At 40.6% G+C, this 396,024-nt stretch carries 371 protein-coding genes and 6 tRNA genes; 146 read left to right on the plus strand and 231 right to left on the minus strand.

Annotated features, from left to right (window positions below; all coding sequences use genetic code 11):
* Nucleotides 1-28: 28 nt before the first annotated feature.
* From AC1XUO_RS17990 to AC1XUO_RS18015, 6 genes are all read right to left on the minus strand, one after another.
* The gene (locus AC1XUO_RS17990; protein WP_483331158.1) at nucleotides 29-1,771 is read right to left on the minus strand and encodes a tetratricopeptide repeat protein; all 1,743 of its coding nucleotides are present in this window, start codon (nucleotides 1,769-1,771) and stop codon (nucleotides 29-31) included.
* Between the two features lie 90 nt (nucleotides 1,772-1,861).
* Complete coding sequence (locus AC1XUO_RS17995; protein ID WP_483331159.1) at nucleotides 1,862-2,821, minus strand: PstS family phosphate ABC transporter substrate-binding protein; 960 nt, start codon at nucleotides 2,819-2,821, stop codon at nucleotides 1,862-1,864.
* Between the two features lie 224 nt (nucleotides 2,822-3,045).
* A complete protein-coding gene (locus AC1XUO_RS18000; RefSeq protein WP_483331160.1) occupies nucleotides 3,046-3,870 on the minus strand; it encodes an energy transducer TonB in 825 nt (274 codons plus the stop codon).
* 57 nt (nucleotides 3,871-3,927) lie between these two features.
* Complete coding sequence (locus AC1XUO_RS18005; RefSeq protein WP_483331161.1) at nucleotides 3,928-4,494, minus strand: ExbD/TolR family protein; 567 nt, start codon at nucleotides 4,492-4,494, stop codon at nucleotides 3,928-3,930.
* 27 nt (nucleotides 4,495-4,521) lie between these two features.
* Nucleotides 4,522-5,136 (minus strand): ExbD/TolR family protein, encoded by a 615-nt coding sequence (locus AC1XUO_RS18010; protein ID WP_483331162.1) that lies wholly within the window; start codon nucleotides 5,134-5,136, stop codon nucleotides 4,522-4,524.
* Nucleotides 5,137-5,200: 64 nt separating this feature from the next.
* Nucleotides 5,201-6,040, minus strand: a complete 840-nt coding sequence (locus AC1XUO_RS18015) for a MotA/TolQ/ExbB proton channel family protein (protein ID WP_483331163.1) — start codon at nucleotides 6,038-6,040, stop codon at nucleotides 5,201-5,203.
* Nucleotides 6,041-6,648: 608 nt separating this feature from the next.
* Here AC1XUO_RS18015 and gatC point away from each other — a divergent pair.
* A complete protein-coding gene (gatC, locus tag AC1XUO_RS18020; RefSeq protein ID WP_483331164.1) occupies nucleotides 6,649-6,936 on the plus strand; it encodes an Asp-tRNA(Asn)/Glu-tRNA(Gln) amidotransferase subunit GatC in 288 nt (95 codons plus the stop codon).
* 1 nt (nucleotide 6,937) lies between these two features.
* Here gatC and AC1XUO_RS18025 read toward each other — a convergent pair whose 3' ends face one another.
* From AC1XUO_RS18025 to ruvX, 3 genes are read right to left on the minus strand one after another with little or no spacing between them, the layout of a single operon-like run.
* Complete coding sequence (locus AC1XUO_RS18025; RefSeq protein WP_483331165.1) at nucleotides 6,938-7,735, minus strand: amidohydrolase; 798 nt, start codon at nucleotides 7,733-7,735, stop codon at nucleotides 6,938-6,940.
* Between the two features lie 37 nt (nucleotides 7,736-7,772).
* On the minus strand, nucleotides 7,773-8,363 hold the full coding sequence (gene def, locus AC1XUO_RS18030) for a peptide deformylase (RefSeq protein ID WP_483331167.1): 591 nt from the start codon (nucleotides 8,361-8,363) through the stop codon (nucleotides 7,773-7,775).
* A gap of 47 nt (nucleotides 8,364-8,410) precedes the next feature.
* On the minus strand, nucleotides 8,411-8,830 hold the full coding sequence (gene ruvX, locus AC1XUO_RS18035; protein ID WP_483331168.1) for a Holliday junction resolvase RuvX: 420 nt from the start codon (nucleotides 8,828-8,830) through the stop codon (nucleotides 8,411-8,413).
* A gap of 143 nt (nucleotides 8,831-8,973) precedes the next feature.
* On the opposite strand from ruvX, the gene recJ reads away from it, so the two are divergent.
* Together recJ and lptB are read left to right on the plus strand one after the other, a co-directional pair.
* Entirely contained in the window at nucleotides 8,974-10,686 is a 1,713-nt protein-coding gene (gene recJ / locus AC1XUO_RS18040) for a single-stranded-DNA-specific exonuclease RecJ (RefSeq protein WP_483331169.1), read from the plus strand.
* Between the two features lie 35 nt (nucleotides 10,687-10,721).
* On the plus strand, nucleotides 10,722-11,453 hold the full coding sequence (lptB, locus tag AC1XUO_RS18045) for an LPS export ABC transporter ATP-binding protein (protein ID WP_483331170.1): 732 nt from the start codon (nucleotides 10,722-10,724) through the stop codon (nucleotides 11,451-11,453).
* A gap of 346 nt (nucleotides 11,454-11,799) precedes the next feature.
* Here the strand turns inward: lptB and AC1XUO_RS18050 are convergent, their stop codons facing one another.
* Nucleotides 11,800-13,008 carry a GTP-binding protein gene (locus tag AC1XUO_RS18050; RefSeq protein ID WP_483331171.1) on the minus strand — a complete coding sequence of 403 codons (1,209 nt, stop codon included), beginning with the start codon at nucleotides 13,006-13,008 and terminating at the stop codon, nucleotides 11,800-11,802.
* 82 nt (nucleotides 13,009-13,090) lie between these two features.
* Nucleotides 13,091-13,645, minus strand: a complete 555-nt coding sequence (locus AC1XUO_RS18055; protein ID WP_483331172.1) for a hypothetical protein — start codon at nucleotides 13,643-13,645, stop codon at nucleotides 13,091-13,093.
* A gap of 82 nt (nucleotides 13,646-13,727) precedes the next feature.
* Between AC1XUO_RS18055 and AC1XUO_RS18060 the strand changes: the two genes are divergently transcribed.
* Both AC1XUO_RS18060 and AC1XUO_RS18065 read left to right on the plus strand, forming a co-directional pair.
* Entirely contained in the window at nucleotides 13,728-14,144 is a 417-nt protein-coding gene (locus AC1XUO_RS18060) for a hypothetical protein (RefSeq protein ID WP_483331173.1), read from the plus strand.
* A 9-nt stretch (nucleotides 14,145-14,153) separates the two neighbouring features.
* A complete protein-coding gene (locus AC1XUO_RS18065; RefSeq protein ID WP_483331174.1) occupies nucleotides 14,154-14,594 on the plus strand; it encodes a DUF3299 domain-containing protein in 441 nt (146 codons plus the stop codon).
* A 66-nt stretch (nucleotides 14,595-14,660) separates the two neighbouring features.
* Here the strand turns inward: AC1XUO_RS18065 and AC1XUO_RS18070 are convergent, their stop codons facing one another.
* Both AC1XUO_RS18070 and recO read right to left on the minus strand, forming a co-directional pair.
* Entirely contained in the window at nucleotides 14,661-15,365 is a 705-nt protein-coding gene (locus AC1XUO_RS18070; RefSeq protein ID WP_483331175.1) for a hypothetical protein, read from the minus strand.
* Nucleotides 15,366-15,456: 91 nt separating this feature from the next.
* Nucleotides 15,457-16,152, minus strand: coding sequence for a DNA repair protein RecO (recO, locus tag AC1XUO_RS18075; protein WP_483331176.1), 696 nt, complete (start codon nucleotides 16,150-16,152; stop codon nucleotides 15,457-15,459).
* 446 nt (nucleotides 16,153-16,598) lie between these two features.
* Here recO and AC1XUO_RS18080 point away from each other — a divergent pair, with 446 nt between their 5' ends.
* Both AC1XUO_RS18080 and AC1XUO_RS18085 read left to right on the plus strand, forming a co-directional pair.
* On the plus strand, nucleotides 16,599-18,491 hold the full coding sequence (locus AC1XUO_RS18080; RefSeq protein ID WP_235152232.1) for an amidophosphoribosyltransferase: 1,893 nt from the start codon (nucleotides 16,599-16,601) through the stop codon (nucleotides 18,489-18,491).
* A gap of 158 nt (nucleotides 18,492-18,649) precedes the next feature.
* Nucleotides 18,650-19,171 carry a DUF6265 family protein gene (locus AC1XUO_RS18085; protein WP_483331177.1) on the plus strand — a complete coding sequence of 174 codons (522 nt, stop codon included), beginning with the start codon at nucleotides 18,650-18,652 and terminating at the stop codon, nucleotides 19,169-19,171.
* Here the strand turns inward: AC1XUO_RS18085 and AC1XUO_RS18090 are convergent.
* From AC1XUO_RS18090 to AC1XUO_RS18125, 8 genes are all read right to left on the minus strand, one after another.
* Nucleotides 19,168-19,614 carry a DMT family transporter gene (locus AC1XUO_RS18090; protein ID WP_235152230.1) on the minus strand — a complete coding sequence of 149 codons (447 nt, stop codon included), beginning with the start codon at nucleotides 19,612-19,614 and terminating at the stop codon, nucleotides 19,168-19,170. The genes AC1XUO_RS18085 and AC1XUO_RS18090 overlap by 4 nt on opposite strands.
* Before the next feature lie 40 nt (nucleotides 19,615-19,654).
* Nucleotides 19,655-19,966, minus strand: coding sequence for an NADH-quinone oxidoreductase subunit NuoK (gene nuoK / locus AC1XUO_RS18095; RefSeq protein WP_255717909.1), 312 nt, complete (start codon nucleotides 19,964-19,966; stop codon nucleotides 19,655-19,657).
* On the minus strand, nucleotides 19,959-20,492 hold the full coding sequence (locus AC1XUO_RS18100) for an NADH-quinone oxidoreductase subunit J family protein (RefSeq protein ID WP_483331179.1): 534 nt from the start codon (nucleotides 20,490-20,492) through the stop codon (nucleotides 19,959-19,961). Before AC1XUO_RS18100 ends, nuoK (AC1XUO_RS18095) begins: the two co-directional genes overlap by 8 nt.
* A 5-nt stretch (nucleotides 20,493-20,497) precedes the next feature.
* Nucleotides 20,498-21,937, minus strand: coding sequence for a 4Fe-4S dicluster domain-containing protein (locus AC1XUO_RS18105; protein ID WP_483331180.1), 1,440 nt, complete (start codon nucleotides 21,935-21,937; stop codon nucleotides 20,498-20,500).
* Nucleotides 21,938-22,081: 144 nt separating this feature from the next.
* Complete coding sequence (locus AC1XUO_RS18110; protein WP_483331182.1) at nucleotides 22,082-22,702, minus strand: thioredoxin family protein; 621 nt, start codon at nucleotides 22,700-22,702, stop codon at nucleotides 22,082-22,084.
* 47 nt (nucleotides 22,703-22,749) lie between these two features.
* Nucleotides 22,750-23,202 carry a methylglyoxal synthase gene (locus AC1XUO_RS18115; RefSeq protein WP_483331184.1) on the minus strand — a complete coding sequence of 151 codons (453 nt, stop codon included), beginning with the start codon at nucleotides 23,200-23,202 and terminating at the stop codon, nucleotides 22,750-22,752.
* Between the two features lie 39 nt (nucleotides 23,203-23,241).
* Entirely contained in the window at nucleotides 23,242-24,465 is a 1,224-nt protein-coding gene (locus AC1XUO_RS18120) for a glycosyltransferase family 4 protein (protein WP_483331186.1), read from the minus strand.
* Nucleotides 24,425-26,392: an alginate lyase family protein gene (locus AC1XUO_RS18125; RefSeq protein WP_483331187.1), complete on the minus strand. Its 1,968-nt coding sequence runs from the start codon at nucleotides 26,390-26,392 to the stop codon at nucleotides 24,425-24,427. Before AC1XUO_RS18125 ends, AC1XUO_RS18120 begins: the two co-directional genes overlap by 41 nt.
* Before the next feature lie 187 nt (nucleotides 26,393-26,579).
* Here AC1XUO_RS18125 and AC1XUO_RS18130 point away from each other — a divergent pair, with 187 nt between their 5' ends.
* Nucleotides 26,580-27,701 (plus strand): metallophosphoesterase family protein, encoded by a 1,122-nt coding sequence (locus tag AC1XUO_RS18130; protein ID WP_483331517.1) that lies wholly within the window; start codon nucleotides 26,580-26,582, stop codon nucleotides 27,699-27,701.
* Nucleotides 27,702-27,760: 59 nt separating this feature from the next.
* Here the strand turns inward: AC1XUO_RS18130 and AC1XUO_RS18135 are convergent.
* The 4 genes from AC1XUO_RS18135 to ubiE form a co-directional block, all read right to left on the minus strand.
* Nucleotides 27,761-27,835: transfer RNA gene (locus AC1XUO_RS18135), tRNA-Val, on the minus strand.
* A gap of 86 nt (nucleotides 27,836-27,921) precedes the next feature.
* Nucleotides 27,922-27,996 (minus strand) — tRNA-Val (locus AC1XUO_RS18140).
* Nucleotides 27,997-28,107: 111 nt separating this feature from the next.
* Nucleotides 28,108-28,848 carry a type IX secretion/gliding motility protein PorT/SprT gene (gene porT, locus AC1XUO_RS18145; RefSeq protein WP_483331188.1) on the minus strand — a complete coding sequence of 247 codons (741 nt, stop codon included), beginning with the start codon at nucleotides 28,846-28,848 and terminating at the stop codon, nucleotides 28,108-28,110.
* Entirely contained in the window at nucleotides 28,797-29,519 is a 723-nt protein-coding gene (gene ubiE / locus AC1XUO_RS18150) for a bifunctional demethylmenaquinone methyltransferase/2-methoxy-6-polyprenyl-1,4-benzoquinol methylase UbiE (RefSeq protein WP_483331189.1), read from the minus strand. The genes porT and ubiE overlap by 52 nt, the downstream gene beginning before the upstream one ends.
* 167 nt (nucleotides 29,520-29,686) lie before the next feature.
* On the opposite strand from ubiE, the gene AC1XUO_RS18155 reads away from it, so the two are divergent.
* Both AC1XUO_RS18155 and AC1XUO_RS18160 read left to right on the plus strand, forming a co-directional pair.
* Nucleotides 29,687-30,490, plus strand: coding sequence for a hypothetical protein (locus AC1XUO_RS18155; RefSeq protein ID WP_483331190.1), 804 nt, complete (start codon nucleotides 29,687-29,689; stop codon nucleotides 30,488-30,490).
* A gap of 46 nt (nucleotides 30,491-30,536) precedes the next feature.
* On the plus strand, nucleotides 30,537-31,112 hold the full coding sequence (locus AC1XUO_RS18160; RefSeq protein WP_483331191.1) for a hypothetical protein: 576 nt from the start codon (nucleotides 30,537-30,539) through the stop codon (nucleotides 31,110-31,112).
* Between the two features lie 8 nt (nucleotides 31,113-31,120).
* On the opposite strand, the gene AC1XUO_RS18165 is transcribed toward AC1XUO_RS18160, so the two are convergent.
* The 3 genes from AC1XUO_RS18165 to AC1XUO_RS18175 all read right to left on the minus strand — a co-directional run bounded on the left by AC1XUO_RS18165 (nucleotide 31,121) and on the right by AC1XUO_RS18175 (nucleotide 31,846).
* Nucleotides 31,121-31,492, minus strand: coding sequence for a type II toxin-antitoxin system VapC family toxin (locus tag AC1XUO_RS18165; RefSeq protein ID WP_483331192.1), 372 nt, complete (start codon nucleotides 31,490-31,492; stop codon nucleotides 31,121-31,123).
* On the minus strand, nucleotides 31,479-31,646 hold the full coding sequence (locus AC1XUO_RS18170) for a hypothetical protein (protein WP_483331193.1): 168 nt from the start codon (nucleotides 31,644-31,646) through the stop codon (nucleotides 31,479-31,481). Before AC1XUO_RS18170 ends, AC1XUO_RS18165 begins: the two co-directional genes overlap by 14 nt.
* Nucleotides 31,647-31,777: 131 nt before the next feature.
* Nucleotides 31,778-31,846: transfer RNA gene (locus tag AC1XUO_RS18175), tRNA-Phe, on the minus strand.
* Between the two features lie 135 nt (nucleotides 31,847-31,981).
* On the opposite strand from AC1XUO_RS18175, the gene AC1XUO_RS18180 reads away from it, so the two are divergent.
* Nucleotides 31,982-33,247 carry a tyrosine-type recombinase/integrase gene (locus AC1XUO_RS18180; protein ID WP_483331194.1) on the plus strand — a complete coding sequence of 422 codons (1,266 nt, stop codon included), beginning with the start codon at nucleotides 31,982-31,984 and terminating at the stop codon, nucleotides 33,245-33,247.
* A 217-nt stretch (nucleotides 33,248-33,464) separates the two neighbouring features.
* The gene (locus tag AC1XUO_RS18185) at nucleotides 33,465-34,061 is read left to right on the plus strand and encodes a hypothetical protein (protein ID WP_483331196.1); all 597 of its coding nucleotides are present in this window, start codon (nucleotides 33,465-33,467) and stop codon (nucleotides 34,059-34,061) included.
* 113 nt (nucleotides 34,062-34,174) lie between these two features.
* On the opposite strand, the gene AC1XUO_RS18190 is transcribed toward AC1XUO_RS18185, so the two are convergent.
* The gene (locus AC1XUO_RS18190; protein ID WP_483331197.1) at nucleotides 34,175-36,976 is read right to left on the minus strand and encodes a hypothetical protein; all 2,802 of its coding nucleotides are present in this window, start codon (nucleotides 36,974-36,976) and stop codon (nucleotides 34,175-34,177) included.
* A 341-nt stretch (nucleotides 36,977-37,317) separates the two neighbouring features.
* Here AC1XUO_RS18190 and AC1XUO_RS18195 point away from each other — a divergent pair, with 341 nt between their 5' ends.
* The 7 genes from AC1XUO_RS18195 (at nucleotide 37,318) to AC1XUO_RS18225 (ending at nucleotide 44,081) form a co-directional block, all read left to right on the plus strand.
* Complete coding sequence (locus AC1XUO_RS18195; protein ID WP_483331199.1) at nucleotides 37,318-37,590, plus strand: helix-turn-helix domain-containing protein; 273 nt, start codon at nucleotides 37,318-37,320, stop codon at nucleotides 37,588-37,590.
* A 133-nt stretch (nucleotides 37,591-37,723) separates the two neighbouring features.
* A complete protein-coding gene (locus AC1XUO_RS18200; protein WP_483331200.1) occupies nucleotides 37,724-37,864 on the plus strand; it encodes a hypothetical protein in 141 nt (46 codons plus the stop codon).
* A gap of 166 nt (nucleotides 37,865-38,030) precedes the next feature.
* A complete protein-coding gene (locus AC1XUO_RS18205; protein WP_483331201.1) occupies nucleotides 38,031-39,539 on the plus strand; it encodes a TraM recognition domain-containing protein in 1,509 nt (502 codons plus the stop codon).
* A gap of 30 nt (nucleotides 39,540-39,569) precedes the next feature.
* Nucleotides 39,570-40,337, plus strand: a complete 768-nt coding sequence (locus AC1XUO_RS18210) for a hypothetical protein (protein WP_483331202.1) — start codon at nucleotides 39,570-39,572, stop codon at nucleotides 40,335-40,337.
* A gap of 229 nt (nucleotides 40,338-40,566) precedes the next feature.
* Nucleotides 40,567-40,824, plus strand: a complete 258-nt coding sequence (locus tag AC1XUO_RS18215; RefSeq protein WP_483331203.1) for a hypothetical protein — start codon at nucleotides 40,567-40,569, stop codon at nucleotides 40,822-40,824.
* Nucleotides 40,825-40,954: 130 nt separating this feature from the next.
* A complete protein-coding gene (gene mobF, locus AC1XUO_RS18220) occupies nucleotides 40,955-43,702 on the plus strand; it encodes a MobF family relaxase (RefSeq protein WP_483331204.1) in 2,748 nt (915 codons plus the stop codon).
* Nucleotides 43,686-44,081 carry a hypothetical protein gene (locus AC1XUO_RS18225; protein ID WP_483331205.1) on the plus strand — a complete coding sequence of 132 codons (396 nt, stop codon included), beginning with the start codon at nucleotides 43,686-43,688 and terminating at the stop codon, nucleotides 44,079-44,081. Before mobF ends, AC1XUO_RS18225 begins: the two co-directional genes overlap by 17 nt.
* A 39-nt stretch (nucleotides 44,082-44,120) precedes the next feature.
* Here the strand turns inward: AC1XUO_RS18225 and AC1XUO_RS18230 are convergent, their stop codons facing one another.
* From AC1XUO_RS18230 to AC1XUO_RS18240, 3 genes are all read right to left on the minus strand, one after another.
* Complete coding sequence (locus AC1XUO_RS18230) at nucleotides 44,121-44,411, minus strand: hypothetical protein (protein WP_483331206.1); 291 nt, start codon at nucleotides 44,409-44,411, stop codon at nucleotides 44,121-44,123.
* Nucleotides 44,412-44,834: 423 nt separating this feature from the next.
* Nucleotides 44,835-45,089, minus strand: a complete 255-nt coding sequence (locus AC1XUO_RS18235) for a hypothetical protein (RefSeq protein WP_483331207.1) — start codon at nucleotides 45,087-45,089, stop codon at nucleotides 44,835-44,837.
* A gap of 73 nt (nucleotides 45,090-45,162) precedes the next feature.
* Complete coding sequence (locus AC1XUO_RS18240; protein ID WP_483331208.1) at nucleotides 45,163-45,585, minus strand: hypothetical protein; 423 nt, start codon at nucleotides 45,583-45,585, stop codon at nucleotides 45,163-45,165.
* A 361-nt stretch (nucleotides 45,586-45,946) separates the two neighbouring features.
* Here AC1XUO_RS18240 and AC1XUO_RS18245 point away from each other — a divergent pair, with 361 nt between their 5' ends.
* The gene (locus tag AC1XUO_RS18245; protein ID WP_483331209.1) at nucleotides 45,947-46,288 is read left to right on the plus strand and encodes a hypothetical protein; all 342 of its coding nucleotides are present in this window, start codon (nucleotides 45,947-45,949) and stop codon (nucleotides 46,286-46,288) included.
* 98 nt (nucleotides 46,289-46,386) lie between these two features.
* Here AC1XUO_RS18245 and AC1XUO_RS18250 read toward each other — a convergent pair whose 3' ends face one another.
* The 4 genes from AC1XUO_RS18250 to AC1XUO_RS18265 form a co-directional block, all read right to left on the minus strand.
* Nucleotides 46,387-46,623 (minus strand): hypothetical protein, encoded by a 237-nt coding sequence (locus tag AC1XUO_RS18250; RefSeq protein WP_483331210.1) that lies wholly within the window; start codon nucleotides 46,621-46,623, stop codon nucleotides 46,387-46,389.
* 3 nt (nucleotides 46,624-46,626) lie between these two features.
* The gene (locus AC1XUO_RS18255; protein WP_483331211.1) at nucleotides 46,627-47,586 is read right to left on the minus strand and encodes an ArdC family protein; all 960 of its coding nucleotides are present in this window, start codon (nucleotides 47,584-47,586) and stop codon (nucleotides 46,627-46,629) included.
* 228 nt (nucleotides 47,587-47,814) lie between these two features.
* On the minus strand, nucleotides 47,815-48,729 hold the full coding sequence (locus AC1XUO_RS18260) for a toprim domain-containing protein (RefSeq protein WP_483331212.1): 915 nt from the start codon (nucleotides 48,727-48,729) through the stop codon (nucleotides 47,815-47,817).
* Nucleotides 48,730-48,807: 78 nt separating this feature from the next.
* On the minus strand, nucleotides 48,808-49,002 hold the full coding sequence (locus AC1XUO_RS18265; RefSeq protein ID WP_483331213.1) for a helix-turn-helix domain-containing protein: 195 nt from the start codon (nucleotides 49,000-49,002) through the stop codon (nucleotides 48,808-48,810).
* Between the two features lie 328 nt (nucleotides 49,003-49,330).
* Here AC1XUO_RS18265 and AC1XUO_RS18270 point away from each other — a divergent pair, with 328 nt between their 5' ends.
* Nucleotides 49,331-49,570, plus strand: coding sequence for a hypothetical protein (locus tag AC1XUO_RS18270; protein WP_483331214.1), 240 nt, complete (start codon nucleotides 49,331-49,333; stop codon nucleotides 49,568-49,570).
* A gap of 29 nt (nucleotides 49,571-49,599) precedes the next feature.
* Here AC1XUO_RS18270 and AC1XUO_RS18275 read toward each other — a convergent pair whose 3' ends face one another.
* The 4 genes from AC1XUO_RS18275 to AC1XUO_RS18290 all read right to left on the minus strand — a co-directional run bounded on the left by AC1XUO_RS18275 (nucleotide 49,600) and on the right by AC1XUO_RS18290 (nucleotide 55,508).
* Nucleotides 49,600-52,791, minus strand: a complete 3,192-nt coding sequence (locus AC1XUO_RS18275; protein ID WP_483331215.1) for a hypothetical protein — start codon at nucleotides 52,789-52,791, stop codon at nucleotides 49,600-49,602.
* A gap of 70 nt (nucleotides 52,792-52,861) precedes the next feature.
* Entirely contained in the window at nucleotides 52,862-53,761 is a 900-nt protein-coding gene (locus AC1XUO_RS18280) for a nucleotidyl transferase AbiEii/AbiGii toxin family protein (protein ID WP_483331216.1), read from the minus strand.
* Entirely contained in the window at nucleotides 53,742-54,524 is a 783-nt protein-coding gene (locus AC1XUO_RS18285; protein WP_483331217.1) for a type IV toxin-antitoxin system AbiEi family antitoxin domain-containing protein, read from the minus strand. The genes AC1XUO_RS18280 and AC1XUO_RS18285 overlap by 20 nt, the downstream gene beginning before the upstream one ends.
* A 243-nt stretch (nucleotides 54,525-54,767) precedes the next feature.
* Nucleotides 54,768-55,508: a hypothetical protein gene (locus AC1XUO_RS18290; RefSeq protein ID WP_483331218.1), complete on the minus strand. Its 741-nt coding sequence runs from the start codon at nucleotides 55,506-55,508 to the stop codon at nucleotides 54,768-54,770.
* A 475-nt stretch (nucleotides 55,509-55,983) separates the two neighbouring features.
* On the opposite strand from AC1XUO_RS18290, the gene AC1XUO_RS18295 reads away from it, so the two are divergent.
* Nucleotides 55,984-57,588, plus strand: coding sequence for a hypothetical protein (locus AC1XUO_RS18295; protein WP_483331219.1), 1,605 nt, complete (start codon nucleotides 55,984-55,986; stop codon nucleotides 57,586-57,588).
* Nucleotides 57,589-57,736: 148 nt separating this feature from the next.
* Here AC1XUO_RS18295 and AC1XUO_RS18300 read toward each other — a convergent pair whose 3' ends face one another.
* The 11 genes from AC1XUO_RS18300 to AC1XUO_RS18350 all read right to left on the minus strand — a co-directional run bounded on the left by AC1XUO_RS18300 (nucleotide 57,737) and on the right by AC1XUO_RS18350 (nucleotide 78,708).
* Entirely contained in the window at nucleotides 57,737-58,921 is a 1,185-nt protein-coding gene (locus AC1XUO_RS18300) for a tyrosine-type recombinase/integrase (RefSeq protein WP_483331221.1), read from the minus strand.
* Between the two features lie 440 nt (nucleotides 58,922-59,361).
* Entirely contained in the window at nucleotides 59,362-59,871 is a 510-nt protein-coding gene (locus tag AC1XUO_RS18305; RefSeq protein WP_483331222.1) for a hypothetical protein, read from the minus strand.
* Nucleotides 59,872-59,905: 34 nt separating this feature from the next.
* The gene (locus AC1XUO_RS18310; RefSeq protein ID WP_483331223.1) at nucleotides 59,906-61,231 is read right to left on the minus strand and encodes a radical SAM protein; all 1,326 of its coding nucleotides are present in this window, start codon (nucleotides 61,229-61,231) and stop codon (nucleotides 59,906-59,908) included.
* Nucleotides 61,232-61,410: 179 nt separating this feature from the next.
* Nucleotides 61,411-62,079, minus strand: a complete 669-nt coding sequence (locus AC1XUO_RS18315) for a recombinase family protein (RefSeq protein ID WP_483331224.1) — start codon at nucleotides 62,077-62,079, stop codon at nucleotides 61,411-61,413.
* A 540-nt stretch (nucleotides 62,080-62,619) separates the two neighbouring features.
* Complete coding sequence (locus AC1XUO_RS18320) at nucleotides 62,620-64,149, minus strand: DNA recombination protein RmuC (protein WP_483331225.1); 1,530 nt, start codon at nucleotides 64,147-64,149, stop codon at nucleotides 62,620-62,622.
* A 376-nt stretch (nucleotides 64,150-64,525) separates the two neighbouring features.
* Entirely contained in the window at nucleotides 64,526-67,900 is a 3,375-nt protein-coding gene (locus tag AC1XUO_RS18325) for a TM0106 family RecB-like putative nuclease (RefSeq protein ID WP_483331226.1), read from the minus strand.
* A gap of 39 nt (nucleotides 67,901-67,939) precedes the next feature.
* A complete protein-coding gene (locus AC1XUO_RS18330) occupies nucleotides 67,940-68,587 on the minus strand; it encodes a DUF4391 domain-containing protein (RefSeq protein ID WP_483331227.1) in 648 nt (215 codons plus the stop codon).
* Nucleotides 68,587-71,814: a helicase-related protein gene (locus tag AC1XUO_RS18335; RefSeq protein ID WP_483331228.1), complete on the minus strand. Its 3,228-nt coding sequence runs from the start codon at nucleotides 71,812-71,814 to the stop codon at nucleotides 68,587-68,589. Before AC1XUO_RS18335 ends, AC1XUO_RS18330 begins: the two co-directional genes overlap by 1 nt.
* Before the next feature lie 14 nt (nucleotides 71,815-71,828).
* The gene (locus tag AC1XUO_RS18340) at nucleotides 71,829-73,619 is read right to left on the minus strand and encodes a GmrSD restriction endonuclease domain-containing protein (RefSeq protein ID WP_483331229.1); all 1,791 of its coding nucleotides are present in this window, start codon (nucleotides 73,617-73,619) and stop codon (nucleotides 71,829-71,831) included.
* A 32-nt stretch (nucleotides 73,620-73,651) separates the two neighbouring features.
* Entirely contained in the window at nucleotides 73,652-76,771 is a 3,120-nt protein-coding gene (locus AC1XUO_RS18345) for a type III restriction-modification system endonuclease (protein WP_483331230.1), read from the minus strand.
* A 2-nt stretch (nucleotides 76,772-76,773) separates the two neighbouring features.
* Nucleotides 76,774-78,708: a site-specific DNA-methyltransferase gene (locus AC1XUO_RS18350; RefSeq protein ID WP_483331231.1), complete on the minus strand. Its 1,935-nt coding sequence runs from the start codon at nucleotides 78,706-78,708 to the stop codon at nucleotides 76,774-76,776.
* Between the two features lie 286 nt (nucleotides 78,709-78,994).
* Between AC1XUO_RS18350 and AC1XUO_RS18355 the strand changes: the two genes are divergently transcribed.
* On the plus strand, nucleotides 78,995-80,122 hold the full coding sequence (locus tag AC1XUO_RS18355; RefSeq protein WP_483331232.1) for a Fic family protein: 1,128 nt from the start codon (nucleotides 78,995-78,997) through the stop codon (nucleotides 80,120-80,122).
* Here AC1XUO_RS18355 and AC1XUO_RS18360 read toward each other — a convergent pair.
* The 4 genes from AC1XUO_RS18360 to AC1XUO_RS18375 all read right to left on the minus strand — a co-directional run bounded on the left by AC1XUO_RS18360 (nucleotide 80,108) and on the right by AC1XUO_RS18375 (nucleotide 82,260).
* Entirely contained in the window at nucleotides 80,108-80,695 is a 588-nt protein-coding gene (locus AC1XUO_RS18360) for a hypothetical protein (RefSeq protein WP_483331233.1), read from the minus strand. The two genes, AC1XUO_RS18355 and AC1XUO_RS18360, sit on opposite strands and share 15 nt — an antisense overlap.
* 2 nt (nucleotides 80,696-80,697) lie before the next feature.
* On the minus strand, nucleotides 80,698-81,036 hold the full coding sequence (locus AC1XUO_RS18365) for an STAS-like domain-containing protein (protein WP_483331234.1): 339 nt from the start codon (nucleotides 81,034-81,036) through the stop codon (nucleotides 80,698-80,700).
* A 104-nt stretch (nucleotides 81,037-81,140) separates the two neighbouring features.
* Nucleotides 81,141-82,001 (minus strand): hypothetical protein, encoded by an 861-nt coding sequence (locus tag AC1XUO_RS18370; RefSeq protein WP_483331235.1) that lies wholly within the window; start codon nucleotides 81,999-82,001, stop codon nucleotides 81,141-81,143.
* A gap of 183 nt (nucleotides 82,002-82,184) precedes the next feature.
* Nucleotides 82,185-82,260, minus strand: a tRNA-Phe gene (locus AC1XUO_RS18375).
* 263 nt (nucleotides 82,261-82,523) lie between these two features.
* Between AC1XUO_RS18375 and AC1XUO_RS18380 the strand changes: the two genes are divergently transcribed.
* The 4 genes from AC1XUO_RS18380 to AC1XUO_RS18395 all read left to right on the plus strand — a co-directional run bounded on the left by AC1XUO_RS18380 (nucleotide 82,524) and on the right by AC1XUO_RS18395 (nucleotide 85,910).
* Nucleotides 82,524-83,873, plus strand: coding sequence for a 4Fe-4S dicluster domain-containing protein (locus tag AC1XUO_RS18380; RefSeq protein ID WP_483331236.1), 1,350 nt, complete (start codon nucleotides 82,524-82,526; stop codon nucleotides 83,871-83,873).
* Nucleotides 83,874-83,912: 39 nt separating this feature from the next.
* Nucleotides 83,913-84,710 carry a (Fe-S)-binding protein gene (locus AC1XUO_RS18385; RefSeq protein WP_483331237.1) on the plus strand — a complete coding sequence of 266 codons (798 nt, stop codon included), beginning with the start codon at nucleotides 83,913-83,915 and terminating at the stop codon, nucleotides 84,708-84,710.
* A gap of 165 nt (nucleotides 84,711-84,875) precedes the next feature.
* On the plus strand, nucleotides 84,876-85,376 hold the full coding sequence (locus AC1XUO_RS18390; RefSeq protein ID WP_483331238.1) for a hypothetical protein: 501 nt from the start codon (nucleotides 84,876-84,878) through the stop codon (nucleotides 85,374-85,376).
* 54 nt (nucleotides 85,377-85,430) lie between these two features.
* On the plus strand, nucleotides 85,431-85,910 hold the full coding sequence (locus AC1XUO_RS18395) for a gliding motility lipoprotein GldH (RefSeq protein WP_483331239.1): 480 nt from the start codon (nucleotides 85,431-85,433) through the stop codon (nucleotides 85,908-85,910).
* A 42-nt stretch (nucleotides 85,911-85,952) separates the two neighbouring features.
* On the opposite strand, the gene AC1XUO_RS18400 is transcribed toward AC1XUO_RS18395, so the two are convergent.
* Nucleotides 85,953-87,176, minus strand: coding sequence for an AI-2E family transporter (locus tag AC1XUO_RS18400; protein WP_483331240.1), 1,224 nt, complete (start codon nucleotides 87,174-87,176; stop codon nucleotides 85,953-85,955).
* Here AC1XUO_RS18400 and AC1XUO_RS18405 point away from each other — a divergent pair.
* Together AC1XUO_RS18405 and AC1XUO_RS18410 are read left to right on the plus strand one after the other, a co-directional pair.
* A complete protein-coding gene (locus AC1XUO_RS18405) occupies nucleotides 87,175-88,014 on the plus strand; it encodes a hypothetical protein (RefSeq protein WP_483331241.1) in 840 nt (279 codons plus the stop codon). The two genes, AC1XUO_RS18400 and AC1XUO_RS18405, sit on opposite strands and share 2 nt — an antisense overlap.
* Nucleotides 88,015-88,104: 90 nt before the next feature.
* Nucleotides 88,105-88,815, plus strand: a complete 711-nt coding sequence (locus AC1XUO_RS18410; RefSeq protein WP_483331242.1) for a response regulator transcription factor — start codon at nucleotides 88,105-88,107, stop codon at nucleotides 88,813-88,815.
* Nucleotides 88,816-88,821: 6 nt separating this feature from the next.
* On the opposite strand, the gene AC1XUO_RS18415 is transcribed toward AC1XUO_RS18410, so the two are convergent.
* A complete protein-coding gene (locus tag AC1XUO_RS18415) occupies nucleotides 88,822-91,308 on the minus strand; it encodes an AsmA family protein (protein ID WP_483331243.1) in 2,487 nt (828 codons plus the stop codon).
* 261 nt (nucleotides 91,309-91,569) lie between these two features.
* Between AC1XUO_RS18415 and lysS the strand changes: the two genes are divergently transcribed.
* A complete protein-coding gene (gene lysS, locus AC1XUO_RS18420) occupies nucleotides 91,570-93,285 on the plus strand; it encodes a lysine--tRNA ligase (RefSeq protein ID WP_483331244.1) in 1,716 nt (571 codons plus the stop codon).
* A 75-nt stretch (nucleotides 93,286-93,360) separates the two neighbouring features.
* Here lysS and AC1XUO_RS18425 read toward each other — a convergent pair whose 3' ends face one another.
* Nucleotides 93,361-93,555: a cold-shock protein gene (locus AC1XUO_RS18425; RefSeq protein ID WP_026629450.1), complete on the minus strand. Its 195-nt coding sequence runs from the start codon at nucleotides 93,553-93,555 to the stop codon at nucleotides 93,361-93,363.
* A 352-nt stretch (nucleotides 93,556-93,907) separates the two neighbouring features.
* On the opposite strand from AC1XUO_RS18425, the gene AC1XUO_RS18430 reads away from it, so the two are divergent.
* Nucleotides 93,908-94,129, plus strand: coding sequence for a PspC domain-containing protein (locus AC1XUO_RS18430; protein ID WP_483331245.1), 222 nt, complete (start codon nucleotides 93,908-93,910; stop codon nucleotides 94,127-94,129).
* Here the strand turns inward: AC1XUO_RS18430 and AC1XUO_RS18435 are convergent.
* From AC1XUO_RS18435 to AC1XUO_RS18450, 4 genes are all read right to left on the minus strand, one after another.
* A complete protein-coding gene (locus AC1XUO_RS18435) occupies nucleotides 94,110-95,150 on the minus strand; it encodes a glycosyltransferase family 2 protein (protein ID WP_483331246.1) in 1,041 nt (346 codons plus the stop codon). The genes AC1XUO_RS18430 and AC1XUO_RS18435 overlap by 20 nt on opposite strands.
* A gap of 16 nt (nucleotides 95,151-95,166) precedes the next feature.
* Nucleotides 95,167-95,514 (minus strand): YbaB/EbfC family nucleoid-associated protein, encoded by a 348-nt coding sequence (locus AC1XUO_RS18440; RefSeq protein ID WP_483331247.1) that lies wholly within the window; start codon nucleotides 95,512-95,514, stop codon nucleotides 95,167-95,169.
* A gap of 36 nt (nucleotides 95,515-95,550) precedes the next feature.
* Entirely contained in the window at nucleotides 95,551-97,482 is a 1,932-nt protein-coding gene (locus tag AC1XUO_RS18445) for a T9SS type B sorting domain-containing protein (protein WP_483331248.1), read from the minus strand.
* A 163-nt stretch (nucleotides 97,483-97,645) separates the two neighbouring features.
* The gene (locus tag AC1XUO_RS18450; RefSeq protein WP_483331249.1) at nucleotides 97,646-99,577 is read right to left on the minus strand and encodes a T9SS type B sorting domain-containing protein; all 1,932 of its coding nucleotides are present in this window, start codon (nucleotides 99,575-99,577) and stop codon (nucleotides 97,646-97,648) included.
* 183 nt (nucleotides 99,578-99,760) lie between these two features.
* Here AC1XUO_RS18450 and AC1XUO_RS18455 point away from each other — a divergent pair, with 183 nt between their 5' ends.
* From AC1XUO_RS18455 to AC1XUO_RS18465, 3 genes are all read left to right on the plus strand, one after another.
* Nucleotides 99,761-101,008 (plus strand): bifunctional 3,4-dihydroxy-2-butanone-4-phosphate synthase/GTP cyclohydrolase II, encoded by a 1,248-nt coding sequence (locus AC1XUO_RS18455; protein ID WP_483331251.1) that lies wholly within the window; start codon nucleotides 99,761-99,763, stop codon nucleotides 101,006-101,008.
* Nucleotides 101,005-101,433, plus strand: a complete 429-nt coding sequence (locus AC1XUO_RS18460; RefSeq protein WP_483331252.1) for a GNAT family N-acetyltransferase — start codon at nucleotides 101,005-101,007, stop codon at nucleotides 101,431-101,433. Before AC1XUO_RS18455 ends, AC1XUO_RS18460 begins: the two co-directional genes overlap by 4 nt.
* A gap of 117 nt (nucleotides 101,434-101,550) precedes the next feature.
* On the plus strand, nucleotides 101,551-102,534 hold the full coding sequence (locus AC1XUO_RS18465) for a bifunctional heptose 7-phosphate kinase/heptose 1-phosphate adenyltransferase (RefSeq protein ID WP_483331253.1): 984 nt from the start codon (nucleotides 101,551-101,553) through the stop codon (nucleotides 102,532-102,534).
* Between the two features lie 121 nt (nucleotides 102,535-102,655).
* Here AC1XUO_RS18465 and AC1XUO_RS18470 read toward each other — a convergent pair whose 3' ends face one another.
* Nucleotides 102,656-103,645, minus strand: coding sequence for a hypothetical protein (locus AC1XUO_RS18470; RefSeq protein ID WP_483331254.1), 990 nt, complete (start codon nucleotides 103,643-103,645; stop codon nucleotides 102,656-102,658).
* A gap of 77 nt (nucleotides 103,646-103,722) precedes the next feature.
* Entirely contained in the window at nucleotides 103,723-105,300 is a 1,578-nt protein-coding gene (locus AC1XUO_RS18475) for a hypothetical protein (protein WP_483331255.1), read from the minus strand.
* Between the two features lie 54 nt (nucleotides 105,301-105,354).
* Between AC1XUO_RS18475 and AC1XUO_RS18480 the strand changes: the two genes are divergently transcribed.
* Nucleotides 105,355-106,353, plus strand: a complete 999-nt coding sequence (locus tag AC1XUO_RS18480; protein ID WP_483331256.1) for a polysaccharide deacetylase family protein — start codon at nucleotides 105,355-105,357, stop codon at nucleotides 106,351-106,353.
* Nucleotides 106,354-106,383: 30 nt separating this feature from the next.
* Here AC1XUO_RS18480 and AC1XUO_RS18485 read toward each other — a convergent pair whose 3' ends face one another.
* The 3 genes from AC1XUO_RS18485 to lpdA all read right to left on the minus strand — a co-directional run bounded on the left by AC1XUO_RS18485 (nucleotide 106,384) and on the right by lpdA (nucleotide 109,239).
* Nucleotides 106,384-106,971 carry a hypothetical protein gene (locus AC1XUO_RS18485; protein ID WP_483331257.1) on the minus strand — a complete coding sequence of 196 codons (588 nt, stop codon included), beginning with the start codon at nucleotides 106,969-106,971 and terminating at the stop codon, nucleotides 106,384-106,386.
* A gap of 91 nt (nucleotides 106,972-107,062) precedes the next feature.
* Nucleotides 107,063-107,665, minus strand: a complete 603-nt coding sequence (locus AC1XUO_RS18490) for a DUF6036 family nucleotidyltransferase (RefSeq protein WP_483331258.1) — start codon at nucleotides 107,663-107,665, stop codon at nucleotides 107,063-107,065.
* Between the two features lie 176 nt (nucleotides 107,666-107,841).
* Complete coding sequence (lpdA, locus tag AC1XUO_RS18495) at nucleotides 107,842-109,239, minus strand: dihydrolipoyl dehydrogenase (RefSeq protein WP_483331259.1); 1,398 nt, start codon at nucleotides 109,237-109,239, stop codon at nucleotides 107,842-107,844.
* A 284-nt stretch (nucleotides 109,240-109,523) separates the two neighbouring features.
* Here lpdA and AC1XUO_RS18500 point away from each other — a divergent pair, with 284 nt between their 5' ends.
* The 5 genes from AC1XUO_RS18500 (at nucleotide 109,524) to AC1XUO_RS18520 (ending at nucleotide 112,304) form a co-directional block, all read left to right on the plus strand.
* Nucleotides 109,524-109,733 (plus strand): four helix bundle protein, encoded by a 210-nt coding sequence (locus AC1XUO_RS18500; protein WP_483331260.1) that lies wholly within the window; start codon nucleotides 109,524-109,526, stop codon nucleotides 109,731-109,733.
* 178 nt (nucleotides 109,734-109,911) lie between these two features.
* Nucleotides 109,912-110,986, plus strand: a protein-coding gene (gene prfB / locus AC1XUO_RS18505) for a peptide chain release factor 2 (protein ID WP_234647028.1) whose coding sequence is annotated in 2 segments (ribosomal slippage) — nucleotides 109,912-109,971 and nucleotides 109,973-110,986 — 1,074 coding nt in all. Because the reading frame shifts where the segments join, the coding sequence is not laid out codon by codon here.
* Nucleotides 110,987-111,066: 80 nt separating this feature from the next.
* Nucleotides 111,067-111,258 (plus strand): hypothetical protein, encoded by a 192-nt coding sequence (locus AC1XUO_RS18510; protein ID WP_234647027.1) that lies wholly within the window; start codon nucleotides 111,067-111,069, stop codon nucleotides 111,256-111,258.
* Nucleotides 111,251-111,514: a type II toxin-antitoxin system RelE family toxin gene (locus AC1XUO_RS18515; protein WP_483331261.1), complete on the plus strand. Its 264-nt coding sequence runs from the start codon at nucleotides 111,251-111,253 to the stop codon at nucleotides 111,512-111,514. Before AC1XUO_RS18510 ends, AC1XUO_RS18515 begins: the two co-directional genes overlap by 8 nt.
* Entirely contained in the window at nucleotides 111,507-112,304 is a 798-nt protein-coding gene (locus AC1XUO_RS18520; RefSeq protein ID WP_483331262.1) for an alpha/beta fold hydrolase, read from the plus strand. The genes AC1XUO_RS18515 and AC1XUO_RS18520 overlap by 8 nt, the downstream gene beginning before the upstream one ends.
* A gap of 184 nt (nucleotides 112,305-112,488) precedes the next feature.
* Here AC1XUO_RS18520 and AC1XUO_RS18525 read toward each other — a convergent pair whose 3' ends face one another.
* Nucleotides 112,489-112,659, minus strand: coding sequence for a hypothetical protein (locus tag AC1XUO_RS18525; protein ID WP_483331263.1), 171 nt, complete (start codon nucleotides 112,657-112,659; stop codon nucleotides 112,489-112,491).
* Between the two features lie 214 nt (nucleotides 112,660-112,873).
* On the opposite strand from AC1XUO_RS18525, the gene AC1XUO_RS18530 reads away from it, so the two are divergent.
* Complete coding sequence (locus AC1XUO_RS18530; RefSeq protein WP_483331518.1) at nucleotides 112,874-114,409, plus strand: IS1182 family transposase; 1,536 nt, start codon at nucleotides 112,874-112,876, stop codon at nucleotides 114,407-114,409.
* Nucleotides 114,410-115,012: 603 nt separating this feature from the next.
* On the opposite strand, the gene AC1XUO_RS18535 is transcribed toward AC1XUO_RS18530, so the two are convergent.
* Nucleotides 115,013-115,285 (minus strand): Riean_0653 family protein, encoded by a 273-nt coding sequence (locus tag AC1XUO_RS18535; RefSeq protein WP_483331265.1) that lies wholly within the window; start codon nucleotides 115,283-115,285, stop codon nucleotides 115,013-115,015.
* A gap of 2 nt (nucleotides 115,286-115,287) precedes the next feature.
* A complete protein-coding gene (locus tag AC1XUO_RS18540) occupies nucleotides 115,288-115,641 on the minus strand; it encodes a hypothetical protein (RefSeq protein WP_483331266.1) in 354 nt (117 codons plus the stop codon).
* 183 nt (nucleotides 115,642-115,824) lie between these two features.
* Between AC1XUO_RS18540 and AC1XUO_RS18545 the strand changes: the two genes are divergently transcribed.
* Nucleotides 115,825-117,138 (plus strand): MFS transporter, encoded by a 1,314-nt coding sequence (locus AC1XUO_RS18545; RefSeq protein ID WP_483331267.1) that lies wholly within the window; start codon nucleotides 115,825-115,827, stop codon nucleotides 117,136-117,138.
* A gap of 118 nt (nucleotides 117,139-117,256) precedes the next feature.
* Entirely contained in the window at nucleotides 117,257-117,691 is a 435-nt protein-coding gene (locus AC1XUO_RS18550) for a DoxX family protein (RefSeq protein ID WP_483331268.1), read from the plus strand.
* Nucleotides 117,692-117,821: 130 nt separating this feature from the next.
* On the opposite strand, the gene AC1XUO_RS18555 is transcribed toward AC1XUO_RS18550, so the two are convergent.
* From AC1XUO_RS18555 to AC1XUO_RS18580, 6 genes are all read right to left on the minus strand, one after another.
* Nucleotides 117,822-118,727, minus strand: a complete 906-nt coding sequence (locus AC1XUO_RS18555) for an AraC family transcriptional regulator (RefSeq protein ID WP_483331269.1) — start codon at nucleotides 118,725-118,727, stop codon at nucleotides 117,822-117,824.
* Nucleotides 118,728-118,876: 149 nt separating this feature from the next.
* A complete protein-coding gene (locus tag AC1XUO_RS18560; RefSeq protein WP_483331270.1) occupies nucleotides 118,877-119,188 on the minus strand; it encodes an RNA polymerase sigma factor in 312 nt (103 codons plus the stop codon).
* A gap of 27 nt (nucleotides 119,189-119,215) precedes the next feature.
* Nucleotides 119,216-121,216, minus strand: coding sequence for an SUMF1/EgtB/PvdO family nonheme iron enzyme (locus AC1XUO_RS18565; protein ID WP_483331271.1), 2,001 nt, complete (start codon nucleotides 121,214-121,216; stop codon nucleotides 119,216-119,218).
* Between the two features lie 2 nt (nucleotides 121,217-121,218).
* Nucleotides 121,219-122,190, minus strand: coding sequence for a dihydrodipicolinate synthase family protein (locus AC1XUO_RS18570; protein WP_483331272.1), 972 nt, complete (start codon nucleotides 122,188-122,190; stop codon nucleotides 121,219-121,221).
* Between the two features lie 107 nt (nucleotides 122,191-122,297).
* The gene (locus tag AC1XUO_RS18575; protein WP_483331273.1) at nucleotides 122,298-123,890 is read right to left on the minus strand and encodes a sodium:solute symporter family protein; all 1,593 of its coding nucleotides are present in this window, start codon (nucleotides 123,888-123,890) and stop codon (nucleotides 122,298-122,300) included.
* A 124-nt stretch (nucleotides 123,891-124,014) separates the two neighbouring features.
* Complete coding sequence (locus AC1XUO_RS18580) at nucleotides 124,015-124,701, minus strand: TVP38/TMEM64 family protein (protein WP_483331274.1); 687 nt, start codon at nucleotides 124,699-124,701, stop codon at nucleotides 124,015-124,017.
* A gap of 132 nt (nucleotides 124,702-124,833) precedes the next feature.
* Between AC1XUO_RS18580 and AC1XUO_RS18585 the strand changes: the two genes are divergently transcribed.
* Together AC1XUO_RS18585 and AC1XUO_RS18590 are read left to right on the plus strand one after the other, a co-directional pair.
* Nucleotides 124,834-125,973: a cystathionine gamma-synthase gene (locus AC1XUO_RS18585; protein ID WP_483331275.1), complete on the plus strand. Its 1,140-nt coding sequence runs from the start codon at nucleotides 124,834-124,836 to the stop codon at nucleotides 125,971-125,973.
* A gap of 84 nt (nucleotides 125,974-126,057) precedes the next feature.
* Nucleotides 126,058-126,426, plus strand: coding sequence for a DUF3127 domain-containing protein (locus tag AC1XUO_RS18590; RefSeq protein ID WP_235152178.1), 369 nt, complete (start codon nucleotides 126,058-126,060; stop codon nucleotides 126,424-126,426).
* 64 nt (nucleotides 126,427-126,490) lie between these two features.
* Here AC1XUO_RS18590 and AC1XUO_RS18595 read toward each other — a convergent pair whose 3' ends face one another.
* Both AC1XUO_RS18595 and AC1XUO_RS18600 read right to left on the minus strand, forming a co-directional pair.
* Nucleotides 126,491-127,132 carry an AlbA family DNA-binding domain-containing protein gene (locus AC1XUO_RS18595; RefSeq protein WP_483331276.1) on the minus strand — a complete coding sequence of 214 codons (642 nt, stop codon included), beginning with the start codon at nucleotides 127,130-127,132 and terminating at the stop codon, nucleotides 126,491-126,493.
* Between the two features lie 224 nt (nucleotides 127,133-127,356).
* Nucleotides 127,357-127,578 (minus strand): DUF2795 domain-containing protein, encoded by a 222-nt coding sequence (locus AC1XUO_RS18600; RefSeq protein ID WP_013927448.1) that lies wholly within the window; start codon nucleotides 127,576-127,578, stop codon nucleotides 127,357-127,359.
* Nucleotides 127,579-127,899: 321 nt separating this feature from the next.
* Here AC1XUO_RS18600 and AC1XUO_RS18605 point away from each other — a divergent pair, with 321 nt between their 5' ends.
* The 5 genes from AC1XUO_RS18605 to AC1XUO_RS18625 all read left to right on the plus strand — a co-directional run bounded on the left by AC1XUO_RS18605 (nucleotide 127,900) and on the right by AC1XUO_RS18625 (nucleotide 132,691).
* A complete protein-coding gene (locus tag AC1XUO_RS18605; protein ID WP_483331277.1) occupies nucleotides 127,900-128,637 on the plus strand; it encodes a copper homeostasis protein CutC in 738 nt (245 codons plus the stop codon).
* A gap of 36 nt (nucleotides 128,638-128,673) precedes the next feature.
* Complete coding sequence (locus AC1XUO_RS18610) at nucleotides 128,674-131,112, plus strand: penicillin acylase family protein (protein ID WP_483331278.1); 2,439 nt, start codon at nucleotides 128,674-128,676, stop codon at nucleotides 131,110-131,112.
* Between the two features lie 4 nt (nucleotides 131,113-131,116).
* Complete coding sequence (locus tag AC1XUO_RS18615) at nucleotides 131,117-131,449, plus strand: hypothetical protein (protein ID WP_483331279.1); 333 nt, start codon at nucleotides 131,117-131,119, stop codon at nucleotides 131,447-131,449.
* A gap of 26 nt (nucleotides 131,450-131,475) precedes the next feature.
* Complete coding sequence (locus AC1XUO_RS18620) at nucleotides 131,476-131,988, plus strand: hypothetical protein (RefSeq protein WP_483331280.1); 513 nt, start codon at nucleotides 131,476-131,478, stop codon at nucleotides 131,986-131,988.
* 79 nt (nucleotides 131,989-132,067) lie between these two features.
* Nucleotides 132,068-132,691, plus strand: a complete 624-nt coding sequence (locus tag AC1XUO_RS18625) for an OmpH/Skp family outer membrane protein (RefSeq protein ID WP_483331281.1) — start codon at nucleotides 132,068-132,070, stop codon at nucleotides 132,689-132,691.
* A 192-nt stretch (nucleotides 132,692-132,883) separates the two neighbouring features.
* Here the strand turns inward: AC1XUO_RS18625 and AC1XUO_RS18630 are convergent, their stop codons facing one another.
* The 3 genes from AC1XUO_RS18630 to AC1XUO_RS18640 form a co-directional block, all read right to left on the minus strand.
* Nucleotides 132,884-133,636, minus strand: a complete 753-nt coding sequence (locus AC1XUO_RS18630) for a succinate dehydrogenase/fumarate reductase iron-sulfur subunit (RefSeq protein WP_483331519.1) — start codon at nucleotides 133,634-133,636, stop codon at nucleotides 132,884-132,886.
* A gap of 119 nt (nucleotides 133,637-133,755) precedes the next feature.
* On the minus strand, nucleotides 133,756-135,744 hold the full coding sequence (locus AC1XUO_RS18635) for a fumarate reductase/succinate dehydrogenase flavoprotein subunit (RefSeq protein WP_483331282.1): 1,989 nt from the start codon (nucleotides 135,742-135,744) through the stop codon (nucleotides 133,756-133,758).
* Between the two features lie 107 nt (nucleotides 135,745-135,851).
* On the minus strand, nucleotides 135,852-136,523 hold the full coding sequence (locus AC1XUO_RS18640) for a succinate dehydrogenase cytochrome b subunit (RefSeq protein WP_483331283.1): 672 nt from the start codon (nucleotides 136,521-136,523) through the stop codon (nucleotides 135,852-135,854).
* A 420-nt stretch (nucleotides 136,524-136,943) separates the two neighbouring features.
* Between AC1XUO_RS18640 and AC1XUO_RS18645 the strand changes: the two genes are divergently transcribed.
* From AC1XUO_RS18645 to AC1XUO_RS18665, 5 genes are all read left to right on the plus strand, one after another.
* Nucleotides 136,944-139,841, plus strand: coding sequence for a T9SS type B sorting domain-containing protein (locus tag AC1XUO_RS18645; protein WP_483331284.1), 2,898 nt, complete (start codon nucleotides 136,944-136,946; stop codon nucleotides 139,839-139,841).
* A 261-nt stretch (nucleotides 139,842-140,102) separates the two neighbouring features.
* Nucleotides 140,103-143,006, plus strand: coding sequence for a T9SS type B sorting domain-containing protein (locus AC1XUO_RS18650; protein WP_483331285.1), 2,904 nt, complete (start codon nucleotides 140,103-140,105; stop codon nucleotides 143,004-143,006).
* Between the two features lie 110 nt (nucleotides 143,007-143,116).
* Nucleotides 143,117-143,995, plus strand: a complete 879-nt coding sequence (gene fabD, locus AC1XUO_RS18655) for an ACP S-malonyltransferase (protein ID WP_483331286.1) — start codon at nucleotides 143,117-143,119, stop codon at nucleotides 143,993-143,995.
* A gap of 67 nt (nucleotides 143,996-144,062) precedes the next feature.
* Nucleotides 144,063-144,133: transfer RNA gene (locus AC1XUO_RS18660), tRNA-Gln, on the plus strand.
* 127 nt (nucleotides 144,134-144,260) lie between these two features.
* Nucleotides 144,261-145,517, plus strand: coding sequence for a tyrosine-type recombinase/integrase (locus tag AC1XUO_RS18665; RefSeq protein ID WP_483331287.1), 1,257 nt, complete (start codon nucleotides 144,261-144,263; stop codon nucleotides 145,515-145,517).
* A gap of 44 nt (nucleotides 145,518-145,561) precedes the next feature.
* On the opposite strand, the gene AC1XUO_RS18670 is transcribed toward AC1XUO_RS18665, so the two are convergent.
* The 50 genes from AC1XUO_RS18670 to AC1XUO_RS18915 form a co-directional block, all read right to left on the minus strand.
* Nucleotides 145,562-148,870 carry a phage tail tape measure protein gene (locus AC1XUO_RS18670; protein ID WP_483331288.1) on the minus strand — a complete coding sequence of 1,103 codons (3,309 nt, stop codon included), beginning with the start codon at nucleotides 148,868-148,870 and terminating at the stop codon, nucleotides 145,562-145,564.
* Nucleotide 148,871: 1 nt separating this feature from the next.
* Nucleotides 148,872-149,345 (minus strand): hypothetical protein, encoded by a 474-nt coding sequence (locus AC1XUO_RS18675; RefSeq protein ID WP_483331289.1) that lies wholly within the window; start codon nucleotides 149,343-149,345, stop codon nucleotides 148,872-148,874.
* Nucleotides 149,342-151,417 (minus strand): hypothetical protein, encoded by a 2,076-nt coding sequence (locus tag AC1XUO_RS18680; RefSeq protein WP_483331290.1) that lies wholly within the window; start codon nucleotides 151,415-151,417, stop codon nucleotides 149,342-149,344. The genes AC1XUO_RS18675 and AC1XUO_RS18680 overlap by 4 nt, the downstream gene beginning before the upstream one ends.
* On the minus strand, nucleotides 151,404-151,790 hold the full coding sequence (locus AC1XUO_RS18685; RefSeq protein ID WP_483331291.1) for a hypothetical protein: 387 nt from the start codon (nucleotides 151,788-151,790) through the stop codon (nucleotides 151,404-151,406). The genes AC1XUO_RS18680 and AC1XUO_RS18685 overlap by 14 nt, the downstream gene beginning before the upstream one ends.
* Nucleotides 151,787-152,266, minus strand: coding sequence for an N-acetylmuramoyl-L-alanine amidase (locus AC1XUO_RS18690; RefSeq protein ID WP_483331292.1), 480 nt, complete (start codon nucleotides 152,264-152,266; stop codon nucleotides 151,787-151,789). Before AC1XUO_RS18690 ends, AC1XUO_RS18685 begins: the two co-directional genes overlap by 4 nt.
* A complete protein-coding gene (locus AC1XUO_RS18695; RefSeq protein WP_483331293.1) occupies nucleotides 152,263-152,538 on the minus strand; it encodes a hypothetical protein in 276 nt (91 codons plus the stop codon). The genes AC1XUO_RS18690 and AC1XUO_RS18695 overlap by 4 nt, the downstream gene beginning before the upstream one ends.
* Nucleotides 152,507-152,833 carry a hypothetical protein gene (locus AC1XUO_RS18700; protein WP_483331294.1) on the minus strand — a complete coding sequence of 109 codons (327 nt, stop codon included), beginning with the start codon at nucleotides 152,831-152,833 and terminating at the stop codon, nucleotides 152,507-152,509. Before AC1XUO_RS18700 ends, AC1XUO_RS18695 begins: the two co-directional genes overlap by 32 nt.
* A 150-nt stretch (nucleotides 152,834-152,983) precedes the next feature.
* The gene (locus AC1XUO_RS18705) at nucleotides 152,984-153,832 is read right to left on the minus strand and encodes a hypothetical protein (RefSeq protein ID WP_483331295.1); all 849 of its coding nucleotides are present in this window, start codon (nucleotides 153,830-153,832) and stop codon (nucleotides 152,984-152,986) included.
* 4 nt (nucleotides 153,833-153,836) lie between these two features.
* Complete coding sequence (locus AC1XUO_RS18710; RefSeq protein ID WP_483331296.1) at nucleotides 153,837-155,525, minus strand: SGNH/GDSL hydrolase family protein; 1,689 nt, start codon at nucleotides 155,523-155,525, stop codon at nucleotides 153,837-153,839.
* Nucleotides 155,526-155,527: 2 nt separating this feature from the next.
* Entirely contained in the window at nucleotides 155,528-155,932 is a 405-nt protein-coding gene (locus AC1XUO_RS18715; protein WP_483331297.1) for a hypothetical protein, read from the minus strand.
* Entirely contained in the window at nucleotides 155,929-156,303 is a 375-nt protein-coding gene (locus tag AC1XUO_RS18720; RefSeq protein WP_483331298.1) for a hypothetical protein, read from the minus strand. The genes AC1XUO_RS18715 and AC1XUO_RS18720 overlap by 4 nt, the downstream gene beginning before the upstream one ends.
* Complete coding sequence (locus AC1XUO_RS18725; protein ID WP_483331299.1) at nucleotides 156,304-156,978, minus strand: hypothetical protein; 675 nt, start codon at nucleotides 156,976-156,978, stop codon at nucleotides 156,304-156,306.
* Between the two features lie 9 nt (nucleotides 156,979-156,987).
* A complete protein-coding gene (locus tag AC1XUO_RS18730) occupies nucleotides 156,988-163,257 on the minus strand; it encodes a hypothetical protein (protein WP_483331300.1) in 6,270 nt (2,089 codons plus the stop codon).
* Nucleotides 163,258-163,375: 118 nt separating this feature from the next.
* Nucleotides 163,376-163,891 (minus strand): hypothetical protein, encoded by a 516-nt coding sequence (locus AC1XUO_RS18735; RefSeq protein WP_483331301.1) that lies wholly within the window; start codon nucleotides 163,889-163,891, stop codon nucleotides 163,376-163,378.
* Nucleotides 163,888-164,775 (minus strand): hypothetical protein, encoded by an 888-nt coding sequence (locus AC1XUO_RS18740; RefSeq protein ID WP_483331302.1) that lies wholly within the window; start codon nucleotides 164,773-164,775, stop codon nucleotides 163,888-163,890. The genes AC1XUO_RS18735 and AC1XUO_RS18740 overlap by 4 nt, the downstream gene beginning before the upstream one ends.
* Nucleotides 164,776-164,785: 10 nt before the next feature.
* Nucleotides 164,786-165,730 (minus strand): DUF6712 family protein, encoded by a 945-nt coding sequence (locus AC1XUO_RS18745; RefSeq protein ID WP_483331303.1) that lies wholly within the window; start codon nucleotides 165,728-165,730, stop codon nucleotides 164,786-164,788.
* A complete protein-coding gene (locus AC1XUO_RS18750) occupies nucleotides 165,724-166,050 on the minus strand; it encodes a hypothetical protein (RefSeq protein WP_483331304.1) in 327 nt (108 codons plus the stop codon). The genes AC1XUO_RS18745 and AC1XUO_RS18750 overlap by 7 nt, the downstream gene beginning before the upstream one ends.
* Nucleotides 166,051-166,113: 63 nt before the next feature.
* Nucleotides 166,114-167,454 (minus strand): hypothetical protein, encoded by a 1,341-nt coding sequence (locus tag AC1XUO_RS18755; RefSeq protein ID WP_483331305.1) that lies wholly within the window; start codon nucleotides 167,452-167,454, stop codon nucleotides 166,114-166,116.
* A 5-nt stretch (nucleotides 167,455-167,459) separates the two neighbouring features.
* Nucleotides 167,460-167,771 carry a hypothetical protein gene (locus tag AC1XUO_RS18760; protein WP_483331306.1) on the minus strand — a complete coding sequence of 104 codons (312 nt, stop codon included), beginning with the start codon at nucleotides 167,769-167,771 and terminating at the stop codon, nucleotides 167,460-167,462.
* Nucleotides 167,772-168,038: 267 nt separating this feature from the next.
* The gene (locus AC1XUO_RS18765; protein WP_483331307.1) at nucleotides 168,039-169,700 is read right to left on the minus strand and encodes a hypothetical protein; all 1,662 of its coding nucleotides are present in this window, start codon (nucleotides 169,698-169,700) and stop codon (nucleotides 168,039-168,041) included.
* A complete protein-coding gene (locus tag AC1XUO_RS18770) occupies nucleotides 169,675-170,400 on the minus strand; it encodes a hypothetical protein (RefSeq protein ID WP_483331308.1) in 726 nt (241 codons plus the stop codon). Before AC1XUO_RS18770 ends, AC1XUO_RS18765 begins: the two co-directional genes overlap by 26 nt.
* Before the next feature lie 2 nt (nucleotides 170,401-170,402).
* Nucleotides 170,403-171,266, minus strand: a complete 864-nt coding sequence (locus AC1XUO_RS18775; RefSeq protein WP_483331309.1) for a DUF948 domain-containing protein — start codon at nucleotides 171,264-171,266, stop codon at nucleotides 170,403-170,405.
* A gap of 70 nt (nucleotides 171,267-171,336) precedes the next feature.
* A complete protein-coding gene (locus AC1XUO_RS18780) occupies nucleotides 171,337-171,537 on the minus strand; it encodes a hypothetical protein (protein WP_483331310.1) in 201 nt (66 codons plus the stop codon).
* A gap of 52 nt (nucleotides 171,538-171,589) precedes the next feature.
* Entirely contained in the window at nucleotides 171,590-172,138 is a 549-nt protein-coding gene (locus tag AC1XUO_RS18785) for a hypothetical protein (RefSeq protein ID WP_483331311.1), read from the minus strand.
* Between the two features lie 58 nt (nucleotides 172,139-172,196).
* A complete protein-coding gene (locus AC1XUO_RS18790) occupies nucleotides 172,197-172,655 on the minus strand; it encodes a hypothetical protein (protein WP_483331312.1) in 459 nt (152 codons plus the stop codon).
* 69 nt (nucleotides 172,656-172,724) lie between these two features.
* A complete protein-coding gene (locus AC1XUO_RS18795) occupies nucleotides 172,725-173,702 on the minus strand; it encodes a hypothetical protein (protein ID WP_483331313.1) in 978 nt (325 codons plus the stop codon).
* A gap of 43 nt (nucleotides 173,703-173,745) precedes the next feature.
* Nucleotides 173,746-175,041 (minus strand): S49 family peptidase, encoded by a 1,296-nt coding sequence (locus AC1XUO_RS18800; RefSeq protein WP_483331314.1) that lies wholly within the window; start codon nucleotides 175,039-175,041, stop codon nucleotides 173,746-173,748.
* A 120-nt stretch (nucleotides 175,042-175,161) separates the two neighbouring features.
* Entirely contained in the window at nucleotides 175,162-175,431 is a 270-nt protein-coding gene (locus tag AC1XUO_RS18805) for a hypothetical protein (protein WP_483331315.1), read from the minus strand.
* Between the two features lie 20 nt (nucleotides 175,432-175,451).
* Nucleotides 175,452-175,826, minus strand: coding sequence for a hypothetical protein (locus AC1XUO_RS18810; RefSeq protein WP_483331316.1), 375 nt, complete (start codon nucleotides 175,824-175,826; stop codon nucleotides 175,452-175,454).
* A gap of 38 nt (nucleotides 175,827-175,864) precedes the next feature.
* Entirely contained in the window at nucleotides 175,865-176,317 is a 453-nt protein-coding gene (locus AC1XUO_RS18815; RefSeq protein WP_483331317.1) for a hypothetical protein, read from the minus strand.
* Nucleotides 176,314-176,847 (minus strand): hypothetical protein, encoded by a 534-nt coding sequence (locus tag AC1XUO_RS18820; RefSeq protein ID WP_483331318.1) that lies wholly within the window; start codon nucleotides 176,845-176,847, stop codon nucleotides 176,314-176,316. The genes AC1XUO_RS18815 and AC1XUO_RS18820 overlap by 4 nt, the downstream gene beginning before the upstream one ends.
* Before the next feature lie 660 nt (nucleotides 176,848-177,507).
* On the minus strand, nucleotides 177,508-177,768 hold the full coding sequence (locus tag AC1XUO_RS18825) for a hypothetical protein (protein WP_483331319.1): 261 nt from the start codon (nucleotides 177,766-177,768) through the stop codon (nucleotides 177,508-177,510).
* Between the two features lie 4 nt (nucleotides 177,769-177,772).
* On the minus strand, nucleotides 177,773-177,901 hold the full coding sequence (locus tag AC1XUO_RS18830; protein WP_483331320.1) for a hypothetical protein: 129 nt from the start codon (nucleotides 177,899-177,901) through the stop codon (nucleotides 177,773-177,775).
* On the minus strand, nucleotides 177,898-178,092 hold the full coding sequence (locus AC1XUO_RS18835) for a hypothetical protein (RefSeq protein ID WP_483331321.1): 195 nt from the start codon (nucleotides 178,090-178,092) through the stop codon (nucleotides 177,898-177,900). The genes AC1XUO_RS18830 and AC1XUO_RS18835 overlap by 4 nt, the downstream gene beginning before the upstream one ends.
* The gene (locus AC1XUO_RS18840) at nucleotides 178,089-178,430 is read right to left on the minus strand and encodes a hypothetical protein (protein ID WP_483331322.1); all 342 of its coding nucleotides are present in this window, start codon (nucleotides 178,428-178,430) and stop codon (nucleotides 178,089-178,091) included. The genes AC1XUO_RS18835 and AC1XUO_RS18840 overlap by 4 nt, the downstream gene beginning before the upstream one ends.
* 49 nt (nucleotides 178,431-178,479) lie before the next feature.
* Nucleotides 178,480-179,556 (minus strand): DNA cytosine methyltransferase, encoded by a 1,077-nt coding sequence (locus AC1XUO_RS18845; RefSeq protein ID WP_483331323.1) that lies wholly within the window; start codon nucleotides 179,554-179,556, stop codon nucleotides 178,480-178,482.
* 22 nt (nucleotides 179,557-179,578) lie between these two features.
* Nucleotides 179,579-180,316, minus strand: coding sequence for a hypothetical protein (locus AC1XUO_RS18850; protein WP_483331324.1), 738 nt, complete (start codon nucleotides 180,314-180,316; stop codon nucleotides 179,579-179,581).
* Between the two features lie 13 nt (nucleotides 180,317-180,329).
* Nucleotides 180,330-180,629, minus strand: a complete 300-nt coding sequence (locus AC1XUO_RS18855; protein ID WP_483331325.1) for a hypothetical protein — start codon at nucleotides 180,627-180,629, stop codon at nucleotides 180,330-180,332.
* Nucleotides 180,580-181,584: a reverse transcriptase domain-containing protein gene (locus AC1XUO_RS18860; RefSeq protein WP_483331326.1), complete on the minus strand. Its 1,005-nt coding sequence runs from the start codon at nucleotides 181,582-181,584 to the stop codon at nucleotides 180,580-180,582. Before AC1XUO_RS18860 ends, AC1XUO_RS18855 begins: the two co-directional genes overlap by 50 nt.
* Nucleotides 181,585-181,791: 207 nt before the next feature.
* Entirely contained in the window at nucleotides 181,792-182,184 is a 393-nt protein-coding gene (locus AC1XUO_RS18865; protein WP_483331327.1) for a hypothetical protein, read from the minus strand.
* Nucleotides 182,181-182,681, minus strand: a complete 501-nt coding sequence (locus tag AC1XUO_RS18870; protein ID WP_483331328.1) for a hypothetical protein — start codon at nucleotides 182,679-182,681, stop codon at nucleotides 182,181-182,183. Before AC1XUO_RS18870 ends, AC1XUO_RS18865 begins: the two co-directional genes overlap by 4 nt.
* A gap of 27 nt (nucleotides 182,682-182,708) precedes the next feature.
* Nucleotides 182,709-185,783, minus strand: a complete 3,075-nt coding sequence (locus tag AC1XUO_RS18875; protein ID WP_483331329.1) for a primase-helicase family protein — start codon at nucleotides 185,781-185,783, stop codon at nucleotides 182,709-182,711.
* Complete coding sequence (locus AC1XUO_RS18880) at nucleotides 185,780-185,956, minus strand: hypothetical protein (RefSeq protein WP_483331330.1); 177 nt, start codon at nucleotides 185,954-185,956, stop codon at nucleotides 185,780-185,782. The genes AC1XUO_RS18875 and AC1XUO_RS18880 overlap by 4 nt, the downstream gene beginning before the upstream one ends.
* The gene (locus tag AC1XUO_RS18885) at nucleotides 185,937-186,341 is read right to left on the minus strand and encodes a hypothetical protein (protein WP_483331331.1); all 405 of its coding nucleotides are present in this window, start codon (nucleotides 186,339-186,341) and stop codon (nucleotides 185,937-185,939) included. The genes AC1XUO_RS18880 and AC1XUO_RS18885 overlap by 20 nt, the downstream gene beginning before the upstream one ends.
* A gap of 142 nt (nucleotides 186,342-186,483) precedes the next feature.
* Entirely contained in the window at nucleotides 186,484-186,765 is a 282-nt protein-coding gene (locus AC1XUO_RS18890) for a hypothetical protein (protein ID WP_483331332.1), read from the minus strand.
* Nucleotides 186,766-186,787: 22 nt separating this feature from the next.
* On the minus strand, nucleotides 186,788-187,009 hold the full coding sequence (locus AC1XUO_RS18895; RefSeq protein WP_483331333.1) for a hypothetical protein: 222 nt from the start codon (nucleotides 187,007-187,009) through the stop codon (nucleotides 186,788-186,790).
* Nucleotides 187,010-187,120: 111 nt separating this feature from the next.
* Nucleotides 187,121-187,378, minus strand: a complete 258-nt coding sequence (locus tag AC1XUO_RS18900; RefSeq protein ID WP_483331334.1) for a hypothetical protein — start codon at nucleotides 187,376-187,378, stop codon at nucleotides 187,121-187,123.
* Between the two features lie 31 nt (nucleotides 187,379-187,409).
* Nucleotides 187,410-187,547 (minus strand): hypothetical protein, encoded by a 138-nt coding sequence (locus tag AC1XUO_RS18905; RefSeq protein ID WP_483331335.1) that lies wholly within the window; start codon nucleotides 187,545-187,547, stop codon nucleotides 187,410-187,412.
* 26 nt (nucleotides 187,548-187,573) lie between these two features.
* Nucleotides 187,574-187,960, minus strand: a complete 387-nt coding sequence (locus tag AC1XUO_RS18910) for a hypothetical protein (protein ID WP_483331336.1) — start codon at nucleotides 187,958-187,960, stop codon at nucleotides 187,574-187,576.
* A 30-nt stretch (nucleotides 187,961-187,990) separates the two neighbouring features.
* Nucleotides 187,991-188,266, minus strand: coding sequence for a hypothetical protein (locus AC1XUO_RS18915; protein WP_483331337.1), 276 nt, complete (start codon nucleotides 188,264-188,266; stop codon nucleotides 187,991-187,993).
* 94 nt (nucleotides 188,267-188,360) lie between these two features.
* On the opposite strand from AC1XUO_RS18915, the gene AC1XUO_RS18920 reads away from it, so the two are divergent.
* From AC1XUO_RS18920 to AC1XUO_RS18945, 6 genes are all read left to right on the plus strand, one after another.
* Complete coding sequence (locus AC1XUO_RS18920; RefSeq protein WP_483331338.1) at nucleotides 188,361-189,062, plus strand: XRE family transcriptional regulator; 702 nt, start codon at nucleotides 188,361-188,363, stop codon at nucleotides 189,060-189,062.
* A 29-nt stretch (nucleotides 189,063-189,091) separates the two neighbouring features.
* Nucleotides 189,092-189,613 (plus strand): hypothetical protein, encoded by a 522-nt coding sequence (locus AC1XUO_RS18925; RefSeq protein WP_483331339.1) that lies wholly within the window; start codon nucleotides 189,092-189,094, stop codon nucleotides 189,611-189,613.
* A 436-nt stretch (nucleotides 189,614-190,049) separates the two neighbouring features.
* On the plus strand, nucleotides 190,050-190,223 hold the full coding sequence (locus AC1XUO_RS18930; protein ID WP_483331340.1) for a hypothetical protein: 174 nt from the start codon (nucleotides 190,050-190,052) through the stop codon (nucleotides 190,221-190,223).
* Nucleotide 190,224: 1 nt separating this feature from the next.
* Nucleotides 190,225-190,857 (plus strand): hypothetical protein, encoded by a 633-nt coding sequence (locus AC1XUO_RS18935; protein ID WP_483331341.1) that lies wholly within the window; start codon nucleotides 190,225-190,227, stop codon nucleotides 190,855-190,857.
* Nucleotides 190,854-191,096 (plus strand): ABC-three component system middle component 6, encoded by a 243-nt coding sequence (locus tag AC1XUO_RS18940; protein ID WP_483331342.1) that lies wholly within the window; start codon nucleotides 190,854-190,856, stop codon nucleotides 191,094-191,096. The genes AC1XUO_RS18935 and AC1XUO_RS18940 overlap by 4 nt, the downstream gene beginning before the upstream one ends.
* Nucleotides 191,087-192,781, plus strand: a complete 1,695-nt coding sequence (locus AC1XUO_RS18945; RefSeq protein WP_483331343.1) for a hypothetical protein — start codon at nucleotides 191,087-191,089, stop codon at nucleotides 192,779-192,781. The genes AC1XUO_RS18940 and AC1XUO_RS18945 overlap by 10 nt, the downstream gene beginning before the upstream one ends.
* A gap of 461 nt (nucleotides 192,782-193,242) precedes the next feature.
* Here the strand turns inward: AC1XUO_RS18945 and AC1XUO_RS18950 are convergent, their stop codons facing one another.
* The 3 genes from AC1XUO_RS18950 to AC1XUO_RS18960 all read right to left on the minus strand — a co-directional run bounded on the left by AC1XUO_RS18950 (nucleotide 193,243) and on the right by AC1XUO_RS18960 (nucleotide 194,900).
* Nucleotides 193,243-193,695 carry a hypothetical protein gene (locus AC1XUO_RS18950; protein ID WP_483331344.1) on the minus strand — a complete coding sequence of 151 codons (453 nt, stop codon included), beginning with the start codon at nucleotides 193,693-193,695 and terminating at the stop codon, nucleotides 193,243-193,245.
* Nucleotides 193,696-193,705: 10 nt separating this feature from the next.
* Nucleotides 193,706-194,293: a Panacea domain-containing protein gene (locus tag AC1XUO_RS18955; protein ID WP_483331346.1), complete on the minus strand. Its 588-nt coding sequence runs from the start codon at nucleotides 194,291-194,293 to the stop codon at nucleotides 193,706-193,708.
* Between the two features lie 484 nt (nucleotides 194,294-194,777).
* Entirely contained in the window at nucleotides 194,778-194,900 is a 123-nt protein-coding gene (locus AC1XUO_RS18960) for a hypothetical protein (RefSeq protein ID WP_483331347.1), read from the minus strand.
* Between the two features lie 125 nt (nucleotides 194,901-195,025).
* On the opposite strand from AC1XUO_RS18960, the gene AC1XUO_RS18965 reads away from it, so the two are divergent.
* Complete coding sequence (locus AC1XUO_RS18965) at nucleotides 195,026-195,631, plus strand: TetR/AcrR family transcriptional regulator (RefSeq protein WP_483331348.1); 606 nt, start codon at nucleotides 195,026-195,028, stop codon at nucleotides 195,629-195,631.
* Nucleotides 195,632-195,786: 155 nt separating this feature from the next.
* Nucleotides 195,787-197,304 (plus strand): oligosaccharide flippase family protein, encoded by a 1,518-nt coding sequence (locus AC1XUO_RS18970; protein ID WP_483331349.1) that lies wholly within the window; start codon nucleotides 195,787-195,789, stop codon nucleotides 197,302-197,304.
* On the opposite strand, the gene AC1XUO_RS18975 is transcribed toward AC1XUO_RS18970, so the two are convergent.
* Nucleotides 197,305-198,066: an ABC transporter ATP-binding protein gene (locus AC1XUO_RS18975; protein ID WP_483331350.1), complete on the minus strand. Its 762-nt coding sequence runs from the start codon at nucleotides 198,064-198,066 to the stop codon at nucleotides 197,305-197,307.
* Between the two features lie 64 nt (nucleotides 198,067-198,130).
* Nucleotides 198,131-198,859 (minus strand): MlaE family ABC transporter permease, encoded by a 729-nt coding sequence (locus AC1XUO_RS18980; RefSeq protein ID WP_483331520.1) that lies wholly within the window; start codon nucleotides 198,857-198,859, stop codon nucleotides 198,131-198,133.
* 62 nt (nucleotides 198,860-198,921) lie between these two features.
* Between AC1XUO_RS18980 and AC1XUO_RS18985 the strand changes: the two genes are divergently transcribed.
* Both AC1XUO_RS18985 and AC1XUO_RS18990 read left to right on the plus strand, forming a co-directional pair.
* A complete protein-coding gene (locus AC1XUO_RS18985; protein ID WP_483331351.1) occupies nucleotides 198,922-199,632 on the plus strand; it encodes an SDR family oxidoreductase in 711 nt (236 codons plus the stop codon).
* A 73-nt stretch (nucleotides 199,633-199,705) separates the two neighbouring features.
* Entirely contained in the window at nucleotides 199,706-200,614 is a 909-nt protein-coding gene (locus AC1XUO_RS18990) for an ROK family protein (protein WP_483331352.1), read from the plus strand.
* A gap of 211 nt (nucleotides 200,615-200,825) precedes the next feature.
* Here the strand turns inward: AC1XUO_RS18990 and AC1XUO_RS18995 are convergent, their stop codons facing one another.
* Nucleotides 200,826-202,868: a T9SS type A sorting domain-containing protein gene (locus tag AC1XUO_RS18995; protein ID WP_483331353.1), complete on the minus strand. Its 2,043-nt coding sequence runs from the start codon at nucleotides 202,866-202,868 to the stop codon at nucleotides 200,826-200,828.
* Nucleotides 202,869-203,127: 259 nt separating this feature from the next.
* Here AC1XUO_RS18995 and AC1XUO_RS19000 point away from each other — a divergent pair, with 259 nt between their 5' ends.
* Entirely contained in the window at nucleotides 203,128-205,131 is a 2,004-nt protein-coding gene (locus AC1XUO_RS19000) for a T9SS type A sorting domain-containing protein (RefSeq protein WP_483331354.1), read from the plus strand.
* On the opposite strand, the gene AC1XUO_RS19005 is transcribed toward AC1XUO_RS19000, so the two are convergent.
* Together AC1XUO_RS19005 and murB are read right to left on the minus strand one after the other, a co-directional pair.
* Nucleotides 205,099-206,340, minus strand: coding sequence for a hypothetical protein (locus AC1XUO_RS19005; protein ID WP_483331355.1), 1,242 nt, complete (start codon nucleotides 206,338-206,340; stop codon nucleotides 205,099-205,101). The genes AC1XUO_RS19000 and AC1XUO_RS19005 overlap by 33 nt on opposite strands.
* A 9-nt stretch (nucleotides 206,341-206,349) precedes the next feature.
* A complete protein-coding gene (murB, locus tag AC1XUO_RS19010; protein WP_483331521.1) occupies nucleotides 206,350-207,375 on the minus strand; it encodes a UDP-N-acetylmuramate dehydrogenase in 1,026 nt (341 codons plus the stop codon).
* A 108-nt stretch (nucleotides 207,376-207,483) separates the two neighbouring features.
* Between murB and AC1XUO_RS19015 the strand changes: the two genes are divergently transcribed.
* Together AC1XUO_RS19015 and gmd are read left to right on the plus strand one after the other, a co-directional pair.
* A complete protein-coding gene (locus tag AC1XUO_RS19015; protein ID WP_483331356.1) occupies nucleotides 207,484-208,047 on the plus strand; it encodes an SPOR domain-containing protein in 564 nt (187 codons plus the stop codon).
* A gap of 63 nt (nucleotides 208,048-208,110) precedes the next feature.
* Nucleotides 208,111-209,223: a GDP-mannose 4,6-dehydratase gene (gene gmd / locus AC1XUO_RS19020; RefSeq protein ID WP_090336948.1), complete on the plus strand. Its 1,113-nt coding sequence runs from the start codon at nucleotides 208,111-208,113 to the stop codon at nucleotides 209,221-209,223.
* Between the two features lie 181 nt (nucleotides 209,224-209,404).
* On the opposite strand, the gene AC1XUO_RS19025 is transcribed toward gmd, so the two are convergent.
* From AC1XUO_RS19025 to AC1XUO_RS19035, 3 genes are all read right to left on the minus strand, one after another.
* Nucleotides 209,405-209,854 (minus strand): thioredoxin family protein, encoded by a 450-nt coding sequence (locus tag AC1XUO_RS19025; RefSeq protein WP_483331357.1) that lies wholly within the window; start codon nucleotides 209,852-209,854, stop codon nucleotides 209,405-209,407.
* Nucleotides 209,855-210,075: 221 nt separating this feature from the next.
* Nucleotides 210,076-212,061: an SdrD B-like domain-containing protein gene (locus AC1XUO_RS19030; protein WP_483331358.1), complete on the minus strand. Its 1,986-nt coding sequence runs from the start codon at nucleotides 212,059-212,061 to the stop codon at nucleotides 210,076-210,078.
* 119 nt (nucleotides 212,062-212,180) lie between these two features.
* Nucleotides 212,181-213,560: a proprotein convertase P-domain-containing protein gene (locus tag AC1XUO_RS19035; RefSeq protein WP_483331359.1), complete on the minus strand. Its 1,380-nt coding sequence runs from the start codon at nucleotides 213,558-213,560 to the stop codon at nucleotides 212,181-212,183.
* Between the two features lie 427 nt (nucleotides 213,561-213,987).
* On the opposite strand from AC1XUO_RS19035, the gene yihA reads away from it, so the two are divergent.
* From yihA to AC1XUO_RS19060, 5 genes are all read left to right on the plus strand, one after another.
* Nucleotides 213,988-214,602: a ribosome biogenesis GTP-binding protein YihA/YsxC gene (gene yihA, locus AC1XUO_RS19040; RefSeq protein ID WP_483331360.1), complete on the plus strand. Its 615-nt coding sequence runs from the start codon at nucleotides 213,988-213,990 to the stop codon at nucleotides 214,600-214,602.
* Between the two features lie 180 nt (nucleotides 214,603-214,782).
* Nucleotides 214,783-215,286, plus strand: coding sequence for a DUF5606 family protein (locus AC1XUO_RS19045; RefSeq protein WP_483331361.1), 504 nt, complete (start codon nucleotides 214,783-214,785; stop codon nucleotides 215,284-215,286).
* A 75-nt stretch (nucleotides 215,287-215,361) separates the two neighbouring features.
* Complete coding sequence (gene deoC / locus AC1XUO_RS19050) at nucleotides 215,362-216,021, plus strand: deoxyribose-phosphate aldolase (protein WP_483331362.1); 660 nt, start codon at nucleotides 215,362-215,364, stop codon at nucleotides 216,019-216,021.
* Nucleotides 216,018-217,139, plus strand: coding sequence for a glycosyltransferase (locus tag AC1XUO_RS19055; protein ID WP_483331363.1), 1,122 nt, complete (start codon nucleotides 216,018-216,020; stop codon nucleotides 217,137-217,139). The genes deoC and AC1XUO_RS19055 overlap by 4 nt, the downstream gene beginning before the upstream one ends.
* A 147-nt stretch (nucleotides 217,140-217,286) precedes the next feature.
* Nucleotides 217,287-218,234 (plus strand): 3-oxoacyl-ACP synthase III family protein, encoded by a 948-nt coding sequence (locus AC1XUO_RS19060; protein WP_483331364.1) that lies wholly within the window; start codon nucleotides 217,287-217,289, stop codon nucleotides 218,232-218,234.
* Between the two features lie 90 nt (nucleotides 218,235-218,324).
* Here the strand turns inward: AC1XUO_RS19060 and AC1XUO_RS19065 are convergent, their stop codons facing one another.
* Nucleotides 218,325-220,319: a M1 family metallopeptidase gene (locus tag AC1XUO_RS19065; RefSeq protein WP_483331365.1), complete on the minus strand. Its 1,995-nt coding sequence runs from the start codon at nucleotides 220,317-220,319 to the stop codon at nucleotides 218,325-218,327.
* Between the two features lie 138 nt (nucleotides 220,320-220,457).
* On the opposite strand from AC1XUO_RS19065, the gene meaB reads away from it, so the two are divergent.
* Both meaB and AC1XUO_RS19075 read left to right on the plus strand, forming a co-directional pair.
* Nucleotides 220,458-221,450, plus strand: a complete 993-nt coding sequence (gene meaB, locus AC1XUO_RS19070; protein ID WP_483331366.1) for a methylmalonyl Co-A mutase-associated GTPase MeaB — start codon at nucleotides 220,458-220,460, stop codon at nucleotides 221,448-221,450.
* A gap of 116 nt (nucleotides 221,451-221,566) precedes the next feature.
* Nucleotides 221,567-222,049 carry a lipocalin family protein gene (locus tag AC1XUO_RS19075; RefSeq protein ID WP_483331367.1) on the plus strand — a complete coding sequence of 161 codons (483 nt, stop codon included), beginning with the start codon at nucleotides 221,567-221,569 and terminating at the stop codon, nucleotides 222,047-222,049.
* A gap of 85 nt (nucleotides 222,050-222,134) precedes the next feature.
* Here AC1XUO_RS19075 and AC1XUO_RS19080 read toward each other — a convergent pair whose 3' ends face one another.
* A complete protein-coding gene (locus AC1XUO_RS19080; RefSeq protein ID WP_483331368.1) occupies nucleotides 222,135-222,566 on the minus strand; it encodes a YybH family protein in 432 nt (143 codons plus the stop codon).
* Nucleotides 222,567-222,809: 243 nt separating this feature from the next.
* Between AC1XUO_RS19080 and AC1XUO_RS19085 the strand changes: the two genes are divergently transcribed.
* Nucleotides 222,810-223,685, plus strand: a complete 876-nt coding sequence (locus tag AC1XUO_RS19085) for a diacylglycerol/lipid kinase family protein (RefSeq protein WP_483331369.1) — start codon at nucleotides 222,810-222,812, stop codon at nucleotides 223,683-223,685.
* Nucleotides 223,686-223,719: 34 nt separating this feature from the next.
* Entirely contained in the window at nucleotides 223,720-224,055 is a 336-nt protein-coding gene (locus AC1XUO_RS19090) for a translation initiation factor (RefSeq protein ID WP_483331370.1), read from the plus strand.
* An 85-nt stretch (nucleotides 224,056-224,140) separates the two neighbouring features.
* On the opposite strand, the gene AC1XUO_RS19095 is transcribed toward AC1XUO_RS19090, so the two are convergent.
* Entirely contained in the window at nucleotides 224,141-224,596 is a 456-nt protein-coding gene (locus AC1XUO_RS19095) for a hypothetical protein (protein WP_483331371.1), read from the minus strand.
* Nucleotides 224,597-224,669: 73 nt separating this feature from the next.
* Nucleotides 224,670-225,911 carry an ABC transporter permease gene (locus tag AC1XUO_RS19100; RefSeq protein WP_483331372.1) on the minus strand — a complete coding sequence of 414 codons (1,242 nt, stop codon included), beginning with the start codon at nucleotides 225,909-225,911 and terminating at the stop codon, nucleotides 224,670-224,672.
* A 230-nt stretch (nucleotides 225,912-226,141) separates the two neighbouring features.
* Between AC1XUO_RS19100 and ggt the strand changes: the two genes are divergently transcribed.
* Complete coding sequence (ggt, locus tag AC1XUO_RS19105) at nucleotides 226,142-227,908, plus strand: gamma-glutamyltransferase (RefSeq protein WP_483331373.1); 1,767 nt, start codon at nucleotides 226,142-226,144, stop codon at nucleotides 227,906-227,908.
* 12 nt (nucleotides 227,909-227,920) lie between these two features.
* Here ggt and AC1XUO_RS19110 read toward each other — a convergent pair whose 3' ends face one another.
* Nucleotides 227,921-228,424, minus strand: a complete 504-nt coding sequence (locus AC1XUO_RS19110; protein WP_483331374.1) for a cupin domain-containing protein — start codon at nucleotides 228,422-228,424, stop codon at nucleotides 227,921-227,923.
* Nucleotides 228,425-228,435: 11 nt separating this feature from the next.
* A complete protein-coding gene (locus tag AC1XUO_RS19115) occupies nucleotides 228,436-229,191 on the minus strand; it encodes a DeoR/GlpR family DNA-binding transcription regulator (protein WP_483331375.1) in 756 nt (251 codons plus the stop codon).
* 58 nt (nucleotides 229,192-229,249) lie between these two features.
* On the opposite strand from AC1XUO_RS19115, the gene nudK reads away from it, so the two are divergent.
* Entirely contained in the window at nucleotides 229,250-229,831 is a 582-nt protein-coding gene (gene nudK, locus AC1XUO_RS19120; protein ID WP_483331377.1) for a GDP-mannose pyrophosphatase NudK, read from the plus strand.
* A gap of 50 nt (nucleotides 229,832-229,881) precedes the next feature.
* On the opposite strand, the gene AC1XUO_RS19125 is transcribed toward nudK, so the two are convergent.
* From AC1XUO_RS19125 to rpsU, 6 genes are all read right to left on the minus strand, one after another.
* Nucleotides 229,882-230,220, minus strand: a complete 339-nt coding sequence (locus AC1XUO_RS19125) for a YtxH domain-containing protein (RefSeq protein WP_483331378.1) — start codon at nucleotides 230,218-230,220, stop codon at nucleotides 229,882-229,884.
* Nucleotides 230,221-230,297: 77 nt separating this feature from the next.
* Nucleotides 230,298-231,035: an SIMPL domain-containing protein gene (locus AC1XUO_RS19130; protein ID WP_483331379.1), complete on the minus strand. Its 738-nt coding sequence runs from the start codon at nucleotides 231,033-231,035 to the stop codon at nucleotides 230,298-230,300.
* Nucleotides 231,036-231,198: 163 nt separating this feature from the next.
* Nucleotides 231,199-231,633: a MarR family winged helix-turn-helix transcriptional regulator gene (locus AC1XUO_RS19135; RefSeq protein ID WP_483331380.1), complete on the minus strand. Its 435-nt coding sequence runs from the start codon at nucleotides 231,631-231,633 to the stop codon at nucleotides 231,199-231,201.
* A 262-nt stretch (nucleotides 231,634-231,895) separates the two neighbouring features.
* Nucleotides 231,896-234,481, minus strand: a complete 2,586-nt coding sequence (locus AC1XUO_RS19140; RefSeq protein ID WP_483331381.1) for a phosphoenolpyruvate carboxylase — start codon at nucleotides 234,479-234,481, stop codon at nucleotides 231,896-231,898.
* Nucleotides 234,482-234,547: 66 nt separating this feature from the next.
* Nucleotides 234,548-235,420, minus strand: a complete 873-nt coding sequence (locus tag AC1XUO_RS19145; RefSeq protein WP_483331382.1) for a tyrosine-type recombinase/integrase — start codon at nucleotides 235,418-235,420, stop codon at nucleotides 234,548-234,550.
* A 115-nt stretch (nucleotides 235,421-235,535) separates the two neighbouring features.
* Nucleotides 235,536-235,730: a 30S ribosomal protein S21 gene (gene rpsU / locus AC1XUO_RS19150; RefSeq protein ID WP_090336895.1), complete on the minus strand. Its 195-nt coding sequence runs from the start codon at nucleotides 235,728-235,730 to the stop codon at nucleotides 235,536-235,538.
* A 157-nt stretch (nucleotides 235,731-235,887) separates the two neighbouring features.
* On the opposite strand from rpsU, the gene AC1XUO_RS19155 reads away from it, so the two are divergent.
* The 4 genes from AC1XUO_RS19155 to AC1XUO_RS19170 all read left to right on the plus strand — a co-directional run bounded on the left by AC1XUO_RS19155 (nucleotide 235,888) and on the right by AC1XUO_RS19170 (nucleotide 240,486).
* Nucleotides 235,888-236,823 (plus strand): Ppx/GppA phosphatase family protein, encoded by a 936-nt coding sequence (locus AC1XUO_RS19155; RefSeq protein WP_483331383.1) that lies wholly within the window; start codon nucleotides 235,888-235,890, stop codon nucleotides 236,821-236,823.
* 45 nt (nucleotides 236,824-236,868) lie between these two features.
* Nucleotides 236,869-239,442, plus strand: coding sequence for a zinc-dependent metalloprotease (locus tag AC1XUO_RS19160; protein ID WP_483331384.1), 2,574 nt, complete (start codon nucleotides 236,869-236,871; stop codon nucleotides 239,440-239,442).
* 6 nt (nucleotides 239,443-239,448) lie between these two features.
* Nucleotides 239,449-240,120: a peptidoglycan DD-metalloendopeptidase family protein gene (locus tag AC1XUO_RS19165; RefSeq protein WP_483331385.1), complete on the plus strand. Its 672-nt coding sequence runs from the start codon at nucleotides 239,449-239,451 to the stop codon at nucleotides 240,118-240,120.
* Between the two features lie 84 nt (nucleotides 240,121-240,204).
* Entirely contained in the window at nucleotides 240,205-240,486 is a 282-nt protein-coding gene (locus AC1XUO_RS19170; protein WP_483331386.1) for a DUF6364 family protein, read from the plus strand.
* 437 nt (nucleotides 240,487-240,923) lie between these two features.
* Here AC1XUO_RS19170 and AC1XUO_RS19175 read toward each other — a convergent pair whose 3' ends face one another.
* From AC1XUO_RS19175 to AC1XUO_RS19190, 4 genes are all read right to left on the minus strand, one after another.
* Entirely contained in the window at nucleotides 240,924-242,159 is a 1,236-nt protein-coding gene (locus tag AC1XUO_RS19175) for an MFS transporter (RefSeq protein ID WP_483331387.1), read from the minus strand.
* Between the two features lie 26 nt (nucleotides 242,160-242,185).
* The gene (locus AC1XUO_RS19180; RefSeq protein WP_483331389.1) at nucleotides 242,186-242,857 is read right to left on the minus strand and encodes a FadR/GntR family transcriptional regulator; all 672 of its coding nucleotides are present in this window, start codon (nucleotides 242,855-242,857) and stop codon (nucleotides 242,186-242,188) included.
* Nucleotides 242,858-242,962: 105 nt separating this feature from the next.
* Nucleotides 242,963-243,715, minus strand: coding sequence for an SDR family NAD(P)-dependent oxidoreductase (locus AC1XUO_RS19185; RefSeq protein ID WP_483331390.1), 753 nt, complete (start codon nucleotides 243,713-243,715; stop codon nucleotides 242,963-242,965).
* A gap of 72 nt (nucleotides 243,716-243,787) precedes the next feature.
* Nucleotides 243,788-245,491, minus strand: coding sequence for a S41 family peptidase (locus AC1XUO_RS19190; RefSeq protein WP_483331391.1), 1,704 nt, complete (start codon nucleotides 245,489-245,491; stop codon nucleotides 243,788-243,790).
* A 320-nt stretch (nucleotides 245,492-245,811) separates the two neighbouring features.
* On the opposite strand from AC1XUO_RS19190, the gene AC1XUO_RS19195 reads away from it, so the two are divergent.
* The 3 genes from AC1XUO_RS19195 to AC1XUO_RS19205 all read left to right on the plus strand — a co-directional run bounded on the left by AC1XUO_RS19195 (nucleotide 245,812) and on the right by AC1XUO_RS19205 (nucleotide 248,359).
* The gene (locus AC1XUO_RS19195; protein WP_483331392.1) at nucleotides 245,812-246,417 is read left to right on the plus strand and encodes a Crp/Fnr family transcriptional regulator; all 606 of its coding nucleotides are present in this window, start codon (nucleotides 245,812-245,814) and stop codon (nucleotides 246,415-246,417) included.
* Nucleotides 246,418-246,578: 161 nt separating this feature from the next.
* Complete coding sequence (locus tag AC1XUO_RS19200) at nucleotides 246,579-247,667, plus strand: hypothetical protein (RefSeq protein ID WP_483331393.1); 1,089 nt, start codon at nucleotides 246,579-246,581, stop codon at nucleotides 247,665-247,667.
* Nucleotides 247,668-247,729: 62 nt separating this feature from the next.
* The gene (locus tag AC1XUO_RS19205) at nucleotides 247,730-248,359 is read left to right on the plus strand and encodes a hypothetical protein (RefSeq protein WP_483331394.1); all 630 of its coding nucleotides are present in this window, start codon (nucleotides 247,730-247,732) and stop codon (nucleotides 248,357-248,359) included.
* 20 nt (nucleotides 248,360-248,379) lie between these two features.
* Here AC1XUO_RS19205 and AC1XUO_RS19210 read toward each other — a convergent pair whose 3' ends face one another.
* The gene (locus tag AC1XUO_RS19210; protein ID WP_483331395.1) at nucleotides 248,380-250,329 is read right to left on the minus strand and encodes an acetoacetate--CoA ligase; all 1,950 of its coding nucleotides are present in this window, start codon (nucleotides 250,327-250,329) and stop codon (nucleotides 248,380-248,382) included.
* A 273-nt stretch (nucleotides 250,330-250,602) separates the two neighbouring features.
* Here AC1XUO_RS19210 and AC1XUO_RS19215 point away from each other — a divergent pair, with 273 nt between their 5' ends.
* Nucleotides 250,603-252,501 carry a pseudouridine synthase gene (locus tag AC1XUO_RS19215; protein ID WP_483331396.1) on the plus strand — a complete coding sequence of 633 codons (1,899 nt, stop codon included), beginning with the start codon at nucleotides 250,603-250,605 and terminating at the stop codon, nucleotides 252,499-252,501.
* A gap of 131 nt (nucleotides 252,502-252,632) precedes the next feature.
* Here AC1XUO_RS19215 and AC1XUO_RS19220 read toward each other — a convergent pair whose 3' ends face one another.
* The 5 genes from AC1XUO_RS19220 to AC1XUO_RS19240 form a co-directional block, all read right to left on the minus strand.
* Entirely contained in the window at nucleotides 252,633-254,171 is a 1,539-nt protein-coding gene (locus AC1XUO_RS19220) for a Do family serine endopeptidase (RefSeq protein ID WP_483331522.1), read from the minus strand.
* A gap of 204 nt (nucleotides 254,172-254,375) precedes the next feature.
* A complete protein-coding gene (locus AC1XUO_RS19225) occupies nucleotides 254,376-254,807 on the minus strand; it encodes an Hsp20/alpha crystallin family protein (protein WP_483331397.1) in 432 nt (143 codons plus the stop codon).
* A gap of 417 nt (nucleotides 254,808-255,224) precedes the next feature.
* Complete coding sequence (gene rnc / locus AC1XUO_RS19230) at nucleotides 255,225-255,971, minus strand: ribonuclease III (RefSeq protein ID WP_234650721.1); 747 nt, start codon at nucleotides 255,969-255,971, stop codon at nucleotides 255,225-255,227.
* Between the two features lie 14 nt (nucleotides 255,972-255,985).
* A complete protein-coding gene (fabF, locus tag AC1XUO_RS19235) occupies nucleotides 255,986-257,239 on the minus strand; it encodes a beta-ketoacyl-ACP synthase II (RefSeq protein ID WP_234650720.1) in 1,254 nt (417 codons plus the stop codon).
* A 44-nt stretch (nucleotides 257,240-257,283) separates the two neighbouring features.
* A complete protein-coding gene (locus AC1XUO_RS19240) occupies nucleotides 257,284-257,520 on the minus strand; it encodes an acyl carrier protein (protein WP_015813362.1) in 237 nt (78 codons plus the stop codon).
* A gap of 229 nt (nucleotides 257,521-257,749) precedes the next feature.
* Between AC1XUO_RS19240 and kdsA the strand changes: the two genes are divergently transcribed.
* The 4 genes from kdsA to AC1XUO_RS19260 all read left to right on the plus strand — a co-directional run bounded on the left by kdsA (nucleotide 257,750) and on the right by AC1XUO_RS19260 (nucleotide 260,452).
* On the plus strand, nucleotides 257,750-258,562 hold the full coding sequence (gene kdsA / locus AC1XUO_RS19245) for a 3-deoxy-8-phosphooctulonate synthase (RefSeq protein WP_483331398.1): 813 nt from the start codon (nucleotides 257,750-257,752) through the stop codon (nucleotides 258,560-258,562).
* A 61-nt stretch (nucleotides 258,563-258,623) separates the two neighbouring features.
* Nucleotides 258,624-259,337, plus strand: a complete 714-nt coding sequence (locus AC1XUO_RS19250; RefSeq protein WP_483331399.1) for a phosphatase PAP2 family protein — start codon at nucleotides 258,624-258,626, stop codon at nucleotides 259,335-259,337.
* 92 nt (nucleotides 259,338-259,429) lie between these two features.
* Nucleotides 259,430-259,894, plus strand: coding sequence for a GyrI-like domain-containing protein (locus tag AC1XUO_RS19255; RefSeq protein WP_483331400.1), 465 nt, complete (start codon nucleotides 259,430-259,432; stop codon nucleotides 259,892-259,894).
* 6 nt (nucleotides 259,895-259,900) lie between these two features.
* Nucleotides 259,901-260,452 carry a DNA-3-methyladenine glycosylase I gene (locus AC1XUO_RS19260; protein WP_483331401.1) on the plus strand — a complete coding sequence of 184 codons (552 nt, stop codon included), beginning with the start codon at nucleotides 259,901-259,903 and terminating at the stop codon, nucleotides 260,450-260,452.
* Here the strand turns inward: AC1XUO_RS19260 and AC1XUO_RS19265 are convergent.
* From AC1XUO_RS19265 to AC1XUO_RS19290, 6 genes are all read right to left on the minus strand, one after another.
* Nucleotides 260,441-260,884, minus strand: coding sequence for a hypothetical protein (locus tag AC1XUO_RS19265; protein ID WP_483331402.1), 444 nt, complete (start codon nucleotides 260,882-260,884; stop codon nucleotides 260,441-260,443). The two genes, AC1XUO_RS19260 and AC1XUO_RS19265, sit on opposite strands and share 12 nt — an antisense overlap.
* A gap of 5 nt (nucleotides 260,885-260,889) precedes the next feature.
* Nucleotides 260,890-261,483, minus strand: coding sequence for a Panacea domain-containing protein (locus tag AC1XUO_RS19270; RefSeq protein WP_483331403.1), 594 nt, complete (start codon nucleotides 261,481-261,483; stop codon nucleotides 260,890-260,892).
* Between the two features lie 81 nt (nucleotides 261,484-261,564).
* Entirely contained in the window at nucleotides 261,565-263,718 is a 2,154-nt protein-coding gene (recQ, locus tag AC1XUO_RS19275) for a DNA helicase RecQ (RefSeq protein WP_483331404.1), read from the minus strand.
* Nucleotides 263,719-263,833: 115 nt separating this feature from the next.
* On the minus strand, nucleotides 263,834-265,966 hold the full coding sequence (locus tag AC1XUO_RS19280) for a ComEA family DNA-binding protein (protein WP_483331405.1): 2,133 nt from the start codon (nucleotides 265,964-265,966) through the stop codon (nucleotides 263,834-263,836).
* 24 nt (nucleotides 265,967-265,990) lie between these two features.
* A complete protein-coding gene (gene nadC, locus AC1XUO_RS19285) occupies nucleotides 265,991-266,854 on the minus strand; it encodes a carboxylating nicotinate-nucleotide diphosphorylase (RefSeq protein ID WP_483331406.1) in 864 nt (287 codons plus the stop codon).
* Nucleotides 266,855-266,962: 108 nt separating this feature from the next.
* The gene (locus tag AC1XUO_RS19290) at nucleotides 266,963-268,732 is read right to left on the minus strand and encodes a hypothetical protein (protein ID WP_483331407.1); all 1,770 of its coding nucleotides are present in this window, start codon (nucleotides 268,730-268,732) and stop codon (nucleotides 266,963-266,965) included.
* Nucleotides 268,733-268,855: 123 nt separating this feature from the next.
* Here AC1XUO_RS19290 and upp point away from each other — a divergent pair, with 123 nt between their 5' ends.
* Complete coding sequence (gene upp / locus AC1XUO_RS19295) at nucleotides 268,856-269,497, plus strand: uracil phosphoribosyltransferase (RefSeq protein ID WP_483331408.1); 642 nt, start codon at nucleotides 268,856-268,858, stop codon at nucleotides 269,495-269,497.
* A gap of 97 nt (nucleotides 269,498-269,594) precedes the next feature.
* Here upp and AC1XUO_RS19300 read toward each other — a convergent pair whose 3' ends face one another.
* Nucleotides 269,595-272,621: a TonB-dependent receptor domain-containing protein gene (locus AC1XUO_RS19300; protein WP_483331409.1), complete on the minus strand. Its 3,027-nt coding sequence runs from the start codon at nucleotides 272,619-272,621 to the stop codon at nucleotides 269,595-269,597.
* Between the two features lie 347 nt (nucleotides 272,622-272,968).
* Here AC1XUO_RS19300 and AC1XUO_RS19305 point away from each other — a divergent pair, with 347 nt between their 5' ends.
* Together AC1XUO_RS19305 and AC1XUO_RS19310 are read left to right on the plus strand one after the other, a co-directional pair.
* Nucleotides 272,969-274,036: a mannose-1-phosphate guanylyltransferase gene (locus AC1XUO_RS19305; protein ID WP_483331410.1), complete on the plus strand. Its 1,068-nt coding sequence runs from the start codon at nucleotides 272,969-272,971 to the stop codon at nucleotides 274,034-274,036.
* A 164-nt stretch (nucleotides 274,037-274,200) separates the two neighbouring features.
* Complete coding sequence (locus AC1XUO_RS19310) at nucleotides 274,201-276,633, plus strand: alpha-L-rhamnosidase-related protein (protein ID WP_483331411.1); 2,433 nt, start codon at nucleotides 274,201-274,203, stop codon at nucleotides 276,631-276,633.
* Nucleotides 276,634-276,670: 37 nt separating this feature from the next.
* On the opposite strand, the gene recF is transcribed toward AC1XUO_RS19310, so the two are convergent.
* Nucleotides 276,671-277,756, minus strand: coding sequence for a DNA replication/repair protein RecF (gene recF, locus AC1XUO_RS19315; RefSeq protein ID WP_483331412.1), 1,086 nt, complete (start codon nucleotides 277,754-277,756; stop codon nucleotides 276,671-276,673).
* Between the two features lie 128 nt (nucleotides 277,757-277,884).
* Between recF and pdhA the strand changes: the two genes are divergently transcribed.
* A complete protein-coding gene (gene pdhA, locus AC1XUO_RS19320; RefSeq protein ID WP_483331413.1) occupies nucleotides 277,885-278,913 on the plus strand; it encodes a pyruvate dehydrogenase (acetyl-transferring) E1 component subunit alpha in 1,029 nt (342 codons plus the stop codon).
* 137 nt (nucleotides 278,914-279,050) lie between these two features.
* Entirely contained in the window at nucleotides 279,051-279,911 is an 861-nt protein-coding gene (gene tatC, locus AC1XUO_RS19325; protein ID WP_483331414.1) for a twin-arginine translocase subunit TatC, read from the plus strand.
* Between the two features lie 36 nt (nucleotides 279,912-279,947).
* On the opposite strand, the gene AC1XUO_RS19330 is transcribed toward tatC, so the two are convergent.
* The 5 genes from AC1XUO_RS19330 to AC1XUO_RS19350 form a co-directional block, all read right to left on the minus strand.
* A complete protein-coding gene (locus AC1XUO_RS19330) occupies nucleotides 279,948-281,051 on the minus strand; it encodes an aminotransferase class I/II-fold pyridoxal phosphate-dependent enzyme (protein WP_483331415.1) in 1,104 nt (367 codons plus the stop codon).
* Nucleotides 281,048-282,058, minus strand: coding sequence for a dipeptide epimerase (locus AC1XUO_RS19335; RefSeq protein WP_483331416.1), 1,011 nt, complete (start codon nucleotides 282,056-282,058; stop codon nucleotides 281,048-281,050). The genes AC1XUO_RS19330 and AC1XUO_RS19335 overlap by 4 nt, the downstream gene beginning before the upstream one ends.
* 19 nt (nucleotides 282,059-282,077) lie before the next feature.
* The gene (locus tag AC1XUO_RS19340; protein WP_483331417.1) at nucleotides 282,078-282,959 is read right to left on the minus strand and encodes an NAD kinase; all 882 of its coding nucleotides are present in this window, start codon (nucleotides 282,957-282,959) and stop codon (nucleotides 282,078-282,080) included.
* Between the two features lie 78 nt (nucleotides 282,960-283,037).
* Nucleotides 283,038-283,682, minus strand: a complete 645-nt coding sequence (locus AC1XUO_RS19345; protein ID WP_483331418.1) for a CBS domain-containing protein — start codon at nucleotides 283,680-283,682, stop codon at nucleotides 283,038-283,040.
* A 141-nt stretch (nucleotides 283,683-283,823) separates the two neighbouring features.
* Nucleotides 283,824-284,597, minus strand: a complete 774-nt coding sequence (locus AC1XUO_RS19350; protein WP_483331419.1) for an alpha/beta fold hydrolase — start codon at nucleotides 284,595-284,597, stop codon at nucleotides 283,824-283,826.
* A gap of 425 nt (nucleotides 284,598-285,022) precedes the next feature.
* Here AC1XUO_RS19350 and AC1XUO_RS19355 point away from each other — a divergent pair, with 425 nt between their 5' ends.
* Nucleotides 285,023-285,925, plus strand: coding sequence for an alpha/beta hydrolase (locus AC1XUO_RS19355; protein ID WP_483331420.1), 903 nt, complete (start codon nucleotides 285,023-285,025; stop codon nucleotides 285,923-285,925).
* Here AC1XUO_RS19355 and AC1XUO_RS19360 read toward each other — a convergent pair.
* The 8 genes from AC1XUO_RS19360 to glpK form a co-directional block, all read right to left on the minus strand.
* Nucleotides 285,915-287,126, minus strand: coding sequence for a polysaccharide biosynthesis protein (locus tag AC1XUO_RS19360; protein WP_483331421.1), 1,212 nt, complete (start codon nucleotides 287,124-287,126; stop codon nucleotides 285,915-285,917). The two genes, AC1XUO_RS19355 and AC1XUO_RS19360, sit on opposite strands and share 11 nt — an antisense overlap.
* A gap of 104 nt (nucleotides 287,127-287,230) precedes the next feature.
* On the minus strand, nucleotides 287,231-288,313 hold the full coding sequence (locus AC1XUO_RS19365; protein WP_483331422.1) for a DUF3810 domain-containing protein: 1,083 nt from the start codon (nucleotides 288,311-288,313) through the stop codon (nucleotides 287,231-287,233).
* Nucleotides 288,314-288,455: 142 nt separating this feature from the next.
* Nucleotides 288,456-289,853 (minus strand): NADH-quinone oxidoreductase subunit N, encoded by a 1,398-nt coding sequence (locus AC1XUO_RS19370; RefSeq protein ID WP_483331423.1) that lies wholly within the window; start codon nucleotides 289,851-289,853, stop codon nucleotides 288,456-288,458.
* 91 nt (nucleotides 289,854-289,944) lie between these two features.
* The gene (locus AC1XUO_RS19375) at nucleotides 289,945-291,393 is read right to left on the minus strand and encodes a complex I subunit 4 family protein (protein WP_483331424.1); all 1,449 of its coding nucleotides are present in this window, start codon (nucleotides 291,391-291,393) and stop codon (nucleotides 289,945-289,947) included.
* Nucleotides 291,394-291,465: 72 nt separating this feature from the next.
* Entirely contained in the window at nucleotides 291,466-293,382 is a 1,917-nt protein-coding gene (nuoL, locus tag AC1XUO_RS19380; protein WP_483331425.1) for an NADH-quinone oxidoreductase subunit L, read from the minus strand.
* 31 nt (nucleotides 293,383-293,413) lie between these two features.
* Complete coding sequence (nuoK, locus tag AC1XUO_RS19385; protein ID WP_137338024.1) at nucleotides 293,414-293,752, minus strand: NADH-quinone oxidoreductase subunit NuoK; 339 nt, start codon at nucleotides 293,750-293,752, stop codon at nucleotides 293,414-293,416.
* 148 nt (nucleotides 293,753-293,900) lie between these two features.
* Nucleotides 293,901-294,710, minus strand: coding sequence for an exonuclease domain-containing protein (locus tag AC1XUO_RS19390; RefSeq protein ID WP_483331426.1), 810 nt, complete (start codon nucleotides 294,708-294,710; stop codon nucleotides 293,901-293,903).
* A gap of 116 nt (nucleotides 294,711-294,826) precedes the next feature.
* The gene (gene glpK / locus AC1XUO_RS19395) at nucleotides 294,827-296,326 is read right to left on the minus strand and encodes a glycerol kinase GlpK (RefSeq protein ID WP_483331427.1); all 1,500 of its coding nucleotides are present in this window, start codon (nucleotides 296,324-296,326) and stop codon (nucleotides 294,827-294,829) included.
* A 202-nt stretch (nucleotides 296,327-296,528) separates the two neighbouring features.
* Here glpK and pbpC point away from each other — a divergent pair, with 202 nt between their 5' ends.
* Nucleotides 296,529-298,841, plus strand: coding sequence for a penicillin-binding protein 1C (gene pbpC / locus AC1XUO_RS19400; RefSeq protein ID WP_483331523.1), 2,313 nt, complete (start codon nucleotides 296,529-296,531; stop codon nucleotides 298,839-298,841).
* Nucleotides 298,842-299,147: 306 nt separating this feature from the next.
* Here the strand turns inward: pbpC and AC1XUO_RS19405 are convergent, their stop codons facing one another.
* From AC1XUO_RS19405 to AC1XUO_RS19415, 3 genes are read right to left on the minus strand one after another with little or no spacing between them, the layout of a single operon-like run.
* Nucleotides 299,148-300,167 (minus strand): M28 family peptidase, encoded by a 1,020-nt coding sequence (locus tag AC1XUO_RS19405; protein ID WP_483331428.1) that lies wholly within the window; start codon nucleotides 300,165-300,167, stop codon nucleotides 299,148-299,150.
* A gap of 4 nt (nucleotides 300,168-300,171) precedes the next feature.
* A complete protein-coding gene (cysS, locus tag AC1XUO_RS19410) occupies nucleotides 300,172-301,671 on the minus strand; it encodes a cysteine--tRNA ligase (RefSeq protein ID WP_483331430.1) in 1,500 nt (499 codons plus the stop codon).
* A 7-nt stretch (nucleotides 301,672-301,678) separates the two neighbouring features.
* Nucleotides 301,679-302,113: a DUF5618 family protein gene (locus tag AC1XUO_RS19415; RefSeq protein ID WP_483331431.1), complete on the minus strand. Its 435-nt coding sequence runs from the start codon at nucleotides 302,111-302,113 to the stop codon at nucleotides 301,679-301,681.
* 217 nt (nucleotides 302,114-302,330) lie between these two features.
* On the opposite strand from AC1XUO_RS19415, the gene AC1XUO_RS19420 reads away from it, so the two are divergent.
* The 3 genes from AC1XUO_RS19420 to AC1XUO_RS19430 all read left to right on the plus strand — a co-directional run bounded on the left by AC1XUO_RS19420 (nucleotide 302,331) and on the right by AC1XUO_RS19430 (nucleotide 304,736).
* Entirely contained in the window at nucleotides 302,331-303,248 is a 918-nt protein-coding gene (locus AC1XUO_RS19420) for a PfkB family carbohydrate kinase (protein ID WP_483331432.1), read from the plus strand.
* A 200-nt stretch (nucleotides 303,249-303,448) separates the two neighbouring features.
* A complete protein-coding gene (locus AC1XUO_RS19425; RefSeq protein ID WP_483331433.1) occupies nucleotides 303,449-304,258 on the plus strand; it encodes a glycerophosphodiester phosphodiesterase family protein in 810 nt (269 codons plus the stop codon).
* Between the two features lie 94 nt (nucleotides 304,259-304,352).
* Entirely contained in the window at nucleotides 304,353-304,736 is a 384-nt protein-coding gene (locus AC1XUO_RS19430) for a RidA family protein (RefSeq protein ID WP_483331434.1), read from the plus strand.
* A gap of 48 nt (nucleotides 304,737-304,784) precedes the next feature.
* On the opposite strand, the gene AC1XUO_RS19435 is transcribed toward AC1XUO_RS19430, so the two are convergent.
* The 5 genes from AC1XUO_RS19435 to AC1XUO_RS19455 form a co-directional block, all read right to left on the minus strand.
* Entirely contained in the window at nucleotides 304,785-308,567 is a 3,783-nt protein-coding gene (locus tag AC1XUO_RS19435; RefSeq protein ID WP_483331435.1) for a DEAD/DEAH box helicase, read from the minus strand.
* A gap of 229 nt (nucleotides 308,568-308,796) precedes the next feature.
* Complete coding sequence (locus AC1XUO_RS19440) at nucleotides 308,797-309,237, minus strand: NUDIX domain-containing protein (protein WP_483331436.1); 441 nt, start codon at nucleotides 309,235-309,237, stop codon at nucleotides 308,797-308,799.
* A 53-nt stretch (nucleotides 309,238-309,290) separates the two neighbouring features.
* A complete protein-coding gene (gene lpcA / locus AC1XUO_RS19445) occupies nucleotides 309,291-309,875 on the minus strand; it encodes a D-sedoheptulose 7-phosphate isomerase (protein WP_483331437.1) in 585 nt (194 codons plus the stop codon).
* An 86-nt stretch (nucleotides 309,876-309,961) separates the two neighbouring features.
* Nucleotides 309,962-310,618, minus strand: a complete 657-nt coding sequence (mnmC2, locus tag AC1XUO_RS19450; RefSeq protein ID WP_483331438.1) for a tRNA (5-methylaminomethyl-2-thiouridine)(34)-methyltransferase MnmC2 — start codon at nucleotides 310,616-310,618, stop codon at nucleotides 309,962-309,964.
* 36 nt (nucleotides 310,619-310,654) lie between these two features.
* Nucleotides 310,655-311,923 carry a retropepsin-like aspartic protease gene (locus tag AC1XUO_RS19455; RefSeq protein ID WP_483331439.1) on the minus strand — a complete coding sequence of 423 codons (1,269 nt, stop codon included), beginning with the start codon at nucleotides 311,921-311,923 and terminating at the stop codon, nucleotides 310,655-310,657.
* A gap of 282 nt (nucleotides 311,924-312,205) precedes the next feature.
* Between AC1XUO_RS19455 and tpiA the strand changes: the two genes are divergently transcribed.
* A complete protein-coding gene (gene tpiA, locus AC1XUO_RS19460; RefSeq protein WP_483331440.1) occupies nucleotides 312,206-312,967 on the plus strand; it encodes a triose-phosphate isomerase in 762 nt (253 codons plus the stop codon).
* Nucleotides 312,968-313,018: 51 nt separating this feature from the next.
* On the opposite strand, the gene AC1XUO_RS19465 is transcribed toward tpiA, so the two are convergent.
* The 3 genes from AC1XUO_RS19465 to AC1XUO_RS19475 form a co-directional block, all read right to left on the minus strand.
* Entirely contained in the window at nucleotides 313,019-314,266 is a 1,248-nt protein-coding gene (locus AC1XUO_RS19465) for an OmpA family protein (RefSeq protein WP_483331441.1), read from the minus strand.
* A 90-nt stretch (nucleotides 314,267-314,356) separates the two neighbouring features.
* On the minus strand, nucleotides 314,357-315,112 hold the full coding sequence (locus AC1XUO_RS19470) for a DUF5672 family protein (protein ID WP_483331442.1): 756 nt from the start codon (nucleotides 315,110-315,112) through the stop codon (nucleotides 314,357-314,359).
* A 14-nt stretch (nucleotides 315,113-315,126) separates the two neighbouring features.
* Nucleotides 315,127-316,104: a glycosyltransferase family 2 protein gene (locus AC1XUO_RS19475; protein WP_483331443.1), complete on the minus strand. Its 978-nt coding sequence runs from the start codon at nucleotides 316,102-316,104 to the stop codon at nucleotides 315,127-315,129.
* A 452-nt stretch (nucleotides 316,105-316,556) separates the two neighbouring features.
* Between AC1XUO_RS19475 and AC1XUO_RS19480 the strand changes: the two genes are divergently transcribed.
* The 7 genes from AC1XUO_RS19480 (at nucleotide 316,557) to AC1XUO_RS19510 (ending at nucleotide 324,229) form a co-directional block, all read left to right on the plus strand.
* The gene (locus tag AC1XUO_RS19480; RefSeq protein ID WP_483331444.1) at nucleotides 316,557-317,105 is read left to right on the plus strand and encodes a hypothetical protein; all 549 of its coding nucleotides are present in this window, start codon (nucleotides 316,557-316,559) and stop codon (nucleotides 317,103-317,105) included.
* Nucleotides 317,106-317,185: 80 nt separating this feature from the next.
* The gene (locus AC1XUO_RS19485; RefSeq protein ID WP_483331445.1) at nucleotides 317,186-317,986 is read left to right on the plus strand and encodes a cysteine hydrolase family protein; all 801 of its coding nucleotides are present in this window, start codon (nucleotides 317,186-317,188) and stop codon (nucleotides 317,984-317,986) included.
* Nucleotides 317,983-318,639, plus strand: a complete 657-nt coding sequence (locus AC1XUO_RS19490) for a phosphatase PAP2 family protein (protein ID WP_483331446.1) — start codon at nucleotides 317,983-317,985, stop codon at nucleotides 318,637-318,639. The genes AC1XUO_RS19485 and AC1XUO_RS19490 overlap by 4 nt, the downstream gene beginning before the upstream one ends.
* Nucleotides 318,640-318,668: 29 nt before the next feature.
* On the plus strand, nucleotides 318,669-320,201 hold the full coding sequence (locus AC1XUO_RS19495) for an ArnT family glycosyltransferase (RefSeq protein WP_483331448.1): 1,533 nt from the start codon (nucleotides 318,669-318,671) through the stop codon (nucleotides 320,199-320,201).
* A gap of 171 nt (nucleotides 320,202-320,372) precedes the next feature.
* On the plus strand, nucleotides 320,373-323,225 hold the full coding sequence (uvrA, locus tag AC1XUO_RS19500) for an excinuclease ABC subunit UvrA (RefSeq protein WP_483331449.1): 2,853 nt from the start codon (nucleotides 320,373-320,375) through the stop codon (nucleotides 323,223-323,225).
* 102 nt (nucleotides 323,226-323,327) lie between these two features.
* Nucleotides 323,328-323,756: an antitoxin Xre/MbcA/ParS toxin-binding domain-containing protein gene (locus AC1XUO_RS19505; RefSeq protein ID WP_483331450.1), complete on the plus strand. Its 429-nt coding sequence runs from the start codon at nucleotides 323,328-323,330 to the stop codon at nucleotides 323,754-323,756.
* A gap of 2 nt (nucleotides 323,757-323,758) precedes the next feature.
* The gene (locus tag AC1XUO_RS19510) at nucleotides 323,759-324,229 is read left to right on the plus strand and encodes an RES family NAD+ phosphorylase (RefSeq protein WP_483331451.1); all 471 of its coding nucleotides are present in this window, start codon (nucleotides 323,759-323,761) and stop codon (nucleotides 324,227-324,229) included.
* Nucleotides 324,230-324,310: 81 nt separating this feature from the next.
* Here AC1XUO_RS19510 and AC1XUO_RS19515 read toward each other — a convergent pair whose 3' ends face one another.
* Complete coding sequence (locus AC1XUO_RS19515; RefSeq protein ID WP_483331452.1) at nucleotides 324,311-325,066, minus strand: ABC transporter permease; 756 nt, start codon at nucleotides 325,064-325,066, stop codon at nucleotides 324,311-324,313.
* Complete coding sequence (locus AC1XUO_RS19520) at nucleotides 325,063-325,986, minus strand: ATP-binding cassette domain-containing protein (protein ID WP_483331453.1); 924 nt, start codon at nucleotides 325,984-325,986, stop codon at nucleotides 325,063-325,065. Before AC1XUO_RS19520 ends, AC1XUO_RS19515 begins: the two co-directional genes overlap by 4 nt.
* A 211-nt stretch (nucleotides 325,987-326,197) precedes the next feature.
* Between AC1XUO_RS19520 and AC1XUO_RS19525 the strand changes: the two genes are divergently transcribed.
* The 3 genes from AC1XUO_RS19525 to AC1XUO_RS19535 all read left to right on the plus strand — a co-directional run bounded on the left by AC1XUO_RS19525 (nucleotide 326,198) and on the right by AC1XUO_RS19535 (nucleotide 328,919).
* Entirely contained in the window at nucleotides 326,198-327,238 is a 1,041-nt protein-coding gene (locus AC1XUO_RS19525) for a sensor histidine kinase (protein WP_483331454.1), read from the plus strand.
* Nucleotides 327,235-327,948 carry a LytR/AlgR family response regulator transcription factor gene (locus AC1XUO_RS19530; RefSeq protein WP_483331455.1) on the plus strand — a complete coding sequence of 238 codons (714 nt, stop codon included), beginning with the start codon at nucleotides 327,235-327,237 and terminating at the stop codon, nucleotides 327,946-327,948. The genes AC1XUO_RS19525 and AC1XUO_RS19530 overlap by 4 nt, the downstream gene beginning before the upstream one ends.
* A 134-nt stretch (nucleotides 327,949-328,082) precedes the next feature.
* A complete protein-coding gene (locus AC1XUO_RS19535; RefSeq protein WP_483331456.1) occupies nucleotides 328,083-328,919 on the plus strand; it encodes a fumarylacetoacetate hydrolase family protein in 837 nt (278 codons plus the stop codon).
* Between the two features lie 74 nt (nucleotides 328,920-328,993).
* On the opposite strand, the gene AC1XUO_RS19540 is transcribed toward AC1XUO_RS19535, so the two are convergent.
* The 4 genes from AC1XUO_RS19540 to era all read right to left on the minus strand — a co-directional run bounded on the left by AC1XUO_RS19540 (nucleotide 328,994) and on the right by era (nucleotide 333,250).
* Nucleotides 328,994-329,401, minus strand: a complete 408-nt coding sequence (locus AC1XUO_RS19540; protein ID WP_483331457.1) for a hypothetical protein — start codon at nucleotides 329,399-329,401, stop codon at nucleotides 328,994-328,996.
* A 308-nt stretch (nucleotides 329,402-329,709) separates the two neighbouring features.
* Nucleotides 329,710-330,798, minus strand: a complete 1,089-nt coding sequence (locus tag AC1XUO_RS19545) for an acyltransferase family protein (protein ID WP_483331458.1) — start codon at nucleotides 330,796-330,798, stop codon at nucleotides 329,710-329,712.
* Between the two features lie 102 nt (nucleotides 330,799-330,900).
* On the minus strand, nucleotides 330,901-332,211 hold the full coding sequence (gene der / locus AC1XUO_RS19550; protein ID WP_234650625.1) for a ribosome biogenesis GTPase Der: 1,311 nt from the start codon (nucleotides 332,209-332,211) through the stop codon (nucleotides 330,901-330,903).
* A 115-nt stretch (nucleotides 332,212-332,326) separates the two neighbouring features.
* The gene (gene era / locus AC1XUO_RS19555; protein ID WP_483331459.1) at nucleotides 332,327-333,250 is read right to left on the minus strand and encodes a GTPase Era; all 924 of its coding nucleotides are present in this window, start codon (nucleotides 333,248-333,250) and stop codon (nucleotides 332,327-332,329) included.
* A gap of 810 nt (nucleotides 333,251-334,060) precedes the next feature.
* Between era and AC1XUO_RS19560 the strand changes: the two genes are divergently transcribed.
* Together AC1XUO_RS19560 and AC1XUO_RS19565 are read left to right on the plus strand one after the other, a co-directional pair.
* Nucleotides 334,061-334,133: transfer RNA gene (locus tag AC1XUO_RS19560), tRNA-Met, on the plus strand.
* A 351-nt stretch (nucleotides 334,134-334,484) separates the two neighbouring features.
* Nucleotides 334,485-334,781, plus strand: coding sequence for a hypothetical protein (locus AC1XUO_RS19565; protein ID WP_483331460.1), 297 nt, complete (start codon nucleotides 334,485-334,487; stop codon nucleotides 334,779-334,781).
* Between the two features lie 206 nt (nucleotides 334,782-334,987).
* Here AC1XUO_RS19565 and AC1XUO_RS19570 read toward each other — a convergent pair whose 3' ends face one another.
* Both AC1XUO_RS19570 and AC1XUO_RS19575 read right to left on the minus strand, forming a co-directional pair.
* Nucleotides 334,988-335,713, minus strand: a complete 726-nt coding sequence (locus tag AC1XUO_RS19570; RefSeq protein WP_483331461.1) for a tRNA threonylcarbamoyladenosine dehydratase — start codon at nucleotides 335,711-335,713, stop codon at nucleotides 334,988-334,990.
* Nucleotides 335,713-336,357: a TatD family hydrolase gene (locus tag AC1XUO_RS19575; protein ID WP_483331462.1), complete on the minus strand. Its 645-nt coding sequence runs from the start codon at nucleotides 336,355-336,357 to the stop codon at nucleotides 335,713-335,715. The genes AC1XUO_RS19570 and AC1XUO_RS19575 overlap by 1 nt, the downstream gene beginning before the upstream one ends.
* Nucleotides 336,358-336,543: 186 nt before the next feature.
* On the opposite strand from AC1XUO_RS19575, the gene AC1XUO_RS19580 reads away from it, so the two are divergent.
* The 6 genes from AC1XUO_RS19580 (at nucleotide 336,544) to AC1XUO_RS19605 (ending at nucleotide 341,864) form a co-directional block, all read left to right on the plus strand.
* Complete coding sequence (locus tag AC1XUO_RS19580) at nucleotides 336,544-337,959, plus strand: hypothetical protein (protein ID WP_483331463.1); 1,416 nt, start codon at nucleotides 336,544-336,546, stop codon at nucleotides 337,957-337,959.
* 182 nt (nucleotides 337,960-338,141) lie between these two features.
* Nucleotides 338,142-338,300 carry a 50S ribosomal protein L34 gene (rpmH, locus tag AC1XUO_RS19585; protein ID WP_090336744.1) on the plus strand — a complete coding sequence of 53 codons (159 nt, stop codon included), beginning with the start codon at nucleotides 338,142-338,144 and terminating at the stop codon, nucleotides 338,298-338,300.
* A gap of 128 nt (nucleotides 338,301-338,428) precedes the next feature.
* Nucleotides 338,429-338,842 (plus strand): ribonuclease P protein component, encoded by a 414-nt coding sequence (locus AC1XUO_RS19590; RefSeq protein ID WP_483331465.1) that lies wholly within the window; start codon nucleotides 338,429-338,431, stop codon nucleotides 338,840-338,842.
* A gap of 13 nt (nucleotides 338,843-338,855) precedes the next feature.
* Complete coding sequence (locus tag AC1XUO_RS19595; protein ID WP_483331466.1) at nucleotides 338,856-340,511, plus strand: S41 family peptidase; 1,656 nt, start codon at nucleotides 338,856-338,858, stop codon at nucleotides 340,509-340,511.
* 62 nt (nucleotides 340,512-340,573) lie between these two features.
* Complete coding sequence (gene tsaB, locus AC1XUO_RS19600; protein ID WP_483331468.1) at nucleotides 340,574-341,269, plus strand: tRNA (adenosine(37)-N6)-threonylcarbamoyltransferase complex dimerization subunit type 1 TsaB; 696 nt, start codon at nucleotides 340,574-340,576, stop codon at nucleotides 341,267-341,269.
* A gap of 79 nt (nucleotides 341,270-341,348) precedes the next feature.
* Nucleotides 341,349-341,864 (plus strand): DUF2480 family protein, encoded by a 516-nt coding sequence (locus AC1XUO_RS19605; RefSeq protein WP_483331469.1) that lies wholly within the window; start codon nucleotides 341,349-341,351, stop codon nucleotides 341,862-341,864.
* Here the strand turns inward: AC1XUO_RS19605 and AC1XUO_RS19610 are convergent.
* The 4 genes from AC1XUO_RS19610 to AC1XUO_RS19625 form a co-directional block, all read right to left on the minus strand.
* Complete coding sequence (locus tag AC1XUO_RS19610) at nucleotides 341,861-342,463, minus strand: ribonuclease HII (RefSeq protein ID WP_483331470.1); 603 nt, start codon at nucleotides 342,461-342,463, stop codon at nucleotides 341,861-341,863. The genes AC1XUO_RS19605 and AC1XUO_RS19610 overlap by 4 nt on opposite strands.
* A complete protein-coding gene (locus tag AC1XUO_RS19615) occupies nucleotides 342,463-343,482 on the minus strand; it encodes a VWA domain-containing protein (RefSeq protein ID WP_483331471.1) in 1,020 nt (339 codons plus the stop codon). The genes AC1XUO_RS19610 and AC1XUO_RS19615 overlap by 1 nt, the downstream gene beginning before the upstream one ends.
* Nucleotides 343,483-343,488: 6 nt before the next feature.
* Nucleotides 343,489-344,331 carry a hypothetical protein gene (locus AC1XUO_RS19620; RefSeq protein WP_483331472.1) on the minus strand — a complete coding sequence of 281 codons (843 nt, stop codon included), beginning with the start codon at nucleotides 344,329-344,331 and terminating at the stop codon, nucleotides 343,489-343,491.
* 154 nt (nucleotides 344,332-344,485) lie between these two features.
* Entirely contained in the window at nucleotides 344,486-345,376 is an 891-nt protein-coding gene (locus tag AC1XUO_RS19625) for a DUF58 domain-containing protein (protein ID WP_483331473.1), read from the minus strand.
* A gap of 69 nt (nucleotides 345,377-345,445) precedes the next feature.
* Here AC1XUO_RS19625 and AC1XUO_RS19630 point away from each other — a divergent pair, with 69 nt between their 5' ends.
* Complete coding sequence (locus tag AC1XUO_RS19630; protein WP_483331474.1) at nucleotides 345,446-345,820, plus strand: DUF4296 domain-containing protein; 375 nt, start codon at nucleotides 345,446-345,448, stop codon at nucleotides 345,818-345,820.
* Nucleotides 345,821-345,916: 96 nt separating this feature from the next.
* Nucleotides 345,917-346,684 carry a polyprenol monophosphomannose synthase gene (locus AC1XUO_RS19635; RefSeq protein WP_483331475.1) on the plus strand — a complete coding sequence of 256 codons (768 nt, stop codon included), beginning with the start codon at nucleotides 345,917-345,919 and terminating at the stop codon, nucleotides 346,682-346,684.
* Here AC1XUO_RS19635 and AC1XUO_RS19640 read toward each other — a convergent pair.
* Nucleotides 346,647-347,840, minus strand: coding sequence for a M20 metallopeptidase family protein (locus AC1XUO_RS19640; protein WP_483331476.1), 1,194 nt, complete (start codon nucleotides 347,838-347,840; stop codon nucleotides 346,647-346,649). The two genes, AC1XUO_RS19635 and AC1XUO_RS19640, sit on opposite strands and share 38 nt — an antisense overlap.
* A gap of 229 nt (nucleotides 347,841-348,069) precedes the next feature.
* Here AC1XUO_RS19640 and AC1XUO_RS19645 point away from each other — a divergent pair, with 229 nt between their 5' ends.
* From AC1XUO_RS19645 to AC1XUO_RS19670, 6 genes are all read left to right on the plus strand, one after another.
* Nucleotides 348,070-348,951 carry a class I SAM-dependent methyltransferase gene (locus AC1XUO_RS19645; protein WP_483331477.1) on the plus strand — a complete coding sequence of 294 codons (882 nt, stop codon included), beginning with the start codon at nucleotides 348,070-348,072 and terminating at the stop codon, nucleotides 348,949-348,951.
* 82 nt (nucleotides 348,952-349,033) lie between these two features.
* Nucleotides 349,034-349,969, plus strand: coding sequence for a hypothetical protein (locus AC1XUO_RS19650; RefSeq protein WP_483331524.1), 936 nt, complete (start codon nucleotides 349,034-349,036; stop codon nucleotides 349,967-349,969).
* A 188-nt stretch (nucleotides 349,970-350,157) separates the two neighbouring features.
* A complete protein-coding gene (locus AC1XUO_RS19655) occupies nucleotides 350,158-350,976 on the plus strand; it encodes a phytanoyl-CoA dioxygenase family protein (protein ID WP_483331478.1) in 819 nt (272 codons plus the stop codon).
* A 71-nt stretch (nucleotides 350,977-351,047) separates the two neighbouring features.
* Complete coding sequence (locus AC1XUO_RS19660) at nucleotides 351,048-352,022, plus strand: glycosyltransferase family 2 protein (protein WP_483331479.1); 975 nt, start codon at nucleotides 351,048-351,050, stop codon at nucleotides 352,020-352,022.
* A gap of 22 nt (nucleotides 352,023-352,044) precedes the next feature.
* Nucleotides 352,045-352,872: a glycosyltransferase family 2 protein gene (locus AC1XUO_RS19665; RefSeq protein WP_483331480.1), complete on the plus strand. Its 828-nt coding sequence runs from the start codon at nucleotides 352,045-352,047 to the stop codon at nucleotides 352,870-352,872.
* A gap of 44 nt (nucleotides 352,873-352,916) precedes the next feature.
* Nucleotides 352,917-353,681, plus strand: coding sequence for a glycosyltransferase family 2 protein (locus tag AC1XUO_RS19670; RefSeq protein WP_483331481.1), 765 nt, complete (start codon nucleotides 352,917-352,919; stop codon nucleotides 353,679-353,681).
* Nucleotides 353,682-353,727: 46 nt separating this feature from the next.
* Here AC1XUO_RS19670 and AC1XUO_RS19675 read toward each other — a convergent pair whose 3' ends face one another.
* The 3 genes from AC1XUO_RS19675 to AC1XUO_RS19685 are packed head-to-tail and all read right to left on the minus strand — an operon-like array spanning nucleotide 353,728 to nucleotide 356,862.
* Nucleotides 353,728-354,177 (minus strand): hypothetical protein, encoded by a 450-nt coding sequence (locus tag AC1XUO_RS19675; RefSeq protein WP_483331482.1) that lies wholly within the window; start codon nucleotides 354,175-354,177, stop codon nucleotides 353,728-353,730.
* The gene (locus AC1XUO_RS19680) at nucleotides 354,178-355,341 is read right to left on the minus strand and encodes a 1-deoxy-D-xylulose-5-phosphate reductoisomerase (protein ID WP_483331483.1); all 1,164 of its coding nucleotides are present in this window, start codon (nucleotides 355,339-355,341) and stop codon (nucleotides 354,178-354,180) included.
* 18 nt (nucleotides 355,342-355,359) lie between these two features.
* Nucleotides 355,360-356,862 (minus strand): GH3 auxin-responsive promoter family protein, encoded by a 1,503-nt coding sequence (locus tag AC1XUO_RS19685; protein WP_483331484.1) that lies wholly within the window; start codon nucleotides 356,860-356,862, stop codon nucleotides 355,360-355,362.
* A 177-nt stretch (nucleotides 356,863-357,039) separates the two neighbouring features.
* Between AC1XUO_RS19685 and AC1XUO_RS19690 the strand changes: the two genes are divergently transcribed.
* The 8 genes from AC1XUO_RS19690 to AC1XUO_RS19725 all read left to right on the plus strand — a co-directional run bounded on the left by AC1XUO_RS19690 (nucleotide 357,040) and on the right by AC1XUO_RS19725 (nucleotide 362,308).
* Entirely contained in the window at nucleotides 357,040-358,065 is a 1,026-nt protein-coding gene (locus AC1XUO_RS19690) for a rod shape-determining protein (RefSeq protein ID WP_090336705.1), read from the plus strand.
* 76 nt (nucleotides 358,066-358,141) lie between these two features.
* Nucleotides 358,142-358,981: a rod shape-determining protein MreC gene (gene mreC / locus AC1XUO_RS19695; RefSeq protein WP_483331485.1), complete on the plus strand. Its 840-nt coding sequence runs from the start codon at nucleotides 358,142-358,144 to the stop codon at nucleotides 358,979-358,981.
* The gene (locus AC1XUO_RS19700) at nucleotides 358,978-359,481 is read left to right on the plus strand and encodes a hypothetical protein (RefSeq protein ID WP_483331486.1); all 504 of its coding nucleotides are present in this window, start codon (nucleotides 358,978-358,980) and stop codon (nucleotides 359,479-359,481) included. Before mreC ends, AC1XUO_RS19700 begins: the two co-directional genes overlap by 4 nt.
* Nucleotides 359,482-359,719: 238 nt before the next feature.
* Nucleotides 359,720-360,307 (plus strand): sigma-70 family RNA polymerase sigma factor, encoded by a 588-nt coding sequence (locus AC1XUO_RS19705; RefSeq protein ID WP_483331487.1) that lies wholly within the window; start codon nucleotides 359,720-359,722, stop codon nucleotides 360,305-360,307.
* An 87-nt stretch (nucleotides 360,308-360,394) separates the two neighbouring features.
* Nucleotides 360,395-360,685: a phosphohydrolase gene (locus tag AC1XUO_RS19710; protein WP_483331488.1), complete on the plus strand. Its 291-nt coding sequence runs from the start codon at nucleotides 360,395-360,397 to the stop codon at nucleotides 360,683-360,685.
* A 10-nt stretch (nucleotides 360,686-360,695) separates the two neighbouring features.
* A complete protein-coding gene (gene gmk / locus AC1XUO_RS19715; protein WP_483331489.1) occupies nucleotides 360,696-361,265 on the plus strand; it encodes a guanylate kinase in 570 nt (189 codons plus the stop codon).
* Nucleotides 361,266-361,376: 111 nt separating this feature from the next.
* Nucleotides 361,377-361,949 (plus strand): nicotinate (nicotinamide) nucleotide adenylyltransferase, encoded by a 573-nt coding sequence (nadD, locus tag AC1XUO_RS19720; RefSeq protein WP_483331490.1) that lies wholly within the window; start codon nucleotides 361,377-361,379, stop codon nucleotides 361,947-361,949.
* Nucleotides 361,950-362,158: 209 nt separating this feature from the next.
* Nucleotides 362,159-362,308 carry a hypothetical protein gene (locus AC1XUO_RS19725; protein WP_483331491.1) on the plus strand — a complete coding sequence of 50 codons (150 nt, stop codon included), beginning with the start codon at nucleotides 362,159-362,161 and terminating at the stop codon, nucleotides 362,306-362,308.
* A gap of 257 nt (nucleotides 362,309-362,565) precedes the next feature.
* Here AC1XUO_RS19725 and AC1XUO_RS19730 read toward each other — a convergent pair whose 3' ends face one another.
* The 3 genes from AC1XUO_RS19730 to AC1XUO_RS19740 all read right to left on the minus strand — a co-directional run bounded on the left by AC1XUO_RS19730 (nucleotide 362,566) and on the right by AC1XUO_RS19740 (nucleotide 363,928).
* Entirely contained in the window at nucleotides 362,566-362,901 is a 336-nt protein-coding gene (locus tag AC1XUO_RS19730) for a DUF5615 family PIN-like protein (protein ID WP_483331492.1), read from the minus strand.
* On the minus strand, nucleotides 362,898-363,146 hold the full coding sequence (locus AC1XUO_RS19735; RefSeq protein WP_483331493.1) for a DUF433 domain-containing protein: 249 nt from the start codon (nucleotides 363,144-363,146) through the stop codon (nucleotides 362,898-362,900). The genes AC1XUO_RS19730 and AC1XUO_RS19735 overlap by 4 nt, the downstream gene beginning before the upstream one ends.
* 389 nt (nucleotides 363,147-363,535) lie before the next feature.
* Nucleotides 363,536-363,928 (minus strand): hypothetical protein, encoded by a 393-nt coding sequence (locus AC1XUO_RS19740; RefSeq protein ID WP_483331494.1) that lies wholly within the window; start codon nucleotides 363,926-363,928, stop codon nucleotides 363,536-363,538.
* Nucleotides 363,929-364,145: 217 nt separating this feature from the next.
* Between AC1XUO_RS19740 and AC1XUO_RS19745 the strand changes: the two genes are divergently transcribed.
* On the plus strand, nucleotides 364,146-364,580 hold the full coding sequence (locus AC1XUO_RS19745; RefSeq protein WP_483331495.1) for a nuclear transport factor 2 family protein: 435 nt from the start codon (nucleotides 364,146-364,148) through the stop codon (nucleotides 364,578-364,580).
* Nucleotides 364,581-364,634: 54 nt separating this feature from the next.
* Here AC1XUO_RS19745 and AC1XUO_RS19750 read toward each other — a convergent pair whose 3' ends face one another.
* From AC1XUO_RS19750 to AC1XUO_RS19760, 3 genes are all read right to left on the minus strand, one after another.
* Entirely contained in the window at nucleotides 364,635-365,339 is a 705-nt protein-coding gene (locus AC1XUO_RS19750; RefSeq protein ID WP_483331496.1) for a porin family protein, read from the minus strand.
* 191 nt (nucleotides 365,340-365,530) lie between these two features.
* Nucleotides 365,531-366,460 carry an AraC family transcriptional regulator gene (locus AC1XUO_RS19755; protein ID WP_090336674.1) on the minus strand — a complete coding sequence of 310 codons (930 nt, stop codon included), beginning with the start codon at nucleotides 366,458-366,460 and terminating at the stop codon, nucleotides 365,531-365,533.
* 173 nt (nucleotides 366,461-366,633) lie between these two features.
* Nucleotides 366,634-367,773 (minus strand): acyl-CoA dehydrogenase, encoded by a 1,140-nt coding sequence (locus AC1XUO_RS19760; protein WP_483331525.1) that lies wholly within the window; start codon nucleotides 367,771-367,773, stop codon nucleotides 366,634-366,636.
* Between the two features lie 224 nt (nucleotides 367,774-367,997).
* Here AC1XUO_RS19760 and AC1XUO_RS19765 point away from each other — a divergent pair, with 224 nt between their 5' ends.
* The 3 genes from AC1XUO_RS19765 to AC1XUO_RS19775 all read left to right on the plus strand — a co-directional run bounded on the left by AC1XUO_RS19765 (nucleotide 367,998) and on the right by AC1XUO_RS19775 (nucleotide 371,937).
* Nucleotides 367,998-369,269, plus strand: a complete 1,272-nt coding sequence (locus AC1XUO_RS19765; protein ID WP_483331497.1) for a hypothetical protein — start codon at nucleotides 367,998-368,000, stop codon at nucleotides 369,267-369,269.
* Nucleotides 369,266-370,522 carry a hypothetical protein gene (locus tag AC1XUO_RS19770; RefSeq protein ID WP_483331498.1) on the plus strand — a complete coding sequence of 419 codons (1,257 nt, stop codon included), beginning with the start codon at nucleotides 369,266-369,268 and terminating at the stop codon, nucleotides 370,520-370,522. Before AC1XUO_RS19765 ends, AC1XUO_RS19770 begins: the two co-directional genes overlap by 4 nt.
* A gap of 83 nt (nucleotides 370,523-370,605) precedes the next feature.
* Nucleotides 370,606-371,937 (plus strand): MutS-related protein, encoded by a 1,332-nt coding sequence (locus tag AC1XUO_RS19775; RefSeq protein WP_483331499.1) that lies wholly within the window; start codon nucleotides 370,606-370,608, stop codon nucleotides 371,935-371,937.
* 48 nt (nucleotides 371,938-371,985) lie between these two features.
* Here the strand turns inward: AC1XUO_RS19775 and serS are convergent, their stop codons facing one another.
* From serS to glyA, 6 genes are all read right to left on the minus strand, one after another.
* Complete coding sequence (gene serS / locus AC1XUO_RS19780; RefSeq protein ID WP_483331500.1) at nucleotides 371,986-373,278, minus strand: serine--tRNA ligase; 1,293 nt, start codon at nucleotides 373,276-373,278, stop codon at nucleotides 371,986-371,988.
* Between the two features lie 7 nt (nucleotides 373,279-373,285).
* Nucleotides 373,286-374,752: a Fic family protein gene (locus AC1XUO_RS19785; RefSeq protein WP_483331501.1), complete on the minus strand. Its 1,467-nt coding sequence runs from the start codon at nucleotides 374,750-374,752 to the stop codon at nucleotides 373,286-373,288.
* Between the two features lie 44 nt (nucleotides 374,753-374,796).
* Nucleotides 374,797-376,155, minus strand: a complete 1,359-nt coding sequence (locus AC1XUO_RS19790; protein WP_483331502.1) for an aspartate kinase — start codon at nucleotides 376,153-376,155, stop codon at nucleotides 374,797-374,799.
* Nucleotides 376,156-376,347: 192 nt separating this feature from the next.
* Nucleotides 376,348-376,845 carry a 6,7-dimethyl-8-ribityllumazine synthase gene (ribH, locus tag AC1XUO_RS19795; protein ID WP_483331503.1) on the minus strand — a complete coding sequence of 166 codons (498 nt, stop codon included), beginning with the start codon at nucleotides 376,843-376,845 and terminating at the stop codon, nucleotides 376,348-376,350.
* 105 nt (nucleotides 376,846-376,950) lie between these two features.
* Entirely contained in the window at nucleotides 376,951-377,652 is a 702-nt protein-coding gene (locus AC1XUO_RS19800) for a tetratricopeptide repeat protein (RefSeq protein WP_483331504.1), read from the minus strand.
* 255 nt (nucleotides 377,653-377,907) lie between these two features.
* Nucleotides 377,908-379,212, minus strand: coding sequence for a serine hydroxymethyltransferase (glyA, locus tag AC1XUO_RS19805; protein ID WP_483331505.1), 1,305 nt, complete (start codon nucleotides 379,210-379,212; stop codon nucleotides 377,908-377,910).
* Between the two features lie 386 nt (nucleotides 379,213-379,598).
* Between glyA and nagB the strand changes: the two genes are divergently transcribed.
* Complete coding sequence (gene nagB / locus AC1XUO_RS19810; protein WP_483331526.1) at nucleotides 379,599-381,539, plus strand: glucosamine-6-phosphate deaminase; 1,941 nt, start codon at nucleotides 379,599-379,601, stop codon at nucleotides 381,537-381,539.
* Nucleotides 381,540-381,704: 165 nt separating this feature from the next.
* Here nagB and AC1XUO_RS19815 read toward each other — a convergent pair whose 3' ends face one another.
* Nucleotides 381,705-381,869: a hypothetical protein gene (locus AC1XUO_RS19815; RefSeq protein WP_235152009.1), complete on the minus strand. Its 165-nt coding sequence runs from the start codon at nucleotides 381,867-381,869 to the stop codon at nucleotides 381,705-381,707.
* Nucleotides 381,870-382,112: 243 nt separating this feature from the next.
* Between AC1XUO_RS19815 and mutL the strand changes: the two genes are divergently transcribed.
* From mutL to dxs, 4 genes are all read left to right on the plus strand, one after another.
* Nucleotides 382,113-384,002 carry a DNA mismatch repair endonuclease MutL gene (gene mutL, locus AC1XUO_RS19820; protein WP_483331506.1) on the plus strand — a complete coding sequence of 630 codons (1,890 nt, stop codon included), beginning with the start codon at nucleotides 382,113-382,115 and terminating at the stop codon, nucleotides 384,000-384,002.
* Nucleotides 384,003-384,060: 58 nt separating this feature from the next.
* Nucleotides 384,061-384,846 carry a rhomboid family intramembrane serine protease gene (locus AC1XUO_RS19825; protein WP_483331507.1) on the plus strand — a complete coding sequence of 262 codons (786 nt, stop codon included), beginning with the start codon at nucleotides 384,061-384,063 and terminating at the stop codon, nucleotides 384,844-384,846.
* Between the two features lie 9 nt (nucleotides 384,847-384,855).
* Complete coding sequence (locus AC1XUO_RS19830; RefSeq protein ID WP_483331508.1) at nucleotides 384,856-385,773, plus strand: rhomboid family intramembrane serine protease; 918 nt, start codon at nucleotides 384,856-384,858, stop codon at nucleotides 385,771-385,773.
* 89 nt (nucleotides 385,774-385,862) lie between these two features.
* Nucleotides 385,863-387,797 carry a 1-deoxy-D-xylulose-5-phosphate synthase gene (gene dxs / locus AC1XUO_RS19835; protein ID WP_483331509.1) on the plus strand — a complete coding sequence of 645 codons (1,935 nt, stop codon included), beginning with the start codon at nucleotides 385,863-385,865 and terminating at the stop codon, nucleotides 387,795-387,797.
* A gap of 8 nt (nucleotides 387,798-387,805) precedes the next feature.
* Here the strand turns inward: dxs and AC1XUO_RS19840 are convergent, their stop codons facing one another.
* The 6 genes from AC1XUO_RS19840 to AC1XUO_RS19865 form a co-directional block, all read right to left on the minus strand.
* Entirely contained in the window at nucleotides 387,806-389,101 is a 1,296-nt protein-coding gene (locus AC1XUO_RS19840) for an HlyD family secretion protein (protein ID WP_483331510.1), read from the minus strand.
* On the minus strand, nucleotides 389,101-391,326 hold the full coding sequence (locus tag AC1XUO_RS19845; protein WP_483331511.1) for a peptidase domain-containing ABC transporter: 2,226 nt from the start codon (nucleotides 391,324-391,326) through the stop codon (nucleotides 389,101-389,103). The genes AC1XUO_RS19840 and AC1XUO_RS19845 overlap by 1 nt, the downstream gene beginning before the upstream one ends.
* Nucleotides 391,313-392,779, minus strand: a complete 1,467-nt coding sequence (locus AC1XUO_RS19850; protein ID WP_483331512.1) for an MBL fold metallo-hydrolase — start codon at nucleotides 392,777-392,779, stop codon at nucleotides 391,313-391,315. The genes AC1XUO_RS19845 and AC1XUO_RS19850 overlap by 14 nt, the downstream gene beginning before the upstream one ends.
* A 23-nt stretch (nucleotides 392,780-392,802) precedes the next feature.
* Nucleotides 392,803-393,948, minus strand: a complete 1,146-nt coding sequence (locus tag AC1XUO_RS19855; RefSeq protein ID WP_483331513.1) for a hypothetical protein — start codon at nucleotides 393,946-393,948, stop codon at nucleotides 392,803-392,805.
* A 28-nt stretch (nucleotides 393,949-393,976) separates the two neighbouring features.
* On the minus strand, nucleotides 393,977-394,684 hold the full coding sequence (locus AC1XUO_RS19860) for a CPBP family glutamic-type intramembrane protease (RefSeq protein ID WP_483331514.1): 708 nt from the start codon (nucleotides 394,682-394,684) through the stop codon (nucleotides 393,977-393,979).
* Nucleotides 394,685-394,916: 232 nt separating this feature from the next.
* Nucleotides 394,917-395,084 (minus strand): hypothetical protein, encoded by a 168-nt coding sequence (locus AC1XUO_RS19865; RefSeq protein WP_483331515.1) that lies wholly within the window; start codon nucleotides 395,082-395,084, stop codon nucleotides 394,917-394,919.
* Between the two features lie 358 nt (nucleotides 395,085-395,442).
* Between AC1XUO_RS19865 and AC1XUO_RS19870 the strand changes: the two genes are divergently transcribed.
* Nucleotides 395,443-395,667 carry a helix-turn-helix domain-containing protein gene (locus AC1XUO_RS19870; RefSeq protein ID WP_483331516.1) on the plus strand — a complete coding sequence of 75 codons (225 nt, stop codon included), beginning with the start codon at nucleotides 395,443-395,445 and terminating at the stop codon, nucleotides 395,665-395,667.
* Nucleotides 395,668-396,024 lie beyond the last annotated feature (357 nt).

Here is a 396,024-nt window from a genome sequence, read left to right on the forward strand (position 1 = left end):
TTTTTCATTTTATACTGATATTCCTTTTTTACTTTTTCGGGGCTGCTTTTTTAACAGCAGCAGCTTTTGGCTGCGCAGTCCCAGTTGAATCAGCAGCAGGAGCCATGCCAAGTGCTTCTTTCGCAGCAGCACTTGTAGGATCTACTGCTAACAACTTGGTCCAGTACTCCTTCGATTTCGCTTCGTCTTTTAGTGTAGTCTGGCTGTAGAACGCTAAATAGTTGTAAGCCAGTTTCAAATAAGACTTGTATTTCGATGGATCCGGATCTTTCTCAGCTAGTTCAGCCAGCTTCATATAATATGGCGCAGAAATACCCTTATCAATGTTTTCCTGTTTGTCATAAGCATTGTAAAGCGCACTTGCTCTCCAATAGTATCCATAAGGCCAATCAGGAAGCTTCTGTGTTACGATTGCAAAAGTTGAGTCAGCTGATAAATACATTGCTTGTTTATTAGCTGCAATCTGCGCACTGTCACCAGCAGCATTATCTAATGAACCAAGCGCACCGGCCGATTGAAATTTCGACAGACCCAAGTAATAGTAATCATTTGCGGAAGCTTTCGCAGTGTCAAGGTTGATACCTTTGTTGTAAGTCATTGCAGCATTAGGAAAATCCTTAGCAGCGTAATACAAGGCACCCACTTCTTTATAAGTTGTAGCGGCGTCTGTTTTACTAGTATCCATATCAGCACCCTTTAAGATATAAAGAACACCTGTTGAATCATAACCTTTTCCGTCTGTAACCTTTGAATTATATGCACGACCAAGGTATTTGTAGTCATCGCCAATAACTTTATCCGGAGCAACTTTGATAAACTCATTCAAGCTTTCAATTGCTTTATCAGGATTGTTAGTTTTAGCATACGACCATCCATACATACGAAGCGTGATAGGATTATTGATTTGTCCTTTCATTTCGTCAAGTATCTGCAAAGATTTTGCATAGTCATCAGCTGTAAATGCAAACTGTGCAGCACGAAGTTTAGTCTCAGGATCAACATTTCCGCTTTTCTGCATATAAAGGTCAAAATTGTCAGCAGCTTGTTTGTATTTCTGAGCGAAGAAATAAAGCTCTGCCAAATCTTTGTAAGCAGGTCCGAAGTTCGGGTCTGATTCAATTGCTTTTTTGTAGTTTTCAAGAGCAAGATTATAGTTCTTACCTCTCAAATAAACTGATCCAATACGGTTATGAGCAACAGCATAATTAGGTTTTGCGGTCAAAGCATATTCATATGCAGTTACAGCAGCACCACCTTCATTACGCAACATTAAAGCATCACCTTTTGCAATGTAAGCATCTGCAAGATTTTTGTCTCTTTTCACAGCTTCATCCAAAAGTCGGATAGCCTCAGCAGGATCGTTCGATTTCTCGAACAAGGTATATGCTTCTCCTATGCGGAACAAAATTTCTGCGTCTTTCCCTTTTTTCTTTTCTGCAAGGTCAAAAAGCTCCTTAGATTTGGCACGATCACCTTTACCCAAAGCCACTGTTCCTAAACCAACCTGATTAAGGTATGATTTGTCGTCAAGCTCAAGCCCTTTTTGAAAAGCTTTTTGCGCCTCATCCAATTGTTTAGTGATTACGTAATAGTAACCAAGATAATATTGATTATCAGCTGACGGAGATCCCGTTGCTAATTTGGTAAACACGTCCCCCGCTTCCTTATTACGCTCTGCGTGTAATAAAGCCAAACCGTCCTGTGCTGTTTGTGCGTGTACCTTTACCAAAGAAAATACGCATAATACCAGCGCTGCTAACTTCATTCTCATGTTTCTGTTCATTTTTACCCGGTTAATATAATGACAAAAAATTTGGCCTCTAATAAACAAGTTCCAAATGTAATAAATTGTATAAGAACACTAAAAATTTTGTCCGGTCCTTATTTCGAGCTCTCTTGGATACACTACCGTTGGGATCAGACCCATTTTTTGGATAATAAGACCTCCAACATCCCGTGCTATATAATTCAACATTCCCCCGCCAAGTCCGGGATATCCTTCCCTAATTATGATATAAACATCACGGGAAAGGGGATAATTTTTCAGTTCAAGTCCATTTTGAAAAGGCTGATAATAATCTGCAATTGAAGAAGGATTAGATTTATTGGAAACACCTAAAACCCTAATCCCTTCTGAAAGTTCCCTTGCCAACTTCTCATGCCCGTCGCTGATCCAGTTCACACCAATAAAACCCAGACTTAACGGATTTTTTTTAATTTCGTCTACTACATTTTTATTTGAACCAGCAGATTTGATGCGCAAGTTTTGAATGCTATTCAAATCAAATTTGCTCATAATAAAATTCAGGTTACTCGAATTTGCATTATCGAATACCAACGTAATAGGCCCACTCTGGCTGCTACCTTTTAACTGGGACCAATCTGTAATTTTACCTTCTACAATTGACTTCAGTTCATCCATTGTAATCAGGCTATCTCTATTGGTCTGGCTAACAACAAGTGCCAATCCGTCCAGTGCTATGTGATGCGCTTTTTGAATTCCATCCTGCTGTTTGACCATCGAAATCTCTTTCTCAGCCAGTTGTCTCGTGGTAAAGACCAATCTTACACTATCTTCAAGCAATTCCAGAATGGCTTCCTGTTCCGGTTTATAAACCACATTAAAATGTGCTCTTGGATAAATTCCTGTATATGCCTTTGTAAGTGCATCTACGAGGGGCTTAAAAGATTCATCAGCAGCAATCGTAATTGTACCCTGAACAGGATTATCTCGCTGCGTTTCCGACGATTTTGAACATCCCGAAAACAAAAACGACATTAATACAAAACTTCCAACTACTGTGCTGAACCGATATTTCATGCTTCTTTGATGTTAACTCATTTCTTCCAAGCCCTGTAACCCCGGTAAAAACCGTATAAAATAAGTATGCCAGCAAAGGCAGTCCTTTGAATACTTCCAACAGGGAGCAAACTAAAAGATAAGGAGGAGGCGATCAAATAGATCCCTCCTCCTATGTATACCAGAGCCATTAACAAAGAAGCAAGACCTATGATCTTCTCATGCAATGGTTTTTCCTTCATGAGTTACTCAAGTTGGAAATTAATAGGCAAGTTATATTTAACCCTAACTGCACGTCCTGATTGCTTACCTGGTTTCCACTTTGGCATTGCTTTCACAACGCGGATAGCTTCTTCATCGCAACCAAAACCTAAGCCTTTAAGTACTGCAACATCCTGGATACTTCCATCCGTATTAACAACGAATGACATAAATACTCTTCCAGATACATTGGCACGAGAAGCTGCACTTGGATACTTGATATTTTTACCTAAGTATTTGTACATTTCACTTGTTCCACCCGGAAACTCAGGTTGTTGCTCAACCACAGTAAATACTTTCTCTTCAGCAGGAGCGGCTTCTACCACTGTTCCTTTACTAGGAGCAGCAACTTGTTCCGGAGCCACGATTATCTCGTCAGCATTTGGATCACCTTCAACTGTCTTGTCTGCAATTACTGCTTCTTTCAAATCCTCAACTGTTGGCGGAGGCGTTTCTTCCGGAACCTTTTCATCCATTTTTACCTCGGGAGGTAAAAACTTCACCGTTGCTACCTTAGGCTGCTCGATTGGCGGCGGCGGCGGTGGCGGTGGCTCCGTCGGGTCTATTGGCGGTGGTGGCAAATTCATTAAATCCACGTTAACCATTACTTCCTCTTTTTCTTCTTCACCTTTAAACGCATCAATCAATGCAGGAGAAAACATTGCGAAAACAAAAAGAGCAGCGCCGATCAATGTTGATTTGGTAATATCTGCACGATATCCCTTTCTCAGTGAAAATGCACCATACGCCTTATTACGATTAGCAAACACTATATCATCCAGTGTTGCATTCGGGCTAACTTCTGCCATGGCGTTTAAATTATAATGTTAAAAAATAATCTTTCTTACTAAACCTAAGGGCTGTCCTTATGGTTTTACTTTGTCTCCAAGTAACTTCTTTTCCGAGTCGGTAAGGTTATCTACGAGTGCGTACTTCTTAGACTTGGTGATGGCCATTTCATCCAACACATCCACCATGTTTTTGTAAGTAGATACAACCGTAGGCTTAATAACGACTACAAATGCGCCGTAACCCTTTTCGTCTTTCGCGTTTGCAGCATTGATACGATTAGCCGATTCGAAAATCACGCTTCTCAAATCAGAACCAAAACGAGTCGTCTTTAAAGATTCCTCTGCCTTTGGATCATCAGCCGCAAGACCGTCAAGATAGTAGACGTCATCATTTTTACCCAGGAAAAGTGTCAGTACTTTTGACGCTTTAAGTGGTTCGGTTTCATCCTTTGTTTCTGTTTTGTCAGGAACGTTCAATGTCATCGACGTAGGTTTCGACATTGTCGTTGCAAGCATAAAGAACGTAATAAGCAAGAAGCCCAAATCCACCATCGGTGTCATATCAACATTGGTGGACAATTTCTTGCCGCGAACTTTACCGTCGCCTTTACCACCACCACCGGTTTCTACTATTGCTGACATATTAGTCTTTTATTTCAAGTGAAATACTTAATCCATTTTGAAACCTGCAGGAGCATCTTCGCTACCTGTGATCAAATTGAATCGGTTAATGTTCTGCGACTGAAGATTTCCTAACACATCCTTGAAAACAGGGAATTTTGCAAGGTTATCTCCTTTCAAAGCGATTCTTAATCCAGGATCTGCTTTTCTTGCAGCATATACCCAGTCAGCCAACTCACTTGTTCCCGATGAATCCACAGGGATACCTGGTTGTTTAATCTGAGACATCTGCGCTTCCGGCGTGTTCAAAAAGGCTTTCAACTGGTTCAATGGAAATCCGAAGCTTGACTGAAGCGAGAATTTCTTTTTCTCCAAATCTGTGAAAGTAACTCCCTTAGATTGAGCGATGTTATCCAACATTGATATTCTTGTTGTCTGAGCATCCACACCAAAGAAAACTTTTCCCGTTTTGTCAATACTAATGATCATAATTTTATCATCCGGCACTTTAATCGTCGATACCGAACTTGGAGTTGTAACCTCCGCGTCATTGGTTTTAAACGTCGCCGTCATAATAAAGAATGTCAGTAGCAAGAACGCCAGATCCACCATGGGCGTCATATCCATGTGAGGTGGATGTTTCTTGGGCTTAACTATTGCCATAACTTTACAAATATATAAGTTTTTTTAATATTAACGAAAATTATATATCAATAGTATATTACTATTAATAATGAGCTGCAAAATTTTGCTGAATGCTCAAACCAATTTCGTCAATACTGTAAGTAAGGTCATCAACACGACTGTTCAAATATGCATAAGAAACAGTTGCAATTGCAGATGTACCGATACCAATCGCTGTATTGATAAGGGCCTCAGAGATACCCGCTGCAAGAGCACCAGAATCAGCAGAACCAGATGCACCAAGAGCCGCGAACGCTTTGATCATACCAAGTACCGTTCCAAGAAGGGCGATAAGTGTAGAAGCACCGGCAAGGGTTGCGATAATCGTAAGGTTTTTCTGCAACATTGGAAGTTCAAGCGTAGTTGCTTCATCAATCTCTTTCTGCAAAGCGGCAAGTTTTTGTTCTTTGTCAAGAGCACCATCAACAGCAAGTTGTTTGTACTTAACTAAACCTGCTTTGATAACATTACCAACTGATCCTTTTTGCTTATCACATTCTTTGATAGCCTCGTCAATTTGGTTTTTGTCAAGAAGACTTTTCACTTTACGAACGAATGAATCGATGCTACCAGTACCGTTAGCTTTTCCGATCGTAATGATACGCTCAATTGTAAACACAAGAACAATAAGAAAACAAGTCATCAAAACTGGTACAATAGGTCCTCCTTCGTGAACGATACCGAAATAGTCTCCTGGTTTTGGCCCTTTTTCATGATCTCCATCAATAAAGTGATCCGGAGCTCCTAAAACGAAAATGTAAACACATAGGGCAATAACAAATAGTAGGGGGATTACCAATGCCGGGTTCAAACCACCTGAGCCTTTTGGTGCTGCTGTTGCAGGCTTTGGTGCTGGTGCCGGAGTCGTTGCTTTCTTTTCCATCAGACTTACTTTTAAAGGTTAAATTGAGATTTTGGTTGTGAATTAAATAAAAGTTTTGGTTAAACTAGGTTTTTGTAAAATAAAATTTTGATTGTGGTGTTACTATTTTGAATTCTACAAAAGTATGAGTTTTCCTTTTAAAAAAAAGCAAGCATTTGTCTGGTTTTTTTATTCCAATTCTGCATGAATAAATTGCCAATTGTATAATTTTAAGAATGCCTGCTTGACTAATTTTTGTTTTTATTGGGTATTTTACATTGATAAAGAACGATATATAGTGATTTCAGAGAGTTATATAAAATTGCACTATCCGCCTCAAAGCCTAGGAACATATTTTTTTAAAACAACAATACATTTTAAAAAATTTTATCTTTTGCTTACAAAAGCAAATAATATTTGTCAACTACCTGCCGGAATTGGTATATTTTAAAGATTCCTCAAATTGAAAAATGTCCATTTTGAAAATTCGGATTATTTTTAAGTTTATAAATCTGATTTTCTGTTACGAATAATCTTCAAAAAGCCATTATTTCTTTGAGTTCGCAAAAATGTGGTAATTTTGGATTCTAATTTACCTCCAGACGCTAACATAACAAATTCTTAATATCATGAAAATCGATCAAGAGTCCTTAAAGAAAATCGCTCACCTGGCCAGACTTCATGTAAAACCGGAAGAAGAGGTTGCTCTTCTGAACAGTATGGACAATGTTTTAACATGGATGGAACAGCTCAATGAGATCGATACAGAAGGTGTAGAGCCATTGACACATATTATGGATGAAGTCAACAACTGGCGCGAAGATTCAGGGAACAATAGTCTGACAAGAAACGAGGCACTCGCCAATGCGCCTAGTCAGGACGGGGTGTATATTAAGGTACCGAAAGTGATAGAATAACTCACTGTTTCGAAATAATAAAATTATCCGCATCCAGGTAAGCCGGGAAAGTTTCCCGGTATTCTGATAAACCAGGCTTTGAAAGATGTATAATTTTTTCCTGCTCTTTGTCTCCGAGACTTAGCAATGGTTCGCCCAGGAAATCCAGTGCAGCACTATCGCCCTGATGCATAATTCCATTTCCATCTGCACCTACCCTGTTCACACCTATCACATAACTCAGATTTTCTATAGCGCGGGCTTTCAGAAGCGTATTCCACGCATGTGCGCGTCGCGCGGGCCAGTTAGCGACGTAAATAAGAAGGTCATAGGGATCTGAGGAAGAGTTTCTGCTCCAAACAGGAAATCTGAGATCGTAACAAACCAAAGGGAAAACATTCCAGCCACGCCAGTTAACGCGCAACGGCGAATTCCCCGGCTTGTAATTCTGGTGCTCCTCCCCCATTCTGAATAAATGCCGCTTATCACTGTGAAAAATTTCACCATCCGGCTGAACACACATTAACCGGTTAAAAAAGCTGCCATTTTCTTTCACAGCAAAACTTCCAATGATCAATGCGTTTGTTTGCAATGCCATATATTTCATCCACCTGGTCGTGGTCATATTCATATGCTCTGCGAATTTCGTGTTCATCGTAAAACCCGAATTAAACATTTCAGGCAAAACAAACACGTCAACCGGCTGTTCGATATTCGCGATTTTTTCTTCCAGAGACGAAAGGTTCGCAGTAATATCTTCCCAGTACAATTCAGTTTGTATCATACAAACCGCAAGTTTGTCGACCGGCTCAGTACGCATCAGCAGCAAATTATTTCTAAAAACTAAACAACATTTATTATCTGCGACCAGGAAAACGCATGCGATAGTCTGCGTCCGTTTTGCCTTTTGAAATATCGGTCAGCTTCTTCTTTATAAGTTGTTTTTTCAATGTTGGCAGGTAATCAACAAAAAGTTTGCCCAGTAAATGGTCATATTCATGCTGAATGATCCGCGCAGCCATTCCTGTATATTCTTCGGTAAATTCATTCCAATCCGTATCACGATAACGGATTAAGACTCTTTCCGGGCGATAAACATCACCGCGAATTCCCGGGATACTTAAACAGCCTTCTTCAAACGCCCACTCTTCTCCGTCTTCTTCAAGAATTTCCGGGTTGATAAATGTCTTTTTGAAACCAACCAGGCTCAAATCTACCTCCTCATCATCGTCGTCGTCTTCATCCTTTTCACTGAAAGGCGTTCCGTCGGCGACAAAAACACGGATATTCAATCCAACCTGCGGAGCTGCCAGGCCTACGCCGTTAGCAGAGTACATCGTCTCGAACATATCTGCCGAAAGCTTTTTAAGATCCATTTCATCTTTTTCTATAAAGCGTGTCTGCTTTCTTAAAATTGGGTCACCAAAGGCTACGATTGGGTAAATCATCTTACTGTGTATTGAAAATTATATAAATTAGGTTTAAACAGAAAATACTAAAATAACCTTTTACTCTCCATAAAGGATTGTAAAATAATGGTCGCGCTTATTTTATCAATATTTCCTTTTTCTCGTCTGTCGCTTTTTTTCGATCCTCCGGCGATCATCGACTGCAAGGCCATCGACGACGTAAATCTTTCGTCATGGGTATGAACCGGAATATCAGGAAAACTTTTTTTCAAAAGCTTCACAAATGTATGCACTCTTGCTGCGTTATCACTTTCAGTGTTATCAAGTCTTTTCGGCATTCCGATGATGAAAGCTTCAATAGGCTCACGTTCAGAATATTTTTTCAAAAAATCCAGAAGATCATGCGTCCTGACCGTTTCCAGTGCCGTTGCAATGATTTGCAACGGATCCGTTACAGCAATACCGGTACGCTTTGCACCGTAATCAATAGCCAATAAACGAGGCATTTTTGTAAACTATAAGTGAATAGTCAATATGTGACTAAAAATATTCTTGCAAAGATAAGACCTTTCACTTAGCTTTCCCTGATTCGAATGACCGATCGTAGATTTTCATACATGCATCACGGAATCCGATTATCTTTGTAGATATGATTGAAAAGCGTTGGATACAAATCCCTGAATTACCCTCTGATCAACTGGAAGTTGCGAGTGAACTGGCTGAGGCTCTAAAAGTGAACCTATTTTTGGCAACACTTTTGGTTCAGCGCGGCATTAAAGATTTTGACCAATCCCGTAATTTTTTCCGTCCGGACCTATCCCATTTGCACGATCCTTATCTTATGCAGGATATGGATCTGGCGGTTGAACGTTTGTCCAAAGCAATTGCCAACGGCGAGAAAATTCTGGTCTACGGAGATTATGATGTGGACGGCACCACTTCGGTAACATTGTTTTATGGATTTTTAAGAAAAATTTATGACAATCTCGACTACTATATCCCTGACCGGTACAACGAAGGGTATGGCGTTTCCTGGCAGAGTATTGATTTTGCGCAAGAAAATGGTTTTTCGCTGATTGTCACGCTGGACTGCGGAATTAAGTCGGTTGATAAAGTGACAGAAGCAAACAACCGTGGGATTGATTTTATTATCTGTGATCACCACCGCCCTGGCGATGAACTTCCACCGGCCGTTGCCGTTTTAGATCCCAAAAGGGAAGATTGCCTGTATCCATATAAAGAACTAACCGGCTGCGGTGTCGGGTTTAAATTGTTACAGGCTTTTTGTATTCAACACGATATCCCACAGGAAACCTTGTTCGAATATCTGGATCTGTTGGTAGTAAGTATTGCTGCCGATATCGTTCCTATCACCGGAGAGAACCGGGTTCTTGCTTATTTTGGCCTTCAAAGGCTGAATGCCGCGCCGCGCGTAGGTATGAAAGCGCTGATACAAATTGCAGGAATAACCGGCACGCTCGACATTACTAATGTAGTATTTGGTTTGGGACCGCGGATCAATGCTGCCGGGCGTATCAAACATGCGAAAGAAGCCGTTCGTCTTTTACTCTCTGAAGAAGAGCAGGAAGCGACAGATTTTGCGTATGAAATAAATCAGCATAATAGCGAGCGACGGACTTTCGACAGCAGTATTACGGAAGAAGCGCTGTTCATGATTGAAAATGACAGTTGGTTTACGGAAGCAAGAAGTACAGTACTATATAAGGAAGACTGGCACAAAGGTGTGATCGGAATTGTTGCCAGCCGGTGTATCGAAAAATATCATCGTCCTACAATTATTTTGACTCAATCGCATGGAAAAGCTGCGGGTTCGGCACGGTCTGTTCCCGGATTTGATGTATATGAAGCGATCGAAGAATGTTCGGAATTACTGGAACAATTTGGCGGGCACACTTTTGCAGCGGGTTTAACCTTACCGTTAGAAAATATTGATGCTTTCCGGGCTAAGTTTGACAAAATCGTCAGCAGCAGGATCCTTCCTGATCAACTGATTCCGATGATTAATATCGATCTTGAACTTGATTTAAATGCGGTGACGGCAAAGTTTTACAATATTCTCAGGCAAATGGGGCCTTTCGGACCCGGAAATATGACGCCAGTGTTTGAAAGTAAAAATGTTTTGCTCGCCGGACAACCGACAATCATGAAGGAAAAGCATATTAAATTTGATGTTAAACAAAACGGCTCACCTATTTTTACAGCCATTGGATTCGGTATGGCGCACTTATACGCAGAACTGATCAAGGGCAAGCCATTTTCTATCTGTTATAATCTTGAAGAGAATAACTTTCGGGATAAAAAAACGTTACAGTTGTTCCTGAAAGATGTCAAATTCCAATAGCCGTCTGACGATTATTGAATTCCCATAATTGAAAAATGATATTAAGAACCGAAAATCTGGTAAAAAAATACGGAGCGCGCCTCGTCAATAATAATGTTAGTTATCAGGTTGAACAGGGAGAAATTGTTGGATTGTTAGGCCCGAACGGTGCTGGCAAGACCACCTCTTTTTATATGGCTGTTGGCCTGGTTAAACCAAACAGCGGAAAAGTTTTTCTGGATGACAAGGATATTACCGACCTTCCTATGTACAAGCGCGCGCGTTTAGGGTTGGGTTATCTCGCGCAGGAAGCTTCGGTTTTTCGCTCTTTGACGGTCGAAGAAAATATCCTGGCTGTACTGGAAATGACTAATCTTTCAAAAGCGGATCAAAAACAAAAAGTTGAAGAACTGTTGGAAGAATTTCATTTACAGCATGTTCGCAAAAGCAAAGGTATGGTTTTGTCAGGTGGCGAACGCCGCAGAACTGAAATTGCCCGGTCGCTTGCCGTTGATCCAAAGTTTATTTTGCTTGACGAACCTTTCGCTGGGGTGGATCCAATTGCGGTTGAGGATATTCAGAGTATCGTCGCAAAGCTGAAAACAAAAAATATCGGAATTTTGATTACCGATCATAATGTAAATGAGACCTTGTCAATCACTGACCGTGCCTATTTATTGTTTGAGGGTAAAATTCTAAAACAGGGTACTGCTGAGGAGCTGGCGGAAGACGAACAGGTGAGAAGGGTTTACCTGGGACAACACTTTGAGTTGAAGCGAAAAGTATAGTCAATTTGTCTCCAGCATAGAAAAGGGAACGCTCACTGGCACTCCCTCTCTTACAATTATTCACCATGAACTGTATTAACTAAAACTTATTTTTTAGGACACTTTTTACAGTATTTTCCTTTCTTTTTATAGGCTTTGCAGCAGTCTTTAAAAACGCATTCCGTCTGCTGGATCAGCGATTTTGACCAAAAGTTATTTGACTCCGAAAGCACTGCTGGTTCACTAAAAATCAACTCGTTCATCTCATCTCCGTTATTGATGAGACAAATGTATAATCTATTTAGAATCATTCAAAACTTTTAAGGAATTATTTTGAACAAATCTAAATAGTCGAAATGCATTAAATTTAAAACACTGGAAAAGGATCTTTGAATTTTCCTTGTTTTTCCATGTGAAGAATTTCCTGGCCATCACACAAACAGTCTTCAAGTTCTGCCATAATCGCCTTCTGATCTATATCCTGGCCAATAATCACAAGCTCATTGGTTCGGTCACCAAACCTTCCCCAACGCGATTCGATAGATTCCCGATTATCAATATATGCCTGATAGCGAACTCGTTGACTCAACGGCATACTCGCCCACCAAACTCCCGCACCTTCCGCACGCAGCGAACCACCTGCCTGGCTCCAATTTAAAGCATCGCCCGGACGGGAAGCAATCCAGAACAATCCTTTGCTGCGGATAATCCCGGCAGGCCAATTTTGCGAAAGATAATTCCAGAAACGTTCCGGATGAAAGGGACGCTTATCCCGAAACACAAAAGAATTAATTCCATATTCCTCAGATTCCGGCGTGTGAGTTCCGCTTTCCAGCTTTTTAAGTTCCTGAATCCATCCCGCAGATTGGGATGCTTCATCATAATTAAATAATCCGGTGTTAAGAATATCCTTTGGTTCAACCCTTGAAAAACTGCTTTCGATAAGACGTGCTGTTGCGTTGAGTGCTTTTAGCACAGCTTTTAATTCGGAAAGTTGAGAAGTTGAAATCAGATCCACTTTGTTTAAAATAATAACATCAGCGAATTCGATCTGATCGGTTAGCAAATTCACAATCGTACGGGTATCCGAATGATCTTCATTTAGATCCCGGCTCACGATGGTATCCAAAGAACCAAAATCCTTTGAAAAATTGAACGCATCCACGACAGTTACCATACAATCGATCGTTGCCCATTTAGCCAGATCAATTCCATTTTCATCATCCACAAAATTGAATGTTTGCGCAATCGGGACAGGTTCCGAGATTCCGGTACTTTCGATCAACAGGTAATCAAAACGATTTTCCTTAGCCAGGTTTTGCACTTCAATCATTAAATCTTCACGAAGTGTACAACAGATGCAACCGTTTGACATTTCCACCAGCCTTTCTTCGGTTCGGCTCAGCGTATTTTCATTTTTCACCAACTGAGCGTCAATGTTAACCTCGCTCATGTCATTTACGATCACGGCAACTTTTAATCCCTCTTTATTGTGAAGGATATGGTTTAGTAAAGTGGTTTTTCCAGCACCAAGAAATCCACTCAGCACCGTTACCGGAAGTTTTTTATGAATCATAGTTCGCTATTTATATATTTGCAACATTGTTGCAAATATATAAATAAACAAATTAATGCAACAACGTTGCATTAATTAAAATCTACTCAACCAAACCATATCCTTTGGATCTCAAATTCCTGATAATTTCCTGACTGGAAACCTGATTGGTTTGGAAAGTCAGTGTGAGTGTGTCATTAACAATCGATATCCGATTTGACTTTATTCCTTTCATACGCTCTAAGTCGTTTCTCAAAGTCTCTTCATCATATTCCCCGAAAAGATTGACTTCCAGCTGACGGTGATTTTTGAAAAACAAAAATCGCTGCTCAGCCAGCTTTTGATTTTCATTTTTAAATGGCCCATAGTTGCTGACCACTATTCCACCAATCGCAATGACTAAACTCACAAAATGTATGATGCGATCGGTGGTATTGCAAAATGACCTAACTCTTAATAGGTCCAGAATAATTTTCAAAATCAGGTAAAACATAACAGCCAACTGAATCCACACGAAAACTGGTTTGTAACGGGCAAAAAAATTCAGATAAGGCAGAGAAGTGCCTATAAGGGAAAACAAAGGTAAAAGGCAGCAACCAATGTGAAGTAATGTCGATGCGAAGACTACGGGTAAGGTAGCGAAAATCCTGATACTCATAATTATTGTAATAATCCGATTGTAGATTCAATCTTTTTTATCATTTTTGCAACATAGTTGCAAATAATAGAGTTCAGTTATTATGATAAAAAAGTTTGTTATTCCTGCCGCACTTGCCCTCTTCCTTTTAAATTCATGTGCTTCCGATAAAACAAAAAGCGAAGCACTGACTGAAGCAAATAAAATACACCTGGAATCCGTTGCTATCCACGAGCGCATCGAAAATGAGATTAAAAAAAAGAAAAAAGTTGCTGTCACGAATGGCGATTCTGCTTTAATTTTAAAACTGGATAGTTTGCATAAGCTGGTTGAATTATGGGAGGAAGGAATTGTTGAAGTTCCTGGTTTTGATCACGAACATCATCATGAAGGCGGAGCGCATCATCATGAACACAAAGCAGCTCCACAAATGACAGATGAATCGATGCTTGATTATCAGCGTAGTACCAAAGCTGCGATAGAGCAACTACAAAAAGATTTAAACAAATTAAGAGACTGACATCAGCCAATGAAAACAGGAATAACGATTTTTATGTTGACCGCTGCGTTGACATTATCTGCCGCAACAAGTCCGCTGCTGATCAACTGGAAAAAGTTGTCGGATGTGGAATTTGCAAGAAAACTCAATAAGGAAGTGAACATGTATTTCCTTTATCCAACATTCGGCCCGACTGTGAAAGCTTTGCAGGGAAAGGAGATTCAGATTAAAGGGTATATAATTCCGGTTGACGAGAATGAAAATGTCTATGTTGTCTCCGCGCAACCAATGGCCATGTGTTTTTTCTGCGGAGGTTCAGGGCCGGAATCGATTATGGAACTTCAATTCAAAAATAAAAAGCTGCGGTTTAAAACCGATGAGGTACGAACGGTAAAAGGAATTTTACAACTAAATCCATCTGATATTGAGCATTTGAATTACATTTTGAAAAACGCGGAAGTGGTAGAATAAAAAACGTGTAGTTATTTAAACACCTGGTTTAAATAACTACACGTAAATCAGGATACTCCAAAACTACTATTTCACCTTCTCCCAAATTTCATGGACCGGTTTGCCCGCTGTGCTTTTTCCGGTATGCTCCCAACGGCCGTTTTCCAGTTTGTAATCAAACGTCAGGCTCATCCCTACCCGATTATTGTCTTTTGATAAAAACTCGATTTTTTCTGAATATTTACCATCCTTAGCCGTATAGGTTCCTCCTCCCGTATTGTAAAAAGTCCTGTCAGCAGCATCAAATGCGATCCAGTGGAAACGTGTACCTGATAAAATTTTCAAAGTTTTTCTCGTTCCTTCCTGATGAATTTTTACCAATGCTCCCTGACCGTCGTTTGCACGTTCGGTAATCCGCCAAAGGCCCGACATAGGTGCATTCTCGCTTTCATCAATTTTCATCCAGACCATCGCTTCTTCGTATTTTAAAGTGAGCACACCATCTTTCTTCGCTACTGTGAAGACAATTGGAATTCCAACTTTGGCAGTATCCGACGGATTAAATTCCGGCGTATAAGTCATCTTATCGCCTTGCATAGTAAAAGGGCCGCCTTCTGTTCTTTCGTAAGATTTATTTAAAACACTGTATGAGGCGATAGTCAAATAATTTTCAGCAACAATTAAAGTGGACGTACTACCTGTTGGTTCCTGAGATTTCCAGGCGCCTTTCGGAACCTGGCTCATCGCCACAGTACCGCATAATAATAATGAAAGGATAATAAGTTGTTTCATGCTATTTTAGTTTACGTTTGTGTGACTTCTGCATCAAAATTATGCCAGATTAGAGAAATTGGTTTTCTCAAATGTTAATACCACCTGCATACTAACGAAGAACTTCCTTCAAAACGTCCAGAGATCTGATTTCGCCCAACGTATCCATGTGAATTTTATAAAAGAAAAGAAGTTTTTCCAAAATGTCTACACGTCTGTTCCGGTCCAGTGCTACCACTACACCGTATCCATGCAGCAATAATTGTTCCGTTGCCAGGTGTTCCTTGACATCCGGAATATGCGGATAATGATTTTCGCGTAATTCCCCTTCCAGATCAGCAATACTTTCAATTCCAAATCCCAAATATGAAGCAAGTTGTAACAAAAACTGAATGTGGAAATTTTCAAAATGGTCGACTGCTTCATCAAGATATAAAACAGACTCCTCGATAAATTGAAACAGCGGCTCATTTGTTTCTTCTTCCCGCAAAGTTTTTCCCAGAATTTCCGTTACAAACATCGCGAGGCTCGATTTATACATATCGTATGGAAGTGTCTGGAAAGGATTATAACATTTTAACTCAGAGATCCGATGGATTGTGTCGTCCTTACTTTTATGATACACGACCATATCCAATAAGGTGAGCGGCTGAAAAAGCGCAATTTTATTCGACTTAGATTTGCTGCTGCGTACACCGTTGACGATGTAGGTCTGTATTCCAAACGACTCCGTGTAAACCTTCGCGATAATCGAGGATTCCCGGTAACGAATATAACTAAGCGCAACTCCTTTGGTTTTATGTAACATAATACAGACTATTCTGCTAAGGTAGGAATTAACAATACGATAACTTTTACAAAATAATCTGATTCAAATTATTTCTATCCTGAGGCACTTAACCTGGCTTTCTCTGCACTGTAAAACAATTCAAGAGAAAAATAATTAAATTATTTTAAAAACTATAATGGTTGGTTGGCTGTGTTATTTTTTAAATAAAATATAAAAAAATAGTGTTAAAATTTTCATAAACCCAGTTCCATGTGGCTGGCGAGGCATAAGTGGTTTACTTCAACTTCGGCTCGCAAAAAATCGAGAGAAAAAAACCGTAAGATTAGAAGTTTTTTAAGGGAAAGGATTTGTACCTTTATTCCGGGTTTACGAACTAAGAACGTTTTTCATTCGTTAACAAATTATTAAAAGGAATAAGATTTGCAGCCAGCAAACGAAAATATTTCTAACTCATTATTCTTCTTATGAGCGACGCCATAAAGCATGAGTGCGGGATTGCACTCATCCGTCTTCGAAAGCCATTTCAATACTACATTGACAAGTACGACACGCCGCTATATGCCGTGCACAAACTATCAGTAATGATGGAAAAACAGGTCAACCGGGGACAAGATGGAGCCGGTGTAGCCAATATAAAAATCGATGTTCCGCCGGGAAAACGCTACATAAGCCGTTACAGATCGGTAGAACCTCAGCCTCTTACTGATATTTTTTCGAAGATTCATAAGAAGTTTCGTAAGGGATTGAAGGATAATAAAGAGCGTATCAACGACGCAAAATGGTTACAGGAAAATCTTGCATTTACAGGCGAAGTTTGGCTGGGTCATTTACGTTACGGAACGCATGGCACGAACGAGGTTGAAAACTGTCATCCCATGCTTCGTCAGAGTAACTGGAGGAGCCGTAACCTGGTGATGGCCGGAAACTTCAATATGACCAATGTTGACGAGCTTTTTGGCAAATTAGTATCATTGGGACAGCACCCAAAAGAGAAAGTGGACACCGTGACTGTCATGGAAAAAATTGGACATTTTCTGGATGAAGAAAACCAGCGTGTGTTTGATCGCTTCAAAGGAATTTACGAAAACCCTACACTTTCTGACGTAATTGAAGAAAACATCGACCTGCAAAGACTGCTTTACAGATCTTGCCGTGACTTTGATGGCGGATATGCGATGTGTGGCCTAACAGGTTATGGAGCTTCATTCGTCATTCGTGACCCGGCCGGAATTCGTCCGGCATTTTATTATGCTGATGACGAAGTTGTTGTGGTGGCGTCAGAAAAACAAGCGATCAAGGCTGCGTTTAATGTAGAATATTCTCAAATTCAGGAAATTACTCCGGGTTCGGCACTTATAGTTGATAAAAACGGAGAATATAATGAATTCCCTATTTTGCCTCGTTTGGAAAAACGCTCATGCAGTTTTGAACGTATTTATTTCTCGCGGGGAACAGATCCGGATATTTACTACGAGCGTAAGCAACTTGGTAAATTATTGATTCCGCAGATCTTGAAAGAGATCAATTACGACCTGGAAAACACGATATTCTCATATATTCCAAACACGGCCGAAACTTCCTTTTTAGGAATGATCGAAGGTTTGGAAGAATACCTGGCCAAGAAAAGAAAACAGGCCATCATGGATGGAATTCTTTTTGAAGCTGATTTGGAAAAAGTATTATCCTTCCGTCCCCGTATTGAAAAGCTGGTGACAAAGGATGTAAAATCAAGGACTTTTATTACCGCAGATGCTCTTCGTGATGATATGGTATCCAGTGTTTACGATACTACTTTTGAAGTGGTTCGGAAAAATGTTGATACTGTTGTAATTATTGATGACTCGATCGTTCGTGGTACAACACTTGAAAAAAGTATTTTGACGATGCTTGACAGATTGCAGCCAAAGAAAATTGTGGTTGTATCCTCTGCGCCGCAAATTCGTTTCCCTGACTGTTATGGTATTGACATGTCAAAAATGAAAGATTTCGTGGCTTTCAGAGCTGTTTTGAAATTGTTGGAAGACAGGAATATGGATGACTTGATCGAAGAAGTTTACACCAAGGCTGTGGCTTCGATTGCGACTAAAAATTCTTTCCATACCAATTATGTGAAGGCGCTTTACGATCCATTTACCGATGATGAAATTTCAGATTCAATTGCTGAGATTATTCGCCCGAAGGATCTGAATGCTGAGCTTTCTGTAATTTTCCAAACGGTAGACAATCTTCACAAAGCTTGTCCTAACCATCTTGGAGATTGGTATTTCACTGGAAATTATCCAACACCCGGAGGAAACAAAGTGGTGAACAGAGCATTTGCCAATTCTCATGAGGGCAAACTGGAAAGAGCTTATTAATTAACATGAATTTCTTATAGATTGATGCAGTCGTCCGATAATCGGACGACTGTTTTTTTGTGTCAAAAGTGCTGATCTTGTTGAGTGATCCTATTTCTTTAATTCGGTAAAATTGAAAATAACTTCTAATTTGGCACTTTATTAAAACCTAAATCCATATGATCCGATTCAACAAATTCTTTTTTTGTAAAACATTATCACTCGCATTCATTTTTGCGTCGTTAATTTTCACTTCCTCAAATGCCCAGACTGTAAGCAGCGGAAGTCTGAAAGATTTAAGTTTTCTGGATGGCCGCTGGAAAGGTAGTTATAACGGTGGAACCATCGAAGCATCCTGGACAGCACCGGAAGGAGACAATATTGTCGGCTTTATTCGTATGGTAAAGGATGGAAAAGCAACACTTTATGAGTTATTCGCCTTTGAACAGACGGAAAAAGGACCGGTTGCGCACGTTAAACATTTCAAGCCTGGAATGATTTCGCTGGAAGAAAAAGAAGTTTCGGATACCTACAATTTTATTGAGGCCAAAAAGAATGAAGCGCTGTTTGAAAAAGACGATATCTCTGTTCGTATTATTTACGAAAGACGCAGCCAGAATCAGCTCGTGATCAGAAGGGGGAAACTTGAAAACAATAAATGGGAATTTATGGACTTGTTTGTTTTTAACCGTATACCTTAATTTTTCAAAATCAGATAAACGCCGGCCATTAAGAGGATTGCACCGCATATCCGGGCAAAACTAATGGGATGTACTGCAAAACCCTGAAAGCCGTAGTGGTCAATGACCATTGCGGCTAACATTTGTCCGGCTATAACCAGACAGATCAAATTGGCAGGACCGATATCGCGTACGATAAAAATAACGGTGACGACGTAAAATGCGCCTAAAAATCCTCCAGCATATTTCCAAATACTTACATCACGAAATGTAGCGAGGCTTGGAATCGGGTTCTGGTTGAAAAGTGGGAAAGCAACCAGTAAAACAAAGAGTCCAAAACTGAATGAAGTGATGGCTGCGATTAACGGATTTCCAAGCGCGACCCGCAGCTGGGCATTTACTCCAGACTGAACCGTATTTGCCATGCCAATCAGAAACGCCAGAAGCAGAAAAAACCAATTCATATTTGTGGACCTTGTAGATTTGGTTTCAAATTTGGAGTGTTCATTTTTTTAATTCATTGACCTTGTCCGGATCCACAGTGCGGAAATGTCCGTAAACTCTCAGGATAATAGCGAGCGCAACCGTTACTTCTGCCGCTGCCACTACAATCACAAACAAAGCAAAAAGTTGACCGCCGATCTTTTCAGGATCATGTCTGCTAAAAGCAATTAAATTGATGTTTACCGCATTCAGCATTAATTCAATACCAAGCAATATACCAATCAAATGCTGTTTCGTTATGGCTATTGCCAAACCGATACAGAACAAGGCTGCTCCAACGATCAGATAATGTTCTACCGGGATATTAATCATGAGAGACAGGATTTCTATTTAAAGCAAGGTATGCCGCACCGACCAAGGCCATCAGCAAAAGTACCGCCGCAATTTCAAAAGGAAGCAAGTGGCTCGTCATAAGTTCCACCCCTATCGTTTTCAAAGTCGATCGGGACATATTTGTTGCGCCGGTCATTTTAAAGTTTGCAGTGGCGATAATATAAGAAAGGAATACAAATAAACCTGTTCCCACTAAAAATCCCCAAAACTGGCGCTTTACAAAAACGATTACTTGGTTTGGCGTTGAAGAGACCGCCTCTCGGTCTGCCTTTTGCGTTAGCATTATGCCAAAAATTAACAGCACCAAAATCCCTCCAACATAAACCATAATTTGCGTGACCGCTAAAAAATCAGCACCCGCTAATACGTAAAGGGCTGCAACGCCCAGAAAAGTTACAAATAAAGCAAATGCCGCATAGATAAGATTTCTGGAAAATAATATGAAAAGCGCTGAAATAATCGCCAGGCCCGAAAATCCATAAAATGCCGCTATCTCCATATTCATGTAAATTATTCCTGATCAGGTGATTTGGGTTTCGGTTTCATCGTTGGACGGAAAGCCGGTTTGGCTTTCACTTCCTCATTTTTTATTTCTTCACTCGGCGACTCAGTGTTTTCTGAAACCGGCGGTTTTGGCTTCATAGTTGGTCTGAACGCAGGTTTCTGAGCAGCTGGTTCTTGGAAAGTTTCAGAAGTTGGCGTTGCTTCAGAAGAAGTTTCAACCTTCGGTTTCATCGTAGGACGAAACGCTGGTTTGGCCTTTACTTCTTCATTTTTTGTTTCTTCTCCTATCGGTTCCTTATTTTCTGAAACCGGAGTTTTCCGTTTCATCGTAGGTCTGAAAGCAGGTTTCGGAGCAGCCGGTTCTTGTGAAGTTTCGGCAGTTGGTATCGATTCAGAAGAAATTTCCTCCTTCGGTTTCATTTTAGCACGAAACACTGGTTTGGTCTTTACTTCCTCATTTTTAACCTCTTCTCCTGTCGGTTCCGTGTTTTCTGAAACCGGCGGTTTAGGTTTCATGGTTGGTCTGAAAGCAGGTTTTGGAGAAGCTGGTTCTGATTCAGAAGAAGTTCCCACCTTCGGTTTCATCGTTGGACGGAACGCTGGTTTGGCTTTTACTTCCTCATTTTTTATTTCTTCGCTCGTCGATTCATTACTTTCTGAAACCGGTGTTTTTGGTTTCATCGTTGGCTTAAACGGCAATTTGGCTGCTGGTTTTTCAACAACTGGTTCATCAGCCGCCACTTCCTTATCCGCTTTTGCTTCAACAGGAGCTGGTTTCCTCGGTTGAAATACTGGTTTTGGTCTGACGGTTTCCGGTTTAGTAGATTGTTCCTTCGCCGTTACTTCCTCCTGTTTTGGTCTAATTGTTGGCTTAAATGCCGGACGGGCCGTAGGCGCGGTTGCAGCAACTTCCGAAGGAGCTCCTGATTTTTGTGCCGCTTTTAATGCCTCTTTCTCTTTTTGGAATTGGTCAAGCAGATCTCTTTTTTCCTGTGCCTCGTCAGCTGTCAGGTTTCCGAAATTATAGACCATATCCCGAATATCAACTTCGCTATAATCGAAAGTCTTGGTCATGGTCAGACATTCCGTGGGACACACCGTTGTACAAAGCCCACAATAGCAGCATTTGGCCATATCAATATCAAACTTCGCAGCATAAAGCCGAATTGGAGAACCATCAGACGCGCGCCCAATTTCTTCAATAGCTTTAATCGGTTCAATGTCGATACAGTCAACAGGACAGATCTTTACGCATTTATCACATACAATACAGTCATCTATTTCATTATGAAGTCGATAACGTCCATTGTCCGGGATAGGGATTGTTTCAAGCGGATATTGGATCGTGACTAATCCGTCCTGCATATCATAGAAATTGCCTGTACGGATATCATTATTTACCCGACGATTTTTTGCGGCAAATAAATGTCGCAACGTCAGTTTCATACCCGTTAACGTGGTACTGATTCCCTCTGATATATTTTTAAAGTACGTAGACAATAGTTACAAGTCTCAATTTTCAATTCAAAACGACATCCGGAAAGTCCGAAAATAAGCCTATTGCAAAGATAGAGTAAACTATCAAAAAACTTACTTCTCAATCAAAACACCTTCCAATATAGCCAACAATTCTTTCTGAACAGACACCGTTTTATCCACGGCATACCACTTGTGGATATCCTCAGCAAATTCCTTGAATGGCTTAACGGGATTTATTTTATATTCTTCCATCATGTGCTGTGCACCGGCGGGACGCGGACCCCAATTGAATAATTCATTAAAAGATCCATCAACGGCAATCAATTTAGGAATTGATTTTCCGCCGTTGGTAAGATATAAATCCATCAGATCAGGATTTTCATCTCTCAGCAACAATTGAAGGTTAATTAATGGATTCAGCTTTGCAATGGCTGCAAGCACCGGAATATTTTGCGCGGCATCACCACACCAGGCCTCTGTCAGAACATACCAGGTTTGAGGTAATTGGATCTGATTAATCGCCTGCTTTAAACTTTCACTGAGTACAACCGTTTTATTCAGCCGCTGCATTCTGTGCAGATTTAACTTTGTGTAGTCCCTAAGCTCTTCTGACTGGTTTATGCCCGTTGTTCTTTGTTCCATTACAACCAGCTCCATCAATAACATATAGTCAGGATAGGAATAAATTTTACGCTCCGTCCCGCTTTGAAATAAATCCGCAAGGTTATTCATAAAAGTGTTTTTGTTCATTAAAAAAACCGAAATAGCGTGATTTCAGTTCAGACAACACGATTCAAATATTTGCTGTAATCTGTCTGCACCGCAACATAATCCTCGTGCATCAAAGGAGAAGTAAAAATAAAGTCAGCCGTAGCCCGATTCGAAGCAACCGGAATATTCCAGACAACACATAACCTCAACAATGCTTTAACATCCGGATCGTGCGGCTGGGCTGACATCGGATCCCAGAAAAAAATCAGCAGATCAATTTTTTCCTCTGCAATCATGGACCCAACCTGCTGATCGCCGCCCAATGGGCCACTAAGCAAAAGTTCAACGGGTTGATTAAGCAAGGCTTCGAGTAATTTCCCGGTTGTCCCGGTGGCATATAAACTATTTTTTGAAAGCAGCTCACGATTTGAATTTGCCCAATCCAGCAACTCTACTTTTCTATTATCATGCGCTACCATCGCAATGCGTTTGCGGACAGCAATCTTTCTGAAATTTTCCATCAATTGTGAGTTAACCAAAGATTTTTAACATTTGAATTTTCATACGTCCCGAATATAATTTAAATACCGGACAGCCAGCACCTCCCGGTCAAAATGATTTTTGGCATACCAATATCCATTTTCACCTTGTTCCCTGACCAGCAATGAATTATCAATATAAAAACGAATCTTCTGGGCGAAATCCTTCGGATTCTCTGGCTCTATAAAAACACCCGCATGGGCGTCTTCTACTAATTTTCTTGAAATACCATCAATTGCCATGAGCACAGGCTTTTTACAGGAAAAGTAATCGAAGGTTTTATTTGAATAAATGGTTTTGAAGTTATTCGTTTTCTTTAAAACCGAAGTGCCCATATCCGATGCGTGAATGTAATTGAAGACTTCAAACTTTGAAACCGAATCAATAAACCGAACATTTTTAAGATTACGTTTTTCCGCTTCCTTAATCAGAAATTGCTTTTGTGCGCCGTCCCCGATAAGCAGAAAGATGACATTGGTATCTGTTAGTAATTCAGCAGTATCCAACATTTGAACCAAATGATTGGCAATACCATGTGCCCCGACGTATGTAATTACAAATTTATCCTGCAACTGATGCTGTTGTCTGAATTGTGCATGATCAAATGTCGAAAGTGCTTTTTCAGCATTTGGAAAGTCTGCCGCATTGGGGATATATATGATCTTTTTTGGATCAATTCCTTTTGCAATCAAGCATTCCTTAAAAGCCGGTGTCAGGACATTGATCAGTTTTGCTTTTTTATACAGATAAGATTCAAACCAATAAGCCAGACGAATCAGATTTTTGTTTTTTAAAATACCAAGATCAATGGCAGATTCCGGCCACAAATCTCTTACTTCAAAAATAAAAGGAATGCCTTTCCACCAGCTCAGAAACAAGCCAGTTATGCCAACGAAAAGTGGAGGTGAGGTAACAATAATCACGTCGTAATTTTCTTTTGCATAAAACAAACCACCCAAAATAGCAGATAGTGCAAATGAAAAGAATGAGATTATCCTTCTGGGTATACTTTTCGAATTACCACCGGCGAAACAGCGAATTACCTGAATTCCGTTACAATTTTTAGCTACATGAAAGAATTTCCTGTTATGACGATTTATACCGGTTCCCATATAATGCGTCATGCCAGCAAGCACAGTCACATCATGGTCATTCTCTTTCCAAATCTTGCTTATTTCATTCCAACGCGATCCGCCTCCCTCATCATCTTCTAGGAAAAACTGATGTATCAAAAGAATACGCATTTGGGCTTTCGGTTTTAATTTTTACACCAATTTCTGTCTTTATATATCGTTCGGTCGTGTTGAAAACGATCCGATAAGCCGTCTTTTTTTCTCCATAACGATCGGCATACCATCCCTTCGTCTTTGTTAATTTTATTTCATCGCCGTTTTTAAGATTAGCCGTGATATCGAAAGTTTCGAAAAAATCATCTGACGGATGCCAGATTTGAGACATTACAAGATGCTCTGGTGCATTCTCAATCCAGTCTTCCACAGTCCATTGAGCAGAACCGAACGATTTGGAAACCTTGCGTCTGTGAATAATATTTTTACCCAATTTTTTAAAACCAATAAACCAGCCATCAAAAACTGTTTTATCCTCTTCAACTTTCCAAAATCCATTGCTTTTCCGGATCCAATCGTACCAGATAAATCGGTCACCTTTTCTCATTTGGTCAAAATCTCCGAGCATAACCGTGTTGTGAGAAGCCGTTCCCGAAAAATAGTTCGTCCATTTTCTTTCCGTATTGTACTTGAAAGATCCTGCGTCCCGAAGAATATTTTTCCCTTTTATCCAAATATCAAGATGCAGATTATCTGACTGAAAAGGGCGGTTTTGGTAACTTCCACAGCGGAGAAAGGTTATGGTCTCGTGATCTCTTAAAACGTAATAACCTCCTTTTGAAAATGAGTATTGCTGAATATTTTCAGGACCAATTTCCGAATTGCCGACACGATCAGGAATTCCAAGCCATATTTTTTCCTCTTGCCAGGGACCTGTTCCATAGTTTAATTTTTCTCCCAGCAAGTTTCCAAGCGCCAGCAGCTGCGGACGAAAATCCCGAAAATCGCAATCTGATAAAGGAAAGAATAAAGCTCCATCGTTATTTCCATAGTTAGGTAACTGTCCGGATTTTTGGTCCTGACAAGTTTTGAGAAAATGTAAAGATTTCCGGGCACGGTCATAGACAACCGGTCTCCAAATTTCATGATTGAGATGCGCCAAATGAATTCCCCAGTTAAGCAGCTGAACAACAACCCGATGATAATTCATTGAGAATTGAAGAAACGTTCCGTCTTCATAGATCTGACAGGCTATTTCCTCTTCAAACCATAACTTGCCATTTTTCTTCCACAACTTACTTCCCGGAAAAAATGGATACAGGAGCCCGATAAGATACAAACCCAGCGTTTCCGTCAACGCATGATTATTTCGGACAGCGATGCGGGAAAAGTTAATATTTTCGGCCACATGCCGCATTTGTTGATAAATGCTGTTGATGATTTTTGAAAAAAGCTGGTCATTTAATGAAGACGAATTTTTGTAGTAATGCAACGCGAAAGTCCAGTTTAAAACTCTCAATGTAATTTCCTGTCCGCATTTCCAGTTAGGTCCCTGATTGACTGGATTTGAATCGATCCAGTAATTTATTTCCTTAAAAACAGTTTCAGACTGATCCTTTCCAAAATGATAATCGTACCGGATCAAGTCGTATAAAAAGGCAAATCGCGATTTTTCCCAGACATATTTGATATCTCCTGTACTGGTCGAAAAATCAGGAATTTCCGTCCAGTGTTTAGAAATGTCATACCGAAATCCACTTTCAGGATTTGTCAGCCAATCTTGAACGGTAAAATATTTTGAAGAAAAGAATAAAATTTTATTACGCTGAAAGGCTTTAACCCGGCTCGCAAGTACTTTTAAATCGGGATGAAATTCTTTAAAATCTGAGACTTCCGGCAGAAAAAATCTGACAGACAGATTCTGCCATTCTTTTAAAGAAATAAAAGTTTTCTCTTTTGGGTGTACGGGAAAGCGGATCTTTAATATACCAACAGTTCTCTGGAATTCAAACCAGAACCTGAATGCAATGTAGCGGAAACCCATGTTTTGAAGAAGCTGTAAAGCATCAAGCAAAGCAGTTATGCCTTTAACAATTTGTCTCATGGAAGTGTGTGTGTAAGCCTAAATGCAAGATAGAGAAGCAGCGTCAACTTATCTATTTAAGAGATTACATTTTCAAAGGTTATCTTTGAAGAAATTTTGTACTGCTTTTTAAGAAGATATTTTAAAAAACATATTTTCTTAATCACACCTTAAAACCCGGCAGTAATTTTAGTTATAACTTGTGAACATGACTCCAACGAATCCTACAAAATATACGGTACCTGTTATCAAAAAAGACCAGCCGGACGATACCTATAAATTTCAGCCTTTGCCTGCGCCGACCGGCCAGTATCCATATCATTTATCCTTGCAGCAAATTTTACCAGAAGTCAATGAGGACGTGACGATTTTTCACATGTTCGGGGATACAGGAAGCGTCAGAAATCCGGCTTTTCAACATTTTGTAGCTGCGGCAATGGCCAACCAATGTGAAAGTGATGAAGACGAAAAACCTCAGTTTTTATATCATTTGGGGGATGTTGTTTACACTTTCGGAGAAGCTGACAAATACTCCACCCAATTTTTTGAGCCTTATCAAAAATATCCCGGCCCTATTTTTGCCATTGCCGGAAATCACGATAGTGATGTAAATCCCAATGCTGCCAAACCATATCAGAGCCTGGACGCGTTCAAAGCCGTTTTTTGTGATACGGAACCCAGACCTATTGCCTTCGGGCTCGGTATGGAGCGAAAAAGTATGATCCAGCCAAATATATACTGGACATTAAAAACACCTCTGGCCAATATTATCGGACTGCATGGCAATGTTCCAAAATTTGGTGTGGTTACACCGGACCAGAGAAAATGGTTTAAGGAAGAGTTAAAAGCTGCTGGCCGGGAACAGTCAGAAAAAGCATTGATCGTGGCTTTGCATCACGCACCCTATACAGCAGATATTAATCATGGTTCCAGCATTCCGATGATTGAATTTCTGGAAGAAGCTTTTGAAGAAACCGGCGTTTTACCTGATATTGTTTTCAGCGGTCATGTCCACAATTATCAGCGGTTTACTAAAAAATATAAAAATGGAAAAGTGGTTCCCTTTATCGTCGCAGGCGCAGGCGGGTATGATGAATTGCATCCGGTTGCGCAACTTAGTGATCCGCGCTTTTTTACTGATCCAAAATTATTTGAAGGGGTGAATATGGAAAGTTATGCTGACAACAAGCATGGATTCCTAAAAATTGCCATAAAAAAAACAAATGGAAAACTGACACTGCTGGGAAAGTATTACACCATTCCGCTGAAAGAATTACCAGACAATGAGATGACTACAACTTTGGCTGATCAATTTGTGCTTGATCTTTAATTTGAAAACGAAATGCGTCTAAAGCAAAAAAAGCGAGTTATTACTAACTCGCTTTTTTGTGGGCCCTGCTGGATTCGAACCAGCGACCCCCTGCTTGTAAGGCAGGTGCTCTGAACCAACTGAGCTAAGAGCCCTTTCGGGATTTTCAAAATAACAACGCTTTTTCTACTTTCAGAAAAAAGATTAAAAAAAGCGGGTTATTACTAACTCACTTTTTTTGTGGGCCCTGCTGGATTCGAACCAGCGACCCCCTGCTTGTAAGGCAGGTGCTCTGAACCAACTGAGCTAAGAGCCCCTCTTGTCGTCATTCGGGAGTGCAAATATGCACGACTGATTTTCTTTATCCAAATTATCGTTTAAAAAATTTTACTAATAATTTTTAAGCAACTGATAATCAGAAATAAAATTATTCAAAATTCAGGTATAATGTTACTGTATGCGATGTCAATCTGCTGATACCTGTGTTGGATGAACCTTGAAAAACATTTTTTAATCCATGGGAAAAGCGTAATTCAGGTGCAAATTTGAAAAACTCGAAAAACCGTTCGTAACCAACACCATAGTCAAGCGTAAAATCTGAAGTCTGGGTATCAAGCCTTCCATTACTGGTTCCACCTCCTCTGCTTCGTTTCACATTGGTTTCAATTCCCATCGTCACGCCGGCAATCATATACATTCTGGTATTAACCCGGCGCTTGGATTTATATTTCACAAGCAAAGGAATTTCAAGCCAGGTCGATTCCCTTTTATTTATTTTATCAGGACTATTTGGATAGCTGTATTTCAACTCCCTTTCGTATAGTGAAACCGACGGCGTGGTGCGGATATCAAACCGCTCGTTTAAATACGCATTAATCGTAAAACCCATACGGAACGCTCCTTTCATCGGCGACTGAATCAGATAAGCTGAGTCACCTGCTGTTGGAGAGCCGCTGGGCTCGCTATGCCGGAAATTATATCTCGTAAAAGGAACTGCAAATAAAATCCCGTAGTGGATTGGTTTATCGTCATAATATTCCAGATGTCGCCGAACATATCCTTGTCCCTGTGCCTTGGCTTCCTGTGATACCACAAAAAAGAACAAGATTCCAATAATTACTTTTGTCCTGTGTAAATGGAGCAAATCCCGAAGGTTAATGGTATGCATTTAGTATTTTTAAAACCTGCTTTTTTATAAATTTCAAGAAATGCCTCCCCATCCGGAAATGCCTGAACAGACTCAGGAAGGTAGGTGTAGGCAGAACTGTCCTTTGAGACGGTCTTTCCTATCGTTGGTAATATATATTTGAAATAAAAGTTATAAAACTGTTTAAACGGAAAAGATTTTGGTTTAGAGAATTCTACGACAACACAGGTTCCTCCAGGCTTCATCACGCGGTTCATTTCGGTAAGCCCAGCCAACAAATTCTGAAAATTCCGTACTCCAAACGAAACGATAACAGCGTCGAAATAATTGTCTTTAAAGGCTAAACTTTCCGAGTCGCCGCTTTGTAAAGTTATAATATCCTGCTTTCCAAGTTTGACAATTTTCTCACGCCCAACGGCCAGCATTCCTTCGGAAATATCAACGCCAATAATCTTTTCAGGTTTTAATGAAAGTGCTTCAATAGCGAAATCACCCGTACCCGTTGCGATATCGAGGATCACTTTTGGCTGCTGCTTTTTCAATAATTTAACTGCTCGCTTACGCCAGTAAATATCGACGCCACCGCTTAAAACATGATTCAATAAATCATATTTCGGAGAAATGTTATCGAACATTTCTGCTACCTGTTCCCGCTTGCTGCTGTCCTTATCTTTATAGGGTACTACACTCATTTTCGATTAGCATAAAATTAGAATTACAAAACTAACAGATATTTATCGGTTATGGTTTTGAATCCTATATGTAAAGTTTGCATAAACTGCTGATTTTTAAGAGAAGCACGCTTATAAAAAGGCAGATAGTTTTAAATTTGTTACAAGGCAACACACACTTTATAGATATGATACGTAAATTTTTACAATTTTTTATTGTAATTACTCTATATTTCCCCACACACGCGCAAAGACGCCAGAGCTGGAACGAGGCTTATAATCGTTACAAAAACGGAAATATGGTGTCGAAAGTTACATCCCGTTATTCGCTGACGGTTCGCGGTGGACTTACGCAATTTTATGGCGAATTGCAGAAACAGGATATGCATGGGATGCTTGGCATGGGAGTGGACCGGAAATTCAACAACCCTTTTTCTTTATCTTTCGAATATACTTTGGGGAAACTTGGCGGCGAAGAAATCCCCTTTTTCAATTCCTACTTTATAAATGAATATAATACAATCGAGTTACTGGTCAAATGGAATTTGTCTGAACAATTTACTCAAAACCCCGACAGAGAGCTGGATGTACATTTCTACGGTGGTTTAGGGCTCATGATGTTCAGTGCCAATGCCTATGACATTACCAGTAATAGGTTATTGAGATTTACGAACAGCGCATCCAGTGCACGAAACCCGCTTTTCCTTCGCTGGGGAAATCCTCGCGGCAGTCCTGGAATAAAAAAAACAAACGAACGTGTTATTCCGGCCGGCTTTTCGATTGACTACAAACTTTTTGAAAAACTTTGTTTTGGTGTTGACTACCGATTTTATTTTGTTCGGACAGATAAGGTGGATGCAACATCTGGAATCCGATTGATCAATCCTGAGGAGGCCGACTCTTACAGCAAAACCCCCAATGACAAATTCAGCTACTTATCGCTTTCCGCAACATACCGATTTAGCAAATATCCCAAACGCGGGAAAAGATAAAGGATTTTTATCTTTGTTAAATACAAACAGCTAAACAAACATACTTTTGGCTTCCATTGCTTATAATCTTTATCCAACCCTGTTAAATCTTTTTGATCGTTATCAGAAAGGATACATCGAACATCAGGATTTTTTAAACCGGATCAACCGCGTACCTGTGCCGCAAACGGACGCGCAGGCCAGAGGTTCCTCATTTGAAGAAGCCGTAATAAAAGGAGTTAATGAAGAGGCTTTTGATTCAGAGATTCTTGACAAAGTCCGCGCGCTGTTGCCTCGCCCGATGATGAAAACGCAGGTATATTGTGAACATCAACTCGACAATGTTATGTTATATGGGTATGTGGATGTGATTGGAAAAACGCTCGCCGTTGATATTAAAACAACAACCAGTTACCAGGAAGGCCGCTTTGCGCATAGTCATCAAAACTTTTATTTACCTGCCTTAAGATCAAAAGGTATACGAACTTTGAGATACGTTATCACCGATTTCCAGGATGTGTACCAGGAGAATTATGATCAGACAATTGATTTTTCAGTTCAGGAAATTCAGATCAGGCTATTTTGTGATTTTCTTGAAGAGCACCGTGGTGAGATAACGGATAGGAAGATATTTGGGAAGTAATAAATAAATTAAGGTTCGTATAAAACGAAAGTTAGATCTGAAACCTGACCAAACTGTTTATCTGCGGACAGCAACGGAATGCCTAAAAAAATGGCAGTAGCCGCTACAATTGCATCCGGAAGTTTTAGAGAATAATTTCTGCGGATTTGTTTTGTGATTTCTTTGATACCTTCATTAATATCTACAATCGCGCAGTCCTCTAAAAACAAGTCTATCTTCGCCTCTTCTGCGGATGTAATTTTCTTGTATCCTAATAATACCAATTCGTTAATAAACGAAACGTAAAAAACTTTATCTTGAAGATACTGTACTAAAATAGAATCTCCATTTAAAACGTATAGAGCTATGTTAGAATCTAATAAAATATTAATCCCACTCATCTCTCATTCTTTTTTGAATGACCATGGGATCTTCTTTTAATTTTATTGTGCCTGCATATTTTTTCATGTCAGGCTTCTTTTGGGTGCTTTTAGCAGTTTTAATTTGCTCATCGACCTTATCGAATGGTATCCCCTTTTTTAATATAATTGTCATATTGGATGGATTTTATATGAATTTACTAAAAAAATCACGTGAATCCACGATAAATTCTGCTTTCCAAATATTATTTTTTAGACTTCTTGCAAAAAAAGAAATCCTGCTAGAATTTCTTCTAACAGGATTTGTGGTGATGGACGGAATCGAACCGCCGACACAAGGATTTTCAGTCCTTTGCTTATATAAGTTCTATAGCTTCCGATACAGTGGTTATATTCTGATTATGAAGTCTTTAACCCAAATTTGGTTTATTATGATTTCATTTGAAATCAGGTAATATCATGAATTGTTTACCAATTGTTTACGACATTTTTTTTTACTTACTTTGATGTATGGCAACAATCAAAGCAGTACTCAAACCAGATAAAAAGAAAGATGAAACGTTTCCGATTGTAATTCGGATAACGAAGGATCGCAAAACGAGCTACGTTCCTGTAGGCTTCAGTGTCAAAAGAATTCATTGGGATACTGGCCGGGGATGCTGTCGGAACAATTGCGATGATGCTGTAAATATAAACAATCAAATAGCACAACGGATTGCTGAAATCAGTCAACGGGCTGTTGATCTTGAAAAAGAAAGACCCGAAATCTCTGCCGCTTCCATTAAGGCGAGCAAGAAGAAAAGATCAGTCCCTATGTTTTTTGAGCAAGCAGATGAATACCTTGAAAGCCTTAAAGAGGCAGGAAAATACAATCAATACACAGCCGACAAACCTCGGGTTAACCACTTCAAAACATTTTTGAACGGAAACATTTCCTTTCAGGAAATCAATGTTTCCGTTTTGGAAAAATTTAAGTCTTACGTCAAAAATAACTTGAAACTGTCAGAAAGATCGGCGGTCAATCACCTATCGATGGTTAGGTCCGTTTTTAGTTATGCAAGAAAAGGAGAGTTGATCAAGCCAGACCTAACACCATTCGGGAAAGGTAAGATAGTAATAAAGTTTCCAGAAACTGGAAAAATCGGTTTGAACGCAACAGAGATAAAATCTTTGGAAAATGCAGTCTTACCTCCACGCCCACATCATTGTCGAAATTTATGGCTGTTCTCTTTCTATTTTGCCGGCCTGCGCGTGTCGGACCTCTTACGTTTAAAATGGAGAGACTTTCAAAACGGGAGGCTGGTCTACATCATGGGTAAAAATGATAAGGGGGGTTCACTGAAAGTTTCTCAAAAAGCACAAGCAATTTTAGATGAGTATAGAAATGACAAACGCTCCGAAAATGACTTTGTATTTCCAGAACTGAAAGGTGTAGACCAGAAGGATCAATTTATCATGGAACGCACTATCGCCTTTAAGACAAGCGCTATCGACAAGTGTTTAAAGAAGGACGTAGCACCTGCGGCAAGTATTGAGAAAAAACTGACGATGCACATTGCGAGGCATTCTTTTGCGACCGAAGCTGGCGACAAAATCAATATTCAAATGCTTCAAAAGCTTTATCGTCATTCACAAGTCACTACTACAATTGGGTATCAATCAGCATTTATAAACAGAGATGCAGATGACGCTTTGGATGCCGTCTTAAATCCGGGTAAAGTAAAAAAGAAGTCAACTACAAAAAAGGCTTCAACAAGCGAATCAACAAAAAATTAAGATATTAAAATGATGAACAGCGTTTTGCGAATTGGATCATCAAATTGGCATCTTTGTATATATAGTATTATTTATTTGATCAGTTCACTACTATCTATCTAAAAGTTTAATTTTTCGGAAGTGACCCATCATTTTACATTATATCGGAATACCAAATGACTTGACATAGAACAATTCCCGGTGTACAATATCAAAACAATTTACAGTCGGAGGCGTAATGAAAAGTGAAAAAATAATTGAATATTTCACTATTGGCCATCGCCTAAGCAAATTATTAACATCTGAGAACGGCTATTATTTACCACAAGTTGGCGTATCTGATATTGATAGAGCACTAGATGAGCATTTTTTTATGAACCCCAATCCAGACTTGGGTTATAATGTCACGAAGGTGCTTAAACAAAATGTTGATTTTATAAACGGCCCTGACTTAGTAATTTGTTCTCAGGAAAGCATTGATGATGATATACAACCAGACTTTGCTTTGATCTATGAATGCTTGGATAAAAAAACAGAATTAAACAATCCAGTATCTTTTCAAGCAAATATTGTCTTTGACAAATCACGCATTGCAGGAGCATTGGAAGTATTTAAGCAGACAATTCAAGTACTTACGATAAAGTCAAATTCTGAAAGTCCTATAATTGACGCAGATCCAGAAATAATTTTAGGTATCAACAAACTTATAGAATCCACTAACCCGGCAATATCTGATCTAATGGCTAATTCTGGATTTACGCGAGACAAAATAAATGAAAGCGCTAATGTGATTTTGTATCGTAAGTCTGTTGGGCTAACTAGATCTTTAAAGTAAATTCGATATAGAAATATCAAATTTTTCAACGGTAATTGACCGTTCTGTCAATTGCTAGTACTATCCAAAAACAACTTAGATTGTAAATTAAAAAAACTAGATAAAATATAACACTACGAATCTTTATCAAATAGATGCACCGACCCAATTGATTCAAATAAAAACTCAGCTCTCTCGGCATGATAAGTTGAAATAACATCAAGACCTAAATTCTTATAAAGTGTGCTCAATTGAGAATTAACATTTCCCAGTGATAGAATATCTTGAAGATCAAAATAAGCATCGTAGGCTTGGGCATATATTTCCATAGCTTCTAAATTACGTCCATGTGCTTCTGCTACTTGTCCAAGATAAAACCAAGCATTAGTACTACCTAAGTAGCTGTCACAATCTTCATATAGCAATAACGATGTTTTAAATAACTCTTCGGACTTTTCTAGTGATTTTCTAATAAGAGAAATCTTACCTAGCTCTAGGAAGCAGTTTGCCTCCGAAAGTGGATCAGAAATTCGTTGAAATAGAACTAGCGCTTTTCCCAGCATCTCTTCCGCCCTTAGATCCATATCCTTTAGAAAAGCTATCTGAGCAAGACTGAAAAAGCAATTTGCCATCCCAAGGGGAAATGTAAGAAACTCAAAAATATTACTCGCTTTTGTTATGAACGTCTCTGCTTCTGAGTACTCTCCTAGTCTAATTTTTAAATTAGCTAATGCAATTCGGCAATTACCTTTACCCAAAAGATTTCCCTCAGAGATTCCATAATGTTTAATAGCATTTAAAATTGATTGTTCTGCCCTCTGAATATTACCCTGAGAAATATCTAACTCAGATTCCACAAGCAGGCAATTCGCCATACCAATATTAGATCCGCTCTTTTCAAAAAGGGTATATGCGTCTGAAAAAAACTCTTTCGCTTCTATCAATGCCCCTTCCACAGCTTTGATTTGTCCAAAGTAGGTCAGACACTCTGCTACCCCTAGTTGCATCTGCTCATGTTCATACAAATCCTGTGCAATAGAAAAAATATCAGCGGCAGATTGGTTTTTACCTTGCTGAAATTTAATTTTTCCAAGAAATTTTGCACACTCAGCTAGATTAAAATAATCTTCTAAATCTAAATATATTTTGTAGGCTATATCAAAAAACTTTTCCGCTTCCTTAATTCGTCCTAGAGTCTCAAGTATGATACCAATTGACGATGCGCAATTCGCATGATGCTCTTTCCACCCATTTTTAGCACTTAATTTTCCTGCTTTTATCATTAAACTAAGTAAATTTTTGGTAGATCCCATACCTATTGCAATTTTTGTACAACGACAGATTGCAGTAATACAAGAGTTATTCTCAGTCATCAGCATATCGAATGTGTGCAAAATGTTCGACCAAGATCTATTTAGCTCTTGGAACGATGCTTCAGACTCCTGTGCCTTAAGGGCATTTGTCATCGCAAGTTCTAGATAATGATTATGAAATTTTTTTAAAAAGCTAGCATCATCGATAGCCTCATTCAAAACATATTGTTTTATAGAGGGAAGTATGTGGACCATTCCTGTACCGGTCTCACTCACTAATCCAACTCCCTTCAAACTGTCAATAAAGTCAAATCCCTCTTGAAAAATTGAGGTAATATGCATTCTACTTGCTGGTTTAGGCAGCGAGCACAGTGCTTTAAAAAATTGACGCTCAGTTGAACTGAGCCTAGGACTATAGTATGATAAAGATATAGATAGTTCCAAATTGAAGTTTTTGTCAACTTCCCTATCCTTTATTGTCAACATTTTTATCTTTTGATTTTCCCAAGCTTTCATCAGATCTGAAAGTTTTTCCAAACTTCTCGATCGCTTTGCTAATAACATTATTGCAAGAGGCAATCCTTCAACCTCATTTATAAAAAAATTTATGAGTGGGTCTTGCACAAACTTGTCATCGCTATGATAGTTGAAAAGTTGATGGATCTCTTTCGGATCAAGCGCAGTTATTACGTGCCCTTTCCATTCCATATCAAGTGGAACATACTCACTACGGAACGTAATTACGACAGAAGTAATATTTTCAAGCCTTTTTAGAAATGAAGTAATGCCGTATTTATCAAATTCATAAGGCGTCTCAAAATTATCCAGAACCAATATTTTTTTCCCCGCAAGGCTTTCTAAATGAAATAAGATGCTATTTTCAAGTGACATCTTTTCGATAATGCTAGGAAGTTGAATACATTCAGCAACTGCATTCAGGAATGATTCAACATTATTCAAGTTTTCGCAGTATACTACAAATCGGTTATCCGCAAACGTGTCGACAACATTACTTTCATTTATCAAATTAAGAGCAAAATTTGTCTTTCCAATTCCAATTGTTCCCAATATTGCAAGAGTATTTTTGCTATCCGTTAAATATTCAGCAAATTGTCTAAGCTCTCCTCTTCTTTTTTTACCAAGAAAAAACGGTGCAGAGTCAAATGTTATGGAGGACTTCGACTTTATTTGCCCCGTGATACTTTTCTCTATTAAATACTTTTTATTTTGATACTCTTTGAAAAAGTCGAGTCGAATTTCCTCTATATCTTCTAGATCTTTACCAGGAACGTACTCAAAAGTATTTGCTGTATTTTTTTGAGATAATCTAAACTCCAACCATTTGCCAACTCCAACATACCGACAGTACTTATCTAAAAGCGAATAATTTGCGAAATACCGCCTTGGTATTTTTTTATAAAATTTTCGAGTAAAAAAATTCTCAACTGCCTCGTCAGAGATATTTTCCAATCCAGGAATTTTTTTCATCTCTTCAGAGATTTGCTCATAATGGCTACCTCCCAATGGGTAATTATAGTCTGTAACTCCAATTTTCTGCTTGATCTTATACACGAGTAGATCAATGCAATACGGGTTGTGAATCGTCAGATTTTGCTGTTCCATCTACTAAATATTCCGTTACAACGAAAATACGTTGAAAATACGCTAAAAATACGCTGTCAGGCAATCTTGCATCTATTTTCTTTGTCTCAGAGACGTCGAGCAGCACAAAGACAAACATTATCAACTTTAACAATCCAGATTTAACGACATCAAATGCTATATGAAACTCACCACGCAACAAATACAATGTGAGCTGGAAAAACGCTGTAAGCGTGACTAGAAACTTAAAAATTTACCAAATACAGTCCTCGGACCAACCCATTCATTAGTTTTTTAAATATTGAACGACCAATCCAATAATAATTAAATCTCACTAAATTTTATAACATATTCTTAAAATTATGAACATAATTTCAATTGACGAAGAAGCTTTTTATGAGCTTTTGAACACAGTCGGCGACTACATGAAAAACAATTTTAGTCCCGAACAAGAAAGGTGGATCACTGACAAGGAAGCCATGCGCCTTCTAAATATCCGTTCAAAGACAAGTTTACAATCAATACGAGACCGGGGCCTCGTGAGATTTTCCCAGCCTCAAAAGAAAATTATTCTCTACGACAGGATATCAATTTTGAAATACCTTGATGACCACGTAGTAGACGTATACAGGTAATAGTGCCTCGCCTTTAGCTATCAACACACTTCAAATCCAGTTTTTAACCGAAACGTCACTTTTGTGACGGTGACGTCTTATTGCTTAATTTTTATCAAACCGACCTTAAAAAGGCAACGCGAACGGCCTAGAAATGACGCATTCACCTTCAACAGCGAAAATGATGAGCCCATCAGAAAAAGCAAGAGAACAAGCCCGTAAAGCTGAAAAAGCCGCCGAAGAAGCACGGCGGTTTGCTAAACAGGCACAGAGAGACGAAAAGAAACGGAGATAACCGTTTCGTGTCCACTTTTCAGGGAGGGAAAATCCCTCTCTGAATATTTAGCCTCGACTAACTTATAGACAGCTAGTCACCGGCTCCATTTATCAACCAATTCTTGGAGACAACTGTAACCGACAAAAAATCGGATCAGGATCACCATGTCTAAATTTTATTAAAAATGAAAAAATTCGACCTCGACCAGCCATTGATTGAGCTGGTCAACGGAAACCAAAAGAGTCTCTGGACGGTACGCAATTCACTCGAGGGGACACAAATTTTCGGCTCAACTGGTTCCGGGAAAAGTTCTGGAAGTGGAAAAATGCTGGCAATCAAGATGTTACAGAAAAATTTTGGCGGTGTTGTTCTATGCGTAAAAAAAGACGAGGTAAAAGAATGGAAAAAATACTGTGAGCTTACCGGGAGACAGGAAGATCTTATTATCCTGGAACCAGGCGGAAAACATTACTTCAACTTTCTGGAATATGCGACTAAATCCTCTGATGGAAAGCTTCTGACGGATAATATTCTGGCCCTTCTGAAAACGGTAATCGCATCGGGAGAGTCGAAGGATAGCGGGCGGGAAAATGATGCTTTCTGGTCATCCGCACTCGATCAGTTGATTGCAAATGTCGTTGAGCTAAGTTTTTTAGCGTTTGGAAAGACCTCCGTGGAAATCATGTACAACATTGTACAGACGATCCCGCAAGATAGAAAAGACCTGGAAGCCGGGATAAAGGAAGGTAGACAGAAGCCATTTTTTATCGCTTTTGAGAAAGCACAGCGGAATGTCGATGCTCAGGTGAAAGCCTGGTATGACAGCCTGTCCCAGTTCCAAAAAGACAAAATGGAAAAAGATGGATCCTTGCAAGAGACGATCATCGATAAGTTACCCCATGCCCGAATGCTTAAATTCGTGGATCAGTTCTTCATGGAAACTTATGTAACCTTAAGTGACAAAACCAGATCGATTATCGATTTCTCTTTTTCCGGATTTTTGTTTCGGTTATTACGCGAACCAGCCTATTCTTTGTTTTCCAAGCATCCCTCCACTGTTCTCCCGGAATATACTTTCGCTGGTAAAATTGTGGTGCTTAACATTCCTGTTAAAGAATATCAAAAGGTCGGAAGGGACTGTCAGGTAATATTCAAATACGCTTTTCAGAAAGCAGTTGAGAAACGACATGTAGACGATTACACGCGACCCGTCTTTTTGTGGAGTGATGAAAATCAATTCTTCCTGATGCCGGAGGATACGGACTTTCAGACCACCTGTCGAAGCTCCAGAGTGGCATGTGTCTATTTGACACAAAACCTCGCTAATTACTACGCCAATATGGGTGGAAACAAGTCTGAAGAACGCGTAACAAGCTATTTGGGGTCACTTAACACCAAAATATTCCATTGTAATGCGGATGTGGCAAGCAACAAATTCGCCTCGGAGCTTATAGGAGAAGACTATTTTGAAGACGTTTCCAAAAGCATTTCGAAAGGCAAGGATTTCTCACAAGGAAGAAGTACCGGGCGGAAGCTGGAACGTATCGTTCGTCCAGAGCACATTTCGAAATTGAAGACTGGAGGAGCTCTAAATAATTTTCGCGTCGAAGCTTATCTCCATCGTCAAGGCCAAGTCTTCGCCAACGGACAAAATCACAAAAAAATCATATTCAATCAGAATTTCAGGCCTTAAATCAATGTCTCACAATTAACCATCAAACCAATGAAAAAGAACATCTATTATCGGACTATGTATTTGCGTCCGAATCCGATCAAGGAGTTTTTAAGTGACGTCTTTTACAAAATCTGTAGCTACCCCCGAGCATTTTTGGAGGTCTTCATTCGAAAGAATTTTGGGGAGCGTTACTTTTCTATTCACATATGTGTAACGCTGTTCACATGCCTTTTCTTCCTACCGATGATACCGATGTTTGCTCCCTGGACTTATCGGCACCCCTCATTCACCGAGGTCTTTTTCGGCAACATCACTTGGTACATCTTCTTAGGCGTATTTCTGGCTTTTTCCATTCATAGAAAGAATGAAATCAAGCGCGTCGCATCTGATTTTGATTTCAAGAAATTCACGCGGTATTCCGGTGATATTATGCCTGAATTCCTCAATGCCAAATTCAAAGGAAAGTCGTTGTCGTTTCGGAAGGTGGAGACCATTGTTGAGCCCCTTTTCTTCTTTGTGATTGGCATCACCCTTCTCTTATTTGCACAGAAGATTGGCATCGTCATCATGCTTTCCAGTGTCTTTTATTCGCTCAGTTACTTCATTGCTTACTGGCGTGGTGATACCATAATCCTTGACATGATTGATGAAATAATTGTCAACGAGTCAATGTTCGACTTGTTCGTTGAGGGAGATGAGTATGCATCAAAGGATGGATTCCGAATAGTGGGTGATCGCCCTGTGGATCCAAAACTCAGGGCACAAGTGGCAACCAATATGAGTGTAGGTGAAGACGAGCCATTTGAGGCAATGTAGTGCACCCTAACACTGTTAGGGCAGATGTCTGATGAAAAAAATTGAAAAAATAGGGCACTGTTAGGGCAAGCTCCCTGTCGCAGTTCAAACCAAGAATTACGGCAGGGAGCTTTACAAATCCAATCACCAAGTGCGGCATTTGAGATCGGATATTACTGATCATTAATACACTGCCCACTCATTGATTTGCAATCCCGGATTTCCATGCAAGCATTTAACCACTTCCTATATGACCGTTACTTTTCATGAATATATCTTAATCACCGGATTTCGGAACGGCTTCTTTTCAGTTAATGCATTTCCTAAAAAGTGGCGATTTATAGTGCTGCGCGAATTGGAATTTTTACAGCACGAAAGGCTCATTTGCACATGCGCTGTGAATGACTACCACATTGTCCCGACGCTGCTCGGAGAAGCAATGATCGAACAATTGATATCAAAAAAAATCTACTCCGCCAGCAGTACCGGTATCCATACCAATACGTAGCCAAGCAGGCGCTTTATCATCAGCACCACACAGCGCGTTCAAATTTGCTGACCATTATTCAGAATAGATGACGGTTACAAAAACGTGAAATTTCCCGAAAGCGAGGAGAAACCATTTAAAACTTCACGACATGATCAGGATGATAGTTGTGTCCTCTTCGGACAACGCCAAAAAATATTTCCAAGATGCCTTATCTCGGTCGGACTATTACCTGAACGACCAGGAAAGGCCGGGAATCTTCATGGGCAAACTGGCGGGACGCCTTGGCATTACTGGAACTGCCGACAAGACGGTCTTTGAAAAATTATGTGATAATATTGATCCGACGACCGGAGATTCCCTGACGCCCCGGTTTCGCGATGATCGTATCGTGGGCTATGATATCAATTTTCATTGCCCGAAAAGCGTATCAATCGTTCACGCGTTTTCTAAAAATGATCATATTTTAGAAGCATTCGAAGATGCGGTTTCTGAGACGATGCAGGAAATAGAAAAAGATGCCCAAACCCGCGTTCGTGTCAATAATCAAAACGAAGATCGTAGTACGGAGGAATTAATATGGGCAAGCTTCACCCACCAAACAGCCAGGCCTGTTGAAGGCAGGCCGCCAGATCCGCATCTGCACAGTCATAATTTTGTATTTAACGCCACATGGGACGATACAGAAGAACGGATAAAAGCAGCCCGTTTCCGGAATATCAAAAGTGACATGCCTTACTACCAGTCCCGATTTCACAAAAGGCTGGCCGATAAAATGACTCAACTTGGATATGAGGTCAGACGAACCAGAAAGTCTTTTGAAATCGAGGGTGTCCCCAAACACGCAATTGACCATTTTTCGAAAAGGACAAACGAAATTGGGCACATAGCAAAAATTAATGGGATAACTGATCCAAAAGAGCTGGATGGGCTTGGAGCCCGGACACGTGGAAAAAAACAAAAAGGCCTGACCATGACCGAGCTGAAATCAGAGTGGCGAAACCAAATTCGCAGTCTGGAAGCAGAACAGCATGGGGAACATAACAAGCCTGTCAGATTTGCCCCGGCAGTTGAAAAAGTACCTATTCCTGCCGAGAAATGCGTTGATCATGCCATTCAAAATGGCTTTGAACGCGCCTCTGTTGTCAAAGATCGTCGTCTGCTTGCAGAAGCGTATCGCCATGCAATAGGCGATGTCTCGACCACTATTAGCAACATTGACGATACATTCCGAGATGATCTTCGCATTATACAGGTGGACACCCAGGATGAAAAATTATGCACAACGCATGATATTCTTGCTGAGGAGCGCTATATGGTCAGGCTTGCACAGGAAGGACGCGGCAAGCATTTACCTTTGTATAATGAAGCCCCTGCTATCAATCTGGATGGTCAACAGGCCGATGCGATCAAGCATGTACTGACATCTACCCACCGTGTTTCCATTATTAGAGGAGCTGCCGGAACCGGGAAGACCACTTTGATGAAGGAAGCGATTGATTTAATGGAGAAGGCCGGGAAAACTGTCACTGTTGTTGCGCCGACGGCGCAGGCATCCAGAGGCGTGCTTCGAGACGAAGGTTTTAAAAAAGCGCAGACGGTAAGTAAGCTTTTTGAAGATAAGAAGATGCAGGATGAGTTGAAAGATCAGGTTCTATGGGTCGATGAAGCAGGGCTGGTAGGAACCAAAGATATGGTCGCACTTCTGGAATTAGTATCGCAGAAAAACGCCAGACTTATCCTTGGGGGCGATACACGTCAGCATTCCAGCGTCCTAAGAAACGATGCTCTTCGTATTATAAACACTGTTGCAGGTATAAAATCCGCCGAAGTCAGTAAAATATATCGCCAACAGGAGCCTGTTTATAAACAAACAGTGGAACACCTTTCAAAAGGCAGAGTTAAGGAGGCCTTTGATAAATTGGACGAAATGGGCGCCATCACATCCATCGATCCGTTAAAACCCAATGAGCAACTCGTAACAGATTATTTGGAATCAAAAAAGCAAGGTAGGACTGCCTTGATCATATCCCCAACGCATGAGCAAGGTGATCGTGTTACCGAAGAAATCCGCATAAAGCTCAAAGAAGCGGGTTTGATTGGCAGTGAGGAACACAAGGTAAGAAGATTGCAAAATTTGAACCTGACAGAAGCCCAGAAAGCGGATTGGCGCAATATTGAGAAAGGTAACGTGATCCAGTTCAATCAGCACACTATTGGCATAAGAAGAGGCAGTGTGTGGAATGTGTCTGAGAGCAATGAAAAATATGTGATTTTAGAAAATGGCACCGAAATGAAAGTTGGGTTGCCCCTGTCGCGAAGTAAAGATTATGACGTGTTTCATGACACGGAAATCCATATTGCCAAAGGTGACACTGTCCGTATTACGCGCAATGGGATCGACCAGTCCAAGAACAGGTTAAACAATGGCCAGCTTTTCGAAATTGCCGCAGTTCATGAGCACGGAGATATTGAGCTAAAGCATCCCACAACCGGAAACCAATATCTTATTCCGCGAGAATTTGGGCATCTATCGCATGCGCATTGTATCACCTCCCATGCGTCCCAGGGGAAAACGGTTGATGATGTGTTCATCTCACAGCCTGCTTCAACTTTTGGCGCGACCAATGCCAAACAAATGTATGTCTCTGTATCAAGGGGGCGTCACACGGCCCGCATTTATACAGAAGACAAAGAAGAGCTGATGAAACGGGCCGCAAAAGATGGCAACCGTGAATCAGCGATTGAGCTCGTGAAAAAGCGAGATGGCATTGAGAAAGTTGAACAGAATATTCGAAACGAAATGGCAAGAATTTCACGAGAAGCTGTAATTCCTGCCCCTGAACCAATTATACAACCTCCACAGAAAAGGAATCGTCACTATGAGCCAGGGCTTTAAATCACGATACGATGAAATGAGGGATGCGCCTCCCAAGACTGAACAAGACGAGACGCCAAAAGACGATTCCAGATATTTCGGTGCCAGCCATGTGAGAAGTTTATGCCTGGTCTGGCCTGATGGGAAAAGGATGTTTTTAAACTATGCCTATTTTATAACTGCTGAACTGGATGTGAGCCTTGAAAGAAATTTGATAAAACTCAACTTTTCCACGCATACGGTTCTCCTGACCGGATTCAGGCTGGAAGATCTGTATATGTCCATGATGGAGCATGTTCCGAGAATTATCAAAATTATCGAAGAACGTTATCTGGTCATCGAAGACCCCAAAGGAAGCCTTGTGACAGGCATCGTGGTTCAAAGTAAAGAGAAGGATTAGTTTTAGAACCGGGCAGCTAATCGCTGCCCGGTTCTGTTTTTAGCGTTGTTTATTTTTGCGGACGGTCAAGGCTACTTTTTGTCCTAGAGAGTCCAGCGAAAGGTTTAACCCTTCACCATCTGTGTGTTCCCAGGCGACGCCTGCCTTGATCCATTCGGATTTACCTGTCTCCGGGTTCAGTTTGACAAAATGGACAGTATGTGTCGGGTATTTCTTGGTTGTTTCGTTTTGGTCAGTCATCATCAAATCTCCTTTGTTTGTTGTTGATGATGGAAGCTCTGAGGACCCGTCAGGACGTGATAGCTCCCCGAAGTAAAAAAATCGATGCACAGCGTCTATTTTTTTTACGGAGTCGTCAGAGCATTTTCTTTCTTCAAAAGAAAATGAGGGATAAGCATATCACGGCCTGATGGGTCATGCTGACATCATCTAAAAACAAACGAACAAAGGAGATTTGATTTTCAAGGCTGACTATCGAAATAAATTATATATGAACTAATTTTCCGTATTCAGCTTAAGCCGAGAACTATTCGCAACAAGAGCTGAGTTGCAGCTGTCTTTCATCGTCGCTAAACCTGACGAATTCTTTTACCAACAGGCAACTTCAAGACAAGATTGCGATGTTCAACCAGTAGTCAAACCGGAGGAACAACCGATTATCTGATCATTGAACGATACAAAGACTGTACTATCAGTCAGTGAAGAATTGGCAAAACATGTTAGTTATTTATAATCACATTGCCCGCAGTGCTATTATGGGTGTGACACTTTAATTTCCATGAGCCTAGGCGTGATCCCTGCATGAGATGCCCAAAGCGTATCGCCGTCAATCACAACACCCTTGGTTCCACCCAAATTTATATGCTTGACTGCTTCAATTTGTTTGCCTGTCACCAACTTGTTCACTTGCATACTGAATAAAATTGCAGCCGTTGAAAAAAGAATGGGCTTCAGAAATGCAGTTGCGTGTGATTTGAATTCTTCCAATTTGGTTTGACTGTGCATCATAACGCTCCTTTGGATGTGATCGGTTCATCTAAAATAAATAGAAAAAAAATCCAAAGCAAGCGATAACTTGATTTTACCTCCCTTTTTTAGAAATGATTATGTATATCTGCAAAAGAATGACTACTACAATGAGCGCCTCAACCACGGTGAATTTTTTTAATATATCTACCGCCCATACTGGCACACCAATACTTACGAAAAGGTAGATTTCTTTCCATAGCCTCTTGAGGATTTCAAGCAAGTGTATCCATTTTTCTTCGATAATTGTTCCAACTCTGGCCTTATAACGATCCCACAATTCGCCAATGGATTTTTCGGTTAAAATCTTCGGTGTTTCTTCTTTTAACATCTTCGGTATACGAGACCCAGTTGCAGGCGTGTTTCCACTAGGATTAAGCAACTGCTTTCCTGTTTCATTATCAGAAGACTTACCTTTTATGTAGGAGACCAGCAGCGTTCCCGCCGCAAAAATTACAAATCCGACCCAGTTTCTCATCGCTTTGCCATTTACCTGATTAAAGTAAAACAAAATGCAAGGAAAAACCAAATAAAAGTTGGATGAAATTTTAAATATAACACCAAACTCAAAATATTAGATATGTATTTGATATTTTTTCAGCATTTACTTCCGTATTTAATTAAACAAGATTGTATTCAATTATTCAGAATGTTACATAAAAGTGACAAATTTTCTGAGCGGCGCAACCGTTTGCGCTGTGCAGAAATGGGCACAATTCTAATTGAGAATATTTTAGTAGTTTTCAGGAAAATTCCGAATTATTAGGGAATTTTCGGAATGGTTCAAAAAATTTAATATTTTAGCGATCAACGACTTATTACACAAGCCCGACCAACTGATGAAGAAGATTACCATTACCTCCGGCTCTTCAAAAAAGAGCCTGATTGAGGCACTAAACACGAAGGCAGCAAGTAGAGGAATGCGGACTGGCGAATTTATTGCGGCAATTCTGGATTACGCTGTGCAACACAAAGACGTTTTCAACATAACTCTCGAGACGCCAGGCCAAAGAAGTGGCTTGCCAATTACATTTTTTGTTACAGATAATACCAAGTCAGAGCTTGAGGCTTGGCTGAAACAGAGAAAAAATGGCAATTCTGGTTATGGTTTAGGAGCTTTGTGTTGTTTTATTCTAGAAGTGTTTTTGGAGAAAAAAATCGATACTCTCATCTTTGGATAATCATTTATCTCCAAACTGGACAAGTCTAATTTGGATTAATTTGTTAACCTAAAGTGGAACAAGTAAGCACAATTACAAGATAACGGGTTATGCTGTCATCATTTAAAAAACAACCAACAACAGAGATTTTCCCGGCTGAACATTTCAAAACTGAATTTTCCACAACCATTGCTTTGGAAGAATAAAACTGGTTTCGGCCGAATTGAAAATGGATCTGCAGCCTTAACACTGCCCTGTTGGTTTGCATGAGCTCTTGGCTCCATGTGGACACATTTTAATTCATAAACAATATTACGAATGGCGGAGCCCGGATCTGGTACATCGACATTTTTCACATCTTAATTATTTTGGGGTTGTAGAGAATGCAGGTAGTCAACTGCTTTCTGGGCATGGGATGCAGCTGAGAATATAAAACGCTTATCGTCATTGAGCACTTTCAACCATGACTGAATATAAGCTGCATGGTGTTCTTGTGGCAGTGGTTCCAGTCCAAGATCGGCACCTAAGAAACAGGAACCCAGTTCAGCAACAAGTTCTTCCTTTGCATACATTTGATCCCCATACGCCTTTCTACCGAAATCACGGTTAAGGCGTTTAGGATGTTTACTCCAGTGGGTCAGTTCATGGGCAAGGGTAGTATAATAGAGTGTTGGATCTTCAAAGCTCTCAATTGGCGGCATAGAAATATAGTCTACGTGCTGTGCGTAAAAGGCATTTGTTCCGTTCCGAATATCAGCTTTTGTTTCAGCAAAGAATTTATCTAATGTCTCATTTCGAAGGTTAGCAGGTTCAATCTGCTTTTCCGGCAACTGATAAAAGTGTTCCGGTAATCCATCAATTTGCGAAGCATTAAAAACCGTATAGGTTTTTAGAAAAGGAATTTTACTGGTGACGGTTTCACCATTTTTGTCTTCTTCCTGCCTGGTAATGCTGTCGGCATAGACAATTTGAGCGCCCTTCTCTCCTTTACGGACGGAGCCTTTGAGCTCAATAGCCTGATTAAAGGTCATCCAGTGCGGGTGTGCATAGTCTTTTTCAGCTGCCGTTGCCCAAAGCAAAATAGTATTGATCCCTGTGTAGGATATACCATTCCACCGGAGCGGTCGCATAATATTGCCTTCCATATGGGCGGAATTCCAAGGCTTGCGCCATGTCAATTCGCCTTTTTCAAGATCAGCAATAATTTTGGCAGTGACGCGTGAATAGACATCTTTCAATGATGGATCAGAGTTATCATTCTGTCCAGTTTGAGTTGATTTTGCAGATTTAAACGATTTTTGGATTTTGGTTGATGGCATGTCTGTTCTCCGTTCGTGTTGGTTTGACGGGCGTTGGATGACACGGGGGTATAAGGGAATGAACCGGCAACAATTTTGTTTGCGCGAGGAATGGCGGAGCCAGGGGAAAATTGTTGTTGGTGGAATGAGCGCCCCCGTGTACAACGACAGCTCAAAACCGACCGACGGAGTTTGATCCTCGGCCAATCCCCTTATTTTGAGGGATAGCTATTCAATTAAGGGATGTGATTATGTGAGCCTGAGATGGTGCATATGCCATGCATTGACATCTTTATGGTCTGCATAAAGGCTATTCATTGGTGCGTGGGACAGACCATCTTCGGATTTAAAAAATTCGGCAAAGGCTTCGGTGGCTTTCTGGCCTGCCGGATCATTATCCATCCAGGTATAGGCGATGCGGTAGCCGTATTTGTGGATGTAGGCCATTGCCTCTTTTGCACAGGAAAGAGAATTCAGGACAATGGAGTCTGCTTTTAATGGCCGTCCATTCAGCTGGGTAATTGCAGATAGATAATCCATGAAGCCTTCAAACAAATGGATACCTTCCGGTTTTGGCACCCTGCCCCTGATAAAGCTGATGGATTTTGGTCTAAGACAAGCCTTGAAAAACGGATTACGCAGCTCAAACCCACCATCTTCATTCGGGAATCCTAGACAGGTAATCCGTTTGCCGGAATTACTGTTGAATATTTGAAGTTCCCGCAAATATTGTTTGGCTAAATTCTGCGGAATACCGCGCTTCTCTAAATAACGGATCAGTGCAATGTTAGTGAGTGGTCGATTAGACTTTAAGGAAAGCGGACTATCTTCTGTTTCAAAGCTACGTTCTTTCCGGGCTGGCAAGAAAGCGGCGACCGGAAAATCGTTGGACAAATTCGATATCCATCGCAGCGCGTCAGAAACTGTATGGGCTTCATTCTGGCGCTCCAGATAGATACAGGCAAATCTGACCAGATCGCCGCCTATTCCCTCCCCATGATCAAACCAGAGATTTTCGTTAATATTTACAAAAAAACTGGGGGTTCTTTCATTCCGAAACGGGGATAAATAGCGGAGTTCTTTGCCGGAAGTCGACTTAGGTAAAAGATTTAGCTTGCCCAGAATTTCGGATATAGCTATAGATTTAGCAAGTTCTATATTCATTATGCTCTCTCACAGGATGTAGTGGTTATCGGACCCAGGGAAGGAAAAAGTTCGTCGAAAACTTTTCTTTCCCGAATTTTATCGAATCAGTTTTCTCTCGATAAATTTATCCAGGCTGGATCGTCGATACCTGACAGAACGTCCCGCTTTCAGAGGCTGTAAATCATAGCGTTTTGTACAATCCCAGACGGCAAGTGTGCCTGGTGTCACTTTCAAATATTTAGCTGCGGCTTTTCGGTCGAGTAATTGATCTGCTGGTTGGATGTTTGGCATAGCAAAATTCCTTTCACAAATGATGAATCACCGGGAGCAATTCCCGGCACCCGATTGTAATAACAGTTTTATGTGGGCGAAATCAATACAACCAGAGTTTTATTAATGAGTGATAAACAACAGGTATGTACAGAAATGTTTTTTTATTTTTCCATCCAGATATCGACTTCTCAAGAAATGTCTCAGCGAGTACATCACTGGTCGATATCTGAAAATAATCCCGACAGCAAATTTCGATAGATTAAGTTCAGAATTTTCTGATGGTAACATGCAACTAAATCTTTGATGCGCTATCTTGCCGTAATTTTTTAAACGCTAAACCCAACACATGGAAGCTAAAACAATCACATGGCACCTATTCTCAGAGGCTAAGCCATCTGACGGAGCATATACATTAGTTGCTTCCGACATTGAGAAGCAACACCATCAATTTGCTATCTATTGGGAGAATTATGATGGCAATAGCAAACCACAGTTTTATTGGGAAATAGATAAGCAAGATAATGAAGTCCCAATTAATTTTGAAGTCACATATTGGGCATATGTGGATTTCTTACCTTATGTCTGAACTTGGTTTAGACACAAAACAAACCAGTATCAAGGACGTGGATCAGTTGTGAGAAATGCTGTGGTATCAACGGTTGTGCTGGCACTTAATGTAACACGACCAGCATCCAAACCTGTATTCACTCCCCACCAGTTGTTTAGGGCGAATACGTTGCCACCACCCGTATAATTCAAACGCAGGTCACGTCCGGTGTTGCCATAAGAGCGATTCTGTCCAGTACTGGCTAATGCGCCGCCACCAAGGTCAACATTAAACACAGAAGCTGCATTTACTTTCTGTAAGAAAATACCGTTTACACCGTTATTCAATGTATCAGTTTCAGAGATAGAAACATTATCAATTATTGCATTAGCATTATTAAAATTTGTGATATAGATACCATTTTGAGAATTGGTATTAGCGGCAACATTAGAAATTGTGACTCCATCAATAGTACTTGTTGCTGCTGCATTAAGATAAATACCTTGCTGAGAATTCATCTGCGTTGATGTATTTGTAATGCTCGTATTGCTTATTGTACCACCGTTAGCAAAAAGATAAGCGCCTGACTGAGAGTTTGTATTAGCAGTGCTATCAGTAATAATTGAATTATCAATAATCCCTGAGGATATGGCATTTAAGTAGATACCGTATTGTGCGTTACCGTTAGTTATATTTCCATTCATTACAGTTGTATTGATTGAAGCTCCGGCCCCGTTGGATTCCAGTCGAATCCCCATTCCGTTTGTACTTGTATTGTTATTTGCTGTGTTGTTTGTAAGTGTAACATTTGTTATCGCGCTTGTGTTCAGGGCAACTAATGCAATTCCATTACCATTTATGTTTTCGTTTGAAGTGTTTCCAGATAACAATGCATTTTCAATTTTTGAGCCTGTACCACTGCTCTGTAAAATAATGCCATTAAATAGATTTTGGTTAGTAGTGTTATCTGATACTAAAGTATTAATAACTTCTCCGCCATTTGCTGCCTGAACATGAATTCCACGGCTCAAATTGCTGCTGACATTATTGTTAGAAATAGACAGATTATTAAGTTGGGCACCAACTGTGGTTGCAATAGCAAAAATTCCTTGTGTGTTGCTATTTGTTATGATGTTATTCGAAATTACAGTATTGGATAATAAAGACCCTGTTCCCAGGACATCCAAGTAAATACCACGTCCACCATTGCCTGTGCCTCTTGTGTTGTTGATTTCATTTCCTTTAATATTTAACTCTTCAATGATTGCTCCAGTTTGAATTTGAGCAAAAATTCCGTTATAATTATTATTATTTATATTGTTATCTAAAATATTTGCTGAGCGAATAACACTTCCTGTACCATTAGTGACCAAAGCAACGCCTCTTCCAATTGAACCGTTATTGCCGTTTGTGGTATTATCTTCAATATCAAGTGTACCCATTTGTCCACCCGAAAAGACATTAACAAAAATGCCGTTTCTAACATTATTATTGGTTAGATTGTCTTTTATAACTGTAGATTGGATAACCCCCTGATCAGCTAAGTTAACAACAATTCCATCGAAAAGTGAACTTTGTACGGCTGTGTTATTTACAATAGATGCATTCATTATTTTCCCGTATTGAACTGCGCCTACAAGTATATTAGTTGCGTTCTGTGTAGTGAAGTTATTAAGAAGATTGACTGAATTAATTGTGCCGCTTACAGCTGTTTGTATTAGAATTCCGTAATAACTATCTGTGCTTGAGTTGTTAAGAATATTAACAGTGTTTACATTGCCACTGCCTAAAACCTGTATGCCTCGGCTTTGCACTCCTCCACTTTTATTGACAGTATTATTACTGATATTTATATCCTGAATGGAGCTACCCGCTTTAAAGTTTACGAATATTCCCGATCCTCCACTATCCAATAGGCTGGTATTGTACACAGTGTTATTATTAATATTAATGGTGTTGTAGTTTGTACCATTAGCGGCATCTACATATATACCGTACCCAGAAGTGTTGGTTACAGACAGTCCTGATATGCCTAGGTTTCCACCACCTATTACAGTGATCCCATTACCAATATAGTCGCCAGATCTTACCCCGATATTGGTAATAAGAGGCGCTTGAGAGGAATCAATTAAAGTGAAGCCGTTATAATTAAAATCACTTCCCGAACCTATCAGTTGAACATTAGGCTTATCAATAGTAATGCCCTGATCCATCCCGGCAGTCGTGCCATCTCCGCGATTGACGTATAGAATATCATTTGCTTGTAATGCGGCTTGTGCGGAGGCAAGCGTATTGAATGGATTTTCTTTAGAGCCATCACCTGTATTTAAATTAGTATTGTCAACATAAAGAATACGCTGTGCTGTACCATTGGTATTCAAAGCTTGTTTCATCAAACCAGTGTCTACTTTCGCGCCAGTGACGATATCAATGTCACGCTCTGGAGATTCATCCAGACGTGATCTGAGTCCATGTTCTTGATACAGTTTCTTTGATTTGAAAGGGAAGCGAAGTGTCGCTTCTAAAAATCCTTGTGATCCACGCGGACCGTCATGTTGAAATCTTGCACCGACAGAGAAGATTGAGTTTACCTGTGCTTCTGTTCTTAAACGGAAACCAGTTGTGTTCTCTGTGGTGTCACCAAAGAAGTGGTAGGCCCCTGCATATACACGGGTGCTATCAATATGTTTTAGAAGAACTGGAAGTCTGTAACCGACTTCAGCGTCAAAGCCATGCTGAGGTTCTTCAACGATAGAACCGTTTGTATCAAAGAATATCCCGGAGCCTGCCAGATAGGGCGTCGCACTGCCAATATTCGGAGTGATTTTTGTTTTACTGCTATTGAGCTGGATGTATCCGTTCGCGCGGATATCAATTGTTTCGCCTAAGGATTCAACGCCCAAAGTGATCTGGTGGAAGTTATTGCCATTCTCTGTTCTTCTGCGGTCAATCCAAGCATTGGCACCAAGAACGGAATTGGTCTTCTTGGAAATCTGTCTGTAACCAAAGCCGAGATTGCCTTCGCGGTTATCCCCATCATCACCCATTAGACGCAGATCACCATAAAGAACCCGGTCGCTTTGCTGCACCAGCGGAACCCAAAATTCGGTCATCAAAATTGATCGTTCTGTGCCAGCCCGTATATTCACCTCAGCACGAGGGGAGAGCTTATCTGCCGCCCATACAGGACTTGCCAGACAAAGCGTAATTACAATCGCTGAAACCGATTGGTTGCACAAGGCGGGTAAGCTTTTAATCATAAGCCTACTCTAACCTCCTAATTATTAATAAAACTTGAATGTCTCACCTGCATACCCTGAAAATTGCAGTCTAGCCGAGCTTTTCTTGTAACAACTCATACTGTTCTCGATGCTTTTCAGGGTTACGTTGTTTTAGAATATTCAAATTACGAAGCTTCCATTGAATCGAGGGAAATCTCTCAAAATCATAAATGGACCAATCGGGCTCTGCATTTTTAAAACTCAGAAGAAAAGCTTTATCTGATTTGGTTAGGTTCTCGTTGACCGTCGTTACAAGTTTTTCTCTTATGGCTTCATATTCCTCGTAGCTGAACTCCTCAGCGCTCATTCCCGAAAATTGGTTGACCATGGCCAAACGCTGATCCTGAAAATTCGGCATGATCACTTCATTTATCGGTCTGTCACTACCCAGTACACAGAAGAGAAAACCCTGTCTGACTTCATCAGAAAATCCCTCATTGCTCAAAAGATATTTGACATCAAATAAATCCCGTGGGTGCTGGCGGTCAAGGGCGGCACATATTTTTCCGCCAAAAAGTTGCCCGAATGGAACAACCGGGATAGCAGCAAATACATCAAATTCTTCCTGAGCTCTTTCACAAAGGCGCATTTTTACCGGTTCTTTGAAAGAGCCTCGCCCTACCAAATTGACTTCCAGTTTTATTTCCGCCCCTTGGGAAGAAATCAGAAGCTTTGCAATCTCCTTTTTATGCTGCACACGAACAGGCGTAATCGTCTTCTCAATCCGTCCCTGTATTCTGTCCAAAGCTTCCCCGATATTGCGTAAAGATGTTTCCCTGTCTTCAATCGGCAGATAGGTTAAATCGATATCAACTGATAGCCGAGGCATATTGCGGACAAATAAATTGATAGCAGTGCCGCCATGGAGTGCAAAACAATTTTCCTTTGCAACTTCTGGTAATACATCCAAAAGTAAGCCGACCTGTCGTTTATAAAGTCTGTTTTCCATTCTCTTCCATTTCTTTGGGTACTGTTATCTGGTATTTTGGAACATAGCTTCCATTCTTAACGAAACTGCGTTTGCCATTGCCCAGATCGATTTCTTCGATGGCCAGATACTGAACCCATTGGTGATCTACCTTTTCTGCCATGTAAAGAAACAGGCGTTTTACCTTTATAGATTTGCATTGCATTAAAAGCTGCTGAACTGAATTAGGGCGCAGGTTATTCATCCCTTCCATCAACTGATAGCATTCTACTAAATCCTGGGGGGAAGTGGCCAGATACAGGCATTCCATCATAGCCCTGACCGCCGATGACACTTTGATGGAAAATGATTTAACGGTCACTTCCGTCATGCCTATTCCGGCAGGCAAAAAAGCGGATTGATGATAGACCAGTTTTATTCCCCAATCTGTGTTTTTGAACCAGGCTGGCAATACTTCTTTCGCTGTGCCGAATAAATCGACTTTGGACTGAGACAATTCCAAATAATGGGCTTTGCCCAGCAAGGATAAAGCAGCTCTGCCCCCTGGATGGATGGAGAGAGCGAGTTGGTGTTGTAAGGTATAGATAGCTCCCTCATAACTTACTGAATCGCCGACACGCCTCACTGCGCCAGTCTCAAAGGATTCTAGCCACCTGCTCTTTTTGTACCGGTTGAGCAACTGATTAGAATATCCCTTTTGATTAAGCCATGATGTGGCAGAGACCGTCCCTAAGGGCCAGTCTTGCAACAAAAGGTTTATTTTTGTCTCATTTGATATACTCATAGTTTATCTATACAGGATAAAACAAACTGTGTAAAGCATAAAGTTCATAATTATCGCAATTTATAAACCGATAGTTTATAAATACCATATTTGGTAAACCTTTTTGTATGTGTCGCTTTGTTTCCTGAGCCGGAAAATAGAGACGTTTTGAATATATTCCAGCGCTAGAATGTTTATTCTTCTTGGGGCTGATATAGATTAGCCTAGATCAGCCCCAAAGTTTATTGTTTCTTTGCCGCCCGACTAAGCTTTCGCTGCCGTCCTGTCCGCCTGCGTCGCTAAGTCGATCACATGATGAACAAGGAAATCTTCAACCAGTGACAGGGCATAACCCTTGTTTATCGGCAACATATCTGGTGTCAGCATGGTGTCCACATAATCCTCAACATCCCAAAGCTCGCGCGTTAGGTCTGGATTATCGGGCTCTATCCGTTCCATGACATCTTCGAAAGCCTCATTTGCAGTTTCAATAAAATCAGCACGATCCATTGGATTCAATGGAAGTGCGGTGATTTGTCCATTTGGAGCTTGTTTTCGTTGCGGCGTTTTGGTTTTGGCAGGGTGTTGATCTTCAGCTTGTGGCTCGCGGATATCGGGATGCCCTTCTTCAGGGGGTAGACCTAACCATACCTGACTTAGAATTTGAAATTGTACTTCGGAATCAAGTTTAACGTCATTGTCAGTCTCAATGCCGAAAACGTAATCTTGCCATTCTTCCACGTTGACGCTGTCGCGATAATCAAACAGTAATTTGGCTACTTTTAACTGAGAGTCAGGAGCTTTTGCCAAATCTGCCCATTTTTCAAAGCCGGACATGAGGGCAATGATGTGCTGGGCTTTCATCAGGCTGAAGCCTTCTTCATCATAACCAAATTCATGGGTCACAATGTATTCAGCGTCGTCAGGAAAACGCTTTTGTGCTTTTTCCTTGAAATCTTTAAACAGGTTTTTGGCTTGTAGTTTGAAATAATCTACTTGTGTCATGGATACAATCCTTATGTTACCAAGGCCGTCATCTGGATATTTTGCATCCGTAAGCTGTGATCAGATAACAAACTTGGATAAGGTTGTATGATCTATCTATCGGTTGATGAAATCTTTACACGGATGAGCAGGCCTACCGACAGGCACTATTAATAAATAGGTCAAAATAGTTTTGAGGTCAAGAATTACCTTCTTCCTCAAATGCTATTTGCAGAAGCTGTTGCAAGAGCAAAAAGAAAAAATAGAGTTACCCTCTCCACTTTTCTAACACTTCTATATCGAAATAGGATTGAACATTGCGTTGCTGGCCTTTTCAATCGCAGCCCTAACTGGATCAAGGTTGAGGCGTGCATAAGGGCCAAAAACGGCCAAGATTAGGCAGTCTTGAACCGAATAATAAGTTACGGAAATCATATTAAGAGGCGATAATAAAAGCTGTTATATTTAAGCATCTAACGTTACTCAACCTCTCTCTATGAAATTTGGTATCCGCCTCCTCATTATCCTTATCGCATTCTCAAAAACATCGTATTCCCAAAACTTAGGTAAATATTATTACGAATATTACGGAAATACTGAAAAAGAAAACCCACTGCCAAAGTCTGCCTATAAAAGATTTGTAACAGACAATTTCGGTTTTACGATTTTAGGAGCATCATCTCCAACAACTGGCGTGAAGGTTGAGACCGAGAAACCGAGCATAACATTACGAGGGAGTATCGTTGCAAAAAGCAAATTACGGATTTCAACCTTCGACCTGACCGCCGGAACAAATGACAACCTTGGAAAAATTTTCTCCGGCGAAAAGAAGAGCACATACTTCAAGGCGAACCTGGAATTACACTGGCTATGGCATAATAATCCTTCGAATTATGTGAGTCCTGGGAGTGGCATTATCGGGGTCTACCATGATATGGGTAAGAAGAAATACAGTGAATTATTGGACGAAGAATACAAATCGAAGATCATTGAAAAACTGATTGATCCTGATTTCCAGCCAAAAGCAACAGTCGACGCACTGAAAAACTACATCTTCGAGGAAATTGCCCCAAAAGCTTCGTATAACCATTACGTATTTCCAAAGGCAAAACCTAGCAAAAAGAAAGTATCCACGGATGCAGCAACAATAATTTGCACAGGGACTGCAGAAGAAGAAAAGCGTTACGAGCGAATTCTTACAAAAATACTAGTCGACATAGGAGCAAGTGGGTTGGACGAAACCATCAACGGCTCCGACACTATCAGAACGCCAACAGATTCATCCATCCAATCATTCATTTCTATTTGGACCACCACTGATGTAAAATACGAGGATGTAAAAATCAAGATCGCCAAAGCATATCGAGAGGCGATAAAAAAGTCCGAAAGTTCGGAAGACACATTATTTGCCACACAAATCAAATCCATAAATCATGTTTGGACTAGGCGATATGTCAGATGGGTCACTATTGGGTTCAGTCCGGGCGCCAACAACTTCGTACTCTATAATCCGCTAGATAGCAGTTTCACGGCAAACAATAAATTTCTCGTCGGATTTAAGTTGGCCTTCAATTGGTATTATAAGTATAAAGAGCCGTACAGATTTCTATATATCAATGCTGGAACAAATATCAAGCAAATGGCAAACGTTGATGAACTGACTGAATATAACTATAAGAAGACAACGAGTATAAAGGTTCAAAATCCAGAAACACCTAACCAAGTTGAAACAATCACCAAAGAAGAACCATCGACCGGATATGAGGGAAAATATAGACAGGAATGGGGCTTTGAATTATTCGGAGAGCTTTATGCCCACCCTTGGAAGATTTCATCAATACCTGGTCTCTATTCTAAGGTTCAGTATCAAAATGGCAGACAATGGATGAATAGGCAAAAGGCGGCGTTCTCAGTTGGCCTTATCTGGAGTGTTTCTAACAAGGATAAAGACAAACCAAATTTGCTGACGATAGTCCCTTACGCTAAATGGTCAAACATTCTCCCAGAATATCGTGAAGAGGCTGAGTTAAACAGGAAACCATTACATGAACTGTTTACGATTGGTATCCAGATAGGTATCCCGATCAATATTGGCAAATAAAATGAAGGAGCTAATACGGCACAGTCCGAATTCACGAGAGGAAATTGTCAAATACGTTATATAATGCTTTGTAAAACCAGGTATTCCTAACAATTGAAAATACAGCAGCAAGAATTTGCCACTGTATTTTCATTACCAAATAACTATTTCAAGATTTTCGCACTGTACCGATGTAGTCGGCATATTGTTGCATCAATATGATCCTTTGAGGCAGGAATTTCGCCCGGTCATAAGCTCTGTCAACACTGCTTTTAGGAGCATGGGCGAGCTGTCTATCAGCAACCTCATGAGAGAAATTTAGTTTTTCTTTGGCTATCCCAAGAAATAAAGCTCTGAACCCGTGTCCAGTCATCTTATTCCGATAGCCCATTCGTTTTAAGGCGACTAGAACAGCCCCTTTACTCATAGGCTTTCTCGGGCGAGGAATACTTGGAAACAGAAATTCACGATGACCTGTCATGTGATGCAATTCTCGCAGCAATTCGATGGTTTGGGTCGCCAAGGGAACAAGATGAGGTTTTTTCATCTTCATGCGTTCACTAGGGACGATCCATATTGCGTTTTCAAAATCGATTTCAGCCCATTTCGCTTCGATCAATTCGCTTGTGCGTAATGCGGTCAGAAGCATCAGCCAGATCGCAATAAAGGTTTGCCTGAACAACCTGGCCTTATGCTTATCGAGGGCTTCTAGCAGCTCTGGTAGCTCGTCAATGTCGATTGCAGCAAAATGACCCTTCTTATATTTTGTGAGTGCAAACTCCAACCCGTAAGTATAATCCGTTTCCGCACGGCCAGTGGCAATAGAAAATTTAAAAACTTGACTAATTAGATTCTTAATTCGTCTTGCCATCTCAGGTGCTGTACGATCTGTCTTTTGGAGGCACCCAAGAATTATCTGTGGTTTCAGCTGGGTAATAGGGAACTTACCAATAAACGGAAAAACATATTTTTCTAATCGGTGTAAGATTGTTTGGGCATATCGCGGGTCCCAAGCATTGACACATTTTGTGTGCCACTCCTTCGCAATGGCTTCAAAGGTCGTTGATTGCTCAAAAGATTGAGTAAGTCGTTGTTCTGTTCTTAACAGCACTGGATTAAGACCATCGCACACCTGTCGTAAAACCGTGTCACGATCTATCCGAGCAGTAGAAAGACTGACATCGGGGTAACCGCCAAGTGAAATTCTGGTTTCCTTTCCAGCAAATCTATATCGGAGTCGCCAGTACTTCTTTCCGGACGATTTAATTTCCAGATACAGCCCTTCTCTATCAAAGATTTTGTACGGTTTTTCTTTTGGTATGGAGGCTTGGCATAGAGAATCAGTTAGCGACATTGTTCTTTCCTTTCAGTTGCAAATCGAGCAACAGGGGCACGATAATATGAAAATCATAAATCGTGCCCCAGATTGTGCCCCATTTTTGATTAATGCGGGTGTAGAACCGAAAAATGTGAGGAAGATACAAATACGCCAAACGGCTGAAAAAAGGGTATTTTTTCAGTTTTGATAAAGCTGGGATATCTATGATAAAGGGAAGTTGGCTCCTCGAGCACATTTCGTTTTAAACCCGGCAAGTGGTTGATTTTTATAAATTAAAATGGTTAACTTGACTTTTGGTGCCCCAATAGATGCCCTATTTTGACAGTTTTTAATCACTGCAAACCCTGATTAATCATAGAAATGTTAATAAAATAATTCAACAAAAAAGATTGAGGCTCGAATAAAAAAAAGCTCATATATGGGTGATTCTCGGCATTAAAATTTATTCCAAAACATTATTGGCTGAGATCCAATTTCGTAGAAGTTTTAACATGAGACTTGTGTCTCATAAACCATTCAAAGTTCCGTTCAACATCCATTCTGTTGTCATAGATATCATGACCTTTTACCTTTAAGCGGATACCCGCCAACTGTTCCCTCACCTGTTCCATTTGACTATCGAGCTCGTCTTCGTCGAAAATAATGGAAAACACTTCCAGATGATTTTCCGGCAGTACAGTCTTTTTGTCCAATCTAGTGACCCGCATATGCATAAATGTCTTGGGGTCTAGATCAAGGCATTGTGCAATATGATCATAACTCTTGGTATCCTTGATGAAGATCAGCCGATCAATCACATACGGACCAACGCCATTATTTTGGATATGAATGAAAATCTGATTTTTACGATCAAAGAAGTCAATCTGAGGCAGAGGTTTTAATGACTTTTCGTTATGTACGCGTTGAAGATACAGTTGGTAAAATGTCGCCAACAAGGCCAACAAAGAAATTGCAGTAGCCAACACCCACCATCCTTTTCATTTGAGTGGTAATAGAAGGCTACACAATCTCACATTGTCGTAGCAGATTCAAGCGCTCTCTGGCTTGAAGCTCGTATATCATAGGGATAAATTGATGGTAGATGCTGCATTGTGAATCTTTTCCGTTTTCCCGGTAAACAGGACAGCCACTGGTGCAAATATGCCTATATCGGCACTTTTTGCAATCTTCTGACTTCTCGCCTTCGTAATGGCTCCCCTTCTCAATCATCTCTACCAAGTCCATTTCCGTATCAAATATTGAATGAGAGGGTTCCGCCTCATCACCAAAATTCACATGGCAATACTTTAAATTGCCATCGACATAAATAGCCCCTCCTGAGAAACCGGAAGCACAAGTCTGAAAACCAAGATCGTTTGGTTTTAAATCGCAAAACTGATGCCTCCTGGAAAACTGCCACCCCGTTTCCACAGCCTCCCTCATAATTGTGTAGCATTCCGAAAGATATTTTTCCAAAGCCACGGCGTCTAAGGCCTCACCTTTGACAATTGAATACCGAAACGGTACATCCAAAGCGATAAAGTACCTTGTTAAGTCCGCTAGCCCTGAAAGATTTTGATTGGAGATGACAGTTGTTACGGCTACCGGAATATTCTTAGCCAGTAATGTTTTCAGATTTTTTTCTACTATCGAAAAAGATCCCTCACCTGAGCGAAAGCTCCGGGTCAAATTGTGCATGGCATCTACACCGTCCACAGAAATCCCATAGCTGATACCATACTCTTTCGAAAAGTCTATTATTTCTTCATTGAGAATGGTCAGATTGGTAATAAATGCGAATTCCATCGCACACTCCAATTCCGCTAATAACGACTTAGCCTCCGGAATAAACGACTTCCAGCTTTTGAACTGCGTCAATGGCTCTCCGCCTGCCAGACGAAACTTTACATGTTTAATCCCGCGTTGCCGTACTGTTTCTTGAAGTTTGTACAGTAATTGCTGACGGACTTCTACCGACATTCCTTTACTGGTGTTCAGCGTCGATATATAACAGTAACTGCATCCAAGATTGCACGCATTAGTGGTGTGAATCCAGAAATTAAGTGACTTGGGGCTTGAAGGCCGTTGTGGCTGCACGAATTCATCATCGAAACGAACAATTTCCGTACTGGAAAGCATCAATAAGAATTCGTGAAGCAAATTAGACTCAATTCCAAGTCGTCCGGATAAATCTGATAGATCATCCTTACCGTCAATTGAAGAAAGAATTTCATACTGTGCTTTGTTCAGTAACCGAAAGGATGAAGGGAAAGCACAATTGACCGCATAGGCGAATTCGTCGTCAATACGCCTTAGCAACAGCTCGGGTGCTCTTCTCGGTATCATTGTCGTCATCGATTGAAGTGTAACCAGCGCAATCACAGTTTGCATTCATCGACGGAATATTGGAATATCCGTCGCCAAGGGAATTTTTTAAAATAGTTATGTCGTCAAATAGTAAGGACGGTAAGTCATCAAAAATCATATGGGTAAATCGATATATGGTTGATAAAAAAATTAATAATTCATTTCAATCTATGCATTAGCGCATGCACTGTTGCTGGATGCCAATGCCCCTGACCACGAAATGTTGGAACAGCTCTTTTATTTAATTCACGAGCAACAGACCTTACAGAAGTTATCCCTCTCTTTTTCAGTCTATTGAGGAGTGGCAACAATTCCATAGCAAATTTGTCTGCCGCCTGTTTGTTGATTACCGAAAGAACTTTTCCATTTTTTCCGAGAATAACACCCCTTTGTTTAGCTGCACCTAAAGCTTCTTTAGTTGTATCGCTGATCCTCTGTCTTTGCTCCTCCGCAACCGCTGCAAGTATATGTATAGTGAAACGATTTGCGTGAGGGTTATCGGCCACAACGATCTCGACATTAGATTTTACAATTCCTGCGATCTGCTCAACGTCCCGGCCTAATCGGTCCAGCTTTGCAACAATTAAGGCCAGCTTACTTTTCCTACAAAATTCCAAGGCATAGAATAGCATCGCTCGACATTTTCTCGTTGACTGCACTTCCACGACTTCTTTTATCAATTCGTAGTCATTCTGCTCACAGTAATGAATAACAGCAATTTGCTGAGCTTCCAAACCAAGGCCACTTTTGCCTTGGCGTTTCGTAGAAACACGATAATACGCAACAGCCTGTTTCATAGCTAATAAGAAAACCTTTCGTTCAGACATAAACCATCGTTTATATTTGAACAGATTCTCTTTAAAATCGGGTTAGCGACTGCCTGAAATGAAGGTGTTAAAAGGAGAGAGAATAGCAAAAGCAATAATAATTGTTCACGAGTAAACGATCGTTTATTCCCGTACAAATTTTTGCTCTGAAATATATGTAGCCATACTCCAGTATAATCTGGCTAAGGGGACGTGATATTTCACCAATACGTATCATTTGACCAGCACCCATAGGTTTTACTCAAACAGCAACCTGCAGTTTTTTAGACAGAAGGTACTATACGGCCAACACGTGCTGTAGTACTTGAAAAAGATACACGTTTCTCCATGGTACGAAATCATTGTTGGGTAAGGCACTATTGCAGATCCAATACTGTATAAAACGTCAACTGATCCCATAGGATCGATCTTAAGAGTGAACCAACCAGAAAGGGAACACTGAAAAGTGTTACGGTTTGACTGAAATCACTGTCATAGTTCATCAGAAATATCCAACCAACATGTTTCAAACCTTTCAATCTGACCGACATATACGCCAGACTATAGATCCTCTTTTTGTTCTATCTGACTATCCAATTCAATCTCTATTGATTCACCTAAAAGAGCAATCGTTTCTTGTTTTGGCAATTCCTGAACCGTTTTTAATTTACGCTCAATAGCTCGTGATCGAACGCCGGCTTTATCAATCGTGTTTGCTGCCTCTTGAAGTTTTTTCTTGGTCTTTTCCAGTACATCTCCAAAATTTCCAAACTCAGTTTTCACAGCTCCTAACACCTCCCATACCTCACTAGAACGTTTTTGTATGGCAAGTGTTCTAAAGCCCATTTGCAAACTTTGAAGAAATGCGACTAAGTTTGTTGGACCAACAACAACCACTTTATAATCTATTCTAAGACATTCAAATAAGCCCGTTCTTCTTATTATTTCAGCATATAAACCTTCTGTCGGGACAAACATAATTGCAAAATCTGTGGTGGTCGGAGGATTTATATACTTGTCGCGAATATCCCTTGCACATTTTTTGACAGAATTTTCAAATTGCTTCGAGGCTTGATCGATGTCACCAACCAAATCATAGGCTTCAATCAAGCGCTGATAATCCTCATTGGGGAACTTTGAGTCGATAGGTAATAAAAGAGGACGGTTATCCTCATGTTGGCCAGGAAGTTTAATAACGTATTCCACACGTTCCTGGGTGCCTTCTTTTACTAAAGCATTACGCTCATAATGATCAGGCGAAAATATTTGTTCCAATATCGCTCCTAATTGTATTTCTCCAAGACCTCCCCGTGTTTTTACGTTTGTTAAAACTTTCTTGAGGTCTCCTACCCCAGTTGCTAATGTTTGCATCTCGCCTAGACCTTTGTGCACTTGTTCCAAACGCTCACTTATCATTTTAAAGGATTCATTAAATCGTTTTTCCACAGTTTCATGAAGTTTTTCGTCAACAGTTTTTCGCATTTCTTCTAGCTTTTTAGCATTGTCTTCAGATAGCGATTGAAGCTTCTGCTCCACTGTTTCACGAATTTCCTTTAACTTTTCCTCTGTACTTTTTTTAACCTGTTCTTGCTTAAGGATCAGGTCATCAAACTTCATTTTTTGCAGATCATTGAAATCCTTAACATTCTGTGTAAATTTATCTTCGAAAGACTTAAGAGAGATGGTTTGTTCGTTTCTATTTTCTTTTGATGACTTTTCTAACTGTTCTTGCAAATTTTTTGTTTTCTCGTCGAACGATTTAGCAAGCCCTGATAATTGATTTGAGAAGATTTCAAATTGACTTTTTTGCGCTTCCGATAAATCTTTTATTGTGTTTGATAGTGTTTCGCCTAACAACTTAAAAGAGTTATTCAACTCTTCTCTGTTCGCTTTGAAAGATGTTTGATTTTCCTCTCGGCTACGAGCAGTTTCTTCCCTTAAGGCAGGTTCAATTCTTGTCGATGTAAGGTCAATTTTATACAACTGGTCAAGAATAGGCTGATTGTTTTGAACTGATTTCTTCAATAAAACAACTAAGAGTGTCGAAATCGAGATTACAATTAAAACAGAAAGTAAAATTTCTATTAGCATGGATTTTCCTATTTTTTTTATTTTTTATTATATCTTTAAATGTAAACGATATAGGCCTTTAATATCAAGTTTAATCTAACAAACCTCTACCTGAGTTAGACTTTGTTAACCTTGATCTTGGTCACCCGCCATTATTGAGTCCGGGTATTAAGTTAGTTTTTAATTGTTTTGCTGGAATGGGAGAAACGACTGGAGCGTAGAGGCACATACCCGAAGCTTATATTTTCCGGCAGGCTCTGTATCTGCAACGTTATTCCTTAGTTCAAACTTTAAAAGCTGCAATTTTAGCATGAGGTATTGTCAAGTTTATAGCATCAGAAACTTGACAATCCTCCAATGCCGGGTTTAACCGCACACTTATGACAAAATCCAATAATTATTCAGCCAACTCCAAATACCTGCAAAATGCATTTGCAAGCCTCATCTGACTGGGACTTTTACACTCCGGCTCGAAAAGCTTAGGACTAGCCACTAAGATACAAGCAGACCTAGCACGTGACACAGCTACATTTAATCTGTTCAAACTGTATAGAAATTCCATACCTCTCGGTGCGTCCTCTGGCGTAGACGTACTCATTGAAAAAATAACAACAGGAGCTTCCTGCCCTTGAAATTTATCAACTGTTCCAACGTGTACACCATCCGGCAAACCGTCTGTTAGGCCTATAACCTGGGCATTATAAGGGGCAATAATCATTATATCTGCCAAAGTAAGCACACGCCTTACATTATTCCCATCAGACCAAAAGACGTCGCCTTTAATAAGTTCAGAAATTATTTCCGCAACGCGAACGACCTCTTCTGATGAGGAGCTTTGGTTTCCTTCATGTATAACCGGTTCATACCACAATCCAGCACCATGATATTTTGTGTTTCCATCAAGTAACTGATGTGCCATGTGTGGCTTTGACAATAAACGACCTTCATAGAAAAGCTCAGAAGTAAAAGCACAAATATCAGGATGCAACCGCCACGTGGTATCTAAGAATATCCCTCGATCTGACGGAATTGTTTTTTGACCATCTAAAATATGTTCAAGCGCGGAAACTTCTGTTCCTTCCGGATGACTACCCTGCTGAGGTTGTTGCAACTGTTGCGGGTCTCCCAAGAGTACAATATTTTGCGCAGCAAGCGATACGGCCAAAGTATCAATTAATGATAACTGTCCTGCTTCATCAACAAAAAGTACATCTACTGAATTTTCAAAATCTTCTTTTGCCCAAAGCCAAGAAGTACCTGCAGCAACATTGGCCTGACCTGAAAGAAGTGCTTCTAACACTTTCTCATTCGTGGTGACCTCCAATAACTTTGGATTTCGATGTTCTGATATTTCTTTTACCTTCTGGACACAAGTCAAATCAATACCTATTTCATTCGCAGTTTTGATAACTTTATCCAATAAACCACTTATAACCTTGTGACTAAGAGCAGTAATACCAACCTTTTTCCCAGCTGTAATTAAAGAGATTATCATGTTTGCTGCGGTATGGCTTTTCCCAGCCCCCGGAGGCCCTTGGATAGCCAATACACCTTGGTTCAAGGTTAATGCTAACTCAACAGCAGCTTCTTGTGCATCGGCTGGTAAAATGTTTTCATGGGTTTTTCTCGGAGGATTTTTTAGCAGCAAATCTCGCCCTGACCTGAATTCGCCAGCAGCATCTATTCCATTGTTAGCAACCCAGTTAGCAAGGCGGAAAATCGCCTGTTCCTTCACAGTGTCGTCTACAATCGTATGTTTAAATACAGAAATGGAGTGGTTATCTTTAATACTTGGCCCCTTTCTTATGTTGATTACACGACTAGCAACGTCAATTGTTTCAACTGTTCCGGCACTAGCACCATCGCTATTCTTTAAAACATCCCCTTTTCGAATATCACAATCTTGCGCAGGATACCGATAGGTGTCGATGACGCTTCTCTTATCCAATTCTCTCGTCCCTGTGAAGTGTAACCCGGCAAGAGCAGCTTTTTCTTCAACTAATTCTTCTGGGGGTAATGCCAATAGCCGAAAATACTCCCACCAAACAGCTTTTTTCTCCCGGCGATACCAGTCCAGCATGTTAGCCAGCAACCACCTAGCGTGTTGCTCTTCACTTCTTTCTTCAAAAGTAACCGGAACATCATGAGCAAGTCTCTCATATAATTCCTGAACACTTAATTGATGTTCTGTGAGAGCTTCACTCGCTTCCCCAGTAATAATTTCCGGTCTTAAAATTTCATTCCCGTCGATTAACAAGCCTTCTCTGATAGTTTCAAGCCAATTCCGCAACTGTTTTGTCGATAAACAATCCTCTTTATTATAGATTTCAATAGCCTGAATTGTTTCCGCTGGTATCCTATCACGATGATTTATTTCGATTAGTCTTTCGAATGTTCTCAAATGGTGAGAAGCGTCTCGAAGCTCCATTTCACGTCGAAACTGATGAAAAACTTCTAATTCTTTCAATGAATAATGTTCTATTCCAGCACGTAACGCTTGCTTTGTAATGCTGTAAATATCTATAAAAATACCACCCCGAAGCATTTCATCAATTTCAGCCTCTCTGGTTGCATATTTTCCCATCAGACGCTTCAGGGCGCTAGGTTCGTAGGGTGTATAATGGTAGATATGGAGATCAGGATAAGTTGCCCAACGCTCCATCACCATATCAACAAAACTCTCAAACGCCTGTTTTTCTTCAGAGGCGTTGAGTGCCCATATTTTATGGTATGCATCGTCGTTTCCAAATACCCATCCAAACAAATATTCTAATCCAGTCCTCCCAACAAATGGGTCACCCTCAAAATCAAAAAAGATGTCACCATCTGAAGGTTCAGGAAGCCTGTAAACGCCGGATAAATTATTAAGAGCTAATAGCTCAAATACGGGTAGTTGAGTATTCCTTGCCTGAAGTTGTACACGTGCTTGCTCCCTCACACGTTCATATGTATCAACTGATCCTCTTGCCGGAACTTGCACAAGCGGTATTGGTATATTTGCTAGACCTTCTAACGTACTTACTCCCCATTTATTAATTTCAACAGATTGTATACCGGATAGACCCGCAACAAAAGACAGGTGATCATCATCCCGTCTGCGTCGATCACATTTTTGCCACCATCTGCAAATGTCACATTGAGGGACTGGATTTGGATAGACTTCGTTTTCATCTTCATTGATCGCATCTAGCAATCTTTTCTTCATGAGCCGGTAATAAGCTAGAAAATCATCAAGCCTAAAAGAATGCGTGCTGAATCCATTTTCCGGTGTCATAACATGCATGTAATCCGGCATGACATCTTGAATTTCAGCAATCAATTCAGAATAGAGGCATATTTGCAAAATGGTTCCTGAACGGGTTTCATTTGCTAGTTTTGAATCAATTACTTCATATGACCAGTTGCCCAATCGACTTGGCTTATCAATTTTTTTGAGAAAATCTGCCCGACCTTGCCAGATACCACTTTTTAAACTTGCTTGATAAATTATATCTGCACCAGATTTCATTGCCGAAATTGTTCGCTCTACTGCATCAATGTCATCAACGCCTTGTTCAACTATGCTATATCCCTGGCTTCTTAAATGGCTTAAATATTCTTGTTCAAATTCTAACCCTCGCTCCTGTAAAATAGCGAGTGATGGATCTTGATAAGTAGGCTGGTCAATGAGTCCTTGGGCAGCCGCAAGATCTAAATATGTTAAATGGCGACATGAACTATGATTAGAAAGGTCTCCTGCCGATAAGACAATGCCATTTTCTGTGTTTCTCATCGTGTTTTCTTTCCATGGAGGGTAAAATACATAAGTATATTAATTACTTAGCTCCACAAGTTCAACTTTTTTCTTTTGTAATTCAATATTCAATTCTACTTTTTTATTAAACTGTTTGCTTTTCTGGATAGACACTTCAAGTTTGCGTATGGAGGTATTTAGATCCTTGATACGGTGCTCATACGCAACCAGCTCTGCTAAATTTTTAACTTTTCCAGACCACTTAGACAGCTGCTGACAAAAATCAAAAAAAATGAAGTCCAAACTTCGTTTTAAATTAAGTTGATATGGCACCCAGGTCGGATCTATCCATTCACTGGAAAATGTCCAGTCAATCACAGCATTGTCAGGATTTAGCGGGTGCGCGTGTTTCTGGCTAGCTGAAAGACGTATTTTTTCTTTATGATGGAGAAAAAAAATGATCGGATAAGGAATAGATTTATCTATAATATGCAGCAATTCATCTACACCATCTGCTTTTTTCAAATCAATTGAAAATATTTGAATTTCTTTAATATCGGTACCACTCAAATTGAGTGTTTCCTTACTGAGTTTATTTGTCCATCGAATTTTTTCAATTAAATCGGTAAACTTCTTCTTTTGATTAGTGGTTATGTACCGCTCAAATGCACTTTTTGGAATAGTCTTTTCGACTTTAGTATTAAAAGGAAGATCGAAGATTTCCATTATTTAATCACGATATAAGTAACAAGACTAAAATCCTCAATCCCTTTTAATGAATCTGTCAATGCAGTTGTTCCACCTGCTGAAAAAAGGCTAAGGACTTCTTTTTCTTCATCGACCTTTAGAATTGATCCAATCCCTTTTTGCAAAAGCTCGGTATAAGTCTGCATTTTTCGATATTCATTTGTTTCGCGACTTAGTTGATTACACAACTCTTCAACAGGTTCTGTCTCTCCTTTACAAAGCAACCTAATCGTATCCAATACTTGTTTAGATTCAAGGTGCCCGTGGATGATCTCGCCACTTGCGTTCAAATAGACTAAGTAATAGGGATGCAAGCGATTATGCTTGTCAATATTGATCTCGCTATTTGTATTTCTTAAAACATAGATAACACCCTTTTGGCTCGAATCCTTGGCCTTTACGACTGCATGAAGCCCTTGCGGGATGTTTCTCAGATCACCGAATATTTTAATATAATTCGATAGGTCAACCCTAAAGTCATTGAGTCCTAAATCTGTTATACTTACTCCCTCCTTTAAATCCTCTAAATCTACAACTTCGTCCTGGAGTTTCATGAGCTGGATCTTCCGATACTCGAGATCCTTTTCATCGGTGTTCAAAATATTATCATCACCAGTACTTGCCATGTTACTGATCAACATCTTATTCTCAACTCTTTGTTTTAGGTTGATATACTTATCCAAGGTCATATCCGGCCAAAAGTTGACCATAGTTATATTGCTATTTATCGACCCAATTCTATCTATGCGCCCAAAGCGTTGAATGATCCGAACAGGATTCCAATGAATATCGTAGTTAACTAGATAGTCACAATCTTGTAAATTTTGCCCTTCTGAAATGCAATCCGTTGCAATCAGAACGTCAATACTCTCCTCTATATCAGGCATGACTTGAACCTTGCCTTTTGAAAGTGGTGAAAAGCATGTCAATAACACATTTAGATCAGACGGAATAATTTTGGCAGACGATTGACGCTTCGATCCTGTTATGAGTGCTGTATTAATTCCATACTTATCCTTTAAATACTGCTTTAAGGAGTAATATAGATAGTTCGCTGTATCTGCAAAAGCTGTAAAAACAATAACTTTTCGATTGCCAGGATTTAAAGGATTTTCAATTTTCTCAGATATTAGATTTTTTAATTTATCTAGTTTCAAATCTGCGTGTCCCACTACTTCTTTTACATCAGATAGCAATTCCTGAATGACAAATAGATCGGCAGATAAGTCTTCTGTCCAACGCATCTTATCGATATCTGCGATACGCACCTTCACTTTTTTACCGATAACCTCTTCTTCTTCTCCCCATTCAGACTCCCAATCAAAATCTTCATCGGATGCATCTGCTTGAATTCCTGATAACGTTTCTGCATCATTTTTTGATATTGAGGCAATCGCCTCCTCAATCTGCGCTTTTATATTTTCAAGTGTAAGGCTAAATGAATCCGCCGAACTCTCAATCCGCTTCAGAAGATTAATTCGCATCAACAACTGTAAGCTACGCTCCCTGTCTTGTTGAGTGAACGTGCCAGATTTTACCTTCTTATCATACTTGGCTGCGTAAAACGGAATTTTGCTTGGTAAAATATAGTTCAATGGGGAATAGACAGACAAATTGAGTAGCTCCAGTCTACTGGCAATTTCTTCGTAATTAATACCCGCTCCCTCTTTAAGGGCACTTTGTATTGACAACGGTTTATTCCTGACAGGAAATTTACCGATATCAGTAGTATCATAGTAAGTTGTAATATGTTTCCTAGAACGGGCAATTGTAAGACTATCCAAGATTTCAAAAAAATCAAAATCCAACATTTCTAACAGACGTTCCGTTGTCCGATGTTCTGTGGAGAACTTGGACCAAGAATTGAACGCTTGCTGTGCTCTTCGGAAAACCAATTCGATACCAAACTCAGTATCAAGCTTTTCATCTATTTTACTCGCGGACCCTTCGTATGCTAAAGCCAATTGGTTTCGCAGATCGTTAAACCGATTATTTACTGGCGTAGCTGACAGCATTAAAACCTTCGTTTCGATCCCTTCATTTATAATCTTGCGTAATAACTTCTGATAGCGATTTTCTTTTCCGACAACCGTATTATTATTCCGGAAATTATGAGACTCATCAATAACCACGAGACCATAATTTCCCCAATTCACATTCTCCAAGCTGCGTCCGTTACTGACACCTGTTTCACGGGATAAATCCGTATGAAAAAGAACGTCATAGCCGAACCTGTCCTTTGCAAGTATATTATTCTTATCATTGTGACGGTACATATTCCAATTAGCTTCTAACTTCTTTGGACAGAGTACAAGGACGTCTTTGTTTCTCTTTTCGTAATATTTAATGACACCAAGCGCTGAAAATGTTTTTCCTAAACCGACACTATCTGCAATGATACAGCCATTATACTTTTCCAGCTTATTAATAGCTCCAATGACAGCATCTCTTTGAAAATTATACAACTTGCTCCAAATGACAGTTTCCTTGAATCCAATTGCATCATTGGGCAGGTTATCCATAGACAAGTCACTTAGGAAATCCTGAAACAGATTATATAAAGTGATAAAATAGATAAATTCCGGACTATTTTCTTTGAACGCATTTTCAAAATACTTTTGAACGGCTTGTGTAACATCCGTTAAGCTTACATCATTTTCCCAAACTTCGTTAAACCACTCAAGATATGCGCTGCTTTCAGGAAATCCAGTTTTTTGTATCAATGTCGGAAATCCTTTTCTGGGTGTAATACCAAGATCAGAAGTCGTAAATCCATTGAGGTTAGTATAAGCAGTTCCATCACCTTCGCTACTGTCTACATGAAGCATACCCAGGAGCGGCTGATTAGACTGATTATTTGATTTAAATATAACTTTGTCTTTGACCCAGTTACTGCACTCCTTGGCTATCGCACGTTGATTGAGCTCGTTTTTAAGACGTAACTCAAACTCACCGCCACAGATATCGGATTCATTATAAATATGTGGAATATAAAATTCGCGCGATTCCTTCTGGAATTTCTCCTCAACAAAAGTGGGAGAAGTGAATATAAATCGTAATTCCTCAATCCCTTTTAATTCTTTATTTAAAGCTTCGTAGGCATATATAGAAAAAGAGGACGCAGCAATTGACAATTTGCTGCCCCTTTTTATTTCTTCTTTTAAATCATCGCCTAAGCGACTTTTAATATTATCAAGGAGTTTCATTTGAATTCCAATTTTTACAAAGAGAAATAATAATCTCTTATTTTATCCGCCATTAGCCTCCTCCGTCGAAGTAGAAAATCATTGTAATCATCGATTTTCATTTGAGTAAATTCCTCAGGAACGCAATTCATAGCCAAGTTCTCCAACAATTCCTTATTGGAGGAAATGCCACTAATCATTACATTATTTGAAGATAATTGATTGCCAATTAGATCAAAATACTCTTTCGGTGACTTGCTACCTACTTTGATATTAATTTCCGACTGCATATAAACGTAGTTCGCAATTTGATTGTATTTGCTCTTATCCAATCCATGTTTCTTTAAATAATCTTTTGGAAACAAGTGGTGTATATCCCCGCGAAGTAAAATCATATTGCTGACCAACACATCCTTTGATAAGAAACCCTTGTCGTTCGTCTTGACCTGCGCAGCCAGAAAGATGTGAAAATATGGGCTACTGGAAACTGGTGTATCCAAGCTCTGCGGTAAAGATGCATTCCAAAATGCGTCTGAAAGTTCTCCGTCTTCTTTCTCTTTCAAATATTCATCGAACGGTTTCTGAGAAATTTGCTTAATGTCAAAATCAAATAAACTTTCAGCAGAGCCAGAGTACCGCCCCGTCAATATTGAAAAGACTAACCATCTCCGAACATAGTGCTCAATCAGAACCGGGTTTACACTTTGATCTTTTAGTTTCAAATACAGAACATAAGCAAAGTTTATAGCATTTTGGGATCTTATTAATTTAGGTGATACAAATCCGGCAGATTTAACAATCATCAAAAAGCGTTTGTAATTTGTTTCATTGACAAAATTCAAAACTCCTTTTTTTAGAGAAGCGAACGATTGTTCAGCGATGCTTTCTTCAAAGGTTCTCGTTTCGAAATTTCTTCCCGATAATAAACTTACTAAATCCGAAAGTCTGCCTCTGTTGAATTGGGTTGTAAAAGCCACCCTAATTAGGTCATTATAATCGGGATCATATAAATCTTCCGTTTCGTTTCTCAACCATTGTATCTTCTGAAAAAAATCCGTTTTGGTAAATGCCTCGTCATTATCTACAATATGCTTATAAAATTCAGGTGCCTTAGCCAGATGGCAGAAATAATCTATCGCTTTTCTTAATTCATTACCCTTATATTCCGTATTAGAAGCTATTTTACTCATAGCAAAGTCAGCCTGACTTAGTACCACTCCTTTCGAATTTATACGGATAAATATTTCTGTTACTGTTTCAATATCTAAATCATGTGCTAGCTCAATTATCCCGATTTGTTTTTTTGGAATATTAGCTAAGTTAGTAAACGCACTGTCTACTGAATCTTCGTTGGCGTCAGGGTTTAACTCCAAATAGTTTTTTACTAACCGAAAGGTTTTAACAGAACCATTTATGATTTCTGAAATATCTGGCACCCAGGTTTTATCTTTAAGTATAGCTGGATTCTGAACTTCAAATTTCTCTGTTATCGGGTTAAAAGCAATTTTAACTTTTATTCTTTTGTAAGTTTTGTCTACAACATATTGTCCTAATATAGCTGCGGTTAAAGCAGTAACCCGCTGTTGACCATCGATCAGAATCTTTTTCCCCTCACTTAAACTTCCGTCCTTTAATCTTACATTCGGATTTCGCCATGCAATCACATAGCCAATAGGAAATCCTTGATACAGACTATCCAACAGATCTCGTACTTTGGTACTATTCCAGACAAAAGGCCGCTGGATCTCTGGAATCGCAATCTCACCAGAATTTACCCAAGCAAGTAGCGTGTCTATGAGGTGTTGGTTTACTGAATATTTTTGCATTTAGCTACTTCGCTTAGGTGATAGGTGAGGATTTACTTTACTTGAACGATCTCCAACAGTTGTTCATAACTGCTAACCTTTGAGAATTGCACCTCTTGTCCGCTAATGGTTTTAAAGTGCTCAGAGGCGCAATGAATTTTTAAACTTTCTATTTCTCTGAGCTCCAAGTTTGAATCAGAACCCTTAGTTTCTGCTACAAAATATATGTGTCTTACGGATTCCTTATCAAATACGATAGCCCAGTCCGGACTGTAATTGGCTACTGGTGTAGTAATATAGAAGCTTTTAGGTAGCTTGGCATATACAGAGACTTGCTTACTGCTTTCCAGAGCCTCTGCAAAACGAGCTTCTGTTTTAGAATCTGTTGTCAGGTAATCATAAATATGCTTCTTAAGGAATTCTGATTGACGAATAGCTGATTTGTCATTCGCAAATACAGTTTTAGCGTCATGCCTTTCTTCGGTCTTGTGATAAACGATATTATTGATAATAAGGCTTGCTTTCACTTCATTGATCAACTTCGCAGATTTGGCAATGAATTCTTCCGGGTTTTTTCGAATAAGAATAAACTTGTCCGGATTAATCGTTTTCAGAATCTCAACTATTGTCCGGCGTGTTAAGTTGGTGAGCTTGACAATTTCACCTACGATATCATAAACTGTGTTTGTGTAGATATCAGATTTCAATTTCTTGTTTTCGCGGGCAGTTTCCTTAAAACCTTCCTTTTGAATGAGCTCTTCCTTTGAAGTTTCTTTTAGTTCTCCACTGCGTACTTCATAAGTACGTTCGGCAATGTGTAAATCGGCATTGATACGTACCTTTGCATCCTTAATTAGCTTCTCAGTATCAAACTGAACTTCGTAAATCGTTTTAAGATTTATTTTACTCCATAATTCTTGAAACTCTTTCTTATAAAAATTGGGATTTATCGCAACGGTAATATTATCTCTATCATTTTCCGGAACAATTCCTGCACCTGTATAAATAGACCTCAGCAAGCTAGTTAAACTGATGCGATACTGTTCCAGATTTTCCGGAATTGGAACCGTGTTACCTTCAATACACTGACGACCCTCAGCGGTGATTTTATCATCTTCATCCAGCACATCATGCTTGTAAAAAAACTTGTTCAGCTTCTTTGCTTCTTCCGAAGTTAGACGCAGCTGGTTACCTTTCTCATCGATTATTAACCGCCCCGCCAGGAATTCCACAGAAACCTTCTGTGGCCGATCTTTAAGAGTTTCTGCAATTTCACTTTGCAAACCTTTTGCAAACACCTCGTAGCTTTCTGAGGCAACAATAGTAAGCTTGTTAATATCGTGGACTTGCTCTCCGACAGTTTCATAATCCTGTCTGATACCATGATCATTGACACAAAGACGCATACCTCGCCCAACTTCTTGGCGACGGCGTATATTCGCGTCTGAGTGTTTGAGTGTGCATATTTGAAAAACGTTAGGATTATCCCAACCTTCTTTCAGAGCAGAATGAGAAAACAAAAAGCGTGTGGGTTCCAAAAAACTCAATAACCGTTCCTTGTCCTTCATGATCAAATCATATGCACTGATGTCATCGGTGTCTTCTTTTCCGCGCTTTAATGCTGGATCAACAAGTTTTTTATTTTTATCGATTGAAAAATACCCATTATGCACACGCTCTGCATCATCACGTCCCAGATATTGTGCATAACCATCAGGCATATATCCTTTGTGAATTTTACCTGGATCTGTATCGGATAAATACTGGTTATAGTCTTGATGGAATAAGTCGATGTAATCATTCTTTATAAGATTATACTCTTCTTCAAAAATCTTAGCATACTCGCCAAGTTGCTTTTCCCCATTCTCGTCATAGACACGATATTTTTCAACTGAATCAATAAAAAAGAGAGAAAGTACCTTAATACCCTTTTCGAAAAGATCTCGCTCTTTACCAAAATGAGAAATAATTGTTTCTCGTATCTGAATGCGGCGAAAAGCTTTTTCATCCAGATCCCCAACTGCATCACCTGCGACAATTTCCTGGCCATTGATAATAACCTTATTGAAATAGCCGTCTACTTCCTGAATAATCCAGTTTTTATATTGAGGCATCTCACCGGAAAGTTCGAAAAAATTGGCTCCTTTTTCCAGCCGTTCTCGAACACGTTTCAAAGATGTGCCACTTCGTTTCTCGTATTCGATTATTGCAATTGGTGGTTTGTTGGTGGAAAGCTGTATCTGTTCCAGATATAAGTAGCCCGTCGTACCTGCGCTGCCTTTTAGGCTAATCCCTTTCACTTGGATCTTTTTTACTAACTTTTTATTGTAAGCGTCCAAAGCGTCTAATCTATACACTTTGTTATATTCGTTCTTATGAGTAGCCGAATAACGTAAAGTGAACAGTGGACGAAAGTCCTGCATACTTTCCAAAGTTCGATCACCATCTACCGACTGCGGCTCATCGATGATCAAGATCGGATTAGTTTGCGCTATGATTTCAATAGGGCGCCGCGATGCAAACTGATCCAGTTCCATATATATTCTTCGAGCATCTTTGCCTTTTGCATTGAAAGCTTGTGTGTTGATTATCATCACACTGATGCGGCTATCAGATGCAAAGTTTTCGATATCCTGAGGTCGGGAGGAGTTATAAATAAACGGACTAATACGGTGTCCGTATATTTCCTGAAAATGATCCTGTGTAACCTCGAAGGATTTGAATACCCCTTCCCGAATGGCTATACTCGGTACAACAATTATAAACTTACTCCAGCCATATAGCTCATGAAGTTCATACATAGTTCGGATATAGGTATAGGTTTTACCAGTGCCCGTCTCCATCTCAATAGTTAGATTATAGCCAAGCTTCAGGCCCTTGGGACGTTCAAGTTTATCACTTTCCTGAACATCGTTCTGACCTTGTACCAACTTTATATTTGCCAACAGCTGGTCGTCCGTAATTTGAATTGGACGATTGCGATATCCAATCGCTTCCATTACATCCATATCCATGTCAGTTTGCCCTATGCTCGCTACCTTAGCTTTACGAATAAGCTCTTTACTTTTTTCCAATGTAAAACGGTTGGTTTCTCTTGGCTGACCAGCAAAGCAATCCGTAACTGCCTTGACTGCCTGAACTTGAAAATCCTGTTCTTTGAATTGTAATTTCATAGCTAGATTACGCGCATTTCAGTTTCAGGACTCAATTGCTTTAATAACTGTCGAACATTTTCTTTCGAAGTATCATTTTTAAAACCCTTGTCACGGAATACAATACGCATCGGTTTGTAAGCGGCAACTTCTTTTGCAAAATTCTCGTCGATATCTTTGTCAAAACAAGTCATTAATGAATTCTGAGCCACTTGAAACACCCGTTTCTCCGAAATAACTAGCTGTTCAATTTTGTAAGAAAGTGGTAATCCCCAGTCTAGCATAACTTGCGCTAAAAGATCGTCGGCGGTACGCTCCGGTTTGATGTTATCTGAAAAAATATCTAGTTGATCCTGGCTGTAATCCTGAGGTCGATAATATACATCCTGCATATTACTCTCATCTAGTCGATATACTCGAAAGCCAACATCAAGCCCCTTTTCCTTTTCGTCACTAAAATCAAGTTCACCTGATTTTAGTAATGTCATTTTTTCTTTAATTTTTTTCCCTGCTCTGCGAATACGCTCTTTCCCAATTTCCGCAATATTTTTATAACCTGCCTTATAGGCTTCACTTTTCTCATTTGTTAACTCTAAAAGTTGAATCTGAATAATTTTCAGATGGAATGAGTTAGAAGCATTGAAGTCGAATATTGCATGCGCTGTTGTTCCTGACCCAGAAAAAAAATCCAATACCACATCTTCACTATGAAGATTTGATATATCTAATAGTCTTCGAATGAATGCAACAGGTTTAGGGTGATCAAAATATTTCATTCTATCGAATAAATCATTTACTTCCCTTGTTGCCTTTTTATTTCCATCAATGTCATTCCAATTATTTGATGCATATTTTACCGACTCTCCTATGTAATGCTTTTGATATACTTTCCATATATCTTCCTTATCTTTTGTAATTTTTTTCCATTCGATAAAACCATTTGCATTTAATTTATCGAATGTATCTTTTCCACATACCCATCTGCTTTCCCATCCCTCAGGAGCAAGCGGATATACATGAGTGCCGTCCGGCGCAACTACTGGAAAGAACATTGATGGCCTATCTTCTCTTCGATTTTCACCCCCAGTCCTTCTCAAAGATCTCAGCAGATATTTCCCTTTAACATCTTCCTGGTCATATATTTTCAAATCCGCCTCATCCATTGCTAGTGGAGAAAATTCAAAACTATCAGATTTCGCATAAATGATTACATAGTCCACCTCACTAGAGATTTCCTTGTTTCCACTACCCATTCTGGTTCCAGTCGATCTTATTATTGTTCCTCTAAAATTTGCTTCTCCGAAAATTTCGTCACAAACTTTACGAAGATTATGAATTTCATTATCGTCAATCGAAATGAAAATGACTCCGTCATCACTGAGTAAGTTTCTTCCTAACTTTAAACGAGGATATATCATGCTTAACCAATCAGAATGATATCGTCCAGAAGTCTCCGGATTGGTTACCAGGCGGTTATTTAGTTCATCCATCAACCCACTATCTTCTTTGAACTGATCGGCATCTTGGGTAAAGTTATCTCTATAAACAAAGTCGCTACCGGTGTTATATGGTGGATCAATGTAGATCATTTTGATCTTACCAAAATAACTCTCTTGAAGAAGCTTCAAAACTTCTAGGTTATCACCTTCAATATAAAGGTTTTCGGTACTGTCAAATTCAACAGACTCCTCACGCATTGGACGCAGCGTTTTTGTCGTAGGTAGGTTAGCAGTTACTATCGCCTCCCTCTTACCTGGCCATTCCAGGCGGTAACGTTCTTTATTTCCTTCGATAATTTGATGGTTAAGCTCCTGTTTAAGGAGATCGAAATCCACGGCCCTACCGTCGGCTGTTTCTGTCACACAATTGGGAAATAAAGCGGCCAGGGCTTCTATATTTTGTTGCACCAAGTCGGTGCTGGCCATGTTGAGGCGTTCAGGATGGCTATGTTCAGACATAAAGGGCAATTCCAGTTATTATATATTTTTTCGAGTATTACCCATGTAAGGGTTATTGCAAAGTATGTATCTTCTTAGATACTTTCAGTTAACTCCCAAAGTAAACAAATTTAGGTATCCCAGTGCTTAAATTATAAAATGAAAAATGAGATATTCTAATTAATTGGTATCTATTTGCATTAATATTGCGGTGATTAATGCGCCTATTCACCGCATTTGATGCAATAATTATCTTGACAATGCGGTGAGACGCTGATATATTCGATGCATAATATGCGGTGAAAGTATGTATATCTATCAAAGGCAATACTGGACCAATTTTACTTGGGATACCCTTGCTATTGCGGATTTGCTCGGTACGGTTCGTTACAAGCAAGGACGATTAACAGGACGAATGGAAAACCTTGGCTTCTCACTTCGAAAAGAAGCTCTATTGCAGACATTGATGTTAGATGTCCTCAAAACTAGTGAAATCGAAGGAGAAGTTTTAAATGCTGAACAAGTAAGATCCTCACTTGCTCGAAGACTTGGAATGGATACTAGCGCATCGGCACCATTCGACCGCCAGGTCGACGGTATGGTTGAGATGCTTCTTGACGCTAGACAGAAATATACAAGACCACTTTCTGAAGATCGTCTCTTTGGCTGGCACTCGGCACTGTTTCCATTGGGGCGTAGCGGAATATACAAAATCGATGTGGGACAATGGCGTGATGACACAACCAGACCCATGCAGGTGGTTTCTGGTGGAATGGGACGCGAAAAAGTACACTTTGAAGCTCCATCGTCCGAAAAAGTACCTTCCGAAATGAGCGCATTTATAAGTTGGTTTAACACTCATCTTAATCAGGATGCTGTGTTAAAAGCAGCTATTGCTCATTTATGGTTTGTGACCATACATCCTTTTGATGACGGTAATGGCCAGATAGCACTGGCAATTACTGATTTGCAACTTGCAAGATCTGATAATGCCGCGCAACGGTTTTACAGTTTGTCCGCACAAATCCAACAGGAACGCAAAGATTATTATGATATTCTTGAAAAGACTCAGAAAGGCGGTCTGGATATTACAGAGTGGTTAATCTGGTTCTTATCTTGCCTTGACAGAGCAATCACCTCAACGGACACAACACTAAACACTGTATTAACAAAAGCGCATTATTGGAGTTTCCTATCTACAAAAAAAATTAATGATCGTCAAAAAACGGTACTTAATAAGCTTCTTGACGGTTTTGAAGGAAAGTTAAATACTTCAAAATGGGCTAAAATCACAAATGTATCTAATGATACCGCATTGCGAGATATTCTCGATCTCCTGGATAAAGGAGTACTTACGAAAGAAGACGCTGGTGGGCGGAGTACTAGTTATAGATTGCAAGAACTAAACGATAAGAAACTTTCACCGCGTTCCTAAAAGTCCACGATTTAAAGTTAGAATGTCATTATCATCTCCTTTGAAATCACCATCGTCAGTTATAATCACGAACTGATTATCTCTTGCCAATTTTGATATGGTATAGTCAGTAAAATCAAGTTGAGTTGGTGGATTGTCCATGAGCTCATCCAATGAAGTACCTGCAAAATTATCGGATACGGTGAGAATATATTCGCCATATGCATTCATATCAGCCAATAGGAGACCAAAATCCTCGTTATACTGAGGGTGAGCTCTATAAGATAGTTTGAATAAGAGATTTGGTCTATCAGCATGCTTAGGATCAAATGCTGTCGGAAAATTTTTCGCGAACTCTTTCATGAATACATCCTTCATCATTCTATTCACTACCTCCGATAAGACTGATGATGGTAGTATTATTCGTGACTGCCCATCCGAATTCATCCGTGCTATCTTTTCAACGAACTCAATGTAGGACTGTTGATAACTCTTCTCTGTTCCTGCTAGCAGGAATATCCAGACATTAGCATCTAATAAGTAGTTAGTATTTTTTTGGGGAGAAGCCCCCCTTACACTAGTAACGGAAGGCATTCTTACGCAGGTTCAAGAGCTGAAGACAATATTGCAGAGTAGTCCTGAGGGTTTAATGACCTCTCAATCACCTTTTTCAGCATCGACGCAATAAAAGTCCCATTTTCGATACCATCATAACGAAGAAGTGCATCGATCTTTTCCTGAGGAAATTTCTTATATAATCTACCCACACTTGAATTCAAAAATAGCGTCGAGCAATTTTCGATACCAACAAATGAAAGGACTGTCTTGTGATCCTGGAGCATCTCTGCTTCAAGCAACAAGTATACTTGATACCCCTCATCTTGAAATGCCGCAGTCTTACTCCGAATTACATCAAAGATTTCTATCGTGTTCATAGTCAAGAGGCTATTATTATTTATATTCAAAGTCAAAATTTACGTGAACTTACTAATAAAACGAAATAAAAAAACAAATAGTTTTTACAATTATGAAATAACTATCAACAAGCGAAGTGTATATTAATCACTGTACCCATTATGGCTCCATCAAATTTCATACCAATGCAACGATTAATATTTTTATCATTGGTTTCCCAATATCCGTCCCCTGTGGCGATTTGGAGACAGCCTTTATTGGACAAGCAATAATCCTTGATGCTTTCCAAGCCTAATCCAGCGGGCATCTCTTCTTGATTAGTTTTACTTGAATTTCCTGCAACAGCCCATTGTATGGAATCTAATGCGGTTGTGATGTGCCCTTCGGTAAATTGGGATATAGCAGGCAAAAATCCTACCCCTAAATCTGCTATTGTGAACATCAATTTGCTATCTCGAGGGAAATACTGACCACAAACGAAGAAAGGATAGTCAGACTTTGAATGCAGAATGTAGTTATTGAAAACTTCCAAGAGGTCATTTATTACTGTTTGTTTTATATCTCTGGAAATCTTATCAAACGCTCTGTGCTGAAACAAGTCGACCTCAACATAGGATTTAAATTCAATTAGCTGATCATTTTTAAAATATTTACATGAAACTGTGCTTTTGCGATCATCAAGAACTTCTCTATCTGTCTTCACCAAACCATTTCTAATCAACACATGTAAGTCTTTCTTAATCTGACTAGGATCTACACGAAAAGATAGGTTGTTTTCATTCGCTAGCTTGTAAATCATCGCTAATAACAAGGATGACATATTTGCGTCAAAAAATGTCGTATCCGAGAAATCAAGAATAATTTCTTGATTTACTTCGTCCTTCCAATGACGATAAAAAGAATTCAATGCACGAATACCTGAAAAGCCAGTATGTAATTCAGATGGAAACTGAAAAGGTTTTGCCCTTAGATCATAAGTCAACACTTCGATGAGAGTTTGTTGGGAAACATCAAAGATGTCGACAAAACTTAGATATTACAAGATTTATACAAGATCAATCATAAGAACTGACGGAAATTGGAAGTTTTTGAAGCCTTGAAATGTTTACCAAATGTTTACGACATGAAAAAAGGCTGTCACAAATTACTTTGTAACAGCCTTATAATCTGGTGGTGATGGACGGAATCGAACCGCCGACACAAGGATTTTCAGTCCTTTGCTCTACCGACTGAGCTACATCACCAGCTCAATTCGTTCCCTTTGGGACTGCAAAGGTAGAAGTACGATCTGGCTTTCCAAATTATTTAGGAAAATATTTTTCATAATTTTTATCCTAGCCCAGGCACCACAGACCTAGTATTCTGATTTTCTACTACTTAACCGAATAAAAAAATTTATTTATTTTAAAATAATTGATGCTAAATACATTTTTATCATATTTGTTTATAGTATGCTTGCATAACATTTAATTGAGTATTCATTATTAGTAGAGTAAATCCAAGAATTATGGCGATAATCCAGCAAATCATCTTTGTAGTCATTCTGGGAATAGTCGGTTGGCTGGTTTTTAAACGCGTTGGTTTGATACGTAAAACGATCATGTTGGGGCGTGATGAAGATCGTTATGACCAGCCGGCGCAACGCTTATCTATAATGCTTCGCGTCGCTTTCGGTCAGAAGAAAATGTTTAACCGCCCGCTGATTGGTATTATGCACTTCGTGGTCTACGCTGGGTTTTTGCTGATTAACATCGAAGTGCTGGAAATTGTACTTGATGGTATCCTTGGAAAACACAGGCTTTTTGCGCCATTCCTGGGAACATTTTACACCTTCCTTATTGGCTTTTTCGAGTTCCTCGCCGTTGGGGTTTTGGTAACCTGTCTGATTTTTTTGATACGAAGGACAATACTAAAAGTTGAACGATTACAACCGTCACGTCATCGTGAGATGAATGGCTGGCCGCAATTGGACGGTAAAATCATTTTAATTTTCGAAATCGTATTAATGCTTGCAATTTTGACTATGAACGCTGCTGACACCGTTTTACAGGAAATGGGCAGTCCGCATTATCCACTGACCGGCGACTTTGCGTTTAGTCAGTTTTTGAAACCTGTTTTTACAAACTGGGCAGAACCATCGCTGGTCATTTATGAGCGTTTTGCCTGGTGGTTTCATATTCTCGGCATTTTTGCTTTTGCTGTTTACGTAACTTACTCCAAACATTTACACATTGCCCTGGCATTTCCAAATACGTACTTCTCCCGATTGACGCCAAAAGGAGAAATGAATAATATGCCGGATATTACGAAAGAGGTGAAAATTATGCTTGGTTTGGTAACCCCGGAAGACACTGATGCCGGCACAGAAAATATGATCCCTGAGCGTTTTGGAGCCAAAGATGTCCCTGATCTGAGCTGGAAAAATCTAATGGATGCCTATTCCTGTACCGAATGCGGACGATGCACCTCGGCTTGCCCGGCAAACCTTACAGGCAAAAAACTTTCTCCGCGAAAAATCATGATGGATACCCGCGACCGACTGGAAGATATCGGCAAAAATATGCTGGTGAACAACGGAGCATTCGTTGATGACGGAAAAAGTCTGATGGGCGATTATATCAGTGATGAGGAAATTCTTGCCTGTACGACTTGTAATGCCTGTGTTCAGGAATGCCCGATTCTAATCAATCCGCTTGATATTATTTTACAGTTACGCAGATACAAAGTGATGGACGAAGCCCAGGCGCCTGGCTCATGGAATGCAATGTTCCAAAATTTGGACACAAATCAGGCCCCGTGGAAATTTTCGCCGGGCGATCGATTCAATTGGGCTGATAAACTGAGAAACGAGGTTTAAAACGGGTTACTACCGACATACCTAAACGATTAGATAACCATGAGCGAGTTAAGATATAAAGTGCCAACCATGGCAGAAATGGCAGCTAATAATGAAATACCCGAAGTTCTTTTCTGGGTTGGCTGCGCAGGTTCTTTCGATGACCGTTATAAAAAAGTTACCGTAGCTTTTGTCAAAATATTGAATAAAGCGGGCGTTAAATTTGCCGTTTTAGGAACAGAAGAGAGCTGTACCGGCGACCCGGCTCGTCGTGCAGGGAATGAGTTTACTTTTCAGATGCTTGCGATGTCCAACATTCAGGTTTTGGATATGTATGGAGTAAAGAAAATTGTCACCGCTTGTCCGCATTGTTTTAATACTTTAAAAAATGAATATCCGGAACTGGGCGGCAACTATGAAGTATTACATCATTCCGAATATTTACAGCAACTGATTGATGAAGGACGAGTCCGGATTGAGGGTGGAGAAACATTCAAAGGTCGAAAAATCACCTTTCACGATTCCTGTTATTTAGGAAGAGCCAACGGAATTTACGAAGCGCCAAGACATGTTCTGGAAGCATTGGATGCAGATCTGGTTGAAATGAAGCGTAGTAAAGTAAAAGGTCTTTGCTGCGGTGCTGGCGGCGGACAAATGTTCAAAGAGCCGGAGGCAGGAAAAAAAGATATTAATATCGAAAGAATTGAAGAAGCGATTGATACCGGAGCAACAACCATCGCTGTTGCCTGTCCATTTTGTATGGTCATGATGACTGACGGAATTAAAAACAAAGAAAAAGAAGATTCAGTTAAAGTTTTTGATCTTGCAGAATTGATTGCGCAGGCAGAAGGACTTTAAGAAATATTATTTCGGCCAAAAAATAATTTTGTCATTTGGGTGAATTATATTGTGTCAAACTGGCTTTGCCGACTTCCTTTACACCGAACTTAGTTTCTGGCAAGCTTGTTTTGATGGCTGAGATAGTATAAGAATTATTATTTGACAACGACTAACCGGACACCTATGTATATTCCTTTTAATGAAATTAATCTATCCTCGCGCATTTGGATCTATCAGGCGAACAGAGCGTTCACAGATGAAGAAGTTGGAATTTTGACTGAAACGCTGAAAGCTGCACTGGAAGGCTGGGAAGCGCACGGACATCCGCTTACCGCTTCCGGAAAAGTTTTTGAGCATCGTTTCGTGGTCCTTGCCGTAGATGAAACCAAAGAACAGCCGAGCGGTTGCGCTATTGACAAATCCGTTCACTGGTTACAGGAAATCGGTACGCGGTTGAATGTTGATTTTTTCGATCGTTCACTGGCTTATCTAGATGATAATAATCATGTAGAAACAATTGCGGTCCCGAAAATTAAACAGGCAGTTACAGATCAGGTCATTACGCCTTATACAACCATTTTTGATAATCAGGTAACGACTAAAGCGCAGTGGATGAAACGCTGGAAAATCCCGGCATCTGATTCATGGCTTAGCCGTTATTTTTCGGCACAAACTACTTCTTAGTTTTGAAAGGTTTATCCGGGAGCTTAGCTTTGCACACTACTTACTGATACCTGCATGAAAACTTTTGGACTTTTTGCCACACTTTGTTTGGGAATACTGCTGTCGGGATGCGACAAAAATGTGGTTTATAAAGCTTACGAAGATATTGACGATGGTCAGTGGTTTATCAAAAATACGCCTTCTTTTAAGGTTGAAATTAAAGATTCCACGCAACTTTATAATGTGTATTATCTCGTGCGAAACACGTTGCAATATCCTTATTATAACTTATATCTGACCAGAAAAATAACAGCACCTGACAGTTCTGTGACTACGAATATGGAAGAACTTTTTCTTTCCAATGAAACCACAGGCAAACCGTTTGGTAAGGGTTTGGGTGACTTATTTGATCACAAAATACCCTTTCTTAAAAACTATAAATTTCCCCGAAACGGCATTTATACCTTTACTTTATCGCAATCCATGCGCCAGAATCCGTTGCCGTTTATTATGGGCGTTGGTTTAAGTGTCGAAAGAGTTGAGACTGAAAAGTAACCTAACAAAAAAGGATTCTCTGGTCAGGAGAATCCTTTTTTGTTACTCAATATTTGGGTTTGCTTGCGGTCCCGGCTGTCCTTCTGGTCTTTTTCGCGGCCTATTTTTATAATTGCGGTAACGCTTTTTCTGGCCGTCTTTTTGTTCAACTGCTTTCTGACGTTCCTCTGCCTTATCCTCTTCTACTTCATGCTCTGGTTCTCCCAATAAAAAGCCATATGGTTCCAGACTTGGAATTGTATCTAGAATAACTTTTAAAATCGCTGTGATAGGAAGGGCCAGAATAAGACCTGACAAACCCCAAAGCTGACCTCCCAAAAACAAGGCTACAATTGCTGCCATTGGATTGACACTCACTTTCGACCCGACGATATTGGGTGTAATAAAATTTCCTTCCAGAAACTGGACGAAACTCATTACGCCGATCACACCCAAAGCATACCAGGGTGAGTCCATTGTTACAATACTCAGCAACGCAGGAAATAATGAGCCGATAAGAATTCCGATATATGGAATCAAAATTAAAAATCCTGCCAGGAAACCAAAGAAAATAGCATGAGGAACACCAAGCAATAGCAGTCCGATGCTATTCAAGACGCCGACAATGATGATCACCAAAAACAAACCGGATAAATAACTTTGGATAACCGCATAGATCTTCTTTAGGAGAATATTCAGATCATCATTAGGAACAGCGGCAATCGCTTTGTAGAAAAATCTTCTGAAAAAATCTCTATATAAAAGGAAAAAGAAGATATAGAGAGGCAACAGGATGAAAGTAGAAATCGCCCCGGTGGTTGTAACCAGCGTGTTAAGCAATACGGCGCGACCCTCGCTTAACATGTTGACAAGATACTTTTTCGCTTCTGTTACCTGTTGCGATCTGCTAAGGCTCAGATATCTTTCCCCCATCGTCAAAGTCTGATCCAGAATAGTTTCGGCTTTTTCTGTAATGCGGGGCAGCTCTTCTGCAAAACTGCCAATTTGTAAGGTTACAACATAAAGTAATACACTGATTACGATAATCAAAACCAGGATACTTAGCAGGATAGCAGCAATCCTGGGAACCCGACGATGTTCCAACCACACACAAACGGGATGCAAAAGAATCGCAAGCAGAACAGAAAATGCCAGAGGAATCAATGTTTCTCTCAGCACGAAAAGAATGTACACACCAGCAATAAGGGCAACAAGAACACTTGCGAGCTTCAGATAAGTCGGTGTTTGATTATCTTTGCCAGGCACAGAATGTAAAGAACGGTTCATGAATAAGTTAGTATTTCTAATGTTTGCTATTGAAACGGTATTATGTACCTGTAACCCCGACAAGCGCAAGAACGGTTTTGAAAAAGTGAAATCTCACTACAAAATTAACAAAATAGGCACGCTACCGACAGTGGCAAACGAAAGTTCCGGAATGGCCAGAACTGGAAAAGGCACATTTTGGACTCATAATGACAGCGGAGGAAAAACCGAACTATACGAAATCGATTCCACAGGTAATTTGCTGTCTACAAAAGTTATTCCAGATTCAGAGAACACGGATTGGGAAGATCTCACCCAGGATGAAAATGGGAATATTTACATTGGTGATTTTGGGAACAATGGTAACACAAGACGTTCATTTACCGTATATAGAACCTCGCCTAATGGCATAGATTCAGAAAAAATCTTATTTAATTACGCTGACCAAAAAGAGTTTCCACCTTCAAAAGACCAGTTAAATTTTGATTGTGAAGCCTTTTTCCATCACAAAGATAATCTGTACCTTTTTTCCAAAAATCGCAGTCCGAAAAATCATTTCGTACGATTGTATCAGCTACCAGCTCAAAAAGGCAATTATTCGATAACCCCGATCGACAGTATAGAAATCAAGACCCAGGTGACCTCGGCGGACATTAGTCCAGATGGAAAAACATTTGCCTTGCTCACCTATGGAAAAATTCTACTTTTCGGTATAAACGACGGAATGATTAATTTCCGAAAACCAAAAGGGTGTTTTAGATTTGTAAGGAGGCAGGCAGAAGCTTTAATCTTTATTAGCAATACGGATATGATCGTCACGAATGAGCAACAGCAAATTTTCCGGATTACTTACCGCTGATATTATTTTTATGTTAACAATGCAATAAAATAGATAATGTCAAAAACACAACAACTAATTTCGAACTGGATTTAACCTGGTAATTATCACATGAGCAGTGCAAAAGCAACAAACTCAGCACCGAAAGTATTAGTAGTTGACGACGATTCCGATATAGTAGAGCTTCTGGAATACAATCTGGTTAAAGAAGGATATTCTGTTCAAACCGCCTCTAATGGTAAGAAAGCGATAGAAACGGCGAAAACTTTTATTCCTGATCTTATTCTTTTAGATATCATGATGCCTCAGCTTGACGGCATCGAAACAGGTAGAATCTTACGCCAGAACCCGGACATCAAACATACCTATATTTTATTTTTGACAGCCCGTTCCGAAGAATATTCAGAAGTAGCTGCTTTTGAAGTAGGGGCTGATGACTATATCACCAAGCCAATTAAACCTCGCGCTTTGATGAGCAGGATCAATGCTTTGTTCCGTCGTGAGGCTCAAAAAGCAGATTCGGGCGATCAGGTGGAAGTGCTGGATTTGGTAATAAACCGCAAAAACTACACTGTCACCCAAGGTTCCGACAAATCGATAGTCTTGCCAAAAAAGGAATTTGAGCTCTTGTTCTTCCTGGCACAAACACCTAACAAAGTATTCAGCCGTGACGAACTGCTTCAGAAAATCTGGGGTGCAGACATTTATGTGTTAGAACGCACTGTGGATGTTCACATTCGTAAATTACGCGAAAAATTAGGCGACCGCTATATTAAAACGCTTAAAGGAGTGGGATATATGTTCACAGACGAAGCTGAATAATCTGATTTATTTTTTTACATCATTTTGTTCCTCATCGCTGTCGTCATTTTTATCCTTGGATTTCTTTTTCCTGAAAGCCAGTTTTATATTTACTTCACCATTTTCATCAACGGCCCGAAGATAAACTCTTGCCCCTTTCTTATTCTTCGGGTCGTGCGGATTCAGTTCATAGGTCGAATCCCGCCGGCTCAAATTACTTAGCGGTATCGCTATGTTCAGATTTGTTTTATTCCCAAAACTGTAAATTCCTTCCACAAAAAGAGTCATCACATTCGACTCAATCTCCATTTGTTTAATCTGAATTTCTTCACCATTCAGAACAATATTATTTTTGATCGGCGCAAATTTAACCTGTTCAAGATTCCTGTTTTTGAAGATTAGTTTTTTCATTTTTAAAAACGGCTCAAAATTGATGATCTCGCCCCTGACAAGATTAAGTTTAACCTCCCCTTTCATGGTTTTTGGCAATATGGTCGCATCGTTTTTAAGGTTGGTCGCAAACTTAAATTCGGTATTCAGTTTTCCTTTCAGATTTTGATGGGTTACTGCCTTTTGCCCAAAGTTATTGAAAGAATAAAATACGGAATGAACGTCTGCATTGATTATGTTGCCTGCAATTTCTACGCGTGGCGGCTCAGATGTATAGGGGTTAAAAATGGAACCTGAAATCTTGAAACCACCTCCAAAAGCCTTCATAGAGAAATTTTCGAGGCGCACTGTATTATTTTTTACGGTAATAAAACCTTTCATATTGTCTGCTGAAAAGTTGTGATAAACCAGATGATTTGATTGAAGTTTAGCATCAATTTCCATCTGGTCTATTACGTTATCCAAAAGATCAGAAAGTTTAAATTTCTTTCTGTTTAACTTCTGGCTTTGGCGTCTCTTCCCAACAAAAATTTCCATCCAGTTCATTTTCCAGTTTGGAATATTGACATCAAGGGAGGCTTTCAAGATTCTTGGAGAGCCAAACAAGTATGGGATCAGATTTGTGATTCCACCTTTTACGTACATGGTATTATGCCCATCATTTACATCCAACTTGGGAAGCATAAAATCCTTCTCATCAAAATAAATATCTCCATTGACTTTTGTCAGATGGACTTGTCTGGGGACGTAATCAAGAGACAGATTTTTGGTATAAGCGCGGCCGGTTAACTTGCCATTAAATTCATCTGTTTTTGCGTTGTAAAAATTACGCAAGCTCCCCTGGTAATGGATTTGGATATACGCCTCCCCTCCCCTGACAATATATCTTTTGGGATCAAGAAGTCCATTAATTGACGCGGAATCGGCCTTGACTTTACCACGGATTAACGCAACAAGATCCGTTATATTATCAATTTTTAAATCGAAACTGAACGGTAAAGTTTCAAAAGCACCGCTTACGCGGGGTACATTTACCTGTGTATTAAGTAATCCGGGAGGTTTGGTTTTATCGAATTGGTTAGAATAACTGCCGCGGGCTTTCATATTTTTCAATAAGCCGATTGGTAGTTGATATTGGAAAGTATCAGTTTCAAAATCAACTTGAACCGAAGGTGGTTCATGAGAAAATATACCTTCTACAACCACGCGGGTAGTCACCCTGGTCTGAATTCCGATGGAATCTAACACCTTTTCAATCTGTCTGGGCAGCAGTTTTATCGCTGTGCCAACCTGTATTTTTTGTGCTGCAAATCCAAGATTGAAGTGTGCTGGTTTTTCAGATAAATCAAAATTCCCCTTGATATCAATAAGATCCTGCGATGCTACGCGTAATTGGGACGAGGGCCGGATGTACAGCGATCTGTCTTTTTGATTATAGGATATCGAAAAATTCGCATAAGTTTCCTGTTTGACCAAAAACCCTCCCTTCTCTGGCTTAAAGACTAATCCCTCAAAATAAATAGGGCCGCTAATGTTTGCAATCCAGGCAGAGTCCGCATAATTAACCCGATTGGTAACATCCCTAAAAACTGCACCAAATTTCTTTCCGCTTGTTGAATCCGCAAATCTGAACCTGAAATTGGACATGTGGATCCGCCCAAGCTTGCTGATCAGCCTGTCCGGTTTTGAATCTTTCTTGTCGCCTTTCGGCTTTTTAGGACCAAAGACTGACAAATTTGTATATCCATCTTTTCGAACGAAAAGCGTTGCACTTCCATCCTGTAAAACTAAATTTTGAAGCCGGATTGCGCCTTTGTAGAAGCTGCTGAAATCGAGAGCAACGTGTATAAGTTTTACATTCAGTACATCCGTTTTATGCTGGGAGTATAGACTATCCCGAAGAACTACATTATATAAAGTAAACTTAAAGCCTAGACCATCCTGAAAAGGTGTGAACCTAAAACGCTCAATATCCAGGCTTCCGCTGATTTCTTCGTTCACCGCTGCTTTAACCTTCGTAAAAATTTCTTCTTGATTTTTATAAAACCAAAACTCAATCCCACCGACAAGCAGGCCGACGATAAGTGCAAAAATCGCAATGCCTTTTAAGATTTTTTGAAACATGAAGAGGTTTGAACGGGTTGCTACAAAGGTTATTAAAAACGGCTTTCGATCAGTAACCAACATTAATACAACGGTTACTGATCGACTTCGCGTATACGGCGATGCTAGCTACAATACAATTTATATGCCAGTAAAAATTCCCTTTTTCAACATCATCGCCAATCTACCTTACATTACTTCGGTATTAATAGCAAAAAATGCTAATTTCGCGCACTCTTTTGCAACTCAAAGAGTTCATTTTCACAAATATTGCCATATAAAATGCTACTGAGCGAACAGGAAATATTACGCCGCCAAAAACGCGAAGAATTAATCAAAATGGGGATTGAACCCTATCCAGCCGAAGAATTTGTAGTAAATGTTACTGCGGCTGACATTGTTAAGAATTACGAAAACAATAAGATAGATTATAAACAGGTAACAATTGCGGGGCGTTTAATGGGTTTCCGTATCATGGGAAGCGCTGCTTTTGCTGAGTTACAGGATAGCACAGATCGCATACAGTTATATTTCCGCCGCGACGACCTTTGTCCGGGAGAAGATAAAACATTGTATAACACGGTCTTTAAGAAATTGCTGGATATTGGGGACATTATCGGCGTTTCCGGCTTTGTCTTTACTACACAAACGGGAGAGATTTCTGTTCATGTTCAGGAATTCAAGATTTTAAATAAATCACTTCGTCCGCTTCCTGTGGTGAAACGTGATGAGGAGGGAAATATTTATGATGGATTCACTGATCCTGAATTACGTTACCGTCAGCGTTATGTAGACTTGATCGTAAATCCGGAAGTGCGTCAGATTTTCCAGAAACGTGCGCGAATCATTACAACAATGCGTTCTTATTTTGATTCAAAAGGCTGGTTGGAAGTTGAAACGCCGGTTTTGCAAACCATTCATGGTGGTGCTGCGGCTCGTCCTTTTGAAACGCATCATAATGCACTTGATACCGATTTATTCCTTCGTATCGCTACTGAACTTCACCTGAAACGTCTGATCGTTGGTGGGTTTGAAGGCGTATATGAATTCGGAAAATTATTCCGTAATGAAGGTATGGACCGTACGCATAATCCCGAATTTACCACGGTCGAATTATACGTCGCCTACAAAGATTATTTGTGGATGATGAAAATGACTGAGGAAGTTCTTGAAAATGTTGCACTTGCAGTGAACGGAACCACAAAAGCGAAATTTGGCGATGTAGAGCTTGATTTTGCAGGTCCTTACCCAAGATTGAGCATTACCGATGCGATTCATCAGTATACAGGTTTAAATGTCTACGAATTGGATGAAACCGCCATTCGTGAGCAGTGCCGGGCCTGGGGCATGGAGGTGAACGAGAGCATGGGTAAAGGAAAATTGATCGATGAAATTTTCGGAGAGAAAGTAGAAGAATTTATCATTCAGCCGACTTTTATCACGGACCATCCGGTTGAAATGTCTCCTTTGACAAAAAAACATCGTGAAAAACCCGGTATGGTTGAGCGCTTCGAGTTATTTGTGAATGGAAAAGAAATAGCCAATGCTTATTCAGAATTAAATGATCCTATCGAACAACGGGAACGTTTTGAAGATCAGCTAAAATTAAAAGAACGCGGAGATGATGAGGCCATGGAAATGGATGAAGATTTCCTTCGCTCACTGGAATATGGTATGCCTCCGACATCTGGAATCGGAATTGGTATTGATCGTCTGACGATGATGCTGACTAATAATTCAAGTATTCAGGAGGTTCTTTTCTTCCCGCACATGCGCCCGGAGAAAAAACAGGAACTGGCAAAAGAAGCTGATTATGTGGCAGCTAATGTACCTGCAGTATGGATTCCAGCGCTGCAAAAAATGAATATTCTCACGATTGAACAATTGAAGGCAGCGAACCCAAACAAAATATTTAATGATCTGGGCGGTATGCGTAAGAAGTTGAAAATCGATGAAAAGATGCCCGGACTAGACGATGTTAAAACCTGGGTGGAATAACTAATTACCTCTTATAAATAAAAATACCGCAACCTTAAACTGCGGTATTTTTTTGCTCCGACAAGTAGAAAAAAACTATATTTTTTTTACTTGAACAGCGTTTAGTCCCTTTTTCCCCTCAACAACCTCGTATTCAACCTGGTCGTTTTCACGGATAGTAAGTCCTCCCAATCCTGTCACGTGAACAAAGATGTCTCTGTTTGTGTCGTCTTCAACGATGAAGCCGTATCCCTTAGCTTCATTGAAAAATTTTACAGTACCTGTTGGCATAATAGTGGAATAAAAAAATGAAATAAGTTGAAAATACATAAAGAGTTGCGAGCGTTTCATTACAAAACCTTGATTATCTTCCGCCAAAGAATTGAGGGAGGCTCAACCAATTAACAGAATAAATTTTGGCAATTTTTATTGAGGCATATCAATAATAATGTAGCACTAACAATTTCTTCAATCACAAAGAAACAAAAATTGTTGGGAAAACAATTTATTTGCACCAAGAATTTGAAAATTTCCAAGTTAACGGTATAAAATCGTTTAAAAACAGATCGATAAAAATTCAAATACTCTTTTGTATATTGCACTGAGAATTGCTAGTTCTGAGCTCATTAATTCCAAATCAGATATGAATCGCTTTCGTTACTTTGTAGAGAATCAGATATTTGGTGTTTGTGCAAGAATGGGTGAAAAGCTCAATTTCCCTGCAAGCAGCATCCGCCGTTATTTCATCTATGCGACTTTTATGACTTTCGGTTCACCGATTATCCTCTATCTCGTACTTGCATTTTGGATGGAAATGCGTCAGAACTGGCGCAGACATAACAGTCCTACATTTTGGGAGTTGTAGTTTCAGAAGGAAATGTTATTCCTGTTAGTTGAGAAAACCGGTGTTTTCCCAAAACGAAATATTCCCAGACAATACTTCGGTAATATAGAGGAGCGCGATAGCGGGTACGCCCCTGTTGTTCCTTCAATAAAACCGGAATCAGCGCGTAAAATGCAAAATGAGCCTGAATAATAGCAAAAACGTCAGGCCAGGCGCCGGCTGCAATGAAACGTGCACTTGAAATTCCATCGAGTATCAACCTGAAAAATAATGTTTTCTTTCGTCTTCCTTTTGGAAGATTTTTGAAAAGCATGATCAGATTATTCCGGTAATTGAGAAAAGTTTTGCGGGGATTAGATTTGTGGAGTGTGCCGCCACCGACATGGTAAACGGTTGATTCTGAACAGAAAGTAATACGATAACCCAAATTTAACAACCGCCAGCAAAGATCGATTTCTTCCATATGGGCAAAAAACCGTTCGTCAAATCCATCAGCCTCATGATAGGCCTTTGATCTTACAAAAAGGCAAGCGCCGGTTGCCCAAAAAACATCCTTGACGTCGTCATACTGGCCCAGATCTTCTTCCCGGGTATCGAAAATACGACCGCGACAAAATGGATATCCAAGATAGTCCATATATCCACCCGCCGCTCCTGCATATTCAAAATGGGTTGGCAGGTCGTAGGCTCTTATTTTAGGCTGGCAAGCCGCAATGTTATCATCCGACTCCATAAAGGAAATCACTGGTGCTATCCAGTTCGGAGTGACTTCGATATCAGAATTCAGCAAAACATAATATTCGGCGTTAATTTGACTTAACGCCTTATTATACCCACCTGCATATCCTTTATTTTCAGAAATATAAAGTGTTTTAACCGAAGGATACTGGCTTTGCAGCCACTCCAATGATTGATCTGTTGAACCATTGTCAGCTACCCAAATTTCGTAACCCTCAGCATATTGAAGCACTGTTGGTAGAAATTTTTCAAGATAATGCCTGCCATTATAATTCAGGATAACAATTGCAACAGTTGGAGTCATTCGTAAAAAGAGGGAATTATTTCATGAATCCCCCTAGGTCCAAACCGGGAATGTTGGGAAGAACTCCATCGGTCGCTTTTTGCAAATGTGCTTTTATTTTCGGTTCAATATTTTCGAATGCTTTGTTAACTGCCGCAACGATCAGATCCTGCAACATTTCTTTATCATCAGGATTAACAAGGTCTTTGTCAATCTCTAAACCGATCAGTGTTTTTTGTCCGTTTACAGTCGCACGCACCATTCCTCCGCCAGACTCTGCTGACTCAACAATCGTAGCAAGTTCATCCTGCGCCTCTTTCATGCGCGACTGAAGGTCTTTCATTTTACCCATGAGACCCATCATGTCAGCCATATTTCCAAACATAAACTAAAAATTATGAAGTGATATAAAAATTTAAGTCTATTTCAAGAGCACAAAAGTACCGCTTTTTTTCACGGTTTGATCTAAATTATTAACAATTTCGATATCATAAATGTAGGATCCGACTGCCGCAATTTCTCCTTTAAACATCCCGTCCCAACCTTTCGTTATATCATTGGAATGAAAAATAACTTCCCCCCAGCGGTTTAAAACTGACATTTGAAAAGCTTTATACATGGAAACCTTGACTTCAAATATATCATTTATTCCGTCTTCGTTTGGTGAAAAGGCTGTCGGCACAAAAACGTCTGCATCTTTTTTATAGTTTATGACATTTGAAAAGCTTTGAAAGTTTCCTGTTTTTGACTCCGCCACAATCTGGAATGTATAGGCAGGATCCCCGTTACCGGTAAATTGAGGAGCAAACGACGTTTGAAGTTTCAAATCGGTTTCTACACGAGAGCCTGTCGAACCGATTTGAATCATTTTATAAGACTTAATGTCATCTGTAAATGGCCTTTCCGACGACCAGGAAAAAGCCGAAATCGTATTTTGTAATAAAATAGAACAAACCGGCTCAGACATAGGAGCCTTTTGTCCACAGCCATTTTGATACATTACCCGGTAGCAATAAGAGTTTTGATTAGCCTTTACATCAAAATCCTGATACGTTATTTCATTGTATAATGTGGTTGCTTTCTTAAAAGGGCCGTCTAATCCCTCCGACCTTTGCACCAATAACTCATAATTACTTTTAGAGCTTGCGCCGGGCACCAGTGCATCCAGCTGAATCTGATCGTCTCCAAGGACGGTTACAGATAAATTCTCCAAGGCTTGTGGAGCAGAAGTTGAAGTTTTAACAATAATAGGTGCTGAAACCGACTGAATATTTTTGGTTATGGCAGTAACTGAGTATTCAAAATTATCTCCACATTCCACGTCTTCGTCACTGAACGACGTTGTTTTGATATCAGTAAAAGATTTCAATAACACCCCATCCCGCATCAATTGATATTCCCGAAAGTCGTCAGCGTTAGGATATTCATTCCATGTTAAAGTATTTTTTTCATTTGCTGAAACGCCTCTTAGGGACATACTTGTGCCTATCTCACTATCCTGCTGACCGCCACACAAGTCTTTGGAAGAAAGTTTCACCTGATAAACCTGAGCAATATTTAAATTTGAAATTCTGTAAGACTGTGTACCACCTGATGTTCTTGTCCCACCAACTATATAGTTAGCCCCACCATCGCTGCTTGTTGAAATATTGGTAGAGATGGATGCTACTCCCTCGTACAGCACATCCATACTTCCGTTGCCATTCATTTGAAGCGTTTTGATCTGAATGTTTTTCAGAAGAGGTTGTTGAAAAGAAATTCCGACAGACAATTCCAAGCCCTCTTTACATGCTGTGTTCGAATTATAAATTCCTTTTATTTTTATTACCGGGGCTGTCGTTATCGTTGCATAAGTATGTTCAAGTTCCAGCGCATCTCCTTTATTCAAAACAGCACTAGAATTATCACCCCAATTGATTTCTACCTTATCGTAAGTTTGTAAGATGATATCATCGTTGAATAAAAGTTTTATCTTGCCTCCTCCGCAGGAAGTATACCGCACATTCAGATATCTGCTTTCATAAACTTTAACCTTTCTACAAGCATAAATGGGACCCGTTGATACACTACCACCTTGTAAAATTGTATAATTTCCCGGACTATAATAGGTTGTCGATGGCAATCCCTGAGCCAATAATGGAGTTTGTGATTGCCCGTCGTAATTCACGTCATAACCAACACTGAAAGAGTTCGGAACCGTATTTTTAATTTTTACGGGCAATGGTGCACACCCTTCATATTTATCCAGTTCAAATCCTCCACCGCCATTATCACATAGGCCTTGACCATAGAGATTAAAAAAATTAGATACCAAAAGGCATGGCAGAAAAATGACAAGTATTATTCTTTTCATATATGTGTGTATTTTAAAGAGGTTGCGGTTACACTTTTTACAGCATATTACGCATGAGTGGTTTACGTCGAGTCAATCTAACAAAGAACCAAATTTAAAAAACTATCAATTAAGTCCTTCATTTTCAACCTTAATATCTCCAAAATATTTAATAAACGGTTAGTTACCTGATTAGAAAAACAGTTCCTTCCTTCACAAACGGTTTATTTTCAATATCAGTTATTTCTGTTTTGTACGTATAATACCCTCCTGGTGCATTGGCACCGTTAATGGTTCCGTCCCAGCTATCGAGGATGTCGCTGGACTGGAAAACAACTTGTCCCCAACGATTAAAAATTAAGATTTGGAATGAATGCACGAATAAACCTTTGATCTCAAATTTTTCATTGAGGTTATCTCCGTTAGGTGTGAAGGCATCAGGTATTAACAACGTCACATTTTGCTCATACCGGATCAGATTTGAGAAACTTATGAGATTTCCACTTTCTGATCTTGCAGTGATCCTGAACGAAAATTCTGTTTTGGGCTGATTCATCAGGTCCAGCTGGTAATTTGTGCTTAATCCAACCGGGGTCTGCGTATTGGATTCATTTTGAATTACAGCATAAGAATCCAGGCCTTCGGTAAATGGAACCGCACTATTCCAGGTGAGTTCTTGCGGAGATTGGCGAAGCAAAATTGAGCATACCGGCTCAGTAAAATCTGTACTTAGCTGACAGGAGTTTTCATATTTAAAACGGTAACAGTAAGATGTCGCAGCGGTGTTAACGTCATTATCTTCGAAACGCAGATCCTGATTCTGATCATCAGATATTTTAACAAAATTCGCGCTTCCCTGCTCAGATCGTTCAACAATCAGATTATAGGAATTAGTCAATCCATTTTCACCTAATACAACATCTGCTGTGATCACATTATTATCCGCTACCGTGACGCTTGCACCTTCGATGTTGTCAGGTGTTGAGCTTAGCATCTTTTCACTTTTGGGTGCCGAAAACGAGTTTACCTGGCTCGTGGAGGCTACGATCTGATATTTGTAAGTTCTGTTACAATCCAAATCCTTGTCGCTAAAAGTCAACTCATCGATTGAGGTGAAACTTTGGATTGGAGCACCATCACGAAAAAGTTGATAACCGACGAAATCATTATCGTCAATATATCGGCTCCATTTTAAAGATATTTCTCCTTCCAGCGGCGTGACTTCCAGAACCATTGTCTTTACTTCTCTGCTGTCAATGTTTCCACCGCAACTATTTGGCGATGTCAATTTAAGTTTATATTCCTTTTCTGAATCTAAATTTTTGTCAATATTTATACTGCTTGTCTGGCCTGTATCATTAACTTTGCCTGTACTCAAATAACTTCCGTTTGATTCAGAGTAAAAGACTTCCGTTGATACTCCTTCCTTCCCTTGATAAAGCAAGGAGATGATTCCATCCTGCTGCATTTCAACCCTGTTAATTTGGATGGATTCAATGGAATTTTCAACATTTGCTGGGTCTAAAAACCCTACTTGACCACTACAATTTACGGAAGAAGAGCTGTATTTACCTTGAACTGAAATCTTTTGAAGCGAACCGGAATAACCATGGTTTATATTTCCACTTCCCGGCCTCCATTCCGAAATATCTCCGTCACCCCAGTTAATTTCAACATAGTCGTATGCATTCGATATGTTATTGTCTATAATTTTCACTAATGCCAGTTTTCCGCAAGATATTTCAAGAGAGGCGTCAATCTTGCGGTTTTCAAGAACATGAACCTGCTTGCACAATGAAAATCCCGGTCCCTTGCTACCCACTTGCAAGACCGTGTAAGTTCCCGGATTATTATAAGTAGCAGATAATTCTTTCGGAGCCTCGGCTATTTGACTTATGCGATCATAATTTGGTATGTATGCCACATTATCTGCGCCAGCTAATGTATTTATAAAATCTACTTCAAGAGTCCCGCAACCAACATAAGAGGGGGAAACCTCAAAAGAACCTTTGTTTAACCCTTCACACATTCCTCCCCCAACAATCTCCTGACCGTAAACACAAGACGATTGCAATATATAAAATACAAAAAATAATGGCAGTAACGATCTTCTCATGAACGCTGAACTAATAGTAAATATGGGCATTTGCAACTTCGAAATGACCTATTTTGAAACCCATCTGAAAAATCGGTTGTTCACCTAATAAAGGTTCAAAATTAAGACATTTCAACATTAACGCTGTACCTTTATAAAGTAAAACGTGTTTTCCCGTAAAACTATTTTTTGTCTACCCGAATAATGAATAATAATAGTAATCCCATAGTATTAGATTCGATTGAAGATGCCATTGAGGCCATAAAAAACGGCCAGTTGATCATTGTGGTGGATGATGAAGATCGTGAAAATGAAGGCGATTTCATCTGTGCAGCAGAGTTGGCAACGCCTGAAATCGTCAATTTTATGGCCAGAGAAGGCCGGGGCCTGATCTGTGTTCCGATCACAGAAGAGCGGTGTGAGGAACTTGAACTTGACATGATGGTTGGCAATAATACAGCACTTCATGAAACGGCTTTTACCGTATCTGTTGACTTATTAGGCAATGGTTGCACAACAGGGATCTCTGCCAGCGACCGCGCAAAAACGATTCAGGCACTGGTTGATCCAAACACAGTTCCAGCCGACCTGGGGCGTCCCGGGCATATTTTCCCTTTGAAAGCGAAAAAAGGCGGCGTGTTGCGTCGAACCGGACATACCGAAGCTGCAATCGATTTTCCTCGTCTGGCGGGGCTATCTCCGGCTGGCGTTTTGGTTGAAATTTTGAATGAAGATGGCTCCATGGCCCGTTTGCCAGAGCTTCGGGAAATTGCTGACCGCTTAAATTTAAAGCTAGTAAGTATCAAAGACCTGATCGAATACCGGCTGCGCGAGGAATCTCTGATCAAAAGAGAAATCGGTGTCGATATGCCTACCGCTTGGGGGCATTTTGACCTGATTGCTTATCGCCAGATTAACACCGGTGATATGCATCTTGCTTTGGTAAAAGGTACCTGGGAAAAAGACGAGCCTGTTTTGGTTCGCGTTCACTCCTCCTGCATGACTGGCGATATCTTCGGTTCTTGCCGCTGCGACTGCGGCCCACAGCTTCATGCTGCTATGGATCTGGTCAATAAAGAAGGTAAGGGCGTAATTGTTTACATGAATCAGGAAGGCAGAGGGATTGGTTTGCTGAACAAATTAAAAGCCTATAAGCTTCAGGAAATGGGCCGCGATACGGTGGAAGCAAATCTCGAATTAGGTTTTGCGAGCGATGAGCGTGACTACGGCGTGGGAGCTCAAATTCTGCGTGATCTTGACATCACGAAAATTAAACTGATCACAAACAATCCCAAAAAACGTGCCGGCCTTATTGGTTACGGTTTAGAGATTGTTGATTCAGTTAACATCGAAATTCCTTCGAATCCGTATAATGAAAAATATCTGATCACAAAACGTGACAAGATGGGACACAATTTGAGTAACCTAACTTTCCCGGGAAATCAGGTATGACACAAGTTCAGATCGTTGCTACGGAAACAGATATATTAAAATGCCGCAGTGCTATTCAGGCACTGCGGCCATCTTTAACAGATGAGCTTTATTTGGAGGCAGTCAAAAAAACGCTGGCCGACAACAGGCAAATTATTTTCATTGAAGCTGACGGCATAGCTGCCGCAGTCGCAGTTTTTGAAACCGGATATAATCTCTTCCGCGGAAAATATATTTACATCGACGACTTATCCACACTTCCGGAATATCGCGGAAATGGATATGCAGGGATACTCCTCGATTGGATTATTGATTTTGCGAAAAAAGAAAAATATGACCAAATCCATCTGGATTCGGGCGTAAATCCAAACCGAACGGACGCGCATCGGCTTTATCTGAACAAACGTTTTCAAATCACCAGCATGCATTTTGTTGCAAATGTCTGAATGGTTTGATTTTTACAACCCTTTGTACGAATTTTGGCATCAAAAAGCTTCCAGCCTTCCACGAGCTGGTCAAAATCAATTCGTCAACAAACGGTTAATCCCGTCAAAATTATATTAATGAATATCCATCAGGTTTTTGAAGCATTCAATTCTTTACGTGTTCTTGTCATCGGTGACGTTATGCTCGACTCTTACGTTTGGGGAAAAGTAGAACGTATATCTCCGGAAGCACCTGTTCCGGTTGTCAATGTAAGCCATCGTGAATTTCGTTTGGGAGGCGCCGGAAATGTACTTTTGAACGTTCAGGCTTTGGGTGCAGAAGCAATTATTTGTACGGTTATCGGCACAGATGCATCCGGTGACTCGCTCAAAAACAGTCTGATTGAAAAGGGTTTAAACTGTGAAGGTTTGATTCGCAGCGAAAGCCGTATCACAACAATTAAAGAACGAATTATTGCTGGTTCTCAGCAAGTTGTTCGGATTGATACGGAAACGGATAAGTCAATTTCTACAGAAGAAAAAGACAGATTGGTCAGTAAAGCAAAAGAATTGATTCCTTCCAGCGACGTAATTATTTTCGAAGATTATGACAAGGGTGTTCTGACCGCCGAAGCGATTGCGGAAATTACGGAATATGCAAATGAACATAATGTTCCGACAGTCGTAGATCCCAAGAAACGCAATTTCTTATCTTACAATAACGTGACGCTTTTCAAACCAAATTTGAAAGAGTTACGTGAAGGATTAAAAGTAGAATTTAACGTCGACGACCCGGAAGAATTAAGACAGACCGTTGAGCAACTAAAGGAGACTTTGGGAGCAAAAGGCGCACTCATAACACTTTCAGAAAGAGGTGTTTATATCGACTTTGAAGAAGAAATCCACAAACTTCCAGCACATATTCGTCAGATCGCTGACGTATCCGGAGCGGGAGACACGGTAATCAGTATTGCAGCCTGTTGTGTTGCGCTTGGACTGCCGCCACGGTCAATTGCAGGAATTTCAAATCTGGGCGGCGGTTTGGTTTGTGAATTGGTTGGTGTGGTACCAATTGATAAAGCGTTATTAAAAACGGAAGCAGAGAAATTCGGATTGGTTTAGAACAAATTATTCCGGTGCGCTGCGCCTAAACATTTTGGAACTTAATCGCCTTTTCTACAAATATTTGGATGCTCTGCACCCATTGGCGCTTTTGAAATAATGAACATTCTGTAAATATTTTCTACCAGTTAATTCCTCCACCCCCACCTAAGCCCATTTTACGGGTAAAGCGGTTGGATAATTTTGATTTACTCGTAATGTAACGCACACTGGCTCCTATGTAGGGTGTGGTTCCGGGCGTATAAGCCGTAAGTGTTTCTCGCGCACTATTAAAAGTTTTTAGCTGACGAAAAGTGGTTACCCCCGCTTCTAAAGAAATATTTAGTACAGTGAATAAATGAGCATTCGCTGAAACACCCAATTTGATCTGACGGTAATTCTCACGACGCAGCATTTTCTCTTCCGGTGTCTGTATCTGGAAACCGCCGCTATATCCGTTCAATCCGGCCAGCATATCCATATTAAACCACTTGGTCGACCGATAGTTTACATTCATCATAAAAGGCAACAAAGCCGAAACGCGCCAGTCTCTTCCAAATCTTTTGTTTACACCAAAAACCGGAACAAAGCGGAGTTTCTGATTGTAAGCCAAAATTGAACCATACATAATTTGCGTATGCAGCCCTAGAATATGCATCCGCGCTGCACCACCCCAGAAAAATGGCTGAGGTGTAAAAAATGTTTCATTACTTTCCGTCATACCCAATCCTCCTCCATATACCCAAAGCCGGTCCTTGATACTGGCCTGTAATCTGATCACACCGAGTGACAATGTTTTATAACCATTATCAGGTATATTTTTCCCGTCAAGTGTAGGTTGGAGTTGTGTGAATTGTGTTAACAAAACAGTATGCACCGCACGCAGGTCAAACTTTTTCTTCAAACTATACCCCAACTGTACTTCACTCTGAATCGGAATAATACCAAAAAAACCGCTGCGTGTCAGGCCATATTCTGTTCCCGTACCACCGCCCAAATTTGACGGTACATTGTAGTCTGCTTTTAAAGTAACATTGGGATAAAAAAGACGGCTCAATGCAAAATGCTGAGCCTGAGCAGAAGATACGGTCGTAAAAAGTAAGCTGAAAAGTAAAAGTCGGGAAAATTTCATGCGTTGTTCCGGGGTGTAATTGTCGGCAAATAACGAGAAAAGAGTGATGGTATTGTATCCGGGAACGACTGCACAACTTACTTTTTGTTTACCTTATCCGCAGAAGAGACTGAATTTTTTATCCGTTTTTCAAAATCGGCAAATGTTACAAAAAGCGAGGCATCATCAGTAAAAGATTTTGAGAAAACAATTTTTTCGACACTTAAGGATTTATTCTGAATTAATTTCATCAGTGCTACATCACTTGGTGCAACCGTATTATTTTCATTTTTCAAGTTTCTATAGGCATATCCTTCAAGATAAATCACTTTGTTATTTGTCAAATAATAGGCGACCCATATATTATTATGTTCAGGATTTGCACCAGGATTTAAAATAAATGCCTTTTCAGTTTGCGTTGCAAAATCCTGATCAAAGGTTGTTAATAAACCTTTCGCCCTGACTGCGACCTGAACTGAATCCTCCACAGGATTACCAGAAGTCTTCTGGTCCGCGAAAATCCCGGTTGCTTTTGGCGCCTTTACGTGGATTTGTTTCGAGAAAAAACAGGAAAGCGATGAAAATCCGGAAAGGTATGCTGAACTATATATATTGCCAATCTTAGGATTTTTGAACTGCAAATTAATTGCCTTCAACTTCTTTTTATTTAGTAAATCGTTATTGGACAGATTTGTAAAAATGTCAATGGTATTATCAGAATTCGTCCTGATTATTGATCGACTGTTTAAGTAACTTGCTTTTTCTTCCATCACAAATAAATTATCGCCAATATGCTCGAATGAATATTTAATCTTTTCTTCATAAGTAAGCGGCGGATCAAAAACGTGAGCCGGAAAAACTATATTGATACTTACCCACGTAATTAATTTGTTATTAGTAAAGGGTAGATTAGTATTCGTTTCTTCCACCCGATTTGGCAATAAAAACGAATTTCTTAACTCGTAGTTTTTGTAAGAGATAATATGACTGTATGGAAGAGGCCCTTTTCCCATCAAAGGATCTTCGTCTACCAAGGGCTCTGACAATCTGCTCACTAAATAACTTTTTGCATCAAAATACACTTCTAGCCACTTATTACCAACCCTCACTTGTACCAGAAAGAAATCTTGATTATCAATTGTCGCTTTCCCGGTATAATGCAATTGAGTAGAATCCTGCTCCATAACCTGTAAAAGGATAACGGGATTAAATTTAAAAGCAATTGACAATAAATAGGCCTCTTTAAAATCAAACAAAGCGCTTGTCGTATCATTCTTTCCTCTTAAACGATTTGGTCTTATGCCAGTACTAGCTATTTTCTTTAATGGAAGATCAACAAAATAAAGCTCCTTAACACCGGCATAGTCCTCCTCAATTGTCTTGAATAGTTCTTCCTCCCCTCTGATCTTCTGAGCTTCCATTTCCTTTTGCATCGAATCAGGTAAAGTTTTCATCAATGAATCGATGACATGTAGAAATGGATCGGGCTGTTGCAGCGAAAACGACGCTCTGGTCAGTTTTTTATGTTCTGCATGTAATTCAAAACGTTCGATTTTTTTTCCGGAAGTATGCACTTTCAAAGCCTGCGCGACAATCTCCTTCGCTTTGGTTATTTGTGCGTTTGCTTTAAGCCCAGAGAGAGAAAGCAGTAAAAAGAATAGTACGAAATGCTTCATTAGGTGTATAGTTTTATAGCCTCCATGTTTTCAGCATAATTAAACAAAAATCACATGAAACAACTATTTATATTCCTAAACATATTAGTCTGCTCAACCGTATCCGCGCAGGTTTTTGAGCAGACCTATGCTGAAAAACTCGGTTATCCAAAAGGGAAAAAGGTATTGATTATCCACGTGGATGATGTTGGTATGTCTTATGAATCCAACCAGGGAGCGATAAAGGCAATAAAAGAAGGCGTTGCCAATTCGTTAAGCGTGATGATGCCTTGCGGCTGGGTACCAGGTTTTGTTCATTATTTAAAAGAAAATCCGGATATAGATGCGGGGCTGCATTTGACGTTGACTTCTGAATGGAAAGATTATCGCTGGGGACCGCTTGCCGGTAAAAATCAGGTTAAAGGTTTGGTTGATTCCGAAGGTGCAATGTGGAGAGGTGTCGGAGATGTCGTCAAAAATGCCACGCCGGATGAAGTTGAAAAAGAAATCCGGGCACAACTTGACCGGGCAAGAACGATGGGTTTCACACCCACGCATTTGGATTCTCACATGGGAACGCTTTTCGCTACGCCGGAATTTTTGCAGCGTTATCTGAAAGTGGGTATGGAAGAAAAAATACCGGTCATGTTTCCGGGCGGACATAATTCTGTCGTGCAGGTTCAGGAAAAAATTATTGCTGATCAGCTGGCCATGACCCAAATGGTTGGAAAACAGCTTTGGGACGCCGGTTTACCTGTTTTGGACGATCTGGAAAATTCAAGTTATGGGTGGAAAGGTCCGGAATCGGGTGACAAGTCTGAAAAAGCACTTCAAAAATATAAAACGCAAAAATACATCCAGGCAATCAAAAACATTAAACCCGGCCTTACGATGGTGATTATGCATTGCACGATCCATACCGAAGTTTTTCCAAAAATTACAGATTCCTATCCAACCCGTGAAGGTGATTTTCTGGCAATGATTGATCCGGAATTGCGGAAATTTATTGAAAAAGAAGGGATTATTCTGACAACGTGGAGGGAAGCGATGGAGCGTCGTCAGAAAGTGAAATAATCGTTTTTTACAGCGTGTTTGAAAAGAAATTTACAATTGAACACGCTGTAAATTGACTTTTATTTTCATTTGATGTTTGGAATTACTGCTCTCGTAAAGCGATGTACCATTAGCTTTAAAGTAAGAAAAGCTGGCAAAAAAAGTTATTGTGTTACTTTCCCACTTCCCATCGCTACTTTCTGATAGGATAAAATTGGGAAGCACTTTTTTCTTCTTTTCGTCCGTGTGAAAATTCAGATAAATCTTATGATTATCGTCTTGATTTACTTTTCCCGATATCGAATAATACTCAGTACCGAGTTTGCTGGAGACAATGACAGGCCCATCAAAATTTTTTCCTCTATTGACAAAACGACGTTTTTTCTTCTTAAACGCCCTAGCCCATCGTTCTGAGTCCGTTTCTGGCACAAGGATTTCCATTTTTATATCCTTCATAATGCCATCAGGATCTTTAAAACTTCCCTCCCACTTCCCTATCAATAAAACTGCTTTTTCATCGCGACTATATGCCCATGGATTTTTCCAATAATCCATGGATTTACCGATATAAAAAGCAGCAACACCAAAAAGTCCGTAACCGACTAACGCCAATAAACCGAGCAGGAGAATTTTTTTCATATGCTGAGTTCAATCTTCATTTTTTCAAATTAAATAAAGATAAATTCAAAGCTGTTATTCTACGGAGATTAAAATTTGCATGATCATTAATTTACAATTGCTGCCCCTCCCAAATACGCTGCAATTCTTCAACGTCAGCCAAGTCCTTACGACGTCCTGTTGCCTCTTTTTCCCTAATCAAATCTCTAAGCTGAATGACCGGAAATGGAATTCCATCCAGATCCGCTTGCAAAGCACGTTCATAACAAGCATCAAAATCAGCTTCTGAAAATGCCTTTAATGAATGTCCCAAAACAAGTTCAAATCCGGACATTCCAAAACGGATGGAAGTATAACCGAAAATAAGCGGCATGTTTATTAGCAAATGACTGCCAACCACATCATTTTCGGATAGTGCTTTAATGAGTGCTTTTGTATTGTCAAGGTCGTTCTTAACCCAAAGATCCATATCCTGCGTAGTACGAATGTGCCCGTGAACTACTCCCGCCATTCCTCCTATTAAAAGATATTTTACCTGAAAGTGATTAAGACTTTTCAAAAGCTGCTGCACATCTTCACTACTAATATCCATACAAACCGCTTTTTTATTCAGTGGATTCGAACGATAAAGTTTTCCTGCCAAACGGTTAAGCCTGCTGAAATTTTCTATATTTTCAGAATACTGCGATTTTGTATGAAAGTCACTATGAGACATGCCATTAACAGATTTTTGCTGACATAAAACTATGGAAATTTCAATTACAAATACTTATAAAAATGTAATTCTGGTTGATAGGTTTTCGTAAAAAACAAAAACCCCGGCAGACCAAAGTCCACCAGGGTTTTATTATTTATCTGCCGAAAGCTGATAGCCGACTGCCGAAAGCCTTATTACAAATCAATTGCCTCACCATAAGCCGCCTCAGTTGCCCCTTTCAAAGCTTCTGACATGGTTGGGTGCGGGTGAATTGAACGCATGATTTCGTGTGCAGTAGTCTCCAGTTTACGAGCCACTACAACCTCAGCGATCATTTCAGTAACGTTTGTACCGATCATGTGCGCTCCAAGGAACTCGCCATATTTAGCATCAAAAATTACTTTTACGAAACCATCCGTAGCACCTGCAGCCGTAGCTTTACCAGAGGCTTTGAATGGGAATTTACCCACTTTGATATCGTAACCTGCTTCTTTCGCTTTTTTCTCAGTGAAACCAACAGAAGCGATTTCAGGCTGGCAATATGTACAGCCGGGAATGTTTCCATAATCCAAAGCCTCCGTTTTGTGACCTGCAATTTTCTCTGCACAAATGATACCTTCTGCCGTAGCAACGTGTGCCAAAGCAGGGCCAGGTGTACAGTCACCGATTGCGTAGAAACCTGGAACGTTGGTTTCGTACCATTCGTTAACAGAAATTTTACCTTTATCCGTTTTGATACCCGCTTCTTCCAAACCGATATTTTCGATATTCGAAACAATACCCGCTGCTGAAAGCACTACATCCACTTCAAAAGTTTTTTCTCCGTCCGGAGTTTTCACAGAAACTTTACATCCGTTTCCACTTGTATCAACTTTCTCAACAGAAGAGTTTACATATGTATCGACACCCAGTTTTTTGTATTGCTTCGCGATTTCTTTCGAAATATCTTCATCCTCAACAGGAACAAGATTTGGAAGGAATTCAACAACAGTAACTTTCGTACCCATTGTGGCGTACACGTACGCAAACTCCATTCCGATCGCACCAGAACCTACTACCAAAAGACTTTTTGGCTGTGTTTCAAGGCTCATTGCTTTACGGTATTCGATTACTTTCGTACCGTCGATTTTGATATTTGGTAATTCGCGGGCACGGGCTCCTGTTGCAATCACAACACCTTTACCAGCAGTATAATCAGTTTTCTTTCCGTCCTTATCCGTAACTTCAACTGTTTTTACACCTTTCACTTTACCAGTTCCCATGATGACGTCGATTTTATTCTTCTTCATCAGGAAAGCAACTCCTTTGCTCATGCTGTCTGCAACACCGCGGCTACGTTTGATAACGCCTCCGAAATCAGCAGAATATTCACCTACGTTGATACCGTAGTCTTTTGCATGTTTGATATATTCAAAAACCTGTGCACTTTTAAGAAGAGCTTTCGTTGGAATACAGCCCCAGTTAAGGCAAATTCCACCTAAAAGTTCCTTTTCTACAATTGCTACCTTTAGTCCTAATTGGGAAGCACGGATAGCTGCCGGATATCCGCCAGGACCGCTACCAACCACAATCACGTCATACGTTTGAGCCATTTTCTAGTATTTTTATTTGAAAGAAATGGGTTGACAAAAATTTCATGCAAAGGTAGTGAATATCGTTATGAAAACGGCAGGAATGGTCGAGTGTGGTAAGGAAATTGTCATTTATTGACAAGGGTTGTCATTAGTTGTCAGGAAGTCGTTTGATTGTGGGTAACTGTCAGGGGTTGTCATTGGTTGTCAGGAGTTGACATGGATTATTCTAAGTTACCAGATTGGCAATTGTGCGTACTTGTAAAGTGAACTGTTCCTGATTTTCTTCTGCTAACCATTATATTATGAAACTTGAAGAGCTGCATATTTATCAGATGGCAAAGGTGTTGAACTTTTGCTTCTATGCACGTGGTTCTTTAAAGGAGACAGCAACATGGCTCGCAAAAGCAAAAAACAGAAATCTGATAAGCATAGAAAAATTCACAGAATTAAGCCAACTTTGCGAATCATTGTCAGTTAAGCTCAATAATTATATCAAAACTATTGGCAAATAAATTGTCATTTATAGTCAGGTTTTGTCAAGGATTGCGGTCCGCCACGCGGTCATTTATCGTCAGGTATCGCTCTCATAACTCCATGACCATTTCCTGACCACCCCTGACAACAAATGACAACTTCTTGACAATAATTGACTTTTAAATATTTTTTTCAACTATAAATTCAAAAAATTCAATGACACTTGATCAATTGAAAGACTTGAAGGCCCGTGTAGAGGCTTTGGGGAGGTATCTTTGACTACGCTAACCGTAAAAAACAGCTAGACGACCTTGAACAACAAACTTCTCAACCGGAATTCTGGGGCGACTCGGAACGGGCTGAGAAAACAATGAAGGAAATTCGTGGATTGAAGTTCTGGACCACAGGTTATGAAGAACTTTCAAGATTACGCGACGACCTGGATACGATCTGGGAATTTTATGATGCAAGTGAAGCTACCGAAGAAGAGGTCGACGAGGAAGGCAAAAAGCTGGAAGCGAAACTTGACGAAATTGAATTCCGTAAAATGATGGGCGAAGAAGGCGATGAACTTCCGGCCGTTATTGAAATTAACTCTGGTGCCGGTGGTACCGAATCGCAGGATTGGGCATCGATGCTCATGCGGATGTACATCATGTGGGCGGAGAAAAACGGATACAAAGTTCGCGAGGTAGATTTGCAGGATGGTGATGTGGCTGGTATCAAATCCGTAACATTGGAAATTTCCGGTGAATATGCTTATGGAAATTTGAAGTCGGAAAACGGCGTTCATCGACTTGTCCGTATTTCACCTTTTGATTCCAATGCCCGCCGTCATACTTCATTTACTTCGGTTTATGTGTATCCTCTGGCGGATGACACCATTGAAATCGATGTTAATCTGGCTGATATTACCTGGGATACCTACCGTTCCGGTGGCGCGGGTGGACAGAATGTGAACAAGGTGGAAACGGCAGTTCGTTTGCACCACAAACCATCCGGAATTATCATCGCATGTCAGCAGGAACGCTCTCAGCTTATGAACAAAGAAGTTGCGATCCGTTTATTGAAATCGCGCCTTTATCAGATCGAGCTTGAAAAACGTAATGCAGCACGCGCAGAAGTGGAAGCTTCCAAACGTAAAATCGAATGGGGTTCTCAGATCCGCAGTTATGTTTTAGATGACCGTCGTGTAAAAGATCACCGCACGGATCATCAGACTTCTAACACGGATGCGGTATTGAACGGAGAGATTAATGATTTCATCAAGGCTTATTTGATGGAGTATTAAGAAATATTGAGTTTTAGAAACCTCCGGACGTTATTCAATGGATTTGTGCGGAGGTTTTTTTATATTTATAAAAAAAAGCTATGACTGGTATTCGATTTATTACCAATGAAAAAGGTCAAAAGACGGATCTTATTATTTCTATGGAAGAACACGGACAGATTGTTGAAGATGTACTGGATGCACTCCTTGTTGAAGAAAGGAAATCTGAAGATTCCATGTCATTTGATCTTTTTGTTCAGGAATTGAAGGCAGAAGGAAAATTCGATGCCTAAAATTTACGAGGTAATTATTTCAAGCTCTGCCCAAAGAGAAATTCGTAAACTTCAAAAAACAGAAGTTCAAAGGATTATTCCTGCAATCCAATTATTATCTAACGATCCGCGCCCACCGGGTTGTAAAAAATTAACCTCAACTCAAAATATATATAGAATTCGAATTGGAAATTATCGCGTCCTATATTCAATTGACGATGTAATAAGGATCGTGGAAGTTTCCGGTGTCAGGCATCGAAGAGACGCTTATGAGTAATACTCTTCATTACCATCGTCTCGGCCACGGCCCAAAAATCCTCCTCGCCTTTCACGGTATTGCGCAAACTGGCTTAATTTGTTTTGAATCCTTTTCTCAACTTTTGGGAGATCATTATACAATCTATGCTTTCGACTTATTTTTCCACGGGCAAAGTAAAGGAATCCATGGAAATGATGATTTCTCTGATCAGGATATTATTACCAAAACATTTTGGAATAAGCTGATTTCTGACTTTCTGGAAGAAAATAAAATTGACCGTTTTGATATCGTAGGGTTCAGTATCGGTGGAAGATTTGCCTTGGCAACTTTGGAGGCTTTTTCAAACAAAATCGATAAGGCATTTTTAATCGCACCGGACGGCGTTTCCGAACATCCGGTTTATACTCTGGCTTGCCGCTTCCGGCTAACCCGGAAAATTTTTCATTGGGTACTTCAAAATCCTGATATCTTAACTAGATCAGCCAATTTGTTTGAGAAATTCGGACTTATCCACAAAAGCCTCATTCGTTTTACACAATTTATGCTCGCCGATCCAAAACGGCAGGAAACCATTTACCGCTCCTGGCTGGCTTTCCGGATGTTGAAATTTGATATTTCGGCGGTTTACAAAAAACTTGATGGAACGAAGGTTTATTTGTTTATCGGAAAACATGATAAGTTATTGAAGGCAAAAGATGTAAAGAAACTATCCGCGCTGCTTCCGGAAGAACAGTACTTTTTGCTTGCCGCAGGGCATGGGAATTTGGTTGAGAAGGTAGCAGCCCTTATCCGGGAGCAGATTAAATAAATAAGCTTCCGTTAATGGTTACAGAAGCTTATTTATCTGTTTCTATTTGATTACAATAGCTTTCTTACTCTCGACCCCATCACCTCTGTTCAATATAACCAGAAAGGTTCACGAGAGATTGGCTTGTAAAATGATTTTTCCCTGATGTTTACCCTTACCTTTATTTTTTCATAATTTTATAGGTTTATTGTTTTATTTTTTCGATTTTATCAATGTAAATGTAAAGCACCGGCGTAGGGGAAAATCTGGGATTTTTTTCATCGGAAAGGATCTTACCCGAAACCCGATAAGCATAGGTCATTTTGGTAGAGTCTCTTGGGACAATATCCGGGGTGAATCCTTTGATCTTATCCATGGAGTTTTCGCAAATTTCTAAAGCATTCGATGTATAACGGATCTCATTCCCAGTCAGATACCCCACGGTAACAAAAAAGAGGGTGTCTCATAAAGGCATCCTTTTTGCGTTTAAAAATCCTTTTAAATATTTGGTTTTGGGCTGTTATTATTGATTGTATTTCTTGTTGTATTCGACTGATTTTTATATCTTTAGGTATAGATAATCATTGATGATGAGCAGAAAACGACCTACATTCAAGCCTTATAATCAGCAGCAGATGATGCTGTTGCCTCCCAGTTTGGAGGATTTGGTGCCCAAGACACATCCGGTTAGGATTGTTAATGACGTAATTAACAAGATTAATCTTGATCCACTTCATGCAGCTTACAAAACCAGGGGATCTTCCAGTTATCATCCACAGATGCTTCTAAAAGTTCTTGTTTATGGTTATGTAAGTAATATTTATTCCAGTCGAAAGCTGGAAGCGGCTTGTAAGGAAAGCATCTACTTTATGTGGCTAAGCTCGATGAGTTATCCTGACCATAATACCATTAACCGTTTTAGGGGTGTCCGCCTAAAAGAGGCTTTGCGCAATGTTTTTGAGCAGGTGGTCCTGCTTTTAGCCCAAGAAGGATTGCTGAGCATAGAGGAGATCTTTATCGACGGTACAAAAATTGAGGCCAATGCCAATAAATATACTTTTGTCTGGAAAAAGGCTATCCAGACTAATAAAGAGAAAATGAAGAAGCAGTTAGGTCAGATTTGGGAGTATGCTCAAAGCGTGGCCAGCAAAGAAGATGAGCTTCCTGATCCGCCGGATTTTACTGAAATAGATACAGAGAAAGTCCAAAGTACAGTTGATAAGCTCAACGAAGTATTAGGTAAGAAAAAAGATATTGATAAAAAATTAAAGGCAAAACTTCGTCGTGTAACCAAAGAGTATCCGGCCAATATCGCTAAATACGAAAGACAAGAAGCTGTTTTAGGCGAGCGCAATAGCTATAGCAAAACAGACCAGGATGCCACTTTTATGAAGCTCAAAGAGGATCATATGAAAAATGGTCAGCTCAAAGCTGCCTATAATGTACAAATCTCAACCTCAAATCAATTTATTGTCAATTATACACTACACCCCAATCCGACAGACACAACTACGCTGACCGATCACATTGCTCAGCACCAAACCAGTTTCAAAAGTTTTCCAAAAGTAGTCACTGCGGATGCTGGGTATGGTTCACAAGAAAATTACACCTTGCTGGAAGGCAAAGAGATTGCTGCATATGTAAAGTATGGCATGTTTGACAAGCAGCAAAACAAAAATTATAATGCGAAGCGTCCTTTCAGCCCAGATAAACTCTTTTACAATCCGCAAAAAGATTGTTACATCTGTCCGATGGGTCAGCAAATGGATTATGTCGGCAACAGTAAAAGGAAAACCAGTACCGGTTTCGAGCAGACATCAAGAATGTACCAGGCTAAGAATTGCTATGGCTGCCCATTAAATGGAGCTTGTCATAAATCCAAGGGGAACAGAATTATTCAGGTCAATGTGGAACTTGAACGGCAGAAAAAGAAGGCATATGAACTGCTCAATAGTCCGGAAGGGATTGAACGACGAAAAAAACGATGTTTTGATGTAGAACCTGTGTTCGGAAATATAAAAGAGAACCACCGGTTCCGCCGCTTCATGCTCAGAGGAAAAGAAAAAGTGGAGATAGAATGGGGATTATTAGCAATAGCACAAAATATCAGAAAAAAAGCAGCCTAAGGAGGGTTGTTTTTTGCCTTTTTGAGGTAAGCAAGCCCATTAGAATTGAATGTGAAGATTTTTTATGTGGATGGTGGAAAAAAGTTCATCTAAAAAAAAGAGGGTGCCTCAATTTAAATTTGAGACACCCTCGGCCCTGCCAAATGAGCAGGCACATCAATGATGTACTCCACATATTGATTATACTCGGGATGGCAGCAGGATGCATCCTTACACTCAGGATCGGCTTTGTCCTTATCGCAGCTAAATATAACGAGGAAAAAGAAGGCGATCACCCAAGGAACGGTTTGTTTTTTCTTGGAACTAGTTAGTTTAAAGGGTAGGGAAGTATACTGAAGTAAATATAATTATTCTTTTTATTTGTAAAATATAATTTCTAAATAAGCATATTTTTTGATTTTTACAATCCTATTAGCTTCAACGTTCTTATGTCTATATACGGCACCTAACAATGTTATTCCCCAGTTAACGATTTGTAATCGGGGTTAGCTAGCCTGCGTGGTGCGGGCATTTGACTGCCCAAAGGCAGTAAATAAAGGGCATAGCAATGCCAGGCCTAAAAATAGGCGATAAAAATTTCTCATGATTGTAGTTGGTTAGCTGTTAAAGATTTACGGTTCTGCTGTTTACATCAAATCGTCCATTCGTAATCTTCACTTTTTGCCCGAGCGAATTTCCCCCCTCAAACTCAAAGGTACCGGATATAACACCGGATATCGTATCCGCTTTTGTGATAACAACCCTACCTGTTTGATTTGGGTTTGTCATAAAACCTATCCCATCGGCACCCTGATACCATCCGTAGTTTTCAGGAAAAAAGTTTCTATCCCACAAATACGTTTTTTGATTTAGTTCGTGAATTCCTACTTCTTCCAATGCTACAAATACTTAATCCCCTTCAAACTGGCAACCCCTCTCCGATAAGAATAAAGTTTAAGTTTCGTTCTTCCCGAGGATGTTACTACAATCGCGTCGGCACCACATGCACAGGCTTTGTTTTTTGCATTTTCTATCGCTGCTTCGGCTGTTCGTTTATTCCAGATGGAGTTTCCTGTTTCGCTATCAAGCACACAAACTACTTCAAACTTTCTTTTTACCTCACTCACATTATTAAAAACCTCTACTTCACAATTTCGTGGTTTTGGTTGATTGGTGGTTAGTTTCTCAACTTTTACCGAAGCACAGGAAAAGAAAACAGTGCCCAGTAAAACCAGCGTGATTAAACTTTTCATTTGAGGAAAGTTTTAGGTGTTGTACGGGTAAAATAGGAATTATCAGTTTTAAAAAGTAGTAACTTCCTCGGATTAGACCTGTCTTCGACGTAATAGTAACATTTTCCTCCTCCCCGCTTAACCTCTCCATAAAATCTTCTATCTTTAAAGGACTCCTTTTCTCCTGCAAAATCCTTGACGTAAATGATCAAAATCAATACTCCAAGTACGCTTCCGCATAAAAATGATACAAATTGGCGGCTCAAAGCCATTATGGGCGGCTCCATTGGTAACCTTGTCGAATGGTATGACTGGTATGCCTATTCTGCTTTTTCTCTTTATTTTGCAGGAAGTTTTTTTCCGGATTCAAATCCAACTGTACAATTAATCAATACCGCAGGAATTTTTGCCGTAGGATTCTTGATGCGCCCCATTGGCGGGTATTTGTTTGGTAAAATTGCAGATACAAAGGGCCGAAAAGAGTCGATGACTTTATCCGTTTTACTGATGTCTTTCGGCTCATTATTAATTGCATTTTTGCCGGGATATGAAACGATAGGAATTGCCGCACCCGTTTTATTATTAATCGCCAGGTTATTGCAAGGTCTCAGTGTAGGTGGAGAATATGGAACTTCGGCGACATATTTAAGTGAAGTAGCCACCAAAGAACGGCGCGGATTCTATTCCAGTTTTCAATATGTAACTTTGATTGGCGGACAATTAATAGCACTGGGTTTACAATTAATCCTGCAAAGAATATTCCTCACTGATCAACAAATGCACGAATGGGGCTGGCGTATCCCGTTTGTCATTGGCGCTATCTTATCCTTGATCGCACTATATCTGCGCAGCAATTTGCACGAAACAGATGCTTTTCAGAATAAGAGTACCTCTTCGGAGAAGAAAGAAGGCTCTTTGAAAGAACTTCTGAAACATCCCAGGGCACTCGCCGTCGTTGTCGGACTTACCTTGGGCGGGACGCTCGCGTTTTATACTTACACCACTTATATGCAGAAGTTTCTGGTTAATACTGTGGGACTATCCAAAGGGCAATCCACAACGTTAACTTTTTTTTCATTATTGATTTTTGCATTATTACAGCCCGTTTTCGGTGCGTTAAGTGACCGCGTTGGAAGAAGGCCGCTACTTATCGCCTTTGGCGTTTTGGGAACAATTTGTACAATTCCACTACTTACAACGCTAAGCCATACCACCACCATGTGGGGGGCTTTTGGTTTATTGATGGCTGCGCTGATTATTGTAAGCGGTTATACTTCAATCAATGCGGTCGTAAAAGCAGAGTTATTTCCTGTCGAAGTACGGGCCCTGGGAGTCGGCTTACCCTATTCTTTAACCGTTGCTATTTTTGGCGGAACAGCTGAATATCTGGCGCTTTGGTTCAAAAATGCAGGTCATGAAAATTATTATTACTGGTATGTTACGGCCTGTATCTTCATTTCACTGACCGTTTACATCACCATGAAAGATACCAAACACACCTCGCTGATAGAGCATTGACTACCATGAGGAAATTTCACAAAGGAAACTGTACTATTCAAATTAAAAAGATAATTTATCTATTGACATCCTGTCTGTAATTTTATAACTTTCTGAAAACCAAAACATTCTGAGAGTTATGGAAATGATAAACCGAATTGAACGCTGGGGCGATACACATCACCCCGCGTGGATGGACGTTGTGCGTATCGGCTTGGGTGTCTTACTTTTTGTAAAAGGCATTAGCTTCATCAGCGATACAGCGCGGCTTTCACACCTGATCAGTAATATGGATTTTCATTTATATTCTGTGATGGCTGTACATTACGTCGCGTTTGCTCATATTTTCGGCGGATTTTTGATAGCACTTGGCTGTCTCACCAGAACCGCAGCTATTTTTCAGATTCCAATCCTGATTGCAGCCGTTTTCTTCGTAAATATCAGAGCTGGTTTTTCATATTTCAATTCAGAATTATGGTTATCCATGATCACACTTATATTGGTTTTGACATTCACCGTTATCGGTTCAGGAAAATTTTCCATGGATGAATGGATGAAAAATCACGATCATTGATAACTTCGGCGGTCGGCTTTCGGCGGTGCCGCCCCGGCAGCCAGACTGTTACGATAAAGTATATTCTGGCTTGCAAACAGCATTAGAAAAGGCAGTTAACAAACCTCTGTTTTTCTGATGCTGTTTTCTTTTATAAAAACCTGTTCACACTTTCAGCAACTTTCCCTGCTTCCTTTTTTACCTTGAATAAATACTTCCTTTTATATTCCAAAGGCGTCATATCCGTTACATTTTTAAAATGGCGGTAAAAATTTGAGACATTATTAAACCCACATTCAAAACATATCACTTCGATCGTCATACTATCCTCAATCAAAAAGCGGCAGGCGTGGCTGATCCTGATTTCCACAAGAAAATCATTATATGTTTTTTTGGTCATTAATTTAAAATACCGGCAGAAAGAAGTCACACCGAGATTGGCGATAGCGGCCACATCCTGTAATGTGATCGGATTTTTATAATTTGATAAAGTATAGGCGTATACTTTATTCAAACGCAACGTTTCCGAATCATTGGATTTGTAAAAGGCGTGTGCTGAGGTAATTGTCTCTGTATCATTCGTTTCTGAAAGAATTTTCAGAATGGTAAGTAAAGAAATTAATCTGTCAAGGTTTTCCGCCTGAACAGTTGATCGCATCAATGCAGTGATCTTTTCCCTGGCCTCTCCTTTAATAACCAAACCTTTCTTCGCCTTTTCATAAAGTTTGGGAATCAGATAAGCTTCCGGCAGTGTCAATAAATCTCCACCCAGGCAATCCGGTAAAAAATGAATGATAATCACTTCAACAGCAGCATTATCGGCTTCACCTTCCATACGCCAGGTATGCGGAAGATTTTCGCCTAAAAGAATCAATTCGCCGTCAGAAAAATTGCTGATGTTATCTCCAATGAAACGGACGCCGGTTCCCTTGATCAGATAATGCAATTCCAGCTCCGGATGATAATGCCAGACAGTACCAAAGCTGGATTCACGCTCATGCCGGATGCTGAACGAATTTTGAGATTTTATAGGAACTTTGTGAAAGTGTGGTTTCATGGCTTTACTATCAAGTCCTGACTTATACTTTCTTGCATGAGTCGTTTTCAAATAAAGTAAGAACGAAACCTGTCCTTTCTATCTATCAAAGGATTTAAATCTTTTCTCCGGGATATTGATCAAGTTGGATTTGATAAAATCGTAGAATATCAGACAACTTTATCCAGATATTGCTGTCTCAGTATCTGATCGTTTTCAAACTTCTGAAACTGATCGAAAATCTGATTTCGAAGGTTAACAAAAAGATAAGTCTGAAAATTAGCTTCCGGATTAATCTGAACGCGACTGTCCCAGATCTTGGCGAAAACATCTTTCGTCATATTTTCAGCTTCCTGATCATCTTTCAGTAAAGTCTTGCAAAATTTCAGTGCCGGGGAATGAAAATATGTAAGCAATAAAGAAAATGCCGCTTCATCTCCCTGACTTACACGATACAGGATTTGATCATTAGGAAAGTTCATAAGATAAGGATTTAAAATATCTTCAACTTAATCAGTCATTAACCAGTTCAGGTTGAAACGATAATGTATACTGCTGCTTATCAGGTGAATAAGATTGTCGGGCGACTGTGTCAGTGCCAGATATCCTCTCGGTTCTGCATTATTTTCATTCATTTCGAACGCGCCTGTCCATGCACCGCCGTTCAGATACCTTTCTTTTTTATCTGTTAATAATTTCTTTTCAGGCCAGGTTTTTCCTTCGTCATAGGACAGCGCCGCATACATGCCATATCCTTTGTAAGTTTTTCCTTTCGTGTCTTTAAAAATCATTCCGATTTTTTTCTCGTCCGTTTCTTCCGGATGATGCGTGAATGATATCACCAGCAGCGGGCCCTCGTTAAGCCGATATAAAATCAGCCGCTGTCCCCCGGCGATCGGAGGAAATTCCGAAGCAGAATAAGTCCAGGTCTTCCCCATATCTCCTGAAATACTTGCAGGCATTCTAAAACCGGAGCCTTCCTGCGCTTCTATATTATTATTTCTACCCAAAGCGAACAGACTTCCATCTTTCAATTGCACTACGCCAGCATGAATCCCGGCAATTAATCCTCCCGAATTCCCCTCCTTGAAATCAGGTGTTTCTTTTCCTAAATAGGGATTGATCCAGGTTTTCCCACCATCCTTACTAATATGTACTGCCGTACCTCCCACTGGTCCCGGATCAGCATCTCCCGCCTGAATCAGCCAACCTTCCCTGGTCTGGCTCATACCCGCGATCACCTGATTCCGGACCTGGTGCTCGCCATCAGCCAGCGAGGGAACAGACCAGGTTGCGCCATTGTCTTTGCTGGTGCGTAAAACCATTGCCAGATTTTTCCAGTCTCCGTCAGTTTCCACACCGTTCATGTGATACAATGTTCCCTTTCCATCATCAAAAAGTGACGTGCCGGTCATATTCCTGTCCGGTACTTTAAAAAACTCGGAAGGCTTATCCCAGTTTTCCTGACCAGCGCGTAATCGACTTGCCAGAATTGTCATTTCCCGTCCTGATTCCTGATTAGTGGAAAACCAGGCAGCAAGCAGATCGCCATTCGGACACCAGGTTATCGCCGGACAATGGTTATGCTGGAAAAATGGCACTTCATCAGCACATTCCGGCTTGTTCACATACCTGATCGGTTCCATGAAAATCGGTTTAGAATCCGATACTTTTTTCCATGAAAAAGGTTTCTGGGAAATTTTTTGATAAACAAAAGAAGCTGGTTCTGCCGGAAGTAGTTTTGCCACGGGAAACTCTCCTTCAACAATTCTGAAACCCAGCTGAAAATGTTTGTCTTCCGGAATCATCGCCATCCGGTTCGACGACCGCAGATAAGTCAACGGAGTACCATGGCTGCCACCTCTTGTCACACGGTATAAACCAGAAATTCTTCCAACCGGAGTTGTCTGTTCACCTGCCGCGTAGGCGCCATACCAATCCAGGCACCATTCCTCTACATTTCCATGCAAGTCGTATAACCCGAATTTATTTGCTTCGGCCTGCCCAACTTTCAAGGAAACTGAAACAGGTTCGCGATCGGTTTTCTGACTTTTCAAATGCGCCTTCGACAAAAATCTTCCTGTGGAAAAATCAGTGACTGTCCCGGCTCTGCAGGCATATTCCCACTCGGCCTCTGTTGGCAAACGATATTTTTTCCCTTCTTTTTTACTTAACCATTCACAAAAGGCAGTAGCATCCTGATAATTAACAAATATAACCGCTTCATCATCTTCATTGGAAAACCCGTCCTTTCCTCTGAATTTTTTATGCGACGGATCAAAGGCTTCAAACTGCGCATTCGTAATTTCCGTCACCGACATTTTAAAAGGTTTCGATATGGCGACCCGATGAACGGGATTTTCATCCGCATTCTCTCCTTCGCCTTCCGAGCCCATATAAAATCTTCCGGCAGGAATATCTGCCAGTTTAATTCCCAGAAAATTTGTGTTCTGCGAAAATGCCGTTTGTGTTACCAAAACTGCCAATAGGATGATGAGAAGCCCTTTCATTTTTAATCAATTTTGCTGATAAGGTATTGCGCAAAATTACTACGGATACCCAAGTCTGTTTGTAATTTTTCCACTTCTGCCAGCAAATTATCCATCTCCGTTTTTAATTCCTGACTCAAAATCCCAACTTCTCTCCTCGTATAAAGCGATATCGGAAAACCTCGTTTTTGCAAACTATATTTCGCAATGATCGGATAAACAGTATGAACAAGATCCATTGAATCAACAAAAAATTGCTGGACTTTTTGAACATCATCCTGCCGCTCAGCATTATTAAAATTTTGGCAGATCCACACCACAAGCTCCGGATAAATATTGCCTTGAATACAGGAAAGTCCTGCCGCCCCAGCTTTCAAGGAAGCCACAGCATTTACCATATAGGCATCATACAATCCAAATTGTTGATTATCAGCCACATGGATTCTCCTTTTGACTTCATCCAGATCCAGACATGTATCTTTATGGTAAACCACGCGCCCGGTTTTCACCAGCTTTTCTAAAATAATACTGGGGACCAATCTTTTATATGGCACGGGACACTCATAAAAACCCAGTGGAATGTCATCTGTCAGGGATATTAATTCCAGCGCATTTTCTAAAAAAACCTCATCAGAATCTTGCTCGTCGGCTATTAAACCCGATATAACAATCACAGCTTCTACGCCGGTAGCATATATACGTTTTACAAATTCTGCCTGCTCTGAAATCGCTCCTCCAAAAGTCCCCGTTGCGACAACAGGTACTCTTCCTGCCACCTGATCTACTACCGTTTTTGTTATAGAAATCCGTTCCTGCTCGCTCAATTCAAACATTTCACTTGATAAGCAATTGGCAAAGAGTCCTGCTGCGCCGGCGGATAAATAAAATTCTGTGAGCGTTTTTAAGCCCTCATAATCAACTTCTCCTGTTTCCAGAAAAGGTGTTAACATCACAGGAATAAATCCTTGCGGCAAAGAAGTGGCAGTCGCGGTCATACCAGTTTTATAAATTTTATGTAAAAACTTTGTTAGAATCAATTCATGCTCAATCAGTGTTACCTGATTGAAAACTCTTAGTTATCCTGAAAAAAAATAAGGATTTCTTATGAAACATGCCCATCGGTTAATATTTCCTTTTCAATTTCAATGGGTTTTCCCTTTAATCGGGTGAGCAACAAACCTCCCAGAAAAATGGAAAGCGTCCCGACAACCATCACCATATTCTGGTGTAGCGGATTTCTCAGGTATGCATATTCATCTGGGAGCTTTGCTGAAAAAGTCATCCAGATAATGACTGCAATACCAATCAAAGTCGCCGTTAGTGCCTCTGCATTTTTTGTATTTCTTGAAATAATTCCAAGCAAGAATAGCCCCAGCATGCCTCCGGCGAAAATTCCGGATAACAACCACCAAACGTCCAAAACACTTTTCACACCGATCATGGCGATACCGGTTATCATTCCCAATAATCCAAAACCTGTTGTTGCGATGTATAACAAGGTCATAGATTGTTTTGATGACATATCTTTTTTAATGTACCGCTGATAAATATCAACCATAAAAACTGTCGCCGAAGCATTCATTCCGGAACTGATTGTACTCATCGCTGCGGACATAATGGCTGCGATAATTAATCCTAAAAGACCTACGGGAACTTTCGTAACCATAAAATGCGGCATGACTTTGTCACCGATATCTGCCGCAGTTAATGATGACGCCAATGTGCGAATCGCTTCCGGTGTGCCATTGGGCAAACGCTCCACAGCAACCTGCATTTGGACTGCATTTAACAATTCCGGATTGCTTTGATAATATGCGAATAAAGAAGAACCAAGAATGAAAAAAATCAGGGAAACCGGCAGGTATAAGTATACGCAAAGCCAGACAGAACCCGCTGCTTCTTTGATTGATGTCGTGGTATGATACCGCTGAACGTAGTTCTGATCCATACCGAAGTTGTTGAGGTTCATGAAAAAACCGTACAAAAGCACAACCCAAAACGATGACTGCGTGAAGTCGGGAGCAAAACTTCCCAGACTGAATTTATCATCCGTTTTTCCGATCTCAATAATTTTTGAAACGCCTCCACCCATACCCGAAACAACCAGATACAAGATGATCAGTGCACCGGCAGTTTTAATCACTCCCTGAACAACTTCCGTCCAGATAACCGCTTCCATACCGCCCATGACCGTGTAAAGTACAATGCAAATTCCTACTACGAACATGATCGTAGCCATGGGATATCCCGTCAGCGCCTGCAAACTTAGTGCGATACCAAAGAATATTGAACCCATTCGAGCAAGCTGTGTCAACAAAAAGCAAACGACGGCGTAAGTTCTAGCCCAGGGGCCAAAGCGATGCTCCAAATGCGTGTAGGCAGAAACTGCACCCGTGTTTCTATAAAATGGAATAAAGAATTTTGTAGCAACCCAGGCGGCAAGTGGCATCGATAAGCTGAAAACAAAAGAATTCCAGTTACTTCCGAAAGCCTTTCCCGGGACGCCGAGAAAGGTATTACTGCTCAAAAAGGTAGCATAAATGGAAATACCAATTGCCCAGCCGGGGATTTTCCCCGAGGCCTTTGTAAATTGATCAGCCGTCGTATTTTTTCGTGAAAAATATATTCCCACCGCGACCATCCCTACCAGATAGACGACGACAATAATCAGATCAATGAAGGGTAAGGATTTCATTCTACTTTTTGGATAAGTATAATTTAACTGCAAATAAACAGGATTAACTGCATGGATTCATGTTCTTTTATATCCTGTTATTGTACGATCTTATCATACAGATCATTTTAACATTCCGATAATATCAAACGCTCTCTTGCTCTTTGTCCTTAAACAGGTAACCAATACCAACCGAAGAAATGATGATGAGCGATAAAAGAAGAATTTTTGTTCCCAGACCTTCATTCGGATGTTCCAGTAAATAACGGATTTCCTGTGCTTCTCTTCCGGCCCAGACAGCCAGGACTGTTCTTGGAATCATACCCAAGGTACCGCCTGCGAGAACCTGAGGCAACCGTGCACCGACAACATTGAAGAATAAATTCGTAATGGTGAAGGGAAGTACGGGCGAAAGTTTGGCAAAAAAGATAAGCCGAAACTGATTCGCCTTGAATTTCCTGATCAGTGATTCAATTTGTGGATAAATCTGAACCAAATAAATACGAATCGATTCAGCGTTGAAGAAATCTGCGAGAACGTACAAGATCCCGATAGCACCCATATTTAAAAAAAATAAATAGGGTACCGCATACCAGCCCAGAAAGTATCCGAAAACAAGTGCCAGAAAAGTGGGCGGCGTTAAGGCTATCGCGGAGGTGAATGTCAGGCCCATCGTGACGAGCGTCCAGGTTCCGAACGACCAGCTTCTTAAAATTTCTTCATTTGTGATCGCCCAGGCAGTCAGCAATGAAGTAGTAACCAAGGGAACGACAGTGAGTAAAACGCTTACAACTAAGGGTAAAGGAAGTTTTTTTACTAATGGATTTGCCAAAAGAAGATATTTTTAGTCAACACAAACATTTCAGATATCAAATTAACGACTTCTTTCTGTAAAAGGTTTTTTAAGAAGGTTATCTTTGATTTTTTTACATTTCAGAAATTTCCCCAAGACAAAATATATCCGATGAAATTTGCTACCAAAGCCATACACGCAGGCATTGAACCGGACCCAACAACCGGCGCTATCATGACGCCAATTTATCAAACCTCAACTTACGTGCAGGAAAGTCCGGGTAAGCACAAAGGTTATGAATATTCGCGCACCCATAATCCCACGCGAACTGCTTTGCAGAATGCGTTGGCAGCTTTGGAAAATGGGAAACACGGCATTTGTTATGCTTCCGGTTTAGCGGCGACGGATGCCGTTTTAAAACTGTTCAAGCCAGGTGACGAAATCATTGCGACCAACGATATCTACGGCGGCACGTACAGGATCATGAAAAAAATATATGAGCCATTCGGTTTGGTATTTCAATTCGTTGATATGAACGATATCTCAGAAATTGAGAAAGTAATTTCTGACAAAACAAAAATGATCTGGGTTGAAACACCAACAAATCCGTTACTTAAAATCATTGATATTGAAGCGGTGACAAGCTTATGCAAAAGTAAAGGAATTCTGAGTGTTGTGGATAATACATTTGCTTCTCCTTACCTGCAAAATCCGTTAGACCAGGGTGCGGATATCGTCATGCATTCGGTTACAAAATATCTCGGCGGACATTCAGATACGGTGATGGGTGCGCTGATCGTGAATGATGATGAACTGGCAAAACAATTGGCTTTTATTCAAAATGCGAGTGGCGCTGTTCCCGGCCCGCAGGATTGTTTTCTCGTTTTGCGGGGAATTAAAACTTTACACATTCGGATGCAGCGTCATTGTGAAAATGCAAAGGTAGTATCGCTCTGGCTTGAAGACCATCCGAAGGTCGGGAAGGTTTATTATCCGGGACTTCCTTCGCACGATGGACACCAGCTGGCCTCCCGCCAGATGCGCGGCTATGGCGGTATCATTTCTTTTGAATTGAAAGGTAATGATTATGCACAGGCCGTTAGGGTGATGGAAAACCTGGAAGTATTTTCACTGGGAGAATCCCTGGGAGGAGTTGAATCGCTTTGTACGCATCCTGCAAGCATGACACACGCCAGTATCCCTAAGGAGGAAAGAGAAAAAACCGGGCTGAAAGATACCTTGATTCGACTCAGCGTCGGGATAGAAGATGTGGAAGATCTGATTGCAGATTTGCAGCAGGCAATCGGTTAAGAATGCGATTCTCTTTTGCATTCCAAGTCCAAAAGCCTTACTTTTGATCTCTATTTTTTAGCAAAACTTACAAAACGTTTTTCCATGGAATTAACAGGAACTGTCATCGCTTTACTCCCTGAGGTATCTGGTCAGGGTAAAAATGGAACATGGCGGAAGCAGGAATTCATTCTTGAAATCCCTTCACAGTATCCAAAAAAAGTATGCATTTCATTGTGGGGTGATAAGATCGATCAGGCTGGCTTAAAGGTTGATGACGCTGTAACCGCATCGATTGATGTTGAAAGCCGCGAGTATAATAGCCGCTGGTATACAGAAGTAAAAGCATGGAAAATTGATAAGGCTGGCGCTGGAAACGGTGGCGGAAATTCTTACAACGCGGGAAGCAGCAACAGCACTTTGCCTCCGGTAACCACTTTTACAGAAGACGAATCAGACGATCTTCCATTCTAAATATTATCAAGCGGTCCACCGAAGTTTTTACAACGATGGACCGCTTGTTTAATTTATAAGTCTCTCACGCCATCGCTACGGTGAACTGATCCAGCACTTCGTGCGGATGCACTTCCAGCACATTTGCAAGCACAAGCATAACTAAAGTATTGGAAGCGATCTTCCTCGAAATTCCTGCGGCAGCAGCGAACAATTCAACATTTACCGATTTTTTCTCGTCGAGCAACTTCATTAACTTTTCTTCCTTCTCGCCGTACTGAAACCGGATATCACGTTTGAACCGGCCACGACGCATAATTTCTCTCATTTCCTTACTGGCCTGGATTGATTTATCCGCCACGCGTACGTATGCCTTTCTGATTCCCAGAGAATCTACGACATAGTGCGGCTTATCCGGACTTCGCGGAATGGTAAGAACCAAAACCTCCCGCTCCATATCAATGGGGATTTTTTCTAAACGGTAATCAAGTTTGGGGAAACAATAAGTATTAATCGCTTTGACGAGTGTGTATTCATCTTCGTCTGAATCTTTCACTCCTTTGATCGTTCGGTCATCTCCAACACCGACGAATAACTTTCCACCGCCAGAATTGGCGAAAGCGACTAATTCGCGAACAATTTTCTCGGGATGATTAGATTTCAACTTGAACTCCACATGATCACCCTCGCCTTTTCTGACCAACTCTTTAAGCAATCGTAGTTCCATCAATTGGCCTGGATAGATACTTAACTATGAAAAAAACAATTCGGTTTTGTCTAAAAAGCTTTTCATAATAACGTTACTAATATACATTCCTTTTGTGATATTAGGAAAATATTACGTGATTTTATCAATTGCAAAACCTGGCTCCTGTTATTAAAAAACAATGCCGTCGCGAACAAGGGAATTCATAAAAACAAAAAACGGCACCTGTTGGCGCCGCTTCTCATTTAATATTCATCTTCATTAAAGAAGAAGTCATCTTTGGTCGGATAATCCGGCCAAATTTCCTCAATACTTTCATAAGGCTGACCATCATCTTCCAATTCTTGTAGGTTTTCAACTACTTCTAACGGAGCTCCTGTTCTTATTGCGAAGTCAATCAGCTCGTCTTTGGTAGCTGGCCAAGGAGCATCTTCCAGATAGGATGCAAGTTCGAGAGTCCAGTACATAGTTTTTTCGCCTATTAAATAGTTACTTAATTTTTTAAGGATTGCAAAAGTAAAAAAAATTGCATCTTTTGATAATTTTAAACAAAAAATATTAAAAATAATTGTTTTTTAATATTAATATTTTTCCTGGCGGGATAAACATTTGAATATCATAAATTTATCCGACCAGCAAAGATGTTCTTCTTTCTATTCTGATATCACTCACGATATACAAAAAGCGTTCCCAGCAAATTTCAATTGTTTGCCAGAAATTAGACGCTTCTCATCTGCAAGCCAAAATCTTTTGTAAATTTCCCGATCATTTAGAATCAGCAATTAATTATGACAATTGAAGTTTGCGCATATTCACTGGAATCCTGCCTGAACGCGCAGGTTGGCGGAGCAGGGCGTATTGAATTATGCGGAGGACTTGGCGAAGGCGGAACTACGCCAAGTGCGGGCCTTATTGAAATGGTACTGGAACACATTAAAATTCCGGTATTTGTGATGATCCGTCCACGCGGCGGCGATTTTGTATATGATTTTTTCGAAGAAGAAATCATGAAAAGAGACATTGCCCTCGCTAAAAAACTAGGAGCACAGGGTGTGGTCCTTGGTGTTCTTCTCCCTGATGGACAAGTAGATATCGCACGTACGAAAGCACTCGTAGACTTTGCAGCACCCATGAAAGTAACTTTCCACAGAGCTTTCGATCTGACACCTGATCCTGTTAAAGCTTTAAAAGCTGTGATTGAAACCGGCGCTGAAAGAATATTAACTTCCGGTCAGAAATCGAGTGCTCCGCAGGCTATCCCACTTTTAAAACAATTGTCGAAAGCGGCAGGAAGCTCAATAGAAATTATGGCCGGCGGCGGTGTCAACCACCACAACGCGAAGGAACTAAAAGAAGCAGGCGTCCATGCCTTACATTTAACTGCCAAATCCTTTCGCCCAGGCCGACAGAAATTTTTTCCGGCAGATATCTCCATGGCAGGAGAAATACCAGACGAGCGATCAGTATTATACAGTGATTTAAATCTTATTGAAGCGATAGTGGAGGCGGTTGCAGATACAGAATAAATAAAAGGTAGAAATTTTCACTTTAGTCTCCTCCATATGAAATTTGTCAAAGCCATTTCGACGATTATACTGACAATCATTCTGGTATATGCATTGAACAGGCCTTGGGGACCGGTTCCTGCGCTGGGTACTTTTCTAAGTCCGTTTACAGGATTCTGGCAAAACGGTGAGAAAATTTCTGATCCGGAAGGAGAAACTGTTTTGAGACTGGATAGTCTCAGGGATGAGGTAACAATCCGTTTTGATGACATTGGCGTTCCCCATATTTTTGCCAAAAATGACTTTGACCTTTTTTATGCGCAGGGATATATCACGGCAAAAGACCGGTTATGGCAAATGGACATCCAGACAAGAGCTGCATCAGGACGACTCTCAGAAATACTCGGACCCGCAACTTTAGAAATGGATAAAAACAGCCGTAGGCTCGGCATGGCTTATGGCGCTGAGGTAAATGCAAAAATTGCGCTGAGTGATCCAAAGTCCAGGGAAGCATTGCTAGGCTATACCGCCGGTGTCAATGCTTATATCCGCCAGCTTGCCAGGAAAGATTATCCGGTAGAATTTAAATTGCTTGGATATGAGCCGGAGCTATGGAAACCCATCAATACCATGTATATGTTGGAACAAATGACATTGACGCTGGCCGGGCGTTCGAATGACCTGAATATGTCAAATGTTTTGAAAAAGTATGGAAATGAGGTTATAAATGATCTGTTTCCTGATTATCCAATGCTTCAGGAAAGCCCAATTATTCCGGCCGGGACGGTCTGGAATTTTGAGCCACTTAAAATTCCGGCAGCCGGGACTTCCCTTACGAAGGACTCAGTTCTGATAAATGAATCGCCGAAACCAGAAATAAAACCGGAAGGCATTGGTAGTAATAACTGGGCAATTGGCGCAGAAAAATCTATTACTGGCTACCCTATTTTAGCCAACGATCCCCATCTGGAACTGACATTACCATCGATTTGGTATCAGGTTCAGCTACATTCACCGGATCTGAATGTTTGCGGAGTTTCATTGCCAGGAATTCCCAGTGTGATAATCGGTTTTAATCAAAATGTAGCCTGGGGCGTCACCAACGTTGATGCTGATGTTTACGACCGATATAAAATCACTTTTAAAGATACTTCGCAGTCGAGTTATTGGTATGACAATCAATGGAAACCTACCCGCAAGCGGGAAGAAGTCATTTTTGTAAAAGGTCAAAGTGAACCATACCGGGAACAGGTTACTTATACACACCACGGCCCTGTTACGAAATATTCTGATGAACTGACCGGATCTGTTAATCTGGCCACACGCTGGATAGGGCATGAGCCTGGTAACAGTTTCCTGACTTTCTATGAACTTAACAAAGCAAAGCACTACGACGACTATCGTAGTGCTTTGGCGAAGTATGTCGGGCCTGCTCAAAACTTTGTTTTTGCGGATAATGGGAAAAATATTGCAATTACAGTAAATGGAAAATTACCGTTAAAACGAAAAGACCAGGGAAAATTCTTGCTGGACGGCACCAATCCGGATGATGACTGGAAAGGCTGGATCCCCGCAGAGCAAAATCCATTTGTAAAAAATCCGGTGAGGGGTTTTGTGAGTTCCGCAAATCAGTCTTCTACTGATCCTTCCTATCCATATTATATCAACTGGATCTTTTCACCTTCAGAGCGCGCGATCAGGATTAATGAGCGGCTTGAAAAAATGGCTTCCGCGAATGCGGACAGTCTGAGAATGCTTCAAAATGATAATTTTAATGTGCTGGCACGCACGATACTGCCGAAACTGCTTTCTATTTTAGAAAAAACTCCGCTGAATTCCACTTATAAAGCTGCTCAACAGGTTTTGACAGATTGGAATTACCAGAACACACCTGATAAAATTGCTCCTTCTATTTTCGAAGAATGGTTCCCGGCTTTAAGAAGTGCGGTATGGAATGATGAATTTGAATCACCCAATGCGCCATTGGCTTTTCCTTCGAGAGACCGCCTTCTGTATATGATTTTAAAACAACCCGATGCCAAATGGTTTGATAATGTTAAAACACCGCTTAAAGAAACGTTGTCTGATGTAACGGTTGCCAGTTTCAAGGCGGCCGTGGATACGCTAAATGCCAGACACGGCGCCATGAGTCCGTCGTGGCAGTGGTCGGAGGTAAAAGATACCGAGATCAAACATTTAAGCAGGAGTTTAAATCCGTTTAATGCACCTCATCTAAAACTGGGTGGCGGAACAGGGATTGTTAACGCAATCACGAAGAGAAACGGGCCATCCTGGCGAATGGTCGTAGAATTAGGCCCAAACCCGAAAGCGTACGGGATTTATCCGGGAGGACAATCAGGAAATCCGGGCAGTCCTTATTATCTGAATTTATTGGAAAAATGGGAAAAAGGTGAATTGAATGAGCTTGTATATTTGTCTTCTCCCGATCAGCAGCATCCGCATTTAACTTCCAGAATCATTCTTAAAAAGAAATAGCGCTATGAATTTTCTCATTATTTTCATCGTCACAGCCATTCTTCAAGTTTTCACGCCCTGGTGGACTATCGCGCTGATTCCCTTTTTAGTGATGATCTGGCGGCCAGAGACTTCCCTTAATGCTTTTATTACAGGATTTTTTGCCATAGCGCTTCTCTGGTTTTCTTATGGTTTATATTCACACCTGAGTACAGACGGGATTATGTCTAATCGAATTGCTGAGATTTTTTCTTTGCCAAATGGAATTTTGTTACTGATCGTAACAACCATTGTCGGAGGATTGGTTGGCGGGTTATCAGGATTGTCGGGTTATTTTCTCGGAAAAATCGTACAGTGAATAAAATATACATTGGCCTGTTTCTCATGCTATTTGCCTTTCTGCTTATTGCCTTGTTTGTCCATAATCTTGACTACTGGGTGTCGGTAAAATGGTGGTCTCTTAATATCACTACGGTTGGGTTTTTGTTCATCTTTTTTCCTGTGATGAAAAAAATTAAAACAACTCAATTTTATCAGTTTTTCTTTACACCTAAAAAATGGTATCTGAGTATCCTCTCAGTATTACTGTTTATTCTGACATTAACTTTTCTTTATATTTTTATTGAGAAATTAGCTCTGTTGACAAACAAAAAGATTCAGGCTTATTATTTGAACGGAAAAGTGCAGGGAACGATCGGTGAAGTTATTGGGGTTGTCGACATTACCTACACTTTGAAATCAACTTATCATCAACGCTTTATGGCAGTCGAATATGCTACACCCGATGGAATTTTACGCCAGGGACTCGATCCAAAGCAATATGGATATCTGCAAAACGGCCAGAAAATAGAAATAATTTATTCTAGGGATCATCCTTCAATATTTAAAGTCGAGTAAAAATTTAAGGAATTGTAGGCCTTGAAACACAAATCATTATCTTTGCGGCTCTTTCTAAAAAAAACAAAATCTTAAAAACGTGAATAACAATACTTCGTTAATTTGGAACATCGTGCTTAGTATAGCCGTAGCGGTGTTATTTTTCTTACATTTCTCAGGAAATAAATCAGAAGCAGGCGCGGGATCAGACGGAGGCGTAGTTGCTGGCCGCCGTACGGTATATGTACAGGTAGATTCTCTTTTGACGAATTACGATTTCTTTAAGGATACCAAGAAGGCCCTTGAAAACAAACAATTCCAATTAGAAAATGAATTGAATACAAAAGGACGCTCTTTGCAGAATGAGGTAGCTTTTTTCCAACAAAAAGCACAAACAATGACGCCTGATCAAGCCCGTTCTACCGAGGCGCAATTGATGAAAAAACAGCAGGATCTTGTCGCTTACCGTGATCAGGCTATGGCTGGACTTCAACAGGAAGAAGCTGGTAAAAACGAAGAGCTTTACAAGCAAATCAGAGCTTACATCGAAAAATATAACAAAGAAAATAACTACGAATATGTATTAGGCTATTCTTTGGGTGGCGGAATCTTGTTCGCTGACAAATCTCTTGATGTAACTCAGAAAATCATCGAAGGTTTGAATAAAACTTATAAAGAAACAGACGCTGGAAAAGCTGCTGCTGACACTACTGCAAAAAAATAATTTCAGTATTTTAAGGGGTTTCTGGAATAGGTGGCTGATTTGATCGGCCGCCTTTTCTTTTGCATTTTTTATAATATAGAATTAGAGGATAAATTGTTAGTCGGTATATTTCTGACACTGCATCAAACGCAACGAGACGACTTAACTTAATAAGCCGTCTCGTTGATATTTTTTCCTTTCGGAGTATTCCTCTTAAACTGCTTTCGAAGTCGATTTTGCTCCAATATATTCACGGTTCATACGCGCGATGTTTTCAAAGCTGATTTCCTTTGGACATTCAGCTGAACACGCATGCGTATTGGTACAGTTACCAAAACCTTCTGCATCCATTTGCGCAACCATTTTCTCTGCACGAATATTACGTTCTGCCTGACCCTGTGGCAACAAAGCAAGCTGTGAAATCTTAGCCGAAACAAACAGCATCGCAGAAGCGTTTTTACATGCTGCAACACAAGCTCCGCAAGCAATGCAAGCTGCTGCGCTAAATGCGTCATCAGCATTTTCCTTAGGAATTGGCAAGCTGTTTGCATCCTGCGCATTTCCGGTATTCACAGATACGAAACCACCTGCGGATATAATCCGGTCGAAACCGTCACGGTCTACAACCAAATCCTTGATAACCGGAAAAGCTCCTGCTCTCCATGGCTCTACGGTAATGGTATCGCCATCCTGGAAAGAACGCATGTGTAACTGACAAGTTGTTACGCCTTTCAACGGGCCATGTGGGCGTCCATTGATAAACATGGAACAAGATCCGCATATTCCCTCTCTGCAATCGTGGTCGAAAGCGACAGGTTCTTTACTTTCTTCAATTAATTGTTCGTTAAGAATATCGAACATTTCAAGGAAGGACATATCCGGAGAAACGCCGTCCAGATTATAACTTTCAAATCCTCCTTGTGTATCTTTATTGCTTTGTCTCCACACTTTAAGCGTAAGACGCATATTGCCTGCACTCATTTTTTCTAAACTGTTAATGATTAACTATTAACGAAATTTATTAGTTATAAACTCATAAGAAGCACCGGAGTTAAAGCCGATAGCTGAAAGCCGAAGGCCGATAGCTATTTATAACTTCTCTGAGCGATTTTAATGTTATCGTAAACAAGATCTTCTTTATGAAGCTCCCATTTTTCTGTTGCGATATGCTCCCATGCAGACACGAACATAAAGTTCTCGTCATCACGAAGTGCTTCACCTTCTTCTGTCTGGAATTCCTCACGGAAGTGACCTCCACAAGATTCATCACGTGTCAAGGCATCGATACACATCAATTCACCTAACTCGATAAAGTCGGCAACGCGGTTAGCTTTGTCAAGCTCAGGATTAAAATCAGCGATTTTACCCATTACTTTCACATCATTCCAGAACTCTTCACGTAATGCGCGGATTTCAACAATGGCTTCTTTCAGCCCTTTTTCATTACGGGCCATTCCGCATTTATCCCACATGATCTTACCTAAACGGCGGTGGAATACCTCAGGAGATGTTTTTCCCTTAATTGTTATTAATTTTTGGATTCTGTCACTAACTTCCTTTTCCGTTTGAACGAAAGCTTCATGATCCGTTGAAATATGTCCGGTTCTGATTTCACCAGCAAGATAAGCTCCGACGGTGATCGGAATTACAAAATATCCATCGGCCAAACCTTGCATCAGGGCAGACGCTCCCAGACGGTTTGCACCGTGATCTGAGAAATTCGCTTCACCCAGTGAATATAAACCAGGAACGGTTGTCATCAGGTTATAATCAACCCAAAGTCCCCCCATGGTATAGTGAACAGCCGGATAAATACGCATAGGCACTTCATAAGGATCTTCTCCCGTGATCTGCTTATACATATCAAAAAGGTTACCATACTTTTCTTTCACTACCGCCTTACCCCATTCCAGAATCTGGCTCTCAGGCGCATTGGTAATGTTATTTTTGTTTGCTTCTCCCTGTCCGTAACGGTGGAACGCAGCAGAAAAATCCAGGAATACTGCCAGTTTTGAAGATCCAACGCCATATCCGGCATCACATCTTTCTTTGGCTGCACGGGAAGCGATATCACGCGGAACCAGGTTACCAAAAGCTGGGTAACGACGTTCCAGATAATAATCTCTTTCATCTTCCGGAATTTCGTTTCCGGGACGCGTATCATTTTGTTTTTTCGGAACCCAGATACGACCATCATTACGAAGTGATTCTGACATCAAAGTCAGCTTCGATTGATGCTCACCGGATACCGGAATACATGTCGGGTGAATTTGTGTAAAACATGGATTTGCAAAGAATGCACCACGTTTGTGTGCTTTCCATGCAGCAGTAACATTACTACCCATCGCATTTGTCGATAGATAAAATACGTTTCCGTATCCACCAGTGCAAAGCAGAACTGCGTGAGCAGAATGTCTTTCCAATTCGCCTGTGATCAGGTTTCTTGCAATAATACCACGGCACTTTCCGTCAATTTTCACAACGTCAAGCATTTCGTGACGGTTGTACATGGTAATTGTCCCCATACCAACCTGGCGTTGCAAACCTGAATAAGCACCTAATAAAAGCTGCTGACCTGTTTGTCCCGCCGCATAAAATGTTCGCTGAACCTGTACCCCACCGAAAGAACGATTGGAAAGAAGTCCGCCATATTCACGTGCGAAAGGAACACCCTGTGCAACACATTGGTCAATAATATTGCCGGAAACTTCTGCCAGACGATGCACATTGGCTTCGCGGGACCGGTAATCTCCTCCTTTAATTGTATCGTAAAATAGACGATGAACCGAGTCACCATCATTCTGGTAATTTTTAGCTGCATTGATACCACCCTGTGCCGCGATTGAGTGCGCACGACGAGGAGAATCCTGGAAACAAAATGCTTTTACTTTATATCCCATTTCTGCCAGCGTAGCAGCGGCAGAAGCACCTGCCAAACCAGTTCCAACAACAATTACTTCAATGTTACGCTTGTTGGCAGGGTTCACAAGAGGTATTGTTGATTTATATTTCTCCCACTTATCTTCCAGCGAGCCTTGTGGTATTCTGGCATCCAGACGAGATGAAGTTGCCATATATTTTGAAATGTTAATTAACCGAAAATTGAGATTCAACTATTTAAACAAAAGCATTCAACTTGAAACCAATATTTGCAATAAATACTGATCATCAAATGCTGAAATTAATACACCCAACCAAGATAAATTGAGATTGGCATCAGTGCAAAAAGAGTGGGAACAACGATTGAAAAAGCAACACCTATAGCATGAATTGCACCGTTGTATTTCAAGTGGTACAGACCCAGTGTTTTGAACGCACTTTCGAAACCATGCAATAAGTGCCAGAAAAGAGAGAAACATCCAAGCACATAGATGATCACAACCCAGATATTCTGGAATATGTCAAGCATCATTTGATAGAGGTTAAGCTCCTCGCCGGTTGCAAACTGATTGGAACGGTTTGGAATCCAGAAATGGGACGTATGAATTACTAAAAAGATCAGTATCAGCGTACCCAGTAAACCCATACTGCGGGAATACCAGCTGCTGTTCGCACTTGGATTCGTTACAGCATATTTTACCGGCCTTGCATCATTGTTTTTCTTAGTCAGCCAGAGGCCGTCAGCAATGTGGATCAAAAAACCTAAAACCAGACCGATTTCGAGCGTTCGAATGATGGGATTGGTACCCATAAAATGCCCCCAGTGAGTAAATGTTTCGCCCCCATCGTTGTAAAAAATCATTGCATTGATGGTTGCATGTATTACCAGAAAACTGATCAAAAATAAACCGGTAAGCGACATGATCACTTTCTTACCGATTGAACTTGTTAATGCTTGTGTAAACCAAGACATAGCAAACACGAATAGTTTTAGTACAAAAAAATAAGGTATATTTAGAACGTTTCAAAGGTATGGCACAAACGTTTGCGAGACAATAAAACAGGATCATTTTTATGAACCGCTCTACAATTTATAATCATTATTAAGTACCCTGTCAGGCTAATTAGTCGCTGAAAGCCATGCAAATACGAAATCCCTAAATTTTATCCGATGTTTTGCCGCAATCAGAGGTTTTATTACGAATAGATGAATACATTTTAAAATAGATTTTTCGTTGATGTACCGTGATATTAGGCTCAGGGATTTTTATTTTTAACATAAAAATGTTTGCTTTAACATATATCACAGTCGTTATTTAGTACCGCAAACAATACGTGTCAAAGATTCGCAGTGAAGTGTTTGCCTATATCCGGAATAAAGTAATCAATTTATATGCGCAATAATCTACAATTTCAGGTTTTACTCTTTTTACTAATCTGTTTTGCCTTCGGGAACCAGGCTTATGCAACGCACGCCAGAGCAGGCGAAATTACGGCAAGGCGTGTTCCAAATAACCCGCTTGCATACGACGTGACTTTTACCGGTTATTTCGACGTGAGTCCTAACGGAATCGGCGCGGCAGAAGCGCAGAGATTTGTTTCCATGTATTTTTATAATGGAGCCTCAGGGACAAACGCAGCTCCGACGCAAGTCGACCGGATTGACGCCTTAACGCGCAATATTGGAAATAACACAACCCAGAACATTTACACTACGCGTTACGTTTTTCCATCTGCCGGTAACTGGAGTATATCCGTATCAATTGACAATAGAAATGTTAACATCCTGAATTTAAGCCCCGTCCCAACCGATCGCCTGAATTTTTATGTACATACCAATATCGTAATCAATTCTTTCGTAGGTGTAAATCAGACGCCGGTTTTATTAAATGCTCCAATCGATATTGCCGCCGTCGGGCAGCGCTATATCCATAATCCAGGTGCTTTTGACGCGGACGGAGACAGTATTGCTTACCGCCTCTTTACTCCTCAACAAGGAACTTCAAGAGGTTTGGGAGAAAATCTTGGCTATAAGGACCCAAATCTGGTAACACCTCCAGGCGTAACAGAAGCCGGCCAAACGCCGGCAAATTTTAGTATGAACGCAATTACGGGCGACCTTATCTGGGATGCGCCCGTCACGCGGGGATTATACAATGTCGCTTTTGTGGTGGAAGAATGGCGGGACGGCGTGAAGATTGGTGAAATTATCCGGGATATGCAGATTATCGTGGAAGATGCAAGAAACGATCGTCCAAAACTGGATCCTATTGAGCAAATTTGTGTCGAGGCAGGAACACTTATTAACCGGACGATCAGGGCAACAGATAAAAACGGAGACAGGCTGACGCTGACAAGTACGAGTGGTTTATACCAGTCTACTCCGCTGATCACACCTCCTTATGCCACTTTCACGGTCCCTCAACAAGGCGCGCAGTCTACTATTACCGGTCAGTTTCGATGGCAAACGGATTGTAATCATATACGACTTGAACCCTACGATGTGCTCTTCAAGGTCGAAGATGGGCCTGCGGCGGGTGCTCCAAACCCATCATTGTTCCGAAAACTTGTTGACTTAACAACCTTTAATATTAGTGTTTACGGGCCGCCGCCGCAAAATCTGCGTGCCGTTCCAGTAACAGATGCAGCCGGAAAAGCTTTCCGTATAACCTGGGATTCTTACAAATGCCCCGTTCCGGGTGCAAGAATTGTGGTTTACAGAAGGGAAGGCTGTAGTGTTATCCCTATTGATGTGTGTAAGCCCGGCCTTTCGCCAGGTTCAGGTTATGAAGAAATTGCCAGGGTTGGTATTGGCGAAATCTTTTATGTCGACAACAACAATAATACTGGCCTGGAATCGGGTATTTCTTATAGTTATAGAATTGTCGTTGAATTCCCAAGACCCGGCTCTGACATCAATGAACCGGGATATCTGGTGGGCGGTGGAGAAAGTATCGTTTCAGATCAGGTTTGTATCGAAGTACCTTTGATTATGCCTGTAATCACCAATGTTACTGTTGACGAGACGAATGAAACGAACGGGCAAATCACGGTGAAATGGACAAGACCTACCCTTCAGGAAGGCGCTTCCATTCCGGCTCAGTATAAGCTTTTCCGTGCAACAGGGTTGAACGGTGCCTCTTTCACAGAGATCGCAACAATCAATACAAATCTTTCTCCGGGAGCCGCTGATACGGTTTACGTCGACAGAGGCTTAAACACAGTTGCCAATGCGTATAACTATAAAATTGAATATTATTATACCGAAGCCGGAAATCTTGTAAAATTGGATGAAACGGAAACTGCCAGCAGCGTGAGGTTATCACAAGGTCAGGCAAATCCGACAAGTATCCGCTTGAACTGGACGGCAAATGTGCCTTGGAGCAATGATAATCGCACACACAGAATTTACAGGGAAGATAAGGCCAGACCCGGCACATTCAACAGAATTGCAGATGTTCCAGTGCAAGGTCCTCAGAGTTATACTTTTACTGACGACGGCACAGACAGGTATGCTGCTGACGGAACTGTAAATGTATCTATCCTGAAAGATTCAGTTTATTGTTACAAAGTTGAGACAGTCGGCTCTTATAATAATACGCAGATCAAGGCTGACCCGCTTTATAATTTCTCGCAAATTATTTGTTTGTCTGCTTCTGATACAACCAAACCCTGCGTTCCGGTTTTATCCATCGATGAACTGAATTGTGCAGAAGTAAAACGAGACACCTACTGCGGGCAAACTTCATTTACGAATAATTTGTCCTGGACATATCCGCAAACCGCTGAATGTGACCAGAATATTATTGCCTACCGGTTATATTACACCAGGTATGAAGGTGATACACCGACGCTGCTTAACGAAATTGCAGCCCCTGCTTCTACTTCTTTCGCGCATGAAGGACTTACTTCTTTTGCTGGATGTTATTATGTAACGGCTGTCAATAAATATGGAACAGAGAGTCTGCCGAGCAATATCGTTTGCAAAGACAACTGCCCGGTTATTGAATTACCAAATGTAATTACGCCAAATGGGGATGGAAAAAATGATACGTTCGAACCACTTGATTGTCCGAGTTTTGTACAGGCAGTTGAATTCAAGGTATTTAACCGATGGGGAGCAAAAGTATTTGAGACCAAGGATGTGAATGTTAATTGGGACGGAAAAAACAACTCCGGAAATGAGCTGTCTGCCGGTCAGTATTATTACGAAATGACTGTATATTTTGAATCTGTTCAACGCGGAGGAAAACCAGCTCAATTTAAAGGTTGGGTTCAGATTTTGAGATAGTATTAAGATTGATTTAGTTAATAAGAAAGCCTGATTCAGACGAATCGGGCTTTCTTATTTCGACTTCGCAGACAAAAACCAGCAGAAATATTATCCAAGTCTCCTTTGATTTACTTTGGACACACATTTTTAAAGAATTTTTCGTTCAATACATAATTGCCAAAAATTGACGATTACATTTACACAGTAACCTATTTGTTGCAAAACATCACTGCCGTTAATAGAATGGCAACCTCTGTCTATCATAAAAGTTAATTGCACATGCGCTCAAATTTACAATTTCAGGTTTTATTTCTTCTGCTGTTTTGCCTCTTTGCAAGTCAAAAAGCTAATGCAACCCACTCCCGGGCAGGTGAGATCACGGCCAAACGAGTCCCGGGAAACCCACTTGCATACGACGTAACTTACACAGGTTATTTTGATATAGCAACAGGGAAACCTGCTGCTGATGACCAGACCTTTGTTAATATGTTCTTTTACAATGGCCCTACTGACGGTGCCATTGCCAGCCCGGTGCGTGTTGACCGAATAGACGCTTTAACAAGAGATATCGGAAACAACACAACACAAAATGTTTATACAACGCGTCATGTGTTTCCCTCTGCCGGCAACTGGAATATTTCTGTAACCATTGATAACAGAAATGATGGTATACTTAACTTAACTCCGCTGCCAACCAACTCGCTGAATTTTTATGTTAATACTTCCATCGTAATCAATTCTTTCGTTGGCCTCAACCAGACACCGGTACTTTTAAATGCTCCAATTGATATCGCGGCTGTCGGACAACGTTACATTCATAATCCGGGCGCCTTTGATGCTGATGGAGATAGTATTGCTTACCGCCTTTACAGACCTCAGCAAAGCACAAGAAGAGGTGGCTTAGGCGTGGCCCTTGGTTACACACAACCGAACCTTTCATTTCCTCCCGGTGCAACAGAGGCCGGACAGTCGCCAGCCACTTTCAGTATGAATCCTTTGACCGGAGATTTGATCTGGGACGCACCGGCTATCAAAGGTTATTATAACGTCGCATTTGTTGTGGAAGAATGGCGGGATGGAGTCAAAATCGGCGAAATCATCAGGGATATGCAGATCATCGTGGAGGATGCTAGAAATGACAGACCAGTTCTTGACCTGTTACCCGATATTTGTGTGGAAGCAGGAACACTTATTAATCAAACTGTCAGAGCTACGGATAAAAACGGAAACAGGCTCACGCTGACAAGTACGAGCGGATTATACCAGTCTTCTGCATTGATTTCACCTGCTTACGCAACTTTCAGTGTCCCGCAACAGGGTGCACAAAACACGGTAACAGGAAGGCTAACCTGGCAAACGGGCTGTAATCACATAAGGCTGGAACCTTACGACGTGCTTTTTAAAGTGGAAGATGGCCCGGCGGCGGGCACCCCAAATCCCTCGCTTTTCAGAAAACTCGTCGATTTGACGACTTTGAAAATCAGAGTTTATGGGCCACAACCAGATAATCTCCGTGCTGTGCCCGTAGCAGATGCGGCTGGGAAAGCTTTCAGAATAACATGGGATTCTTACCAATGCCAGGTACCAGGCGCCCGGGTTGTTATTTACAGAAGAGAAGGATGTCGGGCCATTCCGACCGACGTTTGTATCACCGGTATTCCGGCCGGTTCTGGATATGAAGAAATTGCACGGGTTGGTGTAGGTGAAATTTTTTATGTGGATAATAATAACAATACCGGACTGCAAGCCGGAGTTTCATACAGTTATAGAATTGTTGTTGAATTCCCTAGACCGGGTTCTGATATCAACGAACCGGGTTACCTTGTGGGAGGCGGAGAAAGTATGGCTTCTGAACAGGTTTGTATTGAGGAGCCGTTGATCATGCCCGTGATTACCAATGTGACCGTGGATTCTACAAGTGAAACACGCGGGGTAATGACTGTAAAGTGGATCAAACCTACATTACCCGCAGGCGCTTCAAATCCGGTTCAATACAGACTTTTCCGCGCAACAGGACTTAGTGGAACAGATTTCTCAAATATTGCTACCATTGACGGAACCATCACAGGTGGCTCAGGGGATTTGGAGACTTATATTGATAGAAACCTCAATACGACTGCAAATGCTTATCGGTATAAAATTGAATATTACTACACACAAAACGGCAGTCTTGTAAAACTGGACGAGACGGAAATCGCAAGTAGTGTACGACTTTCGCAAGGACAGGCTGATCCGACGAGTGTTCGCTTGAACTGGACTGCAAATGTCCCTTGGAGCAATGATAATCAGGTGCACAGAATTTACCGCGAAGACAAAGCCCGGCCAGGCACTTTCAACAGGATTGCGGATGTTTCGGTACAAGGCCCTCAGAGTTACACATTTACAGATGACGGAACGGATAAATTTGCTGCGGACGGAATTGTAAATGTATCAATCTCGAAAGATTCAGTTTATTGTTATAAAGTAGAAACGGTTGGCTCTTATAATGATACTCAGATCAGGGTTGACCCGTTGTATAACTTTTCGCAGATCATTTGTATATCTGCGTCAGATACGACCAAACCTTGTGTTCCCGTTTTGTCGATTGATGAACTGAATTGTGCGGAAGTAAAACGGGATACCTATTGCGGGCAAACCTCATTTACGAATAATCTGGCCTGGACATATCCACAAACTGCTGGATGTGACCAGAGTATTATCGCTTACAGATTGTACTATACTCGTTATGAAGGTGATACACCCACGCTCCTGAAAGAAATTGCTGCACCGGCTTCCACGACTTTCGCGCATGAAGGGATGACATCTTTTGCAGGATGTTATTACGTGGCAGCTGTCAACAAATTCGGAACAGAAAGTGCGCCAAGCAATATTGTTTGCAAAGACAATTGCCCGATTATTGAGTTGCCAAACGTTATTACCCCTAATGGTGATGGTAAGAATGATGTCTTCAAACCACTTGATTGTCCAAGTTTTGTTCAGGCAGTTGAATTTAAAGTCTTCAACCGTTGGGGCGCAAAAGTATTTGAGACAAACGATGTGAACATCAACTGGGATGGTAACAATAATTCAGGAAAAGAGCTAGCTGCCGGGCAGTACTACTATGAACTGACATTCTATTTTGAATCTGTTCAACGCGGAGGGAAACCGGCGCAGTTTAAAGGCTGGGTTCAGGTTTTGAGATAATATCTAAAAGCCGCGTTTTTTTTCTTTCCTATTGAAGTCGTTAATTTGCAGCCCGATTCGCAAGAGTCGGGCTCAATTTTTGTTTAGACAAATTTAAAAATCCAATAATTATGAAAACAGCCTACGTATTTCCAGGCCAGGGTTCTCAGTTCAAAGGCATGGGTCTGGACCTCTACCAGAATTCCGATTCAGCAAAAGCCATGTTTGATCAGGCAAATGAAATTTTGGGCTTCGACATTACAAAAATCATGTTTGAAGGTACAGATGAAGAGCTTAAACAAACCAATGTGACGCAGCCTGCCATCTTTATCCATTCGGTCATTCTTGCCAAGGTAAGTCCTGATTTTAAACCTGAAATGGTGGCAGGACATTCTCTTGGCGAATTTTCAGCCTTAGTTGCTGCGGGTGCCTTGTCGTTTGAAGATGGGCTGCGCCTTGTAGCGAAACGTGCGGATGCTATGCAAAAAGCCTGTCTGGTACGCCCTTCTACAATGGCTGCTATTCTTGGACTTGACGATAAAACAATCGAAGATATTTGTGCAGGTATCACGGATGAAATCGTTGTACCGGCAAATTATAACTGTCCCGGCCAAGTGGTGATTTCAGGAACTATTGAAGGCGTTGAAAAAGCATGTGAATTGTTGAAGGCAGCCGGCGCAAAACGTGCGCTTATCCTTCCGGTTGGTGGCGCATTCCATTCACCGCTGATGGAGCCAGCGCGCGAAGAACTTGCAGCAGCCATAAACAGTGCAGAATTTGAAGCCCCTATTTGCCCGATATATCAAAACGTAAATGCTAAACCAGCCACGGAGGTCTCAGTGATCAAGGAAAACCTTATTGCGCAACTTACCGCTCCTGTACGATGGACTCAGTCTGTTGAGCAAATGGTAGCCGACGGAGCAGGAATCTTTATCGAATCAGGCCCGGGAAAAGTGCTTCAGGGATTGGTGAAAAAGATCGCGAGTGGCGTTGAGTTAAAAAGTATTTAAAATTTTTTTTCAAAAATACTTGACAACTTAAAATTTCGTATTACTTTTGCACCCACTAACACGGTATTGGCTGATGGTGTAATGGTAACACAGGACATTTTGGTTGTCTCGTTCAAGGTTCGAGTCCTTGTCGGCCAACAATCAACATCAAAAACCCCTCATACGATTTGTACGAGGGGTTTTTTCACTTCCAAATTACTTCTTACGGTTTCCAAATTTTGAATTTTGTTGACCGTACTTCTAAATCCCTTCTAAATAGTATTTCATGAAAACTTTCATTGGATTGCGGTGCAATAAGGCATACGTTAAGAAGTCCGGACATTCTCAGGTGTATTTACTGGTGGGCATAGAGAAAGAATTTGACAAGATTCCATTGAATATTGATTGGCCGGTCGCCCTGGTAGATGAAGATCGTCAGCAACTTTCACCAAGAACCAAGAACGATAAGGAGTGCAATGACAATAATTTGCTGATCCGCGCAGCCATTGGAAAGGTTAATGATATTTTTGTCACGGTCCGTTTGCAGGATAGAGAAATATCCATGGCAGAGCTTATGGATATGTACTACAACTATCTTCGGATGAAAGATTTTCTTGTCTACATGGATGACAAGATAAAAGAGCGCAGCAGACGAAAGAAAATTTCATTTAGCACAAGGCAGTCTCACATTAATTCCTGGCTATGGTTAAAGCAGTTCAAGCCTGAAATTCCATTCCGTGATTTAAATAAGAAATTCATTGAAAGTTTTGAAGCCTGGCTTCAAAAGCAATCCAGCCGTAGAAGTAAAGAGTCAAAACCTTTGGATGGTAACACGATTGCCAATATTCTCAAATACATAAAGGCATACATTAATCTTGCAATCGAAGATGATGTGCCAATTGAAAACGCATTTAAAAAAGCAGATGTAAAAACTACGCAAGATGTGAAGATCATTGAACATCTTCGTCCACAGGAAGTTGCAAAGCTTATCGAATACTACAATAAAAATTTACCGATTGGGGAAAAGTTGAGTTTGTGCCGCTTACTGATTGCTTGCCACCTCTCTCTTCGAATATCGGATATTCTTAAAATCAACGAAGAAAAACTGGAATACTACAAATCTGTTGGAAAGCTTGTTTTTCATCCGCAAAAACAGGTTCTGACAAAAAAACTTAAAACTGTCTACGTTCATATTGATGAGTACGCCATGCGATATCTGGAAGACTGCGTGGCTTTACAAATTGAAGCTAAAAACCAGGGGATGAAGATAAGTGAAGAGTACGGAAGGAAAGTTTTACGTAAAATTGCAGGTAAAACGGGAGTAAATGCAACCGGGTACCATATTGGGCGTCACTCCTTCGCGACAAATTATATCCGGTACGGCGGCAAGGTCACAAACCTGCAATACATTATGGGACACACCAATATTAACACCACCATGCGGTATGTTCACATCGTGGAAGAAGATACAGACGAAGATATGATAAGCTTGTCACGCGGATATTTGCTTTACGCCGAACTTCAAAAAGAGCCTGCTAATTAAGCAGGCTCCGGTGTCAACTCTCCAAAATTTTGTAATTTTTGTAATCAGGCACTCGCCCTTGCCCTGGTATTATCAACCAGATCCCGATACTGTTCAAACATATTATAGTTCAAACCGGTCTGTTTACTGGCAATGATCTGCAAGTATTTCAGCATGTCATTCATTCGCGGATCAAAAGAAACCTGTGCCGGGGAAGAACTCATGGCTGTGCTGCCACCATTTTCAAAGAACCGCTGTTGCCTTAATGCTTCCATGGATGCGGCAAAGTCTGCCACAGCTGGATTCCGAAGCATGGCACTGCTCAAAACATATTCTTTCTTATATCCTTCTCCGGCTATATAACTACGTTTCCCCAGGTTGAATAATGTCGGGCGCGCCACCCATCCTTCCGGGTTTCCGCTGTTATCCTGTGCAATGGAACTCATATCAGTATATCCACCGTGCTCACGGAATGCAGGCGTGGCCGGTTGTTTTGCTTCATTCATAAGTGCTTTTGCTTTTAGCATCCCAGCCGTAACCGCTGCTACTGCCGTCGCGATTCTCAAAATCACGGTGTACGGATCTCCTTTTGTTCCCTGAGCCACAGCCGACGCAACTGCCGTTCCAGTTTCCACGGCAATCTGGAAAAGCCCGATCGCCTTTTGAAATTCTGCGTATTCGCTTTGATTATCTGCTGTAAGAGAAAGAAGATCGGATATCGCCTGACTTCCGGCCGTCATCGCGGATCCGGTTTTATTTATGTTGTCAAGTTTGATGGCAAGCAATTCCCGCTCACTTTTGACAATATCCTTATTGACTTTTTTCTGTTGTTCAACATCAAGCAATCCATACTGTTCCCGCAGTACTTTAAGCCGTTCCAAATGATCCCTGACAATTGCTTCTTTGCTTATTCCGCTTTCTTCGGCTAATGCCAGCTCAGATTGGTAACTATCTTGAAGATCTGCCAGATAATCATTCGTTTGCTTAGCTGCCCTGCCTGCAAATAATTTGTCAATTTCCGCCTGCTTGTCTTTTTCAAGCTGAACAATGGATTCGTTTCGGGATTTTGCCAGAGCGATTTCCCTGTCATAATGATCGACAATTTCAAACCATTCTTTATCTGCACGTTTTGCGGCATCATTAGCCCGAGAATCCGCATAATCAAATTCTTCTTTTTTGCGGCTATTTAGGTGCCCGAGCTGACCACGTATAGTTTTATCAAAATCTGACAGGTACTTTTTATTGTACTTGTCATTAATCTGGTCAACTTCCTGTTTGGCCTGACTTTCAATTTTGGCAAGCTGCGCGGCGTTTCCTTTTGCTTTTTTGGTTAGTTCGTCATATTTGTTTTGAGCAGCCTGCAATTCTTTTTGATGCTCACCAAGCATATTAAGCGTTAACTGCTGTTGGTTTTTAAGCAACTCATCATTCAGGCGTTCACTGTCCGAAGCCAGTTTTTTAAGTTCTTCTTTCGATAGCGGTTTTGCAGGAGTATCGGCATTATCGTCTGTTTTTTTCTTTGGGACTTGCTTGATATACCCACGGCCTTCGCGTCTGGCACCAATCTCGTCGATACCTTCAAGTGCCTGCAAATCTTTTCTTGTTATTTTTAACTCGGCGTTTAGCTTTGCGGCCTCTGTCCTTCTGGATTTGAAATCTTCTGTTGAAAAATTTTCTGTGATCGTTTGACCTCCTGAGTTAACCCGATATTTTTTACCAAGATTTAGCTCATATTCAATAAGTTTTACCCGCTTTTCCCGATCCGCAATTTCTTCTTTAAGCATCTCACGACGAGTTTGTCGCATCGTTTCGAGTAAAGTTTTCTGATTAGTTATGAAAGAAATGACCTTATCTCTATTTATATCCAATGCATTGCCATACTTATCAAATGAAGTCACGGCATTCGGAACTTCTTTTGACAACTCATTGACGATTTTTTTAAGCTCTTTTTGTTCTTCTCCTGTTAAAGTGGTTTTGGTTTTTAATTCGTCATACCGTTTGAGCAATGCTGGGAATTTCGCTTCAACTTCAATAACCTTTTCTTGTTGTTTTTTTAGCTCCCCCAACTGAACTTCAACTTTTGATATGACGCCAAACAAAGTTCCAAAACCAGTAATAATTGGATTAAAACCCGCTGCGGCTTTCTCGAACCATCCAGCTATAACTTTCCCGATCTTTTCAAGAATTGCTGCTGAATTCTGGTTTTTAACCGCAAACTCCTGCTGAACGGAAATTCCCTCAGATACGCTTTTGTTGGCAATATCCTGCTGTTTCCGAAGTTCATCTGTATTTTTTACCAGTGCACCAATAACGGCAGCGCCTTCACTACCTTCAATGCCCAGTGTTTCCAGCATATTCGCCAAACCCTGAACACCTTTGGTTGTGCTTTCTGCTCCTTCCAGTACTTTTATAAATGCTTCGTTTCCATCCGTTTTTAATAAGTTGCTAAAATCCTTAACAGACATTTTGGCAACCTTGGCAAAATATGGAATATCCTTTCCTAATGCCAGAATCATTTTACCAATGTTGGTTGCCGACATTTCAGAGCTTTGCCCTAAAATATCCATCGTAGCCGCCATCCCTAACGTATCCGCAATGCTGATTCCAGCATTTGGCGCAATACCAGCAAATCGTTTAGCCCACTGTACAAGATATCCTTCATTGGCCGCAGAACTTGCACCGATCGTGTTGATCCCGGACGCAACCATCAGCATGGCTTTTTCAATACCATACGCTTCTTCCAGTCCAAAGATTTGCACCAGCTTCCCGATATCGTTGACCACTTCTTCAACATTACCACCTAAATCTTCTCCAAGGGCAACATTGATCATGTCCGCGGCTTTCACAAATGTCAGTACATCATCACGTGTGGTATAACCTAACTTTCCGGCAACAGCGGCAAGGCCACGAAGTTGCTCGATAGGTGTACGCGTATCAATAGCGGCCAGATCAGCATTTAGTTCAAGTAGGTCATTTCCGGTTATTCCAGTCTGCTTTGAAACGTCTGCAAGGGAATCAGATAATTCACCAGCTTTGTTTACCAAAGAAGGTATTGCACCCACAATTTTTTCAATGGCCATCATGGTGATGTTCCCGCCAACGAACCCGGCCGCAAGATCCTTCCAGGTTAATTTGAATTTTAATAAAGATCCTTCACCACCGCGAATCTCATTGATCATTTGAGAATGTGCAGTACGGGTTTGATCCAATTGTTTATTCAGCTTTGCAAACCCGGCCGGATCATCCGCTTTTTTCATATTTAAAAGCTGACGTTCCAAACCGATCATGGTGGTTCGCACTTCCTTTATGGTCGTGTTTGACTTCTCCCCTTTGATGATCAGCTCAATTACAGCCTGTTCATTTACCTTACCCATATTATTGCAGATTTAAAGTCACTGTATTACTTAGAAGGGTTTCCGCCATTTGGATCAGGCCCATTCCATACCGTTGTGCGAGTATCTCAGAAAGTCTTTTTTCTTCGGCGGTTTTTCGTTTCGAGTACCATTTAATAGGCTTGCGTGGTACGTCTGGTTTGTGAATTCCATAGCGTTTTCGCAATTGCGCAGCATTCATATTGACGCCACGGCCGACACCCATATCAATGAATCTTCCGTAGAGATTGAAATCAATTTTAAGCACATGCAATCCCGAAGATGACATGTGCAATTCACGGCCAAAACTGTTGTAAAGATTATGTGTACGGGTAAGCTTCCGTTTCCCGCGGTTCCGGGTTCTGTAAAGTTTCTTATCCTGCTCTTTCTTAAACTTCTCAATGGAAAATTTCAGGTACTGTTCATAAGTCCCTTTCAGATTGATGCGCGCGTTTAAATCCAGTTCTGAGTAGTTCATCTTGCCCGGTAGCCCTCCCCGTCCCGTGGTGCCCATGAAACATAATATTGCCAGCCTTGCGGATCTCCGTTTCTCAGTATTTCAACCTGCGATTCGAGCATGGTACGGTGTGCAGAAATGTAAATCGATTCATCTGTTGTAATGGTTTTTGATATCTGGTTTACATCAAAATTGGTAACGAACTTGCGGTAATTGAACGTAACACCTTTTGTGTTTTCAGGCGTGGTATAAAGTCCATCTTTCCATATATATACAATAACGTCCGCTTTATGCACAGACGAGTGTGCACCGGTTTTGATAGTCACGTAATTTTCCAGCTTCATTTGAATCCAGCAATTGAAAGAAAGATCCATGGGAGAAGTTGCCACCAGTGTTTTGGGAATTAGTTGCCTGCCTTCAAATTTTGCCATCACAAAACTTTCCGAGGCGGGTAACTCATAACTTAACTTTTCAAGTAGGTACCGACCTGTAACATAGTTTTTACTTCGGTATCCAACAGGAAAGGAAGGAGAAATCTGATTGAGTTTCCCGAGTGGGATCCGCATCAATGCAGAAACCTTTTTAGCACCTGAAAGAAATTCGTAATATTTCTTTTGATACATAGCCCAAATGTCGTCCGGTTCTCCTGCCTGCAAGGACATTTTTCCAACCTGCAGATATTTCGAATCATAAGAAACAGAACTTGCATACGGGTATAGATTGCCCTGCGAATCCTGCTGCATGCCCCAATAAATTAAAACCCGCAATCCAAAAGAGTTTACGGCCGGTGGAATCGCTTTTGAATTGTTGCTGTCGTAATACGGAGAATAGTTGGCAGATTTTTGAAAGAAAGCATCAGCCAGGTTTCCCGACTGGTCAGCTGTTGGTAAAAGATACTTTCCAAGGTTTGGCGTATCATTTTCAACGGCCCGGAAAACTCCGTATGAATGCATCATCAGTGTGCCAATAGATAAATTAACCGGCGTTGCTCCGTTTCCCGTAAAAAATGAATAGGTCTTTTTAAACTGACGCGGTTCTATGTGTTCATTCCATGGATCCAAAATATAATCCGTGTACTTATCCGACGAATCAAAATAGTTATTAACAATAAATCCTTTGTTTTCAACTCCGTCCAGACCTTCCGAGCCTGATACAAGACAATCCGACAAATCGACATAATCCCGGCTATGCGAAAGCGCTTTATAAGTATTAAAAGTCACCTGCTTTGTTGATACGTTGGCATCAATACTTAACCCCACAAATGCCCGTAATCCTTTTAAAAAGTCGGTTACGGTATAATCTCCCAAATGCCTGCCTACTTCAATTTTATAGCCGCCGTACGTGTCATCATATCCCGGCGTTGACTGGGAATTATAAATGATCAGCCGGTTAAGGATTGGATCCGTAAATAAAGATCCGTTTGCAGAAAACCCAAGTTTCTTACATATATAGGTGATAATCCAGCACAGGTACACCATGGGCACCAAAATTTTATCTCCTGATCCGGCTGGAACGTTCGGGTAATACTGCGCCCAGTTGTAATACTGATTATGGATAATTGGCCGCTTGTATGATTCAATCGGATTTTCGTTTGCATCCAATGGCCTGAAATCTTCTTCCACCATTTCCATATTATGGAATGGCGGGAAAACGATCGGATATACATTAGGCTCTGCCATAGCAAGTCCTTTCAAAGTGACACCGCCTGTATTATCTTCTTTGGCTACAAAAAACGTTTCTGTCACAAACTCCCGTAAAGGTTGATTGCGAATAGCATCAGCGATCGCACCCAGATCAATCAGCAGTGAAGCATCCGCATAAATACCGGATGTTTTATAAATCAGTGTTGCACTGAAAATATGCGTACCGGCTGTGACCTGCACCAGAATTTCCGGCAACATATCTCGTTCAGGCAAATGTCCATAATCCAGAAAACGACAGTTGTTTTCGGTTAACGGAAGCTGGAACGGATAGGAATAGGATCCGCGGATTATATCGTCGGTATCGAAAATTGTAGAATTGATTTCAACGGATATGCGGCTATCTACTGGCAATTCCAGCACCATGCCGGCACGGTTTCTAATTTGAAGCATCTTGAAGTTCAAATATGGCACGTAAACAATGTCCCGGATCCAGCGTATCCAGCACCCAGGCCAAAGCCTTGCCCGGACCTGTCAACGTTCCGCGTCTCTGGTTTTTACCTAATGCGCTACTGACCGTTTCCCGGATATCACCAAAAGGATATCCACCATGATCAATCAAAAGACTGTTGAACATATCCCGGCAAACGACATTCCCGAAATGATCAATAGCCAGCGCAAAAGCCAGACTGGTATTTGAAAAGTATCCTTTCAGTTTCTTGCGTCGCCATTTCCAGATGATACGCCCGATGGTAAACAAAAATCCCAGCGCAAAACAGATCGGCGCCAGGATGATTGCAAGGATTAAAAGCAAGACGTTTTTCATAAGTCTTTATATTCTTTTGCCGCATGAAACATCGGGCTGCTAAATACTTTTTTGGCATCGAAGCACGGACACTCCTTTATTCGCTCCCACGGATCTACAATGCCGTTTTTATTCACATCCGGGCTAAAATCACGGTGTCCCTGTATGATAGCATCCGGAAACATTTCTTTCCACTTTTTCAAGTACCGGAACATGGTTTCCTTTTGTGCATCGGTTCGGTTATCCAGTGCTTTTCCCTTTGCATCAACGCCTCCGATATAGCTGATATGGATACTGTTCTGATTAAAACCTTTCACGCCGTTGCTAGGTTTTTCAATAGGCTGTAATTCCACCGCTTCACCCGTAGGTTTAATAAGTACATGATATCCGGGATCCGTCCATCCGAATTTCTTTTTCCAGTATGCTTTGATGGTTTCAACGCTTTGCGTTTGCGGACCGGCTGTACAATGCACCACCAGGTATTTTATTTGCCTCATGACTTAACCTTTTTATACAAAACATATAGCTGACTTGTCATCCAGACCAATACACCGGCATTGGTCAGTAAAACTTCAAAGCTGGTACCCGAAGGATGCGCAGCTTTCACCAGTTGGCAAAAAGCACCAAACCCGACCAACCATAAGCCAATCCGTTCTGCTAACTCTTCGCGCCTTCCATCTGTAAGCCGAAAAAAAGCGGCTACAATCATTCCGCACAAGAATATAGCGTGCAAAGCATTACTTACCTGCGCTATCAGTGTCTGTTCCATTGTTTCCCTTGTTAATGTTGTTTGTGATTTTTTCAAAAAGTTGGTCTATAAACCTTTCGACGAGCTTTAATCCACCGGTTGCAATCAAGAATGCAATACCTGTCATTGACTTCCAGCCGCTAATTTCAGCCACCAAACCGGTCATATAAACGGATATCAGATAGTTGGCTACAACCGTCATGATCATTTGGGTTTTATCCATTTTCTTTCCTAACAGCAACCAGGCCGTAGTACCCATAAAAGCGGCCATGCTGATATCCGGACCCACCGGAAAAAACAAATCCCAAAATGTCATATTGTTCTGCGTCGAGTGGGTTATTACAGAGGGCAATTTAGAGGGGGAAGCGGGGGAATTGGTGGGACAGGGAGAAGGGTACTGGCCTTGTGAGTAAAAAGTAAAACCCCACCAAATTTCTTTCTGGTGGGGTTTTATATTTGAAGGATATTAAATTGTCGGTACTGTCCAAGTATCGTCAGCGTAATCCCCTCCTGTGGCGAACATAGCATTAAACCTTACTAAATCTTCTGCTCTTTTCTGAGCATTGGTTTTTCCTGATACCGTTTCATCGTTTATTTGAGCTTCATACATGATTAGACTCATATGTCCGCTCCCTGCCGTTGTAAAATCACCTGTAATTAGTCCAGTAAACGTAGTAGCTCCGTTAATGTCCCAAGTTCCTACTTTCGCGATTACTTCAACTGTGAATAAAAAAGGTTCGCCGACAGCAGGCTCTCTGGAAGGTTGGTATGTTGAACCTAGCGCGGGTCCGCTTTGATTACTGGCAGGTGTAGCGGGGTGAGATCTCATGTAGAAGTAGTAACTAGTACCGTAGCTATTACGTGAGAATTGAAAAAATGACTTTTCCGAAGTGGGCTTTCGGGTGTACCGTCCAATAAACGAAACGTAAAACTTATGTGTCGCTATTTTAGCTTCGATGTAGTTTTTAACAGCCTGAGAAAGCGGTAAATTAGCACGTCTATTTGATGCGCCCAGCAAGTTTTGTGTTGTTATAAGGTGCAATCCCCCCTTCGCCGTTCTCTCTACTTTGAATTCCGTAGGAATATCAGGAATTGTTAAAGTAGAGCTTAAAAGACTTTTGTCAACACCTAAAAGCAACGACGAGTCATCCTCAGCAATGTCTTTAAATACGCTACCGTTGACATAAGCGCCAAGTCCACTTTTTGCCGGTTGCCACAGCATTATTGTGCCGTCATCTATCGTTTCCGAAGCTCTTAAGATTTCGAAGTCCTGAGGGTTATTAACTTCCAGGTCTGTATGTATTTTGAAGCCCATTATCTTATCCGTTTATTTTATTAGCAATTAATTTTGCAAATCTTACCCCGCTTTCCGCATTCAAATGCACCCCGTCAGGGATAAACTGTGCAGCATTATAACTCCATATCCCTGATTCAGCACAAATATCAATTACTGGAATGCTCTTTCTCTGGCAACATGCTTTTATAAGATCGTTGATCCGATTCAGTCGGCTGAATGCAACCTCTTCGTCGGAAGGATATATGTTAGTCGCAAACAATCTGTTCATGACCATGATCCTTTTAGTAGGGTTATTATCAATCAGCTTTTTAAGCATTCCATTGTATGCCGCGCAAAAAGTTGGCATACTAGGGTCATTTTCAGGCATTTCCCCTCCTGTGTAAGGTGCAGCCGTAGGGACGCCTAAATCGTTATTACCCGTTAGAATATCGTTAGCTCCTGCCCAAACAAGTATAATATCAGGGTTATTGTAATGTACGAACCCTGCTCTGATGTAAATGCTTTGTCCCGGGCCTCTACCTGATGCGTAAATAGGGTTCCCGCTACCGTCTACACCTGTCTGGCGGGTGAAGGGCACGACTCCGGATCCGCCTATACCCATTGGAGGGACCGCGGGAGTCGCTGCCGGGTTTCCATCTCTGGTTTCAGCCTCTGACCAGTTAAGTCCTGTAATAGCTGCGAGTGTAGGTTGCCAGTACCTGTCTCGCGTTAAGCTATCGCCAAGTGTAATTAACTTCTTCCCTCTAAGCGGTTGAACAGCCTGTATCATTTCCGAAGAGAGCTTAGCAGCCGTGACCGCTCCATCCGTGAGCCCGAAACCTGAGCGTATTGCGTCGATAGCGGCCTGGGTAATTTTAGATATGTTTATGCTATTGTCCGGTACAGTACCTGCGAGGTTAAGTTGGTTGATTATGGCTGTCGAAAGCTGGGCAGCCGTAATACTTCCATTTACCAACGCGTCAGCGGGTATGTGTCCGGGATACCATTTCTTAGAATAAAATTTACCGTCTATATCCCAACCGCCCATTAATCTACGCGAGTCTGTATCCACGGGGATTAACCATTTCTTAGGTCTTGGGTTCGCAGGAAAATGCTTTTCAAGTTTTGCCGCTTTATCAAAACCCGAATCTACCGGAGGAATATAATCCCATTTCGTACCACGACTAATCAATTTACCGCCAACCGCCACGGGAATAGATGTTCCAGTTGTGATACTAATATTGCCTGGCACATCAATGTCGAAGTAGCTTCCATTGGGCTGATCAGACAAAATAACAGGGGTGAACGTTATTCCCGATTCCTTGATATTTGCGATACCAGTTGCAGCATTAAAATTCCCAATTCCCTTAATTACTGCACCTGCCGCGTTTAAACTTTCATTTTTTAAAGTTTCGGTTTGAGTTTTCAGAACTTGTACCTGTGTCTTCAACCCTTCCAAAGTCTCCACATAAGCCACCGCACTTTCCAGATTCTCATATCTCGGCACCAGATTTTCAAGCTCAATGCCACCGCTATACCAGTACTCAATCACGCCTTTGCCGTCACCCTGATCAATAAAGCGGATTTTACCTTTTGCTCGGTAGGCTTCGGGAACGCCATTGTGCGCACCGGCAATCGATGACCATGGCGTACTGGCATCATCCTGATATTGGAAAGCAATTTCAGGTTTGTTTGTTAGAAATTTAAAATTGTCGTGAAGTTCGTAAGCCATGTCTATGCTGTTCTGAATTCTGTTGTCGTTGAGAAAGTTGTTTTTGAATTAGAGCGGTAAACCCGCCATCCAGCCACCGTTCCGATTACCGAGAATGCAAGGCCGGGACCAATGTCACCCTGATCCAATGCAGTTGCATACCATTTGGTTTTGATCGGCTCCGTTGCTCGTTCGGCCATGTACAGATATGCCGGCGTTGCATTGCCACCACGGAAATCAGCGGTAATTGTCCCGCCCGATGGGAAACTGGCACTACCAGACAAAACCACGATCTGCGCTTCTACAAGCATCGATCCGTCGTTGTTGATCCATCCCCACCACGCTTTCACGTCCGTGCCGGTAAAGGGGAAAAGTGAGATTACAATCTCATAATTGTCTTCCGGAATTGTTGTTCCTACGCTTATCATGCTATTTGCGTTATATCTTCGGTAATGGTGAAGGACCCGGCAAACAAGGTGGTCACAGTGCCGTCTGCCTTCGTTTCCTGAAAGTCGTACTGGTATAAACCAGGTGTTAAATCGGCCATGTCAGCCGCCGTTTTATACAGGATCAGAACACCGGAGGTTTCCCCTGGCACCAGTGATCCGGTGATGATAGAAGAAAATTCAAGTTTTATTTGAAGGCCTAGTTTGACCTGCATCCGGTAAGTACTTCCGCTTAAAACCTGTTCAATCCCATTCTTCCGGAAACGGATCCACCGTTTGAATGTGTCGCCGCGACGTGCCACAATATTAATCGCGACAGAAACGTCATTGGCGGATAATACAGTAGCTGCCATTTATGAAATGCGTTTTATGATTCCTATGATTATGATGATGGCGATCAGACCAAGTATCATCCCAATTTGAAAGCCGGTAAAAATCGGATTGGTTGATATACCGCTTTCAACCTCTTTGGTTTCCTGTCTGATCGTTGCCTGTTTATTTTCTTCCAGCTTATTGGTGCTTTGCCCTTTCGCTCTGACCGTCTGCCGGAAATAACCTGGTACAGTGTGCCGGTCAATAGTCTGGCTGACAGGATTAGATCTGCCAGCCAAAACGTACTGATCTTGCGTGCCCACCGCCGTAGAACTGCCTATCCCCGAAATCATCGGGTAACCTGGAATATTACTTTCCAATGAAATCAGCGGATTTTGAAAAGGAATAAATTCCGTGATCACTTCCGTTGCCCAATTACTTGCCGCTTCAACCGTTCGGGATACCGTGCTGTCAGCTTTGGTTTTTGATTTCTTTACCGACCGGCAGGAAAAGCCACCGATCGTGCAAAGAATTAGCAGCACGGTTATAACTTCTTTAAGGACTTTTTGAAAACGGAAGGGGATAAATTTCTCTCTGGCAATTTTTGCCTGAAAATCATTCAATTCTTTTTCAAGACTTTCGCCTTCTGCCTCAGTTTCGTAGCTGTCAATCGGTATCCGCCGATCTTTTTCCAGTATTGTGATTCGTGATTTCATAGTATATTTTTAAGGTTCAAAGCATAAAGCGAATGTGGATCCGGAAACTTCTCCGATGTGATAACTTTGTCCGTTGTGGCGTACTGTCACATCTTCTACTTCGGTTGGGCTTTTATAGAAATTATAGTAGATGATCACCTTTTTTGCAGAAGGAATGACAATCGATGCACCTGATTTTCTATCTAAAACCTCATTGAAATAAATATTGCCATAAATTGGATTTCCTTTTCTCGGGAGCCTTCGTTCCGGAGTTGTAGAATTAAAGGCAACACCATTGGCGGTGAAGTCAGCGCAGATCAATTGACGGCCGGCCTCATTCAGATATGGTATACATTTATCATACATCCGGGATCCAACCATGTATGCATCGGTACCAAAATTACTTCCGTACCAACTGTTGATATCGTTGGCATCCTTCACACCATACATATCCCACAGATATATTGCATCAAGCAAGATTTTATCCATGAAACCATCGAATCGCATCACTTCACCCGGGGTATCAGGATAATTGTAGTTTATACTTCCATCAGGTTTGACCGTCCCGGAATCTTTGTACGGTACATCCGTTCCGTTAGCATTCGATTGCATAAATCCAGCATGGAACGCCACTTTGGCTTTGTTCGGTACCGCATTAATAGTTATTTCTGCTTCCAGAGCCTTCACACCCATACGCTCTGAAAGGGGATGCTCTGTAATTGCATAATACCGTCCCAACACACAATCCCGATATGCAGCCTGGTACATTGCATACTGTTTGAATTTCAAGTGAGAAGTAACACCGACAGAATCCAGATTGGCGATTACATTGGAAGTAGTCAAACTTTTCATGTACGAACCCATCGGTTCATATCTGCCCGGATTTTTTCGAAGCGTAACGTTCTGGCTTCCGTATCCATAATCCCCACCATTTATAACATTATACCCGAGTTCAGTGGCCATAATGTTAAATTCATCGTAGAACCATTCCCGGACTTGCTCAAACTGCGGGAAACTTCCCTCCGTAAATTCATCCGTATAAACCGCTCCGTTGCGCATGGGCGTATTTCGCGCCGTCTGCCTCGCTTGCGCTTCTGTTGCCTGCATTCCGTGGGTAAACCAGCTGCCGATGGTATCGTGAAATTGCTGACTTGCAAGATTAAAACATGGTTTAAGTCCGTGTAAGTCGACACCTGGTTTTGGCTGTCCGGTTGAATATTCGTAAAGACCAGCTCCGTGAATATTTTGCCAGAAAATATGCGTCACACCACCATAAGCAATCCTATCGGCTGTTAACTGCGGATTTCCCGGCTCGAAAGGAACGCACTGCATACATACAGGTTTATCACTCTGCTGGTACGGGCTTGGATTGTAATAGTACTGTGGTACCATTTTATCCGCAACAAGCCAGCTCGGGTTTTGCTCCCTGATCATGCTGCCCTGTGAAAGATTTGAACCTCCGTTTGTTGTGAAGTGAATTACGATCGTACGATATAGCAGATTGATATCTGCGTTGACGTTTTCACCTCCATGCGCCCAGAAATCCCAACCTAAACGGACAAAATCAAAAAAAGTTTTCGCGCCATCCCATGCCGGGTTTGAATCGGCATAACATTTCCGGATTGAGACAATCAAACCATTGCGCAGATTAATGCTACCCAAATCTTTTGGCACATCGCCATTCGCCCAGGGCACTTCGTTTATCCAGTAAAGGGCTTTGTATTTACGGCCATTCCAATTCCGATACCGAACTCCATTTTCGATATAATCATCTGGTGTCGCATCGCGGTAATTCCCGTTTTCATTAACCAGGTCAAAAAGAAGTTTTGGCGTTTTGGTGTATGGCGGGATTGTGGTGTCGCCCTGAATATAAATCCTGAAATCAGCTTGCTTCTGCTCTACAATTGTTCCATTCGCCCCACCATTTCTTAGCGTAAATGTCACACGGAAACGATTTTCTGTATGCAGAATATCACGGCCTTTCCATTGGATATTATTTACTTGTGACAGTGCACGAGGAGTTAATAAATCGTAAAACTTATATGCGGTGCTGATATTTAGAAAATCTGGATATTGCAGCAATGTTGCTAGGTTCATGTTCACCCATTGACCATTTTCCCAAATTTCTAGTTTTCTGCCAACCCAATCATACGGACCTGAGTTAGTTATAGGCCATCTTACATTCCAGGTTTTTAGTCCATCCTTTAAAATGGCATAACTTCCTCCTGATACTTGAATATTAGGATACGGTGGAAATGTAGACTCTCCTACTTCCTGATACGTGTAATCCAATCCAGAATACTGAATTTCAGTACTTGCTGTCAGCGTAAATTCATAAGTAACTGTTTCCACAACAATTCCAGTCGCACCACCTGTCAGGATGCTGAATTGAACCCGATAAGTTCCGTCACCAAATGTTTTGCTGGAAGTTTCAAAGGATTTGTTTCCTGTTCCACTAAATAAGTATCTGGTAACTGCACCAGTCGTGGGTATTTCCCCAGATTTCCGGTTTATTATAAAATTATTGTTATCATAACTTCCATTGATCTTCTTCGAACAAATGAACTCCCAATAGTCGTGCGGACGGTTAGTAACCGTAAAAGCAACATCCCACAAAGATGGTACCGGAAAACTGCTGCCAGTCAAAGATATATCACCGACTTTTGAGTTTGCGGCAACATTTCGAAGCTCGACAGGTGCAATTCCATTGGAAGGAGTACCGCCACCGGCTGTCAAAACAAAGCCTGTTGTTTTCTCAAAGACAACGGTACCGTCCATTTGTGCTTTGAAGTAAATCTGAAAACCGCCTGCATTGATATTCGTCCAGCTTTGCCCGCCAAACATATTATAAACTGCATCCGTAGCAGTCGCAACTACCTCATAAGGTTTATTGAAAGTAAATAAGGCTACTCCCGATGAATTCCTGATTTCTGCATATACCTGGTTATGGCGGATATTAAAGACATTGATACGAACGTCAGCCTTCGATTTTACGGGATATGAACTACTGTTATTTTGCAGGATATCCCCAACTTTGACGGCTCCGGATGTTTCGTCGTAAAATTCGAAACGAACAGTTCCAATGGTGGGCTCTTCTCCTTCATCGGCAATATTGAAGATTGAATCTTTTGAATATACCAGTTCATCATCCATGTACGCTTCAAGGTATACGTGCTTTCCGCCCGCTGTTGCGTTGGAGTTCCCTGCGGGACCGAACATTTGATAAACATGGTTATCAGTTTCAGTAACACTTTCGTGCGGTGCATTCCAGCTAAAAAGCAAAGTGTCTGCCAGGTCTGTGATTTTCGCAAAAACAGCATTGTGTAAAACATCTTTTACAGCAAAATGAATGTCATATTTTCCACCGGAACGGAATACGCTGGTACCATCTTCCGCAATATCAGATACTTTAAACCCTTCACCAGAAGTTTCATTCCAGTATTCAAAATCAGCCTGACCAAGTTCCAGTTCTGTGATTTCAAACTGAACCGTTTTATTGTAAATTTCCGTCCCATTCAATCCAACTCTGAATAATACATTGTAGACGCCTTTCGGCAAAGCGCGTCCATTAGTTACAGGAAACATGCGGTAAGTGCCATTACTAACAACTACTGGCAGATTCTCAAAACTATTGTCCGTCCATTTTTCGTTTAGAGCCTGCCCATCAGGTCCACCACCCACGATTGCAGCATAAACACCATTATGCGGCTCATCGGCAACAACAAACTGAATGTCAAACTTTTCTCTGTTCACAAAACTGCCTGTCCCGTTTTGTGGTATTTCAGAAATTACCGAACTATTCTTTGCGTCGTACAGATTAAATTTTACGTTAATCGGCTGACGTGGCACCACCGGAACATTGACCGTTCGGCTATCTCCTGTATCCAGATCCGTTACTTCCAGGATCACACCCTTTTCGGATGATGTAGAAGGCATGCCAGTAATTGTTGCTTTCAGCCCATCCACAGTAAGGGATTGCACAAAGGCAGGTTTGTCTAACACTTCCATTTTCAGATTGTCGTTTGAAGAGACCAGGTATAAAGCCAGATCTATCGTTTGAATTGTTACTTGCCCGATCGGGAAGTAAAGGGTAGGGATATTGGCAAAAGTGGGTTCTTCACCTGTTGCAACTTTTTTCCATTCCGTGCTGGTGCCAGACTCGGAAACAGCCCGGATATATTGTTTTCCAGTTGAATCTGTGGCTGTATCAGAACCGATACGCGCACCACTTTCACCATGAATTTCACGTTGTAAAGTGCCGTCACCATCGAACGGCCATCCATTTGACTTCAAGGCATCACGAACGCCATAAAAACCGGAAGGTGTACTGAAATTAAGCGCCTGATCTGCTTCAATCGTTGCCGCTCCGTTAGGCGTCAGGACGTATTGTGGCAATGATAAGTCCGCGATCAGCTTATCTTTCCCGGTAAGTGATTTTGCATAAGATGGTACGGAAGGATCCGTTTCCATGTTATTCACCGCCAGCTTGAAATTGACCAGGGAATTGTCACCCAACCGCACCTGCAACTTTGATCCTTCTGATAGTTTCAACTGAAAATCTTTCAGAGCTGCCAGTAATCCGGAAGACGAAACAGGATTTAATGAACCTGGTATTGGGTAAGGATCTACAAAGCCGGTACCATTTCCGGTTCCACCGCCTGCATTGTTCCCGCCTGAAATTACATCACCGGCCACGATCACATTGGCAGGTATAAAATCATCATCGCCCTGCGCTTCTATATCTTCGGCCGCAACGGCATCAAACTTTCTCTGATACTGAAATTCGAACAGGAATCCGAACTGGTTACTTCCGTCCGTTCCCCGTTCTATGGTGTCAGAATTAATGCCGATCGCAAAAGCCTGACCGTTTACCACACGGAATTTCAACGGACTCATGAAAAAGTCAAGAAACCATCTTAGCCGCTTTTTAGGCATAAAACCCGTTGCCACTTCTGTGGTATCCTGGTAGTTCAGGTTCCAGTCGACATATTGCGATGAACGACTATCAAAGTCGTAAGGCAAAAGCTTTTCAGCCGTTTCTTTAAATACTTTCCACTGGCTTCCGCCTTTTCCAAATGTGGTTATGGTTTCAACGGCGCCGAAGCTGTTGATATGAGCAAAATAGCGTGGGTATTCTTCGTGTGCGTAGTTAACGATACAGCGAAACGGTTCAGAAACCAACCCCGTTCCTGCCATTAATTGTATCGTATATTCCCGGACTACCTTCGTACCGTTATAAAAACCAAGATTCAATTGTCTGAAACCAACCCCGAAAACCAACTTTTCATAAGTTTCCACATCTGAAACCACGTCCGTATTGGTTGTGGCTGTTGTGCCGTCTTCAAAGGTTATTGTAGCCAGGGCAAACACCGCAATACCTGGATTACGAAAATTAATCCAGCTGACAAAAACTGGTTCATCCTGACGAATGTATCTGGTGCGTTCCTGCAACATCAGGTATTTATCCAATGATGTTGTCGGGTTTTTGAAAGTCGATGAAACTGTACGCGGTGCACCGTTCAGTTCGGATCCGCCACCTAAAACCACAACAAACTGACCGGTTTGGGTCAGCTCTCCTATATTCAGATTTTCGCCACCGGCCTGCGCATATTTCAGGTAATATTTCCGTCTGGAATTCCGGCACTTCTGCGCCACCTTTAAAGTGAAATCCGGAATTTCCGGCGTCAGATATGCATGAAGTACTTCTGAAACGTTCAGTTTCGCCTTAGCCTCTGAATCCAGTTCAATCGGTGCTTTATAAATTCTCTGAAACTCTATTGAATCAGCATCACCCAACCAGACTTCTACGAAAACGCTATTATTTACGACGGCCGAATCATCAACCCCGGCGACAAGATTGGAAACTCCGCCACCTTGAAAAGTCGTTTTGCTGCAATTGTATTTTGAACCGGTTCTTTTTGCTGTAAGTTTTACAGTCCATACTGTGACACCAAAGAGTACAAGACTTGCAGCTGAAATATCAAAGTCTTCATTCAGGAAGTAGCTTTTTTTCAATATTGGCACCAGGGACTTCACATAAGCTTCATGTGTTCCGGCATTGTAAGAATAAGGAGGAATATAAATTCCTGTTGTATCCGGCAAAGCAGTGGCAATGACACGAAGATCATTCTCACCCCAACGGATCACCATTTGCGCACCTTCAACTACGTTTTGAGCGATCGCAATGATATTTTCCGCCTTGATTCCGGATATAAGCCCAGCCTGATCATCTTCGAACTGCCAAAGAGCAGTTTCCTTTGAAAATGTGATAGCAGGTGGAGTTGTTACAAGTAAAGCCATACCCAAAATTCACTCACTTTTGAGCGTTTCAGTGGGACAGCAAACGCGTAGTTAGGGTATAAAAAAACCGCTAAAACAATCGTTTAAGCGGTTTCCGAAATTATCACCATGAACTTTATCAATTCTTCCAGGCATTGGCATCGTAACAAACACCGGCATTAATCCGCCAGGTGAATTCGTAACGCCAGCCGTATAAATTATTTTTTAGCGGACCAACCCATAAACCTTTTGCGGCTGGTAATACCGTAGCCGGTTTCCCGTCTACCTTAAATTTCCTATCGTCAGATAATTTCATCATCAAAGCCAGAATCTGATCAGCGGCCGGTTTACATAGCTCATAAATAATCTTTTCCCGGTTTTCTTTCCCTTTTATCTTTTCATCACTTGGAGCCATTACAGCAAAAGCACCAGATAATTGTGAAATTTTCCCGTTTTGATCATCCGGATCTTCGTCATAGAACTCAACCAGTAAAACGGGATAGTCAATTTTATTTTGGATTGCTAACAAGAGAACGTCAGCCTGTTCCGGACTATCGATGAAACAGAGGTTTACCGCTCCCTCCCGCTGCCCTAACAAGGTCAGTTTTTTGGCTACGTTTTTGAAAAAATCTGTGTATTCCGGGTAACTGTTCATTTGTTTCTGTGTCTCTCGGCTTCTGCCTTCATTTCTTTATTATGCAAAATACTTTCATCCAGTACCTTTAAAACGGTATGCAATGATTCAGATTTTATCGGACTAATCTTGGTCACGTCCCTGTCAGACATAGCAATCATGGTGTTCAACCAGGTAAGTGATTGCGGTGTTTTTTTCTTTTGCTCCGTAGGTTGTATTTCATCTTTATCCTGCAACTCAGGCGGAAAAAGGTTACGGTATATTTTTGGGAATATGGATTTCGCGCCGTGATAATTGATGACAATGGCGCGTTTCACATCCTGACTGATATTAATGAAAATCTTTCCGTTTTCGTGTATCAATCCTTCCCTGAAAGTGATGCGTTTATCATTCATCTTGCGCAAACTGCCTTCTGTTTTTCGGTATAGAATGCCGCAGAACTCATTCAAAATCATTTGATCGGCCGGATTCTTTTCAAAAGCTTCCAACCTTTGTTCTGCTGAAATAAATTCACCGAAATTCATATTAGATAAACCGTCACCCGGGCCATACAGAATAGTACCAATGCTACGTGCAACTTTCCTTGGTACATAAAACGCTTTGTATTGCAGTGTTGAAAAGCTGGTGATCATACTTTTGTACGGATACATTTCCGGATCTTCCAGAAAACGAAGTTCCTTTAATAACTCCACACGCTGCACTTCATTTAAAAACTGAAAATCCTCCAATGGAATTTTCATGATCAGCCTGATAAGCGCCCACTGCAATTCCGGACGTTCGTGCATATTGTTAAGGATAGCAACAGCGCCCAGGTATTGATCCTGTGTTAGTTCTTCAAATTTCGTGGGTATATCCCAGGTCTGTTCTTTCCCGGTTGTCGGATTTCGTAAGGTGATTGGTTGCATTTTGGTTTAGTTAAAAGAGAACAATCCTTGAATCTTCCGGATTTTGCCAGCGGTCGGTTAGAACGGTGACTACTGGTGGCAAATACCCGGCAGGTGGATTTGCATTAAGAAGCGATAATAAATTTTGCAATTCCAGTTCTCCGGAAGATGCGTATTCCCTTGCAGTAGATTCGATCCGTGCATTTTCTGGCTGACTTACCTGCGTACGTTCACCCATCATCACTTCCAGCCCTTGCGCGGTAAGTTTTACAGTTCTGGTAAGCAATGCACGTGATGTTGCCAGATAGATTATTGCAGTCCGCGCTGCTTCCCTGAATTTCTTATCAAAGTTTGTTAAATCTGCTTCGGGTTTGCCAATCAATGCTGCATGATATTCCTGCATATTTGAGGCTATCCGTTTTTCAACAAACCTGATTGATTCCTGCATCGCCCGAAAAGTTACATTCGGGTATAACATCGTAAATACTTCTTCCACCACTTTGGCGGTCGGCACCAGCGTATCAAATGTCCTTTTTCGCTCATTGGATTCAGAATAAGTAGTAAACGAAGTATGATTGTCGTTAAGGAAATTTACCATATCATCCAGAGCGCAAAGCCCGGTATGAAGAAAAGATCCTTCCAGTTTGTTTTGCTCACTATCGCCCAGGTTCCAGCGTCCGTCATTTTTTGGCTTATAAATTCCGCTGCTGTCAATGGAAACGCCGCCGATTTTAGCGTGCTCCCACATAGCCAGGGGAGCCGTTGCGCTATTGATCGTTTCAATCAATTCGACAAACGGCTCTTGAAGTTGCTCATTGGCTATTTTTTCAATAAGTTCTTTATAAAAAGCGGATCCTATGATCGGTATGATGAAACGTTTCTCTGCATTTTTAATCGCAGATTTAACAGATCTAAAATCCAGGTCAAGGCTGACCGGAACAAATTCCATTAATTGTTCAGTGGATGATATCAGCATTGTACGTTGTGTAAAAGGTAATTGAATCCATTTTTATCCTTCACATGTTTCGCCCCCGGATCATTGGTAACACGTTTGTATTTTCTGACCGCAGCAGTAAGGTCAACCGCCCATATTTCCCGATCAGACAGATAAAACTTTATTAATCCATTTGCTTTTAAAAGCTGATATATCGGGCTTAAAACTTCTATGGTTTCCACCACTTCTTCTTCCTCCGTTTTTTCTTTTTCATTGAAAAACAATGGTGGATTTGTGGCACCTATCAAAATGGAAAAGATCAGTGCGATAAGTAGGTCGGAAATGTTGGACAGTAGTTTCATGAAACAGAATAATATTCTTAGAAAATAAAAAATAGCTGCTCCGATCGCAGAAGTTTATTCTGCCTAATCAGAAATAATATCTTTTTTGCCAGCTCCGGTATCCAGCGTTGTTAAAATGGTTTGTTTCGTTCTGAATTGAAGATTTTTATGCTTTTTAGTCCAGCCGTTATATTCTGCAATGAAATTTAAAGGCTCGTATAAAACATCTTGGTAAGGCTCCATTTGCGCCATATAAATCAGGAATGCTTCACGCTTATCAGATCCACCAGACCGGGATCCCATTTCTTTCGAAGCGAAACCGTACAAAGTTGGATCAATACCCAAAGCATAAAGCAAATGTGCTGTGGCTTCCATGTTGTCAGCCAGATACGCGCCGTCTTTCAACTTATCCGGAATTGGCACAATCTCCCAGCCTTCAATCGTTTTTCCATCAATTGAACTCACACCAAATTCACTTGCAAAGGCAATACCGGCATTTTGAGAACCAACCAAACGCTGGTTTATTTCTGAAATTTTGGTGGAACGGATTGAATTCCTCTCTGCCGATGTGCCATTTGTCCATGCCTTACCATATTCCTTTTCCCAGTATTCGCGCGGGATCTTAATATGAAATTTAATGGTGATCTGGTTTTCAAACAGTGCCTTTTTTACGGCCGGAACTTGTTCAAGAACATCCAGCCAGCCAGATGCACGAATACCATCCCAATGTGCCAGCTGGTAAAAGCTGTTTCCGGGTGTCGGGTAACTGCTTGGGTAGATAAATTTGTAGTCCCGGGTGTATTTTTCCCGCGTCCAATCAACCAGATTATATGCGTACGGATCAAGCGCTCGTATTTTTTTCGTCTCGGTTTCACTTGCGTATGCGTTCGGCCAATTTGCATTTACATAAACATGCTCACAAAGCCCGGTATCTTTATTTTGCGCACCCCAACGACAATATGCCGCTTCATTTGGGGAAATATGCGTGATTTTTTTACGGTCCTTGGATAATATCAGTTCTGGGAAAATATTAAGAAACCAAAATATATCATTCGCAGATTCTGACTTGTACCGTTTAAAATGACGATTATTAAGAAATTCATAAATCTCGTCATCCTTGACATAGGTTAGGATTTCTTTGCCGTTGTCGTCAAAATCCTGCGTAAACGGAAGCACCTGTTTGCTGATCAGGTTTGCTTTCCAGTTCAATGCAGTCGGAATAATTGTACTCTTGCGCGCCCGGCGTAAAACATCCTGCGGAAAAGCATTATTGTCTCCCCAAAAAACAATATCCTGTGAATTAATCACCAGGTTATCTTTTACTATCGGCTGTGTCGGTGTCGCATTTGGTTCACTGTCGAGCATTGATACCAGTGCGCCACCAGGTAGAATTGCAGTGTTTTCCGTTGGAAATAAAATATCCATATTTATTATAGTACGGGATGCCCGTTTAATTCTTCGATCAAATCAATGTGAACTCTCCGGATTTCTCTGGAAGTGATGTTTCTTAGGTTAATTGGATACCTTTTTTCGCGGGAAACACGCTTTTTACCCTTGCCTTCCACTGCTGCAACTTTCCGCGTTGCATTAAAAACCGCCCTGTCAAATACAATGCGTTCGCCACCAGTGCCACGTCTGCGGTCACAGGTACAAAAAACAATGTGAAACGGCCTTGGTTTGTGTCCGCGGCTACATTCATCCATTATTTTAACAGCCTCAGTAACATTAATTGGAGGTTTCATAATTGAAAATTACTACCTCAAATACCGCTTGCAGTGGGACAGTATAAAACAGGTCAGAAAAGAGCCTTTTTGCACTATATTTTTCATCAAAAACCAGATTTACAGACGTTTATCAAAATTTTTCTCAAAAAACGAGTGCTTTGCCACAGAGTTGACCCCGCCACACACTGTCGCGTGGTGCAATTGCACAGGATCGCCAGGCCCTGCGGTATATGAAAAGGGGGTACGGTATGACCGTGCCCCCTGCTGCCTCTCAAAAAGTTTGTGCTAAAATTCTATGAGTGATGATTCATACTTGGTACCATGCCTGCGCCACTTGATCATACCGAACACCAGCGTATCAGCTGCATCACTGTAATGCGGTGCCTCCTGCTGATTGGCTGTACTATCTTTCTCCATACGCTTATCCTTTTCATAGCCAGTCTTTCCACCGAGCGCGAACTTGGTACACTCCATGGCTGTACGCAGGATGGTTGTATTATCCTTATTGAATTTGACGTTGTAGAATTCTGATTCACTTAATGCATTACCATTCAGCAATGCACCCCAAACAAAGAACCTATTCCGGTAGGATGGAGTAGCACCGATGAATGATTCAGTTACTTCCCATCCTTTTGATCTAAGTATATCAGTGAACTCATCCAATGGATTCTTGTCACTTACCGGGTTAGATGGATTGTGTGTATGATCATGGTAAACAATGATCTCTTTCTTATAATAGAATTTATAGTAGTTATCAAATTCAATTGCTAAGTGTCTCATCCTGTTCTTACCAGGTATCACAACATCAATTGCATTGATAATCTTCAAAGTCCTGTTCACCTCCTGCCCTACTACCAGTACATTAATACGTCCACCAACATCAATCCCTACCTCCAATGGCTTACTTCTATCGAGGTCAAGATCCTTACGGCAATCATTCATCTTACCTTTGCCGTACTTATCTTCTTCCATCCCATCCGCAAAGCTGTAATCAATCGCATTGTAAAAGTGCCTGTCTGCCAGATCAGGATAGAAAGTATGTTCAACTTTCCCAGGACGTTCATTTAAAACGGACGTACGGAAGATGAACTCAGGAAGCGTACGTTTTAACCTTTTGACATAATCCAGCCCCAAAACGTCAATATTATCCAGCGTACTCGCCTCTGAATAAAAGATGGTTTGTTTTCGGATCTTGCTTAATTCCTTTTCGTAAAAATTTATTTCAGATACTTCGGTTTTGGTTAAACGTCCTCTATGCCTGCCATTTACTTTAATGATATTGATCTGCTGCTGAATAGCAAGTATTAATTGAATAGCATCTTTATCAACGTATTCTTCATATTCATGGATCCATTTTGCGCCGGAAGTTGTCGGCATATCCGTTGTGAAGGTAACGCCATGATGCAAGTGGCATTCTTTAAAATACCGCTCATTCCCCCGGTTCGTTGGCATCAACTCACTATCCAGTTTTTCTTTATTTAAAAACTTGACTTCATCACCCATGATCCAATCCACAGACATACCATTACTTGAACCCGGACGATCCTGGCTGACCATCCGCATCACTGAGATATTATAACGGTCCACGCGCATGAAAACACTGTGCTCTGCGGTTTCTGGCGCCATGTATGGCATGACTAATCCAATATTCTTTGGGGGGAATTTCCTGACCCAGAAATCAACATCACGTTTCATGCCCATTTCCTGCCAACGCATGATCATCGGCGGCAAAGTCCTATCCAGTAATTGCATATAACTTTCGGCAACATTCACCCCGGCAGACCGTGGCATAAGGGTCATTGCCTTATGTGCTTTGGGTGCAAGAATACCGACAGTTTTACCGGTACCACGACCCATCACATGGACCGATTCTGCTGCGTCAACTGCATTCACGCGCAATTGAGCAATATTTTGATAAAGCTTACTGCCTTGTATGTTCTCGCTCATTGCGTGGATTATCTAAAATGTCTTCATAGTCAATGTTCTCAATCTCGGCCATTTTCTCTTCTTCTTTTTTCTTCCAGAAGCTTTTGATATAAACAGGAAGGTTTGCAATTGGCTCTAAACCAAGTACAGTCAAATCGGCTGTAATTTCCGTCACAACAGTAATAGGCTGCGGCATTTGCTGTTTGTCCCGGTCGTAACCTTTTACCTTTACCATGGTGGCATCGCACCTGGCTGCAACTTCATAGCCCTTCGGATCTCCGTAATTTATGGCTTTTGAGCGCAAACGCTTAATCCCTTCAATAAACATGATCCGGTCAAATTCTTCATTCACCTGTTCAATGGAAGCAAACAGCCTCTTACAATTGGCTACGTCAATATATGCCTGACGCTGACTAATCCCGTATTCCTCTCGCAAAGCATTAACTACTTCAATATCGTTTGCGGGCTGAAATTCGCTAAACCATTGCCTGGCAAACTTCCATCTGGCAAGCTGTTTCTTTTGCGTCAGCGATAATTTATCTTTCTTTTTGGGATTGGTGTAAGCTTCATAAATGGTGTCAAAATCATCATTAAAACGCGTAATGATGCTACTTTTCAGTTTTGCAGGAAATTTCTTTTTCTGTACCTTTTCTTTTGGAGTAGGCTTTTTTATATCATCAAGAACCTCCTTTAATACTCCTTTGGGCGTGAATCCTATCATAACTATAAATTGATTTCAATTTCTTTCATTTCCTGCATCCACTTATTAATCTGATCTTCAAGCGACTGTTTAGCAATCGGATCCGTTTGCTTTGAAAGTCTTTTCCTGGTGCGGCTCACATAGGTTCTTAAATTCAAATAACGTTTTGGAAATACCTGACCGTCATCATCCAAAACTTCATCTGAAGGTACCCTGCCGTGCTCTTCGTAATACCCGATCTTACCAAATAGCACATCAAGTTCGTCGGTGATATCCATGATCCGTTTAGCTGCTTCGTGCCTGTCTTCCCTTCGGTAAGGATCTGGAAGGTTCCGCAAACGCTCTTTCAATAGCGTCCGTTCGTCCATTAGCCCGTAGGTTGATTTCTTCCATTCCTGTACTTCTTTGGGAAGATTTTTGATAATCTCAGCCCGTTTCGGCAAAACCAGAGCAGGCTTTTTGTTTTTATCCAGAAAGGCTTTCACCTGATCCCCCAGCTCACGAACGGTATCTTTAACTTCATCCAGATCATCTTCCATGCTGTTGACAGTACCTTCCAGATTTTCTACATCATCCGATATCGTGCTGTACTTATCATCCAGATCAGAAACTTCACTGGTAATGTCGCTTAGTTCGTCACCCAGGACTTCCACCGACTTTTCTAACTCCTTAACCTTATCCGGTTCTTTGTCGGGCACAGTGGCGACTTTTTCATTGCCATCGGTCAACCCGCTTCGCATCTTTTCCCGGTTAAAATCGTTCGGCCCATAACAAAGCGCTTTGTACACGATATTTTCCCCATACCGTTGTTTCCAAAGTCGTAAGCCATCGGTATAGTTTTCAGACATCAGCCAGGCATCCACCTGCAATTGGTATTCTTTTGTCATAAGCGGCTATTAAAAAAAATCATCCGACCACAATGCGCCCGGATGATTTGCTACTAAACCAAAAATTTACTTAACCTTTAAAGAGGTACTGGCAGTCATCCTTTTTCAAAAATTCTAACTGTTCATCAGTGAGTTTCGCAAAGTCGTACATCACGCCTTTATGCTCAACGGGCATGTGATCACTAATTTCCAAACCCACCACTTTATATTTTGGAACTTTGGGTGCCGGAGCTTGCTCAACGCCCACCACTTCATTATTTACTGCTGCCATATTGCAATTATTTTACACAGAATAATTCTGCTTAGTGACTGAAATTATTAAACTATGCGGCTGGTGTCAGCGTAACCGTTGAGTTGTACATCAAACGTGAAGGCTGCGTACAGGCGACAGTAAATTCGTACATGCCACCGTCACCGTCATTGGTACCACCAATTTTTTGAGCGGTCATTGTTGCATAAATTTTACTGGTACCGATCTGATCATACATCCCATCCGGCATGTTTGCATCTTCTACCAATAAAAGAACAGGGTAAACACCGTTTGCAACCTGATTGAACAAAGCCAGAGCCGCCAAATTTTTGGATGGTAACTGGAATACAAAACTGTAAACCTTTGCTCCTGAATTCGTTCCACCAGGAGAAATGTTATTGACACCGCTGTTCTTGGTAAGCATCAGCGTTTTCCAAGACTTCCCTGTTTTGAAAATGTGAGGAGTTTTAATGATAAAGGCATCTTCTGGTACACTCGGACTTGCAACCGGCGCTCCAAAAGTGAGAATATCATTAAAAGCCGCAATATGTACTTTCAATTTGGTACCGCCCATGTTGCTTCCGCAATCATCACCTAGCAGTACATCGAAAACTTCACACATATATGTATTTGTTAAAAAAGCTCTTTAAATAATTTTTATAAACACGAAGCTTTTCAGCTTACTTCAACAATTCAAGGATGCTACTGTTCGAATCCACCAATTGCTTTTGAAGTATCTTGTTGTCCTTCAATTGTTCCGCTGTTGTGTTTACACCGGCCACATTGAATACAGGCACTTTTACACGGTATTTTTTTTTATCGTGGGTAAACTGAACGGATTCAGAGAAATTATCTTCAAGAGACAATTGCGCCTGCTGTTCTCCGATAAGTGTTGCCGCGTCATTCAATTCACTTTCTTTCGAATGTAAATCAGTTTTTAAACCGTCGATCTGGGTATCCTTTTCGGTAAGACTTTCGTTCAGCGATACAATCTCGGCATCTTTACCGGTAAGCGTATTTTTCGATTCTTCAATAATCAAATTCGCTCCTACAACCTGTGCTTTCAAATCCGTTATCTCGGCTTCTTTTTGAGTAAGCAAGGTTTTTAATTCTTCTATGGTCAGTTCTTTCGCAGCCATTTCTTTGTTTGATAAAAAGGTTAAACAATCGACCTTCCCTGATATCAGGGAAGGTCGTCAATGTTAAAATCAGGCTGCGCCGTCGTTTGTCCAGACAAGTTCAGGAATAACGAAACCGATACCGATCCACCAGTCTGTTAACAGCTTAACGCCACGGTCAAACGCTTGAATATCAAAAATACCTTTTGAGTTTTGAAGCCCTTTGGTAAGCATGATAGCGTTACTTTTCTGCGTAGTGAAGAAACGGTCATTAGGCGTTCCGTTAGCCTTCAAGTTCAATGAAGACAAACCAACCAGCGTAAGGTTTGAGAAACGGATTTTGGTAACACCGGCAGACGTTGTATCTGCATTTGTAAGCAAACCGTATTTCTTCTCATATCCTTTTTTGTATTCCAGGATAACCCATTCCGGCACATACGTATTCATCGGAACGTTACGGTACTGCATAGGAATGGATTTGAAATATGTCTCAAAATATTCCACCAGTAAAACCGGATCCGTTGGCAAAGCTCCCAAAGCAATCGGCACGATACGACCGGCCGTGATATGGTCAGCCAATACTTTCAAAATACCATTCATTGCGGTTCCATCAGCACCAGGATTACCAACAGTTGGCGCAACGTAAACACCACGTCCGATTTCATTCAGCTGAATATCCTGTTGGATACGTGGGACAACCATCTGATCAATCCAGTACTTGATAAACGGCCATTCTGAACGTTTAGGGTTCGTGCTTGACAGGAAGCCCAACCAGTTTTGTTTGATCGTGTCAGGATATTCCAGCAAATCAGCTTTCATATTGTACTGACGGATTTCAACCGGCTTAAATGTTGCGGAACCTTTTGGTGTAAACGCTACCTGAAAAGGTTGAACAATACTGGAATGGCTACCTTCTGCGGCGCGCCAGATCGTATCATCCGTAACAACTTGGGTGAATACCTGCTGCGTGTCAAAACCCCGCATTAACTGCATGCGGATATCATTCTGGTTTTGACCGTTGTTAAGGTAATAAGCACCAAACGCGGTAACTATTTCTGAAACAGTCATTGTATTATTAATTTGAGGATGAAGTGTAATTAGTTAAATGCGACTATCTGAACCCCATCGCTTTCGCTTCCTTTTCAGAAGGTAAATCGTCAAGAATTTCCTGCGTAGTCTTCGTTTCGCCTTCCGCTTTTGGAGTTTCATCCTGCGTTTTGCTCACTGTGGTGGGCGTTGCACCAGGTTGCGCACCATAAGTTGCCACCAAAACATTTGCTTCGTCGCGCTCCTTTGTCAGTGTGACTACGGATGCTTTTGCATCGTCGCGTTCTTTCGTTAGCGTTGAAACTGCTGCCGTCGCATCATCACGTTGTTTTGTGAGTGTTTGAACTTGCGCAGTTAATTGTTCAACAGATGCTGCCTCAGGCGCATCCGTGTTAGCATTCGGAGAATCATTGTCCTCGTGTTTGCTAATCAGTTGTTTTAGGTCTGAAAAAAAAGACATCTGTATAGTTGATTGTTTGTTTGTTGCTACCATATCAGCCAATAATCCGAGCGTTTCGATATTATTGACCTGATCATCGATTAACCCGTTTTCTATCGAATCAGCAGTGAAGAAAATCCGCCCCTTGAAAGGATCCTGCCCTTTACCCGTTAGCTTATCGCCACGGCCATTTTTTACATCAGCCAGAAAAAAGTTATTGTAAGACGTAATCTGCTTCTGAGCCAGTTCGGTGTTTTTGCCTTTTGATTCAAATACTTGGCGTGATTCTTCATTTTTCTGAGAAGAAGCGTCGGCGTAGATTTCATAAAGCGAAAGTCCGAAACTTTCAAAGTAGGTGTTCCAATCAGCCATGGTCTGATATGTCCCGATACTCCCAATTTGATCATTGGGTTGAACTGCTACAATTCGTTTACTACCTGCAATCTGATAATACCCAGCACTGGCTGCATATCCATCCACCACGCTTAAAACAGGTTTAGGATAATTCAAAATTGCCTGATATACTTCCCGAGTACCATGCACCATTCCACCAGGGGAATCCATGATGATTTTTACACCTCCTACCCGTTCATCAGATGCCATTACATTGAGGTATGCAATGAGATTCTTTGACGAATTGTAACCGTATTTGTAAATAGGACCTACAACATTGATAACGCCCAAAGCCTGACCTTTACCAATTGTTCCACCTTCACCAGCTGCGGAATATATTCCGGCGTCACTGATCATCATAGAACTTTGCATTTTAGGCCATACTGCGCTTTGTTCGCCTGCATTCTCATGGCGAAAAACCATATCGGCATGTTGTAATAACCAGGAAGGATCAATTGACCAGTGCCCGGAAAGGCACCGGCTAATCATTGTCAGTAACGCATGGGAAGAAGTGTTTACGTCCGGCATCTTTTATTGCTAATTGTCGAACACAAACTTATAAGTGAACCAAACTTTTCAATGGGACATAAAAAAGCGATGTTCACGACATTGGTGTCGTGAACATCGCTTCCAATACGAGACTGTAAATTAAACCAGCCCCAACCGTTCCATTTCTTTTATAGCTGCATAATGATTAAATGCTTTATTCTCTACTTGTATTTGTATGAACTGATGTTCACCAATAAATACAGCAAAATAACACTCTTTTGGGAGCATAAGAATAAATGGAGTGTCTTTATCATAAAGCCTGTGAACCCCGCTCGATGAATGTATTTCGGCATTTTCAAAGTTTATAAATTGCTTTACTCTTTCAGGAAATGCTACCTGTGCTATTTGTATTAATTGTTCTCTTTTCATGTTGCAAAATAAAATTTTTATTACATCGCAGTTTCAAACTTCACAAAATACCCAATCTCCAAAATTCTTTTCATTTTCAGTATTAGAAGTTCTATGTCAATTTGCTCCATTATTGCAAAAAGCTGTTCATCTGCATATTCTCGTTCTCCTTCCGGTAATTCTTTAAACTGATATTTTCCTGATTTTTCCCTTTCTACTTCCGCTTTCAGTCGTTCTACTTCACTTGAATCCAGTTCTTTATAATTACTTGTAAAAGGCATCAAACTCCAATCAGGTGGAAGCAACCCGCCATTTTTTAAAACCATTTCTTCCATTATACCCGTTTCAGCATCATACAAACTATAAAATGTATGGCCGGGTAATGTCAAAAATTCTTCTTTGTCGACTAATCTCATGAATTCTCTTTTGGTTTAGCATTTATAAATCTAACAATTTACCCAACAACCACCACAGGCCGCTTATCAAAAACACCCGTAAATGTCAGCCGATAGCCTTGCGCACCAATGATTTCCGGCGCTTCGTACTCGGTACTGGTCAATTCGCAAAATTGCTTTGATGTTCCGATGATCCTTTTTTTATCATCAAAATGCGTCAGGCGCAGAACAAAACGCATGCGCATCATTTCGTCAAGCTGCTGCGCGAGTTCCTGCGAATCACTTATAACAAGGCAACTCACAGTAACCCGGTTGCTCGCTCCTTGTTCATTTATCTCGGTGGGTTGTTTGTATATCAGTGAGTTTTTAAATGCACGGATCCCATACCAACGGAAACCAGGCTTTGCAAATGGCTGAACACCTTCCCAAATGTCAATCCCGTGCCTGGGCATGAATTCCAGCGTGTTGACGCCCGTAGGTAATTCACATAAATTTGATTCGATATCGTTCATAAGCCTTTCAGCAACATGCCAGGAGAAAAAGTTGAAAATTCAGAATTGATTGTGCCGGTTCCTTTTCTGAACCGGAAATACATTTTGCGTAAACCTTCGTCACTCAAGTCCTTATCGTAAAGTCCGTATTTTTCCCTGAATTCATTAATGGCCTGGTGAATGTTAAACACGTTTTTTTCCGTGCGCAGCTGCTCCATGTTTGTGATCAGCTCAATCTTCATAACTTTTTCGATAAAGTTATTGAATTCAATCACCCGACGCGCTGGTAAAACGACATTATCCTGATACCGGACAGGCACCGTAAACTTCCACGACTGGTCAAACTTTCTTTTTCCACAATCCATTCCCGTATACGCCTGAACCTGTTTTGTTTTTCTGGTCAGTGAATTTATCAGCATCATTCCAAGAAAGTCATCTTTCACGGCAAAGTATGGACCCGGTGCCCATTTTTCAATATACTTTTTTACAGGCAACGTGCACGGCATCGAATGTTCAATCCTACGGTTCGCTACTGCTTTTTCCGATATCATACGTCGAGAAGATTTAATCACTTCCAAATTTACGGGTTATTAACGAAATCCCGTAGGTTGAATGTATCATTTTGTTACATAAAGACACATTTTAATACATTTTACTTGAAAATTTTAGGAATCGAACCTTTCCAGACGTGTTCTGGTAATACCATTGTACTTTATTTAGCCCGCAGGTTATTATCCGTCACATTCGAGGAATATTTTAGCATTCAACACTTCACGGCAAATCTGTCAAAACTCTATTTTTTTTTGTAATTCTGTAACGGTTTGTAATTATCTTATTATCAACAAATTGCGAAGCAATTTCTATTTTTTCATTTTGTAATCAGCCAAAAAAAGTTTGTAATCCTGTAATTCTGTAACCGAAGCTGTTTTGAATAGATATAGTTATTACAAACTTTTTGTAATTCTATAATTTAAATTACAAAAGAATAAAATATTAGTAATTACTGATTTTCAGACTTTTAAGCATACTTATCAAGAAAGATTACAAAATTACAAAAATTACAAGCCTTTTTGATTTGGAGGGTTGTAGGGAACCGGGAATGGCACAAAAAAGCCCGGAAGTTCCGGGCAGTGATTTGCATTATTTCTTTAATTATAAGATCGTCGATACATTTTGGTATTTCAAGGTTCTTTTTTGAATACCGGCGTTTGCTATGACTGCTTTTTTGCTTTTAAGTACTTGAATTCTTCTGTGAAATTCCGGATCCATTTACCGGACTGGATAGCGTCGTAAATCTTTTCCCAGGGTAAAACCTGAAAATCAATTTGTTTCTCACCAAAGAGCACCAATAACTCAATAGTGTAGCCCTTTTGATTTTCCCATATATCCATGCAGATTATCGTGCGGCCTTTCTTGTCATTCCATACAGACTTTGGCTGAATGTGGTGGCGGGGGAGCGGCGGAAGTGCCATAGTGTTAGTCTTTATCTTTTCTAAACCCGCCACCAATCCCTTCTGCAATACCAACAAGCGTAGTTCCTATTACAACTAAACATGAAAATGTGAAAACCGGATTTGCATAGGCAATCTTAACTATTTCTATCATTGTGAATATTCCTTTTTTGTGATTAAATCCAGCGAATGGTCAAAATCATCATCCCAATACCTTCCGCTCATTGTCCAGCATAAATTTTCAGATTTTACCGGCATCGGATCGGTTTCAACGATGCTGGTAATTTCTATCTCCGTTTTATTTCGAGTAATCCAAGTATCTCCAATTTGAATTGGTAGTTTCATGGTGCATATGGGTCAGTGTCTGTTCCATCGCCGAAAATTGCATTCTGTTCAAAAAAAGACGGGATATATTCTTCTTTGGCGACCTTTTTTGAATCTTCTTTAATCATTTGACTTGGCGCCGCTGGCAAATCCATCCAGAATAAAGGATAGAGCAACGCCACTTCACATTCACCACCGTAACACGACTCATAACATCTTTGATCGTCATCCCGTGGAATAAACCATCCTTCACTTTCCCAGTGACAAGCCGCCGATATTTCGCCGGTTTCTTCGATAATCAAAATTCTTCGATCCTTTGGTGCAGTTTCAATAGGCTGCCATTCTGATTTACTTCCCATAATTAAGATTTGTCTAGGGTTCGAATCTGTTAAAGAGTTGTTACTAAATTCAGCGGCCGGCGTTCTCTGTTTCTTCAATAGCTTTAAAAATCTGAATAGCCACTTCGGGAACAATTGCATTGCCGGCCGCCATGATTGATTCTATTCGCCAGTTAGAAATGGTAATTCCGTCCAGTTTGGAGGGTAGCCCATCATTTCGAGAACAAACCGCGGGTTGAGTAGGGAACTGCTTCCAGGCTCTATTATCTCGCCATAAACCGGCCTCTTTGAACTGTGAAATTTTGCTTGTTCCAAGTCCTGAATTGTCACCATTGATGATGTCGGAGTGGGTAGCAATCTTTCCGGTTGTCTTACTACTACGTCCCTTAGATTTGAAAGTTGCGCGCGCCCTGGTCTCACTTCCGTCATTTCCCTGATTATCGCTTTGTCCGTTTTCGGATTCATGAAATCCATCGTTGTGTGAGTTGGTAGCAATGGGAGTAATTTTGCTACGTGCTGAATCTTGGGCCCGAAGGATCTCCCTGTTGTTTTGGATATGCGTCTGAATCTCCCGTTTTTCAATTCTACTGTGTTCGTGCTTCCTCCCTTTATGTCCCTTGCTAACGGCGTGGGCAATAAACCATATTCGCTCCCTCCGGTGGGGTGCGTCAACGCCACAAGCTGGAAGTAAGAACGGGATGACTTCGTACCCCGCAGATTCCAACTCAGCGCGCACCTGGTCGAATACCAACCCTCCATTCCAACCAATGAGGCCGCGAACGTTTTCACCCACAACGAAATCTGGCTGTATTTCCCGAATCGTTCTAAGCATCTCCGGCCAGAGGTGCCTAACGTCCTCCGTTCCAAGTTGCTTACCTGCTGTGCTATAAGGTTGGCACGGGAAACCTCCTGTGAGAATGATAGGTTCGCAGCGCCAGGATTCCCCAAATCTTTTTGAAAGCTCAGTGTTAATTGTTGCATAATTAAGCGTCTTGATATTATCATGATGATAAGCGGCCGGCCAATAATATTCCAGGATCCTTTTACCAAATGGATTTATTTCACAACTCAGATAATTTTTCCAGCCCATCATTTCCGCTGCAAAGTCAAAACCGCCCATACCGCTAAATAGACTGAAATGTATCATATAGGTTCGAATCTGTTAAGGTTTACACTACTGGATTAGGATTTTCAATTTGTTTGAATTCAATCACCCAAACCCACGGATTTTTCTGAACAGCTTCATCTGTGTAGATGCTATACCAAAGTGAAAGAAAAGAATAGATAGGGTCGAAAACCGCTAATTCTGCTGAAAGTCCAGAATCAATTTCATTGGAATAGTCGGGCCCGTACTGCTTATATCTTGGTTTGTCTGGCACTTCCGGCCATGGATCTAGTTGTGTAATGCCTTCCGATATAGCATCTTCGGATTTAATGTCGTGTAAGCGTTCTACGCGTATGTTGGTTATTTCAAGCCAAATACGAGCTATTTTTTTTGGCATGTGAAGCGAAGGTTTCCAGGGATCTTTATAAGTGACCCATAACTGTTCATCCAAGCTAGGCACCTGACCACAACTGTCTATCTGTGCTTTATATACTGGAAATTCAAAGCCTTCTTCACGAGATTTCATTACACCCCATGTTTCTCTCACATATAAAATATCTCCAATCTCCCCGAAAATACATTTTGCGGAGTAAACTGAGTCTTTCCCGTCAACGGCCGTAAAGAACGCATGTACTCCCTGATCTGGGTGATAAGCCACGGAATGAAACTTCCAGTCATTAGTATTCCAATCGTTGAATGTACCTAGTCCCGTAGTTCTTCGGGTTTGTTTTTTAGTGCCCGATTCAATAGCTCGGATCATTTCTTCATTAAATAAAATTGGTCGTTGTTTTGGCTGTTTCATTATAAATAATCGGTTAAGTAAATTCATATCTCATATTCTCCTTCACGATCGTCGTGGAGAACGGAAAATCTTCTTTTGGGATTTGTTTTAAAGCAGTTTGCAAGGCAACTCCGGTGCAGAATATCACGCGCTTTTGATTGTCTACAGATATTTGCAAGTGCAGACACTTTTCGTTTTTCTCAGGGAATTTTGAAGGTTCTATTTTAAAGTCGTGTATTACAACCTCCTTGTTTAATACGCGTTCGATCTTTATTTTTTCACCTTCAAATCCGTTGTTGATCTGCTGGATTCCCAGCTGTCTGAAACTTTTCATTTCTTTCATGGGATAATAGTTTTTGGTTTAGATTTAAGCAGTTTGCATGTTTTGCCCAGCCCATGTATGCGGCTATGGTAGCTTTGCTCTTTCTTCTGGCTACTGCCCTTGCAAAATTCTTTTTGATGGACTTACGCAATAGCGTATGCGAATGGAAGAACCGGTATCCTAAGAAGTCGACACCACGTGCAGCAACAGGGAATATCTGATAATTACTTTTAACGGTTAACTTCAAATCTATTTCAAGGTAAAGCCGGATATCAGATAACAGTTGATGCAGGTAAGGTTTTGAACTGGAAAATATGACGATATCATCACAGTAGCGGAAGTAGCGTTTTACCTTCATAATTTCCTTCAACCAATGGTCAAAATAGGTCAGATAAAGATTAGCCAGGTATTGGCTCAGGTAGTTGCCAATCGGCAAACCTTCTGCGCTGTTTATAATACCGTCGAGCAATTCCAACAGCTGCTGATCTTTAACTTTCTTCCGGATGATCTGCTTTAAAATATGATGATCAACACTTGGATAAAACTTTGTGATATCCAATTTCAGGCAGTACCTGGTATCAGGCTCATTTTTCAAAGCTTCCCGTATTTTCGCACCGGCTGAATGAACACCACGGCCTTTGATGCAGCTGTATGTGTCAGCCGTGAACATTGGCACCCAAATCGGTTCCATAACATTCATAATGGCATGATGCACGATTCTGTCCCGAAACGGCAACCGATATATTTCCCTGCGCTTAGGCTCAAAGATTACAAAGGTTTTATAGGCAGACGTTTGATAAGTTTTATTAAGAAGATCAGTATGAAGCATCAATAAATTAGCTTCCCTGTCTTTTAAGTGCTCCTTAACTCCATGTTGCCTGGATTTTCCTTTCATGGCTTTTTGCTCGGCCAAACTCAGATTATCCATATCAATAATCTGCGTATACAAATTCCCTTTCCTTCTCATGAGCCTATGTTTTACGGGTCATATTCGCTGTCGCTACCAAAGCCCCATTATTATAGAAGTCGTTTTTTGCCATGTGGGCAAGGTCTGCGCTGCCAAAAATCTTTAACATATGTGGGCACTGACGTTCGAGTTCGAGTTGTCGTAGTTGTAATCGTTGTACGAGAACCTGGGACCACCTGCGGTCAGCAGCGCACCACCTTTATTTCTTTATTCCGGGAATGTCATCCAAGTTTTATAGATTTCCACGAACTCAGGCTGACTTGTTGCCCATTTCATAGCATCAAAATCGAGGAAAACGAGGCGGGCACCGACGTACGAGGCCGAGTAGGCGTAGGCGTAATCGAGGCACGAGAACCCGGGACCACCCGCGGCAACAGAGCGCATATACCACCACGGATAATATTTTTCTTGATCCCTGTTGTCAAAATCTGGTTTTTGACCTTTATTAAAAACCCGGATAATTCGCCAGGTTTGCGCCATGCCATTCAATGCCTTCTCTTCATCACTTTCAGCATTTGGGAACGGAAGTGACAAAATCGGGTCAACTCCTTCTACTGAGCAAACTTGTGCATACGTGGTTAACTTCTCTGATTTTTTCATTTTTGGTTTGGTTTATGTATTTTATTATGAATTGAAATGAATTGTTTCCCTGCATAAATCGCCAATTCCTTAGTAGGATAGACGCGGCGGGCACCGACGGACGAGCTCGAGCGGCCGTAGCTGCAATCGTGGCACGAGAACCCGGGACCACCCGCGGTATTCTGATCCCAGTAGAAATACGGCCAATATTTTAATTGATTACTGTCTGAATAATCAGGCACCCAACCATTGCACAATACCCGATTGATCACATTCATTTGGTGCTCGTAAAACTGGCATTCCCTTTCCTGTTCTGGCAGGAATTCGAAATGGTCGATAGTAAGTGGCTTGATACCATCATATTCACAAGCATCTTCGTAGGATTTTACAGCGTCCATGATGTTTTCAACCAGTGCAGTTTTACCAAACATCCTTCGAAGTGCTTTTTTTACTTCTACATCCGTTGCTTCGTTGTATGCTGCACGGACATCTTCAAGGTTCAATTCGATCTTTTTCATTTTTGATTTAATAGTTATTGTTAAAAATTATTTGCTGTTCATCCAGTCATCATCATCCGCATCACTTTTGCTTGCTGCCACGTCCGGCTGCGTAATCGGATTGTAGCTTTGCGTATCGATCCAAAGCATTTCCTTTGTGCCGTCAGACGTGTTCCTAACAATACGTTTTCGGTCTTTCGTAGTGGTTTTGTCTGGTGGATTAAATGTGTATCCATTGAACTTACACCATGCTTTTAGCTTATTCAGGAAGGTTTGTGCCGACATTTTGGTGTTGTTCCGGAAGAAATGCTCCTGCGCTTCGTCACGGCTCGTTTCAGCATCCACATGGAATGATTCCAAACTGAAATACACATCTGCCCATGCTTTGAAATTATCGCCCATCTGAGCCAGCAAATTCCGTTTGTTGATGTTTTCACCTGGTGCGCGTACAACTCCGTCAACGGACAGATAAAAGGACAGACATTGCGCCATGATGTTGTAAAAATAGTTGTGCTGCTTTTCGTCAAAATCACGGAACAGGTTGATGCCAAAATCATCCTTCGGGCTGCGGCCTTCACGGTAATAGCCGTTTGCATTGTCGTGGTAATAGTCCGAGTACACCGTATGAAGCTTTCTTCTTTGCGTACTTGGATCGAGCTGCTTATCACCGTAGTTCGTATTGAACCAGAATTTGCCCGATTCAAAGAAGTCGATCTGGATAGACTTCATATTTTTCCTGTTGATGACAAACGTCGAGCTGATCGGCGCAAAGAATGGCCCGAAATCAATATGCTGGTGCGCATCATCGATCAGGATGATATCAGTTTCCCGCGTTACGTTTTCAAACAGGAACGAGTTTTCCGTCATCTTGTCTGCACGACTGGGAAGCGTCACCACACGCGTCATTTTTTCAATCGCTTTGGTCAGAATTGATTTTCCGGATCCACCGTGGCTTTCACCTTCTTCACTCAGTTTATTATCCATTGCCCACACGGCCCACTGCTGATTGTCAAACTTCCAGCGGTGCAAGGCATACCCGATCACGTACATCCGGTTTGCCAGATGTGTCATTTGTATCGTTTTTTCCTCCTTTGTCAATAATTCCCCGGCAATATGGACGTGGTGCTTTTTGCGATAGTCAGTCCTGCCAGCTTCATCTTTCGCATATTTTTTAATCGCATCAATCTGCTCCTGTTCCAGACCATGATTGCTGACATAATCATTCTGTTTTGCCTTGGTATCGAATATTTCAAAGAAATCCAGCCTTTCTTCCAGTTCTTCCCGCCAGCTGGTGCGGCATGTCTGGATGATGTAATTAAAGAACAGACAATCATTCCGCAGCACGTCCACATTCCATTCTCCGCTGGGTAACTGGGTAGCTTTAAAAAACGGCTCTTCTCTTTTGGCCTTGTACGATTTAACTTTCCCATGCACCAGGCTTTCCAGCTTCAAAACCTTATCATCCCATACGTGCATGCCGGTGGATCCGGCCGGCAATTCTTCCACGCCTTTTGGTGTCACCTTCCAGGTCACATTGTCAAAAAACAGATATTGGAAATCGGGACCGTATGCCTTGAAGTCCATCGAACGAAAACGGATTTTTGACAGCGATTGCACGTTCATGTTTGGCGACCGGTAAAAGGCGTTCATTAAATCTTCCGGTGAATTCCGCTTTTCAAGAAATTCGTAGATGAAATTTTCCATTTCGGACGGTTCCACTTCCCGTACGATGTTATTATGCACATGCACGAAAACAAATCCCTCTTTCGCCTTATCTGTTTTAAGCCTGCAATAGCCCATCCGGTAAAGGAAATTGTAAATACGAAGGTTGTTTGCCTTGTATTCCAAAAGCTCCCTTTTAAACTTGACAATCGGCTTTCCGTTTTTATCCAGCTTCTTTTCAACGTCCCAGAACTGGTATGGCAAAGCAGTACTTACCAGCTCGTCAAAGTCTTTTTTCTTGTATGTACCTGGTTTGCTTTCGTGTGGGAAACGTAGAAAATCGCGTAAATCTTTATTGATCGCTTTACCTTGAATATCACGCACTTCCAGCATACGTTCCGGAAGCCAGATGGTTTTCATATCAATAAATTGAAGCGCCATTTTATGGCCAATCTTAATCCCGGTCAGGTCGATATCGGGAAGATTGTAAAAGAATTCACAGATTTTGCGCAGACCGTAATACTGCACTTCCGTCCATTCTTCACTTTCAGAGTTGCGCCAAACAACCTGGTAACCCATCGCGGCCGTATTCAAAGCATCCGATCCACCGGAGCAATTAATAATCGCTGGTAATCTAACTTCTTCCTTTCTGGCTTTGGCCTGTTCTTCTTCGGTCAGCTTATCGTAATCAGCGTCTGCTTTGGCCTTCATGTCGTCGTGCTTCTTGTAAGCCTGAGACAATCCATGGATGAAAACACGTGGCTTTTCACCGAAATAGGAAAACCGGTACTGCTTCTCGGCTTTGGGTTGATAAAAACGCCCCCACTTGTTTTCGCCTTCACCTTCTTCATAAATGAAAATTGGAAAGCGGTCATTACTCTTGAATTCATGGGTGACACCTTTTGAAGTATGTCTTCTCCATGCCACACTTTTAAGGTGATAAAGCGCAAAAAGAGCCTTCGCATTAGCCAGACGTAAAGTTTCAGTCTTTTCCGGATCGTTGCTTTTATCCTTTCCAAGTGCCTGCCATGCCGCTTCGGTCAGGATGGTTTTTATCTCACTGCCCGTAAGTTCTTTTGTTTCATATACGGTTTTTCCTTCCTGCTCGTCTGCTTTGGCTGCCCAGCTGTTGTAATCGGGCTTTGCTGCTTCTGCCTTATTACCACCGATTTCATAAAATGCGGCAACATCCTTTAATGCAGTTAAAAAATCGACATTGTCTTCAAACATGGCAATCGCAATGGCATCCATCATTTTCCCTTCACCGCCGAAATCAGTAACACCCCATTTACCTTCAATGCTTTTCAAGCTGGCAGATGCTGTTTTTTCACTGTCGCGCAACTTGAATCGCTTGTTTCTCTGGTTTTCACATCCTGCCGCCTGTGGGTAGCGGCTCAGGATATAAGCTAATCCGCCGTCAACTGCCAGCACTTCATTACGGTCAATATTATTAATACTCATCCTTCTAAGACGTTACGTAGGGTTTCCATTGTGTTGAGTTGGGCGGCTGTCAGCGTTTTGGCATCCAGTTCCTGAATGACCAGTGCTTTCGCTTTTTCCTTCTCGTGGGCAGGTAACATGTAAAGCCTGCCCTGTTTCCAGATTTTAAATATGTCAGCGATCGAATTGATCACTGTTAATTTGGGTCGCGGTCTGGATAGCGCGGCGGATTTCGGTAAGTTTCTCATATCGGGCGATCAGTGCTGATTCTCCAAATTGTTTTTCAACTTCATCTTGCCATTGCAGTAGATTGTCTTCATACCATGCAATAACTTTCAATAATACCGCCCGTTCAGGTTCTTCTAACGGGACAGAAAGCAGGCAACAGTCGGGTGCCGTAGTCATGTTTGGCCTGTGGATTTTACCGCCAATCTGGTACAATAAAAGCACCTCTGATATGTGTAAAATCCTTAATCCTTGATTCATTTGGAAGTCAAATATTCCCAGGGACATCATGCACACCTTAAACCAATCTTTGGCACTCAGGCGGATATCGTATTCTTTATTTTTGTCTATCATAAGGAACACTTTCTGACAGTCCACTTTATAGGCTCTTCCAATTCTTCCTGCTTGGGAAACATGGATTCCGCTGCTATCATGACCGTGTAAATGAAGCCGAAAACCAGGGCTAAAAATCCGATGACTAACAGTATTTTATTGATCATTTCGGTTCACCTCCTTTCTGTTCAGCATCTTCAATAATGATCATATCTTCCGACGCTTTCACCGCTGCCGATAACTTTATCAGATCATTTCTCAAATGCGCACAAATCCCGAGTGGGAAATTATAAAGCCCTTTTACCGGCATACCAAGTGCCTCCTTTTCCCATTTTGACATCTCAGCTTCGTGTTCTTCAACTGTTTTGATCGCGTCCTGTAAAGCCTCGGAATCTTCTGGAAGGGCATTTCTTTCCCAGGCATGAATTAGCTCATGAATGTTCATTGTCTTTAAATTTTGATGGTGATTAATCCTGCACTGAATCCCAATCCTGCTCCATGTTCACATGGCCACAGCTGATACATTTGTGCATCTTTTTATTCTTTTTGCGGTCCGGATAAATTTTTGCGGCCTGCAACTTCCGGCATAAGGCGCAACGGATCTGATCCAATTCCGCATATTCTCCCTCCTGTGCAGCAGGAACGGTTCTAAGCCTCGGTGTTAATACTTTCCTCGATTGGGTTGTCATAATCATCTACCAGTACGGCGTTTTTGAATGAATAAAGTGTAAATGCAATTCCTGCTATCAAAGCGGCCGAACATACTGTTAACGCCACCAAACCGAAAGATCCCAGATAAATCATGCTGCCAGTTGTTTCTTGCTTTGAACGAAGAATCTTTTATAGTGCTCGTGTTTTTCAAGTGTGCTAATATGGCGCTCCAAATCGGTCATTTTTCTTGAACGGTCAGCGTAATACGTCATGTTCGTTTCATCCTTCTGCTCTGCCTCCATGATGATGAATTGGCGATAGGAATCATTCAGCAGCTTAAAATAAGCCTCGTAAGTCAAACCGCTCATAGCGGAGCAAGGCGTCGAAATAATCTGTTGGTAAGTCATTGTTTTACGTTTGGTTTAGCTTGGGGAATTATTAGTCTTTCTCTTTTCTTTCCTTACGGATACTGTTCAATACAGATCCGCCAATGTAGGCCACCAAAAAAAATGCGGCTACTATTAAACAATTAGCTCCGACGATGATCCATTTAGGGTCTGATGCGATTTCTTCCATGATTATTTTGGGGTTTTATAGTTGACTTATTGAATGATCATCCATCCTGCTGCCATATCCGCGAACGTGTCGGCAAAATAACGCCCTCTTGCTCTGCTGCGAAAAACCAGGCGGGCACCGACGTTCGAGTACGAGGCGTCGAAGCGGTAATCGTTGCACGAGACCCCGGGACCACCCGCGGCTTTGGACCGCATATTCCACCAGATTTCATACTTCTCTTCATACGTATCAAAGTCAGGAACCCATAAAGTGCCGTCTTCATTGGCATTAATAGCCGCTATAACGACCACAGTCTTAGCAAATGCATTTACTGCCAGTTGGCGGTCATTCTTTGGCTCTGCATAAGGAACTTCATCCTGTGCGACGTAACCAAGAAATTCACAAGCTTTTTCGAAAGAATTAATATTGTTCACGATGTATGATTGGTTTAGTTGATTTTTCAATTAGCAAACGGGGGCACTTTCAATACCGGCAAGTTTTTCAAGGGCAATGGTCACTCTTTCAATCCGGTCAACATCGCTTCTTGCTTTGTCAGTCACAGCCTGCCCAACTGATCTCATATAATTAACCCCTTCCATAGTATTAAAAAAAGGATCCGATTTTGCTAGTTTCTCCCGCCAATTCTGACCAACAATTACCCTAGCCCGCTTGAACCTGATAAGTAACCGTTCCTTTATCGGGAGAACCGCTGGGGCATACACTCTTGCTTCCTTATTCATATTTTTGTAGTTTGCGCTCTGTTATAATTGCTAAGCAAATATAGATTAAATAATCTAATGATAAAAGGTTATTTAATCTTTTATTTTAAAAAAAATGTTAGACAATACGCAAATTCCTGAAAATGAGAGCGATACAACCGAAAAGGCGAATAGAATTTCTCTACTAAGGAAAAGTTTAGGATTGAACCAAGTAATTTTTGGACAAAAAATTGGGGTAGAGCAGACTAATGTTTCAAAATATGAGAAGGGTAAGCAACCAATAGGCAAGAACATTGAATATAAACTCCTTAAAGAATTTAACGTCAATACAGATTGGTGGCGAACGGGGGAAGGGGAAATGTTTAATTCAGGTAATGCTACAATTTCCACAGACACAACCTATGTTGAATTAACCTATATCCCACAAAAAGCAAGAGCAAGTTTTACCGAACTTCAACATACACTTAACGAACCATTTGAAAAGTACCGCGTATTGAGAAATGACCTGGAAGGCACTATATCGGATCAAATTGTAATAGACATAGATGGTGACAGCATGGAGCCGAATTATTGGACCGGTTCCAAAGTGAGATGCAAAGAAGTACCGCAAGGTGATTGGATTTATTTGAACAGTGGCGTGTATGCTGTGGTCTATTCAAATTTCTTCGTAGTAAAACGCGTAAAAAACAGTCCGAACAATGGCGTATTAATGCTCCACTCTGATAATACTGAAACAGGTGGAAACATTGAAGTACCACTGAGTGAAGTCCGGAAGATCTGGAAGGTTCTCAGGATTGTGGATGCACCGGCTAGGTAATATCAACACATTTTTAACATAACTCAACGATGAAGAGAATTTTTACTGTTTTGTTATTTCTGGTTTTTTATGTGCCGGGGTTTGCGCAACTGCAATATCATACAGAAATAGAAAGCGGCGGACTAAGTACATCACAGGTAATTTCCAAAATTAACCGATGGGCCGTTAACAATCCAAAACACTATTCATCGATATCACAAAATCCAGATTCGTCCGGAATTGTCATCAACGGAGTTGTAAGCGTATTTCTTGATTACTGGGGACGATACAACCGATCAGTAGAACAGGAAAGTTACAATTACCAGTTATTAATCAGAGTGATTGAAAACAAGTATTATGTGACCCTGCGAAATTATGTCAGCACAAAGCCCAACTCTCAAATGATTACAACATTTCCTGAACGGATGGACTACATAGAGCACAATAAAAATATTGGCAGGAAGCAAAAGAAAATCTTAACCAAATACGCACAAGACGAATACACACAACTTGATAAACACGCAGATCTTGTTTTTGCCCAGGTAAGAAAAATTATTCAATCACAAACGTAAAGCTAAAAACTACCCATTTTCTTCCAATTAACTTTTTAATTTTCAGGCAAAATGTTGACTACCACGTATAATAGGCTTACTTGTCGGCCAACAATACTTAGTACAAACCGCTGCTTCTGAATACGTTGCAGCGGTTTTTCTTTTTCAGGGGTCGATATAGGGGACTCTTTCCTGCCAAAATCAATCATTTATTTCAAATTCTAGCGCCTACTTTCTCTTAAAGCGTACCGAAAGTATCAAACCAAAGATGTTTACAGACACACAAATATTCGAAGGGAGACCAATGTTGTTTCAGAGAAACGACTAGTTTGGCTAGTCCTTATTTAGTAACCTAGATGAAAAATTACTCGTTCGTAATAGAAATTTGTCGAATTAGTTATTTAACGGTTCGTTCTGAATTATTTAAAAAGATAGCTTGCAAAAAAACCTTCAATAAATGGAAAATATTATTTCTATTATCTCAGATATTTGCGGCATCCTAGCCTTTTTAATTAGCTTGTACGTTGCTAACAGTGTAAGAAATATAAGAAACACAATTACTTCAGCTGACAAATCCATCGATCAAAATTCTTTTGGATGGAGAAATAAACAAAAAGCTTCTAATAAATAATATGAAGTCTATATCGCAATGGGTATTCGGCTTCATGAATTCGCAAAAAATTGTCAATAACCGAATCGTGGTTGATGATAAATACTTAAATTCATTATTGACACTACCCAACAATCCATCTGATACGAATGCTGTTGTATTAGCGTTATATGAGGCAATGGCTCAAAACGACGAATTTTTCGATTTGAGATCTTTACCTCCGGAGGTAACATCGAAACTGGAATTCAACAAGGTAGTTCAATACCAAGAACTTATAGAATCGAATTACTGTGAGAGTGGTTTCTATATTGATTCAGCGTATGACGCACTGGATACCGATACACCAGGAAGACGAAAAGTATTTTTAAAATACATTAACAGTATTTACAAAACAGTAGTAGGAGAATTAATCGCATCTGAAATAAAGGTGGCTGATTCCAGGATCGACGGTAGACCAAGAATAGAAATTATACAAGATAATTCTGATAGCATAATTTCAATCGTTATCAATCGGTTACTTTTGAAGATAGCAAACAACAATGAATCTATTTCACACTTGTCACAGGAAAATGTGGAACTTAACATTATCGCTATTGTATGCCATGCTTTTGTAGACTGTAAGGTTTTAGAAAATCCGAACTCAAAAATGCCATGATATTACCTCAGGATACGGATCCAGAAAAAAGTATGTATGTAATGGGGGGTAGGATACTGGATATTCTCCGCAACGAACCTTTTGAAATCGTCGACCCTAAATATGTTTTTGATAAGTATATTGCCAGAAATAAGGGGCTTGATATCTCTTACAATTACTTTTTATATGCTTTGGATTGGTTATTTATACTTAATGCAATCGAACTAACCGACAATACTAAAATAAAGAAATGCTTTTAGAAAAACTTACTATATCCTCTTCAAAAGGCATTATAAGGGATATTCCCTTTAATTTAAATGGACTTAATTTAATAATTGATACAACACCAGCAAGCGATGACATCACAGTGTCGGGAAACAATGTTGGAAAAACTACTTTTATAAGATCAATAGACTACTGTTTCGGCTCATCGGGCAGAGATCTTTATATCGACAGTGAGACTAAGCTCGATAACGATGAAGTTAAAGCTTTCCTTATCGAGAATGAAGTAGTTTTTACCTTAGATCTCTTAAAGAAAGATTTTAATAAGATCAGCGTTCAAAGATCATTTATACCAGCGCAAGACTTATACATTAATGGAATCAAAAAAAAGAATCTTACCCAATATACGACCGAATTAAACCAATTGATATTTCATATAGATCCATCGGAAACTAAGATTTCATTTAGAAATTTAATTAAAAAATTTGTGCGAACAGACTCCTATTCAGAAGGAAATTTGTACAAGATTTTACACCATTTTGCTAATGATTCGATCTATGAGGCCATGTTTTTATACCTCTTTGGATTTCCGGATCAAGAAGTTATATCTCTGCGCTTGGGCCTCTCAGATACACTCGATAAAAAAAGAAAGGAGTTAAAAAAAATTAGCGGCGCCTCTTCATATCCTAAAATTCAGAATAGGCTGATGAATTTGCAAAAATTCATAGAAGAGAAAGAGACCGGATTAAAAAACTTCGATCTTCCAGCAACATATGACCATCTTATCACTAAGCTGAAGAATTTAAAAAGTTCAACATCAGAATTATCATCTAATATTGGTAATCTCAATTCTCGTATATCATTGAGTCAAAAAACAAAAAACGAACTTATTGAGAGCGAATCACGGATTGATCCTCAGGCGATTAAGCAGTTATATGACGAGGCGAACTTAGTTTTACCCGAAATACAAAAGCCATTTGAGCAAGTACTGGAATTTCATAATCGAATGGTTCATAATAAGATAGCATTTGTCGAACAATACATTAAGAAATTGCAAAGTGAGCGAGATGGTAAAAAACGAGAGTTGGACAGATTACTTGTTGAACAGTCGCAGGTTCTATCAATCCTTGATAATACTGGCACTTTTGACGATCTGATTAAGATCCGGGAAGAGATCAATGTACTCTATATGGAAAAAGGTAAATTATCTTCTCAGATTGAAACAATCGAAAATCTGCAAAATAAAATATCAGAACTTGAGCTCAGCTTAACCGAAGTTAATCTAACTTTTTCTTCATATCTAACTGAGTTAACTTCAAATATTCAAAACGTATTCAATAAATTTCTTACTCAGTACACCAGCGAGACACACAACGAAAAACTTTACATTTTTTACGACCCCGATAATAGAAAATTTGAGTTTGATAATCTTGGTGGAAATGTTGGTGACGGATACAAGAAAACTGATATAATTGCCTTTGACTTCGCTTTTATAAGTTATTTTAATGCGTTAAAAATTGATTTCCCGTTGTTCGCTGTCCATGATAAATTGGAGATTGTTCATAGAAATCAAATTCAAACTATCTTTAATATCGCTGATCAGCTAAATGGTCAATTCATTGTTTCTGTGTTAAAAGAGCGTATTGCCTTTCTAGGTGAAGAATATATAAATTCAAAAAAAATCTTAGAACTTTCGCAAGGAGACAAACTTTTCAGGTTTTGATTTACTGTGACTCTCAAATCCGAAACCTAGGAAAATAAAGCTCATCCTTGGCGTCAGTCTCTAGCTGCAGGCTATTCACCTGAGCATATGTGCGTTGAGGTTCTCCAACTTTTATTAAAATTTTTGCTGAGCATAATTCATAAAGACCGCAGGTCACTTAGTTACTTGAAGACACACAGATGAATGCAGGAGCGCATGAGAAACGTCTACTAATTAAAACTCGTTTCTGAAGTTTAATCTGCACTCTAAACTTAATGTCCCTATGACGTACGAAAAATGCCCAAATTGTGGAAAGTCATTAAAAGGCCTGTTTAGCTCTGAATTAATTCCACTTCGGGATTTCGCAATTTATCTATGTAAAACCTCAAATATATTTTAGCCTTTGAGCTCATAGGATCGGATCTTAACTATCCTACGTTTTCGGCTGGACCTTTTAAAATAATGTACTTTTTAACTCCGCGTCAACTTCTGTTAAACTGCGCCCCACGATCAAACATCTTTTTTGTATCGGTATCTACTAATCTACTTTTAAGAATTCCTTGAACAATAAGATCGTAATATTCATCTGAGAGCGTGCCTACGTATTTTACTGCCTGTTTAATGTAAATCGTCTCAAAATCAAGATAGCTTAACAATTCAGGACTATTGCAATTTACATATGTATCCTTTTTAAATGGATTTTCAGTAACATCATCTTTTATGTAAACAAGGGTTTCATACGGCAATTTTCTCTTTTCAATAAACTTACGAATAGTATCAAATTGAGACGTACAACAACTAAAGAGCAATAAGCTATGCTCCTTTTTCATTAAAATGTAATAGTGAGGTGCGGGATTGTCTTTATAACCCAAAGAAAAATGTAATATTGATTTTTCTTTCAATACCTGCATAAATAATTGGAAAGGAATATCCATTAAAAAAAAATTAAGCTGAATATTCCTTAAAAATGTCTTTTGACTCTTTTAAATACTCCTCATCATCTTGAAATAGTCCGAGCTTATCATCGACATTAATGAAAAAATCGTCAATCTGCACATCGTATCTACCTTGATCAGACCTTTTAAAATTTTCCTCATATCTTGCCCATTCAGGAAATAAGTGTGACAACTTAGAAAGTCCGAACTCATCATAATGCTTGTACTTATCAATAATCAAGTCGAGAACTTCTATATCTGTTTCTGAAAAAACATCCATATTGGGTTCCACAACCGATGCATATTCATAGCCTCGCCTTGAAATGTCAGTATTGATAAATTTGGATAAGTGTATCAAATTCCCATCACTCCCAACGAAAACCGTGTTTTGAAGTAAGTCCCTGGTGCAAGAGGCCACTGGCCCGTTTTTCATTGCAAAGTACTGATCTCCTGTTATTGATCTACCGTAATGTCGCAAATGATAGCGATCTGAAAGCCAAATAAGCTTTAAGGCCTTCATTTTGTTCAACTTGCCTCCAAATTTGGTAGCCAAATAAACCAATGCTTGAAGGGATTTTTTTTCTTTAAATCTTTCCATAAAATTGTTAAGTAAGACTATTACCTAATACTTAACTGCTATTGGAGGGTTAATAAGTGAATTCACAAAAGTATGAATTTAAATAGTCTGTTGGTCAGTATACGCACAAATAAATAATGTAAGGATCTAATATTCTGGGCAATACCTTAAAAAGCATAGTTCATTTCCATCCAGTATCGCAATTATCAGTTAAACTGATCAACTCACACGAAGTATTTAAGTTCATAATCAATTTGATTTATTGATCAGAAAATGCTTAACGAACTTACCTAAAAATTGAAGGTTGAAGAAACCATTAAATCAATTTTGTTGGAGTGATATCAGAAGTTTTTCTAAAACGGTATAACAGATACTTGCTTAACTTTAAAAATCGTTACTCGTTAATTGCGCCTTCTGAATTGATGATTGGAATAACGCTATGGTACCGATCAGATCCAAGTGAGCCACATTCTTTATTTTCCCCACAGATCGAAAGACTGTTTTATTATTGCTCTTCCTCAGATCCATTTTCAATGAGCTCTTTTTTCTTCCCCCCCCCCGCTCTTTTTGCTGGTTTATAAATAACTTCTACAAATCCAAGTCTGAGCAAAATTTGAATCTGCGGCATTTATTTTCCGGTGAATAATTATTAGGCAACCAAAGGAGAAAAAAGGTTACATATCTTCTTGAAATATGATAAATATTTTCGGATGAAATGTTACATTTACCATGTATAACCTAAATGCCCCGTAAATGAAAATCGACACAAAAGTTAAAAAAAGAGACCGAGAACGAACTAAAGGGAAAATTCTGAAGGCCGTAGGCGAGGTCATTGAACAACATGGTACCGAAAAAGTCGGTGTAAATTTAATTGCACGTACCGCTGGCGTCAACAAAGTATTGATTTACAGATACTTTGAAAGCGTTGATGGATTGATGGAGCAATATGTCAAATCAGGAGAATATACATCAACAATGGGAGATGAATATATCGACAATTTGAATAATGTTGCAGCTGATGAACGTGCTAAGGTGCTTACAGACCTCATGCATACCTTTCTGGCCGACTTACGGGAGCGTAAGGCGACCAGAGATTTGTTGCGCTGGGAAATTGGCACCGGCAAATCAATGCTCTCAGACGCAAGAAATCAGATCGCTACACGGATTGTAGAAAAAGTTGGGGATCTACCCAATTTTAAAGATACAAGCGCCTTGTTAGCCTTTCTTTCGGCCGGAATTTATTACATGACCATATCAACGGATTATCGTGAAAAAATGATCGACGTGGATTTGCACTCTGATGAAGGCTGGAAGCGAATTGAACATGTTATTGCCAGGATCATCGCAACAATCTCATAAAAATACATTGCCTGTTCCAGAGTCCTTCCCAAAATCGGGAGGGACTCTTTTTTATGATGCATACCGATAAAACGCGGTCACTTCGCGTATATTTGCAAAACGAAGATATCATCCACAAGCTTAATTTTAGATCTTCGGTGACAAGTCAGTAAACTATGAGCAGCTTAAAGAAACTTGCCAGTGATACGGTATTGTACGGTGTGAGTACCATGTTGGGAAGAATGCTCAATTATCTGCTTGTCATTTTACACACAAAATTATTTTTACCAGAGCAGCTGGCTTCTCAGGTTCAGCTATATAGTTATGCTGGTCTTTCCCTTGTTATTTATACTTTCGGAATGGAAAGTGCTTATTTTTGGTTCGCCAGAAAAGAAGGCGACCGCCAGCAATATTATAATCTTGTCCTGAGTGCCGTTATAGTCGTCAGTATTTTCTTTTCAGGGAGTATTTTCCTTTTTGCAGAACAGGTTGCAAGTATTATCCATTATCCGGAGGAAGTCACACTGGTTCGCTGGATGGCAGTTATTATGGCCATTGACGGCATAGTTTCAATCCCTTTTGCCAGATTGCGGTTAGAAAAGAAAGCTAAGAAGTTCGTCTCTGCGCGCGTTTTTAATATTCTGATGAACATTGCTCTGAACTTTTTCTTTCTGGTCGTTTGCAGGGATATTTACAATGAAAAATATCTGAGCATATTAAAACCCGCCATTGATCTTTTTTACGATCCAGATGTCGCCGCAGGTTATATCGTTCTGGCAAACCTTGTCGCCAACCTTACATTTTTTGCTTTTCTATACCGCGAGTTTGCCGATTTCAAATTCGTTTTTAACCTGACGTTATTTAAACCAATGTGGGTATATGCATTTCCATTGTTTATCATGAACCTGGCAGGCGTGACCAATTTACTTTTTGACAGGACATTTTTACAATATCTTCTTCAGCCAAACTTTTATCCGAACCGAACGACGAAAGACGCTATCGGGATTTATGGACAATGTTTTAAGTTATCCATTTTCATGAATTTGGCCATTCAGGCATTTAAATATGCTGCTGAACCATTTTTCTATTCAAAAGCGGAAGATAAAAATGCGCCGGCATTATTCGCAGATGTGATGAAATGGTTCATCGTAATCTGCGCAACCATGTGGGTTGGGATTTGCCTGAACCTGCACTTACTTGCTGAATTATTTTTGAGAAAGAAAATATACCACGAAGGATTGTCCGTGGTTCCGTGGCTTTTGCTTGGCTTTCTTTTTTTAGGTATCTATTATAACCTGGCAACCTGGTTCAAACTTTCCAATAAAACCCAGTATGGCACCTACATTACTTTGACGGGTACAGCCATAACGGTCATATTGAACCTAATACTGGTGCCAAAAATCGGTTATCTGGGGTGCGGGTTTGCATTTGCAACATCCGGGCTGGTGATGATGGTACTTTGTTATTATTATGGCCAGAAATATTATCCCGTACCGTATCAGATTAATTCTGCACTTGCCTATATTCTCGGCGGCGGCGTATTTATTCTCATCGATTCGTATCTGATTCCTTCCGGTTCCACGGCAAGTTTTGCATATCACATGTTGTTGTTCCTTGCGTTTTGTGTAATCGTATTTTTTTCAGAACGGAAAGCATTACCGTTACGCTTTCAGCGAAAACTTGGTTTTAAATAATTATTTGTTTTCGTTTTCCTTGGCTGCGTCTCTTAAAAGCTTGTTTGCAAAAATAAACTCATTCAATTCCGGTACCGTGGTTTTGGTGATATCACTACTGATACCTTCCCAAAGCTTATCTCCCTGATACAAAAACATCACATTTTGTCCGATTTCCATGACAGAATTCATATCGTGCGTGATGATAATCGTTGTAATCTTATATTCTTCTGTTATCTCCTTAATCAGTTCATCAATTTTCACTGAGGTAAGCGGATCAAGACCCGAATTGGGTTCATCACAAAAAAGATATTTAGGATTCATCACAATCGCCCTGGCGATACCAACACGTTTTTTCATCCCGCCACTAATTTCAGAAGGCATTCTTTTTCCGGCAGCTTCAAGTCCGACCCGCTGAAGGCAAAAATCGACGCGTTCCTTCTTTTCAGTTGCTGAAAAATCAGTCAGCATATCCAATGGAAACCGAACGTTCTCTTCTACCGTCTGGGAATCGAATAATGCCCCTCCCTGAAATAAAACGCCCATTTCCCGTCTGATGGCCTGTCGCGTTTCTTTATCAGAATTATAAAAATCGCGGTTATTATAAAGAACACTCCCCTGGTCAGGTTTGATCAAACCGATCATGCATTTTAACAATACGCTTTTTCCGGTTCCGCTTCCGCCAATAATCAGATTTATCTCACCTTCCTTAAATGAGCTTGATATACCTTTCAGTACCGCTTTCCCATTAAAAGCCTTGTTGATATCTTTTACTTCAATCATTTCAGGTTTGTAATTTATCTGAGATCAAAACAATCATTGAGACAGGATGATCCAAAATCCTTAATTATAATAATAGCTGCGCAAGTAAATAATCAGCTACCAGAATAGAAATACAACTGTTTGTAACTGCCTGAGTACTCGATTTACCAACTTCCAAAGCGCCGCCTTGCGTAAAAAAGCCCTGGTACGACGAGATGGTGGCAATCAAAAAACCAAATACAAATGGCTTTATGCACATAAAAAATAGATTGTAGGGTACGAATGAATCGCGGATTCCGTACAAATAATCTCTTTCGGTAATAACGCCCGTTAATGTTCCGGCGAGATATCCGCCAAAAATTCCGAGAAAAGCAGCCATAACGACGAGCATTGGAAACGTAAACATTGCAGCCAAAACTTTTGGAAGAACCAGATAAGAGGAAGAATTAATCCCCATCACTTCCAGCGCATCGATCTGTTCCGTAATCCGCATTGTACCAAGCTCACTCGCGATATTTGACCCAACTTTTCCTGCTAACACAATACAGGTAATTGTAGGAGCAAGTTCCAGAATCTGCATATCACGCACGATAAGTGCAACCGTGGATACCGGTATGATGGGGCTCACCAAATTATAAGCCGTTTGGATACAGGAAACTGCTCCAATAAAAGTGGAAACAATGGCTACGATGAAGACAGAACTAACCCCGATCCCCACACATTCTTCCATAAAACGCCGCCAATAAACCGACAATTTCTCGCCTTTGCCAAAGAGCGATCCTAAAAAAATGAAGTATTTTCCGATTACCGACATCATATCTTAATAGTATTCAATATTTTCGGGAAAATTAGACAAAAAAAGAGCCAAATAGAAAAATGAATCCATTAGTAGTAATAACCGGCGGCACAAAAGGGATTGGAAAAGCTTTGATTGAACGGTTTTTGGCCGGAAGTTTCGATGTTATCACCTGCGCACGAAACGAAAATGATCTTTTTGAACTGAAAAACGAAATGAAAGAGAAGTTTTCGGATGCTGAAGTTTATTTTCAAAAATCGGATCTTTCTCTCAGAGCCGAATTAAATTCATTTATCGCTTTCATCAAATCACATGAGCGCCCGGTTGATGTGCTGATCAATAACACCGGTGTGTTTATTCCCGGACAAGTCCATAATGAGGAAGAGGGAACTTTGGAGAAGACGATTGAGACAAATCTTTACAGCGCCTACCACCTGACAAGAGGTGTTGTCGAAAAAATGATGACTGAAAAAAAAGGGCATATTTTTACGATTTGTTCGACGGCCAGCATTACGGCTTATCCAAACGGCGGATCGTACTGCATTTCAAAATTTGCGTTGTATGGTATGACCAAAGTTTTACGTGAGGAAATGAAACCACATGGAATAAAGGTCACGGCGATACTTCCTGGTGCTACCCTGACTGACAGCTGGCAGGGAACGGATCTGCCGGCCGAAAGATTTATCGACCCGAAAGATGTAGCCGAATCAATCTGGTCGGCCTACTCGCTCTCTTCCAGAGCAGTAATTGAGGAAATTTTAATCCGACCTCAGCTTGGAGATCTGGATTGATTAGTGAAGAATAAAGCATTTTTGCTAAATTGCCGCATTTTTAAAATTATTTATAAAACCCTTATTTCATTTCATGGAACAATACCTTGGTATAGACGTGGGTGGTACTAACGTAAAAATGGGGATCGTTGATGCTACAGACGGGCGAATTTCTAATTTTTATAGCCACGATACCGCTAGCTGGCGCAATTCAGGTCATTTTATCGAAAGACTTGGAGATGCCATTGCTTTGCAGTTAGTTGAACATACAGAAGTTAAAAGAGTTGGAATAGGTGTTCCCGGCCTGATCTCGCGCGATCGTACCACGTTACTGGAAATCACTGCGATTCCTGAAATTGATGGAATTGCGATTGTTCCTGATTTAAAAGCTCGTTTTCCTCAACATGATTTTTTCCTCGAAAATGATGCAAATGCAGCCGCTCTTGGGGAATATTATTTTGGAGAAGATAAACTTCCTGAGGACTATATTTTCGTGACACTTGGAACTGGTATCGGCGGCGCTGCGATTATTGATAAAAAAGTTTTCAAAGGTGGTGGTGGAAATGCCATGGAGCCAGGACACGTTCCATCAAAAGGCGGAAAAGTGCTTGAACGCAATATTGGAAAGAAAGAACTTTTGGATCTTGCGCACACAATGCGGGCGACCTATACAGGAAAAACGCAATTGCCGGATAATGGAACGATCTCAACAACAGGACTGGTTGCGGCGGCAGGAGCTGGTGACGAGCTTGCCAAGCAGATTTTCCAGGAAATGGGTTATTTGTTAGGTGAGGGATTGGTTTCGATGATCAGAATTCTGGATATCACAACAATTTTGATCGGTGGAGGTATTTCGGCATCTTTTGAATATATTTTGCCTGCAATCAATGAGCGGTTCAACTACTGGCTCACTCCTTATTACATGAAGACAATCAGTATCAAAAGAGCCACACTTGCGAATGACGCTGGTTTATTGGGTGCTGCATCTTTGTGTTTTGAATAAATAAATCAGATCTGGTTCATCGTAGGTCTTCTGACCTGGAACGAAGAAATGGTGATTGGAAACTTGTTGGACAAATTGAAATAAGTTGAGTTTTTTGGGTGGTTAGCCAAATCGACTCTTATTTTTCCGACATACAATTAAGATAAACTTACTAGCGGACGACTTGGTTTTGATATCATTATCGTAAAGGAATAATCCTGGCAAGCCAGACTTATTCCTTTACGATTGTTTTTGATAATACAACGCCATTTTCATTTTTCAAATTCAATACATAAATCCCTGCTGCCCAGCCGGAAATATTCAGGTCAATAATACTGCTGAATTTAAGTTGTGAGTCATACTGGATTTGGCCCCTCGTATTCACAATCTGAAAATGTCCGGATATTGATTTTGGAAACTCAACCTGCAGAAGATCACTTACCGGATTTGGATAAATTTTCCAGACGATCTGGTCAGGCTCATTGCCTAAAACAGGAGAAAGATCAATCGCTGAAATTGCGTAAGCCGACTCAGACATTTCACTAACCGACTTAATCCGATAAGTATAAGCCGAAGTCGTTTCTACATCTTTATCCTCAAACAATAGCGTTTTGGAATCAAACCGCTTCAAAGTTTTGAATTCATTTGAACCTGGCGACTTTTTCTCCAAAACATAATTAGTTGCTCCGTTGACGGCAGTCCAGGAAATATTTACTGAGTTGAATGATGACTTCGAAGTCATAAGATTTGTAGTCGGCAAGCTGTTTCCAATGGCGACATCGTAAAATGAAAAAGCGCCCAAATCTCTTTTATTTCTTAAAAATGGTCCGCTGAAAAATCCAATCTTAAATGAAAAAGGAACGATTAGCGGTAAGTTTTTTGGTATAAAAGAAGGAAGATAACTGATTTTGGTAGCTGTCGACGGATTTTTTAAAGTTAGTATAACTCTGTTTCCGTCAACTTTTCCCGCTGAGAAGTGCGCATTTTTTTCATCGTTGTCCAGATAAAATAGATTTTTAAGGCTCATCACAAGCGGGTTTCCGTCTTGTCCCGTGATGGTTGTGTCCGCAGCCCATTTCAAGGTCTGGCCTTCATCAAAGGTTAGAATAATTTCGTCCTTTTTGTCTGAGGAATAAAAAGCCTTTTGAATATCGGGGCTGCGGACATTATCTGTATCGTCTGATTTATATATCGTCGGCCTGATAAACCGAAATAAACGTCTACCTAACTCTTCGTAACCCTCTTTTGAATAATGAACGGCATCATACCCCGGCACGCCAATCGGTGAAAATGTGTCTGTCTTGGGGTATAAATATTTTGTTCTCCTCAAAAAATCCCGCACCGAGCCACCTACCGGATTTGGCACATCATTATCAAGAACGATTACATTGCTCTGAACGACAATAAATTGGTCAACCATAGGAAAATCTTTCTGCCAGTTTTTGAATAATTTGTCATAATCCTGAGCATAGTTGCCGATGTTTTCAAAAACTTCCTGCTCGCCGTGGGCCCAGAAAAACGCCCTGACTCTTTTAGGTTTTGCAATATTCAGACGATGTAAAAGTAATCCATAAAATGAATCGGGATTTGCAGGATTTTTTTCATCTCTGACCAAAAACTCGCTTATTTTTTTTCCGGGTAAGGAACCGTTAATGAGGCAGGTTGGAATGTTTTCCTCTTCCAAAATATTCTTTTGGAGTTCAAGTCCCCACGCGCCGACATAGGTCCACGACCAGGCGGCTGGCAACCAGAGTGTATCTCCTGCGCCAATTCCGGGATCATTATCAGCTGGCGTTCGGGCAATTGTGCGACAATATTTACTCGACCAATTCCCGAAAATTGTAGCAGCAGCATTCGACTGACCGCTGATGATGTAAAAATCCCCAGCAACAATTTCTGTTCTCTGAACGATCAGCACAGAATCTGCACCTTTGCGCGCATATATCTGAAAACTATAATCGGCCATTTCAGCTTTGATTTTCGGTTTCAAATCAAAACTTCCAGTAGTTTTTTCTCCATAATTGAGAGAGGAGCGAGTATAACCTACCCGTTCATTATTTCTAAATGTCACAACGGACACATAATCCCAACCGGGAAGTTCGACAATACCGGATATTGGAACCTCTGCAAGATTATCATCGTCCCTGGCATACAACTGCATATCCCGAGGCAATTTATCGAAGACTATGGAATAGAAACGCTGGCTGTACCCCGGAGTGACATAAGCGAAAAGGCAAAGGAATGCGGCAAAAACTTTTCTGTTAAGTAAAGTCATTTTAGTAGAATTATTTCTCAATAGCTAATAAATTTATTTGGTAGCAAATATATCATTCTTCTTTTATTGTTGCCTTTTTCGCACAGGAAAAATGAGCAAGCGGTGACATAACCACCATTAAATATAAAAACCTGGGAAATGTCAATTTTTACACTTTAATAAATATTTAAAAGAGTTAATTTCAACAACTTAAATCACTCATAAAAAATTATATCGTACATATTGCCTGTATCTGTTATGGGCAAAGAATTATACATTTATGAAAAAAATTTTACTTTCATTCTTTTTGCTCTTGTTACTTGTATTTGGAAGCAAACTGACTTTCAGCCAGACCATCGGTGTTGCTGTTTTTGACAAACTTCCGACAGACAAACAGCTTTTTGCAAGGGATAAAAACAAGGAAGCGGATATCACGATTGCCGGCAAGATTCAGTCAGCTGGCTATTCGTATGTTTCAGTCGTGAAATACAGAAACAAAATCAGAGCCGGATATCAAAAAGGAGCTTTGGCCTACGCTGGATCAACTGCTCCCTTCAGCCTGACTTCCAAGATCAAGGCTGAGCTTGCAGAGTATGCTTTTGAAGTATATGCTTGTAAGTCAGCTACTGATTCATCTTTGATTGTTCGCAGGGATGACGTCGTTGCGGGTGACTTCTATCTCATTTATGGCCAATCCAACGCGGTTGCCTGGGAAGTTGATTATACCTATCGCAATGAATTTTGCAGGACATTTGGTTCTACTGCCAATGGAAATGGTTTCGATTTATCCAATGCGGTAACGCCGAGAGTGGGAATTTTCGGAATTGAATTTCAACGACGGGTTGCCGAAAAATATAAAATTCCAACCTGTGTCGTTAACGGTTCTATGGCCGGAGCTTCGATTCTTGACCTCACAAACAGAAATCCTACCAACCACGCAGACGCCACGACAGGTTATGGCATTTTGCTGAATTATGCACAACAAACCGGGCTCTTACCAAATCTGAAAGGCATATTTTACTGGCAGGGCGAAGCAGAAGCAGCTTCTGACGATCCTTCAGTATGGGCACCACGTTTTGATAAACTCATGGCCAATTTACAGGAAGATTATCCGATGATTGAAAAAATGTACGTTTTTCAATTGCCGCTTTTCGGTGGTGGACCTTACGATGACCGGATTGGTGCATTCAGAGAACAGCAGCGGCTGTTAAATAAGAAATATTCGATTATCCAACCTTATGCGGCGCTAGGTGCACCCGACTGGAACGGCTTTCATTACGGGCTGGAAGGTTATCTACAGGTAGGCCGCGACCTGGCTGAAATGGCCGGGTTTTACCATTATGGAGAAAAAGAAAAAGCAACTTCACCAAGTTTTCAAAAGGCATTTTATTCCACGCCAAGCCGGGATGAAATCACCATGGTTTTTGAAGATTACCAGAAAATGGTTTATCCAAATGATACCGTCAGCGCGAATATTCCAGGAAGCCAGGAAACGTCTTCAACCTATTCTGTTAAAGATTTCTTTTACCTGAATAAAGAATGGCAGAAGTTAAAAGCTGGGCGAGCGGAAGCAAACCGCGTTATTGTTTCACTTAAAACGGTTGGAAATGATACTTTGATCAAATATTTGCCTTCCAAATACCACTATTCCGGTCTTGTCTCAGCGCCTTGGGTATATATCGGTCCTTTTTTGAAAAACACAAGAGGTTTCAGGGCATTTGCGTTTCACCACAATACCATCAATCCTTATGTTGATCTTGGAACACTAACGCTCACCGGATCTGAGCCGAAAAATAATATCGTGCTGAACTGGAATAAACTTCCCAGCGTCACGGGATATATTCTGGAAAGGCTGCACGGAAAAGATTCGCTGCAAACACATGAAATCATCTATTTGTCAAAAGATCAAACGGAGTATTCCGATCCGTCGGCCAGGAAAGGTGAAGAATACACTTACCAGATCAGAGGATACACAGACAAATCAGAATCTCCGATCGCTTATTTAAAATTAGTGAAAGGATCCGATGATGTAATAAATGAAGCAATGGCCGCCATCAACGTTTATCCCAACCCAACCATCGATGTGATCAATGTAGTTTCAGCATCTGACAAAATCGACCGCGTTGATATTTTTTCTTCTTCCGGGGTCAAAATGGAGACGAGGACCTATTCAGGGAATGAATGGGTATCGCTTCATACCAATAATCTCAGCACGGGGACCTATGTCTTAAAAATTCACGCTGGTGAAAAATCATCCTCTCACCGGGTTGTCGTTGTCAAGTAATTCATCATCTTTGCTATCGGTGGCTGCGAAAAGCCAGTGATAGTCAAACATGGCAAGAAACCATAAAACCATGATCATCGGCAGCGAATATTTATCCCATGACAGCTGAGCCTTCCCCAAAAGCAGGATATTGATAATAACAACACAGCCCGCAAGACCGAATTTTGGAGAAATAAACCGCATGAATGTGACCAGCATCAGCAAACCAAAAACAATTTGTTTGATAAAACCGGTTATACCCATCGTCATCAGCAGCTGATCGACATAACCCAGATATGGCCAGGTGAAGTAGGGATTATAAGCCTGTTTCGCTGGAAAAAAGGTAATTAGTGTTATTACTAAAACAAGAAAAGTGAAGAAAAACCCAGGATGGTTTTTAGGGTAATTGATAAAATATTTCAGCTTTCCCGTAATCAATATTTCGGGAATCACGTAGTATACCGCCAGACAAGCAGAAGAATAAATCACGTATCCGAAATTGTATTGAATCAGTTTGTCCGAATCATAATATTGGTTAGCCATTACCGCTGCCGGCGCCGGACCGTTCCAGAGCAAAACCCAGGGAGCAATGCTCAATACCGCCAAAGCATAGGGAAGCCAGGAAATATCCTTAAATAAACCGGAAAAAAAATTACGGACGTTTGAGTTGGTTTTCAATAATTCCAGGAATTCGTAAGCAACGATGGCTGCCGGAAAAGCAAGCATATATTGCCGGCTGCTGACAGCAGCTATGAAAAATACCATTCCCCACCAATGTGCTTTTCGCAGATAAGCAACTGTTCCGGCGAGAACACCCAGCATGGCGAAAATATCAGTGTAATAATAAACACTGCACAAATAATAATTGGGGAAAATCATTAATCCCGCAAGACATAGGAAAAAGCGTTTCGAATAGTCGGGGCTGGCCCACACGAAAGTCATTAGTAATATAAAACTTACTGCATAAGTCAACAACCGAAGGCATTGAATATTTTCACCAAAGACATTTACCACCCAACCGCCTAAAATGAAAGGAATCGGCGTATTCAACTCATTATAACTTTTCAAAAGATCCAGCGACGGGATGGGCTCTTTGCTGAAAAATACAGCAGTTGGCAAATAGTGATGTTCGTCCTGATATAGTTCTCCTAAAAAATTCTGTTTCAAAAAAAATATCGTAACAAACAGGATAAGAATAACCAATGATGTATAGAGCTTCCTATGACTCATAATATTTGTTTAAATAAAATTCACTTCGGCGCTCAAATTGATGCCAAATTTCTCTGAAACTGATTTTTGAATTTTTTGCGATAATAACTGGATTGACGCTCCACTTCCTCCGCCATAGTTTACCAAGACCAAAGCTTGTCGGGCATGAACACCTATGGCACCGTCGCGATATCCTTTCCAACCGGCCTGCTCAATCAGCCATCCTGCCGGCACTTTCACAAAACCAGGACTTGCGGGATAACCTGGCAAGGTTGGATGATCAGATTTGAGTTTGTTAAATTGCTCATCGGGTATCTCAGGATTTTTGAAAAAACTGCCAGCGTTACCTATTTCGGCCGGATCCGGAAGTTTGCTTTTTCGAATATTGATCACAGCATCACTGACCGCTTTGATTGAAAGGGAGTCAACGCCCGCCTCTTGCAACGTTTTTTGAATATCACCATACTCCACATGATAAACAGGATTTTTATTCAGCCGGAAAGTCACTCCGGTGATAATGCATTTTCCCTTTAAATCATGTTTGAAAATACTTTCACGATATCCGAAGTTACATTCCTCTTTTGTGAAGATTCTGGTTTCTGTAGAGTCGAATAAAATTGTTTCCACACTCTCAACCACATCTTTTATTTCAACACCATAAGCACCAATATTCTGCATCGGTGCAGCTCCGATCGTACCAGGAATCAAGGATAAATTTTCAACACCCGCATAGCCATGATCCACGCAATACATCACGAAATCATGCCACTTTTCGCCGGCACCTACGTGAAGCCAGATATGATTATCGTCTTCTTTTATTTTCCTGATACCACCAATTGAAATTTTAATTACCAACGCATCAATATCTTTCGTCAGCAAAATATTACTTCCTCCTCCCAGAATAAATTTGGGAGCATTTTTCAGTTCCGGATTTCTCAGGATTTCAATAAGTTCTTCAACTGACTTTACTTCCTCAAAAGATTGCGCAAATGATTCGAGACCGAATGTGTTCAGATGGCGCAGGGAAACGTGATGTTGCATTTGTACGGGTTGTATCCAATTAGTAAAAGCAAAGTTAGGTAATAGATTCAAAATAGCACACCAGGATGGGTTATCTCTACGTTTTTGGTTAACTTTGTGGGTTCATCACGAATCGTTTTATCTATGACGCTGAAAAAGAAAATATTTTTGCTCGCTCTTCCACTTGGCCTCCTGGCATTTTCCGGATGTAGCAAAAAGAGTACGCCAAGCGCGTCATCAGCCGATTATCGTGAAGATCTATCCTCAGTAAGGCCACGATTTGAATACGTAGAACCCAGCATAGGAAAGAAGTCGGAAACAAAACCAGCCCCAACAGATAATACTTCCAAAGTCGCAAATGGAAAAACTGCAAGTGTCAACAAAAGGTTGCAAACCGTTTTGGACACTATGGCGCAACAAAATAAAGCCATCAAATTTATAAGCGGATTTAGAATACAATTGTATGTGGGAAATGTGCGCCAGGAAGCTGACAATGCGAAGGCTTATGTCTATCAATTATTTCCTGATTTAAATCCCTACGTGAGTTATTCGCAGCCTACCTATCGGGTGAAGGCAGGAGATTTTATGTACAGAAGCGATGCAGAACATTATCTTGAACAAATTCGCGGGCAGTATTCGTCAGCAGTGATTCTGGCTGACAGGGTTGATATAAAACGCAGTCTGATGATCCGTGCATCTGGGGAATAGACGAAAAATGTTAAAGTTGGCTATTAATTTTATCTTTGTATTTTCTATACATACTAATTTACGATGAAGAAGGCATTAATTACAGGGATTACTGGGCAGGATGGCGCCTATTTGGCAGAATTATTATTGAGCAAGGGTTATGAAGTGCATGGTATCAAACGCCGCAGCTCTCTGTTCAATACCCAGAGGATCGATCATATTTATGAAGATCCACATGAAAAAAATGTTCGCTTCCATTTGCACTATGGTGATTTGAGCGACTCTACGAACATCATCAGAATCATTCAAGAAGTTCAGCCGGACGAGATATATAACCTTGGTGCGATGTCTCATGTCCAGGTAAGTTTTGAAGAACCTGAATATACTGCAAACGTTGATGGAATCGGAACACTCCGTATTCTTGAAGCCGTTCGTTTGTTAGGGCTTACGAAAAAAACTAAAATTTACCAGGCTTCGACTTCCGAGTTATACGGTTTGGTTCAGCAGGTTCCTCAATCTGAGACTACCCCATTTTATCCACGTTCTCCATACGCTGTTGCAAAACTTTATGGTTACTGGATCACGGTTAACTATCGTGAAGCTTATGATATGTATGCTGTAAATGGTATTCTTTTCAACCACGAATCTCCTTTGCGCGGGGAAACTTTTGTTACGCGTAAAATTACAAGAGCTGTTGCAAGGATTGCATTAGGATTGCAGGACAAAGTTTTTCTTGGCAACCTGGATGCGCAACGCGACTGGGGCCATGCGAAAGATTTCGTTGAGGCGATGTGGTTAATTTTACAGCAGGAAGTTGCCGAAGATTTCGTTATCGCGACAGGTATTACAACCCGCATCCGTGATTTCGTACGTATGGCTTTCGCAGAAGTTGGGGTTGAACTTGAATTTTCAGGAGAAGGCGCGGCAGAAACTGCAAAAGTGGTGAAATGCAACGATCCAAAATATCAAATTGAGATTGGTAAGGAAGTTGTCGCTGTTGATCCAAGATATTTCCGCCCGACAGAAGTTGAATTATTGATCGGAGACCCGACAAAATCAATGACTAAACTTGGCTGGAAACCAAAATATGATTTAAAAGCACTTGTCAATGATATGGTTACCGCAGATTTAACGCTGTTCAAGAAAGATCAGTTGCTGGAAAATAGCGGCCACCGGGTGATGAATTATTACGAATAGGATTCTCTTGGTCATTTATAGTCAGGTTTTGTCATTTGTCGTCAGGAAACCCTTGGGCAATGATAAAACCTGACATTTTTATTTTTAACAAAAACAGGTATGGCCTACAGATGACCATACCTGACTTTATTTCAACAAGCCTTGAATCATTCAGAGCTTCCTGACAATACTGAACAATAAATTAAATCGCAGGAATTGCCTTACCGATACTTAGCAAAGTTTCAGGGTTTTGATATCCAATAACCTGTTTAACGATTTTTCCATCCGGATCGATGAAGAACAAAGTTGGATAACCTTCCAAAGGATATTTTTTCGCAAGTTTCGGACCTTCACCACTTTCCATATCAACTTTCACGTTGATGAATTTCTGGTTAAACAACGCTCCTACTTCTGGTTTCGTAAATACGTTCTTTTGTAATAATTTACATGGTCCGCACCAGGTTGTATATGCATCAAGAAAAACAATTTTCTTTTCGGCTTTTGCCTTTTTTAAAATTGCCGCCCAACTTCCTTCCGAAAATTTAATTCCAACTGCCTTGGTGTCTTTCTTGTCGCCGTCATTAGCATATACCGTTGTGAAGGTAAGTGTCGCAACGAGCAACATTGAAATCATGCTTTTAAAACCTTTCATTGTCTGGTTATATTATAGTTTGAATAAATAACGAAAATACCTATCCGGTTTATTTTACTAAACCAATTCTTAACCAATAGGTTCAATTCTATTTTCGAAAATATAAAGCGAACTTACTTAATTTTTAGAAGAAAAAAAGCGCCCATGCAATTGTATCTGCAAGGGCGCTAATTTCACTGAGCTGGTACAACTTCTAATGGCGAAAGAAGTTTCTTTTGTCACTATTTATTGATAACAACTTTAAAGCTATTTGTGGCTCCATTATTACTTGTCACACGAACAGCATAAAGTCCCGATGGCAGATTTTTAACGTCGATTCCATCAACCGGTGCTTTGGTCGAATTGAATATCGCTTTTCCGTTCAGGTCAAACATTTGAACCTTGTTGATTTTTGTCCAATCCGTAATTTTTAAATAAAGGCGATCAGCCACCGGATTTGGATAAATCACAACTCCTTCTCCAAGTTCTATACCCACGCTGCGGATGCCGCTGTATGCAAAAGTTCCGTCAGCATCGATCATTTTTAGTCTGTAAAGATTTTCTCCGTCAGCAGGATTTGTATCTGTGAACGTGTATTTAATCTCCGCCAAACTTTCTCCCGACGCCAGGACGTTCCCAACTTTCTGCCAGCTTTTACCAGTTAAACTATGTTCTACATCAAAGCTTTCGCTGTTCGTTTCCATCGCAGTTGACCATTTCAGCTGAACTGATGCATTTTCTTTACTAACGGTAAAACTTATCAACGTAACCGGCAGCGGTGTTGAACCTTCATAAATTCCGGCATCAATCGTCATGTTATCACGTTTTACATTTCCAGACGGGAATGATGTGTCTATGGAAATTTCGTCACTTGAATTGTTATCGGCCGTATTTGCGTCGCTATCCAGTTCAGGATCTACCCCTGTTTTTTTGAAAGATGTAAAGAATGACTTTCCTCCCGTTGGCAACGTAAACTGCACTTTATATTTACCCGTCGTCAATCCTTCGAAAAGGTATTTCCCAAATTTATCCGTAACGGCACTTACTTCCGAAGTCCAGGTTCCTGACACAAGTTTATACAACTGCACTTTCAAATCCGTTGCAGGAAGCTCCGTTTCATCCTGTTTTCCGTCCTGGTTTTTATCATACCAAACCAAATTTCCAATTGACCCGAAAGCCTCTTCTTTCTCGCAGGTTCTTTTTTCTACTTTATATACTGTCGTTGTTGCGGGATTATTATTTCTTTTTTCATCGAAATCATGCCCAACGGTATTTTCATCCCAGAAAAACATGTTCGTTCCGTTATATCCCCCATCACTGGTGATCACACTTTTTCCGTTTACTACGATGATCGATCCGTTATAACCAGACATTTTTTTGTCAATCGTAAGATCTCCGTTTGTAATTGTGATGGTTCCGTTGTTAAAAGCAGCACCACGAATATTCACATTTCCCGTGATATTCATACAGCCATTATTTTCAAATTCTTTTCCAGGACCTTTGTCGCCGATTATGAACTCACAGGCTGACGCACCAAATTTTCCGCAAAGCGTATTGATTTCACCATCATTTAAAATAGAACCGTGGTTATAGAAATATCTGCTGATATTGATAACACCTGATGTTTCATTTTTAAAACGTTTGGCATCAGCATTCTCGAGGCTTCCAAAATCCATCGTTCCGGCATTGCAGATTACATTATTCGTACCAAATTTCACCAGAGAAGGTGCCGTTGCAATCAATTTTGCGTTTGGCCCTAAATTGTAGAAAGAGAAAGAATCACGGAAGTCAATAGTCCCGGTCGTGGTGAAAGTTGTCGTGCCCTGGTTATTAATCAACAGGTTACTTCCTAAACCGTTTGTGTTGGTATTCAGCACACCGCCTTCCTGAACATTCAGATAAGAAGGTACATTTCCGTTAAAGTTGTCCGAACTGTTATAGTTAAAAGTTCCGTAAACATTAATACTTACCGATCCATCAAAGTTTGTTTGTCTGTTTTGTTCCCAGGTTACTCCGGAAGCTACACAGATAATATTATCACGGTTGCTGATCTGCAATGTTAGATTTGTAACATTTTCGGTAATCCGTAGCGTTTTGTTTCCGTCAAGTCTGTATGTTCCGCCTGACACTGCTGTAAAATCTCCGGAAGGGCATTGCTGTGCGTAGGTATTACTTAATAAAAACAATGTCAGCCCCAGAAGAAGCCATTTGTAAAAAATCACTTTCATAGTAATTAGATGTATAGAGTTGAGTTTATTTTTTGTGATATAGTAAATTCATAGAAGTCCTGATGGCCCCTTTTCGAAGCCAGCCACATTATTGTGTTATTTGTTTGTTAGTTAATCCGCTATTCTTGTTTAGAAATATGGATTGGCATTTTAAATGTATTATTCGATTTGTCTTTTTCCTTATAAATCCCTGTCGGATCGACCTCGATTTCAAGAACGTAATCACCTGACTTCAAACCTTTTGGCAAAGAAACGGACTGCCCTTCATACATCATTCCGTAGGTATCATAACCGCCGACACTAATGCCTTGTTTCAAAGACTTGCAGTCAACATAATTTCCTAATCCATAGTTGTTTAGATTCTGATCACCATAGGTTTTTCCGTTCAGGACGCAGAGACTGTCGTTGTTATTACAAATTCCGGAATCAAACAGACAGTAGCTAACCTTGCTTCCTTTGGAGACAAGCTCTCTTTTAGTCACCTTTCCCTTTTTATTCTTGATTTCCTTCATGACCCTGAATTCGACCCAGTCATCAACGTGATAGTGATTATGACCTGGCTTATCATCGAAATAATTTGTGCCGGCAACACGATCCAACCATTCCATTTTACTCCCGTTTTTCTTATAAATACGCTGATTTATCTGTTGCCTCGGATGGGTTTTATCCTGACAAATCACCGTAGAATCTTTAACTTCCTCACTTCCGCAATACCATTTATTGTTACCAAAAGCTTCCATCGGACCATCACCGATATTGGCAATAGAGGCCGCCAAACGTAATTGACCCGGATAATATGGGTCATTCCATGGATATTCCTTAACCTGATCAAGCGTTAGTCTGGACAGAATTACCAGGTCAGGAAGCAATTCGCAATCAGCACTTCCGTCGGGGCATTTGCAGGCAGTTCCGTCTTCCAGCGAACAAGGACTTACATCTGTATTCGGCGTAGGATTTTTACTAAATTCCAGCGTAACAAAATTTAAAGCACCCCGTTCTCCTGTACGTAAATCCTGTATCATCAAATACCATGTTCCATTTGGATTTTGGCCATTGTTGAGGAATGTCATTCTTCCGTCAGGAATATATTCTCCTGTAAATGGTGCTTCCGCCTGGTGTACGTAACCTGAAAAACCATTAGAACGGAAGCAGGTATTCGTATAATGTCTGCCTTCATCTCTTCCGTTACGGTTTGTTAACCAGATACTTGTGCCATCCGGACTTATTAATTCAATTTTTAGATCCGATACTCTTGGGTGAAGAATAGTAAAACAAATCTTAGAAATCCCGAAGTTCTCATCAATCCTCGAATCGAGGCCTTCAACTTTTACCGGGAAAGAATCTATTTTAAATCCACCTCTAAAATCATGAATTGGACCTCCTGATGCGTAGAAACTTTGCGCATTTGAATTAACTGCCGCACACGCCAGGATTATAACTAACGCAAAAAAATTCGATAAATAAAAACGAGAAAAAACCTGGGCATTATACTCACTCATTGTATTTCAATTCTGATAGAAAGGGCTTGTAGATGTATTAAGTCAATAAAAATACGATAATTGTCTCAGTTTTTCTACAAACCCCCGGGAATACGCTAGTCAATCTATTAACGGGTGCTGGCAATGTTTTTGTTATGGTGAATAACGTGATACAAAGCTAATTGGCTAAATCAACTATATTGTTAGAATGAACTGGAAATGCTCACGTATTTTTTAAACTTGAACGTAGAATTAATTTTAAAACTGCATAATACCTAATTAGCCTCAATCCGTACAACTAATATCAATATACGTAGCTTGTAATAGTGCAAAAATTGAAAATGTTTAATCCTTCGTAGAAGTGCTTATAACTACTTCGAAAATGGCAGGTCGTATTCAGTTAAAAAAGAAAACCGTACCTTTGTGGCAAAATTAATAACCTAACGTCATGAAAATTCAAGATGCCAGATATGTGATGAGCAATTCTGATTATGAGAAATGCCCTAAGCCAGATTTGCCGGAATATGCATTCATTGGACGGTCTAACGTTGGAAAATCCTCCTTAATTAACATGCTGACAGGGAAAAAGGCGCTGGCCAAAACTTCTCAGCAACCAGGAAAGACGCAGTTGATCAATCATTATTTTATCAATGACAACTGGTATCTGGTCGATTTGCCCGGCTATGGTTACGCCAAGGTAAGCAAAACAGAACGAGAAAAATGGGAGAAAATGATCGGTGATTATCTTCACAACAGGTCCAATCTGGTATGTACTTTTGTTCTAGTTGATATTCGACACGACGCGTTGGCTGCTGATCTGGAATTTATGGAGGAATTAGGACAGGGAGGAATCCCCTTTCACATCATTTTTACGAAAGCAGATAAGCTCAAACCGTATCAGCAGGAAGCTCAGGTGACAAAATATAAGGAAAAACTGGGAGAAATCTGGGAAGAAATCCCTCCTATGTTCGTTACGTCAGCGGAAAAGGGAGAAGGAAGAGAGGCAATTCTGGCTACAATAGAATCTTATAATCAAACGTTTGAAAAAACGAACATTGAATAAGGTTGCTTACCGACCAATCTTTCCGTTATTTTGCGGAAATTTTAAATTATCATAAAAAGTTATCGCAGAGTCACTCACGTTCTTGTGAAAAGTTACCTGAAATTGACTGACAAATCCGCTTTATCTTCATGATATCAATCGACTTTAAATAAAGAGACCACTAATAGCACAAACAAAAGGATGAGCGAGAAAGTAGAATCAACAGGAATGGAATTGTTGAAAGAGATAGCAAACGTTTCAGGAAAAGGCGGATTGTTCCGTATTTTGAAACCAAGCCGCGCAGGTGTGATTGTAGAAAGCCTGGATGAAAAACATGAAAAGTCATTGATCGGACCAACTGCCCGAGTTTCGGTTTTGAAAGACGTTTCTATATTCACTGAGGGAGAAGAGGAATCAGTTCCATTGGCGGATGTTTTTCTAAAAATTAGAGAAGTACACGGCGAGCAGGTTGCGTTGCAGATCAAAAGTTCATCTGACAAAGATCTTATCGAATTTTTAAATGAGATCCTTCCTGATTTTGATCGTTCAAGAGTGTATGTATCGGATATCAAAAAAGTGATTACCTGGTATAACTTGTTGGCTAAATATGTACCGGAATTATTTGTTGCCGGCGAATCAGCAGGAACAGAAGAAGTGGAAGAGTCAACAACAGAAGCTGTTGAAACTCCAAAAACTGAGATGTAATTCAGCAGTATATATAAAGCAAAAACCCTGTCGATAGATGGGGTTTTTGCTTTATCTTTCCGATCAATTTTTTTTATGACAGAACTCTCCGAATACATAGACCACACACTGCTCTCTCCTACAGCCAGCGAAACAGATATTCGCAAATTGTGCGAGGAAGCCTGGATTCATCAGTTCAAAGGAGTTTGCGTGGCTCCGGGATATGTGGGATATACTGTGGAGATGTTCGAATTTTGTCCGGTAAAAATTGAAATTGCTACGGTAATCGGGTTTCCGCTCGGATATTCTACGACTGAAACGAAGATATTTGAAGCTCAGAACGCGTTAGCTAATGGCGCGACTGAACTTGATGTAGTAATGAACGTTGCCCGGTTTAAGTCTATGGCTTACCTGAGCATCCGGGAAGAACTTCGGCAATTGGCCGAAATTGCCCACGCTGGTCATGCGCTGCTTAAAGTAATTATTGAAACGGTATATCTGGATTCATTCGAACTTTATACAGCTTGTGAAATTTGTGCAGAATCGAAAGTGGATTTTGTAAAAACATCAACAGGCTTTGCACCAAAAGGTGCCGAAATTGAAACGGTAAAAAAAATGCGTGCTATACTTCCGGCTGAGATCAAAATTAAAGCGTCCGGTGGTATTAAAACACGGGAGCAGGCTATTGCTCTTATCGAAGCAGGCGCTGACCGGATCGGGACGTCTTCCGGAGTTGCGATCGTTACCGGACAATGAAACCAAAGGTTTTACTGCTCAGTACTGTGCATCCGGCTACCGATCCTAGAATTGTTTATAAGATTGCACCCTCACTGGCTCCCTTTTACGACGTGATTTGTGCAATTCCAGGGGCGAATAACCTTGATAAGGATGAAAAAATAAGGTTTGTAAATTTGCCTCTTTTTCGTAAACTGCTGCCAAGAATTTTATTTTGTTATCCAGTCTTACTTTACAAATGTTTACTTTTTCGTCCTGCAATTGTTCATATATTTGTGCCGGAATTGATACCAGCGGCATTTTTATTTAAAATGTTGGGGGCGAAAGTGATTTACGAGGTTCAGGAAAATCTTTACAAGAAATTTTCGATTAAGCGATATAACCAGGCGGTGATTTACCGCCGTTTATTCAAAATTTTTGACGGGTATGCACGGAAGAAATTTTATTGCGTTTTCACCGAAGATGCTTATTTAGAGGAATATAAAAATCTGCCTCTGCCCCATGCGATTATTCATAACTACGTTTCAGTAGTTTTTGTTGATTCACATGCTGAAAAAGAGGGGGCAGTGAAATTCCCTCCCGTATTTTTTTATTCTGGTGTCATTTCGATGGAGCGATCCTTTGACACAATCGTTGAAGCGTTAGCATTATTAAAAATAAAACATCCTGAATTTCACGTCCACTTATTTGGAAAAGTTCAGTTTGACTGGGACGAAGCTAAAAAGTTGCCTCATTTTGAAAATGTTAAAGCGCATTTGACATTTCACGGATATACTGACTTTCGGAAAATACTCAAGTATGCAAATGGCGCCACGGCAGGGATAGCATTACTAAAACCAGTTGCAGATTATCCGGATTCGTATACGACAAAGCTATTTGAGTATATGGCTTTGAATTTGCCGGTGATTACTTCCGATTTTCCGTTGTACAGAAAGGTAGTAGAAACCTCAGGATGTGGATTTTGTATTTCGCCTTATGATGCCAATACTTTAGCCGGGAAATTCGAGTGGCTGATCGAAAATCCGGAGATGGCGAAAACCATGGGACAGCGTGGAAGAGTATCTGCAGAAAACCACTATAACTGGGTAAGTGAGGAACGGATTTTGCAGTGTTTTTATAAAAATTTATTACAATCTTAAAAAACAGAATTTTAACTACTTAAATTATTTGTATAATTTTATAAACTTATTATTGAATTGTTCAAATATTAAGTACTATGCTTTCTACGAAATATTTAACTTTCGGAATTAAACAGAATAGTAGATTGCGAAGTCAACTTCTCAACCATGTATATTAATACACTCAGTCATTATCTACCAAGCGAAGTAATTGGTAATGAATATTTTACAAATCTTAATAACCTGTCCAGCGAATGGATTGTCGAGCGTACGGGAATTTACGAACGCCGCAAAGCTGCACAAGGAGAGAATACTTCGACCATGGCTATTGAAGCTGTCAAATTGTTGCTAGAGGATAATATACCATTTAGTAAAAATGAAATTGACTTAATCGTCGGAGGTACTTACACGCCATACGATACTATTGTTACCGTTGCACATGCCGTTCAGCATCATTTAGCACTTCCGGATATTCCGGTAGTAACAATTTCTTCAGCCTGCTCATCGCTTTTAAACGCCATTGAAATTGTTGAAGGTTACTTTGCGATGGGTAAGGCTTCCAAAGCGTTGGTTATTGTATCGGATCATAATACTGCTTACTATAATGAAAGTGATACTGTTTCCGGGCATTTGTGGGGAGACGGAGCCTCGGCTATTTTAATTTCGAAAGAACGGCAGTCTGATTCAGATATGCAGATCAAAAAGCTGATCACCGGCGGAGCTGCAACAAGTGGGAAGGCTGTCGAGGCTGTCGTACTACGTCCGAACGAACGCGGGGTTATCATGCCGTTTGGAAGAGATGTTTTCCAGAATGCATGTATCTATATGCCAAAAGTTAGCCAACAGGTTTTACAGGCTTGCGGAATGACTATTGATGATCTGGATTATCTGATCCCTCACCAGGCCAATCACCGGATCAGCCTGAATGTGATCAATACATTGGGAATACCTGCGGAAAAATTGATCTCTAATATTCAGTATCTTGGAAATACCGGATGTGCTGGCTGCGCTATTGCGCTTTCTGAAAACAGATCAAGATTTGAAAAGGGCCAGAATATTGTAATCACCGTTTTCGGCGGCGGTTATTCTTACGGTGCTATGTTAATTACAATCTAGAAATAATCGTTACTTCTATTTTCGCATAAAAATAGCCTTGCAGATCTGATTTTCATCAACTCTGCAAGGCTTTCATATTTTGTACTAGTCTTAGTTTGTTTCAGAAACAGAATATTTCGATGGTTTCCAGCTATTATTTTGGGGATTAATATCCGGAAGCTGATGATCTGGATCAATCGTCACCGATTTTAGCGGTTGTTGCGTATCCACTTTGAAAGTCCACTTTCCGCCGCGCTGCCATATTTCCACAGGCAGTTCAACACGTGTTTTCTTGCCGCTCACTTCCTCTACGTCAACTTTCGCAGGCATTGCAAACTGATCAAGGTTTTCGATCGTGATAACAGATCCCTTTGAAGGATTTTGTTCGATGTATGCAACATCTTTCACACTTTGGTCCAGTTTATAATTTTCAAAGAACCAGCCTTTCCAAAACCAGCCAAGATCTTCTCCCGCTGCGTCTTCCATGGTGCGGAAGAAATCATAAGGCGTTGGATGTTTAAATGCCCAGCGTTTTACATACGTATGGAACGCATAGTCGAAACGATCTTTTCCAAGCACTTGCTCACGTAACATTTTTAAACCGATCGCCGGCTTGTAGTAAGCTTCCCAACCCAGATTTGCAGCCTGAACCACATCCGGAATTGTCATAATTGGATCCGCCTTATCGCGGAAAATAATTGGTGCCAAACGGTGCAGGTCATTCATCTGAATGTCTTTATATTCGCCGTTATTGAAATTATCTCCGGAAAGGAAATTAATGAATGTGTTAAATCCTTCATCCATCCAGGCATATTTTCTTTCATTACTTCCCACGATCATCGGGAACCAGTTATGTCCAAATTCGTGATCCGTAACACCCCATAAATCATCCTTGCGACTTTTGCTGCTGCAAAACACGATACCAGGGTATTCCATCCCTCCTACTATTCCTGCCACGTTTGTTGCAACCGGATAGGTGTATTCATGGATATAATTAGAATAAAATTCAATACAGCCCTTCACGTACTCTGTCGAACGTCCCCAGCCATCTTTTCCGCCGTCTTCAGACGGATAAGCCGATTGCGCCAATGCCGTTTTTCCATTCGGAAGATTCATACGGGCAGCATCCCAGACAAAAGCTTTGGAAGTTGCCCAGGCGATATCGCGTGACTGAAGACATTTAAACTTCCATGTAAGCGTTCCTGATTGTTTTGGACGCGAAGCAGGATTTGTAACTTCTTCTGCCGTACGGATCATCACAGTCTGGTCACTTTTGGCTGCATCAGCCAGACGTTTTCTTTGCTCAGCTGTAAGTACTTCGCCAGGATTCAACAATTCACCAGAACCGACAACGATATGGTCCCAAGGCACAGTAACCGCATATTCGAAATCACCATATTCAAGGTAAAACTCGCCAGCTCCAAGATAAGGAAGCACGTTCCAGCCTTCGATATCATCAAAAACTGCCACGCGTGGATACCACTGAGCCATTTCGTAAACAATACCATTTTTTGTTTCAAGTGTCCCCATACGGTCTGAACCATATTCAGGAATTTTGAAGGAATAAGCGATTTTGATTTTGATGATATCGCCATTCGCTTTCACCGGCGTAGCCAGGCGAATTTGCATACGCGTATCTGTGATGATAAAATTAGCATCCGTTGCCTTTCCGTTTCCCTGTTGCACGGAAACAGTTTTGATCGCATCACCGCCATTAAAACCATTGTTCCCAAACCTTCCGCCAGTAATAGCAGTTGTCTTGCCGCCGCGGGAATCATTATTGAACGCATTCTGGTCCAGTTGCAGCCATACAAATTCCAACGCCTCAGGAGAGTTATTTTTGTACGTAATTTCTACATCACCTGACACTGTTTCTTCTTGTTCATTTAATGCTACGTTGATCTTATAATCAGCGCGGTTTTGCCAATAACGAGGGCCGGGAGCACCGCTTCCTGTACGATATTCGCTACCTGGCTGGAAATTAAACAAAGGGTGAAAAAGTACATGCGCATCGTACTTCGGTTTGTCCGCTTCCTGAGCGAAAACACTTAAAGAACCCAGGCACAAAACTGCCATGAGCATTAAGCGATCTGATATGATCTTCATTCGTATTGTTTATAGTAAAATATGTATTTCTAAACGAGCAATATACGGCTTTTCGCCTCTTCTCGTATTAAAAAGTTTCATTTTTGCTATTCATCGGCGAATTTTATAAACTTCGTTTTTCTATCATACCCCCAGCTTATGCGCCAGCGTCTTTCCGTTGATGCCTATTTAGAAGGAATTCTTTCCGGAGACAGAGTTATTCTGAGCCGGGGTATCACCTTGATAGAAAGCAAGCTCAAAACTGATCGCAAGCTCGCACGTGAATTGTTGACAAAACTTCTGCCAGCGACTGGAAAATCGCTTCGGATCGGAATTACGGGCGTTCCTGGCGTTGGGAAAAGTTCGTTTATTGAAACTTTTGGAAAACACCTGACGAGTCTTGATAAAAAGATCGCCGTACTTACCATTGATCCTTCCAGCAAAAAATCCGGGGGAAGTATTCTTGCTGATAAAACACGAATGGAAAATCTTGCACATGATCCATTGGCCTATATCCGACCTTCTGCTTCTGGCCTGTCCTTGGGCGGCGTGGCGAGAAACACCCGGGAGACCATGTTGTTATGTGAAGCGGCCGGATACGAAATTATTATCATCGAAACGGTGGGCGTTGGACAATCAGAAACTTTGGTCCGCGGCATGAGCGATTTTTTTTTACTGCTTATGCTGGCCGGTGCAGGTGACGAATTGCAAGGAATAAAAAAAGGTATCATGGAAATGGCGGATGCCGTGGCAATCAATAAGGCGGACGGGAAAAATAAGGTAACTGCTCAGCAAGCCGTTGGCGAATATCAGAATGCGCTTCATTTGTTTCCAAAATCAGACTCAGAATTTGCAACGCGCGTAGTAACCTGTTCAGCCCTGGAAAATACAGGAATCTCTGAATTGTGGGCGTTGATCCGGGAATATCAAATTCTTACGACCAAAAATGGCTTTTTTGAAAAAAATCGTCGAAATCAGAACCTTGAATGGATGCATGATCATATCAGACAAACCCTCGTAGATCAGTTTTATGAAAACAGTTCAATGAAAAAAGCCTTAAAAAACACGGAGAAGTTGGTTTCAAATGGAGAAGAATTACCACTGGCAGCAGCCCAAAGAATGTTAGAGATTTTCTTGAAAACTAAAAACTAACGATTGTCGACTCTGTATTTTGACCGCTAACTTGTTAATTTTGTATCTCGGACAATTTTTACAGTAAGTTTGAAGTTGAATATCATGTTGAGTCATAATCCATAATCTCCTTTACGATGAAATATTTTAACCTGTTGGGTAAAACGGCCTTTTTCTCATTTCTTCTTCTTGCGTTTGTTTTTGTTTCCTGTAAAGATGACGACGAGGCAACGCCTGTAACTGTTGATGATAATGAAATTGTTGGCAAGTGGCAATTGACTGACGTTCAGCCAGAAAATGCTTCTACGAGTATTCCTGCGTTATCTTTGTTACCTACGCTGGCACCATGTTACAAAGAATTAAAATTCACTTTTACTTCTGACAATAAAGTAACGCTTTCAGATTGCGATGCTGCTGTTACACTCATTGGTGCCTTTATAAATATAGCCGCTGATACCAAGTGGCAGGTGGAAACCGGCAAACTTACATTGACAAACGGCTCCACCAGCAGTACCTTCGGACTTACCCAAAATCCGAATGATATGAAAATCATTGTCAATACCAACACATCAGGTACCGGAACTCCTGTTAATGCGGTGATGAGTTTGAAAAGATTGTAATAGAAAATATTGTTTAAAAAAAAGACCGGTCTGTAATTCCCAGGCCGGTCTTTTTTTATTCAGCTATTATTAATTTAGCGGATGTCTAACTTGAATGATCACAGATAATCAGCCATTTTCCTTTAATTTTTTTCCAAAGTAAAGTATAGTGTCCTCCAATATCGCCTTTCTCAGGACGCGTCAGATTCCATTTTCCTACCAGAAATGCCACGTCCTTTGCAGGAAAAGTCAGATTGATAAATTCAAATTTTAAACTGCCCATCGAAGCGCGATCCGGATAACGTTTCAGGTAATTTTCGTAGGTCTGATTATAACCGTAAGTCACTCCGCTTTTTCCCACAAACATCAGCGAATCCGATTCCCAGTAACCTTTCATAAATGATTTAACATCGCCACGGTTCCAATCTCCGTTTTGGCGGTTGAGGATTCCATAAATTTCTTCCTGATCTGCCTTCGACTGCGCTGTGGCAAAATAGGTAATTGATAATAGAAGTAAAGTCAAAACACAGTTTCTCATATTTTTTACGGATTTTTGTAGAAAGTTCTTTCGTTTAAAGATACAGGAAAGATTCATTTTGAAAATGCTTCTGCCCTAAATGTATCAGGAAGTACTGTTTACAAATAACTGACTAGCACAATGAGCATGTTTGATGATATATTTAAAAAGCTGGACCGCCAGAAATATCCCTTTATCGATGGCTTGTACTACCTGTTTATTATCATATTTATAGGGATCCTCTTTTTATTTTTCGCTTGATCCGTGGCTGATTCTTATCTATTTATCATTAACCCAAGCTCCGGTACTTCGATCGGACAGCACCCGGAAAAAATTTCCAAGGCAATTGAAAACTTTGTAAATTCTAAGGGAGGAACGGCGCAGATTTTTTTCACAGAAGGTCGCGGGCACGCAACAACGTTGGTGACAGAAAATATCGACAAAGCTAAGTGGAAAGCAATAGTGGCTGTCGGAGGTGATGGAACCGTTAACGAAGTGGCAAAGGGATTAGTGAATCGCTCAACGCCACTCGGCATTTTAGCGTTAGGCTCCGGCAATGGCCTTGCCCGGCATCTGGGATTGCCTTTAACACTGAATGCTGCGCTGGAAAAGCTTTTTTCGGGTTCAATAAATACCATTGATTCGGCAGAGCTTAACGGAATTCCCTTTTTCTGTACCGCAGGAATGGGTTTTGATGCATACGTTGGAGATTTATTCAGCAAAGAGAATTCACGCGGACTTGCTACTTATTTGAGTGTTTCCCTTAAATCCTATTGGAATTACGAACCTCAAACCTATAAATTGAATGGGAAAAAGATAGAAGTTTTTTCACTTTCATTTGCAAATGCCGGCCAGTATGGCAATAATGCCTGGGTTGCTCCGCAAGCAAGCCTGTATGACGGAAAGCTGGATATTTGCACCATCGTTCCTTTTCCGAAATGGTATGGTTCCAATTTAACCTACCGGCTTTTTACAAAGCAATTAAAACCTTCGAAATATATCTCCTATCAACTTGCCCAAGACGCGGTGATTGAAGCTGACAGGCCACCTATGATCCATTACGACGGCGAACCGTTACAACTGGAAACTACGCGAATCGAAGTGAAGATCAAACCCAAAAGTTTAAGGGTTATCATTTAAACCGGTTTAGAAAATTTAAATTCACAATCTCCTTATGTCTAAAAAGAACCGCTCAGGGATTATTTATTCAACCAATCCCGATTTCGAGTATTCTGATTCAAGTCAGGACGAAGCTGAAACACTGGCACCAGCCCAACAAGATCTACGCGTCTGGCTGGACAGAAAAGGTGGCGGAAAAGTGATTACCGTTGTCAAAGGATTTATTGGTACCAATACAGACCTTGAAGCACTCGGAAAACAAATTAAGGCATTGTGTGGAAGCGGCGGCGCAGTAAAAGAAGGTGAAATCCTAATTCAAGGCGACCACCGGGAAAAGGTTATCACCTGGCTGACCGGGAAGAATTATAAAGCCAAAAAAGCAGGGGGATGATTAGTTTTGAATGATAAAATGAGTGAATGATAGAATGATGGAGGTAGCAACTCATTCACTCATTCTATCATTCTATCATTCAAAATTATAAAACCTTCGTCGTGTCAATTTCCGTCGGCTGCTCTGGCTGCACTTTTGGGAAATTATTTGGGTTTTGCGTTGCGCCACCTCCGCCAGCTAATACTTCCACGTTGGTCACAAAAAATTTGGTATCTCCGTTCCAGGGAAGTGTAAAGAATTTTTCTTCGTAGGTAAGTGATACGCGGTGACCGCTTGCGATCGCTTCTTCAAGTTTCGTAATGGCGTCTTTATTCTTTCCACTTACTGAGAAAGTCCATTCAGATGCATTCAAAGAGCCGTCCCCTTCATACAGACCGCCCATTTTTAATTCTCCTTCGTAGGTTTTAAACAGATAACCTTTATTGCTTAGGCGGGTGATAAATCCGCCGCGTTTTCCTTCACTGTAATAGCCAAAAGTCAGATAGTATAGTGCTCCAAAAACAACTGCCAGGAGAACAATAATGATAACCCATTTACGCATGATTAGTTAGTCGGTTAAAAAGTTTGTGTGATATTTAAAGCAACTTCGTAAAACTGAATGATTTTTCCTATCCTTATTTCGCCCGGATCGCAATAACAGGATCCATACGGGCTGCAAGCATGGCTGGAATAATCCCCGATAACACGCCGATAACACAGGAAACGCCAAGGCCAAGGATTATATTTCCAGGAGTCAGGATAATCACAAGCGTGCCGAGCTGCATGAACGAAAGCAAGTATACAAGAAATATACCAACCAACCCTCCTACCAAACTTAACATCACTGCTTCGAACAAAAACTGGCAAAGAATCGAATAATTTTTCGCGCCAAGCGACTTCTGTATACCAATCAGGTTGGTTCTTTCTTTCACAGAAACAAACATAATATTGGCGATACCAAACCCTCCTACCAATATTGAGAAACTCCCAATAACCCACCCGGCAAGCGATAATACTGAAAATAATCCTGACACTGCCTGCGCAGCGGCTTCCGGTTTGTTAATCGAAAAGTTGTTATCATCTCTCGGTTTTATACCACGTTTGGTACGCATCAATCCGATTACCTCCGCTTCCACTTCCTTCATGCCTTCATCACTTTCAAAAGCTTTTACGACAATATCGGGATCAGGCCGGCCTGATTGGAACATCTTGGCAAAGGAACCATAGGTGATAATACACTTTTTATCAGGGTTTCCGCCGAAGTCGACCAGGCTTTCTCCCTTTTTCACTTGTACACCAATAACTGTAAATTTATTTCCGTTCAACTTAAAAATTTTCCCCTCAGCAACCTGATTTGGGTAAAGTGCCTGGGCAATATCTGCACCGATAATCGCAACATTTCGCGCATTGGTAGTTTCCATCGGCATAAAATAACGTCCGGATGCCAAAGGCACTTCCGAGATTTCACTGTATTCATACGAAACTCCCTGAATCAGTGCATCAATGCTGCTGGATCCATTTTTCAAGGTAACGCCTCCTTTAAAATCCATTACCGCAACAGCACTGGCATTTTCAAGATTGTCATACAAATATTTATACTCGGAATTCGACGGACTCGGCCACTGAAAATATTTCCACCACTGATATTCCCCACCAAAACCCCAGGGCCATTTTTGAACATATAAAACTTTGTCCCCGATCGCACTCATACTGTCGCGGATACTTTTTTCAAGAGAATCAACAATCGTAAAAACGGCGACGATTGCGAAAATCCCTACCGTCACCCCCAGGAGAGATAAGGTGGTACGTGTAATATTGGATTGAAGCGCTTGCCAGGCAAAGCGGAAACTTTCATAAATCTGCCGTAAAAATTTCATAATAGCCGCATGGTCTAGGTTTTTGATGCCTTGCTTTGAAACTGAAAAGTTAGTAGTAAACGATCTGTCTCAGAAACAAATTAGTATAAAAGGTATTTTGAGCGTTTGAGTAGTGAAATATACCGTAATCAATACTAAAATCCCCGGAAATAATTTCAAATATCCAAGTTGATACAACTCCTCTTATTAACATTTACTAAATTACATTTACAATCTCTGATCACCAAAAAATGAATATACGCTATACCCTTGCCCTATCATTTTCAATGCTTTCCGGATTTTTGGCGGCACAGCAGCCTGTTCAGGAAACGAAAGGTTTCTATCAGTTCCTAACCGACGACCCTAATCAAAAACCATTTTACAACGACCGTCAGGGAGTTTTTGCAAAAAATGGTATTGTCGCCACAGCGCATCCCGACGCTTCCAAAGTGGGTGTAGATATTTTAAAAGCTGGCGGAAATGCAATTGACGCGGCGATTGCTGTGACATTCGCATTAGCAGTTGTTCATCCTTCTGCCGGGAATATCGGCGGCGGTGGGTTTATGGTTATTCGCGATAAAGACGGAAGAAGTTCCAGTATCGATTATCGTGAAAAAGGTCCCTCAAAAAGCAATAGGGATATGTATCTGGATAAGGATGGAAATGTCATTCCTAAACTAAGTATTCTGGGCCGGCTTGCTTCCGGCGTGCCTGGGTCGGTGGATGGGATGGTTGAGGCGCACACCCGCTATGGAAAACTTCCCTGGAAAGATCTTTTACAGCCTGCGATTGATTTGGCAAATAAAGGCGTCATACAAACCGAAAGAGAGGCACGCGGATTAAATGCGGTAAAAAAGGACCTGATCGCGCTCAATCCTGAAAGTAACTATTTCCAGCGTTCGGACGGAAAAGACTGGAAAGCGGGAGACACACTCGTTCAGAAAGATCTGGGAAAAGTTTTGAGCCGTATACAGAAAAAAGGCCGTAAAGGTTTTTATTCAGGAAAAGTGGCCCGACTTCTTGCCAAGGAAATGAAATATAAAAAACAGGGAATTATCAGTAAAAAAGACCTTTACGAATACCACGCAAAATGGCGTGAAACGATTTCAGACAGTTACAAAAATTACAAAATAATAACAATGGCACCGCCGTCAAGCGGAGGAATCGCGTTGATCCAACTATTAAAACTTACAGAACCTTACCCTTTGAAAAAATGGGGATGGCATACGGATTCTACCGTTCAGGTAATGATTGAAGCTGAAAGAAGGGTTTATGCAGACCGTGCCAAATTTTTGGGCGATCCGGATTTTGTAAAAATCCCTACGGAAACGTTGGTCAGCAAACCGTATCTTGAACAGCGCTGGAAAGATTTTGCATTTGATAAAGCGACTGATTCAAAAAATATAGCTGGCGGTGTTTTTCCTGGATATGAAAGTACCGAGACAACGCACTTTTCGGTTGTAGATAAAGACGGAAATGCAGTATCCGTGACGACAACCTTAAATGGCGGATATGGAAGCAGAGTTGTAGTGAAAGGCGCCGGTTTCTTCATGAACAATGAAATGGACGATTTCAGCGTGAAAGCTGGCGCGCCGAATATGTACGGTTTGATTGGAAACAAAGCGAATGAAATTGCGCCCGGCAAACGTATGCTTTCTTCTATGACACCGACCATCGTTGAAAAGGATGGAAAATTATTTATGGTGGTTGGTACGCCTGGCGGGTCAACGATTATTACTTCTGTTTATCAGACCATATTGAACGTCCTGGAACATGGTATGACCATGCAGCAATCGGTCAACGCTTTTAAGTTTCATCATCAATGGCTGCCAGACAAAACAGTATTTGAAGCGGGAGCTTTTACCCCAAATACGATAAATAAATTGCAGAGCAGAAGTTATATTATCGAACAGCAACGTAACTCTATTGGCAGGATGGATTGCATTTTGGTCCTCCCGGATGGCTCGCTCGAAGGCGGCTCAGATCCGAGAGGTGACGATACGAGCATCGGTTATTGATCGCTGAAAAATCTAACGGGTCAGTTCTTCGATCAGCTTTTCATGCTGTGGAAAACTGGCCTTTAATTTTTTCCGCTCTGCCATTTCAAAATCTTGAAAATCAAATCCAGGAGCAACCGTGCAGCCTACCAAGGCATATTTACTTCCTGATGCCGGCCGGGATGCAAACCAGGTATTGGCCGGAACCACTGCCTGAAATGTCTCTCCTTTGTCAGGATCATCGCCAAGCCTGATTATATCCATTTTCCCGGAAACCGGATAAATCACAAAAATCTCCAGCGCTTCGCCCTGATAAAAATGCCACATCTCATCAGACTTGATTTTATGAAATGCAGAAAAATTATTCTTCTCTAAAAGAAAATAAATTCCGGTTGAAAATGATCGCTCACCTGTGAAACCTGCTGGCAAAGCGGTCTGTGGAATATTCTCAAAGGACCGGTATGTTTCAGCATAAAAACCTCCTTCAGGATGTGGAGTGAGGTTATATTTTTCCACCCAATAGCTTGCCTTTTTCATAGTTTGAAGATTTAATTTTCAAAAGTAATTACTTTAACACCTGCTTTTTCAATAAGTCCGGTCTCCTCAGTTTTCTTATTTGTTATCATCACGTCCAGCGAATTTAACGGAGCAAACTGGAAATATTTATCTTTCCCGACCTTGGAAGCATCGCAAAGCAGGTAAGAAACAGCAGAATTTGCAAACATCGCCAGCGTAATTCCTGCCTCGATTTCGCTGAAAGCACTTAATCCATTTTCCACGGAAATACCATCAACACCAATAAAGGCGCGATCCGCTTTGTAACGCCCGATATGTTCTTCTGCAATTCTTCCATGCACGGCCTGCCGTTCAGGATCAATTTCCCCGCCAACCAGATTAATCTTTACCGACGAATTCATAAGCTCGTAAACAATCGGAAGGGAATTGGTGATCACATGAATTTTCTTATTTCGGATAAATTGGCATAACCGGAAAACAGTACTCCCGCAATCCATAAAAATAATATCTCCTTCCTGAATTTCTTTGGCCGCCAACCGGCAGATATTATCCTTATCCTCTACATTGACCGCGGCTTTGTTTGCAAAATGAAAAGGTATTTTAGTCAGTTCGACTTTCATGATACCTCCATGCGTTCGATAGACCAACCCGTCGGCAGTAAGGATAGTAAGATCCCGTCGTACGGTAATTTCGGAAATAGCAAGTTCATCCGCCAGTTCTTTCACAGTCACCTCTCCCCGCTCTTCAAGAATATTTAGAATAATATTTTTTCTTTTTTGAAAATTCATAAGTTTTTGTACATTTGATCAAATATAATCATTTTAAATCAAAATCGATCAATTAGCCATGAATGAAAAAATCAATCTTGTTTCCGAGGAAATTCTGTCTGACAACTGGTATACACTGAGAAAATTCACCTTTGACTACCAGCTTGCTGACGGAAGCTGGGAACGTCAGTCGCGGGAGGCCTACGACCGCGGAAACGGTGCTACCATTTTGTTGTACAATAAAGAAAAACAAACGGTCATTCTTACCAAACAATTTCGCCTGCCCACATATACCAACGGAAACCAAACCGGCATGCTGATCGAAGCATGTGCCGGATTGCTCGATAAAGATAATGCAGAAGATTGCATCAAAAGAGAAACTGAGGAAGAAACCGGTTATAAACTTAAATCGGTTAAAAAAATTTTTGAAGCCTATATGTCTCCGGGATCCGTTACTGAAATACTTTATTTCTTCGTAGCTGAATATTCTGCCGATATGAAAGTTGGCGACGGCGGAGGTTGCGAGACTGAACAGGAAAATATCGAAGTGATGGAAATCCCATTCGATCAGGCCATTCAAATGATAAGTTCAGGCGAAATAAAGGATGGAAAAACCATAATGCTTTTGCAGTATGCGCAGATCCATAACCTGGTATCATAAAAAAGACAGAAGAGAAAAATATCTTCTGTCTTTTTTAACTTCCAATCCTATTATTGCGCTGCCGGCGTTACACCCGCAACATCACCTGTTTCTGTTGTTGTTTGCCCTGTATCCGGAGCAGACGTAAATTTATCAATCAGATCTTTCAGGAATTTTTCTGCATCCGGAAAATTTGATTTTATCGCTTCTGATCCTTTTGTCTTCAATTCCTGAAAATATTCAGGTGCTTTATCTACCGCTCCTTCGGCTTCTGCTTTCAGATCGCTGGCTTTGGTTTTCAGATCTTCCAGAAGTTTTTCTCCTTCTTCAGACTGAAGATACTTATGGGCTGCTACTCCGGCTGCTGCGCCGAGAATAAATGTAGCCAGGTGTTTTGCGTTGATGCTCATCGTTTTAAGTGGTTCGTTATTGATAAGTGAATATACAATAAATAAGCAACTTACTGATTAACAAATATTATTCCACCTTACTTAATCTCAAAAGCAGCCTGCATACGGTAGCTTAGTTTTATTTTCTGGTACTCCACACTGCTATCCTCCACCATATCAGCTGATTCCAATGCACTCATTACACGCATAGATGCTTTTGCATACATCGGCTGAGGATAATTGACATTGTCTTCTACTTCTCTGATCTCCAAAACCTGTCCTAACTTCTGGTCAACGGCTTCCAGCAAATATGTGGCTTTCTCCTTGGCCGATTTCAGCGCATTGATCTTAACCTGTTTCTTGAATTCTTCTTTTTTAGAATGGTCAACGCGGGCGACGTGAGCATACTGCACACCACGGCTTTCTACTTTTGACAAAATCACGTCAAGCTTATCTGCACGATCCACTTTCAGCTCATACTGTTTGGCTTCAAGAAAAGTGGCAGGTTTTTTCTTCTTATCGGTATAGTTTTGATAACCTCCCAAACCACTAATCGACAAAGCTTCTTTTGGTAATCCGGCGTCGGCAACTGCCTTGATCAGCTGTTTTTCCAAAGTTGTAATATTTACTTTATCCTTTTGGTTTTTCTCGTCATTGAAATATTCCCGTAGCGAAACGCTGAAATAAATTTCGTCCGGAACAACTTCCAGTTCTGCAAACCCTGCTACTTCAATTTTTCTGGTTGGCGGTGTTACTGACACAGTGGCGGTTTGTGAAAATGAAGGGAATAAAATGGCTCCCATTAAAAACGAACTTAAAAGAATGACTTTTTTCATGGCCTCGTAAAAAATAATTGTTTAAAAATTAAAAATCGTATTTGCATAAAGTTTGTGATAAACGCTGTGACAAAATCCTTATTGCAGACACGATGTTTAGATGAAGAGATATGTCTAAAGTTTAATCTTGCTGTTGATCATTCACACTTGTTAACAGTTCCGGCTAAGTGAAATTGGCATATATTGAATCCATAATTCGTATAAAATGCTGATAATCTGCCTCATCCAGGTCTCCCCAACCTTTTCTTCGAATCTCGGCAACAATAGGAAAAGCTTCGTTGTATGTGGTCTGTCCTTTTTCCGTCAGGAAAAGATTGAATTTTCTTCGGTCGCCTGCCGCTAATCCACGTTCAACGAGTCCCTTTTTTTCTAATAAGTCAATAATCCTGGTAACTGTCGGCGGATCCTTGAAAGTGAGTTCGGCCAAACCATTCTGGCTGATACCCTGCTCGCGATAAATATGATCAATGAGCACCCATTGATCTACCGTCAGATCAAAACCTGCTTCGATCAATTGTTTCTGCAAAGCGTTACGGATTTTTTTGATTGTGGTGTCAATCTTAAAGAAGTAGGCGCGGTGGTCGGAATGATGCGTCATAACATTGCTGGTATATGTCCAATACGAATTATTTATTTACTAACAGAAGGCAACCCAATTATTCGTCTACTAATAATTGAAGGGCAAATATTACTGAAATTTTAGTTTTTCTATTAAATGGTTGAAAATTCATTCAAACATTTCTTCATAATACGCCAAAATTTTCAACCGAAGTGTCTTGTCAAAATTATTATATACAATAAAAGCCAGGCAATTTTTGTTTTGCCTGGCTTTTACTTTTTGAATCTATTTTCCTGAAATATTAAGCTGAATTTCTTGCTGCATTGATAATTCCAAACATTGCGCGCATAATCAGCTGATTGTAAGTTTCAACGTCAACCGGCAAAGTTTTTGGATCTTCCGCCAGCATTTGCAGTGCATATTGCTGAATGGTGATCAATGGCAATACAATACGCTCACGGATTTTGATTGAGACTTTCGTTACGTTATTACTATCAAGAAGTTCTTTCTGCTCCGAAACTTCAAGCAGAGAATCCAGCGTCAATTTAAATTCAGCGTACATTTTGTCCCAAAACTCCTTATAATCTTCCTCATCGCGGAGATATTTGGTCGCAGGGAAAAATGCCTTTGAAAGTGACTGCATTGAGTTTTCGATCAACGTACGGAAGAATAGTGATTTCTTATACAGATCCTTTATTTCCTCCTTTTTACCATTTTTCGAAAGTTCCTGGATTGCCGTACCAAATCCGTAAAAACCTGGTACATTTTGCTTCATTTGCGCCCATGATCCAACGAATGGAATGGCACGCAAATCTTCAAATTTCAAACCTTCGTCGTCATTTCCACGTTTTGTTGGACGACTTCCGATATTCGTTTGACCATAAAAACGAAGCGGGGTTTTCTTATCCAGATATTTTACAAACATCGGATGGTTTTTCAGGTCAAGGTAAGAATTGTAAGCGGCAGTCGCCATTTCCTCCAATAGTTCCTTATCCTCCGGACTCAATTCCTCTTCTTTTCTATCTCCTCTGAAAAGGTGATTTTCCAGTCCCGCCGTGAAAAGTCTTTCCAGGTTGTACATGGCTGTTGTCACCGTTCCATAATTCGAACTGATTGTCTGCCCTTGTACTGTCAGCTGGATTTCCTTGTCTTCTATATCTTTTCCGAGAGAAGAATAAAAATTATGGTTGTTTCCGCCACCACGTGCCGGAGGACCTCCACGACCATCAAAAAACGTGACCTTGATCCCAAACTCTCTGGATACTTTTGTCAACTCTTCCTTAGCCCGATAAATCGACCAGTTAGCCCGCAAGTATCCGCCATCTTTTGTTCCATCAGAAAAACCAACCATAATAGTCTGGTGGTTTTCACGCTTCGACAAATGATTTTTATAGTATTCATTGGTATAAAGCGTACGCATAATTTCTGGTGCATTCGCTAAATCGTCCACGGTTTCGAACAATGGAACAACGTCAAGCGGCAAGTATCCACTTTCGTCTGCGATCAGATTTTTTGCCAGCGCTACGACCTGCATCACATTCAGCGCCGAAGTATTATTGCTGATCACATAACGATGCGCACCCTGTTCGCCATTAATTCCCTGAATTGTTTTGATCGCCTTTATCGAACCGAGAATATCTTTGGTCAGCTCATCTTCATAATCTTCAACACGCAGCGGAATATTCAAAGACAAAAGCAAATCGATTTGTTTACTTTCTTCCCAGGTTTCGTAATCGCTGTATTTCAGTAATGGAATTTTCTTTTCAAGTCTTTTCAGAATATCTTCCCAGGCTTTTCCGTGTTTACGGCTGTCCTGACGCACATCAAGACTTGCAAAGAAGAATCCGAACAGGTTTAATTTAAGGATAAAATTGTCAAGAAGCTCAACAAATAATCCCTGATGTTTATCGACGAGTACGACCCGTGCAAGCAAAAGTTCGTCAATTAGTTCCTGAGCATTTTTATATCCTTCTTCGGTTGGACCAAAAATCGTGCTGTTCATTTTACGCTCAGCAACAGAAATGGTATCCTCGACACCCTTGAAAGTTAAGCGACGTTTCAGATTACGGATATCTCGGTAATAACTTCGCAGCAAAGTTTCGCGCAAACGGTCTGCAACCTGTAAAGTTGTATCAGCGTTGACAAACGGATTACCGTCACGGTCACCTCCCGGCCAGAAACCCAGACGGAAAACATTTGGATACGGCCAGTCATGGACGCTCATACCCAGACCGTTGATCAGTTTGACGAGAATAGCCGGAATGGCATCATAATATACATTTTCAAGGAACCAGCACAAACTTACCGCCTCGTCAAAAGGAGTAGGTTTTTCATGATTAATGAAGGCTGTTTTTCCTAATTGCAGCAACAACTGGTTTACCTCAGTAAAATCATTAACCTTGATTGAATCTTCAAGATCGTTGATAATACCCAATACCTTACCAGAATAAAACTGAGTCGGATGCGCTGTTAACACAATTCGCACACTGAAATCTTCCAGTTTATTCAGAAGTTTTTGCTTTAAGGATTCATTGTCGAGACGATCTGTCAAATACGTAACAGAGCCTTTGCCATTCAGCTCATGTGTCTGATCGAAAGCTGCATCTTCCACAGAATCGAACAAAACGACCTGCCTTTCAATGTATTGGATAAATGCAAAAAGCAGATCAGTACGTTCTTTCGCCGTGGCTGTGACAAGCAACTCTTCAAAAAACATCTCAATAATCTGCTTTGGCGACTTTCCTTCCTGAAATCCAACTTCACTATGTTGCGTTAATAACGGAAGCAACGAGCCCGTCTGAAAGATACCGCGATACGGCAAACTCAGAAATAGGCTATTGAAAATATTGTACTTAGTTACAACTACGTCCTGGAAACTGTTATTCATAATAGCGTGACAAAATTTTATTTTGAGACCGGCAATGTAGAACAAATATACCTGAAAAAATCGGTATCAGGCCTTTGGATGCGCTTGTTGGTGTGTTTTTTTAAGTTTTTCTATCGAATTATGTGTGTAAATCTGCGTAGCAGCCAGATTAGCGTGACCCAGCAATTCTTTAATCGCATTCAGATCAGCACCACGATTCAGCAAATGAGTCGCATAAGTATGCCTCAAAACGTGAGGACTTTTCTGCTGCAAAGTGGTAACTTCTGAAAGGTATTTTTTGACCGTTCTTTGTATAAAAACCGGATAAGCAGGTTTGCCTGCGTCTGTTAGAATCAGCACCTGGGTCGGCTCCACGGGAGATCTGTAAATCAGGTATTGTTTTAAAAAATCAACAAGCAGGCTCGAAATGGGTATCAGACGTTCCTTGCCCCGCTTTCCGGTCACCCGGATGATGCGCGCTTCGAGTTCAAGGTTTCTTAGTTCCAGATCGATTAATTCAGAAAGACGAATACCGGTGCCATATAGAAGCTCCATAATGATGCGGTCGCGGCAGCCTGTAAAATCATCCGTAAAACCTTCTGAATCAAAAAGTGATTCCATGGCCTTTTCGTCCACAAAAGCAGGCAGTTTCCGGCGCATTTTCATAGACGTCAAAATTCCGGAGGGATCTTTTGTGATAAACTTTCGTCGACGGAGAAAACTATAATAAGATCGCAAAGAAGCCATTTTGCGATTGATCGATGTGGGATTTAATTTCTCTTCCATCAAACTGACAATCCAGGATCGTAGCATTACGGAGCTTGCTGTTTCCGGCTTGTCCAGTTCGTATTGGAACAGCAAATATTTTCTAAACTGGTCCAGGTCAGTGCGGTAAGAAATTACCGTATGTTCGCTGGACCGTTTTTCAAATTTAAGGTATTCCAGAAATGGCTCTATCATGCCCCTAACGTACAAAAAAGGGTCATCTTATACAAGATAACCCTTTTCCTTAATGTCATTGCATGGGATATAGTTATCCCACCCTACTTTTCAACAGAAAAACAATTCAAAAGAACTAGTCTTCCAGGTGACCGTAAGTTTTTTCTTTGTATACCGCACGCAAAACTTCGAAACGACGTTTTACAGAAGGCTTTTCGAATGCGGTACGAGAGCGAAGCTGACGCATTGTGCCAGTTCTTTCAAATTTCTTTTTGTAACGCTTCAATGCGCGATCGATCGATTCGTTGTCTTTAATGTTAATAATAAGCATGCTTATAAGATATAATGTTCTTTGAACTGGTTTTCTGAAATTGGACTGCAAAGAAAAGACTTATTAAACAGAAAATCAAGAAATAACTCATTAAAGATTAGGTATTTTTTGCAACTTGCCCATTATAATGAAGGGATTAACCCATTAACCATCGCCTATGAGCTCCCGATTGGGTATTATTGATTTAGGAACAAATACTTTTCATCTGCTTATTGTTGAAAAAATAGGTGAAAATATCACTACGCTTTTCCATAAAAGTCAGCCAACACAGATTGGTCTTGGTGGGATCAACCAAAAACTGATTACAGAAGAAGCGACAGAAAGGGCGCTGAAAGTCCTTCATATTTTTAAGGAACAGCTTGATATTTTTGAAGTATCGAAAGAAAATACATTTGCTTTCGGGACCAGTGCCATAAGAAACGCAGAAAATCAGGATCGCTTTTGCGCAAAAATTCTGGACGAAACCGGTATCAGCATTACCGTTATTGACGGAAATCAGGAGGCAGAATATATTTACAACGGTGTCAGGACAGGCGTAAGTTTAGGAAAAGAGCCTTCGCTCATTATGGACATTGGCGGCGGCAGTGTAGAGTTTATCATCGGAAACGAGAAGCAGATATTCTGGAAACAAAGTTTTGAGATCGGGGGACAACGTCTAATGGAAAAATTCATGAAAAACGATCCTATTTCCGAAAGCGATAAGAAGCGTTTGTACAATTATTTTGATGAAAATTTAATTCCACTTGCCAACGCAGTCCATCAATATGCGCCAGTCAAACTTGTCGGTTCGTCCGGAACTTTTGATACACTGGTTGATATGGACTATCAGAATCGCACCGGCGAATGGCCTCCAAAAACACAGACTGATTTCGCCCTGTCATCAGAAGAATTTTACCGAACTTATGCGCTAATTCTTTCCGGAAATCATGATCAGCGAATGGCTATTCCAGGTATGATCGCCCTTCGAGTAGACATGATCGTCGTTGCGGTCTGCTTGGTCGATTATGTATTAAAAACCCACAAGATTTCACATATTCAGGTTTCAAATTATGCTTTAAAAGAAGGCGTTCTGGCAAAATTGCTTGACCGCTGAAATTTCAGATAACATGTAATTAATAAAAAAACTTTCTCAAACTTCATGAAATTCAAAAAACTTCTTCTCTTAATTTCCCTCCTCTTAACTACTTTCTCTTTTGCACAGGCACAGAAAAAAAAAGATAAAAAGGAAGATCAGAAAAAAGTCGATAAAGCAGTTGACGCAGTTGCAGACGCAGTAAAAGACAAACTGAAAGACGACAAGAAAAAATCACCGAAGGATTTTAAAGATTTCATAGATGACTCCGCGGTCAGTCAGAAAGGAATGATCTCCGTTCACAAAATGTCTGAGAAGTGGTATTTTGAAATCCCGGATACATTACTCAACAGAGATCTTATGGCCGTGACCCGTTATGCAAAAGCTGCGGCGGGCGGAAATGTATATGGCGGACAGGAAGTCAAAAGACAAATGATTCGTTGGGAAAAAGGGTTGGACAATAACCTTTTACTAAGGTCTGTGACCGTTGTCATGGCAAGTCCTGATAGTACAAAGCCAATATCCCAGGCGGTAAAAAACTCTAATGCTGACCCGATTATTGGTGTTTTTGATATAAAGGCTTTGAAAAAGGAAGAATCCGGCAAATCATCGGTAGTTGACGTCACAGATTTTTTTAATGCAGATAACCAGACTTTTTCCCTTTCTCCAATTCTTAAACAGAATCACAAACTTGCCGCGTTCAAGAAAGAATCATCTTTCATTCAAAAGATCAGTTCTTACGCTTCCAACACGGAGATACGCACAATCAAGACATTTGCGGTCGTCGCTCCTACCCTGAGCGCTACTCCGGCATCCGGCGTCGGACAATATTATCCTTCCGGATATGACGCCGGCGTGGTAACAATGGAACTGAATACCTCCCTGGTTTTACTTCCAAAAGTGCCGATGAAAAAACGTATTTTTGATAACCGAGTAGGATATTTTGCTAACCAGTATGCTGTTTTTGAGGAAGAATCTCAAAAATCAGACTACGAAATATTTGCCGTGCGATGGAGATTAGAGCCTAAAAATGAAGAGGATCTGAAAAAGCAACTAAGCGGAGAACTTATTGAACCCAAAAAACCAATTGTTTTTTATATAGACCCGGCAACTCCGGAAAAATGGCGAAAATCTTTAAAAGCCGGTATTGACGACTGGCAGGTTGCGTTTGAAGAAGCTGGTTGGAAAAATGCGATCCGGGGCGAGTACTGGCCGGAAAAAGATACGACAATGAGCCTGGAAGACGCTCGTTTTTCAGTTATCCGGTATCTGGCTTCGGATGTTCAAAATGCGTCAGGCCCAAATGTACATGACCCCCGGAGCGGCGAAATCCTGGAAAGTCATATCAGCTGGTATCATAATGTGATGAGACTGCTCCGAAACTGGTATATGATCCAGGCTGCGGCTGTTGACCCGGCGGCGCGCACTAAGACATTTGACGACAAACTGATGGGTCAGCTCGTTCGGTTTGTTTCATCGCATGAAGTGGGCCATACGCTTGGATTAAGGCACAATATGGGTGCGAGCGCTGCTACGCCCGTTGAAAAACTGCGTGACAAGGCCTGGGTTCAACAAAATGGGCATACGTCTTCAATTATGGATTATGCGCGGTTTAACTATGTTGCACAGCCTGAGGATAGTGTTACTACGCTCTTTCCCAAAATAGGAGATTACGATAAGTGGGCGATAAAATGGGGTTACAGTTATTTCCCCGATAAAAGTGCCAAGGAAGAAAAAGCGGCGTTAAATATGTGGACAAAAGAAGCTTATAAAAATACCAGATTGCGTTATGGTACAGAAAACAGCCCTTATGATCCAAGATATCAGACTGAGGATTTAGGCGATAATGCAATGAAAGCTTCGGCATACGGCATCAAAAATCTGCAAAAAATCTTACCAAATCTGATAAAATGGAGCCGGGAAGATGGCGAAAGTTATAAGGAACTGGATGAGCTCTATGGCAATGTGATCACGCAATATCGTCGTTATCTGGGGCATGTTGTCAAAAATATTGGAGGTATCTACGAAACCCCGGGCACTTATGATATGGAAGATATTGGTTTTACCGCTGTCCCGAAAAATATTCAGAAAGAGGCTGTCAGATTTCTTGACACACAACTTTTCACAACGCCTACCTGGCTCCTTGACCAAAATATTCTGAGCAAGATAAAACCAGAAACGGGTGTTGAAGCAATAAAATCTTTGCAGGAATATGCCCTTACTTCCTTGTTTGCAGGAGACAGAGCCGTCAGATTAATGGAAACTGGTTTATCATCTAAATTTTATTCCGTAGACGAGCTTTTTACAGATCTGGAAAATACGATATGGGCGGGAGTTAAAAACGGCCAGCCACTTGATGTCTATCAGAGAAACCTGCAAAAGGTTTACGCAGAAAAAATGATCGACTTGTTAAAACCGGGAAAGGCCAATGTTCAGTCCATTCCAGCCGGGTCTGTTTATGCTTCTTCTATTCGGGTCGTTGAGCTTGACAAAACGGATTTGCCATCGATTGCAAGAGGACATTTAGAAATTCTGAAAACCACAATTCAGAAGGTGCTACCGTTGCAGAAAGATAAAATTACCAGTTATCATTTAAAAGATGTTTTGAAGAGAATTACTTTGGCTCTTGACCCTAAATAACTGTCAATGAAATCATTATCAGACATTCTACGAACTCATCCACATTTCGAAAAAGTTATTTCAAGCGAAAAGCCATTCCGAAAACTTGATTTTTCTGCGCAGAACCGAGACTTATTGACTCGTGATTTGAGAGAAATTTCTGTATTTTCTAATTATGTTTTTGAAGAAATGTTATCCCAAAATCAGTACGTCGGCATCGGCGGCTACGATGAGAATCGGGTAATTTACCGGCAAAGAGAGCACTTTACAAATCAGGAAAATGCAAGAAGCATTCATCTTGGCGTTGATATCTGGACAGCAGCTAGTGAACCGGTATATGCGCCGTTAGCCGGGGAAGTACACAGTTTTGCATATAACAATCATTTTGGCGATTACGGCCCTACCATTATTCTGAAACACGAACTGGATCATGTACCATTTTACACTTTATACGGTCATCTTTCTTTAAAGTCGCTGGAAAATTTAAAGGAGGGAAAACTGATAACAGCAGGAGAGAAAATCGCAACATTTGGCACATTTCCTGAAAACGGTGATTGGCCACCGCACCTTCACTTCCAAATAATCAGTGAAATGGGTGACAAAAAAGGCGACTTTCCAGGCGTCAGCAGCATCGCGGAGAGAGAATATTATTTATCAATATGCCCCGATCCGGATTTGATTTTGAGAATTAATGGTTAGAGGCAACGTACTGGATTAAAAAGGAATTTCCCCGGGAGCTTTTAATTTCACTACAAAACGCTTTGCATTTATAACCATGATTTGATGCGCATTAATTATTTTTATACGTATATTAGTTTTATTAAAACAAGACTTAATCTGACAATTGAGGAATCTCTGCTTCTTCATGTCAAAGAATATGCGACTTCAAAACAAATCAGCATTTCTCAAATGGTAGAAGATTATTTCAAAAATATTATTGATCCATCTCCCAAAAAAGAGAATATAATTGATATGATAGAACAATTAGAATCTCCTACGTTTAATACTGATCAGGATTTGAAAAAGTTATTCTATGAACAGAAAGGAACAAAATATGGCATCTAGGATTTTTCTTGACGCAAATATTTTGCTTGACTTCCTTCTAAAAAGGAATGACTATAATGGCGCAAAAAATTAATGCAATTGATTGTCGATAAACGATTGCGGGCGTTTTATAACGCCTGCCATAGTTCACATTGTTGCATATTGGGTTGCCAAAGCTTACGGAGTCGGCCAAACTAAAAAATTGCTGTTGACACTTTTAGTAGATGTTATGGTAATTGACTGTACATCATAAAATGTTATGGTAATTGACTGTACATCATAAAATCGACTTCTTTATTAGTAGAGACAGACAATTACAGAAATCTGCTATCACATCGCTACCCGTTTTTGATTTAAAAGAATTTTTGAACCTCATATAAAAAAAGGAGTTTTGCAGAAAAATTAAACCTCTCTGCAAAACTCGTTTTTATTACTCCATTGAACGCGACGTTTAACAACTAAACTTTTTTCCGTTCTAAATTCGGTAAGAATCCTGTCAATAATCCGATCAGAGGAAGAAACGAACACACCCAGAATACATATTCGATACTGGTGCTGTCTGCCAATCTTCCCAAGATTGCTGAACCTATTCCGGCGATTCCGAAGGCGAATCCGAAGAACAAACCTGCAACCATCCCAACCTTGCCAGGAATTAATTCCTGAGCATATACCAGGATTGCAGAGAAAGCGGATGACAACACAAGACCGATAATGACGGTCAATGCACCAGTCCAGAAAAGGTTGCAATAAGGTAACAGCATAGCGAATGGCGCCACGCCAAGAATAGAAATCCAGATGACATATTTTCTTCCGATTTTATCACCGACTGGCCCGCCAACAAATGTACCGGCCGCAACAGAAAACAAGAATATAAATAGATGGATTTGAGAGCTTTGTACCGAAACGCCAAATTTATTGATGAGATAAAAAGTATAATAGCTTGTCAGGCTCGCCATGTAAATATATTTTGAGAATATCAGCAGCAAAAGAATGCCAATAGAAAAGGCGACTTTACCTTTTGAAAGATTTAAAGCCTGATCATTTCCCGAGGCAGCTCCCGATTTCTTGCGGTTTAAATGCATATTCTTCTTATACCATCCACCGACTTTTGACAAAATAATGATGGCTATCAGGGCGACCAGGGAAAACCAGATGATCTGAAAACGTCCGAATGGTAAAATGATCAGAGCTGCTAACAATGGCCCAAGCGAGCTTCCTGCGTTACCGCCAACCTGAAAAAGTGACTGCGCCATTCCGTGCCTTCCGCCAGAGGCCATACGTGCAATACGAGACGCTTCCGGATGGAAAACCGCAGAGCCGATACCAATCAGAGCGACAGACACCAGAATAATTTCAAAACTCGGTGCCATGGAAAGAGAAATTAACCCAAGCATAGTAAAACACATGCCGATTGCAAGCGCAAAAGGCTGCGGTTTTTTATCAGTATATAAGCCAACCAACGGCTGAAAAACAGAAGCACTTAACTGAAAAGTAAAAGTTATTAATCCAATTTGTGAGAAAGTTAAATGGAAAGAATCCTTGACCATCGGATAAATGGATGGAATAAGAGATTGCAAAGTATCATTCAGAAGGTGTGAAAAACTTAACGCTAATAAAATTGGGAATACAGCTTGTTCCGCACTGACCGCAGGTACCTCATAAGCACCGGATGGATTTTCTTCAATCGTTTTCATAATTTATTCTTATTCTGGGACTGATTTTAAACTGGTTGGCCTGTAATTTTGGCAGCGCATTCCCAAGCCTTTTGTGGATTTTGATCGATTATACTTTGCAGAAGTTCTTCGTGCAGTATCTGCGTTTGAACAAAACTTTCAGTATCGATAAACAGTTCTGAAAAATATTCTTTCAGATTCTTTGCGACGGTTTTGTATAAGTCGAGGAGTATCTCGCTCTGCGATGCTCTCGCAATGCTGAGGTGAAAATTGATATCCGCTTCGATACAGGCCGAGGGAATATTGGAAGCAGCCATTTTTCTACGTTCTGCCAGATATTTTTTCATTTCAGCAATGTCTTTATCTGTCCGGTGCAATGCCGCTTTTTCAGCCACTTTTAATTCGAAAAGTTGCCGAATTTCGTTTAATTCACGACCCTTTGCTCTCAGAAAACGTTCGGACATAGACTCTGAGTCGGCCTGCTGCTTTTCGACGAAAGTTCCTAATCCTTGTTGTACTCTGACCAAACCTGCATTGGAAAGATTCCTGACCGCTTCTCTGATGGTGGATCTGCCCACGCCGAAAACGGCCATCAATTCCGGTTCAGTAGGTAATTTTGTTCCTACTGCAAACTCTCCCTTGGAGATCTTCTGCTGTAATCTGCTGGCCACATCATCTGCCAGACTCATCCTCTTTATTATGTTCTCTTTATTCGTCATATCATCTGATGTTTCAAAAGTACACAATTTTTTAATGGTACAAAAGAAATTGCGCTTCAAAGCCAAATGGGAATTAAAGCGCAATTAAATATTCGAACAAGATGATTATTTTCGATAAATCGTAGTGGCGGCAGATTGCGCAGCAGCAAGAATTGTTACATCAGCGATTGTAACTCTTCCTGGTGCATTGACCGCATATAAAATCATGTCAGCGATATCACTAGCCTGCAAGGGATCAAAACCCTGATACACTTTTTCCGCCTTTTCCTCATCGCCTTTGAAGCGCACCAGAGAAAATTCGGTTTCCACAGCACCAGGAGCAACATTGGTAACTTTTATTCCGTGCTGCGTTAATTCCAGACGCATCCCTTCGCTCAGCACTTCGACCGCTGCTTTTGAAGCACAGTAGACCGCGCCGTTGATGTAAGTTTGCTTTCCGGCGACCGAGCTGATATTTACAATATGGCCTTTTCCGTTTGCTATCAGGATGGGAATTATTGCTTTTGATACATACAGCAGGCCTTTAACATTTCCGTCGATCATGGAATCCCAGTCCTCTGTATCCCCTTCGTCCAAAGTGCCGAGTCCATGGGCGTTACCTGCATTATTGACCAGGATATCAATATTTTTCCATTCGTCAGGAAGTGAAGCGATGGCATCTGATACTGCTTTTTTATTTCGTACATCAAAAAGCAACGTGGTGATCTTCACTGTATCCGATAATTCTGCGATTAAACTTTCCAGTTTTTCCTGGCGACGGCCGCAGAGTATCAGATCAATTCCCGCCTTGGCAAATGCTTCTGCTGTGGCTTTTCCTATGCCGGACGTTGCTCCGGTTATCAACGCAATACGAGACATTATTAACTCAATTTATATTTCCGGTTTCCCAAACAAGCTTTCTAACACCATTTTGCGAAAACCGGAAACTAACTATTTATTAATTTTCTTGGTATTCAAACTGCTGAAATTTCCATGTTCAAGTTCGGAAGCCTTACCGAAAAGTTTCAAAGCACTCTGATAAACATTATCCATCGGATTCAGCACTTCGTAAACTTCATTATTCAATCCATTCTTATGTTTTCTTCCCCAAACGTAACGGCCAATAATCGCCTTGGTCTGTGACTGCACAATTGGTTTTGAACGATTTAATTCCTTTTCATTCAGTTTGATCCCCGACTTCGTTGCATCTTTTACCAGCTCCGAAATCATGGCATCTGAAACTTCAAATGTTTTCAGATATTCGTCAAATGTTTGTTTTTCCAGTCTTTTGGAGTTGTCATTTGCATAACGCAAAGCATATTCCCGGATGATATTTTTGGCATATAGTTCAAACAGATACTTACTGTTCATCAGCGTATCGCGCGGAACAAAAACGTCCGGCATGATACCGCCACCGCCATAAACTGTTCTTCCGCCGTCCGTTTTATATGCCTTTGTTTTATCAAATTTGATACTATCCGCATTGAAAAACTCACCGCTGTCATAACGATGTGTCAAATCCTGGTTATAATCTTCACCTTTGCCCATTTCATACGGCTTCTGGATACTACGGCCGCTTGGCGTAAAGTATCTTGAAATCGTCAGACGCAGCTCTGCTCCATCCGAAAGCTTGATTGGCATTTGAACCAGCCCTTTGCCATAAGAACGACGGCCGACTACGAGCGCGCGATCATGATCCTGTAACGCACCAGCCAAAATTTCAGAGGCCGAAGCGCTTCCTTCATCAACTAGCACGACAAGCGCTCCTTGTTCAAAACCACCCTCAACATGTGAACGGGTTTTCCTGTCGAAGCGACTATCTTTTCCCTCTGTATAAACCAAAAGTTTATCTCCGGAAATAAATTCATCAGCAATGCTGGTCGCCCGTTCCATATAACCTCCCGGATTTCCACGGAGATCCAGCACCAATTTTTTCAAGCCATCTGCCTTCAACGTACTCAATGCAGATTTAAATTCATCAAAAGTAGTTTCAGAGAAACGGCTAACCTTGATATAACCGATTTCCTTATCGACCATATATGCGGCATCAACTGAATACGTAGGAATCCGATTGCGGACGACCTCAAAATTCATGTTATCCTTCAATCCAAGACGCTCAATGGTCAGGGTAACTTTCGTTCCACGCTTTCCACGAAGCAGTTTGTAAACCTGCCCGTTCGTAACCCCGGGTGCAGAAAGTACTTCCTTGTTGACTTTAAGAATCCTGTCGCCACTCTGAATTCCAACAGCTTCTGATGGTCCACCACTTAGCGGTGTCACGACGTAAACGGTGTCATTATAAATATTAAACTCAACGCCAATACCATCAAATCCTGAATCAAGTTGCGACCTGGCCGCAGTGGCTTCTTCTGTATTAAAATAGGCGGTATGCGGATCCAGTTTTTCCAGCATTTTGGAAATGGAATAATCAACGAGCTCTTCAGTGTTCACAGAATCAACATAATTATTTTCTACCAGAAGCAAAACTTCACGGAATTTCGCATATCCCTTTGCCACGTCGGTCAGCTTTTTGCCGCCGCTGAAAAAAGTACTGCCCAGTAACATACCGGCAGCCAGCGTGATGCTGATAATAATGGGTAAACGGATGACAGATTTTGAATTGCTGACGGGCTTTTCCGGATTTTCGTGACTCATTTATAAATTACTTTTTAAGAAGTAAAGTTAAAATTTTTATTTAGGCAAAAACGCATAACCAATAACGAACGGTTAACCTAAAACCTTGTGCTGGTTTTAAATATACGGAAAGAATGGGGTATCTCAAAAAGGATTATTCCACTTCTTTAAATTGAAAAAAGCTGTACGTTTTTTTAGCGTATCAACGAAGATAGTATATGCGATATTTGATTAAAATAGGCGGTTTGTAGTGACAGTTTGTCGTTTTTAATTAAATACTTTTACGTGACGGTATGAAAATCTTCTGAATAATAATTCGCACACTTACTACTCATCCCGAGATGTTAAAACTTTTCAACTACGACCTGCAAAATTTTGCTAGTCCATCAGCCAGTAAAGCACTTCTTTCCAAAATTACCGTCAAAAAGTTAGCAGAATATGAAACGATTCTTTCTCCCGGTCAGTACCAGCAAAATTTATATTTTATAAAAGAAGGCGTTGTTCGTTGCTATTATCAGTCGCTGGAAATGCAATGGACAAATTGGTTTGCTGCCGAGGGAAGCCCGATTTTTTCGACAGAAAGCTTTTTTAGTGGAAATCCATCACTTGAATATATTGAAACTTGTACTCCAGTGATACTTTATCAAATAACCAGAGAAGATTACCGAACCTTAATGGCAGAATTCCCTGAGCTTTATGAACCTGCCTTTCATCTTATTCAGAGTTATCTGCATATATCAGAAAAACGTATGTATGGTTCTCAGATGCAGACAGCTTATAAACGTTATGAAGATTTTATAGAAACACACCGGCATATCGCCAATCGAGTTAAGATGCAGCACATCGCCAGTTATCTAGGAATTACACCTACCCACCTTTCTCGTATTCGAAGAGAATTTGCCTGTAAGGCTTACAAAAACGTGGCAAAAGTTAATGTAGGTACATGAATCAACCTATGTTGAGAAAGTTGGTTGGCTATTGACAGGCCACTTTTTAAGTTTTACGTTTACAAGAAGCAAAGCCACCTTCAACCTTCGGTTGGTCCCCACGGGTAGCAGGTGACTTTGCAGAAGTCCAACTGTTTCCACAATTAAACCAAGACAAAATTATGAAAAAATGTTTTCAATTAACCATTGCGGTTTTTTTAATCGTTGGTGTACTTACCAAATGTCAAACTCCTCTTGTCAACAATCGTATGGAGTCTATTAATGAACATACTCCACTACGGAAGCTTCAGGAGAAAGTTATGGTTGAGATTCTCAACCTTGCAAAAGAAGATCGGTTTAGACAGTATATTCTGGCGGAATGTCTTAAGCAAAAGCACGGAGATTATAATGTCTATATCACAGACATCATCGCATCACATCGAGAAATTGATAAGTATAAAAAATCTATGGCTACACTAGAACAGCTTGTTGGGTTGATAAAACCCTTGGTAAACGATAATGAACCGCTGGTATTCTACCCAAGGGCTGAAACAATTGAAGATGAAAGGATAGACCATCCTGAAGCAAGGTCCGCCGAGGTTATTATGTCCGAACCACTTGGAGTAATACAACCTGTTGAATCGCCTCTGGATGGACAAAGCACGCAGCGTGTTAGTTATGCACCGGAAGGGGTAGATGCCTACAGAGCTTATGTTAATGGCACTTGGGTTTGGGTACAAACTGTTGATGAGGAATTTGCGTGGGAAAATGATATCTATGTTATTGGTAATGAAGAAAATGTTTCAGCAGGAAATATGGTCCAGAATAACTTACGAGTAGATGGGCGAGCCGAATATGGAGGAATAATTCAGGTTACTGATATTAATGCAATTGAACACTGGACTTCGGGAAAATTAGAATTTAAAATGATTATTGTTGGTGCATCCGGGTCACCTTCGCAAAATATACCCTTCGGTAAACGTAAGAGAAAGAACTTTAGAAATAATAACTGGTATGACTTTGGTTATTTTGTTGGTAATTGGAATAAATCGACATACGGAAACTGGATGACAGAAGCTTGGATAGAAGAAGATGGAGGAGCATCCGCTAGTACTACTATTACTTTCCCATCAACATCTGGTGGTCCAGCAATTGGATACACTTTCCCAAGTCAGGATCAAGATGATAAACTAGGCCAATTTACAGTACAATTTGACGATGCTGTTGGACAAGTTTACAATATCCAGAACGCAAACGTAAAAAGAAAATAATTTTTCATTCATACACATTATCACTTCAAATTACGAGTGATAATGTGTTTTAATTTACTTTTATGAAAATAATAACCACCCTCGTACTACTTTTTTTCTTTTTTAGTGCTTCTGCTCAGACAAATCAAAAATTCGACCAAAGCTTTGTAAATCTAACCGCAGGACGCAGCACACATGGAACAGGAGATATGAAAGGAATTTCGCAGAAAATTACCTACGGTAAATATTTTAGAAAAAAACTAGTCTGGTCTATTTCGGTTGGAGCATCTATTCATGATGGTTCATTTCGTAATAGCACTACACAATCCGATGGTACGGTTCTGGATCATTCTTTTCGATATACTGCCGGGGGAATTCAGACTTCTGTTGGCCTTGGATATAGTTTTATAAAGACAAAAAGAAACGAGTTAGGTTTGAAAATTGATGGTATTTTGCGTTATCAATCTTCATCTTATTTTGACCAATTATTTATTGTTTTTGATCCACAAACAACTGGTATTCCTTATCCGGCAACATATATTATAAACACCTCGCCACAAAAGACTTACGCAGTTGGAGTATCCCCAGAATTATTTTATAACTATTCCATTGGAAAATCTTTATTCCTGGGTGCTACTGCAAATTTCCAGGCTGATACGAATGGTGATGTATTAACGAACTTGTCTATTTCGATCGGAAAACGATTTAATTAACACATTTGGAAAATAAACTTTTAAACAAACCCATCCAAAGCCTCCGGATTCCGCATCGTGTCCTTACTGACCGCTTTTGCGGGATCCATTCCCATCAGTATTTTCTTAATCGGTGCTTCCATCTTTTTTCCATTAATCGTATATGGAATAGCGGCAACAGCTTCGATGGTATCAGGTACATGGCGTGGACTGTATTGGGTTCTTAATGCATGCTTGATTTCCTCTTTTAATGTTTCGGTTAATTTCTTATTTTCTTCCAAAACAACAAACAAAGGCATAAATCCTCCCCCATCTTCCTTTTCAAGATATACCACAAGACTGTCCTTAATCTCAGGCAAACTTTCCACGGCGCTGTAAACTTCGGAAGTTCCGATACGGATTCCGTCACGGTTTAAGGTTGCGTCTGACCTTCCGTAAATAATTACAGAACCTCTGGATGTGATTTTGATCCAGTCGCCATGGCGCCAGACGTTTGGATAGGTTTCAAAATAGCTGCTTTCGTAACGCTCATTATCTTCATCATTCCAGAAATAAATCGGCATAGAAGGCATCGGTTGGGTAATGACCATTTCTCCCAATTCTTCAATAACGGAATTTCCATTTTCATCAAAAGCTTCAACTTTGGCACCCAAAGCACGACTTTGAATTTCTCCCGGATAAACGGGTTCCATCGGATTTCCACCGACAAAAGCACTGCAAATATCCGTTCCGCCACTTAACGAAATAAGCCAGACTTCTTTTTTGACATATTGATAGATCCATTCATAAACGTCCGGCGGAAGCGGAGAACCGGTTGAACCGATGGTTTCCAGATGCGAAAGTTTTTCAGCAGGAATACTTGTTCCGCTTTTCATACAATTGATGAAATAAGCTGCTCCACTCCCAAAGTGTGTGATTTTGGCCCGTTCTGCCAATGTCCATAAAACCTGGGTACTCGGAAAAGCGGGAGAACCATCATATATCACCAGCGTGGCTCCGCATAACATGGAGCCCAAAGCAAAATTCCACATCATCCATCCGGTCGTTGAATACCAGAAATAGCGGTCGCCGGGTTTTACGTTTTGGTGAATTGCTAATATCTTCAAATGTTCCAGTAAACAACCGCCGACACTGTGCGTTATTGCCTTTGGTTTTCCTGTTGTTCCGGATGAGTAAAGTACCCAGATCGGATGTTCAAAGGGAACGGCTTCAAAATCAATTCCAAAATTGGGCAAATGTAAAATATCTTCCCAGGACCTGATCCCTTCGGGTTTTGACCGGGAATCAATGTTGGAAATCATGACAATATCTTTTACGGACGGTAGAGAAGATCCAAGCTCCATCGTTGTCCCCGTAGTATCGACGGTTTTTCCGTTGTAATGATATCCGTCAGTAACAAACAATACTTTGGGCTCAATTTGGGAGAGCCGCTCTACAATTCCCGCTCTTCCAAAATCCGGCGAGCAGCTGGACCAGACCGCACCGATTGCATTAACAGCCAAAAATGCTACCACCGCCTGAGGGATATTGGGCAAAACCGCTGCTACCCTGTCCCCTGGCCTGACGCCCCGCTGACGAAGCCATGTTGAAACAGCCGCTACCTGCAATTCAAGCTCTTCCCAGGAAATTTTTGTTAATCCTTGTGTTTCAGATTGGAAAAGTATGGCGGGATGATCCTTTGTTTTATTTCTGAAAATGTGTTCGGCATAATTAAGGCTTGATCTTCTAAACCATTGTGTACCAATCATTCCCTTTTTTGGCCTGCGCAAAACTTCCAGATAGATGTCGTGCGATTTGATATGAAAATATTGCCAGAGACTTTCCCAGAAATCTTCCAGATCCGTCACCGACCATTCCCATAAATCATGATATCCACGAAAATAAAGTCCTTTTTTTACGAAAAGCCAATCCATATATTTTTTGAGATTGGACTGTTCCGTAAGTTTTTTGCCTGGTTTCCAAAGTGGTTGTAACTGAGTATTCGTTGGCATAGGACATGCAAAATTTAATGGATATCAGGTAACGAACATTACTAACGTCGTAATGACACTTTTCGGATAAAAGAAACCAAAATATTTATTATAAAAATTAGTGTATCTTTGCATTTCAAAACATAAATAACACATAGTACTCTGAACATCAGATACGTTTGTAAATGCGTTTTAGTGGCATTTTGTTATGACAACGGTCATCAAAATCACTAACCGAAGTAACGACAAGTTTGTAGAGAGGAAAAAAAATCCAGTAGTGATACTGCATTCCTAATGAGAAAAAGAATAACAAAATCGAGTGATGCGAGCTCTTCGCGTCCTCCAGGTAGAAGTGTCAATGCTTCGGCCCGCCCATTTGGTAAAAAACGTCCGGAAGCAGAAAGTCGCTTCAGCAAGCCAAGTATAAAAAAATCCAGTCTCCGGGCAGCAGCTCCAAGCGCTGAATCGTCAAGATCTTATAGCGACAGACCAAGCGGCGACAAACCTCGCTTCGACTCGGAACGTCCACGTTACGACAAACCAAATTTTGGCAAACCTGGTTTTTCTAAACCGGGCTTCGATAAGCCACGTTTTGACAGAGGCGGTCAGGACAGACCTTCTTTTAACAAACCACGTTCGTCAGATCGCGATGGTGATTCCCGCGGTTTCAAGCCAAGAGGTGAATTTGTACCAAGAGAAAGATCAGAGGGTAGAAGTTTTGATAAGCCGGGCTTCGACAAGCCACGTTTTGAAAGATCTGGTTCGGACAGACCCGGTCAAGATAGACCCAGTCAGGACAGACCCGGTCAGGATAGACCTTCTTACGACAAACCACGTTCGTCAGACCGTGATGGTGATTCTCGTGGTTTCAAACCAAGAGGTGAATTTGCTCCCGGTCAGGACAGACCAAGAGAAAGATCAGAAGGAAGAAGTTTTGACAAGCCAGGTTTCGATAAGCCGCGTTTCGAAAGATCTGAAAGACCCGGTCAGGACAGACCTTCTTATGACAAACCACGTTCCTCGGACCGTGATGGTGATTCCCGTAGCTTTAAGCCAAGAGGTGAATTTGCTCCCGGTCAGGACAGACCAAGAGAAAGATCAGAAGGTAGAAGTTTTGATAAACCGGGCTTCGACAAGCCGCGTTTTGAGAGATCAGAAAGATCTGGTCAGGAAAGACTTGGTCAGGATAGACCAAGAGGTGAATTTGCTCCACGAGGAGAAGGAAGAAGTTTCGACAAACCTCGTTCAGAAAGAGGCAGCGATGCGCCACGTTCTTTCAAACCTACTCCTTCAAACGGAAGACACGAAAAACCGGCTTTTAAAAAAAAAAGCGATTTTGAAGAGGTAGTTAATACCGATCCTTCAACAGAACAGCGTGCAATTGAAGAAGCAGCCAACCGACGTGTTGGAAGATTTGAGACTGCACCTCGTTATAATTTAAGTGGTTACGATAAAAAACCAGGTGCAAAACGCAAGCAGGAAAGTTCTGAAATGCGTTTAAACCGATATATTGCCAACGCCGGTATTTGTTCCCGTCGCGAAGCAGATGACTTGATCGCATCCGGACAAATTTCTGTAAATGGAAAAGTTGTTACAGAGATGGGTCATAAAGTTGAACCATCTGACGTAGTTAAATTTGGCAAGAAAGCATTAAGCCGTGAAAAACTGGTTTACGTGCTTATTAACAAACCAAAAGATTATATCACGACAACTGACGATCCGGAGGAACGTAAAACAGTTTTGGATTTAATCAAAGGAGCTTGTTTTGAGCGTATTTATCCGGTAGGTCGTTTGGACAGAAATACAACCGGATTACTTTTGATGACAAATGACGGAGAACTGGCTGAAAAGCTGACGCATCCTTCTAACGGAATCAAAAAGATTTATCAGGCTGAACTTGACAAACCGATCACAACAGAAGATTTCGAACAACTTCAGGCAGGATTAGAACTGGAAGATGGTTTTGTGAAACCTGATGAATTAGGAATCGTTACTGCGGACGCTATGGTTGTAGGACTGGAAATTCACAGTGGCAAAAACCGAATCGTTCGCCGCATGTTCGAACACCTTGGTTATGAAGTGCAAAAACTGGATCGTACCGTTTTTGCCGGACTAGACAAGAAAGATTTGCCAAGAGGAAAATGGCGTTTCCTAAGTGAAAAAGAAGTGGTCAGATTGAAGTTTATGCTTTAATATTTCGAGCAATCTTCAATACAAAATATAAAAAATGGTCCCGGAAAATTATTTTCCGGGACCATTTTTTTATCTACAATCTCAGCGATTTATACAAGCTAAAAGCTAACACCTAATCGCTAAAAGCTATTTTAAAATCTAAATCCGAATGAATAAACATCATAAGGAGCATCGATATATAAACCTTCAAACTGAACCATAGAATCAGATTTACCGGCAAGTGACGCTTCCAGTTCTTTTACAGATTTAACTGGTTTGCCATTCACTTTTGTAATGATAAAACCTTCTTCAACTCCTGTTCTGGCCAGTTTTCCACCATCGATAGAAAGAACCTTTACGCCACCTTCCACTTTATATCGTGTTAGACGTTGTTTTTCCTGATCGCTGATGTTACCAAATTGCGCGCCTAAAACGCTCATAACAACAGCAGATTCATCGCGTTTTAAAATATCAGAACCACCTGTACGGTTACGTAATGTAACGCTCAAATCTTTCTCGGTTCCATCACGGTTTACAGTAACAGTAACTTTGTCACCAGGTTTGTGCAAACCAATTGATTGCTGCAACTCAGGAATTGAATGTGTATTCATTCCATCCACCTTCACGATTACATCACCTTTCGTAACGCCACCTGCTTTGGCCGCACTATTTTCTGTGAAATCACGAACATATACACCGTCGTTCACTTTCACGCCATATTCTTCCGCTTTCCGGCTATCAAGTTCGTCAAGGGATATACCAAGATATCCGCGCTGAACATTACCGAACTTGATAAGGTCACCAGAAACTTTTTTCACAATACTTGAAGGAACTGCGAAAGCATACCCTGCAAAACTTCCTGTCGGACTTGCAATGGCTGTATTGATACCAATCAATTCACCTTTCAAATTTACCAACGCACCACCACTATTTCCAGGGTTAACAACCGCATCCGTCTGAATAAACGATTCCAAAGGAACATCCGCAGTTATTGCCGAAGTAGGTCTGGCGTTACCACGACGATTTTGAGATTGACCAATTATTCCGAGTCCACGTCCTTTCGCACTGATAATCCCGGCAGTAACTGTTGATTCCAGATTAAAAGGATTACCAACTGCTACAACCCACTCTCCTACTTTTACCGCATCAGAGCTACCAAAAGTAATAGCTGGAAGGTTTTTTCCTTCAATTTTGATTACTGCAATATCCGTTGATGGGTCAGCTCCAACTACTTTTGCACGGAATTTACTTTTGTTTGACAAAGTAACTTCCAGCTCCTGAGCACCTTCCACAACGTGGTTATTGGTAACAATATATCCATCCGCTGAGATCACAACACCCGATCCCGACGCCTCTGACGATTGCGGGCCGCGAGAACCGCCACCACCAAAATCATCTCCAAAGAAATCACGGAAAATATCAGGAATATCTCCCTGGCTGCTTCGTGATGATCTGGTCATCGTAGATTTAATATGCACTACTGTCGGCGTAGTTGCTTCTGCTGCGTATACAAAATCACCGGGAGCACCAGCAGGCGCGCCGGTCGAGGTGAAACGTGCCAGTGATTCGGAAGGAGCTTCTTTAAAAATAACATCCTTATCACTATTTGAATTTAAAAGTTTAAAGCCTGCAAGGGTTGATGCGCTCGAAAGCAGCCCAACCAATACCAAAGCTTTCCAGTTTGTTTTCATTTCCATATGTTGGGGTTATAACTATATTAAACAAATAACGTAAACGAACCTGCAAATTATTCCCTTTCTTAAGCCTTTTAACATATTTTAACAAAGGTATGAATCTGAAAATTCACTGAAATATATTCTGCGTTAATATTTAATCCTTTATACAGCAAAAAAGGCGTTATTCATGCCAAATAACGCCTTTTCTAAAATTAAATTTTAAGCAATTTCAATTTCACGCAATGGTTTTTCAATTGCTTCCTCGCGTTTTGGAAGTTCCACTTTTAAGATACCATCCGCGTAAGTTGCAGCAATTTTTTCGCCGTCTACCGCATTTGGTAAGGTGAACGTCCTTTGGAAAGAACTATATTTAAATTCTCTGCGAGAATATGTTTCGTTCGCTTCCTGCTCTGTTTGTTCTTTTTGAGCAGAAATTGTCAGCTGGTTTTTTTCCAGGTTTAATTTGAAATCAGATTTCTGAAGGCCTGGTGCTGCTACTTCAATTCTAAAACCTTCTTTGTTTTCAACGACATTAACTGCTGGAACGCTGCCGGCATAAGCTGGTGCGAAAAATTCGTTTAAAGCTTCTTTACCAAAAAATCCGTTGTACAATTTAGGATTCGCAAAGTGGGTTTTTACTAATGTGCTCATGGTTTTATCGGTTTTAATTTTCTGATTTAAAGTTTAAGTACCGTTGCGGTATGCGAAGGATTTTAAAACTTTTGTACCGATGAGAAAAAACAACCAGACCATAAGACAAAATGGCATGATTATTAATAAAAGCAAAAATTTTGTGCCATAATGGCCGAAATATTAGCTTTAAGATAGAATTTCTGTCAACATTTTCTTAATAAACGAAGATCAAATTGAAAAATCACAGGAGTTGGAATTGGGATGGTTCGTGATAAAGACTATAAAATTTAGCGACTGTAATATCACATTCGGAAATTATAGCAAAGCAATTTATTATGCAGGAAAATATTACGATTCTTAAAATGCATTAGCACTGTAAAAATCCGTGAATTAATTTACGGAAGATGATATATTTTCATGAATCGCTTGAAGATCCTATTTCAATTCAAGCTGTTCACAAGCTCTTTCGGAGGCAGACTGCTCTGCTTTCTTTTTGGTAAAACCATTACCAGTTGCAAACGGTTGCTCGTTGACTAAAATCTGGGAGATAAATTCACGGTGATGACGGGTTCCTCTCTCTTCAAGAATTTCGAAGCGGATCTCCTTACCTTCCCGTTGCGCCCATTCGATGATAAGGCTTTTGAAGTTGATATTATTCTGGATGATATCGTCCAGATCGTAATGCGTTAAAAGCTTACTAATAATAAATTTCCGTGTAAAACGAAATCCCTTATCCAGATAAATTGCTCCTACAAATGCTTCCAGTGCATCGCCATACATGGAAGATCTCGGGGACATACCACGACGGTTTCCGTCATATTCGATAAGACGGTCTAAACCAAGCTTTCGGGAAATTTGATTGAGCGATTCACGGTTAACAATCCGTGAGCGGATTTCAGTTAGAAATCCTTCGTCCTTATAAGGGTATTTGGTAAATAAAAATTCGGCAACAACCATTCCCAGCACCGCATCACCCAGATATTCAAGCCTTTCGTTTGATTCACGAAAACCTTTAATAGCTGTTTCACGGGAGGCCGATGTATGGCGAAATGCCAATTGATAAACACCCAGGTTTGAAGGGCGGTCGCCAATTACATGCGCAATAGATTCCTTAAATTTCTTATCCTCGGGGCTCCCTGTTCTAAAAAGGGCGAGGATCGGTAAAAGAATTCGTTTTGCCAAAATCAATAAGTTAATTATTCCTCGAACCTCTTGAAAATAACGGAAGCATTATGACCGCCAAAACCAAAAGTATTACTTAGGGCTATATCGACCTTGCGTTTTTGTGCTGTATTAAAAGTAAGGTTTAATCGGGGATTAATCTCCGGATCATCTGTAAAATGGTTGATCGTCGGTGGAATAATCTGATCCTGGATCGCCATGATACATGCAGCTGCCTCAATTGCTCCCGCACCTCCAAGCAAATGCCCGGTCATGGATTTGGTAGAACTGATGCTCATGTTGTAGGCATGCTCACCGAAGAATTTCTCGATTGCTTTAATTTCCTGCGGATCACCAATAGGTGTTGAAGTACCATGGGTATTGATATAATCAATATCTTCTGGCTGCAATCCTGCATTTTCAAGCGTATTTTTCATTACCATGTAGGCACCGCGACCTTCCGGATGCGGAGCGGTAATGTGGTATGCATCAGAAGACATACCTCCACCAATCATTTCGGCATAAATCTTCGCGCCGCGAGCTTTGGCGTGCTCGTACTCTTCCAAAATCAATGCTGCACCACCTTCTCCCAAAACAAATCCATCCCTATCCTTATCATAAGGACGTGACGCTGTTTCCGGTGAAGCGTTATTTTCTGATAATGCTTTCAACGCATTAAATCCTCCCACACCTGCATTTGTAATGGCCGCCTCGGAACCGCCTGAAATACATACATTCATCATACCCAGACGGATATAATTAAATGCGTCAATCAGGGCATTGGTCGCGGAAGCACAAGCTGAAACCGTAATGAAAGTAGGTCCACGAAAACCATAACGAATGGAAAGAACTCCCGACGCGCTATCAGCAATCATTTTAGGAATAAAGAATGGATTGAAACGCGGATTTCTTCCACCATCTGAGAAGTTTAAAACTTCGTCCTCAAATGTTTTCAAACCACCAATTCCCGAACCCCAAATTACACCGGCTTTGTCGAGATCAAGTGTATCTGCGTCAAAGCCGGCGTCCTTCATTGCTTCGTCAGTTGCAATTACGGCATACTGGGTAAATGGATCCATTTTACGAGCTTCCTGACGCGGAATGTAATCATGTATGTCCAGCCCTTTTACCTCACAGGCAAATCGGGTCCGAAACCGTTCGGCATCAAACCTGGTTATAGGCGCAGCACCGCTTACGCCTGCAACTAAATTCTTCCAATAGGTAGGAACATCATTTCCAATAGGCGTCAACGCGCCCATACCGGTAATTACAACTCGCTTAAAACTCATAAAATAGGGACAGAAAAAGAAGATGATACTGGAAAGGCGTAAAACTATTTTACGTTTTCTTCCAAATATGCAACAGCCTGACCAACTGTACCAATGTTCTCGGCTTGATCATCAGGAATAGAAAGATTGAATTCTTTCTCAAATTCCATAATCAACTCAACGGTATCTAGAGAGTCCGCTCCCAAGTCGTTCTGGAAGTTTGCTTCTGGCGTTACCTCCGACTCTTCTACGCCGAGTTTTTCGACGATAATTTGCTTAACTCTTTCTGCAATTGCTGACATTTTGTAAACACTTTTTGGTTAAAATCGCAACAAAGAAAGATATTCTACTTCACTTTGTCAACATTTTTTTAAAACCTGTAATAATACTGTCCCAAAACCAAGGGAAATAAAAGAAACAGAATATCAAATGCTTAACCCTTTAAGTTCCACGAATACAACGAATCACATAGAGAAGATTGCAGATAACCGTACCTTTACAGAACTTTATTAATTTTTGATTATTCGTATTATGTTGTCAATTCCGAAATTAAAAAACACTGATTCTCCCCAGTTTTTCCTTATGGCAGGCCCTTGTGCGATAGAGGGAAGAGATATGGCATTGCGTATTGCGGAACATATTGTTACTCTGACAGACAGGCTTAAAATACCTTATATTTTCAAAGGATCTTATCGTAAAGCCAACCGTACGAAAGTTGATTCTTTTACCGGAATTGGTGATGAAAAAGCTTTAAAAATCTTGCAGGAGATCAGCCAGACCTTTGGTGTCCCGACTGTTACTGATATTCATGAATCACACGAAGCGGCTTTTGCAGCGGAATATGTTGATGTTTTGCAGATTCCGGCATTTTTATGCCGCCAAACAGAATTAATTGCAGCAGCAGCTCGTACCGGAAAGGCGGTAAATGTTAAAAAAGGACAGTTTCTTTCGGGTGCTTCGATGAAATTTGCGGTTGAAAAAATAAATGAAACGAATCCGGATTGCCAGGTTTTGTTGACAGATCGCGGCAACAGTTTTGGTTATGGTGAATTGATCGTGGATTATCGCAATCTTCCCGCCATGCGCGCTTTTAATGTTCCGGTGATTATGGATTGTACGCATTCATTGCAGCAGCCAAATCAGGAATCCGGCGTTACAGGCGGAAAGCCAAAATTGATCGAAACAATCGCCAAAGCAGCCATTGCAGTGGGTGCAGACGGGCTTTTTATTGAAACGCATTTCAACCCGGCAGAAGCGAAATCAGACGGAGCCAATATGTTACCGCTGGATCAGCTTGAAGGATTATTGGAAAAATTAGTGCGGGTCAGAGAGTCCATTTTGTAATCATTACTTTAAAAAATAAGGTTGTGGTTAAGGCCGCAATCTTATTTTTTTTAAATCTTTTATGGAAAAACAGTTTACACGTTGCATCTTCCTTGTAACTTTTATCTGTCAGGGGTTATTTTCAAATCAGGTATCTGCTCAGGCGATTGACTCGGTTTACCACGATACACTGGTTCAGAAAAAACCAGAAAAACTTTGGCAGTTCCGGCCTATTGAAGCCGTAGCACCGGTTTCGCTGGCTCTGGCTGCATTTGTTACGCAGGGTTCCATCAGCAGACAGCTGCAATCTCATGTTGTAAGTGAATATCCTAACTTCAACACAAAAAATTTTGATAATTACCTCCACTACTTACCGGCCGTTGTCAGTTTAAGCCTGGGTGCCTCTGGTGTGAAGGGAAGACATTCTTTTGGCGATCAGCTTATTCTTGCCCTTCTTTCCAATCTGGTTGCACAGGGGGTTACCGGGAGTTTAAAGATGATATCAAAATATCCTCGTCCAAACGGGGAAGATAACCATTCTTTTCCGTCAGGGCATACCAGCAACGCATTTACGAGTGCCACAATACTCCATGAAGAATATGGGCAAAGAAGTGTTTGGTATAGCGTAGGAGGTTACACTGCCGCAACTACGGTCGGTACGATGCGAGTTCTTAAAAATAAACATTGGCTTGCGGACGTGCTGATGGGCGCAGGAATTGGTATTGCGGCGACAAAAGTCGTTTACATCAGTTATCCGTGGTTGAAGCAGAAGGTTCGCAGAATCCGGAAGAAGTAAATAAAAATAATTTCTATTCTGAATTCCTGCTGACATAGGGTTGTCGGTAGGCATCATTTATTTTGCCAAAACAACAAACAAAATAAATGATTATGGAATTGAAGAAAATACATCCAATGCAGGTTTTATGTTTTGAAACAAAAACAAAACTTTCAGAAATTGGAGAATATGTGCGCGTGGTTGCCCATAAAATGTACCAAACTGCCGTCCGAAATGACCTGGAAATCACCGGACCAGTTTACTGGGTTTATGAAGGTATGGATGGAAATCCCGAAACGATTTTTTCACTGACAATCGCTTTGCCAATCTCATTTCGAGAAAAACATCTTGAAAACTCAGATTTCAAACTAAAAAGCCTCCGTGCATTTCAATGTGTTTCGGCGCAGCATTTAGGGGATTGGAACAAGTTAGGCGAAACATACGGATCATTAATTCCAACCATCGTTTCAGGAGGCCAGAATATGAGTGGAGAAAATCGTGAAATTTATTTAAATATGGATTTTCAAAATCCGCAAGCTAATATTACCGAAATTCAAATAGGAATTACCGAGTTTTAATATTCTATGTCTTACTGCGATTACGTCAACAACAATCCATCCGAACTTCCGGATTATCTTTTGCACAAACATTATCACGATCATCAATATGGCTTTCAGATTGATGACGATGATGAGCTTTTTGGCAGATTTATTCTGGAAATCAATCAGGCAGGTTTGAGCTGGACGCTGATGCTGAGAAAGCAGGAAGGTTTTCGAAAGGCGTACAGCAACTTCGCTATTGAAGAGATAGCAGCTTATACAGAAGAAGATCGGGAAAGATTATTACTTGATCCGGGAATTATCCGTAATCGTTTGAAGATTAACGCAGCCATCGTTAATGCACAAAAAATTGTTTTTCTGAAACAGGAATACGGCTCTTTTAAAGGCTGGCTGGATGCGCATCATCCGTTAACGCTACCCGATTGGCTGAAATTATTTAAGAAGAATTTCAAATTTGTTGGCGGAGAAATTGTGAATGAATTTCTAATGAGCACCGGGTATTTACCTGGTGCGCATAGTGTTGGGTGTCCGGTTGCTATAAAACTCAAAAAATCTTCGGATTCCTTACAGCAATAATTTTTTAAATTTTCGCTTCACATTTGCTGAATTTTGAAAACAACTGATCAATTTTTCAAATTCACTGGCCATCAATATTCCGATAATCTTATAATCTAAGCCTTCGACAGGATAAATATCCTTTAAAACGCTGATTTCGTATTCGTCTATTTGCTGCCCATAAACATAGGTATTAAGAGGAAAGGCCCAACCGAGCGTGGTTATTTTATGATTGGCAGGAAAAATATAACAGTTAAAAGAGGCTTCCGGAATTTCTAAACATCGCTCGTTTTCATTTAAGTTTGATGGACGAAAATCTACACTTGAAGGCAAGCTTGCCAGAATTGATTTACCGTTAATAACTTTTAGGGTAATAAAATATTTAGGTTTTGACTTGTTACCATTCTTAAAATAAAACGGATCGAAATACAAAATGCTTCCTTCCCTATCCATGATCGCTACATTTTCAACGACTGACTATTATCTAAATAATTCCGTTGATCATCATAAATGGCTTTTTTGACCGGCGTTCCATTCAGTAATCGGGAAAAATCAATACGAATTTCTGTTGAATTCATTTTACCTTCTTCAAGATATTCCAGTACGCCATGTTCCGAAGCGGTAAGATACCAAAGGGAATGTTTGCGATGTGTAAGCTGTACAAGATCTGATGCAGAGTAGTCCTTAAAAGTATCTGTGATATGTTCCAGCAGCTTCATTTCATTATCCGTGAATTCGTCATCCGAAAATTGCACCTTTGGAAATATATCAATCGTGGCATCTACACTTATGTTTTTTCGAATATACTTAGACAACAATACCGGCTCTTCTGATGATAGATCAACAAATATATCACGGGATACTGGCCCAAGTTTCCACACCGTGAAATCCAGGTTAAAAAATGGCAAGCCATAAGTTCTGACACTGTATTCTTCAATCAGATATATAAGTTTGAGAAGTTTGGTTTTGGACAAAGGCTTTATCCGCTCCGCTAAATAAACGATCGCATTACCAATTTTATCAATTTCGGATGAGGAAAAAGGATGTGTCATAACAATTGAATTTACTTTATAAATTTAACGAGGATCAGGACATTATCTGCAATTCAAAATGATCTTTTCTCAAAACATATTTTAATTCCCCTGCTCCTCCTCCCAAACCGCCAGCGCCAGCTTAATCTGCCCATAATCATACTTCTCATTTAACATTTCAAAAAGAGGTTTCAGAGGTTCATCACGGCGGATACTTATTTCCTGTGCAGCCGTTACAATGATTTTGTAGACATTCGGATCTATTAATGCCTTCAAATTAATGTCGTGCCCGTCTTCTTTTAATTTTACCAGATGAGAAATGATCGTGACCGGATTCAGGTCCCGTTTTTCTGCTATTACTTTTAAGGAATAACCCGCTTTGAATAGCTCCCAGGTTTCAACGTAAGTCATTCCTTTGGCTACACGTGTTCCGGGTTTGGTATTTTCCTTCGCAAAGTCAACGATCTCCCTGATAAACGTTTCTCCATAATTCCGGAAACGCTCCGTACCAATCCCTGAAATCGCTTTCATCTGTGCTTCGGATACAGGTCTTTTCTGCGCCATTTCAGATAAAGTGGCATCGGTAAAAACTACATAAGGCGGAACGCCCATACGATCTGCAATTTGCTTACGAAGCGTTCTTAAACGTTCAAACAAGGCATCCCGGATAATTTCCTGTTTCGGTTTTTCTTTTGGAAGCTGCGCTTCTTCTTTCGCTTTCCGTTCAGAAAGCGGGATAAATCTTACCAGTTCCACTTTCCTTTTTCCATACAAAACCTGTTGGCTTGCGGGATTTAATTTAAAAGAATGCGCTTCATCATAGGCGATATCCATCACCCCGGAATTTAATAACTGACTAATATATTCCGCCCATTCTTCTCCGCGCAGATCGTGTCCTACGCCAAAAGTCGGCAGTTTGTCATAACCATACTGCAAAACATTTTTATTCCGGCTGCCGCGCAAAATATCAATCAGCATACCCATGGCTACTTTTTCCTTGGTACGCGCAATTCCTGAAAGTGCTTTTTGCGCAATTACAGTCGCGTCGAAACGTGACCGGGGATTCCGGCAAACATCACAATTTCCGCAATCCTGATCTACGGCTTCATTAAAATAACTCAGCAAAATCCTTCTCCTGCAAATATCGGCTTCGGCATATTGCTTCATCCGGTTCAGTTTCGCGTTCAATAATTCTTTCTGCTCTTCGGACTGATCCGAATTGGCTATCATTTCCTGGCGGGTAATGATGTCCATATAACTATAAAACAAAACCGTATCAGAAGGCGATCCGTCACGCCCTGCCCGGCCGATTTCCTGATAAAAACTTTCTACGTTGGAAGGCAGATTGTAATGGATAACCCAGCGGACATTGGATTTATCAATTCCCATTCCGAAAGCTACCGTCGCAACAATAATCTGGATATCGTCCCGAAGAAACTGCTCCTGAACTTTGGATCGTTTTTCAGAGGCTAATCCGGCATGATAAAACTCAGCTTCAAATCCTGCTTTTTGCAAACTGGCAGCTACTGTTTCGGTTCCTTTCCGGCTCAGACAATAAATGATTCCAGCCTGACCGTTATGTTTTCTCAAAAAAGTTTGAATTTGTTGAATTCTGCCTCTTCCCGGCAAAACATTCAAACTTAAATTCGGTCTGTCAAAACTGGCGACAAAAGTTTGTGCTTCTTCTATACCAATTTGTTTTAAAATATCACGCCGTGTTACCCGATCGGCTGTTGCAGTCAAAGCTATGACCGCAACTTGCGGGAAATATTTTTTCAACGCACTTAACTGACGATATTCCGGACGAAAATCATGGCCCCAGGAAGAGATACAATGTGATTCGTCAATGGCGAAAAGAGAAACATTCCACTCCCGCAAAAATTCAAATGTATTTCCTGAAAATAGCCGCTCAGGTGCTATATAAAGTAATTTTAACTCTCCGATTTTGGCCTGCCACATCACCTGATCCTGTTCTGCGGAAGAAAGTGAAGAGTTCAAAAAAGCTGCATTAACGCCATTTACTCTGAGCGCTTCAACCTGATCTTTCATCAAAGCAATCAACGGAGAAATCACGACTGTTAAACCGTCACGCATGATGGCAGGGATCTGAAAACAAACCGATTTTCCTCCACCCGTGGGCATCAGTACCAGACAATCCTTTCCAGCCATTACGGTATCAATAATTTCGGCCTGCTGAGGCCGGAAAGTATCGTAGCCAAAATATTGTTTTAGAGCCTGTTCTTTGTTTATGGACATGATGAAGTGGTTTCTAAGCGGTAAGCCAATATAAATTCGAACTCAGGGATTATTCCTGTTGTCAAATCCGGTATGTATTTTATTATAAAACGAAAATATCCGCAAAAGTAACGATTCAAAACTGATACATGACCTGCGCTTTTAATTCACTCCTTTTTTTACCTTCAATCTCATTAAGTCCGGAACTGATTGTTTCCAGTTTCAAATAATGCGTCCGCGACCATCGGAGCCAGAGTTTCATCTTCTGTGTCAATGGATAACGCAGCATCAGATAATGCCTTGTTCCCTGGTCATAATATGCCGGAAGCGAAAAAGCGTATAACATATCTTTTTCATAAACATATTGCCGGCTATCATAATTGTCCGTTTTGAAAAAAGCAATTCGTCCGCTCAGTTCCAGTTTTGAAATCCGGTAAGTGATATCCTGTACTATGGTAAATCCGGAAGATTTAGATTTTCCCTCATACCAGAAATCACCTCCCTGCAAACGCGTGCGAAATGAGAATTTTAACGGAACTTCATATTCAAAGTTAATCATCGCGGTTCGGCGAGTCGTTGTTAAAACCTGAGATATCGGAAACCGAGAATCCGGCTCGTTATGCGCTTTTTGTTTTTCATGAAAAACAGCATACATATTCAGTTTTTTATTCGGTTTCCAAAGTGCATGCAGGAAATAATCAACTCCATCCGAAGGCGCGTTTATCTGATATTTCAGCCATGGAAAATAAAAACGGTCATAAAATCCACTGAATTGCCAGCGCCGGTTTGGCGAATAACGCAGCCCCCAGTATGCACCGCTTTCATTGATTGGACGTGTTGCTTCACTCATTGAGCCACCGTATAAGGAGTGAAAATTTCTGTCGTAATGACGAAGTAATAATGTAAAATCAAGCATCCTTCCCAAACCTGTTATTAAGCCCCCGATCCCTCCCAGCCCGCCATTTTTAGACCTGGCACCTTCTCCGAAGAAATGCATATTCTTCCAGCGGTAATCTCCGTGGACTCCTGTAACAGTATTCTGATTTCCCTTAAATTCAAACTTATTATAAAGCTCATCTTTTTTGTGTAAAGTAACACTGTAAAAGGTATTTAAGACCGAAAATCCAACCTGGCCGCGTTGGGATAACAGTTTATAAAGCGCATGAAAACCAATATTTTGCTCACCAATCGTTCCCTGGTTTTCACGTTCTGTTTTTGTTCTATGATAACCTGAAATTTGTAATGACGAAACTGTAAGTTCGTCCTGAATGGTGGCATTGTTTTCCAGATTTCCGTCACGTCTTGTGTAGGAATAAAATAACGTGACATCCAGTTGTTTTCTGACCGCATACGTCGCCGCCGCGCCACGAAAAAAGCCAGATTCCAAAACAGAAGTAAAAGGTCGTAATCCTAATGTGCTGCGATAAGTTGTTCTGATCACTTCCGAGCCTTTTCCCAAAGAAAATCCGCCGGACATGATCATACCTTGCCCGGCCTGCATTTGATAATCTCCGATAATCAGATTTTTTAATTTTCCGCGATTCATGATCTGTGCATGAAAAGAAGAAAAATCAGTACCAAAAATCTGTTTTTTGGGTTGCCAGCTCAAAACTTCGCCGGCATCATTTTCCATTACAAAACCGAAACTGAATGAACCCGCCCGGGCATAACGATAGCGGATATTTCCATACAAAGGTTTTCCCTGGTATCGGGATGTTGACCGGCTTGAAGTATCAATGGCCGTAAATCCTTTTTGCTTTTCCAAAACACGACCAGATCTCAATAATAAAAAATGCTGGGATGGATTTTGTAAGGATTCTCTAAAAGGCAAAGCTTTCGGTCTTACGATTACAAAAGGAATTAATTTTCTGATCGTAATCAGATCAAAATCCGGAATTGCCTGTAACTCATAAAGTGATAAAAATGGCCCAAGTTTTTGACGATAATCAAAAAATGATTTTATCTGAACTTCTGAAAGAATCAGTGTTGCTGTCAATTCATCGGTCGTAACCGCATTCAGATCCAGCGGATTGGTATATAATTGAAATAACAATTCATACAGACCTTCATTACTATTTTCTTCCGTAGCAATCGGGATAAGATCCTGGATAAACTGGTTGATATCAATTTCCGGACGCGGCGGTTCCTGGGCGGAAAGTTTTTTGGCAAGAAAAAATATGCAAAAAAGTGTTAAAACAACTAACCGAAAAATCGCACATGAATGCCTGTGTGGTGGCTTCATGTGCGATTTTTCTCTATCGTTCGTCATCCTTTACGGATTTGTTTAACAGGGTTAGAAAGCCTTCAAACTTAAATCCAGACTTTGTATCTGGTGTGTCAATGCGCCGCTGGAAATGGAGTTTACTCCGGTTTCTGCTACTGCGCGTAAAGTTTTTTCAGTAATATTCCCGGAAGCTTCAGTTTCAAAACGTCCGTTAATCCGCTTCACCGCTTCACGCATATTTTCAAGCGAAAAATTGTCAAGCATGATAATATCGACCTGCCCGACACGTAAAACTTCATCTACTTCCGCCAGATTTCGTGTCTCTATTTCGATCCGTAAATTCTTACCGGTTTCTTTAAGATAATTCCTTGCGTTTGTAATAGCCGCTTCAATTCCACCGGCGTAATCGACATGGTTGTCTTTCAGCATAATCATATCATAAAGGCCCATCCTATGATTTACCGCGCCGCCAATTTTTGTTGCCATTTTTTCAAACAGACGGAAGTTTGGCGTTGTTTTACGCGTATCCAGTAATTTCACAGGTAAATCACCAATAATATCAACCATTTCCCTGGCGTAAGTTGCAATGCCACTCATGCGCTGCATAATGTTCAACAGTAACCTTTCGGCCTTTAAAATCAGCTGCGCACTTGCTTCGATCGTCAGAACAATATCACCAACTTTTATCGGGGTTCCGTCCGGAATTAATACTTCAACTTTCGCTTCTGGATGATGGTATAACCTTGCCGTTTCTTCCAAAATAACAAGCGCCACTTCAACACCAGCCAAAATTCCTTCCTGTTTTACCAATAAGCGCGCTTTTTTCATAGCATCAGCAGGTACACTGGAAAGTGAAGAATGATCTCCGTCACCGATATCTTCCAATAGTGCCAAATGAATTAAATCGCGTAATACCTGTGGGTTGGTTTCCATATTTTGAGAATGATCAGTATTCAAGAATTAAATAAAATCATAACAGAAATTACTTGCCATCTTCAATACTTTATGAATACGTTTTTTTTATAATGAAGTCACAAAAAATCAGAAGGTCTGATTCCGGTATGCCATATTGTAACGTATGGCGAACGAGAAAAGATTTGTTTTTTGAGCCACGTTCACGTCAACAGATTTCGTATTACGAATTAAGCATCGGCCGTCAAGAAATAAATTGTGTGCGAGCGAATATGTTAAACGCAGATCTGTGAAAGATGTTTTTGCAGAAATTCCCTGCCCTATTTTATGTCCATAATCGTTGTCACCCGGATTAACGCCTGTTCTCGTATCATAATCCAAAAGGATATTGGCTCCGTAATTTGTAAATGCACCTGTTGGATCCAATCCCTGTTCGGAGAAAGTTTGTGTTCCGTAGAATGAAAGTCTTGGCGTCGCCTTATACCGTACAATACCGATATATTCTTTAAAATTTGCACCAAGCGGATGCGCCAGTGATTGGTTATAATGTACATAACTTCTTCCTCCATCCTTATGTGCATAGGTATATGGCCTCACGATATTGGTTTCTAACTGCAAATCCAGATTAGGAATTCCGAAAGCATCAACCACCTTTCCACCTAATTGGAAACTATATTTATTCGTCCAGGAGCCATCGCCATTGAACATGTGTTTCGTTAAAAACTCGTCTAAAACAAACTGACTGTAAATTGAAGCTTTTTTACCAACGAGCCATTTAAAATCAAAACCAAGCAAAGCGTTATCCTCACTGCCAATGTAAGATTCTACATACCGGTAAAAAATAATTGGATTGAGATAATTCAGGTCATAACCGCCGCTTGTAGAATCGCGGCTAAAAACTTCGGCTTCAAAAACACCTACATTAATTTTATCCGTTAAATTAATACTTAAATGGTGAACTGCTGAGAATTTCTTGGACCGTAAAAGACCTTTACTTTCCTGCTCGTTGACCATGCTTGTCCATAAATTGGTATACTTGAAACGGCCCAGCTGCGTATCAATCCGAAGAAAAAGATACGGACTACTATTGTCCGACAGAAGCAATGAGCGGTAACCACTTCCAAAAACATTAACGTCCTGGCCAAATTTCACATTGATACTTTTCAGCGGGCGAAAAGTGATATAACCCCTTGCAGAAAGAAAGTCAACTCCTTTTTCGTTCTGGATTTTTTTAGCGAGACCTTCACCAGGGAAATTATATCTGGTTGTATAATCCGTTACATATTTTGGGAATACCCCTTGATTATCAGCAACAAATGTATAAAACCCAAGCTTTTCATTGATCATACCGCGAATCTCGATTCCACGTCCAGTCAGCCAAAGCGGAGTACTTACGTTGTTATCATTTCCGATAAAATTATTTGTTGTAAAATTTAAATGCAGATCAAAATCTTTATCGTGGTAGCTATAAAAATCCGCGGTATGCTCCCAAAACTTACGTTGCCCGTTACTTTTTCTACCTTTAAACAGCTTAAATTTATTTCCCGGATCCAGACGGGAAAGCCTGGCGTATCTTGCAGAATCTGTCGCAGCAAAACCTTTGGTAAATTCCCAGCTGTCTTCTCTCAGATAGTCAATGGTTTCCCAGTCACGTTCCGTCAGAGATACATTTCCTTCTTTTAATATAGAATCCGTCAGCTGAACGATTGCCTTTCTCTCAAATGGTTTTACATTTGAATGAAATCCCTCGGAAAATTTTCCCCTTTTGATTTCCAGCCGATCGATCAGGTGATAATAATCGTCATTTAATGGAACAAAGCTACTTTGTGCCTGAGCGTAAGATGACGTAATTAGTATAAAAAAAACATATATTAAGAACTTGTCGAAGCGTTGGTTCATAGATAATAGATTCTATTATGCAGGTAAAGTTGGTTTTGTACCAAGTATTTGGATCGAAAGTGTCAAATTTCGTCAATCAAATTGTAATATCTTATATCGAACAGGTTAAATAAGAGCAAAGTTATGTTTTTACTGTCCCAGAAGCCTTCCATTGTTGATCATTTCATTGCTGAATTACGCGATGTAAACTGCCAGAAAGACCGAATGAGGTTTCGCCGTAACATTGAACGGGTAGGAGAATTACTTGCCTATGAAATTTCAAAATCTCTTACCTACCGGTCAGAATTTGTCGAAACTCCATTAGGCAAAGCACCATCCAGGTCTCTTCTTCAGCCGGTTGTTCTTGCAACGATTCTGCGCGCCGGGTTGCCCCTTCATCAAGGATTTCTCAACATTTTTGATCAGGCTGATAATGCATTTGTTGGCGCATACCGTGGACACAACCTCAAAGATGATGAATTTGAAGTAGAAATGGACTACATAACAAGTCCTGACCTGAGCGGTAAAACATTGATACTTATTGATCCGATGCTGGCCACCGGGCGTTCGCTTGAAAAAGTATATCACGCGCTTTTGCGTTTCGGGATTCCTGCCCAAACACATATCGCTTCTGTTATTGCAAGTCCGGAAGGCGTTGATTTTCTTCACAAACGCGTTCCGCAATGCAGATTATGGGTAGGTGCTCTGGATGAGCGACTGAATGAACAATATTATATTGTTCCGGGTTTGGGCGATGCAGGTGATCTGGCTTTCGGATCTAAATAATTTACTTTGGCCGTCGGCGATCAGCTGTCAGATTCCCAGATTAATATATCGATGTCAGCTATCGACATTTTGCCGATAGCTGACTGCCGTTAGCCAATTAATTTAACAATTCGTCAAAAGTGATAGAAACGTAATACATCGCGCCAACAGAAGGATTTGCCCAGCCGGTTGTATAAAGTTTTCCGGTAAGATTTGTTCCTCCCACTTTGATGATTGACTTAATTGAAGAAATCTTCCTGCTGATCTGCGCATCCAACGTGGAATAAGCCGGAATCACCGTTTTCCGTTGGGTATTTGCCACTACAGTGGCAACCGTTGCATTCCAAACCATACTCGTCTGATGGCGGAATGTTACACCAAAACCCCAGCCACTTCTTTTAATATCGCGGTTCGAAAACCCAAGATTGAACCGATATTTTGGAGAGTTAAAAAAAGTTACAAATGAAGGATCGTTTCTTTCCAGTTCGTCATCATTATTCAGAATGTTGCTGGTAAGATTTCCATTGAAAGTATAACCCTTCCCTAATACATAATCCAGACCAACACCCCAACCTGAATTTTTCACGGTTTGTGCCGCGTTGACAGGCATACTATATGTATTTCTTTTAGAAGGATCCAACAAATCGGTGATGGGTCCATTCGGATCTTTTCGTTGTAAAAGCACTGTCACACCGTCAAAAGTGATAAACCGGTTATAATAGTAGAAAGCATCGATATAAAGTTTATTTGCGACAACGCCTTTATATCCAACTTCATAAGTTTCCACACGTTCAGGTTGCCATTCACGAAATTGATAGGGCTTAAGACTTCCGTCTGTCAAAGATTGCTGCGTGATGGCAGTTTGCTCAAAAACCGCATTGGCTTCCATATTATATTTTTGACGGAACAATGGCAAACCGCCAACCAAACGAGCATTCGGTGTGAGTAAATTGATATACTGATTCTGCGTAGTTGGAATTCTAAAACCCCGCTGGAATGAAGCCCGGAAATTATGATCTTTCGCAACGGTATAAACCCCTGATATCCGAGGACTGAATTGCCCTTTGAAATTCATGTTTTTATCATAACGGACAGATGCCGTCAGCTTAAAAACATCCGCGAAGGTTTTTGACGCCTGTGCATAAGCGCCATATTCTGTGATATTAAATTCCTTTCCAGTCGGCGTTCCGTCCTGCGTCTCAAACAATGTACCCTCAGAATTCAGATCATAAATTCGATAATTTGCCCCTGCAATTAATTCAATTGTTTTAGGATCGATCAGTTTGGTGAAATTATACATAAACTCACCATGGTACAGGTTCGATTTATCGAGGAATTTTGCACCGCTTGGAATTGGTTTTGTCTTGATATCATCCAGCGTAGATTGGAAATCTGTCCCGCCGGGTAGATACTTCTGATTGGCCGTACTGATTCCTGGTGCCAGCGCATTATTCATCCATTGTGTATTGTTTGCACCCGCGTAGGCATTTGCTGCCGCAGCCGCAGCCTGCATTGCCTGCGCCGGGGCCATACCACCTGCCAGCCCAGCCTGATAAGCTTGTAGTAATGCTCCGCCATATTGGGTCAGAGCAGTTCCTAAAAACGAAGGAAGCCCGGCTCCCAATGCGGTTTGAAGATATGCAGAGCTTGCCAAACTCCCAAGTACGCCCAACGCATGCGCATCGCCCGAATTTTCCCTGGTCATATAAGCACGAACAAAAAAGTTGCTTCCCTTAATCTCGGCCTTATACTGGCCAATGGAGAAATTTTGAATATTATACCGGTCAGCGGCGGTATACACGGCCGAACCTCGCCCCCAGTTCGCCTGTAAAATGGCTTCAACGTTGTCATTTAAACGATAATGAAGCGAAGCATTTAACTTCAGACTTTTTGCCGGATAATTGGTAAGGGAATTTTCTGCATATCCCGGCGCACTTAAATAATATTGTGGCACTACCTGGGCAAAAATCGTCCGCGCTACTTCCAGTTGCTGCTGAGGAGTTTGCGCACCTAAAAGTTGAGGAAGTGTCAGATTTCCCGCCTGCGGAATTTGTGTCGAATAAATTGCGCCAAGCGCAGCGGATGTGCCATTCTTTCCGTCACCCGGCATTCCATTTGCGTACATGACATTGTAGACATTTGCACCAACATCTCCGAACCAGTTCACACCGTCGTAGGTTGGGTTATTAAGTATGTTATTGTTGTTATTTTCTAACGTGGTATTATTGGTGAAACTCTGATCTCGGTAGTCGGTTGCCTGCCAATCCTTCGCTGTCAGGTATGATGCATTAACTTTAAAGGCTAAACGGTTGTTGAAAGCCTTTGCATAACGAATTCCGAAATCATAAAAAGGCGTGTTTTCCTTTGCACGGTTTGAAGCACTCATGACACCCGTCTTTCCATAAGCACTAAGTCCCTGAAATGTGAAAGGAGATTTACTGTTCATCAGAATAATCCCGTTGATCGCATTCGGTCCATACAGGGCAGAAGCAGCACCTGGCAAAATCTCTACACTTTCAACGTCAAGCTCAGGGATCCCGGCGACATTACCGACAGAAAAATTGAGGCCGGGTGCCTGGTTGTCCATGCCATCGATCAGCTGAACCACTCGGGTATTTCCATTCGCGCCAAATCCACGTGTGCTCACAGACTTGAAAGTCAGCGATTGCGTGCTCATCTCAATCCCTTTCAAATTTTGCAAAGCATCATAAAATGAAGCCTGCGGTGTCTCTCGGATGGTCCGGATATCAATTTTTTCAATAGAAACGGGAGATTTCATGACACTTTCCTCGACACGTGAAGCCGAAACAATGAGTTCCTTACCAAGAACGGCTTGTTCAACCAGCCTGACATCAACATTTGATAAACCTCCGGTTATATTAACTTCCTGTGTTTCAAAACCAACAGAAGATACTACGAGCGTGAAGGGCGGAGCGGAGGTTACAACCAGATTAAAATTTCCATTTGCATCGGTGATAGTCCCGATCACTTTTCCTTTCACTTGAATACTAACACCGATTAATGGGTCGCTTGTCGATGCCTCTACGACTTTTCCTCCAATACTTGTTTGAGAAAAGGATTGCGTACAGCAGAGCAACCACAACATGACAAAGCATGATGCTTTTTGAGTAAATATACTGTTCATAAATTTAAGTGAGTTATTAGTTTGTTGTTGTAGCAAGTTATGAGATTTTAACATCTATCAATAACTTTTATTCTATTTATTCTTAAATTATCAACAAATATTTCTTTCCTTTATAACGCCAACTAAGAAAAATCCTAGACTTCGTCAAATGATATAATTTAACCGATAATCAGTTCTATAAAGCCTTAGAAATATTTTGAGAGCGGTATCAAGGAATAGGTATGACAATTTTTGGTCGATAGCACAAAACTAACTTAGACATCAATTCTTAATTCGTTATGGTTGGCAAGATGACTGGTTTATCCTTAGCTTTACCGCACGTTTAAACTATTATATACACTTCTACAATGCACAATACATTTGTAATAATAATGGCAGGAGGAGTTGGAACGCGTTTCTGGCCATTTAGTCGCACCGATTTCCCGAAACAATTTCATGACGTCCTGGGAACCGGAAAAACCCTTCTTCAACAGACAGTAGAAAGATTTGACGGCGTTTGTCCACCTGAAAATATATATATCGTAAGCAGCCAGGAATACAAGGAGATCATCAAGCGGCAAGTGCCGATGTTATCGGATGATCAGATTCTACTTGAACCACATCGCAGAAATACCGCTCCGTGTATCGCTTATGCCTGCTACAAAATTGCTTCACAACATCCTGATGCAAACATCGTTGTTGCGCCGGCCGACCATATTATTCTAAAAGAAGAAACATTTAAGGATACCATCCGTATCGCTCTTGGTGCAACCAGAAATGAGGACATTCTTGTGACATTGGGCATTCAGCCGACCAGGCCGGATACGGGATACGGATACATTCAGTACATACCTGATAAACTGACCGTTAAGAAGGTGAAATCATTCACCGAAAAACCTCACCTTGAATTAGCCGAGCAATTCCTTGATAGCGGCGACTTCGTATGGAACGCCGGTATCTTTGTATGGAATGTTCGCGCTTTCAAACGTGCAATAAATGAATACCAGCCAGACATTGCTGAAATATTTGAACGGGGAAATCCGCATTATTACCGCGAATCCGAGGAATCTTTCATACAAATGGCTTATTCGCAATGCGGGAGTATTTCCATTGATAATGGTATCATGGAAAAAGCAGATAATGTGCATGTTGTGTTAAGCAGTTTCGGCTGGTCTGATCTTGGAACATGGAAATCTTTGTATGAAGTATCTCAAAAAGACGAGTTTCTAAATGTGACGGAAGGAAATTTAATTCTGCACAATACAACAGATTGTATTATCAAAACGCCTGAGGAAAAACTGGTTGTAATCAACGGCCTCGACGGATTTATCGTTGCTGAATATGACGGCGTGTTGTTGATCTGTAAAAAAGAGGAAGAGCAAAAGGTGAAAGAGTTCGTTGCGCAGGCAAAAGAATTGCATGTAAAATATGTTTAGAAATTTATAGATATTGTAAAAAAAGGTGGTCTTTCGATCACCTTTTTTGTTTTTACCCTGCATACATCTTGTTTCGTAATATATTTTACAAAGTTGAAATGATATTATTTTAAGATTTTACTAGATTCGTTGAAAATTACAAAATCCCTACAACGAACTTTCTCATGATTGGATCAAGAATTGGCATTTTGTTGCTTTGCCTGACCAGCACTTTCTTTTTAAATAACTGTGCAAAAAAAGTGCTTTCTGAGGAACGACTGGCAGATCTGGTTTCTGATTCGGAAAGCATTACAGGCAAAAGCAGTTATCTCAATTCTCCATTTCTGACAGCAGGCGACCGCGTGTATATGGCTGGTCATCAAAACGGGACTTTTCCGGATCTTGGCTGGCATGTTACTGGCGAAATGGGTGGAATCTGGGATCATCCCATTAAACTGCTGGACGGATTTACAGCGTCAATAACTGTTGATAATCAATCCGTTTGCCTGAACAAGGCAGATACGTTTATTAATTATCCTTATGCCAACAAACACGTTTTCACGTCTGGCCTGAAAGATCTTAAGGCGGAACGTTTTCAATTTGTTCCTGACGGAAAAGAGGCTGTCGTCATAGAATATTCCTTTACAAATACCAGCAGCGAAAACAAGTTGCTCACCTTTGATTTTAATGCATATACAGATTTACGTCCTGTTTGGCTTGGCGAAAAAACCAATATGGTGGATGCCGGGGACTTTGCTTCCTGGGACGAAAATTCTAAAAGCTGGATTGCAAAAGATAGTCTGAATGAATGGTTTGTCACATTTGGTTCTGAAATTGTGGCGCAGAAACATCCACAAGATCAAAAATCATGTGACTACAAACCACAGGGGAAAGGTTGCCAGGCCTCGTTGATTTATGAAATTTCCCTTGAACCTAATACGACCAAAAGCGTATCCATCGTCATCGCTGGTTCGTATAAATCAGAATCCGATGCGAAGGAGACTTTTGCTTCTGTCAAACAAAATGCTTCAAAATTATTAAAAGAGAAAAAGGAGCGATATGCCGGGTTGGCTGAAAAGACAAAACTTACAATTCCTGACAAAGATCTGGAGCAAGCCTTTCGCTGGGTTAAGTACAATACGGATTGGCTGGTCAGAGACGTTCCCGAAGTGGGTCGGGGCTTATCCGCCGGGGCGCCGGATTATCCGTGGTGGTTTGGTGTGGATAGTGAGTATTCTTTGCAAGGACTAATAACCACCGGCCGAAAGGATTTAGTGTATCAATCGATCGATAACATCTTCAGGTTGTCAGAAAAAGCGAATGGAAACGGCCGGATTGTGCACGAGGTTTCCACAAATGGCTTTGTTTTTAATCCTGGAAATGTCAACGAAACACCACAGTTTGCCATCCTGATATGGACTGTATATCGCTGGACAGGTGATAAGGAATTTCTGAAAAAATACTATCCAACGATCAAAAAAGGACTTGAATGGTTGTTAAAAGAAAATGACAAGGATGGAAACTTGCTGCCTGACGGATTTGGTATGATGGAAATTCACGGCATGAACAGTGAAATGATCGATGTTGCGGCCTATACCCAAAAAGCATTTTCTGTCGCATCAGACATGGCGGAAGAAATGGGAGAAAATCAATTGGCTGAAAAATATAAAAAAATCGCCGGGCAAATTCGACAAAAAATTAATACTGATTTTTGGGTAGCGGATAATAACTCGTTTGCCGACTTCATTGGCACAACGACACAAGCTATTCACCTGATCGATGATGCCATCATCAGGGCAGATACTTTGAAAAAACCCTGGGCTGTTGAAGAACTTCGCGAAAGCAAAAACCGATTATTAAAATTACCCGGAGATAAAAAACAAGGTTTTGTAGTACACCATAATTGGGTGGTGAATACGCCGATGGAAATGGGTATAGCTGATTCTGCAAAAGCGATTGCTGCGTCAAAAACAGCGAGCAAGTTTGTAAATCCTTTTGGAGTGTTTGTAACCGGAATTGACCGCGACGAATCCGCAGGAAAAGATGAAAGTTCGGCTGCCGTGAACAAAAAGGTTTTTAATTATACCGGCGCTGTGATGACGCTCCCAACGGGTGTTTTAGCAATTTCAGAAAATAATTACGGAAGACCAGACGAAGCGCTAAGTTATCTGAAGCGCATGACAAAGTCTTTCAGTTATGCGCTTCCGGGATCTATCTACGAAGTTTCTCCGGATTATGGAATGATGTCCCAGGCCTGGAATATTTACAGTTATGCTGTCCCGATCGTAACTCAGTTTTTTGGTATCAGCCCGACTGCTTCAACGAAAACAATCCATATCAACCCTCAAATGCCATCAAGCTGGCAAGATGTTAGTTTGGAAAACGTGGTGATCGGCGATAATGAAATTAGTATGAAATACAGACAAACCAGTGCTGCCATTCATCTTGATTTTTCACAAATAAAGGAAAATTGGAAACTATTCATTTCTTTTCCGGCGAATAAATATAAAAAATGGATGGTTAACGGAAAAGAAATGAAGCCAAAGGCTGATGGCAAATCTGAGTCGATATCAGTTTCAGGAAAGGTAATCTCACTTCAGTTAGAAAAAAATCCCTGAATCCTATTTCCATCTTTTTAAACGTTGGTTAAAAATATTATCGTTCAATTTCAAAAAACCGGACATCGGCCTTCACCTTCTCCAGAATTTTCTGAGACCGTTCCGGCCTGGCGTCTGTGATGAAAACCTGTCCAAGAAATCCGTCGTCCACTAATTCGATCAGTTTATTGATTCGCAGGTCATCCAGTTTATCAAAAATATCGTCCAGCAACAGAATTGGCGTTTTTTCTTTTTCGATTTTTAACAACTCAAACTGAGCAAGTTTCAAAGCAATAACGAAAGATTTTTGCTGTCCCTGCGATCCGAATTTTTTCAACGTTATTCCATCGATTTCAAAAACATATTCATCCTTATGCACCCCTTTTCCGGTGCGTTGCGCATGCAGATCTTTCGAACGGTTTTTACGAAATTCAGATGGGAAATCTGCTGATGAAACTTCACTTTCATACAACACATCGACCTGTTCTTTTCCACTACTCAGAAACTGATAATATTTCCTGAACAAAGGCAGAAAGCGATCCATGAAGGAGCGGCGATGTTCATAAATTCTGAGTGCGAGAATAATTAACGGCTCGTTGTAAGTATCGAGCAAATCTTCATCAAGATAATTTCTTTCACCAAAAAGTTTTAACAAACCATTTCGTTGGGTTAAAATCTTATTGTATTGTAAAAAATCATTTAAATATTCCGGCGTTGCCTGGGCAAGCACACCATCAAAAAATCTGCGGCGTTCTTCACTTCCATCGCGGATCAGATCCGTATCATTCGGCGCGATCAGAACCAATGGAAAAAGTCCGATATGGTCGCTTAGTCTGTCGTAATTTTTCTTGTCGGCCATAAAAACCTTTCGCTGACCGCGCTGAAAACTGCACGTAATCTGAATATTTTTGTCAGAATCATTAAAAATTCCATCCAGCAAAAAAAAATCCTGGGTATGGCGAATGCCTAATGCATCCTGGTTATGAAATGCACTTTTTGTAAGTGTCAGGAAGTAAATAGCGTCTAAAAGGTTTGTTTTACCACTTCCGTTTTCTCCGACAAGACAATTTACACGCTCTCCAAACGTAAAACCTCTCTCTTCATAACTCTTAAAGTACGTAAGGTGGAGCTTTTCTAACCACATGAACTTCTTTGTTATATAGTTTATGCTTATTTTCGCAAATCATTTGCGTCGTTACCGGCAAAAACAGATCTTGTTCAAACCACTAACTTTAAGACAAAGTTCTGTCTTTATAAACGAGAACCAAATACATGGCCACCGTTACTGAAAAAAAGAAAGCATCAGCTCCCAAATTACAGCATTCGAAAGAACGCTATATGTTCTGGTTCGAGAACATGTTATTACAACGCCGGTTTGAAGAAAAGGCTGGCCAGCTTTACGGACAGCAGAAAATCCGCGGTTTTTGTCACCTTTATATCGGGCAGGAAGCTTGTTCTTCAGGAGCAGCTACGGCCCTGACGAAAGGAGATAAATACATCACCGCTTATCGTGACCATGGTATCCCTTTGGCTCTGGGAACAGATCCAAAAGCGATTATGGCTGAACTTTATGGAAAGAAAACAGGAACAACCAAAGGAAAAGGCGGTTCTATGCACATTTTTGATAAAGAGAATGGCTTTGTTGGAGGACATGGTATCGTTGGTGCACAAATTCCTTTGGGCGCAGGTATTGCGTTTGCTGAAAAGTACAACAAAACAGGTAAACTTTGCATCTGTTACTTTGGAGACGGAGCGATTCGCCAGGGTGCATTCCATGAAGCACTGAACATGGCGATGAACTGGAAACTGCCTGTTATTTTCGTTGTTGAAAACAATGGTTATGCAATGGGAACTTCCGTAGCGCGTTCATCCAATGTTACAGAACTGTATACACTAGGAGAAGCTTACGATATTCCTTCGGAACCAGTGGATGGTATGAGCGTTGAAGCGATCCATGATGCTGTTTCCCGCGCAGCTGAACGTGCACGTAAAGGCGACGGACCGACTTTCCTTGAATTCCGTACTTATCGTTACCGTGGACATTCCATGTCAGATCCTCAAAAATACCGTTCAAAAGAAGAGGTTGAGGAATACAAACACCGTGACCCGATCGAGCAGATCAGAGCTGTAATTTTGGATAACAATCTTGCTACGGCAGAAGATCTTGAAGCGATCGACAAAAAAGTAAAAGAAATCGTAGCAGAATCAGTACAGTTTGCTGAAGATTCGGATTTCCCGGATGCATCAGAGGCTTATACAGATGTTTACGCTGAGAATGATTATCCATTCATCATGGATTAATTTTTGATTATAACGTTATGAAAAGAAACCCGTCGAAATGATCCGACGGGTTTTTTGAGTAATTTCGACTTTTAGCAAATTAAAAAGATCGCAATAGCCATTATTACCGTATATAGTGATCAATCCCTAAAAATTGTATGCCCTTAGATCAAGATTTCGAGCAAGAAGAAGAAGGAATAGGCCAGGAGATGTCATTTATTGGACACCTTGAAGAATTAAGATGGCATGTTATTCGTGCAGTAGGATCCATTTTAGTTTTTGCCATTGTTGCTTACATATACATCAAAGAAATTTACCGTTACGTAATTCTTGCTCCGTCTAAGCCGGATTTCTGGACTTACAAAATGATGTGTAAATTATCAGAAGTTGTTGGTTACGACGACCTGTGTATTAAAGCGCTCGATTTCAAAATCCAGAGTATCGGCGTTGGAGACCAGTTTACAATGGGATTAACTTCTTCGATAATCGTGGGTTTAATTTTTGCTTTCCCTTATGCCTTCTGGGAAATTTGGAGATTTATCAAACCAGGTTTAAAAGCATCAGAAAGAAGATCAGCACGTGGGGCCGTTTTCTATGTCACCATATTATTTTTCTCAGGGGTATTTTTCGGATACTTTATAGTAACTCCCCTGGCGATTAACTTTTTGGCAAATTACAAGCTGGATGAGTCCATCGCCAACGAATTTAACATTTCGTCATATATTTCCACAGTTGCCACTTTAACACTGGCTTGCGGTATTGCATTCCAGTTACCAATTGTTGTGTTTGTTCTTTCAAGAGTTGGAGTACTAACGCCAGGTTTCATGCGTGAATATCGCAAACATGCCATGATAGTAATTTTGATTGTTGCTGCAATCATTACGCCTTCTCCTGATATTTACAGCCAGATTCTGGTTGCGATTCCTCTGTTGTTGCTTTACGAAATCAGTATTTTCGTATCGGCAAAAATCGAGCGGGAAAAATTGCGTGAAGAAAAAGCAATGCAAGGACCACTATAATCAGTGGCTTGAGGCATTAAAATAAAAAGACGAAATTTAGAATTTGATACAGACCTCGGCCAATTGGTCGAGGTCTTCTTTTTGATGTAATGCGGTGATCACTAATCTCGTAACAGGCGGATCGGTTGATTGTGGATATGAAAAGCAAGATGCCAATATTCCATTTGCTTCCAAAAAATCAAAAAGGTTGCTGTCCAGGCTGCAAAATACGGGATAGTTATTTTTACAAACAAAAAGTTTAGTTCCTGTCAAAAGTGCTGTGACATCGTGAATGTTCTCCAAAAGCCTTTGATGTGCAGGCGTGTAAGCACTTGTCTCTAAAAACCTTTTTAACGCATAAATATAAGCAGGCACCGCTGGTGATGCGCCTGCGAAAAAAGGACTTTGTCGAATTCCTGAAATTATCCGCGAGTCACCTAAAATCACGCCGCCAGGGATTCCCAACGCCTTGTTTAAAGAAGAAACTACAATTAATTTAGCCTGCTGAATGGAAGACAACTCACGATAAATTCCTGTTCCATTTTGACCTAACACACCAAAACCATGCGAATCGTCAACGACCAGAAGTATTTGACGATTAAAAGGAAGAGTATCAAAAATCGAAAAATCAAAATGTTCGACAAAGGGTGAACCTACGGAATCAGAGAAAAGAATGTGGATGTCCTCGTGGTTACTTTCATGTATATCGAGAACTGTCTTTTTTGCCCAATCTTCCCAGCTTGGATTATTTACTCCATAAGATTCTCCCCATAACGCAGGATGAACTCTCGGAGCGTAATGATAATGAACGCCTGGCAAACGAATGTTCACGGTCTGAAAGCATAATCTGATAATTCCCAGCAATTCCTTCACAACCAATTGCCCGGCCCACATGCCTGACGACGTTGTGAGAGCGGCAGGAGCGCCTGAAAATTTTGCGAGTGCTGTTTCAGCTTCGTCGTAAACTGTAAGTCTCAGGCTATTATTTCTGGAACTTCCGTAATGTGTTCCATAAGTCCGAATTCCTTCGTGCAGATAATTCAGGAAACCTTCGTGGTGCCCCATGCCCAGATAATCCGTCCCGCTAAACCAGAGATATTCTCTACCATTATTTAGTAACACTTTCCGGTTAGGAAGATGGCTGGTCGGGTATATGCTCATTTCAAATATGCTCCTGTCCCATTTTGTTCAGCATAAATCACTTTACCGTAATCAAAAGTTACACCCGTTGCCGGATCATTTTTGATCAATAAAGAACCATCCATATCGACATAATCCAGAAGCGGAAGCAAATGCCCTATCGCTGAAATTCCAACGCTGGACTCTGTCATACAACCAACCATCGTTTTCATGCCCAGGCTTTTTGCTTCGGCAATCATTCGTTTTGCAGAAGTTAACCCGCCACATTTGGTGAGTTTTATATTGACACCATGAAAAAGTCCGTTACATTTTATTACGTCGCTTTCCAGAATACAGCTTTCGTCGGCAATCACTGGCAGCGCACTTTCAGCAAAAACCTGTTTCATTCCTTCGATATCATCAGCAGCAAGCGGTTGTTCAATAAATTCAACGCCCAGCTTTTTTAGCTCTCCTGAAAAACGAATAGCCTGTTCTGCTGACCAGGCGCAGTTTGCGTCCACACGGAAAGTTGCAGTGGTATGTGACCGGAGTTCTCTTACAATTTTGAGATCATCATCCGTGCCTAATTTAATTTTATAAATCGGCCAGGGAAGTTCCTTCATCTTGGATACCATTTTCTCAACAGTATCGATTCCGATTGTAAAGTTTGTGAGAGGATTATGATCAATGGATAAACCCCAGCTTTCGTAAAGTTTTTCACCTTTTTTCTTGGCAAAAAGATCGTTTGCAGCTTCATCCAAGGCACATTTTGCGAAAGAATCATTCGCCAGGTAAGGATTTACCTTTGCCCACAAAGTTTCAGGAGAAGTCAGCTCGTCAGACTCGATAATCGAGCGTATACCTTCCAGTGAAGCGATCATTTTTTCAATCGTAACACCATAATACGGATTTGACGTCGCTTCTCCGAACCCACGAAAATCACCATCCCTTAGTTCTACAATAAGTGTTGGCTGTACATTGCGGGAATCGTGTGCAATCGTAAAAGTATGTTTTAGTTCAAGATCGAAGGGATGAAAAAAAAGCTGCATGCCGTATTTTTAAAGAAAATTATAATCTGTTTCGCATATCAAGGCCCCACGACAATTTACTGCGCAGGGTATCAAGAAAACTGTCGTCTCTCATTTTGATCAGTCGTGCTGTAAAATCTGCTTTGCTCACAGTCAATTCCGTAACCTCGTCAACAACTCTCGAACGCGAATCCATGGAAACCAGGAAATTATTACTTCGGCTTTTTACTTCCAGCCTGATCACCGAAGAATCTTCAACCACCAAAGGACGAACATTCAGATTATGGGGACTTACGGGCGTTATAATAAAATTCTGGGAATGTGGCACCAGTACTGGTCCGCCACAACTTAATGAATAACCTGTTGACCCTGTCGGCGTTGAAATAATGAGCCCGTCTGCCCAATATGAGTTAAGGAATTCGTCATTCAGGTAGGTATGCACGGTGATCATGGAGGCCGTATCCGTTTTTGTGATCGTGAAATCGTTCAAACCGAAATTCCTTCCGTCAAATAGATCAATATTGGATTCGACTTTAACCAAAGTTCTTTCGTCGATCTTATAATGATTATTTTCTAAAGCTTCGATCATATCGGATATGCGCTCGGGAGAAACCGTAGCAAGAAAGCCTAAACGGCCAACATTGATACCAATAACAGGTATCCTTCTTTTCCCAACGTGAGAAATTGTTTCAAGCAAAGTCCCGTCGCCGCCCATACTCACAACAAATCGCGCATCGCAGAGCTCACCAGGATTTCCATACACCATATGAGAACAATGCTGAATATTCTGCTCATCCAGAAACGATCTGAATGTTGCCGAAAGCTGTACATCGATTTTTCTACGGGACAACTCACCGAACATAGATTCTATATACGGGCGGGCAGATTCAGTAAAGTTACGTCCGTGAATTGCTATTTTCATGAAAGAAAAAGTATGTGATCCTTTATGCCCGAAAGATACGGGACAAAATGCCGATTGGCAATGTACTATTCCGGGAAATTAGGTGGCTAAATAACGAAGTAACATATCAAGGCGTTCCTGATCGACACTTTCGATCGGATCATTGGCATGTGCTTCTTCAATATCATAACCAAAACGTTCCAGCGTCGCAATCACCGGCGTTATATTTGTTCGGTTCAACTTCAAAGTAAGCAGAGAGTGGTCTGCAGGGTGCAACGATTCGCTGGAAGAATAATAGCTGCTAAGCACCTTTGTCCCATTCGATTCAATCAGGCGGCTGATCTCAGAAAGGGAATAGTCCCGCTCTGCAATTTTCAACACAATCACTGCTCCCTTTTCCTGAACACCCAGTTCACTTACAAAGCGCTCTACCAGATCCTTCACTAAGATACTTCCGGACATTGCCTTTCCTTCATGAACTACCGGAATAATATCCAGTCCAAATTCATTGACAAGCCTTAACAGCTCATAAGGATGGTGGTCCTCAAAAGCGAAAACATCCTGATGCTGAATAATAATTCTGGAAATGGGTTGTGTAGAATCCGCGATATCAAAAAGAATATCTTCTGACACAATTCCCTTATAAATTCCGTCATCGGCCACGACAAGCTGCCCGATCCGAAATTCATCCATCCAGTCCATAGCTGTACCTACCGTGTCGGTAAGTTTCAGTATCGGAATCATGGGATTAATTAACGTTGCAGCTAACATAACTGAAAAGGTGTTTTTGTCTAATCTATGAAAAAACTAATTACCTGTCAACTTTCTTGTAAAAAGAATATTTATAAAACAAAAAAGAGCCGTTACAGGCTCTTCGAAAAATGACTATTCCACGGGAACTGAGACATGTTTTTCTAAAAAGCGTTCAACTATGACATTAAATTTGTCGGGATGTTCCATCATTGGAGCATGACAACATTTATCTATAAAATGCAATTCTGACCCTGCAATAAGGCGATTAAATTCGTAACCAACGTGAGGCGGCGTAATCGTATCATTCAGTCCCCATACTAATAACGTCGGAACCTTGATTTTATATAAATCTTTTGCAAGATTATGACGCTGCGCCGACTTTGCAATACCTACGATACTCATGCACTTAGGGATGCTTGAAGTTGTTTCAAAAACTTCGTCGATCAAATCTTTTGTCGCTACTTTCGGATCATAAAAAGTGTATGCCACACGTTCCCTGATGTATTCATAACTTCCTCGTTTCGGGAAAGAACCTCCCATAGAATTCTCAAAAAGCCCTGAACTTCCGGTTAAAACCAGACGCTGAACATTTTCCTGATTCTTTAAAGTATAGAGCAAACCAATATGGCCACCCAGGGAATTCCCCAAAACTGTCATATTGGTCAGATTTTTGAACACAACAAATGCTTCCAGGAAATCCAGTAATGCGTCCAAACCAGCTTCACGCGGAGGAAGCTCGTAGATTGGTAATAATGGAATAAGTACACGGTAGCGATCAGAAAAGCACTCAATTATTCCATCCCAGTTACTCAAAGCGCCGAAAAGCCCATGCAATAGCAATAACGTTTCGCCCTTTCCTTCGTCGATGAATTGAAACTTGCCCTCAGCATGTACCTTGTATTTCATTCTGTTACCAGGAGTTATTTTATTCAGAATTTCTTTAAAAGCGAAAAAGTTCAATTATTTCGACTAAAAATATAGTGAGATAATGAAATTGCCTTTCCGATCGTATACAAAACTAGTTCTTTTTTTTAGATTGTCCGAAGCTATCAGACAATTAATATCATTTTATTTTCTTGTAAATATTATATTAATATATCAATATCAATACATTTTACATAGAAAGGTGCAATTTGGTATAATATTTCCGGCGAGCCGTAATCTTATCGAATGGATCGTATTTTATATGGGTAAATCCAGGTATAAATTGTCTTAGGTTGGTTACGGCTATCTTGAAACGAAGAAATCAAAAGAGTACTGCCACTTTTTCGTCCTGTTATAATTTTCAAAGATGCCCTCTATGGTTTTCAAACTAAGAACTGATATAATTTATGAACCGCTCCGGCTTTACTTTTTTATTCGTATTCTTTTTATGTTCAGCAAGCATTACCTGTGCACAAAAGGTCATTCCGCTGTATCCCGGAAAAATTCCTAATGCAAAATCAGCTGCCGATGAAGAGACAACTGAAAAAGGTATCGTCAGAAATGTTTCAATACCTACGCTATCTGTTTTTCTTCCTGAAAAAGGAACTGCAAATGGCACGTCTGTGATTATTTGCCCTGGCGGCGGTTACGGCGTTTTGGTAATTGAAAGAGAAGGTTATGAAGTTGCAAGAGCTTTTAATAAGGTTGGTATAACGGCGTTTGTCTTAAAATACCGACTTCCAAGCGACAAATTTTCAGAGGATAAGTCTGTTGTACCCTTGCAGGATGCGCAGCAAGCCATAAAAACCGTTCGGGAGAGAGCGAAGGAATGGAATCTTGATAGGAGTAAAATTGGTATTATGGGTTTTTCAGCAGGCGGACATTTGGCTTCCACTGCGGGGACACATTTTGATGAATCCGATATTGAAAATAAAGATAAAACAAGTGTTAAACCTGATTTTATGATTCTGGTTTATCCGGTAATCAGTTTTTTGGAAGCTCCGACGCACAAAGGCTCACGCAACAATTTACTGGGATCAACACCAACTGAAGAGCAGATAAGATATTTTTCTAATGAATTGCAGGTGAATCAATCAACGCCGCCGGCATTTATTACACATGCCGGGGACGACACCGTGGTGCCGGTTTCAAACAGTATGATGTTTTACGATGCTTTAAGCAAATTCAAGAGTCCGTCCGAGCTTCATATTTATTCCAAAGGCGAACACGGATTTTTAAAAACGCCGCCTTTTGACGAATGGTTTACGCGCTGTATCAACTGGATGAAAACGAATCAATTCATTCCGTAATATCCTTTTCAGTTTTTGCAGCCCGGAGCCTATCAAGCTTTTCAAATTCTGAATTGTGGCTGATATATTCCGGGATTGCATCTTTCAGGATCTGTATCATTTCATTATCCTCACCCGAATCAAGCGCCTTTTCAAGTTGTGTCAACACCGTTCCAACTTCAAATCGATCCACTGGCACTAAACGTGAAATCCTTAATTTTGGATGATGCGTCGGTGTATCTTCTTCATCAACTCCCGACCTCTCTTCCACAAGCTTTTCCCCTGCCCGCAGACCGATATAAATAATTCCAATATCTACATCTGGCTGAAGACCGGTTAAACGAATCATTTTTTCGGCCAGTGCTTTTAGTAATACCAATTCTCCCATATCCAAAGTGAATATCTCATTCGCATGACCGGTCGCACCTGCTTCAAGCACCAACTGACATGCTTCGTTCATTGTAATGAAATAACGTTTTACTTCGGCATCGGTGATTTCAACCGGGCCGCCTTTATCAATCTGTTTTTTAAAAACAGGAACAACAGAGCCCTTTGTACCTAAGACATTGCCAAATCTCGTCACAATGAATTGCGTGGTATTATCGGTTTTATTGAGATGCTGTAAAATTATCTCTGCAAATCTCTTGGTAACACCCATTACGTTTGAGGGATTCACGGCTTTATCTGTGGATATCAAAATGAATTTTTCCACCCAAAATTCGACGGCAAGATCCGCCAGTACTTTTGTTCCAAAAATGTTTGTTTTGATTGCTTCGTAGGCGTTCCTTTCGAGAAGAGGCACGTGTTTGTTAGCAGCGGCGTGGAAAATAATCTGAGGCTGATTTTTTTGAAACAAAGGCTTCATCCGCTTGCCATCTGATACATCGCCTATTAAAGAAATAATTTCTATTCCTGAAATCCTCATTTCCCTGATCTCTTCATCCAGTTCATAGATAGCAGATTCCGATTTATCTATTAAAATCAGTCTTTTTGGTTTGAATAAAATAATGTGCTTCACCAGATTTCTCCCGATTGATCCGGCCGCGCCTGTGATCAGGATTCTCTTATTTCTGATAAACTCACTGATATTTTTATTGTCAAGATGGATAGCTTCCCTGTCCAAAAGGTCTTCCAGCTTAAAATTCAGAAGATTTTGATGATAATGGGATTTTCTAAAATCTTCATTAAACTGTGGTAAGTCATTCGAGGAGAAATCGGTCATAGTAACAATAATTAAACGTGTAATTATAGACTAATGAAGATTTTCAGAGACGTTGGGAGGTGGTTTTATTCTTACGGGATTTTGGATAAAAAGTAACAGACTGCTCAAATCGTGAATTGAAGATTATTCTTCCTTAATTCTCCCACTAACAATTCAATTACCAAATTATAACTATCAATACCACTTTTCTGGCTATTGGCTTTTAAGAAAAGGTCATATAAAAATCTGCTGGTAAAATCCTGAACCGGACTTCTAAACTTTTTTGAGATGCTCTGAGAAAACTTGTTATCCAAAAAAACTTCCGGATCAATTTTTCCATACAACGCTTCGTAAGATTTAATATCTGCCTTTTTCAATGCATCCATAGCCGAACATAATACCCAATAGTTAGCCGAATATCTAAAGGCCGGATCTGGATTATTAACGCAAGCCAGATAAGCAATATAATTTGCTTCATCCTCAGAAGCAAAACCAAGCTGATGAGCCATCTCATGACAGATTACAAAAGGTGCCTCAAAAGAAGGTAAATTTCCATTGATATTCGCTTCGGCAGTAAAAGGAAAATAAAGACCTGCGGTTCTCAAAGAAGACATGATACCTTTTGTGAAGCCCATTTTAATGGAAGGATGCCGATAGGATAATTCAGGAAACAATTTAGCAATTTGAGTATAACCTTCCGGTGCTTTCTTAAATAACTGTCGAAATCTATATGATTGAAATCTTATATCTGAGACTTTTTTCCTGGATTGATTGGTGAGATATATCAAACGTTTACAAAGCTCTTTCAAATCTTTCGAAGAAATGTTTTCAGTGTTAATAACTACGATTTTTGCAATAGGTTTTCTGTGGTAGGCAAGACCCCACATAATCATGTATAAACCAAAAACGACGCCAAGTGTGGTAAGCACTTTTATGAGCAAATCCGTAATTAAACTTACAGTATACCTACTCTTTATTAAATTTTTGGTTGTCTTTACTGATTTAAATAATAGAATGAATAGAATAATATAAAATAAACCTAACCCCACTGAGAAATGAATTTCTCCTAATGTGAGCCTTAGAAAGATGGTTAAATTATTAAAAACATAATGTATATAATACTTTTCAACCCAGACCTCATTTTGAGAGAAAATAAAAAAAATAACAATTTCGATAGGCAGAAAAAACGCTAATATATATTTCCTCATAAATTATAAAGAGACATAAGATTAATGAAGATTTTCAGAAACGTTTTAATATGGTCTTATTCTTACGTGATTTTAAAAAAAAGTAACATAAAAAAAGAGCCACACCGAAGCGCAGCTCTATAAACTTTTAAATATTGATCTTTTAAAAAATCCCTTCCAATAATCCGGGAGCCAAACCAAATACGATGGTAAGTACTGTTGCTACGATCAGAATAAATTTATAGAATGGTGCAACGCGAATTTCTGCGATATCACCTTCTTTCAGGTAAGATGCGATAATTACACGGAAGTAATAATAAATACCAACAACGGACATTAAAACTGCAATCGCTGGTACCCAGATAATTCCTCTGTCGGCCGCGCTGCTGAATACAAAGAACTTTCCCCAGAAACCTGCTGTCAATGGAATTCCGGCCAGAGATAACATCGAAACGGTTACCACAAATGCAAGGAAAGGATTCTTCTTAGCCAACCCGTTAAATGCGTCATAACGTTCGTCCGGCTGGCCTTCGAATGTTTTCTCTTTCGATACCAATATCAACACGCCAAATGCAGCGATTGTTGAAAGTGAATAAGCCAGTGAGTAAAAAACAATTGCATTTTGCGTTGGTTTTGAAAGTGCAGTTAATGCGATCAGCAAATATCCCGCGTGGGAAATCCCTGAATACGCCATCATGCGTTTGAAGCTGTTTTGTGTTGTTGCTCCGATATTTCCAACAAGCAAAGTCAGAATAGCAATCACAGCGATTACAAGCCACCAGAAATCGTATACTCCGGTAAATGAATGTGATAATAATCTGTAAAGTGCTGCGAAACCGGCTGTTTTCACAATCGTTGACATGAACGTTGTAAAGATCGTCGGCGCTCCTTCGTAAACATCCGGTGTCCAGAAATGGAAAGGAGCAGCAGAAACTTTAAACAACATACCAATCAGCAGCAATAATAATCCGGCATACAAAATGTAAGAAGGAGCCGCTTGTTGTGTTGTAGAAACAAAGGCCTGAATTTCTCCTAATTTAAATGAGCCAGTTGCGCCGTAAAGCAAGGTCATACCAAAAAGCATAATACCAGTTGCAAATGCACCCATCAAAAAGTATTTCAACGCTGCTTCGTTCGACCTTAAATTACGTTTGTTGCTACCTGTCAATACGTACATGGCAACAGAAAGGATTTCAACACCAATGAAAAGCATGATCAAATGCTCAAAACCCACCATCATAATCGCACCAACCAGAGAGAAAAGCATTAAAGCATAATACTCAGCCGGTTCAGCTTCTGCGTTATCCTGAAAACCTCCGGAGATCGCAACGATCATAAAAGCGGATGCCAGAATGATGCCGTTAAAGGCCAATGTCAGGTTATCAACCCGGAACATATCGTAAAAATATAACAACGGCCCTTTGTTCCACTCAAAGAAATTACCTGCCAAAGCAATGGCAAGGAAAAGCAGGACAGCTGGCAATAAGATATTCTTCGATTTCGAGAACCCTAAGAAGAGTGTTACGATTCCAAGAACTGACAACAAAACAATGGGATACATAATTATTTATTATCGTTTGTCATTAATAGTAGCTTTCGGCGGTCGGCTTTCGGCTATCAGACTATATTAATTATTCTTTTTCCTTAGAAAACTATTTCCCTACGAATTGCAAAAGATTATTTACAGCTGGCTCGGAAATGCTCAAAAATGTATTTGGGTAAATTCCAATCCATAATACCATAATCACTAGAGGCAGTAACACCGCTTTTTCACTGAATGTCAGATCCTGGAAACCTTCAACCCATTTGGATTTTGGTCCGAACATTGACATTTGGAATAAGCGAAGCATATACACCGAACCAAGAATAATGGTCAAACCTGCAATAGCTCCTAACCAACCGTTGAATGCAAAAACACTGGAAAGCAGCAGAAACTCTCCAACAAAACCGTTGGTCAGAGGCAATGCCACACTTCCCAAAAGAATGATCAAAAAGTATACACTCAACTGAGGCGCAACCTGCGTGATACCACCCAATTGATCCAGACTCCGCGTTTTGGTACGGGAAAGAATAATATCGATTACAAAGAATAAACCAACCACGTTGATACCATGCGCGAGCATTTGAATCATCGCGCCTTGCAAACCATTTGTTGAAGCGGCAAAAACGCCAGCGGCCATCAATCCCACGTGAGCGAAGGAAGAATACGCAATCAGGCGTTTCATATCACGCTGCTGAATGGCGATGATCGAACCGTATATAATTCCGATTACCGATAAGATTACGGCAAGCATTCCATAAGACTGTAAACCGAGAGGAACAATTGGAAGCAACAAACGGATCAAACCGTAAACCCCCATTTTAAGCATGATACCGGAAAGTAACATTGTCGCCGGTGTTGGCGCTTCTGTGTATGTATCAGGCTGCCAGGTATGGAAAGGAAATAATGGCATTTTGATAGCAAAAGCTACAAAGAAAGCCCAGAAAATAAATCCTTGTGATTTGGCGGATAATTGTAAATTATAAAAAGCGGTTATTTCAGAAGTATGCGTTCCGGGCGTCTGATAGTACAAATAAATCAATGCAACCAGCATGAACAAACTACCGAACATGGTATAAATAAAGAACTTGAAAGTAACTTTCAAACGATTCTCTCCACCCCAAACAGCGGCAAGGAAATAAACCGGAATAAGTGCCGCTTCGAAGAAAAGGTAAAACAGGAAAGCATCTGTGGCAGTGAAAACACCCACAAGCGCAGCTGACATAAACAGAATTAACGAATAAAATGCAGCGCTGTTTTTATAAGTATGGCTGAAAGTCGAAAGGATGATCAGCGGTGTCAGAAAAGCTGTTAATAATACCAGTACCAAACTGATTCCGTCTAATCCGCCGGCAAACGAAATTCCTGCGGATGCAAGCCAGTGATATTTAAAACCAAACTGAACCCCAGCCGCCGGGTCAAATTGAGACCAGACAAAAAGAGCAAGTCCTAACTCCGCAAGAGCACCGACTAGGGCTACCTGTTTCGCCAGATTAGCTCCAACCAAGAGGGTAATAACGCCGGCCACAACGGGCAAAAGTATTAAAAGAAGAGTAAGCATATTTTCAAGTCAACGGTCAGCACTAAATGGTGAACGGTATAAATATTTAATATGTCAGTTTCAACAAAATGCCTATAACAACAGCTTCCAAAACAGAATCACTACGATTCCGAGAACCATGGCAAATACATAATCCCCGGTTGAACCCGTTTGTGTTTTACGTAACAATCCTCCCAGAAAAGCAATAAGCCTGGCTGTGCCATTCACAAAAAGATCGATGAAAAACTCACCGAAACTGTAAAGGACATTGGATAGTGATTTGATTGGTTTTACAAAAACAGCGTTGTAAAGTTCATCAACGTAATATTTGTTGTAAATCAAATTCTGAACAGCTGATTTTTCCTCCGAGTCCGGAGCCGGAACATTTGCTTTTTGGACATACATCACGTATGCTATAATCAGAGAAATTAAAGCAACACCAACTGAAACAGCCATTAGAATATATTCTTCTGAATGCGACAAAGTTGTTGGCAAGAAAGCTTCCGGATTAACCTGACGAGAACCTTCATACAAAGGACTCATAAATTCAGCAAGCTTGTGCGTCCCGTGCAAAGCTTCCGGCACTCCGATAAATCCACCCAAAGCAGAAAGAACGGCAAGGATCACAAGTGGAATTGTCATCGATGCAGGCGATTCGTGCAAATGATGCTCCTGATCATGTGTGCCGCGGAATTTTCCAAAGAAAGTAAGGAAAAGCAGACGGAACATATAAAAGGAAGTCATCAACGAACCCAATACCCCAACTACCCAAAGTAATTTGTTATGCTCAAAAACATGCGCTAAAATCTCATCTTTTGAGAAGAAACCTGCAAATGGAGGAATCCCTGAAATCGCAATGGTTGCAATTAAAAATGTAAGGAACGTGATTGGAAGTTTTTTACGCAAACCACCCATGGAGCGAATATCCTGTTCGTCGGACATGGCGTGGATCACACTACCAGCTCCTAGGAATAATAATGCTTTGAAAAATGCGTGGGTAATTACATGGAACATCGAGGCAGAATAAGCCATTGCGCCTAAACCCATGAACATATAACCCAACTGACTCACCGTAGAATAAGCCAGTACTTTTTTGATATCGTTTTGTAAAAGTCCGATCGATGCAGCAAAAAGCGCTGTCGCGCCACCAATGATTCCAACCAGTTCAAGCGTTGAAGGCGCAAGAGAATAGAGGACGTTTGAACGGATCACCATATAAATTCCGGCCGTTACCATCGTTGCTGCGTGAATAAGTGCAGAAACCGGTGTCGGACCCGCCATCGCATCGGGTAACCATGTATATAACGGAATCTGTGCCGATTTTCCCATGGCCCCAATAAAAAGGAACAAGGTAATCGCGATGATTACAGGATCACCAACCTGAAAACCTGTGGCCTTACTAAATACTTCAAGATATTCTACTGAACCGAAAGTGGCAATGATCGTGAAAATTCCCAAAAGGAAACCCAAATCCCCTACACGGTTCATGATGAACGCTTTACGTGCGGCGTTGTTGTAGTTTGTATTTTTATTCCAAAACCCGATCAACAGATAAGAACAAAGTCCTACACCCTCCCAACCGATAAACATAATCACATAATTGGAACCCAGAACGAGCAGCAACATGAAGAAAAGGAAGAGATTTAGATAAGCAAAAAACTTACCGAAACCCTCATCATGTTTCATGTAACCGATTGAATAGATGTGAATCAGCGATCCTACACCGGTAATGATCATCAGCATCAATAACGAAAGCTGGTCGATCTGGAAAGAAAATGGAATGTTGAGATCGTCAACCGTAATCCAGTCAAAAAGAGGCAGAACGAATGGGGTGCTTCCCGCAGCTACAAATGCGTTAAATGCATTCAGAGAAAGAGCAAAACTACCGATAACAGCTAATGACCCGATTATTCCAACGGCACCTTTTGGTATAGTACGGAATCCGATACCATTGATCAGAAAGCCGAGAAAAGGTAATAAAGGAATCAGAACTAGTAATGAAGCAGACATATTCTATATTTTGTATATTAACCAATAAGGCTTACCATTTCAATTTATTAAGGAAACCGATGTCCGTATTTCGAGTATTCCGGTAAATCATAACGATAATCGCCAAACCAACGGCTACTTCTGCTGCGGCCACAGCCATGATAAAAAACACGAAAACCTGCCCGGAAGGATCCGACCGGTAGGATGAAAAAGCAATTAATAAAATGTTGGCTGCATTTAACATCAACTCAACAGACATGAAAATAATGATCGCATTACGACGGGTAAGTACGCCAATGATGCCAATCACAAAAAGTAATGTGCTGAGGATGAGATAATATTGAAGCGGGACATTCTGAATAACCTCTGGTATATTCGGGTTCGGGATCATAGCAGATTTACCTAAATGGGTATTCGTTTAAAATAGTCAATGATTTAAAATTTTCAGGATCAAGTAATTTCTGTCTTCATCACTGAAACTTACCGGGCAAAAATAGACATAAATACCGCTTACTCAAATGTTAAGCGTACCTATTATATTATCTCTGTGTTAAAGCACGTAATTTTATTTCCGTCAGCTTGCGTTTCGTATCCAATGGAAACTCCGCTTTCATCAGCCAATCGTAAAAAGAAGGCTCACTTTTCAAGACATCCGCAACACGTTTTCCATTGTGTTTTCCGAAGTTGAAAACTTCTTCACCTTTCTCGTTAAAAACCATCCGTCCGGCAAAATCTATAAGCTTTGATGCGGTCAACGCATGTAAAGCGGCTACATCATTTTCTACAGTTCCCAGTTCTTTTCCATGTGAATCAATTACCTTTTGACCCTCATAACGAGCGATTTGCCCTTGTAAAACTTCAAAAGTTGCGATCGTGTCCGCTTCGGCACTATGTGCATCTGTCAGCGATTTATCACAGTAAAATTTGTAGGCAGCAGAAAGATTTCTCGGCTCCATCATGTGGTAAATCCGCTGAGCATCCACGGTACGACGGTTTTTGATATCAAACTCAACACCAACCCGTAAAAACTCCTCAACAAGCATTGGAATATCAAAACGATTGCTGTTAAAGCCGGCCAGATCACAACCTTCCAGAAACGTTGCAAGGTTTTTTGCAAACATTTTAAAGGTAGGTGCATCCTTTACATCTTCATCATAAATGCCATGTATCAGACTGCTTTCCAGTGGAATAGGCATTTCAGGATTAACGCGTCTTGTACGAATTTCCGTTTCCCCATTAGGCAGAGCCTTCACCACCGAAATTTCTACGATCCGATCCCGGGCAATGTTTACACCGGTAGTTTCTAGATCAAAAAAAGCGAGCGGCTTTTTAAGATGGAGGGTATGCATAAGGCTACTTTAATTAGGTTTTCGCGGCGCGAAGTTACGCTTTAAAGGAACACAGGCCAAAAAAGAATTTAGTTTATACAGATTATAAAATAGTTCATTCATGCATTAAATTTTTACTAATCCATCCAGGCGTATGATTTTGTGACTGCTTTTTGCCATCCTTTGTACAATGTTTCTCTTTTTGTTTCATCCATATCCGGGTTCCAGGTATGGGCAATGGCCCAATTACTTTTCAGTTCGTCTGTGTTTTTCCAATAACCAACAGCCAAACCTGCTGCATAAGCCGCGCCCAATGCTGTTGTTTCTGCAACTGCCGGAGAAACGACCTGGGTATTGAGCATATCCGCCTGGAATTTCATCAACAATTCGTTCAAAACCATTCCGCCGTCAACACGCAGGGAAGATAATTTGATACCGGAATCCTGCTCCATCGCATTGACAACATCCAGTGTCTGATAAGCCGTTGCTTCCAAAACTGCCCTGGCGATATGTCCTTTTGTAACATAACGGGTTAAACCGGCAATGACGCCACGCGCATCATTCCGCCAGTAAGGCGCATACAACCCGGAAAACGCTGGAACGAAATAAGCACCGCCATTGTCCTCGACAGTCTTCGCCAGACTTTCGATATCACTGCTTTTTTTGATCAATCCCAAATTATCCCGCACCCATTGAACCAGTGCGCCGGTTACAGCCACGCTACCTTCCAATGCATATTGAACAGGCTCATTTCCGAATTTATAAGCGATGGTAGTCAGCAAACCGTTATCAGACATTTTCAATTCTGTCCCGGTATTCATTACCAAAAAGCAACCGGTTCCGTAGGTATTTTTCGCCATACCCGGTTCAAAACAGGTTTGCCCGACCAACGCTGCATGTTGATCTCCCAAAATTCCGGCGACAGGAACGCCAGGCAAAACTTCATTGCTCACCGTGCCATAAACCTCGCTGCTGCTTTTTATTTCGGGCAACATGACCGCAGGAATATTGTAAGCATCGAGCATATCCTGATCCCACTGCAAAGTCCGAAGATTCATCAATTGCGTCCGGCTGGCGTTGGTGACGTCCGTTACATGAATTCCGCCATGCCCTCCACCCGTCAGGTTCCAGATTAAAAAAGTATCAATATTTCCAAAAATAGCTTCGCCCTTTTCCGCATCTGCGCGCAGGCCTTCCACATTTTCCAGAAGCCATTTTAATTTTAAACCGCTGAAATAGGTTGAAACAGGCAATCCGGTTTTATCGCGAAACTGATTTAATCCGCCTTCCTTTTCATATTTAGCTACCAGATCAGTTGTCCTCGTATCTTGCCAAACCAATGCATTATAATAGGGTTTCCCGGTCCGGCGATTCCAGACAACTGTTGTTTCGCGTTGATTTGTAATACCAATGGCTGCTATATCGGCGGCTGTGGCAGAGGCTTTTATACGGGAAATCGCAATTACTTCCAGTGTATTTTTCCAGATTTCTTCCGGATTATGCTCCACCCAGCCGGGCTGCGGATAAATCTGTTCGTGCTCCTTTTGCCCGACGGAAACAATATTTCCCTGATGATTAAATAGAATGCAACGTGTACTCGTTGTTCCCTGGTCAATAGCCGCAATATATTTTGACATAATGGTATTATGATTGTCTTTATTTGTAATATGTCAGTAAATAAGGAAATTTTGGCGGAATGGGCAAATGGAAGGAAATTAGAACAGAATATTTATTTTTATACAGTTCAAATCATTAAATCACATTTTCACAAACCAGATTGATATTTTCTAATTTAAGCGGTTATTGAAACTCCTTTTCATAATTAAAATCAAATTGTTGTTGTTAAAATCCGATCAAAAAACTTTTGTAAAAAAGGCAACCATTCCATTTGGATGCTTTATCATAGCATTGTTTCTACTCGATTTCCTCTTCCCATTCAAACCAAAAGTCCAATACTCAACCCAAATCACGGCAAGTGACGGAGGCGTTTTACATGCGTTTTTAAGTCCGGATGATAAATGGCGGCTCTATACCAATATAACTGAAATCACGCCGCTTTTGCAGAAAACCCTTATCCATAAGGAAGACCAGTATTTTTATTATCATCCAGGTATAAATCCATTTGCGATGCTTCGGGCGGCGGGGAGAAATATTTTCAGCAGTAAAAGAACTTCTGGTGCTTCAACAATTACCATGCAGGTTGTCAGGTTATTGGAGCCTAAAAAAAGAACTTATTTGAATAAAATGACCGAATCTTTTCGTGCTATGCAGCTGGAATTACATTATTCAAAAGAAGAAATTCTTCAATTATATCTAAATCTTGTTCCTTACGGTGGGAATATTGAAGGGATAAAAGCGGCTTCCCTGTTCTATTTTGGTAAAACCCCTCAGCTGTTAAGTCTGGCGGAAATCACTGCGCTTACCATTGTGCCAAACCGACCGTCAAGTTTACGGCCAGGAACGAGAAATGATGCGTTGAAAACGGCCAGAAATCAGTGGCTGACACGGTTTGGCAATGAAAATTTATTTGATAAAAATACAATTCAGGATGCCATTGCGGAACCTTTGACTGTTAAACGGCTAACTGCACCGAAACAGGCACCTCACCTCTCCCTACGTTTGAAAAAAGATTTCCCTGATCAGCCGGTTATCAATACCACCATAAAAATCCAGACACAGAAACAGATTGAAGAACAGGTAAAAAATTATGTCGATAGGCTGCAAAGCATGAATATTCACAATGCAGCAGTTTTGGTTATTAATAATGAAACGATGGCGGTTGAAGCTTATGTCGGTTCAGCTGATTTTAATAATCCTTATGACGGCGGACAAGTGGATGGAATCCGCGCCATTCGATCACCCGGAAGTACGTTAAAACCGATACTTTATGCGACTGCTTTTGACAAAGGAATTATAACGCCAAAGACAGTTTTAAATGACGTCCCAACCAATTTCAGTGGCTATGAACCAGAAAACTTTGATCAGCATTTTAACGGTCAGGTTACTGCGGAATTTGCTTTGGCCAATTCCCTGAATATTCCGGCAGTTAAGATTTTGAAAGAAGTAAGTACTCCGGTTTTGATTGATAAATTAAAAAAAGCAGATTTTCAAACAATCAGAAAGCAATCAAAAGATTTAGGATTATCCATGATTCTCGGTGGTTGTGGCGTGACCCTGGAAGAACTTACCAGACTTTTTGCCGCTTTTTCAAACGAAGGAGAATTAAAACAAATTCGATATACAACAGAAACCCAAGTTTCTAAAAAAGGTGAACAGTTGGTTTCAAAAGAGGCGACATTTCTTTTAAATAACATCTTAACGCAAGTCACCCGCCCCGACCTGCCTACCAACTTTGACAATACTTATCACTTGCCAAAAATCGCCTGGAAAACCGGGACTTCTTATGGAAAGCGGGATGCGTGGAGTATTGGCTATAACCGAAAATATACGATTGGTGTTTGGGTTGGAAATTTTTCAGGCGAAGGCGTTCCTGAGTTGAGTGGTGCGAATACTGCGACACCATTATTATTTTCAATCTTCAACTCGCTGGATTATAATGCTACAAACAGCTGGTATCAAATGCCGGAAAATGTGTCGTTACGAAAAATCTGTGCAGTTAGCGGAGATATTCCAGCTGATTTCTGTGATCATCAGATTACGGATTATTTTATCATGGGCGTTTCTCCTTATCGGAAATGTCAGCATCTGCGGTATGTTTTTACGGATGTTGCCGGGAGAATTTCTTATTGTACTTATTGTCTCCCTGAAAGTGGTTTTGTAAAAAAAACTTATCCCAATCTGGCTCCGGAATTAATTGCATATTATGAGTCAAAGAAAATTCCATATCAAAAATTGCCGCCACATAATCCTTCCTGCGAAAGGGTTTTCCGGGAAGGCGCGCCATTGATTACTAGTCCAAATGATGGCAGTGAATATTTTATTCAAACGGCTGAGCCGCAGCAGATTCAGTTAAGCTGCCAGACTGGGAATGATGTGCAGGAGATTTTTTGGTATGTGAATGATAAGCTCGTGAAACGTTCTGCGCCACATGAAGCGGTATTTATTAGTCCGCCGGTTGGGAAGGTTAAGATTTCTTGTAGTGATGATAAGGGGAGGAATTCGGATATTTCTATTTTGGTGAAGAAGTTCTAAGATAACAAATTACGGTGCTCTGCACCTCAGCCCCTTGGAGATTTGTATTGTTTTCTACAAATATTGCGGTACTCTGTACCTTGGCATTGTAGATAATTCTTAATATGTTCTCAAATCGATTAGGTGCAGAGCACCATAATACTTGTAGAGAAAAAATCCAACTTCATTAACCCAAGGTGCAGCGCACCGTAATTATCATGTTAAAGGTTTCACGCAAAGGCGCAAAGGTAAAAACGCAAAGACCGCTAAGAGAATAATTTTGCGGTCTTTGCGTTTTTTAATCTTTGCGCCTTTGCGTGAAACCCCTTAAAGCACAGCTTCACTCTCCTGATATAAAACCTGGATCAAAGTCTGCCCAACCGCCTTCAATGTTTTCGGATCTATATTTTCGAGATCATCATGCGCTGTATGCCATTGATCAAAAAACGTCCGTTCCGGATCATTTTGTTTGATGTGAATAATATCGATCATCGGAATTTTAGCCGTTTCGTTGACTGGAATATGATCATCTGTTATGGATGGACCAGCTTTGTCAATAAAATAATTACTGTATCCAAGCTGACTGGCAATTCCCCAAACATTCCGAACCACGCCCTCGGCCATACTCACTGAATAACCTTCCTTCGGGAAAGTCGCTCCCTTTGCTCCTACCATATCCAGCAATATCCCAAAATAAGCTGTGTAATTTGGAATATGTTTATTCGTAGCCCAGTATTGAGATCCCAGACAAAATCCGCCAAACTTATCCGTCGCCTTTTCAGAATTACCCCAGTCTTCGGCATCAAAAAGAATAATATCTACACCCAGATTCAATTTATTTCCGGAAGAAGAAAGCACTCTCGCAATTTCCAATAGAACGCCTACCCCACTCGCACCATCATTTGCCGCTAAAACAGGCTTATCCTTTAACACAGAATCCTGATCAGAAAACGGACGGGAATCCCAGTGCGAAGTCAATAGAATTCTTTTTGTCGCTTTTGGATTAAAACTGGCGATAATATTTCGGGCATTGAGCTTTTTACCGTCGTAAGTCGTAGGCGTAAAATTTTGCTCGGTAACTTCAAGTCCAAACTTTTTAAAAGTCGCAACCAGATAATCACCACAGGCTTTATGCGCAGACGAATTGGGTACCCGCGCTCCAAAATCAACTTGTTTTTTGACAAATTGAAAAGCTGAATCTGCATTAAAAGCCGGACTGGCGACTAATTTTTCTATTTGTTCTGCGGTTTGTTCTGAACTCGTTTTTGACTTACAGCTATACAAAAATAATATGCAGGTCAAAAAACAAGCCATAAAAACGGAAGATAAAAATCCACTTTTTCTCATTTTCCTACTCTTCATAAGCCCAGTCCACACGCAATTTGCTATCACGGATTGCAAGTCCCTGAAGTTTGAAATATGTACGAATCTCATCCACTTTCTCGTAATTCTGAACCGCCTTATATTCCCGGTAAAGATTTAACATGCCGTCCAGCACCGCGTGTCCCTCGCTAAGTTCCTCTTTTACACCAAGTACATTTTCAATGAAAACAATAAAGTTTTCCAATAACGAGGTAAAAGTTGACTCACCCAAAGCGGCTGATTTCACCTGATTCATGTTCAGCATGTTGATGTATTTCAGCATATTAAACAGATTGGCAATGGCCACAGCGGTATTCAGATCATCATTCATGGCGTCATAGAAACCCTGAATTGATTTTTCTATATCCTCAATTTTCTTATCGTCACGTGCAACTTCCTCGTCAGAATATTTCAGCATTTTGGCCAAACGGATACCATTTGCCAATCTTTTATATCCTTTTTGAGCCGCTTTTAAGGCATCGTTAGAGAAGTCAAGCGTGCTTCTATACTGACTTTGCAACATAAAAAAGCGAACGGTCATCGGACTGTAAGCCTGATCCAGCAATTCATGATCTCCTGAAAATAACTGGCTTGGAAGGAAAGAATTGTTCAGCGATTTTGACATTTTTTGTCCGTTCACCGTCAGCATATTCGTATGCATCCAGTAACGCACCGGTTCGATGTTGGTCAAAGCTCTTCCCTGTGCAATTTCGCATTCATGGTGTGGGAATTTTAAGTCCATTCCACCGCCGTGAATATCAAATTGTTTCCCTAAATATTTGGCGCTCATGCAAGTACATTCCAAATGCCAGCCCGGAAAACCCATTCCCCATGGAGAATCCCATTGCATGATATGCTCAGGACTGGCTCTTTTCCAAAGCGCAAAATCAAGCGGGTTACGTTTCTCAGACTGTCCGTCCAGATCACGCGTTTCATTCAGAAGATCTTCCAGAATCCTTCCCGAAAGTTTTCCATATTCATTCCCAGCGTCGTTATATTTTGTGATATCAAAATAAACAGAACCGTTAGATTCGTAAGCTGCACCTTTTTCGATTAATGATTTAACCGCTTCAATTTGTTCAATCAAATGCCCCGTTGCAGTCGGTTCGATACTTGGCGGCAGCAAATTAAATTCAGCAGTAACATCATGAAAATCATTGGTATAACGTTGAACAATTTCCATCGGTTCAAGCTGTTGCAGCTTCGCCATTTTCCCAATTTTGTCTTCGCCTTCGTCACCGTCACCAACCAAATGCCCGACATCCGTAATATTTCTTACATAACGGACTTTGTAGCCAATATGCGTCAGATATCGGTACAGAATATCAAAGGACAAAAAAGTACGGATATTTCCAAGGTGAACGTTGTTGTAAACCGTTGGCCCACAAACATACATACCTACATAAGGCGCAGCGAGCGGTTCAAACAAATCCTTTTTACGGGTAAGCGTATTGAATATTTTAAGGGGCTGGTAAGTTTTATCAGTCATGAATATTTTACTTTCTTGTAATCAATTTAGTAATTGGTCTGCATATCATTAAAGGCATTTCTGCTCCTTTTTGTCTTTTGGCAAGGGACTTTTCAACCCAGGTTATAATCTTTTCAGCTTCCAAAATTCCAAGTTGAGCTAACGCCTGACTCCTAGTTCCGTAAACTCCCATTGATTTACTTAGAACCTGTTGGGCGGTGATAAAGTCAGCAAATATCCTTTTGTTCAATTTGAATAAATCCTGCTCTACCATAACTGCATGAGCTTTTCTGTCTTCTTTCAACAACGCAACGAGCGACAACAAAAGACCATTATATGCAGTAAGTCCGGCTTTTTTAACATAATTTTTGTTCTGAAATAATCCATCTTCGGGCTTTGCATGATTTGTAAGAAGTTGTTTCGCAATTTCGATTTGCGTTCTGGCTTTATCAATGGCAATCATCTTTGCACAGTTTTAATGATAGTAATTTTCACCTTAAGATCAAATCATAATTTAACGCTGCCTGACAAAAATAGCAAATAACTCAGGATTGACCGCCAACTGTTTAGCATTATGCAATCCTTTGAATCTGCTATTCAGCTGTTTTTATTATCTTCGCAGCGTTTTTGTCTTCCAATCAAAAATTGAAACTTACTAAAAATCAATACTATACTACTTTATGAGTTTATTAACAGTTGGCTCTGTGGCGTTTGATGCCCTTGAAACACCCTTCGGAAAAACCGATAAAATCATTGGCGGCGCGGCAACCTATATCACACTATCTGCATCGTATTTTACCAAAAAAAATAATCTGGTAGCCGTTGTAGGCGGTGATTTCCCCCAGGAAATGGTTGACCTTCTTGTAGAACACGGCGTTAATACCGAAGGTTTAAAAACTATCCCTGATGGGAAAACTTTCTTCTGGTCGGGAAAATATCACGAGGATATGAACACGCGTGATACGCTTGAAACTCAGCTGAATGTAATGGCTGATTTCGATCCGGTTATCCCTGAATCTTATCAGACAACGGAATATTTAATGTTGGGAAATACGGTTCCTGCTACTCAAAAGGCAGTAATCGAACGTATGGCAAAACGTCCAAAACTGATCATGCTTGATACCATGAATCTTTGGATGAACATTGCCATGGACGATTTGAAGGAGGTGTTAAAATTGGTTGATGTATTGACGATCAATGACGAAGAAGCTCGCCAGCTTTCCGGTGATTATTCTTTGCGTAAAGCAGCACAGACGATTATGGCGATGGGGCCAAAAACTTTGATCATCAAAAAAGGAGAACACGGAGCACTTTTGTTCCAGGGAGAAAGAATTTTCTTCGCACCGGCTTTGCCATTGGAAGTGGTGTTTGATCCAACCGGAGCAGGTGACTGTTTCGCAGGCGGATTCATCGGATATCTTGCCAAAACGGATGATATTTCTTTTGAAAACATGAAACGCGCTATCATTTACGGTTCTGCCATGGCATCTTTTTGTGTTGAAAAATTTGGCACTGAACGGGTTGTGAATCTTACACAAGAAGAAATTGATGCGCGCGTTCAGGAATTTGTGAAATTGTCGAGTTTTGAAATAGTTTAATAGCTGTTGGCTGTTAGCGATTAGCTTTTAGCCCGGCTCAATAGTGATTTCTGAACAATATAAAAGGTCTAAGCATTTGAGAGATAAAATCTTAAATGCTTAGACCTTTTTTCTTAATACGTAATAGTGGCCTCTATTATTAAAAAATTAGTATTGAAAAGGCATTTTACACATTTTTCAAACAACAAATTAGTTTTATAATGTCCGCGTACAAAAATAATTTTCTTCTGATTCAGATTATATTCTGTTTTATTTCAACCCTTTCAACAGCCCAGAATCTGCCGGCAAGCAAGCACAAACTCATTGTGATTGCTCATCGCGGAAATCATGTTAACGTTCCTGAAAATACGTTAGCCTCTATTGATGAAGCAATTAAATACGGCGTGGATTATGTAGAAGTTGATTTACGTACGACGAAAGATGGTCACCTGATCATTCATCACGACGGAAATGTCGACCGTACTACAAATGGAAAAGGGAAAATAAGTGATCATACTTTGGCTGAAATCAAGAAGCTTCAGGTATTCAATCATAACCATAAAGCACACAAAATCCCGGAATTCAGAGAAGTTTTGAAATTGTGTAAAAACAAGATCAATATTTATCTGGATTTCAAAGATGCAGATGTGGCGCAAACCTGGAAACAGATCCAGGAAGCCGGAATGGAAAAGCAGATTATAGTCTATATCAATAAAAAAGAACAATATCCGCAATGGAAATCTATTGCTCCGGAAATACCATTAATGACCAGTATACCGGACGAAATTAAAAATGTTGAACAGTTGTCATCCTTTTTGACCGAAATTCAGATCAGCGTTATTGATAACGTTGTGAATCCGGACATGGAGAAAATGATAAAAGAAAAGGGAATTTCAACCTGGCTCGATGTTCAAAGTCCAGCGGAAGGGCCAGCCTCTTGGGACGAAGCAATAAATAAAGGCGTTCAAGGTTTACAAACGGATCATCCGGAAGCATTGACTGAATATTTGAATAAAAAGGGTTTGAGATAGATTCAGGTTTTCCAGAAAATGTTATTTCAATAACTCGTCCATTTAAAATTCAACTCAATATATTTACACCCACAAAAATTTAAAATACCTTACCATGCCAAGACAAAATATCCTTACCGGTTCACCGTGGGAAGATAAAATGGGTTATTGCCGCGCGGTTCGCATCGGAAACATTGTAGAAGTTTCAGGTACTGTCGCCATCGTCGACGGAGAAATTGTGAAAGCGGATGATGCTTATGCACAAACCAACAATATCATTGAAAGAATTTCAAAAGTGCTTGAAGAAGCTGGCGTTTCGCTGAAAGATGTTGTACGTACAAGAATCTTTACAACGGATATCGCCAAATTTGACGACATCGCCAGAGCACATGGTGCTTATTTTGGAGAGATAAAACCAACAACCGGAATTTATCAAATCAGCAAATTAGTGTCACCGGACTATCTTGTTGAAATCGAATTTACTGCTGTTGTTGAATAAAGATGATAAAAAAGAAGGGTCTACGAAATAAATCGTAGACCTTTCTTTCTAACTAAATAATGCCATGATATCATCCTGACTTAGTTTTTTGATAAATCCGGCCTCGCCGCCTACCAAATCTTCGGCCAGTTCCTGCTTGCGTTCTTGCAGCAGCAGTATTTTTTCTTCGATCGTATCCTTACAGATCATTTTATAAGCAAACACCTTACGCGTTTGTCCAATCCGGTGCGTTCTGTCAATTGCCTGACGCTCAACAGCCGGGTTCCACCACGGATCCATCAAATAAACATAATCCGCTTCTGTAAGGTTAAGTCCTACTCCACCCGCTTTCAAACTCATCAGGAAAACGCGGCAATTCTGATCATTCTGGAAACGGTTTACACGCCCCGCACGATCAACTGTTTGTCCGTCCAGATATTCATAAGGAATATTTACCTTTTCAAGATGCTGACGAATTAAATCCAGCATTCCCAGGAATTGACTAAATATCAGAATTTTATGATTTGACGCATTTTCCTCAATCTCCCTTACAATTTCTTCCAGTTTTGCAGATTCATTTCCATAATCCACATCATCCGAAAGTAACACTGGAGAATCACAGATCTGACGCAGTTTCAGAAGTGCTTCAAAGATCAGGAAGTTACTTTTGTTCAAGCCATCCGTTGCCAGCTTTTCTGCAATCTGTAACCGGTATTTTTCGCGAATGGTTTCGTATACCTTCCGCTGCTTCTTACCCATTTCACAATACAGGATCGTTTCCGTTTTATCCGGCAAGTCGGTTGCTACTTCTTCCTTCGTCCGTTTTAACATAAAAGGATATACCAAACGACGTAATTCTTCGGCCTTTACTTTGTCCTGAAACTTGTCGATCGGCGTGGCATATTCTGCACGGAAAAAATCGGCGTGACCTAATAGTCCAGGATTTAAAAACTCGAATTGAGAATACAGATCGAACGTATTATTTTCAACCGGCGTACCCGTCATGGCCAGACGATTATTTGATCTCAGCAATCGGGATGCTTTTGCTGTTAATGAATCAGGATTTTTGATGGCCTGAGATTCATCTAAAACAATATAGTTGAACTGTATTTTTTTCAACAATTCCACGTCACTTCTCATCGTGCCGTATGTTGTCAGAACGATATCATAATCCTGGAAAATTTCAAGATCTTTCCGACGGTCCATTCCACGGTGAACATATAATTTCAGATCTGGCGTAAACTTCGCCGATTCTGCTTGCCAGTTAAAAATCAAGGTTGTAGGAACTACGACTAAATTCGTAGCCAATGGATTTTTGTTTTTCTGGTGTTGCAGGAAGGTTAACATTTGCAGGGTTTTCCCTAATCCCATGTCATCCGCCAAACAACCACCCCAGCCAAATTCTTCGAGGAAATTCAACCATTTATATCCTTCTTCCTGATACTGTCTCAGCGTCGCGTTAATATTTTCAGGAAGCGGCACACTTGGTATTTCTTTAAAATTCAGAAGTTTCTGTTTTTTCTCCCAAAGCTCCTGCAATACTTCTTCGTTATCGATTTGCGAAGCAAGCTCTTCAATCAGCGAAAAATGGAATTTTGATAAATGCACTTCGTCACCATCCACTCTACCGAATTTCAATAACGGTTCGAGTTTCTGTATCCATTCTTCCGGCAAAATTCCCATCGAGCCATCTTTCAGCTCCACGTAATTCTGTTTTTTCAGCAAAGCTTTTTTAGCATCTGCGAGTGATACCTGTTGATCTCCAAAAGTAATTTCGATCTGCATATCAAACCAGTCGATGCCCGAAGATGCTCTGATCTGCACCTTTCCCCGGTTTGGGTTAATGCGCATTTTTTTCAGGTCTTTAAAACCTAACAGCTGGACTTCCTTTTCCTCAACCGTATCAACAAAATGGAACAGCCATCCATCTTTCATCACCTCTTCAAAAGGTATGAAGAAAAATGGTTGGTCAGGTTGCTGAGCAAAATCAGGATGCAGCGATTTCACCCATTCCCAATGAACCTTTTCAGCTGCGATATCACGCTCCAACAACTGGATTTTATTGTCTTCAAATCCCGCTTTTGTACGCTGATTATCGTGAATTAATTCTGCTTCATCCGATTCTTCGTCGCCCTCATAAACATAAGTAGGTACGATCAATAAATTGGCGTCATCTTCTTTAAGATAAATTCTACCTTTCACATATTTCATTGCGCTCGTTTCCAGCGCATGACGCGTTTGGAAAATAACCTCGAAATGCTCTGTTACAGGCATCACCCAATCTTTCATGAAACTGTCGGCGTGATCTTTGCGGACACGGATTTTAAATCCATTCTGCCGTAAATAATCAACCATCTCAGCATCATTGATACTTGCCCAGCGGAAAAGAATATCCTCCTTGTAAATGCCAAGCCAGAAACTATCAAATGTTGCAGCCACCTGCTGAAGATCGATTGGTTTTCCCTTTTCAATTTCTGCATAAGGATTCAGGCTTATAAATTCCTGATCTTCCGTTAAAACAAAAAATATCTTGGCAGGCGTCGGGTGAAGTTTTACTTCCTGAAGCTGATTTTGATTCGTTACGTAATCATTTTCAGTAATGAACAACCGCTCTCCGCTCAGATCCTTAAAAATCCTGACAAGCTGACGACCCACCCATTTGTGTGCCTCGCTCTGATAATCCGAAGATTCGTCGCTTAAATGAGCACTTGACTGCCCGCGACTTTTCATATATTTTTGAAGACCTTCCGGGCTGAAATGTCTTGCAATTCGTACCAATCGGGAATCTCCCGCTGTTAAAACCGGAATTTCCTCTGGCAAATAAGCCGTTCCGGATCCGCCGGCAATACTGCGGATATGCGTATATTTCTGCGTCTTCGAACTGCTTTTGGCAGAAAAAATTCCAAAACCAACATCCAGCGAACTATCAGCACCTCTTGGCCAAAACACATATAGCGAAAGTCTTTCATCTCCCGAATGAGAATCATTATCCGTAACCTGATAGCTAGGCTGCAAATCCGGTATTACCCTATCCCGCAGCGAGCGCCAGTTTTGGAAAGACCCTACTTTCTGAATGCCCTTATCTTGCTTAATTAACTGTAAGGAACCGCTCTGGTCAATTTTGAAATCAAATTTCCCTTCCAGATTATCTTCCAGCGCATAACCATATTCCGCGAGAAGATTGGTTTTATCTTCCGTCCAGTCACGCATCATATCAAACGCACGTTCCCCAAACTGGTCCCGCAGTTTTAATAATGCGGCCAGTTTGTGCTCACAAATGGGAACATATAATATTTGTCCGCATGAACAACTTGTCTGTATTTGATTTGAATTCGGAATTTTGGTGAATTGAACCGTAAAGTCTACATCTAGGATATTGACCTTACATGCTGCAAACCCGTCCCTTGTAGAAACGATATCAACCTTTGCAAGCTGATTTCGGTTATTCCAGGTTTCCCTTTGGACAATATCTTCAAGATATACGTCTTTCAGTGACGGAAGTACAACCATGGTGTCGGCCATGTCATGCTCCGTTGGCTTCACGTAGGCTGGCATTTTATCCAGAACATACAACGTCATTGCGATGCGATGCTTGCAAAGTCCGCCATAATCATGCGTACATGTACAGGAAGTACTAATATTTGGGGTAAGAAAATCCTGGATTTTGATAACATAATCCCGGACCGAGTAATCACTTTTTACTTTGAACTCGGCATAACCTCCTCCATTGTAGTCCAATTTCACGATATTATAACCACCGCTGCTGAAAATGGAACGCCCTTGTGATAATGTTTGGCCCTCAGAGTTCCGTCTTAAAAACTGTGATAATCGCTCCTTCCTCTCGTTGTCCATTTATCCTAGAAACTCGTTAAACCGCAAAAGTACGGTTTGTTTCTGTTTTTGTGAAGCCTATTCTAAAAGTATAATAGAAATGGCATAAAAAAACGTTCTATTATTCAATTTTGGGCAATATTTTATTTTCGCGTTTAAGGAATAACGCTTTGCGAAGGAAATTAAAAAATTCAGAATATATCTGAGTTGCTTATTCAGGCGAAGATTATGACCTTTTTGTATCTGAATATTATTTTACATAAGGTTGGTCAATGACACCGATGTATGCGGATTTCAGACTTCCATTTAAATACTCCCGGATTTCCTTTCCTACATTGGGATACATCAGCCTGCTTTCCAATTCTGAATATGGCAGCCAGACGACTTCAAGTGCGGTTGTTTCGGTCGGATTAATGATTGGTTGCCCCTCTGCAATTTTTGCTTTGAAAACCATGTGTAAGGTTTCTTTTCTCGTCTTTCCCCACAAAACCTCACCGCAAAGGGCCATTTCCTCAATTTCGACAGTAACACATAACTCTTCCATTAGCTCGCGGCGAAGTGCCTCCGGCAAACATTCATCCGGATCAGGGTTTCCTCCCGGAAGCGCAAAAACCTCTTTTTCGCCATACTTGTAACGCATGGTTAGAACAGCATCTTCCTGAACGATAATAACTGCCGGACGTACCTTCATATAGATTTATTTTTGGTCTGGTGCACCGGCAAAATAGTAACTTTCATTTTAAATTAATTCCCGATCACCATTTTTTCGATCAGCAGCATGAAAATATGTATCACCTTGATGTGTATTTCCTGAATCCTATCGGCATATCCGAAATGAGGAACACGGATTTCGACATCAGCCTGTCCTGCCAGTTTTCCTCCATCCTTTCCTGAAAGAATCACCACTTTCATCCCTTTTGCTTTAGCCGCTTCAACAGCACGGATAATATTGCCCGAATTTCCGCTCGTGCTAAGTCCTAAAAGTACATCTCCGGATTGTCCCAAACCTTCAACAAATCTTGAAAATACAAATTCAAAACCAAAGTCATTACTGACACAGCTCAAATGACTTACATCAGAAATTGCGATTGCAGGTAATGAGCGGCGATTGTCCCGGTATCTCCCGGTTAGTTCTTCGGCGAAATGCATGGCGTCACAGTGTGATCCGCCGTTTCCACAAGATATGATTTTATGGTTATTTGAAATTGCATCCGCCATAAGAGACGCTGCTTTTTCTATTTTATCTATTTGAACAGGGTCACTTAAAAATGTTTCGAGAACGGTTTGTGCTTCACGAAGTTCCTGGCTAATAATATTCTGAAATTCCATATTGATGATATACAAAGATCTTAACAATTGACAAAAGTATTTAATAACCATACCCCGACAAACTAATTACGAGCGAATAGTTTTTGTCAGATTTTTACAGCTTTCAAAACATGCCATTTCTTACCTGGCCCCTTATGTTTCTGGACGGAAAATCCTGCTGCTGCTAACGCCCGCTTCACGATACCTTTTGAAGAATAGGTAACCAATACGCCTCCAACACGCGTTTGGGCCGCAATTTTTCCGAGTATTTCTTCCGTCCATAATTCTGGCTGCGCTTTTGGATCAAAGGCATCATAAAAAATCACATCAAAAAGTTCATCCGTAGAAAATTCCTGTAAGGTCAGTTGTTCTTTTCTAAAAGTAAAATTCTCTGACAGCTGATGATTTTCAAACCAGGAAGCTTGATGTAATTTCATTAAACCTGTAAAGGAAGTTACAGCGTCATAATTGAGCTGCGAGGCTTCTTCCATTGAAACAGGAAATGCTTCAACGCCGGTATATAAAATGGATTTTTTGTACAAATCGGCTGCCTGCCAGGTAAGAAATGCATTAAGACCTGTCCCAAAGCCCATCTCAAAAACACGGACAGGTTTTTCTGCCGCCTCAAGGACAGGGATTAGTCCCAGGTTCATATAAATGTGTCTGGACTCTTTGAGAGCTCCAGACACAGAGTGATAATGCTGATTATATTGTGAATTGAGTAAGGAGTGCGACCCATCCTCCGTCAATTTAAGGCGTTCCAAAATAAAACAAATAGTTAGTTGCGGCCTTAAAAATACTTAAATCATTCTTCGCAGCGTAAGCTTGGTGAAGAAAATATTTCCATTCCGTTTCACAAGTAAATCAATATTCCTTCCGTCGCCGCGCTGCATCAGTTTATAAATTTCACTTACATTCAATTCTGTTGCAGCATGATCGTCAATAAAAAGCAACTGATCTCCTTCGATAAGGCCGGCACCGGCAGCCGGGGATTTTTCCTGAACGTGGTTGATAAAATAGGAACGCAGGTCACTGCCTTCTGCGCGAATTTCCATTCCGCTCATATCATGTTCAAATTTTTCACGCAAGCGGCTTTTGTTGGGTTTCAAAACCATATAACCCTCATGGTAATTCATCGTAACCTTGAATCTACGAAGCAGTTCGCAGCCAATATTTCCCTGACGCTCCACATTACTTCCCATTTTTGCACTAAACCCTGCACTGTCGGGAAAAGAGGCTACGATATTGTCCAACTCAAAACGTCCCAGTTTCATCCGGTCAACGCGGCCGAGATTTCCGTTTATCACGCCATTTAATCCTCTTCCCAGCTGTGCACGCATGACTTTTTCAGGAAGTCTGTAGGTTTCTTTAGGAGAATTATTTAGTAACAATGCATGGCCTGCGCCCGTATCAATCAAAACGCGGATTGGTTTTTCACGCCCGTCGGCATACAAAGTGACAGCATCTGTGAATGGTTTGGTATCTTCAATCACGATGGGATGTTTGTCACCCTTGCTGGCTTTATATTTATATTGCCCGTTCTGTGTCAGCAGCAGTTCCTTTTTAGCAAAATCGATCGTCACGACAAAATTGTTAAAAATATCATATCCAAAAATGCCGTGTACCGGCACCCCGACATATTCAGAAAGGCGTAAAAAGTCTTGTTCAATTACGACAATATTTTGATGATTTGCTCTGAGCCTTCCCATCGCAAACCTATTATCAATCGCTACATGCGCTGCAACCGACTTACCTTCGCCTGCTCCGGACAGGTTAACTTTACGCGTTAAACGCAGTTTGTCTGGTTTTAAGATGGATGGATCTGTGATAATAATGGAACTGACACCGGTATCGAGGATAAAGCGTAGTGAATCAACATCGTTAATGCGGGCGTAAACCAGAATAAGATTTGAGTGCATTTCAAAAGGTATCCGGGCCGTCTTATGATTCTTCTCTAAAAAGTAACCGTATTTTTCTTCGGTGTTTTTGATGCCATCCGTTGAGGCGGCAAATGCAACATTAGCAATGAAACATGTGCTGATTAACAGTAACCAGATAAAAGTTTTCATCGTGGCCTCCTTTCTTTTTAAACCTTGGTTTATATTTTATTTTCATGAATTAACTGGTCTCATTACGAATGATTTATATCCTTTTCGGGGCGATAAGTAGTCATTTGTCAGAAATCGGTTTCTTATGTAAAAATACCTTTTATTTCTATAATAAACACAAAAAAATCTTGCAATTTCCTTATTATAATGAAGATATTTTTATGGAAGAATAGAATTCCGGAAATGAGGAAATAATGGTAAGTTTGTAGCGCGAAACGCGGATTTAACACAATAAAATTTATTATGCGAAATAAAATAGTTGCCGGTAATTGGAAGATGAATAAGCTTGCAGATGAAGCAGTTGCTTTGGCGTCTGAGCTTGTAAATATTGCGAACGACGAAGTGAAGGGAGACGTAAAAGTGATCCTTTGCCCTCCTGCAATCTATCTGACTACCCTTCAAAAATATATTGAGACTTCTCCAAATTTTGCATTAGCTGCGCAAAACTGTTCGGATAAGGCTTCGGGAGCATTCACAGGTGAAATCTCTGCGGCAATGCTTAAGTCGATCGGTATCGAATACGTTTTGATCGGTCATAGCGAGCGTCGTCAGTATTTTGCTGAATCAAATGAACTGCTTGCTGCGAAAGTGAATATCGCACTCGAAAACGGTATTTCTCCAATTTTTTGCTGCGGTGAATCATTGGATCAAAGACAAAATGAAGATTACATCGGATTTGTAAAAAATCAGATCTCAGAAAGTCTTTTCCACCTTTCTGCTGAACAATTGCAAAAAGTAGTTATCGCTTACGAACCAATCTGGGCGATCGGAACAGGTTTGACTGCCAGTGCTGAACAAGCACAAGAAATGCACGCGGCTTTACGTGCGCATTTGGCCGAAAAATACGGAAGTGAAATTGCTGACGAAATCTCTATCCTTTACGGAGGAAGCGTAACGGCTGCAAGCGCAGACGAACTTTTCGCTTCTCCTGATATCGATGGCGGCCTTGTTGGAGGTGCATCTTTGAAATCCCGAGAGTTTATTAATATTATCAAAGCGAGATAATCTGAATATAAAAAAGGTCATTTAGTTCGCTCTAAATGACCTTTTTCTTTCTTACTCAGTATTCTTTGTCTGCGTAATGACGAATTCAACTCTTCTGTTTTTTCTCTTTTCTTCTTCGGAGCCGTTTTTGGCCAGAGGCTTCGTCGCCCCAAAACCTTTTGTTTCAATACGGTCTTCGCTTACTCCTTTGTTGATCAGATATTTTTTCACGGCAGCAGCCCGGTTTGCCGACAATTCCAGATTTTTGTCAAAATCACCCACATTATCCGTATGACCTTCCACCCGGATTTTTACATCCGGATTGTCTTTCATCATACCAGCCAGCCGATCCAGTTCAGAATACGATTCTGCCAATAAGGTAAATTTAGATGTTTCAAAGTATATATTCGGCAGCGCAATAGTCTCACCAACAGCAAGCGGAATTAAATAAAAGTCCTTCAAAAATGAGCCTTTCATTGAAGAATCCGCAGGGGCCAGACTGAAATTGGTTCCGTAATATCCTTTGGCCAAAACCCGGAAATCATAATTTGATTTTGGATCGATACCAATCCGGTAATTACCTGATGAAGATTTGAATTCAAGCGAGTCTCCTTTTTCGAAATAAGTAATCTGAGCAGGAATCGGATTTTTAGTTTTTGAATCGTAAACCGTTCCTTTAATCATCACATATTCATCTTCCGCAGGAGCTGGCTTTTCCTCAACCTTCGGCTCTGGTTTCTGCTCAATCGGAGTTTGCGGAGCCGGTTTTACAGCCTTTGGAGTAACCTTCGCGGTTGATTTGGAATTTTTCTTTAAAGGGTTTTTGATATGCACGCCGTAAAAATTCCAGGTCATGGTTTCTTTCGTAGAGCGGCCTTCATAAAAATCAAAAACCTCGATTCCCGGAGAAAGTCTTTCGAAATATGCTACGAAATTTACCGTATCTCCTGAATAAACCTCTTTTCGCATATCAAGCGGAATATCCTTGGCCCGAATCAGTTTATATTTTTTATCAATTTCACCTGGCTTATATAAACGGGTCTCCGGATCAAGCCCGATCGTTGAGGTCGAAGGCACTTTCCGTTGCTGAAAATCAGGCATTCCTCTAAAATTAGGGTTTAATCGTTTCATAGAAGGACTCTCACGTTCTACAAAACGCATGTAAACTATCGTGTACTCATCCGTCAGTTCCACCCGTTTAATTTTCACATAAGGCGCAGATTGTTCCTCTACTCTTGGGTTTTCAGTTATTTGCCCAAAAGCAGCAGTAAGTGAAAGCGCAACAGCATAAGTAAAGGCAAAAAGCGATTTATAGGTCATGGTTATTCTTTGTTAATTTTTTACGAATTAACTTCAAAAACGCCGCAAGACAGGGGATAGTTTGTTAAAAATTGTTAAAGCAGATTTTTCTTACTTTTCGGGGATAAAAGAAGCCCAAAATTTCGGATCATAACGTTCCCAAGCATGACATGCAAAGGGAAGCTGGTGATTTGTGATCTCGTAAGTCGCCGCAGGACTTTTTTCAAAAGAAAAATGCAACGCCTCCTGCCATGTAGGTAATTTCAGAAATAATTTCATCGGAATGAGGCGTGTCGCCTCCTGAGAGAACAGCATGTCTTCATTGCCTAGCCAGGCAGGGTAAAAGGTATTATAAATTTTCAGATAACGCAGAAATGAAGAAATTTTCCGAAGCGATAAGCCTCCGTTTAAAACAAACCGGTTATTAGAAAGAGCATGGGCAAAAATATCCTTCTCGCCAGGCGAAAGCGTATCGAATTCTTCTCTGTGCAGTGACGGAGCGCCGATATAATCATATCCCTTCCGGCACCAGTTCATTAATTCATCTTTAAATACGTAAGCATCCAGTTGATAAATTAATATGTAGTCAAAGTCAGCGAAGGTTTTGTAAAAATTCGCTGAGATCATCAGCTCATTGTAAGCATCAATTCCCCTAAAATATAAATCGCTGAATGACTTAAAACGGATAACAGGGTATTCTTGTTTTATCTCCGGCAAATCCAGACTTTCAGGCTTAACAATGATCACAGGAAACTTTGACAAGACTTTCATGCATTGCCTGAGCGACAATTTTTCTGACTCTGTCAACTCCGATTTATAGACAGGGATAACAATCGCTGCGCTCGGTTCCTGGTTCACTATTTTCACTTGTAAATTAATTGTTACTCAAATAAATCGCCAAAAACCGGAAGCCACCAGTGTTTGCTGCTGAATAAATATCTACCTTTCACGATATCCGTCATCACAGGTACCACGCGCGTAAGACGGTTTTTGGGCAACTTCGCTCTTTTTTTATAATGTTCCTTCGCGATTCGTAAGTTCTTCAATTTGTCTTTTGGAAACAGCGGAATTCCCATAAGCAGCTGATAAATCTGTTCAAGCTTATCTGCCCGCTCCTGCAGAGGAAGAAGTTTTTCATTCCGATCACGGAAAAACCGGTCTCTGAACCTTACTGGTTCCGCTTTTGCTCCAAACCCAACCTGTTGCCTGGCGTGAATACGATATGAAATCAGCGGTTCATTGATAAAATCAATTTTTTCCTGAAGACCTAAAATCAGCGCGATATAAGCATCATGGATTAAATCAGGAATATGTGTTGGAAAAGGCATTAATCTCGGCAAAGCAGATTTTCTTATCGCCAGCGTTGCGCCCGTTACTACGAAACCTTTAAAAAGAATCTCATGCGCCTCTCCGCTTACCCATTTATTTTGGGCAACGTCATCAAATTCTATCTCCTGCCATATCGTCCGGCCAGTTGGATTTGAATCATCATCCATCATCATCGCATCTGAAAAAACAGCGTCGATGTTTGGGTGCGTATCAAAATAGGTTATCTGCTTTTGAACTTTGTCTTTCTGCCAGGCATCATCCTGATCCGAAAAGAAAATGATATCGCCTTTGCACAATGAAAGGCATTTTTCGAAATTTTTTGTAGAACCAAGGTTGTTTTCATTCTGATGAATAAAAACAGGAAAAGCTGCCTTTTCCGAAAATGATCTTAAAACCTGAATGGTATCGTCATTCGATCCGTCATCACACACAACCAGCTCATCAACAGGGATAATCTGATTGGCTATGCTCTCCAACTGCTCAGGCAAATATTTTGCGCCATTGTAAGTGCACATGGCCACTGAAATCATAATGTGTATCGAAATTTAAAATACATAAAGAGTGCAAGTTACAAGCCTAAAATATTTTTTCAACCAAATGGTGCCGTTCTTAATGAACTATTCTTTGCTTTTTGAAATTTTAGCCCCATTTTTCCCGGATTGGACAACAAGTTTTGAATAATAATCCAATATTAATTCTGAATATAATTAGGCAGTTTTGCCTGGGCACAGCCCTTGAATATCCGGAAATCAAATATATAAGCATACGTCAGAAATCAATTTCCGGATTACCAATTTATTTATTATCTCTGGAATAAGGATGAAACTTGCTGAAAAACGAGTTTATCCGGTATAGTTATTTCATCATATACTGACAATTTGATAAAAGAGTAGAAATACTTTCATTTGCCACAATGTGTCTATTATCGAAGGTATCCTGGTTTTTTGTGTACCTGAATTCAACTTATTAACGGGAAACCGATATGCCAATAGAAGATCAATTGAAGAAGGCCATTATTCAAATGCCGCCAAAGGAGAAGGATAAGCTGCTTATCAGGCTTATTACAAAAGATAAAGCGCTGACCGACAAATTATATTTTGAACTGATCGAAGATTCGGCAACGATACCAGAAAGACGGGAATCCATCATGGCGCACATTACCCGTCTCACTAAAAATGTTCAGGATTCGCCGGGATGGATTTTGATGGATATGCGAAATCTGAGTGGTGATATTACCTATCACGTCAAGGTGACAAAAGATAAAATCGGTGCGCTGGAATTGAACATTTTTTTGTTGAATACCTTCTTGACCAGTTATTCTGACAAGTTGAAGGTATACACTTCCAGAACCGATAAATGTGCCTTGTACATTGCGAAAAAGGCGCTGACAATCCTGAATGGTTTAAACAAACTGGAAGAAGATTACCGGGTCGATTATAAAAAAGACACCAATAAAATGCTGAAACTCGTGCATCAGCTAAGTTCCAAAATGTATGCGCGGCAGTTAAACGTGCCGGAAGAGTGGGAATAATGATGATTTAATCTTAATCCTGGCGTAACAGACTAATCCTGAATTTTATATTTCTTGTCAACCGAAAAGCAATTTCTGATATGAACAACAAAACAACAGCATTATTAATTATTGATGCTCAGTTTGATTTCTGTAATCCAAAAGGCACCTTGTTCGTGCCCGGCGCAGAAAAAGATGTTGAAAGAATAGCTCAGCTTATCGCCACGTATGGAGAAAGCATCAATCAGATTTTTGTAACACTCGACACGCACAGCGTTCTTGATATTGCGCATCCGTTATTTTGGGAAGATCCAAATGGAAATACTGTTGCTCCTTTTACCTTAATCACGGCAAGTGCTGTAAAATCAGGAAAATGGACACCTCGTTATCACAAAGACTTCGTCCTGAAATATCTTGAAACGCTGGAAAGTGAAGGAGAATTCAAGCATTTTATCTGGCCGGAACATTGCCTGATCGGATCACGTGGTGCTTCGCTGGATGATACCATTTTACACGGTTTGCTTTCCTGGACGCATCGTACGGGAACAGACTACAAAGCCATCATCAAAGGTATAAATCCGTTGACCGAACATTTTGGAATTTTTCGTGCGCAGGTGCCAATTGTTGGTGAAAAAGAAACTGAACTTGACCAGGAGTTCATTACAGAATTGGAAGCGTTCGACCAGATTCTGATCGTTGGCGAAGCGCGCTCGCATTGTGTTGCCACCAGTATCAAACAGATTATAACTTACGCTCCACAGCTTTCTCCAAAAGTCAAAATACTGACAGACTGCATGTCTGACGTAACCGGCTGGGGGCATTTGGCTGATCCGATATTCGAAAAAGCCAAAGAAAATGGAATAACATTTAAAACTTCCCGGGACATATTCACCAGCTCATGAGATTTTTCTGTTTGCGACAACGATCATTCTTTTTACCGTTTTGCCTTATCTGGATATGCCTCGGTATCGTCCAGTTATTGTTCACCCAGAATGTCATTCTTCTCTTCGTAAACGAACACTGGACACCAGTTGCTGACCTTTTTTTCAAGAATTTCACCCACGTCGGAGATGGCACATTTATACTTATCGCAGGTTTAATAGCTGCACTTTTTTCCTACCGGCTTGCTGTAAAAATCTTTCTTAGTTATGCCATTTCAGGAATTGTCGTGCAATTCCTGAAACAAATAGTCTTCACAGAAATTTATCGGCCTCCAAAAATTCTTGCTTCCCTATTGCCCTTGCTGCACAAAGTTGAGGGCGTTCAGCTTTATCATTTTAATAGTTTTCCTTCCGGCCACACGACTTCTGCGTTTGCTTTGTTTACCGTTCTTGCGCTGGAATGTAAATCTTCGGCTTATAAACCTTTCCTGCTCATACCTCCGTTGCTCGTTGCCTATTCAAGAATGTACCTGTTGGCGCATTTTCTTGGCGACGTATATGTCGCAGCTTTTGTGGCCATTCCCGTTTCTGTACTTATTTATTTTTACATGAATTTATACTGGGAAGCGCAAACAGATCCAAGGCTTGGCGGGGGGCTGACAAAGTTATTTTAGACAAGAATTTCACCAATCATCCTCTACACATGCTCTTCACTGAAACACACCGTAAACTTTTTCTTATTGTCTTCGTCTTCTTTGGATTTCTCTGGGGAATCGGAAATGCCCCATTATTTGATGAGGACGAAGGTTTTTTTGCAGAAGGCACAAGAGAAATGGCAGTCCGCGGAGACTTTGTATCCACTTTTATCAACCAGGAACAGCGTTTTGATAAACCTCCGTTAACAAACTGGCTTCAATATGGATGTGCTCAAATTTTCGGATGGAATGAGTTTTCCATGCGGCTTCCCTCCTGCCTCGCTTCAGTTTTCTGGATGTTTCTGATTTATTTTTTTACCAAAAAGAAACTAGACGAGCGCGCTGCATTTTTTGCGACGCTCATCGCCGCATCGTCTATCCAGATAACAATCGTTGGCAAGGCCGCGCTTGCTGATGGCATTTTAAATATGGCTCTGACGGGTGCTATGTTTTGTCTTTTTGACTTTATTCATCAGAAAAACAAAAAATTCATCTGGGCATTTTATGCTTTTACCGGTATCGGCTTTCTTGCAAAAGGGCCGATCGCCGTGCTAATTCCCGGTGCTGTTTTCATGATTTATCTGGTAAAATGGAAAACCTGGAATGCTATCCTGCGTCTGTTGGACCCGATCGGAATATTACTTTTTTTGATCATCGCTGCTCCGTGGTATATCCTTGAATATCAGGCAAGCGGAGAAGATTTTATCAATGGGTTTTTCCTCAACCACAATGTTAACCGTTTTCAAACTGCTTTTGAAGGTCATTATGGCGGAATACTTTATTTTGTTCCGGTATTGCTTCTTGGCTTACTTCCCTTTACCGCCGTCATACTGAAATCGTTTACCAAAATAAAATACATCTGGTCAAAAAAATGGCTTTCATTTCTGATGATCTGGTTTTGTTTTGTCTTTGTCCTTTTCTCTCTTTCCGGCACCAAACTACATCATTATATTATTTACGGATACTCGCCGTTATGCGTTTTGGGCGGTTGGTATGCAGCAAATAACAGTCGCCTTCCGTTGGTATGGCCCGCTCTCACTTTAATAATATTGCTGATAGCAATCCCATTTTCTGTTCCTTTTGTCATTCCAAAAATCAACGACGCCTATGTCGTGGAAGTATTGAAAGCAGTTCCGATTGAATTCGATCAATTTTATCTGTTTTTTATGCTTACCATTTTTGCGATATTATTATTGGTCTGGTGGAAAAAAAGCTGGTCGACCGAAATCAGGATGGGAATTGTGGGTCTTATGATGTTGATTATCATTAACGTCATCTGGATGCCCCGACTTGGTGCTTTATTACAAGAACCGGTTAAAGAAGCTGCGCTTTTTGCTAAAAATAATAATTTAAAAAATGTGGTAATTTTCAATCATTATAACCCCAGTTTTCACTTTTATTCGGAATTATATGCAGAAGAAAGAGAGCCAAAAACCGGCGAATTTGTCTTTACAAAAACAGACCGCCTGGCAAGTATTCCCGTTCAGAAGGTTTTCTATAACAAGTACGGATATGTCTTGATAAAAGCGGGGAAAAAGTAAATTGATATTTTAAGTATCAAAGTATCTTATTTTTTTCTAAATTTTTTCTACTTTAAGTATCGAAGCTTATAACAACTGTTAGGAAACACAAACTAATTGCACGATTTTTGGGTTAATATAAAGATCGGGAAACCAAAAAAATCCCGCGCAAATTGACCTGATTTTCCATATATGATGCAATTACCTGTGACCCGGATTGACGTTTCTCAATTTGATGAATTAGATCCGAGAAAATATATTCTCATCAAAGGCGCACGTGTTAATAATCTGAAAAGTGTTGACGTCGCCATTCCAAGAAATAAACTGGTTGTGATTACCGGACTTTCAGGTTCCGGGAAATCGTCTTTGGCTTTCGATACTTTGTTTGCCGAAGGCCAGCGGATGTATGTGGAAAGTTTGAGCAGTTACGCACGGCAATTTTTAGGTCGTATGGAAAAACCTGAGGTGGAATACATCAAAGGAATTTCTCCGGCAATTGCGATTGAACAAAAGGTAAATACCCGTAATCCGCGATCGACGGTCGGGACTTCAACAGAAATTTATGATTATTTAAAACTGCTCTTCGCCAGAATCGGACATACTTATTCTCCTGTTTCAGGTGAATTGGTAAAAAAAGATTCTGTGACTGATGTCGTAAATTATATGCTCAGTCAGGAAGAAGGTGCACGTGTTTTAATCATTACGCCACTTTTAATTCGTGATGGTCGATCTGTCAAAGAGGAGTTGACGATTCTTTTATCAAAAGGTTACAACCGGATAATGATCGGTTCAGAAACGGCCTATATTGAAGAAGTGCTGGAAAAACCCGAGGAGTTTCCGCTTGAAGGAAAAGAAATATTTATTCTTATCGACAGAGCTTCGGTTCATAAAGATGATGAGGATACGCAATATCGGCTTTCAGATTCTGTCCAAACCGCATTTTTTGAAGGAGAAGGCGCCTGTTTCGTTCAAGTTGTAGGCGGGGAACAAAGAGTTTTCTCTGACAAATTTGAGCTTGACGGGATCATTTTCGAAGAACCTACTGTCAATCTTTTCAGCTTTAATAACCCTTTTGGAGCATGCAAACGCTGTGAAGGTTTCGGTAAAATCCTGGGTATAGATCCTGAACTGGTCATTCCTGACAAAAATCTTTCTGTGTATGACGGTGCTATTGCGCCATGGCGTTCTGAAAAAATGAGCGACTGGCTGGTACCGCTGGTTCGTCAGGGTGTCAAATTTGACTTTCCAATTCACCGTCCCTACAAAGACTTAACGCCTGAACAAAAAGAATTGCTTTGGACAGGTAATCAATATTTTTCCGGTATCAACGCTTTCGTCGCAGAACTGGAATCCCAGACTTATAAAATTCAGTATCGTGTGATGCTTTCGCGTTTCCGGGGCAGGACAACCTGCCCGGATTGTCGCGGTTCCCGTTTGCGGAAAGATGCGTCTTACGTAAAAGTGGGCGGCGTGTCGATTACGGATCTGGTTTTAATGCCGATCAAAGAGGTGATCACTTTTTTCAAGCATGTTGATATAAACGAACATGACCGGAGCATTGCAAGAAGAATTCTGACGGAAATTGAAACGCGTCTGGATTATATGAACCGGGTTGGATTGGGTTATCTGACCTTAAACCGGTTAACAAATTCGCTGTCTGGCGGAGAATTTCAAAGGATAAAACTCGCCACTTCTCTGGGAAGTGCGCTGGTTGGTTCGATGTATATTCTGGATGAGCCCAGCATTGGATTACACCCAAGAGATACCCAGAGGCTGGTTGGCGTTCTGGAATCGCTTCGGGATCTGGGCAATACTGTGATCGTTGTTGAACATGAAGAGGAGGTTATGCATGCCGCCGACCAGATCATTGATATCGGTCCCGAAGCCGGAACGGGTGGAGGAAATCTCGTATTTCAGGGAAACTGGGATGAGATTCGTGAGCTGAAAACGAGCGGTGCTGAAAACAGTTTGAATTCTCATACACTTGATTTTCTTTTAGGCCATGATTCAATATCTGTTCCGTCGGTAAGGAGAAAAACCGTCCATTTTCTGGAAATTAAAGGTGCGCGGGAAAATAATCTTAAAGATCTGGATGTTAAGGTTCCGCTCAATAATCTGACCGTCGTGACAGGTGTAAGCGGATCTGGAAAATCGACTTTAATACGTAAGATTTTGTATCCGGCACTGATGCGACTGAAAGGTGAGTTCAGCGAGGAAGTCGGAAAATACAATGAGCTGAGCGGAAGTGTGGACCGCGTTGAGTCCATTGAAATGATTGACCAAAATCCGATTGGAAAGTCTTCGCGATCGAATCCTGTGACCTACATAAAGGCTTATGATCATATCCGTCAGATGATGTCTGATTTGCCATTATCGAAAGCGCGCGGTTATAAACCTTCCCATTTTTCTTTCAATGTGGACGGTGGACGCTGTGAAATTTGCCAGGGTGAGGGCCAGGTGAAAGTGGAAATGCAGTTCATGGCTGATATTTATCTGACCTGCGAAGGTTGTAATGGAAAACGTTTCAAACAGGAAATTCAGGAAGTGTTATATGAAGGCAAGAATGTTTCGGATATTCTGGACCTGACCGTGGATGAAGCGATTGAATTTTTCAGAAAATCAGAACCAAAACTGGCTGACAAACTGATGCCGTTGCAGGAGGTTGGTCTGGGTTATGTTGGTTTGGGGCAGTCGTCAAACACGCTTTCCGGTGGGGAGGCGCAACGTGTGAAGCTGGCTTCTTTCCTTGGGAAAGGCTCTTCGCACAAAGGTAAAACTTTATTCATTTTTGATGAGCCGACTACCGGACTTCATTTCCATGATATTAAAAAATTGTTGAAGGCAATCAATGCTTTGGTTGATCAGGGCGACAGTGTGATTATTATTGAACATAACATGGAAGTCATCAAATGTGCAGACTGGATTTTGGATCTTGGCCCGGAAGGTGGCGATGGCGGAGGTTACCTAACCTTTGCCGGAACACCTGAGGAAATGGCAAAAATTGAAGGCAACTATACTGCTGATTTTCTAAAAGAAAAGATATAAAAATCTGGCTTTCAGTTTTTTAGTTGAAATTGGAATAAAGGTTGGAATTCCGAAATAAGTCACTTAGATTTATGACGGAATTCCATTTTTAGTTATACGGATATGGCGGAATACAAAATGTTTGAAGATCGGGCGGCGTCTTATCATGTAACGCCCATTTCTGATTTTTCAGTTATCAGGGCTTCCCGTGAAGGCGTTGATCGTTCATTGGTAGATACTGTTTCTAATTTAGTGAAACTTACCGATAACGAAATGGCATATCTGTTAGGGATGACGCCCCGAAATCTGCATCGCATTCCGGTTGATAAACGTTTGGGAACGGATGCTTCTGAGCGGCTTTTGTTGCTGAAAAATATTCTGATTCATGCGCTGGATACTTTTGAAGGCAAAGAAACGATCGTGCGGAATTGGTTGAGAACGCCGTTATCTGAGCTTAATGACCAGAGCCCACTTCAGATGATGGATACCATTACCGGTTTTTCTTTGGTAGATGACGTGCTCGGCCGGTTGGATTATGGTTTGCCTGCCTGAGTATGCCAATTGTTTACAGAATCATCAGAGAAAAATTTCGTGACCAATCTTTATCGGCCGAAGGAAGCCGCCTGTATGGAGCGCGCTGGAATCCAAAAGGAACCGGCATTCTTTACACAACTTCTACGCCGGAATTAGGTCTGGTTGAAACGCTTGCGCACGCGCCTGCTGTCAGGTATGAAGATCTTCCTACTTATTGGCTTTCATCCATCAGCATTCCGGAAAATATACGTTTTTACGACCGTGAGGATATGCCTGATTTTTGGCAGGATAAAAATTATGAACGAACTCAAAAATGGCTCAATAGCTGGTTAAAAAATCCGGATGTTCTCACCATTGCTCTGCCCTCGGTCATTGTACCTTTTTCGCATAATATTTTGCTGCATCCAAAACATCCGTTATTCGCTCAGATTCAATTAATTTCTCAGGAAAAAATCCCGATTGACAGGCGGCTTTGGCGTTTGGAGGATTGAAAATATAAATTACTAATCGGATACATTGATTTATTATCTGTTTCAAATTGAACAGCGAAGGGACCAAATTTCGTTTTGGTGTCAACCGCGAAATCTTCTGGTAAAGTCACTGTAACTTAAGGAAAGGAACAACAAGGTGTATACTGAATCAATCCAAAAAAACTTCTGTGAAATAAGGCTTTCGGTGACTTGATAATTCCACATCTGAAACGGAAGCGCATACGGAAAATAAATAATGTAAGGGGTATTTTTGAATAGTAAGCCCACTAACAATCCCAAAATACCAAGTCCAAGCGAAGTGACCAGATTTTCAACCCGTAACGATATCCAATACTGAATGACGATCATAGGAATAATCGAAAGGAAAAAATCCAGAAGAAACTTCAATATATACGCGTATGGTATATCAAAATCAGAGAATTTTAACTCCGGTTTTCCTATTCCCAAAAATTGTCCAATAAACACTGCGAAAACAAAATACAGAACAATGAATGTAATGATTACTCCAAAAATCAAAGTGAGTTTGAGGTAATAAATCCTTGACCGTGATATTGGTAACGTGAACAGATGTTTCCATCCATACGCTTTGTGCTCAACATTAAGAATTAGTCCGATAATTAATAATATAAAGCCTGTAGAAAAGAGACAACTCCCATTGAAGGTTCTCAGCAGATATTCATACCACGGATTTACTGCGGGAGCAGGTACAAAATCCTTAACGCTGAGAAGATAAGCAGAGAGCAATAAGAAAGGCATAAATGATGCTCCCAGAATTGTCAACCAAAGAGCAAATGTATTTTTTAGCTTAATCAATTCGGCATAAAATAATAATTTCATTGCTCTTCAGTTTTATTTATAAATGAAAAGAAAGTTTCTTCCAAACTACTTTCAACCAGCTGCATTCTGTAAATAGCCAGGTCTGCTGTTGCTAATAAATTGGCAATGACTGACAGCTGACAGACATCCTGAAATGTGACTTCTAAAAATCTCTTCCCTTGACTGACAAGGATATCGTTTGCCAGCAACAGGTTTAGGGCAATACTGTTTTCAGCAGTATCAATTTCAATAATTGTCTTCTCCTCTCTGATTTGCTGCAACTTCTTAAATGATCCTTGGAAAAGTATTTTACCGTGATTCAGTATGCCGACATGAGAAACGAGCTTTTCGATTTCTGCAAGCAAATGACTGGATATTAAAATTGTAACACCATGTTCTTTGGTAAGCAGAAGCAACAACTCTCTTATTTCAATAATGCCATTCGGATCCAATCCATTAGTCGGCTCATCAAGTATTAAAAGGTCCGGAGCTGGGAGCAGTGCAATAGCCAGGCCCAGTCGCTGTTTCATGCCAAGTGAATATTTTTTTACGTGCCTATCTGCATCAGAACTTAACCCCACAATTTCTAGTACTTCGATTACCCTGCTTTGGGGGATATTTCTGATGTTTGCAGTTATTAATAAATTGTCCAGGCCGGTTAGGTGCTCATATAAAGAAGGGGACTCAATTAGTGATCCAATTCTGGAAAATAATTTATTAGAACTATCTGTAACCTGTTTGCCGAAAAGCTTGACAAAACCTGTTCTAGGTTTCAAAAGCCTTAAAAGTATCCTAATTGTAGTAGTTTTACCCGCCCCATTTGGCCCTAGAAAACCGTAAATGGCACCTTTAGGAATTTGTAGATTCACATCATTTAGGACATTTTTGCCTTTTGAATAGCCAAACGATACGTGGCTTGTCTCAATAATATATTCTTCCATGTTTCACATATCAGTATTTAAATAATGATGCAATACTTGATGCTTTTCATGTATGAATAAAACTATGCGGACATAATGCGATATTCTTCTGCCCTAAATCATGTTTGCAATGCTTAATGATTCGGCATTAGATTTCTAGAAATTAGCATAGAAAATTGAGCTTTCAGCACAAACATTTTCAATTGTTTAACTGATTTTCCATCTTTAAATAATGGAAAAATTAGAACAATTGATAGGTAGGTTGATTTCATCCAAATTTTGGATACATATACTATTTTGTACGGTATTCATTTTTGTTTTTGCCATTTCTGTATTGCTGAGCGGAAACAAGGGTGTTGCCAGTGCCGCAATATTTACCTGCCTATTTGTATTAGTTTCCACCTATATGGGAAGGTGGTGTGGGAAACACTGGTTATCAAAAGGTATGTACGCTCCATTCCTGCAAAAACTTCTTATCAGCATCATGATTCTATCTTTAATTGGCGCAGCCGGTGCTGGTTATTTGTATAAAGGAAACGTTCTCAAATATTTCTTGCAGTACCTCACAGTTTGCTTCCCACTAGTCATACTATTTATTTTCTTTGGTGTGGCTATTACTCTTGCAAGAAACAGTATGCTCAGAGAAATCAATGAAGCCAAATTATTACGGCAGCAAAAAGAGAGCGAACTTCGTTTACTGCTCTCACAACTTAGTCCACACTTTCTTTTTAATACGCTCAATAATATTTATGGAATTGCACTGACCCAGCATGAAAGAGTTCCGGAACTAATTCTCAAGCTTTCTGAACTTCTAAGATATTCAGTTTATGAAACCCGCGAACAGTTTATCCCGCTTACCAATGAACTTCTCTATATTCGTAACTACCTTGAATTTGAGAAAATACAAACAGGCAACAAACTTACACTAACATCTGAAATAGAAGAAGTTATCGACGCTGATTTACAGGTTGCCCCTATGCTGCTCATTGTTTTTATAGAGAATGCCTTTAAGTATTCGAAGCTTACACGTAATTCGAATATTCATATTGACATTATTCTATACGTAAAAGAAGGTTGGGTTCATTTTAAAGTAATGAACTCGTATGACCCAACTACCTATCAACCCACGGATTCGGTTGAACCTTCGGGCGTGGGTTTGCATCATACCCTGAAAAGATTAAAACTGATCTATGAGAAGGATTACAACTATAACGCTTTCCAAGAAAATGGTACATATCATGTAGAACTTAATTTAAAAGCAAACATCAAATGATTAATTGCCTAATTGTAGACGATGCGCCGGTTGCAAGAGATATTTTGGTTAAATACTGCAAATTGCTACCAATGCTCCATGTTTCCGGAACTTGCAGTGATGCTTTCGAAGCAAGACAGAAAATGCAGGATATGTCGATTGATTTACTGTTTTTGGATATCAACATGCCCATTCTTTCAGGCATTGAATTGATGACAACGCTAAAAAAACAGCCCCTGGTAATTTTCACGACCGCTTACAAACAATTTGCCACAGATGCTTTTGATATGGGAGCCTGTGACTATTTACTTAAACCCTTTTCTCTGGAACGCTTCATTATTGCGATCGACAGAGCTGTGGAAAGAATTGGTAAGATAAATTTGAGCACGGAATTGAAATCAGAAGCTCATCAAAACCATATACTTATCCCTAGTGATGGCATGATCAATAGGCTGAACTTTGATCAGATCTTATTTTTTGAAGCATCCAGAAACAATACAAAAGTGGAAACACAGCAGGCAAAGTTTTTAAGTACCATATCATTGTCATCCCTGGAAAAACTATTACCCTCCGAGCTTTTTTCTCGTGTGCACCGCTCATTTATTGTCAACCGGTCAAAGATTACCAGTTTGCAAGGAAATCGTATTTTTATCAATAAAAGCGAAATTCCTGTAAGCAATACTTATAAAAGCTCCCTATTTGAAATTCTTGGTATTACAATTAAGCAGTAAGTTTTTGGCTTTAATTTTACCGATTTCTGCAAAAACCTGGTATCCAGATAGCCCAAAAGCTTCAAATTTAGTACTTATCTTAAAGTATAGGCACCACTTTTGTGGCTTATTGAAACAAAACAAATATTGAAACCATGAAGTTATACAAAACCGAACACGGGATAATACTTGAAAAAGGAGATACTTTCTATCGTTTGCCAGAAACAGATTGGGATATTGTAGTCAATCGTGACGACTTGTATGAATGGCTATTGCTGCAAACGGAAAGTCTGATCGCGCTGACTTTTACGGATGAATATCCAATGCCGGAGGTTCTTGCTCCTATTGGAACCCAGGAAGTTTGGGCATCTGGCGTGACGTATAACCGAAGTAAGGAAGCAAGAATGGAAGAATCCGAAAAAGCTGGCGGGGACACTTTTTATGACCGAGTTTATGAAGCTGACCGACCAGAGCTTTTTTTCAAATCTACCGCCTGGCGTGTGATCGGAAATCATGGAACGGTAAGAATCCGCAGGGATTCGACATGGGACGTGCCTGAACCTGAATTAACATTATTTGCTTCTGAATCAGGAACTTTGGTTGGTTATACCATCGGGAATGACATGAGTTCAAGAAGTATAGAAGGCGAAAATCCTTTATATCTGCCTCAGGCAAAATCATATACAGGAAGTGCCGCGCTTGGGCCTTGCCTTTATGTCCCGCAAGAACCGCTTTCTCCGGACACTGTTATTGATCTTTCGATTATCCGTGAAGGCGAGGAAGTTTTTAATGGAGAAATTACGCTTGCTTCTATGAAACGTAAGGCAGACGAACTGCTGCGTTTTTTATATCGCGAAATGTCTTTTCCAACCGGCTGTTATCTGATGACAGGCACCGGAATTATTCCTCCATCTGATTTTACGCTTCAAATTGGTGATACTGTGCATATTACCATTGAACCAATCGGAACGCTTACCAATACTGTTGGTTAAAATAAAAAAGCAGGTATGATCCGAAAATCATACCTGCTAACCTTAATTAATATTGGGCAAAATAATAATCTAACTTACGATCTTGACAACGCTGACGCGCCAAGGCAAGCATATAGCACGTCTTTGATAAATCCGGCCAATCTTGAAGCAATTGAATTATTGATTTCAACGGTCTCTTCTTTCTCAAAAAACGAAACTGGTGCTTCTTCTAAAATTCTTTCATTCAGCGTTACCATATGGCTCATTTTTGTTGCCAGATCTTTTGTGTAAGAAATAGCAGACAGACCTGATTGCTGAATAACCGTTGTTTTGTGAATGACTGTTTTTGCAGGGCTTTGTCTTGATATATGTTCCTTCACCGCACGAAATTCTTTTCCTGCCTGAAGCTTTTTATGCGCAACAAACATATTGTGGGAATATCCGGTAGCACTTGCCTGTAAGCTGAAAAGGACTAATACGATAAGTAATTTTATAGTTTTCATGGCTCTGTTATTTCAGTCGTTTACAAAAAATTATGGTCGTTGAAATCTTGTAACTAATTGACAGTACAAATATATATGTTTTATCAGGTACATTGCAATACATAGTACCTTGTTTTTAACATTTTTTTTATTTTTTTTCAAACAAGCTAAATAAACATCAACGAACGGTCGGTCAGCTTGTTGAGAGATGGAAAATTAGGAAGAAAGGTTGCACCTGAAAAATAATTAATGCTGAACTGAGGGAAAAGGTGGATGGAGTTGGGAAATATTATGATCAAATGAGTTGACAGGAAGTAGTTAACACATATTTAATCTGTAACCGAAACAACCTTTTTATTACCACTATACCGCTCTTTCAACTTTAAAAAGTAAGTTTCAAAATAATAATAACTTAGCGTAGCAATGATATAGGTGAAGATCAGGCTGCCGATCAGGTTCACAACCCAAAACTTTGTGTTCAGAAATATTTCAAAAAGTTTGAAACAGAAAGGGTGGAAAACATATAATCCGTAGCTAACCTTTCCTGTGTAAATGAGTGGCGTTTGTGATAAAAATTTCTTTAACCAGTTGCCTTCCTGCAAACAGATCACAAAACCGATGAGACTGCAAAAGGATATAGAAGTTTGTAAAAAACCAATGGAATCCACAATGGACGGGCCAACGAAACGGTTCAAAACCCAAACCATATTGACGGGAATCAGGAGCAAAAGAAAGTAAATTGAATTTTTTCGTTTTACAAACCCATTGTATTCAAGAAGCGCCAGAATCGCGCCAATTGCCAGATCATCCATTCTTGTGAAAGTGAAGTGGTGGATAAGCGGGTAACGCTGACTCATATAAATCCGTAGCACAAATGACGTAACGATGATTACGCCGATCCAAAAAATTATCGCACGTTCTCTTAAATAATAAATCAAAAACGGCCAGACAAGGTAAAAATGCTCCTCAACGGCCAGCGACCAGAATTGTCCCGGCCCTTCCGATTTCCATCCAAACGTAGTTGAAAAATCCTGGAGATATATCCAGTAATAAATTTGTAAACCGAATTCAGGAATTACGCCGCCAAAGAATAATGGCGTCAGATAATAGATAACTAGGAATAAATAATACAACGGAAAAATCCGCAGCGATCTTCTGACAAAGAAGTTGTAGAAATAATTTTCACTTTCCCGGCTTGATAATAATATTCTTGTGATCAGAAATCCGGATAAAACAAAAAAAAGCGTCACCCCTGTTTCGCCTTTCATCGCCCATTGTTTCAGGAATTGGAATATGCTTCCATCAGTTTCGAAGTCTGAAAAAAAGTGGAAAAACATAACCATCAAAATGGCGATTGCCCTTACACCATCTAATTCTTTATAGTAGCTTAATTTGGTTTTTTGCTCACCTGAAATCATTCACGCCTGAATTATACTTATCAAAGTTTTATGAAGAGAGGGTTGTAAAAATATCAAAAATTTAAGCCGGGAAATTCTCTTGAATGATCCCGGCTTAAATTTTTATTTTTCTCTGAAGAATATTGTGATCGGCACCCCGGCAAAATCAAAGTTCTCACGCATCCTGTTTTCCAGGTAACGCAAGTACGGATCTTTCACATGTTTTGGATTGCTACTGAAAAACACAAAAGTCGGTGAAGGCGTTGGTAACTGGATCATATACTTGATATTGATATATTTTCCACGATGTGCCGGCGGCGGATATTTTTCAATTTCTGCCTGCATCACGTCATTCAATTTAGAAGTCGTGATTTTTTTCGTTTTATTTTTATAAACCTGCATAGCCATTTCCATCACCTGGTGAATCCGCTGTTTTTCAACAACGGATGCAAAAATGATCGGCATATAGTTCATGGGTGCAAGTTTTTCAAGCAGCTGTTTTTTGAAAGTATCAGCTGTTTTAGAATCCTTTTCAACCAAATCCCACTTGTTCACCATGATCACGATACCTTTTTTAGCCTTATCAGCCTGGCCTATGATCGTGATATCCTGCCCTTCCAAACCTAAGGTTGCATCCAAAAGAATGATACAAACGTCAGATTCTTCCATCGCTTTGATCGAACGAAGCGTTGAATAATATTCGATATCTTCATTCACACGTGATTTACGGCGCAAACCAGCCGTATCCGTCAGAATGAATTCCATTCCGAATGCATTGTAATGCGTGTGAATCGCGTCGCGTGTCGTTCCGGCGATATCAGTAACGATACTGCGGTCTGTTCCTGTCAAAACATTCAGGAAAGAAGATTTCCCAACATTCGGACGGCCCATGATCGCGATACGCGGAATTCCAGCTTCCGGATCTTCAACACCGGCTGTTTCAAAATGTTTGATTACTTCATCCAGCAAATCACCTGTTCCAAAACCGGTTTGTGCAGAAATCGGATAGATCTCATCACCCATACCCAATTCATAAAATTCAGCTGCGGATTGGTAGCGATCCGTTGTTTCAGCCTTGTTGGCAACCAGATAAACCGGTTTGTTGAAACGACGTAAAACATTTGCAAAATCTTTGTCAAGGTCTGTTAGCCCTGTCATGGTATCGACCATAAACAAAACTACCGTCGATTCTTCAATCGCCAGCTCAACCTGATCACGGATTGCTCCTTCGAAAATATCTTCTGACCCAACTACATACCCTCCCGTATCGATCACGGTAAAATACTGATCCGTCCATTCACCATAGCCATAGTGACGATCGCGTGTAACGCCGCTCTGGTTATCCATGATGGCCTTGCGGCTCTCGATCAGACGGTTAAAAAGTGTAGATTTACCCACGTTTGGGCGCCCTACGATTGAAATAATATTTGCCATTTTTATTTTTCTAATCTCTGCCCGAAAGTTTTTGGACAGAAACCCATTTTATTTTATTCTTAATGATAGAACCACAATTGTCAGGATCTGAATTCAGGACTGAGAATGACGTTCCCTACTCTTCATATCCAAACTGACGAAGCTTGTTCTCCTTACTTCTCCAATCCGGTTCTACTTTTACATGTTGTTCAAGGAAAACTTTTTTACCAAAGAAATCTTCCATGTCCTTGCGCGCCTCGCTGCCTATTTTTTTCAGCATCGCGCCTTTTTCCCCGATGATAATCCCTTTCTGGCTTTTACGTTCCACGAGAATCTCGGCCCGGATCACAATCATATCGTCGCGTTCCTTGAATTCTGAAATAACCACCTCGCTGCTGTATGGAATTTCCTGGCGGTAGTTCAGAAATATTTTTTCGCGAACGATTTCCGAAGCAAAGAAACGTTCAGGTTTATCGGTTAGTTCATCTTCATCGAAGTATGGTGGATGAAATGGTAACCGGGTAATGATGGCATCAAACAAAGTTTGTACGTTGGCATTCAACAGCGCTGAGATCGGGATAATTGCAGCAGGCTGAATTTCCTTTTCCCATTCTTCTGTCTTACGTTTCAATTCTTCTTCGTTTGACAAATCAATTTTATTCAATACCAAAATAATTGGCGCGTTTGTTCTTTGAAGCAAAGGAATCACTTCGTGCTCAGACGCTTTCTCCCCAACTTCGGTAACAAACAGCACTACGTCCGCATCTTCCAAAGAACCCTTTACAAAGGTCATCATGGAATCGTGCAATTTATATGCAGGTTTTACTACGCCGGGAGTATCTGAATAAACAAGCTGGAAAGGAATATCTTCATGTTTTCCGTTCAGAATTCCCATGATACGGTGACGCGTCGTCTGTGCTTTAGAAGTGATGATGGACATCTTCTCTCCTACCAGCACATTCATGAGAGTAGACTTACCTACATTTGGCTTCCCTATAATGCTCACAAATCCGGCACGGAAGTCGCGGAGAGCAATTGGATTTTCTATATTTTCGTTCATAAGATTTTTATTGTATTTCGTTGATTCAGAATTCATTTGATTCTATAAAAAACGAAACTATTAAGGTGTTACGATCAGCTTATCTTCCAGCATACGGTTGATATATTGCTGTGCAAAAGCCTTAACTTTTAATTTCAACAGGCCGGATATGGCGGGTAATCTATCCTTAAACTTTTTTCAAGAGCTTATATTCCTGATAATTATACAAAACTACGGTTTTCTATCCATCAAATTGCAATATATATGGATCATAAAACTATTACTCCCGTTCATCAACGTTTACTAAGAAGTCAATTCGCGGTTTTAAAGAGAAATTTTACCGAACACAAAATATGGTTTATCGTAGTGCAGGTAACCTAAATCGACAACATTTTTATTAATTAGTAAACTGAGATTTTGGTAGCACAGCCTTTCATTACGCCGTTACCGTCGGCAAGAAAATTATTTGGAAGATTATACCGAAATCTGATATGTCTGCATAAAGTGTAAAAGTTATCAGAGCATTGCCGGAAAGGATAAGTTGCTATGAAACTTAAAAATGCAGTATTTCTAAAAGTAAAATCCAGGCTTCATCAAAAGTATTATAAAAGTTTGTGAATGGTTTTTAAAAAATTTGAGTGAATGATGAAAATCAAAATAGACACTTCTAATTACCTCAAAATCAATCAAAATATGGGCATAAATAACTAAAATTTCGTATTCGAATGAATAATATCCTGAAATAGTTGAAAATATTTTTCGATTTTTTTTACGATGAAGTTGTTTATATCAAAAAATAGTTCGTATGTTTGCACTCCAATTCAACGACACCGCGGGATGGAGCAGTTGGTAGCTCGTTGGGCTCATAACCCAAAGGTCGCTGGTTCGAGTCCAGCTCCCGCTACAAGAAAAGAAAGTCACTATCGAAAGATGGTGGCTTTTTTGCGTTTTCGGCCATTTTAATCAATTCAGACGGAAGTGTCTCATAATCCGAAGGTTGCTGGTTTGACCGGGCAGGCGATCCTGGCCAGCTCCGCTACAAGAAAGAGGTCACTATCAATAGATGGTGGCCTTTTTGCGTTTTCAGGCATTCATATAAATAGACGTTGATTAAGACGCGCTCCGTCAGGAGCTTCCTGTTTATAGCAAAAGATTCCACAAACAAATTTCTGGCTCCATCGGAGCCGCCTGATACGTCAGGAAACTCCGAAGGAGTTGGGAACACCACCGAACAACGAAATTTTCTATAAACAGGATGCTCCGACGGAGCAGTGAGGAACGAGAAGGTTTTATTATAAAAAAAAGTTTGTCGAATTTAGAACGTTGCGCTCATAACTTAAAGGTCGCTGGTTCGACCGGGCAGGCGATCCTGGCCAGCTCCCGCTACAAGAAAAGAAAGTCACTATCGAAAGATGGTGGCTTTTTTGCATTTTCATCAATTGACATCCGTTATAGCGCGCTAAGTCAGGAGCATCCTGTTTTTGGAAAGATTCCACAAACAAATTTTCTGGCTCCATCAGAGCCGCCTGTCATGTCAGGAAACTCCGAATGAGTTTAGACGTCAACGAACAACGAAAATTGCCAGAAACAGGATGCTCCGACGGAGCGGTGAGGAACAAGAAGATTGTATTACAAAAATGCGTTAATTTTTGATTGTTGGGCTTATAATCCAAAGATCGCTGGTTCGACCAGAAAGAAATACAAATGGCTACCATCTTCAACGGCAGCCATTAAAATAAAACTTTAAATTTTCCTCCGTTAATCTGCAATCAAATCCCGAATTACAACCGATGCGCAAGTTGCGCCGAAAACTGCCGGCAAATAAGACATGGTCCCGTATGCTGACTTTTTATAGTTACTTCCATCTGTCAACATCAGAGATTCTTTTAATTGCTCTTCGGTTGAAAAAACAGCCTTGATCCCCTTATATATTCCCTCCTTCTTCAAATTTTTTCTTACTTGCTGAGCGAAGTTGCAATTAAAGGTTTTTGAAATATCCACCACCCGGATCATCGTCGGATCCATTCTTCCACCAGCGCCCATGGAACTTACAATCGGAATTTTACGCTGAAAGGCTTCTTTCAAAAACGTAATTTTCGGTGTGACACTATCAATAGCATCGACAATATAATCATAGGTATGCGCCGACAATATTTCGTCAACCGCTTCCGGATTGATAAAAGTTTTGACAACGTGCAGTGTTAATTCAGGGTTTATCGCCTTTAACCTTTCCGCCATAATATCCGCCTTGCTCACGCCATGATTCGTAGAAAGAGCTGGCAACTGCCGGTTTCTATTACTTGGATCCACCGTATCTCCATCCACAATCGTCATAGTTCCTACGCCATTTCTACAAACAAATTCTGCCGCAAACGATCCTACCCCACCCAGACCGATAATCAATACGTGCGCTTTACTTAGTTTAACAAGCTTCTCCCTTCCAATCAATAACTCAGTTCTGGAAAGCCAGGTAAAATCTTCCATTAATTGTGAAATACGTTTAAAAAGTTCTTTTCAAGCTGCAAAACAATCTCTTTTTCAGAAATTTCCCTTATTTCAGCGGCTGATTTATAAATTTCTCTGATATCAATATCCGCATCGTCCGTTTCCAAAAATATCTGTTCTAATGGAGTTGTTTTAAAAGTTTTTAGGATCGCTGGATTTCCTCCGAGCAGCGATTTTCCGAAGGATAAATAAAAACCAGAATCAATTACAGGCTGGACAGTTGATAATTTGTTATTTACTCCATGGAAAATTACCGGAACTTGCACTGTTTTCAATTCTGAAAGAACCTCATTAAAAGCCTTTACGCAATGAATAATAAGCGGCTTGTTTAAATCCCCGGCAAGTTTTATTTGTAATTGAAAAGCTTCCAACTGCAAATCCCAATCTGTTGAAGAAAGCTTATCTAACCCGCATTCCCCAATCGCAAGAACCTCAGCTTTTCCGGCATGTGCTGCCAGGCCATCGAATTGTGTGCTGAGATTCTCTTTATCCAAATACCAGGGATGCAGCCCCATACTTACCTTTCTTCCGTCCGTTTCAAGATCGAAATGTTTGTATAAATTCTCGATAAAAAGCACATCATCACTTTCGGAATGCGGATGTGTGTGCACATTATAGTACATATCAACCTATGATTTAAGTCAGAAAAACTAATTCGTTTCAATAATAAAAATGTGCGAATCGGGATCAATTTATTAAAATTCCGGGGATTCATTCTTGGTCCTTTCGCTCAAACGGAAGGCGATTCTTCAAATAATTGTCTTATTTTTGGCCATCTGCTAGATCATAATTGCCGAGTCTCAACAAATATGCACTACTCTACCTGGTTTGAAAACCCCGACAACAAGCTGAAAATCATATTATTAGCCTTTGTTATTCTATTATTACCTTTTCTCATTTTATCCTTTTTTGTTTTCCCTACCACCGACGACTATTGCCATGCACTCGGCGTCATTGACATGGGTTACTGGGGATACCAGGAACATTACTGGAAAACCTGGTCTGGCCGTTATATCGGGACTATAATTTCTGCCACACAACCACTTTCTTACGGGTCATACCTTGGTTATAAAATCGCACCGATCATTTTGATTTGTCTATATGCCCATGCCATGTGGGTATTTGTGAAAGCCATCACACTAAATAAGTTGATAACCTGGCAAACCGCACTGATCACATTTTTGCTAACCTTTGTTTTAATCGCGGAACTGCCGATTGTTTCAGGTTATTTCTACTGGTATACAGGTTATTATTACACTTTGGCAGATATCGGGACACTGTATTTATTCGCTTACTTATTCAGAAATTATATTTCTATCAACAGTAAACATATCGCGATCATCTGTCTGTCAATGATTATTTTGATTGGGACAAATGAATACACCTTGGTATGGCTGGTTGCGCTGACGGGTTCATTTTTCCTGTTTGGGTCGCTGGCAAAGAAAAAAATCCAGTATGCTGCGCTGATCATGTTTTTGGTCGCGCTGGCCTTCGGGGTATTGTCAATTACCGCGCCTGGAAATGCCGTTCGAGCAGCATCCGGACTATATCCAACGCCTTTAAAATTTAATCTGGTTTTTTCAATACAGAATAGTCTTGTCACAGGCGTTTTGAATTTTTCAAAAATGGCGCCGACCTTATGTGTTTTGACACTTGTCCTTATCCCATTTGCTGCACAACTTTATCACAAGAAGGAAAAAGATGAGTTTAAATTCCTATCTGTTCATCCGATTATTTCCCTGATTGTTTTTTTTGGCTGTTTATTCCTGACTTATTTTCCAACTTACTGGTCAATCGCCGGCCCTCCTAATTTACGCGGTCAATGCGTTATTACTTTTTGGACGCTGATCGGTTTTACTTACAATGTTTTCGTTATCACTTTCTGGGCGATTAAAAAATATAATTCCAATATAACGACCCGATTTGGGTTAATTGGCTGGGTGATTGCCTTGTATTTTGTTACCATCTATACCAGCAATTTCAACTACCGCTCTGCCTGGTCTGATATTGTGACAGGCCGTGCTTCGCGTTTTTATGCAGAAATGGAAGCCCGCACCAAACAGGTTTATGATACAAAAGAACACTCTGTATATGTTCCTAAATTAAAAAATACCCCATACTCGATTTTAATTATCACAGAGGCTCCGGATCCTGCCTGGGGATCGGTGGAATATAACAACGGCTGTGCGGAATGGTATTTCAAAAAGAAGTTTTTCTTAAAATAATTTAAAACCGGCGAGGCCTCCGAAGACGAAAATGAGGCAGAAAATTTCTTAAATTTCATATAACCTGCACGTTATCTGAAGAAAAAAGTTTTGGAGCCTTGTCATAATTCGAAAAATTATTTACCTTTGCAAGCCAAAATTACGGGTAGAAGAGATTTATAGCGCAATAATTTGATAATGAGATGAAACGTACCTATCAACCATCGAATCGCAAGAGGAGAAATAAGCACGGATTCCGTGAAAGAATGTCTTCGGCTAATGGCCGGAAAGTTGTAACGGCCCGTCGCAAGAAAGGTCGTTGGAAACTAACGGTTTCAGACGAAAAACGTCATAAGCAATAATCAAGGTTTGAAAGTTTGAGTAGGGTAATACCTTGTTGGTAGTACCAAATCGGAGACACCTTGTCTTTAATCGTGTATTAAGTTCGATTAACTCTCAAACTTAATACACGTTTTTTTTCTACGAGAACTTGAAACAAACATTTGGTAAAAATGAGCGTTTGTGCAGCCACCGTGTAATCGGACGGCTTTTTCAAAGGGGTAGTGCGGATGTACAAACGTTCTACCTCTTTCCTTTTCGGGTTTTGTATATTTACGAAACCGAAACTCCTCCCCCATTTCCGCAACTTTTGTTTTCAGTTTCGAAGCGGCAATTTAAGAAAGCTGTCGACCGGAATCTTGTAAAAAGACGTTGCCGCGAAGCCTATCGCCTTAACAAAGCCGCATTACTTTCTCTTCCTGCCGAATCGCGCCCGGCTTATATCGCTTTTTTGTATATTGCGAAAGAAATATCAACTTTTGACGTTATTGAAACAGCTATGAAGCAATCGGTAAATCGTTTGCTGAAATTGCCTTCCGCGCTCCGGAAAAATCAAAATCCATGATTTACGATCCCAGATGAAAAAGTATCTTCGTTCACTCTTAATTGCCGCTCCGGTTGTTGCCGGACTAGCGTTTGTGTCGTTCAAACAAGAGGACCGTCTGTTTGAAATTGCACGCAATCTGGATATTTATGCCACGCTTTTTAAAGAGCTGAACGCATACTATGTCGACGAAATAAATCCTAACCAACTGATTAAAACCAGTATCGATGGTATGCTGCGGTCGCTTGACCCATATACTGTTTATTACGCCGAGGACGATATTGAAGATTATATGACCATGACGACCGGGAAATATAATGGTATCGGAGCGATGGTAAATTCTTCGGAAGGAAAACATACCGTGATGATGGTTTATGAAGATACGCCGGCACAAAAAGGTGGATTACAACTTGGTGATGAAATCGTCAAAATTAACGGGATTGACCTTTCAACCCGGGAAGATTTTGATTCAGGGAAGTTATTAAAAGGACAAACGCAAACGAGCGTTACGCTGACGATCAAACGATATGGCCTTCCAAAACCTTTGGAAATTACCCTGAACCGTGACATCGTGAAGGTTACCAATGTTCCTTATTACGGAATGTTAAGTGAAGACGTCGGGTATATTGATCTGAAAGATTTTACTGCCACGGCGTCCCGGGAAGTAAAAAGCGCATTTCAGGAATTGAAAGGAAAAGGAATGAAACACCTGGTGCTTGACCTTCGCGATAACCCGGGAGGTTTACTGAATATGGCGATTGAAATCTCGAATATTTTTATTCCAAAAGGAGAAGAAATTGTTTCTACAAAAGGTAAAGTGACAGAGTGGAACAAGTCTTACACGGCTTATAATCCAGCACTGGATACTGAAATACCTATTGTCGTTTTGACAAATAATCGCAGCGCTTCCGCAGCAGAAATTGTTTCAGGGGTTATTCAGGATTATGATCGTGGCGTTCTGATCGGGCAACGTACGTATGGAAAAGGGCTGGTTCAGACGACCCGTGACCTTTCCTACAATACCAAAATGAAAATTACGACGGCAAAATATTACATTCCGAGCGGTCGCTGTATTCAGGCTATCGATTACGCCCATCGCAATGAAGATGGAAGCGTAGGAAAACTTCCTGATTCTTTAATGACCGCATTTAAAACACAAAATGGTCGCGTTGTTTATGACGGAGGCGGAATCTTGCCGGACATTGTAACTGAAAAAGAAACCTTTTCACCTTTGGCAACTTCCCTCGCAAGAAACCGATTGTTTTTTGATTACGCAATTAAATATCACTTTGAACACGCAACTATCAAGCCGGCAAAAGAATTCCACCTGACAGACGGTGAATACGGTGATTTTACGAAATGGCTGAGTGATAAAGAATACGATTATACCACGCAGGTGGAAAAAGATTTGAATGATCTGGAAGCTTCTGCGAAAAAAGAAAAATCCATTGATGTTATTCAGGATCAGTTGAAAGGACTTAGGGCCAAACTGGCACATAGCAAGGATAATGATCTGCTAATTTCAAAAACGGAAATTAAAAAGATTCTGGAAGAAGAGATTTTGAAACATTATTATCTGGAAAAAGGTGTGCGTGAAGCTTCCTTCAACGAAGACACTGAGGTTAAAGAAGCTTTGAAATTGTTCAAAGAACCCAGCCGTTATGCTGAACTTTTAAAGGGGAAGAAATAGCTGTTAGCTATCAGGTCTGGTCGATTGCTGATTGCCGACCGCCGATGTAATTAATTTTATTCATGCTTTTACTTAGTATAGATACGTCCACGCGCGGTTGTTCCGTCGCACTTCATGGAGATGCCGGGTTGCTGGCAAACTACGAATTACAAACTGACCGTTCTTCTTCTGCAATGCTCACTACTTTGATGAGCAGCAGCGTTAAGCATGCAGGTTACACTTTGCAGGATTTAGACGCCATTGCGGTGGCAAAAGGACCCGGTTCATATACAGGATTACGTGTTGGGGTTTCTACTGCCAAAGGGTTATGTTATGCACTGGACAAGCCTTTAATCGCAATCAATACGCTGGAAGCGATGTCACTTCAGGTCAGCTCTTTTTTTTCAAAGGATTTTCTTTTTTGCCCGATGATCGATGCACGGCGTATGGAGGTTTACGCATCCGTTTTCGACGCTGAAAACAATATTGTTGAGCCGACGAAGGCGGTAATTCTGGATGAATATTCTTTTCAGGCTTTACTTCAAAAACATAAAGTTGTTTTTTTTGGTGACGGTGCTGCAAAATGCAAGCCGCTGTTTGAGCAAAATCAGAACGCTTTTTTTATATCAGAAGAAATCCGGCCGTCAGCCAAAACTGTTGGCAAATTAGCTGTAACAGCTTTTGAAAAATCTGACTTTGAAGATGTTGCCGGTTTTGAGCCTTTTTATTTGAAAGATTTCATGACGCCTCCCTCACGGAAAGTAAGCCCGGTAGTTTAGCTGAATTTGTTTTTTACCAGAATATTGAAAACAAAGTCCGGCTATTTCGTGTTATCCTATGCAAACACCAGAATTTCCTATGCAAACTGAAGAGATAGTAAATCGCGTTGCTACAAGTGGTCTTATTTCCTTTGATCTTGAAGAACTTTATCATCCGGGTGAGCGCGTGCTTTATGATATAAAAGATAATTTATTCATGGGCATGATCCTGAAAGAAAAGGATTTTCGTGAATTTCTCAAATCTCATGACTGGACTCAATATGCGGGCAAAAATGTATCGATCATTTGTTCAGAAGATGCAATTGTTCCAACCTGGGCCTATATGCTTTTGGCAATACAGCTTGAACCGTATGCAAATGCTGTCGTTTTTGGTGATTTAAGCGTACTTGAAGACAAACTATTTTCTGACGCAATAGGGAAAGTTGATGCCGAAGAATTTCGTGGTAAAAAAGTTGTGGTGAAAGGCTGCAGTAAAGTATCTGTACCCATTTCAGCTTACGTTAAAATCACAAATTTATTGAAACCTGTTGTGCAAAACCTTATGTTCGGCGAACCTTGCAGCACCGTTCCATTGTATAAAAAACCAAAAGTTTAAACCTCTTCCTGTTCCTTCTCGCCTCTCAATAACCTGAAAGTCATTCGGTGGTGCTGACATGGACCATGTAACTTGATTGCACTTCTGTGATGGATCGTTGGATAACCTACATTGGTTTCCCAGCCGTAATGTGGAAATTGGGTTGCCAACTGGCTCATCAGATCATCACGATATGTTTTTGCCAGAACCGAAGCTGCCGCAATCGACAAATAATGTGCATCGCCTTTGATAATACAAGTATGTGGAATCATAGGATAAGGTGTAAAGCGATTTCCATCCACGAGCAAATGTTCAGGTTTCGTATGCAATTTATCGACGGCATAATGCATGGCCAGAAAACTCGCTTTTAGAATATTGATCCGGTCAATTTCAAAATTATCCACTTCTGCAACGGACCAAGCGATAGCTTCCTGCATAATTTCCTTTTGAAGAATATCCCGCTGAACACGGGTCAGCTGTTTGGAATCATTAAGAAACAAATGAAAATAATCCGGAGGAAGAATTACCGCAGCTGCCACCACGGGCCCCGCCAGACACCCTCTTCCCACTTCATCCAATCCGGCTTCGCGGACGTCTTTGTTATAAAATGCCTTTAACATCAGTCTTCAAGAATATTAGCCATAAACGTACTTTTTGTGCTCAGCGCAATCAGTAAAAGTAAAATGGCCCAATTAAGGTAAATACGATAATAATCACTTACATCCCTGGACACAACATTCCGGGATTTGACTTTTTCAATCTGGTTAATTTGTTTAAAAACAGATCCCAAAGCTGTATTATCTGTCGCTCTGAAATATTTTCCGTTTCCAAGGGCAGCAATTTTTTGGAGCTCACTTTCGTCAACCAGCGCACTGGAAATATTTAAACTATCCTTCCTCGCAACTCTTAACGTCTTTCCGACCGAAATACTGTATACACGGACACCAAAAGCTTTGGCAAGCTGCGCAGCGGTTGTCGGGCCCAGGTTTCCTGACGTATTATCTCCGTCGCTTATTAAAATTGCGACTTTACTTTCACCGGAAGTTTCTCTCATACGATTCACGGCTACGGCTAACGCACTTCCAATAGCAGTTCCGGCAGTTGGGATCATCGTGGGCTGAATTTCATCCAGGAAACCGTACAGTAGCTCATAATCAGTCGTAAGCGGACACAGCGAAACGGCTTCGCCGGCGAATATAACCAGGCCTATCCTATCCTGTAATCTTCCCCGGATAAATTGCCGGGCGACCAATTTGGCTGCTTCAAGCCTGTTTGGGCTCAGATCCTTTTCCATCATGGAATCAGAAATATCCAGCAAAAGCATAATATCAATCCCCTCAGAAAATTTATCTGTTCGTTCGGTAACAATTTGCGGACGGGCGAGCGCAACCAGAATGAATGCAACGGCAAACGCAACGCACATCGGCTGTACGAAACGCAAAAGTGTAAGCCAGTCTGTTCTGCCGTTTTCGCGGCTATAAGTAATCACCAGCCTTTGCTGATGTTTTCGATGAAAAGCACTTCTTAGCCAGAACAAAAACGGAATTGCAGGCAAGGCATACAAAAAATATGGATATACCCATTCATAAGATCTGAGTATTTCCCATGTAAACCATCGTGGCGAAAACCATTCTTCCATATTTAATTAAATTTCGGAAATTAGAATACCTTCCAAAATCTGACGGCGCTTATCACGATAAAGACGCATAGCTCCCGCCTTCAAGACTTCCAGCGACTTATCCATATCTTTTGATTTTTCCTGACCGTAAATAATTCCATCCATATTTTTCAGGGCAACCGCCAAACCTTCATCAGGCATATTGTCCATAATTTCCCGGGTTGTGTAGGTCGCAAAAGGTTTTTTTTCCAAACGCTCCAGATAGTTTTTCCATACGATAATTGCCTTTTCAGCGTCCTTAATATTCTCGCGCTCCCTGGCATTTCGAAGCAAGCGGTTAAACGTTCTATTGTATTCAAGATGTCGCCTCTGCAATTTGATTAATTGCCATTGTTTATAAATATCACTTCCAAAAAGCCAGTAAATACTGCCTGCAACGCCAATCGTTAATGCCAGAACCCCTAAAAAAATTGAAAAATTGAACTTGTGGCTGAGCGGTAATAATCCAACTTCTGGTTTTAAAGAAGTGGTATCCGAAATTCCTTGAAAATTATCTTTTCTTAGAAAAATAGTATCCGCATTTGTATAAATCTCAGTGCAGTCTTTTCCGGTAAAAACAAAAACCGGTATTTTCAAGGATTGTCCCAACGATACATTGAACGATACTAACTGATAAACCGAGCTGTCTAAGCTGCCTTTCTGATCTGTTCGGGTGGTAAAGTTCTTCTTTGAAATAACTTCAAAAGGCGAAAAGCTGAAAGATGAATCCGGAAAAAAAACTTCTGTTTTGGGAGCATGCAAATAACTCAATGCGTAGAAAAACGGTTTCCCTACCTCAATACTATCTGATAAAAACCTTCCTTCGGGCAAATTTTTTTGTGCGGCAACTGGCTCTGTTGCCAGGAAAAAACCTGTCAGAAATAAACAAAAAAGGAATACTATTTTTTTTAAATCAGTGCTAAAACCGGCAGTCGACAACAATTTCTTATACCATTTAATAAGTTTTCAAACATTTCCGCGTACGTCAAGAGGAGGTCATTCCGCTTTTGGCATATCGCCTGACTTTGAATAAACGAATAAGTGCGGGAACATAATCTTCCTGCGTATTAATCGAAATATAGTCTGCACGGTTTTGATGACAAAGTTTTTCAAGCTCAACACTTCTGCTTTGAAAACGATTGGCCATGTCGTCGCGATATTGTTTTGACGAAGTATTAACCCAGCTTGTCCGCTGTTTTTCAGCATCATACAATGGAATAATCCCTAATCGCGGCAAGCTCGTTTCGCGGGAATCATAAAGATGGATCACAATCAAGTCATGTTTCCTCGCAAGCGCTTTCAGGTTATGCTGATAGTTTGTATCAATAAAATCTGAAATCAAGAAGATCAGACTTCGTCTTTTCAAAACATTCAGAGCGACCAAAATTGCCTCTGAAATGCTGGTTTTCGTTGATTCCGGTACCAGTTTATAAATTTCCGACAAAACGCCATATCCATGTTTCATACCATCAGATGGACGGATATATCTTTCATTACGATCAGAAAAACATAACAACCCGACACGGCTGGCCTCCTGGATGGCAGATAAGGTCAGGACCCCGCATATTTCTTTGGCAATATCTATCTTCAGCTTACTGGCCTCTCCTACCAGTTGAGATGCACTCACGTCAAGCATGAAAAAGGCAGTTTGTTCTTTGTCTTCCTTAAAAATTTTTATGAAAGTCCCATGACCCTTGGCCGAAGTATTCCAGTCAATGGCGCGCACGTCGTCGCCATACTGGTAAAGCCGAAGGTCGTCATATTCAAGGCCCGAACCTTTGAATACCGAGTGAAAGTTTCCATGCCGTTCACTCGTGACCGCTTTTCTCATCCTTATTTCATACTTTCGGAGTTTCCCCAAAAACAGTTCAAACATATGTTTTCCGAAAAAATAACCACCTTTGTAATATAGAGCAGCTAAACAAAGATAGGTATTTTGAGAATTATGACGCGACGGATTATTAATTTCTCGTTCAGTCTGGTGCTGGCTGGAAGTATGGCAATCATTTTTGCGGGCTGCACAAAGGAAGAAAAACCGCCGGAAGGCACGCTATCCGAGGAAAAGATGGCTTTGATCCTCACAGACATACATATTGCAGAATCCCGTGTCACCCGCTTACAATTAAAATCGCTCGATTCTTCAATCCTTATATTTGACAAACTAAAAAAACAAATATGGGAGAAGAACAAAGTTGATACAGTGGCTTACCGGAATAGTTATAATTATTACATGACACATCCGGAGTATATGTCGCGTATCTATGAAAATGTTGCCAAAAAGATTGAGGCCCGCGAGAAAAAGAAGGATATTAAACTTTAAAAAAAGTTAAAATTTCAAGATTAAAACACTACGTTTTGAGCACTTTGTTATAGATATCAACCTAATCTATTTCTATACCCTAATTAAAGATTCACAGTGAACCATAGTATCGTAGTAATCCCCACCTACAACGAAATTGAAAATATTGAGGCCATTGTCAGAAAGGTTTTCAGCCTTTCAAAGCCTTTTGACGTGCTCATAATTGATGATGGCTCACCGGATCAAACGGGAGCTGCTGTCAAAGAATTGCAGAAGGAGTTCGGTGAAACGCTTCATTTGGTTGAGAGAAAAGGAAAACTGGGTTTAGGAACAGCCTACATTCACGGCTTCAAATGGGCCCTCGAAAAGGGTTATGAATACATTTTCGAAATGGACGCCGACTTTTCGCACCCGCCGGAAGATTTGATCCGATTGTATCAGGCTTGTGCAGAGCAAGGCCACGACGCCGCCATCGGTTCGCGTTATATTACCGGAGTAAATGTGGTAAACTGGCCGATTAACAGGGTTTTAATGTCTTATTTTGCAGGATATTATGTTCGGATGATCACTGGTATGCAGATAATGGACCCGACAGCCGGATTTATTTGTTATACAAGACGGGTATTGGAAACAATCGATCTGGATAAAATCAGATTTATTGGTTATGCATTTCAGATTGAGATGAAATTCAATACCTGGAAGTTCGGATTCAACATTGTAGAGGTTCCAATCATCTTTACAGACCGGACAAAAGGAGCCTCTAAAATGTCTCCGGGAATATTTAAAGAAGCGATTTTCGGCGTTATAAGCCTCAAAATCAACAGTTATTTCAAACGTTATATTCCTGCTAACAAGCTAGCTCAGAAACGGCCAGCCAGCTCATAAGCCCGGGCGCAATTTCAAGAGAGGTTTCATCCACATCGAAGGTGGGGGTATGCACGCCGGAAATAATTCCTTTGGCCTCATTACGCGTACCCAATCTGTAAAAGCAGGAATCTACTACCTGAGAATAAAAGGCAAAATCTTCACCCGCCATCCAGAGGTCAAGATCGATTATGTTTTCCGCACCCATATATTCTGTTGCGGCAGCTCTTACGCGTCGGGTTAATTCGGGATGATTTTTAAGGAAAGGGTAACCTTTGATGATCTCGAAAACACAGCTTCCGCCCATCGCCTCAGCCATACCTTCGGCCATTTTTTTCATTTTGCGTAAACCCTCTTCGCGCCACTGTTCATCCATGCAGCGCCATGTTCCCTGCAAGGTTACTTCATTCGGGATTACATTTGTAACGCCATCAGCAATAAATCTTCCGAAAGATAAAACCGCAGGGTTTGACGGTTTGCGATACCGGCTGATAATTTGCTGCAAGGCCACAACGATATGAGAAGCAATTAAAATCGGATCAATTAACTGGTCAGGAGCCGCCGCGTGGCCGCCTTTTCCAATTACGGTAACATATAACTCATCGGTGCTGGCCATATACATTCCCTCACGGAATCCGATTTTTCCGACCGGAATATTCGGCGCTACATGCTGACCGACCATACTGACAGGTCTGGGATTTTCCAACACACCTTCTTTAATCATCAACGAAGCTCCGCCTGGTGCTTTTTCTTCCGCCGGTTGAAAAACAAGTTTTACCGTACCCTCAAACTGATCACGTATCTGCGTTAAAATTCTGGCAGTACCAAGCAAAGAAGCGGTGTGAACGTCATGGCCACAGGCATGCATCACACCTGGAACCTGAGATTTGTATGGGACGTCATTTGCTTCTACGATAGGTAAAGCGTCCATATCTGCACGCAAAGCAACAATTTTTTTTCCTGGATTTTTCCCTTCAATCAACGCAACTAATCCTGTTCCTGCTATCCCCTCCTGTGGCGTAAGTCCCAAAGCACGAAGTTCTTCTGCAACAAATTGTGCAGTTTTAAATTCCTCAAAAGAAAGCTCAGGATTCGTATGCAAATGCCGGCGGTTAGCGATAACATTGGCGGCCTGTTCCTTCGCGAGTGACTTTATTTTTTCTTGCAGGTCAAACATATATAGAAAGAGAAAATTGAAAATTTTAGGGTATCCGCTCCAAAATGGAGCCAGACAAAAGTGTTTCAAAGGTACAAAGAAATAGAATCGGGCTGAATATGTGCCCGGTACTATTGATAAAATACGCTGATTTCCACGTCCCTTTAATAATTAGGATTTCTACTAATGTGAGTACTTCTAAGAAAAACAACTAATTTTGGCTTAACACATTAATATAGCAAGAAACGTAATGACGCATCAGGATTTTCTAAAAGCGTTGGTTTGTCCACTTACCGGCAGTCCATTAACAATCGCCGAAGACGGCAAAACGCTTACCAGTGAAGATGGTACAATATATGAAGTAGGTGATACAGGCATTGTTAATATGCTCTATCCCAAAGAGTTACTTCCAGGCGATGCACACGAGCAATTTCTTTACGATCAGGCATTTCTTCGTTACGACAAAGGTGTTTCATGGGTTTTTGAAACATTAAACCATTCTGACGAAGCAGCCACACGCCGCTTCTTTATCGATCTGATGGATTTGAAGCCGGGAATGAAAGCATTGGAAGTTGGCGCGGGAACAGGAAAAGATTCTGCATTGATTTTGGAAAAAGTAAAACCGGGTGGAACTGCTGTTCTGTCAGACCTTTCTCCTAATATGCTTAAACTGGCTCAGGAAAAACTTTCTACTGACGATGTTAATGTTCATTATTTCCTTGGCAATGGTTCGTATCTGCCATTTGCGGATGATACATTCGACGCTGTTTTCCACTTTGGAGGTATCAATACTTTCTCTGAAAGGAAAAAAGCTTTTGATGAATTAACGCGTGTGGTTCGTCCGGGCGGGAAAGTTGTTGTTGGTGACGAAAGTGTTGCTCCGTGGTTACGGAACACGCCTACTTATGCTACTTTGCTTAAAGCAAATCCGCTTTTCCGTGCTGAGGTTCCTATTGAAGATGTGCCTGCCAACGTAGAAAATTTCAAGTTACACTATGTGTTTGGAAATGCTTTTTACGTGATGGAATATACCGTGACGGCAAAAGCTCCGGAGGTGGATATCGATCTTCCAATTCCTGGAAAAGACTATGTAGACAACTGGCGCCTGCGTGCTGACAAAGCAGACGCTTAGAATTGATATTATTCATTCATTGATTTTGCAGTAAATTATGCTGCAACGATTTGCTGAAAGGCAAACCTTGAAAATTAAAAATATGTGGGTTAAAAAGGGAGTAGTTTACAAGCCTGACGGAAGTTTACCGCACAGTCTTTCGCATGCACAAGTTCCGTTTGCTTACAAGCATAAAGACTTTTTACGTGTTTATTTTTCATCGCGCGATGCAAGCGGTCAGTCAAGGCCAACTTTCATTGACGTAGATTATGAAGATCCGACCAAGATTTTATACATCCATGATAAACCTGTTTTGGAACTGGGTGGTCCTGGTGAGTTTGATGAAACGGGCGCTATGCCTGCCTGGTTTGTAGATATGCCAAATGGTGACATCTGGCTTTATTACACTGGCTGGAACAGAACGCATAATTCTTATCGTTTGTCTATGGGGTTGGCGGTGAGTCATGATGGTGGATTGACGTTCGAAAAAATGTTCAAGGGCCCGATTATGGACCGCAGCATTCAAAATCCAATTTGGGCTGCGCAGCCTTCCGTTATGCGGGAAGATGACGGCACCTGGCGGATGTGGTATATTTCAGGTCATAAATGTGAATATATTCACGGATATCCTGAGCCATTTTATCGCGGTCAGTCGGCTACTTCAAAAGACGGAATTCATTGGGAGATCAGTGATATTCCAACACTTGACTTTGACGATTTCCTTCATGCCGTGGGTCGTCCGAGTGTTTTCAAGGAAAATGGTATCTATAAAATGTACTATTCTTACCGACATACCCGTGATTATCGTACAGATCGGAATCAAAGCTATCGCCTTGGTTATGCTGAATCAACGGACGGCGAGAACTGGGTGAGAAAAGATAATCTGGTTGGAATAGGTAAATCGGACAATCCGGAAGATTTTGATTATCAAATGATCAATTATGCCAATTACTACGAGCATAACGGCAAAAAATATCTGCTTTATAACGGTAACGGTTTTGGTGCTGCCGGGTTTGCTTATGCAGTTTGGGAAGATTAAGCTTTCCAATCATGAAAAAGAATAACGAATGTCATAAATTTGACTTCGAAAAGAGTTATAAATTTGCGGGTAACAATTAACCGGATATGAGTAAAGTTATATTTAGATAGTTTACTGATTTTCAATTATTTAAATATAACCATTCAAGTATCTATTTTCATTTTTCAAAATCGCAAAATCAATAAAAAATGAGCTCACTTCAGCAGCAATTCAATAACGACGGATATGTCATCCTGCGTGATTTTTTAGATAAGGATTTAGTAAATTCTATCTACACAGAAGCCCGTAAAATCTTCGCCATACAAATCAAAAGAGTAACCGGAAAGTCGGTAGACATTGACGACAAAGATGCTTTTGAAAATGCAATGTTTGAATTTTTTGAAAAAGATTTCAACGCATTCGTTAACACGGGAAAAACAGTTCAGCATTCTTTTTCTCTTCACCGTCTTGGCGTAGACCCGCAGATCGAAAATATTCTGAAGCAAGTTGGATTGGAAAATCCGATTATTGGGGCTCGTCCTGCCATGCAGTTTAACAGCCGTTTCCTATCGAAAGATGGAAGCAAGCACTGGAAACTGGATGCGCACCAGGATTGGCGTACCGGACAAGGCTCTTTGGACAGCACAGTGATCTGGTTCCCGATGGTTGATGCAGGTGCTGATATCGGTGCTTTGCAGGTGATTCCCGGAAGCCATAAAACGGGTTTGAAAGAATCCAGCACTTCCGGTTATCAGGGTGGAATCACTGCCGGAATAAACGATGAAGAGTTTATTCAAACCGAATTTAAGGTTGGTGACATTCTGGTTTTCTCGGCGTTTCTTGTACACCAGTCAGGAAATAATATCACAAATAATATTCGCTGGTCAGTTCAATTACGCTATAATAACCTGGAAGAACCAACATTTATCGAACGTGGTTATCCGATGGCGTACATTTATGCTCCTGAAAAAGAGCTTGTTACACCAAACTTTCCAAGTGTAGAGCAATTGCAGACCGTATTTAGCTGAGAAGTTTATGGCTTAGGCTATCTGGATAGAAATGTGGGGAATATCAGCTAATCTATTGACAATAAAACATTATGATTAAAGTAAGTGTCGTTATACTTACGTTCAACCAAGCCGCTTTTATTGGAAAAACCATTGAAAGTGCTTTGAATCAAACAACAAATTTTGATTACGAAATACTTGTAGGCGACGATTTCTCAACAGATGGTGCCCGAGATATTATTCTTGACTATCAAAACCGATATCCTGGTAAAGTAAAAGCCGTTTTGCATTCCAAAAATTTGGGGCAAAACGGCCTTTTTAATACAATTGAAACATTAAAATTAGCTCAGGGACAATACATTGCTCCGCTTGATGGAGACGACTACTGGACCAACCCGCTAAAACTTCAAAAACAGGTCGATTTCATGGATTCGCATCCTGACTATTCTGCCTGCTTTCATAATGCGCTGATTACTTACGAAGATGGTTCGCCGTCGGTAGAAGTAAACCATCCGGATCAGAAGATGAAAATTGAGATGGAAGATCTGATCGGGGAAGATGAAATCTGGTTTATGGCTACCTCCGCAGTCATGTTCAAAAATCATGTGATGCATTATCCTGAATGGTTTCTGAAATCTACCAGCGGCGATATTCCACGTTATGTCATCCTGGCCAAACATGGCCCGATCGGGTATATTCCAGAACTTATGTCAGTTTATCGGAAAAACAAAGGTGGAGCAAGTTTTAAAGACCACTACCGCGACGAACGTTTTCTGCAAAACCGGATTATGATGTATGAAGGAATTAACGCAGAGACGAATCATCAGTTCGATAAATCGCTTCGGTTAAATATTGCCAGATATTATAGAATGATGCTGGATGCCAGGCAATTATCAAAAAGTTATTTCAAAAGAGCTGCGCTTGCGGCCAATTATCTGATCATGAAAAAAGCTGATCTTCAGGAATGCAAGGAGATCACGCGGGCTTATATTTTACCAAAATGGGTTATGGATGCTTACAGTTTCTTTGCCTTATTGCCGTATAAGATTCGTCAATCCAGTCATTGAAATCTGTTTAAAAACACACGTTATGATTAAAGTCTCCGTCTGCGTTCCAACGTTTAACCATGAGTATTATATTTCCAGGATGCTAGACGGCGCTTTGGAGCAAAAAACAACATTTCCATTTGAAATTGTAATTGGCGATGATGGGTCAACGGATGCGTCACAAGAGATTATCCGCAACTATCAGGAAAAATATCCCGACATCATCAAAGCGTTTTTACATCAGGAAAATCAGGGACCTTTTGAACCAAGAGAATTTGCCGGACGAAACAATGTTTTGCAGCTCTTGAAAGCATGTCAGGGAGAATATGTTGCAATGTGCGAGGGAGATGATTACTGGACAGATCCTTACAAGTTGCAGAAACAGGTAGATTTTATGGATAATAATCCGGATTTCTCTATCTGCCATCATAACATGCTGGTTACTTATGAAGACGGTTCTGAAAGCCATACTTTTAATAAAGACAATCAGGCACTGGTATCAACCATAGACGATATTCTTCAGGATCGCTGGTTTATGGCTACTGCAAGCTGGCTGTATCGTAATTATTTCCTGACAGAAAATTTTGCTGAATGGCATGCGACCGCAGCAGCTGGCGACTGGGCATTAAGTATTCAACTGGCTGCAAAAGGTAAAATCGGTTACCTCCCAGAAGTTATGGGCGTATATAGAAAACACAGTGCCGGGCTTAGCAATGTTCATTCCCATAGCAATAAATGGTTTTTAAGAAACCGTAAAGAAATGTTTGAAAATGTGAACGTCTGGCTGGATAAAAAGTATGAAAACACAATTATTCAGACGGTCGCCTGGTATGAGGAACAACTTGAAAAGTTAGAAAAAATTGGCAGTTGATTAGATTAATCTTTAATTTGTACTGTTTTTCAATCCTGACATACATGAAGCTAAGTGTTATAATACCAGCCTATAACGAAGAGGAATCCATTTCAGACACTTTGAGGTCACTTTACCAAACCTTGAAGAAGTACAATATCCCGCATGAAATTTTCGTGACAAACGATAATTCAAAAGACGGAACGCTTCGTGTTCTTGATGAACTTTCTCTTGAAATACCAACATTGGTTTATCAGACTAATCCCGGCCCGAATGGTTTTGGATATGCTGTACGTTATGGGCTTGAACGTTTTTCAGGTGATTGCGTCGCAGTATTTATGGCAGATTTATCCGATGACCCTGAGGATCTTGTGAAATATTACAACAAGATGCTTGAAGGTGATTATGACTGTGTTTTTGGCTCACGTTGGGAAAAAGGTGGTAAAGTAATCGATTATCCGGCTTTGAAAAAAGTGATCAACCGTGTCGCAAATTTTATTGTCCGTATCATCATGGGCATCAAATATAACGACACAACGAATGCGTTTAAGTTATACAAAAGAGAGACCATTGACGGTATAAAACCTTTTCTTGCACCACATTTTAATCTGACAATTGAGCTTCCATTGAAGGCAATGGTCCGTGGATATAATTACGCCGTGGTTCCGAATAGCTGGACAAACAGAAAATATGGAGAGTCAAAATTGAAAATCAAAGAAATGGGAAGCCGCTATTTCTTTATTTTGATGTATTGTTTTATAGAGAAATTTTTCTCCCGCGGTGATTATATGAAAAAATCAGTTGCTCCTAAAAAAGAGGTCAGCAGATAATATCAAAATTTTGCGAAATCTTAAAGCGTACATTTTTTGTACGCTTTTATTTTATCCACTCCTGAATAAAAGTCATTTTGTGGGCGATGTAGGAAATAAAAAATCCCCAGCCCAATGCGCTAAGTGTCATCCATAAGAAAATAGATCCTCTTGGTACACGGAACGCGACAGCAAGTGCTGTTCCAAAGATTGGTGTAAAAAGTGGTGGGGTTAAAAGTGCAATACCAATAATCCCGAATTTTTTCCAGATCCTCACCGCCATTCGGTTTGTTTTACTGAATCTTTTGGGCGTACTTTTTCTATATTTTTTCATCAGCGACTGAATGCCTTTGCCCACAAACGTTACAACAGCAACGCTGAACAACATTCCCACAATAGAACAAAGGGCAGTCTCAATCCAGGTCAGATTAAGTATCACACCGGTAATCGGGCCTCCAAAAAATTTAAGCGTACTGGCGAGGGCAACAGATATATATTTCAAAAAAATCGCTTTCATTTATACTTTTACTTGAATCATTTCCAGGGCAAAGCGCCTTGTAGCTTCATTGGTGTCAACATAATCTAAATATGCCGGATTCTGAATATAATTGATTTTGGCAACACATTCGATAATGACATCAGATATCTCTAAGAAACGGATTTTATCAGATAAAAATGCCTCAACAGCAATTTCGTTGGCGGCATTGACAATACATGCAGCATTTCCTCCTTTTTCCAATGCTTCAAAAGCAACAGCAAGGTTCCTGAAAGTCTCCATATCCGGTTTTTCAAAAGTTAACGAAGGATAGGCAGCAAAGTCAAAACGTGGGAAAAATGATTTTAGTCGGTACGGGTAATGAAGCGCATATTGAATCGGTAATTTCATGTCTGGCAAACCCATCTGCGCTTTCATACTTCCGTCTTCAAACTGAACCATCGAATGAATGATACTTTGCGGATGAACGATCACATCAATCTGGCTGGCAGCAAGATCGAACAACCATTTGGCCTCGATTACTTCCAGACCTTTGTTCATTAATGTAGCCGAGTCGATGGTAATTTTTGCGCCCATGCTCCAATTGGGGTGTTTCAGAGCCTGCTGCTTGGTTACTCCAGCCAGAAACGCACGATCTTTTCCCCGGAACGGGCCGCCGGAAGCAGTGAGAATAATTTTTTCGATCGGATTATTTTCTTCACCAACAAGACATTGAAAAATCGCAGAATGTTCAGAGTCAACCGGATAAATACTTACATTATTTTCTTTGGCAAGATTGGTTATCAGCTCACCGGCAACTACCAACGTTTCCTTATTGGCTAGCGCAATATTCTTTCCGGCTTTAATCGCATGTATCGTTGGCAAAAGCCCGGCGTAACCGACCATCGCGGTAAGCACCATATCGATTTCCTCAGATTCTACAACGGAAACTAGCGCGGCGTCACCAGAATAAACCTGAATTGCCAAAGAAGCAAGTGCAGAAGTTACCTTATCCTTTAATGCCTCATTTCCTATAACAACCACTTTGGGTTTGAATTTTACAGCCTGCTCAATTAATAAATCGGCGCTATTCTGAGCAGTCAGTACTTCCACGGAAAAAATATCCGGGTTAGCTTCAATTACATCCAGTGCCTGAGTTCCGATTGATCCTGTGGAGCCCAAAATGGCTATTCTTTTTATTGACATATTTTTAAATGTAAAGCTTTACAACGTATTCATTTTCGTCAGCTCGTCGGCTATCTTACGATCGTTGGAAAGTCTTGGTACCTTATTTTGTCCGCCCAGTTTTCCGCTGGCGCGCATGTAATCAATGAATGAATTTTTACGCAAAGGAGTCATAACCAGCTGGCGCAGAATATTTCCTTTGATCAAATCGTCATAATAAACATTTAGCTCTGTCAATCTCCTGTCGATATCCTGAATGAATTGTTCCATGTTGACCGGCATTTTCGCAAATTCGACAAACCATTCGTGATACGGCAAACTTCCCTGATTTGGTGTAACCATTGGCGCAACGGTAAACTCCACAACTTCTACCTCCGGGTGTCTTTCCATCGCATATCGCAGCGCCTTTTCAATCTCCTCTCCGATCACATGTTCGCCAAACGCAGAAATAAAATGTTTGATACGCCCCGTAACTAAAATCCGGTAAGGATCCGTCGACACAAATTTAATCGTATCACCAATGGAATAACCCCAAAGCCCTGCATTACTACTTACGACGACCGCATAATTTTTCCCTACTTCGACATCATTAATGCGAAGACGTTTCGGTTTTTCATCGAAAAAATTTTCTACCGGAATAAATTCGAAGAAAATCCCCGAATTAAGAAGCAAGAGAAGCCCCTCTTCTTTCTGGGAATCCTGGTAAGCAAAAAATCCTTCCGACGCCGGATACAATTCAATGGAGTCGATTCTCTTTCCGATCGATTCGTATAGCTTGGCACGATAGGGCTCAAAATTTACCCCGCCATAAATAAAAAGTGAAAAATCAGGAAAAACATCTTTTATCTTCTTGCCTGTTCTGTCCGTTATTCTGTCAAAATACATCTGGACCCACGGCGGAATTCCGGAAATAAGCGACATAGGCTGGTCGATCGTTTCATCGATGATTTTGTCAAGTTTTGTTTCCCAATCTTCAATACAATTGGTTTCATAACTCGGCATTTGATTCGCCCGCAAATAACCCGGCACATGGTGATTTGAAATTCCTGACAAGCGGCCTGTCAACACGCCACCAGTTTCTGTCATAACGGGACTTCCTGAAAGAAAAATAAGTTTTTTATCCAGGAATTCAGCCTTTTTGGTTTCAGCAATATAACTCAGTATCGCGTTTCGGGCTGAATTGATATGATTTGGGATCGATTCTTTCGTAATGGGGATATATTTTGTCCCTGACGTAGTTCCCGAAGTTTTTGCAAAATAGAGCGGTTTTCCCGGCCATAATATGTCAGATTCACCCGCTTTCAGGTGCGCAATATATCCTTTCAGATCTTCATAATCTCTTACCGGAACGGCTTCTTTGAACTCTTCGTAGGTATGGATATCTTTGAAAAAATGATCTTTTCCAAACTGCGTGTTCATTGCTTTTTCAACAAGTTTAGCGCGCCATTTTTCCTGTACTTCCGTACTCCTGACGATCCATTTTTGCTGTTCCTCTGCGATATATTTAGCCAGTGGCTGGCTCAAAAGTGCTCTGATTCCCATAGTAAAAACAAATGTACACAGGATTTATAAATTCTATTCTACAAGGGCAAATCGCACCACTTATTTGACCAAAATATGCCCTGTATGTGAAATTTGTTAAATGCCTTTGTTTGTGGGTAATAATCTGTAATTTTGCACACCTGAAATCAAAGTGAGCGAAAATTTTTAAAAATATATATGGGATTGTTTGATTTTTTGACAAGTGATATTGCGATTGATTTAGGTACGGCAAATACTTTGATCATCCACAAAGATACAGTTGTTGTAGATGAGCCATCGATTATTGCCATGGATAAAACTACCGGCAAAGTGTTAGCGATCGGCCACACAGCAATGCAGATGCACGAAAAGACGAATGAAAATATCAAAACCATTCGTCCGTTGAAAGACGGCGTTATTGCCGACTTTACTGCCGCAGAAATGATGATCCGGGGTATGATCAAAATGATCGATACCGGCAGCCGCTTTTTCACTCCATCCCACCGCATGGTTGTTTGTATACCATCAGGAATTACCGAAGTTGAAAAACGTGCTGTAAAAGATTCGTGCGAGCATGCTGGTGCCAAGGAAGTTTATATGGTTCACGAGCCTATAGCTGCTGCCATTGGTATCGGAATAGACATCACGCAGCCAAACGGTGTGATGATTGTAGACATTGGCGGTGGTACTACCGAAATTGCAGTTATCGCACTTTCTGGCATCGTCTGTGAACAATCTGTTCGTATTGCCGGAGATGTATTTACGAGAGATATCGTAGATTATATGCGTCGTGAACATAATCTTTTGATTGGTGAGCGTTCTGCTGAATTAATCAAGATGGCAATTGGTTCTGCGTCGCCTGAACTTGATACAGCATTAGAAGATTACCAGGTTCGTGGTCGCGATCTGATGACTGGTATTCCAAAAGAAATTCGTGTTACTTACAGCGAAATTGCTTATTCCTTAGATAAATCAATATCTAAAATCGAAGAAGGCGTGATGAAAGCGCTTGAAATCTCTCCTCCTGAGCTTTCAGCTGATATTTTTAAAAATGGTATCTGGCTGACTGGCGGTGGTGCGCTAATCCACGGTTTGGACAGACGCATTTCACAGAAAACTAAATTACCCGTACATATTGCAGATGATCCGTTAAAGGCGGTAGTAAAAGGAACTGGTGAGGTTCTTAAAAATCTGGAATTGTACAAGCCCGTATTGATCTCGTAGTATAGGAACGTTCACAGCAGGTCAGTTTCTGGTCAAAAACCTGTTACTGACCCGCTGCGTGTGAACACATTAGCCCATGCTTCAACTCGTAGATTTCGTTGCCCGGAATCGGTTTTTTTTGGTGTTCATTTTGCTGGAAGTTTTCAGCGGATGGCTGATCGTGCGCAGTAATTCTTACTGGGGCGCAACGTATTTTAATACTTCCAATTACTACGTTGCAAAAACGCTTGCCTTTTCTAACTCAGCAAGAGAATATACGCGTTTGGGTGAAATTAACTCTGATCTTGCCAATGAGAATGCGCGGCTGAACGCACTGGTGGCTACTTTAAGCCAGAAAAATGCAAAAGATGCGCCCGCAGGATATGTACCAGACTCTGCTTTCAATTCCAGATTTACCTATACCGTTGCGAAAGTCGTCGACAACGAAACAAACCGGACTAATAATTACATCACCATTGACAAGGGTACTGCCGATGGTATTGAGCCGGATATGGGTGTGATTTCAGCCACAGGTGTGGTCGGAAAGGTACGCTTCTGCTCAAAGAATTATTCGATTATCACATCGATCCTGCATCCGCAGTTTATGGTTTCGTCCAAACTGATCAGAAGTAATGAGATCGGAACAGCCAAATGGCCTGGGAAGGATCCTAATTTTATAGACATGGTTGATGTATCCAGATATACGAAAGTTTATAAAGGAGATTCAGCTGTAACTTCCAATGTGAATTCCGTTTTCCCACCTGGAATCATGGTTGGCAAGGTAAAATCTGTCACGGTTAATCCCGATCAGACTTTTTACAATATAATCCTGGAATTAGCGACAGACTTTAGAAACTTATCTTATGTCTATGTGGTAAAAAATCGTCAGCTTGGGGAACAGGAAACTTTAAAACAACGCTTAGGAGATCGCCAATGAGTTTACGTGAGGCAATACAATATAGTTTGATGGTGATACTCTACCTGCTGCTGCAGATATTTTTCATGCGCAACATGGTTTTGTTCAACTATGCTTTCTGTTTTGTCTACATTGCCGGTATCTTAATTCTTCCCGCAGAGATCAGTCGGATGTATCTTTTGTTTATCGGTTTTGCCATTGGTTTTACCGTTGATATATTTTCAAATACGTTTGGAATGCACGCCGCAGCCACGGTTTTGATTGCATATCTCAGACCTTTTTTAATACATTATCAGATGGAATCAAAAGGAGCTGACCGCGTGGATATCGGTATCAGAAGCCAGGGAATCGGCTCATTCCTTGCCTATATTTTACCTCTGATTTTTATTCATCATTCGATGCTTTTTCTGATGGAAATAAATAATTTTGGCATGATATTGCATACGCTGCTCCGAATCGCAGCGAGTACCCTCTTCACCATGTTAATGATAGTGCTCTTGGAACTTTTTTCAAGGCGCTAACCTGACATTTTGACCGTGCCGGATTTAGTGGCTCGAAAATTGATGTATATACATGAATAAGCGGTGGATCGTAAATTTTACGTCAGCCAGTGTTAGGTAAAGTCCTTTCAGCGAAAAAATGTGCATCCCGAAATAACGACAGTTCACGAACTTATAACTGCCGTTCATCAAAATTTGCTTTGTACGATTTGGAGCTGTTGATAATCTTTGTAAATTCAGCATTCCTATGTCAGTTGCCATGTCAGAATCAATCACCAATAATGGATACACAGATGATCTCAGATATGAGATTTTCAACCGTGAATTCATGCCACACATAGACTCCATGTACAACTTCGCCTTCCGCCTAACCATGGACGAGGACGATGCAAATGACCTGGTGCAGGACACTTACCTAAAAGCTTTCCGGTTTATTTCTTCTTTCGAGCAGGGTACAAATGCCAAAGCCTGGCTTTTTCGTATCCTGAAAAACAGCTTTATCAACGACTATCGTAAGAAAAGCAAGGAACCTTCAAAAGTTGATTACCAGGAAGTAGAAACGACTTATAACTCTGAGGAGGCTTCGGACACGACTTATACTGTCGATCTTCGTGCTGATGCGGTTCAGGAATTAATCGGGGATGAAGTAGCGAATGCATTAAATGCGCTGCCGGTTGATTTTCGTACAGTTATTATTCTTTGTGATATCGAAGGATTCACCTACGAAGAGATGGCAAAAATCCTGGATATTCCAATCGGAACAGTACGGTCAAGACTTCACCGTGCCCGTAATCTTTTGAAAGAAAAACTTAAAAGTTATGCTAGTTCAATGGGTTATGATTCATAACCTATGAACTTTTTTTATGTACTATTGGGTTATAGGGTACAGTCGTACATATATATTCCAACAATCAATTTACCAGCATAATTTGTGATGAATGCATCTTCCCATACGCCTTCTGTTACAGAAGAAGCGCAAAAACAAACCATGAAGCAAAGTTGCGAGCATCATGCTGAATGCATGAAAATCATTCAGTCGATACTTGATGACGAAGCTACGGAAGCAGAAAAGGACCATTTCAGGGAAAACATGGATAAATGCCTTCCCTGTATCGAGGCTTATCGCCTTGAAAAGTGTATTAAGGAGTCATTAAGTCATAAACTTGTGAAAAAACCTTGCCCTCAGAGTATCATGGATACTATTTTATCCAAAGTAAATAGTTAATCTGGTTAAAGTGAAAGGAAAGCTTATCATATTTTCTGCCCCATCAGGTTCTGGGAAGACCACAATAGTCCGGCATCTTTTAAGCAAGTATTCCTCGCAATTAGCGTTTTCAGTTTCAGCGTGCACGCGTTCGCAGCGCGAATATGAGGTAGATGGAAAAGATTATTATTTTCTGTCTATTGAAGATTTTCGTCAGCGCATTGCAAATCAGGAGTTTGCTGAATGGGAGGAAGTTTATGCCGGTAATTATTATGGAACACTGAAATCAGAAATTCAAAGGCTTTGGGATGAAGGAAAACATGTAGTTTTCGATGTGGATGTCAAGGGTGGCCTTAAACTCAAGGAAGCATACAACGAAAGTGCTTTGGCTGTGTTTGTTAAAGTTTCTTCAGAGGAGGAAATTCAGCGAAGACTTAACAGCCGTGGTACAGAAACTCCCGAAACGCTGGCAACACGCTTAGCAAAAGTTCGTTATGAACAAAGTTTCGAGCAGGAGTTTGATACAGTATTGGTAAATGATATTCTGGACGAAGCGCTTGCTAAGGCAGAGATTTTGATTACCGATTTCATTAATTCCTGATCCATGTCATGCTGTTGTCAGTATATTGTCAGTTTTGTCATGAAAATGTAACAGCTGATAATACTCTCATAAATTCTCCTCTATCCTATTAAAATCCCCAATCCGTAATTTATGAAAATTGGTCTGTTTTTTGGATCCTTCAATCCCATTCACATTGGACATTTAATTATTGCCAATACGATGGTAACTGCTACGGATCTTGAACAGGTTTGGTTTGTGGTCAGCCCTCAAAACCCCTTTAAAAAAAATACCAGTTTACTTCATGAATTTGACCGCTATGATCTGGTTTCCAGAGCTGTTGCCGACAACGCCCTGTTGAAAGTAACAGACGTTGAATTTCACATGCCCAAACCAAGTTATACGATTGATACCTTGATCAGAATGCAGGAAAAGTTTCCTCAGCATGAGTTCAAACTGATCATGGGCGAAGATAATCTGGCTCAGTTTCCCAACTGGAAAAATTATGATAAAATTCTGGAATATGTGGGCTTATACGTATACCCAAGGCCAAATGCTGCACCTCACAATTTCAAAAACCATCCGTCCGTAAGGTTTGTTGAAGCTCCCCTCTTAGATATTTCTGCCACCTACCTGAGGGCTTGCCTGAAAAGTGGCAAATCAATTCGATATATGGTTTCTGAGCCGGTTGAAGAAATGATCCGGTTGAAGAAGTTTTATCTTTGATAATTATTGCCGTTTACTTTTTTTCAATTCATCAATCATGGCGGTTTTTGTTCTGAATAATTGTTTGGTCCGATAACTCAAAAAAAGCCATTCTCAATTTAGCGGCCTGATCGATTTATTATAAACGTTTAGCATATACTAGCAGGAGGCTCCGATGGAGCCAGGTTTGGTTCGGTATACTTTCAATTTGCTATTAACAGGATGCTCCTATGGAACAAATCGTAGATATAACGATTTTCCTGGCTCTAAAATCATGCATTCAGTCACTCCGGAGGAGTATCCTGTTTATAGAAAGAAATGTGGAATCGGTTGAATTTGCCTCCTTGGGAGCCTTCTGGTTTACATTAAGAGCCGGTTGATTTTATTGCATTCACATATATTTCTTGCAATAAAAGAATTATTCATATCTCTAATTTGCTGCACCCAATTATTGTGTAGAAGTGCGGTAAATTCCCTTTCTCAAATTATCCTTTAGCAATCAACGCCTAATTCAAAGAACTTTTCCCTGAACTATTTCGCCTGGTTAAAATCGTGATCGAAGCAAAATCGAACCAGGTGTAATCTTTAAAAACGCGGAAATTTTCCAGGCCGAAGCCTTTGAGGTGGGTTTGCGTAATTAAAATATTTCCAGAAGCCCATAGACTTCTGTTTCATAGAATTGAAGAATGTCTGGTAATTTATTGATGAGTAGTTCTGATATGAATCGGGTAGATGAGTTTCCTGTTCTTAATAAAATCACTTTGGGTGGAAAACCATTCACGTTTGCAAGGTCCTGAAAATCCTCATCAAATGTTACGATTAGGAAATTATTGGCCTTGGCATAACTCCATATTTCGCGATCTGTTGGCGGTTTATTTAGACCACTTTGGCTGACATGAATACTTTGAGGAACTGCGTTACTAACCTGTTTGACGATCCGGTATGAAATGTTCTCATCAAATAAAAATTTCATGACGTTGTTATCAAAATTTTTGTATTCTCTTCCCTATTAGCAGCAAAAGCTAATGCGGCCAGAATATCACCTCTTGTCAACTCCGGAAAATCTTCTACTATTTCGTCATAGCTCATATCACTCGCAAGCCACCCCAAAATATCCCAAACTGTAATCCTCGTACCTTTAATGCACGGTTTCCCAAAACGTATTTCCGGATTGAGACTGATTTTTTCCTGCCAGTTTTGCATAGCTGTATGATTCATTTTCTCAAATATACAACTTTTCACTTCTTATGATTCGGATCGGAATTCATATCGGAACTTCGCTTTAGACCGGGTCAATGACGTCAGACTTTCCGAGAAAAGTCAACGCCGGATAATATTCCTGAGCGAGAAAAATATTTCACCAATCTCATCGATGTTAGTCTGGAAGGTTAATTGATAAAAATTGTTGTCCGGATTAAAAGCCGTGCGCCTATTACATCCGGACAAACATTGTCATTCCTCACAAAGCGAAATTCAGGAAACGAAAATGACTTTATTAATTTTGAATGGTATGTTTACACCAATCGGAAGCTCAACTCAAAAACTTTTGAGCCGAGACATGATGCAGAAGTAATTTCGCCTCTTACTTTAAAAACTTAATCAAAACATCATAACGGCCGGCTCTGATAAGTAATCTCCGACATCAAACCAATGGCATTAAACTTCATAATCACCTTTTTCGCTTCTGATTTTTTTGTAATATCATCACATTGAGGGCCTTTTTCCAGAAAATAGACATAGAATTTCGTGTTCCCCGCGCCAAGCTGGTGTATATCAGGCTTGCCGAGAATTTTCCCAATGTCATCCGCAAACTTTCCCATCAATTGTTTTTGCTCGCCTCTCAGATCCGCAGCCAGATCTGAACGCTCGTTTTTGCATCCTCCACGATCCTGACGCCATTTCTTCAAGTCTAACTTACCAAGTGTATCCGGAGGCACTGAGCAAGCTGCAAGCCCCAAGAAAAGGCCCACCATAGATAGCAATGATTTTATCTTTATCATATCAATATTTACAAATTTCAATCACTATAAAACAAAACCAAATTTACTCATATATTCACAACAGAAGATACCGTTTCCCGAAAGACTATCACGAATCGGCTGGAAAAGTAAGACCGTGTTATTTTTATATAAACATTTCCTAAAAAACTTGCAGAAGAATACGCTTTTTATCAGATTCCAAGAAAATTCTTCTACTTTAAAAATCAATCGAATTCCGATGAAAAAGATATTGCTTTTTAGTTTTCTCACGCTTGCCAGTTTCTGTTCATACGCACAAGCTAGCTTTTCCCGTCCGCAGGATGCGACTGAATGTTCAAATGCTTTTTTCAAAGCATTATTAGACGAAGATACCAATGCACTCAACGACATTTTGGCTGATGATTTTTCAATAGTCAGTTTTGATGGTCAGCAAGTTGATCGGGATATGCTCGCACAAGGGGTTGCACAAGGTTATATAATCGTTGATTCTGGCATAATCTCCGGTACACGCTCAAAAGACTATGGTGACGTCGGTGTGATTAGCGGCACCTGGAATGTCAAAGGGAAGATTGAAAATAACAGTTTCCAAAACCAGGTGGCTTACACAGTTGTCGCAGTAAAAAAAGGAGGTAGCTGGAAAGTTTCTACGGTGCAACTTACTCCGGTAAGGTAAAATTAAAAAGGAGCTTCCATTCCAGGAAGCTCCTCGACAATATCGTTTTAAGAATTATTTACCAATCGGCACCAGTATGCCAATGTGAGCAGACGCTCCACGATTGTGAACTTTGGAATCATCGCCGCTATCCGATGCAAGATTTCTTAACCCAAAATGATAACGTCCTTCGGCAAAGACTTTTAACGTGCCAAGAGGATATGCCACGCCCGCACCACCGACAAGACCAAAATCAAATTTATTAGTATCATCCGAAGAACCATAAGAATCGTCTTCACTCGTGTCGCTAACCAGATCGCCGTCTACATACACTTTCGATCTGGATTTTGCTCTGATATTACCTGTCATTAGTCGCACCTCAGGTCCGATGGAAAGCAATCCCTGCAGTTTTCCCAATTGAGGTCTGTATTGAAATAGGATCGGCATTTCAATATAATTCACCAACAACTTTCCATTAATGTCAATCTTTACCTGCTGGCTATTGATCAACTGTTCGGATTTCTCCGAAATCCGGGCACCACGCTGGGAGAATCCCGGTTCAATTTGGATACTGGTTGATCCACTTATAGGCAGATTAAATAAAAGTGCAAAGTTCAAACCTGCTTTTGGTTTAAACGGGAAGTCCTGATCGTCTCCACTCACTGCAAAAGTGGCAAAATTTGCTCCTCCCCTGACGCCCAAACTTACCTGAGCCCAGGACACGGTCGTCGCCAGAAAACAAATAGACAGTATAAAAAATTGGCGTAGGGATTTCTTCATAATCATCATGGCTTTTAGATAAATTGTTGCGTTATTTTTTTAATTATTATTCCAAAAGAAATAAAATTATCAGATATTCTATGTAAACAAACGGTTAATTATTTCAGGAAAAAATTGAAGTGCTCAGCCCGGACACGAAAAAAGCCGCCCATTTCGGGACGGCTTTTTTTTCAAAATTATAGAATCAAGTACTAAACATTCATCAACGATTCACGGCGACGCATTTTACCAGCTGGAATACCAAACATCATTTTGAAACGACGGCAGAAATAAGCTGTGTCTTTATATCCAACATCAGAACCGATCGCGCGGATACTTTTCTTCGAAGTACGTAGCAAATCAACTGCTTTCTCCATACGTTGGTATTCGATATAATCCTGAGGATTGATACCCGTCAGCATTTTGAAATACTGCCCCACGTAATCTTCTGATACGTTTGCAACGTTTGCCAGAACTTTATTGGATAGATCGCCACCCAAGTTGTCTTTGATATAAGCAAAGATATCAATCAAACGAGGATCTTTGAAATAGGTACTGTTTGTAACAAGTTGTTCAACAAACAATTTATTTTTAAGAATGTAACGAATAATTTCGATAACAACTTCTTCTGTTTTGATTTTAATGATACGTCCTTTACCAGGAATATCAAGCATGTCTTCAGTCAGGATCTGGTTGATCGTGATCGCAATCTGATCATCTCTTTTGATCAAAAACGGCGGAACATCCAGAGAGGTGAAGAAGTTAACGGTATCGAAAACTTTCGCTTCAAAAGAGATCAAACCAAAAGAATTTGGCAATTTCCCGATCAAAGCCGGGTCATGTCCTGCTTCTATATAATTATCCCGGTTTGTCATGAACTCCTCGTTCGACACGGTTTTCGCAGATTGCGTGTTTCCGTAAGTAACAGTCGCGTGTTTTCCGCCTGGGATAAACAACATGTCACCCTCTTCTACCTTGTGAGATTCTTCGCTCCCGAAAGAAACTTCTCCGTCGTACAAAATTGTAAGTGAATTCTGTACATCATAAAAATTCTTGATTGTGATAGGTTGCAGGATACGAATGTGTCGTGCCTTCACAAACTTGACTCCCAATGACTCGATAATCTTATTATAGTCTTCCATACATGTATATATTTAAGGGCCGAAAAGACCGATTACTCAATTTTTGTACAAATCTAATAAATTGTACAAAACTAATACAAGCATGTAATAACAAAATATATAAAAAAAGTATCTTTTTTACACGAAATTAATACCTCATTTAGAACAATATGTAGAAAAATGCCCTGAATGAGCTATTTTAGCAACTCACGGGCGATTACTAATTTTTGGATTTCAGAGGTACCCTCATAGATTTGTGTAATTTTTGCATCGCGCATTAGCCGTTCGACATGAAATTCCTTCACATACCCGTAACCCCCGTGAACCTGAACGGCTTCCGTTGTCACCCACATGGCTACATCGGATGCATATAACTTTGCCATAGCGGCCGCCTTTACATAATCTTTGCCCTGATCTTTAAGTCTCGCTGCTTTATATACGAGCAATCTGGCCGCTTCAATCTTCGTAGCCATCTCGGCAAGTTTAAATTGTATCGCCTGGTGGTCACTTATGGGTTTTCCAAAAGTTTTTCTCTCCTGCGCATATTTTAGAGATAATTCGAAAGCTCCGGCCGCAATACCCAGTGCCTGAGCTGCTATTCCGATTCTTCCGCCATTCAAAACCGTCATCGCAAATTTAAATCCAAAACCGTCTTCACCAATCCTGTTTTCCTTCGGAACTCTGACATCCGAAAACATCAGGGTATGCGTGTCAGAAGCACGGATCCCCATTTTATCTTCTTTTCTTCCAATCGTAAAACCGGCAGCTCCCTTTTCGACGATAAGCGTGTTAATACCTTTGTGTCCTTTGTCAGGATGTGTCTGGGCCATAACCAGGCATATTTCAGAAGAGCTCCCGTTTGTGATCCAGTTCTTCGTGCCGTTTAATAAATAATAGTCGCCCATATCCTCTGCGGTTGTTTGCTGCGAAGTGGCGTCCGAACCAGCTTCCGGCTCTGACAGACAAAAGGCACCTACCATTTTCCCAGACGCGAGCTGCGTCAGATATTTTTCCTTCTGCGCATCCGTTCCATAAGCCTGAAGTCCCCAGCAAACCAGAGAATTATTTACCGACATAATCACCGACGCGGAAGCATCCACTTTGGAAATTTCTTCCATCGCGATCACATACGAAAGCGTATCCATACCTCCTCCGCCATATTTGGGCGATACCATCATGCTCAAAAAACCTAAATCACCCATTTTTCGGGTCAATGCAGGATCAAACTTTTGTTGATTATCACGATCTATTACACCAGGCAATAGCTCTGTCTGTGCGAAATCACGGGCAGCAAATTGTACAGCCTCATGTTCCTCACTCAGATTGAAATCCATCCCGATAAGTTGTGCGTTATATGGCATAAGAAAGGTACTTTTGATGATTGTGAATAACTCAAAAATAGACTTTTGTGAAATAGTATGCAAGCATACGAGTTTGTAACGTATTAAATCTTTGCGTTTTGCTGATCATTTTGAAAAAAAGTTATCTTAAGTTTGCGGCTTGATATGAGCCCAAACCGCAAAAATCAACACACTTCATAAAAGACATTTACTTTAACATGCCCATTCTTACCGTTTTTTATATCAAGCTTTTCATCAATCTGGGGCTCACCCTGGGAATTTTCTGGGTGATCAGCCGGTCTGAACTTTTTGCAAAATGGCAGCTTGAAAAAGAAAAGGCCGTTTTCGCAGCAGGTTTTATTTTGCTTCGTTTGATTCCATGGATTGGAATTTTCCTGATCGTCAATGAAGATCCGCGCGGTGACATTCCCTTCTTTTTCTATAAAGCCGAAGCTGCGAAAGCCGGCGGTTTTGTATACCGAGATTTCTGGTCATACCATGCGCCGCTGTATGCATACATCATAAGTATCCCGGTCTGGATCTGGCATAATTCGCGTGCGATTGTTTTATTTATGGTTTTGATGGAAAGTGCGATTCTCTGGCTTACATACAGAACCTATAAAGTCAAAAATACCAGGGCATTACAATATGCCATGATATACCTGATGCTTCCTGCGGGGTTCATGTATATTCTTGTAGACGGACAGGAAGAAGTCTGGTTCTGGGGTGCGGCGTTGCTGATCTGGCGTTATACGATCAAGCATAAGGAAAATTATGAGGTTGGCGCAGGGCTGCTTTTTGCATTGACTTTGCTGACTATCAAGGTGACGTTTATATTTCTGCTCCCTGCCATTTTAGTGGTTGTGAAAAAGCCTGTTAAAATGCTTATGGTTATGGCAGCGGTCGGAATTCCGGCAGTCGGTTTTTTATACTGGCAGATTGGCGATCTGTTTCTGATGCCGATCCAGCATACTGAACAATTGATGACACCAAATTTATTTTCAATAAGTCGCCCGTTCGTTGAACTGTTTATCCATATCAACGAGAAAAAATCGACCATGATCAACTGGGTCGGATTGCTGTTTACCGTTTTCATTCCGGCTTTCATGGCATTTAAAGCGCGTCACAGGCATATCAGCGAAATCCTTCCCGGAATATTCATCGCTGTATTCGTATGTATGATGATTTTCCAGGCCAGTGCCATGGGTGCTTATCTGATCGCCTATTTAATGGCTGTTCTTTTTGACGTTATTGATATCAGAAAAACGTGGCACGTCATCGTATTACTGGCTGTAAACTGGCTCACGGTTGTCCAACCTTTCGTTTGGGTTTATATTGATCAGCCTTCGTATACTTCCTTTGGTATGTTTGGAAACCTGTCAAATCTTTTTGAGTATGTTTTACAAATTCTAAACGTATTGTGTTTTATCTGGATTTTGCGGAAGACTTATCAAAACGTTGTAAATCCTGAAAAACTGGCTGTGGCATGAGTGTAGTTCTAGCAAAAACAGGTCTTAGCCTGGCATGTATCATCCTTCTGATTATTCTTTTTTCTCAACGAAAAAGACTTTCTGCATGGCTTGAAAGTAAGAGCGTCAGAGTTTCTCTTATTTCAGGCTGGATTATTTTCCGGCTTATTCCATTTATCGCGGTTTATTTAATTGCCAATATTACACCAACATCGGACGTACTCGGCTTCTGGGATGAAGGAAGCAAGGCATCCATGGGCCAGGTTGTCTACCGTGATTTTTGGTCGCCATATTCTCCCCTATATGCTTATTTTTTAGGTATTTGGCTTAAAATCTGGTATAGTCCGAAAATGATCGTACTTACAATGGCGGTTATGGATGGCGTAGCTCTTTGGCTTTCCTGGCATTTTTTCCGACCCTTTCAGTCACGCGGCGCATTTTTGTTCAAAGCATTGATGTATTATGTTCTGCCGGGATCGCTGGTATTGTGTATTGTCGGAGCACAGGAAGATGTCTGGATGTGGTTATTCGTCGTGCTGGCTTACCTGGTCAGAGAAAGAACAGTTCGTGTGGAATGGTATGCGGTGGTTTTGGCTATTGGATTATTAATGACCAAAGCCATTTTTGTTCTGATACTGGTTCCATTATTTCTTATTGAAAAACAAAAGATCAGATTCCTTATTCCAATGATAATCATTGGAATAATCTCGCTTGGTATACTTTATCCGCTCGTCGGCATGGAATTCATGCAGCCGATGGACGAAGCCAAAGTGTTACGTGCTCCCAATATTCTTTCCATTATCAATCCGTGGTTTTTTGATGGTATTGGTGTTGGAGAGAAATTCTGGAACTGGGTTGGGCTGGTCATTTCTGTTGGACTGGCTACGCTTGCCGCTTTTCGCTTACAGCATGCCGATTTCCGTGTGATGCTTTCCCGCGTCTGGGTTGTGTTGTATGCTACCATGATGGTGATCCAGCAGAGCGCTTACAGCAATTACATTTTCCTGTTTTTAATACCCCTCGTTTTTTACATCATCGATTGGAGTAACAAAAAACAGGTTTTTCTGCTGATTGTTTTTAATATTCTTTGTGTTGTCCATCCTTCATACTGGTGGAGACTGGGCATGCCGCGTTATCTGAGTCCGGCTGATATCACCGCTTCCGGCGATTCTATCATCGATTATTTAATTCAGGTAAGTATCATTATCCTGACCGGATATTTTGTGTGGCTTGCTTTTCCAAAAAAAACTGCCGCAGCGGGAATTGCTGAATAATCATAACCTACGGACTTTTAAGATTTTTTAAGAAAATTGGGTCGGCGTATCTGCATACTTTTGAAGATCGTAAAATCTTCACTATGCAACCTGCCGACACCCAAACGCTTCATGAGCTTCAGATCATTTCAAAGAACAGTCAGGAAAGAAGTATTCTGAATTTTTTTGATCGAACCAGAACGCAGGGAGGACAGGATGCGCTGAAAAGGCTGATCGGTATACCTAAAAAAACCATTGAAGAAATTTTATCGTTTCAAGAGCTCCTCGCCTTTGTACACGATAATCTGGATCGCTGGGAATTGAATGTTTCAAGAGCATATATCGCAGCGTCTGAAAGTTATTACGCTTCCAATATTTCTTACACCATGTCACAGGATGTTTTCAAACATTGGGTTGACACATTTTTATTTTCCTGGCGAAATCCTGCTGAGTTTTATTTCGTTCAAAGTGGCCTGACTGCGACTTTGCTCCTAATCCGTGGTATGCATGATATGCTTGCCCGGTTCACTGACGAAGATATACCAAAAGAATTGAAGCAAGATTTTTCATTTCTTAGGGAATTTCTGTTCGCTGATAGCGTAAGTTCTTTTATCAAAACGAAAGGGAACCATCTCTCATTAACCTCCGTATTTTACCGGGATTATTATTTTCGGGTTACAAATAAAAACGCATTCCGCCGTCTGCTCGACATTTGTTACACCTTTGATGCTTATGCATCCATTGCTAAAACCCAGAAATTACATCGACTCGTTTTTCCTGAATTTATTGACAATGAAACAATCTTTAAGGCTGAAAAAATCTGGCATCCTTTAATTGCGAATGCTGTTCCAAATAGTTTCGAGCTGGGCGATCAGCAAACGCTGTGTTTATTGACAGGTGCCAATACAAGCGGGAAAACTACCTTTCTAAAGACTTGTGGCGTAGTAATATATCTTGCACATCTGGGGTGGCCGACCCCGGCCGAAAAACTTCGCCTGTCATTTTCAGACCAGCTGTTTACTTCAATACACTTATCCGATAATCTGGATTTAGGTTACAGCCATTTTTACAATGAAATTATGCGTATCAAATCCATCGCCGAAGCACTTTATACCGGCAAAAAGTGTTTTGTGATCATCGACGAACTTTTTCGTGGTACCAATCAGGAAGACGCTTTTCAATGTTCGAAAACTGTCATCGAGGGATTTTTTACAAGAAAAAATTCTGTTTTTCTTGTATCAACCCATCTTTACGAGTTGCTGGAAAATTTTAATAATTCTCCTTCAATCTCTTTTCGGTGTTTTAGAACTGTAATTACGGGCAATGATTTCCTGAATACCTATCAGATCGAAGAAGGTGTCGCTTCAGAAAAAATCGGGCAGCTGATTTTGAAAAAAGTTGGGATTCCGGAATTATTAAGAATCATTTGCGCATAAAAAAGCCCTCACAATGTGAAGGCTAATGTTATACTAAATGTTATTATTTTACTCAATCGTATCAAAACCACAGTAAGGCACCAAAACAGCCGGTACACGGATTGTTCCGTCTGCTTGCTGATTGTTTTCCAACAAAGCTGCCAGGATGCGTGGCAGGGCCAAAGCTGAGCCATTAAGCGTATGTAGCAACTGTGTTTTCTTATCAGCCGTCTTGTAACGTAATTTCAGACGGTTTGCCTGGTAAGTTTCAAAATTAGAAACAGAACTGCATTCCAGCCATCTTTCCTGTCCGGCAGACCAAACTTCGAAGTCAAAAGTTAAGGCAGAAGTGAAACCCATATCCCCACCACAAAGACGCAGAATACGGAACGGTAATTCCAGTTTTTCAAGCAACCTTTTTACATGATCTGACATATCTGCCAGAGCCTGATAAGAATCTTCCGGCTTACAGATCTGTACAATTTCAATTTTGTCAAACTGATGTAACCGATTCAAACCACGAACGTGTGCTCCCCAGCTTCCTGCCTCACGACGGAAACAAGGTGTGTAAGCTACATTTTTAACCGGCAATTCATTTTCTGCCACGATCACGTCACGATACAAATTCGTCACCGGAACTTCTGCCGTCGGGATTAGATAAAGATCGTCCTGGGCGTCATGATACATCTGGCCTTCCTTGTCAGGTAACTGTCCTGTTCCAAAACCAGAATCCGCATTGATAAGGATCGGAACCTGCACTTCGGTATAACCAGCTTTTCCTGCTTCATCCAAAAAGAAAGCAATCATCGCACGTTGCAGACGGGCCGCTTTTCCTTTGTAAACGGGAAAACCAGCGGCAGTAATTTTATTCCCGAGTTCAAAATCAATGATCGGAGCAAATTTCCCACCCAGTTTTTTGATCAATTCCCAGTGCGGTTGTGCGCCTTCAAAAAGAGCAGGTTTAGCCCCTTCTTCCAGTTCATTCACATTATCCTCAGCTGTACGGCCTTCCGGAACGCTTTCGTGTGGAAGATTAGGAAGTTTCACAAGCTCGCTTAATAATTCTTCTTCTGTAACCTTATGCTGTTCATCAAGTACTTTGGATCTTTCTTTCAAAGCAGCCGTTTCACCTTTTGCAATCTCCGCTTCGGCTTTTTTGCCGTCCTTCATCAGGCCACCGATTTCCTTTGCTTTGGCATTGGATTGCATCAATACCGCATCGAGCTCCTGCTGTGTTTCACGACGCAAACGGTCAAGTTCTATGATCCGGTCGACAGCCGCTTCGGGATCTTTGTAATGTTTTTTTATTAATCCGGCGATTGTCAGTTCTCTGTTTTCGCGGATAAAAGTTGTTTGTAACATATATTTTTTAAATTTCGCTGGCTATTTGAGCCAGAGCTAATGTAAGAGCATTTTCGAGGTAGCCTTTAATATTTTTCTTTTTAGATTCAATATCATCAAAAATTGATATTACGTGCGGTGGAATTTCTAAGGCTAGCGTAGTATCAATTTTCTCATCCATTTTACTGCTTTTGGAATCAAGAAAAGATCCAATCGCTAGTGTGCTATCATCGTATCCATAATGATGAATTGATATACCAAGTTGATATTTGATCTTGTCATTAATCTCTATCTTAAACATTAACCAAGCTTTGGGAAATGCTCTGTTAAACAAATAATCATGCTTTTTTGCATAAGTAATTATTTGGCCATAAAAGTAGTGCTGCCTATCTTGCTCATTAAAAGAACAACTCGAAATACTAATATGGGCATTGCCATTTAACTTTTCCTGCAACGTTTTCATTTGGTCATTTAAGACCAGGTTGCAATAATCAAATACAGCATTTCTACTCTTCGATAATAAAGCTTTATGCTCAATTGCTTTTTGATTCTTCCAATTTTCAATTTTTTGTACAAAAATATCCTGAACCTCTACCAGAGAGGTACTGGTAACTTCTTTAATATTAAGAGCCCTCTGAATATTTCTATTTTGAACCTCCGCAAAGTATGATATCAAAGGTTGTGGCGTGCCATTATCCGCTTTTTCTAACGCTTCAATATATTTAACTTTTGCTTCTTCCCTTAAAACCGTAAATGGAAAAAATCCACTTTTGATAAATATCAAGCTTGTAAGTAATCTTGCTACTCTTCCGTTACCATCTTGAAATGGATGTATAGTTGTAAATGCATGATGAAACCAAGTAGCAATAATTAGTGGGTGCACTTTTGCAGCGTTTGACTCATTATACAACGAAATTAAATTATCCATTTCAGAGTCTACTTGCTCTGGCGGACAATATAAAATACGAGTGCCATCTTCCCTTGTAGGATTATTTTCTCTGATCTTAAATGTTCCCTTTAGCAATTCGATTTGCAGTTTTGTTCCAAATTGATCTCTTCCCTCAGCAGAAAACTGATTTCGAGTCACCAATTGATGCAATTGCTTAATAAAACTGACCGACAAAGGTCTATCCTCTTTGACAATATCAAAAACGAAGTTTACTGAGTCAAGATGGTCATTTAAATGACTCATCAAATCTTCCTCTGGTATATCCGTATCACCATGACTTAAAAAACTTCTTACAAATCCTTCATTGATAAAAGTTTCTGTAATGCCCTTTTTAAGATCATATAATCTTTCCACAATGCCCGTTTCAATGGCATGTTCCCTCTTTAATTTATTCAAAAAGTCAGAATATTCTTTTGAATCTTCTGTTAATTTTTTTCTTCTTTCAAACCAGGAAGCAGAAATATCATCTAAAATTGATGTATCACATTCAAGCCAAATGTTTTCCAAAGTTACTGGTTTCCACAGTCTAAATGTATTTTCCATCATAGTCATCTAATTTAAAACTGATTCCCTGGTTTGAAAGTGAAAAATCACGGTGCTGTGAAAATATCCTTCATCGCATCTTCATAATAAAAAAGACGCTCGTTAAGGACATTTAATGCCTCTGCTTTGTATTTCGAATGAATTAACAGCGATAGATTATGCTCCGATGCACCATACGAAATCATTCGTATAGGTATGTTTTTCATCGCATCAAGGACTTTTAATGCAATTCCTTCTTTGTCGGCACTGAAATTCCCAACGACGCAAATAATATTCTGATCGCTATCATTTTCTTCCAGATCGGCAAATTCACGAAGTTCTGCCGTGATCGATTCCAGGTGTTCTGAATTATCAATCGTAACCGATACTGATACTTCCGAAGTGGTGATCATATCGACAGGCGTTTTGTATTTTTCGAAAATTTCAAAAACGCGTCTCAGGAAGCCATAAGCATTCAGCATACGGGTCGAATGAATGTATATCGCTGTAATATTATCTTTCGCTGCGATCGCTTTGATTTCTCTGTCAGAAGACTGGGTAGCGATCAGCGTTCCCGGAGCTTCCGGCTGCATTGTATTTTTCAGACGAACCGGTACACCACGAAGTTTCGCCGGGGTAATCGTGCTGGGATGAAGAATTTTTGCACCAAAATAAGCCAGTTCAGCTGCTTCTTCAAAAGTTAGCTCACGGATTGGGAATGTACGTTTTACGATACGAGGATCATTGTTATGCATTCCATCAATATCGGTCCAGATCTGGATTTCTTCTGCACGAATGGCACCACCAATTAACGATGCAGTATAGTCAGAACCTCCGCGTTTCAGGTTGTCAACCTCCTCACGTGGGTTTCTGCAAATAAATCCCTGGGTCACGATCGTTTGTTTATCCGGATGCTGTGCTAAAATCGCAGTAAGTTTTTCCTCGATTTTTTCAAGTTCTGGTTCGTTATCCGCGTCAATGCGCATAAATTCCAAAGCAGGAAGCAACACAGAATTATCCCCTACTTCTTCCAGATATCCCTGAAAAAGCTGCGTACTCAACAATTCCCCTTCTGCAACAATTTCCTTTTCCTGTTTCGAAGCAAAAGGTTTGATACCAACCAGCGAACGGATAAATCCAAATTCATTATCAATAATTTCCTGCCCCTTGGCAAGACCTGCTTCGGTAGCATACAACTCCTTGATAAAAGCATCGTAATGTGCTTTCAAATCATCGATCTGCTTCGAAGCTGACGCATCGTCATTTGCCTTGGCAGCTTCCCCTATCGCAATCAGCGCATTGGTTGAGCCCGACAAAGCGGATAATACAACAATTTTCCGACTTGGATCCGTTAAAAGAAGTTCACGGATTGAGTGCATACGTTCAGGTTTCCCAACCGAAGTGCCGCCAAATTTCCAGACTTGCATAATTATTAATTATTGAAATTTTTGATTTACTAAATTTTAAGAGTCAAGGGTTGTCATTTTTTGCGGCGGCCGCGCGGTCAGGAGTTGTCAAGGGTTGTACAGCTCGTAAACTAAACCTGACCATTTCCTGACTTCACTAGACCTCGCGGAGGCCGCGACAAATGACCACTTCCTGACTATACCTGACAAATACTACTTTCCAGCAATTTGATCTTTCAGCCCCACCATCTTGATGGCCGTCATCGCTGCTTCGTCACCTTTGTTCCCAAAAGCTCCACCAGCTCTGTCGATGGCCTGCTCCATATTATTTGGCGTTAGGACACCGAAAATCACAGGTTTGTTATTTTGGATGCTGATGTTTGTAATGCCTTGTGCGACTGCGTGATTAATATAATCGTTGTGTTTGGTTTCTCCCTGGATGACTACGCCTAAGGCGATCACAGCGTCGATATCTTCGCGTTGTGCAAACCAATGAGCACCCAGGGTTAATTCAAAACTGCCCGGAACGTTTCCTCTTTCGATATTGGATTCCGAGGCACCGTAAGTGATCAAAGTCTGATAGGCTCCTTCAAAAAGTTTTTCAGTGACCTCGCTGTTCCATTCTGCAACCACGATCGCAAATTTTTTATTACTGATATCAGGAAGTCCTGTCGTATTGAAAACGCTTAGATTTTTATCTGCACTTGACATATAAGTACTTGTTAATGTTCGATTATGAGTCAAAATATTTTATATAAAAAAAGGATAAAACCAGTGTCGGCTTTATCCTTTTTTGGAACAATAATGTATTACCATTTATTTGCCGACTTGTCCCTCTAACAATCCCATATATTTCTTAGCATTCACAACTTCCGATGAAAGTGGGAATTCTTCGATAATACGTTTATAGGAAGCAATGGCATCAGCAGCCTGGTTCGCCTTTTCCTGAGCGAGTGCAAGCTTCATTAAATAAACTGGTGTAAAAAACTCGTTTTTATCGTTGTCAGCTGCTTTCTTGTAATAGGTGATAGCCTCAGCAGCCTGATTTTTTTCAAGATATGCATCACCGATCAAAGATTGAGCACGCGCGTGAACCAACAGGTCAGAAGAACTGAAAGATTCGAGGTGACTGATTGCATCGTCGTATTTTCCTTGCTTCAGCAAAGCAACACCTGCGTAAAAGTTTGCAAGATTCGCAGCGTCTGTGCCTTTATAGCTATCCGCAATAGACAAAAGTCCTTCGTTTCCTCCGCTTCCGTTCAATGCTTTTGACAAAGAATCAGCCTCGAAATCATAAACCACAGAAGAAAGTGCATTTTGCGCCGTTCCTTCTTGTCCATCTATATAAAAACGATATCCCGCAAACGCTACTACTGCCACAAGGATTGCTCCTCCGATACCTGCCAGTACTTTGCGATTTTTAAGGAAAAAAACTTCAGCCTTATTGATCTGGCCTGCTAACGCTTCCGGAGTTTCAATAATTTCAAGCCCGGACTCGTCCGTAATTTTCTTGCTCATATCAATTAATTCGTATTTTGGAGTGCAAAGTTATGAAAACTTATTTAAGTCAAAACACTTCTCGCACAATTCTTTACAGTCAATGTAAATAGCTGTTCTTTATTACGTTAACTTTTCATTTGAATTTTCATTATTTCGCTGCAATTCCCACTTTGAAAATAAGTCAAATAAACTTTTTCAGACAAAAAGAAAACTGCGTAACGAATACATTATCAGTAACGTTACGCAGTTTAATTTCTTATAAATTACTATAAATTAGCTATACAATGGATACTGCGTCATCCAGTTGTTGATCTCCTGTTTCACAGCTGCAATTTTTGCATCCTGATCATGGTTAACCAAAACTGTATCGATCAGATCGACGATACGCTCCATATCTGTTTCAAGCAAGCCACGTGAAGTCATAGCGGCTGACCCTACACGCATACCCGACGTTACCATCGGAGACTTGTCATCGAAAGGAACCATATTTTTGTTGATCGTGATATCAGCCTTGATCAAGGTGTTTTCAGCCAACTTGCCTGTAAGACCAGAAGCAACGCCATTTTTAGTACGCAAGTCAATAAGCATCAAGTGATTATCTGTACCACCAGAAATGATCTGATATCCTTTTTCTACAAATGCTTTCGCCATGGCCTGGGCATTTTTCGCAACCTGAACAGCGTAATTATAATATCCTTCGCTAAGCGCCTCACCAAAAGCAACCGCTTTGGCAGCAATAATATGTTCTAACGGTCCGCCTTGTGTTCCAGGGAAAACACCTGAATCAAGCAAAGAAGACATCGTACGAAGTTGTCCTTTTTGTGTTGTGATACCAAAAGGGTTTTCAAAATCGTCACGCATCATGATGACACCACCGCGAGGTCCGCGTAATGTTTTATGGGTTGTTGTGGTAACAATATGGCAATGTCCCATTGGATCATTCAACAAACCTTTTGCGATAAGCGCAGCCGGGTGAGAAATATCCGCCAAAAGGATTGCACCGATCTGGTCAGCAATGTTACGAAGTCTTTCATAATCCCAGTCACGGCTATAGGCAGACGCACCGCAGATCAACAATTTCGGACGTTCTTTCAAAGCCGTTTCCTCCACTTTGTCCCAGTTGATAAGACCTGTCTCCGCTTCAACCCCGTAAAAAACCGGTTGGAAATATTTACCTGAAATGTTTACAGGAGATCCGTGAGAAAGGTGGCCGCCGTGTGCCAGGTTGAAACCCATGATTTTGTCACCAGGATTCAGACAGGCTACAAAAACCGCCATATTTGCCTGAGCACCTGAGTGAGGCTGAACATTTGCCCATGTTGCACCGAATAATTCTTTCAAACGGTCAATAGCAATTTGTTCAATTTCGTCAACTACTTCACAGCCACCGTAGTAACGCTTTCCCGGAAGACCTTCTGCATACTTATTGGTAAGCACACTTCCTGACGCTTCCATCACTTGCTTGGATGTAAAATTTTCGGAAGCAATCAGCTCGATACCTGATTCCTGACGATGTTTTTCTTTATTAATAAGGTCAAAAACTTGGGTATCACGTACGACGCTTGTGAGTGTAGACATGGTATTTCTCTTGAAATGATGTGATATTTTTCTAACAGGGTACAAAAATACAATAGATTATTTGGTAATGAAATTTTAACATACACTTTATCACGAAATAGTCTTTGAGCGTATGCGTGTACGAGCACCCTCAATCTAATTGTACAAAAGTTATTTTTAAATTATTTTAATAATATTCACTTTCTGTTGTAATTTTGCACGCAATATTTTTATCATAACTTTAAGCATCCCTAATCCGGTTCACTTAATTATGATTAAATTTATTCGAAAAATTTGTCAAATTTTCTTAACCGGCTATTCCAGTTCATTCTTACTAAACTCTTGATTAGAACTCACATTTAATTAAACCCATGGATCAACAATCTCTCAATCCCGAAACAATTTTGATGCAGGCAGCTGATACTGCTATTGTCTCAGGCGAAAGTGTCGGACAACCGATAACTTACGAAAAGATTCCAACCCAGATCTTTGCAGATTCGAAAGACGCTTCCAACGCGGTGGCTCAGGAAATAGCAGATCTTATCCGTCAGAAACAAAAAGAAGGCAAACCTTGTATTTTGGGATTGGCGACAGGTTCTTCTCCTAAAACTGTTTATGCAAAACTTGTTAAAATGCATAAGGAAGAAGGCCTCAGCTTTAAAAATGTGATTTCATTCAACCTGGATGAATATTACCAAATGGAGCCGGATTCTATTCATAGTTATCATCGGTTCATGAAAGAGCAGTTGTTTGATCATGTTGATATACCAACTGAAAATTATTTCCTGCCGGATGGTACAATCCCTGCGGCAATGGTTCACGATTATTGCGCTTCTTACGAAAATAAAATAAATGCTGTTGGCGGACTTGATTTTCAGCTTTTAGGTATTGGTGGAAATGGTCACATTGGTTTTAATGAACCGGGTTCGCTGATCAATGCACGTACAAGGTTGATCACACTTGACCATTCGACACGTGCTGCGGCTGCGATGGAATTTGGCGGATTGCATAAGGTGCCTCGCAAAGCGATTACTTTAGGTGTTGCTCCGATATTAAGCGCGCGCCGTATTGTTTTGCTGGCATGGGGTGAACGCAAAGCTTCGGTGATCAGAGGTGCTGTTGAAGGGCCGGTTACTGAACGTAATCCTGCATCTTATCTTCAGGCGCATCCAAACGTTGCTTTTATATTAGATGAAAGTGCTGCTTCTGAATTAACCCGTGTAAAATCACCCTGGGCCGTTGATTCGGTTGTTTGGGATAATAAAATGATCAAAAAGGCAGTGACCCATTTGTCGCAAAGCCTTAAAAAACCGATCCTGAAACTTACCGACAAGGATTATAATGACAATGGTATGAGCGATCTTCTGGCACAATATGGTGCTGGGTATGAAATCAATATCAACGTTTTTAATCAGTTACAACATACCATTACGGGATGGCCTGGTGGAAAAGCCAATGCCGACGATACGAACCGTCCGGAACGTGCACAGCCTGCAAAAAAACGCGTGCTTATTTTCAGCCCGCATCCCGATGACGATATCATTTCGATGGGTGGTACTTTCCAGCGTCTGGTGGATCAGGGACATGAAGTGCATGTGGCATACCAGACTTCCGGAAATATTGCCGTGGCGGATGATGAAGCACTTCGTTTCATTGATTTCGTTGTCGATTTCAATAAAGAATTTGGTATCAATAGTCCTGAAGCGACGAAGATATTTACAGATGCAAAAGAATTTTTGAAACATACAAAAGACAGCGAAATTGATACGCCAGAGATTCGCCACGTAAAAGGAACCTTACGTCGTGGTGAAGCAAAAGCAACTTGTCGTTTTGTGGGTATTCCAACCGAGAACGCGCATTTTCTTAACATGCCATTCTACGAAACTGGTACCGTTCAGAAAAACCCGATCGGCGAAGAGGATATTAAAATCATCGAAAACATTATTGAAGAGATCAAACCTCATCAAATTTATGCTGCCGGCGACTTTGCAGATCCGCATGGAACGCATAAAGTTTGCTGGGATGCTATTGAGGCAGCACTTGAACGTTCAAAACATAAAAATTTCATGAAGGATTGCTGGGTATGGTTATACCGTGGTGCATGGGCTGAGTGGGACATCTATGAAATCGAAATGGCCGTGCCGATGAGTCCCGACCAGGTTTTGAAAAAACGTCAGGGTATTTTCAAACATCAGTCACAAAAAGATGGTGTGGTATTTCAGGGGGATGATTCCCGTGAGTTCTGGCAACGTGCTGAGGAGCGTAATCAGGGAACGGCCAAATTGTATGATAATTTAGGTCTCGCAGAATATGAAGCCATGGAAGCTTTCGTTCGCTGGAAATTCTAATTGGTAAAATGACTTAAAATGAAAAGAGCTGTAAAAATTTTACAGCTCTTTTCATTTTTGTTAGTATTAAAAACTCGAATATATGTCCAGTTATAGTTGTGCGTAGTGAATTTCATACTAATGGTCATCAGTATGGTTTGAATCGGAAATAATTCCAAACACTCATTAGAGTTCCATATCGATCCACATGCGTTGAGCCATTTTCTCAACCATGTTCAGTATCCCCTGCACCGCTCCGAAAATAATGCAAAGAGGCAGGATAACCGGCAAAAAGATGAGCCACTGGAGCGCCATCGTGAAATTGAACTTCTTTAAAACAGGTGCTTTCATAGAATGGGGTTATTCAGGGTTAACTTTCGGAATCACAAATTAATTATTTTTTGTTTATGATCAACGCAAATTTTATTTAAAACGTTTTACCAATATTAAACATTTCAATAAAATATGTAATTATTTCGATTCATTTTACACATAAAGCAACGCCGCACACAGACCTACCTTTCAAAATACCGCCTCTTGTAGAAAAAAATTTGTTAATTTGTTCTAGTAAAGCAAAACCTACACAGTAAAAATATGGCGTCTTCCGACATCATTCAATTATTACCCGATTCCATAGCCAATCAGATCGCAGCCGGAGAAGTAGTTCAGCGGCCAGCATCGGTTGTGAAAGAACTTCTGGAAAATGCCATAGATGCAAAAGCTGGTAACATTCAGGTTATTTTACGAGAAGCCGGCAGAACATTAATACAAATTATTGATGACGGGATTGGTATGTCAGAGACTGACGCAAGAATGTCATTTGAACGGCATGCTACATCTAAAATTCGCCAGTCTGAGGATCTGTTTCGTATCCGCACGATGGGTTTCCGGGGTGAAGCTCTGGCTTCCATTGCCGCCATTGCGCAGGTTGAACTTCGTACCAGACAAGCAGATAATGAACTGGGCACACTGATCAGAATTGAAGGTTCGGAAATAAAAACACAGGAAGCCGTTGCCTGTATCCCTGGTACGAGCTTTTCAGTAAAAAATCTTTTCTACAACGTTCCTGCAAGGCGGAATTTCCTGAAATCAAATTCGGTAGAAATGCGCCATATCCTTGATGAGTTTCAAAGGATCGCGCTGGCACATCCGGAAGTCGGATTTACCTTACATCATAACGATACGGAAGTTTTTAACCTGGCCCCGGGCAAGCTGGTTCGCCGGATTATTGATATTTACGGTCGCGCTTACAGAGAGCAGCTTGCATTTTGCCAGGAAGATACCTCCTATATCAGTGTTCGGGGATATATCGGAAAACCGGAATTTGCAAGAAAAACGAGAGGTGAACAATTCTTTTTTGTAAACGACAGGTATATCAAGCATAATTATATGCACCATGCGGTAACCAGTGCTTTTGATGGCACAATTCCCGATGGCAGCCATCCTTTTTACGTTTTGTTTATAGAAATTGACCCGTCCCATATCGATATCAATATTCATCCGACAAAAACGGAAATCAAATTTGACGACGAGAGGTCGGTATATGCGATTATCATGGCCGCGGTGAAAAAAGCCGTTGGGGTTTATAATCTTTCACAATCTATTGATTTTGAGGATAATATTAACTTTCTGAACCCCTCACCTTCGGATCAGAATCATGATAATATTCCGCGTACCGTCATGCCCGACTGGGCAGCGCAATCCCGTCATGCTGAAAATGGTCCCTCCAAAACAAATCTTACAAACTGGAACAAACTATTTGAAGGTTTGCAGAATACAGATGACAGAAGCCGCGAGCTGGCCGCTTTTGAAATGAATTCAACGACGGTTTCCCGCCCGACTTCATACGAAGAACAGCCGATGACCATTGCGAGCAAAGTAAACCGCATGGCGTCGGAAGTTATTTCGGCACCGGAAAGTGACGCGGTACTTTTCCAATTGCATAACCGTTATATTCTCTCGCAAGTAAAAGACGGCATCATGCTGATCGATCAAAAAGCAGCGTATGAACGTATCTTGTATGAACGATATCGTAAAATGCTGACGAACCGGAATGGCGCATGTCAGCAGCTTTTATTTCCGAAAACAATTCGTCTGACGCATTCGGATATGCAACTGGTAAACGAGACAAAAAAAGAGATCAGAAGCCTGGGTTTTGAATTTGACGAATTTGGTAATAATGAATTAATTATCCGTGGAATTCCTGCGGATCTGCCGGAAGAAAGTGAACAGGATCTTTTTGAAGAGCTGGTTGAACAGTTAAAACAAAGTTATTCAGATTTGAAATTAAACAAACCGGAAAGCTTATCAAGATCGTTGGCGCGCAGGTTTTCTGTACGATATGCGGTAAAACTTTCGTTTCTGGAAATTCATACATTAATTGACCAGCTGTTTGCTTCAACTGATCCGAACAGGACGCCAAGTGGCGAGGCCATTATTGTTTTATTAACGATGGATAAGTTAAGCAGTATCTTTAAGGGATAAGGAAACGAAAATCAACCTGAAATAGTTATAGAATACAAACTTTTGATTTTGAATTAGAATGTTACAAATCACGCCGACTGTTAAGAATCTACTGATACTGAATGTTTTATTTTTCATCGTTGATGCATATATATTGCCTCTTTCCGCAAGGTTTGCGTTAATGCCTGTGTTGTCTCCTTCTTTCATGCCTTATCAGTTTGTCTCTTACATGTTTTTGCATGGCGGGTTTGGTCATTTGTTCAGTAATATGTTTGGTTTATTCATGTTCGGACCGTTACTGGAAAGGATGTGGGGACCTAAGCGTTTTTTAATATTTTACTTCGTGACAGGGATTGGAGCCGGCGTGCTTTTCTCCGCAATCGGCTATTATGAAAACACGCAACTCCTTAAAGCTGTGGAGGTTTATGTACAATATCCTACGCCGGACGGGCTTGTTGACTTCATGAGCCACCATGCAAAAGGATTTTATCAGGCTAATCTTGATTTTTTTAACGCTTTTGAAGAAAATCCTGGCAATCCTTCGTATATTGAAAATAGTATCAGCGCTGTAAAAAGCGTTTATCAGGCGAGTATCAATACCCCGATGGTTGGTGCATCAGGGGCAGTTTTCGGGATTTTGATGGCGTTTGGGTTATTGTTTCCAAACACTGAGTTGTTCATGCTTTTTATTCCGTTTCCGATTAAGGCAAAATATTTTGTCACGTTTTACGGTTTATATGAGTTGTATTCGGGTATACAAAATACACAATCCGACAATGTCGCCCATTTTGCGCACGTTGGAGGAATGCTATTTGCTTACATATTGTTGCGTTATTGGGGCACACAGAAACAAAATTTTTATTGAAAGAAGACGATGAGCAATATTGTTGACGACATAAAGAGAGAATTCGAAAAATCGGAAAATTCGCTCGTAAAAATTATTTTAATTAATACCGCCGTTTTTCTGGTATTGTTATTGGTAAAAATCGTCTTTACACTAAGTCAGTCATCCAATATATATTACTGGATCACGGATAATTTACAACTTCCAGCTTCTCCGTATGAGTTTCTGCGAAAGCCATGGACGCTGATAACCTATTTTTTCACGCATGAGGATATCTTTCATATCCTGTTTAATATGCTGTTTTTCTATTGGTTTGGAAAACTGATAGACGAGTATTTGGGTGCCAAACGTGTTGTTGCCCTATATTTTCTTGGCGGTATCGCCGGAGGAGCTGTTTACATGCTGATCTATAATCTGCTGCCGTTTTTTCAGGCACAGGTAGAAACTTCGATGATGATGGGTGCTTCCGCAGCTGCATTTTCTGTTGCCGTCGGTGCTTCAACCCTCTTACCGAATTATACCTTCAATCTGATTTTTTTAGGGCCGATACGGATCAAGTTCATTGCACTTTTTTACATCATTTTATCCCTTGCCCAAACGGTAGGCCCTAATGCAGGCGGTAATTTAGCGCATTTAGGTGGAGCACTTGTGGGGTATATTTTTATCAAATTGTTACAAAATGGTACTGACCTTGGCAAACCTATTTACGCCATTATGAACGGTTGGTCAGGACTTTTCAGAAGACGCCCTTCCATGCAGGTAACTTATCGCGAAAAACAGGTTTACAGAAGCACCAGCGTGTATTCTTCCTCCACTTCTGCATCAACGATAGAAATGCCGGATCAGAATGAAATTGACACAATTCTGGATAAAATTTCAAAATCCGGATATGAAAGTCTTACCAAGGAAGAAAAGCAAAAGCTGTTCAAAGCCAGCCAACAAAAATAAAAGTAATACGCATCATGTATTTGCTTAATTTTACGTGTCTTATTAGGTTAAGATCAATTACCAATATCTGATTTTCAATAGCTTTCTATATGCTTATAACACCAGGAAAACTACTTGCTAAGATTGATTCTCCCGAGGATTTAAGAAAGCTGGACCGTACGCAACTTCCACAAGTTTGTAATGAATTACGTCAGTTTATTATAGACAATGTTTCTGTATACGGAGGTCATTTTGGCGCCAGTTTAGGTGTTGTAGAGTTATCAGTAGCGCTTCATTATGTATTTAATACGCCGGACGACCAACTGGTTTGGGACGTGGGGCATCAGGCTTATGGCCATAAGATCTTAACCGGACGACGGGATAATTTTCATTCTAACCGCACTTATGGGGGTCTTTCTGGTTTTCCAAAAAGGAAGGAAAGTGTTTATGACGCATTTGGTGTAGGACATTCGTCTACCTCCATATCGTCAGCTCTTGGAATGGCTGTCGCTTCCGCACTTCAAAATCATCATGACAGACAACACATCGCTATAATCGGCGATGGTGCAATGACAGCCGGGATGGCGTTTGAAGGGTTAAATCATGCAGGGTCAACAGACTCAAATCTGTTGATTATCCTGAATGATAACTGCATGGCGATCGATCCGAACGTTGGTGCCTTGAAAGAATATTTAACGGACATTACGACTTCCAAGACGTATAACAAATTCAGAGATGAGGTTTGGAATATGCTTGGAAAAATGAGCAATTTCGGAAAAAGCGCGCAGGAAGTTGTATCGAAAGTAGAAACTGTCATGAAAACAGCAATACTTCGTCAGAGCAACCTTTTTGAATCTTTGGGTTTGCGTTACTTCGGTCCGATTGACGGAAATGATATTGGCCATTTGACAGAAGTTCTAAATGATCTTAAAAGTATTCCTGGTCCAAAAATCCTTCATTGTCTGACAGTGAAAGGAAAGGGCTACGGACCCGCTGAGAAAGATCAAACAAAATGGCATGCACCGGGTGTTTTTGATAAAATAACCGGGGAGATCAAGAAGAAAGTTTACGACGTTCCCCAGGCTCCAAAATACCAGGATGTCTTTGGAAATACCTTACTGGAATTAGCCGAAAGCAATCCGAAAATTGTTGGCGTAACGCCGGCCATGCCGTCAGGATCTTCTATGAATATCATGATGAAAGCAATGCCGGACAGAGCTTTCGATGTAGGTATCGCTGAACAGCATGCCGTTACTTTTTCGGCCGGAATGGCTACGCGTGGTGAAGTAGTTTATTGTAATATTTACTCCACGTTCATGCAGCGCGGATATGATCAGGTTGTTCATGATGTGTGCATGCAGGAACTTCCGGTAATCTTCTGCCTCGACAGAGCCGGTTTAGTAGGCGCTGACGGGCCGACGCACCATGGGGTTTATGATATTGCATTTATGCGATGCGTACCTAACATGATCGTTTCTTCTCCGATGAACGAACAAGAGCTGCGGAATCTGATGTACACTGCACAGCTTGATAAAATTCAGAAGGGAACAAAAGCATTCACGATCCGATATCCGCGTGGTAACGGCGTAATGCCGCAATGGCAAACGCCTTTTGAAGAAGTCCAGATAGGAAAAGGGAGAAAAATTAAGGACGGAGCAGATATTGCCATTTTAACATTAGGACCTGTTGGAAATTATGCTGTTGATGCCTGCGAAATGCTTGTTAAGGAAGGCATCAGTGCAGCGCATTATGACATGCGTTTTGTCAAACCTCTTGATGAAAGTATGCTTCATGAGATTTTCAGCAAGTTCGACAGGATTATCACAATAGAGGATGGTTGCCTTCAAGGTGGCTTCGGCAGTGCTGTGCTCGAATTTATGGTGGATCACGGATACAATTCGCGTGTAAAACGACTCGGTATTCCTGACGCATTGGTTGAACACGGCGAGCCGGATGAATTACACCGTGAGTGTGGTTTTGATAAGGAAGGGATTGTTGGAGTGGCTCGTGAACTTATGCATGCTTCTTTACCTATGGGCTTTTGATTTGCTTTTTAGCGCGTCAGCAGAATTCTTCGGATTTGATAAAATAATCGTTCAATAAGTCGTAAATCCTCGGTTACGATTTCTGCTGATGCTGCCATACCGGTTTTGTAAACCAGCGATTTGTTAAAATTTGTCTTAAGTCCATCAGGCAAAGATACTGTTGCGAGAAAATACGTGTTATCCTCAGACGGAACCTTTGCAATGGAAGCCACATTTCCCTCTACTGCTCCATATTCCTCAAACGGATATCCTTGAAATTTTACCAGTACGCGTTGACCAATATTTACCCTGCCCGAATTAATTTGCGGAATACGAATTTCTCCCAGATAATGACTTGTTCCGTTACCGATATACATCACTTCTACTCCTGCTTTAAGAGATTGTTTCTCCTGTAAGGTTGTAGAAAAGAATACGTTTCCCGCCTGTGGCGCAACAAGTAAATAGCGTGATTTCCATGATTCAATAGCGCTTCTAAGCGTATTGAGAGCCTGTCCAAAATTTTCAGTTTGTTCCTCAACAGTGCGATCCAGTTCCAACAAATCGTTTATTTTTGTATTCTTCTGATTGTCATTTGTAATACGCAATGTTTCTATATTTTTAGCAGGAAGCAGTTTAGCCAACGCTTTACTTTCCTCTCTGTAAATTTCAATATCTGGTATTACTTTCCCTGCATGAAGTTTTTTACTGATTTTATATTCCTGATCGGCCAGTTCTGAATCACGTGTATAAATACTTCGCTGTTCACTAAGTTGTTGATCCATTAATTCAGCCCGTTTGATATCGCTCATCAATAACTTTTTCTTTCGCTCATAAAACCGGTCAGCATACAACATTCTGACCTGGACATACACTTGTTGAAAATTCTGGTACGGCGTCTGGACTTCTCCTAGATGTTCGAAGCTGGTTAGTTTGATGGTGCCGAGTTGTGAAAAATCATGCTTTTCTATGACATTCCTTATTTTATTTAATTCTTTTTCCAGATCAAGTATTTCCTGATGTCTGGAAGTACTTTCCACATAAGCTAGTATCTCCCCAGCTTTCACCCTTTGATTTTCCTTTACAAATAATGTCTCTATGCGTCCATCTGATTTAAGAACTACCGGTTTTGGTAGATTATTCGAGATAAGACGAAAATCTGCACGAACAATAGTTGGATAATGAATTAGCCAGCTAACAGCAAAGGCCACCATTAAAACAAAACATAATGACAATGTCCCCCATCGGATAAGCCATTTGGGAGGCTGATCCATAAAATCACGGACAGCTTCGCTTCTAAGGTCTATATCATCCTGAATCTCTTCCACTAGCTACCTAATTCTAATTGATTTTTCACTAAAGAATAATAATATCCTTTCCTTTGTACCAGTGCGACATGAGTACCTTTTTCAATAATACTTCCTTTATCTAATACAATAATCTGATCTGCGTTTTTGACAGTGCTTAGACGATGCGCAACAACAACCACCGTTTTTCCTTTAAAAAACGCTTCAAGATTGCGCATAATCACGGCTTCATTATTGGCATCCAATGCACTGGTAGCTTCGTCAAAGAAAATATATTCCGGATCTTTATAAACAGCCCTTGCAATAAGAATTCGCTGTTTTTGTCCACCGCTGATACCCATTCCACTGGATCCTATCCTGGTATTATATCCGTTTGGAAGTTCCTCCACAAAATCTCCAATGTTCGCAACATGTACAGAATGCGCTAGTTTTTTCCGATTTACACCTCCATTTTCATCCGATTCGCTAATATTACGGGCCACTGAATCAGCGAATATGTATCCTTCCTGCATCACCACACCACACTGCTTCCGCCAGAAATTATAACTCAAATTCTTAAGATTTCCATTTCCTATTTCTATTTTACCGTCTGTGAGATCATGATATTTCAAAAGCAATTTAAGCAAGGTAGTCTTACCACTTCCGCTGGCACCAACAATAGCGGTAACCTTTCCCTGGGGAATTTGAAAATTGATATTATTAAGTACCAAAGCAGATGTGCTGCTTCCATAACGAAAATTCAAACCGGATACTTTTATTGTTTTATCCTCGGGTAATTCACTTATAAGCAGTTCGTCAACATTTTCTTCATTGGTTTTATTATGAATCTCTGCCAAACGTTCCAGACTTAATTTAGCATCCTGATAACTACGGATAAAAGCGATGAAGTTATTAACAGGCACATTCATCTGTCCGATAATGTATTGTACAGAAAGCATTGCACCCAAAGTTAATTCTCCGTTGATGACTGATCTCGCAGCGATATAGCTGATCAGAATATTTTTAACCTCATTGATAAACCTTCCTCCTTCATTTTGGGATTGGGACAATGACAGACTTGCCATGTTCAATTTGAACAAACGTGCCTGAATAGCTTCCCACTCCCAGCGTCTTCGTTTTTCAGATCCATTCAGTTTTATCTCCTGCATGCCATTGATAAGCTGAATCGTACTACTCTGGTTTCCTGAGGACTGGTCAAAATATTGATAGTCAATTTTGGCTCGTTTCTTCATAAATAACAGAACCCAGGCCATATACAATGCCGAACCAATGATAAATACGAGGAAGAGTTGAGGATTGAAATAATAAAGTATTGCGCCAAAAATAGTAAGGGTGACCGTCGAAAAAAGAACATCCAAAGTAGTGGCAGATAAAAATGCCTGTACCCGGTTATGATCCTGAATTCTCTGCATTATGTCGCCAGTTGACTTTGATTCAAAAAATGAAATCGGAAGATTCATCAGTTTCATCAGAAAATCAGACAGCATCCGCAGGTTTATCCGGCTTGTTACATGCAATAATATCCAGTTTCGGATCACACTTAGGCCCGACTGCGATATAAACAAAACCAATTGCGCTACCAGGACAAGTGTTACAAAATTTAGATTCCGGGTATTTATACCTGTGTCGACAATCTCCTGCGTAAGAAAAGGTAATCCCAACTGAAGTAAACTAGCCAGAAAAAGACCTAAAAATAATTGCCAGATGTGTCGCTGGTATGGCCTGAAATACGGCGCTAAAAATCCCTTAACTGATTTTGAAGAAATCTGATTATCCTCCTGTGAAAAAAATGCAGGTGTAGTTTCAAACAGTAAAAGAATTCCTTCCGAATCCTCATTTGCATTTTTTTCAGGAATCCATCCTTTCAAAAAATCCTGTCGGGAATACGTAATAAGTCCATGCCCCGGATCGGCAACAACAACCTTGGTGGCTGTTGCTTCGTAAACCACAACATAATGCCGCTGCCGCCAGTGTGCAATACAGGGTAATGGAATTTGCTCGGCAAGTGTTTTATAATCTGAACTTAATACCAAGGTACCGAATCCAATATTTTCAGCAGCATCGACCAATCCTCCCATCGTAGCGCCATCTCCTCTCAAACTTGTAAGCTCTCTCAGATAAGCACCATCGAAAGATTTTCCATAAAACTTGCTAATCATTCGTATGCAGGTTGGGCCACAGTCCATTCTGTCATATTGTCTGTAAAAAGGATATTTTCTACTCAAAGTATTGTCATTTAACTTCAATCATTTTCCGTAGCTCTTCCATGGTCCCAAACTCCTCTTGTCCCTGCAAAGGCCAGGAGGTGTAAATTCTGTCTATGGTTAGGTTTTTTGAAGTGATCAGATCGTACACTGCTTTTCCTCTCTGGCCCGCTGATGAAACCCTTCCACCCGATCGGAAATTTAGTAAATCACCAGTCCACAAAATTTTGCTGTCTGGAAAATAATAAACCAAATGCTCATTGGTATGCTCCGTACTTTTACCAATTTCATAGGCAATAACTTTACCCATAAACTTTTTCTCTCCATTTAAGGGTACGAAGTCGAACCGGAATTTCTGAGTATTGTCGATAAGGACATTGCTCATTGTGTGGGACTTTTTCATATTAGCCTCAAAATACGCCTGATTCCCGGCAGTGGTAACAACAGTTAGGGGCAGAGCAGCATAAGCCCTGAGACCTCCAGCGTGATCAGGATGATGGTGCGTCACAAACAAATACTTTAGAGGTTTATCAGGAAATCTCTTTTTCAATTGCGCGATAATATTTTCATTAAGCTCAATCCCGGAAGGAGTCTCAAACAAAGCAATATTATCGGGAAATTCTGCCACAAGCATCTTATTGTTTTGTGACACTATTTTTATAAGACTGATATTAACAGCAACCTTTTCAAAAACCAGGCTGTCTCTTGTCTCTATACGTTCAGCCATCTTTCTTTTGAAATACTCGGGGACCAGAGTCATTTTCAAGTCAGCAGTATCCGGTTTTATATAGGAACGAAAAGTCTCATAAGTAACTTCTCTTTCCGCTTTGCCATATTCAAAATCAATGCGGGAAGCTGGCATTTTAATACCATTTTGATCAGTATAGCCTTTATATTCAGTTGCGAACACCACATCTCCATACGAATCGTCATAGCCTAAATATTCAGTTCTATCTAAAAGTTTAGTTTTTTTATTGATGAATAAGGTAACTGGTTTTGAACCAAACGAAATCCATGCATATGCCTTATCTTCTCCCAAGTAACGCAGCGAAATTCTTGACAACCAAGCTAGTTGAAGCAGCTTGGCCGGAACCTTTCGGGCAAGTTCAAATGCAAAGTCAGTGTTTTTGTCTTTCAACAATTTGTTTTGGTAAAATCCCTTTTTGTAAACGGAATCCTGCTTGCTGACAGCCAAGTCAACAAATGTATACCCGTTGTTTACTATCGTACTGCGCATGTAGCCGGATTGTTCTTTTTCAAAAAATACATCCGTTTCCTCATAAGGAATGTCTTTTGTTTTCCCTGGCACTTCATAATGTCCAAGATTATGTATGACGCCCTTGGAGCTTATGAACAGGCTGTCAGGAATATGTGTACTGGTAGTGCTTATTGATTTTTCTAATATTTGTAATGCCCTTTCATAATTAGCCGTAGTTTGGGCTGAAGGAATAAAGGGTATGAAAAAAATGATGAGTGTGTATATTTTGATTTTCATGTATTAAGAGATTTAATTCCCGTTCACATATTTTTTGACAATAGATTTGATTCCCTAAAACGATCATATTGAAAAGTATAAGGCTGGTTGCTGTAATCAAAACCTTGTATTTCTTTCTTATACCTGGCCAAAATTTCCTGAAAACCTTCATTGAATTGGCGATGAAAATCAAGGCCCGCATCCGTAAGTATCTCTGGATTGTTCATGAGTTTAAGGTCCAAATAAAACTTACTTAAATAGAAGCCAATTCTACCTAATGCCTCAAAACGCAAGTTTTCATCAGTAAAATATTGGCTTTGAAGCACTTCGTCTAACGCGTGTAATATGCATGTATAGGTAAACAGGCCATGAAACGCTCCGTACGCTCCTCTCATTTCACCCGGATTAGTTGCATAATTTTTTAGCGGATGATCTTTTGGGACTTTCAGATATTTAGCGGTATCCAGCGTAAGTACATTAAAGATAATATGACCACATTGGTGTGCAATGTCATCAATAAAAAAAACAGGGGTTTGGATTTTGTTCTCTGTATTAAAATATGCCGTACCGTGATGCATTATTCCCGCAAAAGAATTGTGATTGGGGCTGCTGAAAACTACAAATTCTCTTGTAACGGATGTTATCAAACTCCAAAAATCGGGTAGTTGTTTCTGCAAGAAAGTTGTTGCTACGGATAAAGCATCTTCATTTTTATAGAGGGTGTCTTCCACAGGTTCATGAAAACTTACATCCTTGGCATAAGCCAATAAATCAGTAGGATGCAAGCACAAACGAATTTTACTGTTTTTAACAAACTGATCAGGTATCAGTCCAGTCAGTGTAATTAAATCTACCGGAACGATATTATATGGCTCAGTACGGATATATCCCAGATTTGGCAAGTTAACCATTCCGAACCGATCAGCAGTAAGAGAAATCATGGCTAGCCTTTTTTCAGCAGGAATATAACCAACCACAGACTGAAGCAAGGGAATTTTATTCGTTTTGCTAATATCCGATAGGAAATAGCAAAATAATGAAGGCTCTAGAAATGTAAAATCATCTTCGTAATCAACTAAGCCAAAAAGATTTGGCTCTTCTTCATAAAATGCCATGCGAATGATATCTGATAGAGAAGAGCTTTTGTCTTTACTATCCTTTAATCCATAATCATGAAAAACACTTTTCATTATAATGTCTAGTTAATTCTTAATTTGATTATAAAAAAATATGAGTCATATTATAAATTGAATGAAGTACAATAGAATAAATAATTCCATATTTTAATCGTACATAACTAAAAAATAAACCACAAATAAATTGAGGTAATACTAAAATTGGCACTAATAATATGGTTTTAAATGTAAGTTGATAATTATATAAATGTAAAAGTCCAAAAGAAGTGAGAGATAACAATAAAATATATTTGGAATGAACGGACCAGATTTTGGTAAGTTGATAATTTAGATTTAGATAATTCTGAAATAATCTCCTGATTATAAATATCACTAAAATGCCGCCCGCTAAACATAATAAGAACTCAATACACGCCCAAGGTCGAGTCCCTATTATCACCCTTTTTTCAAAAATAATATAAAGACATCCACACATTATTGAAAAGTTCATGGCTGAAAAACTGAGGCATAATCGAAATCCCATTTCTTCAATAACCGGAGCTAGAATTACTGATACATAAATTAAATAATTTCTACTTTGCAATCTAGCTTCCTCATACATATAGTTATTTGGAACTCCTCCACAAAAATGCGAATATATCGATGTTAAGAAAATTGCAGCTGCTGAAAAAAATAACAAAAGAATTAAGGAAATTGCAGATCCTTTTATTGCCTCTTTCAAACTTTTGGTATCTTGATCAATTTCACCTACTCTTAGCAACAAAAAAACATCTTGCAATATAAATTTCATCGATTACTGTTAATTATTTATAAATAATTTACTTTTAACGACGCATTAAACGGGCATCTAGCTTTGGAATGATACATAAGAAATCTTACAATAACATCAAAACTTATTGATTACCCAGACCTAATTCGCGATTCAAGTATCAATCTTCTGAATAATAAGATAATACTAGTCAACGACATTCAAAATCTACTAAAATATTGTTATGGGGGAACAAGTCCCCCATAACAATATTTTAGTAGGTCCCGGTACCTCCGGTACCAGACCAAACTTCTCTAAACGCTGTATTTACTGCGGACCAAAAATGACAATCAGCTAATCTTCCACCCTTGATCGAATTTAAATTTTCCTTAACCAGTTCAACTTTTTGAGTTTTTAACTGTTCCAATGATAATCTCTCCATGATACAATGTTATATTATAAGAAGCCAATCTCCCCACCTTCTGGCCAGATATTGTTTCGGATTGTACTACAAAACTGCAAAACGATATTTAATTCAACTATTACCTTAATAATAATCAATGAGGATATGCGAAATTATTACTTAGGTAATAGTTCTGAGTTATTACAAATACATAAATATCTAATTATCAAGTATATACCTAATAATAACTTCAACCGGATTTATGAAAGTATCTTGCGAACCTCTTCATTATCACTATCTTTACGACACAACGATATTAAAAGCTTCAATTTTGAAATAGGAATTTATTGCAAAGCGATTTGTAGAAATGATATTCAGTAATCAAAATTGTTGTAGAATGACAGCCGAGGAAGCATTACAAACCTATTACAAAGAGGGCAAAATCTCCCAACCGGAAATAGCACACATGCTAGAAGTGAGCCAAACCAGCGTCCACAACTGGATCAGCGGAAAAAAAAAAATTCCAATCGAATTTTATGATCGTATTGTGAAGCTTTGCAATATTGATCTAATTGAAATTCTACCAGATGGGTGGAGAATTTTACTGGATAGAGAAAAATAGCAATAGCAGCTGGCTATAAGCTGGTTATGTGAATACAAAAAAGACCATCTCGAAAGAATGGTCTTTTTTGTACGCCGATTAGGCCGAGCATTCGGATGCAGTACCCACAAACCAAAAAAATCCCATCTCTTATGAAGATGGGATTAGTTATAATAGTATTGTGGCGGCTAGACAGCGTGTCCCGCACTAGGCGTACCCCCTTAACTTCTCTGTTCCGGGGTGCTTAGCCAGCCGCGCTTAACTTCTCTGTTCCGGGGCGCGTAGCCGGGCCGGGATGGCGTACCATCGGGGCCCGCAGCCTGGGAAGAGGTGAAAACAAAAAAAATCCCATCTCTTGTGAAGATGGAATTTTTTTGA

This window comes from Dyadobacter sp. HNCC25DJ186, from assembly GCF_056895235.1.

Coding starts and splice junctions, on each gene's coding strand:
- AC1XUO_RS19525 (WP_483331454.1), top strand. CDS start 326,198: ATGGAAAAATTAGAACAATTGATAGGTAGGTTGATTTCATCCAAATTT.
- AC1XUO_RS18770 (WP_483331308.1), bottom strand. CDS start 170,400: ATGATAGGATTCACGCCCAAAGGAGTATTAAAGGAGGTTCTTGATGAT.
- lpcA (WP_483331437.1), bottom strand. CDS start 309,875: ATGGAATTTCAGAATATTATTAGCCAGGAACTTCGTGAAGCACAAACC.
- AC1XUO_RS19650 (WP_483331524.1), top strand. CDS start 349,034: ATGTGGGTTAAAAAGGGAGTAGTTTACAAGCCTGACGGAAGTTTACCG.
- AC1XUO_RS19195 (WP_483331392.1), top strand. CDS start 245,812: ATGTTAAAACTTTTCAACTACGACCTGCAAAATTTTGCTAGTCCATCA.
- AC1XUO_RS18600 (WP_013927448.1), bottom strand. CDS start 127,578: ATGTACTGGACTCTCGAACTTGCATCCTATCTGGAAGATGCTCCTTGG.
- AC1XUO_RS19490 (WP_483331446.1), top strand. CDS start 317,983: ATGAGATTTTTCTGTTTGCGACAACGATCATTCTTTTTACCGTTTTGC.
- AC1XUO_RS19485 (WP_483331445.1), top strand. CDS start 317,186: ATGAACAACAAAACAACAGCATTATTAATTATTGATGCTCAGTTTGAT.
- AC1XUO_RS18705 (WP_483331295.1), bottom strand. CDS start 153,832: ATGGGCTTCAAAATACATACAGACCTGGAAGTTAATAACCCTCAGGAC.
- AC1XUO_RS18530 (WP_483331518.1), top strand. CDS start 112,874: ATGAGCAGAAAACGACCTACATTCAAGCCTTATAATCAGCAGCAGATG.
- AC1XUO_RS18365 (WP_483331234.1), bottom strand. CDS start 81,036: ATGAACACGATAGAAATCTTTGATGTAATTCGGAGTAAGACTGCGGCA.
- der (WP_234650625.1), bottom strand. CDS start 332,211: ATGGCAAATATTATTTCAATCGTAGGGCGCCCAAACGTGGGTAAATCT.
- ribH (WP_483331503.1), bottom strand. CDS start 376,845: ATGTCAAGTGCAGATAAAAATCTAAGCGTTTTCAATACGACAGGACTT.
- AC1XUO_RS18630 (WP_483331519.1), bottom strand. CDS start 133,636: ATGCGTCTTACGCTTAAAGTGTGGAGACAAAGCAATAAAGATACACAA.
- AC1XUO_RS18280 (WP_483331216.1), bottom strand. CDS start 53,761: ATGGAAAACAGACTTTATAAACGACAGGTCGGCTTACTTTTGGATGTA.
- AC1XUO_RS19790 (WP_483331502.1), bottom strand. CDS start 376,155: ATGCAAGTCTGGAAATTTGGCGGCACTTCGGTTGGGAAACCTGAACGT.
- AC1XUO_RS19165 (WP_483331385.1), top strand. CDS start 239,449: ATGAAATCATTATCAGACATTCTACGAACTCATCCACATTTCGAAAAA.
- AC1XUO_RS19480 (WP_483331444.1), top strand. CDS start 316,557: ATGCCAATAGAAGATCAATTGAAGAAGGCCATTATTCAAATGCCGCCA.
- AC1XUO_RS18025 (WP_483331165.1), bottom strand. CDS start 7,735: ATGCGTACTGAGCCGGTCGACAAACTTGCGGTTTGTATGATACAAACT.
- AC1XUO_RS19140 (WP_483331381.1), bottom strand. CDS start 234,481: ATGAATAACAGTTTCCAGGACGTAGTTGTAACTAAGTACAATATTTTC.
- serS (WP_483331500.1), bottom strand. CDS start 373,278: ATGTTACAAACAACTTTTATCCGCGAAAACAGAGAACTGACAATCGCC.
- AC1XUO_RS18050 (WP_483331171.1), bottom strand. CDS start 13,008: ATGATTCATAAAAAACTTCCGGTAACGGTGCTGAGTGGATTTCTTGGT.
- AC1XUO_RS19390 (WP_483331426.1), bottom strand. CDS start 294,710: ATGCATACCCTCCATCTTAAAAAGCCGCTCGCTTTTTTTGATCTAGAA.
- AC1XUO_RS19260 (WP_483331401.1), top strand. CDS start 259,901: ATGTCTTACTGCGATTACGTCAACAACAATCCATCCGAACTTCCGGAT.
- AC1XUO_RS19850 (WP_483331512.1), bottom strand. CDS start 392,779: ATGAAAATCAAAATATACACACTCATCATTTTTTTCATACCCTTTATT.
- AC1XUO_RS19265 (WP_483331402.1), bottom strand. CDS start 260,884: ATGGATAGGGAAGGAAGCATTTTGTATTTCGATCCGTTTTATTTTAAG.
- AC1XUO_RS19155 (WP_483331383.1), top strand. CDS start 235,888: ATGAGCTCCCGATTGGGTATTATTGATTTAGGAACAAATACTTTTCAT.
- AC1XUO_RS18765 (WP_483331307.1), bottom strand. CDS start 169,700: ATGAGCGAGAACATACAAGGCAGTAAGCTTTATCAAAATATTGCTCAA.
- AC1XUO_RS18290 (WP_483331218.1), bottom strand. CDS start 55,508: ATGACACAAGTAGATTATTTCAAACTACAAGCCAAAAACCTGTTTAAA.
- nuoK (WP_255717909.1), bottom strand. CDS start 19,966: ATGATTAATATCCCGGTAGAACATTATCTGATCGTTGGAGCAGCCTTG.
- AC1XUO_RS19740 (WP_483331494.1), bottom strand. CDS start 363,928: ATGATAAAGATAAAATCATTGCTATCTATGGTGGGCCTTTTCTTGGGG.
- AC1XUO_RS18855 (WP_483331325.1), bottom strand. CDS start 180,629: ATGAAAAGTTTCAGACAGCTGGGAATCCAGCAGATCAACAACGGATTT.
- gmd (WP_090336948.1), top strand. CDS start 208,111: ATGAAGAAGGCATTAATTACAGGGATTACTGGGCAGGATGGCGCCTAT.
- cysS (WP_483331430.1), bottom strand. CDS start 301,671: ATGACTGATAAAACTTACCAGCCCCTTAAAATATTCAATACGCTTACC.
- AC1XUO_RS18355 (WP_483331232.1), top strand. CDS start 78,995: ATGTATATCTATCAAAGGCAATACTGGACCAATTTTACTTGGGATACC.
- nuoL (WP_483331425.1), bottom strand. CDS start 293,382: ATGTCTGCTTCATTACTAGTTCTGATTCCTTTATTACCTTTTCTCGGC.
- AC1XUO_RS19855 (WP_483331513.1), bottom strand. CDS start 393,948: ATGAAAAGTGTTTTTCATGATTATGGATTAAAGGATAGTAAAGACAAA.
- AC1XUO_RS18265 (WP_483331213.1), bottom strand. CDS start 49,002: ATGCCAAACATCCAACCAGCAGATCAATTACTCGACCGAAAAGCCGCA.
- AC1XUO_RS19520 (WP_483331453.1), bottom strand. CDS start 325,986: ATGGAAGAATATATTATTGAGACAAGCCACGTATCGTTTGGCTATTCA.
- AC1XUO_RS18195 (WP_483331199.1), top strand. CDS start 37,318: ATGAACATAATTTCAATTGACGAAGAAGCTTTTTATGAGCTTTTGAAC.
- AC1XUO_RS18790 (WP_483331312.1), bottom strand. CDS start 172,655: ATGGCTGCGAAAGAACTGACCATAGAAGAATTAAAAACCTTGCTTACT.
- AC1XUO_RS19220 (WP_483331522.1), bottom strand. CDS start 254,171: ATGAAAACAAACTGGAAAGCTTTGGTATTGGTTGGGCTGCTTTCGAGC.
- AC1XUO_RS18835 (WP_483331321.1), bottom strand. CDS start 178,092: ATGAAACTACCAATTCAAATTGGAGATACTTGGATTACTCGAAATAAA.
- AC1XUO_RS19495 (WP_483331448.1), top strand. CDS start 318,669: ATGCTCTTCACTGAAACACACCGTAAACTTTTTCTTATTGTCTTCGTC.
- AC1XUO_RS18840 (WP_483331322.1), bottom strand. CDS start 178,430: ATGGGAAGTAAATCAGAATGGCAGCCTATTGAAACTGCACCAAAGGAT.
- AC1XUO_RS18500 (WP_483331260.1), top strand. CDS start 109,524: ATGAAACTTGAAGAGCTGCATATTTATCAGATGGCAAAGGTGTTGAAC.
- AC1XUO_RS19830 (WP_483331508.1), top strand. CDS start 384,856: ATGAGCAATATTGTTGACGACATAAAGAGAGAATTCGAAAAATCGGAA.
- AC1XUO_RS18555 (WP_483331269.1), bottom strand. CDS start 118,727: ATGAAACCACACTTTCACAAAGTTCCTATAAAATCTCAAAATTCGTTC.
- AC1XUO_RS19710 (WP_483331488.1), top strand. CDS start 360,395: ATGAATGCATCTTCCCATACGCCTTCTGTTACAGAAGAAGCGCAAAAA.
- AC1XUO_RS19760 (WP_483331525.1), bottom strand. CDS start 367,773: ATGGATTTCAATCTGAGTGAGGAACATGAGGCTGTACAATTTGCTGCC.
- AC1XUO_RS19465 (WP_483331441.1), bottom strand. CDS start 314,266: ATGACCTATAAATCGCTTTTTGCCTTTACTTATGCTGTTGCGCTTTCA.
- AC1XUO_RS19640 (WP_483331476.1), bottom strand. CDS start 347,840: ATGTTTGACCTGCAAGAAAAAATAAAGTCACTCGCGAAGGAACAGGCC.
- AC1XUO_RS18715 (WP_483331297.1), bottom strand. CDS start 155,932: ATGATAAGCGTAGGAACAACAATTCCGGAAGACAATTATGAGATTGTA.
- AC1XUO_RS19675 (WP_483331482.1), bottom strand. CDS start 354,177: ATGAAAGCGATTTTTTTGAAATATATATCTGTTGCCCTCGCCAGTACG.
- ubiE (WP_483331189.1), bottom strand. CDS start 29,519: ATGAGTGTAGTACCCTATAAAGATAAGGACAGCAGCAAGCGGGAACAG.
- AC1XUO_RS18520 (WP_483331262.1), top strand. CDS start 111,507: ATGAGTAATACTCTTCATTACCATCGTCTCGGCCACGGCCCAAAAATC.
- nadC (WP_483331406.1), bottom strand. CDS start 266,854: ATGGAAACCAACCCACAGGTATTACGCGATTTAATTCATTTGGCACTA.
- AC1XUO_RS19340 (WP_483331417.1), bottom strand. CDS start 282,959: ATGAAAATAGCAATTCACGGACGTAACTTTACTGAATCTGCCCGCCCG.
- deoC (WP_483331362.1), top strand. CDS start 215,362: ATGACAGAACTCTCCGAATACATAGACCACACACTGCTCTCTCCTACA.
- tpiA (WP_483331440.1), top strand. CDS start 312,206: ATGCGAAATAAAATAGTTGCCGGTAATTGGAAGATGAATAAGCTTGCA.
- AC1XUO_RS18665 (WP_483331287.1), top strand. CDS start 144,261: ATGAAAACTTTCATTGGATTGCGGTGCAATAAGGCATACGTTAAGAAG.
- AC1XUO_RS19130 (WP_483331379.1), bottom strand. CDS start 231,035: ATGAAAAAAGTCATTCTTTTAAGTTCGTTTTTAATGGGAGCCATTTTA.
- AC1XUO_RS18525 (WP_483331263.1), bottom strand. CDS start 112,659: ATGGATAAGATCAAAGGATTCACCCCGGATATTGTCCCAAGAGACTCT.
- AC1XUO_RS19115 (WP_483331375.1), bottom strand. CDS start 229,191: ATGAATTTTCAAAAAAGAAAAAATATTATTCTAAATATTCTTGAAGAG.
- AC1XUO_RS18930 (WP_483331340.1), top strand. CDS start 190,050: ATGGAAAATATTATTTCTATTATCTCAGATATTTGCGGCATCCTAGCC.
- AC1XUO_RS18955 (WP_483331346.1), bottom strand. CDS start 194,293: ATGGAAAGATTTAAAGAAAAAAAATCCCTTCAAGCATTGGTTTATTTG.
- AC1XUO_RS18885 (WP_483331331.1), bottom strand. CDS start 186,341: ATGATAGACAAAAATAAAGAATACGATATCCGCCTGAGTGCCAAAGAT.
- AC1XUO_RS19345 (WP_483331418.1), bottom strand. CDS start 283,682: ATGATTCCGATACTGAAACTTACCGACACGGTAGGTACAGCTATGGAC.
- AC1XUO_RS18070 (WP_483331175.1), bottom strand. CDS start 15,365: ATGAAACAACTTATTATCCTTTCATTATTATTATGCGGTACTGTGGCG.
- AC1XUO_RS18415 (WP_483331243.1), bottom strand. CDS start 91,308: ATGTTTCAAAAAATCTTAAAAGGCATTGCGATTTTTGCACTTATCGTC.
- AC1XUO_RS18695 (WP_483331293.1), bottom strand. CDS start 152,538: ATGGAACAGACACTGATAGCGCAGGTAAGTAATGCTTTGCACGCTATA.
- AC1XUO_RS19725 (WP_483331491.1), top strand. CDS start 362,159: ATGGAACAAATCGTAGATATAACGATTTTCCTGGCTCTAAAATCATGC.
- AC1XUO_RS18785 (WP_483331311.1), bottom strand. CDS start 172,138: ATGTGTGAAGTTTTCGATGTACTGCTAGGTGATGATTGCGGAAGCAAC.
- AC1XUO_RS18425 (WP_026629450.1), bottom strand. CDS start 93,555: ATGCCAACAGGTACTGTAAAATTTTTCAATGAAGCTAAGGGATACGGC.
- AC1XUO_RS19700 (WP_483331486.1), top strand. CDS start 358,978: ATGAGTTTACGTGAGGCAATACAATATAGTTTGATGGTGATACTCTAC.
- AC1XUO_RS19375 (WP_483331424.1), bottom strand. CDS start 291,393: ATGCTTACTCTTCTTTTAATACTTTTGCCCGTTGTGGCCGGCGTTATT.
- AC1XUO_RS18870 (WP_483331328.1), bottom strand. CDS start 182,681: ATGAAAAAGATCGAATTGAACCTTGAAGATGTCCGTGCAGCATACAAC.
- AC1XUO_RS18700 (WP_483331294.1), bottom strand. CDS start 152,833: ATGACATTTTGGGATTTGTTTTTTCCGGTGGGTCCGGATATCAGCATG.
- mreC (WP_483331485.1), top strand. CDS start 358,142: ATGCTTCAACTCGTAGATTTCGTTGCCCGGAATCGGTTTTTTTTGGTG.
- AC1XUO_RS18800 (WP_483331314.1), bottom strand. CDS start 175,041: ATGCCGGACGTAAACACTTCTTCCCATGCGTTACTGACAATGATTAGC.
- yihA (WP_483331360.1), top strand. CDS start 213,988: ATGAAAATTCAAGATGCCAGATATGTGATGAGCAATTCTGATTATGAG.
- upp (WP_483331408.1), top strand. CDS start 268,856: ATGTTTTTACTGTCCCAGAAGCCTTCCATTGTTGATCATTTCATTGCT.
- AC1XUO_RS19350 (WP_483331419.1), bottom strand. CDS start 284,597: ATGAAATACAAGGTACATGCTGAGGGCAAGTTTCAATTCATCGACGAA.
- AC1XUO_RS19765 (WP_483331497.1), top strand. CDS start 367,998: ATGCCCATTCTTACCGTTTTTTATATCAAGCTTTTCATCAATCTGGGG.
- AC1XUO_RS19225 (WP_483331397.1), bottom strand. CDS start 254,807: ATGAGCACATTAGTAAAAACCCACTTTGCGAATCCTAAATTGTACAAC.
- AC1XUO_RS18805 (WP_483331315.1), bottom strand. CDS start 175,431: ATGAAAAGAGAACAATTAATACAAATAGCACAGGTAGCATTTCCTGAA.
- AC1XUO_RS19625 (WP_483331473.1), bottom strand. CDS start 345,376: ATGTTTGAACTGTTTTTGGGGAAACTCCGAAAGTATGAAATAAGGATG.
- AC1XUO_RS19095 (WP_483331371.1), bottom strand. CDS start 224,596: ATGCGTAAATGGGTTATCATTATTGTTCTCCTGGCAGTTGTTTTTGGA.
- AC1XUO_RS19305 (WP_483331410.1), top strand. CDS start 272,969: ATGCACAATACATTTGTAATAATAATGGCAGGAGGAGTTGGAACGCGT.
- AC1XUO_RS19215 (WP_483331396.1), top strand. CDS start 250,603: ATGAGAAAAAGAATAACAAAATCGAGTGATGCGAGCTCTTCGCGTCCT.
- AC1XUO_RS18515 (WP_483331261.1), top strand. CDS start 111,251: ATGCCTAAAATTTACGAGGTAATTATTTCAAGCTCTGCCCAAAGAGAA.
- AC1XUO_RS18620 (WP_483331280.1), top strand. CDS start 131,476: ATGCTATTTGCCTTTCTGCTTATTGCCTTGTTTGTCCATAATCTTGAC.
- AC1XUO_RS18060 (WP_483331173.1), top strand. CDS start 13,728: ATGATAAAAAAGTTTGTTATTCCTGCCGCACTTGCCCTCTTCCTTTTA.
- era (WP_483331459.1), bottom strand. CDS start 333,250: ATGAACGAAAATATAGAAAATCCAATTGCTCTCCGCGACTTCCGTGCC.
- AC1XUO_RS18205 (WP_483331201.1), top strand. CDS start 38,031: ATGAAAAAATTCGACCTCGACCAGCCATTGATTGAGCTGGTCAACGGA.
- AC1XUO_RS18115 (WP_483331184.1), bottom strand. CDS start 23,202: ATGGAAAATTTCAGAAAGATTGCTGTCCGCAAACGCATTGCGATGGTA.
- AC1XUO_RS18745 (WP_483331303.1), bottom strand. CDS start 165,730: ATGCTGATATCATCCACTGAACAATTAATGGAATTTGTTCCGGTCAGC.
- AC1XUO_RS18890 (WP_483331332.1), bottom strand. CDS start 186,765: ATGAACATTCATGAGCTAATTCATGCCTGGGAAAGAAATGCCCTTCCA.
- AC1XUO_RS18720 (WP_483331298.1), bottom strand. CDS start 156,303: ATGGCAGCTACTGTATTATCCGCCAATGACGTTTCTGTCGCGATTAAT.
- nadD (WP_483331490.1), top strand. CDS start 361,377: ATGAAAATTGGTCTGTTTTTTGGATCCTTCAATCCCATTCACATTGGA.
- AC1XUO_RS19030 (WP_483331358.1), bottom strand. CDS start 212,061: ATGAAAGTGATTTTTTACAAATGGCTTCTTCTGGGGCTGACATTGTTT.
- AC1XUO_RS18445 (WP_483331248.1), bottom strand. CDS start 97,482: ATGAAAAGAATAATACTTGTCATTTTTCTGCCATGCCTTTTGGTATCT.
- AC1XUO_RS18920 (WP_483331338.1), top strand. CDS start 188,361: ATGTTAGACAATACGCAAATTCCTGAAAATGAGAGCGATACAACCGAA.
- AC1XUO_RS18970 (WP_483331349.1), top strand. CDS start 195,787: ATGAGCAGCTTAAAGAAACTTGCCAGTGATACGGTATTGTACGGTGTG.
- AC1XUO_RS18170 (WP_483331193.1), bottom strand. CDS start 31,646: ATGACAATTATATTAAAAAAGGGGATACCATTCGATAAGGTCGATGAG.
- AC1XUO_RS18965 (WP_483331348.1), top strand. CDS start 195,026: ATGAAAATCGACACAAAAGTTAAAAAAAGAGACCGAGAACGAACTAAA.
- AC1XUO_RS18725 (WP_483331299.1), bottom strand. CDS start 156,978: ATGAAATCACGAATCACAATACTGGAAAAAGATCGGCGGATACCGATT.
- AC1XUO_RS19370 (WP_483331423.1), bottom strand. CDS start 289,853: ATGTATCCCATTGTTTTGTTGTCAGTTCTTGGAATCGTAACACTCTTC.
- AC1XUO_RS18120 (WP_483331186.1), bottom strand. CDS start 24,465: ATGCGTATTCTTTTGATACATCAGTTTTTCCTAGAAGATGATGAGGGA.
- AC1XUO_RS18710 (WP_483331296.1), bottom strand. CDS start 155,525: ATGGCTTACGAACTTCACGACAATTTTAAATTTCTAACAAACAAACCT.
- lpdA (WP_483331259.1), bottom strand. CDS start 109,239: ATGGCTCAAACGTATGACGTGATTGTGGTTGGTAGCGGTCCTGGCGGA.
- AC1XUO_RS19035 (WP_483331359.1), bottom strand. CDS start 213,560: ATGAGTGAGTATAATGCCCAGGTTTTTTCTCGTTTTTATTTATCGAAT.
- AC1XUO_RS19270 (WP_483331403.1), bottom strand. CDS start 261,483: ATGACACATCCTTTTTCCTCATCCGAAATTGATAAAATTGGTAATGCG.
- nagB (WP_483331526.1), top strand. CDS start 379,599: ATGCAGGCAGCTGATACTGCTATTGTCTCAGGCGAAAGTGTCGGACAA.
- AC1XUO_RS18860 (WP_483331326.1), bottom strand. CDS start 181,584: ATGAGAAGGAAAGGGAATTTGTATACGCAGATTATTGATATGGATAAT.
- AC1XUO_RS19300 (WP_483331409.1), bottom strand. CDS start 272,621: ATGAACAGTATATTTACTCAAAAAGCATCATGCTTTGTCATGTTGTGG.
- AC1XUO_RS18685 (WP_483331291.1), bottom strand. CDS start 151,790: ATGAAAAACGTCTTGCTTTTAATCCTTGCAATCATCCTGGCGCCGATC.
- AC1XUO_RS18740 (WP_483331302.1), bottom strand. CDS start 164,775: ATGCAACCAATCACCTTACGAAATCCGACAACCGGGAAAGAACAGACC.
- AC1XUO_RS19645 (WP_483331477.1), top strand. CDS start 348,070: ATGACGCATCAGGATTTTCTAAAAGCGTTGGTTTGTCCACTTACCGGC.
- AC1XUO_RS19025 (WP_483331357.1), bottom strand. CDS start 209,854: ATGAAAGGTTTTAAAAGCATGATTTCAATGTTGCTCGTTGCGACACTT.
- AC1XUO_RS18430 (WP_483331245.1), top strand. CDS start 93,908: ATGAATCGCTTTCGTTACTTTGTAGAGAATCAGATATTTGGTGTTTGT.
- AC1XUO_RS18850 (WP_483331324.1), bottom strand. CDS start 180,316: ATGAAACAGCCAAAACAACGACCAATTTTATTTAATGAAGAAATGATC.
- AC1XUO_RS19610 (WP_483331470.1), bottom strand. CDS start 342,463: ATGTTAAAGGCATTTTATAACAAAGACGTCCGCGAAGCCGGATTGGAT.
- AC1XUO_RS19530 (WP_483331455.1), top strand. CDS start 327,235: ATGATTAATTGCCTAATTGTAGACGATGCGCCGGTTGCAAGAGATATT.
- AC1XUO_RS19255 (WP_483331400.1), top strand. CDS start 259,430: ATGGAATTGAAGAAAATACATCCAATGCAGGTTTTATGTTTTGAAACA.
- AC1XUO_RS18550 (WP_483331268.1), top strand. CDS start 117,257: ATGGAAATGATAAACCGAATTGAACGCTGGGGCGATACACATCACCCC.
- AC1XUO_RS18335 (WP_483331228.1), bottom strand. CDS start 71,814: ATGAAACTCCTTGATAATATTAAAAGTCGCTTAGGCGATGATTTAAAA.
- AC1XUO_RS19075 (WP_483331367.1), top strand. CDS start 221,567: ATGAAATATTTTAACCTGTTGGGTAAAACGGCCTTTTTCTCATTTCTT.
- AC1XUO_RS18260 (WP_483331212.1), bottom strand. CDS start 48,729: ATGAATATAGAACTTGCTAAATCTATAGCTATATCCGAAATTCTGGGC.
- AC1XUO_RS18900 (WP_483331334.1), bottom strand. CDS start 187,378: ATGACTTACCAACAGATTATTTCGACGCCTTGCTCCGCTATGAGCGGT.
- AC1XUO_RS18775 (WP_483331309.1), bottom strand. CDS start 171,266: ATGACAAAAGAATACCAATTGCAGGTGGATGCCTGGCTGATGTCTGAA.
- AC1XUO_RS19705 (WP_483331487.1), top strand. CDS start 359,720: ATGTCAGAATCAATCACCAATAATGGATACACAGATGATCTCAGATAT.
- AC1XUO_RS18085 (WP_483331177.1), top strand. CDS start 18,650: ATGATCCGATTCAACAAATTCTTTTTTTGTAAAACATTATCACTCGCA.
- AC1XUO_RS18760 (WP_483331306.1), bottom strand. CDS start 167,771: ATGAAACCTCCAATTAATGTTACTGAGGCTGTTAAAATAATGGATGAA.
- AC1XUO_RS19735 (WP_483331493.1), bottom strand. CDS start 363,146: ATGAATCATACAGCTATGCAAAACTGGCAGGAAAAAATCAGTCTCAAT.
- AC1XUO_RS19175 (WP_483331387.1), bottom strand. CDS start 242,159: ATGAAAACGATTGAAGAAAATCCATCCGGTGCTTATGAGGTACCTGCG.
- AC1XUO_RS18940 (WP_483331342.1), top strand. CDS start 190,854: ATGATATTACCTCAGGATACGGATCCAGAAAAAAGTATGTATGTAATG.
- AC1XUO_RS18650 (WP_483331285.1), top strand. CDS start 140,103: ATGCGCTCAAATTTACAATTTCAGGTTTTATTTCTTCTGCTGTTTTGC.
- AC1XUO_RS18055 (WP_483331172.1), bottom strand. CDS start 13,645: ATGAGTATCAGGATTTTCGCTACCTTACCCGTAGTCTTCGCATCGACA.
- AC1XUO_RS18810 (WP_483331316.1), bottom strand. CDS start 175,826: ATGAGATTAGTCGACAAAGAAGAATTTTTGACATTACCCGGCCATACA.
- AC1XUO_RS18155 (WP_483331190.1), top strand. CDS start 29,687: ATGATACGTAAATTTTTACAATTTTTTATTGTAATTACTCTATATTTC.
- ruvX (WP_483331168.1), bottom strand. CDS start 8,830: ATGCCTCGTTTATTGGCTATTGATTACGGTGCAAAGCGTACCGGTATT.
- AC1XUO_RS18490 (WP_483331258.1), bottom strand. CDS start 107,665: ATGTCTCATAGTGACTTTCATACAAAATCGCAGTATTCTGAAAATATA.
- AC1XUO_RS19570 (WP_483331461.1), bottom strand. CDS start 335,713: ATGGAAGATTTTACCTGGCTTTCCAGAACTGAGTTATTGATTGGAAGG.
- AC1XUO_RS18225 (WP_483331205.1), top strand. CDS start 43,686: ATGAGCCAGGGCTTTAAATCACGATACGATGAAATGAGGGATGCGCCT.
- AC1XUO_RS19860 (WP_483331514.1), bottom strand. CDS start 394,684: ATGAAATTTATATTGCAAGATGTTTTTTTGTTGCTAAGAGTAGGTGAA.
- AC1XUO_RS18565 (WP_483331271.1), bottom strand. CDS start 121,216: ATGAAAGGGCTTCTCATCATCCTATTGGCAGTTTTGGTAACACAAACG.
- kdsA (WP_483331398.1), top strand. CDS start 257,750: ATGTTGTCAATTCCGAAATTAAAAAACACTGATTCTCCCCAGTTTTTC.
- AC1XUO_RS18410 (WP_483331242.1), top strand. CDS start 88,105: ATGAGCAGTGCAAAAGCAACAAACTCAGCACCGAAAGTATTAGTAGTT.
- AC1XUO_RS19335 (WP_483331416.1), bottom strand. CDS start 282,058: ATGCAGCTTTTTTTTCATCCCTTCGATCTTGAACTAAAACATACTTTT.
- AC1XUO_RS19100 (WP_483331372.1), bottom strand. CDS start 225,911: ATGAAATTTTTACGGCAGATTTATGAAAGTTTCCGCTTTGCCTGGCAA.
- AC1XUO_RS19730 (WP_483331492.1), bottom strand. CDS start 362,901: ATGAAATTTTTATTTGATGAGAACATTTCATACCGGATCGTCAAACAG.
- AC1XUO_RS18820 (WP_483331318.1), bottom strand. CDS start 176,847: ATGATATCGGAAAAAGCAGTAGCGAACCGTAGGATTGAACATTCGATG.
- AC1XUO_RS19425 (WP_483331433.1), top strand. CDS start 303,449: ATGTCCGCGTACAAAAATAATTTTCTTCTGATTCAGATTATATTCTGT.
- AC1XUO_RS19455 (WP_483331439.1), bottom strand. CDS start 311,923: ATGAAAACTTTTATCTGGTTACTGTTAATCAGCACATGTTTCATTGCT.
- AC1XUO_RS18340 (WP_483331229.1), bottom strand. CDS start 73,619: ATGCAAAAATATTCAGTAAACCAACACCTCATAGACACGCTACTTGCT.
- AC1XUO_RS19045 (WP_483331361.1), top strand. CDS start 214,783: ATGAGCGAGAAAGTAGAATCAACAGGAATGGAATTGTTGAAAGAGATA.
- AC1XUO_RS18405 (WP_483331241.1), top strand. CDS start 87,175: ATGAATAAGTTAGTATTTCTAATGTTTGCTATTGAAACGGTATTATGT.
- AC1XUO_RS18480 (WP_483331256.1), top strand. CDS start 105,355: ATGAAACAACTATTTATATTCCTAAACATATTAGTCTGCTCAACCGTA.
- AC1XUO_RS19355 (WP_483331420.1), top strand. CDS start 285,023: ATGAACCGCTCCGGCTTTACTTTTTTATTCGTATTCTTTTTATGTTCA.
- AC1XUO_RS18610 (WP_483331278.1), top strand. CDS start 128,674: ATGAAATTTGTCAAAGCCATTTCGACGATTATACTGACAATCATTCTG.
- AC1XUO_RS18485 (WP_483331257.1), bottom strand. CDS start 106,971: ATGAAAAAAATTCTCCTGCTCGGTTTATTGGCGTTAGTCGGTTACGGA.
- AC1XUO_RS19250 (WP_483331399.1), top strand. CDS start 258,624: ATGGAAAAACAGTTTACACGTTGCATCTTCCTTGTAACTTTTATCTGT.
- rpmH (WP_090336744.1), top strand. CDS start 338,142: ATGAAACGTACCTATCAACCATCGAATCGCAAGAGGAGAAATAAGCAC.
- AC1XUO_RS18325 (WP_483331226.1), bottom strand. CDS start 67,900: ATGAGAAACACAGAAAATGGCATTGTCTTATCGGCAGGAGACCTTTCT.
- AC1XUO_RS18210 (WP_483331202.1), top strand. CDS start 39,570: ATGAAAAAGAACATCTATTATCGGACTATGTATTTGCGTCCGAATCCG.
- AC1XUO_RS18460 (WP_483331252.1), top strand. CDS start 101,005: ATGACACAAGTTCAGATCGTTGCTACGGAAACAGATATATTAAAATGC.
- AC1XUO_RS19750 (WP_483331496.1), bottom strand. CDS start 365,339: ATGAAGAAATCCCTACGCCAATTTTTTATACTGTCTATTTGTTTTCTG.
- AC1XUO_RS18000 (WP_483331160.1), bottom strand. CDS start 3,870: ATGGCAGAAGTTAGCCCGAATGCAACACTGGATGATATAGTGTTTGCT.
- AC1XUO_RS19535 (WP_483331456.1), top strand. CDS start 328,083: ATGAAGTTATACAAAACCGAACACGGGATAATACTTGAAAAAGGAGAT.
- AC1XUO_RS18675 (WP_483331289.1), bottom strand. CDS start 149,345: ATGAACTACTCAGAACTGGATTTAAACGCGCGCATCAATCTGAAAGGG.
- AC1XUO_RS19775 (WP_483331499.1), top strand. CDS start 370,606: ATGCAACCTGCCGACACCCAAACGCTTCATGAGCTTCAGATCATTTCA.
- recQ (WP_483331404.1), bottom strand. CDS start 263,718: ATGTCCATAAACAAAGAACAGGCTCTAAAACAATATTTTGGCTACGAT.
- glyA (WP_483331505.1), bottom strand. CDS start 379,212: ATGTCTACACTCACAAGCGTCGTACGTGATACCCAAGTTTTTGACCTT.
- AC1XUO_RS19005 (WP_483331355.1), bottom strand. CDS start 206,340: ATGAGTCATAGGAAGCTCTATACATCATTGGTTATTCTTATCCTGTTT.
- AC1XUO_RS19170 (WP_483331386.1), top strand. CDS start 240,205: ATGCGCATTAATTATTTTTATACGTATATTAGTTTTATTAAAACAAGA.
- AC1XUO_RS19330 (WP_483331415.1), bottom strand. CDS start 281,051: ATGAGCATATACCCGACCAGCCATCTTCCTAACCGGAAAGTGTTACTA.
- AC1XUO_RS17990 (WP_483331158.1), bottom strand. CDS start 1,771: ATGAGAATGAAGTTAGCAGCGCTGGTATTATGCGTATTTTCTTTGGTA.
- rpsU (WP_090336895.1), bottom strand. CDS start 235,730: ATGCTTATTATTAACATTAAAGACAACGAATCGATCGATCGCGCATTG.
- mobF (WP_483331204.1), top strand. CDS start 40,955: ATGATCAGGATGATAGTTGTGTCCTCTTCGGACAACGCCAAAAAATAT.
- AC1XUO_RS18005 (WP_483331161.1), bottom strand. CDS start 4,494: ATGTCAGCAATAGTAGAAACCGGTGGTGGTGGTAAAGGCGACGGTAAA.
- AC1XUO_RS18845 (WP_483331323.1), bottom strand. CDS start 179,556: ATGATACATTTCAGTCTATTTAGCGGTATGGGCGGTTTTGACTTTGCA.
- AC1XUO_RS18360 (WP_483331233.1), bottom strand. CDS start 80,695: ATGCCTTCCGTTACTAGTGTAAGGGGGGCTTCTCCCCAAAAAAATACT.
- AC1XUO_RS18895 (WP_483331333.1), bottom strand. CDS start 187,009: ATGACAACCCAATCGAGGAAAGTATTAACACCGAGGCTTAGAACCGTT.
- AC1XUO_RS18755 (WP_483331305.1), bottom strand. CDS start 167,454: ATGGATATTTTATTTCCAACGGAAAACACTGCAATTCTACCTGGTGGC.
- AC1XUO_RS19605 (WP_483331469.1), top strand. CDS start 341,349: ATGCAAACTGAAGAGATAGTAAATCGCGTTGCTACAAGTGGTCTTATT.
- AC1XUO_RS18330 (WP_483331227.1), bottom strand. CDS start 68,587: ATGGAAATCTTCGATCTTCCTTTTAATACTAAAGTCGAAAAGACTATT.
- AC1XUO_RS18215 (WP_483331203.1), top strand. CDS start 40,567: ATGACCGTTACTTTTCATGAATATATCTTAATCACCGGATTTCGGAAC.
- AC1XUO_RS18010 (WP_483331162.1), bottom strand. CDS start 5,136: ATGGCAATAGTTAAGCCCAAGAAACATCCACCTCACATGGATATGACG.
- AC1XUO_RS18470 (WP_483331254.1), bottom strand. CDS start 103,645: ATGAAATTTTCCCGACTTTTACTTTTCAGCTTACTTTTTACGACCGTA.
- AC1XUO_RS18350 (WP_483331231.1), bottom strand. CDS start 78,708: ATGTCTGAACATAGCCATCCTGAACGCCTCAACATGGCCAGCACCGAC.
- AC1XUO_RS18635 (WP_483331282.1), bottom strand. CDS start 135,744: ATGGCAACTTCATCTCGTCTGGATGCCAGAATACCACAAGGCTCGCTG.
- nuoK (WP_137338024.1), bottom strand. CDS start 293,752: ATGATCCCGAACCCGAATATACCAGAGGTTATTCAGAATGTCCCGCTT.
- AC1XUO_RS18690 (WP_483331292.1), bottom strand. CDS start 152,266: ATGAGGCAAATAAAATACCTGGTGGTGCATTGTACAGCCGGTCCGCAA.
- AC1XUO_RS19575 (WP_483331462.1), bottom strand. CDS start 336,357: ATGTACTATAATGTGCACACACATCCGCATTCCGAAAGTGATGATGTG.
- AC1XUO_RS18015 (WP_483331163.1), bottom strand. CDS start 6,040: ATGGAAAAGAAAGCAACGACTCCGGCACCAGCACCAAAGCCTGCAACA.
- AC1XUO_RS19440 (WP_483331436.1), bottom strand. CDS start 309,237: ATGAAGGTACGTCCGGCAGTTATTATCGTTCAGGAAGATGCTGTTCTA.
- AC1XUO_RS18575 (WP_483331273.1), bottom strand. CDS start 123,890: ATGAAATCCTTACCCTTCATTGATCTGATTATTGTCGTCGTCTATCTG.
- tatC (WP_483331414.1), top strand. CDS start 279,051: ATGCCCTTAGATCAAGATTTCGAGCAAGAAGAAGAAGGAATAGGCCAG.
- AC1XUO_RS18865 (WP_483331327.1), bottom strand. CDS start 182,184: ATGAAAAAATCAGAGAAGTTAACCACGTATGCACAAGTTTGCTCAGTA.
- AC1XUO_RS18200 (WP_483331200.1), top strand. CDS start 37,724: ATGACGCATTCACCTTCAACAGCGAAAATGATGAGCCCATCAGAAAAA.
- nudK (WP_483331377.1), top strand. CDS start 229,250: ATGAATGAAAAAATCAATCTTGTTTCCGAGGAAATTCTGTCTGACAAC.
- pdhA (WP_483331413.1), top strand. CDS start 277,885: ATGGCCACCGTTACTGAAAAAAAGAAAGCATCAGCTCCCAAATTACAG.
- glpK (WP_483331427.1), bottom strand. CDS start 296,326: ATGTCAAAATATATTGCGGCTATTGACCAGGGAACAACGAGTACACGT.
- AC1XUO_RS19615 (WP_483331471.1), bottom strand. CDS start 343,482: ATGGAAGAATGGTTTTCGCCACGATGGTTTACATGGGAAATACTCAGA.
- AC1XUO_RS18645 (WP_483331284.1), top strand. CDS start 136,944: ATGCGCAATAATCTACAATTTCAGGTTTTACTCTTTTTACTAATCTGT.
- AC1XUO_RS19080 (WP_483331368.1), bottom strand. CDS start 222,566: ATGAGAAACTGTGTTTTGACTTTACTTCTATTATCAATTACCTATTTT.
- AC1XUO_RS18300 (WP_483331221.1), bottom strand. CDS start 58,921: ATGTCGCTAACTGATTCTCTATGCCAAGCCTCCATACCAAAAGAAAAA.
- AC1XUO_RS19210 (WP_483331395.1), bottom strand. CDS start 250,329: ATGCCAACGAATACTCAGTTACAACCACTTTGGAAACCAGGCAAAAAA.
- AC1XUO_RS19745 (WP_483331495.1), top strand. CDS start 364,146: ATGAAAAAGATATTGCTTTTTAGTTTTCTCACGCTTGCCAGTTTCTGT.
- AC1XUO_RS18935 (WP_483331341.1), top strand. CDS start 190,225: ATGAAGTCTATATCGCAATGGGTATTCGGCTTCATGAATTCGCAAAAA.
- AC1XUO_RS18395 (WP_483331239.1), top strand. CDS start 85,431: ATGAAAACTTTTGGACTTTTTGCCACACTTTGTTTGGGAATACTGCTG.
- AC1XUO_RS19415 (WP_483331431.1), bottom strand. CDS start 302,113: ATGATTGCCATTGATAAAGCCAGAACGCAAATCGAAATTGCGAAACAA.
- AC1XUO_RS18545 (WP_483331267.1), top strand. CDS start 115,825: ATGATCAAAATCAATACTCCAAGTACGCTTCCGCATAAAAATGATACA.
- recF (WP_483331412.1), bottom strand. CDS start 277,756: ATGTGGTTAGAAAAGCTCCACCTTACGTACTTTAAGAGTTATGAAGAG.
- AC1XUO_RS19190 (WP_483331391.1), bottom strand. CDS start 245,491: ATGAGTCACGAAAATCCGGAAAAGCCCGTCAGCAATTCAAAATCTGTC.
- AC1XUO_RS18240 (WP_483331208.1), bottom strand. CDS start 45,585: ATGAGAAACTGGGTCGGATTTGTAATTTTTGCGGCGGGAACGCTGCTG.
- AC1XUO_RS18105 (WP_483331180.1), bottom strand. CDS start 21,937: ATGAAACTGACGTTGCGACATTTATTTGCCGCAAAAAATCGTCGGGTA.
- AC1XUO_RS19680 (WP_483331483.1), bottom strand. CDS start 355,341: ATGTCAATAAAAAGAATAGCCATTTTGGGCTCCACAGGATCAATCGGA.
- AC1XUO_RS18990 (WP_483331352.1), top strand. CDS start 199,706: ATGGAACAATACCTTGGTATAGACGTGGGTGGTACTAACGTAAAAATG.
- AC1XUO_RS19065 (WP_483331365.1), bottom strand. CDS start 220,319: ATGAAGATCATATCAGATCGCTTAATGCTCATGGCAGTTTTGTGCCTG.
- AC1XUO_RS18110 (WP_483331182.1), bottom strand. CDS start 22,702: ATGAATAACCTTGCGGATTTATTTCAAAGCGGGACGGAGCGTAAAATT.
- AC1XUO_RS18390 (WP_483331238.1), top strand. CDS start 84,876: ATGTATATTCCTTTTAATGAAATTAATCTATCCTCGCGCATTTGGATC.
- AC1XUO_RS19580 (WP_483331463.1), top strand. CDS start 336,544: ATGCACTACTCTACCTGGTTTGAAAACCCCGACAACAAGCTGAAAATC.
- AC1XUO_RS18310 (WP_483331223.1), bottom strand. CDS start 61,231: ATGATACCGAGAAGAGCACCCGAGCTGTTGCTAAGGCGTATTGACGAC.
- AC1XUO_RS19200 (WP_483331393.1), top strand. CDS start 246,579: ATGAAAAAATGTTTTCAATTAACCATTGCGGTTTTTTTAATCGTTGGT.
- AC1XUO_RS19660 (WP_483331479.1), top strand. CDS start 351,048: ATGATTAAAGTAAGTGTCGTTATACTTACGTTCAACCAAGCCGCTTTT.
- ggt (WP_483331373.1), top strand. CDS start 226,142: ATGAATATACGCTATACCCTTGCCCTATCATTTTCAATGCTTTCCGGA.
- AC1XUO_RS19135 (WP_483331380.1), bottom strand. CDS start 231,633: ATGACGCATCATTCCGACCACCGCGCCTACTTCTTTAAGATTGACACC.
- AC1XUO_RS18615 (WP_483331279.1), top strand. CDS start 131,117: ATGAATTTTCTCATTATTTTCATCGTCACAGCCATTCTTCAAGTTTTC.
- AC1XUO_RS18730 (WP_483331300.1), bottom strand. CDS start 163,257: ATGGCTTTACTTGTAACAACTCCACCTGCTATCACATTTTCAAAGGAA.
- AC1XUO_RS18540 (WP_483331266.1), bottom strand. CDS start 115,641: ATGAAAAGTTTAATCACGCTGGTTTTACTGGGCACTGTTTTCTTTTCC.
- AC1XUO_RS19240 (WP_015813362.1), bottom strand. CDS start 257,520: ATGTCAGCAATTGCAGAAAGAGTTAAGCAAATTATCGTCGAAAAACTC.
- fabF (WP_234650720.1), bottom strand. CDS start 257,239: ATGAGTTTTAAGCGAGTTGTAATTACCGGTATGGGCGCGTTGACGCCT.
- AC1XUO_RS19110 (WP_483331374.1), bottom strand. CDS start 228,424: ATGAAAAAGGCAAGCTATTGGGTGGAAAAATATAACCTCACTCCACAT.
- AC1XUO_RS18915 (WP_483331337.1), bottom strand. CDS start 188,266: ATGAATAAGGAAGCAAGAGTGTATGCCCCAGCGGTTCTCCCGATAAAG.
- AC1XUO_RS18065 (WP_483331174.1), top strand. CDS start 14,154: ATGAAAACAGGAATAACGATTTTTATGTTGACCGCTGCGTTGACATTA.
- AC1XUO_RS18985 (WP_483331351.1), top strand. CDS start 198,922: ATGAATCCATTAGTAGTAATAACCGGCGGCACAAAAGGGATTGGAAAA.
- AC1XUO_RS18440 (WP_483331247.1), bottom strand. CDS start 95,514: ATGTTTGGAAATATGGCTGACATGATGGGTCTCATGGGTAAAATGAAA.
- AC1XUO_RS18815 (WP_483331317.1), bottom strand. CDS start 176,317: ATGAACGATATCGAATCAAATTTATGTGAATTACCTACGGGCGTCAAC.
- AC1XUO_RS18780 (WP_483331310.1), bottom strand. CDS start 171,537: ATGGCAGCAGTAAATAATGAAGTGGTGGGCGTTGAGCAAGCTCCGGCA.
- AC1XUO_RS18875 (WP_483331329.1), bottom strand. CDS start 185,783: ATGAGTATTAATAATATTGACCGTAATGAAGTGCTGGCAGTTGACGGC.
- AC1XUO_RS18960 (WP_483331347.1), bottom strand. CDS start 194,900: ATGCCGCAGATTCAAATTTTGCTCAGACTTGGATTTGTAGAAGTTATT.
- AC1XUO_RS19515 (WP_483331452.1), bottom strand. CDS start 325,066: ATGAAATTATTATTTTATGCCGAATTGATTAAGCTAAAAAATACATTT.
- AC1XUO_RS18185 (WP_483331196.1), top strand. CDS start 33,465: ATGAAAAGTGAAAAAATAATTGAATATTTCACTATTGGCCATCGCCTA.
- AC1XUO_RS18315 (WP_483331224.1), bottom strand. CDS start 62,079: ATGTCTGAACGAAAGGTTTTCTTATTAGCTATGAAACAGGCTGTTGCG.
- lptB (WP_483331170.1), top strand. CDS start 10,722: ATGATATTAAGAACCGAAAATCTGGTAAAAAAATACGGAGCGCGCCTC.
- AC1XUO_RS19690 (WP_090336705.1), top strand. CDS start 357,040: ATGGGATTGTTTGATTTTTTGACAAGTGATATTGCGATTGATTTAGGT.
- AC1XUO_RS18320 (WP_483331225.1), bottom strand. CDS start 64,149: ATGCTAATAGAAATTTTACTTTCTGTTTTAATTGTAATCTCGATTTCG.
- AC1XUO_RS19360 (WP_483331421.1), bottom strand. CDS start 287,126: ATGACCGATTTCTCCTCGAATGACTTACCACAGTTTAATGAAGATTTT.
- AC1XUO_RS18080 (WP_235152232.1), top strand. CDS start 16,599: ATGAGCGACGCCATAAAGCATGAGTGCGGGATTGCACTCATCCGTCTT.
- AC1XUO_RS18165 (WP_483331192.1), bottom strand. CDS start 31,492: ATGAGTGGGATTAATATTTTATTAGATTCTAACATAGCTCTATACGTT.
- AC1XUO_RS19430 (WP_483331434.1), top strand. CDS start 304,353: ATGCCAAGACAAAATATCCTTACCGGTTCACCGTGGGAAGATAAAATG.
- AC1XUO_RS18435 (WP_483331246.1), bottom strand. CDS start 95,150: ATGACTCCAACTGTTGCAATTGTTATCCTGAATTATAATGGCAGGCAT.
- AC1XUO_RS19125 (WP_483331378.1), bottom strand. CDS start 230,220: ATGAGCATCAACGCAAAACACCTGGCTACATTTATTCTCGGCGCAGCA.
- uvrA (WP_483331449.1), top strand. CDS start 320,373: ATGATGCAATTACCTGTGACCCGGATTGACGTTTCTCAATTTGATGAA.
- AC1XUO_RS19180 (WP_483331389.1), bottom strand. CDS start 242,857: ATGACGAATAAAGAGAACATAATAAAGAGGATGAGTCTGGCAGATGAT.
- AC1XUO_RS18680 (WP_483331290.1), bottom strand. CDS start 151,417: ATGCTTCAAATTAGAAACCGTGCCGGCATGGTGCTGGAATTGCCAGTA.
- AC1XUO_RS19205 (WP_483331394.1), top strand. CDS start 247,730: ATGAAAATAATAACCACCCTCGTACTACTTTTTTTCTTTTTTAGTGCT.
- AC1XUO_RS18245 (WP_483331209.1), top strand. CDS start 45,947: ATGAAGAAGATTACCATTACCTCCGGCTCTTCAAAAAAGAGCCTGATT.
- AC1XUO_RS19870 (WP_483331516.1), top strand. CDS start 395,443: ATGACAGCCGAGGAAGCATTACAAACCTATTACAAAGAGGGCAAAATC.
- AC1XUO_RS19665 (WP_483331480.1), top strand. CDS start 352,045: ATGATTAAAGTCTCCGTCTGCGTTCCAACGTTTAACCATGAGTATTAT.
- AC1XUO_RS18400 (WP_483331240.1), bottom strand. CDS start 87,176: ATGAACCGTTCTTTACATTCTGTGCCTGGCAAAGATAATCAAACACCG.
- AC1XUO_RS19630 (WP_483331474.1), top strand. CDS start 345,446: ATGACGCGACGGATTATTAATTTCTCGTTCAGTCTGGTGCTGGCTGGA.
- AC1XUO_RS18905 (WP_483331335.1), bottom strand. CDS start 187,547: ATGGAAGAAATCGCATCAGACCCTAAATGGATCATCGTCGGAGCTAAT.
- mutL (WP_483331506.1), top strand. CDS start 382,113: ATGGCGTCTTCCGACATCATTCAATTATTACCCGATTCCATAGCCAAT.
- AC1XUO_RS18735 (WP_483331301.1), bottom strand. CDS start 163,891: ATGAACAGTTACCCGGAATACACAGATTTTTTCAAAAACGTAGCCAAA.
- AC1XUO_RS18345 (WP_483331230.1), bottom strand. CDS start 76,771: ATGAAATTACAATTCAAAGAACAGGATTTTCAAGTTCAGGCAGTCAAG.
- AC1XUO_RS19815 (WP_235152009.1), bottom strand. CDS start 381,869: ATGAAAGCACCTGTTTTAAAGAAGTTCAATTTCACGATGGCGCTCCAG.
- porT (WP_483331188.1), bottom strand. CDS start 28,848: ATGCATACCATTAACCTTCGGGATTTGCTCCATTTACACAGGACAAAA.
- AC1XUO_RS19185 (WP_483331390.1), bottom strand. CDS start 243,715: ATGTCTCGTATTGCGTTGATAACCGGAGCAACGTCCGGCATAGGAAAA.
- AC1XUO_RS19310 (WP_483331411.1), top strand. CDS start 274,201: ATGATTGGATCAAGAATTGGCATTTTGTTGCTTTGCCTGACCAGCACT.
- AC1XUO_RS19540 (WP_483331457.1), bottom strand. CDS start 329,401: ATGAAAACTATAAAATTACTTATCGTATTAGTCCTTTTCAGCTTACAG.
- AC1XUO_RS18945 (WP_483331343.1), top strand. CDS start 191,087: ATGCTTTTAGAAAAACTTACTATATCCTCTTCAAAAGGCATTATAAGG.
- AC1XUO_RS18190 (WP_483331197.1), bottom strand. CDS start 36,976: ATGGAACAGCAAAATCTGACGATTCACAACCCGTATTGCATTGATCTA.
- AC1XUO_RS18605 (WP_483331277.1), top strand. CDS start 127,900: ATGACAATTGAAGTTTGCGCATATTCACTGGAATCCTGCCTGAACGCG.
- meaB (WP_483331366.1), top strand. CDS start 220,458: ATGCGCCAGCGTCTTTCCGTTGATGCCTATTTAGAAGGAATTCTTTCC.
- AC1XUO_RS17995 (WP_483331159.1), bottom strand. CDS start 2,821: ATGAAATATCGGTTCAGCACAGTAGTTGGAAGTTTTGTATTAATGTCG.
- AC1XUO_RS18235 (WP_483331207.1), bottom strand. CDS start 45,089: ATGATGCACAGTCAAACCAAATTGGAAGAATTCAAATCACACGCAACT.
- AC1XUO_RS19160 (WP_483331384.1), top strand. CDS start 236,869: ATGAAATTCAAAAAACTTCTTCTCTTAATTTCCCTCCTCTTAACTACT.
- AC1XUO_RS18590 (WP_235152178.1), top strand. CDS start 126,058: ATGGAATTAACAGGAACTGTCATCGCTTTACTCCCTGAGGTATCTGGT.
- AC1XUO_RS18585 (WP_483331275.1), top strand. CDS start 124,834: ATGAAATTTGCTACCAAAGCCATACACGCAGGCATTGAACCGGACCCA.
- AC1XUO_RS19435 (WP_483331435.1), bottom strand. CDS start 308,567: ATGGACAACGAGAGGAAGGAGCGATTATCACAGTTTTTAAGACGGAAC.
- AC1XUO_RS19420 (WP_483331432.1), top strand. CDS start 302,331: ATGAGTTTATTAACAGTTGGCTCTGTGGCGTTTGATGCCCTTGAAACA.
- AC1XUO_RS19060 (WP_483331364.1), top strand. CDS start 217,287: ATGTATATTAATACACTCAGTCATTATCTACCAAGCGAAGTAATTGGT.
- AC1XUO_RS19865 (WP_483331515.1), bottom strand. CDS start 395,084: ATGGAGAGATTATCATTGGAACAGTTAAAAACTCAAAAAGTTGAACTG.
- AC1XUO_RS19655 (WP_483331478.1), top strand. CDS start 350,158: ATGAGCTCACTTCAGCAGCAATTCAATAACGACGGATATGTCATCCTG.
- AC1XUO_RS18510 (WP_234647027.1), top strand. CDS start 111,067: ATGACTGGTATTCGATTTATTACCAATGAAAAAGGTCAAAAGACGGAT.
- recJ (WP_483331169.1), top strand. CDS start 8,974: ATGATTGAAAAGCGTTGGATACAAATCCCTGAATTACCCTCTGATCAA.
- AC1XUO_RS18465 (WP_483331253.1), top strand. CDS start 101,551: ATGAATATCCATCAGGTTTTTGAAGCATTCAATTCTTTACGTGTTCTT.
- AC1XUO_RS18925 (WP_483331339.1), top strand. CDS start 189,092: ATGAAGAGAATTTTTACTGTTTTGTTATTTCTGGTTTTTTATGTGCCG.
- AC1XUO_RS19145 (WP_483331382.1), bottom strand. CDS start 235,420: ATGATAGAGCCATTTCTGGAATACCTTAAATTTGAAAAACGGTCCAGC.
- AC1XUO_RS19785 (WP_483331501.1), bottom strand. CDS start 374,752: ATGATGGAAAATACATTTAGACTGTGGAAACCAGTAACTTTGGAAAAC.
- AC1XUO_RS19670 (WP_483331481.1), top strand. CDS start 352,917: ATGAAGCTAAGTGTTATAATACCAGCCTATAACGAAGAGGAATCCATT.
- AC1XUO_RS19365 (WP_483331422.1), bottom strand. CDS start 288,313: ATGAGGAAATATATATTAGCGTTTTTTCTGCCTATCGAAATTGTTATT.
- AC1XUO_RS19755 (WP_090336674.1), bottom strand. CDS start 366,460: ATGGAAGACTATAATAAGATTATCGAGTCATTGGGAGTCAAGTTTGTG.
- AC1XUO_RS19015 (WP_483331356.1), top strand. CDS start 207,484: ATGACGCTGAAAAAGAAAATATTTTTGCTCGCTCTTCCACTTGGCCTC.
- dxs (WP_483331509.1), top strand. CDS start 385,863: ATGCTTATAACACCAGGAAAACTACTTGCTAAGATTGATTCTCCCGAG.
- AC1XUO_RS18475 (WP_483331255.1), bottom strand. CDS start 105,300: ATGAAGCATTTCGTACTATTCTTTTTACTGCTTTCTCTCTCTGGGCTT.
- AC1XUO_RS18950 (WP_483331344.1), bottom strand. CDS start 193,695: ATGGATATTCCTTTCCAATTATTTATGCAGGTATTGAAAGAAAAATCA.
- recO (WP_483331176.1), bottom strand. CDS start 16,152: ATGTTACATAAAACCAAAGGAGTTGCGCTTAGTTATATTCGTTACCGG.
- AC1XUO_RS19505 (WP_483331450.1), top strand. CDS start 323,328: ATGGCGGAATACAAAATGTTTGAAGATCGGGCGGCGTCTTATCATGTA.
- fabD (WP_483331286.1), top strand. CDS start 143,117: ATGAAAACAGCCTACGTATTTCCAGGCCAGGGTTCTCAGTTCAAAGGC.
- AC1XUO_RS18100 (WP_483331179.1), bottom strand. CDS start 20,492: ATGAATATGGAGATAGCGGCATTTTATGGATTTTCGGGCCTGGCGATT.
- AC1XUO_RS18570 (WP_483331272.1), bottom strand. CDS start 122,190: ATGACCGCGACTGCCACTTCTTTGCCGCAAGGATTTATTCCTGTGATG.
- AC1XUO_RS18995 (WP_483331353.1), bottom strand. CDS start 202,868: ATGACTTTACTTAACAGAAAAGTTTTTGCCGCATTCCTTTGCCTTTTC.
- AC1XUO_RS19565 (WP_483331460.1), top strand. CDS start 334,485: ATGCTCCGACGGAGCAGTGAGGAACGAGAAGGTTTTATTATAAAAAAA.
- AC1XUO_RS18385 (WP_483331237.1), top strand. CDS start 83,913: ATGAGCGAGTTAAGATATAAAGTGCCAACCATGGCAGAAATGGCAGCT.
- AC1XUO_RS18180 (WP_483331194.1), top strand. CDS start 31,982: ATGGCAACAATCAAAGCAGTACTCAAACCAGATAAAAAGAAAGATGAA.
- AC1XUO_RS18640 (WP_483331283.1), bottom strand. CDS start 136,523: ATGTCTTGGTTTACACAAGCATTAACAAGTTCAATCGGTAAGAAAGTG.
- AC1XUO_RS18450 (WP_483331249.1), bottom strand. CDS start 99,577: ATGAGAAGATCGTTACTGCCATTATTTTTTGTATTTTATATATTGCAA.
- AC1XUO_RS18285 (WP_483331217.1), bottom strand. CDS start 54,524: ATGAGTATATCAAATGAGACAAAAATAAACCTTTTGTTGCAAGACTGG.
- gatC (WP_483331164.1), top strand. CDS start 6,649: ATGAAAATCGATCAAGAGTCCTTAAAGAAAATCGCTCACCTGGCCAGA.
- AC1XUO_RS19290 (WP_483331407.1), bottom strand. CDS start 268,732: ATGAACCAACGCTTCGACAAGTTCTTAATATATGTTTTTTTTATACTA.
- AC1XUO_RS19545 (WP_483331458.1), bottom strand. CDS start 330,798: ATGATTTCAGGTGAGCAAAAAACCAAATTAAGCTACTATAAAGAATTA.
- def (WP_483331167.1), bottom strand. CDS start 8,363: ATGATTTACCCAATCGTAGCCTTTGGTGACCCAATTTTAAGAAAGCAG.
- AC1XUO_RS18595 (WP_483331276.1), bottom strand. CDS start 127,132: ATGGAACTACGATTGCTTAAAGAGTTGGTCAGAAAAGGCGAGGGTGAT.
- AC1XUO_RS18975 (WP_483331350.1), bottom strand. CDS start 198,066: ATGATTGAAGTAAAAGATATCAACAAGGCTTTTAATGGGAAAGCGGTA.
- AC1XUO_RS18255 (WP_483331211.1), bottom strand. CDS start 47,586: ATGCCATCAACCAAAATCCAAAAATCGTTTAAATCTGCAAAATCAACT.
- AC1XUO_RS19475 (WP_483331443.1), bottom strand. CDS start 316,104: ATGATTTCAGTGGCCATGTGCACTTACAATGGCGCAAAATATTTGCCT.
- AC1XUO_RS19090 (WP_483331370.1), top strand. CDS start 223,720: ATGTCTAAAAAGAACCGCTCAGGGATTATTTATTCAACCAATCCCGAT.
- tsaB (WP_483331468.1), top strand. CDS start 340,574: ATGCTTTTACTTAGTATAGATACGTCCACGCGCGGTTGTTCCGTCGCA.
- AC1XUO_RS18090 (WP_235152230.1), bottom strand. CDS start 19,614: ATGAATTGGTTTTTTCTGCTTCTGGCGTTTCTGATTGGCATGGCAAAT.
- AC1XUO_RS19510 (WP_483331451.1), top strand. CDS start 323,759: ATGCCAATTGTTTACAGAATCATCAGAGAAAAATTTCGTGACCAATCT.
- AC1XUO_RS18130 (WP_483331517.1), top strand. CDS start 26,580: ATGACTCCAACGAATCCTACAAAATATACGGTACCTGTTATCAAAAAA.
- AC1XUO_RS18270 (WP_483331214.1), top strand. CDS start 49,331: ATGGAAGCTAAAACAATCACATGGCACCTATTCTCAGAGGCTAAGCCA.
- AC1XUO_RS19595 (WP_483331466.1), top strand. CDS start 338,856: ATGAAAAAGTATCTTCGTTCACTCTTAATTGCCGCTCCGGTTGTTGCC.
- AC1XUO_RS19800 (WP_483331504.1), bottom strand. CDS start 377,652: ATGAGCAAGAAAATTACGGACGAGTCCGGGCTTGAAATTATTGAAACT.
- AC1XUO_RS19280 (WP_483331405.1), bottom strand. CDS start 265,966: ATGACGAACGATAGAGAAAAATCGCACATGAAGCCACCACACAGGCAT.
- AC1XUO_RS19685 (WP_483331484.1), bottom strand. CDS start 356,862: ATGGGAATCAGAGCACTTTTGAGCCAGCCACTGGCTAAATATATCGCA.
- AC1XUO_RS18670 (WP_483331288.1), bottom strand. CDS start 148,870: ATGGGTAAGGTAAATGAACAGGCTGTAATTGAGCTGATCATCAAAGGG.
- AC1XUO_RS19825 (WP_483331507.1), top strand. CDS start 384,061: ATGTTACAAATCACGCCGACTGTTAAGAATCTACTGATACTGAATGTT.
- AC1XUO_RS18830 (WP_483331320.1), bottom strand. CDS start 177,901: ATGATAGAAATAGTTAAGATTGCCTATGCAAATCCGGTTTTCACATTT.
- AC1XUO_RS19055 (WP_483331363.1), top strand. CDS start 216,018: ATGAAACCAAAGGTTTTACTGCTCAGTACTGTGCATCCGGCTACCGAT.
- AC1XUO_RS18795 (WP_483331313.1), bottom strand. CDS start 173,702: ATGACTGTTTCAGAAATAGTTACCGCGTTTGGTGCTTATTACCTTAAC.
- AC1XUO_RS18275 (WP_483331215.1), bottom strand. CDS start 52,791: ATGATTAAAAGCTTACCCGCCTTGTGCAACCAATCGGTTTCAGCGATT.
- AC1XUO_RS19000 (WP_483331354.1), top strand. CDS start 203,128: ATGAAAAAAATTTTACTTTCATTCTTTTTGCTCTTGTTACTTGTATTT.
- AC1XUO_RS19770 (WP_483331498.1), top strand. CDS start 369,266: ATGAGTGTAGTTCTAGCAAAAACAGGTCTTAGCCTGGCATGTATCATC.
- AC1XUO_RS18125 (WP_483331187.1), bottom strand. CDS start 26,392: ATGAGACAAATTGTTAAAGGCATAACTGCTTTGCTTGATGCTTTACAG.
- AC1XUO_RS18560 (WP_483331270.1), bottom strand. CDS start 119,188: ATGAACTTTCCTAATGATCAAATCCTGTATCGTGTAAGTCAGGGAGAT.
- AC1XUO_RS19405 (WP_483331428.1), bottom strand. CDS start 300,167: ATGAGAAAAAGTGGATTTTTATCTTCCGTTTTTATGGCTTGTTTTTTG.
- AC1XUO_RS18380 (WP_483331236.1), top strand. CDS start 82,524: ATGGCGATAATCCAGCAAATCATCTTTGTAGTCATTCTGGGAATAGTC.
- AC1XUO_RS18825 (WP_483331319.1), bottom strand. CDS start 177,768: ATGGCACTTCCGCCGCTCCCCCGCCACCACATTCAGCCAAAGTCTGTA.
- lysS (WP_483331244.1), top strand. CDS start 91,570: ATGCTACTGAGCGAACAGGAAATATTACGCCGCCAAAAACGCGAAGAA.
- AC1XUO_RS18295 (WP_483331219.1), top strand. CDS start 55,984: ATGAAATTTGGTATCCGCCTCCTCATTATCCTTATCGCATTCTCAAAA.
- AC1XUO_RS18750 (WP_483331304.1), bottom strand. CDS start 166,050: ATGAAACTACTGTCCAACATTTCCGACCTACTTATCGCACTGATCTTT.
- AC1XUO_RS18455 (WP_483331251.1), top strand. CDS start 99,761: ATGAATAATAATAGTAATCCCATAGTATTAGATTCGATTGAAGATGCC.
- AC1XUO_RS18980 (WP_483331520.1), bottom strand. CDS start 198,859: ATGTCGGTAATCGGAAAATACTTCATTTTTTTAGGATCGCTCTTTGGC.